Origin of the sequence: Gordonia sp. DT218 (assembly GCF_049847105.1) — a bacterium.
Lineage (GTDB): Bacteria > Actinomycetota > Actinomycetes > Mycobacteriales > Mycobacteriaceae > Gordonia.
Genome location: NZ_JBNCNS010000003.1, coordinates 171439 through 632811, shown reverse-complemented (window position 1 = coordinate 632811; position 461373 = coordinate 171439). Strand labels below are relative to the sequence as shown.

General features: G+C 66.4%; 427 protein-coding genes, 1 tRNA gene, 4 pseudogenes and 1 riboswitch (2 of these 433 cut by a window edge). Of the genes and pseudogenes, 165 read left to right on the top strand and 267 right to left on the bottom strand.

The features are described 5' to 3' along the window. The 12 genes from ACPXCG_RS14425 to ACPXCG_RS14370 form a co-directional block, all read right to left on the bottom strand. Positions 1-639, bottom strand: partial view of an alpha/beta hydrolase-fold protein gene (locus ACPXCG_RS14425; protein WP_425792635.1) — the start only. The gene continues 891 nt to the left of window position 1, outside the view; only the first 639 of its 1530 coding nucleotides appear in the window; it begins with the start codon at positions 637-639; its stop codon lies beyond the left edge, outside the window. Then, entirely contained in the window at positions 636-2393 is a 1758-nt protein-coding gene (locus tag ACPXCG_RS14420) for a DUF4012 domain-containing protein (protein WP_425792634.1), read from the bottom strand. Before ACPXCG_RS14420 ends, ACPXCG_RS14425 begins: the two co-directional genes overlap by 4 nt. Beyond that, entirely contained in the window at positions 2390-2974 is a 585-nt protein-coding gene (locus ACPXCG_RS14415; protein WP_425792633.1) for a low molecular weight phosphotyrosine protein phosphatase, read from the bottom strand. The genes ACPXCG_RS14420 and ACPXCG_RS14415 overlap by 4 nt, the downstream gene beginning before the upstream one ends. Further along, the gene (locus tag ACPXCG_RS14410) at positions 2971-17169 is read right to left on the bottom strand and encodes an amino acid adenylation domain-containing protein (RefSeq protein WP_425792841.1); all 14199 of its coding nucleotides are present in this window, start codon (positions 17167-17169) and stop codon (positions 2971-2973) included. The genes ACPXCG_RS14415 and ACPXCG_RS14410 overlap by 4 nt, the downstream gene beginning before the upstream one ends. Positions 17170-17260: 91 nt before the next feature. Then, positions 17261-18688 (bottom strand): polysaccharide biosynthesis tyrosine autokinase, encoded by a 1428-nt coding sequence (locus tag ACPXCG_RS14405; RefSeq protein ID WP_425792632.1) that lies wholly within the window; start codon positions 18686-18688, stop codon positions 17261-17263. A 9-nt stretch (positions 18689-18697) separates the two neighbouring features. Next, positions 18698-19795 (bottom strand): polysaccharide pyruvyl transferase family protein, encoded by a 1098-nt coding sequence (locus ACPXCG_RS14400; protein ID WP_425792631.1) that lies wholly within the window; start codon positions 19793-19795, stop codon positions 18698-18700. Continuing rightward, positions 19792-20526 carry a glycosyltransferase family 4 protein gene (locus ACPXCG_RS14395; protein ID WP_425792630.1) on the bottom strand — a complete coding sequence of 245 codons (735 nt, stop codon included), beginning with the start codon at positions 20524-20526 and terminating at the stop codon, positions 19792-19794. Before ACPXCG_RS14395 ends, ACPXCG_RS14400 begins: the two co-directional genes overlap by 4 nt. 337 nt (positions 20527-20863) lie before the next feature. Further along, entirely contained in the window at positions 20864-21790 is a 927-nt protein-coding gene (locus tag ACPXCG_RS14390; RefSeq protein WP_425792629.1) for a glycosyltransferase, read from the bottom strand. Further along, complete coding sequence (locus ACPXCG_RS14385) at positions 21787-23010, bottom strand: hypothetical protein (protein ID WP_425792628.1); 1224 nt, start codon at positions 23008-23010, stop codon at positions 21787-21789. Before ACPXCG_RS14385 ends, ACPXCG_RS14390 begins: the two co-directional genes overlap by 4 nt. Positions 23011-23090: 80 nt before the next feature. After that, the gene (locus tag ACPXCG_RS14380; RefSeq protein WP_425792627.1) at positions 23091-24035 is read right to left on the bottom strand and encodes a hypothetical protein; all 945 of its coding nucleotides are present in this window, start codon (positions 24033-24035) and stop codon (positions 23091-23093) included. A 360-nt stretch (positions 24036-24395) separates the two neighbouring features. Continuing rightward, the gene (locus ACPXCG_RS14375; RefSeq protein ID WP_425792626.1) at positions 24396-25541 is read right to left on the bottom strand and encodes a glycosyltransferase; all 1146 of its coding nucleotides are present in this window, start codon (positions 25539-25541) and stop codon (positions 24396-24398) included. Further along, on the bottom strand, positions 25541-26983 hold the full coding sequence (locus ACPXCG_RS14370; RefSeq protein ID WP_425792625.1) for a sugar transferase: 1443 nt from the start codon (positions 26981-26983) through the stop codon (positions 25541-25543). Before ACPXCG_RS14370 ends, ACPXCG_RS14375 begins: the two co-directional genes overlap by 1 nt. Before the next feature lie 1891 nt (positions 26984-28874). On the opposite strand from ACPXCG_RS14370, the gene ACPXCG_RS14365 reads away from it, so the two are divergent. After that, positions 28875-29135: a hypothetical protein gene (locus ACPXCG_RS14365; RefSeq protein WP_425792624.1), complete on the top strand. Its 261-nt coding sequence runs from the start codon at positions 28875-28877 to the stop codon at positions 29133-29135. Between the two features lie 57 nt (positions 29136-29192). After that, positions 29193-29696: a nitroreductase family deazaflavin-dependent oxidoreductase gene (locus ACPXCG_RS14360; RefSeq protein ID WP_425792623.1), complete on the top strand. Its 504-nt coding sequence runs from the start codon at positions 29193-29195 to the stop codon at positions 29694-29696. A gap of 181 nt (positions 29697-29877) precedes the next feature. Here ACPXCG_RS14360 and ACPXCG_RS14355 read toward each other — a convergent pair whose 3' ends face one another. Next, positions 29878-30975 carry a GmrSD restriction endonuclease domain-containing protein gene (locus ACPXCG_RS14355; RefSeq protein ID WP_425792622.1) on the bottom strand — a complete coding sequence of 366 codons (1098 nt, stop codon included), beginning with the start codon at positions 30973-30975 and terminating at the stop codon, positions 29878-29880. Between the two features lie 268 nt (positions 30976-31243). Here ACPXCG_RS14355 and ACPXCG_RS14350 point away from each other — a divergent pair, with 268 nt between their 5' ends. Continuing rightward, entirely contained in the window at positions 31244-32077 is an 834-nt protein-coding gene (locus tag ACPXCG_RS14350) for an SGNH/GDSL hydrolase family protein (RefSeq protein WP_425792621.1), read from the top strand. A gap of 7 nt (positions 32078-32084) precedes the next feature. Here the strand turns inward: ACPXCG_RS14350 and ACPXCG_RS14345 are convergent, their stop codons facing one another. Then, entirely contained in the window at positions 32085-32324 is a 240-nt protein-coding gene (locus ACPXCG_RS14345) for a hypothetical protein (protein ID WP_425792620.1), read from the bottom strand. 333 nt (positions 32325-32657) lie between these two features. Here ACPXCG_RS14345 and ACPXCG_RS14340 point away from each other — a divergent pair, with 333 nt between their 5' ends. The 4 genes from ACPXCG_RS14340 (at position 32658) to ACPXCG_RS14325 (ending at position 36357) form a co-directional block, all read left to right on the top strand. Next, a complete protein-coding gene (locus tag ACPXCG_RS14340) occupies positions 32658-34397 on the top strand; it encodes a DUF222 domain-containing protein (protein WP_425792619.1) in 1740 nt (579 codons plus the stop codon). A gap of 37 nt (positions 34398-34434) precedes the next feature. Further along, the gene (locus ACPXCG_RS14335; RefSeq protein ID WP_425792618.1) at positions 34435-34746 is read left to right on the top strand and encodes a hypothetical protein; all 312 of its coding nucleotides are present in this window, start codon (positions 34435-34437) and stop codon (positions 34744-34746) included. Between the two features lie 80 nt (positions 34747-34826). Next, the gene (locus ACPXCG_RS14330; protein WP_425792617.1) at positions 34827-35411 is read left to right on the top strand and encodes a YdcF family protein; all 585 of its coding nucleotides are present in this window, start codon (positions 34827-34829) and stop codon (positions 35409-35411) included. A gap of 76 nt (positions 35412-35487) precedes the next feature. Next, positions 35488-36357, top strand: coding sequence for a 1,4-dihydroxy-2-naphthoate polyprenyltransferase (locus ACPXCG_RS14325; protein WP_425792616.1), 870 nt, complete (start codon positions 35488-35490; stop codon positions 36355-36357). On the opposite strand, the gene ACPXCG_RS14320 is transcribed toward ACPXCG_RS14325, so the two are convergent. The 5 genes from ACPXCG_RS14320 to ACPXCG_RS14300 all read right to left on the bottom strand — a co-directional run bounded on the left by ACPXCG_RS14320 (position 36354) and on the right by ACPXCG_RS14300 (position 40507). Then, positions 36354-36695 (bottom strand): hypothetical protein, encoded by a 342-nt coding sequence (locus ACPXCG_RS14320; RefSeq protein WP_425792840.1) that lies wholly within the window; start codon positions 36693-36695, stop codon positions 36354-36356. The two genes, ACPXCG_RS14325 and ACPXCG_RS14320, sit on opposite strands and share 4 nt — an antisense overlap. Before the next feature lie 447 nt (positions 36696-37142). After that, a complete protein-coding gene (locus tag ACPXCG_RS14315) occupies positions 37143-38042 on the bottom strand; it encodes a Clp protease N-terminal domain-containing protein (RefSeq protein WP_425792615.1) in 900 nt (299 codons plus the stop codon). Then, complete coding sequence (locus ACPXCG_RS14310) at positions 38035-38325, bottom strand: helix-turn-helix domain-containing protein (RefSeq protein WP_425792614.1); 291 nt, start codon at positions 38323-38325, stop codon at positions 38035-38037. Before ACPXCG_RS14310 ends, ACPXCG_RS14315 begins: the two co-directional genes overlap by 8 nt. Positions 38326-38402: 77 nt before the next feature. After that, positions 38403-40190 (bottom strand): alpha/beta hydrolase, encoded by a 1788-nt coding sequence (locus ACPXCG_RS14305; RefSeq protein ID WP_425792613.1) that lies wholly within the window; start codon positions 40188-40190, stop codon positions 38403-38405. Continuing rightward, a complete protein-coding gene (locus ACPXCG_RS14300) occupies positions 40190-40507 on the bottom strand; it encodes a hypothetical protein (RefSeq protein ID WP_425792612.1) in 318 nt (105 codons plus the stop codon). The genes ACPXCG_RS14305 and ACPXCG_RS14300 overlap by 1 nt, the downstream gene beginning before the upstream one ends. A gap of 155 nt (positions 40508-40662) precedes the next feature. Between ACPXCG_RS14300 and ACPXCG_RS14295 the strand changes: the two genes are divergently transcribed. Further along, the gene (locus tag ACPXCG_RS14295; protein ID WP_425792611.1) at positions 40663-41514 is read left to right on the top strand and encodes a hypothetical protein; all 852 of its coding nucleotides are present in this window, start codon (positions 40663-40665) and stop codon (positions 41512-41514) included. Between the two features lie 54 nt (positions 41515-41568). On the opposite strand, the gene ACPXCG_RS14290 is transcribed toward ACPXCG_RS14295, so the two are convergent. From ACPXCG_RS14290 to ACPXCG_RS14275, 4 genes are all read right to left on the bottom strand, one after another. Then, on the bottom strand, positions 41569-44133 hold the full coding sequence (locus ACPXCG_RS14290; protein WP_425792610.1) for an FtsX-like permease family protein: 2565 nt from the start codon (positions 44131-44133) through the stop codon (positions 41569-41571). A gap of 11 nt (positions 44134-44144) precedes the next feature. Continuing rightward, positions 44145-44774: an ABC transporter ATP-binding protein gene (locus ACPXCG_RS14285; RefSeq protein ID WP_425792839.1), complete on the bottom strand. Its 630-nt coding sequence runs from the start codon at positions 44772-44774 to the stop codon at positions 44145-44147. A 186-nt stretch (positions 44775-44960) separates the two neighbouring features. Further along, the gene (locus ACPXCG_RS14280; RefSeq protein ID WP_425792609.1) at positions 44961-46094 is read right to left on the bottom strand and encodes a PLP-dependent cysteine synthase family protein; all 1134 of its coding nucleotides are present in this window, start codon (positions 46092-46094) and stop codon (positions 44961-44963) included. Positions 46095-46100: 6 nt separating this feature from the next. Next, complete coding sequence (locus tag ACPXCG_RS14275) at positions 46101-46427, bottom strand: DUF4229 domain-containing protein (protein ID WP_267630177.1); 327 nt, start codon at positions 46425-46427, stop codon at positions 46101-46103. A gap of 202 nt (positions 46428-46629) precedes the next feature. Here ACPXCG_RS14275 and ACPXCG_RS14270 point away from each other — a divergent pair, with 202 nt between their 5' ends. From ACPXCG_RS14270 to ACPXCG_RS14260, 3 genes are all read left to right on the top strand, one after another. After that, positions 46630-46851: a BldC family transcriptional regulator gene (locus ACPXCG_RS14270; protein WP_161061864.1), complete on the top strand. Its 222-nt coding sequence runs from the start codon at positions 46630-46632 to the stop codon at positions 46849-46851. A gap of 69 nt (positions 46852-46920) precedes the next feature. Beyond that, positions 46921-47130 carry a hypothetical protein gene (locus ACPXCG_RS14265; RefSeq protein ID WP_425792608.1) on the top strand — a complete coding sequence of 70 codons (210 nt, stop codon included), beginning with the start codon at positions 46921-46923 and terminating at the stop codon, positions 47128-47130. A 162-nt stretch (positions 47131-47292) separates the two neighbouring features. Then, positions 47293-47769, top strand: coding sequence for a helix-turn-helix domain-containing protein (locus ACPXCG_RS14260; protein ID WP_425792607.1), 477 nt, complete (start codon positions 47293-47295; stop codon positions 47767-47769). On the opposite strand, the gene ccsB is transcribed toward ACPXCG_RS14260, so the two are convergent. The 7 genes from ccsB to ACPXCG_RS14225 all read right to left on the bottom strand — a co-directional run bounded on the left by ccsB (position 47754) and on the right by ACPXCG_RS14225 (position 54622). Beyond that, entirely contained in the window at positions 47754-48770 is a 1017-nt protein-coding gene (gene ccsB, locus ACPXCG_RS14255; protein WP_425792606.1) for a c-type cytochrome biogenesis protein CcsB, read from the bottom strand. The two genes, ACPXCG_RS14260 and ccsB, sit on opposite strands and share 16 nt — an antisense overlap. 27 nt (positions 48771-48797) lie before the next feature. Next, complete coding sequence (gene resB, locus ACPXCG_RS14250; protein WP_425792605.1) at positions 48798-50501, bottom strand: cytochrome c biogenesis protein ResB; 1704 nt, start codon at positions 50499-50501, stop codon at positions 48798-48800. Then, positions 50498-51304, bottom strand: a complete 807-nt coding sequence (locus tag ACPXCG_RS14245) for a cytochrome c biogenesis CcdA family protein (RefSeq protein ID WP_425792604.1) — start codon at positions 51302-51304, stop codon at positions 50498-50500. The genes resB and ACPXCG_RS14245 overlap by 4 nt, the downstream gene beginning before the upstream one ends. A gap of 2 nt (positions 51305-51306) precedes the next feature. Further along, a complete protein-coding gene (locus ACPXCG_RS14240) occupies positions 51307-51966 on the bottom strand; it encodes a TlpA family protein disulfide reductase (RefSeq protein ID WP_425792603.1) in 660 nt (219 codons plus the stop codon). Positions 51967-51974: 8 nt separating this feature from the next. Then, on the bottom strand, positions 51975-52583 hold the full coding sequence (locus tag ACPXCG_RS14235) for a histidine phosphatase family protein (protein ID WP_425792838.1): 609 nt from the start codon (positions 52581-52583) through the stop codon (positions 51975-51977). 17 nt (positions 52584-52600) lie between these two features. After that, the gene (hemL, locus tag ACPXCG_RS14230) at positions 52601-53938 is read right to left on the bottom strand and encodes a glutamate-1-semialdehyde 2,1-aminomutase (protein WP_425792602.1); all 1338 of its coding nucleotides are present in this window, start codon (positions 53936-53938) and stop codon (positions 52601-52603) included. Positions 53939-54022: 84 nt separating this feature from the next. Then, positions 54023-54622, bottom strand: coding sequence for a TetR family transcriptional regulator (locus ACPXCG_RS14225; RefSeq protein ID WP_425792601.1), 600 nt, complete (start codon positions 54620-54622; stop codon positions 54023-54025). An 80-nt stretch (positions 54623-54702) separates the two neighbouring features. Between ACPXCG_RS14225 and ACPXCG_RS14220 the strand changes: the two genes are divergently transcribed. Further along, positions 54703-56130 carry an MFS transporter gene (locus tag ACPXCG_RS14220; RefSeq protein WP_425792600.1) on the top strand — a complete coding sequence of 476 codons (1428 nt, stop codon included), beginning with the start codon at positions 54703-54705 and terminating at the stop codon, positions 56128-56130. Positions 56131-56221: 91 nt separating this feature from the next. Here ACPXCG_RS14220 and ACPXCG_RS14215 read toward each other — a convergent pair whose 3' ends face one another. The 3 genes from ACPXCG_RS14215 to ACPXCG_RS14205 all read right to left on the bottom strand — a co-directional run bounded on the left by ACPXCG_RS14215 (position 56222) and on the right by ACPXCG_RS14205 (position 59687). Further along, a complete protein-coding gene (locus tag ACPXCG_RS14215; protein WP_425792599.1) occupies positions 56222-57109 on the bottom strand; it encodes a DUF559 domain-containing protein in 888 nt (295 codons plus the stop codon). 194 nt (positions 57110-57303) lie between these two features. Next, positions 57304-58188 (bottom strand): SGNH/GDSL hydrolase family protein, encoded by an 885-nt coding sequence (locus ACPXCG_RS14210; RefSeq protein WP_425792598.1) that lies wholly within the window; start codon positions 58186-58188, stop codon positions 57304-57306. Next, positions 58185-59687, bottom strand: coding sequence for a PucR family transcriptional regulator ligand-binding domain-containing protein (locus tag ACPXCG_RS14205; protein WP_425792597.1), 1503 nt, complete (start codon positions 59685-59687; stop codon positions 58185-58187). The genes ACPXCG_RS14210 and ACPXCG_RS14205 overlap by 4 nt, the downstream gene beginning before the upstream one ends. 103 nt (positions 59688-59790) lie before the next feature. On the opposite strand from ACPXCG_RS14205, the gene ACPXCG_RS14200 reads away from it, so the two are divergent. The 6 genes from ACPXCG_RS14200 (at position 59791) to ACPXCG_RS14175 (ending at position 67781) form a co-directional block, all read left to right on the top strand. Continuing rightward, positions 59791-61185, top strand: coding sequence for an aminobutyraldehyde dehydrogenase (locus ACPXCG_RS14200; RefSeq protein WP_425792596.1), 1395 nt, complete (start codon positions 59791-59793; stop codon positions 61183-61185). Positions 61186-61195: 10 nt separating this feature from the next. Next, entirely contained in the window at positions 61196-62548 is a 1353-nt protein-coding gene (gene gabT, locus ACPXCG_RS14195) for a 4-aminobutyrate--2-oxoglutarate transaminase (protein ID WP_425792595.1), read from the top strand. 67 nt (positions 62549-62615) lie between these two features. Continuing rightward, on the top strand, positions 62616-64586 hold the full coding sequence (locus tag ACPXCG_RS14190) for a primary-amine oxidase (RefSeq protein ID WP_425792594.1): 1971 nt from the start codon (positions 62616-62618) through the stop codon (positions 64584-64586). A 49-nt stretch (positions 64587-64635) separates the two neighbouring features. Then, positions 64636-66105 (top strand): NAD-dependent succinate-semialdehyde dehydrogenase, encoded by a 1470-nt coding sequence (locus ACPXCG_RS14185; RefSeq protein ID WP_425792593.1) that lies wholly within the window; start codon positions 64636-64638, stop codon positions 66103-66105. Positions 66106-66182: 77 nt separating this feature from the next. Further along, positions 66183-66731 carry a YdcF family protein gene (locus tag ACPXCG_RS14180; RefSeq protein WP_425792592.1) on the top strand — a complete coding sequence of 183 codons (549 nt, stop codon included), beginning with the start codon at positions 66183-66185 and terminating at the stop codon, positions 66729-66731. A gap of 129 nt (positions 66732-66860) precedes the next feature. After that, positions 66861-67781: a type IV toxin-antitoxin system AbiEi family antitoxin gene (locus ACPXCG_RS14175; RefSeq protein ID WP_425792591.1), complete on the top strand. Its 921-nt coding sequence runs from the start codon at positions 66861-66863 to the stop codon at positions 67779-67781. Positions 67782-67869: 88 nt separating this feature from the next. Here ACPXCG_RS14175 and ACPXCG_RS14170 read toward each other — a convergent pair whose 3' ends face one another. Beyond that, complete coding sequence (locus ACPXCG_RS14170; RefSeq protein WP_425792590.1) at positions 67870-69033, bottom strand: acyl-CoA dehydrogenase; 1164 nt, start codon at positions 69031-69033, stop codon at positions 67870-67872. Between the two features lie 117 nt (positions 69034-69150). Next, a complete protein-coding gene (locus ACPXCG_RS14165) occupies positions 69151-69891 on the bottom strand; it encodes a TetR family transcriptional regulator (RefSeq protein WP_425792589.1) in 741 nt (246 codons plus the stop codon). Positions 69892-70088: 197 nt separating this feature from the next. On the opposite strand from ACPXCG_RS14165, the gene ACPXCG_RS14160 reads away from it, so the two are divergent. Further along, complete coding sequence (locus ACPXCG_RS14160; protein WP_425792588.1) at positions 70089-72113, top strand: acyl-CoA dehydrogenase; 2025 nt, start codon at positions 70089-70091, stop codon at positions 72111-72113. A 12-nt stretch (positions 72114-72125) separates the two neighbouring features. On the opposite strand, the gene ACPXCG_RS14155 is transcribed toward ACPXCG_RS14160, so the two are convergent. The 9 genes from ACPXCG_RS14155 to ACPXCG_RS14115 all read right to left on the bottom strand — a co-directional run bounded on the left by ACPXCG_RS14155 (position 72126) and on the right by ACPXCG_RS14115 (position 80590). Next, positions 72126-72818, bottom strand: a complete 693-nt coding sequence (locus tag ACPXCG_RS14155) for a DUF3093 domain-containing protein (RefSeq protein WP_425792587.1) — start codon at positions 72816-72818, stop codon at positions 72126-72128. Between the two features lie 11 nt (positions 72819-72829). Next, positions 72830-73246 carry a hypothetical protein gene (locus ACPXCG_RS14150; RefSeq protein ID WP_425792586.1) on the bottom strand — a complete coding sequence of 139 codons (417 nt, stop codon included), beginning with the start codon at positions 73244-73246 and terminating at the stop codon, positions 72830-72832. Further along, positions 73233-73997, bottom strand: coding sequence for a hypothetical protein (locus ACPXCG_RS14145; protein WP_425792585.1), 765 nt, complete (start codon positions 73995-73997; stop codon positions 73233-73235). The genes ACPXCG_RS14150 and ACPXCG_RS14145 overlap by 14 nt, the downstream gene beginning before the upstream one ends. Positions 73998-74142: 145 nt before the next feature. Beyond that, positions 74143-75120 (bottom strand): porphobilinogen synthase, encoded by a 978-nt coding sequence (hemB, locus tag ACPXCG_RS14140; RefSeq protein WP_425792584.1) that lies wholly within the window; start codon positions 75118-75120, stop codon positions 74143-74145. An 86-nt stretch (positions 75121-75206) separates the two neighbouring features. Next, positions 75207-76934: a uroporphyrinogen-III synthase gene (locus ACPXCG_RS14135; RefSeq protein WP_425792583.1), complete on the bottom strand. Its 1728-nt coding sequence runs from the start codon at positions 76932-76934 to the stop codon at positions 75207-75209. Between the two features lie 113 nt (positions 76935-77047). Further along, positions 77048-78004 carry a hydroxymethylbilane synthase gene (hemC, locus tag ACPXCG_RS14130; RefSeq protein WP_425792582.1) on the bottom strand — a complete coding sequence of 319 codons (957 nt, stop codon included), beginning with the start codon at positions 78002-78004 and terminating at the stop codon, positions 77048-77050. Then, complete coding sequence (locus ACPXCG_RS14125; RefSeq protein ID WP_425792581.1) at positions 78001-79359, bottom strand: glutamyl-tRNA reductase; 1359 nt, start codon at positions 79357-79359, stop codon at positions 78001-78003. Before ACPXCG_RS14125 ends, hemC begins: the two co-directional genes overlap by 4 nt. Further along, positions 79356-80147 carry a redox-sensing transcriptional repressor Rex gene (locus ACPXCG_RS14120; RefSeq protein WP_425792580.1) on the bottom strand — a complete coding sequence of 264 codons (792 nt, stop codon included), beginning with the start codon at positions 80145-80147 and terminating at the stop codon, positions 79356-79358. The genes ACPXCG_RS14125 and ACPXCG_RS14120 overlap by 4 nt, the downstream gene beginning before the upstream one ends. Before the next feature lie 185 nt (positions 80148-80332). Then, entirely contained in the window at positions 80333-80590 is a 258-nt protein-coding gene (locus tag ACPXCG_RS14115; protein WP_425792837.1) for a glutaredoxin family protein, read from the bottom strand. Positions 80591-80986: 396 nt separating this feature from the next. On the opposite strand from ACPXCG_RS14115, the gene ACPXCG_RS14110 reads away from it, so the two are divergent. After that, the gene (locus ACPXCG_RS14110; protein WP_425792836.1) at positions 80987-82054 is read left to right on the top strand and encodes an HAD family hydrolase; all 1068 of its coding nucleotides are present in this window, start codon (positions 80987-80989) and stop codon (positions 82052-82054) included. Between the two features lie 150 nt (positions 82055-82204). Here the strand turns inward: ACPXCG_RS14110 and ACPXCG_RS14105 are convergent, their stop codons facing one another. From ACPXCG_RS14105 to ACPXCG_RS14060, 10 genes are all read right to left on the bottom strand, one after another. Continuing rightward, the gene (locus tag ACPXCG_RS14105; protein ID WP_425792579.1) at positions 82205-83368 is read right to left on the bottom strand and encodes a zinc-binding dehydrogenase; all 1164 of its coding nucleotides are present in this window, start codon (positions 83366-83368) and stop codon (positions 82205-82207) included. Between the two features lie 54 nt (positions 83369-83422). Then, complete coding sequence (locus ACPXCG_RS14100; protein WP_425792835.1) at positions 83423-84616, bottom strand: lysophospholipid acyltransferase family protein; 1194 nt, start codon at positions 84614-84616, stop codon at positions 83423-83425. Between the two features lie 177 nt (positions 84617-84793). Further along, positions 84794-85849 carry an NAD-dependent epimerase/dehydratase family protein gene (locus tag ACPXCG_RS14095; RefSeq protein WP_425792578.1) on the bottom strand — a complete coding sequence of 352 codons (1056 nt, stop codon included), beginning with the start codon at positions 85847-85849 and terminating at the stop codon, positions 84794-84796. 126 nt (positions 85850-85975) lie between these two features. Beyond that, the gene (locus tag ACPXCG_RS14090; protein WP_003402602.1) at positions 85976-86077 is read right to left on the bottom strand and encodes a 30S ribosomal protein bS22; all 102 of its coding nucleotides are present in this window, start codon (positions 86075-86077) and stop codon (positions 85976-85978) included. Between the two features lie 243 nt (positions 86078-86320). Then, the gene (locus ACPXCG_RS14085) at positions 86321-86554 is read right to left on the bottom strand and encodes a helix-turn-helix domain-containing protein (protein WP_161061838.1); all 234 of its coding nucleotides are present in this window, start codon (positions 86552-86554) and stop codon (positions 86321-86323) included. Between the two features lie 189 nt (positions 86555-86743). Further along, positions 86744-87613 (bottom strand): pyrroline-5-carboxylate reductase, encoded by an 870-nt coding sequence (proC, locus tag ACPXCG_RS14080; protein ID WP_425792577.1) that lies wholly within the window; start codon positions 87611-87613, stop codon positions 86744-86746. Between the two features lie 113 nt (positions 87614-87726). Further along, positions 87727-88626: a thioesterase family protein gene (locus ACPXCG_RS14075; protein WP_425792576.1), complete on the bottom strand. Its 900-nt coding sequence runs from the start codon at positions 88624-88626 to the stop codon at positions 87727-87729. A gap of 44 nt (positions 88627-88670) precedes the next feature. Then, entirely contained in the window at positions 88671-89594 is a 924-nt protein-coding gene (locus tag ACPXCG_RS14070; protein WP_425792575.1) for a sugar phosphate isomerase/epimerase family protein, read from the bottom strand. Between the two features lie 8 nt (positions 89595-89602). Beyond that, positions 89603-91249: a hypothetical protein gene (locus ACPXCG_RS14065; RefSeq protein WP_425792574.1), complete on the bottom strand. Its 1647-nt coding sequence runs from the start codon at positions 91247-91249 to the stop codon at positions 89603-89605. A 99-nt stretch (positions 91250-91348) separates the two neighbouring features. Continuing rightward, the gene (locus ACPXCG_RS14060; protein ID WP_425792573.1) at positions 91349-92341 is read right to left on the bottom strand and encodes a hypothetical protein; all 993 of its coding nucleotides are present in this window, start codon (positions 92339-92341) and stop codon (positions 91349-91351) included. 145 nt (positions 92342-92486) lie between these two features. Here ACPXCG_RS14060 and ACPXCG_RS14055 point away from each other — a divergent pair, with 145 nt between their 5' ends. After that, positions 92487-93314: a hypothetical protein gene (locus ACPXCG_RS14055; protein ID WP_425792834.1), complete on the top strand. Its 828-nt coding sequence runs from the start codon at positions 92487-92489 to the stop codon at positions 93312-93314. 166 nt (positions 93315-93480) lie between these two features. Here the strand turns inward: ACPXCG_RS14055 and ACPXCG_RS14050 are convergent, their stop codons facing one another. The 4 genes from ACPXCG_RS14050 to ACPXCG_RS14035 form a co-directional block, all read right to left on the bottom strand. Further along, the gene (locus ACPXCG_RS14050; RefSeq protein WP_425792572.1) at positions 93481-94167 is read right to left on the bottom strand and encodes a response regulator; all 687 of its coding nucleotides are present in this window, start codon (positions 94165-94167) and stop codon (positions 93481-93483) included. Next, on the bottom strand, positions 94164-95579 hold the full coding sequence (locus ACPXCG_RS14045; RefSeq protein ID WP_425792571.1) for a sensor histidine kinase: 1416 nt from the start codon (positions 95577-95579) through the stop codon (positions 94164-94166). Before ACPXCG_RS14045 ends, ACPXCG_RS14050 begins: the two co-directional genes overlap by 4 nt. A gap of 150 nt (positions 95580-95729) precedes the next feature. Further along, entirely contained in the window at positions 95730-96062 is a 333-nt protein-coding gene (locus tag ACPXCG_RS14040; RefSeq protein ID WP_425792570.1) for a GNAT family N-acetyltransferase, read from the bottom strand. Between the two features lie 64 nt (positions 96063-96126). Continuing rightward, on the bottom strand, positions 96127-96873 hold the full coding sequence (locus ACPXCG_RS14035) for a phosphoglyceromutase (RefSeq protein ID WP_425792569.1): 747 nt from the start codon (positions 96871-96873) through the stop codon (positions 96127-96129). Between the two features lie 79 nt (positions 96874-96952). On the opposite strand from ACPXCG_RS14035, the pseudogene ACPXCG_RS14030 reads away from it, so the two are divergent. Beyond that, positions 96953-97267, top strand: a pseudogene (locus ACPXCG_RS14030) (hypothetical protein); the annotation flags it as partial. A gap of 272 nt (positions 97268-97539) precedes the next feature. Here ACPXCG_RS14030 and ACPXCG_RS14025 read toward each other — a convergent pair. The 3 genes from ACPXCG_RS14025 to mshA all read right to left on the bottom strand — a co-directional run bounded on the left by ACPXCG_RS14025 (position 97540) and on the right by mshA (position 101300). Further along, positions 97540-99144: an AMP-binding protein gene (locus ACPXCG_RS14025; protein WP_425792568.1), complete on the bottom strand. Its 1605-nt coding sequence runs from the start codon at positions 99142-99144 to the stop codon at positions 97540-97542. Positions 99145-99334: 190 nt separating this feature from the next. Continuing rightward, positions 99335-99946 (bottom strand): YbjN domain-containing protein, encoded by a 612-nt coding sequence (locus ACPXCG_RS14020; RefSeq protein ID WP_425792567.1) that lies wholly within the window; start codon positions 99944-99946, stop codon positions 99335-99337. A 4-nt stretch (positions 99947-99950) separates the two neighbouring features. Further along, positions 99951-101300: a D-inositol-3-phosphate glycosyltransferase gene (mshA, locus tag ACPXCG_RS14015; protein WP_425792566.1), complete on the bottom strand. Its 1350-nt coding sequence runs from the start codon at positions 101298-101300 to the stop codon at positions 99951-99953. Positions 101301-101563: 263 nt separating this feature from the next. Between mshA and ACPXCG_RS14010 the strand changes: the two genes are divergently transcribed. Further along, complete coding sequence (locus ACPXCG_RS14010) at positions 101564-102853, top strand: cytochrome P450 (protein ID WP_425792565.1); 1290 nt, start codon at positions 101564-101566, stop codon at positions 102851-102853. Then, complete coding sequence (locus ACPXCG_RS14005) at positions 102846-103445, top strand: TetR/AcrR family transcriptional regulator (RefSeq protein ID WP_425792564.1); 600 nt, start codon at positions 102846-102848, stop codon at positions 103443-103445. Before ACPXCG_RS14010 ends, ACPXCG_RS14005 begins: the two co-directional genes overlap by 8 nt. A gap of 17 nt (positions 103446-103462) precedes the next feature. On the opposite strand, the gene ACPXCG_RS14000 is transcribed toward ACPXCG_RS14005, so the two are convergent. After that, entirely contained in the window at positions 103463-103846 is a 384-nt protein-coding gene (locus ACPXCG_RS14000; protein WP_425792563.1) for a DUF5313 domain-containing protein, read from the bottom strand. A gap of 242 nt (positions 103847-104088) precedes the next feature. On the opposite strand from ACPXCG_RS14000, the gene ACPXCG_RS13995 reads away from it, so the two are divergent. The 3 genes from ACPXCG_RS13995 to ACPXCG_RS13985 are packed head-to-tail and all read left to right on the top strand — an operon-like array spanning position 104089 to position 106815. Beyond that, on the top strand, positions 104089-105024 hold the full coding sequence (locus ACPXCG_RS13995; RefSeq protein ID WP_425792562.1) for a metal ABC transporter solute-binding protein, Zn/Mn family: 936 nt from the start codon (positions 104089-104091) through the stop codon (positions 105022-105024). A gap of 4 nt (positions 105025-105028) precedes the next feature. Next, positions 105029-105943, top strand: a complete 915-nt coding sequence (locus ACPXCG_RS13990) for a metal ABC transporter ATP-binding protein (RefSeq protein ID WP_425792561.1) — start codon at positions 105029-105031, stop codon at positions 105941-105943. Then, on the top strand, positions 105940-106815 hold the full coding sequence (locus tag ACPXCG_RS13985) for a metal ABC transporter permease (RefSeq protein ID WP_425792560.1): 876 nt from the start codon (positions 105940-105942) through the stop codon (positions 106813-106815). The genes ACPXCG_RS13990 and ACPXCG_RS13985 overlap by 4 nt, the downstream gene beginning before the upstream one ends. A 16-nt stretch (positions 106816-106831) precedes the next feature. Here the strand turns inward: ACPXCG_RS13985 and ACPXCG_RS13980 are convergent, their stop codons facing one another. Together ACPXCG_RS13980 and ACPXCG_RS13975 are read right to left on the bottom strand one after the other, a co-directional pair. Continuing rightward, positions 106832-107338: a DUF2599 domain-containing protein gene (locus tag ACPXCG_RS13980; protein WP_425792559.1), complete on the bottom strand. Its 507-nt coding sequence runs from the start codon at positions 107336-107338 to the stop codon at positions 106832-106834. A 60-nt stretch (positions 107339-107398) separates the two neighbouring features. Next, positions 107399-108373, bottom strand: a complete 975-nt coding sequence (locus ACPXCG_RS13975) for a DUF2510 domain-containing protein (RefSeq protein ID WP_425792558.1) — start codon at positions 108371-108373, stop codon at positions 107399-107401. Positions 108374-108533: 160 nt separating this feature from the next. Here ACPXCG_RS13975 and ACPXCG_RS13970 point away from each other — a divergent pair, with 160 nt between their 5' ends. Continuing rightward, a complete protein-coding gene (locus tag ACPXCG_RS13970; protein WP_425792833.1) occupies positions 108534-109568 on the top strand; it encodes a beta-mannosidase in 1035 nt (344 codons plus the stop codon). Here the strand turns inward: ACPXCG_RS13970 and ACPXCG_RS13965 are convergent. Genes ACPXCG_RS13965 through ACPXCG_RS13950 form a run of 4 tightly spaced genes read right to left on the bottom strand, consistent with a single transcriptional unit; the run spans position 109561 to position 116288 of the window. Then, positions 109561-111261 (bottom strand): ABC transporter, encoded by a 1701-nt coding sequence (locus tag ACPXCG_RS13965; RefSeq protein ID WP_425792557.1) that lies wholly within the window; start codon positions 111259-111261, stop codon positions 109561-109563. The genes ACPXCG_RS13970 and ACPXCG_RS13965 overlap by 8 nt on opposite strands. After that, positions 111258-112775, bottom strand: a complete 1518-nt coding sequence (locus ACPXCG_RS13960; RefSeq protein WP_425792556.1) for a glycosyltransferase — start codon at positions 112773-112775, stop codon at positions 111258-111260. Before ACPXCG_RS13960 ends, ACPXCG_RS13965 begins: the two co-directional genes overlap by 4 nt. Continuing rightward, positions 112772-114295 carry a hypothetical protein gene (locus ACPXCG_RS13955; protein WP_425792555.1) on the bottom strand — a complete coding sequence of 508 codons (1524 nt, stop codon included), beginning with the start codon at positions 114293-114295 and terminating at the stop codon, positions 112772-112774. The genes ACPXCG_RS13960 and ACPXCG_RS13955 overlap by 4 nt, the downstream gene beginning before the upstream one ends. 7 nt (positions 114296-114302) lie before the next feature. Continuing rightward, entirely contained in the window at positions 114303-116288 is a 1986-nt protein-coding gene (locus ACPXCG_RS13950) for a hypothetical protein (RefSeq protein WP_425792554.1), read from the bottom strand. Positions 116289-116541: 253 nt separating this feature from the next. Here ACPXCG_RS13950 and ACPXCG_RS13945 point away from each other — a divergent pair, with 253 nt between their 5' ends. Then, a complete protein-coding gene (locus ACPXCG_RS13945; protein WP_425792553.1) occupies positions 116542-117342 on the top strand; it encodes an alpha/beta fold hydrolase in 801 nt (266 codons plus the stop codon). An 88-nt stretch (positions 117343-117430) separates the two neighbouring features. On the opposite strand, the gene ACPXCG_RS13940 is transcribed toward ACPXCG_RS13945, so the two are convergent. The 7 genes from ACPXCG_RS13940 to ACPXCG_RS13910 all read right to left on the bottom strand — a co-directional run bounded on the left by ACPXCG_RS13940 (position 117431) and on the right by ACPXCG_RS13910 (position 124072). Continuing rightward, complete coding sequence (locus tag ACPXCG_RS13940) at positions 117431-118981, bottom strand: carboxylesterase/lipase family protein (protein WP_425792552.1); 1551 nt, start codon at positions 118979-118981, stop codon at positions 117431-117433. 148 nt (positions 118982-119129) lie between these two features. Next, on the bottom strand, positions 119130-119894 hold the full coding sequence (locus tag ACPXCG_RS13935) for a LamB/YcsF family protein (protein WP_425792551.1): 765 nt from the start codon (positions 119892-119894) through the stop codon (positions 119130-119132). A gap of 40 nt (positions 119895-119934) precedes the next feature. Beyond that, positions 119935-120888, bottom strand: a complete 954-nt coding sequence (rlmB, locus tag ACPXCG_RS13930; protein WP_425792550.1) for a 23S rRNA (guanosine(2251)-2'-O)-methyltransferase RlmB — start codon at positions 120886-120888, stop codon at positions 119935-119937. Between the two features lies 1 nt (position 120889). Next, positions 120890-122284, bottom strand: a complete 1395-nt coding sequence (cysS, locus tag ACPXCG_RS13925; RefSeq protein WP_425792549.1) for a cysteine--tRNA ligase — start codon at positions 122282-122284, stop codon at positions 120890-120892. A 53-nt stretch (positions 122285-122337) separates the two neighbouring features. After that, the gene (ispF, locus tag ACPXCG_RS13920; protein WP_425792548.1) at positions 122338-122796 is read right to left on the bottom strand and encodes a 2-C-methyl-D-erythritol 2,4-cyclodiphosphate synthase; all 459 of its coding nucleotides are present in this window, start codon (positions 122794-122796) and stop codon (positions 122338-122340) included. Next, on the bottom strand, positions 122793-123542 hold the full coding sequence (gene ispD / locus ACPXCG_RS13915; RefSeq protein WP_425792547.1) for a 2-C-methyl-D-erythritol 4-phosphate cytidylyltransferase: 750 nt from the start codon (positions 123540-123542) through the stop codon (positions 122793-122795). Before ispD ends, ispF begins: the two co-directional genes overlap by 4 nt. 41 nt (positions 123543-123583) lie before the next feature. Continuing rightward, positions 123584-124072: a CarD family transcriptional regulator gene (locus ACPXCG_RS13910; RefSeq protein WP_161061799.1), complete on the bottom strand. Its 489-nt coding sequence runs from the start codon at positions 124070-124072 to the stop codon at positions 123584-123586. 355 nt (positions 124073-124427) lie between these two features. On the opposite strand from ACPXCG_RS13910, the gene ACPXCG_RS13905 reads away from it, so the two are divergent. Next, positions 124428-125015: a hypothetical protein gene (locus tag ACPXCG_RS13905; protein ID WP_425792546.1), complete on the top strand. Its 588-nt coding sequence runs from the start codon at positions 124428-124430 to the stop codon at positions 125013-125015. A gap of 78 nt (positions 125016-125093) precedes the next feature. Beyond that, positions 125094-126473 carry a DNA repair protein RadA gene (gene radA, locus ACPXCG_RS13900; RefSeq protein WP_425792545.1) on the top strand — a complete coding sequence of 460 codons (1380 nt, stop codon included), beginning with the start codon at positions 125094-125096 and terminating at the stop codon, positions 126471-126473. Positions 126474-126479: 6 nt separating this feature from the next. Here the strand turns inward: radA and ACPXCG_RS13895 are convergent, their stop codons facing one another. After that, complete coding sequence (locus tag ACPXCG_RS13895; protein ID WP_425792544.1) at positions 126480-127064, bottom strand: PaaI family thioesterase; 585 nt, start codon at positions 127062-127064, stop codon at positions 126480-126482. Between the two features lie 25 nt (positions 127065-127089). Here ACPXCG_RS13895 and disA point away from each other — a divergent pair, with 25 nt between their 5' ends. Then, positions 127090-128175 (top strand): DNA integrity scanning diadenylate cyclase DisA, encoded by a 1086-nt coding sequence (disA, locus tag ACPXCG_RS13890; protein WP_425792832.1) that lies wholly within the window; start codon positions 127090-127092, stop codon positions 128173-128175. A gap of 16 nt (positions 128176-128191) precedes the next feature. Here the strand turns inward: disA and ACPXCG_RS13885 are convergent, their stop codons facing one another. After that, the gene (locus ACPXCG_RS13885) at positions 128192-129358 is read right to left on the bottom strand and encodes a CaiB/BaiF CoA transferase family protein (protein WP_425792543.1); all 1167 of its coding nucleotides are present in this window, start codon (positions 129356-129358) and stop codon (positions 128192-128194) included. Then, positions 129355-130542, bottom strand: a complete 1188-nt coding sequence (locus ACPXCG_RS13880) for an acyl-CoA dehydrogenase family protein (RefSeq protein ID WP_425792542.1) — start codon at positions 130540-130542, stop codon at positions 129355-129357. Before ACPXCG_RS13880 ends, ACPXCG_RS13885 begins: the two co-directional genes overlap by 4 nt. 110 nt (positions 130543-130652) lie before the next feature. On the opposite strand from ACPXCG_RS13880, the gene ACPXCG_RS13875 reads away from it, so the two are divergent. Further along, positions 130653-131660, top strand: a complete 1008-nt coding sequence (locus tag ACPXCG_RS13875) for a LacI family DNA-binding transcriptional regulator (protein WP_425792541.1) — start codon at positions 130653-130655, stop codon at positions 131658-131660. A gap of 58 nt (positions 131661-131718) precedes the next feature. Here the strand turns inward: ACPXCG_RS13875 and ACPXCG_RS13870 are convergent, their stop codons facing one another. Continuing rightward, positions 131719-132510, bottom strand: coding sequence for a hypothetical protein (locus ACPXCG_RS13870; protein WP_425792540.1), 792 nt, complete (start codon positions 132508-132510; stop codon positions 131719-131721). 143 nt (positions 132511-132653) lie between these two features. Continuing rightward, positions 132654-133289 (bottom strand): carbonic anhydrase, encoded by a 636-nt coding sequence (locus ACPXCG_RS13865; protein WP_425792539.1) that lies wholly within the window; start codon positions 133287-133289, stop codon positions 132654-132656. Here ACPXCG_RS13865 and ACPXCG_RS13860 point away from each other — a divergent pair. Next, positions 133288-134184 carry an A/G-specific adenine glycosylase gene (locus ACPXCG_RS13860; RefSeq protein ID WP_425792538.1) on the top strand — a complete coding sequence of 299 codons (897 nt, stop codon included), beginning with the start codon at positions 133288-133290 and terminating at the stop codon, positions 134182-134184. The two genes, ACPXCG_RS13865 and ACPXCG_RS13860, sit on opposite strands and share 2 nt — an antisense overlap. Here the strand turns inward: ACPXCG_RS13860 and ACPXCG_RS13855 are convergent. Together ACPXCG_RS13855 and ACPXCG_RS13850 are read right to left on the bottom strand one after the other, a co-directional pair. Further along, positions 134141-135043: an alpha/beta fold hydrolase gene (locus ACPXCG_RS13855; protein ID WP_425792831.1), complete on the bottom strand. Its 903-nt coding sequence runs from the start codon at positions 135041-135043 to the stop codon at positions 134141-134143. The genes ACPXCG_RS13860 and ACPXCG_RS13855 overlap by 44 nt on opposite strands. Before the next feature lie 20 nt (positions 135044-135063). Continuing rightward, on the bottom strand, positions 135064-135444 hold the full coding sequence (locus tag ACPXCG_RS13850) for a DUF427 domain-containing protein (protein ID WP_425792537.1): 381 nt from the start codon (positions 135442-135444) through the stop codon (positions 135064-135066). Positions 135445-135521: 77 nt separating this feature from the next. On the opposite strand from ACPXCG_RS13850, the gene ACPXCG_RS13845 reads away from it, so the two are divergent. The 3 genes from ACPXCG_RS13845 (at position 135522) to ACPXCG_RS13835 (ending at position 138122) form a co-directional block, all read left to right on the top strand. Beyond that, positions 135522-135830, top strand: coding sequence for an antibiotic biosynthesis monooxygenase family protein (locus tag ACPXCG_RS13845; protein ID WP_425792536.1), 309 nt, complete (start codon positions 135522-135524; stop codon positions 135828-135830). Between the two features lie 29 nt (positions 135831-135859). After that, on the top strand, positions 135860-136495 hold the full coding sequence (locus tag ACPXCG_RS13840; protein ID WP_425792830.1) for an LON peptidase substrate-binding domain-containing protein: 636 nt from the start codon (positions 135860-135862) through the stop codon (positions 136493-136495). A gap of 124 nt (positions 136496-136619) precedes the next feature. Beyond that, positions 136620-138122 (top strand): aldehyde dehydrogenase, encoded by a 1503-nt coding sequence (locus ACPXCG_RS13835; protein ID WP_425792535.1) that lies wholly within the window; start codon positions 136620-136622, stop codon positions 138120-138122. Positions 138123-138350: 228 nt separating this feature from the next. Here the strand turns inward: ACPXCG_RS13835 and ACPXCG_RS13830 are convergent, their stop codons facing one another. The 12 genes from ACPXCG_RS13830 to ACPXCG_RS13775 all read right to left on the bottom strand — a co-directional run bounded on the left by ACPXCG_RS13830 (position 138351) and on the right by ACPXCG_RS13775 (position 150256). Continuing rightward, entirely contained in the window at positions 138351-138977 is a 627-nt protein-coding gene (locus ACPXCG_RS13830) for a hypothetical protein (protein WP_425792534.1), read from the bottom strand. Beyond that, the gene (locus ACPXCG_RS13825) at positions 138978-139940 is read right to left on the bottom strand and encodes a hypothetical protein (protein WP_425792533.1); all 963 of its coding nucleotides are present in this window, start codon (positions 139938-139940) and stop codon (positions 138978-138980) included. Next, positions 139937-141400 carry an MCE family protein gene (locus tag ACPXCG_RS13820; protein WP_425792532.1) on the bottom strand — a complete coding sequence of 488 codons (1464 nt, stop codon included), beginning with the start codon at positions 141398-141400 and terminating at the stop codon, positions 139937-139939. Before ACPXCG_RS13820 ends, ACPXCG_RS13825 begins: the two co-directional genes overlap by 4 nt. After that, on the bottom strand, positions 141400-142650 hold the full coding sequence (locus tag ACPXCG_RS13815) for an MlaD family protein (RefSeq protein ID WP_425792531.1): 1251 nt from the start codon (positions 142648-142650) through the stop codon (positions 141400-141402). Before ACPXCG_RS13815 ends, ACPXCG_RS13820 begins: the two co-directional genes overlap by 1 nt. After that, positions 142650-143915, bottom strand: a complete 1266-nt coding sequence (locus tag ACPXCG_RS13810; protein ID WP_425792530.1) for an MCE family protein — start codon at positions 143913-143915, stop codon at positions 142650-142652. The genes ACPXCG_RS13815 and ACPXCG_RS13810 overlap by 1 nt, the downstream gene beginning before the upstream one ends. Position 143916: 1 nt before the next feature. Next, positions 143917-145140, bottom strand: a complete 1224-nt coding sequence (locus ACPXCG_RS13805) for an MCE family protein (protein WP_425792529.1) — start codon at positions 145138-145140, stop codon at positions 143917-143919. Next, positions 145137-146195 carry an MCE family protein gene (locus ACPXCG_RS13800; protein ID WP_425792528.1) on the bottom strand — a complete coding sequence of 353 codons (1059 nt, stop codon included), beginning with the start codon at positions 146193-146195 and terminating at the stop codon, positions 145137-145139. The genes ACPXCG_RS13805 and ACPXCG_RS13800 overlap by 4 nt, the downstream gene beginning before the upstream one ends. Further along, a complete protein-coding gene (locus tag ACPXCG_RS13795; RefSeq protein WP_425792527.1) occupies positions 146188-147366 on the bottom strand; it encodes an MCE family protein in 1179 nt (392 codons plus the stop codon). The genes ACPXCG_RS13800 and ACPXCG_RS13795 overlap by 8 nt, the downstream gene beginning before the upstream one ends. A gap of 5 nt (positions 147367-147371) precedes the next feature. Then, entirely contained in the window at positions 147372-148223 is an 852-nt protein-coding gene (locus ACPXCG_RS13790; RefSeq protein WP_425792526.1) for an MlaE family ABC transporter permease, read from the bottom strand. Positions 148224-148226: 3 nt separating this feature from the next. Next, the gene (locus tag ACPXCG_RS13785) at positions 148227-148967 is read right to left on the bottom strand and encodes an MlaE family ABC transporter permease (RefSeq protein WP_203588569.1); all 741 of its coding nucleotides are present in this window, start codon (positions 148965-148967) and stop codon (positions 148227-148229) included. A gap of 114 nt (positions 148968-149081) precedes the next feature. Next, positions 149082-149972 (bottom strand): 3-oxoacyl-ACP reductase, encoded by an 891-nt coding sequence (locus ACPXCG_RS13780; RefSeq protein WP_425792525.1) that lies wholly within the window; start codon positions 149970-149972, stop codon positions 149082-149084. 95 nt (positions 149973-150067) lie between these two features. Then, positions 150068-150256, bottom strand: a complete 189-nt coding sequence (locus ACPXCG_RS13775; RefSeq protein ID WP_164310824.1) for a ferredoxin — start codon at positions 150254-150256, stop codon at positions 150068-150070. Between the two features lie 159 nt (positions 150257-150415). Between ACPXCG_RS13775 and ACPXCG_RS13770 the strand changes: the two genes are divergently transcribed. From ACPXCG_RS13770 to ACPXCG_RS13755, 4 genes are all read left to right on the top strand, one after another. Then, entirely contained in the window at positions 150416-151618 is a 1203-nt protein-coding gene (locus tag ACPXCG_RS13770; RefSeq protein ID WP_425792524.1) for an acyl-CoA dehydrogenase family protein, read from the top strand. Positions 151619-151765: 147 nt separating this feature from the next. Next, positions 151766-152914: an acyl-CoA dehydrogenase family protein gene (locus ACPXCG_RS13765; RefSeq protein WP_425792523.1), complete on the top strand. Its 1149-nt coding sequence runs from the start codon at positions 151766-151768 to the stop codon at positions 152912-152914. Next, positions 152911-154515 carry a long-chain-fatty-acid--CoA ligase gene (locus tag ACPXCG_RS13760; protein ID WP_425792522.1) on the top strand — a complete coding sequence of 535 codons (1605 nt, stop codon included), beginning with the start codon at positions 152911-152913 and terminating at the stop codon, positions 154513-154515. Before ACPXCG_RS13765 ends, ACPXCG_RS13760 begins: the two co-directional genes overlap by 4 nt. 96 nt (positions 154516-154611) lie before the next feature. Next, entirely contained in the window at positions 154612-155550 is a 939-nt protein-coding gene (locus ACPXCG_RS13755) for a type IV toxin-antitoxin system AbiEi family antitoxin domain-containing protein (protein ID WP_425792521.1), read from the top strand. A gap of 79 nt (positions 155551-155629) precedes the next feature. Here ACPXCG_RS13755 and ACPXCG_RS13750 read toward each other — a convergent pair whose 3' ends face one another. Both ACPXCG_RS13750 and ACPXCG_RS13745 read right to left on the bottom strand, forming a co-directional pair. Further along, positions 155630-156778: an NAD(P)H-dependent flavin oxidoreductase gene (locus ACPXCG_RS13750; RefSeq protein WP_425792520.1), complete on the bottom strand. Its 1149-nt coding sequence runs from the start codon at positions 156776-156778 to the stop codon at positions 155630-155632. A gap of 1 nt (position 156779) precedes the next feature. After that, a complete protein-coding gene (locus tag ACPXCG_RS13745) occupies positions 156780-158423 on the bottom strand; it encodes an acyl-CoA synthetase (RefSeq protein WP_425792519.1) in 1644 nt (547 codons plus the stop codon). Positions 158424-158492: 69 nt separating this feature from the next. On the opposite strand from ACPXCG_RS13745, the gene ACPXCG_RS13740 reads away from it, so the two are divergent. After that, positions 158493-159314 (top strand): crotonase/enoyl-CoA hydratase family protein, encoded by an 822-nt coding sequence (locus tag ACPXCG_RS13740; protein ID WP_425792518.1) that lies wholly within the window; start codon positions 158493-158495, stop codon positions 159312-159314. A 50-nt stretch (positions 159315-159364) separates the two neighbouring features. Here ACPXCG_RS13740 and ACPXCG_RS13735 read toward each other — a convergent pair whose 3' ends face one another. The 3 genes from ACPXCG_RS13735 to ACPXCG_RS13725 all read right to left on the bottom strand — a co-directional run bounded on the left by ACPXCG_RS13735 (position 159365) and on the right by ACPXCG_RS13725 (position 162582). Then, positions 159365-160834 (bottom strand): cytochrome P450, encoded by a 1470-nt coding sequence (locus ACPXCG_RS13735; RefSeq protein ID WP_425792517.1) that lies wholly within the window; start codon positions 160832-160834, stop codon positions 159365-159367. 8 nt (positions 160835-160842) lie between these two features. Then, positions 160843-161463: a TetR/AcrR family transcriptional regulator gene (locus tag ACPXCG_RS13730; protein WP_425792516.1), complete on the bottom strand. Its 621-nt coding sequence runs from the start codon at positions 161461-161463 to the stop codon at positions 160843-160845. Positions 161464-161544: 81 nt separating this feature from the next. Then, a complete protein-coding gene (locus ACPXCG_RS13725) occupies positions 161545-162582 on the bottom strand; it encodes an LLM class F420-dependent oxidoreductase (RefSeq protein WP_425792515.1) in 1038 nt (345 codons plus the stop codon). A 92-nt stretch (positions 162583-162674) separates the two neighbouring features. Between ACPXCG_RS13725 and ACPXCG_RS13720 the strand changes: the two genes are divergently transcribed. From ACPXCG_RS13720 to ACPXCG_RS13710, 3 genes are read left to right on the top strand one after another with little or no spacing between them, the layout of a single operon-like run. Beyond that, positions 162675-163709 (top strand): Zn-ribbon domain-containing OB-fold protein, encoded by a 1035-nt coding sequence (locus ACPXCG_RS13720; protein WP_425792514.1) that lies wholly within the window; start codon positions 162675-162677, stop codon positions 163707-163709. A gap of 42 nt (positions 163710-163751) precedes the next feature. Next, complete coding sequence (locus ACPXCG_RS13715) at positions 163752-164801, top strand: thiolase domain-containing protein (RefSeq protein ID WP_425792513.1); 1050 nt, start codon at positions 163752-163754, stop codon at positions 164799-164801. Next, on the top strand, positions 164801-165979 hold the full coding sequence (locus ACPXCG_RS13710; RefSeq protein WP_425792512.1) for a thiolase domain-containing protein: 1179 nt from the start codon (positions 164801-164803) through the stop codon (positions 165977-165979). Before ACPXCG_RS13715 ends, ACPXCG_RS13710 begins: the two co-directional genes overlap by 1 nt. Before the next feature lie 195 nt (positions 165980-166174). Here the strand turns inward: ACPXCG_RS13710 and ACPXCG_RS13705 are convergent, their stop codons facing one another. The 3 genes from ACPXCG_RS13705 to ACPXCG_RS13695 all read right to left on the bottom strand — a co-directional run bounded on the left by ACPXCG_RS13705 (position 166175) and on the right by ACPXCG_RS13695 (position 168596). Further along, positions 166175-166723, bottom strand: a complete 549-nt coding sequence (locus ACPXCG_RS13705; RefSeq protein WP_425792511.1) for a carboxymuconolactone decarboxylase family protein — start codon at positions 166721-166723, stop codon at positions 166175-166177. 125 nt (positions 166724-166848) lie between these two features. Continuing rightward, a complete protein-coding gene (locus ACPXCG_RS13700; protein WP_425792510.1) occupies positions 166849-167310 on the bottom strand; it encodes a nuclear transport factor 2 family protein in 462 nt (153 codons plus the stop codon). Next, complete coding sequence (locus ACPXCG_RS13695) at positions 167307-168596, bottom strand: cytochrome P450 (protein ID WP_425792509.1); 1290 nt, start codon at positions 168594-168596, stop codon at positions 167307-167309. Before ACPXCG_RS13695 ends, ACPXCG_RS13700 begins: the two co-directional genes overlap by 4 nt. 341 nt (positions 168597-168937) lie before the next feature. Between ACPXCG_RS13695 and ACPXCG_RS13690 the strand changes: the two genes are divergently transcribed. Next, positions 168938-170101, top strand: a complete 1164-nt coding sequence (locus ACPXCG_RS13690; RefSeq protein WP_425792508.1) for a steroid 3-ketoacyl-CoA thiolase — start codon at positions 168938-168940, stop codon at positions 170099-170101. Further along, entirely contained in the window at positions 170101-170589 is a 489-nt protein-coding gene (locus ACPXCG_RS13685; protein WP_425792507.1) for a nitroreductase family deazaflavin-dependent oxidoreductase, read from the top strand. Before ACPXCG_RS13690 ends, ACPXCG_RS13685 begins: the two co-directional genes overlap by 1 nt. Here ACPXCG_RS13685 and ACPXCG_RS13680 read toward each other — a convergent pair. Next, a complete protein-coding gene (locus tag ACPXCG_RS13680) occupies positions 170570-171223 on the bottom strand; it encodes a TetR/AcrR family transcriptional regulator (RefSeq protein ID WP_425792506.1) in 654 nt (217 codons plus the stop codon). The genes ACPXCG_RS13685 and ACPXCG_RS13680 overlap by 20 nt on opposite strands. A gap of 187 nt (positions 171224-171410) precedes the next feature. On the opposite strand from ACPXCG_RS13680, the gene ACPXCG_RS13675 reads away from it, so the two are divergent. Together ACPXCG_RS13675 and ACPXCG_RS13670 are read left to right on the top strand one after the other, a co-directional pair. Continuing rightward, the gene (locus ACPXCG_RS13675; RefSeq protein ID WP_425792505.1) at positions 171411-172667 is read left to right on the top strand and encodes a cytochrome P450; all 1257 of its coding nucleotides are present in this window, start codon (positions 171411-171413) and stop codon (positions 172665-172667) included. A gap of 115 nt (positions 172668-172782) precedes the next feature. Beyond that, a complete protein-coding gene (locus ACPXCG_RS13670) occupies positions 172783-174027 on the top strand; it encodes a cytochrome P450 (protein WP_425792504.1) in 1245 nt (414 codons plus the stop codon). Between the two features lie 151 nt (positions 174028-174178). Here ACPXCG_RS13670 and fadD8 read toward each other — a convergent pair whose 3' ends face one another. Further along, complete coding sequence (gene fadD8, locus ACPXCG_RS13665; RefSeq protein WP_425792503.1) at positions 174179-175819, bottom strand: fatty-acid--CoA ligase FadD8; 1641 nt, start codon at positions 175817-175819, stop codon at positions 174179-174181. Between the two features lie 182 nt (positions 175820-176001). Here fadD8 and ACPXCG_RS13660 point away from each other — a divergent pair, with 182 nt between their 5' ends. Beyond that, the gene (locus tag ACPXCG_RS13660; RefSeq protein ID WP_425792502.1) at positions 176002-176655 is read left to right on the top strand and encodes a GNAT family N-acetyltransferase; all 654 of its coding nucleotides are present in this window, start codon (positions 176002-176004) and stop codon (positions 176653-176655) included. 164 nt (positions 176656-176819) lie between these two features. Here the strand turns inward: ACPXCG_RS13660 and ACPXCG_RS13655 are convergent, their stop codons facing one another. Genes ACPXCG_RS13655 through ACPXCG_RS13645 form a run of 3 tightly spaced genes read right to left on the bottom strand, consistent with a single transcriptional unit; the run spans position 176820 to position 178937 of the window. Continuing rightward, positions 176820-177200, bottom strand: a complete 381-nt coding sequence (locus ACPXCG_RS13655; RefSeq protein WP_267630298.1) for a hypothetical protein — start codon at positions 177198-177200, stop codon at positions 176820-176822. 2 nt (positions 177201-177202) lie between these two features. Continuing rightward, on the bottom strand, positions 177203-178099 hold the full coding sequence (locus tag ACPXCG_RS13650) for an SDR family oxidoreductase (protein ID WP_425792501.1): 897 nt from the start codon (positions 178097-178099) through the stop codon (positions 177203-177205). Positions 178100-178145: 46 nt separating this feature from the next. After that, entirely contained in the window at positions 178146-178937 is a 792-nt protein-coding gene (locus tag ACPXCG_RS13645) for an SDR family oxidoreductase (protein WP_425792500.1), read from the bottom strand. 77 nt (positions 178938-179014) lie between these two features. Between ACPXCG_RS13645 and echA20 the strand changes: the two genes are divergently transcribed. Genes echA20 through ACPXCG_RS13625 form a run of 4 tightly spaced genes read left to right on the top strand, consistent with a single transcriptional unit; the run spans position 179015 to position 182584 of the window. After that, on the top strand, positions 179015-179788 hold the full coding sequence (gene echA20, locus ACPXCG_RS13640; RefSeq protein WP_425792499.1) for a (7aS)-7a-methyl-1,5-dioxo-2,3,5,6,7,7a-hexahydro-1H-indene-carboxyl-CoA hydrolase: 774 nt from the start codon (positions 179015-179017) through the stop codon (positions 179786-179788). Then, positions 179788-180723 carry a CoA transferase subunit A gene (locus tag ACPXCG_RS13635; protein WP_425792498.1) on the top strand — a complete coding sequence of 312 codons (936 nt, stop codon included), beginning with the start codon at positions 179788-179790 and terminating at the stop codon, positions 180721-180723. Before echA20 ends, ACPXCG_RS13635 begins: the two co-directional genes overlap by 1 nt. After that, positions 180720-181502 carry a CoA-transferase subunit beta gene (locus ACPXCG_RS13630; RefSeq protein ID WP_425792497.1) on the top strand — a complete coding sequence of 261 codons (783 nt, stop codon included), beginning with the start codon at positions 180720-180722 and terminating at the stop codon, positions 181500-181502. Before ACPXCG_RS13635 ends, ACPXCG_RS13630 begins: the two co-directional genes overlap by 4 nt. After that, positions 181499-182584: an NAD(P)H-dependent flavin oxidoreductase gene (locus tag ACPXCG_RS13625; protein WP_425792496.1), complete on the top strand. Its 1086-nt coding sequence runs from the start codon at positions 181499-181501 to the stop codon at positions 182582-182584. Before ACPXCG_RS13630 ends, ACPXCG_RS13625 begins: the two co-directional genes overlap by 4 nt. Before the next feature lie 77 nt (positions 182585-182661). Here the strand turns inward: ACPXCG_RS13625 and ACPXCG_RS13620 are convergent, their stop codons facing one another. The 6 genes from ACPXCG_RS13620 to ACPXCG_RS13595 all read right to left on the bottom strand — a co-directional run bounded on the left by ACPXCG_RS13620 (position 182662) and on the right by ACPXCG_RS13595 (position 190059). Next, a complete protein-coding gene (locus ACPXCG_RS13620; RefSeq protein ID WP_425792495.1) occupies positions 182662-184257 on the bottom strand; it encodes an acyl-CoA synthetase in 1596 nt (531 codons plus the stop codon). Between the two features lie 77 nt (positions 184258-184334). Beyond that, entirely contained in the window at positions 184335-184934 is a 600-nt protein-coding gene (locus tag ACPXCG_RS13615; RefSeq protein ID WP_425792494.1) for a TetR family transcriptional regulator, read from the bottom strand. 114 nt (positions 184935-185048) lie between these two features. Continuing rightward, positions 185049-186557 (bottom strand): aldehyde dehydrogenase family protein, encoded by a 1509-nt coding sequence (locus tag ACPXCG_RS13610; RefSeq protein ID WP_425792493.1) that lies wholly within the window; start codon positions 186555-186557, stop codon positions 185049-185051. Between the two features lie 223 nt (positions 186558-186780). Further along, the gene (locus ACPXCG_RS13605; protein ID WP_425792492.1) at positions 186781-187938 is read right to left on the bottom strand and encodes an acetyl-CoA C-acetyltransferase; all 1158 of its coding nucleotides are present in this window, start codon (positions 187936-187938) and stop codon (positions 186781-186783) included. 40 nt (positions 187939-187978) lie between these two features. Continuing rightward, positions 187979-188800: an SDR family oxidoreductase gene (locus ACPXCG_RS13600; protein WP_425792491.1), complete on the bottom strand. Its 822-nt coding sequence runs from the start codon at positions 188798-188800 to the stop codon at positions 187979-187981. After that, on the bottom strand, positions 188800-190059 hold the full coding sequence (locus ACPXCG_RS13595; protein ID WP_425792490.1) for an acyl-CoA dehydrogenase family protein: 1260 nt from the start codon (positions 190057-190059) through the stop codon (positions 188800-188802). Before ACPXCG_RS13595 ends, ACPXCG_RS13600 begins: the two co-directional genes overlap by 1 nt. Positions 190060-190101: 42 nt before the next feature. Between ACPXCG_RS13595 and ACPXCG_RS13590 the strand changes: the two genes are divergently transcribed. Beyond that, positions 190102-191655: a FadD3 family acyl-CoA ligase gene (locus tag ACPXCG_RS13590; RefSeq protein WP_425792489.1), complete on the top strand. Its 1554-nt coding sequence runs from the start codon at positions 190102-190104 to the stop codon at positions 191653-191655. Between the two features lie 76 nt (positions 191656-191731). On the opposite strand, the gene ACPXCG_RS13585 is transcribed toward ACPXCG_RS13590, so the two are convergent. The 4 genes from ACPXCG_RS13585 to ACPXCG_RS13570 form a co-directional block, all read right to left on the bottom strand. Further along, the gene (locus ACPXCG_RS13585) at positions 191732-192613 is read right to left on the bottom strand and encodes a DUF559 domain-containing protein (RefSeq protein ID WP_425792488.1); all 882 of its coding nucleotides are present in this window, start codon (positions 192611-192613) and stop codon (positions 191732-191734) included. A 105-nt stretch (positions 192614-192718) separates the two neighbouring features. After that, on the bottom strand, positions 192719-194281 hold the full coding sequence (gene lysS / locus ACPXCG_RS13580) for a lysine--tRNA ligase (protein ID WP_425792487.1): 1563 nt from the start codon (positions 194279-194281) through the stop codon (positions 192719-192721). Between the two features lie 63 nt (positions 194282-194344). Next, positions 194345-195799 (bottom strand): aldehyde dehydrogenase family protein, encoded by a 1455-nt coding sequence (locus tag ACPXCG_RS13575; protein ID WP_425792486.1) that lies wholly within the window; start codon positions 195797-195799, stop codon positions 194345-194347. Next, a complete protein-coding gene (locus ACPXCG_RS13570) occupies positions 195796-195975 on the bottom strand; it encodes a hypothetical protein (protein ID WP_425792485.1) in 180 nt (59 codons plus the stop codon). The genes ACPXCG_RS13575 and ACPXCG_RS13570 overlap by 4 nt, the downstream gene beginning before the upstream one ends. A gap of 125 nt (positions 195976-196100) precedes the next feature. Between ACPXCG_RS13570 and ACPXCG_RS13565 the strand changes: the two genes are divergently transcribed. Further along, positions 196101-196541, top strand: a complete 441-nt coding sequence (locus ACPXCG_RS13565) for a rhodanese-like domain-containing protein (RefSeq protein WP_425792484.1) — start codon at positions 196101-196103, stop codon at positions 196539-196541. 121 nt (positions 196542-196662) lie between these two features. On the opposite strand, the gene ACPXCG_RS13560 is transcribed toward ACPXCG_RS13565, so the two are convergent. From ACPXCG_RS13560 to hpt, 12 genes are all read right to left on the bottom strand, one after another. Continuing rightward, a complete protein-coding gene (locus ACPXCG_RS13560; RefSeq protein WP_425792483.1) occupies positions 196663-197472 on the bottom strand; it encodes a type III pantothenate kinase in 810 nt (269 codons plus the stop codon). A gap of 1 nt (position 197473) precedes the next feature. Beyond that, positions 197474-197899 carry an aspartate 1-decarboxylase gene (panD, locus tag ACPXCG_RS13555; RefSeq protein WP_425792482.1) on the bottom strand — a complete coding sequence of 142 codons (426 nt, stop codon included), beginning with the start codon at positions 197897-197899 and terminating at the stop codon, positions 197474-197476. A gap of 32 nt (positions 197900-197931) precedes the next feature. Next, complete coding sequence (gene panC, locus ACPXCG_RS13550) at positions 197932-198849, bottom strand: pantoate--beta-alanine ligase (protein ID WP_425792481.1); 918 nt, start codon at positions 198847-198849, stop codon at positions 197932-197934. Beyond that, positions 198846-199817, bottom strand: coding sequence for a Rossmann-like and DUF2520 domain-containing protein (locus tag ACPXCG_RS13545; protein WP_425792829.1), 972 nt, complete (start codon positions 199815-199817; stop codon positions 198846-198848). The genes panC and ACPXCG_RS13545 overlap by 4 nt, the downstream gene beginning before the upstream one ends. Positions 199818-200110: 293 nt before the next feature. Next, positions 200111-201433, bottom strand: a complete 1323-nt coding sequence (locus ACPXCG_RS13540) for a DUF6779 domain-containing protein (RefSeq protein ID WP_425792480.1) — start codon at positions 201431-201433, stop codon at positions 200111-200113. A gap of 84 nt (positions 201434-201517) precedes the next feature. Then, on the bottom strand, positions 201518-202051 hold the full coding sequence (locus ACPXCG_RS13535) for a DUF3180 domain-containing protein (protein ID WP_425792479.1): 534 nt from the start codon (positions 202049-202051) through the stop codon (positions 201518-201520). After that, positions 202048-202575, bottom strand: coding sequence for a 2-amino-4-hydroxy-6-hydroxymethyldihydropteridine diphosphokinase (folK, locus tag ACPXCG_RS13530; protein ID WP_425792478.1), 528 nt, complete (start codon positions 202573-202575; stop codon positions 202048-202050). The genes ACPXCG_RS13535 and folK overlap by 4 nt, the downstream gene beginning before the upstream one ends. Further along, positions 202572-202946 (bottom strand): dihydroneopterin aldolase, encoded by a 375-nt coding sequence (folB, locus tag ACPXCG_RS13525; RefSeq protein WP_425792477.1) that lies wholly within the window; start codon positions 202944-202946, stop codon positions 202572-202574. Before folB ends, folK begins: the two co-directional genes overlap by 4 nt. Further along, positions 202946-203869 carry a dihydropteroate synthase gene (gene folP / locus ACPXCG_RS13520; protein WP_425792828.1) on the bottom strand — a complete coding sequence of 308 codons (924 nt, stop codon included), beginning with the start codon at positions 203867-203869 and terminating at the stop codon, positions 202946-202948. Before folP ends, folB begins: the two co-directional genes overlap by 1 nt. Before the next feature lie 71 nt (positions 203870-203940). Next, complete coding sequence (folE, locus tag ACPXCG_RS13515) at positions 203941-204600, bottom strand: GTP cyclohydrolase I FolE (protein WP_425792827.1); 660 nt, start codon at positions 204598-204600, stop codon at positions 203941-203943. A gap of 213 nt (positions 204601-204813) precedes the next feature. Then, entirely contained in the window at positions 204814-207165 is a 2352-nt protein-coding gene (gene ftsH, locus ACPXCG_RS13510) for an ATP-dependent zinc metalloprotease FtsH (protein WP_425792476.1), read from the bottom strand. A 187-nt stretch (positions 207166-207352) separates the two neighbouring features. Beyond that, complete coding sequence (gene hpt, locus ACPXCG_RS13505; RefSeq protein WP_425792475.1) at positions 207353-207931, bottom strand: hypoxanthine phosphoribosyltransferase; 579 nt, start codon at positions 207929-207931, stop codon at positions 207353-207355. Positions 207932-208271: 340 nt separating this feature from the next. On the opposite strand from hpt, the gene ACPXCG_RS13500 reads away from it, so the two are divergent. Further along, on the top strand, positions 208272-209000 hold the full coding sequence (locus ACPXCG_RS13500) for a glycine zipper family protein (RefSeq protein ID WP_425792826.1): 729 nt from the start codon (positions 208272-208274) through the stop codon (positions 208998-209000). Between the two features lie 111 nt (positions 209001-209111). On the opposite strand, the gene ACPXCG_RS13495 is transcribed toward ACPXCG_RS13500, so the two are convergent. Next, entirely contained in the window at positions 209112-209348 is a 237-nt protein-coding gene (locus tag ACPXCG_RS13495) for a hypothetical protein (RefSeq protein WP_425792474.1), read from the bottom strand. A 2-nt stretch (positions 209349-209350) separates the two neighbouring features. On the opposite strand from ACPXCG_RS13495, the gene ACPXCG_RS13490 reads away from it, so the two are divergent. Both ACPXCG_RS13490 and ACPXCG_RS13485 read left to right on the top strand, forming a co-directional pair. After that, the gene (locus tag ACPXCG_RS13490; RefSeq protein ID WP_425792473.1) at positions 209351-210307 is read left to right on the top strand and encodes a hypothetical protein; all 957 of its coding nucleotides are present in this window, start codon (positions 209351-209353) and stop codon (positions 210305-210307) included. Next, positions 210304-210687 carry a hypothetical protein gene (locus ACPXCG_RS13485; protein ID WP_425792472.1) on the top strand — a complete coding sequence of 128 codons (384 nt, stop codon included), beginning with the start codon at positions 210304-210306 and terminating at the stop codon, positions 210685-210687. Before ACPXCG_RS13490 ends, ACPXCG_RS13485 begins: the two co-directional genes overlap by 4 nt. 68 nt (positions 210688-210755) lie before the next feature. Here ACPXCG_RS13485 and tilS read toward each other — a convergent pair whose 3' ends face one another. From tilS to dacB, 3 genes are read right to left on the bottom strand one after another with little or no spacing between them, the layout of a single operon-like run. Continuing rightward, on the bottom strand, positions 210756-211721 hold the full coding sequence (tilS, locus tag ACPXCG_RS13480; protein WP_425792471.1) for a tRNA lysidine(34) synthetase TilS: 966 nt from the start codon (positions 211719-211721) through the stop codon (positions 210756-210758). After that, positions 211700-212926, bottom strand: coding sequence for a zinc-dependent metalloprotease (locus tag ACPXCG_RS13475; RefSeq protein WP_425792470.1), 1227 nt, complete (start codon positions 212924-212926; stop codon positions 211700-211702). The genes tilS and ACPXCG_RS13475 overlap by 22 nt, the downstream gene beginning before the upstream one ends. Continuing rightward, positions 212923-214263 (bottom strand): D-alanyl-D-alanine carboxypeptidase/D-alanyl-D-alanine endopeptidase, encoded by a 1341-nt coding sequence (gene dacB, locus ACPXCG_RS13470; RefSeq protein ID WP_425792825.1) that lies wholly within the window; start codon positions 214261-214263, stop codon positions 212923-212925. The genes ACPXCG_RS13475 and dacB overlap by 4 nt, the downstream gene beginning before the upstream one ends. 182 nt (positions 214264-214445) lie before the next feature. Here dacB and ACPXCG_RS13465 point away from each other — a divergent pair, with 182 nt between their 5' ends. Beyond that, complete coding sequence (locus tag ACPXCG_RS13465) at positions 214446-214958, top strand: inorganic diphosphatase (protein WP_425792469.1); 513 nt, start codon at positions 214446-214448, stop codon at positions 214956-214958. 91 nt (positions 214959-215049) lie between these two features. On the opposite strand, the gene ACPXCG_RS13460 is transcribed toward ACPXCG_RS13465, so the two are convergent. Together ACPXCG_RS13460 and ACPXCG_RS13455 are read right to left on the bottom strand one after the other, a co-directional pair. Continuing rightward, positions 215050-216753: an MDR family MFS transporter gene (locus ACPXCG_RS13460; protein ID WP_425792468.1), complete on the bottom strand. Its 1704-nt coding sequence runs from the start codon at positions 216751-216753 to the stop codon at positions 215050-215052. Further along, on the bottom strand, positions 216750-217256 hold the full coding sequence (locus ACPXCG_RS13455) for a MarR family winged helix-turn-helix transcriptional regulator (RefSeq protein WP_425792467.1): 507 nt from the start codon (positions 217254-217256) through the stop codon (positions 216750-216752). Before ACPXCG_RS13455 ends, ACPXCG_RS13460 begins: the two co-directional genes overlap by 4 nt. 181 nt (positions 217257-217437) lie before the next feature. On the opposite strand from ACPXCG_RS13455, the gene alc reads away from it, so the two are divergent. Next, positions 217438-218421 carry an allantoicase gene (alc, locus tag ACPXCG_RS13450; RefSeq protein WP_425792824.1) on the top strand — a complete coding sequence of 328 codons (984 nt, stop codon included), beginning with the start codon at positions 217438-217440 and terminating at the stop codon, positions 218419-218421. A gap of 98 nt (positions 218422-218519) precedes the next feature. On the opposite strand, the gene ACPXCG_RS13445 is transcribed toward alc, so the two are convergent. From ACPXCG_RS13445 to ACPXCG_RS13435, 3 genes are all read right to left on the bottom strand, one after another. Further along, complete coding sequence (locus tag ACPXCG_RS13445; protein WP_425792823.1) at positions 218520-219734, bottom strand: hypothetical protein; 1215 nt, start codon at positions 219732-219734, stop codon at positions 218520-218522. A 195-nt stretch (positions 219735-219929) separates the two neighbouring features. After that, on the bottom strand, positions 219930-220388 hold the full coding sequence (locus ACPXCG_RS13440) for a hypothetical protein (protein WP_425792466.1): 459 nt from the start codon (positions 220386-220388) through the stop codon (positions 219930-219932). Next, on the bottom strand, positions 220388-221740 hold the full coding sequence (locus tag ACPXCG_RS13435; RefSeq protein WP_425792465.1) for an aminotransferase class V-fold PLP-dependent enzyme: 1353 nt from the start codon (positions 221738-221740) through the stop codon (positions 220388-220390). Before ACPXCG_RS13435 ends, ACPXCG_RS13440 begins: the two co-directional genes overlap by 1 nt. Positions 221741-221758: 18 nt before the next feature. Then, a riboswitch (SAM riboswitch) is annotated at positions 221759-221872 on the bottom strand. Between the two features lie 91 nt (positions 221873-221963). Here ACPXCG_RS13435 and ACPXCG_RS13430 point away from each other — a divergent pair. Continuing rightward, on the top strand, positions 221964-223073 hold the full coding sequence (locus tag ACPXCG_RS13430) for an isochorismate synthase (protein WP_425792464.1): 1110 nt from the start codon (positions 221964-221966) through the stop codon (positions 223071-223073). Then, the gene (locus tag ACPXCG_RS13425) at positions 223063-224010 is read left to right on the top strand and encodes an ERCC4 domain-containing protein (protein WP_425792463.1); all 948 of its coding nucleotides are present in this window, start codon (positions 223063-223065) and stop codon (positions 224008-224010) included. The genes ACPXCG_RS13430 and ACPXCG_RS13425 overlap by 11 nt, the downstream gene beginning before the upstream one ends. Positions 224011-224047: 37 nt before the next feature. Here the strand turns inward: ACPXCG_RS13425 and ACPXCG_RS13420 are convergent, their stop codons facing one another. From ACPXCG_RS13420 to ACPXCG_RS13410, 3 genes are read right to left on the bottom strand one after another with little or no spacing between them, the layout of a single operon-like run. After that, positions 224048-225247: an O-succinylhomoserine sulfhydrylase gene (locus ACPXCG_RS13420; protein WP_425792462.1), complete on the bottom strand. Its 1200-nt coding sequence runs from the start codon at positions 225245-225247 to the stop codon at positions 224048-224050. Next, the gene (locus ACPXCG_RS13415) at positions 225244-225657 is read right to left on the bottom strand and encodes a rhodanese-like domain-containing protein (RefSeq protein WP_425792461.1); all 414 of its coding nucleotides are present in this window, start codon (positions 225655-225657) and stop codon (positions 225244-225246) included. The genes ACPXCG_RS13420 and ACPXCG_RS13415 overlap by 4 nt, the downstream gene beginning before the upstream one ends. Beyond that, on the bottom strand, positions 225654-226115 hold the full coding sequence (locus tag ACPXCG_RS13410) for a hypothetical protein (protein WP_425792460.1): 462 nt from the start codon (positions 226113-226115) through the stop codon (positions 225654-225656). Before ACPXCG_RS13410 ends, ACPXCG_RS13415 begins: the two co-directional genes overlap by 4 nt. A gap of 132 nt (positions 226116-226247) precedes the next feature. Here ACPXCG_RS13410 and ACPXCG_RS13405 point away from each other — a divergent pair, with 132 nt between their 5' ends. From ACPXCG_RS13405 to ACPXCG_RS13395, 3 genes are all read left to right on the top strand, one after another. Then, entirely contained in the window at positions 226248-227282 is a 1035-nt protein-coding gene (locus tag ACPXCG_RS13405) for an ABC transporter substrate-binding protein (protein ID WP_425792459.1), read from the top strand. A gap of 155 nt (positions 227283-227437) precedes the next feature. Further along, positions 227438-228871: an FAD-dependent oxidoreductase gene (locus ACPXCG_RS13400; protein ID WP_425792458.1), complete on the top strand. Its 1434-nt coding sequence runs from the start codon at positions 227438-227440 to the stop codon at positions 228869-228871. Between the two features lie 35 nt (positions 228872-228906). Further along, positions 228907-229206 (top strand): hypothetical protein, encoded by a 300-nt coding sequence (locus ACPXCG_RS13395; RefSeq protein WP_425792457.1) that lies wholly within the window; start codon positions 228907-228909, stop codon positions 229204-229206. A gap of 69 nt (positions 229207-229275) precedes the next feature. On the opposite strand, the gene ACPXCG_RS13390 is transcribed toward ACPXCG_RS13395, so the two are convergent. Beyond that, complete coding sequence (locus tag ACPXCG_RS13390; protein WP_425792456.1) at positions 229276-229788, bottom strand: hypothetical protein; 513 nt, start codon at positions 229786-229788, stop codon at positions 229276-229278. A gap of 179 nt (positions 229789-229967) precedes the next feature. Between ACPXCG_RS13390 and ACPXCG_RS13385 the strand changes: the two genes are divergently transcribed. Genes ACPXCG_RS13385 through ACPXCG_RS13375 form a run of 3 tightly spaced genes read left to right on the top strand, consistent with a single transcriptional unit; the run spans position 229968 to position 232986 of the window. Continuing rightward, complete coding sequence (locus ACPXCG_RS13385; RefSeq protein ID WP_425792455.1) at positions 229968-231026, top strand: FecCD family ABC transporter permease; 1059 nt, start codon at positions 229968-229970, stop codon at positions 231024-231026. Continuing rightward, positions 231023-232147: a FecCD family ABC transporter permease gene (locus ACPXCG_RS13380; RefSeq protein WP_425792454.1), complete on the top strand. Its 1125-nt coding sequence runs from the start codon at positions 231023-231025 to the stop codon at positions 232145-232147. The genes ACPXCG_RS13385 and ACPXCG_RS13380 overlap by 4 nt, the downstream gene beginning before the upstream one ends. Beyond that, complete coding sequence (locus ACPXCG_RS13375; protein WP_425792453.1) at positions 232144-232986, top strand: ABC transporter ATP-binding protein; 843 nt, start codon at positions 232144-232146, stop codon at positions 232984-232986. Before ACPXCG_RS13380 ends, ACPXCG_RS13375 begins: the two co-directional genes overlap by 4 nt. Here ACPXCG_RS13375 and ACPXCG_RS13370 read toward each other — a convergent pair whose 3' ends face one another. The 3 genes from ACPXCG_RS13370 to ACPXCG_RS13360 are packed head-to-tail and all read right to left on the bottom strand — an operon-like array spanning position 232987 to position 235575. After that, positions 232987-233466 carry a DUF456 domain-containing protein gene (locus ACPXCG_RS13370; RefSeq protein WP_425792452.1) on the bottom strand — a complete coding sequence of 160 codons (480 nt, stop codon included), beginning with the start codon at positions 233464-233466 and terminating at the stop codon, positions 232987-232989. Positions 233467-233492: 26 nt separating this feature from the next. Continuing rightward, positions 233493-235169, bottom strand: coding sequence for a formate-dependent phosphoribosylglycinamide formyltransferase (gene purT, locus ACPXCG_RS13365; RefSeq protein ID WP_425792451.1), 1677 nt, complete (start codon positions 235167-235169; stop codon positions 233493-233495). A gap of 55 nt (positions 235170-235224) precedes the next feature. Then, positions 235225-235575, bottom strand: a complete 351-nt coding sequence (locus ACPXCG_RS13360; protein WP_425792450.1) for a UBP-type zinc finger domain-containing protein — start codon at positions 235573-235575, stop codon at positions 235225-235227. 62 nt (positions 235576-235637) lie between these two features. Between ACPXCG_RS13360 and ACPXCG_RS13355 the strand changes: the two genes are divergently transcribed. Then, positions 235638-237233: a Na+/H+ antiporter gene (locus ACPXCG_RS13355; protein WP_425792449.1), complete on the top strand. Its 1596-nt coding sequence runs from the start codon at positions 235638-235640 to the stop codon at positions 237231-237233. 153 nt (positions 237234-237386) lie between these two features. Here ACPXCG_RS13355 and ACPXCG_RS13350 read toward each other — a convergent pair whose 3' ends face one another. Both ACPXCG_RS13350 and ACPXCG_RS13345 read right to left on the bottom strand, forming a co-directional pair. After that, positions 237387-238940 (bottom strand): adenylate/guanylate cyclase domain-containing protein, encoded by a 1554-nt coding sequence (locus ACPXCG_RS13350; protein ID WP_425792448.1) that lies wholly within the window; start codon positions 238938-238940, stop codon positions 237387-237389. Between the two features lie 24 nt (positions 238941-238964). Beyond that, a complete protein-coding gene (locus ACPXCG_RS13345) occupies positions 238965-240251 on the bottom strand; it encodes an adenylosuccinate synthase (protein WP_425792447.1) in 1287 nt (428 codons plus the stop codon). A 90-nt stretch (positions 240252-240341) separates the two neighbouring features. On the opposite strand from ACPXCG_RS13345, the gene ACPXCG_RS13340 reads away from it, so the two are divergent. Together ACPXCG_RS13340 and ACPXCG_RS13335 are read left to right on the top strand one after the other, a co-directional pair. Then, positions 240342-240977 carry a hypothetical protein gene (locus ACPXCG_RS13340; RefSeq protein WP_425792446.1) on the top strand — a complete coding sequence of 212 codons (636 nt, stop codon included), beginning with the start codon at positions 240342-240344 and terminating at the stop codon, positions 240975-240977. Continuing rightward, the gene (locus ACPXCG_RS13335) at positions 240974-241798 is read left to right on the top strand and encodes a site-2 protease family protein (RefSeq protein ID WP_425792445.1); all 825 of its coding nucleotides are present in this window, start codon (positions 240974-240976) and stop codon (positions 241796-241798) included. The genes ACPXCG_RS13340 and ACPXCG_RS13335 overlap by 4 nt, the downstream gene beginning before the upstream one ends. Here ACPXCG_RS13335 and ACPXCG_RS13330 read toward each other — a convergent pair. From ACPXCG_RS13330 to ACPXCG_RS13315, 4 genes are all read right to left on the bottom strand, one after another. Continuing rightward, complete coding sequence (locus tag ACPXCG_RS13330; RefSeq protein ID WP_425792444.1) at positions 241765-242418, bottom strand: pyridoxamine 5'-phosphate oxidase family protein; 654 nt, start codon at positions 242416-242418, stop codon at positions 241765-241767. The genes ACPXCG_RS13335 and ACPXCG_RS13330 overlap by 34 nt on opposite strands. A 57-nt stretch (positions 242419-242475) precedes the next feature. Then, positions 242476-243390 carry a cation diffusion facilitator family transporter gene (locus ACPXCG_RS13325; RefSeq protein ID WP_425792443.1) on the bottom strand — a complete coding sequence of 305 codons (915 nt, stop codon included), beginning with the start codon at positions 243388-243390 and terminating at the stop codon, positions 242476-242478. 82 nt (positions 243391-243472) lie between these two features. Continuing rightward, positions 243473-244576, bottom strand: coding sequence for an FUSC family protein (locus tag ACPXCG_RS13320; protein WP_425792442.1), 1104 nt, complete (start codon positions 244574-244576; stop codon positions 243473-243475). Then, on the bottom strand, positions 244573-245010 hold the full coding sequence (locus ACPXCG_RS13315) for a DUF3151 domain-containing protein (RefSeq protein WP_425792441.1): 438 nt from the start codon (positions 245008-245010) through the stop codon (positions 244573-244575). The genes ACPXCG_RS13320 and ACPXCG_RS13315 overlap by 4 nt, the downstream gene beginning before the upstream one ends. A 229-nt stretch (positions 245011-245239) precedes the next feature. On the opposite strand from ACPXCG_RS13315, the gene ACPXCG_RS13310 reads away from it, so the two are divergent. Next, positions 245240-247066, top strand: a complete 1827-nt coding sequence (locus tag ACPXCG_RS13310) for a hypothetical protein (RefSeq protein WP_425792440.1) — start codon at positions 245240-245242, stop codon at positions 247064-247066. Next, the gene (locus ACPXCG_RS13305) at positions 247063-247380 is read left to right on the top strand and encodes a hypothetical protein (protein ID WP_425792439.1); all 318 of its coding nucleotides are present in this window, start codon (positions 247063-247065) and stop codon (positions 247378-247380) included. The genes ACPXCG_RS13310 and ACPXCG_RS13305 overlap by 4 nt, the downstream gene beginning before the upstream one ends. Positions 247381-247554: 174 nt before the next feature. On the opposite strand, the gene fbaA is transcribed toward ACPXCG_RS13305, so the two are convergent. Further along, complete coding sequence (gene fbaA / locus ACPXCG_RS13300) at positions 247555-248592, bottom strand: class II fructose-bisphosphate aldolase (RefSeq protein ID WP_425792438.1); 1038 nt, start codon at positions 248590-248592, stop codon at positions 247555-247557. A gap of 202 nt (positions 248593-248794) precedes the next feature. Between fbaA and ACPXCG_RS13295 the strand changes: the two genes are divergently transcribed. Together ACPXCG_RS13295 and ACPXCG_RS13290 are read left to right on the top strand one after the other, a co-directional pair. Then, on the top strand, positions 248795-249832 hold the full coding sequence (locus tag ACPXCG_RS13295) for a DUF368 domain-containing protein (protein WP_425792437.1): 1038 nt from the start codon (positions 248795-248797) through the stop codon (positions 249830-249832). Beyond that, positions 249829-250572, top strand: a complete 744-nt coding sequence (locus ACPXCG_RS13290) for a DedA family protein (protein ID WP_425792436.1) — start codon at positions 249829-249831, stop codon at positions 250570-250572. Before ACPXCG_RS13295 ends, ACPXCG_RS13290 begins: the two co-directional genes overlap by 4 nt. Before the next feature lie 33 nt (positions 250573-250605). On the opposite strand, the gene ACPXCG_RS13285 is transcribed toward ACPXCG_RS13290, so the two are convergent. Further along, positions 250606-251211, bottom strand: coding sequence for a TetR/AcrR family transcriptional regulator (locus tag ACPXCG_RS13285; RefSeq protein WP_425792435.1), 606 nt, complete (start codon positions 251209-251211; stop codon positions 250606-250608). Positions 251212-251282: 71 nt separating this feature from the next. On the opposite strand from ACPXCG_RS13285, the gene ACPXCG_RS13280 reads away from it, so the two are divergent. Further along, positions 251283-252341 (top strand): hypothetical protein, encoded by a 1059-nt coding sequence (locus ACPXCG_RS13280; RefSeq protein WP_425792434.1) that lies wholly within the window; start codon positions 251283-251285, stop codon positions 252339-252341. Between the two features lie 9 nt (positions 252342-252350). Here the strand turns inward: ACPXCG_RS13280 and ACPXCG_RS13275 are convergent, their stop codons facing one another. After that, a complete protein-coding gene (locus tag ACPXCG_RS13275) occupies positions 252351-253496 on the bottom strand; it encodes a phosphatase PAP2 family protein (protein ID WP_425792433.1) in 1146 nt (381 codons plus the stop codon). A gap of 101 nt (positions 253497-253597) precedes the next feature. Here ACPXCG_RS13275 and ACPXCG_RS13270 point away from each other — a divergent pair, with 101 nt between their 5' ends. After that, the gene (locus ACPXCG_RS13270; protein WP_425792432.1) at positions 253598-254581 is read left to right on the top strand and encodes an MOSC domain-containing protein; all 984 of its coding nucleotides are present in this window, start codon (positions 253598-253600) and stop codon (positions 254579-254581) included. Between the two features lie 36 nt (positions 254582-254617). Here ACPXCG_RS13270 and ACPXCG_RS13265 read toward each other — a convergent pair whose 3' ends face one another. From ACPXCG_RS13265 to ACPXCG_RS13250, 4 genes are read right to left on the bottom strand one after another with little or no spacing between them, the layout of a single operon-like run. Then, the gene (locus ACPXCG_RS13265) at positions 254618-255283 is read right to left on the bottom strand and encodes a TrmH family RNA methyltransferase (RefSeq protein WP_425792431.1); all 666 of its coding nucleotides are present in this window, start codon (positions 255281-255283) and stop codon (positions 254618-254620) included. Positions 255284-255286: 3 nt separating this feature from the next. Then, entirely contained in the window at positions 255287-255850 is a 564-nt protein-coding gene (locus tag ACPXCG_RS13260; protein WP_425792430.1) for an orotate phosphoribosyltransferase, read from the bottom strand. A 54-nt stretch (positions 255851-255904) separates the two neighbouring features. Further along, complete coding sequence (locus ACPXCG_RS13255; RefSeq protein WP_425792429.1) at positions 255905-256972, bottom strand: hypothetical protein; 1068 nt, start codon at positions 256970-256972, stop codon at positions 255905-255907. 4 nt (positions 256973-256976) lie between these two features. After that, a complete protein-coding gene (locus ACPXCG_RS13250) occupies positions 256977-258002 on the bottom strand; it encodes a D-2-hydroxyacid dehydrogenase (protein ID WP_425792428.1) in 1026 nt (341 codons plus the stop codon). 340 nt (positions 258003-258342) lie between these two features. Here ACPXCG_RS13250 and ACPXCG_RS13245 point away from each other — a divergent pair, with 340 nt between their 5' ends. Genes ACPXCG_RS13245 through ACPXCG_RS13220 form a run of 6 tightly spaced genes read left to right on the top strand, consistent with a single transcriptional unit; the run spans position 258343 to position 268191 of the window. Continuing rightward, entirely contained in the window at positions 258343-259662 is a 1320-nt protein-coding gene (locus tag ACPXCG_RS13245) for an aspartate aminotransferase family protein (protein ID WP_425792427.1), read from the top strand. 1 nt (position 259663) lies between these two features. After that, positions 259664-262915, top strand: coding sequence for an FAD-binding and (Fe-S)-binding domain-containing protein (locus ACPXCG_RS13240; RefSeq protein ID WP_425792426.1), 3252 nt, complete (start codon positions 259664-259666; stop codon positions 262913-262915). Between the two features lie 2 nt (positions 262916-262917). Then, positions 262918-264435 (top strand): NAD-dependent succinate-semialdehyde dehydrogenase, encoded by a 1518-nt coding sequence (locus ACPXCG_RS13235; protein WP_425792425.1) that lies wholly within the window; start codon positions 262918-262920, stop codon positions 264433-264435. A gap of 42 nt (positions 264436-264477) precedes the next feature. Then, positions 264478-265668, top strand: coding sequence for a M24 family metallopeptidase (locus tag ACPXCG_RS13230; RefSeq protein WP_425792424.1), 1191 nt, complete (start codon positions 264478-264480; stop codon positions 265666-265668). Between the two features lie 41 nt (positions 265669-265709). Next, complete coding sequence (locus tag ACPXCG_RS13225) at positions 265710-266960, top strand: PLP-dependent aminotransferase family protein (RefSeq protein ID WP_425792423.1); 1251 nt, start codon at positions 265710-265712, stop codon at positions 266958-266960. Positions 266961-266982: 22 nt separating this feature from the next. Then, on the top strand, positions 266983-268191 hold the full coding sequence (locus ACPXCG_RS13220; RefSeq protein ID WP_425792422.1) for a M20 family metallopeptidase: 1209 nt from the start codon (positions 266983-266985) through the stop codon (positions 268189-268191). A gap of 83 nt (positions 268192-268274) precedes the next feature. Here the strand turns inward: ACPXCG_RS13220 and ACPXCG_RS13215 are convergent, their stop codons facing one another. From ACPXCG_RS13215 to ACPXCG_RS13200, 4 genes are all read right to left on the bottom strand, one after another. Continuing rightward, positions 268275-269663: an MFS transporter gene (locus ACPXCG_RS13215; RefSeq protein ID WP_425792421.1), complete on the bottom strand. Its 1389-nt coding sequence runs from the start codon at positions 269661-269663 to the stop codon at positions 268275-268277. 84 nt (positions 269664-269747) lie between these two features. Continuing rightward, positions 269748-270461 (bottom strand): GntR family transcriptional regulator, encoded by a 714-nt coding sequence (locus ACPXCG_RS13210; protein WP_425792420.1) that lies wholly within the window; start codon positions 270459-270461, stop codon positions 269748-269750. Positions 270462-270479: 18 nt separating this feature from the next. Then, positions 270480-270983 (bottom strand): DUF3830 family protein, encoded by a 504-nt coding sequence (locus tag ACPXCG_RS13205; RefSeq protein ID WP_425792419.1) that lies wholly within the window; start codon positions 270981-270983, stop codon positions 270480-270482. Next, on the bottom strand, positions 270980-272404 hold the full coding sequence (locus ACPXCG_RS13200; protein WP_425792418.1) for an amidase: 1425 nt from the start codon (positions 272402-272404) through the stop codon (positions 270980-270982). The genes ACPXCG_RS13205 and ACPXCG_RS13200 overlap by 4 nt, the downstream gene beginning before the upstream one ends. A 92-nt stretch (positions 272405-272496) precedes the next feature. Between ACPXCG_RS13200 and ACPXCG_RS13195 the strand changes: the two genes are divergently transcribed. Further along, positions 272497-273237: a maleate cis-trans isomerase family protein gene (locus tag ACPXCG_RS13195; RefSeq protein WP_425792822.1), complete on the top strand. Its 741-nt coding sequence runs from the start codon at positions 272497-272499 to the stop codon at positions 273235-273237. On the opposite strand, the gene ACPXCG_RS13190 is transcribed toward ACPXCG_RS13195, so the two are convergent. The 11 genes from ACPXCG_RS13190 to ACPXCG_RS13140 all read right to left on the bottom strand — a co-directional run bounded on the left by ACPXCG_RS13190 (position 273200) and on the right by ACPXCG_RS13140 (position 284485). Next, positions 273200-273892: a response regulator gene (locus ACPXCG_RS13190; RefSeq protein ID WP_425792417.1), complete on the bottom strand. Its 693-nt coding sequence runs from the start codon at positions 273890-273892 to the stop codon at positions 273200-273202. The two genes, ACPXCG_RS13195 and ACPXCG_RS13190, sit on opposite strands and share 38 nt — an antisense overlap. Beyond that, positions 273889-276468 (bottom strand): DUF4118 domain-containing protein, encoded by a 2580-nt coding sequence (locus ACPXCG_RS13185; protein ID WP_425792416.1) that lies wholly within the window; start codon positions 276466-276468, stop codon positions 273889-273891. The genes ACPXCG_RS13190 and ACPXCG_RS13185 overlap by 4 nt, the downstream gene beginning before the upstream one ends. 36 nt (positions 276469-276504) lie before the next feature. Further along, positions 276505-277137: a potassium-transporting ATPase subunit C gene (locus tag ACPXCG_RS13180; RefSeq protein ID WP_425792415.1), complete on the bottom strand. Its 633-nt coding sequence runs from the start codon at positions 277135-277137 to the stop codon at positions 276505-276507. A gap of 4 nt (positions 277138-277141) precedes the next feature. Further along, the gene (gene kdpB / locus ACPXCG_RS13175; protein ID WP_425792414.1) at positions 277142-279325 is read right to left on the bottom strand and encodes a potassium-transporting ATPase subunit KdpB; all 2184 of its coding nucleotides are present in this window, start codon (positions 279323-279325) and stop codon (positions 277142-277144) included. A gap of 185 nt (positions 279326-279510) precedes the next feature. Further along, positions 279511-281325 carry a potassium-transporting ATPase subunit KdpA gene (kdpA, locus tag ACPXCG_RS13170; protein WP_425792413.1) on the bottom strand — a complete coding sequence of 605 codons (1815 nt, stop codon included), beginning with the start codon at positions 281323-281325 and terminating at the stop codon, positions 279511-279513. A 1-nt stretch (position 281326) separates the two neighbouring features. After that, positions 281327-281425 (bottom strand): potassium-transporting ATPase subunit F, encoded by a 99-nt coding sequence (locus ACPXCG_RS13165; RefSeq protein WP_425792412.1) that lies wholly within the window; start codon positions 281423-281425, stop codon positions 281327-281329. A 408-nt stretch (positions 281426-281833) separates the two neighbouring features. Next, positions 281834-282235: a PPOX class F420-dependent oxidoreductase gene (locus ACPXCG_RS13160; protein WP_425792411.1), complete on the bottom strand. Its 402-nt coding sequence runs from the start codon at positions 282233-282235 to the stop codon at positions 281834-281836. 5 nt (positions 282236-282240) lie between these two features. After that, positions 282241-282996: a maleate cis-trans isomerase family protein gene (locus ACPXCG_RS13155; RefSeq protein WP_425792410.1), complete on the bottom strand. Its 756-nt coding sequence runs from the start codon at positions 282994-282996 to the stop codon at positions 282241-282243. Between the two features lie 76 nt (positions 282997-283072). Beyond that, positions 283073-283453, bottom strand: coding sequence for a PPOX class F420-dependent oxidoreductase (locus tag ACPXCG_RS13150; RefSeq protein WP_425792409.1), 381 nt, complete (start codon positions 283451-283453; stop codon positions 283073-283075). 8 nt (positions 283454-283461) lie between these two features. Beyond that, positions 283462-283839, bottom strand: a complete 378-nt coding sequence (locus ACPXCG_RS13145) for a hypothetical protein (protein WP_425792408.1) — start codon at positions 283837-283839, stop codon at positions 283462-283464. Positions 283840-283873: 34 nt separating this feature from the next. Beyond that, positions 283874-284485 (bottom strand): DNA-3-methyladenine glycosylase I, encoded by a 612-nt coding sequence (locus ACPXCG_RS13140; protein ID WP_425792407.1) that lies wholly within the window; start codon positions 284483-284485, stop codon positions 283874-283876. Between the two features lie 142 nt (positions 284486-284627). Here ACPXCG_RS13140 and ACPXCG_RS13135 point away from each other — a divergent pair, with 142 nt between their 5' ends. Further along, positions 284628-286262: a dihydroxyacetone kinase family protein gene (locus ACPXCG_RS13135; RefSeq protein ID WP_425792406.1), complete on the top strand. Its 1635-nt coding sequence runs from the start codon at positions 284628-284630 to the stop codon at positions 286260-286262. Between the two features lie 30 nt (positions 286263-286292). Here the strand turns inward: ACPXCG_RS13135 and ACPXCG_RS13130 are convergent, their stop codons facing one another. After that, on the bottom strand, positions 286293-286940 hold the full coding sequence (locus ACPXCG_RS13130) for a TetR/AcrR family transcriptional regulator (protein ID WP_425792405.1): 648 nt from the start codon (positions 286938-286940) through the stop codon (positions 286293-286295). Positions 286941-287083: 143 nt separating this feature from the next. Here ACPXCG_RS13130 and ACPXCG_RS13125 point away from each other — a divergent pair, with 143 nt between their 5' ends. Next, a complete protein-coding gene (locus tag ACPXCG_RS13125; RefSeq protein WP_425792404.1) occupies positions 287084-288628 on the top strand; it encodes an MFS transporter in 1545 nt (514 codons plus the stop codon). Positions 288629-288737: 109 nt separating this feature from the next. Then, a complete protein-coding gene (locus ACPXCG_RS13120; RefSeq protein WP_425792403.1) occupies positions 288738-289247 on the top strand; it encodes a DinB family protein in 510 nt (169 codons plus the stop codon). Between the two features lie 81 nt (positions 289248-289328). On the opposite strand, the gene clpB is transcribed toward ACPXCG_RS13120, so the two are convergent. Further along, the gene (clpB, locus tag ACPXCG_RS13115; RefSeq protein WP_425792402.1) at positions 289329-291881 is read right to left on the bottom strand and encodes an ATP-dependent chaperone ClpB; all 2553 of its coding nucleotides are present in this window, start codon (positions 291879-291881) and stop codon (positions 289329-289331) included. 352 nt (positions 291882-292233) lie between these two features. Between clpB and ACPXCG_RS13110 the strand changes: the two genes are divergently transcribed. Further along, positions 292234-292614, top strand: a complete 381-nt coding sequence (locus tag ACPXCG_RS13110; protein WP_425792401.1) for a serpin family protein — start codon at positions 292234-292236, stop codon at positions 292612-292614. Positions 292615-292642: 28 nt separating this feature from the next. On the opposite strand, the gene ACPXCG_RS13105 is transcribed toward ACPXCG_RS13110, so the two are convergent. The 5 genes from ACPXCG_RS13105 to ACPXCG_RS13085 all read right to left on the bottom strand — a co-directional run bounded on the left by ACPXCG_RS13105 (position 292643) and on the right by ACPXCG_RS13085 (position 298276). Continuing rightward, entirely contained in the window at positions 292643-293131 is a 489-nt protein-coding gene (locus ACPXCG_RS13105) for an SRPBCC family protein (protein ID WP_425792400.1), read from the bottom strand. 195 nt (positions 293132-293326) lie between these two features. Next, positions 293327-294874: an acyl-CoA carboxylase subunit beta gene (locus tag ACPXCG_RS13100; RefSeq protein WP_425792821.1), complete on the bottom strand. Its 1548-nt coding sequence runs from the start codon at positions 294872-294874 to the stop codon at positions 293327-293329. 439 nt (positions 294875-295313) lie between these two features. Further along, on the bottom strand, positions 295314-296162 hold the full coding sequence (locus ACPXCG_RS13095; protein WP_425792399.1) for an acyl-CoA thioesterase domain-containing protein: 849 nt from the start codon (positions 296160-296162) through the stop codon (positions 295314-295316). Positions 296163-296213: 51 nt separating this feature from the next. Then, the gene (locus ACPXCG_RS13090; protein WP_425792398.1) at positions 296214-297752 is read right to left on the bottom strand and encodes a class I adenylate-forming enzyme family protein; all 1539 of its coding nucleotides are present in this window, start codon (positions 297750-297752) and stop codon (positions 296214-296216) included. An 80-nt stretch (positions 297753-297832) separates the two neighbouring features. Further along, positions 297833-298276, bottom strand: a complete 444-nt coding sequence (locus tag ACPXCG_RS13085) for a MarR family winged helix-turn-helix transcriptional regulator (protein WP_425792397.1) — start codon at positions 298274-298276, stop codon at positions 297833-297835. Positions 298277-298321: 45 nt separating this feature from the next. Here ACPXCG_RS13085 and ACPXCG_RS13080 point away from each other — a divergent pair, with 45 nt between their 5' ends. After that, positions 298322-298885, top strand: a complete 564-nt coding sequence (locus ACPXCG_RS13080) for a maleylpyruvate isomerase N-terminal domain-containing protein (RefSeq protein WP_425792396.1) — start codon at positions 298322-298324, stop codon at positions 298883-298885. 181 nt (positions 298886-299066) lie between these two features. On the opposite strand, the gene ACPXCG_RS13075 is transcribed toward ACPXCG_RS13080, so the two are convergent. The 8 genes from ACPXCG_RS13075 to ACPXCG_RS13040 form a co-directional block, all read right to left on the bottom strand. Then, positions 299067-299723 carry an LGFP repeat-containing protein gene (locus tag ACPXCG_RS13075; protein WP_425792395.1) on the bottom strand — a complete coding sequence of 219 codons (657 nt, stop codon included), beginning with the start codon at positions 299721-299723 and terminating at the stop codon, positions 299067-299069. An 89-nt stretch (positions 299724-299812) separates the two neighbouring features. Next, entirely contained in the window at positions 299813-300271 is a 459-nt protein-coding gene (locus tag ACPXCG_RS13070) for a polyketide cyclase (RefSeq protein ID WP_425792394.1), read from the bottom strand. Positions 300272-300409: 138 nt separating this feature from the next. Continuing rightward, positions 300410-301690, bottom strand: coding sequence for a benzoate/H(+) symporter BenE family transporter (locus ACPXCG_RS13065; protein ID WP_425792393.1), 1281 nt, complete (start codon positions 301688-301690; stop codon positions 300410-300412). Positions 301691-301846: 156 nt separating this feature from the next. Then, positions 301847-303340, bottom strand: coding sequence for an HNH endonuclease (locus ACPXCG_RS13060; protein ID WP_425792392.1), 1494 nt, complete (start codon positions 303338-303340; stop codon positions 301847-301849). Between the two features lie 286 nt (positions 303341-303626). Continuing rightward, a complete protein-coding gene (locus tag ACPXCG_RS13055) occupies positions 303627-304085 on the bottom strand; it encodes a cupin domain-containing protein (protein ID WP_425792391.1) in 459 nt (152 codons plus the stop codon). An 83-nt stretch (positions 304086-304168) separates the two neighbouring features. Beyond that, complete coding sequence (locus ACPXCG_RS13050; RefSeq protein WP_425792390.1) at positions 304169-305626, bottom strand: NAD(P)/FAD-dependent oxidoreductase; 1458 nt, start codon at positions 305624-305626, stop codon at positions 304169-304171. A 163-nt stretch (positions 305627-305789) separates the two neighbouring features. After that, positions 305790-306245, bottom strand: a complete 456-nt coding sequence (locus tag ACPXCG_RS13045; protein WP_425792389.1) for an RrF2 family transcriptional regulator — start codon at positions 306243-306245, stop codon at positions 305790-305792. Between the two features lie 4 nt (positions 306246-306249). Next, the gene (locus tag ACPXCG_RS13040) at positions 306250-307008 is read right to left on the bottom strand and encodes an SDR family oxidoreductase (RefSeq protein WP_425792388.1); all 759 of its coding nucleotides are present in this window, start codon (positions 307006-307008) and stop codon (positions 306250-306252) included. A gap of 124 nt (positions 307009-307132) precedes the next feature. Between ACPXCG_RS13040 and ACPXCG_RS13035 the strand changes: the two genes are divergently transcribed. The 4 genes from ACPXCG_RS13035 (at position 307133) to ACPXCG_RS13020 (ending at position 309725) form a co-directional block, all read left to right on the top strand. Then, positions 307133-307447: an ArsR/SmtB family transcription factor gene (locus tag ACPXCG_RS13035; RefSeq protein ID WP_425792387.1), complete on the top strand. Its 315-nt coding sequence runs from the start codon at positions 307133-307135 to the stop codon at positions 307445-307447. Then, on the top strand, positions 307444-307860 hold the full coding sequence (locus tag ACPXCG_RS13030) for an SRPBCC family protein (RefSeq protein WP_425792386.1): 417 nt from the start codon (positions 307444-307446) through the stop codon (positions 307858-307860). Before ACPXCG_RS13035 ends, ACPXCG_RS13030 begins: the two co-directional genes overlap by 4 nt. 83 nt (positions 307861-307943) lie before the next feature. Next, entirely contained in the window at positions 307944-308300 is a 357-nt protein-coding gene (locus ACPXCG_RS13025) for a UBP-type zinc finger domain-containing protein (RefSeq protein WP_425792385.1), read from the top strand. A gap of 114 nt (positions 308301-308414) precedes the next feature. Continuing rightward, positions 308415-309725, top strand: a complete 1311-nt coding sequence (locus ACPXCG_RS13020; protein WP_425792820.1) for an acyltransferase — start codon at positions 308415-308417, stop codon at positions 309723-309725. Positions 309726-309733: 8 nt separating this feature from the next. Here the strand turns inward: ACPXCG_RS13020 and ACPXCG_RS13015 are convergent, their stop codons facing one another. Genes ACPXCG_RS13015 through ACPXCG_RS13000 form a run of 4 tightly spaced genes read right to left on the bottom strand, consistent with a single transcriptional unit; the run spans position 309734 to position 313026 of the window. Continuing rightward, positions 309734-310231, bottom strand: a complete 498-nt coding sequence (locus ACPXCG_RS13015; protein WP_425792384.1) for a flavin reductase family protein — start codon at positions 310229-310231, stop codon at positions 309734-309736. Further along, entirely contained in the window at positions 310228-310611 is a 384-nt protein-coding gene (locus ACPXCG_RS13010; protein ID WP_425792383.1) for an NADPH-dependent oxidoreductase, read from the bottom strand. Before ACPXCG_RS13010 ends, ACPXCG_RS13015 begins: the two co-directional genes overlap by 4 nt. Next, positions 310608-311771: an LLM class flavin-dependent oxidoreductase gene (locus tag ACPXCG_RS13005; RefSeq protein ID WP_425792382.1), complete on the bottom strand. Its 1164-nt coding sequence runs from the start codon at positions 311769-311771 to the stop codon at positions 310608-310610. Before ACPXCG_RS13005 ends, ACPXCG_RS13010 begins: the two co-directional genes overlap by 4 nt. A 58-nt stretch (positions 311772-311829) precedes the next feature. Next, positions 311830-313026, bottom strand: coding sequence for an SfnB family sulfur acquisition oxidoreductase (locus tag ACPXCG_RS13000; RefSeq protein WP_425792381.1), 1197 nt, complete (start codon positions 313024-313026; stop codon positions 311830-311832). Between the two features lie 256 nt (positions 313027-313282). Here ACPXCG_RS13000 and ACPXCG_RS12995 point away from each other — a divergent pair, with 256 nt between their 5' ends. Together ACPXCG_RS12995 and ACPXCG_RS12990 are read left to right on the top strand one after the other, a co-directional pair. Beyond that, complete coding sequence (locus ACPXCG_RS12995; RefSeq protein WP_425792380.1) at positions 313283-313612, top strand: carboxymuconolactone decarboxylase family protein; 330 nt, start codon at positions 313283-313285, stop codon at positions 313610-313612. A gap of 94 nt (positions 313613-313706) precedes the next feature. Next, positions 313707-314588: a siderophore-interacting protein gene (locus ACPXCG_RS12990; protein ID WP_425792379.1), complete on the top strand. Its 882-nt coding sequence runs from the start codon at positions 313707-313709 to the stop codon at positions 314586-314588. 36 nt (positions 314589-314624) lie between these two features. Here the strand turns inward: ACPXCG_RS12990 and ACPXCG_RS12985 are convergent, their stop codons facing one another. From ACPXCG_RS12985 to ACPXCG_RS12975, 3 genes are all read right to left on the bottom strand, one after another. Continuing rightward, on the bottom strand, positions 314625-315047 hold the full coding sequence (locus tag ACPXCG_RS12985; RefSeq protein WP_425792378.1) for a PPOX class F420-dependent oxidoreductase: 423 nt from the start codon (positions 315045-315047) through the stop codon (positions 314625-314627). Then, the gene (locus tag ACPXCG_RS12980) at positions 315047-315754 is read right to left on the bottom strand and encodes a type 1 glutamine amidotransferase domain-containing protein (RefSeq protein ID WP_425792377.1); all 708 of its coding nucleotides are present in this window, start codon (positions 315752-315754) and stop codon (positions 315047-315049) included. The genes ACPXCG_RS12985 and ACPXCG_RS12980 overlap by 1 nt, the downstream gene beginning before the upstream one ends. Positions 315755-315911: 157 nt before the next feature. After that, positions 315912-316745, bottom strand: a complete 834-nt coding sequence (locus ACPXCG_RS12975; RefSeq protein WP_425792376.1) for a sulfurtransferase — start codon at positions 316743-316745, stop codon at positions 315912-315914. Between the two features lie 10 nt (positions 316746-316755). Between ACPXCG_RS12975 and ACPXCG_RS12970 the strand changes: the two genes are divergently transcribed. Then, the gene (locus ACPXCG_RS12970; RefSeq protein ID WP_425792375.1) at positions 316756-317289 is read left to right on the top strand and encodes a hypothetical protein; all 534 of its coding nucleotides are present in this window, start codon (positions 316756-316758) and stop codon (positions 317287-317289) included. 19 nt (positions 317290-317308) lie between these two features. Next, complete coding sequence (locus ACPXCG_RS12965) at positions 317309-317863, top strand: RNA polymerase sigma factor (RefSeq protein WP_425792819.1); 555 nt, start codon at positions 317309-317311, stop codon at positions 317861-317863. 203 nt (positions 317864-318066) lie between these two features. On the opposite strand, the gene ACPXCG_RS12960 is transcribed toward ACPXCG_RS12965, so the two are convergent. After that, on the bottom strand, positions 318067-319287 hold the full coding sequence (locus ACPXCG_RS12960) for a DUF7373 family lipoprotein (protein ID WP_425792374.1): 1221 nt from the start codon (positions 319285-319287) through the stop codon (positions 318067-318069). Positions 319288-319819: 532 nt separating this feature from the next. Between ACPXCG_RS12960 and ACPXCG_RS12955 the strand changes: the two genes are divergently transcribed. From ACPXCG_RS12955 to ACPXCG_RS12935, 5 genes are all read left to right on the top strand, one after another. Then, entirely contained in the window at positions 319820-321691 is a 1872-nt protein-coding gene (locus tag ACPXCG_RS12955; RefSeq protein WP_425792373.1) for a dynamin family protein, read from the top strand. Further along, entirely contained in the window at positions 321688-323112 is a 1425-nt protein-coding gene (locus ACPXCG_RS12950; protein WP_425792372.1) for a GTPase, read from the top strand. Before ACPXCG_RS12955 ends, ACPXCG_RS12950 begins: the two co-directional genes overlap by 4 nt. 12 nt (positions 323113-323124) lie before the next feature. Then, entirely contained in the window at positions 323125-325047 is a 1923-nt protein-coding gene (locus ACPXCG_RS12945; RefSeq protein WP_425792371.1) for an Hsp70 family protein, read from the top strand. Positions 325048-325122: 75 nt separating this feature from the next. After that, positions 325123-326529, top strand: coding sequence for a hypothetical protein (locus tag ACPXCG_RS12940; RefSeq protein WP_425792370.1), 1407 nt, complete (start codon positions 325123-325125; stop codon positions 326527-326529). A gap of 136 nt (positions 326530-326665) precedes the next feature. After that, on the top strand, positions 326666-329065 hold the full coding sequence (locus ACPXCG_RS12935; RefSeq protein ID WP_425792369.1) for an ATP-binding cassette domain-containing protein: 2400 nt from the start codon (positions 326666-326668) through the stop codon (positions 329063-329065). Positions 329066-329131: 66 nt separating this feature from the next. Here ACPXCG_RS12935 and ACPXCG_RS12930 read toward each other — a convergent pair whose 3' ends face one another. Continuing rightward, positions 329132-330406 (bottom strand): DUF7373 family lipoprotein, encoded by a 1275-nt coding sequence (locus ACPXCG_RS12930; protein ID WP_425792368.1) that lies wholly within the window; start codon positions 330404-330406, stop codon positions 329132-329134. A 162-nt stretch (positions 330407-330568) separates the two neighbouring features. Here ACPXCG_RS12930 and ACPXCG_RS12925 point away from each other — a divergent pair, with 162 nt between their 5' ends. The 4 genes and pseudogenes from ACPXCG_RS12925 to ACPXCG_RS12910 all read left to right on the top strand — a co-directional run bounded on the left by ACPXCG_RS12925 (position 330569) and on the right by ACPXCG_RS12910 (position 333334). Continuing rightward, positions 330569-330772 (top strand): hypothetical protein, encoded by a 204-nt coding sequence (locus ACPXCG_RS12925; protein WP_425792854.1) that lies wholly within the window; start codon positions 330569-330571, stop codon positions 330770-330772. Further along, a pseudogene (locus ACPXCG_RS12920) lies at positions 330739-331495 on the top strand (hypothetical protein); the annotation flags it as partial. The gene ACPXCG_RS12925 and the pseudogene ACPXCG_RS12920, both read left to right, overlap by 34 nt. A gap of 34 nt (positions 331496-331529) precedes the next feature. Continuing rightward, positions 331530-332618 carry an NAD(P)H-binding protein gene (locus tag ACPXCG_RS12915; RefSeq protein ID WP_425792367.1) on the top strand — a complete coding sequence of 363 codons (1089 nt, stop codon included), beginning with the start codon at positions 331530-331532 and terminating at the stop codon, positions 332616-332618. After that, positions 332615-333334 carry a CPBP family intramembrane glutamic endopeptidase gene (locus ACPXCG_RS12910; RefSeq protein ID WP_425792366.1) on the top strand — a complete coding sequence of 240 codons (720 nt, stop codon included), beginning with the start codon at positions 332615-332617 and terminating at the stop codon, positions 333332-333334. Before ACPXCG_RS12915 ends, ACPXCG_RS12910 begins: the two co-directional genes overlap by 4 nt. A gap of 494 nt (positions 333335-333828) precedes the next feature. On the opposite strand, the gene ACPXCG_RS12905 is transcribed toward ACPXCG_RS12910, so the two are convergent. Next, entirely contained in the window at positions 333829-334683 is an 855-nt protein-coding gene (locus ACPXCG_RS12905; protein ID WP_425792365.1) for a VOC family protein, read from the bottom strand. Positions 334684-334852: 169 nt separating this feature from the next. Here ACPXCG_RS12905 and ACPXCG_RS12900 point away from each other — a divergent pair, with 169 nt between their 5' ends. The 5 genes from ACPXCG_RS12900 to ACPXCG_RS12880 all read left to right on the top strand — a co-directional run bounded on the left by ACPXCG_RS12900 (position 334853) and on the right by ACPXCG_RS12880 (position 339636). After that, complete coding sequence (locus ACPXCG_RS12900) at positions 334853-335521, top strand: TetR/AcrR family transcriptional regulator (protein WP_425792364.1); 669 nt, start codon at positions 334853-334855, stop codon at positions 335519-335521. Further along, entirely contained in the window at positions 335518-336837 is a 1320-nt protein-coding gene (locus ACPXCG_RS12895) for a CoA transferase (RefSeq protein WP_425792363.1), read from the top strand. Before ACPXCG_RS12900 ends, ACPXCG_RS12895 begins: the two co-directional genes overlap by 4 nt. Continuing rightward, on the top strand, positions 336831-338240 hold the full coding sequence (locus tag ACPXCG_RS12890; RefSeq protein ID WP_425792362.1) for an amidohydrolase family protein: 1410 nt from the start codon (positions 336831-336833) through the stop codon (positions 338238-338240). The genes ACPXCG_RS12895 and ACPXCG_RS12890 overlap by 7 nt, the downstream gene beginning before the upstream one ends. A 21-nt stretch (positions 338241-338261) precedes the next feature. Next, the gene (locus tag ACPXCG_RS12885) at positions 338262-338705 is read left to right on the top strand and encodes a TetR/AcrR family transcriptional regulator C-terminal domain-containing protein (protein WP_425792818.1); all 444 of its coding nucleotides are present in this window, start codon (positions 338262-338264) and stop codon (positions 338703-338705) included. A gap of 145 nt (positions 338706-338850) precedes the next feature. Continuing rightward, positions 338851-339636, top strand: coding sequence for an enoyl-CoA hydratase/isomerase family protein (locus ACPXCG_RS12880; protein WP_425792361.1), 786 nt, complete (start codon positions 338851-338853; stop codon positions 339634-339636). Positions 339637-339663: 27 nt separating this feature from the next. Here ACPXCG_RS12880 and ACPXCG_RS12875 read toward each other — a convergent pair whose 3' ends face one another. Then, positions 339664-340458: an MBL fold metallo-hydrolase gene (locus ACPXCG_RS12875; protein WP_425792360.1), complete on the bottom strand. Its 795-nt coding sequence runs from the start codon at positions 340456-340458 to the stop codon at positions 339664-339666. Between the two features lie 34 nt (positions 340459-340492). Here ACPXCG_RS12875 and ACPXCG_RS12870 point away from each other — a divergent pair, with 34 nt between their 5' ends. Together ACPXCG_RS12870 and ACPXCG_RS12865 are read left to right on the top strand one after the other, a co-directional pair. Continuing rightward, positions 340493-342496, top strand: a complete 2004-nt coding sequence (locus tag ACPXCG_RS12870; protein WP_425792359.1) for an alkaline phosphatase family protein — start codon at positions 340493-340495, stop codon at positions 342494-342496. A 9-nt stretch (positions 342497-342505) separates the two neighbouring features. Further along, positions 342506-343168 (top strand): O-methyltransferase, encoded by a 663-nt coding sequence (locus ACPXCG_RS12865; protein WP_425792358.1) that lies wholly within the window; start codon positions 342506-342508, stop codon positions 343166-343168. A 34-nt stretch (positions 343169-343202) separates the two neighbouring features. Here ACPXCG_RS12865 and ACPXCG_RS12860 read toward each other — a convergent pair whose 3' ends face one another. From ACPXCG_RS12860 to ACPXCG_RS12850, 3 genes are read right to left on the bottom strand one after another with little or no spacing between them, the layout of a single operon-like run. Then, positions 343203-343601, bottom strand: coding sequence for a nuclear transport factor 2 family protein (locus tag ACPXCG_RS12860; RefSeq protein WP_425792357.1), 399 nt, complete (start codon positions 343599-343601; stop codon positions 343203-343205). A gap of 55 nt (positions 343602-343656) precedes the next feature. Then, positions 343657-344517 (bottom strand): SDR family oxidoreductase, encoded by an 861-nt coding sequence (locus tag ACPXCG_RS12855; RefSeq protein ID WP_425792356.1) that lies wholly within the window; start codon positions 344515-344517, stop codon positions 343657-343659. A gap of 14 nt (positions 344518-344531) precedes the next feature. Continuing rightward, positions 344532-345020: a MarR family winged helix-turn-helix transcriptional regulator gene (locus tag ACPXCG_RS12850; protein WP_425792355.1), complete on the bottom strand. Its 489-nt coding sequence runs from the start codon at positions 345018-345020 to the stop codon at positions 344532-344534. A gap of 98 nt (positions 345021-345118) precedes the next feature. On the opposite strand from ACPXCG_RS12850, the gene ACPXCG_RS12845 reads away from it, so the two are divergent. Further along, entirely contained in the window at positions 345119-346609 is a 1491-nt protein-coding gene (locus ACPXCG_RS12845; RefSeq protein ID WP_425792354.1) for an MFS transporter, read from the top strand. An 11-nt stretch (positions 346610-346620) separates the two neighbouring features. Here the strand turns inward: ACPXCG_RS12845 and ACPXCG_RS12840 are convergent, their stop codons facing one another. Then, complete coding sequence (locus ACPXCG_RS12840) at positions 346621-347079, bottom strand: MarR family winged helix-turn-helix transcriptional regulator (protein WP_425792353.1); 459 nt, start codon at positions 347077-347079, stop codon at positions 346621-346623. Between the two features lie 113 nt (positions 347080-347192). After that, on the bottom strand, positions 347193-348080 hold the full coding sequence (gene thpD, locus ACPXCG_RS12835) for an ectoine hydroxylase (protein ID WP_425792352.1): 888 nt from the start codon (positions 348078-348080) through the stop codon (positions 347193-347195). Between the two features lie 170 nt (positions 348081-348250). On the opposite strand from thpD, the gene ACPXCG_RS12830 reads away from it, so the two are divergent. Then, a complete protein-coding gene (locus ACPXCG_RS12830; protein ID WP_425792351.1) occupies positions 348251-348886 on the top strand; it encodes a DUF1345 domain-containing protein in 636 nt (211 codons plus the stop codon). A gap of 79 nt (positions 348887-348965) precedes the next feature. Here ACPXCG_RS12830 and ACPXCG_RS12825 read toward each other — a convergent pair whose 3' ends face one another. The 10 genes from ACPXCG_RS12825 to ACPXCG_RS12780 all read right to left on the bottom strand — a co-directional run bounded on the left by ACPXCG_RS12825 (position 348966) and on the right by ACPXCG_RS12780 (position 361084). Beyond that, a complete protein-coding gene (locus ACPXCG_RS12825) occupies positions 348966-349967 on the bottom strand; it encodes a glycine betaine ABC transporter substrate-binding protein (RefSeq protein WP_425792350.1) in 1002 nt (333 codons plus the stop codon). 88 nt (positions 349968-350055) lie between these two features. Continuing rightward, positions 350056-350916 (bottom strand): ABC transporter permease, encoded by an 861-nt coding sequence (locus ACPXCG_RS12820; RefSeq protein ID WP_425792349.1) that lies wholly within the window; start codon positions 350914-350916, stop codon positions 350056-350058. Continuing rightward, positions 350913-352226, bottom strand: coding sequence for a quaternary amine ABC transporter ATP-binding protein (locus tag ACPXCG_RS12815; RefSeq protein ID WP_425792348.1), 1314 nt, complete (start codon positions 352224-352226; stop codon positions 350913-350915). The genes ACPXCG_RS12820 and ACPXCG_RS12815 overlap by 4 nt, the downstream gene beginning before the upstream one ends. 265 nt (positions 352227-352491) lie before the next feature. Beyond that, positions 352492-353721 (bottom strand): glycosyltransferase, encoded by a 1230-nt coding sequence (locus ACPXCG_RS12810; RefSeq protein WP_425792347.1) that lies wholly within the window; start codon positions 353719-353721, stop codon positions 352492-352494. Next, entirely contained in the window at positions 353718-355070 is a 1353-nt protein-coding gene (locus ACPXCG_RS12805; RefSeq protein ID WP_425792346.1) for a hydroxysqualene dehydroxylase, read from the bottom strand. Before ACPXCG_RS12805 ends, ACPXCG_RS12810 begins: the two co-directional genes overlap by 4 nt. Before the next feature lie 261 nt (positions 355071-355331). Beyond that, a complete protein-coding gene (gene msrA, locus ACPXCG_RS12800; protein ID WP_425792345.1) occupies positions 355332-355880 on the bottom strand; it encodes a peptide-methionine (S)-S-oxide reductase MsrA in 549 nt (182 codons plus the stop codon). Then, positions 355877-356356, bottom strand: a complete 480-nt coding sequence (msrB, locus tag ACPXCG_RS12795) for a peptide-methionine (R)-S-oxide reductase MsrB (RefSeq protein WP_425792344.1) — start codon at positions 356354-356356, stop codon at positions 355877-355879. The genes msrA and msrB overlap by 4 nt, the downstream gene beginning before the upstream one ends. A gap of 239 nt (positions 356357-356595) precedes the next feature. After that, entirely contained in the window at positions 356596-358974 is a 2379-nt protein-coding gene (locus ACPXCG_RS12790) for a PEP/pyruvate-binding domain-containing protein (RefSeq protein ID WP_425792343.1), read from the bottom strand. 5 nt (positions 358975-358979) lie between these two features. Further along, positions 358980-359957, bottom strand: coding sequence for a TIGR03617 family F420-dependent LLM class oxidoreductase (locus tag ACPXCG_RS12785; RefSeq protein ID WP_425792342.1), 978 nt, complete (start codon positions 359955-359957; stop codon positions 358980-358982). 11 nt (positions 359958-359968) lie between these two features. Next, the gene (locus ACPXCG_RS12780; RefSeq protein WP_425792341.1) at positions 359969-361084 is read right to left on the bottom strand and encodes a hypothetical protein; all 1116 of its coding nucleotides are present in this window, start codon (positions 361082-361084) and stop codon (positions 359969-359971) included. A 51-nt stretch (positions 361085-361135) separates the two neighbouring features. Here ACPXCG_RS12780 and ACPXCG_RS12775 point away from each other — a divergent pair, with 51 nt between their 5' ends. Further along, positions 361136-361726 carry a TetR-like C-terminal domain-containing protein gene (locus ACPXCG_RS12775; protein WP_425792340.1) on the top strand — a complete coding sequence of 197 codons (591 nt, stop codon included), beginning with the start codon at positions 361136-361138 and terminating at the stop codon, positions 361724-361726. Between the two features lie 125 nt (positions 361727-361851). Here the strand turns inward: ACPXCG_RS12775 and ACPXCG_RS12770 are convergent, their stop codons facing one another. Further along, positions 361852-362880, bottom strand: coding sequence for an esterase/lipase family protein (locus ACPXCG_RS12770; protein WP_425792339.1), 1029 nt, complete (start codon positions 362878-362880; stop codon positions 361852-361854). 215 nt (positions 362881-363095) lie between these two features. On the opposite strand from ACPXCG_RS12770, the gene ACPXCG_RS12765 reads away from it, so the two are divergent. Then, positions 363096-364310 (top strand): PucR family transcriptional regulator, encoded by a 1215-nt coding sequence (locus tag ACPXCG_RS12765; protein ID WP_425792338.1) that lies wholly within the window; start codon positions 363096-363098, stop codon positions 364308-364310. Between the two features lie 108 nt (positions 364311-364418). Here ACPXCG_RS12765 and ACPXCG_RS12760 read toward each other — a convergent pair whose 3' ends face one another. Then, a complete protein-coding gene (locus ACPXCG_RS12760) occupies positions 364419-365801 on the bottom strand; it encodes an HNH endonuclease signature motif containing protein (RefSeq protein ID WP_425792817.1) in 1383 nt (460 codons plus the stop codon). A gap of 96 nt (positions 365802-365897) precedes the next feature. Further along, positions 365898-366566, bottom strand: a complete 669-nt coding sequence (locus ACPXCG_RS12755; protein WP_425792337.1) for a nitroreductase/quinone reductase family protein — start codon at positions 366564-366566, stop codon at positions 365898-365900. A 19-nt stretch (positions 366567-366585) separates the two neighbouring features. Here ACPXCG_RS12755 and ACPXCG_RS12750 point away from each other — a divergent pair, with 19 nt between their 5' ends. Then, positions 366586-367152 carry a TetR/AcrR family transcriptional regulator gene (locus ACPXCG_RS12750; RefSeq protein ID WP_425792336.1) on the top strand — a complete coding sequence of 189 codons (567 nt, stop codon included), beginning with the start codon at positions 366586-366588 and terminating at the stop codon, positions 367150-367152. Here the strand turns inward: ACPXCG_RS12750 and ACPXCG_RS12745 are convergent. Beyond that, positions 367145-368038, bottom strand: a complete 894-nt coding sequence (locus tag ACPXCG_RS12745) for a helix-turn-helix domain-containing protein (RefSeq protein WP_425792335.1) — start codon at positions 368036-368038, stop codon at positions 367145-367147. The genes ACPXCG_RS12750 and ACPXCG_RS12745 overlap by 8 nt on opposite strands. A 102-nt stretch (positions 368039-368140) precedes the next feature. On the opposite strand from ACPXCG_RS12745, the gene ACPXCG_RS12740 reads away from it, so the two are divergent. After that, positions 368141-369190, top strand: a complete 1050-nt coding sequence (locus tag ACPXCG_RS12740; RefSeq protein ID WP_425792334.1) for an alcohol dehydrogenase catalytic domain-containing protein — start codon at positions 368141-368143, stop codon at positions 369188-369190. A gap of 3 nt (positions 369191-369193) precedes the next feature. Here ACPXCG_RS12740 and ACPXCG_RS12735 read toward each other — a convergent pair whose 3' ends face one another. Beyond that, positions 369194-369538: a DUF2255 family protein gene (locus ACPXCG_RS12735; protein ID WP_425792816.1), complete on the bottom strand. Its 345-nt coding sequence runs from the start codon at positions 369536-369538 to the stop codon at positions 369194-369196. Positions 369539-369620: 82 nt separating this feature from the next. Here ACPXCG_RS12735 and ACPXCG_RS12730 point away from each other — a divergent pair, with 82 nt between their 5' ends. The 9 genes from ACPXCG_RS12730 to ACPXCG_RS12690 all read left to right on the top strand — a co-directional run bounded on the left by ACPXCG_RS12730 (position 369621) and on the right by ACPXCG_RS12690 (position 376699). Next, positions 369621-370505, top strand: a complete 885-nt coding sequence (locus tag ACPXCG_RS12730) for an aldo/keto reductase (RefSeq protein WP_425792333.1) — start codon at positions 369621-369623, stop codon at positions 370503-370505. Between the two features lie 9 nt (positions 370506-370514). Then, a complete protein-coding gene (locus ACPXCG_RS12725; RefSeq protein WP_425792332.1) occupies positions 370515-370913 on the top strand; it encodes a (R)-mandelonitrile lyase in 399 nt (132 codons plus the stop codon). A gap of 77 nt (positions 370914-370990) precedes the next feature. Continuing rightward, on the top strand, positions 370991-372007 hold the full coding sequence (locus tag ACPXCG_RS12720; RefSeq protein WP_425792331.1) for an aldo/keto reductase: 1017 nt from the start codon (positions 370991-370993) through the stop codon (positions 372005-372007). Between the two features lie 33 nt (positions 372008-372040). After that, positions 372041-372775: an SDR family oxidoreductase gene (locus ACPXCG_RS12715; RefSeq protein ID WP_425792330.1), complete on the top strand. Its 735-nt coding sequence runs from the start codon at positions 372041-372043 to the stop codon at positions 372773-372775. 31 nt (positions 372776-372806) lie between these two features. Beyond that, the gene (locus ACPXCG_RS12710; RefSeq protein ID WP_425792329.1) at positions 372807-373637 is read left to right on the top strand and encodes an oxidoreductase; all 831 of its coding nucleotides are present in this window, start codon (positions 372807-372809) and stop codon (positions 373635-373637) included. Next, positions 373634-374782 carry a threonine synthase gene (locus ACPXCG_RS12705; RefSeq protein WP_425792328.1) on the top strand — a complete coding sequence of 383 codons (1149 nt, stop codon included), beginning with the start codon at positions 373634-373636 and terminating at the stop codon, positions 374780-374782. Before ACPXCG_RS12710 ends, ACPXCG_RS12705 begins: the two co-directional genes overlap by 4 nt. Before the next feature lie 72 nt (positions 374783-374854). Beyond that, positions 374855-375241, top strand: a complete 387-nt coding sequence (locus tag ACPXCG_RS12700; protein WP_164310593.1) for a TA system antitoxin ParD family protein — start codon at positions 374855-374857, stop codon at positions 375239-375241. After that, a complete protein-coding gene (locus tag ACPXCG_RS12695; protein ID WP_425792327.1) occupies positions 375238-375810 on the top strand; it encodes a zeta toxin family protein in 573 nt (190 codons plus the stop codon). The genes ACPXCG_RS12700 and ACPXCG_RS12695 overlap by 4 nt, the downstream gene beginning before the upstream one ends. A gap of 46 nt (positions 375811-375856) precedes the next feature. Continuing rightward, positions 375857-376699 (top strand): class I SAM-dependent methyltransferase, encoded by an 843-nt coding sequence (locus tag ACPXCG_RS12690; RefSeq protein WP_425792815.1) that lies wholly within the window; start codon positions 375857-375859, stop codon positions 376697-376699. A gap of 36 nt (positions 376700-376735) precedes the next feature. On the opposite strand, the gene ACPXCG_RS12685 is transcribed toward ACPXCG_RS12690, so the two are convergent. Together ACPXCG_RS12685 and ACPXCG_RS12680 are read right to left on the bottom strand one after the other, a co-directional pair. After that, a complete protein-coding gene (locus ACPXCG_RS12685) occupies positions 376736-377566 on the bottom strand; it encodes an SDR family NAD(P)-dependent oxidoreductase (protein ID WP_425792326.1) in 831 nt (276 codons plus the stop codon). Between the two features lie 86 nt (positions 377567-377652). Then, entirely contained in the window at positions 377653-378132 is a 480-nt protein-coding gene (locus tag ACPXCG_RS12680) for a MarR family winged helix-turn-helix transcriptional regulator (protein WP_267631442.1), read from the bottom strand. Positions 378133-378233: 101 nt separating this feature from the next. On the opposite strand from ACPXCG_RS12680, the gene ACPXCG_RS12675 reads away from it, so the two are divergent. Both ACPXCG_RS12675 and ACPXCG_RS12670 read left to right on the top strand, forming a co-directional pair. Further along, on the top strand, positions 378234-380615 hold the full coding sequence (locus ACPXCG_RS12675; protein WP_425792325.1) for an MFS transporter: 2382 nt from the start codon (positions 378234-378236) through the stop codon (positions 380613-380615). A gap of 117 nt (positions 380616-380732) precedes the next feature. Then, positions 380733-381362, top strand: coding sequence for a hypothetical protein (locus ACPXCG_RS12670; protein ID WP_425792324.1), 630 nt, complete (start codon positions 380733-380735; stop codon positions 381360-381362). A 103-nt stretch (positions 381363-381465) separates the two neighbouring features. Here ACPXCG_RS12670 and ACPXCG_RS12665 read toward each other — a convergent pair whose 3' ends face one another. From ACPXCG_RS12665 to ACPXCG_RS12640, 6 genes and pseudogenes are all read right to left on the bottom strand, one after another. Beyond that, on the bottom strand, positions 381466-381825 hold the full coding sequence (locus ACPXCG_RS12665; RefSeq protein WP_425792323.1) for an MmcQ/YjbR family DNA-binding protein: 360 nt from the start codon (positions 381823-381825) through the stop codon (positions 381466-381468). After that, positions 381822-382208 (bottom strand): MmcQ/YjbR family DNA-binding protein, encoded by a 387-nt coding sequence (locus tag ACPXCG_RS12660; protein ID WP_425792322.1) that lies wholly within the window; start codon positions 382206-382208, stop codon positions 381822-381824. The genes ACPXCG_RS12665 and ACPXCG_RS12660 overlap by 4 nt, the downstream gene beginning before the upstream one ends. A gap of 181 nt (positions 382209-382389) precedes the next feature. Further along, a pseudogene (locus ACPXCG_RS12655) lies at positions 382390-382509 on the bottom strand (transcriptional regulator); the annotation flags it as partial. 98 nt (positions 382510-382607) lie between these two features. Further along, entirely contained in the window at positions 382608-383471 is an 864-nt protein-coding gene (locus tag ACPXCG_RS12650; RefSeq protein WP_425792321.1) for a helix-turn-helix transcriptional regulator, read from the bottom strand. Between the two features lie 107 nt (positions 383472-383578). Further along, on the bottom strand, positions 383579-384601 hold the full coding sequence (locus ACPXCG_RS12645) for a zinc-dependent alcohol dehydrogenase family protein (protein ID WP_425792320.1): 1023 nt from the start codon (positions 384599-384601) through the stop codon (positions 383579-383581). A 159-nt stretch (positions 384602-384760) separates the two neighbouring features. Further along, entirely contained in the window at positions 384761-386035 is a 1275-nt protein-coding gene (locus ACPXCG_RS12640) for an alpha/beta hydrolase (RefSeq protein WP_425792319.1), read from the bottom strand. Between the two features lie 355 nt (positions 386036-386390). On the opposite strand from ACPXCG_RS12640, the gene ACPXCG_RS12635 reads away from it, so the two are divergent. The 3 genes from ACPXCG_RS12635 to ACPXCG_RS12625 all read left to right on the top strand — a co-directional run bounded on the left by ACPXCG_RS12635 (position 386391) and on the right by ACPXCG_RS12625 (position 389411). Then, positions 386391-387068: a TetR/AcrR family transcriptional regulator C-terminal domain-containing protein gene (locus ACPXCG_RS12635; RefSeq protein ID WP_425792318.1), complete on the top strand. Its 678-nt coding sequence runs from the start codon at positions 386391-386393 to the stop codon at positions 387066-387068. 111 nt (positions 387069-387179) lie between these two features. Continuing rightward, a complete protein-coding gene (locus ACPXCG_RS12630) occupies positions 387180-388862 on the top strand; it encodes an acyl-CoA dehydrogenase family protein (protein WP_425792317.1) in 1683 nt (560 codons plus the stop codon). Between the two features lie 114 nt (positions 388863-388976). Further along, a complete protein-coding gene (locus ACPXCG_RS12625; protein WP_425792316.1) occupies positions 388977-389411 on the top strand; it encodes a DUF1330 domain-containing protein in 435 nt (144 codons plus the stop codon). Between the two features lie 91 nt (positions 389412-389502). Here ACPXCG_RS12625 and ACPXCG_RS12620 read toward each other — a convergent pair whose 3' ends face one another. Beyond that, the gene (locus ACPXCG_RS12620) at positions 389503-390900 is read right to left on the bottom strand and encodes an FAD-binding oxidoreductase (RefSeq protein WP_425792814.1); all 1398 of its coding nucleotides are present in this window, start codon (positions 390898-390900) and stop codon (positions 389503-389505) included. 49 nt (positions 390901-390949) lie between these two features. Here ACPXCG_RS12620 and ACPXCG_RS12615 point away from each other — a divergent pair, with 49 nt between their 5' ends. After that, positions 390950-391888 carry a serine/threonine-protein kinase gene (locus tag ACPXCG_RS12615; RefSeq protein WP_425792315.1) on the top strand — a complete coding sequence of 313 codons (939 nt, stop codon included), beginning with the start codon at positions 390950-390952 and terminating at the stop codon, positions 391886-391888. A 47-nt stretch (positions 391889-391935) separates the two neighbouring features. Here ACPXCG_RS12615 and ACPXCG_RS12610 read toward each other — a convergent pair whose 3' ends face one another. Further along, positions 391936-393063 carry an amidohydrolase family protein gene (locus ACPXCG_RS12610; RefSeq protein ID WP_425792314.1) on the bottom strand — a complete coding sequence of 376 codons (1128 nt, stop codon included), beginning with the start codon at positions 393061-393063 and terminating at the stop codon, positions 391936-391938. Between the two features lie 135 nt (positions 393064-393198). Between ACPXCG_RS12610 and ACPXCG_RS12605 the strand changes: the two genes are divergently transcribed. Further along, positions 393199-394350, top strand: a complete 1152-nt coding sequence (locus ACPXCG_RS12605) for an FAD-binding oxidoreductase (protein ID WP_425792313.1) — start codon at positions 393199-393201, stop codon at positions 394348-394350. Between the two features lie 33 nt (positions 394351-394383). On the opposite strand, the gene ACPXCG_RS12600 is transcribed toward ACPXCG_RS12605, so the two are convergent. The 5 genes from ACPXCG_RS12600 to dnaK all read right to left on the bottom strand — a co-directional run bounded on the left by ACPXCG_RS12600 (position 394384) and on the right by dnaK (position 399941). Beyond that, positions 394384-395523, bottom strand: coding sequence for a hypothetical protein (locus ACPXCG_RS12600; protein WP_425792312.1), 1140 nt, complete (start codon positions 395521-395523; stop codon positions 394384-394386). 63 nt (positions 395524-395586) lie between these two features. Further along, on the bottom strand, positions 395587-395982 hold the full coding sequence (locus tag ACPXCG_RS12595) for a heat shock protein transcriptional repressor HspR (RefSeq protein WP_425792311.1): 396 nt from the start codon (positions 395980-395982) through the stop codon (positions 395587-395589). Positions 395983-395984: 2 nt separating this feature from the next. Then, positions 395985-397184 carry a molecular chaperone DnaJ gene (gene dnaJ, locus ACPXCG_RS12590; RefSeq protein WP_425792310.1) on the bottom strand — a complete coding sequence of 400 codons (1200 nt, stop codon included), beginning with the start codon at positions 397182-397184 and terminating at the stop codon, positions 395985-395987. A 196-nt stretch (positions 397185-397380) separates the two neighbouring features. Then, the gene (gene grpE / locus ACPXCG_RS12585) at positions 397381-398088 is read right to left on the bottom strand and encodes a nucleotide exchange factor GrpE (RefSeq protein WP_425792309.1); all 708 of its coding nucleotides are present in this window, start codon (positions 398086-398088) and stop codon (positions 397381-397383) included. Then, positions 398085-399941 (bottom strand): molecular chaperone DnaK, encoded by a 1857-nt coding sequence (gene dnaK / locus ACPXCG_RS12580; RefSeq protein ID WP_425792308.1) that lies wholly within the window; start codon positions 399939-399941, stop codon positions 398085-398087. Before dnaK ends, grpE begins: the two co-directional genes overlap by 4 nt. 400 nt (positions 399942-400341) lie before the next feature. On the opposite strand from dnaK, the gene ACPXCG_RS12575 reads away from it, so the two are divergent. Continuing rightward, on the top strand, positions 400342-400911 hold the full coding sequence (locus ACPXCG_RS12575; protein WP_425792307.1) for a TetR/AcrR family transcriptional regulator: 570 nt from the start codon (positions 400342-400344) through the stop codon (positions 400909-400911). A 118-nt stretch (positions 400912-401029) separates the two neighbouring features. Here the strand turns inward: ACPXCG_RS12575 and lon are convergent, their stop codons facing one another. Both lon and ACPXCG_RS12565 read right to left on the bottom strand, forming a co-directional pair. Next, entirely contained in the window at positions 401030-403357 is a 2328-nt protein-coding gene (gene lon, locus ACPXCG_RS12570) for an endopeptidase La (protein ID WP_425792306.1), read from the bottom strand. Between the two features lie 106 nt (positions 403358-403463). Continuing rightward, positions 403464-404039 carry a hypothetical protein gene (locus ACPXCG_RS12565; RefSeq protein WP_425792305.1) on the bottom strand — a complete coding sequence of 192 codons (576 nt, stop codon included), beginning with the start codon at positions 404037-404039 and terminating at the stop codon, positions 403464-403466. 140 nt (positions 404040-404179) lie between these two features. On the opposite strand from ACPXCG_RS12565, the gene ACPXCG_RS12560 reads away from it, so the two are divergent. The 3 genes from ACPXCG_RS12560 to ACPXCG_RS12550 all read left to right on the top strand — a co-directional run bounded on the left by ACPXCG_RS12560 (position 404180) and on the right by ACPXCG_RS12550 (position 407321). Then, positions 404180-405691 carry an MFS transporter gene (locus ACPXCG_RS12560; protein WP_425792304.1) on the top strand — a complete coding sequence of 504 codons (1512 nt, stop codon included), beginning with the start codon at positions 404180-404182 and terminating at the stop codon, positions 405689-405691. A gap of 285 nt (positions 405692-405976) precedes the next feature. Continuing rightward, positions 405977-406624, top strand: a complete 648-nt coding sequence (locus ACPXCG_RS12555) for a cutinase family protein (protein ID WP_425792303.1) — start codon at positions 405977-405979, stop codon at positions 406622-406624. A 94-nt stretch (positions 406625-406718) separates the two neighbouring features. Next, positions 406719-407321: a dihydrofolate reductase family protein gene (locus tag ACPXCG_RS12550; RefSeq protein WP_425792302.1), complete on the top strand. Its 603-nt coding sequence runs from the start codon at positions 406719-406721 to the stop codon at positions 407319-407321. Here ACPXCG_RS12550 and ACPXCG_RS12545 read toward each other — a convergent pair. From ACPXCG_RS12545 to ACPXCG_RS12535, 3 genes are all read right to left on the bottom strand, one after another. After that, positions 407293-407943 (bottom strand): dihydrofolate reductase family protein, encoded by a 651-nt coding sequence (locus ACPXCG_RS12545; RefSeq protein ID WP_425792301.1) that lies wholly within the window; start codon positions 407941-407943, stop codon positions 407293-407295. The genes ACPXCG_RS12550 and ACPXCG_RS12545 overlap by 29 nt on opposite strands. A 71-nt stretch (positions 407944-408014) precedes the next feature. Then, positions 408015-408440: a hypothetical protein gene (locus ACPXCG_RS12540; RefSeq protein WP_425792300.1), complete on the bottom strand. Its 426-nt coding sequence runs from the start codon at positions 408438-408440 to the stop codon at positions 408015-408017. A gap of 96 nt (positions 408441-408536) precedes the next feature. Then, complete coding sequence (locus ACPXCG_RS12535) at positions 408537-409121, bottom strand: TetR/AcrR family transcriptional regulator (RefSeq protein ID WP_425792299.1); 585 nt, start codon at positions 409119-409121, stop codon at positions 408537-408539. Between the two features lie 64 nt (positions 409122-409185). Here ACPXCG_RS12535 and ACPXCG_RS12530 point away from each other — a divergent pair, with 64 nt between their 5' ends. Then, positions 409186-409956, top strand: coding sequence for an SDR family NAD(P)-dependent oxidoreductase (locus tag ACPXCG_RS12530; RefSeq protein WP_425792298.1), 771 nt, complete (start codon positions 409186-409188; stop codon positions 409954-409956). A gap of 40 nt (positions 409957-409996) precedes the next feature. Here ACPXCG_RS12530 and ACPXCG_RS12525 read toward each other — a convergent pair whose 3' ends face one another. From ACPXCG_RS12525 to ACPXCG_RS12510, 4 genes are all read right to left on the bottom strand, one after another. After that, on the bottom strand, positions 409997-410485 hold the full coding sequence (locus ACPXCG_RS12525) for a DinB family protein (RefSeq protein ID WP_425792297.1): 489 nt from the start codon (positions 410483-410485) through the stop codon (positions 409997-409999). Positions 410486-410542: 57 nt separating this feature from the next. After that, complete coding sequence (locus ACPXCG_RS12520) at positions 410543-411154, bottom strand: glyoxalase (protein WP_425792296.1); 612 nt, start codon at positions 411152-411154, stop codon at positions 410543-410545. Between the two features lie 77 nt (positions 411155-411231). Further along, complete coding sequence (locus ACPXCG_RS12515; protein WP_425792813.1) at positions 411232-412368, bottom strand: epoxide hydrolase family protein; 1137 nt, start codon at positions 412366-412368, stop codon at positions 411232-411234. Between the two features lie 17 nt (positions 412369-412385). Further along, positions 412386-413747, bottom strand: coding sequence for a glucose-6-phosphate dehydrogenase (locus ACPXCG_RS12510; protein WP_425792295.1), 1362 nt, complete (start codon positions 413745-413747; stop codon positions 412386-412388). Positions 413748-413824: 77 nt separating this feature from the next. Here ACPXCG_RS12510 and ACPXCG_RS12505 point away from each other — a divergent pair, with 77 nt between their 5' ends. After that, the gene (locus ACPXCG_RS12505) at positions 413825-415588 is read left to right on the top strand and encodes a glycoside hydrolase family 15 protein (protein WP_425792294.1); all 1764 of its coding nucleotides are present in this window, start codon (positions 413825-413827) and stop codon (positions 415586-415588) included. Between the two features lie 178 nt (positions 415589-415766). Further along, positions 415767-415904 carry a hypothetical protein gene (locus ACPXCG_RS12500; RefSeq protein WP_425792293.1) on the top strand — a complete coding sequence of 46 codons (138 nt, stop codon included), beginning with the start codon at positions 415767-415769 and terminating at the stop codon, positions 415902-415904. Between the two features lie 240 nt (positions 415905-416144). On the opposite strand, the gene ACPXCG_RS12495 is transcribed toward ACPXCG_RS12500, so the two are convergent. Continuing rightward, complete coding sequence (locus ACPXCG_RS12495; RefSeq protein WP_425792292.1) at positions 416145-416891, bottom strand: SDR family oxidoreductase; 747 nt, start codon at positions 416889-416891, stop codon at positions 416145-416147. Positions 416892-417066: 175 nt separating this feature from the next. Between ACPXCG_RS12495 and ACPXCG_RS12490 the strand changes: the two genes are divergently transcribed. Beyond that, positions 417067-417897, top strand: a complete 831-nt coding sequence (locus tag ACPXCG_RS12490; protein WP_425792291.1) for a helix-turn-helix transcriptional regulator — start codon at positions 417067-417069, stop codon at positions 417895-417897. Positions 417898-418068: 171 nt separating this feature from the next. On the opposite strand, the gene ACPXCG_RS12485 is transcribed toward ACPXCG_RS12490, so the two are convergent. The 4 genes from ACPXCG_RS12485 to ACPXCG_RS12470 all read right to left on the bottom strand — a co-directional run bounded on the left by ACPXCG_RS12485 (position 418069) and on the right by ACPXCG_RS12470 (position 420314). Continuing rightward, positions 418069-419010, bottom strand: coding sequence for an oxidoreductase (locus ACPXCG_RS12485; protein ID WP_425792290.1), 942 nt, complete (start codon positions 419008-419010; stop codon positions 418069-418071). A 185-nt stretch (positions 419011-419195) separates the two neighbouring features. Continuing rightward, entirely contained in the window at positions 419196-419471 is a 276-nt protein-coding gene (locus ACPXCG_RS12480; protein WP_425792289.1) for a GlsB/YeaQ/YmgE family stress response membrane protein, read from the bottom strand. Between the two features lie 50 nt (positions 419472-419521). After that, on the bottom strand, positions 419522-419719 hold the full coding sequence (locus ACPXCG_RS12475; RefSeq protein ID WP_425792288.1) for a CsbD family protein: 198 nt from the start codon (positions 419717-419719) through the stop codon (positions 419522-419524). 94 nt (positions 419720-419813) lie between these two features. Beyond that, positions 419814-420314 (bottom strand): hemerythrin domain-containing protein, encoded by a 501-nt coding sequence (locus ACPXCG_RS12470; RefSeq protein WP_425792287.1) that lies wholly within the window; start codon positions 420312-420314, stop codon positions 419814-419816. A gap of 198 nt (positions 420315-420512) precedes the next feature. Here ACPXCG_RS12470 and ACPXCG_RS12465 point away from each other — a divergent pair, with 198 nt between their 5' ends. Beyond that, the gene (locus tag ACPXCG_RS12465; protein WP_425792286.1) at positions 420513-421691 is read left to right on the top strand and encodes a zinc-dependent alcohol dehydrogenase; all 1179 of its coding nucleotides are present in this window, start codon (positions 420513-420515) and stop codon (positions 421689-421691) included. 17 nt (positions 421692-421708) lie between these two features. Here the strand turns inward: ACPXCG_RS12465 and ACPXCG_RS12460 are convergent, their stop codons facing one another. After that, entirely contained in the window at positions 421709-422518 is an 810-nt protein-coding gene (locus ACPXCG_RS12460) for an RNA polymerase sigma factor SigF (protein ID WP_425792812.1), read from the bottom strand. A 237-nt stretch (positions 422519-422755) separates the two neighbouring features. Here ACPXCG_RS12460 and ACPXCG_RS12455 point away from each other — a divergent pair, with 237 nt between their 5' ends. Next, the gene (locus tag ACPXCG_RS12455) at positions 422756-423166 is read left to right on the top strand and encodes an STAS domain-containing protein (protein ID WP_425792285.1); all 411 of its coding nucleotides are present in this window, start codon (positions 422756-422758) and stop codon (positions 423164-423166) included. On the opposite strand, the gene ACPXCG_RS12450 is transcribed toward ACPXCG_RS12455, so the two are convergent. Continuing rightward, positions 423144-423596, bottom strand: coding sequence for an anti-sigma factor (locus ACPXCG_RS12450; protein ID WP_425792284.1), 453 nt, complete (start codon positions 423594-423596; stop codon positions 423144-423146). The two genes, ACPXCG_RS12455 and ACPXCG_RS12450, sit on opposite strands and share 23 nt — an antisense overlap. A gap of 124 nt (positions 423597-423720) precedes the next feature. Here ACPXCG_RS12450 and ACPXCG_RS12445 point away from each other — a divergent pair, with 124 nt between their 5' ends. Together ACPXCG_RS12445 and ACPXCG_RS12440 are read left to right on the top strand one after the other, a co-directional pair. Next, positions 423721-424452, top strand: coding sequence for a HemK2/MTQ2 family protein methyltransferase (locus ACPXCG_RS12445; protein WP_425792283.1), 732 nt, complete (start codon positions 423721-423723; stop codon positions 424450-424452). After that, positions 424449-424658, top strand: coding sequence for a CDGSH iron-sulfur domain-containing protein (locus ACPXCG_RS12440; RefSeq protein WP_425792282.1), 210 nt, complete (start codon positions 424449-424451; stop codon positions 424656-424658). The genes ACPXCG_RS12445 and ACPXCG_RS12440 overlap by 4 nt, the downstream gene beginning before the upstream one ends. Before the next feature lie 5 nt (positions 424659-424663). Here the strand turns inward: ACPXCG_RS12440 and ACPXCG_RS12435 are convergent, their stop codons facing one another. The 4 genes from ACPXCG_RS12435 to ACPXCG_RS12420 form a co-directional block, all read right to left on the bottom strand. Next, positions 424664-425662, bottom strand: a complete 999-nt coding sequence (locus tag ACPXCG_RS12435; protein WP_425792281.1) for an iron-containing redox enzyme family protein — start codon at positions 425660-425662, stop codon at positions 424664-424666. 100 nt (positions 425663-425762) lie between these two features. Continuing rightward, positions 425763-425945: a hypothetical protein gene (locus tag ACPXCG_RS12430; protein WP_425792280.1), complete on the bottom strand. Its 183-nt coding sequence runs from the start codon at positions 425943-425945 to the stop codon at positions 425763-425765. After that, positions 425935-426096, bottom strand: a complete 162-nt coding sequence (locus tag ACPXCG_RS12425; protein WP_425792279.1) for a hypothetical protein — start codon at positions 426094-426096, stop codon at positions 425935-425937. Before ACPXCG_RS12425 ends, ACPXCG_RS12430 begins: the two co-directional genes overlap by 11 nt. A gap of 490 nt (positions 426097-426586) precedes the next feature. Beyond that, positions 426587-426964 (bottom strand): hypothetical protein, encoded by a 378-nt coding sequence (locus tag ACPXCG_RS12420; RefSeq protein WP_425792278.1) that lies wholly within the window; start codon positions 426962-426964, stop codon positions 426587-426589. Between the two features lie 15 nt (positions 426965-426979). Here ACPXCG_RS12420 and ACPXCG_RS12415 point away from each other — a divergent pair, with 15 nt between their 5' ends. Continuing rightward, a complete protein-coding gene (locus tag ACPXCG_RS12415; RefSeq protein WP_425792277.1) occupies positions 426980-428773 on the top strand; it encodes a thiamine pyrophosphate-requiring protein in 1794 nt (597 codons plus the stop codon). An 84-nt stretch (positions 428774-428857) separates the two neighbouring features. Here the strand turns inward: ACPXCG_RS12415 and ACPXCG_RS12410 are convergent, their stop codons facing one another. The 5 genes from ACPXCG_RS12410 to ACPXCG_RS12390 all read right to left on the bottom strand — a co-directional run bounded on the left by ACPXCG_RS12410 (position 428858) and on the right by ACPXCG_RS12390 (position 431837). Beyond that, positions 428858-429160, bottom strand: a complete 303-nt coding sequence (locus ACPXCG_RS12410; RefSeq protein ID WP_425792276.1) for a DUF1634 domain-containing protein — start codon at positions 429158-429160, stop codon at positions 428858-428860. Then, a complete protein-coding gene (locus tag ACPXCG_RS12405; protein ID WP_425792275.1) occupies positions 429157-429999 on the bottom strand; it encodes a sulfite exporter TauE/SafE family protein in 843 nt (280 codons plus the stop codon). Before ACPXCG_RS12405 ends, ACPXCG_RS12410 begins: the two co-directional genes overlap by 4 nt. After that, entirely contained in the window at positions 429996-430736 is a 741-nt protein-coding gene (locus tag ACPXCG_RS12400; protein WP_425792274.1) for a GntR family transcriptional regulator, read from the bottom strand. The genes ACPXCG_RS12405 and ACPXCG_RS12400 overlap by 4 nt, the downstream gene beginning before the upstream one ends. 204 nt (positions 430737-430940) lie before the next feature. After that, on the bottom strand, positions 430941-431255 hold the full coding sequence (locus ACPXCG_RS12395; protein ID WP_425792273.1) for a hypothetical protein: 315 nt from the start codon (positions 431253-431255) through the stop codon (positions 430941-430943). Positions 431256-431387: 132 nt separating this feature from the next. Continuing rightward, a complete protein-coding gene (locus ACPXCG_RS12390; RefSeq protein ID WP_425792811.1) occupies positions 431388-431837 on the bottom strand; it encodes a CinA family protein in 450 nt (149 codons plus the stop codon). Between the two features lie 172 nt (positions 431838-432009). Between ACPXCG_RS12390 and ACPXCG_RS12385 the strand changes: the two are divergent. Next, positions 432010-433021: pseudogene (locus ACPXCG_RS12385) on the top strand (alpha/beta hydrolase fold domain-containing protein); the annotation flags it as partial. Further along, entirely contained in the window at positions 432936-433286 is a 351-nt protein-coding gene (locus ACPXCG_RS12380) for an ectoine synthase (RefSeq protein ID WP_425792272.1), read from the top strand. The pseudogene ACPXCG_RS12385 and the gene ACPXCG_RS12380, both read left to right, overlap by 86 nt. A 31-nt stretch (positions 433287-433317) precedes the next feature. Here ACPXCG_RS12380 and ACPXCG_RS12375 read toward each other — a convergent pair whose 3' ends face one another. Further along, positions 433318-434679: a styrene monooxygenase/indole monooxygenase family protein gene (locus tag ACPXCG_RS12375; RefSeq protein WP_425792271.1), complete on the bottom strand. Its 1362-nt coding sequence runs from the start codon at positions 434677-434679 to the stop codon at positions 433318-433320. Positions 434680-434879: 200 nt separating this feature from the next. On the opposite strand from ACPXCG_RS12375, the gene ACPXCG_RS12370 reads away from it, so the two are divergent. Continuing rightward, positions 434880-437018, top strand: coding sequence for an acyltransferase family protein (locus ACPXCG_RS12370; RefSeq protein ID WP_425792270.1), 2139 nt, complete (start codon positions 434880-434882; stop codon positions 437016-437018). Positions 437019-437282: 264 nt separating this feature from the next. Continuing rightward, positions 437283-438458: an acyltransferase gene (locus tag ACPXCG_RS12365; protein WP_425792810.1), complete on the top strand. Its 1176-nt coding sequence runs from the start codon at positions 437283-437285 to the stop codon at positions 438456-438458. A 17-nt stretch (positions 438459-438475) separates the two neighbouring features. Here ACPXCG_RS12365 and ACPXCG_RS12360 read toward each other — a convergent pair whose 3' ends face one another. Beyond that, positions 438476-439090, bottom strand: coding sequence for a SanA/YdcF family protein (locus tag ACPXCG_RS12360; RefSeq protein ID WP_425792809.1), 615 nt, complete (start codon positions 439088-439090; stop codon positions 438476-438478). Between the two features lie 136 nt (positions 439091-439226). On the opposite strand from ACPXCG_RS12360, the gene ACPXCG_RS12355 reads away from it, so the two are divergent. From ACPXCG_RS12355 to ACPXCG_RS12330, 6 genes are all read left to right on the top strand, one after another. Continuing rightward, positions 439227-440627 (top strand): WS/DGAT/MGAT family O-acyltransferase, encoded by a 1401-nt coding sequence (locus ACPXCG_RS12355; protein WP_425792269.1) that lies wholly within the window; start codon positions 439227-439229, stop codon positions 440625-440627. A 232-nt stretch (positions 440628-440859) separates the two neighbouring features. Further along, complete coding sequence (locus ACPXCG_RS12350; RefSeq protein ID WP_425792268.1) at positions 440860-444231, top strand: heterodisulfide reductase-related iron-sulfur binding cluster; 3372 nt, start codon at positions 440860-440862, stop codon at positions 444229-444231. A gap of 146 nt (positions 444232-444377) precedes the next feature. Next, on the top strand, positions 444378-445631 hold the full coding sequence (locus tag ACPXCG_RS12345; RefSeq protein WP_425792267.1) for a pyridoxal phosphate-dependent aminotransferase: 1254 nt from the start codon (positions 444378-444380) through the stop codon (positions 445629-445631). A gap of 117 nt (positions 445632-445748) precedes the next feature. Further along, positions 445749-447536, top strand: coding sequence for an SDR family oxidoreductase (locus ACPXCG_RS12340; RefSeq protein ID WP_425792266.1), 1788 nt, complete (start codon positions 445749-445751; stop codon positions 447534-447536). Between the two features lie 13 nt (positions 447537-447549). After that, on the top strand, positions 447550-448485 hold the full coding sequence (locus ACPXCG_RS12335; RefSeq protein ID WP_425792265.1) for a metal-dependent hydrolase: 936 nt from the start codon (positions 447550-447552) through the stop codon (positions 448483-448485). A gap of 14 nt (positions 448486-448499) precedes the next feature. Next, the gene (locus ACPXCG_RS12330) at positions 448500-449639 is read left to right on the top strand and encodes a PDR/VanB family oxidoreductase (RefSeq protein WP_425792264.1); all 1140 of its coding nucleotides are present in this window, start codon (positions 448500-448502) and stop codon (positions 449637-449639) included. Here the strand turns inward: ACPXCG_RS12330 and ACPXCG_RS12325 are convergent. Continuing rightward, positions 449601-451178 carry an MFS transporter gene (locus ACPXCG_RS12325; protein WP_425792263.1) on the bottom strand — a complete coding sequence of 526 codons (1578 nt, stop codon included), beginning with the start codon at positions 451176-451178 and terminating at the stop codon, positions 449601-449603. The genes ACPXCG_RS12330 and ACPXCG_RS12325 overlap by 39 nt on opposite strands. Positions 451179-451341: 163 nt before the next feature. Here ACPXCG_RS12325 and ACPXCG_RS12320 point away from each other — a divergent pair, with 163 nt between their 5' ends. Together ACPXCG_RS12320 and ACPXCG_RS12315 are read left to right on the top strand one after the other, a co-directional pair. Then, on the top strand, positions 451342-451917 hold the full coding sequence (locus ACPXCG_RS12320; RefSeq protein WP_425792262.1) for a TetR/AcrR family transcriptional regulator: 576 nt from the start codon (positions 451342-451344) through the stop codon (positions 451915-451917). Between the two features lie 35 nt (positions 451918-451952). Continuing rightward, complete coding sequence (locus tag ACPXCG_RS12315) at positions 451953-452723, top strand: MerR family transcriptional regulator (RefSeq protein WP_425792261.1); 771 nt, start codon at positions 451953-451955, stop codon at positions 452721-452723. Position 452724: 1 nt separating this feature from the next. Here the strand turns inward: ACPXCG_RS12315 and ACPXCG_RS12310 are convergent, their stop codons facing one another. The 3 genes from ACPXCG_RS12310 to dcd all read right to left on the bottom strand — a co-directional run bounded on the left by ACPXCG_RS12310 (position 452725) and on the right by dcd (position 456229). After that, complete coding sequence (locus ACPXCG_RS12310) at positions 452725-454047, bottom strand: hypothetical protein (protein ID WP_425792260.1); 1323 nt, start codon at positions 454045-454047, stop codon at positions 452725-452727. A 64-nt stretch (positions 454048-454111) separates the two neighbouring features. Then, a complete protein-coding gene (locus tag ACPXCG_RS12305; protein WP_425792259.1) occupies positions 454112-455533 on the bottom strand; it encodes a UDP-glucose dehydrogenase family protein in 1422 nt (473 codons plus the stop codon). A 126-nt stretch (positions 455534-455659) separates the two neighbouring features. Then, positions 455660-456229 (bottom strand): dCTP deaminase, encoded by a 570-nt coding sequence (gene dcd, locus ACPXCG_RS12300; RefSeq protein ID WP_267630612.1) that lies wholly within the window; start codon positions 456227-456229, stop codon positions 455660-455662. A gap of 196 nt (positions 456230-456425) precedes the next feature. On the opposite strand from dcd, the gene ACPXCG_RS12295 reads away from it, so the two are divergent. After that, positions 456426-457856: a hypothetical protein gene (locus ACPXCG_RS12295; RefSeq protein ID WP_425792258.1), complete on the top strand. Its 1431-nt coding sequence runs from the start codon at positions 456426-456428 to the stop codon at positions 457854-457856. A gap of 23 nt (positions 457857-457879) precedes the next feature. Here the strand turns inward: ACPXCG_RS12295 and ACPXCG_RS12290 are convergent, their stop codons facing one another. After that, on the bottom strand, positions 457880-458932 hold the full coding sequence (locus ACPXCG_RS12290) for a hypothetical protein (RefSeq protein ID WP_425792257.1): 1053 nt from the start codon (positions 458930-458932) through the stop codon (positions 457880-457882). Between the two features lie 193 nt (positions 458933-459125). Here ACPXCG_RS12290 and ACPXCG_RS12285 point away from each other — a divergent pair. The 3 genes from ACPXCG_RS12285 to ACPXCG_RS12275 all read left to right on the top strand — a co-directional run bounded on the left by ACPXCG_RS12285 (position 459126) and on the right by ACPXCG_RS12275 (position 461366). Beyond that, positions 459126-459196 (top strand) — tRNA-Gly (locus ACPXCG_RS12285). A gap of 155 nt (positions 459197-459351) precedes the next feature. After that, on the top strand, positions 459352-460242 hold the full coding sequence (locus tag ACPXCG_RS12280) for an FRG domain-containing protein (RefSeq protein WP_425792256.1): 891 nt from the start codon (positions 459352-459354) through the stop codon (positions 460240-460242). Then, a complete protein-coding gene (locus ACPXCG_RS12275; RefSeq protein ID WP_425792255.1) occupies positions 460239-461366 on the top strand; it encodes a DUF262 domain-containing protein in 1128 nt (375 codons plus the stop codon). Before ACPXCG_RS12280 ends, ACPXCG_RS12275 begins: the two co-directional genes overlap by 4 nt. On the opposite strand, the gene ACPXCG_RS12270 is transcribed toward ACPXCG_RS12275, so the two are convergent. Further along, positions 461363-461373, bottom strand: partial view of a tyrosine-type recombinase/integrase gene (locus tag ACPXCG_RS12270; RefSeq protein WP_425792254.1) — the end only. 1369 nt of this gene lie beyond the right edge of the window; the window shows 11 of its 1380 coding nt (coding positions 1370-1380); its start codon lies beyond the right edge, outside the window — the gene reads right to left on this strand; the stop codon is at positions 461363-461365. The genes ACPXCG_RS12275 and ACPXCG_RS12270 overlap by 4 nt on opposite strands.

Below are 461373 nucleotides of genomic sequence, written 5' to 3'. Positions count from 1 at the left end.
GAGATACCCGAACACGCTGTCGGTCTGGTAGTACCCGGAGATCGAGTGAGCGACCGAGAACACCTCCGGGTATTTCAGCGCGATGTTCACCGCCTGGCCACCGCCCATCGAGAGTCCGACGATCGCATTGCCGCTCTGATCGACGTCGAAGTTCTGGTCGAGGTAGGCGGGCAACTCTTCACCGATGAAGGTCTCCCATTGCGGGTCGTAGGTGCCGCCGCTGCGATTGTTCAGGGTGTTCCCGCCCGCATCGACGGGCACCGATTCCCAGTTCGACGACCACGCATTCGAACTTCCCTCGATGGTCACCAAGGTGTATTGAGTCCCGTACTGGGACAGAATCGAGCCACCCTCGTCGCCGCCACCGATGCCGCCCAGGAAGTACACCGCTTGCTCCTGCTGCCCCGGCAACTGGCTGGAGGGGCGGACCTTCACGATGAGGTCGGACTGCATCGCGTCCGACCAGACAGTGCAGGTCTGCACATTGTCGGCTTTGTCGGCGGCATTGGCGTACGAGCAGCCACTGCGCTGGGATGTGGGATTCACCGCCGCGGCCTGTCCGGCGCCCGCCAGCAACGCCGCGAACACCACGAGCAATGCCGCGACCGCACGCCTACCGGCGCCGGGATGTCGGGTCACGACTCACCGCATACGGGGACGTCGACGGACACCTTCGGATTGTCGACGAGCGGCTGGATCGGCACGTCGGGTTCTCCATCGGTGGTCGGCTCATCCAGGGTGAGCGTCACGGTGACGGTCTGACCCGGCGGGATGCGGACCATCGTCGCCACGTACGGACGACCGTTCAGGGTCTGCTCGACGTACATCGGGCTCTGGCCGTCGACCGTGATCTGTTTGATCAGAGCACCTTTGGTGGTCAGCATCTCGACATTCGTGAGGCTGGTGCCCTTCGGGACGTCCAACCGGGTGCCCATCGAGCCGATGACATAGTCGGGCAGCGAGAGGTCGTCAAGAGTGTTGGTGAGCTTGACGGTGACTGTGCTCTCGCGCACGGGGCCGGTGCAGCCGCCGGAACGATAATCGATGTCACGACGCAGGTAGTAGTCGACCTTGTTGCCGGACGCGTTACCCAGCGCCACCTGAAGGTAGGGCGACGCGGTGTCGGAGATCTGATGCGCGAGATTGGTGGTCTCGAGGATCCGCTGTTCTTGCGGGCGGGTGCTGTAGACCATGATCCGGCGTTCGTGCACCCCGTGACCGAGAGCCTCCAGGATGGCCCCGGCGTCGCCCTTCGACGTACCGAGTTGCCCCACAACGGCCTTCGCGATGGATTGTAGGTAGATCTTGCGTGCTTCGTTGTCGCCGGCGAATCGTTCGTACGATGTCGACAGCGTGATCGGTACGACGTTCTCGGCGGTGATCTTCTCGCCGCCGGGCAGGGTCACGGGGCCGGTCACCTTGAGCACGTAGCTCAACGCGACCGGGTCCAGTGCCATCGCCCCATCGAGCTGCTGTCCGGTTTGCTTCTTCCAGTTCGCGATCCAGATACGGGCGGCATCCGGGAAGTTCGGGCTGAGATTGGCGTTGCGATGGTCCGTATAAGGATGGAACGACGAATAGATCGCGTCATAGTCGGGCCCGAAGTCCACCAACGGTTTAGCCGGGTACCGAAGGACCGAGTTCACACCGAGGGTGGGCACCGTGAGTCGCCCGCTGGTGGCGTTGAGGACGGCAAATCCGCCGACGAGCCCACCGGTCCCGCGGGATTCCGACGGCGTCTGGAACGCCAGGAAGTAGTTGCGTGACCCGTTGCCGCCGAGCATCGACGGGACGAGCTGGGCGGCGACGTTGGTGCCGTCCAGGGTGGCGGTCGCTTGGTCTACTTGCTCTTGCAGTTGCTGCTGGGCATCTCCGACAACTCCCAGCCATGTCGGTTCGATTGCTGCGACTCGGTTCGCGATGGCGGTCGATTTTTCTGCGGCCGCTGCCAACTCGTGCTGCGCTGCACGGAGAGGTTCCGTGTTGATCGCATCGCCGGATCGGATCTCGGACGGGTTGAGAACCGAGGCCAGTTGTGCCGAGGGCACCAGCACGCCGGTCGAGAAGTCGGCGACCGCATCGCTCATCTGCTGCACCGAGTCCAACGGCGCCCCCAGCCAGGGGATTGCCGCAGCTGCCGACCAGACGACACCGTGGGACCGTTCGCCGGCCCTCCGCGCCGAGTCGGCAGCCGCTTCCGCCGCCTGCCGTGCACCGTTCTCGTCACCGTCGAGGGCCGACGACCGTGCCTGCGTGGCGTCCGTTCGCGCGGATTCGAGATCGCCCTTCACCTGCAGCGCGGAATAGACCAGCCAGGCCAGTAATGCCAGCAGCACCGCAACCAGCACGACGCCGATCTGGAAGGTTCGGGCCCCGAGGGCTCGACGGATCATTTTGTCTCCCTGATTTTCTCAGCTGACTGTGCGAGCCAGTCGACGACCACCGCGACCTTCGGCTCGATCTCGCCGAACACCCGCTCGAAGTCGTCCTTCGGCCGGCCCATCGGATCGAGGATGTCGAGGTGCGCGGAGTTGGTGTCCACCCGCGACCGGGACGCGACGATCTCGTCGAGCCCGGCACCGGCGCCGAGTTCGACCAGTTCGGCGAACTCGGTCACGGTGAATATCCGTTTCCACCGAACCGGCACCAGCTGCTGGGCGGCGGCGCGATGTTTCCGGGTCAGGCAGAGGACCACGTCGGCGTTCTGCAGCATGGGCGGACGCAGATAGCGCGACTCGAACTCCGATGCATCGTAGCCGTGTTCATCCAGGACCTCGGCGGCATACGGATGCATCGCATGGCCGTTCATCGCCCCGACCCCGGCACTGCTCGAGGAGACGGACATGCCGAACTGCTGGGCCATGCCCCGCAGAATCCGCTCACCGATGGGCGATCGGCAGATGTTGCCGGTACAGACGAACAAGATCGATCCGGGCACCGTCGCCGATGCTGCCTGATCTGCTGGTGCGCTCACAGCTCCTCCTCGAGTAGTCGCGCTATCTGAGTCATGACCTCGGGATCGCCGAGGCCGGCGTGTGTGGAATCGACGGTCACCAGCTCGACCTGCCCGCCGACCGCGCGCGCCCAGGCGTGCGGGTCGGGGTTGTCCGCGGCCGCGACGTAGAGGGTTCGGCCGGCGGGAACGGGCCGGAGTTCATACGCCCTGGCGGCCTGCACCAGGATCGCCGAGCGATCGTCGAAGCGGCGCAGCAACTCCGGATCGCGGTCTTTTACCGCGTCCCGCAACGGGTGTGCTGCCCGCAACTCGTCATCGGGTACCGCACTCATCTCGGCCGGAGTGCGCGGATCGAGAAGCACGAGGAGCGCGACGTTTTCACCGGCCTCGACGAGCTGGCGGGCGATCTCCTGCGCGATCACCCCACCGACAGACCAGCCGACAAGCCGGTAGGGGCCATCCGCCTGCGCTGCCCGCAGTGCGGTGACATGCAGCGCGGCCAGTTCCCGCAACGTCTGAGGCATCGCGCGAATGGGGTCGATCAGTTCCGGCAGTTGCAGCCCCATCACCGGCATCGGAGCCAACGCGGCGGCCAGCGGCCGGAACTGTTCGACGACGCCGGCCGCGGTGTGCACACACCACACCGGGGCGTGGTCGGTGGATGCATCGGCGGAGAGTCGGGCCACGCGGTCGTCGTAACCGGCATCGGGCGAGTCCAGATGTCCGGACAGGTCGATCGGCGTCGGGTGTGCGAACAGCTCCGGACCCGACAACTCGACCCCGGTGCGGCGCAACAGTTCATCGCGCAACCTAAGCAGCGCGAGCGAGTTGCCACCGGCGGCGAAGAAGTCGTCGTCCATACCGAGGTCGACGCCGAGCACCGTCTCGAATGCATCGAGGACCGCACGTTCGGTTGGTGTCGTCGGTGCCCGACGGCCGTGTGCCCATTCGGGTTGCGGCAACCGCTTCTCGTCGAGCTTGCCGGCGCCGGTGAGCGGGAGCTCGGGCACGTCGACGATCCGGCTGGGCACCATGTGTGCCGGCAGGACCGACCGGCACGTATCCGCCAACGCCGTCGTCGACGTATCGGGCGAGACCACATAGGCCACCAAGGCGGGTCCGAGGGGCCCGTCGCGCAGCACGGTCGCCGCCTGCCGTGCCCCACCTGCTGCCAGCACGGCGTCGATCTCGGCAGGCTCCACGCGCTGTCCGCGGACCTTCACCTGACGATCGGCACGCCCGGCGTAGACGAGTTCTCCCGCCTCGACGTCCCACCGGACCAGATCGCCGGTGCGATAGCGACGGCCCCCATCGGGTCCGGCCACAAAGCTCGCCGCGGTGAGTGCGGCATCGCCCAGATAGCCACGGGCCACGCCTGTTCCGGCAACGTAGAGTTCGCCGATCACGCCGGGCGGCACTGGTCGCAGTTGTCGGTCGAGTACGAGGACCCCGATGCCGGGACGGGGTTGGCCGACCCGGACCGGCGCGCCGAGCCGGTATGGGCTCGTCGACACGGTCACCGTGGTCTCCGTGGGGCCGTAGATGTTGATGACGCGCGCATGATTCGCCCACTCGTCGGCCAGGTCGGCGGTGAGCTTCTCACCGCCGATGTAGACCAGCCGCAGAGAGGTGATGTCGGAAGCGTTCAGGGTGCGCATCACCGACGGCGTGGCGGTGAACACGGTTACCTGCTGATCGCGGAGGAAGCCGGTGAGGTCGCGACCACCGGACACGTCAGCGGGCACCACGATCAGGGCGGCCCCAGCGGCCAACGGCAGCAACATGTCATGGAACGTGGCGTCGAATCCCGGGCTGATGGCCATGCCGACCCGATCGGAGGCGATGACGTCACCCAGTGAGGCGACCCGATGCACCCCGCGATGAGGCACGCCGACGATGTTCGGCGTACCGGTGGTTCCAGACGTGGTGATGATGTAGGCCAGGTCATCCGGTGACATCCGGGTGATCGGCTCCGGCGCGACGAACCCGGTTGGCCGATCGGGGATGTCGGCCGGAGCGATCACTGTGGCCCCGGTTGTCGCCACGACCTGCTCGAGCCGGGCAGCCGGATACGTGACGTCGACTGGCACGCATACACCGCCGATCCGGGTCACCGCCCACAGTGCGACGACAGACTCGATCGATCGGGGGATCACCACGGCGATCACGTCTCCGGCACCCAGGCCACGAGCCCTCAGGGCACGAGCCGACACCGATACCCAGTCGTCGAACTCGCGATAGGTGAGACTGCATCGCCCGTCGTCGATCGCCGTGCGGTCGGGGTGTTGGGCGACTGCGGTGTTCAGCAGATCTGCGAGGAGTGGGGCGGGGGCGGGGTCTCGATACGCGGCTCCTTCGTCGCCGCTACTCGACCGACGGGAGGACTCGGCTCCTTCGTCGCCCACCGCCGGTCGAGTAGCCTCCGAGCGCAGCAAGTCGGCCCCCACCGCCGGTCGAGTAGCCTCCGAGCGCAGCGAGGCGGCGTATCGAGACCACCCATCCACAAACCCCCGCTCCCCCTCACTGAGCAGATCGACATTCACCAACGCCCGCTCCGGATCTCCGACCACCGCCCCGATGCCCGCGACCACCCGTTCGCCAAGCGCACGGATCGCTCTCTCGTCGAACAGATCCCGCGCATAGGTGAGCTGAATCCGCCAGCGGCCATCGTCCTCGACCGCCATGACGTGCACATCGAACTCGCTACGCTCCTCCAGCAATTCGGAGCCCGGCGACGACCAGCCCGGCGCCGACCCCTCCCCCGCCATCGAGAACGCCACCTGAACCAGTGGGTGGCGCCCGGGTGCGCGGGGTGGATCGACAAGCGCGACCACGTCGTCGAAGGAGATCAGGGCGTGGTCGATCGCTGCCAGGTCGGTGTCCCGCACGTCCTCGATCAACTGCCCGACGCTCATTCCGGTGGCGATCCGCGTCCGCAGCACCACCGTGGAGGTGAGCATCCCGACGGTGCGGGCGATGTCGGTGTCACGGCGAAGTGATACCGGCGTGGCGACGGCGATGTCGTCGGTGCCACCCTGGATGCCGAGGGCCAACGCCACACCGGCATGCAGCACGTGGAAAGCGCTGGCATGTGCGCGGTGTGCGGTGGCACCGATCATGCCGGACACGGATTCGTCGAGCACAAAACCGGCCGTGGCCGTGCGCAGGTCACGGTCCGCCGGCCTCTGCGCCACCAGATCGAGTTGCCCGCCGTAGCCCTCGAGCGCCTCGGACCAGAACGCCAGTTGTTCATCGCGAGCGTGCTCTTCGCCAGCCGCCATCTGCCGGGCGACGACGTCGAAACCGATCGTCGGTGCGTCCAACGAATAACCGGAGAGTAGGGCTGCCAGATCGTCCGCCACGATGGCGGCCGACTCGCCGTCGAGCACGATGTGATGAGCGAGGACCACCACCGCAGCCGGCTGCGCATCCGATTCGATGAGCCACGCCCGGACGGGAGGTGCCGCCTCGAGGTCGAAGGGCGCAGCAAACACGCCGGGCTCACCTGCGACGCCGTCTACTGTCTCCCTGCGGATCTCGGGCCGCCAGTCGGCGAGCACACGTTGGCGTGGACCATCTGGTGTCGACAGGAAGAGGGTTCGCAGGGCCGCGTGCCGGGCGACGAGCGCGTTGATCGCCGCGGCGGCGTGCTCTGCGTCTGTCCCCCTCGGCACGGGCACCACGGCCGGTACCGCATAGATGGGCACCTCACCCAGCAGCTGCGCATTCACCCACATACGTCGCTGGGTCGGCGCCAGCGGCAGATCCCCCTCCCCGCCGACAGCAACCGAATTCCAGCCGACAGCAACCCCCATCTCGCCGATCGGGCCCGCCTCCTCGCCGACCGGGCGCTGTATCTCGCCGACCGTGCGCATCTCGGCGATCGCTCGCGCCAGATCTGCCGGTGTCGGGTTCTCGAAGAGCAACCGGGTCGGCACACGCATGCCGAGTTCTCGTCCCAACGCCGACGTCACCCGGGTCGCCGACAACGACGTTCCGCCGAGCGTGAAGAAGTCGTCTCGGTCGGTCACCACTGATTCCGGTACCCCGAGTACCTCCGCCATGATCGCCGTCACGCGCTCGATCGAAGACAGGTCGTGTGGCACGTCGATCACGGCCGAGGGCACCCCGTCCCCGCGAACACCATCCTCGACAACGGGCACGTCGAGCACCGGGAACGGCGCCTCGACGTCACGCGCCGCGGCCGTGAGCAACGTGATGAAGTCATCGAGGAGGCGACCGGCAATCTCGCCGGGGATGTACCCCGAGTGCACAACCGTCACCACCAATGCGCCATCGTCTTCCGCCAGAACCAGCTCGACGTCGAACTTCGCGTCGACGGTCGAGAGGTCATCCACCACCGAAGCACCCCAGGGCCGGCCGTTGCTGTCGGCCCAGGTGAGGGTGTCCCCGGAAATCGTCGGCAGCACATCCTCATTGACAAGCAGTACCGAGATCAGCGGGTCGAAGTCGCCGTGGGCATTCGGCCGGACGGCCCGGGCCACCGCGTCGTACGGCACCTCGGAGTAGTCGGCAGCCCTGAGCGCGACGTCACGCGCATGCTCGACCACACGGCGCACCGGCGCGTCGACTGCGGTCGTGGTCCGCAGCGCGACGGTGTTGACGAACATGCCGACCACCGACTCCCATTCGGGTGCGGTGCGGCCGTGGACAGGAACCCCGACGACGACGTCCCAGCTACCGGTCCACTGTCCCAACACGGCAACCAGGGCCGCATGTGCGACGTGAAAGACCGTCGACGACAGTCTCTCCGCAGCCACGCCGAGCTGGGCAGCGACCTCACGATCCACACGCGCCGACATCCGTCCAGGCGCCTGAGCGGTGTCACGACGCCCCGGGATCCGGATGGGCTCATCGGCGCCGGCCAGGGTCGACAGCCAGTGCCCGAGTTGGTGGCTGTATCGGCTCGCCGGCTCGTCCGGGCCGCCGAGTCGGGCCGTCTCCCATTGCGTGAAGTCCGCATAGGTGAGTGCGTCCGACGATCCGCGCAGGGACTCGCCGCGGAACGCACGCAGAAGGTCCTGTAGCAGAATCCGCATCGACCAGCCGTCGATGGCGATGTGATGCAGCGCTGCAGCAAAATAGCGTTCCCTCGCGGCGCCCTCACCGGCGACATCGAAGACGACGGCACGGAACCCTGGCTCGTGCTCCAGATCGAACGGGGTGGAAAGGAACTCGTCGATCGCGGACCTGACCACTCCGGCGTCTACGACCTGATGCCGCAGCACCGGGCCTTCCCCCCCGAGGATGCGCTGCACCGGACCGGCCGGGCCGTCGGGGTACGTTGTGCGCAGCACGGCATGGGCGTCGACGACGGTGTCGACGGCATGCTGCAACATGGTGAGGTCGACGTCTCCGTCGATGCGGATCACCACCGGAACGTGGTAGGCCGTCGACTCCGGATCGTAGCGATGGTGAATCCACATGCGGCGCTGCGGATGAGCCAGCGGTAGGTGATCTGGCACAGGCAGTCGCACGGGGACGGGGCCGGCTGCAGCACCCTGTGCATCGAGTCGGCGGAGTTCGTCGAGCGCGCCCGCGACGCCCCGCGCGGTCCGGGACTCGAACAGCACTCGCACCGGGACCTCGACCCCGACGGCCGCCGACAGTCGGGCAGTGACGCGCGTCGCCGACAATGACGTGCCGCCGGACGCGAAGAAGTCGGTCTCCGCGTGTAGCTGATCGACCGGCACCTCGAGCACCTCCGCCCACACCGCCGCGACCAAACTCTCGGTGGCGCCCGACAGGTCGGACACCTCGGCAATGGGTACGACGGCGATCTCCGGGTCGGGCAGCGCTGTGAGATCGACCTTGCCGTTCCGCCCGATCGGCAGCGACTCGACCGGGACAATCACCGCAGGAATAATGCTGCGCGGCAGCACACGTGACAGCTCGGTGCGCAACTCCTCCGCGCGAATGTCCATTCCGGACTCGGCGATTACCCAGGAGACGAGCGCCTTCTCACCGGCTGCGGTGGTCCGGACCGCGGTCACCGCGGTCGCGACCTGCGGCAGCCTCGACAACGCGACGTCGATCTCCGACGGTTCGAGTCGGATACCACGGATCTTCACCTGGTCGTCGGTGCGGCCGTGGATGAGCAGGGTGCCGTCGGTGCGACGGTGGGCGAGGTCGCCTGTCCGATACATGCGCTCCCCGGATCCGGCGGGATCGGCGACGAACGACGCAGCGGTGCCGGCCGGATCGTCCAGATAGCCTCGGGCCAGGCAGCTTCCGGCGAGGTAGAGCTCACCCACGGTGTCGCTGGGTACGGGCCGAAGATCCGCGTCGAGCACGTGGGCGGCTACGCCGGCCAGAGGGGTCCCGATCGGGACGGAGTCGAGAGCGTCGGTCAGACGTGCGCTGCTGACCGCGACCGTCGTCTCGGTGGGCCCGTACTCGTTGCTCATCGTCACCGTGTCGGTCCAGTCGCGGACCAGTCCGGCGCCGAGCGGTTCACCGCCGACCGCCACATGCCGAACGCCGGTCAGCTCATCGGGGCGCAGGGTCGCGAGGACCGACGGGGTGGTCAGCAAAACGCTCACCGTGTGCTCACGCACCGCATCCCGGAGGTCGTCGGTGGCGATCACCTCGGGCGGGCAGATGACAATGGTCGCGCCGGCGATCCGGGCGGGGACGATGCCCATCAGATGTGCATCGAATCCTACGGCGTACGTGTGGAGTACGCGATCCGCATCGGTGAGACGCAACCTCGCGACGGTGTCACGAGCCCAGCCGGCCAGGCCACGATGGGTGACCATCACACCCTTCGGCGTGCCGGTGGTACCGGAGGTGAAGGTGAGGTAGGCGGCGTCATCGAGACGCAGCGGGCGGACCCGCTCGGCCACGTCGAAGGACGACGCCGGTGCGGTCTCGATCTGATCGATGGCGAACTGATCGATGGCAAGCACCGGGATCGACGGATCGACGTCGGGTATCTCGTGACCGGCGAGGGTGATCACGGCCCACGGCCGGGAGCGGCCGATGATGGTCCGCCGCCGCTCCATTGGGTTGGCGGGATCGATGTTGACAAACGCAGCCCCGGCACGGGCAACGGCGAGCGTCGAGATGATGCCCCACGAGGATCGTGGGAGATGCTGCGCAACAATATCTCCGGGGCCGATCCCGAGGGCGATGAGCGTGCGGGCCAATGCGGTGGACTGGCGGTCGAGATCGGCGTTCGTCAGCGTCGGATTGTGCACAGCGATCGCGTCGGGCTGCTCGGCAATTCCGGCGGCCAGTAGGTCGGCAAGCGTTTCCGCGGGCGGTGCCGGTGTCGGTGTCGGACGGTCGCCGGTGAGCAGGGCTGCTGTTGGGCGGTCGGCGTCGGTGACCGCCCGCCCCAGCGTCTCGACAACGAGTCGGCACAGCGCGTCGAGCCTGTCCTTGGTGGCAACCTGCTCGGTGCAGGTCATCGTGAGTTGGAGGCGGCCGTCGACGCGGGACAACGAGACGTCGATGCCGAAAAGGGGAACGCCGCCCTCCATCCTCCGGTCGAGTAGCCGACCAGCGTCACTCCCCACCCGCCGATCGAGTAGACCACTCCCTACCCGCCGGTCGAGTAGCCGACCAGCGTCACTCCCTACCCGCCGGTCGAGTAGCCGACGAGCGGAGCGAGGAGGCGTATCGAGACCATTCCCCACCTCCAGCTCGAGGCCCCCCGGCACCATCCCGAACGACACCTCGAACAACGGCGCCCCCGCTCCAGCGCGCCCCGGATCAGCGATCTCGGCGATCTCGGTGAGCGGCAGATCGGAATGCTCGAATGCCCCGAGATCGATATCCGTGATCTGCGAGAGCAATTCGCCGAACGGAAGGTTCAGATCGATCGGTGTGTGCAGCGGGACCGCGCGTGCGAACAGACCCGGCACTGAAGCCAACCGGGCGTCGAGCCTCCCTGACACCGCGGTGCCGATCGTGACGACCGGCGTATCCGCCTGCCGCGCAAGCACTGCAGCCAGTGCGGTGTGTACGACGATGAACGCCGAGGTGCGCCGCTCCACGGCCAGCGACTCAAGAGCCGCGGTTACGGAGTCGGCGAGCTCCCCGTGCGCCAGGTGCACGGTGACATCGGCCGGATTCGTGTCGACGGCAGCGCGCAGATTGATCTCGGGCAGCCGCAGCGCCTGCACCGGCTCATCGAATGTTGTCGACCAGTGTGCAACCAGCTCATCCCGACGAACGGCGATCATCTCGTCACGCCACATCGAGTACTGCCGGTAGTCGACACGGTCGGTGGTGAGCGATGACGAGCCGGCGAGTTCCGCAATCAGTTCGTCACGCAGGATCGGCAACGATTCGCCGTCCACCGCGACATGGTGCGCGACAACGAGAATCCACGTCTCACCCTCGGATTCGACGATGCGCAGCCGCCACGGCAGCGATTCACCCAGATCGATCGGCGTGCGCAGCAACGCAAGGACCGTGTCGACTGCCGATTTGACGTCGATCTCGGTCTCCAGCTGGTCGGCGAGGTACGTCTCGAGTTCGGCGTCGCTCCAACGACGTTGGTACGGAGTTGCGTCGTGGACCGAAAGGCTGGTGCGCAACGCATCGTGGCGCTTGACGATTGCCGCAAGGGCGCGCCGTACCTCGTCGGCGGTGGCTGGTACCGGCACCGCAAGCGGAATGAGGTAGCCGGTGAACTCGGGTTCGGTTCGCCACCGCAGCCACACGTCCGTCTGCTCGGGGGTCAGCGGCAGGTGCTCTGGTTCGTGACGGAATTCGCCGATCGACGGCACCTGCACGCTCGGCGACTCGTGATCGATGACCCGCGCAAGGCCCTCGATGGTGGGGTGATCGAAGATGTCCGCGACGCCGACGGTGTGGCCCTCGACGGCCAGGGCAGCGGCGAACCGCGCCGCCGAGAGAGACGTGCCACCAGCCGCGAAGAAGTTAGTCTCCGTGGTGAGTTCCGTCGACTCCCCCATGCCGATCACGTCACGCATCACGGCCGCCACCGATGTCTCCAACGCAGTGAGCTCCCGCGACGGTGACGACGAATCCTTCAGGAGCGCGAGCAGTTTGACCCGGTCGAGCTTGCCGGTCGGGGTCGTCGGCCAGCCCTCGACCATGGTCACCCGCGCCGGGACAGCGTAGGCGGGGAGCCGGGCCGCGCAGGCGTCGCGCAGTGCCGCTTCGGTGAGGGCGTTCAGGTCGGCTCGATCCGCCAGCCAGTCCTCGGTGACAAAGGCGACCAACCGCTCGTCGCCTGGCTGAGAGACAGTCGTGCTACCCGGCGCGACGATGACCCGCACGTCCCCGACGCCGGGGACTGCACGCAGGGCTGTCGCGACCTCACCGAGTTCGATGCGATGACCGCGGATCTGCACTTGGTCGTCGTCGCGTCCCAGGTAGGTCAGGCGTCCTGGCGAGACCTCCCGGACCCGATCCCCGGTGCGGTACATCCGTGTCCCCGCCCCACCCGGGTCGGCCACGAAACGCGCAGCGGTCAGGGCGGGCGCGTTGAGATACACGAGCGAGACCTGTTCGCCGGCAACGTAGAGATCGCCCACGGCTCCGGTCGGTACCGGCCGCAGCTGAGAGTCCAGCACGGCCCACGCGACCCCGTCGAGAGGTGCACCGATGATGCTGCGTTCGTCGTCGACGTCGACCTCGCACGCCGTCAGGTGCACCGTCGTCTCGGTGATCCCGTACATATTGATCAGCCGGATGCCCCCGCGCTCCCCGAAGTCCTCCCGCTCCCTGAGGTGCGAGGAGCGCAAGCGACGAGCCACGAAGGGCCCCAACGCCACCGGCATCAGCGCCTCGCCACCGAACACCACAGCCCGCACCGACGTGAGCGCATCCTGCCCGACGACCATCGGATCGGTCAGTACCCCGAACGCGGTGGGTGTCTGCGAGAGGATGGTCACGCCGTGCAGGTCGAGGGTTGCCGCAAATCGTCGTGGATCGCGCACGGTGGTGCGATCCACCCCGACCACGCTCCCGCCGGTCGCCAAGGCACCGAAGATCTCCCACACCGAGAAGTCGAAGGTGTAGGAGTGCGCCCAACTCCACACATCGTTCTCGTCGGCTCCGACCACCTCGAGCGCAGCACCGAGCATGGCGGAGACATTGCTGCGGGTGACAAGGACCGCTTTGGGCACACCCGTCGATCCGGAGGTGTGGATGATGTAGGCGCCGCCCGGAACCGGATCGGCAATCCCGAGGCCCACACCCGTGGTGACCTCGAGTCGATCCCCAATCACTGCAGCCGGCTGGGTGGCCTTCAGCAGCAGGTCAATTCGTGCCTGCGGATAGTCCGGGTCGATCGGCACATAGATGGCGTCGGCCATCAGCGTCGCGACCATTGCGACCGCGGTGTCGGCACCGCCCCGCATCATGAGCGCGACCCGATCCCCTGGACGCACCCCTAGCCGAGTCAAGCGACCAGCGAGATCTCGGGCTCGTGCGGCCAGCTGCCGATAGGTGATTCGATCGTCCGCGACGATCAGGGCCGTCGCGTGCGGCTGGGCATCCGCATGACGCAGCAATGCCTCGACGGGGTCGATCGAAGGCGTGGTGCGTGGCGCGCGCAGCGGCCACGACGCTGCCGGGGCGCAAGATCGCAGCGGCACGCCGCTCGTGGCCTGTGCGAGACCGGCAACCATCGCGATGAAGCGATCCAGAATGTGTTCGGCAGCAGCCACGTCGACGTGTTGTTCGGCGACGGTGAGCGTCACAGCAAGTCCGGAAGGCCCGTCGACGATGCTGAACTCCAGCGCAGTCCGAGCTTGAAAGGTCGGCAGGGTGACACCGTCGTCGATCACACCGGAAGCGGTGAGGTCGGGCTGATCGGCGTGGTAGGCGATGATGACGTCCGACAGGCCGGTGGGCGCTGCGGCGGAATGCTGGAGAGCCTTGTTCACGGACGATCCGATCCGCGAGAGTGCCTCGGCGACAGTCAGTCCGCGTAGTCCCTTGGTCCGCACCGGCACCGTCTGCACATACATGCCGACCTGATGCAGTTCGTCGCTGGTCTCGCGGCCGGCGACCGGCATCGAGAACACGAGGTCGTCGGCGGCGGTGAAATCACTCAGCGTGGCAGAGAGCGCGACGCAGAGCAGGGAGTTGAGGGTGGTGTCGGCGGTGCGGGCGCAGGCGGCGGCCGCGTCACGGATGGGGGTATCGACAGTTCGGTGCAGATAGACGGCCGGGCCGCGCGTCAGGCCGGCGGTGCGCGACGCCGCCGGAGCGGGCAGCGCAATCTGCGCCGGCGCCTGCCGCATTGCGCGTATCCAATAGAACTGTCCGGCCGAGGCTTCCGACTGGTCACGTGCTGCGAGGGTCGCGCTGAATCCGATGGCCTCGGTTTCCCAGGTCGGTTGCTGCCCCGCGATCCGCGCCTGCACCGCATGAGAGAAGTCCTGGAGCACAATGGGGAGCGACCATTCGTCGATGGCGATGTGGTGGGCCACCAGCACCACGTCGAGGGTGTCTCCGGACTCGTCGATCACGGCGCGCCAGGGCGCGGCAACGGTGAGGTCGAACGGGGTGGACACAGCTCGTTCGATTCCCGCCGCATCCAAGGTGGCGTTGGTGATCGGCGCGGTAGCCCGGGCCTCACCGACGCTGCGCACGGTGGCCAGAGGTTCGCCGCCATCGTCGGGGTAGACGGTGCGTAGCGCCTCATGGCGAGCGGCCACGTCGATCAGAGCGGAACGCGCAGCGTCTGCGGTGACGCCTGCGACCAACGACAGATACACCGGCAAGTGGTAGACGAGGTCGGTCTGAGTCCCCGCTCGAGTGCGAGTGCCCGTCCCGCCCCCTGGAGTCTCCGTCCCGCCCCGTGGAGTGTCCGTCCCGAGCCCAGGTGTCTCCGCCCCGACCCCTGGAGCGTCTGTCCCGAGCGCCGGAGTCCCCGCCCCGCCCCCTGAGGAGCGAGCTTGCGAGCGTCTCGAAGGGGCATGCGTCGCACGGTTGAGCAGCCAGATCTCCTGCTGAGCGCGGGTCGGCCGGTTCGTCGCGTTCGCTGCACTGCTCATTGAGCTTGTCGACATGCGCGGTGACGCCTTCTCGATGACCGCAGCAAGCTCACGCAGTGTGGTGACGTCGTTGAGCTCCCGCACCCCGACAACCACCTTGAGTGATGCGCCGAGCTGCGCGGCCAACTGCATGAATGCCATGGAGTTGGCGCCTAGCTGGACCAGTTCGTCGTCCATCGACGGACGTACGGCGCCCACCACGGCGGTCACCGCATCCGCGACCGCCTGCTCGATGGGTGTCTCGGGTGCGCGGTAGCGAGCAGCCGGCTTCGGCGCAGCGACGAGAGCCGCCGCGACCGCGGCTCGATCGATCCCACCCGCCATGTTGGTCGGCAGGCGATCGAGGACTCCGACATGCTGCGGCCAGATGACCTGCGGCACGACCGAGTTGACTCGGCGACGAACGGCCGCCCGGATCCGGTCCCGATCAGCACTTCCATCGGCAATAACTCCGACCCCAAGCCCCGTCGCTGTCATAACAGCCGAGGCATCGGCGACCCCATCGACCTCCAACGCGGCCCGCTCGAGTTCGGCCAGGTCGACCCGAGTTCCGTCAACCGTCACCTGATCGTCGCGCCGATGGTCGACGACGACCGCACCCAACTCGGCGTCGAAATGCCCCAGATCTCCGGTGGTCTCGCCGTCGACGTAGATCTCCCCGGTCATCCACGGCGGCAGTCGGTGCCCCCGCTGATCGAGAACAACAACCTCACCGCCGGTCGAGTAGTCAGACCCACTCCCCCCGCCCGTCGAGCACTCGACGCCATTCCCGCTCCCGCTCCCCCCTCCGCCGGTCGAGTAGTCCGAGCCGCTAGGCGAGGACGTATCGAGACCTCCGAGACCCCCCACACCAACAAGCCCCAAGTCCCCAACAACCCGCTCCGGCTCCTCCAACAACGCCCGCGAGAACGTCTCCAGCATCCCGAGAAACTGCCGATGATGCTCCTCGACCTCAGCCTGGCCGTACCGGTTCGGATTAGCCTCGAAGCCGACCATCAACGAGTCCACTCCGTCCCGACGCGGCAACGGATAGATGTTGATGATCAGGTCATCCGCAGGCCCGACGGTCAGAATGTGGAACGTCGCTGTTGCATCACCACAGGGAAACTCGCGCTCGAAGAGCATCAGGTTGAGCATCGGACCGCTGCGTTCCTGCGCTGTCGTGCGTGGGGTACGACCGCTCGTCTCGTCAGCGGCGACGTCCGCCCAGATCTCCTCACCTCGATAACGCTGGTGGCGCAACGCCCCCATGAGCGCAGACTGTGTGGTCCGGAGAGCTGTCGCCAAAGGCGCTTCAGGGGTGACATGCGTGCGCAACGGCACAGTGTTGGCGACTGGAAGCGGGGTCGCACGCAGTGCAGCGGTGGTGCGCGCGGCGACGGGGAATTGGAAGATCACCTCGTCACCGTCGGCGGCTCGGCTCAGGTAGGCACCAAAGGACGCAACGAGCAGTGTGGGCAGCAACGTCGAAAACTCATCCGCGGCACGGCGTAGGAGCTCCATCGTGCCGTCCGGGATGGGCGTCGCCACGCTCCGACCAATCGCCGCCGGCATCCCAGGCCGGTGAGCCAGGGTCTTGGCAATCCCTAGCCCCGCCATCGCCTCCTGCCAGAAGAAACGATCGGTATGGAATCGCTCCGACGCCCGATACTCCGCATCGGCTCGGGCCGGTAAGTCGAGGTCAACCGGCTTCAGCGTTGGCGGTGGAAGACCTTTGACGCTGGCATCGTAGGCTGCCAGCGCCTCGACCATCCGGTCTTTACCGCCCATCCCGTCCGAGAGGAGATGGTGGCCACGGTTGTACACGATGAACTTCTCGTCAGCGAACTGGAAGAGACAGCCGCGTGCAGTGCGGTCGAAGCGGGGATCCAGGGGTTGCGAATAGTCCTCACGCATCAACGCCATCGCACGTTCGCGCGGGTGGACCTCGTGCCGGAGATCGATGACCTCCGGCCAGTAGTGCAGGGAGGGATCGTAGAACCCGACCAACCCCTCCTCCCCGTCTTCGAACCGCAACTGAGTGAACTTTGCTTGTCGGACGGATTCGCGGGTGTGGCGGACGAACTCGTCGATCTCTACGGGACCGTCGATCTCCACGTACTGCGCGACGTTGACCGGCACACCAGGGATCACCTGCTGAGCAACCCAAAGTCGGTGTTGGGCCGCACTCAACCGAACACCGAACACATGATCCGAAATAGCCTTCACCGCAAGCCCCGACTCATTGCTCACGACACTGAACCACCGGAGAATTCAAAAATAGCCGTATCCACTGCCCTACTCATCATCGACCGCTGACCTACTTCGGTGCCGACGAATCAGATTGACTAGCTGAAGAGCGTTCATACGAGTACCGGTACTCTGAAATCCTTGCCGATACCCCATTCAACACTACGCCAACAATACTTATACCGGCAGCGCGCATTTGAGCGCATGCGTTTGCCGTACTAGGCATACTAGAAGTGCCAGCGCGGGCCACGACGATTACACCGTCAACACTCCCTGCAATTACCGCGGCATCGGTCACGGGTATAATCGGCGGCGAGTCCACAACGACGAAATCGTACATAGACGACAGCGCCTGGCACATCGTACGAAACCGTTCAGAGCCTAGCAATTCAGCCGGGTTCGGAGGCAGCTGGCCGCTCGCAATAACATCGAACCCAAGGCCGCCCGCTGACTGAATAACGTCACCAAAGTCCGCTACACCACGCAAGATGTCCGTCAGCCCGACGTTAGTATTGACAGACAATCTTTCCGCTGCCTGAGCCTTCCGAAGATCGGCATCCACTAATACAACCCGCATCCCCGCCTCTGCAAGAGTAGATGCCAAGTTGCAGCAAGTGGTTGTCTTACCCTCACCTTCTAGTGCACTAGTAATAAGGAAAGAACGAGCCGGCTTATCGACGTTGACGTATTGTAGATTTGTCCGAAGCTTTCTGTACGCTTCCGAACTAGAAGTCCACCCCCTCGAAAAGTCGATCGCGCCCTTGGCGCCGATAGCCGAGTCAACAGGAATACTAGCCAACAATGGCGCGCCCGAAGCTAGAACTGCATCTTCTTCATTGCGCAAGCGGTTATCGAATCGATCACGAATCACAACAACCGCGATACCCACAAAGAGTCCAGCGAGCAACCCCGCTCCTAAATTCTTTGGAATCTTAGGCGAAGTCGGCGACGCGTTTGTAGTAGCGTCACTAACAATAGTGAGTCGGGCCAGAGAAGATCCTCCCGCCGCCGGAGTCTCCAGCTTGTCAACATAATCAACCAAAACGGAAGCTGACGCTCCCGCCAAAGACGCGGCCACCTGCGGATCGTCGCATACTGCACGCACTGACAAGAGGACTGTATCAGGTGCATATGACGCCGAAAGAGATTTGCCAGCCTCCTCGACAGACAAGCCCACACCCGAACGCAATACCGCCTCCCGTACGACAACCTCCGACTTCACCAACTTTGCATACGAAAGAACACGCTGCTGAGACGCCATCGAATTCTGGTACGCCGCATCCGACCGGTTATCTGCCCCTTCAACACTCACATATAACGTGACAGAAGCAGCGTATTGAGCAGTCTCGGTCAGGCTAATACCAAGAGCAATGCAACCGCCAAGCAGCAGAGACACCGCCACGACCCACCAATCCCGCCTGAGTACGCCCAACTGGCGTTTGAGCGGGTCTACCCCAACCCTCGGGGCCGAGCGGTCACTCATCAGTTCGTTTGCCATATTAATAACCTAACCAATCCGGATATTTGGACCTGCGGCCCCAGCAATAAGTTCGTCGAGGTACCGCGATCGAACTTTTAGGCGGTCTAGGTTCGCGCTTACGCGCGACCAGTAGTCTTGTGGATCGCGTTCAATGGCCTCGATCTTCTCAACGACATCGTAGAGACTCGAGCGCCTACAATTCAGTACATATTCAGGTATTCCTAGATCTTCAAATGCTCCCCAGCTCTTTCGCTCATATCCAAGGTGGACCGTCGGGAATCCACGCAAGAGCGCCTGGAGCGAACCATGGAGCCTAGTGCTAACGACTACTCGCGGCGCGCTATTCGTATCCAAGAGCAAGGACAACGGGCACGTGGGTCCAGATGCAAGGCGGCTCGACAGCCGAGAGTCATCGTTCCCGCGGCCAGTAGCTTGGAGCGCCCACTCAAATCGACCAGAAATCGACATTTCCTCGAGCAAATTGTTATACGAGCCAGCCCTGTGGATGTCCCGTGCCACCGCGATTGGCTTCCGGAACGATCCGCATTTTGGCTCCAACCTCGCATCGGCCAACGCCAAGACCGCCAAATCTGGAACACGCGAAACGTTCTGCAAACCGCGCAGAAATGCACGTGATTTATCATCGCGGACAAACACATGATCAATCTTGTTCAACGCGCGGCGCACGTGCTCGGAGACCACGCGTGGATACGGCCCAATGCTCTGAGGCAGGTATACACTCCCCACCCCAGCTTCGCCCACCGATTGCAATTGTGCGAAGTGAGCGACTTCGCTCTTGGCCCACTCAAGGCAGGTACTACCGCGGAGGTAGCCTCCGCCCACACCGACTATCAGACCTGCGGTCCGAAGCTCCTGGGCGACGCTCGTCGAGGGCCCTACCACCCTCGCACCAACAGTCGAGGCCACAAAGGATGACTCAGGCAACGAACCAAGACGGGATGTCCACAGCCTGGAATCGTATTCCAGAAAGGAACCCGGATCCTGCGCATATACCACAACATCTTCCCCCGGAAATATCCGCGACAAACGTGAAATCGTCAGGTCTACAAGTAAACCGTCACCGGAATTGGTCCGACTATAAGCATGGACGACAACGATAGTCATATAGACGATGCTCCATTCATCAAAAAATCAACCACGGCGCTCCTGGAACATTCGCTCGGCAACGATTTAATAGCGCGAGCGTAGTCGCCCTGGAAGGGCGGCCGACCCGAATCCGCCGCCTCGAGAATCGCTATAATATCCTCTTCGTTTGAGAACAGATGCATTGGACCATATTTAGACAGATCACGAAATGCAGTAATATTCCGGCCTATAACCGCGCGGCCTCGAGCCCACGATTCCCAGACAAAGACGGGTTCCAGTTCCGATCGGCTTGGCATTATGGCGAGGTGGCACCAGTCAATAAGGGGCTCAACGTTGTCGATGTGCCCTTTGAATACGACAGTATGCGGGCCGTCCGCCATGCGAGCAGCACGCGCACGTAGGTCGCTCTCAGCTTCACCTACACCAGCAATAACCAAATGAATCGGACGACGTACCCTGCTGAGAGTCTCGATTAGCGAGTCCAACCCCTTCTGCGGAACCAAGCGACCACAGAACAGCAGACGAAGAGGGTCGTGGACCCTATATTGTTGCGAGAACGAACCATCTACCCGGAGATCTAAAAGATTCGGGTCAAAGACCGCCGCTTCCTTCGATATAACTTCCGTTTTTACTAGATGGTCCAAAGCAGAAATAGACGGACTCGTAACGAACAATGCACGATTCAGCGCGCGACGCTGGAAATAGCTTTCGAGCTTTCCCCCCAACCCGCGCGAATCGTGCCACGGCATCTGGTGGATCGATGCTACGAATCTCCCCGCAAGCAAGCCTGGGTTTGCAACCATTCCTATCGATACATGACTGGCTCTGAGCAGCGAATAGACTAACAGAGACCTGTCAGCGTCTATAGCATTTGCGACGTACCTCGAAGCCCGATAAGCCCCTAACGCATTCCGGCGAAGTCCAAGATCGGTAACCTGCATACCAAAGTCTAGGATTCTATCGTGGTGCCGGGATCCCCGAAAGAGGATCAATATTCGAGTACCTTCCGGAGGTACGCGGTCGAGAATACCTTCTAGCGCTTTTTGCGCACCGCCACCTTCGAGCCATGGTACGATAATCAATCGCTCACTCATTTGGGGCCCATTTCTCAAGATCCTTGCGTAATCCCCATGCTCTGAGTACCCGAAGTCGAGCAAAGCGGGCCTCACGTGAGTGGGACGACGTTTGCGTCGGAACAACCAGACCCAAGAGCGTTACAATTAGAAACTCGGCGCGGAACAGAATACTTCCGTAGTAGGTCAAATGATAGGCAGACAAACGAACTGCCGAATCTGCGCGCGCACGTTCCACCAACCTCGAATGGTCGCGCTGCGACGACGCAGCGTCGTGAAATATTGCCGCAGTCGGAACCGCCAGCAGATTGAACCCGCGCTGACGGGCACGCAAGGACATATCCACGTCCTCGCCATACAGGAAGAACCTTTCATCATACGGGCCTAGGGACTCGAGAACGCCCCTATGAGCAAAGCAGGCACCACCACTCACTTTCTCCACTGGAATAATTGCACCGCCTGCGCTTCGGCGAAGCACTACCGAGTAGCGATGCCGGCGTAGCAGGCGGGCCGTGCTAAAAAGCCAGCACATCATCGCATCCACTTGCACAGCACATCGAGACCGCAGCCAACCAACATAAATGTCATTGGGAGATCGGCGAGCAACCGCCGTGCGGGCTAGAGCCTCCAGCGCGCCATCCTGGATCTCGGTGTCGGGATTGAGTAACAGTATCCAATCATTTCTTGCATCACGCACGCATCGATTCGCGGCCGCGCCAAATCCGATATTGTCACCCTCTAGCCACCTGTCACAGAGATTCTCGAATCGACGGCGCAGCTTGCTATTTGAGGAGTTGTCGCGAACCAAAATCTCGATATTCGCCAGGTGCGTACCTGTTTGATTCCGAACTGACTCTAGGCATCTTTGTAGCAATACCTCGTCGGTATTAAAAACTATGATCGCTACCGTTATACTTAGTGACTTATTTCCGTTACTCAATGGAAGGCCCGCCTAGACGATTTCGCGGCACCCATGGGTGCAGAGTTCCGATGCATCACCATCAGTCCTATTCCAACGCCTAGAGTGACACCAAGCGGTCTTGTGTATATCGCATCGAAGAATATCCCGGATATTATTGTTATAACCAAAATTGCCGCGCCAAACTCCTCCAATGGGTGCCCGCCCCTAGTCAGAGTGAATGAGGCCACACAGAATAGGGCTAATATCGATACAACTCCGATCGCTCCAAAATCCCAATAGACCGAGACAAACTGATTGTCGACAGTACTTAAACCGTATTGCGCCGGATTATCGATCAGAGCCTGCTCCAGGCTACGGCCGCCGTGACCAAATATTTCGCAGCTAAACCCGCAGGCATCCGGAAGAGAACGTACGACGGCGAAGCCATTTGAACGTACTCTGCCAGACTCAGACTCCGCCAGGCTGCCGTATTCGAATAGCCTACTCGCAGCGGCCCATCGCAGGTTAAGCGACACCGTTACTAAGAACCATGCAAACAAAGTAATCCCGAGTGTTACCGCGAGAATGTGTCTATATACGGCGCTCCGGAACGCTAGGAGAATTAAACCAACGAATATGAACGACACCATCAGGGCTGACCGTGTCCCTGTTGAAACAAGCGAAACCATCCAGGCGCACGCACAAACGACGACCCATATCCACTCCCGCCTTTTTGAGAAGTAGTAAATGCACGCGCCAGATATTGCCACAGAAAGGAACGCTGCCGGCACCGGTTGCCCGATCACGCCGCGTGCCCGAAAGTTTCCGGTCGATGCATAACTTGGAAATCGAAACTCGCCGAACATGGCGCTGTACCAGTGCACTCCAGTGAGACTCTCGGTCAACAGCACGATCGCCGCGAGACTCAGTAGCAGCACGGCTAGTCTCGGCGTAAAATTCTGCGCTATTAATATCCCGACTATTACTGGAAGGCATATATACATTCCACCTATCCCACCCTCGCGCCCGGCGGACGCCAACGGTAGAACGGCAAGGCAGATTAAAAAGAGGACAATCCAAGAGCTACAGGAGCCGAGTGACCGAAACGCTAGGAGTATCGCCAGTAGTAACGTAGCTGCCGATAGCAAATAGATTGCTCTCAATATCGACGTGGAAACGAATACAAAGTCTACCGGTACGGTGAGATATATCGTCGCAACCACCATCGGCAACGCCGACACCACCGGCTTGCGCCACACGCCGGCACTAGGCGGCTGCTCCGTACCTACTCCGTTCGCGTCCGGTCGTCGAATTGTTCTTGTATAGGCAGAATTCTGTATCATTCCGCTAGCTCCCGGTGGCGCGTCGTTCCCTCATGCCGTATTAATCGAGGTGCAACACTTATAAATATCGCCGACCATGCGGCCAGGCTGAGCCAGATTGAAAGTGTGACTCCCCACGCGGAGGAGTAATACAACGATACAACGATACCGATAACGCCTGTTATCGCGGAGGGCACCAAATACACGAGTTCGTATTCCGGCTTTCCCATTCCGGTAAGAATTAGCACGGGGGGCGCAGTCATTGCGTGTACGGAGTTGCAGATCAACAGGACAACGAGGAGGCAGAAGAATACTCCTAAACCATTTACGTTGGAAATCCGAACAAACAAGAAAGACAAAGCCAGTGCTCCAATACACCCGGCTCCGGTGATTCCGATGCCGATCCTGTTCGACCTTTTGGCCAGATTTTCTATGCCTCGCGTGCGCAGATCCCGCGTCGCTTCATGGACAAATCCTAGGCCGAGCGTTAGTAAGGCCGTTTTGGGTATAACGGCAAATCGCGCCGCTAAGTCGTAATTGGCCAAAAAGGTGCTGGTCGAGTTCACGGCGACAATCCATCTGTCGAACTGTGTGAATCCGAGGCTTATAGTCGCTGCTGCACCACGCGTGGTGGCAAACCTTTTGATCTCCGCAGCAAAGTCGATTGACGCTATCGCAGAATCATTCATCGCAAGCTCACCCGAGGACCTCGCATCTTCGGTGCGTGTGAAGTCGCGTAGGTACCACGCCAGGAGCGGCAGTCCGCTCACAAGCATTGAGGTAGGTATCGCTGCCACCCCGACTCCAACTTCGAGGAGAAGCCAGAGGCTTACCGACTGCAATGCCGCCTGCGCTATTAGATTCACTCCGCGCGACAGGAAGCGCTCGCGCCCTAGCGCAATTGCGGCGAGTACAACGAGGCCACTCCGGAGCGCGCCCCCAACACCGGTCAGAATTAGCATGATAGGCATGTGCGCTGGCGTGACTATGTCCAAATGCACGCTGTAGGGTCGCCATAAAATTCCGGCCGCAACCCCGACTGTAATAGAACACGCTGCTGACACGAGACACAGAGCTGCGAGCTGACGCTTCGTGATCAGACCTAGTCCCGCTGCACGGACCGCGAGACTAGGTCCGCCAAGATCAACTATAAGACCTACAGTCGCAATTGTGGCAAGAAGTGCCCATGCTGAGTACCCGGCGTCATCGAGGTACAGGCGCCCAAGCAGGGGGGTCAACATCATAATTGCTGATGACGCTACGGCCGGCGATCCGCTCTTGAGTAAGCGTCGATGGAAACTTGATCCGATTCGCATAGTTTTTTACCCCGACGATTTGGTGTCGACAGCATAGATAGCGTCCAGTGTTGACCGCGCCAATCCTGGGCTATTTTCTTCTACGACTGCGCGTGTTTGCGCCGTTACGGTTCGTCTATACTCATCTTGGCTAAAGAATCTCTTGACTGAACAACTGACTTGTTGATGGTCGCGCCCTCCAAGCGGATAACGTAATGACGCCATGGAAGGTATTGTGCGAGCGATAACTGGGCATCCCATTGTCGCTGCTTCAATCGCCGAGAGTGGAGCACCCTCCCAAGCCGCTGTGTGCAGATATAGGTCCGCGGACTCGACGATCTGCGCAACTTCGATTGGCGTGACCCACCCAGTCACTAATACTCCGGAATCCTCAAGGATTTTCTTGTATCCTTTATCGCCATCGCCGACCCAAATCATGTTGTAATCGTTTCCTAAATCCTTCGCTATGTTCGCGAAGAATATGGGGTCCTTCTGTTTTGACACTCGCCCGATTGTGATAATCTTCTTTTCTTTACCGGCTTTGGAGTTTTTCCGCTCGACGCTGGTAGTAGCCCCGCTAGCGTTGTAATTTGGAACTAACGCGGCATCAGCGTGGGTATTTAGAAATCTAACTATCTCTGCCTCTCGCGGACTAACGCATGCGTATACTTGCTTCTTTCGCGATAGCAGGAACTCAAGGGCCCAATACAAAGTCCGGATCAGACGAGTGTCGCCTCGTCTCTCCATTGCAAAACAGTGTGGAGAATATACGATTCGTCGCCGTTCATCCAGCCATGCCCGCATTATCCCCGCATATGATGAATGGAGATGTATGACATCCGGAGCAATGTCTTCAATGTGTCTAGATGCCGCGCGGTAAAAGTTGAGCATTCCGCCGCGATACTCGACAACACTCACCGTTTCGGGCCATTCTTGCGTGTGTTGCCCTTCTCGAATCCGCGCAAAGATGACATGGTTGGCTTGGTTCGCGGCTTGAGAATAATTGTAGATTGCTGTGTGTATACCTCCTCCGAGAGCTTCGCTCACATGCAGAATAGTCCTACGATGATCCCTTTGTATTGAAGTGTCGGATGCTTCCGTTGTGCTGACATTTGGCGAGCCATCTCCCGTTACATCGGTTCCGTGTTCTTCGTTCAGTGATACCCGCTTCATCAGTACGCGCCGTCACTTCCAATTACGGCCTTCGCCGTCTTCCACAAAATCAACGCATCCTGCATGATCGACCAGTTCTCTACGTATGAAAGATCCAGTCGCACAGACTCTTCCCACGAGAGATCGGACCGGCCGGAGACCTGCCAGAGCCCCGTCATGCCCGGCTTCACCAACATTCGCCGCGCCACTCGGCCGTCATACCGCTCCACCTCGTCGGGCAGCGGGGGCCGTGGGCCCACCAGGCTCATCGTTCCGCCCAGGACGTTGAACAGCTGCGGCAGTTCGTCCAGGCTGTACCTGCGGATGAAGGCACCCACCCTGGTGATGCGCGGATCGTCGCGCATCTTGAACAGCACACCCGACCCCTCGTTCAGACTGCGGAGGTTCTCCTTGAGCACATCTGCGTCCTGCACCATCGAACGGAACTTCCACATCCGGAAGGGTGTGTTGTTGATCCCCACGCGAGTCGCCCGATAGAACACCGGCCCCCGCGAATCCAGCTTGATCGTGATGGCGACGGCGGCCAGGACCGGAGCGATCACCAGCAGGATTAGCACCGTGCCGGCGCGGTCGACGATGGCCTTGCGGAAACGGTTGGCACCCTCGTACCGCGGCTTGTCGATGTGCAGCAGCGGCAGTCCGGCCACGGGTCGGAGCATCATCCGTGGGCCGGCAATGTCTGTGACGCCAGGTGCAACCAGCATGTCGACGTCCCGGCCCTCGAGGTCCCACGAAAGATCCTGCATTGCCTCGTGCCCGAGAGCTTCGGCTGAAGTGACCGCAACGGTGGTGGCACCACAGCGATCAACGGCCGCACACACGTCGTCGAACGATCCGAGCATCGGAACCCCCTGACCGTCCACGTCAACGTCCGCACGACTCGCAGTGCGCTCGGGCACACAGATTCCCACAACCTTGTAACCGAGTGCCGGAGCGCTCAGCAGACGCTTGATGAGTGGGACGGCCGACCCAATACCGCCGACAACGAGTACCTGCTCGAGGTTCCGCAGATGCGTTCGCTGCCGGATGAGCCGGCGCCGCCACAACCATCGTGAGACCAGAAGCCCGACGGTGCCGATCGGCAGTGCGATGGCAAGAAATCCGCGCGCGATGTTCAGCTTGAAGAGCAAGTCCACCATGGCCAGCACACCGAACACCGACAGGCAAGCCGTCACCACCCGGCTGTATTCCTGTGACCCCGAACCGATGATGCGTCGATCGAGAGTATGCGTCGCGCGCAGGGCGCCAATCCAGGAGACGACGAGAACCGCCGTGACCAAGCCCGCCGGCAGTCCCTCACCGTTGGTTGCCGTGTTGTCGGTGCCGAACCGCACCCACTGCGCAATCACCACGGACGCAACGACTATCGCGGCATCTGACCATGCAACCCGCTCCAGGTAGCCGTGCACCCAGGAGCGCGACCGCTCGCGCGGCCGAGTCACGAAGCGTAGGCGCGCGACAGCGCCCTGCGTCCTCGTGAATTGGGCGCGCGCCTCTAAGGCCGGGTCACCGGGCACGATTCCTCCTGCTTGCTGAGGACAACACCAGTGATGTCCAGGCGCACTGAATGGTTGTCGCGGACCGTGCCACGTGAACCGGGACTGCCCGTTCCTCGACTACCTGAGAGCAGGTTAAGTCACGTGTCCGACAGCAACAACCCGAGTACTCGAAACAGTTTTTGAGATCCCGTATCAATTGTTTGCTGATCTGGGAAAACGGTAAACGTTACCTACGGCCAAGTGACATAGATCACTCTTGCCGCTGCCGCCAAGTCACCAGTTCTGTAACACGTTGCCGCGCAAGGCTCCTCGGACGTCTCACAGCGACCTCCCAGAAACGGACACACCCGTCCCAGACCGAGCACACTTGCGCCCCGGGAACATCACAGGGCTGTTGGGCACTTTTTGTTCTCGGACATTCTTTCGCTTTGCTAATCATCAGATGTAGTGAATTCTATTCCGCTTCCAGAACGAGGAATAGTCTGTTCGTGCGCTAGACGCCGGCGCCAATGGGGTGCATCCCTCCCCTGTGCTCACGCGCTCCGCTAGACCGACTCACCAGTCGCTGATCGTTCGCAGGCGGGATGGGTTTTCCGCGCGGTCGGGTTCGACTGCGGGTCGATCGAGGAGGTGTCGCTCCGGCGCGCGGCGCTCTGCGAGTTCCAGCTTCAACGTTCGTCGGGCGGCCCCCGTGCCGGCACGTCGCGCAATCCACTCCCGGGACGTCGTAGTACTTCCTCCTGCCCGTCGCCGGATCGTGGCTACACCTTCCGGACACGTTCGACTTCCCTTCAGTGGCCCCGCGGCCGGGTGAGTCCGAGCGACTTCTTGGCTTCGGAACCTTCTCCTTACTCACCGGGCCCGAGCCGTACATGGCGGCATTCCGTCGACCCGGCCCCGATTCACCGCCGACCGCGCGACGACAAGCGATGCCGAATGACACCCACGGTGAGCCCAGGTGACGCCAGTGCCACGCGCGCCCGGGCGATGAGCGACGAGCTCGGATAGACGGCGAGGTAGCCGAACATCTGGTGGTCGTTTCGATGACGGCCGGTCGAACGGCATCGATGCCGTCCAAGAGCTCGAGGGAGCGATCGAGAATCAATTGCGCGGCGGCATCGGGCGCGTACAGCGAGATTCAGTCGTCGGCGAGTCCGTCGTTGCTGATTCGTTCGAGCTTGGCCGCGACTCGAGTGCGTCTGGCACCTGGACTCGTGAGACTTGCTTCTCGTTCACGATCGTTCTCCTCGTGGATGAGAATGGTGCGCTGTGCAGGCCCCCGGGCCTGTCGGTTCCGGCGCCTCGGATTAGCAACTCGGCTGGCGAAACAGTTTACTGGCTCGGTCGTGTGATGGACAGATCATTCGGGTCTGTCGAATTCTGTCAATATCGATTTCTGAATATTCACTGGAGAGAGAGTCAGTACCATTTGGCAGACGTGCAGGACTGTGAACCTGGCGCGGCTCTCGCTGTCTGGCGATCCGTCCGCGCCCGAGCACCTTGCCCCTACTTGTCGTCAATCTCGTTAGCGCGCTGTCTTATTCGGATCGACGCCAGACTCGCCCCAAGGTGAGAGCCACCGACAGCAACCGATGCACTCACATAGAACTGGCGTGGTGTCAGCCAGTCGAATCAATGTCTCTCGATATCATCGCCCACATGTGAGAAAATCGACTCGGCGCCGCGCTCGGAAGGCAGGTTTGCATTATGCGGGCCAGTGACCCGATTACTTAGTGTCTGCAACGAAATGTCCAGTCGGATTTGTTGAGGGCGTTGCACAACCAACAATCAGTGGTCTGATGTCAATCGCGAACATCTCCCGAGGAGAGCAACCATGACCACCCGAATCCGAAGAGTCGCCGCAGGCATCGCCGTCGGTGCAGCCGCGTCGATGTCCCTGGCGCCGATCGCAACTGCGGCACCATCAGCGGCCCCCGTGACCGTGCCTCACGACGCAGCCACCATCTACGTACCAAACCTTCCGGTACCCCTTCTGCCGGTTCCACTCCTTCCGGTCCCCTTGGTTCCGATCTTCCCGATCCCTGACGCGCCGAAGACGGTGTGCATCACCATCGTCTGCTTCCCGGTTTCCTGACGCTCGTCGAGCTCCGGAATCGCGGTGACGCGGACGACAAGACGTCAGGAGCGAGAGATGCCCATTCCGAATCAACGACTCGACCGCGCCAACGCCGTCCAACGTCGCACTGGGCAGTTCGGTTTCACGCCGGCCGGGCAGTGGTTCCTCCGAACCATTTCGCCGCGTGTTGATCCGACCCTCATCCGACTCACCCGCGGTCACCTGAGCTCGATCGGTCCGTGGCCGCGGTTCGTTCTGTTGACGCATACCGGAGCCAAATCGGGAATCGAGCGAACCACGCCACTGATCTACTTCACCGACGCCGATCGGGTCATCCTGATCGCCTCCAACTACGGCGGCCCCTGCCACCCGGCGTGGTATCACAACGTCAAAGCGAATCCGGTCGTGCAGATCTACGCGGGCGGAGTCGACGCGACATTCCGCGGTGAGCAGGTGACAGGCACCGAACGCGACCGCCTGTGGGACAACGTCAAGCAGACTATGCCCGGGTATGCCAAATACGAGTCCTGGGCCGGCGATCGCACGAATCCGATCTTGGCTTTCACTCCGATCGGGTAGCCCGGTCCCGACGACACGGTGATGACGTGGATCGTCAATCCGGTTGCGGCGTGGTCACCGCTGTCGTTGACATGGACATCACCTCAGCGGGCCGTTGGACGACATACGTGGTCGACGGCTCTGACAGGTGTTCCTTGTGCGGGGCCTCAGATCAGACCGTCCACAGATGCGGTGGCGTCCCCTACTCGCAGGCGACGCCGTCACCGTCACGATCCAAACCGGACCGATAGCCGGGCTGGCCTGCGAGAATCGGCGCAGCTCCCGCCGCCCGCACCGCGGAGCAGTTCCGGTAGTAGGTGCTGCCGCCGTCATCCGCCGCGGGCGGAGGCGCCACGTACACCGGCTGGGTGGTGGTCGGCGGCGGCGTATAGGCGGGCGCGGGTGTCGCTGTCCTCGTCGCGGTCTCTGATGGTTCCGGTGCCGGGGTGGTGGTCGCGATCGGAGTGCCGCCGCAGCCGGACAAAATCCGCGCCATCGCGTCCTTCTCCGCTTGCGTCACCCATAGGCGATACAGCACCTTCACGTCGATCTGCCGGGATACGTAGGTACAGCGATATGACTTGTTGGACGGGAGCCACGTCGCCGCGTCGCCGTCGCTCTTCTGCTGATTCGCCGGTCCGTCGGCGGCCTGCAGGTTGCGCGGATCGTTGGCGAGATTGCGACGCTCGATCGCACTCAGCTGCTGGGCGCCCTTCTGCCACGCGTCCGACAAAGCAACGAGGTGATCGATCTGCACTGCCGACGACGTCTTGATTCCCCGGACGAACGAAATGGTCTTCCCGGTGTACGGGTCATTCAACGTGCCGGTTTGCACCGCGCAGCCATTGGAACCCGACTTGAAGGTGATGGCCGTCAAGTCGCGACGCAGGATGTCGTTGCGGGTATCGCAGCCGTTGTGTCCGCCGGCCACCGAGACGTCGTCGGTCCACGCCTGTCCGAATTGTTCGCGGGAGTAGCCCGTCTTCGGGGCACGGCCCTTCACGGCCAGCGTCTCCAGTTTCGCAAGCGAGCCGTCGGCGGAGTTGGCCGACACCGTGGTTGCCCCGGCGGCGGCGACAGGCCGCAATGTCGGCTCGCTCGACGGCGTCGTGGTGGTTCTGCTGGTGACGGACGTTGACGACGCTGTGGAGACCGGTTCCGACTCACCCGGCCCACAGGCCGTGCCGATCACGACGACACCGGCCAACACTGCGACACCGGCTACGATCGCCGTCCGACTGTTGCGCGAGATTCCCGACTTCGGTTGCGCGTTCACTTCTTCACCCTTGTTCCTTGGCATTCCCCACCCAGTGATCGGCGAGCGGCGTGGCGACGTTACCCAACTCCTCGTTCTGGCCGCACCTCCGGTTTCCGGCTTGGAGCCGATCCTGCGGCCAGGATCAGAAGGTGCGGCAGGAACGTCGACTATCGTTGCGGGCCCGGGGGTATCCCGCGACCGCCGACTGTCGATGCGGTTACAGTGATCGACGTTGGTACTTGACCAGCCATTGCGCGGAGCGGTGTTGCGAGTCGATCGCACACGTCAGGAAGATCGGAAAGCCACTCGGATGTCCACTGTGTTGAAGCGTATCGCCGGATCGGCGCCCCTCTGGGCATGGATTGTGATGGTCGTGTGCATCGTCGTCCTCGTCGTCGGTCTCATCATTTCCGGTAATCGGACAGCTCCGGTCTCGTCGACGGCGGCGCATACCGACCCGACAAGCATGTCGCCGGCCTCGACTCCGGCAACGGCCGGCTTCATCGACGACGCGAAGGCCAACCCGAGTACTCCGAAGACTCTGGTCCTGCTCGGCGACTCGACCGGCGCGGACCGAAAGGGTTGGACACCCGCCCTCGCCACGTCGATCAGCCAGAATCTCGACCGGCCGGTCGCCACACGACTCTGGAACACTTCCGCCGACGCGTACGGTCCCGTCGTCGGAGTCGGCAACGGCACCAACGCCGCGATCGGTTTCTGGAATGCCAGCGCGCCGGGTAAGAGCGTGGCGTATACGGCGCAGAATCTCGACGAGATGATCCCATCCCAAGTGACGCCCGATCTGGTGCTGCTCAATTTTGGGCCGGGCCAGGACGCGGGCAAACCGCTCGCCGCACAGATCCAGCCGTTGATCACCGAAGTACGCAGTAAATACCCGAACGCCCAGATCGCGGTGATCAAGCAGGGGCCTCGGCAGGGGTCGGATGTGTCGCGCCAACTCTCAGACTATGCATCCGCTATGTCGGCTGACGGCATTCAGGTGATCGACGTCTACTCCGCATTCCCCAGCAGCACTGCGGGTCTCGCGGCGGTGATGCGCGACGCGGCCAACCCGAATGCGCGGGGGCAGCAGTTGTGGAGCACGACGGTACTGGCGGCGTTCGGTTTGCCGGCCGGACAATAACGGACAATCAGCGGCGCCGCGCCACCTTCATCTGGAACCGCGGCATCCGCGCCATCGCCCGCTCCCCTCGGCTACCCCGAGCCGGGAACGCTCCGATCTGTCGAGCGAACTCGGTCATGTCCATCACGACGCGGAAATGACTTGCGAGCCCGTCCCGGAACTCGATGATCTCCCGGACGTCGAACTCGACGTCTTTGCCCGTGGCAGCCAGGCCCGGCGGATCGAGTGAGCCGGTGTGGGTTCCCACTGCAGTCCAGGCAAAGCTGCCGCGCGGCGCGTGCGGGTGAAAGAGGGGCCGCCGAACCACTGTTCTCGAAGACGACGTCCTCGGTCATCACTGCCGTGAACACGTCGGGGTCGTGCGCATTGAAACCGCGGAGGAGTTCTGCGACGAAACCATTGACTGCGGTTTCTTCAGTCGGACAGAACGGTCGCCAGCCTCTCAACGATCCGCCCTTCGAAGAAATTTCGTCTCACTGATCGACGCCGATTGCCTCGACGAAAGGGCTTGCGCAGACAGTTTCGGCTCTGTTAGACTTCGAACATACGTTCGAACTAATTGGATCGGGGGGTCCGCCGCATGAGCGAGTCCGACCCTGATCATGTGGCCACCGATGACGGTGGTGAGGACGTGGATGTGGCGGCGGTGGCCGGCCAGTGGTTGCCGCAGGGCATGTTTCAGCAACATCATCCGCGCAGTCATGACGAACTGCTCGAGCGGCAGGCCGAATTGGCCACGGCCGCCGCGGCTTCGGTCGGGGATCTGCCCGCCGGTGAGAATGTGGTGGAGCTCTACCGCGAGTTCCATCACCTGCTCGACCGCATCGCCGGCGTCGACACCACCAGCGCCTCGCCCGCCGATCTGGTGGCGGTGGCCGTCGAACACGAACGCGCCGCCCGGCGGATGAGTTCGATCGGACACCGCCGAGTCATGGATGTCTGCGACCGCGACGCCCACACCACCGCCGGCTACCGCTCACTGCACAACTTCATGGCCGAAAAGCTGCGCATCGGCGACCTGCGCCACCGCAAAGAACAAATGGCCGCGGTCTCGCAGATGTACAACCTACAAGGCGAATTACTGGCACCACGCCACCCGCAGACCGCCGCCGCCCTGGCCGAAGGCGCCATCGGACCCGACCACGTCCAAACCATCGTGAACGCCATGGCACGCATCCCGGCCGCGGTGGCACCCGAGCTGGTGGAGGCGGCCGAGGCCAGTCTGGCCTACTTCGCTCGCGACTTCTCCCCAAAAACACTGACCGACCTCGGCGCCCGCATCCTGGGCCACCTCGACCCCGACGGCACCGTGACCGACCAGCGTGACCGCGCCCGCCAACGCCGCCTACTGCTGAGCAAACAAGACGCCCAACAGCTCAGCCGCCTGACCGCCACCCTGGACCCGACCACCCGCGCCATGTTCGACGTCGTCCTCGCCGCCTGGGCCGCCCCCGGCATGAACAACCCCGACGACAAGCAATCACCCACCGGACAACGCGAACACGCCGACCCCGACGCCCTCGCCGCCGCCGTCACCCGCGATGCCCGCACCCCCGAACAACGCAACCACGACGCGTTACGCGCCCTGCTCGACTACATCCTGACAAGCGGTGGACTCGGCGCCAGCCACCGCGGACTACCCCCACACCTGATCATCGCGATCACCGAAAGTGAACTGCGCGAACGGGCCGGCCTCGGCCACACCACCACCGGCGCCTCCCTGCCCATCGCCGACATCGTCGAACTCGCCGCCCACGCCGACCTACACCTGGCCGTGTTCGCCGACCACACCCGCGAAATCCTGCACCTGGGCACCGCGAAACGATTCGCCAACCAAGCCCAACGGTTCGCGCTCTTCGCCCGCGACGGCGCCCACTGCACCCACCCCGACTGCGACATGCCGTTCAGCCACACCGACATCCACCACGCCGAACAAGACTGGGCCGAAGGCGGCCGCACCGACATCGACGCCCTCGCCGCCGCGTGTCCCACCCACAACCGCATGGTCGGACACAAACCCGGACAATTCACCACCCACATCGTCGCCGACGGACCCGACGCCGGCCGCCCCGCCTGGACCCGCAACACCAACGGCACCGGACCACCCAACCCGCCACGCATCAACCGGCGCAACCACATCGCCGACACCCTCCGACACCACCTGCGAAACCACGGACTCTCAGGTGACACCCCCACGCGCCCAAAAGAAGTGGCCCCACCCGACTACCGATACGCCGGACCCATGCGCTTCACCCGACTCGTACACGACGGAATCACAGTCGAAATCCTCACACCAGACGACCTCGACCTGGCCCGGTAAATGCGACTGCCCACCGCGGTCACTGGATACTGGTGGGATGCGATCGATCGATCCGTTCCACGCGCTTGTCCTCCTCGGGCTGCTGTTCACCAGCGGCGCATGGTGCCTGGCCCGTCCGGGACGATGGTCGGCCGCGGTGCTCATCGTGGTGGCCGGTGCGTGGATCGTGTTCAACGGACCGCTGGAGGGTCGGACGCTGTTCGTGATCAGCGCCCGCCACGGAGTGACCGAAGGGGATGTGCTGGCGGTCGTCGGTTTCGCCATCGCGGGATGGGCGCTCTGGCAGACCGAGACTCGGACCGGGCAGCGGTGGGCGCGCGAGCGGCGAACGCGGCGCAGGTCTCGCTGAGCGAATGGCTCGTGACTCGCCCCGTGTGATCTGCCGGACCACGATCAACCACTCGTACTCGAGCCGTGCACAATTCAGGAATGGCGGTTAGGCGATCTCGACTCAGATCCATTGCCGCCATCGCTGCCTGTGTGCTGCTCATCGTCGCGGTTACCCTCGCTGGGCTCGGCTATCAGCTATTCAACAGAGAGCACCAGAACGAATTGCGACCTGCGGATGCCATCGTCGTCCTCGGCGGCGAGCACGACGGCCGGGAGGATTACGGACTCCGATTGGCGCACGAGGGATACGCGAACACCGTCGTGATCTCCGATCCGTACCGCCCTTACCCACTCCTCGACAAACAGATCATGGACCGCGTCTGCAATGCAGGCACCCCCGACATAGAGGTCATCTGCTTCGCACCGAATCCATCGACGACGCAGGGCGAGGCCACGTTCATCCAACGCCTGGCGAAGGAGCGTGGCTGGCGATCGGTGATCGTGATCAGCTGGCGCTATCACCTGGTGCGCGCCCGGTACATCTTCGGACAATGTTTCGACGGACAGGTGATCATGCGCAGCGTTCCGCGCGACTATTCGCGATCTGTCTTCAAGTGGGCGTACCAATATGCCTACCAATACGGCGGGCTCGCCAAGGCTGCCATTCTCGGATGCGCCCGATAACAGTTCAGCCCGTGTCGTCGATGGGCTCGACCGGGCGCCGAGTGCGCAGCAGTTCCTGCGTGGCAGGATCGACCTCGTGGCAACCCCGAAGCAGTGGTTAGAAGGCGCGCGTCCGCGCACGCTGCCCAACGCGATCGCGCCGGTCGTCGTCGGCGTCGGAGCGGTCCGCGACCTCGGCGACGTTGTCTGGTGGAAGGCAGTACTCGCCCTCCTGGTCGCGGTCGCCTTCATCATCGGCGTGAACTTCGCCAACGATTACTCCGACGGAATCCGTGGCACCGACGACGATCGCGTGGGCCCGATGCGACTGGTCGGCTCCGGCGCCGCGTCGCCCGGTGCGGTGAAGCGCGCTGCGTTCGCCTGCTTCGCGGTCGGCGCGATATGCGGCTTGGCGCTGGCCGTCAGCACCGCCTGGTGGCTGGTGGTGGTGGGCGCGATCTGCATCGCCGGCGCCTGGTTCTACACCGGCGGCAACAAACCGTACGGGTACATCGGGCTCGGCGAGATCGCCGTGTTCGTCTTCTTCGGGCTGGTAGCAGTGCTCGGCACGCAGTACGTGGTCAGTGACACGGTCGATTGGGTCGGCCTGCTGTGTGCGATCGCGATCGGCTCCATCTCGTCGGCCGTGCTGGTGGTCAACAACCTGCGCGACATCCCCAGCGACACCGAATCCGGCAAGGTGACCCTCGCGGTCCGCCTGGGCGACAAGAAGACCCGCATCTTCTTCGGCGTACTCCTCGCCGTACCGCTGGTGGTGAGCCTGGCACTCATCGCCGCGACACCCTGGGCACTGCTCGGATTGCTCGCCGCTCCACTGGTGTGGTTCGCCTACAAACCCGTGCGGGCCGGCGCCCTCGGCCCCGGGCTGATCCCGGCGCTCGGCGGCACCGGACAGGCCATGCTCGCATGGGCGGTGCTGACTGCGGTCGGCCTGATGATCGGTTAGCCGGCCGGAGACCCGCCTGATCTCCGCCCATGCGGAGGAGTCGCCTCCGCGGGCCGCAAGGCCCAGCCCGGCACCCAGTGCGTCACCTTCTCCTGCCGGTCCTTGGCGGTGATCGTGTAAGTGACCTTGCCGTACCACTCGCCCCACTCCGAACGCGCCCATGCGGTGAGCACACCGAGGTGCACCGACCGGATCTGCAGACCATCCGGAAAGTACTCGCCGGAGTAGTGCGGGGTCTGCGGATACAGCGCGTTCAGATCGACGAGCACCGCCTTGTGGCCGACCGGGAAGTACACCGGTCGTCGTGGTTGGCCGCTGTCGCCGCCGATCCACTTCATGCTCACCCATCGAACATTAGTTCGAATGACGCATACGGACAAGCCGGCCCCCCAAGCGGTCACAGGGCGGGACCACTCAGGCCGATCAGGCGATACCGAAGCGCGTGATCACGTCGCGCCCCGCGGGCGGCGCCAACGGCAACCGCAATACCCCCGGCTCGCAACAATCGGACCACATCTCTTGCACGACAACATATTCGGAATCACCGGTATTCGCAGATGGTCGCGGCCGACAAGCGTTGCGACGTCCCCGAGACTGACGGCCAATTACCTGCTGAGTTCCGTCCTGATCGCTGCGATCAACTGGTCACTGCTGTTGATCTCACTGTACGGCGCCATCGCGTTGACCCCGTACCGACAGAGATCGGCCGGCCGCCCTCGATCACGAGGTCGACCGGCCGATCATATTGTGCCGCCGGGTATCACACCCCTAGCATCACACCGGCGTCACACGCCGGCATTGACCTCCGGCAGGCTCGCCAGCACGGCGGCCTTGAGATCGTCGGCACTGGTCGCCGACTCGATGACGGCACGCGATGCGTCGTCGCCGGCGTCGATGATGCCGATCAGCAGGTACTCGGGACGCAGCCGCGAGTCGCCACGCTCACGCGCGAGTTCCACGGCCTTCCCGAACACCTCCCGAGTCTCGGCGGCGAAGCGGGGGCGCGACCCACGGCCACGCGGTCCGCGTCGTCCGCGTCCCGGCTCCCAAGGACCCTCGTCGTCGGCGAACGGTCCACCCGGACCGAAGGGTCCCGGACCGAATCCCCCGCGGCCGAAGCCTTCCGGACCGAAGCCCGGTCCGCCGGGTCCGAAGCCTGGCCCGAATCCACCGGGGCCGAAACCCTCGGGACCGAAACCCTCCGGGCGAGGTCCACGACCCCGATGCGGGCCATGTCCGTGCCGGTGCCCCCGGCCCCGTCCGCGACCCTCTGGACCGCCGCGGCCGCGTCGGCCGTATCCGCGGTCCGGGCGCTCGGCCCAGCCCTCGGATACGTCTTCGCCGAATCGGCCGCGGACGGCCTCGCGCACCTTGTCGAGGTCGATGCCGATGCTGCGCAGGGCATCTCGGTCCTCTTCGTAGCGTTGCTTCGCCGATTCTTCGACGCCGGCGTCGGTGGCCTCGGCGGTGTCGTCGTGCTCGGCGTGATACTTCTGCGCCGCCTCGCGTGCCGTCGCCAGGGTCAGGCCCTGCTCGCCGAGCAGCGTGAACAGCGGACTCCGGGCGTTGCAGAGCATGCCCAGGATGAGGTGATCGTTGCCGAGTTGCCGGTGACCAAGATCGCCGGCCTCCTGCATGGCGAAAGCCAGCAGCATTCTGTCATCACGGTTGAATCGTTCAAACATTGTTGATGTCTCCTTCTGACCCACTGCCGCGGGCCTCACGTTGTGAATGTTTCTGGTGCACGGCTTGGCGGCTGATCTGCAGAACTTCTGCGATCGACTGCCAGCTCCATCCGTTGGCACGGGCATTGGCGACCTGGACGTCCTCGAGACGGTCAGCCAGGGTCCGCAGCGCCCGTACCGCGGCCAGCCCCCGGGCGGGGTCGCTGCTCGCGGCGTCACCCGCGAGGCCGGCGCCAGTGGCGTCGTCATGTGCCGTATCGGTCGGATTCTGTTCGTCGTGCATGGTGTCAGGTTATGTTGACATCATCCGGTTGTCAAGAATTATTGACAGTCAGGTTTCCGTAGGCCGCCCCGAGCGACTCACCAGGGCAGACGCAGGGGGATGTCCGGGATAGGACCCGGCAGGTCGATGTCGCCGTCGATCAGATCCCCGAGCGGACCGAGACCGTCCGTGATGATCTGCTTGCCGCCTTCGACCACGATGTGGAGCAGCCCCTCGGCGTACGGATCGGTGGGCCGATCGGGCGCGCGCTCGACGTATGGAGTGGGGTCGTCGCCGGTGATGACCCGGACGACGTTCCGGAACGCGTCGGAGTCCGGGTCGTGCCAGTAGGCACCGTGTGAGCTCGCGCCCTCGAGCAGGGCGCGGTGCCCATTCGCGTCGGGCCCGGTGAATCCGGTGTCCAGCCGGACCACCCCGGCCGCGGTGTCGGGGTCGGAACCGTGTGGGTTGCCGGGCACCGACTGGACGTACTGGATCGGGTCACCCGGGGCGGTCAGCGAATATCGCTCGACGTCGGGGTTCGGGTTGCGCCACGGACCGTCGAACACGCCGGTACCCGCCGACGACGCGTAGACGACCCGGTCGGCGCGCAGCCCCAGCTGTTCGGCCGATCCGACGACCGAGCCGCCGTAGGAGAAGCCGATGAACGTCGTCTTCGCCTCCGGCGCGTACTGCGCGAGCTCGGCGTCGAGAGCCGTCCCGAATCCGACAAGACGCGGAGCCATGGCCCGGGCGAAACCGGTCTCGACTGCGGAGTCGTCGATCGACTCCGCCAGGCCGGATCCGATACCGAGAAGCCCGGCAACCGCTCCCCTGCCGAGTGCGTCGGGCAACCCCTCGAAGCCGACCTTCTGCGGCAGGTCACCGTCGAGGTAGACGAATACCGGCCCGCCGGTCCGTTGCGCGAGATCCGTCGCAACACGGTAGGTCTCCGCGCTCCGATTCATCGAGGAATTGGTCCCCGGGACATAGACGGTGGCGTTGCGGGTGCCCGATCCGATTCCGCCGACCATCTCGACGAACCGCCCGTCGGCGGTGTTGTCGAAGGCGATGAACCGGCGTTCCGCGGTTCCGTCGGGGCTCCGATGCGAGAACTCCTCGAGCACAGCTGCACGCGGACCCGCGGCCCGGCTGGCCTGCCGCTCCTCGATCAGCGCGTTCCGGACGTTGATCTCGTTGGCGTCTGCGCGGGAGTCGAAGTCGACACCGTCGAGATTGCCGATGGTCTGAGGATCGGCATGCATGACCCGGCGTCGGTCATCGACGGCCATGCGGGACCACAGTTCTCGGCGCTGGACCGCCGTCATGCCCCGCAACATCGCTACCACCTCGTCGGGATTCACAGTGTCTCCGTCGAGGAGCCGGACATCCGGGTGGCCATACCGCATCGCGGCGAGGTCGTCGGCGAGCGCACCCAGGCGCGAGCCGTGGTCGTCGTCGAGTTGGCAGACCGAGTCGAGCGCCGCGATGATCGCCACCTCGAGCTTCTGGGCGTCAGCCTCTTTCGACGTATCGGCGTGCGCGACCCCGCCGAGATCGGTGACGACGAATCCGCCCGCGAGCGCGGCGTCGACCTGTCGGAGCACGCGTTCGCGCGCATACGTCAGATCGGCGCCGGCATCCTCGGCCTGGTCGGCGATCTGGTTCAGGATGTTGCGGATCTCGTTCACGTGACCGCGTTCCCGAGCCACGGTCAGGTCCGCCGCACAACGGCTCTCGCCACGCCAACCCGACGTCGCGTCGAGTGCGCGGATCACCGCATCCATCGCGCCATCGAGGGTTGCCGCGCCGGTCTCGGCGGATACTCCTGCCTCAGTGAACCGGTGGGTGTTCCAGTGGCGCAATTCGGAAATCGTCGGACGCATCAGCGTCCGGAGAGGTCGGTGAAAGATGTCGCGGCCGCCCGGTCCTCGATGTCCGAGTCGATCCGCAGGCGATGCAGGATCATGCCCATTGCCTCCAGCCGGTCGGCGACCGCGGCAGTCGCGTTCCGGGCCGCCGACGCCGCGGCCCGCAAAGCCGACGTTACCCGGCTCGACGGTCCCGAAACACGCTCCAGCGCTGCGACATCAACGTCTCGGATCACCACCGACTGAGCACGCCACGCATCCGCCGCCCGCGCGATCTCGTCGGGCCGGATACCGAAGCCGGCAGTTGTCGGGTATCGCCGATCCGATGCCATCGTCGACCTCCTTCGAAGCGGATCGGCGCAACGCCGATGGGGCATGTCTGGAGATACGACGCAGTGCACATCGTCGGGGTTCCATGAGCGCCGGTTGTCCACAGATGCGTCACGGGCACGGTCGGTCGGCACCTCTCCAGGTGATACTCATCGGCATGAAGTACATCGGCGTGTACAGCTACGCAGAGTTGATCGCCACCGGACTGACACGCAAAGAGATTCGGCGCCAATGCAAGACGGGTGATCTCATCCGCCTGGGGCGGGATCGGTATGCGGACAAGGCCGCCGACCAGATCGTGTGCGAGGTGGTCCGTCGGGGGCACGTCGTGAGCTGCCTGACCGCGCTGCGCTATCACGGCGTCTGGGTTCCGGGTACGGCGACGAAAGTGCACAAACGCGGGAACTCGGATGCCTACCGGAAAGCCAACGCGCTCTGCCGGCAGTACGGGCGTCCGGGGCCGCTGCGCAGCGCGGTCGACGATGTTCCGACTGCGCTGCGTCATGCCGCCAAGTGCGTCGATGGCGAAGAATTGGTCGCGGTCTGTGATTCGATCCTCAACAAGGAACTGATGACCATCGACGAGATCCGGACGGAAATGGCATCCGCCCCGCTCGCCAAGCGCCGACTGCTCGACGTCTGCGACGGCCATGCGCAGTCCGGCACCGAGTCGATGGTCCGCTGTCGGCTACGGTCACGACGAATCTCTGTGCGCGTTCAGGTGCAGATCGAGGGCATCGGCCGGGTCGACCTCCTCGTCGGAGATCGGTTGATCATCGAGATCGACAGCGAGGAATATCACCGGACCGCGGAACAGTACGAGGAAGACCGGCGACGCGATCGCCGGGCAGCCGAAGATGGTTATCTCACAATGCGTTTCACCTACGCGGCAGTCACCACCGGGTGGGCGGACGCGGAAGGCCAGGTGCTCGCGATCGTGCGCGAGGGTCGCCATCTACGGCGAGGCACGAAGAAGACTGACACCAGGATCACCTCAGCGAACCCTTGAGCACACTATGTGGCCAACGCCCGGCTGAGGTGATGCTCAGGTCGCTCGCGCCGACTATTCGGTCAGAATCGACTCACTGATGTTCATCCGGGACGCCCGCATGGCCGGCACCAGCGCACCGCCGATACAGAGCACACAGGCGATCCCGACGAACAGCAGCGTCGACGGACGGGGCGAGTACGCGATCTCGATCGAGGTTGTCGCGGAGAGGATCTTGTCGGAGAGGAAATGCAGCGCACTGCCCAGCACCAGCCCGGTGACCGAGCCGATCAGCGCGATGCCGGCCGCCTCGGCCACCACCATCCGCGAGATGAACCGGCGAGATGCGCCCATCGCGCGCAGCACCCCGAGTTCGCGTCGACGCTCGATCACGGAGAGCAGCAAGGTGTTCAGCAGTGCGACCGCGGCCGCGAGCGCCACGATCCATTGGATGGCGATGGTGAACGCACCGGCCTGTTGGGCCTGCTCCTGGGCGGCCGACAAGGCCTCCGCGCCGGACTCCACGGTAACGGCCTGTCCGCCGGCCGACGGGTTCGCCGTCGCGATCGCATCGAGCCGCTCCCGGATCTGGGCCTGGTCGGCGTTCGGGTCGGTGGAGACCTGAAGGTACGTGTCATAGGGCCGGTCGAACCAGTCGGAGAGCACCGAGTTCGACATCGCCGCGGTACCCGAGCCCATCGAGATGTAGTTGACGGTCTCGATTACCTGGATGTCGCGGTAGCCGCTCGGGGTGGCCAGCCGCAGGGTGTCGCCCGCGTGCGCGTCCAGAGTCCGGGCCAGCACGTTCGACAGCAGGATGCCGTCGCCGGCCAGAACCCGCTGCAGCGCTTCCGGACTCGCCTTCTTCACAAAGGGCGCCAACGATCCCGGCTCGAGTCCCTGCACGTATACCGCTGCCTCGCCGATGTTGAGGCTCGCCCATTGGGCGCCGACGACCTTCGTCACGCCCGGCACCTTCGCCACCTGGGACTCGATCTCCGACGACATCGGCGGCCCGGTCGGCAGGCCGCCGCCGGGGTCGGAGGACAGGTAGAAGTCGGGGTCCGCCAGCCCGTCAAGCGAATTCGATATCGACCCGACCAGATTGTCGAGCGCACCCGAGGTGCCCATGCCGACTGCCACGGCGACCGCGACGGTCATCAGGGTGGCCCAGGCACGCCGCGGTGCGCGTTCGGTGTTCACCGCCGCAAGCTGCCCCGGCCCGCGGAACCGGCGCGTCAACATCACGACCAGCGCGACAAGTTGCTTGGTCAGCGCGTAGCAGACCAGCAATCCTCCGACGGCGTAGACGGCCCCGGCGAGAATGGCGGGACGGCCGGGCACGGTGGTCGCGACGAACCACGACGCCACCAGCAACGCAACCCCGACAACACCGGAGATCCACACGGCACGTCCGGGTTTCGTCGAGTTGTCGGCGACCTCACCCGCGATCATCGCCTCCACAGGGGACACCGCGAACACCGACCGCGCGGCCAGCGACGTCGCCGCCACACAGGCCACGACGCATGCGACGATCGCGATCACCGGCGCGTACCCGGGCAGGTGATAGCTCACGGCGGTCGCCAACGTATCCGACTCGGCCTCGGGAATCCTGCCGATCGCCCATCGTCCGGCGAGGATGCCGATCGGTACCCCGATCAGTCCGCCGACAAATCCGAACAGCGCCGACTCGCCGAGCAGGTCACCGACGAGATGTCCGCGCCGCGCGCCGAGCGCACGCATCATCGCGAGCGACTGCCGGCGCGACGCCACGGCCATGTTCATGGTGTTGAAGACCAAGAAGCCTGCGATGACCAGCGAGATGAGCGAGACGAGGAGGGTGGCGTCACGGGTGACCGAACTGGCCACCTCGGCCTGCTTCGCGCGGAAATCCGGGTCCACGACGACGGCGCGGCCGTCGACGACTCGGGAGACGTCCGACTTCAGGGCCGGGATGTCGGCTCCCGGTTTCGCGACGATGAGGATCGAGTCCACCTTGTCGGCCCGCGACGCCAGTCGCTGCGCGAGGCTCAGATAGGCGAAGATGAAGTTGCCCTTGTTGAGCACCGCTGCCTGGTCGCCCTCGACCACCGAGATGACCCGCACCGGAACACCGTTGACGGTCAGTTGCTGATCTTTGTGCAATCCGGTCCCCGCGCCGACCACGATGCCGTTCTCGAGGTCCTGCTGCCTGAAACCCGCGGACTGCTGCGCCGAAACCGCCTGCCGCAGTTCGCCGGACAGCGCGGTGACCCGGAAGTCCGAACCCAGCAGGGCGGTTTTGCGGTTGTCGATCACCACCGAGTCACGGATGAGCGGCACCACCGACTTCGCCTCGGGCACATCTCCGCGGATCTCGCCGGCCAGTCCTTCGTCGATGCCCGAATCCGCGATCGACGCAACCTCCACCTGGGCGGTCCCCGTGATGGCCGCATTCACCTGGCGCACCGACTCGGTCAGTGACCCGTACAGGCCGAGTACCGAGATCAGCAGCGCCGACGCGACGATCACCACCAGCAGCGACGTGACGACCCGGAGCCGGTGGGTGCGGATCTCGCGAAGGTTCAGCACCCGGATCCGCGACAACCCGGACGCGATCGAACGGAGCGGATTCGCCGACCGGCCCGCTGCCGTCCTCACCGGTCGAGCATTCACGCGATCTTCCCGTCGCGCACCGTGATCGTGGTGTCGGCGACATCCGCGGCATGCGGATCATGGGTCACCATCACCACCAGACGGTCCGCCGTGTCATGCGCCACCTCCGAGAGCAACGCCAGCACCGAATCGCCCGTCGTTGAATCGAGGTTCCCGGTCGGCTCATCGGCCAGCAGGATCGTCGGGTCCATGATCAACGACCGGGCAATCGCCACCCGCTGCATCTGCCCACCCGACAGCTCCGACGGCCGGTGATCGACACGATCGCCGAGCCCCACCCGCTCCAGGAGTTCGACCGCCCGCGGCTTGGCCTTGCGCAACGACTGACTGTCCAGCAACCGCGGCAACGCCACGTTCTCCCAGGCCGACATCGTCGGCACCAGATTGAAGAACTGGAACACGAAACCGACCCGATGGCGCCGGAACGCCGAGGCCTGCTCGTCGTCGAGCGAACCCAGATCGACCCCGTCGATCGAGATCGTGCCCGACGTCGGAGAGTCCAAGGCGCCCAGCACATGCAGCAGAGTGCTCTTTCCCGCACCCGACGGGCCCACAATCGACGCGAATTGCCCACCGTCGAGAGCCAGGTCCACACCGTCCAACGCCCGCACCAGCTGATCCCCCATCTGGTACTCACGCACCAGACCAACAGCCTTGACCAGCGGTTCACCCTCGAGATCGCCCACACGCGAATGCTATCCCACGGCGATGAGGTAACCCTAAGTGCGACCCTTCGAGACGCTCGCAAGCTCGCTCCTCAGGGAACAAAGGGGCACGCTCGCAAGCTCGCTCCGCAGCGACGGGTCGCGCGGTTAGGAGACCGCGGCCGTCCACATTCCGGATGCGAAGAACTCGTCGAGCACCGCGGTCGCCTCGGTCAGATCGAATCCGTGCTCGCCGAGCCACTCGTCGTCGAAATAGGTGTTGCCGTAGCGGTCCCCGGAATCGCAGAGCAGGCTGACCACACTGCCGGACTGCCGCTGCGCCACCATGTCGGCGACGATCTGCAGGGCACCCCACAGGTTGGTCCCGGTCGAGGCGCCGACGCGTCGACCGAGCCGGTCGCTGATGCAACGGGCGGTCGCGATGGACGCGTCGTCGGGAACGCCGATTATCCGGTCGATGACCTGGGAGACGAACGACGGCTCCACGCGCGGGCGGCCGATGCCCTCGATGCGCGAACCCACCTCGGAGGTGAGCGTGCCGTCGGCGGAGTCGTAGGCCGGCAGGAAGACGGAGTTCTCCGGGTCCACCACGGCGAGCCAGGTGGGGTGTCGCCGGTAGCGCACGTAGCGACCGAGGGTGGCCGACGTGCCACCCGTTCCCGCCCCGACCACGATCCAGGTCGGGATCGGATGATCCTCGTCGGCCAGCTGCGCAAAGATCGATTCGGCGATGTTGTTGTTGCCGCGCCAGTCGGTCGCCCGCTCGGCCATCGTGAACTGATCGATGAAATGTCCGTTCAGTTCGGCTTCGAGCCGGAGTGCCTCGGCATACACATCACCAGCGCGTTCCACGAAGTGGCAACGACCGCCCTCCCGCTCGATGAGCGCGGTCTTCGACGGCGACGTACTCGACGCCATCACCGCGATGAACGGGACGCCGATCAGTTTCGCGAAGTAGGCCTCACTGACCGCGGTCGACCCGGACGACGCCTCGATGACGGTGGTGCCCTCTCGCACCCAGCCGTTGCAGAGTGCATAGAGGAACAGCGAGCGGGCCAGTCGGTGTTTGAGCGAACCGGTCGGGTGGGTGCTCTCGTCCTTGAGATAGAGGTCGACGCCGACGTCACTGCCGTCGTCGGCGGTCCACCTGGACCAGTCCGGCAACAGCACGCGATGCAGGTGGGTGTCCGCACTGCGACGGCCGTCCGCCTCGATCAGACGTACCGCGTTCTCCGACCACGTGCGGTCGCCCCGATGGTCGACGATCCTGGTCGGCTTCATTCCGACTCAGTCGGCCTGGCCGCGCAGGCGGGATTGCAGATCGTCGTGTCGTCGCCGACGGGCGTCGTCGACCGCCGCGATCTGTCGGTTCACCCGCAGACGCAGCGACTTGAACAGGACCATGCCCAGCGGCAGGGCGATCAGGACACCGAACACGGCGGCCACCAACAGCGGCACCTGGACGCCGGCGATCGCGCCGCCACCGATGATGATCGCGGCCACCACGACGACCAGCGCCAGCCGCGCGAGGGTGTAAAGCGCCAGCGACAGCGCAACGCTGCCTGCGGTCGCCTCGCGGTCGGTACTCGTGTCCACTGCCTTGTCTTCACTCACGGTGTCAAGGGTACTGCCCGTGAGGTCGCGCATTTTCGCCCAATTGCGACGAACCGGGCGTCTGGAATGTCGGTTTTGCACTCTCTTTACCAATTGCTGACCGTTCGAGTACCCGGGCATCCGGCGTGTATCCATGAACCAGACCCCACGTATTTCATCGTTGCAGGTTCATCGTTGCAGGCGAGAGAAGAGGAACACACACATGACTGTCATCGACTCAGCCACCCCCGGCATCATCACCCCAGGTCTTGCGAGTCAGCACACCCTGACGCCCGGCCAGGTTGCGTCCATGTTCAACGTCAACCCGAAGACCGTGGCCCGCTGGGCCAGCTCCGGCCTGCTGGGATCGATCCGCACGCCGGGCGGTCACCGTCGCTTCCGTGAGGCCGACGTCGTCGAGTTGCTGAACCGCCGCACTCACTGATCTTGTTGACCGGCGGGGTCCGCCCCGCCCCATGGCAACCTCACGTACGCTTGTACACGGGAGGTTGCCATGACGTTTCTGTTCGCTTTGATCGGCATTGCAGCGATCGGTTTCCTGCTGTGGCGCGCCTTTGGCCCCCAACTCGCCGATCGCGAAGATCACGACGACCGTCCCACCCGGCCGATCGGTCCGGTCGGGCCCGACGACGATCCCGATTTTCTCATCGATCTCGACCGCCGCACGCGGGGCCCCAACGGGTCCGATGCCGACGACGCCTGACACCTCCACGCAATATCCGTCCTGACGTCGCAGAATCCCGGACTTACGCCCGCGTACCCTACTGGCAGGTAGGGTAATCTCTTTCCATCACGCAGTGGGTGCCACCGTGTGGGCCCGGCGAAAGGTGCAGGAGATCAACGAATCACGCGCGGACAACCGACGTTGACGCCCGAGCGGGGGCGCCCGACGCCCGACGACGAGCCCGGCTTTGCACAGAAGCTGGGCTACCTCTTCGAGCATTCGCGGGATGAGAACGGCGTGCCCTACACGGGTAAGAAGATCGCCGAACGGGCCAACGACCTCGGATATTCGCTCTCGGACGCCTACATCTCGCAACTCCGGACGGGCAAGGCCCGGACGCCGTCGTTCCGGACCGTCGAGGCCATCGCGCGGGCGTTCGAGGTCAGCGTCACCTACTTCCTCGCCAATCCCGACGAAGACCTCGAGCGCGTCCGCCAGCAGCGCGACTACGTGGAGATGCTGGCGACCACTGGAACGCATCTGTCCGGGATCGACGTCCGCTCGATCTGCCCGGACACCATCGACGTCGTGATCGCGCTGCTCAAGATGGTCAAGGCGCAGGCTGTGGAGACCCAGCGGACGCCTCCCGGCGAAGACAGCGGTCAGAGTCCCGCGTAGGAGTGCAGGCCGGACACCACCAGGTTGATGATGAACAGGTTGAACAGCAGCGCCACAAAGCCCGCGACGTTGATCCAGGCGGCCGCGTTGCTCCGCCAGCCCGCCGTCGCCCGAGCATGGAGATACGCCGCATAGATCACCCAGGCGATGAACGACACCGTCTCCTTGGGATCCCAGCCCCAGAACCGGCCCCATGCCGACTCGGCCCAGATCGCACCGCAGATGACGCCGAGACCGAACAGCGGGAATCCGAAGACGACGCACTTGTAGGCGAGCCGGTCGAGCGTGTCCGCGTTCGGGATTCGGTCGATGACCCGTCGCACACCCGCGACGATGCCGGATCCGGCGGCCGCCGGATCGTCGCTCTCCGGGCGACCCCACCGCATCTTGATCAGGTAGAGCGCACTGGCCACGCCCGACACCAGCAGCACGCCCGACGACACCGAGATGATCGAGACGTGAATCGCGAGCCAGTAGGACTTCAGCGCGGGGACCACCGGAGCGGCCTGCGTGTACAGCCAGCGACCGCCGATGAACATCAGCAGCGAAACCGGTAGCAGCACAAAGGTCAGCAACGGCCGGTGTTCGGGCTTGCGCAGCACTACCAGGCCGGCGATGACACAGGCCGCACACGTCAGCGAGATGAACTCGTACATGTTGCCCCACGGCGGACGCTCGGTCGCCATACCCCGCAGCACGATGGATGCCACATGCGCGATCAGTCCGACGACGACCACCGGATAGGCCATGTTGCCGAGCCGGTCGCCGAGATTGCGGCGGGGTGTGTCGGCGACCTTGCCGGGCGCCCGATCGTCCACGGCCACCCCGGACCCACCCGCGGTGACCAGTTGGGCCGTCGACGTCAGCTTGCGGCTACGGGCACCGGCGAGTGCCGCCAGGAACAGGAGCATCGCGAGCACGTAGATGGTGATGGCCGTACCGAACAGCAGATCGGAGTATCGCGCCAGTGTCTCGTCGACGTGTATCGAACCGGTGTTCATCGCACTCGTCCTCTCAGTCGATCCCGCTTACAGACGCCGCACACGTAGCCGACGTACCCGCGAGGTGCGCTCGGCGTCCGGGTCGGCCGGGTCGCGCACCAGGTCGTGGGCCTGCTCCTCGAATCCCTCGCCCCAGCCCGCCTGATCGGTGCGTGCCAGACCGGCAATTTCTACTACAGTACGTCGTTCGCCGGGGTCACCGGAAACCGTACCGGGGACGGGCACGAGTCGGACCCAGATGCGCCGGCGCCGGATCAGCAGCGACACGAGCAGGCCGCCGAGCATCGTGATCGCCGAGACCAGGACCCAGACCTGCGAGGGATCGTGCGAGACCTGCACCGACACCCATCGCTGATAGCCGTCGAATCGCACCGAGGTGCCGTCGGCGAGCGCGTGGGTCTGCCCCTGCGCCAGGTTCACCTGCGCACGCTGCTGCAGGCGTCCCTGCTCGATGAGCGTCTGGTCCAGGGAGTACGCATTCTGCGGTTTGCCGGTGTCGAGCCCGGTGTCGCCCTCATAGATGCGGATCGCCACCGCCGGGTCCTTGGGAATCGGCGACGACGAGGTCAGCAGGGTGCCGTGGTAATTGGCGGTCGGGGCGAACAGCCCTTCGAGGGCCACCTGATGCGAGCGACGCTCGTCTTCGTTCGGGTAGAGCCCGGCCGGGGTGTCGAAACGCGCCGCCCCCGACGACATCATCGTCTGCATCTCCTCCGGGATGAACAACGCCGTCTGCTGACGCTGTTCACCGTTCGGGAACGTGACCGTGAATGTCGGGGCGTAGCCGTTGCCGAGCACGTAGACGCGGTCACCGGCCACCCGCAACGGGTCGTTCACCCGGATCTTCGTCGACTTCCAGGTCGACGGGTCCGTCTGCCGGACGCCGTCGGTGTAGCGCACCTTGGCCGTGTACATGTCCGGCTGCCCGTTGGGCAGGAAGGTCGCGTCGAAGCCGTCGACGCGGAAACAGAACGGGTCGAGGTCGGTACCGTCGACGAGATTGCCCGCCTTGAACGAGTCATAGACGGCGGTCGAGGTATTGCAGAGGCCTTGCTCGCCGTCGGCGACCAGGCTGCGGGTGCCCTCGTAGCCGTACAGTTTGCCGAAGGCGATCGACACCAGGAGCGCGAGGAGCGCGAAATGGAAGACCAGGTTGCCGAACTCGCGGAGGTAGCCCTTCTCGGCCGAGACCTCGACGACGCCGTCGTCCTTGACGACGGTGGTGCGTCGCCATCCGCGGAGATTGCCGGAGATGCGTCGCGCCAGGCCCTCGGGGTCGCCGTCCACCTCGTGCTCGACGTGTCGCGGCAGGCGCTTCAGATTTCGCGGTGCGGCAACGGGTTTGGCCCGCAGGCTGTGGAAGTGCTCGATCATCCGCGGCGTCAGGCACCCGACGAGCGAGACGAACAGGAGTACATAGATCGCGGTGAACCAGGCGCTGGCGAACACGTCGAACAGCTGGAGTCGGTCCATCCACTGGCCGAGCCAGCCGTGTTGGTCTATGTAGGCCTGTGTCTTCTGTTCGTTCAGCGGCCGCTGCGGGAGGAGTGCTCCGGGGATCGCGGCAAGGGCGAGCAGGAACAGCAGGACCAGTGCGGTCCGCATCGAGGTGAGCGAGCGCCAGAGATTGCGGAGCGGCCAGAGCACGCGGCGGAAGATCCAATGCGGGCGCGACGGGCCCGGCGTCGGGCCGGACACCTCGGCGTCGGGGGTCACGTCTGTATCGGTCATACGGGCAGCTCCGTGTCGGTGATGAAGGCGTCGCGGACCCAGACGATGAACTGATCCCAGAGCCCGGTCACCAGGGCGACGCCGACGGCGATGAGCATGATTCCGCCGAAGATCTGGATCGCCCGGGCGTGGTTGCGCAGCCAGCCGAGGCTGCGCAGGGCCCAGGCCGACGAGAACGCGAGCACGACGAACGGGATGCCGAGGCCCGCGCAGTAGGCGACGATGAGTGCGACGCCCTTGGCGGCGGTCGCGCCCTCGGTGCCGCTGGCGGTCGCGATGACCGCGGCGAGGGTCGGCCCGAGGCAGGGTGTCCAGCCGAGGGCGAACACCGCACCCAGCAGGGGCGCCCCCACCAGGTTGGACATCTGGCGGGGCGCGAATCGGAACTCGTGCTGCGCCATCGGCACCAGCCCGATGAACACCAGGCCCATCAGGATGGTCACCACACCGCCGATACGTTGCAGCACTTCGCGATTCACCACAAATGTGTTGGTGATACCGAGCACGCTCGCGGTGGCCGCGACGAAGATGACGGTGAATCCGAGGACGAAGAGTCCGGCCGCGACCGCGACCCGCGATCGGCCGCGCTTGGCCGGTTCGCCGACGGTGACGGCCGGGGCCTCGGCTCCGACGAGCCCGGCAAGGTAGGACAGGTAGCCGGGCACCAGCGGGACGACGCAGGGTGACGCGAAGGACACCAGTCCGGCGACCACACACGCGGCGAGCGCGAGCAGCAGCGGCCCGCTCGACACCGTGGTGGCGAATGTGTCACCGATGGCGGCCTGGGGTGCGAGTTCGATCATCGTCATGGTCGGCCCGGGGCCGAGGTGGCCGGCGACTGCGGAGCGGGCGAACCCGGAGTGGACGACGCCGGGGTCGACACCGACTCGGCAGCGACCTTCCGGACGGTCGCGTCGAGCTCGTCGGCCGTCACCGCCTTGAGGAACACTGCGGCGGGCCGATGCTGACGGTCCAGGACGACCGTGGTCGGCACCACGGCGGTCGGTGTGGTGAGGCTCGACAGCGTGATGCCGTCGTAGTCGTAGATCGACGGGTAACCGACGTTGCGGTCGGCGACGAAGTCCTTGGCCGACTGCCGGTCGTCGCGCAGATTGATACCGAGGAACTCGACACCGAGGTCCTTGGTCTGCTCGTAGACGCGCTCGAGGTCGTCGGCCTCACCGCGGCACGGCCCACACCACGAACCCCAGACGTTGATGACGACGGCCTTGTCGCGGAACCGGGCGTCGGACAGCGACAGAGGCTGGTCGGTGACGAGGTCCGGTCCCGACAGGTCGGCGACCTTCTTGCGGTCGGCGGGCGGATACGTGATCACCGTCTGCCCACCCGGGGAGACGAACTGGAAGGTGTCCCCCTGCGCCACTGCGTCGTCGCCGGTGCCGCAGCCACTGATCACCCCGATCAGGGCCGCCAGTACCGCAACCAGCAGGCAGAACCTTCGCACGCTCGTCCTTACGCTCCCGTTGCCAACGGGTCCGACGCACCGGCCGGCTCGGAGTAGATGATGTCGACGAGGGCGTCGCCCTCGTAGATGAGGCTGGTCAGCGAGGCCAGCGAGCACTGCCGGCGACGCGGGTCGTGCCAGAGCCGCTGGCCCTCCAGGAAGCGACGCAGCGTGTAGACCGGCAGCTGATGGCTGACACAGATGGCCTCGTGACCGCGGGCGGCGTCACGTGCCTTGTTGGCGGCGGCCAGCATGCGGTGCGCGAGCTGGATGTACGGCTCGCCCCACGACGGGGTGAACGGGTCACGCATCTTGGGCCAGTGCCGGGGCTTGCCGAGGGCGCCGTCGCCGACCGAGACCTTGAGACCCTCGAAGACGTTGTCGGCCTCGATGAGCTCGTCGTTGGTGACGATGGTCAGCCCATGGGCGCCCGCGATGGGTGTCGCCGTCTCCTGGGCCCGCTGCAGCGGCGACGCGAACACCGCGGTCACATCGTGGTCGGCGAGCGTGTCGGCGACCTTGTTGGCCTGCGCGCGACCGCTGTCCGACAGCCGGAAGCCCGGTAGCCGCCCGTAGAGGATGCCGTCGGGATTGTGCACCTCACCGTGCCGCATCATGTGGACGATCGTGTTGGTCACTGGGACTCCCCCGTTGCACTGGCCGATGCGCGTGCTGCGGCCCGGGCCGCAGCCGGCAACGCGTCGGCGATTCGTGAGAAAGCATCCTCGTCCAGCGCCGCGCTGACAAACCAGGCCTCGAACGCGCTCGGCGGCGGATAGACCCCGCGCTCGAGCAGCGCGTGGAAGAACGGCGCGAACCGCCAGGTCTCGGTGGCCTTGACGCCGGCATAGTCGGTGATCGGGTCGGCCCGATCGGTGAAGAACACGCTGAGCAGATTGCCCGCCTTCTGCACGCGGTGCGCCACTCCCTCGGCGCTCAGCGCCTCGGTGAACAGGGCCGCCAGACGATCCGCGTTGGCGTCGAGATCGGTGTAGGTCTGCGCGTCGGCGTGCCGGAGGGTCGCGAGCCCGGCGGCCACGGCGACCGGGTTCCCCGACAGCGTGCCCGCCTGGTACACCGGTCCGGTCGGGGCGAGGTACTCCATGATGTCGGTGCGGCCGCCGAATGCCGCCGCGGGCAGACCGCCGCTCATCACCTTGCCGAAGGTGTAGACGTCACCGGCCACGCCCTCGATGCCGTACCAGCCGGCCGGACTCACCCGGAAACCCGTCATGACCTCGTCGATGATCAGCAGCGCACCGTGCCGGCGAGTCAGTTCCCGCAGGCCGGCGTTGAAACCGTCGTGCGGGGCGATAGCGCCCATGTTGCCGGCAGCAGCCTCGGTGATCACCGCGGCGATCTCGTGGCCGAACTCCTCGAAGGCCTTCGCGACGGCCTTGAGGTCGTTGTAGGGCAACACGAGGGTGTCGTGGGCGGAGGCGCCGGTGACCCCGGGCGAGGTGGGCAGGCCGAGTGTCGCGACGCCCGAGCCGGCATCGGCCAGCAGCGCGTCGACATGGCCGTGATAGCAGCCGGAGAACTTGATGATCTTGGATCGGCCGGTGAATCCGCGCGCCAGCCTGATCGCCGACATGGTGGCCTCGGTACCGGAGTTGACCAGGCGGACACGCTCGACCGGGTCGACCCGGTCGATGATCTCCTCGGCCAACTCGATCTCGCCCTCGGTCGGAGCACCGAACGAGAGTCCGCCTGCGGCGGCCTTCTGGACTGCCTCCACGACGGCGGGATGGGCGTGGCCGAGGATCATCGGCCCCCACGAGCTGACGAGGTCGACGTAGTCGTTGCCGTCGACGTCGGTGAGGTGGCAGCCCTTGGCCGAGGCGATGAACCGGGGATGGCCGCCCACCGCGGAGAAGGCGCGGACCGGTGAGTTGACGCCGCCGGGAGTGGCCGCCGTGGCGCGGCGAAAGAGTTCTGCGGACTTCGCGGCGGCATCAGCGGATCGGGTCACGGCCTCCAGTGTTCCAAACCGCGCCGACGGGGCCCAAATCGTTCAGGCTGCTCTCAGCCTGCGTCAACAGGTCGGTGACGACGGTCACCCGCGGTGAGATTCCGTCGACCATCCGTTGTCGAGCAGATCGACGATCGCCTGCAGGGCCGCGCGGGAGTCCGGCCGGAACCCGGTGAGCCCGGGGATCTCCAGCAGATACCGTGCGAGCGCTCGGATCTGGATGTCGTCGGGCTCGCGGCCGTAGGCATCGGCGAGCACCGCCGCCAGGTCACCTTCGCCGGCCATCCAGAGCTTGCGTGAGTAGTCGGTGAGCGCGGGCGTGTCCATGATCAACCGGGTGCGCTCCGCCCATTCGGCGTCGGGCTCCTCGAGGAACGGGCCCCGGGTGAGCAGGAAATCGCCGACGGCGGCCAGCGCCGAACGATCGGGGGCCCGATCGCGGATCGCCGCGACTATCCCCTCCCGCCGCTCGGTGCCGTCGTCGAAGATCAGGGCCGGCTTGCCGTCGACGAAGTGCTTGAAGACGGTCGCTACCGCCGTGTCGGCCGCCTCGGCCACCTCCGCCACCGTCACGTTGTCGTACCCGCGCTGCCGGAAGAGCTTCATCGCTGCGTCGCTGATCGCCTGACGCGTCTGCGCCTTCTTCCGCTCGCGGCGGCCCATCGCGGCAGGTGTTGTCGTCATGGTCACAGTTTACATTCTTGTAGTAAGTCCATTTGTAGAGTTATTCTACTTTCATACCGACTACGAGATGGAGGTCCGCCATGACGACGACATACGACACATCCCCGGCCAGATCCGGGCCGTCCACCCTGCTGATGTGGGCAATCCTTGGCCTGGTGCTCCTGGCCGACGCGTTGGACATGATCGATTCGACGGTGACCAACATCGCGGCGCCGACGATCGCCGACGAACTCGGCGCGGGCGAGGGCCTCATCAAGTGGCTCGGCGCCAGTTACGCGCTGGCGATGGGAGTGCTGCTCGTGGTCGGCGGGCGACTCGGCGACAAATTCGGGCAACGCCGGGTGTTCCTGGTCGGCATGGCCGGGTTCACCATCGCGTCGGCGGTGTGTGGCCTCTCCCCCGACGCCTTGCTCCTCGTGGTCGCGCGGGTGGCCCAGGGCGCTTTCGGCGCGTTGATGCTGCCGCAGGGCATGGCCATCATGACCAGGACCTTCTCGCGCGAGATGCTCGCCAAGGCCTTCGGGCTGTTCGGACCACTGCTCGGCATCGCCTCGGTGGGCGGGCCCGTCCTCGCCGGCTTTGTCATCGACTGGGACATCGCGGGGTTGTCGTGGCGTCCGATCTTTCTGGTCAACGTCGTGCTCGGCGTCATCGGACTCGCCCTCGCCGTTCGCCTGCTACCCCGCGACGACGGCGACCGCGACACCGTGATCGACGGGTGGGGTTCGGGCATCCTGGCGGTCGCGATGTTCGGGCTGATGTTCGGTCTCATCGAGGGTTCGACGGCCGGCTGGGGCCCGGTCCCCATCGCGTCCCTGATCGTCGGCGCCTGCGCCGCAGCATTGTTCGCGTACCGGCAGGCCCACACCGCCGACCCGTTGTTGCGACCCAGCCTCTTCAAGAACCGCGGCTTCACGTCGGGCCTGGTGATGGGACTTCTCGTGTTCGCCGCCACCAGCGGACTCGTCTACGTGTTGTCGCTGTTCATGCAACTGGGCATCGGGGCATCGGCCCGCGAAGCATCGCTCGGCCTGCTGCCGCTGACCCTCGGCATCATCGTCGCCGCCGGCGCGACCATGGGCGGATTGATGACCCGGCTCGGGCGGACCCTCGTCGTGCTCGGTCTGGGCGGGATCGTCGTCGGGGTCGGCTGGCTGCTCGCCCTCGTCGCCGCGTCCGGCACCGATCTCGGTCTCTGGATGATGGCCCCGCCGATCTTCGTGATCGGCCTCGGGATGGGCGCGTGCTACGGCACGATCTTCGACATCGCACTCGGCGACATCGACGCCGACGAGGCCGGCAGTGCCAGCGGTTCGATGTCGGCGATCCAACAGCTGGCCACCGGAATCGGCTCCGCGACAGTGACAACGGTGTTCTTCCAGCTGGCCACCGGCAGTGAGGTCCATGCGATGGAGATCAGCCTCGTGATCGTCCTCGTCGCGGCCGCGATCTGCCTGCCCGTGGTCCGGCTGCTGCCGCGTCGGGCGCCGGCGGAGCTCGCACACTGAGTGGGCGGCCGGTCCGGCCGGGGTCCTGCCGGCCGGACGCCGGCCGGCCGGACAGCGATATGGATGCGGTGTCAGCGGGTGCTCGTGACAATTATTGATCCGAGACCCCGCTGACGCCGTATTCATGTCGCGATACTCCCCCGGCCAGCTTCTTCACGTGCTCACGCCGGCGAACCAGGTCGAGCACCGTTGCCTCCGCCTGTTCCCACTCATGCACCACCCGTTGGTAACTGAACCGCAGGGTGACGTAGCCGAGGCGGGCCGCCTCCTCGTCCCGCCGACGATCCTTCTCGATCTGTTCCGGTGACCGATCGTGGTACTCCACACTGTCGATCTCGATGATGAGACGGTCGCCGACCAACAGATCCACCCGACCCACGCCGATGATCCGTTGCTGCACCCGCACTCTCATGCCGAGGGCGCGCAGGCGAAATCGGACCATCGTCTCGGTGCCCGATTCGGCATTCGCGTCGCACCGGTCGAGGAGGCGACGAATGCGGCGAGGAGCGCCGATGAACACCGCGTCGAGGTCGGACCTTTCCAGCAGGTCCTGATGGAGGATCGAGTCGCAGACGACGACGATGCCCTCCTCGTCCAGGCATTTGAGGGCATGCCGGAGTGCGATCCGGATCTCGTCGACGGCATCGACCTCCCGCTCCGGGGGCGCGTACTGCTTGCAGTAGCGATGCTTACCGGATCGATGTGCCGCCTCACGACCGCGAATGTGCATCTTGCTGGGCCCGGGAGGAATCCAGACCCCGTGGAGTTTCAGCGCCGACACACAACTGACCACACCACCGGTGGCCACCGCCGCCGCCACCGACATGTTCGCCGACCGAGTCGCATACCAGCCGCGCCGCAACAACCTGAGATCGCCGTCCGCGCACGCCCGTCGGAGCCGGCTCTGGGTGACATCGAGGCCTCGTAGCTGCGCCCAGGATGCGACTCCGTACGGAATGTGGAGATCACTCAGGTCCATGGAGTCATCGTGACGCAGAAAGGCTCACAGAATTCGGCAGCGCCAGGCCGGATGGGTGATCTGTGGATTGTTCTGCGACTGTGGACAAGTGGCAGCCGATATGGATGCGGCACCGGCGGACCGTCGTGACAACTATTGATCCGAGACCCTGCTGACGCCGCATCCATAGTGACGAAGGTGACGACCCACGCCGTCTACCGCAGGGCCGCGGCCAGCTGATCGGCGATCGCCTGCTGCCCCAGCTCGTTCGGATGAGCCGGGGCGGCGCCGGTTGCGCCGGTCTGCGGCTCGATCCACCGCGTACCCACCGGTTCGCAGGCGTCGTGCCCCTCCGACACTCCGGACATGTCGACATAGTTGGCGCCCGCCTGCTCGGCGGCCCGCTGCACCGACCGGTTCAGAACTGCTTGCAGTTCACGGAGATACGGGACGTCGCCGGATGCCACACGCATCGTCGGATAGCAGCCCGTCTGCGCCGGCAGGATCCACGGGTAGCCGACCGCCAGCACCTGCGCGTCCGGCGCCTTCGCCCGCACTGCCTCGAATGCCCTCACCAGCGACGGGTACGTGCGCTCCCGGACGATGTCGATGTACTCCGGGCCGTGCGCTGCGCGACAGGGCGACCCACTCGGATCGGTCGCCGCCACGTCGGAGCACGCGCGGATCGCGGTGGTGTACACCGCGCTGTCGTTGCCGCCGATCATCACCGTCACCACGTCGGGAGTGCCGGTGAGGGCATCCAATTGGGCGGGTACACCGGCATATTGGTCCGTGAAGAAGTCCGCGGTGTCGGCGCCGCTACAGCTGACGTCGTCCAGCCGGTAACCGCGCGCAGCCGCCAGCAGGTGCGCGAAGTTGCGCGACGACCGCAGGCACAGCACGGGTGAATCCTCCACCAGCGGTTGCACTCCCGCGGCAGCGCTGTAGCTGTCGCCGAGGTTGACCTGCCGGGGCGCAGACACCGGCGAGCTGTCGGCAGCGGACATGGAGGTGGACGGCTGCGGCTCGTCGGTGGCCGTCGCGCAACCCCCGAGAACCGATACCACCAGCGCCAGAACGACTGCCGCGGCGCGCCTCATGCGTCCGCCCCCAGCAGCATCAACAGCAGCTCTGCCCGGGTCCGCGCATCGGACAGATCCACCTCCAGCATGTCCTCGATCCGCTCGATCCGGTGACGCAGCGTGTGGCGGTGTACCCCCTGCGCCGCGGCGGCCACGCCCCAGTTGCCGTTCGCCTCCAGGAATGCCAGCAGGCTCGCGCGCAGATCCGTGCCGTGCTGGACGTCGTGCGCCATCACCGGCGAAAGGCGTTGTGCGGATGCGTCGGCCAGCGCCTGCCGCACCGGATTCATCGTCAGCAGTGACCGGCTGCCGCACAGGTCGACGAGCTGCCCGACGGCCGCCGACCGGCACGCCAGTCGCGCCTGCCGCACCGATTCGCCCACCTCGCCCAGCTCGGCCGCCGGACCGATCCCGCCCGACACCGGTGCGCTGCGATTCATCATGGCCAGCAGGCCGACGGCGAACTCCACGTGATCGTCGCCGCGCAACAGGGCGATCACCTCGACGTCGTCCCGATGGACGAACACCGGTCGCCATCGATGATCGAGTTCGTCGACGAGTCGACGACGCCCCTGCGTGGCGGCCTCGGGGTCGGCGAAAGTGAAGACCGCCGCGCGGACCCGACCGGCCCGGTCCGCTGCGCGCCCGAGGATCCGGTGCAGTCCCGGTCCCGCGGGAGAGCCGTCGACCGCGAGGGCGACCGCGTCGTCGTGCAGGTCCACGATGTCGCGTGTCACCTGACGCGGTTTGGCATGTTCGATGGCGAGCAGCGAGGTGGCGTGGCCGACCAGCATGCGGGCGACATCGTCGAGGGCCGACGTCCCGACGACCCCGAGATGTCCGTAGGTCCGACCACCCGATCCCACCCGGGCCACCGTGATCGTCGCGTCGTCGGTCATCCACACGGCACCCGCGGACGCGGGATCGCGCACCACCAGATCGCGAATCCGATTGAGGTCGGCAGACGGGATGGTGCGCGGTGCCGTCGCCACCACGGAGTGGCCGGTGTCGAGGAGTACCACGTGCTGGTCGATGGCCTCGGCGAGCTCGCGAACCAGCGCCGTGGAACCGCCGGACGCGGCGGCCCGGGTCATCCGCGGCTGCGCCTTGGTGGCCGTGACCAGCCGGGCCGACCGTTGTGCGGCGATCTGATCGAGCACGGCCCGGGTCACCGCGGAGAACGGGATCGGCAGCGGCACCTCGAATAATGGCAAACCCAGCTCGTCCGCGGTCTCCGTCATGTCCCGGGGCACCTCGTCGAACCCGAAGCCGACACCGAGACCGACCGCCGCGACACCCACCTGGTCCAGACCCGCCAGATACGCACGGCGCCCGGCCACCTCGTCGCCGAGCCGCAGCCCGGTGGTCAGCAGCACCTCCCCGCCCGACAACCACTCACCGGCGTCGGCGAGCTCCGACGACACCGCACAGTCGAGCGAGCGCCCCAGCCCGTCGGCCCCGCCACGCAGCGCCAACTGGAGCCTGCGCTGCGCAAGCAGCCACCGGACGGTCGTCACACAGATCACCCTAGCGACGAATGGACATCATGGAGCGAACTCCGCCCGGGCCTGTACAGAATGTCAGGCCACGTCAGCCCGCGTGGAGGCGAACACTGGACCCATGTCCGTGCTGCAGAACTACATCAACGGCGAGTTCGTGCCGTCAGCCTCCACCGAGACCATCGACATCATCAATCCGGTCGACGAATCCGTCGTCGCCGTGTCTCCGGTCTCCATCGCCGCCGACGTGGACACCGCGATGGCGGCGGCCACCGCGGCCTTCGCCGGCTGGAGCACCACCACCCCGTCCGAGCGCCAAAAGGCGCTGTTGAAGCTCGCCGATGCGATCGAGGCCGGGTCGGATCAACTCGTCGCCGCTCAGGCCCGCAACACCGGCCAGCCCGAGGAGCAGATCGCCGTCGAGGAGGTCACCGTGGGGGCCGACCAGGTGCGGTTCTTCGCGGGTGCCGCACGCACGCTCGAGGGCAAGTCCGCGGGCGAGTACATGTCCGGCCACACCTCGTTCGTCCGACGGGAGCCGGTCGGCGTGATCGGCCAGGTGACGCCGTGGAACTACCCGCTCATGATGGCCATCTGGAAGATCGCGCCCGCCATCGCGGCCGGCAACACCGTGGTCCTCAAGCCGTCGGACACCACGCCCGAGTCCACCCTCGCGCTGGCCGAGATCAGTCGGGGCATCCTGCCGCCGGGCGTGCTCAACGTGGTGCTGGGCAACGGCGAGACCGGGGCGGCCGTGGTGGGTCATCCCACCCCGAGGATGGTGTCCATCACCGGCTCGGTGCGGGCCGGGATCGCCGTCGCGGTGTCGGCCGCGCAGCAGCTGAAGACCGCACACCTCGAACTCGGCGGCAAGGCCCCGGCGGTGGTGTTCGCCGACGCCGATCTCGACAAGACCATCGAACCGCTCGCGGCGGCCGCGTTCTTCAACGCAGGCCAGGACTGCACGGCGGTCACCCGCGTCCTGGTGCACGAGTCCATCCACGACAAGGTCGTCGACCTGCTCGTCGAGGAGGCGGAGAAGGCCACCGTCCCACCCCTCAACAACATCGACCACTTCGCCAAGGTCACCGCCATCCTGGATGGGATCCCGCCGCACGCGACGGTCGCCACCGGCGGAAAGCGTAAGGGCGACAAGGGGTTCTTCGTCGAGCCGACGATCATCACCGGCGTTCGGCAGGACGACAAGCTGGTGCAGGAGGAGACCTTCGGACCGGTGATCACGGTTCAGCCGTTCTCCGACGAGGAGCAGGCGGTCGAGATGTCCAATGACGTGGCCTACGGCCTGGCGTCGAGCGTCTGGACCACCGACCACGGGACGGCCATGCGGATGTCTGCCGCCCTCGACTTCGGATGCGTGTGGGTCAACTGCCACATACCGTTGGTCGCCGAGATGCCGCACGGCGGTTTCAAACATTCCGGCCATGGAAAAGACCTGTCGCTCTACGGTATCGAGGACTACACCCGGGTCAAGCACGTGATGAGCAACGTCGAGTGAGGTGGATGCGATGACCACCATGGCCCATCGGCTGCCGCAGAAGCGACATCTGGTGACCGAACTGCCCGGCCCGCGGTCGAGTGCGCTGACCGTCCGCAGGCGAGCCGCAGTGGCGCCCGCCGTGGGATCGGCCGCCCCGGTGTACGCGGTCGACGCCGACGGTGGCGTGATCATCGACGTCGACGGCAACTCACTCATCGACCTCGGGTCCGGCATCGCGGTGACCACAGTGGGTGCCAGCAACCCGGCGGTGGCCGACGCCGTTGCCGCGCAGGCTCATCGGTTCACCCACACCTGCTTCATGGTCACGCCGTACGAGGGTTACGTCGCGGTGGCCGAGAAGCTCAACGAACTCACCCCGGGCGATCACGAGAAACGCACCGTGCTGTTCAACTCGGGCGCCGAGGCGGTGGAGAACGCCGTCAAGATCGCGCGACTGGCCACCGGTCGCGATGCGGTGGTCGCGTTCGACCACGCCTACCACGGTCGCACCAACCTCACGATGGCCTTGACCGCGAAGACGATGCCGTACAAGCACAATTTCGGTCCGTTCGCCCCCGAGGTCTACCGGATGCCGATGAGCTACCCCTACCGGGACCCCCTCGGCGCCGACGGCGTGGCCGCCGCGAATCGGGCGATCACCATGATGGACAAGCAGATCAGTGCCGACAGTCTGGCCGCGGTGATCGTCGAGCCCATCCAGGGTGAGGGCGGGTTCATCGTTCCCGCACCGGGATTCCTGCCCACGCTGGCCCAATGGTGCCGTGCCAACGGGGTGGTGTTCATCGCCGACGAGGTGCAGAGCGGTTTCTGCCGCACCGGCGACTGGTTCGCCTGCGACCACGAAGGGGTGATCCCCGACCTGGTCACGATGGCGAAGGGAGTCGCGGGCGGGATGCCACTCTCGGCAGTCACCGGACGCGCCGAACTGATGGACGCGGTCCACCCCGGCGGGCTCGGGGGCACGTACGGCGGCAACCCGGTGGCGTGCACCGCCGCACTCGCGGCGATCGACCAGATGACCACGCTCGATCTGCCGGCACGCGCCCGGCAGATCGGTGAACTCATCCTGTCGTCACTGTCGGCGACCGCGGCGTCCCTGGCCGGAGAAGGACGCGACGTGATCGGCGACATCCGCGGCCGGGGTGGCATGGTCGCCATCGAACTGGTCCGCCCCGGCACCACCGAACCCGATCCGGAACTGGCCAAAGCCGCGGCCGCACATGCCCTCTCACGCGGCGTCATCGTGCTCACCTGCGGCACCTTCGGCAACATCCTCCGGCTGCTTCCGCCACTGGCCATCGACGACGAACTACTCGGCGAGGGACTCGACATCATCGCCGAGGCACTCGCCGCCGACTGAACTGCACGGATTCCGACAACCCAGTACGCGACGAGCACGGCAACCGACGAGCAAGGAGAGACCGCCCATGACGGACACGGCAGCTCAGGCAACCGATTTCGGGCATCCTCTCGATCCGCTCGACGCCGACGAGTTCCGGGCCGTCACCGCCCTTCTCGCGCGTGAGTACGGCGTGGGCGACGGCTGGCGGATCGCCTCGATCGAGCTCGCCGAACCGACGAAGCCCGAGCTCGCGTCGTACGCGGCCGAGGGCACCGTGCCGGCGCGCCGGGCCGTCGTCATCTGCCTGGACTCCGGGCAGAACGCCACCTACAAGTCATTCGTCACCCTCGGCGCGGATTCCGACGCACCCGGTACCGTCGACTCCTTCGACCACCTGCCGGGCGTCCAGGCGAACTTCACCGTCGATGAGTTCGAGGAATGCGATCGCGCCCTGCGCGCGCATCCCGATGTGCAGGCGGCACTCGCACGCCGCGGCATCACCGACCTCGACAAGGTCTTCATGGACACCTGGACCTACGGCGGCGCAGTGATCCCCACGGAGTTCGAGGGGCGCCGGCTCGGCTGGTCGGACACCTGGGTCAAGGATGCCGACGGCGCGAATCCGTACGCCAACCCCGTTGCGGGACTGCATTGTGTGATCGACGTGAACACCATGGAGCTGTTGCGCATCGAGGACAGCGGCGGATTCGAGCAGGCCGAGGTGATGGGCGAGTACGTGCCCCGACACATCCCGCAGCGCGTCCGCGACGAGTCCCGACGTCCACCTCTGAAGCCGCTCGAGATCACCCAGCCCGAGGGTCCGTCCTTCACCCTCGAGGGCAACCGGCTGACGTGGCAGAACTGGTCGTTGCGGATCGGTTTCAACTATCGCGAGGGCATGACGCTGCACACCGTCAGCTATCACGACGCCGGCCGGGAACGCAGTGTTGCACATCGACTCTCGTTCGCCGAGATGATGGTCCCCTACCGCGACCATTGCGAGGACCACTACCGCCGCACCGCATTCGACATCGGCGAGTGGGGCCTCGGCTTCATGACCACTTCGCTCGAGCTGGGCTGCGACTGCCTCGGCGAGATCCGCTACCTCGACGCCGTGCTGCACGACAGCACCGGCGAGCCGTTCACCATCACCAACGCCATCTGCATCCACGAGGAGGACAACGCAGTCCTCTGGAAACACGTCGACCACGACGCCGGCGCCGAGGTCCGGCGGATGCGGCGCCTCACGGTGAGTTCCCATGTCACCGTGGCGAATTACGAGTACCTTATCTACTGGCGGTTCTATCAGGACGGCAACATCGAATGCGAGGTGCGGGCCACCGGCATCATGGTCACCACCCCGATGCCACCGGGGGTGACGTCGAACCCGCACGGCACCACCGTCGACAACCGCACCTACGCACCGTTTCACCAGCATTTCCTGGTCGCCCGGCTCGATCTCGACATCGACGGCACCGACAACACGGTGTTCTCGTCGGAGACCGTCGCCGAGCCGATGGGCCCCGGGAACCCGCTCGGGTTGTCGCTGATCCAGCAGAACATCGCGTTGCGAACCGAATCGGAGGGCATGCAGAACATGAACTTCGCGACGCAGCGGGCGTGGAAGATCGCCAACACCAACGTCACCACGACGCTCGGGCACCATCCCGCCTACAAGCTGGCGCCCACCGCCGCGCTCCCGGCCATGTTCGATCCGGCGTCACCCATCTTCCGGCGCGCCACGGTGATCGGCCACACGCTGTGGGTGACCCCGAATCATCCCGATGAGCGTTGGCCGGCAGGCGAGTTCGTGAATCAGTCGGATCACGACACCGGCCTCGGTGAATGGACCAAGGCCGATCGTCCGATTCTCGACACCGACGTCGTGCTCTGGTACACCTTCGGCATCCATCACATCACCCGTCCGGAGGACTGGCCGGTGATGCCGGCCGACACGGTGTCGTTCTGGCTCAAGCCATTCGGCTTCTTCGACCGGAACCCGGCACTCGATGTGGAACCCTCGCCCGGGTCGCACGCCTGTCACGGCGATGACTGATCCGCGCCGCACACCTGCCCGCAAGCAACTGACAAGGATATGAGATCGAATGAGCAACAATGACGTGATGGACCCACAGGCCGTTCTCGACGGCGTCCCGACCGGACTCTGGATCGACGGAGCATCGGTGCCGTCGTCGGCGGGCGGCACATTCGCCGTCTACGACCCTGCTACCGAGGAGGAGCTGGTCTCCGTCGCCGACGCGACGGTCGAGGATGCGCGCCTGGCACTCGACAAGGCGGTGGCGGCGGCCGACGACTGGGCGGCCACCGCGCCGCGCGAGCGTGGTGAGATCCTCCGTCGGGCATTCGAGCTGCTCACCGATCGCGCCGACGACCTGGCGCTGCTGATGACGCTCGAGCTCGGCCGGGCGCTGCCCGACAGTGCCGCGGAAACCAAGTACGGCACAGAGTTCCTGCGGTGGTTCGCCGAGGAGGCGGTGCGCATCGACGGCCGGTTCACACGGTCACCCGCGGGCAACGGGCGCATCCTCGTCTCGCACGCGCCGGTGGGTCCGTGCCTGGCGATCACCCCGTGGAACTTCCCGCTCGCGATGGGCACCCGCAAGATCGCGCCCGCTCTGGCCGCGGGGAACGTCATGCTGGTGAAGCCGGCACACGAGACACCGCTCACGATGCTGGCCCTCGCCGAGGTGTTCGCCGAGGCCGGGCTGCCCGGCGGCGTGTTGTCGGTGCTGCCGACGAGCAGCTCGGGCGATCTGTCGACGGCGATCATCACCGATGATCGGATCCGCAAGATCAGTTTCACCGGCTCCACCCCCGTCGGCCGCAACCTGTTGGGGCAGGCAGCCGAACGCGTGCAGCGCACGTCGATGGAGCTGGGCGGCAACGCACCGTTCCTGGTGTTCGACGACGCCGACATCGACGCCGCGGTCGAGGGGGCGTTCGCCGCGAAGATGCGCAACGGCGGGGAGGCCTGCACCGCGGCCAACCGGTTCCTGGTGCAGGCAGGTGTTGCCGAGGAGTTCACCGCCAAGCTGACCGAGAAGATGTCGGCGGCGCGCCTCGGCCCCGGCTACGACTCCGGAATCACGCTCGGGCCGCTGGTCAGCGCCAAACAGCGGGACAAGGTCGCCGAGGCCGTCGACGGCGCCATCGGCGACGGCGCACGAGTCCGGTTGGGCGGCAAGGTGCCCGAGGGCAAGGGATTCTTCTATCCGGCGACGGTGCTCGATCAGGTCGACGCGTATGCCCCGGTGACACGGGGCGAGATCTTCGGTCCGGTGGCCGTGATCAGCACCTTCGAGTCCGAGTCCGACGCTGTGAAGGCCGCCAATTCCACCGAATACGGACTCGCCTCGTATTTCTACAGCCGCGACCTCGATCGCTGCATGCGTGTCGCGGAAGCTCTCGATTCCGGCATGGTGGGCGTCAACAGGGGCGTGATCTCCGATCCCGCCGCGCCGTTCGGCGGCGTCAAGCAATCGGGCATCGGGCGCGAGGGCGGCAGTGAGGGCATCGACGAGTATCTGTCGGTGAAATACATCGCACTGACCTGAGGTCAGGGGCGCTATTCGCTGGACGTCGGCTGTGTCGTACGGATGCGACTTTCGGCGATGTCCGTACACTCGTGCACATGCGTGTCAGGGTCACCGCCATTCTCGTATCACTCGTCGCCGCACTGGGCCTCACGGTCGCCGCGCCCGCGCAGGCCGCGCCGGGTCCCGGTAGTTCCGACCTGCTGTCGCCGAACAGCCTGTTCCTCTGGCAGAGCCCGCCGACGCGCTACATCGTCGTGCTCGGCGCCAAGATGGGGACCTTCGGACAGACGCCCGGGATCTTGGAGCAGCGGATGAATGTCGCGGCCGGACTTGCCCGGTCGCACCCGTTCAATCGCATGGTCGTCTCCGGGGGAAACACCTGGTGGCTACCGGTGTCGGAGGCGCAGTTCATGAACGTGGGCCTGCTGAAGCGTGGTGTGCCGATCTGGCAGATGGTCAACGAGGGTGCGTCCACCAGCACGGTCCAGAACGCGAGCAACACGGTTGGCATGCTCAAGGCGATGGGCGCCTCGGGCGCACTGATCGTGACCAACGGTTTCCACATGCCGCGCGCCATGAAGGACTTCCGCGACGCCGCCGCGAAGGCGCACGTTCGTCTCGACTTCCGTCCGGCCTACGCCTGACCGCTACCAGGAACCGCACCTCTCGCGACAGACCTTTGGCGCGCGAAAGGTCGTTTACGAGAAGTGCGGTCTCTGCGTCGCGTACGCCGCTGCTGCAACCGGCGGCCGGTCCGGTGCGTCTGATATCGCATGGACGGTTTCGCATCGCTGCAAGGCGCGGCCACCCGCGCTGAACTGATCTCCGCCGGCTATGCCGACCACGAGCTCCGGGCGGCGGTCCGGACCGGCGTATTGACTGCGCTCGCGGCCGGGGTGGTCATCCCCGCAGAGTTGCTCGACGGTACCCCCGAGCAACAGCATCGCGAGCTCGCACTGGCACGGGCCCGCGGCACGGCGACGCCCGGCCGTGCGCTCGCCGACGCGTCTGCGGCCGCAGTGCTCGGGCTCCCGGTGTGGGGCCTCGACACCGGCCGCGTCGCCATGGTCCAGAGCGGCACCAAGTCGCGGTCGAGATCGACCGGCGTCCTGCGTGTGGTGTCGGATCGGCGTCCCGCCGCCACGGTCATGGTCGACGGCGTTCCGGTGCTCGCACCCGCACGGGTCGTCGTCGACATCGCCCGCCATTCGCCACGGATTCCTGCGATCGCACTCGGAGATGCGGCGCTGCATGCCGAGTTGTGCAGCCCGGACGACCTGGCGAACGAACTCGACCTGATCACCGGAATGACCGGTGCGGCCCGTGCCAGACGGGTCATCGGTGAACTCGACGGCGTGGCCGAATCGGTTCTGGAATCGCGCAGTCGCATCGAGATCCTCGACGCCGGACTACCCGCACCCGAACTCCAGGTGGACCTCTACGACGCGTGGGGCAATTGGGTCGCGCGGGTGGACTTCTACTGGCCCCGGCATCGGGTCGTCGGCGAGAGCGACGGGAAGTCGAAGTACTCGGGCGCAGACGGCGACGACCGTCTGCGCTACGAGAAGGGACGCACCGATGCGCTCGTCGAGATCGGCAACCGTGTGATCCATTGGGGCTGGGACGATGTCGATCAGCGTGCGCGCCTGATCGCACGACTTACGACGATGCTGTCGGTGTCGAAGGCTTCGTGACGAGACAAAGAAACCTCACCTGGCGCCAGGGACCTTCCGCGTGCCGGCGGTCTGTGGCGACAGGTGAGGGTTCCGGTGTCTGGAAGGATCAGCGCAGCAGCGCGCGACTCATGACGACGCGCTGGATCTGGTTGGTGCCCTCGTAGATCTGGGTGATCTTGGCGTCGCGCATCATCCGCTCGACGGGGAAGTCGCGGGTGTAGCCTGCGCCGCCGAAGAGCTGCACGGCGTCGGTGGTGACCTCCATCGCGACATCGGAGGCGAAGCACTTGGACGCCGCGGAGATGAACCCGAGGTTCTTCTCACCACGCTCGGCGCGAGCGGCCGACGTGTAGACCATCAGACGGGCCGCCTCGACCTTCATCGCCATGTCGGCGATCATGAACTCGACGCCCTGGAACTTGCTGATCGACTGACCGAACTGCTTGCGGTCCTTCACGTATTCGATGGCCTTGTCGAGCGCACCCTGCGCGATGCCGACGGCCTGCGCGCCGATGGTCGGGCGGGTGTGGTCGAGGGTCTGCAGCGCGGTCTTGAAGCCGGTGCCCTCATCGCCGACGATGCGGTCCTCGGGAATGGTGCAGTCCTCGAAGTAGAGTTCGGCGGTCGGCGACCCCTTGATGCCGAGCTTCTTCTCCAGCGGGCCGACGGTGAAGCCCGGATCGTCCTTGTGGACCATGAACGACGAGATGCCGCTGGCGCCCTTTTCCGGGTCGGTCACGGCCATCACCGTGTACCAGCTCGACTTGCCACCGTTGGTGATCCAGCACTTGGAACCGTTGAGCACCCAGCTGCTGCCGTCCTTGCGGGCGCGGGTCTTCATCGAGCCGGCGTCGGACCCGGCCTCACGCTCGGACAGTGCGTAGGACGCCATCGCCTCACCGGACGCGATGGACGGCAGCACCTGCTTCTTCAGTTCGTCGGAGCCGTTGAGGATCAGCCCCATGGTGCCGAGCTTGTTGACGGCCGGGATCAGCGACGACGACGCGCACACGCGCGCGACCTCTTCGATGACGATGCAGGCGGCGACGGAGTCGGCACCCTGACCGTCGTACTCCTCTGGCACATGGATCGCGTTGAACCCGGACGCGACGAGTGCGTCGAGGGCCTCCTGCGGGAACCGCGAGTTCTCATCGACGTCCGCGGCGTGCGGTTCGATCTCCTTCTCGGACAAGGCACGGATCGCCTCGCGCAGCGCCACATGCTCCTCGGGCAATTCGAAGACGTTGAATTCCGGGTTACCGAATCCCATGATCACTCCCTTACGAGTCTGTGCACTTGTGCATGACGATGACACTGCGTGCCATCAGATGTGTCCAGGCTAACGCACTGCGGCACTCAGTGCCAACCACGTTCGCCGCACTCTCGTTCATTGTCCGCGATGTGGCTGCTGCGCACGCAGTTGTTCGCCGACCTGCCGGGCAATCTCGGCCGGCGACGTCCCAGACGGGTAGGTGACCACCGACACCACGGCCCCTGCCCCGGCCCCCGCCTCTGCCTCAGCTGATCCGGATTCCTCCGCCGGCGCGGACGCGGCGAAGCTTGCGCGCACCCGTCCGAGTTCGGCGCGCAACCGTTCCATCGTGGCGTCGGCGTCGCCGCGGATCATGGACCGCAGGAGAAAGTTGTGCGCGCCGGTGATCGCCGCGGCGTACGCGACCACACGCACCGGCGACTCCCCCCGCAACCGGGCACGCAGGAAATCTTCGAAGAGCCGTTGATATCGATAGGTCGTGACCAGTTCGCGGTCGCGGAGTGCGGGCACCTCTTGCACCACCCGGAACCGTCGTACGGCCAGCTCTCGAGTGTCCCGGAAGTGCGCGAACACCTGTTCGGCGGCCGAGCACACCACCACCCACGGATCGCCGTCGGCGGCCTCGAGATGTGCGGCGACCTGCGCCAGGAGCGCTTCGTGGTCGGCGAAGATGACATCTTCCTTGGCGCCGAACTGCCGGAAGAAGGTGCGCCTCGAGATGCCGGCGGCCACGGCGATCTGCTCCACCGTCGTCGATTCGTAGCCCTGCTCGGAGAACAACCGGATCGACTCGGCGACCACGTGGACACGAAAGTTCGCCGGATCGGGGGTGATCGCATCCGTTGCCATCGACATGGGTTCAGTATCGCCGACGCGCACACCCTCCCGCTGCCGGTCACACCTTCCGTCTCTGGCCGCCCCTTCCCTTTCTGGCCACCCGGCGATCCGTGAGCCGGAACGCGAAGGGTGCGGCCAGAAACACAGAACGCACCTCGGGTAGCAGCCGCCACAAACCCCTCAACTCGCGTCGGTCCGGTACGTAACGTGGAGACATGGCGACATCCACCGAGAGCCCTGCCACCCCGCCCGCCGACGTCACCGACGACCCCGAGGCTGTCACGCCGCCCACCGACGACCTGACGGCCGACGAGCGTGCGCTGCTGGTCGACAACCTCCGGTACGTCCTCGACGGACGGTGGCGCGCCACCCGCGACCTGGTCCGCGAGAGCGCCGACCGTTCCGACCTCCTCCCCGACCCGTCCCGCACTCTCGACGAGGCCCGTGCGCGCATCCTCGCGGAAATGCGCGAATTGGCGCAGAACGGTTTCGCCGCAGCTGGTTTCGCGTCCGACCACGGCGGGACCGGCGACGTCGGGGCGTCCATCACGGCCATCGAGATGCTCGGGTACGCGGACCTGTCGCTGATGGTCAAGGCCGGCGTCCAGTGGGGACTGTTCGGCGGTGCCGTCGAGAACCTGGGCACGGCGCGTCACCATGATCGGTACGTCACCGACATCATCAACCTGGATCTGCTCGGCTGTTTCGCGATGACCGAGACCGGCCACGGGTCCAATGTGCAGGCGCTGGAGACGACCGCGACCTACGACTCGGCGACCGAGGAGTTCGTCATCCACTCGCCGACGCCGTCGGCGCGCAAGGACTACATCGGCGGCGCCGCCGAGCACGCTCAGGTGGCCGCGGTGTTCGCTCAGCTCATCACCGGCGGTCCGGGCGAGGAACCGTCGGGCCGCGGTGTGCACTGCTTTGTGGTGCCGATCCGCGACGAGAACGGCGACCTGCCGGGTGTGACCACCAGTGACTGCGGATACAAGGGCGGACTCGCCGGCGTGGACAACGGCCGGATCATGTTCGACCAGGTGCGCATCCCCGCGGAGAACCTCCTCAACCGTTACGCCGACGTGGAGGCCGACGGCACATACACGTCACCCATCGAGAATCCGAACCGCCGCTTCTTCACCATGCTCGGCACGTTGATCCGGGGCCGGGTGAGCGTGGCCGCCACCGCCGGCGCAGCAGGCCGCAAGGCCCTGACGCTGGCGACGCGATACGGGTTGGTACGCAAGCAGTTCGAGGCTCCCGAGGGAACCGATGAAATCGTCGTGATGGACTATCTGGCGCATCAGCGGAAGTTGCTGCCCCTCATCGCGAAGTCGTATGCGGTCGCCTGCGCGCAGAACGAGCTCACGTCCGAGCTCCACGAGGTGCAGTCCGGCGCGGCGGACGATTCGGATGCCGGCCGTCAGCGACAGCTGGAGAGTGATGCCGCCGGGCTCAAGGCGTACGCCACCTGGCACGCGTCACACACCATCAACGAGTGCCGCGAGGCATGCGGCGGCGCAGGCTATCTCGACGAGAACCAGCTCTCGATCATGCGGGGCGACATCGACGTCTTCACCACCTTCGAGGGCGATAACACGGTCCTGACCCAGCTCGTCGGCAAAGAACTACTGTCCGCCTATGCCGAAGACGTGCAGGGTCTCTCTACGGCCGGGTGGGTCCGGTTCGTCGTGGGGATGGCACGCGACGTGGTGGTCGAGAAGACCGCCGCGCGGCAGGTGGTGCAGACCTTGCTCGAGGGCTCCGACGAGGACACCGAGAAGTCGAACCTGACGAACCGCGGCACCCAGATCCGACTTCTGCGCAACCGGGAGGATCACCTGATCCGCACCTGTGCGCAGCGTCTGCGGGTCGCCCTCGACGACGGCAACGATGCGTTCAAGGTCTTCAACAACGCCCAGGACCACCTGCTCAAGGTCGGGCGGGCCCGGACCGAACGCGTCGTGCTCGAGGCATTCATCCAGGCCATCAACGACTGCGATTCACGCTCGGCGGCAGAGGTTCTGGGCAAGGTGTGCGATCTGTTCGTGTACTCGGCCATCGAGGAGGACATGTCGTGGTTCCTGATGCACCGGCACATCTCGGTGGAGCGCGCCAAGGCCATCCGTCGCGGCGTCAACGAATTGTGCACGGAGCTGCGGCCGCACGCGCGGAGCCTCGTCGACGCCTTCGGTGTGCCGGAGGAACTGCTCGGCGCCGCCATGCTGGCGAACGGCTGAGGTAGACCGGGCTCAGCTGTCGTCGCGTTTACCGCGCGGCGGCAGCCCCATCTGCGCGGCCTGGTGCGCGACGGTCAGCTCGTCGCGGAACCGCCCGACGTTGCGGGCCCACGCCTGGGCGAGCCCGCCGTCGGCGAGCTTCACGCCCACTCCCTTGCGGCGGCGGGGCACGGCGGGGAGTTCCCCCAGAGCCCGTGCACTCTCCCACGTCTGGTGCTCGGGGCCGTTGTTCTCCGGATAGATCTTCGCGATGTCGGTCAGCAGCAGCTTTCGCGTGCCCTGCTGCAAGGTCGCCTCGGTGAGTCGGACGCTGACATGGGTGCGGGCCGCGTGGACCTGCACGAGAGAGAAGCCGACCAGGATCACCGCGAAGATCATCATCACCGGCCAGTGGACCTGGCCGGGCCCGGCGATCTCCATCGCGAGTACTGCGCCGATCAGGATCGGGCCGATCGACACCACCCACCAGCTGCCACCGGGTTCGTAGAAGAGGACCTCGCCCTCGTCGATCGGCTCTGTGGGTTCAGGTGCGGCGAGCGAGTCGTCGGCGGCGGGTTCGTCTGACACGTCGGCCACGGTGTCGTCGGCCACGGTGTCGTCGGCCACGGCTTCATCCGTGGCGCGGGACTCATCAGCGGCTGTGTCCGCGGCGTCGGGGATGTCGTTCGCCTCATCGTCGGGGTGCGACTCGTCTGGTTCGGTCACGTCGGGGCGGCTCACTTCTTGCTGGGCTTCGGCGGATTGGAGGTGGTGTACCAGGCCTCGGATTCCGGGCGGTAGGCCAACAGAGAGCCGAACAGACCGACCAGCGCCGCCACCAACGCGAACGCCAGGATCGGGAGTCCGAAGCTGACGATCAGCAACATGATGACCACCACCAGCGTCAATGCGGAGAGCGATGACCGCCATCGGGCATCACCGACGAAGGCCTTGCTCCCGATGAGGAAGTAGCAGACACCGATGATGGCCACGATGATGCCGACACCGATGGGCAGCAGGGTCGGACCCGACGAGACGATGCCCAGCACGATGAACAGCACTCCGAGCGCTACGAGAAGGCCACCCGACACCGTCCAGCACCGATAAGCCCAGACGACGAGATTCGGTCGTTCGGCGGGATCAGGACTCACCACGTGATTCGTTTCCTTCGTTCGGCTGCGGAGTGGGCTGGGTCTCCGGAGGAGATTGCTGCCCGCCACCATACGGCCACGATTGCGGCGTCGCGCCCTGATGATCTCCCGGCCCCGGCGGCCACTGTGACCCACCTGTGGGAGGCCCCTGCTGGTGGTGAGGCTGCTGTGGATGGTGGGGGTACGGCGAGTATTGGGGATGCTGCGAGTACTGGGGGTGCTGCGGATATTGCGGGTGCTGCGGCGGGCGCTTTCGGTGATCGGCCATCTCACGGCAGTACTGCTCGGACTCCCGGCGGAGCAGGAGTACCGACGCGCCGACGCCCGCGACCCCGCTGATGATCATCGGGATCATCACCCATCGCGGCGCGACGTCGCCGAACAGGCTGAACACCAGATTGACCATGATGAACACGCCCATCGCCGCCACGATCATGCGCGCCCAGTTGTAGCCGTTTCGGGCCAACAGGACCAGGCCGGCGGACACGACCGTCAGCGCCACTCCGAAGATCGCGAGCACGACGATGAGGGTTCCGCTCGATGTGAGCAGGTCAACCTGCTCACGCGGGGTGTCGGCGGGCAGGGTGCGGATCTGCCGGTCCCACGCGTCACGCAGTGACGGGTACTGACCGATGAACGCGACGATCTGACCGATGATCACCACCGCCCACAACTCGGTGGCGATGGACATGGCGTCCGGGCGATCGGGACGTGCGCCCTGATCGGGTGGCGCCGGTTGGGTCGGTGCGGTCATGGCTCCAGGGTAATGAATGGCCGAACGTGTTCACCACGTCGTCGAGTCGGGACTCCGGGACTCCGGGACTCCGGGACGAGATCGACTCGGTGCCTATGCCAACCGACTCGCGACCTCGGTCGCCCACCGGCCAGACCGGACAGGCCTATGCCAACCGACTCGCGACCTCGGTCGCCCAATACGTGAGGATGATCGAGGCGCCGGCGCGCTTGATGGAGGTCAGCGATTCGAGGATGGCCCCGTCGCGGTCGATCCAGCCGCGTTCGGCGGCCGCGGTGATCATCGCGTACTCGCCGCTGATCTGATATGCCGCCACCGGGACGTCGGCGATCTCGGCGGCATCCCGGACGATGTCGAGGTAGCTCATAGCGGGTTTGACCATCACGAGGTCGGCGCCCTCCTCGAGGTCGAGACGGATCTCGCGCAGCGCCTCGATCCGATTCGACGCGTCCTGCTGGTAGGTCCGGCGGTCGCCTTCCAGGGACGACCCGACGGCCTCGCGGAACGGACCGTAGAAGGCCGATGCGTACTTGGCGGCGTAGGCCAGGATGCCGGTGTCCGTGAGCCCCTCGGCGTCGAGACCGGCGCGGATCGCGGCGACCTGACCGTCCATCATGCCGCTCGGGCCGAGCAGGTGGGCACCTGCGCGCGCCTGTGCCAGCGACATGGACACGTACCGGTCCAGGGTGGCGTCGTTGTCGACCCGCCCCCGGTCGTCGATGACCCCGCAGTGCCCGTGATCGGTGAACTCGTCGAGGCAGGTGTCGGCCATCAGCACGGTCGAGTCGCCGAGATCGTCCGACAACGTCCGCAATGCGCGGTTGAGCACGCCGTCCGGATCATCGGCGCCCGATCCGACGGCGTCCTTGTCGTCGGGGGCCGGGACACCGAACAGCATCAGCCCGCCGACTCCGGCCCGGATCGCCTCGTCGGCGGCCTTGCGCAGCGAGTCGGGCGTGTGCTGGACGACACCGGGCATCGACGATATCTCGCGCGGTTCGTCGATGCCGTCGGCGACGAACATCGGTAGGACCAGATCCTGAGGCGCGACGACGGTCTCGGCCACCAGGCGCCGCAGCGCCGGAGTGGATCGCAGTCGGCGGGGACGGATCACTGGTGCCATGGACGCATTCTCCTTTGCTTGCGAGCCCTTCGAGACGCTTCGCTCCTCAGGGAACGGGTGACGCCTCGCTCCTCAGGGAACGAGGATCAGGACCGCGACCGCCGCGACTTCTTGCGCGGAGGCGGCAGCGCACCCTCGGCCCGCAGCCGTGCGGCATGCTCGGCCAGCGCGTCCACCAGTTCGGACACCGAGGCGCTCTCCGGCTGCACGTCCACGCGCAGACCGAATTCCGTTGCGGTCTCGGCAGTCTTGGGACCGATGCACGCAACGATGGTGCGCGCGTGCGGCTTTCCGGCGATACCGACGAGATTGCGGACGGTGGAACTCGAGGTGAAGCACACGGCGTCGAAGCCACCGGTCTTGATCATCTCGCGCGTCTCGGCGGGCGGCGGAGCGGCCCGGACGGTGCGGTACGCGGTGACGTCGTCGATCTCCCAACCACGCTCACGCAGCCCCTCCGAGAGAGTCTCGGTGGCGATGTCCGCACGGGGCAACAGGATTCGGTTGACCGGATCGAAGACGTCGTCGTACGGCGGGAAGTCGTCGAGCAGTCCCAACGAGCTCTGCTCGCCGGAGGGAATGAGCTCGGGCTGGATGCCGAAGGTACGCACCTTCTCCGCGGTGGCCTCGCCGACGCAAGCGATCTTGACGCCGGAGAAGGCCCGGGCGTCGAGGCCGAACTCGGCGAACTTCTCCCAGACGGCACGCACCGCGTTGGTGGAGGTGAACACCACCCACTGGTAGCGGCCGTCCACCAATCCCTTGACGGCCCTTTCCATCTGGGCCGGGCTCCGCGGCGGCTCGACGGCGATCGTCGGCACTTCCTTGGGGATGGCACCGTGCGACTGCAGTCGATCACTCATGTCGCCGGCCTGATCCTTCGTGCGCGGCACCAGCACGGTCCAGCCGTACAGCGCCCGCGATTCCCACCACGAGAGCTTGCCGCGGTGACCGACGACCTTGCCGATGGTCAGGATCAGCGGGCCGACGAGCGCGTTGCCCTGTTCGTTGAGCGAGGCCAGCGTCGACTCGATGGTCCGCTGAGCACAGGTGGTGCCGTTGACGGTGATGGCGACCGGCGTCTGCGGGGCCATACCGTGTTCGGTCAGCGCACTCGCGGTCTCCGCGAGGTGTCCGGCGGTGGCGTGCAGCACCAGCGGGCCGGGGGCTGCAGCCAACGCAGCCCAGTCGACACCTTCCGACCGGACGTCGGCCTCGGTGTGACTGGATCCGAGCGGCATGCCGGCGTAACTCGGCACCACGGACGCGGCGGGGAGTCCGGGCAGAACCTCGAACTGCACCGACGACCGCGCGACGGCATTCACCTCGGCGAGCACCGAGTCGGTGGTCAGGGGATCACCCGAGACCACGCGCACCACGTCGTCGCCGGCCTTGGCGGCCGCGACGAGGGTCTTGGCGACCTCGGCGGGATCGCCGAGTGCCGGATGCACCACCGATGTCTCGTCGGAGTCGCCCTCGACGTCGGAGTCGGCGACCTTCGTGGATTCGGCGTCGGCCGGTTCGGACTTGCCTGCGTCATCCTTGGCGGCGACTTTGGCGACGGTGTCCTTGGCGGCGGCGTCCTTCGTGACGTCCTTGCCCGTGTTCTTGCCCGACCGCGCCGACGACTCGGATTCGACGCGAGTGGCCGCGCCGATCATGTCGACCACACCGGCCGGGACGTCGGGATCGATGTAGGCCGTGGTGGCCTTCTCGATGACGTTTCGGGCGCGCACGGTCAGCAGGTCGGGGTCACCTGGTCCCGACCCGACGAACAGGATCCGTCCCGGATTGACCTTTTTCGTACGGCTCATGAGTTCGCACTCTCCTGCCCCTGTCGGAGCTGCAGTTCTCTCTGCTACCGGAGTCGCGAGGGTGAGTGGGCTCGATTGTCGCGACCCGCTCACCGAGGGCGCCGAGGGCGCCGCTAGGCTTGCGAACCGCGGCCGACGAGCACTCCCGCTCCCAGCTCCAGCAGTTCGGCGGCGAGATCCTTGCCGAGTTGCTCTGCACGATCGATCGGCCCCACCACCGAGGCACGGATCACGTCCGATCCGTCCTCGGCCGCCACTACCGCGCGAAGCGACAGTTCGGCGAAGATGCGCCCGTCGTCGTCGATCGACTCGACCACCTCGGCGATCGCTCCGACCGGGGCGGTGCACCCGGCCTCGAGGGCCGCGAGCACCGATCGCTCAGCGTCGATCGCCGTATGTGTGGACGGGTCGTCCAACTCGGCGAGTATTCTCACCAGTTCGGCATCGTCGGAGCGGCACTCCACGGCCAAGGCCCCCTGTGCCGGCGCCGGTAGCATGACCACCGGCTCCAACGCCTCGCTGACCTCATCAGCCCTGCCGATGCGTACCAGACCGGCTCTGGCGACCACGACCGCGTCGAGTTCACCGCTGGCGACTTTGCCCAACCGAGAGTCAAGGTTGCCTCGTAGGGGGCGGATTTCCAAACCGAGACCCAATGCTCTAAGCTGTGCCACCCGACGGGGCGCCGAGGTCCCCACCGTGGACCCGGGAGGCAGCTCCCCGAGCACCATTCCACCCCTGCTGACCAGCGCGTCTCTGGGATCCACGCGGGGTGGGACGGCGGCGATGGTCAGACCGGATTCAGGTGCCGTCGGCAGATCCTTGTACGAGTGGATCGCGACGTCGATCTCGTCGTTGTGGAGCGCGACGCGGATCGCCGTGGTGAACACCCCGACACCGATCTCGGCGACCGGTGCCTGCGAGGCGTCACCGGCGGTGCGGATGATGACCAACTCGGCCGGGTGTCCGGCGGCGATCAGCGCATCGGCGACGGTCTGGGCCTGGGTGGTGGCCAGCAACGAGCCGCGGGTACCGATGCGGATCACGTTGCTGTCGGTCCCCGCGCTCACTGCTCGGTCCGGCCGGCGTCGCCCATCTCCGACGCCGAGACCGACTCTGCCGCGCCCGGCCTGAGCTCGAAGAGTTCACGCAACGCTTCGGCGTAGTGGTCGCCGTTCGGGGTGGAGGCGAGTTGCTTCACCCGCACGGTCGGGGCGTGGAGCAGCTTGTCGACGACGCGTCGCACCGTCTTGGCGACCTCATCGCGCTGCGGGTCGTCGAGGCCGGGCAGTCGGGTCTCGAGGCGCAGGATCTCCGCCTCGACGACGTCGGCAGCGCGCTGACGCAGCGCGGCGACGGTCGGGGTCACCTCGGCCTGACGCTGGTGGGTGAGGTAGTCGGCCAGTTCGGCGGCCACGATGGACCGTGCGGCGCTGGTGTCGTTCTCCGCGGCCTGGGTCTCGGAATCTCCGCGCAGCCCCTCGATGTCGACGACGTGGACGCCGGGCAGCCGTCCGGCGGCCGGGTCGACGTTGCGTGGCAGCCCGAGGTCGCAGATGACCAGCGGGCGCGCATCGGTCCGGGCGGCGAGCGCCGAGTGCACCTCACCGACGCTGACCACGGTTCCGACCGATCCGGTGCAGGTGACCACGACGTCGGCAACGGCCATCGCGGCCGGCAGCTCGTCCAGCCCGGCACCGCGGACCGCGATGCCGTGATTGGCGGCGATGTTGCCTGCGAGGTGTTCGGCGTTGGCGACGGTGCGGTTGACCACCACGAGGTCGCGGACGCCCTCGCGGGCGAGCTGTGCGGTCGCGAGGCCGCCCATCGCCCCGGCACCGACCACAACTGCCGAGTGCAGCCCTGAGGTGGCTCCGGTGCCCGCTGAGCTCGACAGGACGGCCTGCGCCCGATGCAGGGCCACCGAGACGACAGAGGCGCCCGCGCGGTCGATCCCCGTCTCGGTGTGGACGCGCTTGCCGACGCGCAGCGCCTGCTGCGCAAGTTCGTGCATGACCCTGCCGGTGGACTGATTCGCATCCGCGTCCAGATAGGCGTTGCGGATCTGGCCCAGGATCTGCTGCTCGCCGACGACCAGCGAGTCGAGTCCGGCGGCAACGGTGAAGAGATGTTCCACGGCCGCTTCCGAGTAGCGGACGTAGGCGTGGCGCGTCATCTCGGTGACGGTCATCCCCGAGTGGTCGCCGAGGACCGCGCCGACCGCCTCGAGCGCGGGGTGGAACGCGTCGACCACCGCGTAGATCTCCACGCGGTTGCACGTCGAGACGAGCATGGCCTCGGAGATCGCCCGCGACGACAACAGTTCGTCGACGAGCTTGGGTCGATCGTGGTCGGAGACCGCCAACCGCTCGAGCACCTCCACGGGTGCACTGCGATGCGAGACCCCGAACAACAAAACACTCACGCCGTCACCGTTTCCTCACCCGTGGGTGAGCCCATTCGATCCATGCGGGTCCCACCCATTGCGGGTTTCCTGTTCGACGCACGCACACCCGCCGTCCGACCGGCCGAAGCCGATCCGGGACGCGTTCGCGTCGCGTTGAACGCCAACACCTGTAGCTCCAAGGCTAGATCAACCTGTCGCACGACAACATCGGAGTCCGTCCTCAGTGCCATCTGAGTGACGTTGAGGAGTTGCCGGACACCGGCCCCCGTGAACGCGTCGCATGCGGCCTGAGCGGCGGCGTCGTCGGTCGCAATGACCCCGATCTCGATCGTCTCGGTGTCCTGACCTGCACAGACATCGGCGATCGTGGTCAGCGGCGCAATCACCGGGCCACCCGGCTCGATGACGCTGCCGATCAGGGTGGGGTCTGCGTCGAACATCGCCGCGACGCGGAATCCGCGACCGTATCCGGCGTGCGCGAGCAGTGCTCGGCCGAGCCGTCCCGCCCCGGCGAGCGCCACCGCGTGCGCGCTGTCGTTGTGCAGGGCGAGGGAGATCCGCGCCGTCAGCCGTCCGACGTCGTAGCCGACCCCGCGCACGCCGTTGGCGCCCACATGGGACAGGTCTTTTCGCAGGATCGCCGAGTTGACGCCTGCGGCGGTGGCCAGTTGGACGCTGGAGGCCACCAGCACGCCCTGTTCGGTGAAGGACCGCAGCACGTGAAGGTAGGTCGCGAGGCGGGTCACGGTCGGTTCCGGGATGTCCGGGCTCACCGCAGATGAGTCGTCCGCCGAGGATGCGGACACCGAATTGTCGGATGCGGGGGCCTCAGAGTTTGTCGCGCTGCCGCTCACGGTCTGGTCATCCTCCTCCGGCCGTCGGCGGAAACCACCCGCCATCCCCCATCCAGATCCCCCTACCGGACCTCAGCGTATACCGCCCGACAACCTCTTCCGCCCCGGCCTACCGAGTCCCGTCAACCCCACTGCCCTCAGCTGTCACGCCTTGCCAGATCGGTACGCAGACGAGGCTCGTCGATCTCCCAGTAGCTGTGTTCCTCGCCGTCGAGCAGCAGCACCGGCAGCCGGTCGCCGAACTCCGCTCGCACCGACGGATCGCCGTCGTCGGCGGCCCGATCCACATCCATCTCGTCGAACCCGGTCCCGAGTTCGGCGCAGATCCTCGCCAGGTCGGTGCGGGCGGTGGCACACGCGGAGCAGTCTGCTCTCGTGAGCAACGTCAACGGCATGGCGCCCTGCATCGATCACCTCCATCACGGCCGTGCGGTCGGCCTTGTTCCGTCAGCCTTCTCCGGTCGGCCTTGTCACAGCGCCAGTGTGACACCCTCACGATCGAGCCCGACTAGTCTGGACCGTGGCTACTGTGGACATCCGGAGACGGAACCGAAGGCGTGGGAGGTTGACCTGTGGGCGAAGCTCCGGACGGCGCCGGGAGCGAAGCGAGCGGGCCACACCAGCACGGCGCCGGGAGCGAAGCGAGCGGGCCACACCAGCACGGCGCCGGGAGCGAAGCGAGCGGGCCACACCAGCACGGCGCCGGGAGCGAAGCGAGCGGGCCACATCACGACGGCGCCGGGAGCGAAGCGAGCGGGCCACCGGTCGGCGATGTCGATGCCATCCCCGCCGTGGACGAGACCGCGCTCGATGGTGAGGACTGGGAGACCCACGCCGACAGCATCGATCCGTCCGGAACCGGCGGCGACGACGGGCTCGACGACTCGGGCGGCGACGACACCGTCGACGACGACGAGGACGCCTCCCGGGTCGCCACCTGGATCTCCGAACGTGCCCGCGCCACCAGCGGCCGCTTCCGGCAGACGGCTCACGAACTCCGTCAGGCCCTTGCCGGTGAGGCGAGCGCCCGGGTCGCCGTCGACACGCTCCGCGCCCGGCCACCGTCGGATGAGGAGACCCCGCGGGATCTCACTGCCGCCGCGTTCTTCGACGTCGACAACACGCTCGTCCAGGGCGCATCCATCATTCACTTCGCCCGTGGCCTGGCCGCGCACAAGTACTTCACCTACGGCGACATCCTCGACTTCGCGTGGACGCAGGCGAAGTTCCAGATCACCGGCAAGGAGAACCCCGACGATGTCGCGGAGGGTCGCGAGAAAGCACTCTCCTTCATCGCCGGTCGCCAGACCTCGGAGCTGATCCAGCTCGGCGAAGAGATTTACGACGAATACATCGCCGACAAGATCTGGCCCGGCACAAGGGCTTTGGCACAGCGCCATCTGGACGCAGGTCAGCAGGTGTGGCTGGTGACGGCCACCCCGGTGGAACTCGCGCAGACGATCGCCGAGCGCCTCGGGCTGACCGGCGCCCTCGGTACCGTCGCCGAGAGCGTCGACGGCGTGTTCACCGGTCGGCTCGTCGGCGACATCCTGCACGGTCCCGGCAAGGCGCACGCCGTACGCGCGCTGGCCATCCGGGAGGGGCTGAACCTCAAGCGCTGCACCGCATATTCGGACTCGCACAACGACGTGCCCATGCTGTCCCTGGTCGGGACGGCGGTGGCGATCAACCCGGATGCCGACCTCCGCGAAGTGGCCAAGGTGCGCGGGTGGGAGATGTACGACTTCCGTACCGCCCGCAAGGCGGCGAAGTACGGCGCGACCACGGCGCTGGTACTCGGCGCGGCCGGGGCGGGTGCGGCAACCGCGACCAGGTTCTGGCGGCAGGCCCGGGGCTGAGGCCAGGGTTGCTGTCGGCGGGATCCGGGTTGCTGTCGGCGCGAAGTCGGTTGCTGTCGGCGGGATTCGGGTTGCTGTCGGCGCGAAGTCGGTTGCTGTCGGCGGGATCCGGGTTGCTGTCGGCGGGATTCGGGTTGCTGTCGGCGGGGGTTACAGCGTCACGACATCGGACATCGGATCGATCAGCACCTTTGCGTGGCGTTCTGCCCCGGCGAGTGCGTCGAAGGCCGCCTGCACTCCGCCGAGTCCGACGGTTGCGGTGATCAACGGACTCGGGTCCACCTTGCCGTCCGCGATCATGTGCAGGGTGTCGCGGAATTCGCCTGGGTCGTAACCAAAGACGAAGCGCAGATCGATCTCCTTGTTGATCGTCATGGCCGGCCGGAAGGTGTCGGGCTGCATACACACGCCGACCACGACGACCCGTGACCGGAACGGCGCATGCGACACGATGTCCTCGATGATGCCGGGTACGCCGACACACTCGAACACCACCGGCCCCTGCGGTGTCGCACCGACGCGTTCGGCGAGCCGCATCACCTTCCACCACGGCACCCCGGGGATTCGTTGCAGTTCGTGCATCGCGCCGAACGCGGTGTCGAACAGGTCGCTCGCGCGGGTCAGGTATTTGCGCTTCTCGGTGCACGCGTCCCACGGCGACTCCGTCGTCGGGTCGACCACCACGTCTGCCCCGCAGCGCCGGGCGAGCGCCCGCCGGCCGGCCGAGAGGTCACTGGCCACCACCCACCGGACGCCTGCCGCCTTCAGCATCAGGATCACTGCGAGACCGATCGGTCCGCAGCCGACCACCACCGCGACGTCGCGCTTGCCGACGTCACCGCGCCGGACCGCGTGGTGGGCGACCGCCATCGGCTCGGTGAGGGCCGCGAGATCCGCCGTCACGTCGTCGGGTACCGGCATCGTCAGGTCCTCGGACACCAGCAGCAGGTCGGCGTAGGCGCCCGGCGCGTGGACGGACAGACCGGTGAGATGGGCGTCGTCGCCGTGCTTGATCATCGGCATCGCCACCACCGACGTCCCCGGCGCCCAACGCTTTCGACAATTGGGCCCGTACGCGACCACGTCACCGGTGAACTCATGTCCCATGACCACCGATTCCGTCGACCGCATGAATCCGCCGTAGCCGACCTCGTCGGCGACGTCGGCGCTGGCGTCGCACTGCGTCCGCGCATGGAGGTCGGACCCACAGATACCCGCGCGGATGACGCGGATGAGCACCTGCCCCGGTCCGGGTGTCGGTATCGGGAGCTCCACCACCGACAGCTCACCGTCGTGGCATGCCACTGCTTTCATCTTCGGTCCCCACCCTTCGTCGCCTCGCTGTCTTCCGGCGACGGCCGGGGTCGATCAGCCGAAGTAGACGCTACCGCGACGACTGAGCATACGGAACAAGGTCTGCTGGATTTCCTCACGGACATGATCGGTCAGGTCGAAGACCACCATCGGATCGTCGGCAGAACTCTCACCGTAGGAGCCGGTGTCGATCGGGCGGCCGAAGTGGATGTGCCACTTCGACGGCAGCGGGACCACCCCCAGCGGACCGAGCCACGGGAAGGTGGGGGTCACCGGAAAATACGGTAGGCCAAGCACCTTCGCGATCGGCTTGAGGTCGGCGAGCATGGGATAGATCTCTTCGGAGCCCACGATCGATACCGGGACGATGGGGGCCGCGTTGCGCAGGGCGGTGGTCACGAAGCCGCCGCGCCCGAACCGCTGCAGCTTGTAGCGGTCCTTGTACAACTTCCCGACGCCCTTGTAACCCTCGGGCCACACCGCGGTCAGCTCGCCGGCCCGCAGCAGCCGGTCGGCGTCGTGATTGCAGGCGAGGGTCGCGCCGATCCGCCGGGCGACCTCGCTGATACCGGGGGTGTCGAATGCCATGTCCGCAGCCAGAACTCGCAGATATCGTCCGGTCGGATGATTGTCCCGCACGGCCAGGGACGTCATGATCGCGTCGATCGGGAGCGTACCGGCGTGGTTTGCCACCAGGAGCGCCCCGCCCTCGGCCGGCAGGTTCTCGATGCCGGTGACCTCGACGCGGAACCACTTCTCGTAGACCTGCCGAATCGCCGGGAACCACACCGACTCGGTGAAGTGCGGATCGAAGCCGAACTCGTCCACCTCGTATTCACCGGTCATCCGTTCCCGGATGAACCCGGCGGTCGCGGTCAGCGAGTCGGCGACCGCACCCCGGATACCGGACAGCGAGAAGAGCGGGCTCGACCGCGACGGACCCAGGTGCTCGAGGAGCGATTCGGCGGGCAGGCGCACGTCCTCGCTGATCGGCGTCACGCGCGCGGGCGGCAGACCGAAGCCATCCGTGTTGGGGTGTCCGGGTTGTGCGACTTGTCCGGAATTTCGTTGCGTCGTCGAGGTTTTCGCGGCAGGTCGGGCGCCGGCGGGCTGCTGACTCGGGTGGCGCGCACGGCCTTGTTCACGCGCGGCACGACGGCTCGAATGTGGCGGTTCGACACCATCGCCCGGCGTCGCGTAGAGCTGGATCACCTTTGCAGTACGTGCGTCATTGGCGCCACCTGCCAAGAGTCTCACCCCTACGTTCCACGTTGCGTTCGAACCCCGACAGCCACGAATACGTCGCAGCGATTATGCTACGCGCTGATCGGACTGGGTCTGGTGTCCAAGTCTAAGGCCTAGGTCTCGTTCGTGCACAGGTGTGTGCGAAGTCACGCGGTGAGTGTCGGGCACGGCTCCGATTCTCTATTGGAGCTGATGCGCGGCGTCGACCACCCGCCGCTCAAGCGTCCGCCACGAGTCGGGTTCGACGACGGCCGACGACCCGCCGCGCTCGATGAAGTCGTCGACGGTCTCCAAGGTCGAAAACCGCGGCGCGAAACCGAGTTCCGTGCGCATCCTGGTGGTGTCGAGGACTCGGCCGTACGTCAGGTACTCGGTCTGGCTGGAGCGCAACTTGGCCGACCTGAGATCCTGGAACACGCCCGTGACCGGCGCGAGCAGACTGCTAGGCACCGGCAGTTCGATGTGGCCGATACGCCGGATCGCCTGCGTCAAGGTCACCACACCCTCACCGGAGACGTTGAAAGTACCGGGCTTGCCGGTGAGCGTCACGTGCTCCATCGCCGCCAGCGCGTCCTCCTCGTGGAGGAACTGCAGCCGCGGCTGATAACCGATCACGGTCGGCACGATCGGCAACGACAGGTACGAGCCCATGCGCGTGTTGATCCGTGGCCCCAGCATCGCCTGCGGCCGGACGATGGTGACCTCGATGTCCTGTCGCCGACGCCCCAGCCCGCGGACGTAGCCCTCGATGTCGAGCAGATCCCGGCCGTACCCGCGCTTGGGCTCGCGGCGCGCAGGTGTCTCCTCGGAGAAGTGCGACGGATCGTGTGCACTGGCCCCATAGACCATCGCGGTGGAGCGCAGGATCAGTCGTTTCACCGAGGGACTGCGCTGGCAGGCCGCGCACACCTGCATCGCGCCGACGACGTTGAATTCCTTGATCGCGGCCGAGTGCGGCGCGGTCTCCATGATCGAGGTCGCCGCGTGCACCACGGTGTCGACTTCGTAGCTCGCGATCGCCTTGGCGATCGCCGGCCGCCGGATGTCGAGACGCAGGAACTCGGCGCGACCCATACGCCGCATCAGGTCCTTACGCGGGATTCGCGAGTCGACCGCGAGCACCCGCTCGATGTCGGGGTTGGCCGCCAACCGCGCGACGAGGTATCCGCCGAGGAAGGTGGACGCCCCGGTGACCAGCACCGTGCGCGGCGTCGCGGTGGCCCGCTCGTCTGACATGCCCCAAGGCTAGCGGGCCGTCACGCGCTCCGCTGCGCGCAGCCGATCAGCCCAGAGGTGCGGAAACACGAAGAACCCGCCATGAGCGGGTTCTTCTCGGCAGGTAGCCGGTCCTTGCTCCGACGACTATTTGCCGAGCTTACGACGCTGCACCCGGGTCCGCCGCAGCAATTTGCGGTGCTTCTTCTTCGACATGCGCTTGCGGCGCTTCTTGATCACAGAACCCATCGGGGTGCTTCCTCACGGTTGACGCTTCTATTTCTGACAGTCTGGTGTGCCCAGCCATGCGTGGCGCAGCGCGTAGGCATCAGCACGCGAAGTCCCACATTACCGGCCCGTGGTGGTCAAGCGAAAATCAGGTCGCCAGATGCCACAACTCCCCCGGCCGAGTCGCGCCGATGGGGCGCACTCCGCCGAGGGAGTGGAGATGTCGTTCGGGCCGGATGACGTCCGGCGCCGAGGGGTCGGCGACTAGCCGACGTCGAAGTACGAGGTCTCCAGGTAGTCGTGCACGGCCTTGGCGTGCACCCGGAACGACCGACCGACGCGCACGGCGGGCAATTCTCCGCTGTGCACGAGCCGGTACACCGTCATCTTCGATACTCGCATCAGCGATGCGACCTCGGCCACCGTGAGAAACTGCGAGCCCGAGGCCGCATTGCTCACCGCGCCAGTCCTGTCACCAGGCTTTTCTGCAGGTGCCATGAAATACTCATACCTCCGGTGCACGCGTCGCGGCCGCCGGCTTCCCCTCCGGCGGACATCAGACACGCACGTGCTTAAAGGAGCTTAGCGTGGCTGATGTGAAAAAAGCGACGTGAGTTGTGTGAAAGTTGCGGCAAATTTTGCGTCAACCCCTACATCCTGGGGTTTCGCAGGCCGGCAACCACAAATTCAGGGGGTGTCGGAGTCCGTCCGACGCCCATTCACACTCGACAAACCCTCAACGTCGGGTCGATGTCCGGCCTTGGCGCTCGCCTGTGCGCACGCGCGCGTCGCCTCGTACACGCCGTGTCGAAAGCCGTTGGCCTCGAACTCGCGGATCGCCGCCGCCGTCGTACCGCCGGGCGACGTCACCGCAGCGCGCAGATCGACCGGTGACAGTCCCGATTCGCTGAGGAGCAGACCCGCACCCCTGATGGTCTGCACCGCCATCTCGGTGGCCTGGGGCCGACTCAGGCCGAGAGCCACACCGGCGTCGATCATCGCCTCGGCCATCAGGAAGACGTAGGCAGGCCCGGAGCCGGAGACCGCGGTCACCGCATCCATCTGCTTCTCGGGCACCACCGTGACCTTGCCGACCGATTCGAGGAGCCCCACGACCGCGGCGAGCTGCCCGTCGCCGACATAACGTCCCGCCGACACCGCCGACATCGCCTCGTTGATCAGCATCGGCGTGTTGGGCATCACGCGGATCACCGGGGTCCCGGCCTGCAGGGCATTCTCGTACCGGGAGATCGGGACACCGGCCACCAGGGTCACCGTGACACGCTCGGAATCCGCGCTGTCGTCGGCACTGGCCAGCTGCCGGAGCACCGAGTCGACATCGTCCGGCTTGATCGCCAGGAACACGTAGTGCGCACCCTCGGCGGCCGAGGCCACGTCGGTGACGAGGACGCCGTACTCGTCCGCGATCTCCTTGGCCCGACTCGACATCCTCTCGGCGACGACGAGGTTCTTGGTCTGCTTGCCGGACTGGATCAAGCCGGCCAGTAGTGCCTCCCCGATCTTTCCGCCGCCCACGATGGCGATGCGTTCGGTCACGAGTGATGCCTTCCTGAAGTCTGATGTGCGAGCGGGCCGCGGCGGACACCGCGACCCGAGTGCTGCCCCGTGGCCCGAGCCCGGGGTCCGAGCCCAGTGGTCCGGGCTCGATGCTAGGAGCGCTGCGGGATGAGAGCGAGCTGTCGCGACTGCGCGACGACCGTCCCGGTCGAGTCCACCACGAGATGATCCTCCTCGAACATCCCGGGTCCCACCTCGGTACTGGTCGCGGCGAATCGCAGCCACCCCGGTGCCGGATGCCTGCGGATGTACGTGGTCAATTGGACGGTTGGAGCCCAGCCGAACAGCGCGAGGTTCATCACCACCGGTGGCGAGATGTCGCAGACGAGCACGGCGAAGTTCGTGTCCGGCTCCCCACCCTTCGGGCGGACCCACCCACGCACCACGGGTTCACCGGTCTCGCCGCGGGCGATCGGAAAGGTCTCGGCGTCGAGCACGAAATCCAGCGCGGGCCCGAGGTGGTTCACCTCGGCGATCGGCGAATCGTCGAGAGCGATACCGCCGGGCGGTGGTTCGACGGGCATTCCGTCGAGCACCGTCGGGGCCGTGTGGTGGGGCGCACCGGTATCGGGCCGCGCACAGGTGATCGACGACGACACCATCGTCCGACCGCCCTGCACGGCGTCGACGGTCATCACGGTCACCGTGCGACCTCGCTTGCGCACCAGCACCTCGAGGTCGATCGCCGCGGCGTCCGGGGCCGCGAGATAGTCGCTGCTGATGGCGACCGGGATCTTCGCGGTTTCCGTGTCGTCGTCCGACGCCCCCGGCAGGGAGCCCGACGCCCCCGGCAGGGAGTCCGACGCCCCCGGCGGGGAGAGTTCGGTCAGCGCCTGCCGGGCGGCATGCGCCACGACCATCTGCAGACTCCCGCCGTGCACCTTCGGTCCGATGGTGAACACGGGGTCCATCACCGCGCGGTAGGTGATCCGGTCGTCGCCCGACCTGCCCACCTCGGTGAGGGCCAACACATCGGTCAGCTTCTGGGTCATCGATCCGCTCTCTGGGTCATGTCGGGCGGACTCGACCGGCGCGTTCACACGTGGTCGGTCCGGACCCGTTCGGGGCCGTCCGAGGGCAGCGTCCGTCGGAGATGCTGCCGCGCAAAATCTAGCGAATGTGCCAACAGTGCACTGCGTTCGGGTTTGTTGCGGGCGGAGCTCGTGGTGATCTCGAGCACAACGGCGCCGTCGAAGTCGCTCGCCGCGAGAAGGCGGCAGACCTCGGCACACGGCTGATTGCCGTCGCCGGGGAGCAGGTGTTCGTCGGTGGCCGCGCCGTCGCCGTCGGCGAGGTGCAGGTGATTGAGCTGTGATCCCATCCGGTCGAACATGGCCAGGGCGTCCACGCCCGCAGTCGCGGTGTGGGAGAGGTCCAGGGTGTAGTTGGCGTAGCCGTCGTCGGTCGGGTCGATCGACTTGCCGAACGCGGAAGCCGCGAGCCCGGGGCCACCACCGCGGCCGGCGAGACGTCGCGCCGAGCGTTCACCCGCTCCGAACAGGCGGTCGGCGCGCATCGGGAACATGTTCTCCACCGCGATCGCGATACCGCTGTCCTCCTCGAGTTCCGCGACGAGATCGTCGAAGGCATCGACATAGGCACGCTGCCAGCGAAAGGGCGGATGCACCACCACGGTCTGGGCGCCGAGGTCCTCGGCGGCCTGCACCGACCGCGCCAACTTGACCAGTGGGTCACGACCCCAGACGCGCTGGGAGATCAGCAGACACGGTGCGTGGATCGACAGGACGGGCACCTGGTAGCGCTCGGACAGGTACTCGACGTGCCGGATGTCCTGACTCACCGCCTCGCCCCAGACCATCAGCTCCACGCCGTCGAATCCGAGTTCTGCGGCGTAGGCGAAGGCCGCCTCGGTGTTCTGCGGATAGACCGAGGCCGTCGACAACCCGATGGGGATGTCGCGGGTCTCGGGACGTGTCGGCGATGGCACGGGCTCGGTCACGGTGGTGCTCAGGTGGCCAACAGCACCAGTGGGCCGATCGTGACGATCAGTCCCACACCGAGCGCGAGAAGAGTGGTCGTGAGATCTTTCGTCCGCCGCACGAGATGCGCGAAGGTGACGATCCCGAAGATCACCAGTACGGCCAGCACCAGCGCGAAGTAGACGTTCCACTTCCACAGCTCGGTGAAGCCCCAGAACAATCCGACGCCGATCGCGAGACCGGCGATCGACTGTCCGATCACCAACAGCCACGCCACCGTCGGCGAGTGCTCGCTCCGGCCGGTGCCGCGCTCGGCGTCGGTGTGGTGGTCGTCGGTGTGGTCGGCGTCGGTGTGGCCGTCGGTGACCGCAGGTGTGGTCGCCGGCGCGACATCGCGATCGCTGGTCGTCGCCACCGGGTCGAGAGCCTCGGCACGAGCGGTCTCGATCGCCGCGGCGCGGCGACGGCCCGCACGGGTGCTGAGATCGTCGGGGCCGGGGCCGTCGGTCTCGTCGAGGTCGCTGCCGGTGGGCGCGCTGCCGGTCGGCGCGCTGTCGGTGGGTTCGTTGTGGGTGGGTGCGGCGTCGGTGTGAGCCGTGTCGAAATCCGGGCCGCTGGTGAGGTCACCGAGGTATTCGGTCCGGGCCTCGGCGGGGTCCGACGGCTCGGCGACGGCCGGTGCGGCGAACGCGGCGGTACGCCCCACCGACAGACCGTCGACGTCGGGCTCGGGGTCGGTGCCCGCGACGACCTGGTCTGGTTCGTCGAGGTCGGGTTCGGCGAGGTCTGGTTCGGCGAGATCTGGTTCGGCGGCCGCGACCTGCTCTCGCTCACGCGCCGCCGCGGGACGGGTGGACCGGTCGGACTTCGGTTTGTTCTTGAGCCAGCCGAAGCGTCGCTTCGGGGGCTCGGGCTCCTCACCGATGTCGGCGAACGCACGGTAGGCCTCGAAGTCGTCGACCCCTTCGGGCGCTTCCTCGATCACCTCGGCCGTTCCGGACGGGGACGCCAGGTCGTAGCCGTCGATGTCGTCGGGCTCCACGACCACCAGGTCGTCGTCATCCTCCACCACCGGGATGATCCCGGTCACCGCATTCGCGTTCTCCGAATCGGCGGCCGAAGGACGGCCCCGAGGTGCCGGCGCCGGCCGGTTGGTGCCGGTCTGGGGCGCGAATCGAGCGGCGACCGACGAGGCGCTGAAGTCCCGCGTGGAGGGCGAGGCATATCCGGGCATCCCGCTCGCGGTGGGACCGGACGGCCGGTCGGCCGGCGGCGCCGACGAGTCCGGACCGGGCCTCGGCGACGGGAAGGGCGACGGCGCCCGGTCCGCGACCGGGCGGTCCTCCGCATAGCGACGTGCGACCGGGTTCGCCGACCGCGGGAAGGCGCCTACGTCGTCGCGGCGAGCCTCCGGCGCGGGCGGTTTCGGAGCCGACCGGCGATTGCCACCGGCCTCCGGCTCGGCGGGACCGGCGTCGGCCGGGTCGGCCGACCGGACGCGCGGGATCTCACCGGTCAGTTCCGACACCGACACCGAACCCTCGCGGCCGACGCGACGCCTGCCGCGACCCTCGCGGCCACCGCCGGTGGCGGCACCGCCCTCCTCGCGACTGCGTGCCAGCAACTCCGACACGGAGATCGGCCGTGAGTCCGGTGCATCCGGTTCGTTCGCCATCAGAGTGCGCTCTCCGTCCTCGAGATCAACCCGCCCCCTCGCGGGACATCGTCATGTGTGTGTCCGATGTCCTCCGCGCCTGCGGATCGGGCACACCGGTCATCCAACGCCGCGGTCCACCACCCTGGTTCCCACGGCTCCGTCTCCGATGGACTCCGCCGACTCCGCCGGCTCCGAATCGAGCCGACGCAGGATGACCCCCTCGCGCAGCGCCCACGGACAGATCTCAAGTGTATCGACTGACAGCGCCCGCATGGCCGCCTCCGCCACGAGAGCGCCGGCGACCAGCTGACCTGCGCGGTCAGCGCTCACGCCCTCGAGTTCGGCACGATCGTCACGAGTCATCCGTGAGATGAACGAGATCAGCTGACGCAACCCGCTCGACGTCAGCTGCCGTTTCGCACGGGGGCCGGCACTCGACGGCGCCGCACCGGTCAGCCGAGCCAGACTCCGGAAGGTCTTGGACGTGCCGACGGCAAGATCGGGTTTGCCCGGGTCGATGAGTTCTTTCGCCGCAGGCCGCAACTCGGCGTCGAGCCAGTCCCTCAGCACCGACACCCGGCGGCGGTCCGGCGGGTCGCCGGGCAGCCACTCCCGCGTGAGCCGGCCGGCACCGAGCGGTACCGACAGCGCCACCTCGGGTTCCTCGTCGACCCCGTTGGACATCTCCAGCGACCCGCCGCCGATGTCGAGCGCGAGAATGCGGCCGGCGCTCCAGCCGTACCAACGCCGCACCGCCAACGACGTCAGGCGCGCCTCGTCGGGACCGGAGAGCACCGCGACCTGCACGCCGGTCTTCCGTGCGACCTCGGTGAGCACCTCGTCGCTGTTGCTCGCATCGCGAACCGCCGACGTCGCGAAGGCCATGATCTGCTCGCAGCCCGACGACGATGCGATGTGGGTGAACTCGTCCACCGACTCGATGAGCTTGGCTGCCGCGCGATCGGACAGGCGGCCGCGGTCGTCGATCTGCTCGGCGAGGCGCAGCACGGATTTGGTGGAACTCATCGGGGTGGGATGGCCACCGCGGTGGGCGTCGACCACCAGCAGATGAACCGTGTTGCTGCCCACGTCGAGCACTCCTAGACGCACGTCCTCAAACCCTACTGCGTCGTCGACCACGCCACACCGGAGACCCATGCAGCGGTCCGCGGCGTGGCACGTCCCCGCTCGACACGCGAAGACGGCGCCGACGGTTACCGTGGACACCATGGCCCGCACCGAAGCATCGACGCGCATGAAACCTGCGCCCGAGGTGGATCTCGACTTCCCGCGTGAATGGTACGAATTCATCGATCCCGACAATTCCGAACACGTCATCCGGGCGGACCTGACGTGGTTGCTCTCCCACTGGACATGCGTGTTCGGGACGCCGGCATGCCAGGGCATCATCGAGGGTCGCGAACACGATGGCTGCTGTAGTCACGGCGCCTATCTGTCCGACAAGGACGACCGCCGGAAACTGGCCGAGGGCGTGGCCATGCTGACTGCCGACGACTGGCAGTTCCACAAGAAGGGCTCCGGCAAGGACCCGCTCGGTCCTCGCGGTTATCTCGAAGAGGGCGACCTCGACGACGAACCCGCGCTCAAGACTCGAAAGTACAAGGGCGCCTGCATCTTTCTGAATCGACCTGGCTTCGAGGGTGGGGCCGGGTGCGCATTGCACTCGATGGCGCTGCGGCGGGGGCTCGAACCGCTCACCGTGAAGCCCGAGGTGTGCTGGCAACTCCCGATGCGTCGCGAGGAGAGCTGGGTGGAACGCCCCGACGGCACCGAGATCCTCCAGACCACCATCACCGAGTTCGACCGACGAGGCTGGGGCGAGGGCGGACACGACCTCCAGTGGTACTGCTCCGGATCGCCGGACGCGCACGTCGGCGCCACCCAGGTCTGGGAGTCCTACGGCCCGGAGCTGACCGAGCTGATCGGTCGACGCGCCTACGAGGAGTTGGCCGCCGCGTGCCGACGCCGAAACGGACTGGGCCTGATCGCGATCCACCCGGCCACCGCCGCCGCGACGACCCGGCGGGAGACCGACATCAAATACGAGATCCTGGAGGACTGAGCTGCGTCTCGAGGCCGAGACACCCACCCTTCGCGCCGACCGTGCGCAGAATTCCGCCGACCGGGTACAGTTTCTCGCCGATCGTGCGGACACGACGACGTCGTGCGCACGGTCGGCGAGATTCTGTGCACGATCGGCGGGGACGCCGAGTCCTCCCCCCGGCGGACTACGGCTCGAACTTGTAGCCCAGACCGCGGACCGTCACGAGGTGTTTGGGAGTGCCCGGGTCGGGTTCGATCTTGGACCGCAGACGCTTGACGTGGACGTCGAGGGTCTTGGTGTCACCGACGTAGTCGGCGCCCCAGACCCGGTCGATCAGCTGCCCACGGGTGAGCACTCGTCCGGCATTGCGCAGCAGGTATTCGAGGAGGTCGAACTCTTTCAGCGGCAACGTGGTCGACTGACCGTCGACCGCGACCGTGTGGCGCTCCACGTCCATCCGCACCGGCCCCTCCTCCAGCACGCCGATGGTCAGATCCTCCTCACCCCCGTCGCCGCCGCGGCGCAGAACCGCACGGATGCGCGCGATCAGTTCGCGCGCCGAGTACGGCTTGGTCACGTAGTCGTCGGCGCCCAATTCGAGTCCGACGACCTTGTCGATCTCACTGTCACGAGCGGTCACCATGATCACCGGTACCCCGGACCGTGCCCGCAGTGACTTGCAGATCTCGGTGCCCGACATGCCGGGCAGCATCACGTCGAGAAGAACGATGTCCGGGCTGACACGGTCGAACGTGGTGAGCGCCTGGGCCCCGTCGGTGACGACGCTGGCCTCGAATCCCTCTTTGCGAAGCAGGAAGGCCAATGGGTCGGCCAACGATTCCTCGTCCTCGACGATCAATACGTGCGTCACCTATGCAATTCCTTCGGTCGACTCGGATGATCCGATCCGGCGTTCGACGCCGGATCGCGGTGTGCGGGCAGGACGAGATCGTCGTCGAGAAACTCGGGGGTCAGATCCTGCGGAATGCTGAGGGTGAACGTCGATCCGGTGCCGGACTTGCTCCACAAGCCGATGGTGCCCCCGTGATTGGCGGCCACGTGCTTCACGATGGCCAGACCCAGACCGGTGCCGCCGGTGAGGCGCGACCGTGCCTTGTCCACCCGGAAAAATCTCTCGAAGACGCGCTCCTGATCGTCGGGCGCGATGCCGATGCCGCGATCGGTCACCGCCAGGGCGACCATCGGCCGTCCTTCGGTGGTGGTGATGCGACGACTGATGGAGACCGTGGTGTGGGGAGGCGAATACGCGATGGCGTTGACCACGAGATTGGACAGGGCGGTCAGCAGGAGCCTGCGGTCACCGCGCACCGTGAGTCCGGACGGCTCGTCCGCGCGCATGGTGATCGAGGCTGCTTCGGCGGTGGTCGTCGCGGTGTCGATCGCCTCGGAGACCAACTCGTCGACGTCGACCCTGGCGAACTCCGACGTCTCGCCACCCTGCAGCCGCGAGAGGGCGATGAGTTCGCTGACCATGTTGCCCATGCGATCGGATTCGACGAGCACACGACGTCCGAAGTGTTCGACGGACTCCGGGTCGTCGGAGGATTCGAGGAGGGCCTCGGCCAGCAGGCCGATCGCACCGACCGGGGTCTTCAACTCGTGCGAGACGTTGGCGACGAAGTCGCGCCGCGTCGCCTCCACCCGGGAATGTTCGGTGTCGTCGACGCCGAAGACCACGGCGTAGCGCTCGTCGTCGTGCGCGACGAGGCGCACGAGACAGCGCACCGATTCGACATTGCGCGCGGTGGTGCGCCCGGTGGAGATGAAGCCGAGCGACGACTGGGTCGGGGAGAACTCGAAACGTGCCTCCACCTCGGTGTCGAGGACTTCTTTGGCCGCATCCCATACGGCGTCGGCGAGCAGCCGGTCACGGACGACACCGAGTTCGACGGCCTGATGGTTGTAGAGGACGACGTCGCGGAATCGGTCCACCACCGCGACCGCGCTCTCGCTGTTGCGCACGATGAGGCTCAGCAGTCCGGCCTTCGTCATCCGCCCGTCGTCGGTGGTCACATCGACATCGGTGTCGCGCAGCTCGGCCGCCTCGTCCACCTCGCGCGGCGCGTGCGCGGCGTGCACCCGCGATTCGAGCAATGCCGTCGCCACTTGGGCCGAGGTCGCCTGCGGCGAACTCGTCCTGGGGGCGGAGAACGGTCTCCACGCACGGCCGGCGCTCCAGTTCCGCCCGCGCCAGCCGAGTCCGACGACCACTCCGCAGACCAGTGCGAGCGCGAAAGCCGCGACCAACAATGCAACGGTCACAATTGCAGCTTACGGCGCAACAAACGCCCACTGCACATTCCCGACCATTGTTCCGCGGCTGTTCACCCGGTGTTCGACCGTTCCGCCACACCGCCGGTAGGTGGTTGCTACGGCGGGCGTCCCGTCACCCGTGAACGTCCGGGGCGCCGATCACTGCGGTACCGGAACCGCCATGTCCGCATACTCGGGGTGCTGTGAGATGAAGCGCTGCACATACGAACAGACCGGCACCACCTGCTTGCCGGTCGCGCGGATGTCGTCGAGCACGTACCGAACGAGTTGTCCCGCATAGCCGTGACCGCTGAACTGCTCACGGACGACGGTATGGGTCAGCACCACCTGATACGGCTCCGAGACATAGTCGAGATAGCCGACCATCTCCTCGTCGCCGCTTCCGTCGGCCGCCGGATCCGCAGGCAAGATCGCTTCGTACCGCTCCTGAGCAGGGGAATGGGTGATGCGTAAGGTCCCGACATTCGCCATGGCATCCAATGTAGCGCGCGTCACACCATCGGCACCATGACGATTTTGTTACAGCTGGCCAGAGCTACTTCTGCCCTTGGGCCGCAACGGCTGCGGCGCCCGCAGCGGCGGCTTCCGGGTCCAGATAGGTCCCCCCGGGATTGAGGGGTTTCAGGTCATCGTCGAGGTCGTAGCGCAACGGATTGCCGGTCGGGATGTTGAGGCCGGCGATGTCGGCGTCGGAGATGTCGTCGAGGTACTTCACCAGTGCGCGCAGCGAGTTGCCGTGGGCGGCGACGAGCACCGTCTTGCCCGCCTTGATGTCGGTCGCGATGCTCTCGGTGAAGTACGGGATCATGCGAGCGACGACGTCCTTGAGGCATTCCGTCAGCGGCACCTCGGCGAGATCGGCATACCGCGGATCGTCGGATTGGCTGTACTCGGCGTCCCGCTCGATGGGCGGTGGCGGGGTGTCGTAGCTGCGACGCCACAGCATGAACTGTTCCTGGCCGTACTTCTCTAGGGTGTCCGCCTTGTTCAGGCCCTGCAGCGCGCCGTAGTGACGCTCGTTGAGACGCCAGTCGCGCTTGACCGGAATCCAGTGACGATCCGACTTGTCGAGCGCGATCTGCGCGGTCTGGATCGCCCGGCGCAGCACCGACGTGTAGAGAATGTCGGGCAGCAGGTCGTGTTCGACGAGCAACTCACCGGCACGGACCGCTTCGGCCTCGCCCTTCTCGGTGAGCGCCACATCGACCCAGCCGGTGAACTGGTTCGACGCGTTCCACTCGCTCTCGCCATGCCGCATCAGAATCAAGGTGCCGTTGCTCATGGGAAGAGTTTCGCATAATCAGCACGGGGTCACCCGTCCGCTCCCGAACGGCCACGAACCCGCCTCAGCACGATCAATAATGCGCAATTCGGTCAAATCGGGTCCAGCTTCTCTACAGACCGTCAGCGCGGAAACCGGCGCGCCCGGCGCCGGAGAGTCCGAACAGGCCGAACTCAGACCTGTGCTCGGATGGAAGCTGCTGCTGCTCTTCATCATCGGCGACATCCTGGGAACCGGCGTCTACGCCCTCACCGGCCAGGTGGCCGGCGAGGTCGGCGGCGCGGCCTGGGTACCGTTCCCGATCGCCTTTGCCGTGGCCACCCTCACAGCGTTCTCATACCTCGAACTCGTGACCAAATACCCGCAGGCAGCGGGTGCCGCACTCTACGTACACACGCCGCCTCGCTCCGCTCGGAGACTACTCGATCAGCGGAGGTGGGCCACTCGAAGACGTGAACCGACGGAAGCCATCCAACCAACCGCTGGTCGAGTAGCCGCGACGAAGGAGCGGCGTATCGAGACCACTTGTGCTGCAGGTGATCTCGATACGCCGCCTCGCTCCGCTCGGAGGCTACTCGATCAGCGGAAGTGGGCCACTCGATCAGCGGAAGTGGGCCACTCAATCAGCGGAAGTGGGCCACTCGATCAGCGGAGAGGGCTGTCCGGTCAGCGGCGCAGGTCCTTGCGCAGGATCTTGCCCGACGCCGACTTCGGGATCGCATCGATGAACTCGACAGCCCGAACCTTCTTGTGCGGCGCGACCTTTGCCGCGACGAACTCGATGACCTCGGCCTCGCTCAGCTCGGCGTCGGCCTGCTTCACAACGAACGCCTTCGGGATCTCCTCGCCGTCGTCGTCGTTGACGCCGATGACCGCGGTGTCGGCGATCTCGGGGTGCGTGAGCAACAGCGCCTCGAGTTCGGCCGGCGGGACCTGGTAGCCCTTGTACTTGATGAGCTCCTTGAGCCGGTCGACGATGTAGACGCATCCGGTCGGGTCGACCTGCGCCATGTCACCCGTGTGCAGGTAACCGTCGGCGTCGATGGTGTCGGCGGTGGCCTGCTCGTTGTTGAGGTAACCGAGCATGACGTTCGGGCCCTTCACCCACAGTTCCCCGGGTTCCGACAGCCCGTCCGTCGGCAGGTCGATCTCGTCGCCGGTGGCCGGGTCGACGATCTTGTTCTCGGTGTTGGGAATCGCCCAGCCGGTGGACGAGAGCGGCGGCTCGTCAAGTCCGAGAGCAGCTTTCGTATCGACCGGGATCTGGTGACTGACCGGCGACAACTCGCTCATGCCGTAGCCCTGCAGCATGTGCAGCTTCAGCCGCTTCGCGACCGCCTTGCCGAGCTCGTCGTCGAGGGGCGCGGCGCCCGACATCATGACGCCCAGCGACGACAGGTCGTAGTCGTCGACGATCGGGTGCTTCGCCAGTGCGACCGCGACCGGCGGTGCGATGTAGGCGCTGGTGACCCTGTAGGTCTGGATGTTCTCCAGGAACTCGACGAGGTCGAAGCGCGGCATGATGACCAGGCGGCCGCGGTTGTACAGGGCGGCGTTGAGCAGCACCGTCATGCCGTAGATGTGGAAGAACGGCAGCACCGCGATAACCACGTCGTCGTGGGTCATCCCCTGCAGCGGTTTGATCTGGGCGACGTTGGCCACCAGGTTGCGGTGGCTGAGTGCGACGCCCTTCGGGTTGCCGGTGGTGCCCGAACTGTAGGGCAGCGCCGCCACGTGGGTGGCCGGATCGATCGTGATGTCCGGCGCGGGCAGATTCGGCCCGAGCAGGTCGACCGCGTTCGGATGACCCGAGCTCTTCTGCCCCTCGCCGTCGAGGACGATCAGGTTCTCGTCGGCGATGCCGACCTCCTTGGCGGCCGCGGCTGCCTGCTCGAACATCGGCGAGACGGTGATGAGCATCGTCGCGTTCGCGTTCTTCAGCTGCTTGGCGATCTCCGTCGCGGTGAACAGCGCATTGATCGTCGTCGCCGTGCCGCCGGCACGCAGGATCCCGTGGAAGACCGTCGCGAAGGCAGGAGCGTTCGGCGACAGGACGCCGACCACATCTCCGACCCCGATCCCGCGAGCCGCCAGGGCGCCTGCTGCCGCATCGATCTGGCCGATCAGCCGGCGATAGGTCGTTTCGTCACCCGACTTCGGATCGACCAGGGCCACCCGGTCGAGATCCTCGTCGGCGATCGACCCGAACAAGAAGTCGTAGACACTCACGTTGGGGATCTCGACGTCGGGATAGGGACTCTTGAAGCTCATGACACCTCCGTTGGTGATTTCCGGGCGCAATCGTAGCAATACTCGTTGTCAAGTTCCGCCCTGAGGCAATGTCCGCATCGTCCGATTTCACCGCATATGGCGATTCGGGTCTGCGCAGCCACAACTCTACGAGACGACACCGGTCGTCGGGACCGCGACCACGCCCTCGGTCGGGCGGTCCGGGTCGTCGTCAGTCCAGGTCATCGGCCGAATCGCCCGACCGTTCCCCCACCGCATCGACCGACGTCACGCCCGGCTCGTAGCGGTCCGGCAGCGGCTCGCCGGGTTCGGGCAGCGACTCCTTGTCGATCAGATGCTCGAACGCGAGCAGATTGCGCAGGGACTCGCCGCGCGACACCCGCCACGCCCATTCACGTTGGATCGAGGCGAGGAAGCCTATCTCCAGGAGCGTGTTGAAGTCGCCGTCGGCGGCCTCGAGGACCTGACCGAGTACCCGGTCGAGTTCGTCGGCGCTCAGCGCGTCACCCGAGATGCGGCCGACCAGGTAGATGTCGCCCGTGTTGTCGATCGTGTACGCGACCCCGTACAGCCGTCGGTTGCGCCGGAGCAGGTACCGATAGACGCCTTCGTGGTTCTCGTCCGGGCGCCGGCACACGAACGCCTCCACCCGGACGCCGTGCGGACCCGCGGTCAGCAGCACCGTGGTCGTCAGTTTTCGCTCGCCGGGCAGTTCGAGGACGAGGTGATCGGCCTGGGCGCCGCCGGCATCCTTGCGACTGAACGAGATCTCCCGTTCGGTCAGGGCGGTTTCGAGCACTTCGACGATCTCGGCCTGATTCACTCGATCATCCTTGTCCCACGCTCATCTTGGACCGGCGCCTGCGCCAGCGCCGGGAACCGCGTCGTACCGTGGCCGCTCCGGCGGCCGCCGGGTTCCGGGTGGCGAACGACTGCATCGCGGCCGAATAACTGGAGAGCAGCTGGGTCGAGGTGTGCTCCCACGAGAACTGCTCGGCGTGCGCACGGGTGTTCTGCCGCATCGCCGCCAGGCGGTCGGGATCGGCGAGGAGCCCCCCGAGCGCGTGCGACCAGTCCTCGACGTCGTGCCCGTCCACCAACACCCCGGTCCGGCCGTCCGCCACGGCCACGCTCAGGCCTCCCACGTCGGCGGCCACCACCGGGGTGCCGCAGGCCTGCGCCTCGATGGCGACCAGCCCGAAGCTCTCCGAATAGCTCGGCACGGCAACCAGATCCGAGGCGCGATACACCTGGGCGAGCCGATCGGCGGACTGCGGCGGGAGGAAGGTGACGGAGTCGGCGATCCCCAGGTCCGCGGCCAGATCGATGAGGGCGGTGGGTTGCGCCAGGCCGGTCCCCGACGGCCCGCCGACGATGAGGACCCGGACCGGTCGCCCCTGCCTGCGCGACCGCTCGACGATCGGCGCGGCCGCCGCCAGCAGCACGTCCGGAGCCTTGAGCGGCTGGATCCGCCCGACGAAGGTCAGCACCGTCTCGTCGTCACGGAGACCGAGTTCGGCGCGCGCCCGAGCACGCGGCCCCGGCGAATAGACATCGAGATCGGCGCCGGGCGTCACCACGTCGATACGCGAGCGGTCGGCGTTGTACATCGACACCAGCTCGGTCGCCTCGGTCTGGGTGTTCACCACCATGCGATCGGCCTCGTCGACCACCTGCTGCTCGCCGATCACCCGCAGCATGGGTTCGGCGGTGTCGCCCTTCGCCAGCGACGCGTTCTTCACCGCGGCCAGTGTGTGCGCGGTGTGCACCAACGGCACTCCCCATCGGTCCCGCGCGAGCCAGCCGACCTGGCCGGACAACCAATAATGCGAGTGGATGAGGTCGTAGTAGCCGGGCTTCTGCATCGCCTCGGCGCGCAGGACGCCCGCGGTGAACGCACAGAGCTGAGCAGGCAGATCACGTTTGTCGAGACCTTCGAACGGTCCGGCCACGACGTTGCGGACGGTCACCCCCGGAGCTGCCTGCACGCTCGGCGCGTCCGACGACGACGTCGCGCGGGTGAAGATCTCGACCTCGACCCCGCGACGGGCCATCCGCGTCGCGGTCTGCCAGACGTAGACGTTCATCCCCCCGGCGTCGCCGGTACCCGGCTGCGCCAGTGGTGACGTGTGCACGGAGATGAGTGCCACGCGCCTCGGCAACGGGGGGCTGGTCATCCCTCCACCTTAGAGAAAGTCGACGGAGCCACTCGGCCCGGCCGCGTCGACGTCCCGCGCGCACCCGTCCACTCGTCGAGCGGGCGCAGCTTTCCGCCGAGCGGGCACAGAATTCAGCCGAGCGTGCGCACCGCTCCCCGGGTGCGCCCGGTGGGCGAGATTCTGCGCCCGCTCGGCGAGATTCTGCGCCCGGTCGGCGAGGTTTTGCGCCCGGTCAGCGAGCGGCGGTTGACACTTCATCCGAAGTGTCTCATCATCGAAACATGTCAACCGAAGTGTCTGAACGCGCAGAGTACGTCTTACGGTCGGGACCCTCGTGGGCGGACCCGCATCCGATGTACGCGGCGCTCCGCGAACGGTCACCGGTGCACCGCGTGGCCGCCGACGCCGGCAACGGCGCCGCAGGCGACTTCTGGGTCCTGACCCGCCACGCCGACGTCATGGCCGCGGCGAATGACACCTCGACCTTCTCCTCCGCACAGGGACTCACGGTCACCTATGGCGAGCTCGATGCCATCGGCATGGCCGACCACCCCCCGATGGTCATGCAGGACCCGCCGTCGCACACCGAGTTCCGCAAGCTGGTTGCACGCGGCTTCACCCCGCGGCAGGTCATCGAGGTGGAACCGAAGGTCCGCGAGTTCGTCACGGAGCGCCTCGACCGACTGCCCACCGATGCTCCCGCCGACATCGTCGGCGAGCTCTTCAAGCCGCTGCCGAGCATGGTGGTTGCCCACTATCTCGGTGTGCCCGAAGAGGATTGGTCCCGCTTCGACGGCTGGACCCAGGCGATCGTGGGTGCCGCATCCGGCGTCGGGGGGATGGCGGCGGCCGGCGAGTCGGCGGGCGCGGCGACCATGGAGATGCTCTCGTACTTCACCGAACTCGTCGACCACCGCAAGCGCCACCCCGCCGACGACACGGTCTCGCAGCTCGTCGCCGCGGGCCTCGCCGACGACCCCGACGATCCCGGCGGCCTGCTCTCCATCCTGGCGTTCACCTTCACCATGGTGGCCGGCGGCAACGACACGACGACCGGCCTGCTCGGCGGCAGCGTCGCGCTACTCCACCAGCACCCGGATCAACGGCGACGGCTCGTCGACGATCCGGACCTGATCCCCGGGGCCATCGACGAGTTCCTCCGCCTCACCTCGCCCGCACAGGGATTGGCGCGCACCACGACCCGCGACGTCTCCTACCCGGCGCCTGATGCGCAACGAGTGGGTCATCTGCCGCCCGATGCGCCCGACGGCACCGTCACGATCCCCGCGGGCCGCAAGGTGCTGCTCTGCTACGGGTCGGCCAACCGCGATCCCGAGGTGTACGGACCCGATGCCGACGTCCTCGACGTCACCCGCCGGCCCCGCAACATCCTCACCTTCAGTCACGGCAACCATCACTGCCTCGGCGCCGCAGCGGCTCGGATGCAGGGACGGGTCGCGCTGACCGAGCTACTCGCCCGCCATCCCGAGTTCACGGTCGATGTCGACGGGATCGTGTGGGCCGAGGGCAACTACGTTCGACGACCGACTTTCGTCCCGTTCCATGTCTGACACGCCGGCGGCCGACTGGCTTGCGCCGGAACGGGCCGAGCTCGCCGCGCAGCGCATCCTCGACATCGCCGAGCGGATGTTCGTCGAGAAAGGGGTGTCCGCGGTGACCATGCGCGACATCGCCTCGGCCACCGGATGTTCGCGTGCCACGTTGTACCGCTATTACCCCGGGAAGTCGGAAGTGCTTGCGGCCTACGTCGATCGGGCGGCCGCCGAGTTGGGGTCAGCGGTCGGTGCGGCCACCCGGCACGAGTCCGATCCGGGTGCCAGGCTGGTCGCCGCGGTGACCACCGCGGTCGGCGGAGTGCGATCGAATCCCGCACTGTCGGCGTGGTTCGTCTCCGATGCCGCTGGTCGGTCGGCGAACCTGGCACTGCTCTCGCCCGCCATCGAGGAGATCGCGGTGGGATTCCTCGGCGACATCGCGCCGGGTACCAATCCGGCCGAGCAACGCGACCGCGCGAGGTGGGTGGTGCGCGTCATCGTGTCGCTGTTGACGAGCCCCGGCGAGACCGCAGCAGAAGAGCGAGAGATGCTGCAGCGATTCGTCGTTCCGGTCGTGACGACCGGGGCACGAGGACCCGTCGACTGATCCGTCCGACGGATGCGTCACCGGCCGCGATACTTCCTCCGGTACTCGTCGTACAGGTCGGCGTTGCGCTCGCGCTCGAGTTTGTTGACCAGGTCGGGATCGAGTCCGTGCTGGCTCAACCGATGTCGCCGGTACACCCGGTTGAGTGCGATCGAGAAGAAGATGTACGGAATGATGATCGGGATCGTCATGGTCAGCCGCACCGACAGGTCGGCCGGCACGAACATCATCGGGGTGATCAGCAGCAGACAGGGGATCGCCCAGCGCACGACCATCCGAACCGTGGCGCCGGGACCCGCCAGATCATGGGCCACCCAGTCGGTCATCGACTGCGGAAGTTTCGCCCCGTAGGCGTATCGCACATACTGCAGGGCCGTCGGGGTCGTGCGTTGATCGGTCATGCGGCACCGCTACGTCGCATCCCGCTGATACGCCGACCCATGTCCGAACTCCTTGTCGCCGATGCCCCGCGGTCCGAGCGTAGTCACAGTGCCTCGCTCCGTCAGAAATTCGATAGTACACGATTAAATCGATGGCGATTCCTCGCCGCAGACCATCGTCGATCCGCCCGATTCGCCGACCGAGCCGGCGCTCACCTACACTGCTGTCGGAAACGATTGTCATTTGCGTGAGCGGAGAACAGATGAGGCGAACACTGGCTGCGACCGTGGCCCTGCTCGGCGCCGGGGCCCTGGCCCTGGCCGGGTGCTCGGGCACCGACGCCGGCAACTCGTCCGGCACACCGACGGTGGTCACCTCGACAAATGTGTGGAGTTCCGTCGCCTCGGCGGTCGCCGGCGACAAGGCCACCGTCACCTCGCTGTACACCAACTCCGAGGGCGATCCGCACGAGTTCGAGCCGTCGGCAGCCGACACCGCCGAGGTCACCGATGCCGACGTCGTCGTGTTGAACGGCGGCCACTACGACGCCTACATGGAGGACGCCGTCAAGGACTCGGAGGCGACTGCGATCAACGCCTACGACGTCCTTGCGGGCGAGAGCCACGAGGGTGGTGACGACGGCGACCACGACCACTCCGATCTGAACGAGCACGTCTTCTACGATCTTTCGGTCGCCGCGCAGGTGGCGACCCAGGTCGGTGACGCACTCGCGGCCAAGGACCCCGGCAACGCCGACACCTTCCGTGCCAACGCGAAGGCCTTCAACGAGAAGATCACCGGTCTGCGTGGGCAACTCGCCGCCATCAAGGCAGCTCACGATGGGACCAAGGTTGCGCAGACCGAGCCGCTGGCGGGCTATCTGCTCGACGAGGCAGGGCTGGTCGACGCGGCACCCGCCGGATTCACCCAGTCGGTCGAAGAGGGCCAGTCACCGTCGGCCGCCGACCGGGCCGCGATGGACGATCTGCTCACTTCGCGCACCATCGGCGCCCTCGTCTACAACACCCAGGCGGTGGACTCGGTCACCGAGAGTGTGCTGGAGACCGCCCAGAAGGCCGCCGTTCCGGTGGTGAAGTTCACCGAGACCCTGCCCGACGGCGTCACCGACTACATCGCGTGGCAGTCCGGTCAGATCCAGGCGTTGAGCGCCGCACTGGGTGAGCATGCCGCACACTGACATCATGGCTGATCCCGACCACAGGGCCGACCCAGCGGCCACGCCGACGACCGCCGTCGGGCCGGAGCCGGTGGCCACCTTCGAGCACGGACGACTCGCCTTCGGCTCGCGGGTGCTCTGGGAGGACCTGAATCTGCGCATCTCGCGCGGCGAGTTCATCGCGGTGCTCGGACCGAACGGTTCCGGCAAGACCTCGTTCCTGCGCTGCCTACTCGGCCAATACCCGCTCGACGCCGGCCGGCTCGAGGTCACCGACGCCATCGGCTATATCCCGCAGCAGCACGCCGACGACGCCGACCCGATGGCCATGCGCGGCCGCGACCTCGTCGGCTTCGGCGTGGACGGCGGCCGGTGGGGCATCGGACTGCGCGGCCGATCGCGTCGCAAGCGGCTCGTGGACGCCGCACTCGCCGAGGTCGGCGCGACCGCCTATGCCGACGCCCCGATGGGGCTGCTGTCCGGTGGCGAGCAACAACGCCTGCGGGTGGCCCAGTCGCTCACCGGCGACCCGACATTGCTGCTGTGCGACGAACCGCTGTCGAGCCTGGACCCGACGAATCAGCAGCTCGTCGTCGAACTCATCGACGAACGACGACGGAAGGCCGACACCGCTGTCGTGTTCGTGACCCACGAGCTCAACCCGATCCTCCCCTACGTCGACCGGGTGCTCTACCTGGTCGGCGGACATTTTCGGATCGGCACCCCCGACGAGGTGATGACCACCGAAACCCTCTCGAACCTCTACGGCAGCGACGTCGAGGTGTTGCGGGTCAACGGACGACTGCTGGTGATCGGCGGCGAGGACGCCCATCACTGCGAGCACCGGCCCGAGCCGACCACGTCCGCAACAGCGCCGTCCGCAACAGCGCCGTCCGCAACCCAGCCGGGCGACGACGGAGGGCGGTCCGGCCTCACATGACCGTCGCAATCCCTCAGGCGGCCGCGGAGATACAGATCAGCAGACTCTGGGATTTCAGCGAGACCGCCGAACTCCTCGGGCGTGGCTTCGTCCAGCAATCACTCATCGCGCTTGCACTCCTGGGCCTGCTCGGCGGAATCCTCGGTCCCCTCATCGTGGCCCGGCAGATGTCCTTCGCAGTCCACGGCATCAGCGAGTTGTCGGTGACGGGCGCCTCGGCTGCCCTCCTGCTCGGCATCAGCATCAACGTCGGCGGGGTGATCGGCGCGGTCGTCGTGGCCGCGGTCTTCGGCTTCATGGGCAACCGTGCGCGCGAACGCGATTCGGTGATCGGCGTGGTGATGGCCTTCGGCCTCGGCCTCGGTGTGCTGTTCCTGTCGCTCTACGGCAGCGCGCGAACAGGTTTCGCGATGTTGACCGGGCAGGTGGTGAGCGTGGGCACCGGCGGCTTGACCGCGGTCGCGATCACCGCCGTCGTGGTCGTCGTCGGCATGGCGGTGATCTATCGCCCGTTGCTGTTCGCGTCGCTCGACCCGCGGGTGGCCCGCGCGCACGGCGTGCCCATCCGGCCCCTGTCGGTGGTGTTCGCCGTGTTGATGGGCCTCGCCTGCGCCCAGGGCGTCCAGATCATCGGCGCCCTGCTGGTGATGTCGTTGCTGATCACGCCGGCCGCGGCCGCCGCTCGCCTCACCGCGAATCCGACGACGGTGCTGGTGCTGTCGGTGGTGTTCGCGGAGATCGCCGCGGTGGGCGGACTGATCCTGTCACTCGCGCCGGGTCTACCGGTTTCGGTGTTCGTCACCACGCTCTCGTTCGTGATCTATGTGGTCTGCCGGTGGGCCGGGCACCGACGGCACTTCGCGACCCGCTGATCCCCGCGCCCAGGTCTCACTCCTCCGGGCCACCCGGGTTGCATCGGGTCTCGATCATCACCTGATCGGTCACCACGGGTCGCGACGGCTCGAGGTTCCAGCTGGGTTTGTTCGGTTCGACCAGCCGCGCGAACTGCCAATGGCAATCGAACTGGGCTCGCATCCCCGGGGTGTCGGCGTCCGGTGCCTGCGCGAGGACCTCGTGCCAGGCGACATCGGCACCGCGCGGATCGTCGGTGCGCCTGCCCGACGTCGTCGGGTGCACCTGCAGGCTCGGGCCGACCGCCGTCTGCACCCACTCGACATGGTCGACGTAGGGCGGGTCGAAGACCGGTGCCGGGCTCTCGACCGCACCGGGCACCGACGTGGTCGTCGTTGTCGTCTCCGGCGCCGACACCGAATTCCCCGAGACCTCACCGGACGACCCACATCCGGACATCGCGAATGCGACGACCAGGACAGCGCAGACGATTCCGACGATGCTGCCCACGCACCGAGCGGCAGAAACCCGATCGACACCCATGAACCGAACTCTATTGGACAGTTCGACGCGCCGGCCGAACAGAGCCCGGAGGTCCGGTGATCACCGCAGTCTCGCGAGGAGCGCAGCAGCGATCGATGGCGACGAGTTCCGCTGGAAGATGAAGATCGATGCGAGCTGACGATTCGATACGTTCAGCCGCAGGCCGTCGGCGTACTGCTCGATGGCCACGAGCTTGTCATAGCGGAACTCGAGAGTCCGTTTGCGCCCGATGAACACCGCACGACGATCGGTGATCACCAACTGCCCGGTGTCCTGCTCCTTCAGCTCACTCCCGACCACCACGCTGCGGCCACGGACGTCACCCACCCGGTAGGTGAGCCCCTTCGCCAACCGCACCGAGACACCGCGAGAGCCGCCGCGGAATTCACGTACGTCTGTCTCCTTCATGAGGGATACCCGCGGTGCGTAATACGCGACTTCGTCCGGCTTCGTCAGCAGTGGCGCGTCCTCGTCGACCGGAAGCCGGCCATCGTTGATCTGCGCAACCACGAGATCTTCGAGAAGTTCGAAGTCTCGAACCGCGAGATCCTCGTAAGGTACGGCCAGAGCCGAGGCGAGGTCCTCGAGATGCTGTTCCTCGTCGGTGCTGACGATGTCGTCGGCAAGGACATCGTGCGCGGCCACGCGGAACACCTCCCAGGCCTTGTCCTCATACTTCTTCCCCCGGTACAGGTCACGGGCACTCGCCACCATGGCCGGCAGTGCGCGCAACGCCGTGCGGTCGCCATGGGCAGCGCTGACGGCGGTCGTCTCGAAAGCGTCCCTGGCCTCGCGGCGGTCACGCCAGAACGGCCGATGGTGGTGGGGCGCGGGCGAGGCGGACCGGTCCGGCGCTTCTGGCGCCCTGGTCGGAACACCGGCGGATACCGCCGGACCCGACGGCTCGGTCGACGCGAGCGGATCGATGCCTTGCTGCCCGGCGTCGGCGACGTACTCGGTCCATGTCTGACCGTTCCAATAACGGAATTGGTGCCGACCTGCCGGGTCCGGATACCAGGCGGGAGGAGCGCTCATCTCGGCCACTGTAACGCCCACCCCCGCGTCGTGCGCTGAAATACCGCGCGCCGAGGAGCAAACTCGGTACCCTCCGCTGGTGGGATGGCTTCGAGCGGTTCCCCGCCTGTGCGCCACCCTGATCGTGGCGTCCGTCGTCGCGACCGGATGCTCCCAGTCGATGTCCGCCCCTTCGTCGTCCGGCCACGATTTCGGCGGTCGCGTCGCCACCACCGACAACGGGCTACTTCTCGACGGGCACCCGTGGTGGCCGACCGGTTTCAACGCCTATCAACTCGGCACCGACTGGTCGGTCAACCGCGGCTGCGGGGCCGAAGTGAATCTCGATGACTACTTCGCCCGACTTCCGCCGCACGCGCTGACCCGGGTCAACCTCTACGCGATGTTCGTCGTCGACAAGAAGACCGGCCTGATGGACTACGGCCCGCTCGACGCGGTGTTCGACGCCGCCACCCGCCACAGGCAGATGGTGCTGCCGGTCCTGACCGGCAGCTCCGGCGACTGCGAGGACGGGAAGTTCAAGGACCGGGCCTGGTACGGCAACGCTTGGCAGAGCCGCAAATCCCTGGGCGGTATGACATTTGCCGATTGGCTGTCCACCGCGGTGACCCGCTGGAAGGGACGGCCCGTGGTGGCCGGTTGGGAACTCGTCGGTGAACCCGAGGCCGGCGTCTGCAGCACACAGGGATGCAATTGGCAGGTCCGTCAGTGTCCGGCGGGCGGAGCAGACGTGCTGCGCACCTTCTTCGACCGGGCCGGCGAACGAGTGCACTCCATCGACCCTCACCGCCCGATCTTCTCCGGTTTCATCGGCGGCGATCAATGCGGACTCACGGGCGCCGATTACGAGAGAGTCGGCGCCTCGCCCCAGATCGACGTGCTCGACTTCCACGACTACGGCGGCGGCCCCACCGATTACGGCCCCGCCGGCAGCGACCTCCCGACCCGGATTCAGCAGGCCCACACGCTACGAAAGCCCATCATGGTCAACGAGATCGGGATCACGGCCGGCAGCTGCCTGCCGGTCGCCACCCGCGCCGATCAGTTTCGCAAAAAGCTCGCCCAGCAACGGTCGGCGGGCACGGCCGGCGGCCTGTTCTGGGCGTTCGTGCCGGATCCTCGACCCAGCGAGTGCACCTACGACATCGGTCCCGACGATCCGGCCTGGAAGGTCGTGGCGGACACCGTCAGTTGACGGTGTCCGCGGGGTCGATCTCGGACTCGGTCAGTTCGGCTGCGGGTGTGACCCGATAGATCCGCCAATCCGGCAGGTCCGCACCCTGATTGCGGGCCTCGAGCACGAGCACTCCGATACCGGCACCGTTCTCGTACAAGGTGGGATACCGGATGTTGAGGGCGTCCGACGCCCCACGTCCGGTCGGCGGAACCGACAGCATCAGCTGGACACCGTGTGCGACAGGGTCGTTGAGGATCGTGGCGAAGTCCTGGTCCGAGGGGATCACGAACCGTTTGGGATGCTCGGACTGCGCGATGACGGCGAACCCGTAGACGGTGTCGCAGAGCACGCTGCCATCGGGCAGGTTCAGCCGATCGAGATATTGCGCCAATGACCGTTCGGTGGAGAACGAGCGTACGGTGCGCTGGGCGTCGAGAGACTTCTGATCCACCGCATCCGGATTCGGCGTGACCACCTGCGTCAGGGCGTACTCCTGGGGTGCGTACTTCTTGGATGTCATTCCCCACGCGGTCACGGGGACGGCCACCACCATCGTGACGACAGCGGCCACACCCAGCATGAAGTGCCCCCTTGTCCGGGCATCGACCATGTCCGGCATGCGCGCGTAGGCACCGAGCCGCCGGACCGGAGTCGATCGACGAGCCGGATTGGTGATGAACGCGATGATCGTCGCCAACAGAACCACGGTGATGTAGAACCGCAGGAACCCGAACGTGGAACCCCGGGCGTAGGTGAAGATCTGGAAGAACAGGACGGAGCCGATCAGCGGAAGCGGCGCGAGTACGGGCCCCATCCGTCCCCACCGCCGCCGGGCGACCAGCACGATGGTCAACAGCAATGGGAAGAGCGGCGCGAGGATGAGGACCTCGACGATCGAGAAACTCAACGCTCGGAACGGCCCTCCCGTGCCGCCGCCGCCGGACTGCTCCAGGATGGCGGTGTTGCCGTATTGCGAGCTCAGCTGCGCGAAGAGGTCACCGGTGATCAGCCAGCTGGTGATGGCCCACACCACGAAGGCGACCGCGCTCGGGAGGGCGATCAGCCCCATGTCGAGGATCGCCCGGGAGAGCCGATTGTCCCGATCGGCGCGTCGGTAGGTGACGATGAAGACCACGATGCCCGCTGCCAGCGCCGCCGCGGCACCGTCGTATCGGGTCAGGTAGGCGAAGCCGAGAGCCATTCCCGCGGTGACGAGTTCGTGCACGTCGTCGGTATCGATCCACCGCATTCCGCGCCGCGCCGCCCATACGAGGAAGAACAGATACGGTGCCTCGCTCATACCGTTCGCCGCGTAGAACACGATCATCGGGTTGGCCGCGTAGCAGATGGTCACCGGGATCACGATGTGCTTCGCGACACCGCGGTCCCGGGCGATCCCGGACACCTGGATCACCGAGCCTGCCATGAACGCCGACGACATGACCGCCGCTGAGATCGCCGACGTGGTCATCGCGGGGAAGATCGGGGTCAGCGCGGTCAGCGGCAACTGTACGAGCGCCGTCAACGGGGTGAAGATGAAGCCGATCGCCGAGACGTGCGGCTCCCGGCTGAACAGGACGCTCTGCGCGGATTGCACGCGCGAGAGCGAGTCCCCCACATAGAACCGGACATCGGTGGCCAGATAGACACCCACCACGAGGTAGACGACCCAGACGATCGCGAAGAGCGCGATGATCTGCCGGCGACTCATGCCGACCCACTATCGGCGGGCTCGGGCACGGAATCGCCGGCATCCAGGGCATCATCAGCACTGCTCGACAGCCCGTGGAAGGTCTTCTCCCAGTACGACGGATTGAACAGCATCTGCCACATGCCCTTGATGGCCGCGACACTCATCAGCACCCAGTAGGCAGGCACCATCAGGGCGGACCAGAGAAGCTTGCTCCGGCCGTCTTCGCGGATCGAGACGAGGTTCATGTAGATGGCCGCCCCGTTGCCGAAGATCAACGACACGAGCGACAGGTAATAGATCGGGCCGGGGAAGATCTCCGCGAACACCTTCGGCTGTCCGGCCAGCCAGATCACCATGATCAGCCAGAACACCATGTTCATGCACGCGATCACCGGGGTCCCAGCGATCAGCAGGGTGAACCGGTACCACGCGACCGGACCGAGGATGCGCCACAGCGCCACCGGGCGGCGCATGTGCACCAGCCACGTCTGCATGTAGCCCTTGTACCAACGTGATCGCTGCCGCACCCAGTTGATCGGATCGACGTTGGCTTCTTCCAGGGTCAGCGAATCGAGCACGGCCGTCCGGTATCCGCGTCCGGCGATCCGCACGCCGAGGTCGGCGTCTTCGGTCACGTTGAACGGATCCCACGCACCGATGTCGTCGAGGACGTCACGGAGGAAATGATTCGAGGTGCCGCCCAACGGGATCGGTGCGCGACTGACCATCAGACCGGGCAGCAGGTAGCTGAACCAGATGCCGTAATCGGCGGTGAACCACTCGGTGAGGATGTTGTCGCGTGAGTTGTGGAAGTTGAGTTTGCCCTGCACGCACACGACCGTGTCGTCCGACGCACGGAACGCCGCGACCGCGCGACGCAACTGGAGCGGATCGGGCAGGTCCTCGGCGTCGTAGATGGTGACGATGTCGCCGGTCGCGAAGTGCAATCCGTAGTTGCAGGCCTTGGGTTTCGTCCGCGGCTGCGCGGGCGGCACCAGGACCACGGTCACCATCTCGTTGTCACCGACGTCGCGGGCGGCGGCGATCGTCGGTTCGTCATCCTCCTCGAGAAGCAGCAGGACCTGGAGCTTGTCGTGTGGATACTCCAGTGATTCCATGGCCCCGATGAGGTCCCCCACGACCTCTGGCTCGCCGTAGGCGGGCACGAGCACCGTATAGGGCGGCAGGTCGGCGTCGGCGATGGCGCGGGCCTGCTCGTCGGTGATCGCGATCGCCCCACTGACCAATCCTCGCCGGAAGATCGTGACGCGGTCGATGAGCGCCAGGATGTAGACGACGGTGGCGACCGACACCAGCCCCGCCGTGGCGCCGATCGGGAACACCACCAGCAACACCACGATGACCGCGAGGGTGCCGAGGCCGATGATCTTCTGGCCGCGGCTGAACGGCACCGACGCGGTCATCAGCGGGTCCTCGTCACGCAGCCGCTCGACGGCGTCGTACAAAGCGGCCTGGCGATAGTCCTCGTCGGCCATCAGTTCGTCGATGGGGCGACCGCCGCGGGTGCTCATGAGGCTCCCTTTCCGATCGCGTCCACCTGCGCGTTGATGAGGTCCTCGGCGCAGCCGACGAGGAGATCCATGTCCTTGAACTGCGGTTCGAGGTCGGCGGTCACCGAGTTACCCCGGAACAGCACGGTCAGGAAGGTGTTCAGGTTGTGGGCGACAGTGATGTCCGGGGACGGGAACACCGCATCGGGATCGTGGTTGTCGACCGAGACGAGCATGACCTGTTGGGTGTGCTCACCGTCGTTCCAGAGCCAGTAGAGCCTGTTGTAGGTCAGGTAGCTCTCGTCGTCCACCACCGTCTGCAGGCGCGCGGTCACCCCGTGCGGGAGGTCGACGTCGATCGACTTGCTGAACCGGTCGCCGACGAGGTCGGCGAGGAAGAACACCGGATACACCTGGAAGCTCAACGGTTTCGACGTTTCGATCGTGTTCGCCATGATTTTTCGAGGACGTGCGAACTTGTCGAACTCGAGGCTGCCCTTCGACTGGTAGATGTCCTGCGAGGTCATCACCGCATCGCGCCCGTAGAGCCGGGTCACCCAGTCGTAGCCGGTCACCGAGCCCTGTACCCATCCGGGCGGGACGATCAGCGGCGGACGGGTGTCGAGTCCGGGGACTCGTTGGTTCGGGACGTTGCCGTAGGACGGGATCGGTACGAAGAACATCCCGATCGCGAGGACCACCACCACGAGAGCCGGGCGTCCGACCTTCCCCACACAAACCGGGTACATGGGCCTCCCGAGGGGACTCCAGGACGCACCGTGCTGGCGGCGATAGTCGACGTACAGCCACGCACTGGCCACGAGCGCGGCACCCACGGCCGGGACTGTCTGGAACACCACCCGCGGCGCATCCGGGAACAGGGCCCACACCCCGACGAGGGCCAGCATGCCCACGACGCCGGCGATAGCTGCGCCGGCGAGCCCCCGACGTGGGGTCCGTGCGGTCGCGACGGCGGTCGCGGTGGCACCGAAGACGACCATGATCGCGCCGGCGGCGAACGGACCACCTCCCAGCGGCAAGACCAGCACCCGGTAGGGCACCGGAAAGATCACCAGCAGCAGGAACCACGCCCACCGGTACCGGGCAGCCGGTCGTAAGCCGAACACCAGACAACAACTGCCCAGCAGAAACATCCACAGGCCCAACAGGTCCACATGCGTGGTCAGATAGGCGCCGGAGTACCTGAGGCTCATCGCCTTCAGGGTGATCGAGATGAGGAGGAGGAGGATCCCGACGATGCCATCGGTCTGCCGGTCGTGGATGGGCAATTCGATGCCACGGCGCCACGACACCCCGATGGCCGCGATGATCACCAGGACCACGGCAGCCGGTATGTAGGTGATGATCGTCTGGGCACGCATCTCCGCGATGACGGCCACGAGGGTGGTCCAGAACGCCAGCGTCGTCGCTGCGACCACGAACACCCACCGGAACGCCACGACGGCGGCCGGGTTCTGCGCGATCCGCTCGCGGAGTCCCGGACCGCGCGCCGCGGGCGCCGGTGCGGTGTCGACGGTCATGGGCTGCCTACTGTTTCGGCTGTTGTGCCGGCCGGGCCGCCCGCGCTCGCCGTCTGCGCACGATGATCGTCCCGCCGATCACGATCCCGACCAGTAGCGCAGCACCCACGATGACCCCCGTGATGGTGAACCAGGCCTCCTCCTCGTCGGACGACTCCTGGTCGGCGGCAGCATTCACCTCGTCGGAAGCGACCGCGACCGGATCATGCCCGGGAACCTGAAGAATCGCGTCACCGCTGACCGACGACCACCGCTTGTCGGTCGACATCCACCGCAGCAGGCCGTCGAGGTCACTCGCGTCATCGGTGGAGGTCGCCACCAGCAGACTCCGGTCACCGGATCGGGTCACCTCGAGAGCGCCGTAGTCGACACCCGGATTGAGCGTGACCGAGGACTCCTGGGGATCGTCGCCCTGCGACACGACCTTCAACGTTCGGCCGTCGGACTGCAACGGGAGACCCAGGTCCGGCAATCCCTTCCCGTCGGCAGAGATCAGGATCGCCGGCTGATCGGACGAACCGGCGGTGTCCATCGACACCACGTCGACACCGAACGGCACCGCAGACATCGCCTGCAATCCGGATGCGATCGAGACGGCCCGCGAGACGTCGCCGACATCGCCCTTGGACCACGCGAGTTGGGTACGCGGCATCAGGGCCTGGGGCACGGATTGGAATCCGCTGGGCACCGGCGGATCAGATGCTTCCGACTGGATCTCACCGGCCGAGCTCAGACTCAGCGAGCTGCGGTAGCCGGTGCCGCAGCTCTCGCCGAGGTCGCCGCGCTCGAGGGTCACGGTGAGTTCGGTGTAGCGGGTCACGACGTCCTGAGGCACATCGACCCACGAGTTGAAGGTCCCGCTGCCGTCGTTCTGCAACGTCGCGATCGCCCGATCGCCGACCTTCACCGAGATCAATCCGTCGGCGTCGCGCGGACCGGGGCTGTAGGAGCCCTCCAGCTGCACCCGGATGTTCTTGGACGGCCGTCCCAACCGGGTCTGATCGATGCCAACGGTGACCGAAGGCCACGATGCCGACGTGGCGCTCTGATCCGGGATCCCGATGTCGGAGAGGGTCTGCACGTCGGGCGGGAGTTGCGGTGCCCCGTGCAGGGTTCCGGCCACCGCCGCCGAGCTCAGCGCGATCGGCGAGAGACTGGACGTGAGGAATTGTGTCTGCGTGAGCAGTTCGTCGCCCGACCCACCGATCTCGAGATAGTTGCTGCCGCGGTTGTCGTGCAGGGACAGCCCCGGCGGCGCGTCGGTGCTGATCACGACCTGTCTCTCCAAGGGGCCCGGCACCGTCGGGGGTGTCGCACCGCGTGGCAACGCAACCGTGTCGATCGGCACCGGAGTGGTCCCGTAGTTGGCCACCACAGCGGTCGCGAGATTGACCGCCGCGGCCCCCTCGGCCTGCTGCACATCCTGGGGGACGTAGATCGTCAATCCGCGCAGGACCGGCGGCAAGAAGTCGGCGACGGTGTCCGGGATCGCCTCTCGCCCTGTGTAGGCGACACTGGCATTGACGATGCGCAACGCGTGTTGTGGGTCGAACTGACAGAACCCCTCGATCTGGAGGTAACCGCGCAGGACCAGATCGGCGGCGTTCTTGTCGACGCGGACCCCACGCAGGGACAGCTCGATCGGCGCGTTGGGCGCCGGATTGATCGGTGTCCGAGAGATCAGCCGATCGCCCTGCAGGACATCGATGCTGCCGCCTTTGACGAACGCCGGCAGTTGGGTGTTGCCGCGCAGCACCGACGGTGTGAGGTCCTTCGGGACGGGCAGGGTCAGGCTGACCTCACCCTGCTGTCCCGGGAAGGTGATCGTCGAGGACGAACCCAGGTCTGCCAAGCTCATCGCGGGCGGAGGATCCCCGGGAGCCGCAGTCGCGGTCGGGGCCAGCCCGGAGAGTGCGGCGACCATCCCGACCACGGCCACGACGACTGCCGGAACCACGCCGGCACGACGCAGCGACCTCTGACGAATGTCCATCGGACCCCTTCAATGCGCGCACGTCCTGCGGTCGTCCGCGCCCCTCGGCGAGACGTACTCAGTGTTACTGAAGTGAACCTAATCGACCAGCCGTATACGTGTCAGAGATAACCCCGTTCTCATCTGTGGCCTCTGTCTCGATTGTCCCTGCCCCGATTGTCCCCTGCCCCGATTGTCCCTGCCCCGATTGTCGTTGTGGATTCGAGTCACAACCGTTTCCCGATGGGCGGCGACTTCTGGAACGATGGGCGGAGTGTCGAGCGTGACCGCGGGTGAACAGATCGACGGCGGCGTCTATGTGGACGTCGGCGGACGGCGAGTGTGGCATTTCCACGGTGGCGACCCTTCTGGTCAGGCCATCGTGCTGCTGCACGGGGCCTTCGGGTCGGCAGCCACCTGGGGTGCACAGATCGCCGACTTCACAGGTGTCGGGTTGAACGTCTACGCCCCCGAGCGCAGTGGACACGGCCACTCACCCGATCACGACGGCCCGTTCACCTATGCCGACATGGCCGCCGAGACCATCGACTATCTCGAGAACGTCGTGAGCACACCGGCCCATCTGGTCGGTTGGAGCGACGGCGCGGTGATCGCCCTGCTCGTCGCCCGGCAACGACCCGATCTGGTCAACCGCATGGTGCTGGTGGCCAACTACGTCAACACCGACGGCCAGGAGGCCGCGGAGTTCTTCAGCCTCATCAAACAGCGGAATCCGTCCACGGTGGAGTTCCTGCGCAGCGGATACGTCCCGGTGTCACCGGACGGGCCCGACCATTTCGAGGTCGTGTACGAGAAGACGGTGGCCATGCTCAGTCGCGAGCCCGAATACGATCTCGACGACTTCGCCGAGGTCGCGGCGCCGACGCTGGTGGTCGCGGCCGATCGGGGCGTCGTTCGCATCGAGCACGTGCTGGCACTCTCGCGAGTGCTGCCCCACGGCCGGTTTGCCGTGCTCCCGGGCACGCACATCCTGCCGGTGGAATCGCCCGAACTCTTCAACCCGCTGGTGGTCTCGTTCCTCGCCGCCGATCCGGCGAGTCACTGGGCGCCCTGACCGACCTGCCACCTGGCCACCCGACCACCGCCGACAGCAACCCGTATCTCGCCGACAGCAACCCGCTCCCCGCCGACAGCACCGCCAGTCAGGCCGAGGCGTGGACCTTCTGCCAGGCGGCGCGACGGGCACCCTCCGGATCTGTCTGCACCCGGTCGGGATCGTCGATGATGAGTACCTTGCGGCTGCCGGACTCGTAGGCCGGCCATCCCACCCCGGGAACGCCGCCGGTGGCGAAGGCACCCCAACGATCCTGCACGTCGGCGATCACCCGCCCGGTGGAACGCCAGTCCCCGACCGCGAGGCCGGCACCCAACGCCGTGCGATAAGCACCGAACACCGCGAACAACTCGGTGGCGTGGGTCGCCCCGACGCCGGTCGCGGCCAGGATGCGGGTGTGAAAGTCGTAGCGATAGACGTAAGTCGGCGCCACCCGACTGTGTCCCTCGGCGAACGCCACCATCGGCGCCCAGAACACGGCATCCGCCGCCAGCTGGACGTCATCGCGCTCGCCGCCGTTGTACAGCGCCCGGATCTCGCGACGGTCCTGTTCGTCGCTGACCCGGACCAGTGCCTTCTCGGCGTCCGGCAGTACATTCCAGAACTTGGTGAACAGCTGCCCCTCGTCGTGGTTGCTGCCGATGATCAGCGGCACCGGAAGCGTCGTGCCGGCGGCGGCCGCATCCAGTGGCGAGGCGGGCAGATAATCACCGTCGACGACCGGTCCGTACGGGATCGCGTCGTCGACGCCGGCCGCGGCGGCGAACTTCATCAGACGATCTCCGGCACGAAGGATCTCGTTCGCCGACGACCGAGCGATCAGCGCCTGGGCGTCGGCGGCCGGAATCGGTTCGGCCTCGGTGTCGATCCGCGTCGACCGGCGCTGTGGATCTCGCAGCAAACGCAGGAACTCGTCGGCATAGATCCGTGCGGAGTCCTTGCCGATGACGAGTTCGGTGGCCGGGCTCTCCGCGATGGCCCGGTTGAACAGGCCGTTCGCGGCGGGCGTGCTCAGCAGGCTCACCACCGACGTGCCGCCGGCACTCTCACCGAAGACGGTCACGTTGTCGGGGTCACCGCCGAATGCCGCGATGTTGCGCTGCACCCACGACAATGCCGCCACGTGGTCCTTGAGGCCGAGATTCGAGTCGAACGGACGGTCGTCGGTGGCGTAGGCGCCGAAGTCGAGGAATCCGAACGGGCCGAACCGGTATTGGACGGTCACGACGACGACATCTTGCGCACGGGCGAGCAACGACCCTTCGTAGAGGGGGGTTGCCGCGGTGCCGAGGATGTACGCACCGCCGTGGATGAAGAACATGACCGGTCGCGGCGTCGACGACGGGCGGTCGGGCGCGAACACATTGAGGGTGAGGCAGTCCTCCCCGACCGGCTGATACTTGCCGGGTGCGACCGCAGTGAACTGCTTCTCCTGGATCGCCGCCTTGGCGAATCGGGTGCAGTCGCGGACGCCGGGCCACGGATTGACCGGCTGCGGATCACGAAAGCGCAGGCCGGCCACGGGCGGCGCGGCGAACGGGATGCCTTTCCAGCTGATGGTGCCGCGCCGGGTGCGCTTGCCCCGCGCACCCTCGACGATGCCATCGGTGGTGGTAACCCTGCTATCGATCGATGTCATGTACCCCAACATAGACGACGCCCTGATCCCGCCCGCGGAGCCGGTTTGTCCCGCCGACAGCAACACACTCAACGCCGAGAGCAACCACCTTCTCGCCGACAGCAACGTGCATCGACGCTTCTGGGCCCGAAACCATCCACCGGCGACCTCAGTCTGCCGAGATCGAGATACCGGCCTCCCGAAGTGCGCCGCGGACGGCACGCGCGTGCGCGACGGCACCGGGGGTGTCGCCGTGCAGGCAGACGGACTCTGCGTCGACGGCGATCACCGATCCGTCGACGGCGGTGACCGTGCCGTCGGCGATCAGCCCGACGACACGTCGCGCGATCTCGCCACTGTCGGTCAGCACGGCCCCCGGCTCGGTCCGCGGAACCAGGGTGCCGTCCGGCCGATAGCCACGATCGGCGAAGGCCTCGGTGATGAACGGGATCCCGGCCTGCGCGGCACGTCGCAACGACACCGATCCGGGCAACCCCATCAACGGCAACGATCCACCGAGCTCCACGATCGCCGCCACCACCGCGTCCGCCTGACCCTCATGCTTGACGATCGAGTTGTACAGCGCACCATGCGGTTTCACGTATGAAACCTCGGCACCGACGGCGCGGGCGATGCCGTCGAGGGCACCGATCTGATAGATGACATCGGCAGTCAGGTCGTCGGGCGCGACATCCATGAAGCGCCTGCCGAAACCCGACCGGTCCGGATACGAGACCTGGGCACCGATCCGCACGCCGGCGTCGGCCGCCGACCGGCAGGTCGCGATCAGCTCTGCGGGTGTCCCGGCGTGAAAGCCACAGGCCACATTCGCGCTGCTGACGACCTCCAGCATCGCCTCGTCGTCGCCGACGCCCTCACCGAGGTCGGCGTTCAGGTCGATGACGAGATCCGTTGTCCGTCCGCGTCCACCCATACCGCGAAGTCTAGTGGCCGCGGCGGGGCCGAGATACGTCCTACTGCCGTCGCTGACGTGCGAACTCGGCGAGCACGACGCCGGCCGCGACCGAAGCGTTCAGGCTCTCGACATCACCGGCCATCGGGATCGACATGATGGAGTCGCAGGTCTCGCGCACCAGCCGCGAGAGTCCCTTGCCCTCCGAGCCGACCACGATGACGGTGGGCCCCGTGCCGTCGTACTCGTCGAGGGTCACATCGCCCCCGGTGTCGAGACCGACCAGCTGGGCCCCGTCGGCCGCCCAATCCTTCAGCGTGCGGGTCAGATTCGGCGCCTGCGCCACCGGCAGCCGCGCGGCCGCACCGGCGCTCGTCCGCCAGGCGACCGCCGTGACACTGGCGCTGCGTCGTTGCGGGATGAGGACACCGTGGCCACCGAAGGCCGCGACCGAACGGATGACCGCACCGAGGTTGCGCGGGTCGGTGATGTTGTCGAGGGCCACCAGCAGCGGTGGCGTCCCGCTGTCCACGGCGTCGCGCATCAGGTCGTCGGGGTGGGCGTACTGATACTCGGGCACCTGCAGGGCGATGCCCTGATGCATCCCGTTCGACGACAGGCGGTCGAGCTCGTTCTTTCCCACCTCGAGGATTGCGATACCGAAATCGCCTGCCATCTTCACACTCTCGGCGACCCGCTCGTCGGGCTCGGAGTTGGTGGCCAGGTACAGCGCGGTTGCCGGCACCCCGGCGCGCAGGCACTCCACCACCGGGTTGCGACCGAGGACGTACTCGGGGCCGTCGTCTTTGCGGCTGCGGGCACCACCGCGGCCGGTGGTGGTCTTCGCGGCCGCCTTGGCCCGCTTGTGAGCAGGGTGATACGGCCGGTCGACCGCCTTCGGAGTGGCCCCGCGCGCCTCGAGTCCGCGGCGTCGCTGCCCGCCCGAACCGACGGTCTGCCCCTTCTTGCTGCCGGTCTTGCGCACCGCGCCTTTACGTTTGGAGTTTCCTGCCATGTCAGGACGTTCCCTTCAGCGACCACTGCGCACCATCTGGTGTGTCCGTGACCTCGATACCGGCCTCGGCGAGTCGATCGCGGACCGAATCCGCGGTCGCCCAGTCTTTTTCCGCGCGCGCCTGCGACCTGCGTTCCAACTCGGCGCGCACCAGGACGTCGAGCGCCGTGGTGGCCGCGCTCTCGTCCGCACTGTCGTCGGACCAGTGTTCGTCGAGCGGATCCACTCCGAGGATGCCCATCATCGCGCGCACCGACGACGCGGCCGCGAGCGCCCCGGGTCCGTCACCCGACTCGAGTGCGGTATTGCCTTGCCGCACAACGTTGTGCACCACTGCCAGCCCCGCCGGCACGCCGAGATCGTCGTCGAGTGCGTCGGCGAAGTCCGTGGGGACCTCCCCGACCGCGACCTCGCCCACGCGCGACGACACCCGCGTGACGAAGGACTCGACCCGCCGGTATCCCGCGGCCGCCTCGGTGAGAGCGCCGTCGGAGTATTCGAGCATCGACCGGTAGTGCGCACTGCCCAGGTAATAACGCAGTTCCACCGCGCGCACCCGCGACAGCATCGCCGGGATCGACACCACGTTGCCCAGCGACTTGCTCATCTTCTCGCCGCCCATGGTCACCCAGCCGTTGTGCAACCAGTAGCGGGCGAACGGATCTCCGGCGCCGTGCGCCTGCGCGATCTCGTTCTCGTGGTGCGGAAAGATCAGATCCATGCCACCGCAGTGGATGTCGAACTCCGGGCCGAGGAGTGAGGTGGCCATCGCGGAGCATTCGAGATGCCAGCCCGGACGTCCTGGCCCCCACGGCGTGGGCCACGACGGCTCGCCGGCCTTGGCCGCCTTCCACAGGGTGAAGTCACGCGAATCCCGTTTGCCGGTACCCGCACTCTCCCCCTGGTGCACGTCGTCGAGTCGATGCCCGGAGAGCGACCCGTACTCGGGCAGGCTCAGCACGTCGAAGTAGACGTTGCCGTCCGATTCGTAGGCGTGACCGCGGTCGATGAGCCGCTGCATGTACTCGACCATCTGGGTGACGAATCCCGTGGCCCGGGGTTCGCCCGACGGCGCGATCACGCCCAGTGCGTCGTACGCGGAATCGAAAGCACGCTCGTGGGTCGCCGCCCACTCCCACCAGGGACGACCGTTGTCCTCGGCCTTCCGGAGGATTTTGTCGTCGATGTCGGTGACATTGCGGACGAACAGGACGTCGAGGCCCTGATGTTCGAGCCAGCGCCGCAGTACGTCGAAGGCGATCCCGCTGCGCACATGACCGATGTGGGGCACGCCCTGGACGGTGGCGCCGCACAGGTACACCGATGCGTGTCCGGGGTGCAGCGGAACGAAGTCGCGCACCTCTCGGGACGCGGTGTCATACAGGCGCAGGGTCACGACGAGCAATCCTACCTGGTCAGATTCGCCATTCGGCCCCGGTGGCTCCCGGGTCAGTCGAGCAACGCGGTCGCGACCGCCGCCACGCCCTCGCCTCGACCGGTCATACCCAGCCCGTCGGTGGTGGTCGCCGACACCGACACGGGTGCGCCGAGCGCCGCGCCCAGCACCTGCTGGGCCTCGTCACGACGAGGTCCGATCTTCGGCTGGTTGCCGATCACCTGGACCGCGGCGTTCACCACGTGGAAACCGGCGTCGGTGACGAGTTGGCGAACGTGCTCCAGCATCGCCGCCCCGGAGACGCCCGCCCATTCCGGACGGCCTGTCCCGAACACCGAGCCGACATCGCCGAGTCCGGCTGCCGAGAGCACCGCGTCACACAGGGCGTGCGCGCCGACGTCACCGTCGGAATGACCTTCGCAACCGGGCGCATCGGGGAAGTGCAGCCCGACCATCCAGCAGGGCGCATCCGCGTCGACGCGGTGCGCATCGGAACCGATGCCGACTCTCATGAGGGGGGCTCCGTGAGGTGGTCTCGATACGTCTCCTCGCTACGCTCGTCGACCACTCGACCAGCGGGGGACGTCTCCGCGACGATGTCACGTGCGATCCGGAGATCCCAGGGCGTGGTGATCTTCATGGCCAGCGGATCACCGGCGACCACGTGGACCGGAATCCCGGCACGCTCGGCGAGCCCCGCATCGTCGGTGGCGAGTCCGGAGGCGTCGGCATGAGCCTGCATCAGCGCCGCGCGGGTGAAGCCCTGTGGGGTCTGGATGGCACGGAGACGTTCGCGATCGACGGTTCGGATCACCGGTTCTCCGGTGCCCGGCCCGGCCGCCACCGGTTCGACCTCTTTGAGTGTGTCGGCAACCGGCAGTCCGGGGACCACGGCGAGATGTCCGTGACGCACGGCGGCGACGACCCGATGGAACACGTCGGGCGGCGTGAAGGGACGCGCGGCGTCATGGACCAGCACGATGTCGGAGTCGGTACCGGCGATGCCTGCCCGGACGGACTCGGACCGATGGGATCCACCGGCGACCACCGTGGCGTTCGGGACCAGGCGCGTCGCCTCGTCGATCAGGTGGGCGGGAACCACCACGACGACAGTGTCGGCAACCCCTGCGCGCAGGATGCCGTCGACACAGCGTTCGAGAATGGTCGTTCCGCCACCCAGATCGACGAAGGCTTTCGGGACCGCCTCACCCAGCCGGGTGCCAGACCCCGCGGCCGGGACGACCACACTCACCGTCATTCCGGCGCCGCCGGGATGTCAGTCACGTGCAATTCAACGGGTCAGGACGCCGCGGCCAGCACCTCGTCGAGAATGCTGGTCGCCTTCTCGTCGTCGGTGTTCTGCGCCAGCGACAGCTCGTCGACCAGGACGCGACGGGCACGGGTCAGCATGCGCTTCTCACCGGCCGACAGTCCACGGTCCTGTTCGCGACGCCACAGGTCACGAACGATCTCGGCGACCTTGATGATGTCGCCCGAGATGAGCTTTTCCTGGTTCGCTTTGAACCGGCGCGCCCAGTTGGTGGGCTCTTCGGTATGCGGGGCGCGAAGCACCTCGAAAACCTCACCGAGCCCCTCTGCGCCGACGACGTCACGAACGCCGACGTATTCCAGCTTTGTCGAGGGGATCTGAACGGTCATGTCACCATCGGCAACTTTGAGAACGAGATATTCGATCTGTTCGCCCTTGATGGTCCGAGTCACGATGTCCTCGACCCGAGCAGCACCGTGATGTGGGTAGACAACGGTGTCGCCAACTTTGAAATTCAATGTTCCGTGCCCCTTTCGAGTAGACCCAGTCTAGCACGGGCGTCCGAGAGGGCCCACACAACGGTGCAGGTCAACGCGCTGTACCGTGCGCTCCGGCCACACCTCGCGGGGCGACGGACCAGCACAAACCGGGCCGTGATCGGCCACACACAGGCACTGCCGAAACCCCCTCCGGCACATCGTCGCACCAACCCCGGCGGCACCAATCCGACACCCGATCGGGCTTTTGCGGTTGCCGCCCACTACGCTGCGTAGTGCAGGGTTCACGCATGTGCGTATCGGCCTTTCGAATACCTGGGAGGAACGGGTGTCAGTGCTTCGGAAAACCGCTCGGCGTTCGGCTGTCCGTACGCGCATGGGGCGTACGACCAAGGTGACCGCGATCGCCGCGGCGGGCATCGCTCTCGCACTCGGCACCACCGCGTGCGGTGCGGGTCAGATCTCGCAGACGGCGAGCCAGGAACCCGCCGTCAACGGCAACCTGGCGAACGTCGGTTCGATGCAGCTGCGGAACGTGCAGATCATGTACCCGACCGACAAGGCCGACGAGGTGTTCGGCAACGGCGGTCCGTTCGAGATCTCGTTCGTGATCAGCAATGTGGACCCCGTCCTCAACGACCGGCTGGTCGCCATCGACGCTCCAGCCGGCGGCAAGGTCACCATCGCCGGTGACACGAGTATCGCTGCGGGACAGGCGCTTCGTGCCGGCAAGCCCGTCGGGCTGCTCGAACCCGAGAACGTCCAGTCCACCGACGAGGAGAAGCGCCTCACGGTGATGCTGTCCGGAGCAGGCGACTCGGTCGCCCCCGGCCTCACGACGCCGCTGAAGTTCCGCTTCGAGAAGTCCGGCGAGGCCACTGTCGACACGCCGATCGACTCGGGCACCACCCTGCCGCGTCAGGACAAGATCCGGCAGGCCGAGGCCCCGCCCGTCGAGCACTGAGCTCTTCTCTCGGCTGTCGCTCTCCTTTCGGCTGTCACGCTTCGCACGGCTGTCGGGGGCCCTCACTAGGCTGACCGGGTGGCCAAACCGAAGTCGTCCTTCCGCTGCAGCGCCTGCGGGCATTCCGTCGCAAAATGGGTGGGTCGCTGCCCGGACTGCGGCGAATGGGGCACGGTCGACGAGGCCGCCACGACGATCGGTGGCCGTGGCAATGCGGTCGGCGGCGTCACGCCCACCAGCCCGGCCCGGCCGATCACCGAGATCGATGCCAACGCGTCGGTGGCGATCCCCACCGGCATCGAAGAACTCGACCGCGTCCTCGGGCGTGGCGTGGTGCCCGGATCGGTGATCCTGCTCGCGGGCGAGCCGGGTGTCGGCAAGTCGACCCTGTTGCTCGAGACGGTCAAACACTGGGCACACCGCGGCCAGAAGGCCCTCTATCTCACCGGCGAGGAGTCGGCCGGCCAGGTCCGGATGCGCGCCGAGCGCACCGACGCGGTCCACGAGAACGTCTATCTCGCGGCCGAATCCGACCTCGCGACCATCCTCGGCCACGTCGACGAGGTGAATCCGTCACTCGTCGTCGTGGATTCGGTCCAGACGGTCGTCGCGACCGGAACCGACGGCGTCACCGGCGGCGTCACCCAGATCCGTGCGGTGACAACGGCATTGGTGTCGATGGCCAAGAACCGCGGGATCGCCGTGGTACTCGTCGGGCACGTCACCAAAGACGGGGCGGTCGCCGGCCCTCGCTCGCTCGAGCATCTGGTCGACGTCGTCCTGTCCTTCGAGGGCGACAAGCATTCCAGCCTCCGGATGGTGCGCGGCATCAAGAACCGCTTCGGCGCCGCCGACGAGGTCGGTTGCTTCGAGCAGCGCGACGACGGGATCCATCAGGTACCCGACCCGTCCGGGATCTTCCTCCATCAGCGCGACGCCGACGTCACGGGTTCGACCACCATGGTCACGATGGACGGCAAACGCGCGCTGGTCGGCGAGATCCAGGCGCTCGCCAACAAGAGCACCATGGCGACTCCCCGGCGTGCCGTCTCCGGCCTGGACTCGGCGCGCGTGGCGATGGTGCTGGCCGTGCTGCAGGCCCGGCTCGGTGCGCCCCTCAACGACCAGGAGGTCTACCTCGCGACCGTCGGCGGGATGCGCGTCACCGAGCCGGCCGCGGATCTCGCGATCGCGCTGTCGGTGAGTTCGGTTCTCGACAACACCCCCATCCCGCACACCACGGTGGCGATCGGCGAGGTCGGGCTCGCCGGCGAGGTGCGGCGGGTGTCCGCGGTGGCGAGGCGGGTGACCGAGGCCCGACGGCTCGGTTTCCGCCACGCGATCATCCCGGCGGGTACCGACGAGAACCTGCCGTCCGGGATCCGGGTCACCCGCGTCGGCGACCTCGAGCAGGCAGTCCGTGCCGGACTGGCGAGTGTGGTCGACGCGCCGTTCTGAACGGGCTCAGGGACGCGACAGTCGTTGTTTGTACTCGTCGGAGAGCTGACTCTTGCCGATGTGCTCGGCGAAGTGTTCGCGGGCGTTGATCGACACGAAGATGGCGTGGGCCGCCGCGACCGGCTGATCGGGGTCACCGATGTGCGCAACGCCCTCGGTGTAGAGCTTGCGGCGTTGCCGCCCGAGCAATGTCGCGCGGAACTCCAGGGTCGATCCGACCGGGATGGGTCGGAGGAAGTCGACCTCGATGTGCACGGTGACCGCCGACGGCCCGACGAGCAGCGGCGCCATCCCCATCACGTCGTCGAAGGCCGTGGTCAGGATGCCGCCGTGCAACACGCCGGGGCCACCCTCGAAGTGGGTCTCGACGGTCATCGACGCGGTGACCGTGAAGTCCTCCCCGGCATACATCTCGAGATGCAGACCGTGCGGGGAATCCTCGCCACACCCGTAACACATCGGGTTGTGCATCCTCATCGGCTCACCCGGCCGGACGGCCTTGGGATGACGCTCGATGGGGTCCAGGTCGGTGGGCACCACAAAACCGCTCTTCACGTCCCGATACCCTAGTCCGTACGCGGTGTCACCCATGCGACGAGGTGGGACCGGAAAGGGCATGATGGCCGAGATCGCGAAGTCGGAGCTGACCAGGGAGACCCTGGCACGGGTGGCCCCGGGTACCGGTCTGCGCGATGGGCTCGAGCGCATCCTGCGCGGCGGGACGGGCGCCTTGATCATCCTCGGCCACGATTCCGACGTCGAGAAGATCTGCGACGGCGGATTCCACCTCGACGTCGAGTTCGCCCCGACACGTCTGCGCGAGCTCGCCAAGATGGACGGCGCCGTCGTCCTCTCCACCGACGGCAAGCGGATCGTGCGGGCGAATGTCCAGCTCGTGCCGGATCCGTCGATTCCGACCGAGGAGTCGGGTACCCGACATCGTGCCGCCGAGCGCACCGCCATCCAGATCGGCCACCCCGTGATCTCGGTGAGTGCGTCGATGTCGATCGTGAGCGTCTACGTCGACGGCGTGCGGCGCGTGGTCGAGAGCCCCGACCCCATCCTGTCGCGGGCCAACGTCGCCTTGGCGACGCTCGAGCGGTACAAGACCCGACTCGACGAGGTCATCGCGGGACTGTCGCGGGCCGAGATCGAGGACTACGTGATGCTGCGAGATGCCATGTCAACCGCACAGCGCATGGAGATGGTTCGGCGGGTGTCGGTCGAGATCGAGGAATATGTCCTCGAACTCGGTGTGAACGGCCGCCAGGTGAGCCTGCAACTCGAAGAGCTGATCAGCGACAACGACACCATGCGCGAACTACTGGTCCGTGACTACTACGCGAGCCCGGAGCCGGCGCGCACCGAGGAGGTCCGGCAGGCGCTCGAGAGCATCGAGCAGTTGTCCGACGCCGATCTCCTCGACCTCACGCTGCTCGCGGGCGCTTTCGGGTATCCGACCACCATCGAGGCCCAGGATACCGCGATGAGCCCGCGCGGTTACCGGCTCCTGGCGCGGATCTCACGTCTGCAGTTCGCGCACATCGACCGTCTGGTGCGTAGCTTCGGGACGCTGCAGGCCCTGCTCGCGACGAGCGCCGCCGACCTCCAGGCCGTCGAGGGCATCGGCAGCATCTGGGCCCGCCACATCCGTGAGGGATTGTCCCGGCTGGCCGAGAGCAGCATCGAGCGATACGAGTAGAGCACGGGCGAACAGCTCAGACGGCGTCGACGAGCGGATCGTGTTCGTCGAGGCGGGGTGGCGCCGACCGGTAGGTCGCCGGGGTCGTGCTCATCCGGATCGGGTTGGCCACCTGCCGGATCGGCGAGTCACGTCGCGGGTCGTCGATGGTCACCACCGGCGCGAGGCCGAGTCGCTCGGCGAGCGCGATCGCGTCGGCGATGTCGTTGAGCGGCCCGCAGGGCACGCGAGCACCGGTGAGCCTGGCGAACCAGTTGTCGGCGGTGTCCTGTGCGAGAAGCGAGTTCAGGATGTCGACGAGCCCGGTGCGATGGGCCACCCGATCGGAGTTGGTGGCGAAACGCGGGTCCGAGGCCAGCTCCGGCCTGCCGAGAACGTCGACGAGCGCGGCGAATTGACGGTCGTTGCCGACCGCGAGGACCAGTGGCCGGTCGGCGGTGTCGAAGACCTCGTAGGGCGCGATGCTCGGATGCCGATTGCCCATGGCGTGCGGCACCACCCCCGCCGCCACATATCCCGATGTCTGATTGACCAGCGCCGAGAGCAACGACGAGAGCAGATTGACCTCGATCCGCTGTCCCTCGCCGGTGCGATCTCGATGGCGCAACGCCGCGAGAATACCTACCGCAGCATGCAATCCGGTGATGACGTCGACCATCGCGACGCCGACCTTGGTCGGGCGGTCGGGGTCGGGACCCGTGATGCTCATCAAACCGCCGACGGCCTGGATGAGCAGGTCGTATCCGGGGAGCTGATTGTCTCCACCGAACCCCGTCACCGAGCAGTAGACGATGTCCGGGTTGGACTCGCGCACAGCGTCGTAACCCAGACCCAACCGGTCCATCGTCCCCGGCAGAAAGTTCTCGACGACGACGTCGGCCCGCTCGACGATTCGTCGGGCCTCGGAGAGGCCGTCCGGGTCGGTGAGGTCGAGGGCGACCGACCGCTTGTTACGGTTCACCGACAGGAAGTACGACGACTCAACAGCTTCCGGACCGCCGACCCATGGCGGCCCCCAGCTGCGGGTGTCGTCGCCCGAGCCGGGTCGCTCGATCTTGATCACCTCGGCGCCGAGGTCGGCGAGCAGCATCGTCGCGTAGGGGCCGGCGAGCACCCGGCCGAAGTCGGCGATCACCAGCCCGCCGAGCGCTCCGCCCGCGTCGTCGCCGAGCGAACCACTCACCGGAAAGCGCCTTCGCCGGTGAGCGCCTTGCCGATGGTCAGCTGATGGACCTCGGAGGTGCCCTCGTAGGTGAGCACGGACTCGAGATTGTTGGCGTGGCGGATCACCGGGTATTCGAGGGTGATGCCGTTGGCGCCCAGGATGGTTCGGCACTCGCGCGCGATTGCGATCGCCTCACGTACGTTGTTGAGCTTGCCGGTGCTGACCTGCTCGGGGGTGATCTCGCCGCGATCCTTGAGGCGGCCGAGGTGATAGGCCAGCAGGTGTCCCTTGCCCACCTCGAGCGCCATGTCGGCGATCTTGGCCTGGGTCAGCTGGTATCCGGCGAGCGGCTTGTCGAACACCTCACGTGTCTGCGAGTAGTCGACCGCGACCTCGAGGCAATCCCGTGCGGCGCCCATGGAGCCGAAGATGATCCCGAAGCGCGCCTCACCGAGACTCGTGAGCGGACCGCGGAGTCCCTGCGCCTCCGGCAGCATCGCCGACTGCGGCAGACGGACACCGTCGAGCACCAGCTCGGACGTGACCGATGCGCGTAGCGAGACCTTCTTGTGGATCTCGGGGGCCGAGAAGCCCGGCGTGTCCGTCGGCACCACGAACCCGCGGATGCCGGCCGCACCGTCGGCGAGATCGGTATGTGCCCACACCACCGCGACGTCCGCGATCGATCCGTTGGTGATCCACATCTTGGTGCCGTTGAGCACCCAGTCGTCGCCGTCGCGTTTGGCGTGCGTGCGCATCCCGGCGGGGTTCGACCCGAAGTCGGGTTCGGTCAGACCGAAGCACCCGATCGCGTCGCCGGCGGCCATCCGCGGCAGCCACTCCTGCTTCTGCTCCTCGCTGCCCCAGTGGTGAATCGAGAACATGGCCAGCGAGCCCTGCACCGAGACGAGACTGCGGATACCCGAGTCGACCGCCTCGAGTTCGAGGCAGGCGAGACCGTAGGTCGTCGCGCTGAGCCCCGGGCAGCCGTAGCCCTCGAGATGCATGCCGAGCGCGCCGAGTGAGCCGAGTTCCTTCGCGATGTCGCGGGCAGGCAGCTTCGCCTCCTCGAACCAGTCCGCGACATACGGACGCAGGCGCTCGTCGGCGAACTTCCGGACCGTGTCCCGGATCGCGATCTCCTCCGGCTCGAGAAGCGAATCGAGGGCGAAGAGCTGGCTCAGGGTCTGCGGTCGGGACATCGGTTCCTCCGGGTTTGCGAGAACGATTGCAAGAACGTTTGCATCGACTAATGTAGGGCTGCCGGGACGAGTTCGTCAACCCACATCCGGCCGGAGGGAGGTGCGTGCGCATGCGTGACGGAAACCGCGCGCCGACGCTGAAGGAGATCGCCGAACGCGCGGGCGTGCATGTGTCGTCCGCCTCCCGCATCCTGCGTCAGACCGAGCCCGCCGACGGATGGTCGGAATCGGCGCTGCGAGTCCGGCGGGTGGCGGCGGAACTCGGCTACCAGCCCAACCTCTGGGCGGCCAGCCTGCGCACGCGCAAGACCACCACCCTCGGAGTGGTGATGACCCGCCTCACCGACGGGGTGGTCGCGACGACATATCAGGGCATCGAGGAGGCCGCGTCCCGTGCCGGGTACTCCGTCCTGCTGTCGAGCCCACCCGACGATCTCGACGCCCAACGTCGCGCCATCGAGCTACTCGTTGGCCGCCAGGTGGACGGCCTGCTGCTGAGCAGCCTGCACAACCCGGGGCGGCCGTTCATCGACGCGCTCCGCATCGGCAACGTCCCGATGCTCGCCGTCACGCGCCACGCCGAGTCCGGACTGCCCTTCGTCGGCGGCGACGACATCACCGGCGGCCGACTGGCCGCCCGGCATCTGCTCGACCGCGGGCACACCGACATCGCCGTCGTCGCCGGTCCACGCCATGCCACCACCGCGGGCGACCGACTCAAGGGATTCCGGGCCGAACTCGGCAACGCGTCCGTAGAGCTCCGGGCGGACCGGATCGTGCACTCCACATTCGAGGTCGACGGCGGCATCGCGGCCGGCCGGGCCCTGCTCGACTCACCCACGCGACCCACCGCCATCTTCACGGTGTCCGACACCATCGCCATCGGCGTCATGGGTGTCGCCCGCGACCTCGGACTGCGCATCCCCGACGATCTGGCACTGGTCGGCTACAACGACATCCCCGTCGTCGCGCAACTGCCGGTCCCGCTCACGACCGTCCGGTCTCCGGCGCATGAGATCGGTGCGACGGCGGCTCGACGGTTGCTCGATCTGGTGGCCGGCCGGGAGCCGGAGACCGTCCGGCTGCCGGTGGAACTCGTGGTGCGCGCGACCACCTGACCGATTTCGTAGCAATAACCCGCGCTCACCGCGGATTATTGCTACCGAATCGAGGGACTCAGGGCTGCGCCGGCGCCACCACGTTGAACGTGATCGGCGCGGACTCCTTCTCCCCGATCTTCCCGATGGCCTGGTAAGCCCCGACCGCGATCGGCACGCGCGGCTTGTCGCAGCCGGGGCTGCTCGTGGTGCCCGACCAGGTGATGGTGTCGCGCACCTGCTGCGAGGGTTTGAGATTCACGTTGTTGACCGTCTGCAGCGGCGAGCAGTCGCGCGCCGACCAGAGGGTCCGGGTGCCGTCGAGGGTGCGGACCACGACGTCCTGCGCGGCCTTGCCCACGTCGCGGGTGCAGTCGGTGAGTCCGGCGTTGGTGGTGACGATCGTGAAGACCGGCTGGTCACCCGTGCTGTAGGTCGGCTTGTCGGTGTACAGGACCACCGAGATGTTCGCGTCCGGGCACAGCCCGGACGGCGGCACCGGACCCGGAGCCTGCGCGACACCACTCGGAGACGGCACCGACGACGCGGCCACCGATCCACTGGCGCCGGCCGCGGCCTCGCCGGGCACTCCGTTGCTGGAGCTGCTGTCGGTTCCGCCACCGGTTCCGCCGCCGGAGACCTGACCACTCGCCGACGGATCGGACGACTCGGCTGTCGGCTCGCTCGAATACGCCGTGGACGACGCGACCGACGAGGCGGCCGCCGCATTCGACGGATCGTCGCCGTTGCTCCCGGTGGCCCAGATGATGAGACCGATGATCAACGCAAGCGCGACGGCGCCACCACCGATGGCGACGATACGACGTCGCCAATAGATCTCAGGTGGTAGCGGGCCTTGCGGTTCGATCACGGAACCCACGCTAACGGCCCCTGTTGACGCCGTGTCCGACCGCGCTCGGCGTGTCGCACAAACAGCACCTGACCGGCCAAAAGTCTAAAGTCAGGGTTCAGCCCCGGCACCCCCCCGTCGCGCGCACCGGCCCGACGAGCGCGTCAGGCGTCGACGGTCTCGATACCGTCGAGCTGACCGATCACGCCGCGCACCTGCGCGCGTCCCTCGCCCAGCTGATAGGTCAGCCCCACGATCGCGAGGCGGCCGTCGGCGACCCGATCCGCGATGATGCGGCTGCGTTCCATCAACTGCTTGCCGGTCTCCAGGACGTGGCGCGCCTCGAACTCGTCGACACGGGTCAGCCCCTCGCTGCGGCCGGCCAGGATGCTCGGGCTCACCTTCTCGACGAGTTCGCGGATGTAGCCGCCGGGGATCTGCAGGTTGTCGAGGGCGTTGAGGGTGGCCTTGACCGCCCCGCAGCTGTCGTGGCCGAGGATGGCGATCAGCGGCACCTCGAGCACCTCGGCGGCGAACTCCAGCGAGCCCAGCACCGCCGAGTCGATGACCTGCCCCGCCGTGCGGACCACGAACATGTCGCCGAGACCCTGATCGAAGATGATCTCGGCCGAGAGACGCGAATCCGAGCAGCCGAAGAGCACCACATGCGGGTGCTGTCCCGACGTCAGACGCTCCCGATCCTCGATACCCTGTTTGGGATGTTGAGACTCACCGGCAACGAACCGATCGTTCCCTTCCTGCAGGATCTTCCAGGCCTCGGTCGGCGTCACTTGGCTCATGTCCACTAGTGTGCCACCGGCCGTTCTGCTCGGCTGGTTCGACCTCCACGAGCGCGATCTGCCCTGGCGTGAGCCGGGGTTGTCGGGCTGGCAGATCCTGATCAGCGAGATCATGTTGCAGCAGACCCCCGTCTCGCGCGTCGTCGGGCCGTGGCGCGAATGGATCGAACGGTGGCCGGTGCCGTCGGCGATGGCGGCTGCGTCACCCGGCGAAGTGCTCCGTGCGTGGGGCAAGCTCGGCTACCCGCGGCGGGCGCTGCGGCTTCACGAATGCGCGACCGTGCTCGCCGAACAGCACGACGATCGCGTCCCCGACGATGTGGAGACGATGTTGACGCTCCCCGGCATCGGCGACTACACCGCCCGCGCGGTCGCGTGTTTCGCCTATGGGCAGGCGGTTCCGGTGGTGGACACGAATGTTCGGCGGGTCATCGCCCGGGCGGTGCACGGACGCGAACAGCCGGGCAATCCCTCTCGTGGCGACCTCGCCGACGCCACCGCTCTCCTACCGCACAGCACCGACGGCTCCGTCGACGCCGCCGCGCCACGGTTCTCCGCCGCACTGATGGAACTCGGGGCCCTCGTGTGCACGGCCCGCAGCCCGCGGTGCGACGAGTGCCCGCTCCCCGACTGCACCTGGATACGGCTCGGCCGGCCGGCCCACACCGGCCCCGCCCGCAAGGTACAGAAGTTCGCCGGCACCGACCGGCAGGTCCGGGGACTGCTGCTCGACGTCCTGCGCGGTACCGACCATCCGGTGGTCCGGGCCCGCCTGGACACGGTGTGGACCACCGACACCGCCCAACGCGACCGTGCCCTCGATTCGCTACTGACCGACGGACTGGTGGAGCTCACCGACGACGGTCGGTTTTGTCTTGCAGGGGAGGCGAATTGATGACCCAGCCGGCCGAGGTGGTCGGCATCCCGGCCAGAAACGCCTCCACCGCACCGCGATAGATGTCCGGGGCGTCGTCGTGCACCAGGTGTCCGGCGTCCGGCACACGTAGGTACTGCGCTGCGCTGCGGGCCGAACACATGGTCCGCATCTGCCCGGGTGGTGTCACCGAGTGTTCGGCCTCGATCACGAGCGACGGTACCCGCACCGAACTCCATTCCGACCAGAACTCGCGACCGCCCCACTCCTCGGCGATCTCTGACCAGATGGCCAGGCTGCCGTGCAACCGGCCGTCGTCGAAGGCCTCGTAGAAGTAGCGGCCGGCGACCTCGCCGAACATCTCCTGTGCATGCGACATCGATGCGAACCGGTCGGGCCAGCTGTCGAACCAGGGGGTCCAGTTCCGGGTGGTGCGTCCGCGGAAGTCCGGCGCCATGTCTTCGATCACCAACGCCGACACCATCTCCGGGTAGGCGGCCGCGGTGCACCAGGCGTGCAGCGCGCCCATCGAATGTCCCACCAGGACCGCGGGGCCCTGGTCGATCCAGATCAGGACCTCGGCCAGATCGGTGACGAAACGCTCGGTGCTCAGCTCCGCGGGATCGTCGGGCGCCTCCACGTCGGCGCCGGTGTGGAAGGCGGCGTCGAGAGTGAAGACGCGGCCGTGGCGACGCAGCCACGGGATCTGTCGTCGCCACGTGCGTCCGCGCCCCATCAGGCCGTGCAGCAGGACGATCGGGCCGACACCGCGGACCGGCTGACCGTCGGAGTCGGTGGGTCCGCCGTGATCGAGCAGGCCGATGTCTGCGGCCCCGGTCTCCGCAGGCGTCGCGGTTCGAGTGGCGGTCACGGCTGACAGGGTATGGCAGCAGCCGCCGATCAGCCCGACGCCGCGTCGACGTCGACCGACACGCGACCCGGATAGAACGCGACATGGTCGGCGATCTGTGCGACGGCGTCGTACGGGGATCGGTAGACCCAGACCGCGTCGGTCAGTACCTCGGCACCGAGGGTGAGGTCGTAGTAATTGCACTCACCCTTGTACGGGCAGAAGGTGGTGGTCGCGCTCTCGCGGAGCAACGACGGGTCCACCGATTGCCGGGGTAGATACTGCACGGGCGGGTACTCCGCCTCGCGCAGGGTGAGCGCATCCGCCGTCCGTGCGACGACGGTGTCGCCGACCCGGACGACGACACGATCATCCGTCGGCGACACCGTGATCGGGTGATCGGGTCCCGGTTCCAGTCTTCCGCGTGCCATGACACCTCCACTGCGACATATCTGCGGGGCGTTGAACTGTCGATATCCCACTCCAGCATGCCAGTAGGGTGGGTCCCATGGCAGTTGTGAAGATCAATGCGATTTCGGTACCCGAGGGCGCCGGACCGGAACTCGAGAAGCGATTCGCGAATCGTGCCCACTCGGTCGACGGCTCCAAGGGATTCCTCGGATTCCAGTTGCTGCGCCCGGTGAAGGGCGACGACCGGTACTTCGTGGTCACCCAGTGGGAATCCGAAGAGGACTTCCAGGCGTGGGCGTCGGGCCCGGCGAAGGAGGCACACTCGGGCGAGCGTGCGAAGCCGGTGGCGAGCGGAGCCGATCTGCTCGAGTTCGAGGTCGTACTCGACGCCAAACCCAGCGCCTGACAGGCGTGCCGCGCGCCTCGGGCACGCCGATGTTCCCGCTGGGAACCGCGTTGCTGCCCGGTGAGCCGCTGCCCTTGCGGATCTTCGAACCGCGATACCGGCAGATGCTCGAAGACTGCCTCGACGGCGACGACCAGGAATCGACTGCGGCGACCCCCCGCGACGCGGGATTCGGCGTCGTGCTGATCGCACGTGGCCACGAGGTGGGCGGCGGCGACGTCCGGCACGATGTGGGCACCTTCGCCCACATCGAGAACCTGATGCGCCAACCCGACGGCCGGGCGTCGCTCACCTGCACCGGCGCCGCGCGAATCCGGGTCACCGAGTGGCTCCCCGACGATCCGTATCCGAGGGCCGTCACCGAGGTCCTCCCGGAACCTCGGATCGGTCCCGCCGACCATGCCAGGGTGATCGAACTCGGCCTCGCGCTGCGCGCCTTCGTCGACGAGGTGGCCACCACCCGACCCGAGTCGGTGCCCGTCGGCCTCCCCGAATTCGACGTCGCCGACCTCGCCGAACACGGCCTGTTCGAGTGGGCCATCCGGCTGCCCATCGGCCCGGCCGACCGGCAGCAACTGCTCGAGTGCGACACCGTGCCGGAGCAGATCTCTGTTCTCGACGACGTCGTCGAGGGACTCACGGCGATGATCCGCTTCGGCCGCTGACATCTGCCGGGTGCGAAAATCCGGCTTCGGTCGGCGCAGGTGGCGACCGCCCCTGGCCCCGAAGTTAGAACGTGTTCTAGTATCGGTTGTGGAGTAGTTCACACCACCACTCAGGAGCACATCTATGACCGAGACCGTCGAGTCCCGTCCGGCATCCGACCTGGTCGGCGCCGGCGACCAACCGCAACTGTTCATCGGTGGACAGTGGGTGGATCCGCATTCGACCGAGACGCTCGAGGTGTTCTCGCCCGCCACCGGGGAGCGGGTCGGTTCCGTACCGCTCGCCGACGAGGTCGATGTCGACACCGCGGTCAAGGCCGCCCGGGCCGCGTTCGCGTCGGGTGTCTGGCGCGACACCGCACCGGCCGATCGAGCCGCCGTCCTGAACCGCGCAGCAGATCTGATCAACGAGCGCATGGGCGAGATCAGCAGCCTGGTCTCCGCCGAGATGGGCGCCACCCCCACCGATGTCACCACCCTCCAAGGGCTGGCCGGCACCGGCGTGCTGCAGGGGTACGCTGCCGCGACCACCGAGTTCCCGTGGGAGGAAAAGCGCGCCGGGCTGTTCGGCGAGACGCTGGTGACCCGCGAGGCCGTCGGTGTCGTCGGCGCGATCATCGCATGGAACGTCCCGCTGTTCCTGCTGTGCAACAAGTTCGGCCCGGCGCTCGCCGCCGGCTGCTCGATCGTTCTCAAGCCCGCGCCGGAGACACCGCTCAACGCGAACCTGCTCGCACAGCTCTTCGTCGACGCCGGCGTCCCGGAAGGCGTCATCTCGGTCGTCCCGGGTGCCGTCGCTGCCGGCCAGGCACTCGTGGAGCACCCCGACGTCGACAAGATCACCTTCACCGGCTCGACTGTCGCCGGACGCGCCATCGCCGCGCGCTGCGGCGAGAACCTCAAGCGTTGTTCGCTGGAGCTGGGGGGCAAGTCGGCCGCGATCGTCCTCGACGACGTCGAGCTCGAGGCCAACATCCACATGCTGGTGTTCTCGGCCGGCCTGATCAACGCCGGTCAGGCATGTGTCGCGCAGACCCGTGTCCTGGTCCCCCGGTCCCGCCACGACGAGATCGTCGACGCAATGGTCGAGACCGCCAAGACCTTCACTCCGGGTCTGCCGACCGCAGAGGGCACCGGCCTCGGACCGATCATCACCGCCAAGCAGCGGGACAAGGTCGAGGGTTACGTGGCCAAGGGCAAGGAAGAGGGCGCCACCGCAGTGCTCGAGGGCGGCCGTCCGGAAGGCCTCGACAACGGCTTCTACGTCACCCCGACGATCTTCACCGGCGTCACCAACGACATGACGATCGCGCGGGAGGAGATCTTCGGCCCGGTCATCAGCGTCATCGCCTACGACACGGTCGACGAGGCCATCGCCATCGCCAACAACTCCGATTACGGTTTGGCCGGCTCCATCTGGACAGCCGACGTCGAGCGCGGTGTCGAGATCGCGAAGCAGATCCGCACCGGCACGCTCGGCATCAACTGGTACGCCATCGATCCCGCGTCGCCGTTCGGCGGATACAAGAACTCGGGTATCGGACGCGAGAACGGACGCGAGGGACTCGAGTCCTACCTCGAGCACAAGGCGATCCTCATGCCGATGGGATATACCTCCGAATCCTGATCTCTCACAGGGGAATCGGGGCCGGTCGCCGAAGGGTGACCGGCCCCGTTTTTCGTCTGCATGCGCCTGCGTCACAACAGCGGGCCACAGAAGTGCGAATCAGCTGCCGATCGAGTAGCCCCCGAGCCGACGAGGGCGCGTTTCGAGATCGCCGCAACAGGTCTCGATTCACCTCGTCGCATGCTCCTCGACTACTCGACCGGCAAACGGCGAATCAGGAGTGGGGCGTCAGCCGGCAGGCGGAGCAGACGGGGCAGGCGAGGCGGACGGGGCCGCTGGCGACGGCGACTTGGACGTCGGCAACGGGACAGCGCCGGGCGGCGGTGTGTCCGTCTGCTCGATGCGGCTTCGGAACGAGTCGTCGGTGATCACGTCGATCCCGTTGATCATCCACCGATCACCCTGCTTGACCATGCTGAACGTCAGACGGCTCGGGTCCACGCGGACGAGTTCCTTGTTGTTACGGGTGACCGACTGGTTCATGAAGATCAGCACCTTGGAGGTGTCCTGGGTGTTGGTCACCACGCCGGCGTCCTGGATGGTCACGGCCGACACCACACCCTGCTTACGCACCTCGGCGGCGAGATTGTTCTTGGTGACCAGGGCGTCATAGGTCGGCTTCGCCGCCCCGGTCAACACCGCCTTCGACTCCGCGACGTGCTGATCGACGTTCTGCGGGGTGTACCCGAACATGGTGGTGGCATAGCCTTTTGCCGCGTCCAGTGACGAATTCCTCGCGTTCTCGGTTGCGCGGTCGTCGAAGAACCGGATACCGAGGAACACCGTCACGGCCGCAGCCGCGACCAGCAGGATGACAAGCGTTGCCGCGACGACGCGGCCGGTGGTGATACGCATCTACGTCACCCACTCGAAGTTCGTCATCTTCAGGTCGCCGTTGATCCGGGTCATCTGCACCCGCCACCGGAACGTCTGAACGATCGTCTCCTCCTTGGGATCCGGATTCTTCATCTGCCACCCGTAGACGACGATCGCCGTTCCCTCGTCCGGTTCCGCCTTGGTCACGGCTTCCGACAGGATCGTGGTCTTGGTGTCGATCTTCTGGTCCTTGACCAGACCGACGGCCTGTTTCATCGAATCCTGCATCTGCTGCTGGGCCTTGCCACTCGTCTTGTCCTGCAACGTCTTCAATGCACCATCGACGTTGTTCGGGTTGAGTGTGGTCAGGTTGACGATCATCTGCGAAGCGAAATCCGAGTACTCGGCTCGCAGGTCGTTCTTCTTGTCATAGCGGTTGATACCGACCGCGAAGATCACCGATACCGCAACACACGCGATGATCACGACGCTGCACACCGAGGCCAGGACGATGCGCTTGGTCCGCGACGAGTCGGTGCCCTTGTATCGGACCGGCGACCCGTCGTCACCGGCGAGACGGTCGTCGCGGCTCCGACGTGCCGCTGCGTTGCGCGCACGCCGCCGCTCCCGATAGGTGAGCTGATCGCCTGCGACCGTGGATTGCTGCTCGGCGTCGCCCTTGCCGGTTTCGTCTGTGTTCTCCACCGCTTCGGCCGCATCTGCCGCCTCGGGAGCACTCGCGGATTCGCCGGTGCCAGAGGTATCGCCGCTGCCCGCAGGATCGTTCGAACCTTCGACCTCGACGGCCTCCGACGACGACTCCTCGGCAGACGCCGCGGGACCTTCCGGTCCGGCCGAACTCGAGGGCCGCTTGCGCCCACGGCCGAGCGGGGCCTTGCGAACGGGTGCGCGGCGAACCGGCGTCGACGGGGCCGACGCCTGTTCCTCCGTGTTTTCCGGGCTGGGGTCGGGCGTGGTGTCCTCGGGCTTGTCCGAGGTCACTTCTGCACCGTATTGCTGATCATGCTCTCCCACGTACTGTCTTGTCCTTGTGAATCCTGTCCCAGACCGGCGTTATACGTCTTGCCGTCGGGACCGATGTAGTCACCCGTCTTCGGATCGTACGGGGTGGCGTACACAGCGGCGCCGGGCGTGTAGCTCGACGGGGTCGCCTGCGTGGCCTGACCGGTCGGCACCTTCGCCGGGGCCTTGGCCGGAGACTTGGCCGATGCGTTCGCCGGCGGCTTGAGCCCGAAGGGCAGGCCTTCCGGGAAGGCCACGTTCTCGCCCTTGGGCTTGTAGCCCGTCCGGCATTCCTCGGGTGTCGGAGCGCGACGACCAGGGAACTCCGCGCACGGGAAGTTGCGGGCACCGCGGACTGCCAGATTCGAATCCTGCGGCACCCGGCACAGCATGCCCGGCGGTATGTCGCGGGGGGTCTGAATCGCGGGCGACCGCCACTGTGAAGCCGGCAAGAAGCCCATCGTGCAGGTCCCCGGGTCCTGGAATCCCAAGGCGAAATCCACGTTGGCGCCGTAATGTCCGTTCTCGGTGTTGAGTGCGGTGATGAGCGCCGCCATCAGACGCGGATAGATCACCACGATCTGCTGGAGATTCGGGTGATAGACCGCAAGTGTCTTCGCTGACACGCCCAGATTCGCGATGAGCATCGGCAGTGTCTGGTCCATCGACGAGAACAGTTCCTGCGTCTGGGACGCGGTGGACGGCCCCTTCTGCAGGATGTCGGTGACCTGCGGGTTGTTGGCCCGCAGCTGATCGGTGAACTTGGTGACATCCGCGGTCCAGGAACGGATCTCGTCGGAGGTCTGCGACTGGGTGGACAGCAGCGGTCCGGACTGGTCGATGAGTTTCATCAACGGCTCGGTGTTCTTCGATGCGTCACCCACCAGCAAGGTCATCGAGTCGAGCAGGCGTTGCAATTGCTCACCGGTACCGTTGAACGCCTCGAAGGCCTCGTCCATCACCGAGCGCAGCTTCGTGTCGCCGACCTTGTCCAGCAGCGCATTCGCCTGGTCGAGCATGGTCGAGATCTCGACGGGCACCTGACCGCTGTCCACCACCGAACCGTCGTAGAGGTGGCCGGACGGTCCGTTGGGCACCGGAGTGAACTCGACGTACTGCTCGCCGATCGCCGACACGCTGCGCACCGCGGCCTGCGACGACACCGGAATGTCGGTACCGCTGTCGATCGAGAGGTCGGCGACCACGCCGTTCTCGGTCAGTTTGACCGCGGTGACCTTGCCGACGTTCACGCCACGGAAACTGACGTTCGCGTTCTGGTAGAGCCCACCACTGCTCGGCAACTTGAGCTCGACGCGGTACTCGCCGATCCCGAACATCGACGGAATCCGTATGTAGAAGATCGCCATCGCAACCAGCGCGACCACCGTGACGATGGCGAAGATGAGCAACTGGATCCGGACAAAGCGGGTGATCTTCATCAGTTGCCCCCGCTCTTGGGTGCCGGCACCGAGGCGGTCGCCGGCTTCTTGCCGTTCGACTGCTTACTTTGCGGCTGCATCCCCTCCGGGCTCAGCGGCGAGGTGAACGGATCGAGACCGCGTTTGGCCGCGCCCGCCTGCTGTCCGACGATGCCTTCCGGTCCGACCAGCCCGACCGAGGAGAGCAGACCGCGCGAGAGCCGTCCGAAGCTCAGGTCGAGCACGAGATCACTGTTCACGTAGTCGCCCTTGACGATCTTCGGGATCGCCGACTCGTAGAAGGGGAAGGTCAGGAAGATGCCGAGCGACTGTGTGAGAGCCGGCCCGGTCGCCTGTAGCTGATCGAGGACCGGCGACAGATTCGACACGATGGTCTTGATGTCCTTGTCGTTGGCATCGATGATGTCGTTGCTCGTCTTGGACAGCTTCCCCAGCGCACCCAGGGTGTCGGTGAACTGTTGCTTCTGCTCGTTGAGGAGACCGAGGATCTGCGGTCCGTCGGAGAGTGCCTTCTCCACCGTCGGGGTCTGCTCGTTGATCGACGCCGCCAGTCTGTCCAGCCCCTCGGTCGCCCGGATGATGTTGGCCTTCTGGTTGTTCAGATCGCCGACCAGGGTGTTCAACCGTGGCACCAGCTTGCTGATGGTGTCCTGCCGCCCGGTGAACACCGAGTTCATCTCGTGCACGATGTCGCCGAACTGCGCCAGCCCACCACCGTTGAGCACCACCGACAACGAACTCAGTACCTGCTCGGTGGTCGGATACGTACACGCGGCGACCTGTTGTGCCGAATTGATGTCCGGCACCGACGGCGCACCCGGACTCGTCGTGATGTTGCTCTGCTCAGGACATTTGGTCAGCGGGATCTCCTCGCCGGCCGACATCACTCCGCCGGTCGGCTTCTCCGGCTGGACGATCTGCAGATGCGACGACCCGAGCACACTGGTCATCCCGACCATCACATGCGAGCCACGCGGCACGGTGACGCCATGGTTGAGACGGATGTCCACGTGGGCGTTCCAGTTGTCGACCGTGATCGGCCCGACGCTGCCGACCGTCGCGTCATCGATCATCACCGGCGCGTTGGACACCAGCCCGGCCGCCGTCGGGATCATCGCGGAGATCTCGTACGACCCGTTGCCCGTGCCCTGCGCCCCCGGGATCGCCATGCTGTTGAGCCCCTGAAAGCTGCATGCGGACGCCCCGACCATCACCACCGCCAGGAGCACCGCCAATCCGGCGCGGCGCATCACTTCTCACCTCCGAACGGGACGAGGAGATTGCCGAGAGCATTGTCACCGGTGTTGTCGTTCTTGCGGGTCTGAGCGTCCTGCTCGCGAATCCCGGCCTGTGCACGGGCCTTCACATCGGAATTCTGGTACTGGATCTGGTTGGGCCGCGCGTTGATACCCGTCACCGGGTTGGTGAGGAACGGCGGGTAGTTCATCGAGATCGAGGAGAGGACCGGCGCCATCACGTCCACGCACTTCTCCACCTCTGCCTCACTCTGGCCCGGCCGGTCGTTCGCCTGCATCGACCCGCACAAGAGCGTGATGAGGTTGGCGCCCATACCGAGACCGAAGATGCCGGAGAGCGAACCGGTCATCGGGTTGTAGATGTTGTAGAAATTGGCCAGCTGATGCGGCCCCGAGTGCAGGAGTCCGCGGATCTGTTGGTCTTTGTCTGCCAGGATCTTCGTCGTGTCGGCGAGATTCTTCACCGAACCGGAAAGTGTCTTTCCGTTCTTGTCGATGAAGTCCTGCACGTCCGACATCGCGCTGTCGAGGTTGTGCAACGCGCCGTTGAGTTCGTCGGTGTTGTTGCCGAGCACCTTGCTGACCGACGCGATGCGACCGTTGAACTGAACCATCTGCTCGTGGCTGGTCGACAATGCGTCGGTGAGTTTCTGGAGACTCCGAATGGTCGAGAACAGGTCTCCGCGGCCCGCCGACAAAGTACCCATCACGTCGGAGAGTTCCTTGATCGACGCGTTGATGGCCGCCCCGTTGCCGTCGAGGTTCTTGTCGGCGACATCGATCAGCTTGGAAGCCGACCCGGGGTCGGCGCCCTTGGGACCCACCGCCTCGGTCAGCTTCGACAGCTGCTTCTTGATGTCGTCCCATTCGACGGGGACGGCCGTCCGGTTCATCGGGATGTCGGCGTTCTCGGCCATCTTGGGTCCGCCGGCGTAGACCGGTGTGAGCTGGACGAACCTGCCCGACACCAGACTCTGCGCGACGACCACAGCCTTGGCGTCGGCCGGGATCGGGGTGTCCTTGTCCACCTGCATCTTGATCTCCACGTCACCGTCCCGTGGCGAGATCGCGGTCACCTTGCCGACATTCACACCGAGGACCCGTACCGGGTCACCGTTGTAAAGCCCGCCGGCGGACGGGAAGTACGCCGTGATGGTGTTGTTGGTCGCCTTGTTGAAGCCCACGTAGCCGATGACGATCACCAGGATCGCCAGCACCACAGCGGCGATGACCTGCCAAACGCGTTTGCCGATGCCCATGTCAGCCCCCCTGCCCCGGTGTGGTCGCGGGGCCCTTCGGATATTCCAGCTTGGGCGCCTTCGGCTTCGGAGCATTGTTGTCGTAGCCGGGAACCAGCTTGAAACCGTTCGGGTTCAACGGATTCGTGTAGTTGAAGGCCTTCCAGACCTCCGGGTACTTACGTTGCAGGACCTTCATGAACACCGCGGTGTAGTCGCCGAAGGTCGGGATGCCGACCAGCGACGAGAAGTACGGCCCCGAGGACACCGCCTCACCGAGGACGTTTGCGTACGGACCGAGCTCGTCGATGGCCGATTTCAGGCTCGCCTGGTTGTCCGTGAGAATCTTCAGCACTCCGTCGAGTTTGGTCAGCACCGGGCTCAGCTGGGCATTGTTGTCCTTGATGAAGCCGCTGATCTGCGCACTCACATCACGCGTACCGGAGATCAGCGCAGCAATCGCCGCCTGCCGGGTCTGCAGTTCACCGACGAGCGAATTGGCATCCAGCAGAAGCCGATTGATCTGTTCGCTGCGATCGCCGACGATCTTGGTCACCTGATTCGCCTTGCCGAGCAGTCCTCGCAAGGCGTCGTCTCGGTCGGCCACCGACTTGGAGAGTCGGGCGACACCGTCGACGGCACCGCGCACCTGATCCGGCGTCTGCGAAAACGTGTCCGACATGACATTGAGCGCCTTGTTGAGCTGGTCGGTATCCGTCTCGGCCAAGGTGTCGGTCGCGCCCTCGAGGGCATCGGTCAGCGAATACGGCGCGATGGTGTTCTCGTTGGGGATCTCACCGCCGGGCCGGATATGATCCGGCCCGTGCGGCAGGATCGTCAGGTTACGCCGACCGAGGACGGTCTCGGTTTTGATCGCGGCCTGTGAGTCGATACCCATCATGACCGTGTCATTCATCCGGAACGTCACCTGCGCCTTGGTTCCACCCTTGGTGTTAGCCAGCGAAACATTCTGCACAGTACCGACATTGACGCCCGAGACGGAGACGATATCCCCCGACACCAGACCGCCGGCGTCGTCGAAGTAGGCCTTGTAGGTACTGATCGGGGACAGGTACGGGAGTTTGTCCACCTGCATGGCCACGATCACCACGAGCGCGGTGATCACCACACCGATCACACCGATCTGGGCGCGACTACGCCCGCCGCGCTTGTCCTCCCGTGCGACCTCTGCGTCGCCCGACGTCGTGCGCTTGTTGCGGAACATTCCGCTGAACGGAAGGCTCATGAGATCGGGCACCTCCCCCCGGGTCCGGTCGTTTGGCCCGTTGCATCGATGTTCGTCCACGAGATCTGTTTGCCGCCCGGACCACTGAAGATGAGCCGAACCTTGCAGAGCCAGATCTGCAGCCACGCACCGTAACTACCGAGGTTGGACAGCTTGTGGAAGTCACCGGGCAGCCGCTGGATCAGGCCACTCACGTAGTCGCCCCCCTTGAGGACCTGCTCGGAGGTCTTGCCCAGGTTGGCGGTCGTGGACTGGATGTCGGGTCGGGTGGCCACGAGCAGATCGGACAGTCCGTTGGTCAGCTTGGATGTCTGGGTCAACGCATTGCCGATCGTGCCCCGCTGCGCGGACAGCCCGGTCACGAGTTGTTGCAGCAGGTCGACACTCTGGTCGAGGCCCTTTCGGTCCCCGTCGAGGGTCGTCAGGGTCTTGTTCAGATTGTCGATGACCTGACCGATCAGTGCATCGCGATCGGCGAGGGCATTGGTGAACTGCGACGTGTTCGACAACAGACTGTTCAGTCCTGCGCCCTGCCCCTGGAACACGTCGATCAACGACGCCGAGAGCTCGTTCACCTCAGCCGGATTCAAGGTACGGAAGAGCGGCTTGAACCCACCGAGGAGCTTGTCGAGGTCGAGCGCGGGTTGGGTGTGCGAGGCCGGGATCTGGTCACCGGGCGAGAGCATCTTGTCGGGGTCGCCGGTGCCGCGCTGCAACTCGAGGTAGCGGTCACCGGTGAGGTTCTCGTACCGCACGAGCGCCTGGACAGAGGTGGGCAGCGGGAATTGCTGGTCGACGCTGAAACCGATCTTGGCCTCGTTGTCGGTGGTGAGTGAGACGTTCTTGACAGACCCCACCTCGACACCGGCGATCTTCACCTTGCTTCCCGGCTTGATCGCCGACGCACTGGTGAACAGTGCCGAATACTCCTCGGACTTGCCCGATCGGTATTGGCTGAACACGACGACGAGCGCCACGAACACCAGGACCATCACGACGGTGAACGCTCCCAGTTTGATGAGAGTTGCGCGGAACGCGCGGGCACGGTTATCCACGGGGCGGTGCTCCGAACAGCAATTGGAAGATCTTCGTCTTGTCGGCCTTGGGGGTGGTGCGGGGCTGGTAGGGCGTACTCGCGGTATCGCTCACATAGAACGGCACGTGCTCGGTCGAGTCCACGTTGCTCAGACCGCCTTCACACGTGGGAGGACCGTTCGCAGCCACCCGCGGGAGATCCTCGGGATATCGGTACGGTTCCTTGCCCGGCAACAGGCCGGCGTTCAACTTCAAGAGGCCGTCGTCGACACCGAAGATCGGTGCCGCCTTCTGGCCACCTTGGGCGACCGCGGTGATGAAACACTTCAGGCCCGGGGCCTGATATCCGAGCAACCGTGCCGTCGGGTTCAGGTTCGACAGCGCCGAGATCAGCGTCGACTTCGACGGCGCCACGATCCCGTTGATCGTGTTGGCCATCCCGGTCGCGTTGATGAGCAGCGCGTCGAGATTGGCGGTGTTGTCCACCAGGGTGTTCCCGACGTAGGTGAAGTTGTCCACCGTGCGCATCAGGTTCGGCATCGAGTCCGCGTACACATTCGTCACAGTGGCGGTTTGCCGGAACAGTGCATTGAGTTCGGGAAGGTGCTTATTGGTGGTGCCGACCAGCTTCGACAACTGATCGACCGCGACGCCGACCTGCTCACCGCGTCCGGACAGCGCGGTATTGATCGCACCGAGCGTCGCGTTCAGCTTCTCCGGCTGCAACTGCGCGAGTACCCCCACCAGCTGCTGATACACCGTGTTGAGCTCGACCACCACGTGGTCGGCGTCGATGGTCTGTCCCGACTGGATGGTCCCCGACGCCCCCGAAGTCGGGACCACCAGGTTCACCGCCTTCGCACCGAAGATGGTGTTCGACTTGATGTCGGCGCTCACGTTGCCCGGGATCTTCGACATCTGGTCGGACGCGATGTCGAGTTTGACCACCGCGTTGTCGCCGTTCTCCGAGATCGACGCGACCCGGCCGACCTCCACACCGCGCAACTTGACCTTGGCGTCCGGGTTCATCACCAGCCCGGCGCGCGGTGCCTGCAAGGTGACCGGCTGGGTCGAGGCGAACCAGCCGAGGAACTGGCCGGTGGCCGCCGCGATGACGGCGACCAGCGACACGACCATGACGGTCGCCGCCGTCCGGCGGACCGCTCTGCTGCGCTCCTGACGTCTGACCATGTCCCTTATCCCGCCAAGTTGAACTTGCCGTCGGCGCCATAAATGGCGAGCGACGTCAAAAGTGTGATCACGACCACAACAACGAGCGATGCACGAACTGCGTTCCCCACCGCGACGCCGACGCCCACGGGACCACCCGACGCGTTGTAGCCGTAGTAGGTGTGGATGAGCATCACGGCCACCGCCATGCAGATCGCTTGCACAAAGGACCAGAGGATGTCCGACGGGATGAGGAACGTGTTGAAGTAGTGGTCGTAGACGCCCGGCGACTGTCCGTAGATGAACACCGTGGCGAACCGACTGGCGACGAACGAGGCGAGCGACGCGAGCGCGTAGAGCGGGACGATCGCGATCAGGCCCGCGACGATCCGCGTGCTGACCAGGTAAGGGATCGAGGAGATCGCCATCGTCTCGAGAGCGTCGATCTCCTCACTGACCCGCATCGCGCCGAGCTGCGCCGTTGCACCTGCGCCGATCGTCGCGGCGAGGGCGATACCCGATATCACCGGAACCGCGATACGCACGTTGATGAACGCCGAGAAGAAGCCGGTCAGCGCCTCGACGCCGATATTCGCCAGCGAGCTGTACCCCTGCACGGCGATGGTGCCGCCGGTGAACAGCGTCAGGAAGCCGACGACCACCACGGTGCCGCCGATCATGGCGAGCGCTCCGGTGCCCATCGAGATCTCCGCGATGAGACGCAGGGTCTCCTTCTTGTAATGCTTGATCGCTCGCGGGATCGCGACGATGCTGTCCCAGTAGAAGAGGGCCTGATCGCCGATCTGATCCCAGTCCTCGCCGGCGCGCCTGGCGGCGATGCGGGCAGTGCGGAACCTGGTCGTGAACGGAAGAACCATGTGTCAGCCCGCCGTCGCTTTGAGACCGACCGCGGTCACCACGACGTTGACCACGAACAACGCCATGAACGAATAGACGACGGTCTCGTTGACCGCGTCGCCCACGCCCTTGGCGCCGCCCTTGACGTTGAGGCCCTGGTAGCAGCCCACCATCCCGGCGAACAAGCCGAAGAGCGCTGCCTTGACCATCGAGATCATCAGCTCGCCGAAGCCGGTCAGCAGTGTCAGGTTCGCGATGAACGCGCCCGGGTTCACATCCTGCAGGAACACCGAGAACATGAATCCGCCGCCGATGCCGATCGTGCAGACCAGGCTGTTGAGCAGGATGGCCACCCCGGTGGACGCGATGATGCGCGGGACGACGAGGCGGTGGATCGGGTTGATGCCGAGCACCTTCATCGCGTCGATCTCTTCACGGATGGTGCGCGCACCGAGGTCGGCGCAGATGGCGGTTGCACCGGCACCCGCGACGATCAGCACCGTCACGATCGGTCCGATCTGGGTGATCGTGCCCAACGCCGCGCCGGCACCCGAGAGATCCTGTGCGCCGATCTCGCGCAACAGGATGTTCAGCGTGAAGCTGACCAGGACGGTGAACGGGATGGCGACCAGCAGGGTGGGGACCATCGAGACCCGAGCGATCGCCCACGATTGCTCCACCGTCTCACGCCATTGAAATGGCCGGCGGAACAGCTCCCGTGCGGATTCGACCCCCAGGGCGACGAAGTCCCCAACACCCGACATAGGCGTGGCGAGCTTCTCAAACACCAACACTCCTTACCCCCCGGGGAAACCCCCGTCGCTGTACCCGCCCCGGCGAATACCGCGAATTTATCATGTGGTCAACACACGTTCTGGTCAGTCGACCAATTCACTCGCCGAGAACGTCCGGCTCGCATCACGGTCGGCAAAATAGCTGGTCAGCGTCTTCGCCAGGTCGCCATCTTCCCACGCCGCCCCCACCGCGGTGAAGGTTTCCTCGACCGTCGGAGCGGCCATCAGCATCACCTTGCCGCCATAAACCACAAAGACCTGTCCGGTCACCCTTTCGGCATCGCTTCCTGAAAGGTATTTCACCAGCTTGACCACATGTTCCGGCGCCAGCGGATCGGCGCCGCCCTCGGGGGCATCCCCGAAGACGTCCGAGGTCATCGGCGTACGCGCGCGAGGGCAGATCGCATTCGCGCGGACACCGTAGCGTTCCAGCGCCCGCGAGGCCGACACCGTCAGGGCGATGATCCCGGACTTCGCCGCGGCGTAGTTCGCCTGCCCGCCCGGTCCGAGGAGTCCCGCTTCCGAGGCCGTATTGATCAGGCGCCCGTAGACCGGCCCCCCGGCCGCCTTCGAGGCGCTGCGCCAATGACTCGCGGCGTTGCGGTTGAGCAGGAAATGCCCGCGCAGGTGGACACGGATGACCAGATCCCACTCGTCGTCGGTCATGTTGAACAACATCTTGTCACGGGTGATCCCCGCGTTGCTCATCACGATGTCCAGACCACCGAGGTCCTCGGTGGCGGTCCGCATGATCTCCGTAGCGGTCGCCGACTCCCCGATGTCTCCGGCCACCGGGACTGCCCGACCGCCGGCCGTGGTGATCACGTCGATGACATCACTCGAATCGAGTGATGCCGCAAGGTCGTTCACGATCACGGTGGCCCCCTCGCCGGCCAACCCGATCGCCTCCGCGCGACCGAGGCCCCCACCGGCACCGGTAACGACCGCTACACGTCCGTCCAACGACTGACCCACGCCAGTTCCCTCCTCAAGGCTGCAACAAACTAGAACCTGTTCTAGCACGAACGCGCTCAGACCGGAACCGGTTGGTCAGATTCCCGTCGTTCGGCTCATTCCAGGGAGAGCGCGGACTTGGGGCAGCTGGCCACCACCTGCCGCATCTCCTCCTCGCGCTCGGCGGGCACCTCTTCGTTGAGAATCACCAGGTAGTCGTCATCATCGAGATCGAATACATCCGGCGCCATGCCCACGCACACGGCATTGGACTCGCAAAGGTCGAAATCTGCCTTGATTCGCATCCTGGCCACTCCTTCGAGACTGTTCGTCTGGTTGACGGGCTGTGTCATTCAGGTTAGAACGTGTTTCAGAAGTTGGCGAGTACCACCCCGCCATTCCCCGGTTGATCACTGTGACATATCGCCGGTACGCCCAACCCGCCCGAGGACACGGAGAGCCCGATGCGCATCGCTTACACCGACCAACAGACAGACCTTCGTCGGGAGTTGCGATCCTACTTCGCGGCCCTGATGACCGACGAACGCCGAGCCGCCCTGACCGGCGGCGAAGGCGAACTCGGCGAGGGCGACGCGTACCGCGATGTGGTCGCCCAGATGGGCAGCGACGGGTGGCTCGCGCTCGGCTGGCCGACCGAGTTCGGCGGCCAGAACCGGTCCATGATGGACCAGCTGATCTTCACCGACGAGGCGGCGATCGCCGGCGCCCCGGTCCCGTTCCTGACCATCAATTCGGTCGCGCCGACGATCATGCACTACGGCACCGAGGAGCAGAAGGCGTTCTTCCTGCCCAAGATCGCGGCGGGACAGTTGCACTTCTCCATCGGCTACTCGGAGCCGGGCGCCGGCACCGACCTGGCGGCGCTGCGTACCACCGCCATCCGTGAGGGCGACGAATACGTGATCAACGGCCAGAAGATGTGGACCAGTCTGGTCCCTTACGCCGACTACATCTGGCTCGCCTGCCGGACCGATCCGAGCGCTCTGGAGCCCGGCGGCAAGAAGCACAAGGGCATCTCGATGATCATCGTGCCCGCCGACGCGGAGGGCTTCAGCTACACGCCGGTGCACACGATGGCCGGTGTCGACACCAGCGCCACCTACTACCAGGATGTCCGGGTGCCCACCTCGGCCCTGGTCGGTGAGGAGGGCGGCGGCTGGCCACTGGTGACCAACCAGCTCAACCACGAGCGCGTCGCGCTGTGCAGCGCCGCTCCCATCCAGACCGCGCTGCGGGAGACGATCGAATGGGCGCAACACACCAAGACCGGTGACGGGCAACGTGTGATCGACACCGCGTGGGTTCAGAGCAACCTCGCACGCGTGCATGCCAAGGTCGAATTCCTGAAGTTGATCAACTGGAAGATCGCGTCGATCGCCGCATCCGGCGCCTCCCCCAGCCCGGCCGACGCGTCCGCGACCAAGGTCTACGGCACCGAGTTCGCGACCGAGGCATACCGATTGCTGATGGAGATCGTCGGCCCGGCCGCGACCCTGCGGCGCGGGAGCACCGGCGCACACCTCCAGGGACGCCTCGAACGATTCCAGCGGTCCTCGCTGATCCTCACCTTCGGCGGTGGGACGAACGAGGTCCAGCGCGACATCATCGGCATGCTCGCGCTCGGACTGCCGCACCAGCGCCGATAGTCGCCAAACCGCTGGTCGAGTAGCCGCCAATCCTCACCGCTGGTCGAGTAGCCGCCAATCCTCACCGCTGGTCGAGTAGCCGCGACGAAGGAGCGGCGTATCGAGACCCCACCCACCACCACCACCACCGAAAGCAGCGCACGAACAATGGATTTCACACTTCCCGAATCCGGCGAGGACGTCCGCGGGCTCGCACGCGACATCGCCACCAAGATCAGCACCCCGGAGCGGGTGGCGGAACTCGAGACCGCCGACGCGCCGATCGACGCCGATCTGTGGCGCGAGCTGGGCACCGCCGGACTGCTCGGCCTGGAGTTGTCGACCGAACTGGCGGGTGATCGCGGTGGCGACCTGTCGGCGATCGAGAACTCCCTGGTCGCCGAGGAACTCGGTCGCGTCCTCGCACGCGTCCCGTTCACCGCCCACGCCTGTGCCGCGCTTCCCGTCATCGCGACGCGGGGCACCCCGGCACTGCGCGAGTCGGTCGTCGTTCCGGGCGCCGGTGGCGACATCGTCCTCACCGTGGCGTTCGAGGAGGACCTCGGCAGCGACGTGACCACCCCGACCACCAGCGTGACGCGGGCGGGCGATCGCCTCACGCTCACCGGCACCAAGGTCAACGTGCCCTACGCGGTGGCCGCGAACACGCTCGTGGTCAATGCGATCGGCCCCGACGGCCCGCTCGCCGTCGTCGTGTCCGCCGACGATCCGGGAGTGCAGATCACCGCCACCGCGTCGACGGGCAAGATCCCCACCGGTCAGATCGACTTCACCGATGTGACGATCGTCGCCGATCGCATCCTCGACGGCGGGGTCACCGCGGTCCACGATGTCGCCGATCGACTGACGTTGGCGATCTGCGCGGAACAGTCCGGAATCGTTTCTCGCGCACTCGAACTCACTGCCGAGTACGCCCGCGAGCGCGAGCAGTTCGGACGCGCGATCGGCTCGTTCCAGGCCGTGGCGCAGCGCCTCGCCGACGGCTATATCGACTCACAGGGACTCTCGCTCACCACCACTCAGGCGGCGTGGATGCTCGCAAACCTCCACGGCGATGCGCCGACCGGCAACGAGTCCGATCTGCGGACGGCGATCAACACCGCCAAGTTCTGGGCGACCGAGGCAGGCCACCGCGTCGCCCACACCACCGTGCACGTCCATGGTGGTGTCGGCCTGGACACCAGCCATCCGGTACACCGATACTTCCTGCGTGCCAAGCAGAACGAGTTCACTGTCGGGTCGTCTCCGGTCGTACTCGCGTCAATAGGCGCCGTGCTCGCCGACACACCGGTGTGACTCTCGCCGAGCTGCTGTCCGCGCTGTCCGAGGTGGACGATCGCGGCCTTCGCCACGACGACGAGTTCATCTCGTGGCGGTCCCACGTCGCCGCGTCGACCGCACGAGGTACCGCCCTGCGAGATCTGTTGCCCGCGGATCGTCCGCCGCACGTGGGCGTGCTCATGGAGAACTCCCCCGAGTTCAGCTATCTACTCGGCGCCGCGGCGCTGGGTGCGTTCGTCCTCGTCGGACTGAACACCACCAGGCGCGGGGCCGGACTGGCCGCGGATGTCGCACGTGCGGACTGCCAGGTCGTGCTCACGGACGACCGGACACGACATCTGCTCGACGACGTCGACCTGGGTGACGTGCCGGTGATCGACGTCGACGATGAGGGCTGGGTGATCTCGATACGCGACTCACTCCGTTCGCCGCTACTCGATCAGCGGGAGGAGTGCGACGAACCAGCCGCGAACCCCCGCCAGTCGAGTAGCCGCGACGAAGGAGCGGCGTATCGAGACCACCCCCCGGCGCCCGACGACCTGATGATGCTGATCTTCACCTCGGGCACCACCGGGGACCCGAAGGCCGTCCGGTGCACACAGCGAAAGTTCGCCGAGAGTGGCCGGATGCTCGCGGAGCGATTCGAGATCGGCTCCGACGACGTCGTGTATCTGGCGATGCCGATGTTCCATTCCAACGCGGTCATCGCCGGCTGGTCGGTCGCACTTGCCGGCGGCGCGTCGATCGCTCTGCGTGATCGATTCTCCGCCAGTGGTTTTCTTCCCGATCTCCGTCGCCACGGGGTCACCTTCGCGAATTACGTCGGCAAGCCGCTCAACTACATCCTGGCAACGCCGGAGCGTCCCGACGACGCGGACAACACGCTCCGCATCATGTACGGCAATGAGGCGTCCGCGCGGGACCGGGTTCGCTTTGCCGAGCGCTTCGGGTGCCGCGTCGTCGACGGATTCGGCTCCACCGAAGGCGGTGTCGCGATCACGCGGACCCCCGACACTCCCCCGGATGCGCTCGGCCCGCTCCGCGCCCCCACCGCACTGTTCGATCCGCACACCGGCGACCCGGTGGCCACCGGTGAGATCGGCGAGATCGTCAACTCTTCCGGTCCGGGATTGTTCAGTGGGTACTACAACGACCCGGAGGCATCGTCTGAGCGCCTCCGCGGCGGTGTCTACCACACCGGAGACCTCGCCTGGGTCGACGACGCCGGCTACCTCCACTTCGCCGGCCGGCTCGGCGACTGGCTCCGCGTGGACGGCGAGAACCTCGGCACCGGGCCGATCGAACGCATCCTGCTGCGTCATGAGCACATCCGGCAGGTCGCGGTCTACGGGGTGCCGGTCGAGATCGGCGACGAGATCGAAGCGGTGCTCGTGGTCGACGACGAGGCCCTGGATTCCGATGGCTTCACCGAGTTCCTCGAGGCACAAGCCGATCTGGGGCCGAAGCAGTGGCCGCATCGGGTGCGCGTGACCGACTCCCTGCCCGACACGGCAACCTTCAAGACCGTCAAACGCACCCTTCGCGACGTTCAGGCGCCACCCACCTGGGTCCGCGATGGTCACCGCTATCGGTTCCCTGCCGGTACGCCCTGCTGACCCGAACACCGAGAACTCCCACAAACACGCAATGCATACCGTGTTTGTGGGAGTTCTGGTAGCACAGAATTCTCGACGGACCCGATCGAGCGGCTGGTGCGTCCAATCTTCATGCATGATTTCCCCACCGGCCGTCACCGGATCACCTTTCGTCGCGACGCCCTGGCTCAGGGCTTCACCGACAACCAGCTCGCACGCGCGGTGAGCGACAAGCACCTCGCCAAGATCTGGCCCGGCGCATTCGTTGCGACCGCAGACCTACCGTCGGACCCCGAGCAACGTCATCGCCTGCGCTCGTCGGCTGCCTTCGAGCTCAGCGGCGGCAACTTTGCACTCAGCCATGAATCGGCTGCGCTACAACACAACCTGTCGCTGCTGAAACCTCAGCTGGATCAAGTACATTTCGTCACCGGACTCCGGACCGGTGGACGGGTCGAAAAGCAGCGGCACCTCCACTCGGGTCACCTCGATCCAGCCGACGTGACCACAATCGACGGCCTCGCGGTGACCTCGCTCGAACGGACGGCGATCGACGTGGCGTGTGGCGGCGAGTTCGCGCAGGCGTTGGCAGTCCTCGACTCTGCCCTGCGACGAGGTGCCGATCCCGAAGTTCTCGGCGAGCTTCTCGAGAGCCGTCGCCGGGGGGTCACCCAGGCACGCCGGGCACTCGACCATGCTGACGGGGGTGCGGAGAACGCTGGTGAATCGTGGGGGCGTGCCCAGATCATCGCGGCCGGCCTACCGGTGCCGCGCCTCCAACACGAGTTCTTCGACACGAACGGCGACTTCGTAGGGCGAACCGACTACGACTGGGTGGGCAAGCTCGCCGCGGAGTTCGACGGCATGAAGAAATACGAACGGCATCTCCGCACCGGGGAGACCCCGTTCGACGCCATGCGCCGCGAGAAGGAACGCGAGGATGCCCTCCGACGCCTCGGCGTCATGGTGATCCGCTGGGTGTGGGCCGACCTCCGACACCACCGGGTCGTTCCGATGGTCCGCGAATGGCTCGAGCGCGAAGGGATCGCCACCTGACCCGAACACCGAGAACTCCGACAAACACGCAATGCATACCGTGTTTGTGGGAGTTCTGTGTGTCTGCGAGTGCGCGGAGTCAGGCGACCGGCGACGTCAACGTCGCGTTCATCCGTCCGACCGCCTGCTCGTACTCACTCACCAGGTCGGCGATCATGTCGGCGACCGGGGTGATCTCGTTGCACCGCCCCACGATCTGACCGGCCGGCATCGCGACGACGTCCGGATCGTCGGCCGCGGAGATCCGTGCATGAGCCTCCGCGACGAGCAGGTTCTGCAGTGGCATCGGCAGCGGGTCGGGCGCATCGGGCGCGTCCCAGGCGTCGGTCCACTTGGTCTTCAACAGCCGCGCGGGTTTGCCCGAATAGATACGACGACGCACGGTGTCCCGTGAGGTCGCCTTCAGCAGCGCCTTCTGGACTGTCGACGGCCCGTCGGCGTCGGGCTCCATGCCCAGTTTGTATTCGGCGGCGGTGAGCCAGTAGGTCCCCATCCACACGCCCTGCGCGCCGAGGGCGATCGCGGCCGCGATCTGCCGACCGCTGCCCACGCCGCCGGCCGCGAGCACCGGCGCCGAATCCTGCACGGCGTCCACCAGTTCCGGCCACAGGATCATCGAGGTGACCTCACCGGTGTGTCCGCCGCCCTCGTAGCCCTGCGCGATGACGATGTCGACGCCGGCCTCCACATGATGCAGCGCATGCTCTTTGGCGCCGGCCAGCGCCGCCACCAGCACGCCGTTGTCGTGCGACGTCTGGATCACATCGGCGGGCGGTGAGCCGAGCGCGTTGGCGATCAGCTTGATCTGCCCGTACTTACGCGTGTGCTCCATCGCGATGTCCACATGGGACCGGGCGACCGAGTGCAACCAGCCCAGCACGCCGGCATCCACCCGCTCGCCGTTCGGCAGCGGCGGGACGCCGAGGTCGTCGAGGGTGCGCTCGACAAAAGCACGATGCTCCGGCGAGATCATCGAGTCGAGGTCGACCTTGCTGCCCTCGGTCGGGATCTTCGCGGGCATCACGATGTCGACGCCGAACGGCTTGCCGTCGGTGTTCTCGTGCATCCACTCGAGGACCTCGTCGAGCTCCTCGGCGTCGTTGAAGCGGACACAGCCCAGGACGCCGAGGCCACCCGCACGACTGATCGCGGCCGCCACGTCCTGGCTCGGGGTGAACCCGAAGATCGGGTATTCGATGCCGAATCGATCGGCGAGTTCGGTGCGCATGTCAGCTCTTCTCCGGGGCGCCTAGCGCCTCATCTGCGGGACGTTCCTGGGTGATTCCGGCACCCCACCGGTAGTCGGGCTTACCTGCCGGGGATCGCTTGATCTCGTCGACGAACCACACGCTGCGAGGGCATTTGTACCCGGCGAGCTCCTTGCGGACCACATCGTTCAGGTCCGCAAGCGCGGGACGCGCATCCCCGCGGGTGGCGATCACCGCGGCAACCCGCTGACCGAACCGTTCGTCGGGAACACCGACGACGACGGTGTCGAACACGTCCGGATGGGCCTTCAGCGCGCCCTCCACCTCCTCCGGGAACACCTTCTCGCCACCGGTGTTGATGGACACCGAACCGCGGCCCAGCATGGTGATGCTGCCGTCGGCCTCGAGCTGGGCCGAGTCGCCGGGAAGTGAATAACGAACACCGTTGAACTCCCGGAAGGTCTTCGCCGACTTCTCCGGATCATTGTGGTAGCGCAGCGGGATGTGCCCGGACCGTGCCAGCACGCCGACCTCTCCGCTGCCCGGTTCCACCGGTGTCCCGTCCTCGCGCAGGACATGGGTCTCGCTATCGGCGTTCACGCGTGGTCCGCCGGTGTGCGGGGTGTCCTTGGCGACGACGCCGAGTCCACCGAAACCGGTCTCCGAGGACCCGATCGCATCGATGATCACCGAATTGGGGAACCGGTCGAGGAACTGCTCCTTGATGCTCGGCGAGAACAGGCAGGCCGACGACGCGACCGACACCACGCTGGAGAGGTCGTAATCGTCCTTCACCTCCAGCGCCTCGATCATCGGCCGCCCCATGGCATCTCCGGTGATGAAGATGACGTTGACCCCGTGCCGTTCGACGGCCTCCCAGGCGGCCGGCCCGCTGAAGTCCGGGTAGACAACGGCTTTCCCGCCGCCGAACAGCGCCTGGAACACCGCCCACTGCGATCCACCATGGATGAACGGCGGTATCGGGAAGCGCACCAGCTGTCCGCCGTCGGCGCCCGCGCGGGCCAGCTCCCATTCGTCTGCCACGGGTTCGCTTGTGTACCAGTCGATGCCGCCGCCGAGAACACGCCAGACATCTTCCTGGCGCCACACCACACCCTTCGGCTTGCCCGTGGTGCCGCCCGTGTAGAGCATGTACAGGTCGTCCCCGGAACGATCCTCGAAGTCCCGCTTCGCCGATGACTCGGCGATGGCGTCCTCGTAACGGATCGCGTCGCCGTACCCCGCGCAGGAAAGATCGGCGTCGGTTCCGTCCTCGATCACGATCCGGTTCGTGATCGTCGGAGAACTCGGCAACGTGTTGCACACGCGCTCGCAGAACTGGCGCTCGTGGATCAGCACCGACATCCCCGAGTCGGTGAAGATGTGCTCGAGCTCCGCCTCCACGTAGCGGAAATTGACGTTGACCATCACCGCGCGGGCCTTGAAGATGGCGACCATCGCCTCGACGGACTCGATGGTGTTCCTGCTGTACAGCCCCACCCTGTCCCCTGGCTGCACGCCGAGATCGCGCAGTTTGTGGGCGAGCGCGTTGGACCGCGCCTCCAGTTCGGTATAGGTCCGGGACTCCTCACCCGAGACGAGGGCTGTTCGTTCGGGCATGAGATCGACCGCATGCTCGATGAGGTCGGCAATCGTGTAGGCCATGGTTCAAAATTAGAACGTGTTATCGTTTCGGGCAAGCCGCAATCACACACACATTCGCGAGGGACGACGATGACCACATTTGCCGGTTCCGACACTTCCACCGACCGGGGCCCGGATTGCCTCGTCGAGAAGCGCGGGCATGCCCTGATCGTGACGATGAACCGTCCCGAGGCACGCAACGCGCTGTCGGCCGAGATGATGCGGATCATGGTCGAGGCCTGGGATCAGGTCGACAACGATCCCGACATCCGGGTGGCCGTCCTGACGGGTGCAGGCGGCGCCTTCTGCGCGGGCATGGACCTCAAGGCGATGAACCAGAACTCCCCCGGCGACACCGCCGATTCGGGATCGTGGAATCCTGCCAGCCTGCCCGCACTGCTCAAGGGTCGCCGTCTCACCAAGCCGTTGATCGCCGCCGTCGAGGGTGCGGCCATCGCGGGCGGCACGGAGATCCTGCAGGGCACCGACATCCGCGTGGCCGGCGAGAAGGCCAAATTCGGTGTCGCCGAGGCCCGCTGGGGATTGTTCCCGCTCGGCGGCAGCGCCGTTCGGCTGCCGCGTCAGATCCCGTACACGATCGCGGCCGATCTCCTGCTGACCGGCAGGCACATCACCGCCGCCGAGGCCAAGGAGTACGGCCTCATCGGTTATGTGGTGCCCGATGGTTCGGCGCTGGACAAGGCACTCGAGATCGCCGACACCATCGCAGCCAACGGCCCGCTCGCCGTGCAGGCGATCCTGAAGACCATGCGCGACACCGAGGCCATGCACGAGCTCGATGCCTTCGAGGTCGAGTCCAAGCTCGGCATCTCCGTCTTCAAGAGCAAGGATGCCAAGATCGGTCCGAAGGCCTTCGCCAACAAGGAGAAGCCGGTCTTCACCGGCGAGTGAGCCGATTTCGTAGCAATAATCCGCGGCACGCGCGGATTATTGCTACGAAATCATGTGTTGAGCGCGAGCTGCCGTCGCGGCTCGAGGCCGAGTTCGAAGTCCCGCGGCACCATCGTGAGCCGTTCGTCGACCGCGAGTTCGTAGTCGGGATCGCCGGTCAGGTCGTACCGATGGAGCAGGCACGCCAAGACCAACACCGCTTCGTGGATCGCGAACTGCCGGCCGATACACGCCCGCAGGCCGCTGCCGAACGGCTTGTAACTGTGTGCGGGACGCTGCTTGATGTTCGCCGGCAGGAAGCGATCCGGATCGTAGACGTCGGGGTTCTCCCAGACGGCGGGATCGCGGTGCACTTGACCGAGCACGATCACCGCCCAGTCCTCCGGCTGCATCCGGTATCGATCCGCCAGCGTCGTCTCCGACCGCGGGCTCCGCGCGAACGCCGGCACCGTGGGCCAGATTCGGAGCGCCTCATCGAGGCATCGGCGGATGTAGCGGAATTTGGGTACCTGCTCGAAGGTCGGTGTCGCGCGGGGATCCGCGCCGAGGATCTCATCGGCCTCACGCTGCGCGGCCGCGAGCACTTCGGGATTCCTGGAAAGGTAGTAGAGAGTGAACGCCAATGCACCCGAGGTGGTTTCGTGCCCCGCCACCAGGAAGGTCAGGATCTGATAGCGGATGTTCAACGGGGACAGCCGCTCTCCGGTCTCCGGATGCGAGACGTTGAGCATGATGCCGAGCAGGTCGTGCTGATCGGTCGACCCGGTGCGTTCGGCGATCAGGTCGTCGAGGAGCCGATCCACATACGCCTGCTGGTCCGCGTTGCGATGATCGAGGTAGCGTCCGAGCAACCGACCACCCGGGGCGGTCAACAATCCGCCTTTGCGCCGGCCCGTCTCCAGCGCACGGATCATCGCCCCCACGAACGGATGCGGCTCAGATGTGGTGAACGACCCGAAGTCGTGACTGAACGCGGCACGGCTGAGCGTCTCCATGGTCAGCTTGGTCATCGACCGGGTGACGTCCACCGGGCCGCTCTGCCGGTCCCAGTAATCGAACAGCTCCCCGGCCGTCTCGAGCATTATCGGGTGGTACGACTGCATGGCCGCCTTTGTGAAGGCCGGCATCAGGAGTTCATGTGCGAGCTGCCAATTCGGCTCGTCGTTGTGGGCCGTGAACAGACCGTCGCCGGCGTACTGACGGAGCGCGGTGATGGCCGGCGGAAGCGCCTTGCAGAAGCGCGACTCGTCGCACAGTTCGGCCGCGAGCTCGGCGTTCGAGACGAACACGAAGTTCTGGCGGAAGATCCGCATCTCGTAGATGGGCCCGAGGTCGGCTCCCCACTCGAGAAGACTCAGCAGGGGATGCCGAGGGTCGGACACGCCGAGATCGCCGATGAAGGGTTTGCGCCGGCCGGCGTGCGGAAAGGACTGCCCCGACCAATCGTTCTTCAGTTTCCTGCCCACGATTCGACGATGCGCGCGCCGACAAAGGATGTCAATCCGCCCATGGGTGGACATTCGCGACCTCAAGGTCCGTTCGCCGCATCTGCTCCGACCGCGACTGCCGGCGCGACCCAACGTCGCAGATAACAGCGCAGGCCCGCTCCCGTCCGGGGCGGCTCGCCGGGATCGACGATGAAAGATTGCAGGGTCCGCAACATGAACTCGACCAACTCATCGAGTTCAGCGTCGGTCCAGCCCCGATCACGCCAATCCACGCCGACCTCGTCGAGGATCGATCGTCCGACTGCGATGGCCTCCGGCGAGGTGACCTCGTCGAGATACCGAGATCGGCCGGTGGCGTTGAACAGCAGGGCGAAGCGCTGGTCGGCCCGCAACTGTTCGATCGTGATGGCGATTCCCTCGACCACCGTGTCGACCGGGCCGGCGATCTCACGCAACGCCGTCGAGAGTTCCACGAGGAACTCCGACGCCGCCGATTCAGCGGCCGCCAACACAATCGAATCCGCGCTCGAGAAGTAGCGGTACACGGTCTCGCGGGTCACGCCCGAGCACTGCGCCACACGTCGGACACTGACCGACTCGCCACCTTCGATGAGATCGCCGGCGACCTCGATGATGCGATCGATCGCCTCGGTGTCTACGCACGGCGCAGGGTCTTGTCGTCCGCTATCGGGACCGCTCACGATTGCCGACGCCCGACGCCCGACGGTTGGGGGCGACTTGTCCGACCTCCCAATATATTTCGACATATTCGGCATTGCAGATCAGACCAGTGTGGCGAGCTCGCGGATCGTCCCGGTGTCCCGCGCGGTCACCAGAAGCATGCTGACCCCGGCTGCCTCCCACTGCTTGATCTGGGCGCGGACCTCGTCGGCGGTCCCGACGATCATCGTCTCCCGGACCATCTCGTCCGGCACCGCGGCCATCGCCTCCGCCTTTTTTCCGGCGCGGAACAGCGCACCGATCTCGTCGACCGCGTCGCCGTACCCCATCCGCCGGTAGAGCTCGGCGTGAAAGTTCTTCTCCTTTGCGCCCATCCCACCGACATAGAGTGCCGTCGACGGCCGGTATCGCTCGATAGCGGCGGAGATGTCGTCGGTGATGACCACCTGAGCCGTCGCCGACACCTCGAAGTCGTCACGACTGCGCCGTGCACCCGGCCGCGCGAAACCTTCGGCGAGCCATTCCTCGTACTGGCCGGCCAGACGCAGACTGTAAAAGATCGCCAACCAGCCGTCGGCGATCTCCGCGGTCTGTGCCACGTTCTTTGGCCCCTCGGCCCCGAGCCAGATCGGGATGTCCGCGCGCAGCGGATGGGTGATCGGTTTGAGCGACTTGCCCAGTCCGGTCGATCCGGGCGCGTCGGCCGGATACGGCAACGGGTAGTGCGACCCGGGGTTGCGCACCGGCGCTTCCCGCGCCAACACGTCCCGCACGACTTGCACGTATTCCCGCGTCCTCGCGAGCGGCTTGGCGAACGGTTGGCCATACCAGCCCTCGACGACCTGCGGTCCCGACACCCCCAGACCCACGATGTGTCGCCCGCCCGAGAGGTGGTCGAGCGTCAGCGCGTGCATCGCCAGGGAGGTCGGCGGCCGCGCGGAGAGTTGGGCCACCGAGGTCCCCAGCTTGATCCGCTCGGTCGCCGCGCCCCACCAGGCCAGCGGCGTATAGGCGTCCGAGCCCCACGATTCGGCCGTGAAAACCGCCTCGAAACCTGCATCTTCGGCCGCCGCGATCAACTCCGGGGCGTTCTCGATGGGCCCCTGCCCCCAATAGCCGAGCTGTAGTCCGAGCTTCATCTGGCGTCCTCCAACGTCGCCCCGGCCATCGCGGGCCCGAGTCTGTGACATGCACCTTGTGCCTCAATACTAGAACGTGTTCTACTCGATGCGTGAGCACCAGCACAACAGCACCCCGTCCGGCCCCGGCCAGCCCCGTTGCGGCGGTACCCGAGCCGGAGTCCCCGATCCTCACCGCACCCCTGAAGAACTCGTTCGAGTACACGCGTTCGCTGGGGCCGGTCCTGAGTCAGTTCGCACTCGCGTTGCGCGACGGTCGCATCGTCGGCTCCAAGGGCAGCGGCGGCACCGTCTCGGTCCCGCCTGTCGAGTTCGATCCTGCCGGCGGCGCCCCGACGACCGAGTTGGTCGACGTCGCCCCGACCGGCACCGTGATCTCCTGGTCGTGGCAGCAGGAACCGCTCGATCCCCAGCCCCTCGACAAGCCGTTCGCCTGGGCGCTCATCAAGCTCGACGGTGCCGACACGTCGATGCTGCACGTGGTCGCCGTCGATGCGCCCGGCGACATCTCGACCGGCCTTCGCGTGCACGCCGTCTGGCGTCCCGCCCGGATCGGCCGAATCGACGACATCGCGTACTTCGCTCCCGGCGAGTCCGGGGAGGCCGCTCCCGCCAACGAGGCGGAGAATCCCGAGGGTGACCTCGTGGTCATGACGACGCCGATCACCACCGAGATCGCGCACTCCGCAACCGAAGAGGAGTCCTGGTACCTCGAGGGACTCAAGGCCGGCAAGCTCTACGGCTCCCGGATCGGTTCCGGCGTCGACGAGGGACGCGTCTACTTCCCGCCGCGCAAGGTGAGCCCGGCCGACGGCGCCACGGCGGTCGAGCGGGTGGAGTTGGGCAACACCGGGATCGTCACCACGTTCTGCATCGTCAACGTGCCGTTCCAGGGACAGCGGATCAAACCCCCGTATGTGGCCGCGTACGTCTTGCTCGACGGTTCGGACATCCCGTTCCTGCACCTCATCCTGGACTGTGCCGCGGAGGATGTCCGAATGGGCATGCGCGTCAAGGCCGTCTGGCTCCCCGAGGACGAATGGGATCACTCGATCGGCAATATCAGCCACTTCGCACCGACCGGTGAGCCCGATGCCGAGTACGAGACCTACCGCGATCACCTCTGATCGATCATCTGACCCTTCTTCTCTGAAGAACTAGGAGCTCTTGTGACACTCCCCCGGATTGCGATCATCGGGTTCGCGCACAGCCCGAACATCGTCGGGACCCACGGCACCACCAACGGTGTCGAAATGCTGATCCCGTGTTTCCAGAAGCTGTACGCCGACATCGGCATCTCCCGCACCGACATCGAGTTCTGGTGCAGCGGATCGTCGGATTACCTCGCCGGACGCGCATTCTCGTTCATTTCCGCAATCGACTCCATCGGGGCGATGCCGCCGATCAACGAGTCACACGTCGAGATGGACGCCGCCTGGGCGCTGTACGAGGCATGGGTGAAGATCGCCACCGGTGAGGTGGACCTCGCGCTGGCCTACGGCTTCGGCAAATCGACCGCGGGCAACATGGATCAGACCCTCGCCCTGCAGACCGATCCGTACACCGTCGGTCCGCTGTGGCCGGATGCCCGTTCACTCGGCGCCCTGCAGGCCCGTGCCGGCATCGACTCGGGTGCCTGGACCGAGGCCGACATGGCTGCGGTCGCCGCGCGCACCACCGGCAAGTCGGTCGACGATCTGCTCGCCACCGACCTCGTCGCCGATCCGCTTCGCGCTCATGACATCGCGCCGTACACCGACGCCGCCGCCGCGGTGATCATCGCGAGCGAACGGCGGGCCCGCGAGCTCGTCGCCAACCCGGCGTTCATCACCGGCTGGGATCACCGCATCGACACACCCAACTTCGGCGCGCGAGATCTGACCGTCTCACCGTCGACGTCGCTCGCCGCCGACACCGCCTTCCGTCATCGCACGCGGGCGGTCGATGTGGCCGAGATCCATGCACCGTTCACTCATCAGGAGCTGATCGTGCGCAACGCGATCGGCCTGCCCGACTCGGTGCGGATCAACCCGTCCGGTGGCGCACTCACCGGGAACTCGTTGTTCTCGGCGGGCCTTCAGCGGGTGGGCTATGCCGCACACGAGATCCTGAGCGGCGAGGCAGAGACCGCGCTGGCACATGCGACGAGCGGCCCGCTGTTGCAGCAGAACATGGTGGTCACCCTGAGCGCAGACGAGAATGCGGGAGACGAGAACTGATGGCACACAACAATCGCGCAGCGGTCCTGGGCACCGGCCAGACCAAGTACGTCGCCAAACGCCACGACGTGACGATGGCGGGTATGTGCCGTGAGGCCATCGACGCCGCCCTGGCGGACGCGAAGGTCTCCATCGACGACATCGATGCGATCGTCATCGGCAAGGCCCCCGACCTGTTCGAGGGGTCGATGATGCCCGAACTGGCGATGGCCGAGGCCATCGGTGCGGTCGGCAAACGGATGATCCGTGTGCACACCGCCGGTTCGGTGGGCGGCTCCACCGCCAACGTCGCCGCGTCCCTGGTGTTCGCCGGTGTCCATCGGCGGGTGCTGGCCGTCGCCTGGGAGAAGCAGTCCGAGTCGAATGCCATGTGGGCGTTGTCGATCCCGGTTCCGTTCACCAAGCCGGTCGGCGCGGGTGCGGGTGGCTTCTTCGCACCGCACGTCCGGTCCTATATCCGGCAGTCCGGTGCGCCGTCGAACATCGGCGCCATCGTCGCGGCCAAGGACCGGCGCAACGGCTCCAAGAACCCATTGGCCCACCTGCAGCAGGCCGACATCACCACGGAGAAGGTGATGGAGTCCCAGATGCTGTGGGACCCCATCCGTTACGACGAGACCTGCCCGTCGTCGGACGGTGCGTGTGCAGTGGTGATCGGCGACGAACAGGCCGCCGACGACGCTGCTTCCGCGGGTGATCCGGTGGCGTGGATTCACGCCACCGCCATGCGCACCGAACCACTCTCCTACGCCCACCGCAACGTGGTGAGCCCGCAGGCCGGCCGCGACGCCGCTGCGGCCCTGTGGAAGTCGGGCGGGATCAGCAATCCGCTCCAGGAGATCGACGCCGCGGAGATCTACGTGCCGTTCTCCTGGTTCGAGCCGATGTGGCTGGAGAACCTCGGTTTCGTCGCCGAGGGCGAGGGCTGGAAGCTCACCGAGGCAGGCGAGACCGAGATCGGCGGGCAGCTGCCGGTCAACGCTTCCGGTGGCGTGCTGTCGTCGAATCCGATCGGCGCGTCGGGCATGATCCGCTTCGCCGAGGCCGCGATCCAGGTGATGAACAAGGCAGGCGATCACCAGGTGCCCGACGCCCGCAAGGCGCTCGGTCACGCGTATGGCGGTGGCTCGCAGTACTTCTCGATGTGGCTGGTGGGCGCGGACAAGCCCGCCCACTAGGCGGCGCATTGCCGGTCGAGTAGCCACCGACCCTCCGCTGGTCGAGTAGCCACCGACCCTCCGCTGGTCGAGTAGGTGCCGAGCGAAGCGAGGCGGCGTATCGAGACCACTCCCGACGAGTGATCTCGATACGCCGCCTCGCTTCGCTCGGTGGCTACTCGATCGACGGGATGGTGCCGACGGCAGGCGCGAAGTTCAGACCCTTGGCTCCGGCAGCGCGCACGCCGCACCGTCGGACATACCAGTCGGACGGACACCGAGGGACTGATTGAGCCGGGCCCGCTGGTTCTCCCATGCGATGGTCGCGGCCAGTTCGGCGATCTGCCCCTTCGACAATTCCTGGGACAGCTGATCCCGCAACTCCGCCAGGTCGTCGCCGACGGCCGGCGTCACCGTCATCGCCTCGGCGTAGGCGAGCACCAGCTTCTCCAACTCCGTATACGCCTCGCTGTCCCGATAACGTGGCAGGTCGCGCATCTGCTGTTCCGTGACCCCGGCGCCGCGCGCCAGGGCGGACCCGATGTCGAGGCAGAATTCGCAACTCACGAGACCCGCGGTCTTCAGCTCGGCGAGCTCCTTGATCTTCGGATCGAGGCGATTGCTGAACAGCAGCGCCGATTCGTAGATGCCCGTGGCGGCCAGCAGTTGTGGTCGGCGACCGAGCCATCCGCCCAGATCACCTCGATGTCGTTTCGACGACCCAAAGGCATTGACATAACCGCGGATACGCTCGATCGCACGCATTGCTCCACCTTCGCAGCAGCTGGTGTGGGGCAATGCGGAAGACGAATCCACCCCACCTCTCGTGATCCACCTTCGTCGGGGACGAGGTGGAAAACAAGAGATGGGGTGGAAAAGTGGTGTCCGCCTCAGGCCGGCCGGACCGACTTGATCGTCTTCTCGACCTCCCAGAAGGCCCGCAGCGCAGCCATCTTCCCGTCGGCATCGGCACGGTAGGTGAACACCCCGTGCGCCTCGGAGACGTGCCCGGCGATGTGCGTGACGATCTTGCCGACGTAGGCGACCTCATCACCGCAGATGATCTCGTCGTCGAACACGAACTCGATGCTCTCCGTGGTGGCGATCGACTTGTCCCAGAACTCCGCGATCTGGTCGTGACCGTGGAAACCCTTGCCCTCGGGGTCGAACATCGACGGCCCGACCGGGTCCTCTACCGACCCCTCGACGGCAAAGTTGTCCAACCACGCCTGCTTGTCGCGGGCCGCGACGAGCTCGCGGGACCGACGACCCGCCACCACCGCGGGATGATTCTCCCGGTCGATGTTGAGGTAGGCGGGCGAGTCGTTCCGTCCGGTCTCCTGCGCGGTCATTTCACGCCGTAGTCGACCTGGAGCTCCTTGACGCCGTTGATCCATCCGTGACGGAGTCGGCGCGGCGCCTGCAGACGACTGATGTCCGGGACCAGATCGGCGAGCGCGTTGAACATCAGGTTGATCTCCATACGCGCCAGGTTCGCACCGATACAGAAGTGCGCCCCGTTGCCACCGAATCCGACGTGCGGGTTCGGGTCGCGCATGATGTTGAACGTGAACGGGTCGTCGAATACGTCCTCGTCGTAGTTCGCCGAGCCGTAGAACATGCCGACGCGTTGACCCTCCTTGATGTCGACGCCACCGATCTGCGTGTCACGCTTGGCCGTCCGCTGGAAGCAGTTGACCGGGGTCGCCCACCGCACGATCTCGTCGACCGCGGTCGCCGGACGCTCCTTCTTGAACAGCTCCCACTGATCGGGGTTCTCCAGGAAGGCGTTCATGCCATGGCTGATCGCGTTACGCGTGGTCTCGTTACCCGCCACGGTCAGCAGGATGAAGAAGAACCCGAACTCGGTCTCGTCGAGGCTCTGACCGTCGATGTCGGCGTTCACCAGGGTGGAGACGATGTCGTCGACCGGGTTCTTGCGACGCTCTTCGGCCATCGTGTAGCCGTAGCCGAGGATTTCGGCGGACGCCATCTCCGGGTCCTCGCCGAACTCCGGATCGTCGTAGTTCATCATGTTGTTCGACCAGTCGAACAACTTCCCCCGATCGACCTCCGGCACGCCCAGGAGATCGGCAATCGCCAGCAGTGGCAGGTCGACGGCGACATCGTGGACGAAGTCGCCGGTGCCCGTCTCCGCGGCCTTGCTGACGATGGTGCGGGCCGCGTTGTCGAGCTTGTCCTCCAGCGCCTGCACCGCGCGCGGGGTGAAGGCCTTGGAGACCAGCTTGCGCAGCCGCGTGTGATCCGGCGGATCGTGGTTGATCAGCAGCGCCTTGGTGACGTCGAGCTGATCTTGGTTCATCTCGTCGTCGAACCGCATGATGACACCGTTGGTCGCGGTCGACCAGTCGTCGTTGTTCTTGGAGATCTCCCGGATGTGGGCATGCTTGGAAGCCACCCAGTAGCCGCCGTCATGGAAGCCGCCACCCTTGCCTTCCAGCTGGGCGTTCCACCACACGGGAGCGGTCTTGCGCAGCTGCGCGAACTCCTTGACCGGAATACCCTGTTCAAGCAGGTCCGGGCTGGTGAAATCCCAACCCTCCTGCTCCATGAACGAACTTGTCGCCTCTGCGCCCCCGATATCGGCGCCTGTTGTCGCACCCTGAGCCTGGGTCACGTCACACCACCTCGCTGTGAGATTTAGAACCTGTTTCAAAACCCATTAGAGCACACTGTGACCCAAAAGACAGTCCCCAACGAGAACTTGTTCTAGTTTTGCCTGCCCGGCAAGCTTGCGAGGTGCGGAAATAATATCAATATTCATTGCCACATCGACGACGCGGGGCCGGTCACGAGGTCAGCCCGGTGCACATCTCGCCCGCGACCACCCAACGCCCTTCCGGGCGAACGCGTTCTGAACACCGCCGTGGCCACAAGCCGCCCCGGCCATAGACGCGAATAGGAACTTGTTCTACTTTGAGGAGGTCGAAGTAGAACAGACCTGAAGAGGAGTTGGGCATGGGTGTGCCGGTTATCGTCGAGGCAGCGCGGACGCCGATCGGCAAGCGAGCCGGGTGGTTGTCCGGCCTGCATGCCGAGGAACTCCTGGGGCTCACGCAGAGCGGCCTGATCGACAAAGCAGGCATCGATCCGAGCATCGTCGAGCAGGTGATCGGCGGCTGCGTCACCCAGGCCGGGGCGCAAGCAGGCAACATCACCCGCAAGGCATGGCTGTCGGCGGGTCTTCCGGAACACGCCGGCGCCACCACGATCGACTGTCAGTGCGGGTCCGCCCAGCAGGCCAACCACCTCATCGCGGGGCTCATCGCCACCGATGCGATCGACGTGGGCATCGCGTGCGGCATCGAGATGATGTCGATGGTCCCTCTCGGCGCGAACGTCGGCACCGACGCCGGGCCCTATCACGCGGATTCCTGGACGGTCGACCTGCCGAACCAGTTCGAGGCGGCCGAACGCATCGCAACGCGACGCGGCATCACCCGGGCCGACGTGGACGCCCTCGGCGAGCGCAGCCAACGTCTCGCCAAGCAGGCCTGGGACGAGGGACGATTCGACCGCGAGGTCCTGGCCCTCAAGGCACCCGAGCGCACCAAGGAGGGTGAGCTCACCGGGAACGTCCTCGACGTCAGCCGGGATCAGGGCTTACGGGAGACGACCCTGGAGTCGCTGGCCGGACTCAAGCCGGTCCTCGACGGCGGCATCCATACCGCGGGCACGTCGTCGCAGATCTCCGACGGTGCCGCCGCGGTTCTCATCATGGACGAGGCGAAGGCCCGCGCTCTCGGTCTGACGCCCCGTGCACGGATCAAGGCCCAGGCACTCGTCGGCGCCGAGCCCCACTACCACCTCGACGGACCGGTCCAGTCGACCGAACGCGTGCTCGCCAAGTCGGGAATGGCGTTGTCGGACATCGATCTCGTCGAGATCAACGAGGCCTTCGCCTCGGTCGTGCTCAGCTGGGCCCAGGTCCACAACGCGGACATGGACAAGGTGAACGTCAACGGCGGCGCCATCGCACTCGGACACCCGGTGGGCAGCACCGGTTCCCGGCTGCTGACCACCGCACTGCATGAACTCGAGCGCACCGACGGCCAGACCGCCCTCGTCACCATGTGCGCCGGTGGTGCACTGTCCACCGGCACCATCATCGAACGAATCTGATGCCGGTCATGGATCCCAATGCACGGCCGAAACAGCTGAGCTCGCCGGCCGTGGCGTCGCTGATCAAGGTCGGCTCTCGCCTCAACGCGAAGGTGTACAAGGCCACCGGCGGGCGGTTGGGCAATACCTGGCGCATCGGCGCCGGTCTACGAAATCCCGTCCCGATGTGCCTGCTCACCACCATCGGACGCAAAACGGGCGAGCCGCGGACGGCACCGCTGCTCTACCTCCGCACGGGCGATTCCTTCGTGGTGGTCGCGTCGCAGGGTGGGTTACCGAAGAATCCGGCCTGGTATCTCAACCTGGTCGCGAACCCCGAGGTGACCATCCAGGTCGGCAAGGAAACCCACGAGTTGACGGCGCGGACGGCGACGGATGCCGAGCGCGACGATCTGTGGCCGCAACTCGTCTCCCTCTACGCCGACTTCGACACCTACGCGGCGTGGACCGACCGGGAGATCCCGGTCGTCATCTGCGAACCGCGCTGACCCGGTCCGGCCGCACCCCTCGCCGGGGTGCGGCCACCAGCCCACGTATGGACGCCCCCATCCACGCATCCAGGAACTCCCGGAGAGCGGCCGCCGAACGCGGCGGAGAGCCGGGGTCGATGACCATGGATTGCAGTGTGCGCAAAACGATTTCGACCACGACGTCGAGCTCGCGGTCCGTGTAGCCCGACCCCGCCCAGTCGACGTCCATCCGATCGACCATCGACCGTGCGAAGACGCGGCCGATCTCCGAGGTGATCTCGCCGACGACCGGCACGCTGAGCCGGTCGGCGCGGAACAGGAGCCCGACGTAATCGTCGTCGCGGAGTTCTTCGAGCACGCCCGCAACACCTTCCACCACTGCGTCGTCGGCAGCCGTGATCCCGCGCAACCGCTCGGTCATCCGGTCCAGGAGCGCGCCGACGGCATCGAGCGCGGTTGCCGAGAGCAACTCCTCGGTGCTGGCGAAGTACCGATAGACGGTCTGCCGCGTGACATCGAGTTCACGCGCGACATCGGCAATGCTCGTCGACGCCCCTCGTCCGTCGATGATCGTCCGGGTGGCGGCGAGAATTCTCGCGGTGGCCTCGTCGTCGTTGCGAGGCACCCGACCACCCCAACCGTGCGTCCTCATCGGCATGCAACCGTCGACGCGATCCGGACCGGATTCATGGGAACCGACCCTACCTGCCAGGGCGGATGTCGCGCCGAGCCCGGCGGCGGTAGACCATACACATCGGTTGGAGATGTATGATGTAGTGGCGTCGGCCACACCGCGCGTGGTCCATCGCGACCCGCGCCGGCAAGAGCAGGGAGAACTCATGACGGCAACCACCAGCGGAGTCTGTCCATTCGGCGAAGGCTATGACTTCACGAATCCCGATGTGCTCGAGAAGGGCATCCCCCGCGAGGAGTTCGCGCAACTCCGTCGCACCGCGCCGGTCTGGTGGAACGCGCAGCCACCGGGCACCTCGGTGTTCACCGACGGCGGCTATTGGGCGATCACGAAGCATCGCGACATCCGCGAGATCTCGAAGCGCAGCGATGTCTGGTCGACCAACGCGAAGGGCGCCATCATCCGACTGCCGGACTACATGACACCCGATCAGCTCGAGTTCACCAAGGCACTCCTGGTCAATCACGACCCGCCCGAGCACACCCGTCTTCGCAAGATCATCTCGCGCTTGTTCACCCCCAAGGCCGTGGCCGCGCTCTCCGAGGTGCTCACCGACTACGCACGTGACATCGTGACCGAGGCCGCCGCCAAGGACACCGGGAACTTCGTCGACGACATCGCCATTCACCTACCGCTACAAGCGATCCTGGATCTGATCGGCGTTGCCGAAGCCGACCGGTCACGGATCCACGTACTCGTCGACGCCATCATCAACACCGATGACCCGGACCAGACGATCGACCCGACGATGGCCAACGCCGAACTCCTCGGATACGCGTACAACCTTGCCGAGGAACGGCGCAAGAACCCGACCGACGATGTGGTCACCATGCTGGTCAACGCCGACATCGACGGCGAGGCCCTCGACGAGACCGAATTCGGGTTCTTCGTCATCCTGCTGATCACAGCGGGCAACGAGACCACCCGCAACGCGACCACACACGGGATGAACGCGTTCCTGGAGAACCCCGCTCAGTGGGAACTCTTCAAGCGTGACCGGCCCGGCACCGCCGTCGACGAGATCCTCCGCTGGTCGAGCCCGGTCAATGCGTTCCAACGCACCGCCCTGGCCGACACCGAGGTGAGCGGGGTGTCGATCCGCGCGGGCGAGCGGGTCGGATTGTTCTACGGCTCGGCCAATTTCGACGAGGACGTGTTCGACGAGCCGTTCACCTTCGACGTCACACGCGATCCGAACCCGCACCTCGCATTCGGCGGGAACGGCCCGCATTTCTGCATCGGGGCCAACCTCGCCCGGCTCGAGCTCAACCTGATCTTCACCGCGATCGCCGACACCCTGCCGGACATCGGCAAGATCGGCGAGATGCGGCGTATCCGCTCCGGTTGGCTGAACGGCGTCAAGGACCTCCCGGTGCGATACGGGGTCTGTCCGGTCTCCTGAGCCGTCGCGCGACATCCTCGCGGGTGCGGCATCGCGACCATACGTCGTCGAATTCGGTGTATTTTCGAGTGATGTGGGCCACACTCGGACCACTACCGCGACCCGCGAGGACGACATGACTGCATCGGCCACCCGCAAGTTCGAGGACATCGACTTCACCGATCCCGACCTGCTGGAACGCGGTCTACCGCTGGCCGAGTTCGCCGTTCGCCGTGCAACCGCGCCCGTCTGGTGGAACAAGCAGGCGCTCGGTCCCACCTACTTCGACGACGACGGATTCTGGGTGATCAGTCGGCACTCGGACATCAGATCGATCTCGAAGGACACCGCGACCTGGTCCAACTGGGCCAAGGGCGCGGTGATGCGGGTTCCCGAGCATGCAACGCGCGAGCAGCTCGAGGCATCGAGGTGCTTTCTGCTCAACATGGATCCACCGGAGCACACCCGCATGCGCAAGATCGTGTCCCGCATGTTCACCCCACGGGCGGTGGCATCACTCGAGGAGCAGCTGTCGGCGGCGGCACGCGAGATCGTGACGGCCGCGGCCGAGAAGGGCAGCGGAAACTTCGTCGACGACGTCGCCATCCACCTGCCGCTGCAGGCCATCCTCGGTCTCCTGGGCGTGCCGGCCGCCGACCATGACCGTCTCTGCGACCTCGCCGATTCGATGGTCAATCCCGATGACCCCGACTCCAAGTACGACCCGCTCACCGCCAACACTGAGATGCTCGCCTACGCGTACGCGATGGCCGAGGATCGTCGGAAGAATCCTCGCGACGACCTCGTCACCACCCTCGTCGAGGCCGACATCGACGGTCACGCACTGAGCGAACTCGAGTTCGGCTTCTTCGTGATCCTGCTCGTCATCGCGGGCAACGAGACCACCCGAAACGCGATCTCGCACGGCGTCAACGCATTTCTCGACAATCCCGATCAGTGGGCCCGCTATCGAAGCGATCGACCGGCAACCACCGTCGACGAGATCATTCGCTGGGCCACGCCGGTGCACTGCTTCCAGCGCACCGCAATCACCGACACCGAGGTGGCCGGCGTGCCGGTCGCGGCCGGGCAGCGTGTGGGGTTGTTCTACAGCTCGGCCAATTACGACGAGACGGTGTTCGACGACCCGTTCACCTTCGACATCACGCGAGATCCGAACCCACATCTGAGTTTCGGCGGCAACGGCGCCCACTTCTGTATCGGCGCCAACCTCGCCCGACTCGAGGTGAACCTGATGTTCGGCACCCTCGCCGACATCGTCCCGGACATGTCCAAGATCGCCGAGCCACAACGTGTCCGGTCGGGCTGGCTGAACGGGGTCAAGGAACTACGCGTGTCCTACGGCTCGCCGGTCGAGTAGCCCGCGAGGAACGAGCGTGCGTATCGAGACCACCAGCAACATCCCCCGGGGTCTCGATACGTCACTCACCTAGCGGCTCGCGACTACTCGACCAACAGGTCGGTAACAGCTCGCGACTACTCGACCAACGAAGTGGCGACGACGACAGTCCTCAGCCGACCCCGCGCTCCGAGTTCTCCCAGAACTTCGCGCGCAGGGCCTTCTTGTCCGGCTTACCCAGTGCGGTCAACGGAAGCGACTCGACGAAGACGACCTGCTTGGGCGACTGCACCGCGCCCTTGCGGTCCTTCACCGACTGCTGGATCTCCTTGGTCACGAGCTCCTTGGCCTCGTCGCTCTGGTCCGCGTCCCCGCGCAGCACCACGACGGCGGTCACGGCCTCACCCCACTTGTCGTCGGGCACCCCGATCACGCCGACCTGACCGACCGAAGCATGCTCGGCGACAACGTCTTCCACCTCGCGCGGAAACACGTTGAAGCCGCCCGTGACGATCATGTCCTTGGTGCGGTCGACGATGTACCAGAACCCGTCGGCGTCCTCACGGGCCACGTCGCCGGTACGCAGCCAGCCGTCCCGGAAGGTCTCCGCCGTCTGTTCCGGCAGACCCCAGTACCCGCCGGCCAGCAGCGGCCCGGCGACACAGATCTCGCCGGGCTCGCCCTGGGCCACCGGCTTGTCGTCGGGACCGAGCAGCGCGGTGCGCAGGAATGCCGACGGGCGGCCGCAGCTGCTGAGCCGCCGGGTGTCCTCGCCGGGCTTCGGGTGGTCGTTCTTGCCGAGGTAGCTGATGACCATCGGCGCCTCAGACTGGCCGTAGTACTGCGCGAAGATCGGACCGAAGCGTTCGATCGCCTCCGCGAGACGAACCGGATTGATCGCCGACGCACCGTAATACACGGTTTCCAGCGACGAGAGGTCGCGGGTTCGGGAGTCCGGATGATCCATCAGCGCATAGAGCATCGACGGCACCAGCATCGTCGCGGTGATGCGCTCCTCCTCGATCACCCGCAACACCTCGGCGGGATCGAACTTGGCCATGACGACCATCGACCCGCCCTTGATGAGGGTCGGCACGAAGAATGCGGCACCGGCATGGGAGAGCGGCGTGCACATCAGGAACCGCGGGTTCTCCGGCCACTCCCACTCGGAGAGCTGGATCTGCGTCATCGTCGACATCGCACGTGCGGTGCCGATGACACCCTTCGGCTTGCCGGTGGTGCCGCCGGTATAGGTGATCGAGACGACGTGCTCGGGCGGCAGGTCGGCGGCCACGAGCGGCCTGGGCTGGTAGTTGGCCGCCTCCGCGATCACGTCACGGCCGTAGGCGGCGAGTTCCTCCGGCACCGGCCCCAAGGTCAGCACCTGCTTGAGGCTGTCGACACGCTCCATCAGCGCTGCCGCGCGCTCGACGAACATCGGGACCGGATCGATGACGAGTGTGGTGACCCCGGCATCGGACAGAACGTAGGCGTGGTCGTCGAGGGAGCCGAGCGGGTGCAGCGCCGTGCGTCGCCACCCCTGGGTCTGCCCGGCACCGATCACCAGCAGCACTTCCGGCCGATTGAGTGCAAGCAGCCCGACCGTCGCGCCGGTCCCGGCCCCCATCGATTCGAACGCCTGCTGATAGCGGCTGACGGCGTCGGCCATCTCGCGTCCGGTGAGCTCGGTGTCCCCGAGAAACAGCACCTTGCGGTCGGCGTGGCGGCCCAACGCGGCCACCAGCAGGTCGCCGAGGTGGGTGCCGCCCCGCAGATGGTCGAAGTCGGTCGTCGCATCCTGAACATCAGTCATGGTCACCAACACTAGGACGTGTTACAGACCAAGGGAAGCACCTGACCCATATTTGCCGCCATGACATGGCGATATCCCGACCTTGAATCCGGCAACACCGACATAGAACACGTTTCAGTTTTGGGTCGTCGGCGGATACGTCTCCCACGCACGCGCGCATCCACTGAACTACGATCATGCTCATGACCGATCTGGATCTGGCGACCACCCGCCGCGACATCACCGACGCCCTCCTGACCGCCCTGGAGCGGCGCCACGAAGTCCTCGACGCCATCGTCGACGCCGAGAACCGTGCCGAGGCCGTCGACGCCGTCGCCACATTGCTCGACAAATCGAAACTAGGTGCCGAGGCGATCCTCGGGATGTCCCTCGAGCAGCTCACCAAGGACGAGCGCCGGAAGAACCAGGCGGAGCTCGACGATCTGAACAACGCGCTGACCTTCACCCTCGCCGAGCGCCCGGCCAGCAGTGGCGACACGCTGGAACTCCGCGCGTTCACCGGCGACGACGCAGACCTGTTCAAAGTCCGCACCGAGGAGTTGAAGGTCGCCGGCGACGGTTCGGGCAGCCCCGCGGGCGCCCTGTCCGACGAGATCGCGAAGGCCACCGAGCGCGTCGACAACGAGGACGCCGTCTGGTTGGTCGCCCTGGAAGGCAGCACCAAGGTCGGACTCGTCTTCGGCGAGCTCATCAACGGTGAGGTGGACGTCCGGATCTGGATCCACCCGGACCACCGCAAGAAGGGATACGGCACCGCGGCGCTTCGCAAGTCACGTTCCGAGATGGCGGCGGACTTCCCGGGCGTGCCGATGGTGGTGCGGGCACCCAGCGCCTGACCCGCACCCGCCGACCGGGCACAGCTTTTCGCCGATCGGGCACAGTTACCCGCCGACCGGGCCGTCCCACCGACAAGCGAGAGCTGGTCGGCAGCCAGACTGCACGGTCGGCGGAATTCTGTGCCCGATCGGCGAAAAGCTGCGCACGATCGGCGCGCGTCACTTCACTTACGTCGGGGCACCCCGAACCGGGCCACGATCGCCCGGATCTTGTTGTCCTCGTCGACGACGAAGGACTCGGTCACCTGCGCGGCGAGGCCGAGCGTCTTGGGACGCACATGCACCCAGAATCGCGTCGACACCATGTGCCCGTCCACCTCGGCGGTGAAACCACTGATGCGATGGATGAGCCGGAACTGCGGCCCTCGTGCGAGCCCACGGGCGATGTGAGCTCCGTTGCGTCCCGTCTTCATCCCCATCTCGGTACGTGTGCAATCCGGATGCAAGGCGACCCCCGACGGGTCGTGACTGACGAGCGCGTCCACATAGGCCCGCGCCGACGCGATGAGCTGTGCTTCACGCTCGGGGCCGGCGGTCGGCGTCACGTCTACCGCGCGCCGTAGACGGGTACCGGAACCGGCGACTTCGCCAGGATCTCGTCGACCACGGGCCCGAGTTCACCGGGCGCCCAGCGTGATCCCTTGTCCTGCTCGGCGCTGCGCTGGAATGCGTCGACGACGGTGATCTTGCCGCCCTCCACCTCGAAGACGCGTCCGGTGACCGACGACGACTCCGGCGATCCGAGCCAGACCACCAGTGGCGAGATGTTCGCCGGGTCCATCGCGTCGAACGAGCCGTCCGCCGGCGCGGCCATCTGTGCGGCCATCGCCTCGCCCGCACCCATCGTCATCTGGGTCCGCGCCGACGGCGCGATCGCGTTCGCGGTGACGCCGTAGCCGCCCAACTCCGCGGCCGCCTGAATGGTCAGAGCAGTGATACCGGCCTTGGCGGCAACGTAATTCCCCTGTCCGACCGACCCGAAGAGTCCGGCGCCCGACGAGGTGTTGATGATCCGGGCCGCGCGCTGCTCACCGGCCTTCGACTGCGCACGCCAGTACGCGGCGGCATGGTGCAACGTGACGAAGTGGCCCTTGAGATGAACGCGGATCACCGCGTCCCATTCGTCCTCCGACATCGCGACGAGCATCCGGTCGCGGACGAATCCCGCGTTGTTGACCAGGATGTCGAGGCCACCGAATTCCTTGACCGCGGTCTCGACCAGAGCGGTCCCATCGGCCCAGTCGGCGACATCGGCCACGCCCGCCACGGCGGATCCACCCGCATCGGTGATCTCACCGACCACGGCGTGCGCCGCATCGGCGTCGAAGTCGTTCACCACGACCTTGGCCCCGTCGGCGGCGAGGGCCAGGGCATGCGCCCGGCCGATTCCCTGTCCGGCACCGGTCACGATCGCGATGCGGCCCTCATTCAGCTTGTCAGCCAAGACTTCTCCCCTTGTGTCGATTGTTCGGTGTCATGGCGTGATCGGATCACACCTGATTGTCTGCGGTGGCGACGGCCAGGAACGCCGGCTTCTCACCACCACCATGCACGGTCAGTGTCGATCCGGTGATGTAACCGGCCAACGGACTGAGCAGGAACGCGACCGCGTTGCCCACATCGGCGGGCATCGCGAGCCGGCCCATCGGGATGGTCGCCCCCACCGCGGCGACCCCGTCGTCGTCGCCGAGGTGTAGGTGCGCCTGCTCGGTCAGCACTGCCCCACACACCACCGAGTTGACGCGGACCTGCGGTGCCCACTCGATCGCGAGCGAGGTCATCGCGTTGTCCAGCCCGGCCTTCGCCGCACCGTAGGCCGACGTCCCCGGCGACGGCCGATGTCCGCTCACACTGGACACGTTGACGATCGCGCCGCCGGTCTCCTGCTGCCGCATCACCGCGTGGGCGGCGCGCGCCACGGTCAGCGGTGCCAGCAGGTTCAGCTCGACGATCTTGCTCGTGAACCGAGGGGACGCGTCTGCCGCGAGCGCGAACGGCGAGCCGCCCGCGTTGTTCACCACCCCGTCGAGACGGCCATGGGTCTCCGCGATCCCACGGATCATCTCGTCGACCGCATCGGCGTCCCGGACGTCGCAGGCGACGAACTCGACATCCGCGTCGTCGCCGGGGTTGCGTCCACACACGACCGGGACCGCGCCCAGTTCGGCCAACGCCCTCGTGATGCCCGCGCCGACGCCACGCGTGCCGCCGGTGACCAGGACGACCTTCTTGTCGATGCCGAGGTCATGGCCCTGACCTGCGGCCTGCGACTGTGCCTTCATGGGTGCTACCCTACCAAACAACCAAGCACTTGCTTGGTTCCAGCTTGGTTCACAGGCAGTACCCGAGAGGAGCTGGTGTGCCGATCACCACGACACACACCGAGAACGGCATTGTGACCGTCACGGTGGACTACCCACCGGTCAACGCGTTGCCGTCGGCGGCGTGGTTCGAACTGGCCGACGCCATCACCGCCGCGGGCGACGACATGTCCACGCATGTGGTGATCCTGCGAGCCGAGGGACGCGGCTTCAACGCGGGCGTCGACATCAAGGAGATGCAGGCGACCGACGGCTTCGACGCCTTGATCGGAGCCAATCGCGGTTGCGCTGCGGCCTTCTCCGCGGTGTATGACTGTGCGGTCCCGGTGATCGTCGCGGTCAACGGCTTCTGCGTCGGCGGCGGTATCGGACTCGTCGGCAATGCCGACATCATCGTCGCCTCCGACGACGCGGTCTTCGGTCTTCCGGAAGTCGACCGTGGCGCCCTCGGCGCCGCCACGCACCTGGCACGGCTGGTGCCTCAGCACATGATGCGCACGCTGTACTACACGGCGCAGAACGTCACCGCCCAGCAGCTGGAGCACTTCGGCTCGGTGTACAAGGCCGTCCCGCGCGAACAGCTCCTCGACACCGCACTCGAGATCGCCGAGAAGATCGCGACCAAGGACACCCGCGTCATCCGGGCGGCCAAGGAAGCCATCAACCACATCGATCCCGTCGATGTGAAGGCCAGTTACCGCCTCGAGCAGGGCTTCACCTTCGAACTCAATCTCGCCGGCGTCGCCGACGAGCACCGGGACGCTTTCGTCAGTACCGGTAAGACCTTGAACACCAATGGAGGACGCGCCTGATGACGCCCACCCCGACCGACAAGACCAGCTCCCTCGACGACGTCATCGGCGAGCTGCGCGACGGCATGACCATCGGCATCGGCGGCTGGGGCTCACGCCGCAAGCCGATGGCGCTGGTGCGCGCGCTGGCCCGCTCCGATGTCAAGGACCTCACCGTGGTCACCTACGGCGGCCCCGACCTCGGATTGCTCTGCGCCGCAGGCAAGGTCAAGCGTGCCTACTACGGCTTCGTGTCGCTGGATTCCGCACCCTTCTACGACCCGTGGTTCGCGCAGGCACGGACGTCCGGTGCCATCGAGGCGCGGGAGATGGACGAGGGCATGGTCAAGTGCGGCCTCGAGGCCGCGGCCTCGCGTCTGCCGTTCCTGCCGATTCGCGCGGGACTCGGCTCCGATGTCCCGACGTTCTGGGACGGTGAGCTCAAGACGGTCTCCTCGCCCTACCCGGCTGCCGACGGCCGCACCGAGACCCTGATCGCGATGCCCGCGCTACGACTCGACGCCGCGTTCGTCCACCTCGACCTCGCCGACAGTCGCGGCAACGCCGCCTACACCGGCATCGACCCGTACTTCGACGACCTCTACTGCGCGGCCGCCGAGCGGCGCTACCTGGAGACCGATCAGCTGGTCTCCACCGAGGTGCTGGTGAAAACCGTTCCCACCCAACGGCTGCTGCTCAATCGCATGAACGTCGATCGGGTGGTGCACACGCCGAACGGTGCGCATTTCACCTTCGCCGGCACGGCAAGCGAAGCCAGTGGCCCGAACGTCCACAGCGACTACATCCGCGACGAGAAGTTCCAGCAGTTCTATGTCGAATCCGCCAAGGACCCCGAGAAGTGGGCGGCGTTCTCGCGCCGCTTCCTCGAGGTCGACGAGGCCGCCTATCAGCGTGCGGTCACCGAATGGCAGGGCGAGCAGGAGGATCAGCAGTGAGCACCAGTACCAGCGACCCCAAGACCGTTGAGCCAGTCGAAACCACCCGGGCCGAGTACTGCGTCATCGCCTGCGCCGAGATCTTCGCCGGCGCCGGCGAGATCATGGCCTCGCCGATGGCACCGACACCGCTGCTCGGCGCACGGCTGGCACGGCTGACCACCGAACCCGATCTCCTCATCACCGACGGCGAGGCGCTGATCCTGGCCGACACCCCGGCCATCGGCAAGACCGGCCCCATCGAGGGATGGATGCCCTTCCGCAAGGTGTTCGACGTCGTCGCCTCCGGACGTCGCCACGTGGTCATGGGCGCCAACCAGATCGATCGCCACGGCAACCAGAACCTCTCGGCGTTCGGCCCGCTGCAGCACCCGACGCGTCAGATGTTCGGCGTGCGTGGCGCTCCCGGCAACACCATCAACCATCCGACGAGTTACTGGGTGGCCCGCCATTCGTCGCGCGTCTTCACCGATCAGGTCGACATCGTGTCCGGCGTCGGCTACGACAAGGTCGACCCCGACAACCCGGCTTACCGCTACCTGAACATTCCCCGCGTGGTCACGAATCTCGGTGTCTTCGACTTCGAGGGACCCGACCACACGATGCACGCGGTGTCACTGCACCCGGGGGTCAGCGCCGATGAGGTGGCCGAGAACACCGGTTTCGAGATCGCGGGCCTCGAGTCCGCGCCGTCGACCCGCATCCCCTCCGACGAGGAACTGACGTTGATCCGGGATGTGCTCGACCCCAAGGGCGTCCGGAATCGAGAAGTGAAGTGACTTCCCCAGCCAGGGCAGCCGGACTGTCCACGCGGTTCACCGAACTCGTCGGCGTCGAGTATCCGATCGTGCAGACCGGCATGGGCTGGGTGTCCGGGCCGTCGCTGACGTCGGCGACGTCCAATGCGGGCGGTCTGGGCATCCTGGCATCGGCGACGATGACCTACGACGAACTCGAGGCGGCGATCGCCAAGACGAAGTCGTTGACGGACAAGCCCTTCGGGGTCAACATCCGCGCCGACGCCACCGATGCCCCGGAGCGGATCGACCTCCTCATCCGCGAGGGCGTCAAGGTGGCGTCCTTCGCGCTCGCCCCGAAACAGGACCTGATCGCGAAGCTCAAGGATCACGGCGTGGTGGTGATCCCGTCGATCGGCGCGGCGAAGCACGCCGTCAAGGTGGCTTCCTGGGGCGCCGACGCAGTGATCGTGCAGGGCGGCGAGGGCGGCGGACACACCGGCCCGGTGGCCACCACGCTACTGCTGCCCTCGGTCCTGGATGCTCTCGGCGACAGCGGGATTCCCGTGGTCGCCGCGGGCGGATTCTTCGACGGTCGCGGCCTCGTGGCGGCGTTGTCCTATGGCGCCGAGGGTGTCGCGATGGGCACTCGCTTCCTGCTCACCTCCGACAGCGCGGTCCCCGACTCCGTCAAGCAGGAGTACCTGCAGCGCGGCCTGGGTGACACCGTGGTGTCGGTCAAGGTCGACGGCATGCCGCACCGTGTGCTGCGCACCCCGCTCGTGGAGGCACTCGAGGGCGGCAGCAGGGCCAAGGCACTCTACGCCGCGGCGCGAAATGCCAACGAGTTCAAGCAGTTGACCGGCATGAAGTGGACGACGATGCTCCGCGACGGTCGCACCATGCGGAAGTCGGGCGAGCGCACCTGGCAGCAAGTCATCATGGCCGGCAACACGCCGATGTTGTTGCGCGCCGGGCTCGTCGAGGGCGACACCCGTGCAGGGGTCCTGGCATCGGGTCAGGTGGTCGGCATGATCGACGACCTGCCCAGTTGCGACGTACTGGTCCAATCGATCATGACGCAGGCGCACTCACGGTTGAAGGTGCTGGGTTCGTTGTCCTGATCGTCCGTCGCGATATGGATGCGGCGTCTGAGCGACGGGGACTCAATAATTGACGTGTCGTCTCGCTCTGACCGCATTCATATCGCGGCCAGATCCGCGTGCCGGACGCGGAGATCCTTCTTGAGGATCTTGCCGCTGGGATTCTTCGGCAGAGCATCCGCGAAGACCACGAACTTGGGACGCTTGAACCCCGCGAGAACCCCGGCGAGGTGTTGCTCGACGGTCTCCTCGGTCAACGTGACACCGTCCTTGGGCACCACGACGGCGGTCACCGCCTCGATCCATTTCGGATGCGGCACACCGAAGACCGCGACCTCGGCCACGCCGTCGAGCAGGTAGATGGCCTCCTCGACCTCGCGGGAGGCCACGTTCTCGCCGCCGGTCTTGATCATGTCCTTCTTGCGGTCGACCACGGCCAGGTAGCCGTCGGCGTCGATCACACCGAGGTCACCGGAATGGAACCAGCCGTTGCGGAACGCGACGGCGGTCTTCTCCTCGTCGTTGTAGTAGCCGAGGCAACTGTGCGGGCTACGGTGCACGATCTCGCCGACCTCGCCGGTCGGCAACGGGTTGTCCTCGTCGTCGACGACCCGGGTCTCCACGTTGAGCGCCGCCCGTCCGGCCGATCCGGCTCGTTCGATCTGCTCATGGGGCTGCAGGATGGTCGCGAGCGGCGACATCTCGGTCTGGCCGTAGAAGTTCCACAGCGCGACGTCCGGGAGACGCTCCGACATCTCGCGGAGCACCTCGACCGGCATCGGCGATGCGCCGTAATAGCCCTTGCGCAACGACGACAGATCGCGGCTGTCGAAATCGGGGTGCCGCAAGAGTGAGATCCACACCGTCGGTGGGCAGAACAGTTTGGTCACCCGCTGCGCTTCGATCGTCGCCAGGATGGCCGCAGGATCCGGGCCGGGCAGGATGATGCTGGTCGCGCCCAGGTAGACGTCGACCGACAGGAAGCAGTCCAGTTGCGCACAGTGGAAGAGCGGCAGCGAGTGGACCTCCACGTCGTCGCCGCTCATGCCGCCGTCGATGATGCACGAGACATACTGGGTGATCAGCGATTTCGACGACAGCAGCACTCCCTTGGGACGGGACTCGGTGCCGGAGGTGTACATCAGGCGCAGCGGGTCGTCGTCGGCGACGAGCACCTGTGGAGGTGTCGGGTCCCCGGACAACATCCACTGATCGACGTCGTCCCAGCCGGCCGCGGGCGTCGAGCCACCCCGGATGACGCCCCGGATCGCGCCGGTGAGCCCCGACAACTCCATGGCCTTCGCGACCGTCGGAATCAAGGTGTCCTCGGCGACCACCGCCCGGGCACCGGAATGGTCGAGGATGAATGCGATCTCCTCGGGCCCGAGCCCGAAGTTCACCGGCACCAGCACCACGCCGAGGCGCGCGGTCGCATAGTGCAGAACCGCGAACTGCCAGCTGTTGTGACTCACCAGGGCCAGACGATCGCCCTTGACGATGCCCCGCGCGGCGAGCGCGTTGGCACACCGATTCACCGCGGCATCGAACTCGGCGAACGTAAGCGCCGTGTCCCCGTTGATGATCGCGGTCTTGGTGGGGTTTCGGAGGGCGCTTCGGCGCAGCAGATCGCCGAGTGTGTGTTGGCGGACCGTGTCGATCGCGGCCGTCGTCGGGGGTGTGAAGCGCTCTGCCATGGCTGTCCTTCGCTGCGTTCCTGAACCACTGGAGTTGTTATCCGGGTCACAGTACCGAACGCGCGGATGCAGCCTGATCAGCGCGGCAGGATCCCGTCGAGCACGATCGACAGATATTGGGCGGCGATGTCGTCGGCCGACAAGGCACCGCCCGGACGGTACCAACGCACCGCCACCCAGACCGTGTCGCGCAGAAAGCGATAGGCCAGCTCGACGTCGAGGTCGGCGCGGAACTCGCCGTCGTCGACACCCCGCCGCAGGACGGCGTGCCATAGCCGGCGGAACTCGGTGTTGCGTTCCTCGATGTAGGCGAAACGTTCTTGTCCGGCAAGCCGTTTGGCCTCGTCCTGATAGATCGCGACCGCATTGCGCTGCTCGTCGATGGCCTCGAACGACGAGACGATGAGGCCACGCAGCGTCTCGGTGGCCGTCAGTCCGGCGTCGGCGATCACCCGGTACCGGGCGAAGAGGTCGTCGAGGAAACCCCGGAGGATCTCGTCGACGATGGATTCCTTGGAGTCGAAGTGATGGTAGAGACTGCCGGACAGAATGCCGGCGGCGTCGGCGATGTCGCGCACGGTGGTGGACCGCAGGCCCTGCTCGGCGAACATCTTTCCCGCTGTGGTCAGCAGTTCGTCGCGCCGAGTCGAGCCGGAGACGGTGCTGCGGGGTGCCATGCAGTCACCCTAGCAAGCGCTTGGCCGGTTTCGTGGATCGTCGCGCATGGTCGAGCGATCCCAACGCGAGATCGGCCGGGCACACAGAGTGCGCCCGGCCGATTTCGGTGACAATCAGCGCTTCTTGAGCTTCTTGATGGCGCGCTTGTTCAACCGGCTCCAGAGCTTCATCTGACCGTTGGTCATCTTGGCGTCACGGCTGGTGAACGGCGGCGCCATCATCTCGGCGACCTTGAACGGCATCGTCGACACGGCGATCGCACGCGCATGACTGAACGTGTCGAAGCCCGTCTTGCCGTGATAGCCACCCATACCGCTGCGACCGACACCGCCGAACGGGAGTTCCGCACCGAACATGTGCAGGGCGAAGTCGTTGGCGTTGATCGAACCGCTCCGGGTGCCGTCGGCGAGACGCGCGAGGTTCTCGTTGTCGTCGCCACACCAGTACATGGTCAGCGGGTGCGGATGCGCGGCGATGTAGCGGATGGCCTCGGACAGATCCCGATACGGGTACACGGTGAGTACGGGTCCGAAGACCTCGTCCTCCTCGATCTTCATCCCCGCCTTGACCCCGGTGAGCAGCGTCGGCGCGATCTTGCGCTTCTCGGCATCCGGGAGCGGCTCGCCTGCCGGCACCACCTGGCGGACATCCGCTCCCAATTCTTGGGCGTCCGCGATCAGCCCGAGGATGCGGTCGTAGTTCTTCTGGTTGATCGTCGCCGTGTACTCGGGATTGTTGCGGATCGTGGCGAAGTTGGCCGTCCACCGGGCGACGACCTTGTCGGTGAACTCGCCGACCTTGGCCTCGGGCACGAACACGTAGTCGGGGCACAGGCAGACCTGGCCACCGTTGACCATGCGCGCGTCGGCCAGCATGGTCGCCGCCTTGTCCATGTCGGCATCCGGATCGACGACCGCCGGGTTCTTCCCGCCGAGTTCCAGCGTGACCGGCACCAGGTTCTTCGCGGCCTCCTGGGCCACCGATGCACCGACCTCCGGGGAGCCGGTGAAGAACATGTGGTCGACCTTGAGCTTGGCGAAGTCGGCGCCGCCGCCGTGCTTGCTGGTGATCACGGCGAGCTCTTCGATCGAGAAGTAGTCGGGTGCGTGCTTGGCGATCACATCGGTGGTCCGCGAGGTGATCGACGACGGGCGCATGAGCACCCGGTTACCCGCGGCGAAGGCGGCCCCGGCCGGGACAAAGGTCAGCTGCAGCGGGAAGTTCCACGGCCCCATGATGCCGACCACGCCGAGCGGATCGTGCCGGATGCGCTGCTTGAAACCCAACGCCCCCTGCACCTTTGCGGTGTTGCTCTCCTGCATCCACTTCTCCACACCGCGGCGCTGATGGGTCAGATCGACCATGCAGCCCGCGACGTCGGCGGCGAGGGACAGCTCACGCGGGCGGGTGCCGAAGTCCTCGTTCAGCGCCTCCGCGATCTCCTCGGCGTTGTCGAGGAGCAGCGACGAGAGCCGGGTGATCCGGTCGATACGGGTCTTGGCATCGGGGATGCCGTCCCGCAGAAACGCGGCGCGCTGGATGTCCAGCAGTTCGGACATGGTGTGGGCTTCCGACGACACCCGGCCGGCCGCCGCGGTGTTCACCTCTGCTGGTTTAGTCATCGAGATCCTCCGATAGTGCTGGTGGCGAGCGCCCTCAAGAGACGAACTCGCGCCTTTGTTCCAGCATAGTATGCGTCAGATCACAGCGTTCTGGCTACATGCGTGTTCAGATGATCCTCGTCCACGTGGCCAGCCACAATGCGCCGACAGCAACCGATTATTCGCCGAGAGCAACGCATCCGTGGTGCTCTCGGCGAAATTGAGGTTGCTGTCGGCGAGCCCGTCAGGACAGGCGTTCGATGATGGTGACGTTCGCGGTCCCGCCGCCCTCGCACATGGTCTGCAGCCCGTAGCGGCCGCCGGTGCGTTCGAGTTCGTTGAGCAGCGTCGCGAACAGTTTGGCCCCGGTCGCCCCCAGCGGGTGGCCGAGCGCGATGCCGCCGCCGTTCGGGTTGACCTTCGCCGGGTCGGCGCCGGTCTCCTTGAGCCACGCCAGCACCACCGACGCAAAGGCCTCGTTGATCTCGATGACGTCGATGTCGTCGATGGACAACCCGGTCTTCTTCAGTGCGTAGGCGGTCGCCGGGATCGGCGCCGACAGCATCATCACCGGATCGGCACCCCGCACCGAGAGGTGGTGGATGCGCGCCCGCGGTGTCAGGCCGTACTCCTTGAGCGCGTTCTCCGAGACCACGAGCGTCGCGGACGCGCCATCGCAGATCTGCGACGCGACGGCCGCGGTCAACCGCGAACCCTCCGCGAGCGGATCGAGTCCGGCCATCTTCTCCAGCGAGGTCTCACGCGGGCATTCGTCGACGACGCAGTCGCCGAGCGAAACCAGCTCCTTGTCGAACCGGCCCTCGGCGATGGCCTGCTTGGCCCGCTGGTGCGACTGCAGCGACCAGCGCTCCATGTCCTCCCGGCTGATGTCCCACTGGGTCGCCATCATGTCGGCCCCGTTGAACTGCGAGATCGCGACGTCGCCGAACCGTTCGCGCCAGCCGACGGATTCCGCAGTCGGAGTGGTGAACCCGAACTCCTGGCCGGCGATCATGGCCTGCGAGATCGGGATCGCGCTCATGTTCTGCACACCACCCGCGAGGACCACATCCTGCGTGCCGCTCAGCACACCCTGCGCGGCGAAGTGGATGGCCTGCTGCGACGACCCACACTGACGGTCGACGGTGGTGCCGGGAATGTCCAGCGGCAGACCGGCGGCCAGCCACGCGGTCCGCGCGATGTTCCCGGCCTGCGGGCCGATGGCATCGACACAGCCGAACACCACGTCGTCGACGACATTCGGGTCGATGCCGGTGCGGTCGATGATCGACGACATGACATGCGCGCCCATGTCGGCGGGATGGGTCTTGGCGAGCGACCCGTTGCGCTTCCCGACCGGCGTCCGGACGGCGTCGACGATGTAGGCCTGAGGTGTGGACATCTGGTCCTCCTGATGGGTGGTGTGTGAAAGTTCTTGCGGGCTAAGCCCTCTGGCTGGAGATCGAGACCACCTCGCCGGTGAGATAGGTGGTGTAGTCGCTGGCCAGCATGGCGATGGTCGCGGCCACCTCCCACACCTCGGCAGCCCGTCCGTAGGCCTCCCGCGATGCGAGCTCGTCGAGGAGTTCGTCGCTGGTGACCTTCGCGAGGAACGGGTGCTTGGCAATCGACGGAGCGATGGCATTGATACGCACGCCGAAGTCGGCGGCCTCCACCGCAGAGCACCGGGTGAGCGCCATGACACCGGCTTTCGCCGCCGCATAATGCGCCTGCCCACGCTGGGCGCGCCAACCGAGCACCGACGCGTTGTTCACGATCACGCCGCCGTGTTCGACGGCTCTGAAGTAGCGCAGTGCGGCGCGGGTGGCCCGGAAGGTGCCGTTGAGCGTAATGTCGAGGACGCGGTCCCATTCTTCGTCGGTCATGTCCGCCACCGGCGTCTCGCCACCGAGCCCGGCATTGTTGACGAGGACGTCGATGCGACCGAGTTCGCCTGCGGCAGCGGAGATGAGCGCGTCGACCTCGGCCGACTCCTGCACGTTGCACACGACCTGCCCGACGGTCTGGTCGCCGAACTCCGACGCCAGCTTGTCCCGGGCCTCCCCCAGCCGTCGTTCGTGCCAGTCGCTGATCACCACGTCGGCGCCCTCGAGCAGCGCACGGCGCGCCGTCGCGAAGCCGATCCCGGTGCCGGCGGCCGCGGTCACCACCACCTTGCGGCCGAGTAGCAGGCCGTGCCCGGGGGTCTCCTCCGGCGCCGTGGCCAGTGGTGAACGGTTCTGTGCGACAGTGGTTTCAGACACTAGCGAGCCTCTCGCGGTAGGCCGAGCACCCGCTCGGCGATGATGTTGCGCTGCACCTCGTTCGAGCCGCCGTAGATGGTGTCGGCGCGCGTGAACAAGAAGAGTCGTTGCCAGTCGTCGAGTTCGACGTTGTCGGGGTCGGTGATGTCGTTGACGACGCCCTCGACCGTGGCGGTGGGTCCGATCAGCGACGGCGCCCCGACCACGGCCATCGCCAGCTCGCCGAGATCGCGATGCCAGTTGGCCCACAACAACTTCGCGACCGAGGCCTGACCCGCCTCGGAGACGATGTCACCGGCTAAGGTGCGCTGCGCATGAGCCCGCATCACCTTCAGCCCGATCCAGGCCCGGGTGATCCGCGATGCGATCTCCGGATCCTTCGCGGACCCATTGGATTCGGCGATCTCGATGAGATTGCGCAGTTCCCGGTCGAAGCCGACCTGCTGACCGAGCGTGGAGACACCGCGCTCGAACTGCAGGAGGCCCATCGCGACCTTCCAGCCGTCGCCCGGCTCGCCGACGATGAGGTCGGCGTCGGCGACCGCGTCGTCGAAGAAGACCTCGTTGAACTCCGATGTGCCGGTGAGCTGTTGGATCGGCCGGACGGTCACACCCGGCTGGTCGATCGGGACCAGCAGGAAGCTCAGGCCCTTGTGCCGCGTCGAACCCTTCTCGGTACGGCAGATGACAAAGCACCACTGGGCGACGTGCGCGAGGGATGTCCACACCTTCTGGCCGTTGATGATCCACTTGCCGTCGTCGAGTCGCGCACTGGTGGACACGCCTGCGAGGTCGGAACCTGCGCCCGGCTCGGAATAGCCCTGCGCCCAGAGTTCGGTGACGTCGACGATGCCCGGCAGGAAGCGCTCCTTCTGCTCCTCGGTGCCGTATTCGATCAGCGTCGGGCCCAGCAGTTCCTCGCCGAGGTGGTTGACGCGTGCCGGAGCATTCGCCCGCGCGTACTCCTGATGGAAGATGATCCGCTGTTCCAGCGTCGCGCCACGACCCCCATATCGGGTCGGCCAGCCGAGACACGTCCATCCGGCCTGGGCCAGATGACGGTCCCAGGCCAGCCGGTCGTCGAAGAATTCGTGCTCACTGCCCGGTCCGCCCCGACCCTTGAGGTGCGCGAATTCGCCTGCGAGATTCTCGTCGAGCCAGGCGCGCACCGCGGTAGCGAACGTCTCGGCCGCATCCGGCGACGTTCGCGCCCATTCGCCGAGGTCAACCGACCGATCGGCAAGGTTGATCGAGGTCATGACCGCTAGCATAACTCACCAAGCAAGTGCTAGGTTGGGGCCATGGAGGCGATCCTGACGACCCCGGCTGCCCTGCGCCGGGCCGCACAGACCTGGCCCGACCGAACCGCACTCGTCGACGAGCAGTGGCCGGACCGCCCGACGGTCGACCTGACCTGGTCGGAGTTCGCCGACGCCGTCCGTACGTTCGCGGCCGCGCTCGTCGCATCCGGCATCAATGCCGGCGACCGGGTGGCCCTCTGGTCACCGAACAGCCACCACTGGCCCGTCGCGGCCCTGGGCATCCATTACGCAGGCGCCACGCTGGTTCCGCTGAACACCCGCTACACCAGTGGCGAGGCGGTCGAGATCATCGAACGTTCCGCGGCGCGTGCCGTCGTGGTGTCGGGCGAGTTCCTCGGCGGCAACCACCTGGCCGACCTCCTCGGCGAGCACGCGCAGGCCATGCCCGACGTCGTGGTCGGGGTGACCCTCGGCACGTCGTCGTCGGTGCCCGACGGTGCGGTCGAGTGGTCGGAGTTCCTGACCCGGGCCACCGAGGCCACCCGCGACGAGGCGGATGCACGTGCCGATGCCGTGGCTCCCGACGACATCTCCGACATCCTCTTCACGTCGGGAACCACCGGGAAGTCGAAAGGCGTGCTGGCCGAACATCAGCAGACGATGGCCGGCTCGCAGGCCTGGGGATCCAACGGCCGGCTCTCCGCCGACGACCGGTACCTGATGGTCAATCCCTATTTCCACACCTTCGGCTACAAGGCGGGCATCCTGCCGTGCATGCTGTTCGGCGCGGCGATGCTGCCGCTGGCGGTCTACTCGCCGACCGAGGCGATGAAGCTGGCCGACGCCCAGCGGGTGACGGTGTTCCCCGGAGCGCCGACGATCTTCCAGACCATCCTCGACGACCCGGCCCGCCCGGATCACGACCTGTCGTCGTTGCGGCTGGTGGTCACCGGTGCGGCCATCGTGCCGGTGGTGCTCATCGAGCGATTGCAGAGCGACCTCGGCGTCGACACGGTGGTCACCGCATACGGACTGACCGAGGCCAGCGGATTCGTGTCGACATGTACCCCCGACGACGACGACCAGACCGTCGCCAACACCTGCGGCCGGGCCTTCGACGGCATGGAGATCCGGCTCTCCGACGAGGGTGAGGTGCTGGCACGCGGCAAGATGGTGATGCGCGGCTACCTCGACGACGAGGCCGCCACCAAGGAGACGATCGACCCCGACGGCTGGCTGCACACCGGCGACATCGGGACCCTCGACGATCGCGGCAACCTCACCATCACCGACCGCCTCAAGGACATGTACATCTCCGGCGGATTCAACGTCTATCCCGCCGAGGTCGAGCAGACCCTCGCACGGCTGGAAGGTGTCACCGAATCCGCCGTGATCGGCGTGCCCGACGAGCGCCTCGGCGAGGTCGGCCGGGCCTACCTGACCCTGCGCGACGGCGTCGATCTGGACGAGGCGGCGGTGATCGTCTACTGCAAGATCCACCTGGCGAACTTCAAGGTCCCGCGTTCGGTGGTGTTCGTGGACGCCTTCCCCCGCAACGCCGCCGGCAAGATCCTCAAACGCAACCTCACCTAGCCCCGCGCCGCCCCCGCCCTTCGATTTTGTAGCAACAATCCGCGGCTGATACGGATTATTGCTACGGATCGGGAGGTCAGGCGGCGGCCGCCTGCCGGATCGCGGCCCGGATCTGCGCCAGCACCCACTGCGGCCGAGTGGTGAGGTCGTGCCAGGTGAACCGCAGCACGGTCCATCCGTTCGCGATGAGGTCGTTCTGTCGTTCGCGATCGTGCTGGAACGCCTCGGCATCGGAATGGTAGACGAACCCGTCGATCTCGATGTCGATCTTGTGTTCGGGGAGCGCCAGGTCGAGGATGTATCCGCCGACCGGCAGGTTGGTCACCCATCCGGTGACATCCGACCCACGCAGCAGCGCAACCGCCTTACGCTCCGCTTCCGAACGAGCCCCCTCCGACATCGCCGCCACCATGGCCCGGGCACGCGGCGAACCACGACGTCCCGAGTTGCGTTTCTGCGCCGCAAGGAGGTCGTCGAGTTCCACCCGCGCGCGGAGCAGCGCCGAATCCATCACGCGCACACCGATGTCCACGGCTGCATCCAGAACGGTGAGCGGAATCGCCGTGACCGGCAAGCTATCCTTCGACGTCACGTCGACGGGATCCAATGTGCGGTGCCACACGGCGCAGCCGGGAATCCGACTGCCGTGGCGACCGTGGGGCGCGATCACCGTCACCGTCGTCGGCTCGGTGGTGACCAGTGCGTGCCACCACGCGGCCGCCGCACCCGCCAGCGCTGCCCCCGGTCCGGCCTGCAGCACCGCGAGCCGCATCCGCATCCGGATGTCGAGCGTACGGTCGGCCGCCCGGAAGACGCCCCGAGCCACGCGGATCCACTCACCCGACCGCACTCGATGGCGTAGCTGATCGCCGGTCACGCCGCACCGGTAGGCCTGAATCGTCGTGAACACACCGTCGTGGTCGGCGAGCATTTTCGGCAGCGCGGCCTGATCCCCCATGCACGTCAGACGCACGCACCGCCGTCGCGGTTCCACGGCCCACCGCCGCCCGCGATGCCGTAGCAACAATCGGCGGCTGGTGCGGATTGTTGCTACGGATCGGGGCTAGATGCGCGGCTTGACCAGCGGGAACAGGATGGTCTCGCGGATACCGAGGCCGGTCAGCGCCATGAGTAGGCGGTCGATGCCCATGCCGGTGCCTGCGGTCGGGGGCATGCCGTATTCGATCGCGGTGAGGAACTCCTCGTCGAGCTGCATGGCCTCGTCGTCGCCTGCAGCCGCGAGCCGCGCCTGGTCGACGAAGCGCTCACGCTGGATCACCGGGTCGACGAGCTCGGAATAGCCTGTGGCCAACTCGAATCCGCGGATGTAGAGGTCCCACTTCTCGACCACACCGGGCACCGAACGATGCGAGCGGACCAGCGGCGAGGTCTCCACCGGGAAGTCACGGATGAACACGGGCTGCATCAGGTGCTGTCCCACCATGTGCTCCCACAGTTCCTCGACGAGCTTGCCGTGGCCGTAACCCTTGTCCGTGGGGACCTCGAGGCCGACACGTGCGGCGATGGCGAGCAACTCGTCGATCGAGGTCTGCACGGGGACGATCTCCTCCCCCAGCGCCTCCGACAGCGACGGATACATCTCCAACGACGTCCACTCGCCCGACAGGTCGTATTCCGTCCCGTCCGCCATCACCGGCGTCAGGGTGCCCAAGGCACCCATCGACACCTCTTGCACCAGTTCACGAGTCATCACCGCGGCGTCGTCGTAGGTGCCGTAGGCCTGATAGGTCTCGAGCATCGCGAACTCGGGCGAGTGCGTGGAGTCGGCACCCTCGTTGCGGAAGTTGCGGTTGACCTCGAACACCCTCTCGATGCCGCCGACGATGCACCGCTTGAGGAACAACTCGGGCGCGATCCGTAGGAACAGATCCATGTCGAAGGCATTCGAATGCGTCACGAACGGTCGGGCCGCCGCGCCGCCGTGCAGGGTCTGCAGCATCGGCGTCTCGACCTCGAGGAAGTCCCGCTTCGCCAGTGCGGCACGGAGTTCGGAGATGACCGCGATGCGGGTGCGAGCCATCTCCCGCGCCTCGGGACGGACGATGAGGTCGACGTAGCGCTGCCGTACCCGGGACTCCTCGTTCATCTCCTTGTGCGCAACGGGCAAGGGCCGCAAGGCCTTCGACGCCATCTGCCAGCTGTCGGCCATCACCGAGAGCTCGCCGGTGCGGGAACTGATCACCTGCCCGTGCACGAACACGATGTCGCCGAGGTCCACCTCGGCCTTCCACCGCCCGAGGGATTCCTCGCCGACGCCGTTGAAGCTGATCATCGCCTGCAGCTGGGTGCCGTCCCCCTCCTGAAGGGTGGCGAAGCACAGCTTGCCCTTGTTCCGGAGGAAGATGATCCGGCCCGTGACACCGACGATCTCGCCGGTCTCGGACCCGGCCTCCAGGTCGGGGAAGGTGGTGCGAATCTCCGACAGACTGTGCGTCCGCGGGATGGACACCGGATACGCTTCGCGCCCGTCCCCCAGGATGGCCTCGCGCTTCTCCTGACGGATCCGGACCTGTTCCGGTGTGTTGTCGTCGGTCGGATTCGACCCGCTCGCTCCGCTCCCGGCGTCGGAGGCGGCTGCGTCGGGGGTGGTCGGGGTGTTGCTCACCCCCGAGACCCTATCGGAATCATCGATCCGGACCGATTTGTGGTCGCGGTGCCGCCGAAGGAGTCAGAACGGGTACTTTTCGATCTCGGCCTGCATGGTGACCCATTGCAGATCGCAGAACGTATCCAGATTCGCCGAGGTGCCGAAGTGTCCGCCGGTCCCCGACGCCTTGGTGCCGCCGAACGGTGCGACGGCCTCGTCGTCGACGGTCTGGTCGTTGATGTGGATCGCGCCGGAGCGGATCCGATCCGCGAGGTCGAAGGCCTTGAAGGCGTTGGCGGTGAGGATCGACACCGACAACCCGTATTCCGACGAGTTGATGATGTCGATGGCCTCGTCGACGCTCTCGTAGGTACTCACCGGCGCGACCGGACCGAAGATCTCCTGGGTGAAGGCCGGGACGTCGGTCGGGACGTTGCCGAGCACGGTCGGCCGATAGAAGAGGCCCTGGTAGGTACCGCCGGCCTCCAGCGTCGCGCCTGCCAGCACCGACGACTGCACGATCTCGTCGACCTTCTTCAGTTGCCCCTCGTCGATGATCGGCCCGAGGGCGTTGGCGGGGTCGGTGGGATCGCCGACCGGGATGTTGCTGGCCTTCTCGGCCAGCTTCGCGGTGTACTCGTCGGCCAGCGCGGCCGGCACGAGATGACGGCCGGCGGTCATGCAGATCTGTCCCTGGTGGAGGAAGGAGCCCCAGGCACCGGCCGACGCCGCGGCATCGATGTCGGCGTCCGGCAGCACGAGCACCGCGTTGTTGCCGCCGAGCTCGAGATGGACCTTCTTGAGCAGCGGCGCGGCGGCCTCACCGATCTTGCGGCCCGCGGCCGTCGAACCGGTGAAGGAGATGCACGGGATGTCGGGGTGCGCGACGAGCGCGGCCCCGACGTCGGCGCCGCCGGGCAGGACGTGCAGGAGCCCCTCCGGAAGGCCGGCTTCGGCCAGCAGTTCCGCCAGCGCGAGGCCACCCGCGATCGGGGTGCGCGGATCCGGTTTGAGGATCACGGCATTGCCCAGCGCGAGCGCCGGCGCGACCGACCGCATCGAGAGAATGGCCGGGAAGTTGAACGGGCTGATCACCCCGACGACGCCGACCGGGACGTGCCGACCGATCGACATCCGGGGCTTCTGGCTGCGGAGAACCTGACCGTACGGCTGCGACGCCAGCCCGGCCGCCTCGGACAGCTCGGACGTGACGAGCCCGGCCTCGAAGGCCGCCTTGCCCTGACCGGACCCCGATTCGGGTACCAGCCATCGCGTCAGACGGGACGGATCGTCGGTGAGCAGTGCGGCAGCGCGGGTCATCACCGCGGCGCGTTCGGTGTAGGGCAACGCGGCCCAGGTGCGTTGGGCTGCGGTCGCGGCGCGCGCCGCGGCGTCTACGTCGTCGCGGTCGGCGGCGCCCACGGTGGCCAGCACCTCGCCGGTCGCCGGTGCGGTGACGTCGAGGGTTCCGGCACCACCCGCGCGCCACCCACCGTCGAAGATCTTCTCGTCCCAGGGATTGCTCGAGGTGCTCATACCTCGACCATAGAGAAGCGGTCGAACATGCGGTCCTGGATTCGGACGGCGCCGACCGGGGCGCGATCCCGCCCGTCGATCGTGCGCAGTTTCACGCCGATCGTGCACAGTTTCACGCCGATCGTGCACAGTTTCACGCCGATCGTGCACAGCGTCGCAGGGGTGGTGGCCTGCACGGATGTGTGGCAGACTGTGCGCCGTGATCAAGAGCTGTCTGGAGTGTTGTCAGGGCTGAGTACCGCATCTGCGGCCGCCCTTCTTCGACGACCCCCGCTCACCTCGATCACCCTCAGGACCTCTCATGACCGCCGTTCTCGCATCCCTCGATGCCGCCGTTGATTCCTCCCATCCGATCGTCGCAACCTCGACCGACGCTCCCCTGTCGATCCAGTGCGCCGCGTACGCCAAGCATGTCGTCGACGGGGCAACCGCCGTCGACCTACGCAGCCAGCGCAAACGCCAGACCGACGGGGTGCTCACCGGCGCGCTGGCCATCGATCCGACCGACGTTCTCGCACGCCTGACGCCCGGCGATCCGGAGTCGCTGCGCGGTGCCACCACCGACGCGCGCTGGCTACTGGTCAGCGACGACGGGCACGAAGCCGAGTGGCTGGCCTGGCATCTGCAGGCACGTGGCGTCACCGGCGCGGTCTTCGTCGTCGGCGGTTTCCGAGCGTTGCGTCGGGCGCGGGTTGCCGGTCGCTTCAGCGATCAGGAACTCGCCGCCATCTCCGCTCACTGAAACCCGCGGAACTGCGCACGATCGGCGGGAAACTGCGCACGATCGGCGGGAAACTGCGCACGATCGACGCGGAACTGCGCACGATCGGCGGGAATCTGCGCCCGATCGGCGGGAAGTGGGGCTAGCGAGCGCGGCCGCGCTGTTGCTTCGACCGCTCGTGGACCAGACGGAGTCCGTCCAGCGTGAGATAGGGATGGTGGACGGTGAGCGTCTCGCACTCCTCGAACATCAGCGGCGCCAGGTAGCCGGTGGCCACCACCGTGACGTCCTCGGAGTCGAAGCCGTCCACGGTGTCGCGCACCCGGTCGACGAGGCCGTCCACCTGCCCGGCGAAGCCGTAGAGGATGCCCGATTGCAGCGCCTCCACGGTGTTCTTGCCCAGCACGCTGCGGGGTGGCATCAATTCGACCTTGCGCACCGTGACGGTGTGATCGGACAGCGCCTCGACAGCGAGGTTCACACCCGGCGCGATGGCCCCGCCGAGGAACTCCCCCTTCGCCGAGATCGCATCCACCACCGTTGCCGTCCCGAACGCGACCACGATGACCGGGCCGTCCGGATAATTATGGTGTGCCGCAACACAATTCGCGACGCGATCGGTCCCGACTTCCTTCGGGTTGTCGACGAGTAGCGGAACCCCGGTCCGCACACCCGGTTCCAGAAGCACGTGGTGGTGTCCGTCGCCGTAATAGCGCGGCACCATCACGCGCAGCTCGCGCAGCAACGACGGCACGGTGGACAGCGCTGCGACACCGGTCACCTGCTCCACGTCGGAGCCGAGCAGGCCCCGGAAGAGCAGCGCGAGCTCATCCGACGTCAGATTCGGCTCCGTGTGGATTCGCCAGTCGCGCACCATGGTCGCGTGATCGCCACTGCCGGCGAACACGCCGAGGTGGATGTTGGTGTTCCCGACGTCGACGGTCAGCAGCATGTCAGGCGGGCGCCTGCACGAGTTCGCGCGGATCCCGCAGTCCGGAGCCGTCCGGCACACGCGCCGGATCGGAACCGGATTCGAGAACCCGGTTCCGGTCGTCCACGAAGACCACCGACGGAGAGTACTCGCGCAATTCGGCCTCGTCGAGGATTCCGTAAGCGATGATGATGACCAGATCATCCGGATGAACGAGATGAGCTGCGGCACCATTGATCCCGATGACGCCAGAACCACGTTCACCGGCGATCACATAGGTCTCGAGGCGGGCGCCGTTGTCGATGTCGACGATGGTGACCTGCTCACCCTCGAGCAGGTCCGCGGCATCGAGCAGATCCTGGTCGATCGTCACCGACCCGACATAATGCAGGTCGGCCTGAGTGACCCGGGCGCGGTGGATCTTCGATTTCATCATGGTGCGGAACATCTGTCGGTTCCCTTCCTGGGTCGATCTCGTGGTCAGTTGACGGTCTGTTCGGGGTCACGGCCGGCGAATCCGGTGCCGATGGCCACGCCGACGTTGTCGATGAGTCGCGCCGCGCCGATCCGCGCGGCGATCAGCAGGCGGCCGTCGCCGCGTTCCGGCGGCTCCTCGAGCTGCCGGCCGGTGAGCGCCAGATAGTCCACCTCGATACCCGGGTGGGAGGCCAGCACCGACCGTGCCGCAGCGAGTATCGCGTCACGACCACCGGCCGCGGCATGGGCGCCGGCGAGCAGTGCCGCCGACAACGTGGTGGCGAGCTCTCGTTGGTCGGGATCCAGATAACGGTTGCGCGAGGACAACGCGAGGCCGTCGGACTCCCGAACCGTTGGTACGCCGACGATCTCGATGTCCAGATCGAGATCGTCGACCATCTGCTTGATCAGGACCAGCTGCTGAAAGTCCTTCTCGCCGAAGAACGCCGCATGCGGTGCCGCGATGTTGAGCAACTTGAGAACCACGGTGAGCATCCCGGCGAAGTGGGTCGGCCGCGCCACCCCGTCGAGGACGGCACCGGCTGGGCCGGGCTGCACCATGGTCCGGCGGCCGTTCGGATACATGCCTGCGGCAGTCGGCGCGAACACCAGCTCCACACCCAGCGGACGCAGCAGCGCGCAGTCGTCATCGAAGGTGCGCGGGTACGCGTCAAGGTCCTCGTTCTCACCGAACTGCAAGGGATTCACGAAGATCGAGACGATGACGACGGTGTTGCCACGTGACTTGGCGGCTCGGACGAGTTCGAGATGCCCCGCGTGCAGCGCACCCATGGTGGGCACCAGCACCACCCGTTTACCCGCCTGACGCAGCGCCCGGCTCACCCGCTGCAGCGTCGCTGGATCGCGATGCACAGTCAGTTCGCCTGGGGTGTAAGCCTTTTCACTCAGATCAGATGTCATTTCGTCTCCAGCACATCGAGCAGATCGCCCGGGGCGTCGGTGTAACCGGCGGTGCGGCGGGCCAACACGCGATAGGCCTCGGCTATGTCGGTGTCGCCTGCCCGGTCGGCCGGCAGGCCGCGCAGGGCGGCGAGGTGATCGGCGACGGCGGCGGCGTCACCGCGGGCGACCGGGCCGGTCAGCGCGCGCGGTCCGAGTTCGAGCACGTTCTCCAACGCCGCACTCACCAACGGGCCCAGGATGCGCTCCGCAAGGCGGATACCGCTGCCGTCCACGGTCGCGGCGTCGCGCGCGGACTGGCCGTCGGGACCCTCGATGGCCTTGTTGAGTGCGCTGACGGCGTCCGAGATGAGGGTGACCAGGTGGTTGGCGCCGTGCGCCAGCGCGGCGTGGTAGAGGATGCGGTCCGACTCCGCGATGCGGACCGGCTCGCCGCCCATCTCCAGTACCAGGGCTTGCGCGATCGCGTATCCGACCTCGTCGGCAGCGGTGACCGCGAAGGTGGCCTGCCGCAGACGACCGGTGTCCTCGCCGGTCCCGACGAAGGTCATCGCGGGATGGATCGCCAACGGCAGCGCACCGAGTTCGGCGAGCGGCGCCAAGATGCCGATGCCCTTGGCACCGGCGGTGTGCGCCACCAGCGTGTTCGGCCGCAGCGTGCCTGCCCGGGCGACGTCGTCGATCACATCGGCGAGCGTGTCGTCGGGGACGGCGATGACGAGGAGTTCGGAGCGGGCGACCACAGCGGAAAGGTCGAGGATCTCGGATTCGGGCAACCGGTCGGCGGCGCGACGACGAGATCCCTCGGACCGCGCGACCACGGCGCCGACCACGTGACCGGCCTGCTCGAGAGCCGCCCCGAGCGCGGTCCCGACGCGTCCGGCAGAGATCACACCGACGGTCAGCCGGGCAGGCGCAGGCAGATTGGAAAGGCCGGACAGATAGCGCGAATCATCATCGCGACCCATGCCGGGGCCGAGATCATCGCTCGGTGAGGTCACCGCTGTCCTCCGAATTGAAAGTTCCAGTCCCGGCTTCGGCTCGGGTACCAGACGTTGCACAGCAAGATTAGGCCCTGCGAGTGGTCAGGGGCCAACGCCTGTGACAGGCCTCACGGACGCGGTGGGCCTCGGGGCCTGTAAGCGACCGGGCGTTGGCCGGATTCTGCGCCCGCTCGACGAGATTCTGCGCCCGCTCGACGCGAAACTGCGCCCGCTCGGCGGAGTGGCGGAGCGGCGGAGTGTGGAGTTACGGGGTGCGATCAGTCCTCGCGGCGGCGACGGCCACCGCCCGGCGAGCCGGACTGGCGCAGCTGACTCAGCAGCTCGGACACGGGCAGACCGGCTGAATGGGCGCTGTCGCCGTCGTCATCGTCGCGCCGACGACGCCGTCCCTGCTGCAAGACCGGGCTGCTGCTCTCGCCCGACGACTCGTGCCGGCCCGAGGTGGTGAACGCTGCCTCGCCGGCCGTCTCCTCCTCGACCGGCTGCTCCTCGACGGCCTGCGGCTCGTCGGCCGCGGGGGTTTCGGTCGCGGGGGTTTCGGCCGCGGTGGTCTCGGGCGCGGTGGTCTCGTGCGAAGGTGTCTCGGTCACCAGCGCTTCGGCGGGCGCCGCCTCGGCGACGATGGTCTCCTCCGCGTCGACCGCGACATCGTCGGGGTCGACCGGAGTTCCCGACCGTGCCGCCACCTTCCACTCGTCGGTCGGCGTCTCGTCGACGTACCCGGTGGGTGTCGGCTGGTCCTGAGCAGGCGGTTCGGGCGCGGAGGGGGTCGGCGCGGACGGCGTCGGCGCGGAGGTGGTGAAGAACGACCCGGTCGACGGCGACCGCATGTCCTCCGGCTCGGCCAGCACCGCGTCCTCGACCTGTTCGTCGACGGCGTCTTCGGGCACTTCCGTCGCGATCCGGCCCGACATCGGGTCGTCGTCGGTGATCACCGGGATGACCTCGGTCATCTCGTTGGGATCGACGTCGGCGGGCACGTGGCGGCCGGCGCCGGCCGCCGGCGCGGTCGCAGCGAAGTCGCGGGCCGCCAACACGCTGTCGTCGGTGCCGAAGCTCTGGCTGTAGGTCGAACTCGTGCTCGGGCGCTCACCGCCGATGCCGGATGCCAGCTCGCGCAACTTCTCGTTCGGCAGGGCGGTCCGTTGCTCGGGGAGCGATTCACCGAGCAGCATCTCCAGGCTCGACCGCAACGCGAGCACCTGCTGCTTGAGCTCGGCGAGTTCCTCGTTGGATTCCGCGCTGACCTCTTTGCGGATGGTGGTCTCGACGTCGAGTTCGTACTGACGGCGCGCAGCGATCTCGCGCTCGAGCTGGAGTTCGTAGACCAGCCGCAGATCCCGGCTCTTCGACTCCGCGGTCTCGGCCTGCCGCCGGAACTTGGTGACCAGGATCGCACCGATCACCGCGGCCCAGAGCGCGGCGATCACCGCGAGCGAACCCGACACGGACAGCTGATCGGTGAAGACCATCAGAATGCTGGCAACCACGGCGAGCACGATGAGCAGACCGAGCAGCCACTGTCCCACCGATCTACCGGATCGTCGTGACTCGGTGGAACGGCCGTTCGAGGTCGTCATGATCGTGAACATACCGCCTGACAGCATCGATGTCGGCGAACCAGGGCGGAGAGTCACCGATTCGCCCTCTGTCGCGAGCGGCGGTCAGGCGGGCCCCGGATGGCCCCCGACCGGGTCGTCGGTCGGATCATCTGGTGCGCGGCAGCAGTACTCGAGCCACAGCGCCGCGGCCACCAGCACCACACCGCCGACGACGCCGACGATCGCGCCGGGCAGGTCGTGATCGGCGGCCGCCAGATCGTGTCGGGTGGCCAGGAAGACCAGCAGACCCGTCCAGACGCCCACCGCGATCGCACCCAGGATGGCCGACGCCTTGGCCAGGGCGAGAACGCGGGCCGCGGTGATCGGGTGCAACTGGCCCCGCGCGCGCCCGACGTCACGCGACGCCACCCGGGCCCGGACGATGAAGGCGATCAGCACCTCGAGGGCCGCCAGGAGGTAGAGCACGATCCCGGCGAGTAGTGGCATCGGCGGGAGGCTGCCGTAGTTGTATCGGACCAGGACGAAGGCCGTCACCGCGACGATGACGGCGATCACCGTCAGATCGCGCAGCCGGGTCGGTCCGAGCCCCGGCTCCTCGTCCTGATCGCGGCGCGACGGCCGTCGTGGCTCGGTCATCGGGGCCTCGCGACCGGCAGCTGCGCCACCGGCACCACTCCGGCGCGTTCGGCCGGGTCGATCCGATCGATCAGGGTCGCCACGGGCTGCACGCCCGCGGGAGTCCACAGGGTGGCGTCGGGTTCGATCGCGAGCCATGGGACCAGGACGAAGGCCCGGTCGGCTGCCCGGGGATGTGGGAGCAGCAGCCGCGGATCGTCGCTGTGCACCACGTCGCCGCACTCGCTCACGGTGATCACGTCGACGTCGAGCGTCCGCGGGCCCCAGCGGACCTCACGCGTGCGGTCGGCCGCCTCCTCGAGTTCCGCGCCGATCGTCAGCCACTCGTATGGACCGTGCGGCCCCTCGACGATGAGCGTGATGTTGTAGAAGTCCTCCTGCTCGACCCCACCCCACGGCGGCGTCGAATAGACCGGCGACACGGCGACGAGGTCGTCGGCGAACCGCTCGACGACCGAGTTCAGGTGGCCGAGCCGGTCACCGATGTTGGAACCGGCCGACAGCACGCCACGCGTCGCGGTCATCGGGACATGCCCTTCCGGGAGCGCCGCGTCACCACCGCGACGTCGCCGAATTGCAGCGGGATCGGCGCGGACGGCTTGTGGACGGTCACCTCGCACGCCGCGATCCGTTCGTCATCCATGATCGACTCGGCGACCTCGCCGCCGACCGCCTCGATGAGATTCCGCGGTTCGCCTGCGACGATGTCGTGGGCCTTCTGCGCGAGCGCACCGTAGTCGACGGTGTCGTCGAGATCGTCGGTGGTCGCGGCGACGGCGAGGTCGAGCCAGAGCGTGATGTCGAGGATGAATTCCTGACCGTCGCGACGCTCATGCTCGAAGACGCCGTGATTGCCGCGGACGACGAGTCCCCGCAGTTCGATCCGATCGGCCATCAGTGGCTCACCGCTCCCGTGTCGTCAGCTCCCTGGACTTCGATGTCCTGACCATCGGCCTCGGAGGCATGTGCGGTTCGGCGCTGTGGGCCCGCCCCTCGGCTGCCTCCGCGGCGCCACGCACTCGCCACGGCGACCGCATCGCGACTCTTCTCGACGTCGTGCACCCGCACGGCCCAGGCACCGTCCATCGCGGCCAGCGCCGAGATCGACGCGGTCGCGATCTCCCGGCCCGCAGGTGGACGCAGCTCGCCGTCGTGGGCGAGCAGCGTACCCAGAAACCGTTTACGCGAGGCCCCGACGAGAATCGGGAATCCGAGACCGACAAACGTGGGCAACGCGTGCAGCAGCGCCCAGTTGTGTTCGGCGGTCTTGGCGAATCCGAGGCCGGGGTCGAGGACGATCCGGTTGGGATCGACCCCGGCAGCCACCGCGCTGTCGACCTGCGCCAGCAGTTCCCCGGACACTTCGGCCACCACGTCACGGTATCCGCCGACGTCGCCGATACCGTGCGTGAACGCGCTGTCGCGGTTGTCGCGGTCGATGGGCCGCCAGTGCATCAGAATCCAGGGCAGTCCCGCATCCGCGACCACCCGGGCCATGTCGGCGTCGGCGCGTCCGCCGGAGACATCGTTGATCACCGAAGCGCCGGACTCGATGGCCGCCGCCGCGACCGGTGCCCGCATCGTGTCGACCGAGATCGGCACGCCCGCGCCGGCCAGCCCGGCGATCACCGGCGCCACCCGCTTGGCCTCGTCGTCGGGGTCCACCCGACTGGCGCCCGGCCGCGTCGATTCACCGCCGATGTCGATCAGGTCGGCTCCCTGCGCGATCAGTTCGTGCCCGTGAGCGATGGCCGCGTCGTGGTCGAGGTAACGGCCACCGTCGGAAAACGAATCGGCCGTCACATTGATGACGCCCATGACGAGGGTGCGGTCGGCCGGCGAGAGCACGCAGTCCCGTTGTTCTGACGGCATCGGTCGGCGAACCGCGCTCAGGTCCGCGAGATCAGGTCGAGGGCCTCACCGCGGGAGACCGCACTCGTCTTGAACAAGCCGCGCACCGCGGAGGTGGTGGTGGTGGCGCCGGGCTTGCGGATGCCGCGCATGGCCATGCACAGATGCTCGGCCTCGATGATGACGATCACCCCGCGCGGATCCAGACGCTTCACGATCGCGTCGGCGATCTGACTGGTCAGCCGTTCCTGCACCTGCGGGCGCTTGGCGTACAGATCCACCAGTCGGGCGAGTTTCGACAGCCCGGTGACCTGGCCGGACACCCCCGGGATGTAGCCGACATGTGCCACACCGTGGAACGACACCAGATGGTGCTCGCACGTCGAGTACAGCGCGATGTCCTTGACCAGGACGAGCTCGTCGTGGTCCTCGTCGAACATGGTGCCCAGCACCTCGCTGGGATCGGTGTAGAGCCCGGCGAACATCTCCCGATACGCGTTGGCGACGCGCTTCGGCGTGCGCTGCAGACCTTCTCGGGTCGGGTCCTCGCCGACCGCGATCAGCAGCTCGTGGATCGCGGCCTCGGCCCGCTCCTGGTCGAAGTGCCTGCCCTGTGGCGTCGTGAGTTCGCTCCCGGCGCCGCTCGAATTCGGCCCGCTCGCTTCGCTCCCGGCGCCGGCGTGATTCGGCCCGCTCACTTCGCTCCCGGCGCCGCTCGAATTCGGCCCGCTCGCTTCGCTCCCGGCGCCGTTGACATTCGGCCCGCTCGCTTCGCTCCCGGCGCCGGCACCGTCTACTCCGTCGCGATCGTTCACGCGGGCGTCCTGATGTTCACTGACCGTCATCGTTCATCTGATCCGTTCTACGAACGTGTGTACGGGGCGGCCGACCGGGTTCGGCCGGCGCCCTGGTCAACTGCCGGGATTCTCGGGATGTCCGTGGCGACCGGAACCATTCGTTCCATTGCCATTCGTTCCATTGCCATTCGATCCGCCACCGTTGGTGCCCGACCCGTTGGGCCCGCCCGGCGACGGTGTGGAGTCTTGCGGGGGCCACCCCGGCGCCGACCAGTCGCGCGGAGCGCCGTAGTCGGGTCGGGTGCCGTGGGTCGGCTGCCCCGGATAGCCCTGCTGCCCCGGGTGGCCACTCTGCTGGCCCGGATAGCCTCCGCCGCCGTACTGCTGCGGACCGGGCGCCGACTGCGGCGGGTAGGCGGGCGGATATGCCTGTCCCGGAGTCGGATTCGGATAACCCGAACCCGGCTGTCCCGCACCGGTGCCGGCGCCGACGGGCTCGGGGACGGGCTCCGGGGTGACCGGCTCGGGCGGCCATGGCTCGCCCCGCTCGATCGCGAGCTCGCCCGGTGTCTTGACCGGCGGCTTGTCACTCGGCGTACGGTCACCGAACTCGTTGAACGTGGTGATCCGCGGACGCTTCTCGACGCCGGAGAAGATCTTCTCCAGATCCTTACGGGTCAACGTCTCCCGCTCGAGGAGTTCGGTCGCCAGCACGTCGAGGGTGTCGCGGTACTCCGCGAGGATCGCCCACGCCTCGGTGTGCGCGGCCTCGATCAGCCGGCGCACCTCGTCGTCGATCTCGCTGGCGATCTCGGCCGAATACGAGGCCTGGTTGCCCATCGAACGCCCCAGGAAGGGGTCACCTTGTTCCTGTCCGTAGTGGACCGCGCCCAGCTTGGCGCTCATGCCGTACTCGGTGACCATGGCCCGCGCGATCTTGGTGGCCTGGTCGATGTCCGACGACGCGCCCGTGGTCGGCTCGTGGAACACCAGTTCCTCGGCCGCCCGGCCGCCCATCGCCATCACCAGGCGCGCGATCATCTCCGACCGCGTCATCAGGTCCTTGTCCTGTTCCGGCACCGCGAGTGCGTGACCGCCGGTCCGCCCGCGGGCGAGGATGGTGACCTTGTAGATCGGGTCGAGGTCGGGCATCGCCCACGCGGCGAGGGTGTGGCCACCCTCGTGGTAGGCGACGGTCTTCTTCTCGTGTTCGCTGATGATCCGGCTCTTGCGGCGTGGTCCGCCGATCACCCGGTCCACTGCCTCTTCGAGCATCTCGGCGGTGATGGTGTTCTTGTTCTCGCGGGCCGCGAGCAGGGCCGCCTCGTTGACCACGTTGGCCAGATCGGCACCGGACATGCCCGGCGTGCGCTTGGCCAGACCGTTGAGGTCGGCGTCGGAATCGATCGGCTTGCCCTGAGCATGCACCTTGAGGATGGCGCGACGACCCGCGATGTCGGGGTTGCCGATCGGGATCTGGCGATCGAAGCGACCGGGACGCAGCAGCGCGGGGTCGAGGATGTCGGGGCGGTTGGTCGCCGCGATCAGGATCACGCCGGAGCGGTCACCGAAGCCGTCCATCTCCACCAGCAACTGGTTCAGGGTCTGCTCGCGCTCATCGTGCCCGCCGCCGAGGCCGGCACCGCGCTGGCGGCCGACCGCGTCGATCTCGTCGACGAAGATGATGCAGGGGCTGTTGTTCTTGGCCTGCTCGAAGAGGTCACGCACACGGGATGCACCGACACCGACGAACATCTCGACGAAGTCGGACCCGGAGATGGTGAAGAACGGCACGCCCGCCTCACCGGCGACGGCGCGCGCGAGCAGGGTCTTACCGGTACCGGGCGGACCGTAGAGCAATACGCCTTTGGGGATCTTGGCTCCCAGCGCCTGGTAGCGCGCCGGGTTCTGCAGGAAGTCCTTGATCTCGTAGAGCTCTTCGACAGCCTCGTCGGCACCGGCGACGTCGGAGAAGGTGGTCTTCGGCATGTCCTTGGTGAGCTGCTTGGCCTTGGACTTGCCGAAGCCCATCACCCCGCCCTTGCCGCCACCCTGCATGCGGTTCATCACGAAGAAGAACAGGCCGAACAGCAGGATCATCGGAAGGATGAAGATGAGGATCTGCCACAGCGCCGACTGCTGACTGACGTTGGTCTGATAGGGCGCACCCGTGGTGGTGACCGAGTCGAAGACCTGCTCACCGGCCGACGCGGGGTACTTGGCGCTGATCTTGGTGACGTCGTCGCCGTCGACCTTGATCGGATTCTTCAGTTCGATCCGCAGGGTCTGTTCGCGGTCGTCGATGTCGATCCGGTCGGTGTTCTTGACGTTGAGCTGGGTCAACGCGACCGAGGTGTCCACAGACTTGTACTCACGACCCGAGTCACGCATCACGCTCCAGCCCCACAGGGCGAGCACGATGAGCGCCACGATGGCGAGGTTGCGGAAGACTGACTTTCGGTTCATGCCTGTTGGTGGTGGTGGGGCTCGGCTTGTGTCCAGCCCGCGCCTTCCCACTGTCCTTCCCGGTCGACGTCGTGGACAGCCTCAGGTGTCTTCTGTCTGACTGTCCGTATTAGAGGCTACCGGTCAACGAACAGCCAGGGAAAACCGTTCCGTGCCACGCCGGTGGCATCTCGTCCCTGGTAGGACGTCAGTTCTGGTACACCGACGGCCGGAGCCGGCCGATGTAGGAGAGATCGCGGTAGCGCTCGGCGTAATCCAGCCCGTACCCGACGACGAATTCGTTGGCGATGTCGAACCCGACGTCGGCGACGTTCACCGGCGAGCGCACCGCTTCCGGCTTGCGCAGTAGGGTGCAGACCTCGAGCGACTTCGGGTTCCGGGTGGCCAGGTTCTTCATCAGCCATGAGAGCGTGAGCCCGGAGTCGATGATGTCCTCGACGATCAGGACGTCGCGGCCGGCGATGTCGCGGTCGAGGTCTTTGAGAATCCGCACCACACCGGATGACGAGGTGGCCGAGCCGTAACTCGACACCGCCATGAACTCCAACTGCGACGGGATGGGCAGCGCCCGCGCGAAGTCGGTCATGAACATGATCGCGCCCTTGAGCACGCCGATCAGGACCAGGTCCTCGTCGATGTCGGCGTACCGCGAGGCCACCGATTCGGCGAGTTCCGTGGTGCGTTGCTTGATCTGTTCCTCGGTGATGAGGACCGCTTCGATGTCGTCGCCGTACGGGTCTGTGCCGCTGAGACTTGGGGACTGCACGCCTCTAGCTTGTCATGCCAGGCGTGAGCTGCGTCAGCGACCACGTGGCCCGGCGCCCGTCGGAACGTCGGCGATCGCGTCGTAACGGTGTAGGGCGTTCGTACGACATCCCGCGAGAGGACGGTGTGTCGCCGATCACACTCAGATCACGAATGGCAACATATCTTCACACGCGACACATTTTTCTCCTGAGATCACCGCGAATTTGTGAAGGTGAACTGTCCGCAGAGAAAGCGATTAACGGGGGCCTGATCTTTTGTTCTGCGAACGAAAATTCACCAGTGCCGACAATATACCCAGGCTCGTGTCGACGGAGCCGATCACGCGAAAGACATCCCCTATGTTCACAGCCCGACGCACCGACGCTCCTCGGCGACACGCACGCCTCCATCTCACCTTTCTGGCAACGATTTCCCTTGCAACCGCATTGATTACGGCCTTCGCCGGATCGGTACAGGCGGCACCGGCGCACGCTGCGCCCACCACGTACGACGTCGCGGTCGGAGCGGGCTCATTCAGCCTCACCGTGCACAACGGATCTATCAGCACCAATTCCGGCGCGCTCGTCATTCGCAATTCCGCCGGCGCCGAAAAGTTCCGGATGCCACTGGCATATCGCAAGGAATATCAGCAATTCCCGATCGACGCGAGGACCGTTGGAAATACCGCGACGCTGATACCGTCTCGAAATGTTGCGAGGTCGACGCCGGTGAATCCGATCGAGGTGGAGGCTCTGCGGACAGTTGCGGCAACACAGGTCGCAGATGCCCCCCGGACCAAGCGAGAACGCGATGACCAAGCGCTAGCCAGGTTCAACCAGATGGCGGCGGCGGGGATGACCATCTCATCTATCGTCGGCGTTGCGATCGGCGCGGTCGTGGGTGGACTAGTGGGATGCAGCCTCGGACTATTTGCTGCCGGCATCGGGTGCATCCTCGGCGGGATACAACTCGGCGCGGGCCTCGGTTCGATCGCCGGTCTGATTCTGGGCGGTGGCGGATCTGTCATTACCGCCGCAGTCCAGTACTTCAACACCATCAACTCGCCGTTCGTCCCACCGAAGAAGTAGAACCACCCACCCCGACGGTCCGCCTCAGTGTTCGACGAGGCGGGCCGTCACTCTGTCACCGATCGGTAGCAGCAATCCGCACCTGGCGCGGATTGCTGCTACAAATCCGGATCACCGCGGCACCCGGTCATGGCGTGGATCGGGCTCGGGGAGGATCTGTCCGCCTTCACCCTCATCGGCCTGGCGCTCGGCAGCGGCGCCTGCCCACTCCAGTCCCGAACCGTTGCACCGCAGCCGAACAGGACAGACCATCGAGGGAGCGCGTTCGGAGTCGTCGGTCCGCTGATGGTCTCCAGAACGCCGGCGCCCACGGTGAGCAGTCATTTCCTCGATCGACAAGTCTGTCATTCATGCCAGTAAAGCCGTTAGATTCCTTCTGCAATGTTCTGGATTCTCGGGTCGCCACCCGCATGGCACCCACCCAACTATCGGGAGACTTGGTGAGACTTTTCCGCGCCATACTTGTGTCACTCATATTGGCTTGTGGTCTGGCAATCCCGAGTGGATTCGTCAGTTCAATCGCCGCTGCCGCGCCGAATTGCGCCACACTGAACAGCCGGATTCAATCGCTGAACACCGAGGCTCAGGGTTATCAACAACGTGTTGATGCACACAACGCCAAGGTTGCTCAGCTGAATGCACAACGATCTTCGGTTGATCGACGAAATTCGGCGGCTGTGGCTGCGTGGAACGCCTCACGGCAACAACTGCTCAACGAGGAGTACGCGCTCCAAACCCAAGGAGCACAGGGCCAACGAGCAGCCTATGCCCTGAAAGAAGAAGCTCGCCAATGCGGCACGGAGGGTTCGACGAAGCCGCCGACGTTCACGCCGCCGTCCGGTCTGGCTCCCGCCCCAGACCCGTCGCGGGAGCCACAGCAACCGGCACCGCCCCGCAGGAAGGCGCCGAGCCCGCCGAGCCAGCGGAACTATCCCGAACCTCCGGCGAACTGGCAGTCGAATTGGTCGAAGGGGAAACTCGGCAATACCCGGGCAAACGCACTCACGCACTATGAGAACCATGGTCATGAATTCCGCGGCATCACCTCGCCGGAGCAGTACGCTGCCGCAGCGGACAGTTTCTTGAAGAATCCTCCTCCAGGTACATTCCGATTCTTCCGATCGAATGGCGATGTATTGCTGTACAACTCTGGTACCAACACATTCCTGTCGGCAATGGGTTCAGGTCAGATCAAGACAATGTTCAAGCCAAACGATCATCTCGACTACTGGCTGAAGCAACTAAAAGGATCCCCGGGAGCCTTACCCGGTATCATCAGCGGCAATATCGCGGATGTACTCGGATGACCAAGAAGATGGGTGTTGTGAACGACGACGAGTTGATGGTTCTCGACCTCACGAGTGCGGAGCGAGACTTCCTCTTCCATGGCCTGATCGAGTGGGGCGGTCCGGGAAGGATGACGGACGCATTGGCAATAGTCATCGGCTTCGATGACGCCGAGGACTTCCGCTCATCCAAGGGCACTCTGGCAGATGCGATTGTGGAAGGTCGGGGACTCAGCCCACATAATTGGCGGCGTGCACTTGCCGCCGCAGAAATCTGCTTCGCGAGTGACACCCTGGGCGTGGGCTTGGAGTGGGAGGACGTCGGCGTCACCTCAGATGAGGAGACGTTCGAGGCGATGCGGTCCGTACAGATCAAAATCACGATGCACGGCATCGCGTAGCCGTTGCTCCAGAACCGATTTCGTAGCAGCAATCCGCGCCTGGCGCGGATTGCTGCTACAAATCCGGATCACCGGGGCGCCCGGCGGACCGTCAACCGCGGCCCGGACCTCTCCACCACATGCCGGGCCGTCGGGTCGCCACCGATCGCGACCTGGGCGCGGGACCGCCCGTCGATGACGAGATCGTCGACCGCGCAGATCAACCGATGGGTCGGTTCGGTCGCCCCGATGTCGAGCAGCCACCGTCGGAGCACGCGGGTACGTACCGCCGCCGGCACACCGTGTAGGCCGTCGACATCGAGTTCCGCGGGATGCTTCTGGTCGTCGACGGTCGCGCGTCGGTAGAGGTCGTCGGCGTAGTGGTCGAGAGCCTCGTTGTCGGCGCGCACCGACGACGCGGTCCGGCCCAACGCTTCCACCACGCCGCCGTGTAGCACGTCGTCGAGCAGGGGCAGCACCTCGGCCCGCAGGCGAACCCGGGTGAACCGCGGATCACGATTGTGCGGGTCGTGGTGTGGATGAAGGCCGAGTTCGGTGCAGGCGGCGAGCGTCTGAGCGCGACGGATTCCCAGCAGCGGCCGTCCCCATGGCGGATTCCACGGACGCATACCGGCGATGGAACGCGCCCCCGAACCACGGGCCAGACCGAGCAACACGGTCTCGGCCTGATCGTCGGCGGTGTGGGCGAGCAGCACCGGAGCGCCGTCGCGAGCGTCGTCGAGTGCGCGGTACCGCGCCTCACGTGCTGCGGCTTCCGGCCCCCCGCTCCGGCCGACCTCCACAGCGAGCACCTGAGGCCGGGCCCCGAGCCGTCGGGCTGCCGCCGCAGCGTCCGCGGCGACGGCGTCGGAGCCGTCCTGCAATGCGTGGTCGATCACCAGCGCCCGCACCGACAACCCGGCCCGGATCGCACATGCGGTGAGCGCCAACGAGTCCGGGCCTCCGGACAGTCCGACACACACATCCGCGCCGGGTTCGAGGTGGGTCGCCGCGAACTGGGCGACCGCGCGGGTCACAGCACCCGTTGCATCCATACCCGCGGCTCGTCGATCTCGTTCGGGCGCGGCATGGTCTCCGGCGACGTCCAGATGGTGTTGAACGTCTCCATCCCGACCGCGCCGACCACCTCGTCGACGAAGGCCTTGCCGCGCACATACTGCGCGATCTTGGCGTCCATACCGATCAGGGCACGAATGATGCGCTGCACCGGATTACGCGGGGTGCCGCGGCGTTGGTCGAAGGCCGCCCGGATGCTCGTCACCGTCGGCACGTGTACGGGTCCGACCGCGTCCATGACGTGGTCGGCGTGGCCCTCGAGCAGGGTGCCCAGCATCATCATCCGGTTGAACGCCTCGTATTGCTCTGGGGTCTGCAGCAACTGCATGGCCCCGAGCACGCCCTTCTCCCGGGGCTGTTCGTCGGAGCCGCGCAGCGTCGAGGTGATCCGCGCGACGATCTCGCTCGTCGATTCGCCGGATTCCGACGTCAGGATCTCCAGATTGTCGACCATGTACTGGCGCAACCACGGATTCGCCGAGAACTGCACGCGATGGGTGACCTCGTGCAGGCACACCCAGAGCCGAAAATCGCTGGGCACCACACGAAGTGAACGCTCGACAGAGATGATGTTGGGCGCGACGACCATCAGCACCCCGGGATCGCCGGTGTCGGGGTCGGGGGTGAACGGGTCGTATTGACCGAGGATGGCGCCGGACAGGAAGGCGAGCAGTCCGCCCGCCTGCAACCCGCCGGCCTTCGCGGAGAACCCGGCGAGAGCGGCCTCGATCGCGTTGGGCGATCCGGCGTCATCGGAGTCGCTCGCTCCGCTCCCGGCGCCGAGCCCATCCGGCCCGCTCGCTCCGCTCCCGGCGCCGAGCCCATCCGGCCCGCTCGCTCCGCTCCCGGCGCCGAGCATCGACTGCATCGACTGCGCGGCCGCATCCACCCATTCCCTGCGATCGAGGATGCGGGTGGTCGGCACCCGCAGGCCGTCGGCGAGACCGGTCACCTCACGGACCGGCGCCTCGGCCCGGGTGGCCGCGTCGGCCAGTTCCGCGTAGGCGGCGTCGAGGGTGTACGCGGTGGTCTTCGGCCCCGGGCGCGCCAGGCGCTTTCCGGTCGCGGCCGCCAGCCCCCAGTCGATCCGTGCGCCGATCGACTCGGCGTCGTCATGCTCGTGATCCACCCTGGTCACATCACTGCTGGTCAGATCGCTACTGCTCAGCTCGCTGCTGGTCATCGGCACCCACATTCCCTCAGCTCGCCGGCCACGTTGTCGAGCGCGGGCCGAGCGTCGGCCGGAGATGTTCCGCCCGACATCAGCGCGAACGAGAGCACCCGGCCGTCGATGGTCTGGACTATCCCCGTCAACGAACTCACCCCGGTGAGGGTTCCCGTCTTGGCCCGCACCCACCCGGCACCCGGGTTCGACGTCGGATCGAAGCGGTCCGCCAGGGTGCCGGTGCCGGCGGCAACGGGCAATCCGTCGAGCATGGGCCGCATCAGCGGTTGCGACGGCCCGCTGGCCCCGGCCATCAACTTGTCCAGCAGTGTTGCCGGCACCTTGTTGGCATAGGAGAGGCCCGAGGCGTCATGCAGGGTGACCATCGACATGTCGAAACCGCGCTCTGTCAGCGTGTTCTTGACCGCGGCCACACCTCCGGCAAGTGACGCCGGGCCGCCCTTGGCGGCCGAGAGCTCCACCGACAGCGCCTCGGCGAGCACGTTGTCGCTGTAGCGCAGCATGTCGTTGACCCGGGTCACCAGCGGCGCCGACGTCACCGAGGCGACGGCTTGCGCGCCGCCGGGCGCGGTCTGCTCGGTGACCGGAGCGTTCACACCGAGTGCCTTGGCGAGGGCCTCACCGGACGTGACGGCCGGGTTCGGCACCCGCGGCGAGTACTCGTCGAGCGGCTCGATCCGGCCGCCGTCGGCGATCAGGGATTCGATCGGCGTGATGTCGCCGCCGGCGATGTCGCGCTTGTCCCAGGTGCTGTCCATCGTCGGGCCGCTGAACGCACTCGTGTCCACGGCCACCGACGTCACGGGGACACCGGCCTTGCGGATCTGGGCGGCGAGGTCGGCGATGCGCGGCGCGTTGGTATAGAAGGTGTCGGCCCCGCGCGGCTGGGCCGAGAGCGTCGGGTCGCCCGCGCCCTTGAGGATCACCTGGCCGTCTGCGCCGACGACGACCGTCGTGGTCAGCCGCTTCTCGTGCGGCAACGCGAGCAACGCCGCGCTCGCCGTCAGGATCTTGGCGTTCGACGCCGGGACCCGCGGCTGGGTCGGCCCGTCCGACCACAACGTCGCGCCGGTGAGGGCATCACTGATCTGTCCGGTGAACTGACCGAGCGCGGGGTCGCGGACCGCCTGGGCGATCTCGCTGCGCACCCCGACCGGAGTCGGCTCGGGGGCATTCGCCGACACCGTCTTGATCTGCGGGTTCACCGCGATCGCAGCCGGTTGCGGCGGAATCCCGGGTGGGAGTTCGTCGGAGTCGTCGAGCCGCAGCGCCACTGCGACCGAGCCGACAGCGATCAGCGCCAGCACCACCACCGAGATGACCGTCCACAGCATCGTGCGTCTGGTCGACCTGCGCCGTGCGCCCACAGAACCTCCGGATCGGTGCCTCGGGGTCCGGCCCGGCCCGGACCCCTCTCGACTTCTCACAGTATCGTTGAGGCGATCTGCGCAGGCGACCCAGCGGTGACGTCGGGCCGCGTGCGATCACCACCAGCGAACACTTGCCAGGAGGAACCGTGGAATTCGATGTGACCATCGAGATCCCCAAGGGCGGACGTAACAAGTACGAGGTCGATCACGAGACCGGAAAGGTCTTTCTCGACCGTTACCTGTACACCTCGATGGGCTACCCGGCCGACTACGGGTACATCGACAACACATTGGGCGAGGACGGCGATCCGCTGGACGCGATGGTGCTGCTCCCCGAGTCGGTGTTTCCCGGCATCATCGTGAAGGCGCGCATCGTCGGCATGTACACGATGACCGACGAGGCCGGCGGCGACGACAAGCTGCTGTGCGTCCCGGCCGGCGACGTCCGCTGGGATCACATCCAGGACATCGGCGACGTCAGCGAGTTCGAGCTGGGGCCGATCTCCCACTTCTTCGAGCACTACAAGGATCTCGAGCCGGGCAAAGAGGTCCAGCCCGGCGGCTGGGTCGGCAAGGACCAGGCCGAGAAGGTCGCCCAGGAGGCCATCGATCGTCTGAAGGCACATCCGCACGAGGCCAACGAGCCGTCGCGCGGCTGACTTCTTTTCGCGCCGACAGCAACACAAAAAGCGCCGACAGCAACCAGTGGAGGTTGCTGTCGGCGCTTTTTGTGTTGCTGTCGGCGGGGGGTCAGGCTGCCTCGACGGACTCCGAGGCCCCGATCGGCTTACCCGTGCGCAGCGGCAGTTCCTTCCAGGTCACAGTGCCGACGATCGCGAGCAGCGACATGATGGAGACGGCCAGGAACACGGTGTCCATCGAGTTGGCGAAGCCCTCCTTGAGGGGGCGGGCGAGTTCCGTTGGGAGCTCGCCGATCACCGAGGTGTCCGACATGACACTGTCCGACGACCCGGTGGCCTGATCGGGGTTCTGCGCCGCAGCCATCAGGCCTTGGGCGAATTGCGAGACCTTCGGGTTGTCGCTCTGTGCGGCTTCCGCCACCGCCGTCCGATACTCGGGCTGGGTGGCCGCGGTGGTCATCTCGTCGGAGATGTTCGGACCCATCAGGGAGAACAGCAGCGAGAAGAAGACGGCCACACCCATCGTGCCGCCGATCTGACGGAAGAAGGTCGACGTGCCGGTCGACAGCCCCATGTCCTTGGCCGGCAGGATGTTCTGCATCGCCAGCATGATCGGCTGCATGAGGTTGCCGAGGCCGAATCCGAGCAGGGCGGCGATCAGCATCACCAGATACACCGGTGTGTCCACGCCGACGAGATGCATGAGGAACGCGGCCACCGTGACCAGCACGGAGCCGATGATCGGGAAGATCTTGTAGCGGCCGGTCCTGGAGATCAGCTGCCCGGACACGATCGATCCGGTCATCAATCCCAACACCATCGGCAGCATCTGCAGTCCGGCGATCATCGGGCTCGATCCGCGCAGCACCTGGTAGTACTGCGGCAGCATCGAGATGCCGCCGAACATGGCCGCACCGACGATGACGGAGATCACGATGCCCTGGGAGAAGATCGGGTTACGGAACACCCGCAGCGGGATCAGAGCCTCGTCGCCCATCTTGTGTTCGATCCAGATGAACCCGGCGATGCCCACGACTCCGATCGCATAGCAGAGCAGCGACAGGCCCGAGGTCCATCCCCACTCGCGGCCCTGTTCGGCCACGATGAGCAGCGGGGCCACCGCCACGGCCAGTGCCGTCGCGCCCCAGTAGTCGGTGCGGCCGCCCGCACCCTTCTGCTGGTCGTAATTGAGGACCTTGTAGATCAGGAAGAGCGAGAGCAGGCCGATGGGCACGTTGACGAGGAACACCCAGCGCCAGCCGCTGACCCACAGGATCGAGCTCTGCCCGGCCAACAGCCCGCCGAGCACCGGTCCGAGAACGCTCGAGGTGCCGAAGACCGCCAGGAAGTAGCCCTGGTACTTGGCGCGTTCACGCGGCGGCACGATGTCGCCGATGGTGGTCAGTGCCAACGTCATCAGACCACCGGCGCCGAGTCCCTGGAACGCACGGAAAGCGGCCAGCTCGTACATCGACGTGGCGATACTACAGAGCAGCGACCCGACCACGAAGATCGTGATCGCGACCATGAAGAACGGTTTGCGGCCGTACAGGTCGGAGAGCTTGCCGTAGAGCGGCGTGACGATGGTCGCGGTGACCAGGTAGGCGGTGGTGGCCCACGCCTGCATGTCGTAGCCGTTGAGGTCGTCGGCGATGGTCCGGATCGATGTGGACACGATGGTCTGATCCAATGCCGCCAAGAACATCGCGCTCATCAGGCCGGCGAGCACCGTCAGGATCTGACGATGCGTCAGGCCCGCCCCCGCGGACTCGTCGGGAGCCGCCGTGTCCACGGCGGCCGTTGATTCTGTCATGCCTTTCCTTTCAACAAGTCTGCTATCGAGCGCGACGCCTCACCGGTCTTGGCGCACGGCGGCGCGATCACGGATTCGGCGGCATCGACGAAGCGGCTGAGCAGCCGTACCAACGTCGCGAGCTCGTCGTCGGTCCAGTCCGACATCGCGTCGTCCATCGCGGTCCGGCGCACCATCCGCATGGCCTCGACCCGTTCGCGTCCGGCGTCGGTGATCACGAGCAGGGTCGCGCGACCGTCCGCGGGATCCGCCTCACGCCGCACCAGCCCCAGTTCGACGAGCTGCGCGACGTGGCGGCTCACCGTCGAGGGGTCGGCATTGAGACCTTCCGCCAGCTCACGTGACCGCATGGACTCGCGGGCGAGATGAAAGAGGCCTTTGAACGCGGCCGTCTCGAACTCCCCGTCCGCCGTCTTGAACGTCGTGTGGACCGCACGGTCGCGGAGACGCATGTACCGGGAGAGCGCATCGAACAGATCGTCGACGGCGGTTTGATCGAGCATGCCCCGTACCCTCCCTGAGATCAGCCACTTTACGTTCTCTTTGCAATTAGTTGCTGATTGCAATTAGTTGCTGGCCGCAAGTATGCGCTCGGTCTTCGGGCGAATGCAAACTCGCCTACGATGAGGACCCGTGACTCCCCAGCCGCCGGCCGCCGCGGGCAACCGCCCACATTTCACTTCCATGCCTGACCTGGCACTTCGCGACCTCGGAGGCGCGGTCGTGTGGACCAACGACGATCTGTTCGCGGAGGCGCAGAACCTGATCAAGACGGCGGCTGCCCAGTATCAGCCGGCGACCTTCGGTCACAAGGGACAGGTGTACGACGGGTGGGAAACCCGCCGTCGGCGCGTGGGTGGCGTCGACCAGGCCATCGTGCGACTCGGTGCGCCCGGCGTGATCTACGGCGTCGTGGTCGACACGTCGTGGTTCAAGGGCAACTATCCGCCGTTCATCTCCGTGGAGGCCGCCGCCGTCGAGGGCGTCGTCTCCGTGGATCAACTCCTCGACGACGTCGAGTGGGTGACGATCGTCGAGAAGACGGCCGCCGACGGCGATACCCGCAATCCGTTCACGGTCGACGCCAAGGATCGCTTCACCCATGTCCGGCTGACCATGCACCCCGACGGCGGCGTGGCGCGCTTCCGCGTCCACGGACGCGGCGTGCCCAATCCACACTTCTTCCGGTACGGCCACTTCGACCTCGCGGCACTGGAGAACGGCGGGCTGATCACCGCGTGTTCCAACATGTTCTACAGCTCCCCCAACAACCTGCTGATGCCCGGGCGGGCACGCAACATGGGCGAGGGCTGGGAAACCTCACGCCGTCGCGACGAGGGCAACGACTGGGTGCAGGTCCGCCTCGCCGGGCGCGGGCAGATCAGTCTCATCGAACTCGACACCAGCTATTTCCTGGGCAACGCGCCGGGGGCGGCGATGATCCGGGGCCGCGACGGCGACGACGGCGAATGGTTCGAGATGTTGCCGCGCACCGACTTACAGCCCGACACCCGGCACCGGTTCGTCGTCGACCTCGATCGCCCGATGACCGAGGCCCGGATGGACATCTACCCCGACGGCGGGATGGCCCGCTTCAAGCTCTACGGGACGCTGACCCCCGATGCCGAGGCCGATCTCGTCGAACAGTGGGAGCGCGGCGAGGCCTGAGGGCTGGGTTTCGGTTGCCGTCGGCCGGATTTCGGTTGCCGTCGGCGGGATTCCGGTTGCCGTCGGCGGGATTCCGGTTGCCGTCGGCGGGGAACGGGTCAGGAAACCGTGACCTTGGTGTGCTCGACGGCGTCACCGAGGATCTTGTGCAGGTTGAAGATCGGACGATGTGATTCGAACTGGGTCTCGTACGGGACTTTCATCTGTGCCACGAGTCGGCCGTAGTGGTCGTTGACCATGTCCTGATAGCGCGGGAGGAGTTCGGTGGTCACATACCTCCAGCGCAGGTCGAATACCGACCAGTCCCAATCCGGGATCGGGGTGGCGATCTTCACGGTCCGCCCGTCGGCCATCCGGCCCGCGTAGGTGTAGGAGATGAAGTCGCGCAACGCCGGAACTCCCGCCACCGACGGTGAGCCGGCGAGCGTCATGGCATAGGTCAGCGCCGAGCCGACACCGGCCGACTTGCGGTAATTACGCACATTGTCGAACTGCCGGCCGACCACGTCGTACTGCTCGCGGCGCAGCAACGTCCCGTTGCCCTCGGAGACCCGGGCCGGATCGTTCGACGCGATGTCGTGCCAGGCCGCGGCGACGCCGTCATCGATGATGCCCGCGCGACGGAACTCGTCGATCCCGCCGAGACCGTCCTTGACAAAGGCGACGTGCATCGGCATGAGGTCGGAGAAGATCGCCTTCTGCATCACCAGGATCTGCTTCGAGAACCAGGCCAGATCGGCCGGGGTGATCTCATCGGCGTGATACGCGAGGTTCTGCAACCCTTTCGGGAACCGGCCGATGATGCCCGGGCCGACGACCTGGGTGGCCTTCTCGATGATCTGGGCGGCCAGCGGCTGCAGTCCACGGATGCCGTAGATGTCGCCGGCGAGGACCACATCGGCAGTGCCACCCCCGAAGTCGGCACCGACCATGCCGGCCATACCCGCCCATTGCAGGTTGCGGTGAGCGATCTGGAAGTTCTCGTAGTAGCGGTAGCTCTTGATCATGGTCGCCCGCGTCGCGTGGAATCCCTTGGCGGGATCCCAATCGGCGAGGTCGATTCCGGCGTCGGTGGTCGCCTGCACGAGACGGTATTGAAACAGCAGTGCCGCATAGCGTTTCGGCGCGATACCGCTCGCGCGGGCCTCGCGCACCAGCCGGGCGAGCTGGTGGAGATCGGTGGGAAGCGCGCGATTCACCCCGCCGCCGTGCTGGTCGGCGAACCGATTCGTCAGCGGTAGGTCGAGGTAGCGCGTGACGGTACTGGCCTGCGCCGGCGCCGCCAGCGAGACACCGCCGATCAGCGCACCCATCACCGCGACGACGGCCACCGCCAGGCGGCCGAACCGCGACACAACACTCCCCCGATACATGCGTTCCCCCCTCGCCGGTCATCCCGGTGACCGAGACGGCAGAACCGTACTGACCAGTGAGAAGCAGTGTCAACACAGCCCGGGGTGAGACGAAACACACCACCGGTCTCACCCCGGGCCATCGATGTCGACGCGTCAGGCGACGCGTCCCCGTCCGGGGTCCAGGAGGGGAAGCACCTGTTCACGGACCCGGGCCGTGGTGGCCGAACCGTCGAGCGGCACGATGATGACCGCGTCGGCGATCTCGGCCACATAGATGTCGCGGATCAGCGAGACCAGCCCGTGTGGCGTCCCGACGTACCGGATCGTCTCGGGTTCGTTCGCAACCGCCGGGCGGTCGTCGAGATCGGCGGATGCGCGCGCCGATGCCGGATGCGGGGCGATGGCCGCCTCCACTTCGAGCGCGACGACAAAGTTCGCCTGATCATTGACGCCGGCCAGTAGCAGCGATCGCGCCCGCTGCGCATCGCGCAGGGTCGGCCGCCGCACGACGATCGGGAACGCCGTCGCCGAGGTGTCCCCTGCCAGGGCGACCTGTAATCGAGGGCGGCCGATGCTGATCGTCGACGACGGGCGTGCGTATTCGATGCTCATCATGTCCTCGCTCTCGTGGTCAGTCTCGCCAGCGCGCCGACGAGGCGGTCGATGTCGCCGGAGCCGGTCCCGAGTCCGAAGCTCGCCCGCACCGCGCCGTCCGGATACCCCAGACGGTTCAACAGCGGGTGCGCGCAGAACTTCCCGTCGCGGACGCCGATTCCCGCACTCTCGCTGAGGAAGACGGCCGCCGCCCGCGGCGTGCAGCCGTCGACGTCGAAGCCCGCGATACCGACCCGGTCGGTCGAGTCCTCGAAGATCCGCAGCTCTGTGACACCGTCGATCGTCGCCAGCCCGTCGTCGAGGCGTGCGCGCAGTAGTTCTTCGTGCAACCCGATGTGCTCGAATCCGATGGCGTCGAGCGCGTCGCATGCGGCCGCGATGGACACGGCGCCGAGCACATTGGGCGAACCCGCCTCGTGACGGGCCGGGCCGGCATGCCACTCGATCGCGGTGTCACCGCCGATGTCACCGCCGGTGGCGCCGACCGAGACGCTCGCCGAGGCGCCGCCGCCGGCCAGGTAGGGCTCGGCGGCGTCGAGCCAGTCCGGGCGTCCGATCAGCACGCCCGCCCCGAACGGCGCGTAGAGCTTGTGCCCGGAGAAGACCAGGTAGTCGATGCCGTGACCGACCATCGACACGCGACGATGGGCGACGAGCTGGGCGGCGTCGATGAGGATGCGCGCGCCGTTGCGGTGGGCGATCGATGCCAGTCGACCGATCGGCAGCACCTCACCGGTGACATTCGACGCCGCGGTGACGGCGAGCAACGCGGCCGGCGCCGCGGCGAGTTCGGCCTCCAGCGCCGCGAGGGTGTCGTCGATGGTCGCGCACGCACGGACCACCCGCACCCGCGACGACCCGTCGCGATCGGGCGCGCACCACGGCAGCAGGTTGGCGTGATGTTCGATGTCGAGCACCACCACGTCACCGCGGGTCGCATGGGCTGCGAGGTTGATGGCGTCGGTGGTGCCGCGGGTGAAGACCACGGCGTCGTCGGCGCGTGCCCGGACGAATCCCCGGATCACCTCGCGGGCCTGCTCGTAGCGGGCCGTGGTGACCTGGGACAGGTGGCCGGCACCTCGGTGGACGCTGGCGTACTGCGACAACGAGCTGGTGACGGTCTGCGCCACCGCGGCCAGTGCCGGCGCGCTGGCCGCGTAGTCGAGGTTGGCGTATCGCACCGTCTCACCGGTCGAGCACGGCACGCACTCGTCGGCACCGACGACCTGCGCCAACGGCGGGATCGTCTCGGTGTCGACGACCGGGGTATGGGGAGCAGGGGTGTTGAAGGGCACTGGGGTGTTGAAGGGCACCGGGGTGTTGAAGGGCACCGAAAGGACAGCAGTCATGACAAATAGCTCCTGAGGAATCCGCACTTGCCGTGATCACTTCGAACACGGCCGGGTCGTCACCCGGAGCACCCCACCGCGGAGGAGGGTTGCCGACCAGCGAGCCGGGGCTTGTCACTGGCACTCATGACCCACGTCAAGATTCACCGATGGCGCCTCGACGTGTCAATTTTCACTCAGCCTGCGCGAAACTCCCGCGATGCTGCGCCGGTAGCGTGAGTGCATGGCGTTTCCCGACGACAGCGTCTCCCCCGTGATGTTCGTACTGTCACGCCCACACGGCACGGTCCGCGGTCACGGGCAGCGGCGTCGGTTCACCGAGGCCGCGGCGGCCGCGCACGCCGTCCGGGCCGGAGCGGTCGATGCGATCACCGGGGCGATCCCCTTCGACCAGGACGATCGCGCAGCGCTCGTCGCGCCGGTCGCACTCACCCACGATCCGGCGCCGTTCGCCGGCACCCCGCCCCGCCACCACGACGTGACCTCGAGGACCCTCCACCCGGACCACGCGGTCCACCGCGACCGGGTCACCCACGCGATCAAAACCATCGCCGACGGCACGGTCGACAAGGTGGTGCTGGCGCGGGCGGTCGACCTCTCCGTCACACCGGTCGTCGACGTCGACCACCTCATCGGCGCACTCGCGCACGGCAACACCGAGCACAACGCCTTCGCCGTCGACGTCAGCGCGGCAACCGGCGACAGCTCGTGGTTACTCGGAGCCAGCCCGGAGGTGTTGCTGCGCAAGCACGGTCGCGTGGTCACCGCCCAGCCCTACGCCGGGTCCGCACCACGGTCATCGGACCCCGAGACCGACCGCGCCGCCGCAGCCACGCTGGCGTCATCGGGCAAAGACCTCGCCGAGCATGCGTTCGTCGTCGACTATCTGCGCGACCGCCTCGGCCCACTCTGCGCGGACCTGAAAGCCCCGCCGACGCCTGAGATCCGCGCCACCGGTGAGATCTGGCATCTCGCCACGCCCATCCGGGCGACGCTACGCGATGACTCGGTGACCGCGCTGGACCTCGCGTTGCTCCTCAGCCCTACGCCGGCCGTCTGCGGTACACCCAGTGATGTTGCCGCACAGTTCATCCGGGATGTCGAGGAGCCGCGAGGCCTGTATGGCGGTGCGGTCGGCTGGTGCGACGGCGACGGCGACGGCGAATGGATGGTGACCATCCGGTGCGTTCAGGTGGCCGACGATCGGCACACCCTGCGCACGTGGGCGGGAGGCGGCATCGTGGCGCAGTCCGACCCTCAGGCCGAGCTGGACGAGACGACGGCCAAGCTACGCACCGTGATCGCTGCACTGGGGATCGACGATGCCCGATGACTTCCTGATCGCCCGCAACCCCGAGGAGGGATCGTCGCTTCCCTATCTCGTCCGGATTCCATTGGGAGCCAATGGGATAATCCTGAAGGTCCGCGACACGTGGCCACGCACCACCAAGATCTACTGTCACCGGGCCGAGGTCTGGCCGTCGAATCCGGAAATCATCGAACAACTCCCCGTCCGGTCGGTGTCACGCCGGGGCGCAGCCATCGATCTCGTGCTCGATCGGAGCCGTGAGAACCGGTCGCAGTTCGTCCTCACTCGCGCCCGTGGTCGCGAGATGATCTTCTGGCAGTCGCGACGCACCACCAAGCAGGCTCGTCCGAATGTCGCGCTGCCCACCGCGCGGGCCCACGGGCAGGTGCTGGAGATCATCGTCGATTCCGGCGAACGCTACCCGTACGGTTTCACCCACCAGCAGACGGCCACCACACGCCGAAAGCTGCCCGCCGGCGACTACGCGGTCACCGAGGGTGACACGGTGATCGCCGCCGTCGAGCGCAAATCGATCGACGACCTGAGCGCCGGACTCACCTCCGGCAAGCTGACCTACCAGCTCGCCGAGCTCGCCGGGCTGCCCCGGGCCGCTGTGGTGGTCGAGGCTCCATACAGTGCGCTGTTCAAGCGCGAGTATGTCACCGGCGCGACCCTTGCCGAGGCATTGGCCGAGGCTCAAGTGCGGTTTCCTTCGGTGCCAATGGTGTTTTGCGACAACCGAAAACTTGCCGAAGAGTGGACTTTCCGCTGGCTCGGCGCGGCACTGCACGAGTGGCGGCTGAGCTCGCGCACCGACGTCATCGTCGCAGATCTGGCCGGGCCGTCGCCCACGCCCGCCGAGATCCGATCATGGGCGACCGCGGCGGGTATCGACGTCCCCGCCAGGGGTCGCATCCCCGCCCGCGTGCGTACCGCGTGGGAGAAGCGCAACAACGGCTGATCTCCGGATATGGTCCCGAGCACCGTCAGTCCAACGCTCAGCCGAGGGCCTGATCCAGATCTTTCAGCAGATCCTCGACCCCCTCGAGTCCGACGGACAGGCGCACCACCGAGTCGGTGACCCCGATCGACGCCCGGCCATCCGGCCCCATCGCGCGATGGGTGGTGGTCGCGGGATGGGTGATCAGCGACTTCGAATCACCGAGGTTGTTCGAGATGTCCACCACCCGAAGCGCATTGAGCACCTCGAAGGCACGCTTCTTGCCGTCGACGCCGTCACGGTCGGCGATCTCGAAGGTGACCACCGTGCCACCACCCGACATCTGCTTGTGCGCGAGCACGTGCTGCGGATGTGATTGCAGGAACGGGTATTTCACCCAGCGAGCCCGTGGGTCGTCTTCCAGGAACTGCGCGATGCGCAGCGCCGAGGCCACCGAGGCATCGAGCCGCAGGCGCATGGTCTCGAGCCCCTTGAGCAGCGTCCAGGCATTGAAAGGACTGAGCGCCGGACCGGTGTGCCGCATCAGCATCTGGACCGGCCCGTCGATGAATTCCTTCTCGCCGAGCACCGCTCCGCCCATCACCCGGCCCTGGCCGTCGATGTGCTTGGTGCCCGAGTACACGATCACGTCGGCACCCATGTCGAGGCCGCTCTGCAGCAACGGAGTGGCGAAGACGTTGTCCAGCACCACCTTCGCACCGGCGGCATGGGCGAGTTCCGAGACCCGCGCGACGTCGACGAGTGTCTGCATCGGGTTCGACGGCGTCTCGAAGAACACCGCCGTCGTCGGCTTCGACAATGCCGCTTCCCACTGGTCGAGGTCTTCGCCGTCGACGAAGACGGTCTCGACACCCCACCGGGGCAGGATCTCGTTGCACACCACGAAGCACGAGCCGAACAGGCTGCGGGCGGCGACCAGCCGATCGCCCGCCTTCAGCAGTGCACCCAGCGCGACGAAGACCGCGGCCATCCCGCTGGCCGTGGCGAAGCACGCCTCGGCACCTTCGAGCTGACGCAGCCGCTCCTGGAACATCTCGACGGTCGGATTCCCGTACCGCGAGTAGACGAATCGCTTGTCCTCGCCGGTGAAGGCTCGCTCGGCGGCCTCCGCCGACTCATACACGTAGCCGCTGGTCAGGTACAGCCCCTCGGAGGTCTCGAAGAAGCCGGACCGATCGAGCCCGGCCCGGACCGCCAGGGTGTCGGCCGAAACCCCTTCGGGCAGTTCCCTGCTCACGACTGCCGCCACGGGAGGTCGAGCGCCCGCCAGCCCCGGCCACCGCGGTGGTCGTTCTCGTCGAGCGCGCCCTCGAAGCCGTCGAGCACGTTGTAGGCCGCACCGATCCCGTCGGCGACGGCCGCCTCCGCAGCACCGATGGAACGATGTCCCGACCGGCAGATGAAGATGACCTCACTGTCGTCGGTGACGCCGCCGTCACGCAGCTGCTCGACGAAGGCCTCGTTCGGCATGCCCTCCGGGAACGTGGTCCACTCCACGAACAGGGTCTTCTTGCCGATCACCTCGAGGTCGGGAACGCCGACAAAGGCCCACTCGGCCCTGGTCCGGCAGTCGACCAGCACGGTCTTCGGATCGTTCTCCAGTTTCTCCCACGCCTGCAGCGGCGTCAGATCACCCGAATAACTCACGACGTACACACCTTCCAGTCCCCGTCTTCACGCACCACGACCGTGTCGGTCACCTGTTTCTGGTCGGGCTTGTCATCGAAGTGCCAATGTACCTGCGCCCTCGCCCGGTCTCCCGACACCGCGATACCGGTGATCTCGGGGATGACGATATGTCCGTTCTCATCGAACGACTTCCGGTTCTCGTCCACAAACGTCGACTCGTTCGGGAACGCCGCCGACGACACGTCCGCGGCGCAGGTCGACGCGCGATATTTCTCGTAGTCGACGTCGTTACGGGCGGTGTAGACGTCGTTGATGGCGTGCTGGACCTGCGCGTCGGTGCTCATCCGCTCGTCGGCCGGCCGGATCAGATACGAGATCCCGATCCCCGCGGCGGCGACCACCACGACCGCGAGGGCGACCAGGACGGGCCACGCGTCCTTCCACGACCGTTCGCGGTCCTGCGCGCCCTCTGCCATGGCGGGCAGTCTATCGACCACCGGCGATGCCGGGTCCGCGGGCGCCGACCGAGCGCCTCCCGGCCTGCAGTTAGGGTGGGCTAAGTACCTGGGCTAAGTACCTCCGAATCCTTCCGTACATGTGAGGACCTCATGCGCGCACCTCGAGCACGTTTCTCCCGGCCGATACGTCTGGCCGCAGTGGGCATCACCGCTGCCGCAACCCTGGTCGTCGGCGCCTGCAGTGCCCCCGAGGAGGATTCGACGGCATCGTCGTCGATGCCCACCGCCGAAGCAGGCTCGATCCCCGCGACGATCCAGCACGCATACGGTTCGACGACGATCTCGAAGCAGCCGTCCCGGGTGGCCGCGATGGGTGTCGGCGACGCCGACACCCTGCTCGCGCTCGGGGTCACGCCGACCACCGTCGCGCCGTTCGGCGATCCCCCGGAACGCAGCACGCCATGGAATTCCGAGCTCCTCGGCGACGCGGAGCCGGTGGTGCTCCCGAATGCCGCGGCCGACTTCGGCAGTCAGATCCCCAAAGCACTCGCGACCGACCCGGAGCTGATCACCGCGATCGGCGCCGCACCCACACCGGAGCAGTACGACGTCCTGACCAAGGCCGCACCGACGATCGTGCGGCCCAAGGAGTATCCGAACTGGCAGATCCCGTGGGATGTGCAGACCGCCGAGATCGGACGGGCCGTCGGGCTGCCGGCCACCGCGCAGCGCAAGATCGACGAGACCGAGAAGTACCTTGCCGACGTCCGGGCGAAGCACCCCGAGTTCGCCGGCAAGACGGCCGCCGTGGTCTCCGGACTGCCCACCGGCGCGGTGTCGATCTACAGCCCAGACGACGGCCGTGGACAGACACTGACCGACTACGGATTCACCTTCCCGGAATCGCTGAAACCGGCCATCACCAACGGTTTCTACGGTGAGATCTCGGCCGAGAACCTCTCGATGCTCAACGACGTCGACGTGGTGGTCGCGGTGGACTGGCAGGGCTCCAACGCCCGGCTGAAGAACGATCCGACGTGGAGCAAGCTGCCTGTCGTGACGCAGGGACGAGCGGTCTATCTGGACCAGCAGGTGGGCAGCGCGATGTCGGTGCCGACGGTGCTGACCCTGCCGTGGGTCGCCGACCAGTCGGTGGGACCGATCTCCCAAGCCGCCAAACGCTGACACCTCGCACATGGCACAAGTGAGGTAATCCTCACAAACAGATTTTGGCCACGCGCGTCGAACGCCTACCGTAGAAGGGATAGGCGCCGCGTAGCGGCCACCACCAGCGACTCTTTCGCCAGAGTCACACAAGAGCCACGGAAAGCACCTACTCCATGAGTGACACCAGCCGCCCGTTGCGGGTTGCCATCGTCGGTGCAGGTCCCGCCGGGATCTACGCAGCAGACGCGTTGATGAAGTCCGACACCGCGAAGGACCTGGCCCCGGGAGCAACGCGAGCGGGCCAACCGATTTCCGGCGTCAGCATCGACCTCTACGAGCGGATGCCCGCCCCCTTCGGACTGATCCGTTACGGCGTCGCGCCCGACCACCCGCGCATCAAGGGCATCATCACCGCGCTGCACAAGGTGCTCGACAAGCCCCAGGTCCGACTGCTCGGCAACATCGACTACGGCACCGACATCACCCTCGAAGAGCTGCGGGATCTCTACGACGCGGTGATCTTCTCGACCGGCGCCACCGACGATCGTGTGCTGGACATCCCCGGCATCGATCTCGACGGCAGTTACGGCGCCGCCCAGTTCGTCGCCTGGTACGACGGCCACCCGGACTTCCCGCGCACCTGGCCGCTCGAGGCGGAGAAGGTCGCCGTCATCGGCGTCGGCAATGTCGCGCTCGACGTCGCGCGGGTGCTCGCCAAGACCGGCGACGAGCTGCTCCCGACCGAGATCCCGGCCAACGTCTACGAGGGACTCAAGGCCAACAAGGCCATCGAGGTCCACGTATTCGGTCGTCGCGGACCGGCTCAGGCCAAGTTCACGCCGCTCGAACTCAAGGAGCTCGACCACTCGCCGAACATCGAGGTCGTCGTCGCTCCCGAGGACATCGAATACGACGAGGGATCGGCCGTCGCGCGTCGCGGGTCGAAGATCACCGACCAGGTCGCCACGATCATCGAGAACTACGCGATCCGCGATCCCAAGCAGGGCGCCATCCACAAGCTGTTCCTGCACTTCTTCGAGAACCCGGTCGAGATCCTCGGCGAGGACGGCACGGTCGTCGGGTTGCGGACCGAACGGACCCAGCTCGACGGCACCGGCAACGTCAAGCCGACGGGCAAGCACACCGATTGGGACCTCGGCGCCGTCTACCGCGCCGTCGGCTACCTCTCCGACAACCTCCCGCAGATCCCCTTCGATCAGCAGGCCGGCGTGATCCCGAACGAGGCCGGCCGCGTCTTCGACGAAGGTCAGCACCTCACCGGCATCTACACCACCGGCTGGGTCAAGCGCGGTCCCGTCGGACTGATCGGCCACACCAAGGGCGATGCCAACGAGACCGTCGACTGCATCCTCGAGGACATGACCAACGAGGCGCTGCTCTCGCCGGGCAAGCCGTCGGAGGACGCCGTCATCGAGCTACTCGAGGGCAAGGGCATCCCGTTCACCACCTGGGACGGCTGGTACCGCCTCGACGAGCACGAGCGCAGCCTCGGTGCGGCCGAGGGCCGCGAGCGCGTGAAGGTCGTCGAGCGTGAGGACATGCTGGCCGCGTCCGAGCCGCACAAGGTGTCACGCCCCGGCAGCTGACACCTCCGCCGAGCGGGCACGCAATCCCGCCGATCGTGCGCAGTTTCCCGCCGATCGTGCGCAGTTTCGCGCCGATCGTGCGCAGTTTCGCGCCGATCGTGCGCAGTTTCGCGTCGGTCGTGCGCAGTTTCGCGTCGGTCGTGCGCAGTTTCGCGTCGGTCGTGCGCGCAGCGGTTCCCAGGCGGACATCCCGTCGGGATCTGCGCCCGCTCGGCAATGATCTGTGCACGGTCGACGCGAAATTGCGCACGATCGGAGATTTTCTGCGCCCGCTCGGCGAGGATTTGGGCCCGGTCGGCGAGAACAGATCAAGACAGCAAAACGGCGACCGGTGATCCGGTCGCCGTTTTGTCGGGTAGGGGTCCGTGAGGCGAGGTTCCCTCGCCTCACGCGGCCCCTCGGGGTCAGTTCGCTGCGGTGGTGCCCCCGCCGTTGTTTTTACCGCCGTTGTTGTTCGCCGGGGGATTGTCCTGGCGGCGGAAGTTCTGCCAGTAGCCGAAGTTGTTCGTCAGGTTCTCGGCCTCGTTGGAGAACGTGAATCCCGAGATGGACGACGGGAAGCAGCCGAACCAGCGGGTCTCGATCGGACGGACCCAACGCTGCGCCTTGTTGTCCCACTTGGACAGGGTCTCGCCCGGCTTGAGCTCCTTGACGCGGACCGACTTGCCGTTGACCTCGTTGAGGATGACGTTGTGCATCGTCGTGTCACCGACATTACGGACGGTCATGTAGCGGTACATGTACCAAGCCTGGTTCCAGGGCTGTCCCCACTGGCCGAAGTGGCATTCGATGCCTCCGACGAGCTCCAGGTCCCCCGGTACCGCAGCCTGTGCGGGCGTGGTCCCGGCGAGGGTGCCTGCCGCGATGCCCACTGTGGCCAATACCGTGGCACCCGCGCGCTTGAGCGATGCTCTCATCAATCTCTCCTACTCCGGTGTCCTCGTGACGTTCTGGTTGGACTATCGACCCATGCCAAGCGAATCGTTACGCACCACACAGCCTCTTCACAGCCACGTATGCCTTTCGTTATGCAAAAGACATCGCCGCCTCGACGCCCTCAGAGGCCACCCGAACACCATTGGTAAGGTAACCCTTCATGCGCCGAATGACCGGGATCCTGCTGCTCATCGCGGTGATCGTGGTGGCGCTCTTCGCCTCGATCGCGGTCGGCACCCGACAACTCGGGATCGGCGAGGTGATCGATGCTCTGCAGGCCGGCGGTTGGCCATCACTGAAAGTCACCGACTTCCACGGCATCCCCTGGATCGTGCTCCAAGCACCGCCGGCACCGCCCGGGGCCTCGGATGTCTACGGCATCGTCTGGGACCTCCGATTCCCCCGGACCGTCCTCGGACTGATGATCGGCCTCGCGATCGGCGCCGCCGGCGCCCTCGCGCAGGGGCACACACGTAATCCGCTGGCCGATCCGGGGATGTTGGGGGTCAACGCGGGCGCCGCCTGCGCCGTCGTCGCGGGTGTCTACCTGCTGGGGATTCAGAGCCCCATCGCATTCATGGCTTTCGGCCTGATCGGTGCGCTCATCGCGGCGAGCGCTGTCTTCGGCCTCGCCGCGCTGTCGGGTGCGAGTCCGCTGACCCTGGTCCTCGCCGGCACCGGCCTCTCCGCGCTGCTGCTGGCGATCACCTCGGCAATCGTGTTGTCGGACAGCGTCACCCTCGACGCCTGGCGGTTCTGGAACGTCGGCGCCACCACCGGCCGAGGGCTCGACGTGTTCTCGGCCGCGCTGCCGTTCATCGTCATCGGCCTCGTGCTCGCGCTGGGCAGCGGCTTCTTCCTGAACGTGCTCAGTCTGGGCGACGACATGTCCAAGGCCCTCGGCTCACGCGTCGTGCTGATCCGCATCATGGGCATCCTCACCATCACTCTGCTCGTCGGCGCGGCGACGGCGGCCTGCGGTCCGATCGTCTTCCTCGGGCTCGTCGTCCCACACATCGCGCGCGCCTTCACCGGGTCCGACTACCGGTGGATCGTTCCGTATTCGGCGCTGCTGGGCGCGATCCTGGTACTGGTCTGCGACGTCATCGGCCGCGTCATCGCCCGCCCCGGCGAGGTGCAGGTCGGAGTCATCCTGGCGCTCGTCGGCGCACCGTTCCTCATCGCCCTCGTCCGCAAACGGAAGTTGGCCAGCGTATGACCACCGACGTCCGACCGAGCCCCGATCCCGCCGGCCCCGAACCACAAGCACCACAGCGGACCCGGCGTCGCCGCATCCTGCGTGTCGGGTCGTCGTCGTGGGTCGTCCGCCCCCGCATGCTGGTGACGATGGCCGTCGCCGTCGCCATCACCCTGCTCCTGTTCCTGCTGAGCGTCGGGATCAGCGACTACCCGATGAGCCCGATCGACGTGGCGCGTGTCCTGCTCGGTGGTGGCACCCGCATCGAGAACGTCGTGGTCTTCGACGTCTCGCTGCCCCGCGCGCTGGTCTCGCTGCTGGTCGGGTTCGGCTTCGGCATGGCGGGCGCCCTGACCCAGCTGATCGCACGCAATCCGCTGGCCACCCCGGACATCCTCGGCATCACCGCGGGAGCGAGTGCCGCGGCCGTCGCCGCCATCGCGTTCTCGACCTCGTGGGGGGCCTGGCTGGCCGGGCTCGGGGTGCCGGTGGCCGCCCTCATCGGCGGCTTCGCCACCGCGATCGTGATGTATCTGCTCGCCTGGCCGGGCCGGTCGGCGAACATCGGCATCGACCCGTTCCGGCTCGTCATCATCGGCGTCGGCGTCACCTGGATGCTGCAGGCGTTGACCTCCTACATGCTGACGCGCGCTCAGATCGCCGACGCGGCACGCGCGCAGACCTGGCTGGTGGGTTCGGTCTCCCAGGCGACCTGGTCCGATGTCTGGCCGGCCACCATCGCGGTCGGGGTCGGTGTGGCCGTGGTGATCTGGATGTCGCGGGCCATCGGAATCCTCGGGCTCGGGTCCGAGGTCGCCCGGGGGCTGGGCGTCAACGCCGGCCGAGTGACCACGATCCTGCTGATCGTCGCGGTCCTGGTGGCCGCACTCTGCGTCTCGGCGGCGGGCCCGATCGCGTTCGTCGCGCTACTTGCGCCGCAGATCGCGTTGCGTCTGACCGGCTCTCCGCTCCCCACACCGCTCGCCTCCGGCATCGTCGGCGCAATCCTCGTGCTCGGCGGCGACCTGCTGTGCCGCACGCTCCTGCCCGGCGGTCTGCCGGTCGGTATCGTCACCGCGGCGATCGGCGGTCCGTGCCTCATCTATCTCATGATCGCGATGTCCCGAAAGGCCACGGTATGACCCACTCCGACGCGGCGATCACCGAAGTCACCACCCCGCAATCGCGGCTGCGCGCGGCAGGTCTGCAGGTCGGTTACGACGACCGGATCATCATCTCCGACCTCGACATCGCGATCCCCGACGGCGAGATCACCACGATCATCGGGCCCAACGGGTGCGGGAAGTCGACATTGCTCCGCGCGCTGTCCCGGCTGCTGCCGCCGCGATCGGGGACCGTCTACCTCGACGACGCCGACATCAACCGGATGCGTCCGAGGGACGTCGCGCGGCGCCTCGGCCTGTTGCCGCAGAATCCCGTTGCGCCGGAGGGGCTCACCGTCGAGGATCTGGTCACTCGGGGACGACATCCCCACCAGCGGTGGTATCAGCAGGCGTCGGCCGCCGATGAGGCCGCGGTCGCGCTGGCGATGGAACAGACGGCGACCACCGACCTTGCCGATCGCCCGATCGATGCACTCTCCGGCGGGCAGCGTCAGCGGGTGTGGATCGCGCTCACCCTCGCCCAGGAGACCGACCTCCTGCTCCTCGACGAACCCACCACCTACCTCGACCTCGCCCATGCCGTCGAGATCCTCGATCTGGTTCACACGCTGCGTACCGAGCACGGCAAGACGGTGGTGATGGTCCTGCACGATCTCAATCTTGCTGCACGATACAGTGATTCGCTGTTCGTGATGAGATCGGGCGAGATCGTCGCGCACGGGCGGCCCGACGAGGTGATCACCACTGACCTGCTCGAGGCGGCCTTCGGCCTGCAGTCTCATGTGATGGCCGATCCGGTGTTCGGCGCCCCGATGATCGTCCCCCTGGGTTCGCGCGCGGGCCTGCGCCTGTCCTGATCACCAGATACCCGCGCCCACCAGCCAGATCGCTGTTCCCAGCAGGGCCGCGAACAGCTCGATCCCCATCGTGATCAACGCCGCCTTCGACGCCGACACGGTGCCTCGCCAGGCAGCACCCACGCTGCGCATGCGGATGAGTTCGGCGAGCATGGCACCCAGTACGAACCCGATGAACAGGCCGATCACCGGGATCACGAAGAACCCGACGATGCCGAGCACCCCACCGACCGCGATCGTGGCGTTCGGGATGCCCGCGGCCTTCAACGACCGACCGGCGACCAGATACTTGACGACCTCGCCGAGCAGGATCACCGCCGCCGCGGCACCGAAGATCGCCCATGCCCAGCCTCCGACGATCGCCGACCAGACACCGATCGCAGCGAGAACCAGGAGACCACCCGGCAGGACCGGGAAGACGATCCCGAGGAGTCCGACGAGGATGACCGCACCGACGAGCAGCTCCCCACCAAGGGACATCGAGGGCCGGCCGGTCTAGTGCACGCTCAGTCGACCGAGGCGCGTGTCGGGTTTCCCGACGGCCGGGGCGGCGGCGGGCCGGCGGGACGACCGCCGGTCGGCGGGACGGGGCGCGGCGGTGGGCCTGCCGGTCGTGCGGGAGCACCGCGTGGCGGTATCGGCCCGCGCGGCGGTACCGGCACTTGCCGCGGACCGGGCGGTGGCGGACCGGGGGGTGGCGGACCGGGGGGTGGCGGACCGGGCGGCTGCGGCGGCCCGGGGGTGCCGCGTGGCGGCGCGGTGGGCCGCGAGGGCGGCGGAGGCGGCACGGGCCGTGACGGCGCAGGCGGGACGACCGGCTCGGCCATCGGGGCCGGGGTCAACCGCTCGAACGGGCGTCCGGAGACCGGCGTCACCAGCGACGCCGCGTGGACGGCACGCTGCCGGGCGACGGCGACATCGTCCGCGGTGGCGGTGATCACGCCCATCCGCCGACGATGGAAGCTCTCCGGCTTTCCGAACAGTCGGATGTCGGTCTCCGGCACCGTGAGCGCTCGGGCGACGTTCTCGAATCCGATCGCGGGTTCGTCGAGCTGCCCGTAGATCACCGCCGATGCACCCGGCGACGCCAGCGTGACGTCGACGGGCAGTCCCAGAATCGCCCGGGCATGCATCTCGAACTGCGACAGACGCTGCGTGGCCAGGGTGACCAGGCCGGTGTCGTGCGGGCGGGGGCTGACCTCGGAGAAGTAGACGTCGTCGCCCTTGACGAACAGTTCGACACCGAAGACACCCCGGCCTGCGAGCTTTCCGTCGCCGAGACCGGTGGCGATGCGTGCTGCGATGGACGTGGCCGCACCGAGCGCATCGGTCGACATCTCGTGTGGCTGCCAGCTCTCCACGTAGTCGCCGCCGACCTGCTGATGGCCGATGGGCGCGCAGAAGTGGGAGGCCAGACGGCCGGTGGCGGGATCGATCGCCCGGACCGTCAGGAGAGTGATCTCGTAGTCGAACTCGATGAATCCCTCGACGATGACCCGCTCGCCGTGCACACGGGCACCGGTGGTCGCGGTGTTCCAGGCGGGCCCGATGTCGGCCGGCGCGCGAACCACGGTCTGGCCCTTGCCCGACGACGACATCACCGGCTTCACCACGCACGGGAAGCCGATCTCCCCGACTGCCTCCTCGAGTTCCTCGTGTGAGGACGCGAAGAGATACGGCGACGTCGGGAGTCCGAGTTCCTCATCGGCGAGACGACGGATGCCCTCACGGTCCATCGTCGCGACCACGGCTCGCGCCGTCGGGATCACCTCGGCCAATCCGCGCTTCTCCACCTCGACGAGCGCGGGAGTCGCGATCGCCTCGATCTCGGGCACCACGTAGTGCGGCCGATGGCGCTCGATGACAGCCATCAGTGCATCGGCGTCGGTCATGTCGATCACCTCGGCGCGATGTGCCACCTGCTGCCCGGGCGCATCTGCGTACCGATCCACCGCGATCACCTCGACACCGAGTCGCTGGAAGGCGATGATCACCTCTTTGCCCAGTTCACCGGCGCCGAGCACCATCACCTTGGTCGCGGTCGGGCTCAGCGGCGTGCCGAGCACCGCGGGCGGACCGACCGCGGCATGTCCCACCTCGTTCACCGGCAGGCCCTGCACCGGCGCGGCCTCCTCGTCGGCCGGCACCGACGCCTCGGAAGCACCTTGGCTGTCTGACGTCATGCCCAAATCCTACGTGCAGTTCAGCACAGGCCCGCGGGGCCCACGGAACGCTCGCTCAACCCGTGACCTCGTGCACATAGCACCACCGCCACACCTCTCCGGGCTCGGCCGAACGCATCACCGGGTGGCCGCTCTCGTCGAAATGCGCAGTGGCGTGGCGGCGCGGGCTGGAATCGCAGCATCCGACATGCCCGCACGTCAGGCAGATCCGCAGGTGCGCCCAATGGTGTTCGCCGAGCGCGGTGCACTCCTCGCAGGCGGCGTAGTCACCGGCGCGCGGCTCGGGATCGGCGTTCGAGTCGATGCCGTAGGTCGCCAACTCCTCACATCGTGATCCATCGCCCGACGATCCACCCCCACCCGTGGTCTCGGATCGATCGTCGCCACCTCGCCGGAAGATACGCATGTACGCCATTATCCGGATCGTCGCGATCCCCGCGACGGGCGATGCCGGGATAGGTTCTTCGCGTGAGTGCATCGCTGTTGTTGGTGGCGGTGGTTGCCGTGATCCTCGCCGCGCTGTGCCGGCGATACGGATTGTCGGCGCCGCTGATCCTCGTCCTGGTCGGCCTCGGTATCGGCTGGATCCCGGGGACCCCCGAGGTGATGCTGGAACCGGAGCTGGTGCTGTTCCTTATTCTGCCGCCGCTGCTCTATTCGGCCGCGCAGGAGAGCTCCTACCAGGCCATCCGCGCCAACCGCCGGGCGATCGGATTCCTGGCCATCGGCCTGCCGCTCTTCTCCACGGTGATCGTCGGATTGGTCGCCTACGCAACGGTGCCCCACCTGCCTCTCGCCGCGGCACTGGTGCTCGGCGCCGTGGTGGCGCCGCCGGACGCGGTGTCGGCGCAGGCCATCGGGCGGCGCGTCGGACTCCCCCGCCGGATCATGACCCTGCTCGGCGGCGAGAGCCTGCTGAACGACGCGACCGCCCTCACCGCCTTCCGGGTGGCCCTGGCGGCCGCGATCGGCGCGACCGCGTCGGTGTGGGAGGGGTTGTCCACCTTCGCCATTGCCGCCGTCGGCGGACTCGTCATCGGGCTGGTGGTCGGATTCGCCGTCTCCTGGCTGCGACTCTGGCTCACCGACCCGCCGATGGAGACGGCGATCGGCCTGGTGGTGCCGTTCGGGACGTATTACGTCGCCGAGGAGATCCACGCCTCCGGCGTGATCGCCGTGGTGGTCGCGGGGCTGTTCCTCGGTCAGCGATCGGTGCGGCTCGGCTACGCCACGCGACTGCAGGACGACGCCGTCCGCAAATCGATCGACGCACTGCTGGAATCCTTCGTGTTCCTCCTCATCGGGCTCCAGTTGCCGTTCCTCATCCGCGGTCTCGCCGGTGAGTCGTGGGTCCAGATCGCCATCGATGCCGCCGTCGTGCTGGCCGCGACGATCCTGGCAAGGTTCCTGTGGGTCTATCCCGCCACCTACCTACCCAGGGCGCTCTCGTCCAGGATCCGTCGCCGCGAGGAACGCCCGGCGCCCCGCGCGGTGTTCATCGTCGGGTGGTCGGGGATGCGGGGGGTGGTCTCGCTGGCCGCGGCCTTCGCCATCCCGCTGACCACCGACGACGGCGGGCCGTTCCCGGCGCGCGCCGAGATCCTGTTCCTCACCTTCGTCGTCGTGGTCGGCACGCTGCTCCTGCAGGGCACCACCCTGGGCTGGATGATCCGCCGACTCGGCATCGGCACCGACGACGCCGCGAAGGACCGGCTGGCCTATGCGTCGGCGCAGGATCGCGCGTCCCGGGCGTCGGAACGACGACTCGACGAGCTGGCCGCAGAGCTCGCGGAGAACGACCCGCGTAGACATCAGGTGGGGATGTTGCGGAAGTGGGTGACCACCCAACGCAACGTCGGCTGGGAGGAACTCGGGCGCGGCCCCGAGGACATCGGCGAGAGTCCCACCGCGGCCGGCAACCGGATGCGCATGGAGCTGTTACAGATCCAGCGGAAGGTGTTCATCGAGGAGCGCGACGACGGCCACATCGACGACGAGGTCTTGCGAACCGCGTTGCGCCGGTTGGATTTCGCGGAGGGACAGATGGATCGGGAAGTCGACTGACGTAGCCTGCAGCCAGGTCCGAGCCAACCCGTTCAGCCCCACCGTCATGCTGCTGACGGTGAGCGTCCTCGCCGAGGGCACCTGACCGTCGCCCCGAGCGCACAGATGACACCAAAGCGCGCCACGGCGACGACATTCGACACGGCGACTCGCTCAGGTGTCATCCGGGTCGGCGATCCGTGCCGCATGGACCACCGTCTCCGCCGTCCGGCCGCGCAGAGTGGTGGCCTCCTGTTGCTCCCATCGCGCGGCCTCCGGCCCGGCCGCCTCGACGGCATGACCGGACGCGAGCGGACGCGCCGGATCCCGTTTGGCCAGTTCCGAGAGCCTCGCGCTCTCGTTGACCGCATCGCCGATCACCGTGTACTCGAATCGTTCGATGGCGCCGACGTTTCCGGCGACGACCCGCCCATAGCTGACACCGATGCCTGCGGCCAGATCGGGCACGTCCCGGGCGAGGCCGTCGGCGATCTGCCGGGCGGCGGACAGCGCGGCGCCGGCCGGGTCCTCGAGGTCGATCGGCGCCCCGAAGATCGCCAGCACCGCATCACCTTCGAATTTGTTCACCAGACCGTGCCGGCCCTCGACCGCTGCGACGATCACCGCGAAGAACCTGTTGAGGATCTCGACCACCTCGGTCGGGCTGTGTCGCGACGCCAGCGTGGTGGAACCGATCACGTCGACGAACACCACCGCGACGATGCGTTCGGAACCGCCGAGCTCCGGATCTCGTTGCAGCGCAGCGGCAGCGACGTCGCGCCCGACATGCCGGCCGAAGAGATCCTGCAACCGCGCACGCTCTCGCAGCCCGGTCACCATGCCGTTGAAGCCCACCTGCAGGTCACCGAGTTCGGTGCCGTCGTAGACCACCAGATCGACGTCGGTGTCACCGTCCTGGACCCGCTTCATCCCCGACCGCACGCTCCGGATCGGCCCGGTGATACTGACACTGGACAGCACGGTCAGGATCAGCCCGGTCCCCAACGCGATCACCGCCAGCACGGTGACGCCGATGAACAGGTCGAGTTTGTCGGTGTCGTCGCGGAACACGCCGAAGAGCACGACGAGCAGGATTCCGGTGATCGGGATCGCGGAGCCGGCCAGCCAGGACACCAGTGACCGGGCCCGCACACCGCTGCGTTTGCGGCGACCGTATCCGGCGCTGATCACCTCGGCGAGGACCGGCCGCATCGCGAATTCCACCAAGAGGTACGAGTTCGCAACCACCACAACGCCACTCAGTGCGACGACGAAGAAGATCTTGGGAATGAGGGCGGGATCGAGAACCCCGTACATGATCGTGAACATCACGGTGGCGACGCCCCAGAGCATCCCCTGGATGGCGACCAGCCGCCACGGCGCGCGCTGGGTGCGGCGAGCGTCTCGCGCGCTCGGCTGCCGGCCGCGGATCGCCCATCGCAGATCGCGGACCACCACCACGGTGCCGAGTCCGATGCCGACGACGAACGCGGCCCCCACATAGACGGGCAGCACGAGGAAGTTCACCCACCAGAGGCGGGCCTGGAACACCGACGGCTGCGGAATCCCGACGCCGGTCAACAGGATCGCGACGCCGGCGCCGATCAGGTTGGCGACCACGATCATCCCGGTCAGCAGGGTCTGGATGCGCAGGCGCTGACGGAAGGAACTCTCGTCGGCGGACCCGAGCAGAATCGACCCGTAATCCCTGCTGCCCTGCGCCGTCATCGAGTCCCCCGCCGGCCCTTCCGCTTACACGATCTCGCGACGAACGATGGTCTGTTCCCGGCCCGGCCCCACTCCGATGCACGAGATATGAGCTCCGGCAAGCTCTTCCAGTCGAAGAATGTAGTTCTGGGCGTTCTGTGGCAGGTCCTCGAAGGTCCGGCACTCCGAGATGTCCTCCCACCAACCGGGCATCTCCTCGTAGACCGGCTTCGCGTGGTGGAAACCGGTCTGCGTCATCGGCATCTCGTCGATGCGTTCGCCGTCGACCTCGTATGCCACGCAGATCGGCACCGTGTCCAGGCCGGAGAGCACGTCGAGCTTGGTGAGGAAGTAGTCGGTGATGCCGTTGACGCGCGTGGCATACCGCGCGATGACGGCATCGAACCAGCCGCAACGACGTGCGCGACCGGTCGTCACGCCGACCTCGCCGCCCGTCTTGGCGAGGTACTCGCCCCACTCGTCGAAGAGTTCGGTGGGGAACGGTCCCGACCCCACGCGGGTGGTGTAGGCCTTGAGGATGCCCAGCACGGTGGTGATCTTGTTGGGACCGATCCCGGAGCCGACGGCGGCGCCGCCGGACGTCGGATTAGACGACGTGACATACGGATACGTGCCGTGGTCGACGTCGAGCAACGTGCCCTGCGACCCTTCCAGCAGCACCGTCTCGCCCTGTTCGAGGGCCTGGTTGAGCAGCAGTCGGGTATCGGCGATGCGGTGCTTGAACCCCTCGGCCTGCTCGAGCACCTCCTCGACCACCTGCGCGGGATCGAGGGCACGACGGTTGTAGATCTTCACCAGGATCTGGTTCTTCAGCTCCAGCGCGGCCTCGACCTTCTGCGCCAGGATCTTCTCGTCGAGCACGTCGGCGGCCCGGACCCCGACGCGGGCGATCTTGTCCTGATAGCAGGGCCCGATGCCGCGGCCGGTGGTGCCGATCTTCTTGTTCCCCAGGAACCGCTCGGTGACCTTGTCGATCGCCACGTGGTACGGCATCAGCAGGTGCGCGTCGGCCGAGATGAGCAGACCCGAGGTGTCGACGTCGCGGTCCTCGAGGCCGCCGAGCTCGGTCAGCAGTACCCCCGGATCGACCACCACGCCGTTGCCGATGACGTTCTTCACCCCGGGCGTCAGGATTCCGGAGGGGATCAGATGGAGTGCGAAGGTCTCCCCGTTCGGGAGGACGACGGTATGTCCGGCGTTGTTGCCGCCCTGATACCGAACCACCCACTGCAGCTTTCCGCCGAGCAGGTCGGTTGCCTTACCTTTGCCCTCGTCCCCCCATTGGGCGCCGATAAGCACGATCGCGGCCATGGTCGGATGCTCCTTTGAGTTGGCGCGCTGAACAACAGGCCAACCTTACTTGGTCGACGTCGCATCCAGAGCGGTGGATACGCTATCCGCGTGCCGATTGTCCCGATCACCGAAGCGGCGACGACCGCGGAGAAGCGGGCGATCCGCGCCGCCGTCGCCGATGCCCTGATCGATCCCGACGTCTCACGGGTCGTCGTGACCCCGCTCGACGGGGCCGGGGCCGATGCCTACCTCGCCCAGGTGGTGGCAGCCCTGATGATCGCTGAACGCCTCGATGTGGAGATCGCCTACGCGGCGCCATCGCCGACCCGGGCCACCGTCGTCTACGGACTGCCCCACGGCGTCGGCGCGGCCGCACTCGCCGAGCGCGGCCGGGCGCGGGCGGTACCGCTGATCCGCGACGACGCGGCCACCGTGCTGGTGGGCCGGGCCCGGCACCTCGGCGCCGACGACGCGAAACTGCACGGCGAGACCTATGTGGACAACGAGCGCCTCTTCACCGGCGAGGTCCGCGGGGTGGAGATCGAACCTCTCCGCACCGCGCCCGGTCTCCGGGCGCGGCTCGATCGGCCCCTGATCAGGGGCCGATGGCATCTCGGGCGGGCCGCGCAGACCGGCGGCACCAACATCGTCGTCGAGCGTGAGGGGACGGTCACGCCGCGGGTTCTGAAACGGTCGACGTTTTACCGGCATCATGTGGACATGAACCTGGTGTTGCTGCCATGACCACCACGACCCGCGAGATCGCCCGCGCCGTCCGCCCGGGCCCGGTCTTCCTCGGCCTCGTCGTGGTGGCGGTGATCGGCGGGTGGATCGTGGCCGGTTCCGAGCCCGGACGCAATCTCGAGTCGGTCGGCGGGACCCTGCTCGTCGTCCTCGCCGGCTGGGTCATCTCGCTGTGCCTGCACGAGTTCGCCCACGCGGTCACCGCGTTCCGGTTCGGCGACCGCAATGCCGAACTCCGCGGCTACCTCACCCTGAACCCGTTGCGCTACACCCATCCGGGGCTGTCGCTGGGACTGCCACTGCTGATCATCCTGTTGGGCGGCATCGGTTTTCCCGGCGGCGCGGTCTACGTGAACCAGCACGGGTTCACCCGCGTCCAGCGGACGATCGTGTCGCTGGCCGGCCCGGCCACCAACGCGCTGCTCGGCGTCGCGCTCCTGCTGGCCGTCCGGTTCGCCGCGCCGGACTCCTCCGGCGCCCAGGGCTTCGGCGCGTCGAACGTCCTCTACATCGTCGACGGGCTCAACCTGTGGGCCGCGTTGTCGATGCTGGCCTTCCTGCAGATCACCGCCGCAGTGCTGAACCTGCTGCCGGTGCCCGGTTTCGACGGCTACGGCGCGATCGACCCCTACCTGTCGGATCAGACCCGCGCGTCGGTCAGCAAGATCGCCCCGTACGGATTCCTGATCGTCTTCGCACTGCTGTTCATCCCGTTCCTCAACCGCGCGTTCTTCGATCTCGTCTACTGGCTGTTCGGCCTGTCCGGGGTACCGAGTGCACTCGCGTCCTACGGCTGGGACCTGTTCGTCTTCTGGCGGTAGAGGCCGGCAACCGACGCCGGCAGATCGCCGGGGCTCGCGGTGACCGGCTCGTCGTAGACCACCCGCATCGGGATGTGTCCGGTCCAGCCGTCCGATCCCACCCCGTCCGATCCCGGCCCGCCCGACCGCGCCTTGGCCAACCACTGCCCGTCGACGATGGGCAGAGCCAGGATCACGGTGGCCGACAACTCCTTGTGCGTGTGGTCGCGGACCTCCACGCTGCGGCCGGGGAGCACCGCGTCGGAGAAGACATCGAGAGCGCGTGCGGCATCGGACGGGTCGACGCGCTCGAGCGTGCCGCGCACCACCACCGACCGGTAGTTCATCGAATGGTCGAACAAGGTAGCGGCGACGACGAGGCCGTCGGCGACGAAAGCGGTGAACGTCGCACGCGCTCCGGCCGCGACCTGCCGCAGCGCCCCCGCCCCCGAGGACCCGTGGATCAGGAGTCGGTCGCCGTCGCGGGCCACGAGCATCGGCACCGACCACGGGAACCCGTCGTCGGTGACGGTGGACAGCACACCGACGTGGGCTTCATGCAGCACCTGGTCGAGGAGTGCACGATCACCGCCCCGATCGGGTTTACGCGTGAGGGAGGCGAGGTCGGCGTCGTCGGACATGGAAGCCAGCATGACCGGACCGCGACGGATTGTCAGCCGGGTTTCCCGCGGCGGCGCTCACCACCGCAGTTCGTCGTGGCACCGCTCCCGCACGTCGTGCGGATCGACCTGGATGGTGGCGTGCTCGAGACCGTGCCGGGTGAGCACTGCCTGGGCGGCGGTCAGCACCTCGCGATTGGATCCGTTGCTGCCCAGGTGGACCGTGGCGACATCCATGCCGGTGGTGAGCGTCCAGACGTGCAGGTCGTGAACATCGTCGACGGAGGGGATCGCGGCGAGTTCCTGTCGCAGTTCGTCGACGTCGATGTGCGCGGGCGCCTGCTGGTTGAGGATGCGGAGCGCCTCGAGGGCCAACCGCACGGCACGCGGGACCACCCACAGGGCGATGAGGACGGCCACCACGACGTCGGCGTAGCCCCACCCGGTGGTCAGCGCGACCACGCCGGCGATCAGCACACCCACGCTGCCGACCGCGTCGGCGAGGACCTCGAGGTAGGCGCCGCGGACGGCAATCGATTCCTGTGCGTCCGCGCGCAGCAGCAGCATCACCGCGAGATTGACGAGCAACCCGATCAGGGCGACGACGATGAGGGTGAGGCCGGGCACCTCCGGGTCGGTGCCGATCCGTTCCACCGCCTCGTAGAGCACGAAGGCCGCGACCCCGATCAGCAATACGGCATTCGCCACGGCGGTGAAGACCTCGGCGCGATGCCAGCCGAAACTGCGGTCGTCGGTGGTGGCACCGTGTTTGGCCAGCAGCAACGCCACCAGACCCATCACCAGGGCGACGACGTCGGTCAGCATGTGACCGGCGTCGGCGATCAGGGCCAGCGAATCGACCAGCAGGCCCACCACGAGCTCGACGACGAAATAGCCACCGATGATCGCGACGGCAACCGCCATCGGCCAGATCCGGCGATTCGCCACGGATCCGGTCGTGTCGGCGTGCGTGTGTGAGTGTGAGTGGCCCATTTGTCGTCAATATATGCGCATTTTCGCATATATGACAAGAGGTAACCCTAAGTTGTCGCGGGTTCGCCGGGGTCGGTCCGAGTCAGCGCAACGTGGCCATCGCCGAGGACCGGCGCAGTCCGGCAATCATCAGCATGTCGATCAGCAGCGACCGCAGCTCGGCCATCACGGCCGTCTCCGACAGCGCGCTGCCGGTGACCAGCTCGGCCTTGGCCTTGCGCGCGACCGTGCGGATGACGCGCGCGGCGTCGGCCTGGTCGGGCTCCTCGCCCGGTTTGGCGATCATCATCTCGCGCAGCACCTCGAAGGCTTCCGCGACGTCGGCGATGATGTCCACGATCTCCGGTCGCAGAGGCTCGCCGCGCTGGGTCATGCCGAGCGCCCGTCGCGCGATGATCCGGAAATTCCGGACGGCATTGTCGATCGGATCGGCCGTCGCCGAGATACGCGCGAGGCGTTCCCGCGCGTTCCAGTACAGGGGCGAGAGGGTGCTCACCTCGCGACCGCCGCGCATGTCGGCACGCATCTCGTTGATCGCGTCCTGCGTGCCGCGCGCGGAGACGAGCGCCTCGGTGACGGCGTCGACCTCCATCTCGCGAAGGCCGGTGACCAGGGTGCGGGCCGAGTCGCGCATGGTCGCGAGGAGTGCCGCCGCATCGCGGCGGGCCCGGTGGGCCGGATTGACCGGGAACAGCGCCACGATGATCATCCCGACCACCCCGCCGATGAGAGCGTCGATCGCGCGGTGGAACCCGCCGATGCCCCCGGGCGGGAGCAGCGTCGCCACCAGGACGCCCGACGACGCGGCCTGCATGGGAACGAGCGGCCCGTTGTCGAGGAACACGGCCACCGACATCGCCAGCGCGACGACCACCATGATCTGCCACGTACCCGACCCGATCTGCGAGACCAGGACGTCGCCGATGAGGATTCCCAGCGTGACACCTGCGACGAGTTCGACCGAGCGGCGCCACCGTTTACCCAGCGACAGGCCGAGCGAGACGACGGCGGCGATCGGCGCGAAGAACGGCTGCGGGTGGCCGAAGATGTTCACGGCGATCCACCAGGCGGCGCCCGCCGCGAGTGAACACTGCGCGATGGGCACCAGCGACAACAAGAGTCGCCGAACCCGCTGCCGCACCGGCGGCGGTAATCCGTTCAGCCGTCGGCGCAGCCAGTCGGTCAAGCCAGTCCGAGGTGCTGCGCCGCCGTCGGGTCGCTGTCGTTGAGGAGATCCAGACAGCGCAGGTACTCGTCTTCTTCACCGACCGTCCGCGCGGCGCGCGCCAATGCACCGACACAGCGCAGAAAGCCCTGATTGGGCTCGTGGCTCCACGGCACCGGGCCGAAACCCTTCCAGCCGTGGCGGCGCAGCTGGTCGAGGCCACGGTGATAGCCGGTCCGCGCATACGCGTAGGCCTCGATCACCTTGGGCGTACCGGCTCCGGCGTCCGCCGCCGCCAGGGCGGCATCGGCCAGGTACGCCCACGCGATCGAGGCAGTGGGGTGGACGGCCGCGGTCTCGGCCGGATCTGCTCCGTTGAGCAGGTCCGATTCGGCCTCGTCGTCGCCTGTGAGCAGGACCGGCTGCGGTCCGAGCAGATCTCCGAAGGAAGTCACGCCTACATTGAATCACTCCAGAACCGCAGGAGCGTCCTGGCCGCGTACGGCGTCGACGGCTCGTCGATCACCCGACCGGAGTACGTCACAGCCCACCGAGTACGGCACCCAGGGGGGATTCGCTAGGGTGAGTGGCGCGATCGACCAAGCGCAACCGACTCGGCGGGTGACGGCGGGCAGTCGGGGCGGCGACCACATCGATTCGGGAGAAGGCGGGGTGTTCAACACGATGCCTCCATCACGCGACGACCAGGATTCATTGCTCGGCCGCGCCCGCTCCGCATGGCGCAATCGCGGTAAAGACCACGCGGCACAGACCGGCCGCCGCGGCCCGGATGACTCCTGGGTCGCCAGTACGAAGGACGACGACGCAGCGGTGACCGACGCGACGAACAACGAGGATGCGACCGACACGTCGGCAGACGACGCTGCGACACAGGACTTCGGAGCACAAGACCCTGCGGCGCAAGTCACCGGAGCACAGGACACCGGAGCACAGGACACCGGCGCGCAGGGCGAGGCGGTCGACGAGACGCCGTCCGACGAGACCGCGGACGAGTCGTCGAGTGACGGCGCGGAGTCCGAGACGGACGACGAGCCCACCGGAGAAGCCGACGACTCGGCCACAGCGGGCGATTGGGACACAGAGGGCGACTCGGCCACAGAGGGCGATTCGGCAACGGAAGAGCCATCGGCCGAAGGCGACACGGCAGCAGACGCCGGCACATCAGACGACGCCGAGCCCGGCAAGGCGCCGGACTCCCCCGACACCGGTACCGACACCACCGCGGCAGAGACCGAGGCGGCCTCAGGGACCGCGACCGACGAATCGGAACCGGCCGCCGCGGAGGAGTCCACCGAGCAGACCACCGAGGCCCCCAAGGCAGCCCGTCCGAAGCCCAAGGGTGGCCGCGGGATCGACTCGGCCACCAAGGTGATCCGCCGCGAGGACCTGCCCGACATCAGTGAACTCGAGGACCTCGAGAACATCGAGGCCGAGGCCGGTTCCGACGCTGCGGAGACCGCGACCGGCCGCGGTGAGAACACCGGTGAGGACACCGGCGAGAACACCAAGGCGGACAAGCCGAAGACCAAGCGGTCGGGTATCGGTCCGAGCGATTCGGCGACGACGGTGATCCAGCGCGGCGATCTCCCCGATTCCGCAGACCTCGACGACCTGTCCGAAATCGACGCGCTCGGTGCAGGCGGAGGCGCCGCCGCGGGTGCCACTGCTGCGGCCGCTGCCGGCGCGGCCGCTGCCGCCAAGTCCGACCGCACCGACGCCGAGAGCAACACCGATCACGTCGACAGCAACCGCGATCGCGCCGACAGCAACAAGGATCGCGCCGACAGCAACGACGACCAGGACGCGGACGGCTCCACCAAGGCCTTCCCCACCGGCACCGACACCGCAGCGACCGGCACCACCGCGAAGCAGGCGGAGTCCGACGACTCCGAGACCCGGCCGGTGACCAAGGCTGCCCCAGCAACATCGGCAGCGGGTGCGGGTGCGGCGGCAGGCACCACGTCGGCCGCCCAGGGCTGGTCCACCACCGCCCACAAGCCCACCGTCTACCCCGGCAAGGACGACACGTCGAAGCCGAAGCCCGCCAAGGAGTCCTCCGGTCGCCGGCGCTGGCCGCTGCTCGTCGGTGCCGCCGTGGTCGTCGTGATCGCCGTGATCGGCGGGGTCTTCGCGTACCTGAACCTGCGTCCCCCGGCCCCGGCCGACGAGGCCGCCGACGTCGCGAAGGAGTTCTCCACCGCTCTGTACGAGGGCGATCTGAGCACCCTGCGCTCCACCACCTGCGGTCAACGCAACGAGTTCTACACGACGATCAGCGATGCCGATTTCCAGAAGATCTACGACGGCCAGAAGACCCGGAACGAACTCATCCAGGTCAGTGATGTCAAGGCCGTCAAGGTCACCGGCGACGGTCATCAGGCCGTGGTCGAGGTCTCGGCGCTGCACAGCAGCAAACCGGACGCACCTCAGACCGTGACCATCAACCTGCAGAAGTCCGGCGATGATTGGAAGGTGTGCACGCCTCAGTGACCGGCAACGGACCGACCACCCGACTGCCACACAGCGACACCCGGGCACATAGCGGCGCCCCGGCACATAGCGACACCTGGGTTCAGCACAACGCCCCACCACCCCGGAGTCCGCACACGCCGCATCCGCTCGACGCGCCGCCGCAGGCCTACTTCGAGCCCGCAACGCATCCACTGCGCATCGAGCGCCGGACCACCCGGACCACACCGCCGCCACGTCTGCACCGACGTCGGATCGACCCCGCCGTCGTGGCCGCCGCGATCGTCATGGTCGCGCTCGCCGTCGGGGTCGTCGTCGGTCTCGCAACGCTCTGACCCGCCACCCCGCCGACAGCAACCGGAATCCCGCCCACAGCAACACGTTTCGCGCTGACAGCACCCCAATCCTGTGCCAGGACACCCCGAGACGCCGACAGCGCCCGGCCGTGAGCCGGACGCTGTCGGTGATGCTCGGCGTCGGTCCGCAGACCGACGGGCGGGCGGGTCGGATCAGGCGCTGATCGACTTGCCCGTCGACTTCAGGTCTGTGCACGCCTCGACGACACGCTCGGACATCGACGTCTCGGCCTTCTTGGACCACACGCGCGGGTCGTAGGTCTTCTTGTTGCCGACCTCGCCGTCGATCTTCAGCACGCCGTCGTAATTCGAGAGCATGTGCCCGGCAACCGGACGGGTATAGGCGTACTGGGTGTCGGTGTCGACGTTCATCTTGACGACGCCGTAGCTCAGCGCCTCCTCGATCTCGCTCTTCAGCGAGCCGGAACCACCGTGGAAGACGAAGTCGAACGGCTTCGCGCCGTCGGCCAGCCCGAGCTTCTTCACCGCGACCTCCTGGCCGGAGTTGAGCACGTCGGGGCGCAGCTTCACGTTGCCGGGCTTGTACACGCCGTGCACGTTGCCGAAGGTGGCCGCCAGGAGGTAGCGGTTGCCCGAGTCGCTGGCGCCGAGTGCGTCCAGGGTCTTCTCGAAGTCCTCGGGCGTGGTGAACAGCTTGTCGTTGACCTCGTTCTCGACGCCGTCCTCTTCGCCGCCGACAACGCCGATCTCGATCTCCAGGATGATCTTGGCCGCGCCCGCCTTGGCGAGCAGATCCTTGGCGATCTCCAGGTTCTCGCCGAGCGGGACCGCGCTGCCGTCCCACATGTGCGACTGGAACAGCGGGTTCTGGCCCGCGTCGAAGCGCTCCTGCGACACTGCCAACAGCGGACGGACGTAGGTGTCCAGCTTGTCCTTCGGGCAGTGGTCGGTGTGCAGGCCGATGGTCACGTCGTACTTCGCGGCGACCACGTGGGCGAACTCGGCCAGCGCGACGGCGCCGGTGACCATGTCCTTGACCCCGAGTCCGGAGCCGAACTCCGCACCACCGGTCGAGAACTGGATGATGCCGTCGCTGCCCGCGTCGGCGAATCCCTTGATGGCGGCATTGATCGTCGACGACGACGTGCAGTTGATGGCCGGGAAGGCGTATCCGCCCTTCTTGGCCTTGTCGAACATCTCGGCGTACTGCTCGGGGGTTGCAATCGGCATTTCTCGTCCTCCAACCGGATCGGTTTCGCAGTCGTGGTTCACGCTGTCGGAGCGGTCACTCCCGTTCAGTATGGCAAGTGCCGTCCGCGCGCGTGCGACGCCTGGTGTCCGGCGGATGCGGCTCAGCGGTGGGATGTGACGGCGCATGGATGTGACACCGCGCAATGACCGTTATGTCGCATTGTCGGTACGATGGCCCGCAATGTCCACGAACCCGACGACCGCCCCGACGCAGCTTTCCTCCTCGCCCGGGCACGGCGATCCCGCCGATCCCGCCGATCCCGACGCCGATGGGTCGCGCCGACCTCGAGCCGTCGCCGCCAACGTGGTCCGCGGCGCCCTGATCGGTGTGGCCGAGACCGTGCCCGGCGTCTCGGGCGGCACCGTCGCCCTCGTGTCCGGCATCTACGGCCGGCTCATCGGATCGGTCAAACACGTCCTCGACATCCCGCGAATGTTGGTCACCAGGGGCGACTGGCGCGCGAGCGGACGGCAGGTCGACTGGTGGCTGCTGATCCCGGTCTGTCTGGGCATGGCGGTCACGGTCTTCTCGATCGCGGGCGTCATGGAGAGTTTCGTGACCGATCAGCCAGTCGCCTCCAGGGCCCTGTTCATGGGCATGATCGCAATGTCGGTGGTCGTCCCGTTCCTGGAGATCGAGAACGGGGCGCTGTCGCGGCGTCCGGCCAGACTCCGGGCGGTTGGCGTGTTCGCCGCCGCCGCCGCGGTCGCTTTCGCGCTCACCTCGCTGCCCCGCTCCGAGATCGTCGACCCACCGCTCATCCTCACCTTCGGCGCGGCGGCGATCGCCGTCTGTGCCCTGGTACTGCCCGGCGTCTCCGGCTCGTTCTTCCTCCTCGTCGTCGGGATGTACGCGCCGACCCTGGCCGCCGTCGACGCGATGGACATCCGGTACCTCGCCGTGTTCGCTCTCGGTGCCCTGGTCGGCCTGATGTCGTTCGTGCGCGCGCTCGAATGGCTCCTCGCGAACCACCACACGCTCGCCATGGTCGCCGCGGCCGGCTTGTTGTCGGGCTCGCTGCGCGCACTCTGGCCGTGGCAGACCGACGACGGCGGACTGCTGGGTGTCGGCGACGACTGGCCGGTTGCCCTGCTGCTGCTCACGGTGGGCGCGGCGGTCGTGGCCGTGGTCGCGCTGGTACAGCGGCGCCTCTACACCGCCGACGCCTCGGCGGCTGACGCCGAGCATCGCGAGGCCAGGTACTCTGGGGCCCCGTGATCGACTCCGCGCTCGCCCAGACCACGACGAACGTCGCCCTCATGCCGGGATTCCTCGACCCGGTGACCCTCCTCGGGTATTTCGGCGCGTGGGCCTTCTGGGGTCTGCTGCTGGTGATCCTGATCGAGTCCGGAGTCCTCTTCCCCGTCCTCCCGGGCGACTCCCTGCTGTTCGTGGCCGGCATGGTGGTCGCCGCCGGCGGCAAGGAGGGCATCGACCAGTTCGCCTCGCTGTGGCAGCTCCTGATCTTCGTCCCGATCGCGGCCATCATCGGCGGACAGATCGGCTACTGGATCGGCCGCTATGTGGGCACCGCCATGTTCAAGCCGGACGCCCGCTTCCTCAAGGAGCGGTACCTGACCGAGGCTCACGAGTTCTTCGACCGGCGCGGACCGGTCACCATCTTCCTGGCCCGCTTCGTGCCGATCGTCCGCACCATCGCTCCCATCGTGGCGGGCGCCGCGCGGATGAAGTACTCCGTCTTCGTCGTCTACAACGTCGCCGGCGCCATCGTCTGGGGCGCGGGGATCGTGCTGCTCGGGTACTGGCTCGGCCGTTTCGAATTCGTCCAGAACCTCATCGAGCCGATCTTCATCGTGATCGTGGTGCTGTCGGTGCTGCCGATGTTCATCGAGTGGTACCGCAGGCGTCGGACGGCGAAGGCCACCGCCAACGCCGTCCCGGCGGACACCGCCGGCGCTGACACCGATGTGAGCGAGGGACCTGAGACCTACCGCTGATCCACCGTTCTGCCCACACGCCCGGGTGACAACTCACGCGTCCGGACACTCGGTGTGCGGCCGACCCAGTGCCGCGTCCACACCAGCCAGGTACTCGTTCAGGCTCAGCGGTCCGAAGAGCGCGCGGTGGACGATGTAACCCTGCGACACCGCAACCATCCCCCGCGTGATCGCATCGACCTCGGCGACGCGACCGCCCTGTGCGGCGACCCAGCGCGCGACCGCGCCTTTGTAGGCGTCCCGGATCTGGCCGATCGCCTGTTCGACGAGGTTGCCGATCTCCACATCGACCGCCGCCTCCGCCCACATCTGCAGGACGACTCGATGCGGCACCTGATCGTCGTCGAGAGCTCCCAGAAAGACACCGAGGATCTCTCGTGGTGTCTGGGGCTCCGGTGTCTCGAAACGGCTGTCGACCAGGGCTTGCGCCCGCGGGCCGATCACCGACGCCGCCACATCTGCCGCGATCTGCGCCTTTCCGCCGAAGTGCGAGTAGATCGATCCCGTCGACAATCCCGACTCGGCCGAGATGTCGGCGATCGACGTACGTGCGACGCCGCGGGTCGCCATCACCCGTAATGCCGCCGCGACGATCTCGTCACGGCGCGACTGTGCGGTTTCCTGGGTCAGACGAGGCATACAAAAAGAATACTCATTCTGTATAGTAGCCGCGAACGAACCCTGATCGATCGCCACGATGGAGTGTTGACATGACACAGACGACCGCGGACACCACGCCGCGACCCACACGTCCGGTGACCACCTGGCCCGCGGCGATGACCATGGCGCTGCTCGCCGCAGTGGCCATCGGCGTGGTTGTCCTGGCCTTCTTGTGGCCGGTCGCGACCTCGTCGGCAAAAGATCTTCCGGTCGGGCTCGTCGGTGAGCCGGCCGCGGTAGCGCAGGTCGAGCAGAACATCGGCACCAATGCGCCCGGTACCTTCGACACGACCACCTACGCCACGCGCGACGAGGCGGTGTCGGCGATCAAGCGACGTGACGCCGACGGCGCGATCATCGTGGGCCGGACACCGGAAGTACTGGTCGCCTCAGCCGCCGGACCGGCCACCGTGACGATCCTCAAGGGTGTGGCCGGCTCGCTACAGCAGCAGGCGGGAGCACAAGCGGCAAACGCCGGTGCGGGCTCGGCTCCGGCGACCGTCACGACGACGGACATCGTGCCGCTCGCCGAGTCCGATCCGAACGGCTCGGGCCTCAGCGCCCTCGGCTTCCCGCTCGTGCTGGCCGGACTGCTCGGCGGCATCCTGATCGCGCTGCTCGTCAGTGGTGTGACCCGTCGCCTGGCGGCGCTCGTCGTGGTCGCCGTCGTCGGCGGCATCGGCGTGACCCTGGTGACGCACACCTGGTTCGGCTTTCTGCCCGGCGACTTCCTGCCGCTGTGTGCGGGGATCAGCCTCGCCGTGTTGGGCACCGCGTCATTCGTCGTCGGGATGAACGCCCTCATCGGCCCGGCCGGCATCGGCGTCGCCGCGGTCATCACCATGTTCGTCGGAAACCCGTTGTCGGCAGCGACAATTCCGGTGCAGTTCCTCGCCTCCCCGTGGGGAACCATCGGCCAGTACCTCGTCCCCGGCGCCGGGGCGACCCTGGTGCGCGATCTCGGCTACTTCCCCGAGGCGGATGCGACCCGGTCGTGGCTCGTCCTGACGGCATGGGCGGTTGTCGGTGTCGCGTTGAGCGCCCTCGGACATTTCCGGAACCGCGAGGTGGTGCATGTTGCGGCCTTCGAGGAACCGGCCACCGACTGACGGTCTGGCTCAGGGGGACACCGCGTACGCCGCGGCGAGATCGATGCGCAGCCAGCCGCCGTTGGGACCCGACTGGTCGAGCGGATAGCCCGAACGGATCGCCGTGCGGCGCAGGATGTCCAGCCGTTGTGCGTCGGTCAGGCGCGGGAACCGGCTGCGCAGCAGGGCCGCGGCCGAGGCGGGGATCGCGTTGCGCTGGCCCGGCGACACGACCGGGAATCCGTACGTCATCATCCCGCGGTGCTCGGTGACCGCCTGCTGCGTGGTCAGGTACGGCGTATCGCGGGCGATGAAGTCCTTGAGGGGCACACCGATCGAGCGGCCGAGTTGGGCGCGCAACTGCGCACCTGCCTGGTCGACGAGCCGGCCGAACCGCGGGTCGGCCAGCCGGGCGGCGGCGATGTCGGTGCCCATGATCCGGCCGCTCATCACGTCGAGCGGATAGTGCACGCCGAGGACCATGCGGCTCCGACCGATCTCGCCGGCCCGCGCGATGATCTGCGGTCCCAATTCGGGCAGCCAGTACGCCAGCAGCGCGCCCTTCCAATAGGCCATGTTGCTGTGGCCCGAGGGGTAAGAACCGTTGTTCACGAGATCTGCGTAGAGATCGCCGCCCGGGTTGTTGTATTTCCTGATCGACTTGGGCGCCACCACGAACGGCCGCGGATTGTCGTAGTACTCCTTCTCCAGCAGTGTCGTGCCGAGCGGGAGCCCCGCCCGAGCCGTGTCACCGCCGGCCAGCGCGTCGACCTTGGGCAACTTGCCCGCCGCGAGCAGCTGGCGGAAGACAGTCCCCAACCGGTCGCCGAGGGCGTCGGAGAGCGATACCAGCCGGTCGTCGTAGTTGATCGAGATGGCGTCGGCCTGCTGTGCACGGGTTGCGGAATTGTTGATTCCCTTCACCTTCTGCAGGTTCGACGCGATGATGTCCGGACGATCCCGACGGAGCCCCGCGAATCCGTCGAGGACGGGGATGTAGGTGCCAGACGGCGGTACATCGGAGGCGTACGGACCGAAGAGCTCGGCGGGGGTGAACGGGGCCGGGGTGGCCACCGTCGGGGCCGCGGTGGCCACGCCACTCGCGACGAATCCCGTGACGAGGAGAATGGGGGTCAGGACAGAGATGATCGCAGAGCGCAACCGCAGAGTCGACACGGCTCGTAACTCTTCCCCGGTCGTGTTGATTGCGCAAGTGAACGATCCGTTACGGTGTGCGGCACAGCAGCGCGCCTGCGCGGCAGAGCCTGAGGTGATCGATGAGCAGCACAACCGCACATGTCACACAACTGTGGCGTCATCCGGTGAAGTCCATGGCCGGAGAACCACTCGAGACCGCCACCCTCGGCCGCCGCGGAGTGCTCGGCGACCGGTTGTGGGCACTGCACGACGTGGAACGCGACACCACGATCTCGGCGCGCCGACTGCCCGCGGTCCTGCGTTTCGCCGCCCGTTACGTGAGCATTCCCGGCTCCGACGCCGGACCCGGTCGTGCACCGGCCGTGATCGTGACGGCCCCCGACGGCACCGAACACCACAGCGACGATCCCGGCATCCACGCGGCGCTGTCGTCGCGGCTCGATCGTGACGTGCGCCTGATTCCGCTACCCGACGATCCGCGTGCGCATCGGCTTCCGTGGCGAGAGCGTCTCGGCACCCTGACCCCGGGTGCCCTCGCCCGCGATCTCGGGATCGCCCCCGACGAGAAGATGCCGAAGGTTTCGGACATGAATGCGAGAGCACTCGCGACCCTCGCCCGGAACGCCACTCCGCCAGGTAGTTTCGTCGACCTCTGCCCGGTGCATCTGATCAGCGAGGCGAGCACGGCCACCATCGCCGACGCCATCGGCGAGGACCACGTGGACCCGCGGCGCTTCCGTCCGAACATCGTCATCGCCGGAACCACGACCGGACTCCCAGAGGCCGAATGGACCAAGGCCACAATCAATCTCGGCAACGCGCGATTGCACGTCGTCATGAAGACCGTGCGCTGCGTGGTGCCGAGTCGCGAGCACATCGACCTGCCACTCGACAAACGGCTGACCCGCGCGGTCGCCTCGACCTCCGACCGCTATCTCGGTGTCTACGCCGACGTCGTGAGGTCCGGTGAGGTCCGCGTCGGGGACACGCTCACCGTGACGCCCCCGCGGCCGCCCAACCGCTTACAGCGCCTCGCGGGCACCGGACGCACTCTCGCCCTCGACAGTGCGAACCGGGCCGTCGAGCTCCTGCGTCGCCCCTGATCGTCACCGGGACATGGAGTTCCGACGACCGCCGGCTCACCAGGCCCGACCGAGGTCCGCGTGCTGCCGAACCCAGGCATGCATCGCGATCCCCGCGGCCACACCGGCATTGATGCTCCGCGTCGACCCGAACTGCGCGATGGACACCGTGAGGTCGGCGTGACGTTGCGCGTCGTCGCTCACCCCCGGCCCCTCCTGGCCGAAGAGCAACACGCAATCGCGCGGGAGGTCGGCGGTCTCGAGCGGCCGGGCCCCCGGCGTGTTGTCGACCGCGACGACGGCGACCCCCTCCCCGCGCGCCCAATCGATGAGGTCGGCGACCGAATCATGGTGCATCAGATGCTGATAGCGGTCGGTCACCATCGCCCCGCGCCGGTTCCAGCGCCGTCGGCCGACGATGTGCACGGCGGCCGCGGCAAACGCATTCGCCGTCCGGACCACGGTCCCGATGTTGGCGTCGTGCGCGAAGTTCTCGATCGCCACGTGGAACGGATGCCGACGTGCATCGATGTCGGCCACGATCGCCTCGCGCGTCCAGTAGCGATAGGCGTCGACGACGTTGCGGGTGTCACCGTCGGCGAGTAGTTCGGGATCGTATCGGGGATCGGTCGGTGCCGGACCGCCCCGCTCGTCGGCCCACGGCCCGACACCCACCGCCGGTCCCGACCGTGGCTGCCACTCGGTCGGCCCGGGCTCGTCCACGCGTCAGGCCAGCCCGAGGTCGCTCAACCCGAGCAGCGAGCGGTACGGCACGCCGAGGGCTCCGATCACCTCGTCGGCCCCGGTGTCGCGGTCCACCACGGTGGCCACGCCGACGACCGTCGCACCGACGTCGCGGGCGGCCTCGACCGCGGCCGAGGGCGACGCACCGGTGGTGGACGTGTCCTCGACGATCAGGACGTTGCGCCCGGCGATGTCGGGCCCTTCGATCCGACGCTGCATGCCATGTGTCTTGGCCGCTTTGCGCACCACGAACGAGTCGATCTCACGACCGGTCGCATGCATGATCGAGGTGGCGACGGGGTCCGCGCCGAGGGTGAGCCCGCCGACGGACAGGTAATCCCAGTCGGCGGTGAGCTCACGCATGAGGCTGCCGATCAGACGGGACGCCTCGTGATGCAACGTCGCACGGCGCAGGTCGACGTAGTAGTCGGCTTCCTTGCCCGACGACAACGTCACGCGACCGCGCACCACGGCGAGTTCGGTGACCAGCTCGGCCAGTCGGGAACGTCCATCTTCGTTGACGCTGGGCGGCACAGGCGCGGACATGTCACGGCTCATTTCTCGCTGATGGTTTCCGGTGCGCGCCGGACCGTCCGCAGGTCAGTTCCGGCGGTGACGATTCGGGCGATCCGTCGGGGCGTTGGTGCCCGGGGGCATATCGTACGGCCGCGCCGGACGTCCACCGGCCGGTGGTGGCGTCGCGGTGCCCTCCCCCGGATCAGCGGGCGGTCGCGGCCCGCCGGGCGCCTTGGTCGGCGGCTGCGACGGGCGACGTACGGGCATCGGCTGCATCCGCCGGCCGCCGGTCGACGGCGGCCCCGGCTGCGGTGACGCCGGCTGCGGTGACGACGGCTGCGGTGACGACGGCGGAGCGGAATCCGGCACCGCGCTCCAGGCCCGGGTGGGTGCGGGCGGTGCGGGTTCGTCGTCGGGTGCATTCCCGGCGGCCGCGATACGCGCACGACGCTGCTTGTCACGCATGTTCTCGGTCTTCTCGTCCGCGAGCTCGGCGCGGGTAGGTCCATGCGGATCACGCGGGTCCGGGGCGTCCTGCGGATCGTTGACCGGCGGCAACACCCGCAACAGATCCGCGAATCGCCGGACCACCTCGAGCCCGGTGTCGAGGTGATCGGTGTCGGTGGTCAACGGCATCGAGCCGAGCACCCAGTTCCCCTCGTTCCAGAGCACCTCGATGTAGGACGGCGTGGTGTTGGCCAGCGCCACCATCCGCCGGTCACACACCCGGCGGGCCACGTCCAGGTTGTTGGAGAACATCACCCTCGGACCCATGGCACCGAGCAACTCGACGTCTTCCTCGGCCGGGGCGAGCACGTCCTCGTGCCGGAGATCGACAACCACGGACGACGCGACCGAGCGGCGAACCGCCACCACGGTCGCGGTGTCGACGAGATCGAACACCGCCGCCTCCGCACCGGAGTAATGGCCGAATGCAACATCCTGAACCTCGACGTGGTCCGGCACGTTCATCGTCGCGCGATGAAAGACCTTGCGCAGCTTGGTATCCGACTCACGGAACTTGAACTCGTGCTGGTCTCCCCAGACCGCGCGCTGATGCCGCGCAACACTGGAACGCTGGTGATCCAGCCACAACAGGGCGCCGGCACCGGCCAGCGCCAACACGGCGATCACGAAATACACGATGGTCATCGCGCTACAGCCTACTATCGCCGCCGCCGCGCCTCGTGCTCACGACATAACCTCGCTCCTTGTCGACGATGTTTTCCAGCACTTCGGCCGGAGATTGCCCGTCCGCACCGAGGTAGCGGCGCAGATTCGCGAGGAACAGCCGAGCCAGTTCGTCGCGCCAGCCGACCACGTCACCACTCATGTGCGCGGAGATCGCAACGTTGTCCATCGCCCAGAGCGGACTGGACGGATCGAGAGGTTCGTCGGTGAACACGTCGAGCGACGCCGCACCGATCTCGCCGGCCGTCAGCGCCTCGATCATCGCGGGCTCGTCGACGAGCTGCCCGCGCCCGACGTTGATCAGATGGGCGTCGTCACGCATCGCCTGGAGAACGGTCGCGTCGATCATCCGATCGGTCTGCGGTGTGAGTGGGGCGATCGCCACCACGTTGTCGAAGTCACCCACCACAGAGGCCAGATCCGACGTCGGCAGCACGGAGCCGAAATCGGCGTCGGCGTCACGCGGTGTCCGCCCCGCTCCGGTCACTCGCAGGCCGACCGCGCGCAGCAACCGGGCGGTCGCCCGACCGATCCCCCCGGTGCCGATCACCAACGCGGACGATCCCTCGGTCCGAGCGGTATCCCGATGGCGCCACACCCGTTGCGACTGCAAGGCCTTGGAGACGTGTAACTGCTTGTCCCGAGCCAAGATCGATGCCAGGACGAACTCCGCGATCGGCCGGTCGAAGACTCCCGCGGCGTTGGTGACCACGATGTCGGAGTCATTCAGCTCATCGAACAACAGAGAGTCGACGCCGGCCGCACATATGTGCACCCAGCGGAGATCTCCGGCATGTGGTCCCCAATTGTCCTTCAGCGCACCGGAAAAGAAGTCCCACACGAGCAACACGTCGGCGCCGCACAGAGCTTGCGGCAACGTGTCGGCGGTGCAGTGTCGGATGGTCGCGAGGTCGGCGATCTCGTCCAGGTTGGTCGGTGACGGGACACCCGGGGCCCCGAGGAGTGCAATGGTCGGTCGATTGGTGGCCACGCCCCACCGTAACCAGATCCACCCCACCCCGCCGCCGACAGCACCCGGCCCCTCGCCGACCGGGCGCAGTTGCTCGCCGAGCGGGCGCAGTCAGTCGCCGACCGGGCACTCACAACGAGCCCTCGACTCCCTCCACGCCCCGATCCCTGCCCTGACCGCGGCCAACCGCCCGGTCGGCCTGTCCCAGACGACACCTCAGCAGGTCACCGCGTCGAAATGCGCCTCGGCGTGACGCTCAGGTGTCATCTGGGACACCCCATCCGTGGCACCCCGACAATCCACATCCACGGCCCACTGTCGAATTGTTGACAATCCGACGATCGACCGTCACCGTGGACGCATGACCGTCACCGCCGAATCCATGCAGACCGCCCAGACCGCGACGCTCAGCCCCGCGCTCAAACAGGCCACGCCCGTCGTGGTGGACCATGCGCTCGGCTCGTGGATTCATGGCACGGACGGCAACGACTACCTCGACTTCACCACCGGCATCGGCGTCACCAGCACGGGCCACTGCCACCCACGCGTCGTCGCGGCCGCGCAGGAGCAGTGCACCAAGATCATCCACGCCCAGTACACGACCGTGATGCACCCGCCGCTGCTCGAGCTGACCGAGAAGCTCGGACACGTCCTGCCGCTCGGACTCGACTCCGTCTTCTACGCGAACTCGGGGTCGGAGGCCGTCGAGGCGGCGATCCGCCTCGCCCGCATGGCCACCGCACGCCCGAACATCGTCGTGTTCCAGGGTGGGTTCCACGGACGTACCGTGGCCGCTGCCAGCTTGACCACCGCGGGAACCAAGTTCTCCGCAGGCTTCTCGCCATTGATGGCCGGCGTCCACATGTCGCCGTTCCCTTACGCCTACCGGTACGGCTGGGACACCGACACCGCCGTCGACTTCGCGCTGCGCGAGCTCGACTACCTCTTGCAGTCACGAGTCGCGCCCAACGACACCGCCGCCTTCCTCATCGAACCGGTTCTCGGCGACGGCGGCTACCTGCCCACGCCGCCGCGCTTCCTGGAAGGACTGCGTGAGCGCGCGGACCGGCACGGCATCGTGCTGATCCTCGACGAGGTGCAGGCCGGCTTCGGCCGCACCGGCAAGTTCTGGGGTCATCAGCACGCGGCCGACCTCACTCCCGACATCCTCATCACCGCGAAGGGCCTGGCCTCCGGATTCCCGATCTCGGCGATCGCCGCGTCCACCGAGCTGATGAGCAAGGCCTGGCCGGGCTCGCAGGGCGGCACCTACGGCGGCAATGCGGTGGCCGCAGCGGCCGCCGTCGCCACCATCGACGTCATCCACGACGAGAACCTCGTCGACAACGCGCGTATCCGAGGCGAGCAGATGCTCAGCGGGCTTCAGGAGATCGCCACCGGCTTCGACGCGATCGGCGATGTCCGCGGTCTCGGCCTGATGGCCGGCATCGAGTTCGTCACCGGCGGTGACGGCACCACGCCGGTGCCCGATGCGGCCGCCGCCGCGGCCGTCCAGCAGGCCACCACCCGGCACGGGCTGCTGACCCTCACCTGCGGGCCGGCCGGCAATGTCGTGCGGTTGATCCCGGCGCTCGTGGTCACCGAGGACGAGATCGCGACGGGCCTCGAGCGATTCGCCGCTGCCCTGTCAGACGTACTCCCACGCGATACGCTCGGTTGAGATGACACATGCCCCCACCGCCGGCGGTACGCAGACCGATGTCGCCGGAGACCTCGACGCCCTCGGCGTCGAGGTCGACTCCTCGTCGCGGCGCCTCGCGGAGTACTCCTACGACGCCTCCAACTACCGGATCCGTCCGGTCGCCGTGGTGTTCCCCCGCGACGCCGACGAGGTGGCGCGCACGGTGTCGTACTGCCACCGCCATCACATCCCCCTGATCCCGCGTGGGGGCGGCACCTCGATGGGCGGCAACGCCATCGGCCCCGGCATCGTGATGGACCTGTCGCGGTACATGAACCGGGTGCTCTCGGTGGACGCCGAATCCGGGACGGCGGTCGCGGAGTCCGGCATCGTCCTGACGACTCTCGCGGCGCAGGCGCGGGCCGCCACCGACGGCCGGCTCACGTTCGCCCCCGACCCGTCGTCGGCGTCGCGAGCCACTCTGGGCGGGGCCATCGGAAACGATGCGTGCGGGAATCACTCTGTGCGCCACGGCCGTACCACCGACCACATCGACGAGCTCTACCTGGTGAGCGCCGAGGGCCGCCGCCTGACCGCCACCCGCCACGGCATCGAGGCCACCGATCGCACCGACGACGCCGCCGTCGACGCCGCCGCCGAGCTCACCCACCGCCTCCGTGACCTCGCCGCACAGAACATGGCGATCCTGCGCACCGACCTGGAGACCATCCCCCGTCAGGTCTCCGGATACCACCTGGCGAAACTGTTGCCGGAGAACGGCTTCGATGTCGCCCGTGCACTTGTCGGCAGTGAGGGAACCTGCGCCGTCGTGGTGGGCGCGCGGGTCCGGCTGGTACCCGTCGCCGCCTCGCCACTGCTGATCTGCGTCGGCTATCCGACCGTCAGCGACGCCGCGCGCGACATCCCGGCGATCCTGCCGTATGCGCCATCGGCGGTGGAGGGCATCGACCGCAAGATCGTCGCGACGATGGCCGCCCGCCGCGGCCGCGACACGGTTTCGGCGCTACCCGGAGTGACCGACCGCGACTGCACCGCATGGCTGTTCATCGACATCGACGAACAGAGCGCCGCGCGCAAGTCCGAGACGGACGTCGGCGCGACGGCGAAGCTGCTCCTCGACGACCTCCGTTCGAGGGGCCGGATGATCGCGGGTACCACGGTTCCCGATCCGGTTGCGCGCAAGACACTCTGGCGTGTCCGCGAGGACGGTGCCGGCCTGTCGTCGCGGCTCGCCGATCCCGACGACGAGAGCGTCGGCGCCGACTACGAGTCCTGGCCTGGGTGGGAGGACGCCGCCGTCGCACCCGAGCGGCTCGCCGACTACCTCGACGAGTTCACCGACCTCCTCGACCGTCATCACCTCACCGGCGTGATGTACGGGCATTTCGGCGCGGGGTGCATGCACGTGCGGATCACCTTTGATCTACGCAGCGACGAAGGCCGCGCCGTGATGGACAGCTTCTGTACGGATGCCGCGCGACTCGTGGTCGCGCACGGTGGATCGCTGTCCGGCGAGCACGGCGACGGACGCGCACGGTCGGCTCTGCTGCCCATCATGTACGCCCCGGCGATGCTGTCCGCCTTTGCCGAGTTCAAGCAGATCTGGGACCCGCAGGGCACGCTGAATCCGGGTTCCATCGTCGATCCACCGCCGATCACCGACGATCTAGCGCTCGCAGGCGTCCCGGCGCGCGCCTGGCCCACCATGTTCCAGCTGGGCGTCCCCGGCCCCTCCGACCCGGCTCCAGCTCCCGCACCGGGCGCTTCCGGAACAGGTGCTCCCGGAAAAGCGCCCCAGAAAGGCGCCCTCGGTACGCCCGCGGATGACGCCGTGTCGACGGCGGCTCCGCAGGGGGCGGATTTCCGGGGCGGTTTTCTGGAGCTCAGCCAGACCACCGGGGGCGCGCACGCGACCTCGCCGGACCCGTTCGTCCACGCGGTCCAAGGATGTATCGGCGTCGGGCGGTGCCGATCCTCGTCGGGTGGTGTCATGTGCCCGAGTTATCGCGCCACCCGCGACGAGAAGGACTCCACCCGCGGCCGCGCGCGCGTCCTGCAGGACATGGTGCGAACCGCACCCGACGTCGAGACCGGCTGGCAGTCAACCGATGTAGCCGATGCACTGGATCTCTGCCTGTCGTGCAAGGCGTGTTCCACCGACTGCCCCACGGGTGTGGACATGGCCACCTACAAGTCCGAGTTCCTCCACCACCACTACCGCGGTCGACGTCGGCCGATGTCGCACTACTCGCTGGGCTGGATGCCCGCATGGCTCGGTGTGGCGGGCACGCTGGCCCCCGCGATCAACGCGGCGTTGAAGAGTCCGCTGCGCCGCCTGGCCGCGCGCACCGGAGGCCTCGATCCGAGGCGGAGCATGCCCCGATTCGCCACCCGGCGTGATCGGCTTGAGCACTTGCGCGCGCTGCCCCCGGTCACCTCGGCCACCGACACGGTGCTGTTCGTCGACTCGTTCACGAAGGCATTCCGCCCGCACGTCGCCACCGCCACCGCCGAGGTGCTCGGGTCGACGGGCGACGTGGTCGGCTGCAGCGCCGACAACTGCTGCGCCCTCACCTGGATCTCCACCGGGCAGCTGACACACGCCCGCAAGGTGTTGTCGCGGACGGCCGAGAACCTCGACGACGGCACCGACCGCCCGATCGTGGTGCCGGAGCCCAGCTGCGCGGCCGCGCTCCGCAAGGATCTGCCGGAATTGGTGCACACCGACGCGGCCCATCGGGTGTCGGCGCGGGTGCACAGTTTCGCCGACCACCTGTCCCGCCTGGTGGAGGCCGGCTGGCGGCCGGCAGGCCTACCCGAAGCCGTCACGCTGCAGACCCACTGCCACGAGCACGCGGTGTTCGGCGCGACCACCGGAGCCGCGGTCCTGCAATCGCTCGGCGTCGAGGTACACACCGCCGACGGCTGCTGCGGCGTCGCGGGGAACTTCGGCTTCGAGCAGGGGCACTACGAGGTCAGCGTGGCCGTCGCCGAGCACGCGCTCGCCCCCGCGCTGCGCTCCGCACCCGAACGGCCGGTGATCACCGACGGTTTCAGCTGCGCCATGTCCGTCGACCATCTGACCGCCACCGATCCGGCGATCTCGTCGACAGGTCTGCACCTCGCCGAGCTCCTCACCCGCGGAGCCGCCACCCCCCGCCCGCCGACAGCAACCGAGATCCCGCCGACGGCAACCGGTTCTCCGCCGACAGCAACACAAGATCCGCCGACGGAAGCCACCGCCGACCCCACCGAACCGCAAGGAGCGTGACCATGACCGCCACCATCTCCCCCACCGCTGCCGCCCAGGTGATCTCGCGCATCCACACCGACCTCTTCATCGACGGCCGATGGTCGCCGGCCGCTTCCGGCGCCACTTTCACCGTCGAGAACCCGGCCACCGGTGAGGCGCTCGCCGAGGTCGCCGACGGCAGCGCCGACGACGCCCGCCGCGCCCTGCAGACCGCTGCCGACCACCAGGCTGCCTGGGCCGCGACCTCCCCGCGGTCGCGGAGTGAGATCCTCTACCGCGCCTATCAACTCATCATCGACCGCACCGACGAGATCGCATCAGTGATGACCGCCGAGATGGGTAAACCGTTCGCCGAGGCACGCGGCGAGGTCGCCTACGGCGCCGAGTTCTTCCGGTGGTTCGCCGAGGAGGCCGTCCGCATCGGCGGCGACCACACCGTCACCGGCGACGGCGCCAACCGCGTCGTCGTCAGCAAGCAGCCCGTCGGCCCGTGTATCCTCGTCACGCCGTGGAACTTCCCACTCGCCATGGGCACCCGCAAGATCGGGCCCGCGGTGGCGGCCGGCTGCACGATGGTCTTCAAGCCCGCCGAACTCACCCCGCTCACCGCACTGCTGCTCACCGAGATCCTCGCCGAAGCAGGACTTCCCGACGGCGTCCTGAACGTCGTCACCACCTCCGATCCGGGAACCGTCGTCGGCGAGTGGATGACCTCGGGCAAGGCCCGCAAGGTCAGCTTCACGGGCTCCACAGAGGTCGGCAAGATCCTGCTCGGTCAGGCGGCCGGCACGGTGATGCGCACGTCGATGGAACTGGGTGGCAACGCGCCGTTCATCGTGTGCGCCGACGCCGACGTCGACCGCGCCATCGAGGGCGTGATGGTGGCGAAGATGCGCAACATGGGGCAGGCGTGCACCGCTGCCAACCGGATCTTCGTGCACCGATCGGTACTCGACGAGTTCACCGAGAAGCTGAGCGCCCGGATGGGCGGCCTCGTCGTCGGCGACGGCGGCCAGGACGGCACGCAGGTCGGCCCGCTGGTCGAGGAGAAGGCCGTCGACAAGGTGACCACCCTCGTCTCCGACGCCGTCGAGCGTGGCGCCCGCATCGTCTGTGGCGGCGAACGTCCCGACGGCGCAGGCCACTTCTACCCGCCCACCGTGCTGACCGACGTCGACGCCGCCGCCGACCTCATGCACACCGAGATCTTCGGGCCCGTCGCCGCGATCATCCCGTTCGGGGCCGACGGCGCCGACGCAGGCGCCGGATCCTCCGACGACGAAGAGGTCGTCCGGCTCGCCAATGACACGACCTGGGGCCTGGTCGGCTATCTCTTCACCCGCGACATCGACCGCGCCGACAGGCTGTCGACCCAGCTGGAGGTCGGTATGGTCGGCGTGAACACCGGACTCGTGTCGAACCCGGCCGCACCCTTCGGCGGGGTGAAGCAGTCGGGTCTCGGACGCGAGGGCGGCCGCCTGGGAATCGAGGAGTTCCTGGACGTCAAGTACATCGCCCGGCCCATCCCGACGCCGTAGCGTCGCCGTCCCCACCCAGATCAACCAGACAGGAGACACCGGATGTACCTGGGCGCTCAGCTGTTCACCGACAGCGAGTACGAGCAGCGGCTGACCCGTGTCCGCGAAATGATGGACCGGCAGGGACTCTCGGCGATCATCGTCACCGATCCGGCGAACATCTTCTATCTGATCGGCTACAACGCGTGGTCGTTCTACACCCCGCAGATGCTGTTCGTGCCGATCGACGGCGAGATGGTGTTCTTCGCCCGCGAGATGGATGCGCATGGCGCACACCGCACCACGTGGCTGGGCGAGGATCAGATCGTCGGCTACCCGGAGAGTTACGTGCACCGGCCGCACGTCCATCCCTTCGACTGGGTGGCCTGGGCGCTGCGCCAGCGGTTCCTCATCGCACCGGCCTCCAAAGGCTCGGTCGGACTGGAGATGGACTCACACTTCTTCTCCCCCAAGGCCTATCGCGCGCTCTACAACGCGATCCCGGAATGGAAGCTCGTCGACAACTTCGAGTTGGTCAACTGGGTGCGGTCGGTGAAGTCCGATGCCGAGGTGCAGCTCATGCGGCAGGCGGGGATGGTCTGTTCGGAGGCGATGCGCGCCGCGATCGACACCATCGATGTCGGTGTGCGCCAGTGCGATGCCGCGGCGGCCATCTCGCAGGCCCAGATCACCGGCACCGACGACTTCGGCGGCGACTACCCGGCCATCGTGCCGATGATGCCGACCGGCGCGGCGGCCGACACCCCGCATCTCACCTGGCATCAGGGCACCTTCGTCGAGGACGAGGCCGTCGTCATCGAGTTGACCGGCGCGCACAAGCGGTACCACTGCCCGCTGGCCCGAACGGTGTCACTGGGGAAGCCGTCGAACGATCTCGACTACGTCGCGAACGCGACCGCAGAGGGCCTCAACAACGTACTGGACACGGTCCGTCCCGGGGTGGCGACGCGGGAACTCGCCTCCACCTGGAACTGGACCCTCGCCAAATACGGGCTGGAAAAGCCCTCGCGCCTGGGATATTCGATCGGTATCGGATATCCCCCCGACTGGGGTGAGCGCACCATCAGCATCCGGACCGAGGACGAGACGATCCTCGAGACCAACATGACCTTCCACATCGTCTGCGGAATGTGGATGGACGACTACGGTTTCGAGCTGTCCGAGTCCGTCCGGGTGAGCCCGACCGGCGTGGAGACGTTCACCAGCTTCCCACGCGAACTGATCCGCAAGTAGAGATCCACAAGCCCCAGCACCGATGAATTGAGGTGACCACGATGACCGCCACCACCGAACCCACCACCCACGATCTACGACGATCGGCGCCCACCCTGCCACTGGCCGGACGAGCCAAAGACCTGGTCGGGTCGATGATCGATTCGTCGACGTCGTTGCTGGCAGCGCAATCCCACGACATCGTGCGATTCGCCATGGGCTCGCCGGCCGACGAGGCGGTACCCGCGGACGAGTTCCGACAGATCGCCGGCGAGATCCTCGACAACTCGTCGTTCACCTACGGCGCCACCGAGGGCGAGCCACGCCTGTTGCAACTGCTCGTCGACTATCTGGCGACCACGCCGGACCCGTCGAGCCATGAGCGACTGGTCATCACCACGGGCGGCATGCAGGGACTCGACCTCGCGTGCAAGCTCTTCGTCGATCCCGGCGACCTGGTGATCGTCGAGTCACCGACGTATACCAACGGCAGCGCGACGGCCCTCTCCTACGGAGCACAACTGCTCGAGGTCCCGGTCGACGAAGACGGCATGCAGGTCGACGCGCTGGAAGATCTCGTCGCGCACACCCGCCTGACCCCCAAGGCCATCTACACGATCCCCACCTTCCAGAACCCGTCCGGCGTCACGCTGTCCGAGGAGCGACGGCGTGAACTGCTGCGGCTGGCACATCAGTGGGGCTCCATGATCATCGACGACGATCCGTACGGACTGCTGCGGTTCGCCGGCACCGACATCCCCACATTCCAGACGCTGAGCCCGCAGGACCCGCTGGTGTTCTCGGTGCGCACCTTCTCGAAGATCCTCGCACCGGGCTGGCGGGTCGGCTGGGTCGACGTCGATCCCTCGTTGCGGCAGTTGCTCATCAACGGCAAGCAGGCCATGGACACCTGCACCAACGTCCCCAATCAGCACATCGTCGCCGAGTACATCGCGCGCGGCGGCCTGGAGGACCACCTGGCCGGGATCCGAACCCTCTATCGTGAGCGCAAGGAGGCGATGATCGACTCCATCCGCCGCCACCTCGGTGACCGCGTCGACACCACCGACCCCGAGGGCGGCTTCTTCCTGTGGGTGACACTGCGCGAGGAGTTCGCCGAGATCGACACCCGCGAACTGTTCGAGGTGGCCCTGGCCGACGGCGTGGCCTTCATCCCGGGTCCCGCGCTGTCGCCCGGCGGCCGGTTCCGCAACGCTCTACGGCTGTGCTTCGCCTCGAGCACCCCGGAGCGGATCGACGAAGGTATCCGCCGCTTGACCACGAGCCTCGAGAAGATGGCTCATACTCCATGAGTGATCGAACCACGACCAACGGATGAAAGGTGATGCGGTGTCGCTGACCGAGGCAGAGGCCGGCGTACTCTCCCACATCAACGCCGACGCCATTGCGACGCTCACCGCGTCGCTCGTGGAGGCCTCCAGCGAGAACCCGGGCGGTACCGAGGGCGCCGCGGTCGACGTGCTCCAGAAGGCCTGCCGCTCGGCCGGCTTCACGGTGAGCACCCACGACGTGGCGCCCGAGCGCCCGAACCTCGTGGCGACGCTGCCGGCCGGCGACGGCCCGGGCCTGATGGTCCTCGGCCACTCCGACGTCGTCCCGGCGGGACCCGGCTGGACCTCCGATCCGTATCGCCCGCGGATGTCCGACGGGCGGATCCACGGCCGCGGCACGACGGACATGAAGGGTGGCCTGGCCGCGGCGATGGTCGCGATGCAGGCGCTGTCACACGCGTCCGACTACGGGGCCGACCTGTCCGGCCCGGTCCAACTCGTCTGCACCGTCGACGAGGAGGAGCACGGCATCGGCGTCCGCGACTTCGTGACCCGGCAGGCGGAGCATTCCTTCGCAGGATGCATCGTCGCCGAACCCACCGACCTGGCCGTCGTCCGTGGTTGCCGCGGCGCCTCCTACATCGAGATCGACATCACCGGCCGTGCCGCGCATTCCGGCCGTCCGGCCGACGGTCGCAACGCCATCGAGGCTGCCGCGTCGATCGTGGATCTCATCCGGCTCGACCATCGACAGCTCGCGATGGACGCCGACGACCTCCTCGGTTCGGGAACCTGGAACGTCGGCACGATCGAAGGCGGACAGGGCATCTCGGTGGTCGCGCCGATGTGCCGTCTCGGTATCGATCGGCGCCTGATGCCCGACGAGAACCCGCACCACATCGCCGAGCGGCTACGGGCGGCGATCCGGGAGTCGGCCATCGACACCGACGGTGTCACCGTGGACGTCCGGGTCACCATGGAGATGCCCGGGTTCGCGACGCCCGCCGACCATCCACTGGTGGCCACCACGGTATCCGCGGTCACCGACACCGGGCGGGCCACATCGGTGGGCGGCTGGAGCGCGGCCTGCGATGGCGGATTCGTCCACCGCGATCTCGGGATTCCGGCAATCGTCTTCGGCCCCGGCGACATTCACGCCGAGGCCCATCAGCCCGACGAGTCGGTGCTGATCGCGGATCTGGAGAGCGCCGCACGCGCCTACGCACTCACCGCGTTGCGTCTCCTGCGCTGACAACAGTTCCCGCTCCCCCGTTTCGTTCGCGCGTACTCGGTCGAATGCGCGGGAACGGAATGAGGGAGCGGGAAGGTTGAGCGTCAGCGACCGGGTTTCATCCCCTGCAGCATCCGGAAATCATTTTCCTTGCTGGGCGTCTCGGTGCCCCGGATGGACACGCCCGCCGTCTCCTTCAGGAACACCATCGCCACCAGTCCGATTGCGCAGGCGCCCATCATGTACACCGCCGGGAACAGATTCCAGCCCGTGTGCTCGACCACCGCATCGTTCACCAGTGGCGCCGTGCCACCGAACGCAGCGGTTGCCACGTTGTAGGAGATCGCGAACCCCGCGTACCGGACCTGCGTCGGGAACATCGCCGGGAAGGTGGCCGAGATGGTGGCCAGCTGCGGTATGTAGAGCAGACCCAGGATGACGAAACCGACAATCGCCCAGGCGAATCCCTGACCCATGAGCCAATACAGTGGCAATGCCAGGATGAACAGGCCGATAAGCGACCCCCACCACATCGGTTTTCGCCCGGTGGAGTCGGACCAGCGCCCGAAGAACGGGATCATCGCCATCATCGCGACCTGCCCGATGAGCACGACCACGGAACCCGACGTCTCGGACAGCCCGATCGTGTCCTTGAGGTAACTCGGCTGGTACGCCAGCAGCGTGTAGTTCACCACGTTGAGCGCGATGACCATCCCGAACATGACCAGGATCGGGTGCCAGTAGTTGGTGAGCAGATCCTTGAACCGGGTCCAGGCACTGCCCTTGATCTCGTCTTCTTGCTCGAGCTCCTGGAACACCGGGGTGTCCTCCATCTGCGACCGCAGATAGAGACCGATGAGACCCATCGGCAGAGCGATCAGGAACGGGATGCGCCAGCCCCAGGTCTGCATCTGATCGTCGCTGAGCAGCAACTCGAAGAGCAGGACGATCGCGGTACCGGCGCTGAAGCCGGCCAGTGTGCCGAATTCCAGGAACGAACCGTATCGCCCGCGCTTCTTGTCCGGCGCGTATTCCGCCATGAACGTTGCGGCACCGCCGTACTCTCCACCGGTGGAGAATCCCTGGATCACCCGCAGCAGGATGAGCAGGATGGGTGCCCACACCCCCGCCACCGCGTGGGTCGGCAGCACACCGATGAGTGCCGTGGCCCCCGAGATCAACAGGATCGTCATGGCCAGAACCGATTTGCGACCGATACGGTCACCGATCGGTCCCCAGACCATCCCGCCGAGCGGACGGAGGACAAAGGAGATCGCGAAACCCAGCATGGTGCCGATGCTTCCGAGATCACCGGGGAAGAACGCCTCGGTGAGATATGTCGCCGTGGCGGCGTAGACGCCGTAGTCGTACCACTCCGTCGCATTGCCGATGGCGGATGCGGCGATCGCCTTGCGGAGGAGTGATCTGCCCTCCGGCGACTCCGGATCCGGGGCGAGTTCTTCGTACGTCGCCGGTGAGGATGCCTCAGTCATCTGTGCCTTCCTGAAGGAATTCTTTCGGCCAGTTGTCTTCTAGCTCAACTCACATCGGTGGATAGAGATCGGTGAAGCAGTGGATCAGGCGGTCGAGACGGCCCCCGATGACTCGTCTGCACCGACCAGTCGGTGCAGACCATCCTTCATGTGTTCGATCATCAATGTGTCAGCCGCCGTCGCGTCCCCCGACGCTATGGCGTCCACCAATGCCTGGTGCTCGTCGATCCGCTCCTTCCCCGATGAATATGTTCCCCGCATAGCGCGCAAGCACATCCGCGTTTCCACCAGAATAGTCTCGTGGAGACGTGAAAGTCGCTGACTATGCGCATGTTCCACCAGAATCTGATGAAACTCCATGTCTGCCTCGGCCATTTCGGCACTGTTGGGATCGTCGATGAACCCACGCATCCGCGACACTGCGGCATTGAGGTCGTCGAGGGCTGCCTGATCACCGCCGACGATCACCTGTTCGATGGCCGCCCGCTCGATCGCCGTCCGCGCCACGTACATGTCGCGGATGTCGTCCTCCTCCATCGACACCACGAACAATCCGCGGTTGCGGTGACTGACCAGCAACCCCTCGGCGGTCAGTCGCTGCATCGCCTCGCGCAACGGTCCGCGGCTGACCCCGAGGTCGGCCGCGAGGCCGGACTCGGTCAACTGCGAGCCAGGCGGGAAGTTACCGCTCGCTATCGCGTCGTGCAACTTCCGGGCGATGATCGCAGGTGTCGACTCCTGCACCAGTGGTGTCAGAATTCTCTTCCGCCCTTGGCTCTTGTCCTGCGAAACACTCATCGACATTACCTCTAGTTCTTACCCTGATGCACGCGCATAGGACAGTACTTCGCCCCGGGCTCCGCCCATCCAGACGTCGTTGCAGGCCGCGGCGAATTCGTCGAGGCCGGAGACAATGGTCGCGAAGACGTTGCCCGGAACCCACCCGACATCGCCATTGACCAGCAGGTTGTTGCGTCCGTAGAACACCGCGAGATCGATGAGCATCTGATGCTCGCCCGGCGCGGAACCGGACTCGTACCCATACGCCGGATTGGTCAGCACTCCGTCAAAGGTGAAGTAGCAGAGGTCTCCCGGAATGGGCGTCACCGTGGTGTTCTCCGGTCCCGGCTCGGCCGGCGCGAAGGATGGAAACAACGCGTAGATCTCATTTCGGGCAAATTTCCCGTGATACACCTGTCCGCCGAGAGGCAGGGCGTCCCAGACCGCGGCGGCGGTGCGGGGCGCTTCGTCGTCGAGCAGACGTGCCACGGCCGTGACGTTGCGCTGCTCGAGGCGGACGGAGATGAACCGGTCGGTCATCGAACTCCTTCCAGGGTGGCGAATCGCGCCGCGGATTCGTAGGCCGCGGCAATGCGCAGGACCATGTTGTCGTGATGTCGGGCTCCGACGATCTGCAACCCGGTGGGCAGACCCGACCCGTCGTCGGTGTCGTCGAATCCGCTCGGCACCGTGATCGCAGGCTGTCCGGTGAGATTGAACGGATAGGAATACGGTGTCCACGACGTCCAGTCGGGACTTTCGGAATGTGCCGGAACATCAACGCCCGCTTCGAAGGCCACCGTCGGCATCGTCGGGGTGACCAGCGCGTCGAACTCCTCGTGCAGCTTCCCCGTCTCCACCCCCATCGACATCCGCAACGCGGTGGCGTCGAGGTAGTCGGCGGCGGTGAATCCGCTGTGCCGCAACAGAGCCTGCCGGAGTCCGGGGTCGATCTTCTCCATCCCGCCGGGCCCGAACGCGCGCACCACCACCTCGGCACCACTGAACCAAAGGATGTGATAAGCCCACGCCGGGTCCTCCCACTGGAGTTCCACCACGGTGACGTCGGCGCCGAGATCACGAAGTGCGGCCACTGCGGCGTCGGTGTTCCGTTGGACGGCAGGATCATTCGATCCGAACCCGAGTGTGGAACTGTAGGCGATCCGCACACCGACGAGGTCGGCCGGCGCCTGCGCCAGCAGATCGGCCGTCCGCTGCGTGGGCGTGGGCATCGCCGACCAGTCACGTGAGTCGAAGCCGCTGAGCACGTCGAGCATGGCCGCGCAGTCGCCGACCGTCCGCGTCATCGGTCCGGCATGGGCGAGCGTCCCGAACGGGCTTGCCGGGTAGAGCGGGATGCGGCCGTAGGTCGGTTTGAAACCCACGATGCCGCAAAAGGATGCCGGGATGCGGATGGAGCCACCACCATCGGTGCCCACCGACAGCGTGCTGAGTCCCGCAGCGACCGCGGCCCCGCTCCCGCCGCTGGAGCCGCCGGTCGTCCGGTCGGTGTTCCACGGATTGCGCGTGACGCCGCATCGCAGGCTGTCGGTGACACCCTTCCACCCGAACTCGGGCGTGGTCACCTTGCCGAGCAACACGGCGCCCGCCTCACGCAATCGGGCGACCGCGGGCGCATCGACCGCCCAGTCGAGGTCATCCGGCTCGATCAGCTCCGAGCCACGCAGAGTCGGCCATCCGGCGGTCAGCAGGAGGTCCTTGATGCTGACCGGCACACCGTCGAGCGGCCCCAGCGGACGACCTGCTGCATACCGCTGCGCCGAGGCACGTGCGTCGGCCAGCGCCAGATCGGCGTCGACCAGGCAATACGCATTGATCGCGGGGTTCCCGGCCCCGATTGCATCAAGGTGTTCGGCGGCCACCTCCACCGGCGACAACTCGCCGGAGGAGAATCCGGACACCAGGTCGGCGGCGCTGGACCAGCGTGCGGTCGTTTCCATCAATTCCTTCGGCACATCTCGGCGTTCTTGGTAGATTGTTGACAATCTACTCGGGAGGTGCACGGGTGACAACCAGAACGCCCACAGTCGTCATGCTGTATCCAGGACACGCCGCGGAGGACGATTACCCGCTCGCCGAGAGCGCTCTAGGTGGTGCGGCGTCGTTGCCGGTGATCGTCACCGACATCGAGTCCGACGACCATACGGTCGAGGCGATGCGAGCGGTCGGGGCCGGGCATCGACTTCTCGACGGGGCGCGACAGGCCGCGAAACACCACCCGGATGCGCTGATGTGGGCTTGCACCTCCGGCAGCTTCCTGTACGGCTGGACGGGGGCGCATGAGCAGGTCGCCGAGATCTCCGATGCCACCGGACTGCCGGTGTCCTCGACCTCGCTGGCGTTCGCGGCCGCATGCCAGGAGCTTCGGGTCACCTCGGTCGCCGTGGCCGCGACCTATCCGGCGGCCGTCGCCGACGGATTCAGCACGTTCCTCGCCGATGCGGGCGTCGCGGTGGTGTCCGCGGCGGCGCACGACATCGAGACGGCAACCGAGGCCGGCTCGGTCGACGGGGACAATCTTTTCGAGATGACCCGAGCCGTCGACACCGACGACGCGGAGGCGATCCTGCTGCCCGACACCGCATTACACACGATAAGTTGGATCGACGACCTGGAAAGCGACCTCGGCAAACCGGTGCTGACGGCCAATCAGGTCACCATCTGGCAGGCACTCCGGCTGGTCGATCGACAGGTCCACGCCGAGGGGCTGGGCCGGCTCTTCCGCGATGCCGGCGTCACCGCACGAAGCGGTACCCCATCCCCGATTCGGTGAGGAGGTGCTTCGGATTCGTCGGGTCGTCCTCGAGTTTGCGACGCAGACTGGCCAGATAGACCCGGAGATAGTTGGTCTGCGTGACATACGTCGGACCCCATACCGCCGTCAGGATCTCCCTCTGTCCCACCAGCTTTCCTTCGTTTCGCACGAGGATCTCGATGATCCCCCACTCGGTCGGTGTCAGGTGCACCGCCGCACCATCCCGTGTCACCGACTTCGCCGCCAGATCGACGACGAACCCCCCGGCGTCAACCACCGGGGTCGCGGAACCGTCCACCGAGGCCGCACCGCGTCGCACCGCCGCACGTAGGCGGGCCAGGAACTCCTCCATGCCAAAGGGTTTGGTGACGTAATCGTCTGCTCCGGCGTCCAGTGCGGCCACCTTGTCGGCTGCGTCGGTACGGGCCGAGAGCACGATCACCGGAACATTCGTCCATCCTCGCAGGCCCTCCAGAACGGTCAGGCCGTCGAGGTCGGGCAGACCCAGATCGAGGACCACGACCTGCGGGTCCGTCCGTGCGGCAGCCATCAGCGCGTCGGTTCCGTTCGACGCCGTGGTCACCGCGAATCCCCGGGCGTTCAGATTGATCCGCAACGCGCGCACCAGTTGTGGCTCGTCGTCGACCACCAGCACCCGGACGTGCGCGTTCATCGGGCCGCGTCCACATCGATCCGATCGTCCGACATCGGTAGCGAGACCACCATCGTGGTCCCTCCGCCGGGCGTCTCGGCCGCCTCGAGGGTTCCACCGATCGCGGTGACGAAACCGCGTGCCACCGACAGCCCGAGCCCGACCCCCGACGACGCACCGTTCCGATCTCCGTACTGGTGGAATGCGGTGAACACCCGGGCACGCTCGTCGACGGGGATGCCCGGACCATGGTCGACGACCCGGATGACGCACCGCGGCCCGTCATCTCCGGTTCCGCCGGGTGGGGTGGGTTCCGCCGACGAATCGTTCGCGCTGCCGATCCCCGCGGACACCGACACCTCACCGCCGCCATGGCGTACCGCGTTGTCGATCAGGTTGGCCAGGGCCCGTTCGAGTAGCCCGGCATCGGTGTAGGCCCAGGCGTGTTCGAGTTCCACGGCCACATTCGGCGAGTCCGGATCTCGCCGATACACGGCAGCCATCGCCCGGTGCACGACCTCGGCCAGGTAGGTGCGATGCAGTTCGGGCCGCACCGCGCCCGCCGCGAGTCGGGAGGAGTCCAGCAGGTTGCCGACCAGCGCGGCCAGTTGATCCACCGATTCCTCGACAGTGGCGAGGAGTTCCGAGGTGTCCTCGACGCTGAAGGTGACATCGGTGCTGCGCAGACTCGAGACCGCGGCCTTCGCCGCCGCCAACGGGGTACGCAGATCATGACTCACCGCCGACAACAGGGCACGCCGCAACTCGTCGGCATGTGCGATCGCGGTGGCCTCGGCCGCCTCGGCCTCGAGCTGATGTCGTTGGACGGCACCGGCCGCCTGGGTCGCGACCGTGGTGAGCACCCGCCGATCGCGACCGCCCAGTTTCGGCCCGGCCAACCACAGTTCGTACTCCCCGCCGGGGACCGGACAGATCGTCACGGCATCATTCTCGACGACCGGTGCGTTCGCCCCGACATCCGAGGCCACCTCGATCACTCCTCGGTCCCGACGGCGGATCAGCGCCACCCCCTCCTGGTCGTATGTCTCGCGGACCCGTTCGAGCAGGCCGGGCACGTCAGCACCGCCGAGTACCGCGCTGGAGAACAGCGACAGCAGCTCGGCGTCCCGCCCGGCCCGCTGCGCCTGGACACGTCGTGTCGCGGCCGAGTCCACCAGTGCGGCAACGGCGATCGCGATGATCAGCATCACCAGGATGGTGATCAGGTTGTCCGGCTCGTCGATCGTGAACGTGAAGCGGGGGTCGGTGAAGAAATAGTTGAGAAGCAGGCCCGACACCACCGCCGACAATGCCGCCGGCCCGATGCCACCGAGCAGCGACACCGCCAGCACCGCGACGAAGAACAGCGCCGACTCGCTGGCGAACCCGAGCCAGCGGTCGAGCCACACGAGGATCCCGGTCACCACGACCGGGACGACGACCGCGGCCAGCCAACTCAGGGGGCGGTGGAAACGGGTGTCGCGGATGTCGAGGCGGTTGCGCCGACGCGTCTCCTCGTGCGTCACCATGTGCACGTCGATGCGACCGCTCTCGCGAACCACGCTGGTACCGACACCTTCGTCCAGGATGCGCTGCCACCGTGGTCGTCGGGACGTACCCAGGACGAGCTGGGTGGCGTTCAGCCCGCGCGCGAAGTCGAGCAGCGTGGCCGGGATGTCGTCGCCGACGACGGTGTGGATCTTCGCACCGAACCCGGCGGCGAGCTCGCGGAGGGCGGCCATGTCGACGGGTGCATGATCGGCGAGCCCGTCTCCACGAACCACGTGGACGACCACCAGGTCGGCGCTGGACCGGGAGGCTATCCGGCTGGCGCGGCGCAACAACGTCGACGATTCCGGCCCCCCGGTGATCGCGACCGCCACGCGCTCGCGGGTTTCCCATGTGTCGGTGATCGCATGCGCGGCACGGTAATCTGCCAGATTGTCGTCCACCTGGTCGGCCAGCCACAGGAGCGCGAGCTCACGGAGGGCGGTCAGGTTCCCCTGCCGGAAGTAGTTCGACAGTGCACCGTCGATCCGCCCGCCCGGGTAGACCTTGCCGGCGATCAATCGTTGCCGGAGAGCCTGCGGTGCGATGTCGACGAGTTCGATCTGATCCGCGGCCCGGACGACGTCGTCGGGCACGGTCTCACGCTGGGTGATCCCGGTGATCTGCGCGACGACGTCGTTCAGACTCTCGAGATGTTGGATGTTGATCGTCGAGAGGACATCGATACCGGCGTCACGGAGTGCTTCGATATCCTTCCAGCGCTTCGCGTTTCGCATTCCCGGCGCATTGGTGTGAGCGAGTTCGTCGACCAGTGCGACCTGCGGCCTGCGGGCGAGGACCGCGTCCAGATCCATCTCCGCCAGGACGGTACCCCGGTACTCCACGTCTCGCCGGCCGATGACCTCGAAGTCTTCTACGAGCGCTGCGGTGGCCGCCCTTCCGTGTGACTCCACCACGGCGACAACGACATCGGCGCCATCGTCGACGAGCCCACGGGCGGTGGCGAGCATCTCGAATGTCTTGCCAACGCCCGGAGCGCAACCGAGGAAGACCTCGAGTCGTCCCCGCGCATCACCTGCCGCGGCCATGTGGACCAGTGTATCGGCCGGCGACCGGATCGCGGGTCATCGGTGACATGACGGTGCCGTTAGGCCCAGCGCGAGGTTGACCTTCACGACGTTGACCCGGGACTCACCGAGGAAGCCCCACTGCCGTGTACTGGTGTTCTGGTCCACGACCGCCCTCACATGCTGCTCGGACATGCCGTTCTGGCGCGCGACCCGCGGCACCTGCAAGGTCGCATATGCCTCGCTGATGTCGGGATCCAGGCCGGATCCGGAACCGGTCACCGCGTCCGCGGGCACGGCCGACGGGGCCACGCCCTCGCGTCGGGCGATGATGCTGCGCCTCGCATCGATCCATGCCTTCAGGTCCTCGTTGCCCGGGCCCTTGTTGCTCGCGGCCGACGCGGCCGGATTCCCGGGCGCCATCGGGTCGTCGGCTGAGCCCAACACCCGCGCATGCAGATACGGATCCGGCCGCCCGGGCGGTACCTGTGGGTCGATACCGATCAACGACGAACCGACCGCGCACCCGCGCGCATCGACGAGTTGAGAACCCTCTGCGGAGCTTGCGCCGATGCGGGAAACCGCCCACACCGCCGCCGGATACGCGACGCCGAGCAGCACCGTGAGTGCAAGGAGCACTCCGACTGCCGCGACACACTGGCGCGCGAGGCCTGACACGACCGTTTTCACCGGACTACCCCATTCCCGGGAGAAGACGCACGACGAGATCGATCAACCAGATCCCGAGGAATGGTGTGATCACTCCCCCGACGCCGTAGATGAGCAGATTGCGGCCCAGCAACCTCGATGCCGAGGATGGGCGGTAGCGGACGCCGCGCAGCGACAACGGGATCAGGGCAACGATGATGAGCGCGTTGAAGATGACCGCCGAGACTATCGCCGATTGAGCCGAATGCAACCGCATGATGTTGAGCGCATCCAGTTGCGGATAGATGCCGCTGAAGAGCGCCGGCAGAATGGCGAAATACTTGGCGAGGTCGTTGGCCAGCGAGAATGTGGTCAACGCACCACGGGTGATCAGCAGCTGCTTGCCGATCGCGACGACGTCGATCAGTTTGGTCGGATCGGAGTCGAGGTCGACCATGTTGCCGGCCTCTTTCGCCGCCGACGTCCCGGTGTTCATCGCCAGCCCGACGTCGGCCTGGGCGAGCGCCGGAGCGTCGTTGGTGCCGTCCCCGGTCATCGCCACCAGGCGGCCGCCGGACTGTTCGGTACGGATGAGTGCCAGCTTGTCTTCCGGCGTCGCCTCCGCGACGAAGTCGTCGACGCCGGCCTCCGCCGCTATCGCCTGCGCGGTCAGCGGGTTGTCGCCGGTCACCATCACCGTCCGGATGCCCATCGCACGCAGCTGCGCGAACCGCGCGGCCATCCCCGGCTTCACCACGTCCGACAACCGGATCACGCCGAGCACGCGCGCCACGCCCTCATCCCCGCCGACAGCAACCGATTTCTCGCCGACAGCAACCTGTTCCCCGCCGACAGCAACCCGTTCCCCGCCGACAGCAACCTGTTCCCCGCCGACAGCAACGCGTTTCTCCGCGACAGCACCGCGGACTGCCACCACCAGGGGCGTCGCGCCCGCCGACGACACCAGCTCCACCTCCTCGAGCACCGAATCAGGAACCGTCCCGCCGTTGCCCCGCACCCAGCGCACGACGGCGTCCGCAGCACCCTTGCGGTACTCGACCGTGCCGCCACGTCCGGGCACGTCGATGCCGCTCATGCGGGTCTCAGCGGTGAAAGCCACCGCCTCGTATTCCGGATGTTGACGCGAGCCCGCGGCCGCCACCGACGAACCGTCGAGCGCCTCGATGCCGTACTCACGGATGCACAGGTCGACGATGCTGCGGCCCTCTGGTGTGTCGTCGGCCAGACTGCACCGATACGCAACGTCCGCGAGTTCGGCTGCCTCCACACCGGGCGCACCGATCAGGTCGGTCGCACGCCTGTTGCCGAAAGTGATGGTCCCGGTCTTGTCCATCAGCAGGGTGTCGACGTCGCCGGCCGCCTCCACGGCCCGTCCCGACATGGCGAGCACGTTGCGCTGCACCAACCGGTCCATACCGGCGATCCCGATCGACGACAGCAGGGCCCCGATCGTGGTCGGGATCAGGCATACCAGCAGCGCGATCAGCTTGATCGGATCGGGCGACTGCCCGGCATATTGCTGCATCGGACCGACCGCGACGACGGCGAGCAGAAAGATGATCGTGAGACTCGTCAGCAGAATGTCGAGCGCGATCTCGTTCGGCGTCTTCTTCCTGGAAGCCCCTTCCACCAACGCGATCATCCGATCGACGAAGGTCTCGCCGGGCGCCATGGTGATCCTGACGATGATCCGGTCCGACAACACGACGGTGCCTCCGGTCACCGCAGAACGGTCCCCGCCGGATTCCCGCACCACCGGGGCGGATTCGCCGGTGATGGCGGATTCGTCGACTGTGGCGATCCCCTCGACGACGTCACCGTCACCGGCGATCACCTCACCTGCCTCGACGACGATGAGATCGCCGATCCGCAACGCGCTACCCGAGACCTCGGTGATGGACCCGTCCACCCCGGTCCGGCGGGCCACGGTGTCGCGCTTGACCTTCCGCAGGCTGTCGGCCTGGGCCCGACCGCGTCCCTCGGCGACCGCCTCGGCCAGGTTGGCGAACACCACAGTGAACCAGAGCCACACCGCCACTGACCAGGAGAACCAGCTGGGCTGCCAGATCGCCAGTGCGGTCGTCACGATCGCGCCCAGATAGACGACGAACATGACCGGATTGCGAGCCTGGGCACGAGGGGTGAGTTTCCGGACGGCCTGCGGGATCGACGCGATCAGCCGACGTACATCGAACGCTCCGGCCGTCACGATCTCTGTTGTGTGTCCCGCGTTCTCCTTGGCCGCGCCATCCGGCCGTCCACTCTCCGAGGCCCGAGCCCCCGAGCGCCTCCGCCCGTCCCCTGAGGAGCGAGCCTGCGAGCGTCCCCCGCCCCCTGAGGAGCGAGCCTGCGAGCGTCTCGAAGGGTCCCGATCATTTTCCACCACAGGATGATTCACAACAATGCCTCTGCAATCGGCCCCAGCGCAATTGCCGGGAAGAAGGTGAGTCCGGCGACCAGCAGAATCGTGCCGAGGAGCAGCACGGCGAACATCGGCCCGTGGGTCGGAACCGTCGATGCGTCGGACTGCGCTGGTGCGGTGAATGTTTCGGACCGAGCAGCGGTCAGGGTCGACGCACCTCCGCCGACTGTCGAGGTGGCGGGCTCGACCGGACCACCGGCCGCGACGACACGATCACCGACCGCTCCGTCCCGCGATCGCGGACGTTGCATCCCGAGCCGTCCCGCCAGCGCCAGCACGAAGATGATCGGCAGAAAGCGGCCCAACAGCATCGCGAGACCCAAGGATGTCTGGAACCAGTCGCTGGTCACCGACAATCCGCCGAAGGCGCTGCCGTTGTTGTTCGCGGCCGAGGCGTACGCGTACAAAACCTCGCTGAACCCGTGGATCGACCCCGGGGTGCCCGGATCACCGCTGGTGCCCTGGAATCCCGTGGTGGATCCGAGGATAACGGAGATCGCGGTCCCGGAGAGAACGAGCGCAGGCATCACCAGGACGTACAGCGCGGCCAAGGTGATCTCGTGTTGCGCGACCTTTTTACCCATGAACTCCGGGGACCGCCCGACGAGCAGGCCGCCGACGAACACCGTGATCACCGCCATTACCAGAATGCTGTACAGTCCGGCCCCCACTCCGCCGGGCGCAACCTCGCCGAGCAACATGTTCCAGAGCAGTGCACCGCCACCGGCCGCGGAGAAACTGTCGTGCGCGGAGTTCACCGCGCCGGTCGAGGTGCCCGTGGTCGAGACGGCCCACAAAGCTGACGCCGGAATTCCGAATCGCTGCTCCTTGCCCTCCATCATCGCGCCCGCGGCGTTCGAAGCAACTCCACTGGTACGTGATTCGAAGATCCACACGACCGTGAGCATCGCCGCCCAGATGGTCGCCATCACACCCAGCAAGGTGTGACCTTGGCGCCGGTCCCCGATCATCGTGCCGTAGGTTCGGGTCAGACACACCGGAATCACCAGCAGCGCAAGGATCTCCACGACATCGGACAGCGGTGTCGGATTGGAGAACGGATGCGCCGAGTTGGCCGACAGGGTTCCACCACCATTGGTCCCGAGTTCCTTGATCGCTTCCTGCGATGCGAACGGCCCGAGCATGCTGTGCGCCCGCTGCCCGTCCAGCGTGGTGAAGTCGAAGCCGGTCCGCAGTGATTGGACCGCGCCCTGAGTGAGGAGGATGATTGCGACGATGATGCTCAGTGGCAACAGGATTCGGACTGTGCCGCGCACCAGGTCGACCCAGAAATTGCCGATCTGGCCGGTGCCGCGCCGATTGGCGATGCCACGGACGAGCGCGATCGCCACGGCCATCCCGACCGCCGCCGACAGGAAGTTCTGCACCGCCAGACCGAGCATCTGGGTGAGATTGCTCATCACCACCTCGGGCGAATAGGACTGCCAGTTGGTGTTGGTGACGAACGAGATCGCGGTGTTGAAGGCCATCGACGGCGAGACGCCCGATTTGCCATCCGACCAGGGCAAAATTCCTTGAATCCGTTGCAGAACATAGACAAACACGAACGAGATCAGCGAGAATCCCAGCACCGCGAGGGCGTATCCCACCCAGCTCTGTTGCCGTCGCGGGTCGATTCGGCCGATTCGGTAGAGGAGCCGTTCCCCTCGGAGGTGGCGATCCGAATCGTAGACCCGGGCCATGTAATCCCCGAGGGGGACGTACAGAGCGCCCAGCACGATGATCACCAACGCCAACTGAAGGAAGCCGGCTGCTGTCACGGACATGTCAGAACCTCTCCGGAACGATGAGCGCCACCAGCAGGTAGATGACGACCGCGGCGGCCAGTACGACGAGGAGTACGTTGATCAGTCCGTCGGCGGTCATCGGCCCGTCCTCGCGTCGATACCGCGGACGGTCATCAGGCACACCACGAATCCTGCAATTGCCGCGAGCAGATACAGCAGATCAGCCACTTCGACTCCGCTTTCCAGTGTCGATGCCACGCAGCAGTTTCTGCGTGGCCCAACTGTCAGAATCGCCCTCGATCGCAAGCGGCGACAGAGCCCTTAACGGAATCCATACGGCGCGCACCAACTTCTTGACGGCGCCCATGCGCACACCCCACGCACCACCCACACCCCCTACGCAACCGCGACGGTTCCCGTCATCCGCGACGGCATTTCGGGGGCGCGGATGACGGGAACCGTCGCGGCTGGGGTGTGAGGGGTGTGAGGGGTGGGTTGGGTGGGGAGAGTTGGGTGGGGAGAGTGGGGTGGGGTTAGGGGGTGGGGGTTAGGGGGTGGGGGTTATGGAGAGGCCGACCGTCCCGCTCTTGCCGCGGCGCAGGAGGCTGCCCTTGACCGTCAGCCACCCGAGAATCCCGTACTTGCCGATGATCAGGCCACGGACCTTCTCGGTGCCGGCGTCGTCGAGGATCTCGGCGGTGCCGCTCACCGGTTCGCCGGTGGTCTTGCGACCGCGTGCATCGCAGGCCTGCACGACGACCCGCGGGTCGCGGCGGATGCGTTTGACCTTCCACGAATCCGTGGCGGTCCACATCGTCAGTCGCTCGCCGTCGATCGCCGCCCACAGTGGCGTGGCCACCGACGTGCCGTCCTTGCGAAAGGTGGTCAGCTGCACGTACTTGGCCTTCGCCGCCTCGCCGAACGGCGTCTCGGAACTCTGATCGGTCACACGGGTCAGGCTACCCGGGCGAACAGCGATTGCCCGTCGTTCACCGACAGCGACTCCGCCGCGACACCCGCCTCGGCCAATGTCGCCCACGCCGTGACCTGATTCGCCGACAACACGGGCTTACCCAGTTCGGCCTCCATCACACCCAGGACGTCGTAGGTCCAGAGATTGGTGCAGGAGACAAAGATCGCGTCGGCGTCGGGGTGATCGGCGGACCTGATGAGATCGCAGGTGACCGCATACGGGATCGTCCAGATCTCGTGATCACGACCGAGCCCGGACTGGGCGACCACGCTGCGCCCGGATTCGGACAGAAAGTCGCACAGCAATCCGGTGAGTGCGGACGTGTACGGGGTCGCGACCGCGATCCGCCCGATCTCCATCACGTCCAGCGCCCGAACCAGCGCCTCGGAAGTGGTCACCGCTGCAGGCGCACCGGCCGCCAGCATGCAGTGGGAGAGTTCCTGCGCACCGGCCATGCCATAGACAAAGCTCCCCGAGGCGCACGCGTAGCCGAACGCCCGCGGTCCCACCGCCAGCACGCTGCGTACCGCTGCGGCGATCTCGGAGTGATTGTTCAGGTCACGGCAGAGGTCGACGTCGACGGGAGCCTCGAGGAAGCCGGTCCTGGTGAAGTACAGCGACACCGAGTCGGGCATCCACCGCCACAGCTCGCGGTCGAGAGCCATGTCGAAGGGACACACCATCCCGATGCCCACCTGCTGTTGCGGTGGGTTACCTGGGAATTCGACCGGCTTCATGAAGGAATGATGGCATATTGTCAGATTGTCGACAATTGGGCCGCAGTGACGTTTGTGTTACGGAACGAGCCGCAGGTCAGGACCCGATTCCGTAGGCGATGACCCGCTCGGGGTGAATCCGGATCAACGCATCGTCCATGCCCGTGCCGGATGATGTGCCACCGACGACCTGCTCGCCGCGCCCACGCATCTCCACCATGCGCACCCGCCATGGTGTGACCGACGCGATGTCGTCGACGACGAAGGCGACGCGGTCGTTGTGCACGAGATTGCGGAACTTCCGACTCCTGGTCAGGTTGTACCCGCCGATGTCGATGGTGCCGAGTTCTCGATTGATCCGGAAGCCGACCGGACTGTTCTGCGGCGCACCGTTCTTGTCGACGGTGGCCAGGCGGCCGAGCCGCTGGGTCCCGAGATACTCGAGGACATCGGCGTTCATCAGTTCGGTGTCGTTCATCGTCGGCCTCATCGGGTCGGCAGGGTGTCGATGATCGGGGTGTTCTGGGCGGCGGCCGGCCACCATCGGCCGTCCCGCTCGACGAGGACGTACATCGCCATCTCCGAGAAGCCTCCGTCGAGCGAATTGCGTCCGATGTGCGCGACGATCACACCGGGGGCGGGTGCGATTGTCTGCACGACCTCGAAATTCGAGGCGGGTGCCACCCTCGCCGGCATCATCTGACGATGGATCGAATTGAGTGGTGAATAGCCCTGCAGGACCTGGCCTTTAGGCGTTCCCCAGAGGATGTCGTCGGCGAGACCGTGCTGCAGGCGGCCCCGCAGTTCTTCCACCACGGCGCCGGTGGAGACTGTCTCGTCGTTCAGGTTCGGTGGCGTGTCCATGTGGCCGACGCTAAGACCTCAAGTCCACTTCAAGTCAAGGATTGCTGGGCGAGGGACGTCGGATCGACGACCGTGCCTGCGCCACCAGTGACCGCGTCGCGCACTCGTGGGCGTGATCGTTGACGATGCCGCTCGCCTGCATCAAAGCGAACATCGTGGTGGGTCCGACGAACTTCCAGCCGCGCTTCTTGAGGTCCTTGGACAACGCGACCGACTCGGGTGATGTGGTCTGGGTATGCGGTTCCGGTTCCGACTCCGGCTCGTAACGCCAGAAGTAGGCCGGCAACGAACCCTCGTGCTCGATGAGTTCACCGGCGCGCCGGGCGTTGTTGATCACGGCCTCAATCTTGCCTCGATGCCGGATGATTCCCGCGTCGCCGAGCAGCCGCGAGATGTCCACGTCGCTGAATCGCGCGACCTTTTCGATGTCGAAACCGGCGAACGCCGCACGGAAGTTCTCCCGCTTGGTCAGGATGGTGCGCCAGCTCAGACCGGCCTGGAATCCCTCCAGCGCAACCCGCTCGAAGAACGCGTCGTCACCGTCGAGCGGAAAACCCCACTCCTCGTCGTGGTAGGCCGTCTCCGGCTCCACGGCGGCCCAGCCGCACCGCGTCACACCGTCGTCGCCGGTGATCACAAACGACATGCGCAACTCCTCGGTTCGGTCGACATCCGCACCCTACCGCCGCTCTCCGACAGTCGCGTCCGTCCGCCGGCCCGTCCCACCGCCGGCCGAGTAGCGGTGACGAAGGAGTCGCGTATCGAGGCCCCCGACCTACCCTGGAGACGTGACCCCGCATGAGTACGTCCTCAACAGCCCGGACACCTTCATCACCGACGCGCTGCGCGGTTTCGTCGCTGCTCACCCGTCGATCGCGTGGCAGCCGGACCCCGGCTTCCTCCACCGACGCGACGTCCCGGAAGAACCCCGGGTCGGGGTGATCTCCGGCGGCGGATCGGGTCACGAGCCGATGCACTCGGGGATGATCGGCGCGGGCATGATCGACGCCGCGTGCCCGGGCCTCGTGTTCACCTCCCCCAACGCCCTGCAGATCGCCGGCGCCACGCGCTGGGCCGACCAAGGCAACGGCGTCCTGCACATCGTGAAGAACTACACCGGCGACGTGATGAACTTCCGGATCGCTCGCCACATGCTGCGCGACGACGTCGCGACCGACCACATCATCGTCGCCGACGACGTGGCCACCGAATCCGAAACGGGTCCGGGCAGACGCGGCACAGGCGCCACCATCATCGTCGAAAAGGTGTGCGGCGCAGCCGCAGCGCGTGGTCACGATCTCGACCACCTTGCCGAGATCGGACAGCGCACCGCCGACAACGCACGCAGCATCGCGGTCGCCTATCGAGCCTGCACAGTGCCCGGCGCCGGCGCGCTCACCTTCGAACTCGAGCCCGACGAGATGGAGTTCGGCGTCGGTATCCACGGTGAAGCCGGTGAGGAACGCACCACCCGGGTGGGTGCGCGCGAATTGGTTTCCCGTATGCTGGAACGAATTTCGGAGTCCTTGGGCCTGCAGAAAGGCGAGCAGGTCATCTGCCTGGTCAACGGACTCGGCTCGGCACACCCGCTGGAACTGTCACTGGTGTTCGGTGAGGTCGCCGCCGAGCTGGATCTCCGCGGCATCGCCGTCGAGCGATCGATGGTCGGAACGTTCGTCACCGCCCTGGACATGACCGGCTTCTCGATCACGCTCGTCCGGCTCGACGACGAGGTCCTGTCGCTGTTCGACGACGAGACCGACGCTCCTGCATGGCCATCGACCATTGCGCGCGGTCGTCCCACGGTCTCCGACATCACGTTCGCCGAACCAGACGACTCCGCCGACGACGGCACGGAATCCGGGTGGCTCTCCGATTTCGTCGGGCGTGTGCTGGACTCGATCGACGATCTGACGGCCCTCGATCAGCAGGCAGGCGACGGCGACTTCGGCACCAACATGAAGGCCGCGCTCGGGCACTTCGATCTGCCACTGCGGGGGACCGATGCCGAGATCCTCACCGCCATCAGCACGTCGTACCTCGTGCGCGCGGGCGGCACGTCCGGCGCCGTGTTCGGCGTGTTGTTCCGTGAACTGGCACAGGCTTTCGGAACAGCGGACCACATCGCGAGCGCTCTACGCGAGGGGACGGCAACGGCGCTTGCCGAGATCAAGGATCTCGGCGGCGCCGACGTCGGTGACAACACGGTGGTTGACGCCCTCAGCCCTGCCGCCAGGGCGCTGTCGGACGAGGAGTCGCTGTCCGCCGTCGCCGACAAGGCCCAGGAGGGCGCCGAATCCACCAGGGACACCACCGCTTCCAAGGGGCGAGCGAGTTACGTCGGTGAGAACGCGCGTGGCGTGGTCGATCCCGGTGCGCTGGTGATCTCGTGGCTCTACCGAGCCGCGGCCGAATCGTCCTGATCTCGCCTACTCGCGCAGGCGGGCACGCGCTCAGACGTTCTTGACGACTTCGCGGAATGTCTCGTAGGTCGCCGCCAGGGTCTCCGCAGCGACTGCCGAATCGGCGAGACCGTCCGCCTGCCCACATCGCCAGGCATCCATCGAGAGGTGCATGAGCGACATGTACACCGCGACCACCACCCGCACCCGGCCGTCCTCGGCGGGCAGTTCCATCCGTTCGGCGACCTTATCGGTGATGTTCCGGAACTTCTTCTCGGCAAGTTCGGTGTTGCGGCCGCTCACCGACGGCGCGCTCTGGATGATCCGGTTCATGGTCTCGAATCGGGTCAGATCGACAGAACCAGTCGGACACTCGCCGCAGAAGATCTGAACCTGCGCGTTGACCAGCGACTCGAAGGGGTTTCCGGTCCGCGGCTGCGCGTCGAGGGATGCGGCCATCGCGGCGATCATGTCCTCGGCCGGCGCCAGGATGACGTCCTCTTTGGTGGCGAAATACCGGTTGAACGTACGCGGCGAGATGTCGGCCGCGTCTGAGATCTGCTCGACAGTAGTCGACTCGAAACCCTGCGTATCGCACAGATCCAGAGCTGCGGCTATCAGCCGGTCGCGCGTCTGCAGCTTCTTGCGTTCGCGAAGACCGGCCTTGAGCTGGCCTGTTCGGGATTCAGCAAGGGTCACGACCAGATTGTAACTCTTCCGGCCAGATATTTCTGCAGTCTGCGCCAATTGACTGATTCAGTATTTTGTCTCTTGACGACTTCTGTCTGACTCTGCCACTATTGCCAGGCACCGATACTTCACCCCTCCGGATCGAGGACCTCTTGACCACATCGGACACTGCTCTATCGCGAGATCTCCCTGACTCCGCACCCACATCCCCGCCTCCGGCACACTCACGTCGCTGGTGGGCGCTGGGCATCATCGCCCTGGCCCAACTGATCGTGGTGCTCGACGCCAGCATCATCACGATCGCCCTACCCTTTGCCCAATCCGACCTGGACATCTCCGATGCCAATCGCCAGTGGGCGCTCACCGCGTACACGCTGATGTTCGGCGGACTCCTGCTGCTGGGCGGCCGGATGGCCGACTACCTGGGGCGTCGGCGGATGTTCCTGATCGGGCTCGCCGGTTTCGCCGCGTCGTCGGCGATGGCCGGATTCGCCTGGGACGGCATGTCATTCTTCGCCGGACGCGCGCTCCAAGGCGTGTTCGCGGCCATGCTCGCGCCCGCGGCGCTGTCGCTGATCACCGTCACCTTCACCGAACATCGCGAGCGGGCCCGCGCCTTTGCGGTCTACGGTGCCGTGTCCGGTGGCGGCGCCGCGATCGGCCTGATCGCCGGCGGCGCTCTCACCGAGTTCTTCTCCTGGCGCTGGACCCTGTTGATCAACACCCCGATCGCGATCGTCGCCGCGATCGGCGGACTGGTCCTGGTGATCCGGGACGTGCCGTCCAAACGGACGGGCCACTACGATCTCCCGGGTGCGGTGACCGTCACCCTGGGGCTCGTCAGCCTCGTCTACGGATTCACCAGAGCAGCTGAATCCGGCTGGGGCGCACCATCGACCATCCTGTTGTTCGCGGCCGCCGCAGCGCTGTTGGTCGCATTCGTGATGATCGAGCTGAGAAGCGCCAGCCCTCTGCTCCCGCTGCGTATCCCGGGTGACCTGAACCGCGGTGGGGCCTATCTGGTGGCGTTCATCGTCCCGACCGCCATGTTCGCGATGTTCTTGTTCTTGAGCTACTACTTCCAGAACACGCTGGGCCACACCCCTCTGCAGGCGGGTGTCCTGTTCCTGCCGTTCCCGGCGGGGATCATCGTCGCGGCCGCAGCGGCCAGCTCGCTGCTCCCCCGGTTCGGGCCGCGGCCGCTGATGATGGCCGGCACTCTGTCCGGCACCCTCGGCTACCTCTACCTGGCGCAACTGGATTCGGACTCGACGTGGCTGACGCACATCCTGCCCAGCGAGCTCCTGATCGCCCTCGGGATGGGCCTGGTGTTCGTCTCCATGCAGTCGGTGGCCTTGCACCGTATCGACGAAAAGGACGCCGGTGTGGCCAGCGCGCTGGTCAACACCTCCCAGCAGGTCGGCGGCTCGGTCGGCGTTGCACTCCTGAGCACGATTGTGGCGCAGGTGTTGTCCAACGACAGCCGCAGTGCCATGGCGCTCGATCCGACCACCCGACAGCCTGTTCCGGTGAACCCGGCGGGCTTCATGTCCGCGAGTATCCACAGCTACGACGTGGCCTTCTATTGCGGCGCCGGGTTCATGTTCCTCGCGTTCCTGGTCGTCACCGGCATGATCCGGATGGGACGACACGAGTTGGGCGACGAAACGCAGAATGCGGCGGTCGTCGCGGCCTGATCGCGGGCACACGCCACTGACGGCGGCCGAGAACCCCTGCACCATGTCGGTGCAGGGGTTCTCGGTGTGACTCGCTCGATGTCATGGCGAGATGCCACCATCGGCGACCATGACGACCAAACGCCCGGTGCCGCCGATGAACGACGACGAACGAACCACGCTGGAGGGTTGGCTGGACTTCTACCGCGCGACGCTCGCACAGAAGTGCGGCGGTCTCGACGACGAGCAACTCCGCACCGCGTCGACCGAGCCGTCGACCTTGACGCTCCTGGGTCTGGTCCAGCACCTGGCGGAGGTGGAACGGAACTGGTTCCGCCGCGTACTGCTCGGGGAGCAGATCGGCCCGATTTATGACAGCAGCTCTCGACCCGTCGGCCATGATGGCGGATTCGAGCTCGCCGAGGAGTCGTCGTACCGCCGCGCCGAAGAGATCAGGCAGAATGAGATCACCCGGGCGCGGGAGAATTGCGCGACCCGAGAATTGTCCGACACCAGTTCATTTGGTGGTGGTGATGTGAGTCTGCGCTGGATCTACACACACATGATCGCCGAGTACGCGCGACATTGCGGCCACGCCGACCTGATCCGCGAACGCATCGACGGGGTGACCGGCGTGTGACGACAGCAATCGTCCCCGAGGGGTGGCACCGAGGGGAATACCCCTCGGGCCGCCCTCTCGGGGACGATCTCGGTCACCAGATCAGCCGAGCACCAACGATTCTCCGTCGGCACCGACGTCCACCGGCACGATGTCACCATCGGTGACGTCGCCCGCCAGCAACGCCTTCGCCAGCCGATCGCCGATCGACTTTTGCACCAGCCGCCGCAACGGACGGGCACCGTAGAGCGGGTCGAAGCCACGCTCGGCCAGCCACTCCTTGGCCTTCGGCGTCACCTGCAGTTCCAGGCGGCGCTGTGCCAGCCGCTTACCGAGCTGCGCCAACTGGATGTCCACGATGGACACGAGCTCTTCCGGGCTCAGCGCGTCGAAGATCACCACGTCGTCGAGCCGATTGATGAACTCCGGCTTGAAGGCTGCGCGGACCGCCGCCATCACCTGGTCCTTGTCGCCACCCGAACCGAGGTTCGAGGTGAGGATGAGGATGGTGTTGCGGAAGTCGACCGTTCGGCCCTGCCCGTCGGTCAGGCGACCTTCGTCGAGGACCTGCAGCAGCACGTCGAAGACGTCCGGGTGGGCCTTCTCGACCTCGTCGAACAGCACCACCGTGTACGGACGTCGCCGCACCGCCTCGGTGAGCTGACCGCCGGACTCGTAGCCGACGTAGCCGGGAGGTGCGCCGACGAGCCGCGCGACGCTGTGCTTCTCGCCGTACTCACTCATGTCGATCCGGACCATCGCACGCTCATCGTCGAACAGGAACTCCGCCAACGCCTTCGCGAGCTCGGTCTTGCCGACACCCGTCGGCCCGAGGAACAGGAAAGACCCCAACGGACGGTTCGGATCGGCGACACCCGCCCTGGCACGACGCACCGCGTCGGAGACTGCCTGCACGGGCGCCTGCTGTCCGATGACCCGTTGTCCGAGTTCGTCTTCCATCCGCAACAGCTTCGCGGTCTCGCCCTCCAGCATGCGGCCGGCGGGGATGCCGGTCCACGCCGACACGACCTGCGCGACGTCGTCGGGCCCGACCTCCTCCTGCAGCATCACGTCCTGGCCGGGGTCGGTGCCGGTCTTCTCCAGCGCCGCCGCGAGTTCCTTCTCGAGGCTCGGAATCTTGCCGTACCGCAGTTCTGCGGCCCGGCCCAGATCGCTGTCGCGCTCGGCCCGATCCGCCTCGCCGCGAAGCCTTTCGAGTTCCTCCTTGGTGTCCCGGACGGCGTCGATGGCGGTCTTCTCCGACTGCCAGCGTGCCGAGAGCTCGTTGAGCTTCTCCTTCTGGTCGGCCAGTTCGCCGCGCAGTTTCTCCAGACGTTCCTTCGACGCCGCGTCGGTCTCCTTCTCCAGGGCGACCTCTTCGACCTCGAGGCGGCGGACGATGCGCTCGACCTCGTCGATCTCGACGGGACGGGAGTCGATCTCCATGCGCAGTCGCGACGCGGCCTCGTCGACGAGGTCGATGGCCTTGTCGGGCAGGAACCGCGAGGTGATGTAGCGGTCGGAGAGCGTGGCGGCCCCCACCAGCGCGGAATCGGTGATGCGCACGCCGTGGTGCACCTCGTAGCGGTCCTTGAGTCCACGCAGGATGCCGATGGTGTCCTCGACCGTCGGCTCCCCCACGTACACCTGCTGGAATCGCCGCTCCAGAGCGGCGTCCTTCTCGATGTACTGGCGGTACTCCTCCAGCGTGGTGGCGCCGACCATCCGCAGCTCACCGCGGGCGAGCATCGGCTTGATCATGTTGCCGGCGTCCATCGCGGAGTCGCCGGTCGCGCCTGCGCCCACGATGGTGTGCAACTCGTCGATGAAGGTGATGACCTGACCGGCCGATCCCTTGATCTCCTCGAGGACGGCCTTGAGCCGCTCCTCGAACTCGCCGCGATACTTGGCGCCGGCCACCATCGAGCCCATGTCGAGGGAGACGACCGTCTTGTTCCGTAGCGATTCCGGGACGTCGCCCGCGATGATCCGCTGGGCCAGGCCCTCGACGATCGCCGTCTTGCCGACGCCGGGCTCACCGATCAGCACCGGGTTGTTCTTGGTGCGGCGCGAGAGCACCTGCACCACACGGCGGATCTCGGTGTCACGACCGATGACCGGGTCGAGTTTGCCCTCACGCGCAGCCGCCGTCAGGTCGGTGGAGTACTTCTCCAGCGCCTGATAGGTCTGCTCGGGGTCGGGCGTGGTGACACGAGCATTGCCGCGCACGGCGACGAACGCCTCCTGCAAGGCCTGCGGCGTCGCGCCCGCGTTGGCCAGCAACTTGGCGGTGTCGGAGTCGCCGGTGGCCAGGCCGACGAGGATGTGCTCAGTCGAGACGTATTCGTCGCTGAGCTCACCGGCGAGCTGCTGAGCTGCAGTGATGGCCGCGATCGACTCGCGGGAGAGTTGCGGCTGCGCGCTCGCACTGGCCACCGTCGGCGCCCGATCCACCAGCCCCTGGGCCTGCGCACGAACGGTCGACGGATCCACGCCGACCGCTTTGAGCAGAGGTGTGGCGATGCCGTCGGACTGATCGAGCAGGGCCACCAGGATGTGTGCGGGACGTACGTCGGAATTACCGGCAGCGGCCGCCGCCTGCAGGGCAGTGCTCAGCGCAGCCTGTGTCTTGGTGGTCGGGTTGAAGCTGTCCACTCGCGTACCTTTCTCTCTTTAGTCCAATAGGCTCAAGTATGAGCCATACGGGAGAGAGAACGCCAGCAGAGTTGAGTGTATTCCGCTCAACTCTGGTCGACACATCGTCGATTTTCCGCTCGGACTGGCGGCACAGGCGGTAGACGAATCGACGGTCGGGACCGCCGGTTCGTCTGATCACCCGTCGGTTCGTCCTATGACAATGCCGTGGCCGACAGATGTGCCGAGGGCTTCACAGACTGTCCGCGAACCGTTTGATGTCGGCAATGGTCGCGTCATGCGCCTCGCGGACCGACGTCGGGAAGATGGTCTCGGCAGCATGGGTGAGGCCCAGGTTCACACGCAGCTAAGCGTGAAGTTACCGTCTTTCGAGATCACCACCCACCACGACCTACTTGCCCAACGGGGCCTTTTCGGGTTGCGGACGTTGACCGACCCCGACACCTCGCACCTGCCGTTGCTGAACCCGGTCCCGCCGTACGTCTCGCAGGGTGTACAGAACGTGTTGGCTCGGTTCTTTGCCGAAGGCTTCGAAGCAGCCGCGGTCACCGACTTCGGTCTGATAGCCAGCGGCGCACCACTCCCGGAGCGGTACCGCGTCAAGGCCGTTCAGGTCACCTTCGACCGTCCGTTCGGCTTCCTCGCAGTACATCGACCCACCGGTCTCGCCGTCGTCGCAGGATGGGTGAGCAGCCCGTTCCATTCGACCCACTCAGGAGAAAAGATGAGGTAACCAGCGGCGTACGGGCGAAAACCGCTCGTCACGCCCCGGATCTCGCCACCGCGATCTCCGCGAGATGCTGCAACGAATTGGTGAGGTGCTCGGGACCGAAGGGCGGGAATTGGATGTACTCACGAATGGACTCCGGCACTGCCGACCAGTCGTAGGTGAGGGTGACGTCGGTCTGCGACGAGCTGTTCGCCAACAGGTCGTACCGCCAGGTCCAGCCGCCGAACTCCAGACCGCCGTCCTTCTCCTGGCCCGGTTGCCAACCGATGGCGCGTGGCGGGTCCAGCACCTCGACCTGGTTGGTCATCTGATAGTTCCCATCCGCATAGTCCGGGTTCGGGTGGTACATGTCGACCCGAAATGTCTGCCCCACCACGGTCAGCGGCGCCGGATCGACGGCTTCGCGCACCCAGCCGGTGCCGTCGATCGCGGCGTGGGTGTTCGGATCGGCCAGCACCGCGAACACGGTCGCGGCGGGCGCGTCGACAGTCACGGTGGCGGTCACGTTCTCTCGGTCCATAAACGGCTCACTCCTCTGTAATTCACCTCGGGTCTCCCGTCGGCGGAACCGGCGTTCCAGTCAGACTGACCGCACAGCACAGCCGAAGTCATCGGTCATCCTCACCGCCGCCCGCTGGGCTTCACCCGCCGCCTGGTCGAACGGTCATCTGCTCACGCGGAACCGAGGCCGAGTCTCTACCCACGGCTCAATGACCTAGAGCGGCATGAGGAGATGCTTGCGGGTGTCCCGGGGGCCGTCTTTGTCGGCGAGCATCGCCAGCGCTTTCCTCAATTCGAGCCTGGTCTGCGACGGCTCGATCACCGCATCGATGTAGCCTCGCTCGGCAGCCACCCAGGGGGTCGCGACGGTCGTGTCATAGAGGTCGACCATCTGCTGCCGAACGGCAGCTCGATCCTCCTCGGGAACCGCGGCGAGTTGACGGCGTTGGGTCAGGCCGACGGCGGCTTCGCCACCCATCACGGCGATACGGGCGGTCGGCCAGGCAAGGTTGATGTCCGCGCCGAGTTGCTTGGACCCCATCACCGCATAACCGCCACCAAATGCCTTGCGCACGACGATTGTCGCAATCGGCACAGTCGCTTCCACGACAGCGTAGAAGAAACGGCCGCCACGCTTGATGACCCCGATCCGCTCCTCTTCGACGCCCGGCAGCACCCCGGGCGTATCGACCACGAAGATCAACGGCAGTCCGAACGCGTTGCACAGACGGATGAAATGGGCGGCCTTGTCCGACGCGCGTGCATCGATGGCACCGGCCGCCACCATCGGCTGATTCGCGACCACACCCACACTGCGGCCATCCACGCGAGCGAATGCCGTGATCATGTTGTTGGCCACGCCTTCGCTGATCTCGTGCAGGTCCCCGTCGTCGAACAGTCGCAGCAAGATGTCGAACATGTCGTACCCGACGTGGTGCTCGTCGGGAACCATACTGTCCAGTTCCCGGTCAGAATCGGTGATCTCGGGTTCCAAGCCGGGGTTGACCAGCGGTGCCCGCTCGAAGCAACTCGACGGCATGAATCTCAGATACGCTCGCGCCCAGTCGAACGCGGCCTGCTCGGTCTCGGCAACATGATGAATGTTGCCGTTCTGCGCCTGATTGAAGGCGCCGCCGAGCTCGTCGAGAGTGACTTCTTCGCCCGTCGTCTCCCGGATCACGTCCGGACCGGTGACAAACATGTGCGACGACTTGGTCGCTATCAGCACGTCGGTGTTGATCGGCGAATACACAGCTCCGGCAGCACATTTGCCCAGCATCACCGAGATCTGTGGCACGAGGCCCGATAGGTTGTGCTGCTTTCGACTCACCCACGCGTACCAGGCCAATGACGTCACAGCGTCCTGGATGCGTGCGCCGCCCGAGTCGTTGATGGCGACGAACGGGCACCCGATCGCCGCTGCCGACTCCATGGCCTTCGCGACCTTCCGCCCGAACATCTCGCCAACCGAACCGCCGAAAACAGTTTGGTCATGCGCGATCACCACCACCGGACGGCCATCGACCGTGGCGTGGCCGGTGACCACGCCGTCGCCATACAGGGCGTCCAGGGCCCCGGGTTGCTTGACGAGCGCCCCGATCTCGACAAAGCTTCCGGAATCCACCAGCATCGCGATCCGTTCTCGCGGACTCGGAATCCCCTTCGCCCGGCGCTTCGCGATGCCGGCGTCGCCTGCCGGTTCACGCGCGTCTTCCAGTTTCTTGTACAGATCCGCAAGCTTGTCAGCAGTTGTGCTCGCCACCAGCCCCCCTAGTTCGGTATCGCCGAAATCCCCTACGCCAGTGCGGTCGGCAATGGCCACCGAGGTCCACCTCAACAGTCGTGTGAGACAACCCGCCGGAGAAGTTATTTCGATCTACACATCGACAAACGCGCCGCCCCACCACGATGCGCACCACCCCCAGCGCGCCCTTACCAGCCGGTAACCTACGGACGCGTAACGCCACACTATGATATGGACCGCCCGCTGTCCAGAGGCTGAATCGGCGGCTCGGGCCGCATACGCCCAGGCACCCACCTCGTCGGCGTTATCCCGCAGGCCGCCGAGCAGTTGGCCGCATGCATCGGCCGCAGGGATGCACCGCCGCCTCCCATCACGCCCCGGACGGCGCGCCTGCGATTTCGGTCTGCGACTGTCTGTCGAACCCGTCGGTCGTCCACGACCTGACGGGACCGACACCTCACGGTGGCGTCGGGTCACCCTCGTCATCGCCTCTGTTGTCCCACCCGTGCTCTTCGGCCAGACTCGCCAGATCGAGCTGCCGGCGAACATTCGACAGCGCGGACACCGTCGCGATGCCGAAGGCGCCGTCGCGATCGAACAGGTACGCACTTCCGACCGCGACTCCCTGGCCCATCAACTGGTCGATGGCCAGCAGACCGAAGTCGGCGCTGTGCGGCATACGGGACAGCGCGACGGTGAGATCGGAGTTGATGAACCCGACGCCCTCGGAGCCCCAGTTGCACACCATGCTGGTGTTCTCGGCGACCATGGCGGCCCGCACGAATCCCGACGACTCCTCCCCCTCGATCAGCCGTCCCTGGTCCTGCCAGACACTCTTGCGCAGCGCATTCTGGTTGCTGAGGTAGTCGGTGGACCAGTCCTGTTCGCCACTACGGAACAGTGGGACGTCCCCGCCGTCGCGGGCGGTGCGGTCGGGCGGAGTCAGCAATTCGTCGACCGGGGCATGCCAGGTCTCGCCCCGCGGATCGTCGGCTGCGGCGGCGATCACCGCCGCGGCCCGCGCCCGCGGCTTACCGTCCTGCACGATCTCCGCGTCCACCACCACGATGCGGGAACCCTTCCGCATGACCTCGGTGTCCACGGTGAACGGTTGCTTGAGGACCGGGCTGAACATGTCCACCGTCAGCCGGATGGGGATGAAGTCGGGTGGCACATGTCGTTCCAACGCCCGCGCGAACGCGCCACACACCACCGGCCCGCTGATCTGTTTCTCCGACCACGGGCTGCCGGCCCACTTCGTGGGGGTCAGGGTCTCGCCATCGGTGCTGGTGAAGTATGTCGGCATCCACTGTGTCTATCACCTGAGGCCGGCATACCGCGCGAACCGGTGCGATCCCTACCGCAGCGGGTCGCCCCACTGCACCTGCTCGCGAATCTTCTTCTTCAAGAGTTTTCCACCGGCATTGCGCGGCAACGTTTCTCCGGACACCACCGCGAACTGCGGGATCTTGAAGTCGGCAAGGTTCTCTCGGCAGTGCGCCATAATGGCCTCCAGGTCGAGTTCACCCGACTCGGAAACCAGTATGGCGCCGACCTTCTCGCCCATCACGTCGTCGGGCACCGGGACCACCGCGGCATCGACCACACCGGGCGCCGAGAGGAGCACGGCCTCGACCTCGATACTCGACACGTTCTCACCACCGCGATTGATGATGTCCTTGATCCGGTCGACGATGTGCACGCGTCCGGCGTCGTCCACGCGGACCACGTCTCCGGTGTGCAGCCAGCCGTCGACGATCGTCTCGGCGTCGGCGTCGGGGCGCTCCCAGTAGCCGGTCGCGACGTTCGCTCCCCGCACGACGAGTTCGCCGATCGTCGGGTCGTCGGAAATCGGCACGATGCCGATGTCCACCGACGGCACCGCGTAGCCGACCGAGTCGGCATGCTCGACGGCATCCTGGTCAGGCAAAACCGTGACCAGGGAAGCTGTTTCGGTCATTCCGTAGCCATTCATGACGGTGGCCTCGCTGAACCCCGCCTGGATCTCCTGCACCGTCGACGGCGCGATCGGCGCACCGCCGTAACCGACCACGCGGACACCGGAAACCTTTGCGTCCGCGAAGGCCGGGTGGCGGAGCAGGAGCGCGTACACCGCCGGCACGGTGACCATGTAACCGATCTTCTCGGCGACGAGCACATCCACCAGGGCGGCGACGTCGAGCTGCGGCATGATCACCGCCGTACCGCCGACGTAGGTGGCCACCAGGAGCTGCGAGTTGCAGCCGGTCACGTGGAACAGCGGGACCGAGATCAGGGTCCGATAGTCCGCGCCCGCCTCGCGGGAGAGACCGGAACAGCGAATCATGTTCTCGGCGTTGGCAATAAAGGCTTCGTGTGTGGTGGGCACGCCCTTGGGGCGGCCGGTGGTGCCCGACGTGTAGAACAGCGCCGCGACGTCGCCGGCCGTCGCTGCATCGATGACGTACGGTTCGCCATCCGGAAGCGGAGTGCCCGGAGCCAGGTCCAGGGTGACTCCGGCGTTCTCGAGGACGAACGCCACCTCGGGCTCGGCCGATCGGGTGTTCACCGCGACGGCGATTCCACCTGACAGCACGGTGCCCCAGAAGGCGAGTACCCAGTCCACGCCCGCCGCGTAGCGGACCGCGACACGATCCCCGTTTGCCACGCCCTGGGCCTGCAGCCCACCCGCGACGCGCGCGGCCGCGTCCCACAGCTCTGCGTAGGTGAGTCGGCGACCACCGAGTTCGACCACGGCCTCGACATCGGGCTGCGCGGCGGCCCGGTCGCGGAGGATGTCGATGAGCGTTGCCGGGACGGCAGCGTATCGCAAGATCCCGGTGGCGTCCCGCACCACCCCGTCCTGGCCGAACGGGTTGTGGTCGCGGCTGATCTCGATGACGGCGTTGTCGGTCATCACCTGTTTGTACTCCGCACCGTTCGCACCAGGCCGGGTGTCGGCCAAATACCCAGGAGCGTCGGCCGATCCGGTCGTCCTCAGTCGATGGACAACCCCCGCGCCGCCTGACCCAGACTGCTCAGCAGAGCCCGGGCCGTCGCCCCACCGCCGTCGCCGACGGCCGACCGCAGAAACGACTCCTCCATCGCGCGGATCTGCCGCTTCACCTCCGCGAGCAACTGCTGCCCGGCAGGGGTCGTCGAGACGGTCACGCGGCGGCGGTCGGTCGATCGAGCCCGCTCGACCAGCCCGCGGTCGGACAATGCGTCGAGAAGGTGACCGAGCCGGGTCGGGTCTCGGCGCGTCCGCTGCGACAAGTCCGCCTGCGAGATCGCGGTGGCGTCGGCGAGCGCATCGAGCACCACGTACTCCCACATCGACAGGCCCGCCTGGTCCAGTATCGGCGTCTCCGCGGCCACCATCGCCCGGGCGAGTGCCCCGGCCGCGGCGCCGAGATCCATCCCACGATCGTCACCCGTCACGCATTGCCCCTTCCAAATTCATCTACCGTGGTAGATGATTACCCCATGGCCACACTCACCGAACTCCATCGTCGCGCACTCACCGACGCCGACGACATGATCGACGCACTCACATCAGCCATGATGCCCAACGCAAGCCGCTGCGTGGGCTGGACGATCGAAGATCTGGTCTGCCACATGGTCGGGCAGAACTTCGGGTTCGCCGCCGCGATCGCCGACGGCGATGCCGACCGGTCCACCTATCGGCCCAGGTCTCACACGCTCTGGGACGAGTCGAGGACCGCTGTGGCCACAGCCATCGACGGCGAACCCGCCGCCCGAGTACGCCTGGTCGAGATCAGGCAGGAGGCGATTTCCTTCGATGCCGTCCTGGCGATACACACGCTCGACCTGGCAGTGCACGTGTGGGACGCCGTCGGGGATGCTTACCGTCCATCCCCTGATATCGTGGATCTCGTTCTCGCCCAAGCAGAACGAATCCCGGCAGACCGTGGGGACGACGCAGTTTTCGGGCCGATCCGCGACGTCGAGGACGGCGATGCCTGGCACCGCGCCCTCGGGCTTCTCGGCCGCAGCAGTCAGACGAGTCGCGCGACCACCGCTGGTTGAGTAGCACGAGCGGAGCGAGTCCGGCCCCATCCACCGCTGGTTGAGTAGCGTCGCGCGAGCGGAGCGAGTCCGGCCCCGCTCACCGCTGGTTGAGTAGCGTCGCGCGAGCGGAGCGAGTCCGACGCGTATCGAAACCCGGCCGGCACGCCTCAAAAGCCCGGCGAACCGATCCGACCCTCCATCACGGCCAGAAGATCGTGCCGTTCAGAAAGTCCTGGGCGTAGCGTCCGCCGACCTTGTACTCGCCGCCGAGTGGCACGCCGTAGTACCCGGCGGCACCCTTCTGTGCCTGCCACTTCTTCAGGATTCCGCCGCGCACGACCTGCACACCGCCAGAATCGCTGAAGCAGATGACACCGCCCTGGAAATTGTTCAGGCGACCGCTGCCCACCTTGAGTTCACTGCTCGTCGGGTACCCCATGGCACCGCGTTCCGCTCCCGACCGCTGCCACCGCTGACGGATGGCACCACCCACCTCATGCGCCTTGCCGTCACCGGCCGACGGATGCCAGTAGAACGAGGCGTCGCGCTTGAAGTTCTGGAAACGTCCGCCCTTGGCCGCGGCATGTTCGGGCCCGGTCGGCATACCCCACTTGAGGATGCCACCGCTGAAGACGTAGGCGTCCCCGATCTTGCCTCCTACAGAATGCCCGCCGAGGACCATGTCCGCATTGGCCGGCGCTGCCGGACGCGCGACACCGAGAACGCCCCCGACGGCAGAAACGGCGAGAATCACCGACGCCGCAAGGGCCCGCCGCGTGGTGAACGTGCGCCCGGCCGACCGAGAGGGAGAGATCGCGGAAGGGATCAGCCGCAGCGAAGTCTGGAGTCTCGACATGTTCCGGAGTCTACGGACGCCACGCGGCGAGCCGGATGCGGGGTGAAATGTCGGATTCAGAAGGTTTGAGCCGCAATAGTATTCGCTGGTCAAGCCGTTTCGACGGTCCGCGCGAGAATTCCGAGCGTTGCCCGGATCGCCGTCTCCGGGATGATCGGGAAGACGCCACGAGCCTCGTCACGAACCCGGCTCCAGGCGTAATACGACGTCACCCGTGTGCCGCCGTCCACGGATTCGAGTCGATACCCGTAGCGATGATCCAGCGGGGGCCGGACCATCCCGGCGATCGACCATTCGATCCACTGATCCTGCTCGAAGCCGGTGATGATCACACGGACGTCGTACTTGCCCATGGGGCGATCATTCAGCGACTCACGATCCATGTGGACCAGGAACTCGTCGCCCACCGCTCCCACGGACTCGCCGTCGGCGCTCTGCAGCATCCCCGAGCTGTCGATCGTGACGTGCCCCTCGGGGGAACAGAGCAGCGCGAAGATCTCCGCCTTGTCGGCCTCGATCACCCTGGGCACCTCGAACCGTTCGGTCATCGTCGAAACTCCCTTGTTCGCACCGTCTGTGTTCGCACCGTCTGTGTTCGCACCGTCTGTGTTCGCACCGTCTGTGTTCGCACCGTCGCCGCAATTCGCGACTCGCCCCACGCTAGTCCTCGTGGCGCCGTGCACACCTCACGATGCCGCGGCCCGGAAGTCCTCCCGCTCGATCAGCCGGGACACCACCAGCCCGGCGATCAATCCCCAGAATGCCGAACCGATGTTCAAGAAGCTCAGGTCCGAGATCGAGACGAGGAACGTCACGAGCGCACCCATCGTGAACCGCGAGCTGAACGCCGATCGGAAGGCGTTCTGGAGAGCACCCAGCAGCGCCAGCCCGCCGACCGTGGCGATGAAGGCCGCGGGCATCGCGTCCATCACCTCGACGAAAAGCGGAGCGAACAGCCCGACCGCGATTGCGAGCACACCGAACGTGAGTGCGGCGGTGTACTGACGCTGCCGTTCGCCACCGGCGACGAGCAGAGCGTTGGTCGGTCCGGCGAGGCAGCTCGAGATCGCTCCCACTGCCGACGCCAGCATCGACCACACCCCGCACACGACCGTGACGACATTGACCGGCGCCTGGTGGCCGGCCGACTTCAGAACGGCAACACCCTGACCGTTCTGGACGACGATCACGGTGACCACCAGCGGAACAACCAATTCCAGCATGGCGCGGACGCTGAAATCGGGCGCCTGCACCAGCGGGGTGGCCAGCCACGAGGCCGTCTCGTGGCCGAGGTGGAACTTGCCACTCACCGCCACGGCCACCGCGCCGGCCAGACACGCGCCGATGATCGGCGGCATCCACCGGGACAGGGTGCCGTGACACTGCAGAACGAAGAACGCGATCACGATCGGAAGCGCCACAACGGGATCGGCACCGACAGAACGCACCACGTCGATGCCGAACTGGAGGAAGACTCCCGCCACCATCGCCATCACGATCGGTGTCGGCAAGGCCGACATGACTTTTCGCACCCGCCCGGTCAGTCCGATCACGAAGATGAGCACCCCGGTGACCAGAAACGCTCCGAGCACCTCGGCCCATGACAGGTGTTTCAGGGACGCACCGACCAGTACGGTGCCCGGGATCGTCCAGGCAAACGCCAGCGGCATGCGATACACCCAGCTGGCGATCAGGGTCAGGATGCCGTTGAGGACGAACACACCGAAGATCCACGACGACAGGACCGCGGCGTCGAGCTTCCCCGCAGATCCCGCCGCCAAGATGACCGCAACCGGTCCGGAGGCCGAGAAGATCAGCCCGACGACACCGTTGACGACATATGTGCCACCGAGATCACGTAGTACCTCGCGAGGTCGGAGGAGCCGACCGCTCGGGCGCTCCACGACCCCATGGGTCGAGGGCTCCTCTTCCTCGGTTGTCTCCGCAACGGACTCGGGCGCGGACATGACGTGAGATCTCCTCGTCCCGCCGGTTGCTCGAACACGGCGCTGGGTGGCCGATGTTCGAGCGTAGGTCGAAGATTGTTCCGCGAGAAAGACTCAGTTTCGCCCCATTGATCGATGATGGCTATCGATGGAGGTCATCGCGTCAGACCCCGCCGGTCAGCGCGGATACGTGACGATCTCCTGTCCGGTGCTGGGGTTGCGCCAGGTGATGGTGCGGTCCGTGTGCATGGTGGGGAGCCAGAAGCCTTGGTGTTTACGCTGGTGGTCGGGTCGGCACATGGGCGCGAGGTTTTCGGGCACCGTCCAGCCACCGAGGTGCGGCTCACGATGGTCGAACGGCACCAGGTGATCGATCTCGCACTGATCGGCAGGCATGCCGCAATACGGGTATCGGCAGTGGTGATCCGAGAGCAGGATCTCGCCGCGAACCCGCGTTGACGGCGTGTAGGTGAGCGCTCCCGGCGGCGGCAGGTCGAAGCCGCCGTGCCCGGTCCGATCGACCGGTGGTGCGGGGCCGCGGTCACGGACCAGCAGGCCTGCCGGCCGATGTCGGGCGGTTTCCGGCAGCCGTACGACTCGGGCACGGCCGCTCAGATCCGTCGCCAATGCCGGGTCGATCGCACCGTAACCCCGTAGCCGGGGGACTTCGATGCCGAGGGGATCGAGGACGACGGTCAGTTCGGGCAGCACGAGATCAGACGGCCGTGCCGCTTCGAACGATTCGCCCGGGCCATCCGAATCGTCCCGCCCGTCCGATTCGTCACTGCGATCAAAACGATGCCGGGCGGTACCGGAGTCGGCCTCCGCCTGCGAATCGGCGTTGGTGACGCGGCAGCCATCTCCGCCGCAGGTGCAGACGAGCCGGCCGCCCAGTCGGGCCAGTTCGACGAATGCTGCCACGCGTTGTTGGCCTATGGTGCGCAGGTCGTTTCGACACACTCTGGCAGCGATCAAGGCCGCGATCTGTTCCCGCAGGGCCACGCCGTGTTCGGCCGGTACGCAGGCGTCGATGTTCGCGTGTCCGGAGCTGTCATTGGTGATGGTGAGGTTTTGCCACGTCTCGGCAAACCCTTCGCGGGTCTCGGCCGCGGCCACCGGGTCGAGGCTGATGACGAGTGCTTCGAGTTCATCGCGCAACACGGCGTCGGTCGACGGATGCGAGGACAGTTCCAGCGCACGGTCTTCCAGATCACCAGACTCCTCGTCGGCCGACCGATCGGAGTCGAGGTCGTCCGCCTGGGAGTGGCCGATCGAAGCATCGGGGTCAACCGGTGTCTCGGTGTCCGGGGCCGTATCCGACGCGACAACAGGACTCGGCTCTGGCGCCGACTCGAGGGCGTGCACCATCACCGACATCCGGTGGGTGCTCAATTCGCCGGCGAGATAGGCCAGGCGGATCTTGGGGCGACGTTGCAGCGCATCGCCGAGCTTGTACCAGGTGCCCGCTTTGATCCGTGACATCCCGAGTTGCAGCGAGATCTCCCCGACGGCGGCCTTGTCGGCCTGGTTGCGCACCATCATCTGCCGCTCCGCCGACAGCGCGAACAACACCTCGTCATAGGCGGCCTGTCCGATCCGAAAGGCCAACAGCACCGCCCGCGCCTCGGCCTGCCGACTCAACCGCACCAGGTCCCGAGCCGCGTCAGCCACTTGATCAGCACCCAGCGACGAAATAGCGGCATCATCCGCAACGGCATCATCCGCAACGGCATCCGAGAAGGTGAACACGGTGTTGGACTTTCGTGAGATCCTCGCGGCCACGACACCACGAAGGACAAGATCGACAGGACACCAACAACATTCGCCCGTCAACAAGAGAAGCACACCCGCGTCACAACAACTACGACAAGACTAAACCATCCCACCGACAGACTCGGGCACTACGAGATCAGCGCCAGATCATCAGGCCGTTGCCGCCACCGAATCTGTGGCCGGACTACTCCTTGTCACACCCGGGCGCCGGCGCGTCCTCCGACAACGGCTTGCCCAAAGGGAGCAGGTAGAGCACGTCGAGGACCACCGGAGTGGCGCCGAGATTGCGCCCGGCGTGGGTGTTGGCCTGTCCGTGCGGCTCTCGGATGATCTCGCCCGGACGGTAGATCGTGGGGACACAATCGGGGCCTGGATGCGTGAAGGTGCCCGAGCGGATCAGTCCGACGAGATCCCCGTCGTGATAGTGCCAACCGGTTGTCCCGCCGGGCGCGACCGTGATCTCGCGGACCGCGACGTGGACTCCCTTGGGGACAAAGGGCAGGAGTCCGGCGGGGATGTCGCCTTCGGCCAGCGTGACTGCCGAGATACCCGACGACGGCGTCGCCGCCGCCTCCGCGGGCAGAAAACCCGCGACGACGGTCACTGCGACGACACCAACGATGGCCCTGATGAGCTGTTTCATCACTGGACCGTACCGCCGTCACCGGGTGGGACAGCCGATTTCGCACACACACGCCGGGCCGCGCAAGCGGCCGGCACCGAGGCCTACGCGCTCTGCCGCTCCTCCAACCGCGGTGCCCTGTCCTCCGGCTGCGACCCTTCGCGCGGCCGTCCCAGACTGTCGAGCACTCCGATTGCGTTGCGCGCGAACACCTGCTGTTCGGTGATGGCCAGCTGGGTCCGGCTGCGGCTGGTGAACGCGAAGAACCAGTCGACGAGTGTCGTGAACCGATTGCGGAAGCCCACCAGGTACAGCAGATGCAGGAAGAGCCATCCCAGCCAGGCGACGAAGCCCGAGAACTCGATGCTGCGCGAGGTGCCCGGGATGGGGATCTTCGCGACCGCACTGAAACGGGCGATGGTGGCCATCGAGCCCTTGTCCCAGTAGGAGAACGGCTTACGCGACGTCGGGTCCGCTCCGCGCAGTCCCGCCCGGATCGCCGCCGTCGCGTACTTCGCCCCTTGGATCGCGCCCTGCGCCATCCCGGGTACACCCTCGACCGCCATCAGGTCGCCGACGACGAAGACGTTCGGCTGCCCGGTCACGGTGAGGTCAGGTCCGACCTTCACCCGGCCCGCGCGATCGAGTTCGACCCCGCTCTGCTCGGCCAGCTGACGACCCAACGGGCTGGCCGAGACACCGGCGGACCACACCTTGCACTGACTCTCGATCCGCCGCGTGGTGCCATCCTGGTCCTTGACGACGAGCCCGTGGTAGTCCATGTCGACCACCATGGCCCCGAGCTGGATCTCCACCCCGTTCTTCGCCAGACGCTTCGCGGCACGTCGGCTCAGCTTGCCGCCGTAGGGCGGCAGCACCGCAGGCGCGGCGTCGAGGAGGATCACCCGCGACTCGGTCGGATCGATGTTGCGGAACGAACCCCGCAGCGTCTTCGTGGCCATCTCGGCGATCTGGCCGGCCATCTCCACTCCGGTCGCGCCGGCGCCCACCACCACGAACGTGAGCAGGCGCGCGCGTTCGTCCGGGTCGTCGGATAGTTCGGCCTGTTCGAAAGCGCCGAGGATTCGCCCACGCAGCTCGAGGGCATCATCGATGGTCTTCAATCCGGGTGCATACTCGGCGAACCGGTCGTTGCCGAAGTACGACTGATCGGCCCCCGCCGCCACGATCAGACTGTCGAACGACGTCTCGGTGACGCGCTCCAGCAGCCGGGACGTGACACTGCGCCGCTCCAGATCGATGGTCTCCACCTCACCGAGGACGACCGTGGTGTTGCCCTGTTTGCGCAGCACCACCCGAAGGGCAGGTGCGATCTGACCTTCGGAGATCAGTCCGGTGGCGACCTGATAGAGCAGCGGCTGGAACAGGTGGTGGGTGGTCCGGGCGATCACGGTGACGTCGACGTCGGCCTTGGCCAGTTGTCGCGCGGCGGTCAGTCCGCCGAATCCCGAACCGATGATCACCACGCGATGACGTGCGGTTTCGCCGCTGCCGCGGGTTTGCTCGACGCGCTCGTCGTCGATGGGTGTGTCGTCGTTCATGCAGCTGCCCTCCAGAAGAGTTCTCCGGGACACCCAGGCGGACGATGCCTCTGACAGTTGCGCTCCACGCCGGTTGACTCCGGCCTCGCCAGTCGCGATCTCCAGGGTAGCGAAGAACCCGCCGGACGGCGAGCCGTACATCTCCGTGCTGCTCGACCGTCGGTCAGGATGCCGCCAGGATGTTCTTCAATTGGTTGATATCAAGTGTCGCAGCAAGATCCGCAATGGTCACCCCGGCCAGCGACGTCCGCCAGGCCCGCTCGGCGGCGGCCATCACCTTCGCGATACCGCACGCGGACACGCATTGTTCCGGCGGCGCGGCGAGGATGCCCTGCTGCCGGATCTCGGTACATCGGAATGCCGGCTCCTTGCCGTCCACGGCCTGGACCACGTCGAGCACCGTGATGGTTTCGGGAGCACGCGTCAGGGCATATCCGCCGTCGCGCCCCTCGGCGGGGAGGATCAGGTCCGCACGCGCCAACGCCTGCAGGTGCTTCGCGAGGTAGGTCTTGGACACTCCGTGCAGCTCAGCGAGCCGGGCTGCCGGCACCGGGCGTTCGGACTGGCTCAGCACCACACAGCAGTGCAGAGACCACTCCACGCCGGTCGAGAGCTTCATGGCGTCAGCCTATCGACGCACGCGCATCGAGCCAGTCGTCGAAGGTCGTCGGCGCGATCCAGGCATCCACGCCCGGCGTGGGGACGAGAGCCGCGTTGTCGAGGATCGCTCCGAAATACCCCGCGTCGTGATCACTCTGCACGGATCGTCGATCGCCGGTTGTGGCGAACAACCGTCGGACCAATTCGTCGATACCCACCGCCTCGGGCCCGGCGATCTCGACGGTCCCGTTGACCGGCGCTCCGAGCACGATGTCGCTCACCCTCTCGACGACGTCGCTCGAGGCGATGGGCTGCAGATGCGCAGGCGTGGCGTGCACCACATCGCCACGCGTCCCCGCTTCGGCGATGCCGGCGACGAATTCGAAGAACTGTGTCGACCGCACGATCGAGTATGGAATCGGCCCGGCCTGGACCAATTCTTCCTGCGCGAGTTTCGCGCGCATGTACCCGGAGTCGGTGAGCCGGTCGGCACCGACGATCGACAGGATCACGTGATGACCGACCTCGGCAGCCTGCTCGGCGGTGAGCAGATTACTCGTCGAGGCACGGAAGAACTCCAGGACGTCGTCGTCCTGCCACGACGGTGAATTGGTGAGGTCGACGACGACGTCGGCGCCCACAACGGCTTCGGCGACACCCTTGCCGGTGGTCGCGTCCACGCCGGCGCTGCGCCCCAGGGCCACCACGTCGTGCCCGGCCGCGGCCAGCTTCGCCTCGACCTGACTCCCGATGAGCCCGTTACCGAAAATGACGATCTTCATCTCACACCTTCCCTTCGTTTACTCGGATCTTTATAGTCTCAGTTTACTACGACATCGTATATCCGAGTCAATGTCTGTCCGGCCACAGTTGACGCGTCGGATATTTCCGACATATCCTCGCGCCGTGCTCACCTCCGACGACGTGTTCCTGGCGCTGGCCAATCCGGTCCGCCGCCGGTTGTTGGAGTTGCTCGCCGCCGAACCCACGGCTGCCGGCGATCTCAGTGCCCACTTCGTGCTGAGTCGCTCGTCGGTGGCCGAACACCTGAAGGTCCTGAAGGATGCCGGGCTCGTCGCCGACGAGGCTCGTGGCCGCCACCGGATCTATCACCTGACGGCGGCCCCGCTCGCCGACCTGAGCGACTGGCTCCACCCCTTCGAACGCTTCTGGCGTGCCCGACTGTCCGATATCGCCGACATCGCAGAGGATCTCGTATGACCACCGATTCCACCCACCGGTACGCGGTGATCCGCGTCGATCAGTTCGTCGCGGCCCGCCCTGAAACCGTATGGCGCACCCTCACCGAACCGGACCTGGTGCAGCGCTGGTGGGCGGCCGGCGACATCCGGCCCGATGTCGGACACGAGTTCACTCTCGACATGCCGGGTTTCGGCCTCCAGCCGTGCCGGGTCCTCGAGGCCGATCCGCCCTCCCGGTTCGTCTACACGTTCACCGCCAACTGGACGCTCACCTGGACCCTGATACCGGAGGGAAAGGGCACACGCCTCCTGCTCGAGCACTCCGGGTTCGACCTCGACGACACGCGGATGGCCGCGGCATTCGACCGGATGGGTCCGGGCTGGCGCGACGTCGTCCTGCCGCGGCTCGCCGACCTCGTGCAGGAGATCTGACTCCGTCCGGCCGCGGGAAGGCCGCCGCGCCGATATCCTGACGTGCATCGCGGAGTGACCATCCCCGCCGATCGGAGGCCGCAATGTCATCTGCGTCGATCGATCCGGACGTCCCACCGAGCGGTCCGGGCTGCGTCGAATGCACCAGCGACGGCTCGTGGTGGGTGCACCTGCGTCGCTGCGCGCAGTGCGGTCACGTCGGCTGCTGCGACGACTCTCTGAACCGCCATGCGCGCCGGCACGCGGAGGAGACCGGCCACCGCGTCATCCAGAGCTATGAGCCCGGCGAGGAGTGGTTCTGGGACTTCACCACCGAGGAGTTGTTCGCCGGCCCGGAGCTGGCAGCGCCCACCGAGCACCCGGCCTCGCAGGGTGCGCCGGGTCCGCGCGAGCGACTCCCCGACGACTGGCGCGCCGAGTTACGGTCGCACGAATCCTGATCAGACCCCGTAACCCGCGCTGACCTGCACGGATGCACCTCCACTGAGGTTTCTCCCAGGAACAGTCCGTACACTGCCCGACGCAGGGGAAGGGATCCGATCGGGGAGGTGCGGTTGCAGACCGTCGACGACACCACAGAAAAAGTACATACGGACGCCGGGCCGCCGGGGGGCGGCTCGACCGGCGTCGCGACGGAACCTCGGAGGAAGCCGTCATCGGGCCGCGCGCACACCGCCGACTTCGTGCGCGTCCTGCTCTTCGCCGGCGTGGTCATCGCACACAGCGTCAACGCCATCAACACCTCTCCCGACGTGATCCGCTCGGCCAACCTCGTCGGCACGATCTGTCACCTCACCCGCTACGGCTTCGTCGCGGTGACGTTGTTCGTCCTGGTCCTGAGCACCCGCGGCAAACCGATGTCACCCGTCGCGTTCTGGCGACGGCGATTCGGCATGGTGGTCGGCCCCTACCTGGTGTGGACCCTGCTCTACTCCCTGACCGATCACGTGATCATCGCCGACAACCCGTGGCCCACCCCGGCCCGCTTCTTCAGCGATCTCGGTCACGACGTCGCCACCGGCGAGGGCAAGTACCAGCTCTACTTCTTGCTGATCTCGATGCAGATCTACCTGGCGTTTCCCCTGGTCTCATGGATTCTCGATCGCACGGCACACCGACCGTGGCGAGTACTCGGCGTCGCCGCCGTGATCCAGATGGGGTCGTTCGTCTTCTACCAGTACCTCCCCCGCCCGGCCGGGCCGACCTGGACCCTGGTCTACGACAACCTGTGGAAGACGCTGCCGATGTATGCCCTGTTCATCGCGATCGGGGCGCTCGCCGCCGTGCACCACGAGGTGATGAACGAGTGGCTGCGGACCCACGCGGTCGCAGTGATCTCCGCGTGCGGGATCGGTACCGCCTTCAGTGTCGGCGGCTACCTCCTGGCCACCTCCCCCGGCAACGTCCCGCTGCAGGCGAACACCCCGTGGAATCCCGTCAACCTGCCATGGTTCCTCGCCGGACTGACGCTTCTCTGGATGCTGGCGCTGGTCTGGAACGCGCGCCGGGAATCGGGTCGCGTGATGTCGTCGAAGGCGGTGTCATATGCGTCGTTCCGCGCCTTCGGCGTCTTCGCCGTGCATCCGCTGATCCTCGACATCCTCGGCCGGACCGGCTTCATCGGCACACTGTTCGACTGGTTCCCGAACTCCGCGGCGATCCGCACCACACTGCTGACGGCGGTCGTTCTCGCGGCGTCCCTGATTGTTGTCGACATCCTGCTGCGCACCCCGGTCAGCAAGTGGCTCACCGCCAGATCCCGCGTCCCGGTGCGGCGACGGGCAAAGCCCGTCGTCACGACCGTCGTGGAGTCTGCCCCTGACCCGCGGGAGAGCACTGCCGTGAGTGCGGCGCCGGCGCCCTAGCGTGAACACTAGACCGCGAGACGGCCGAAGCCACTCCGGTGAAAGATCAAGGGACTGCCGGACTCCGGATGCTCCACCGCATGGAGTTCCAGTAGCACGATGATGTGATCGCCCGCCTCCACCTCGCGGTAGATGGTGGTGTCGAAGCGGGCGAGCCCATCGTCGAGGGTGACCGCACCGTCGCCGGTGGCCTGGAGCGCGATGTGGTCGAAGCGATGCTCGACCGGGCCCGCCAGCCGGCGACAGACCTCACCGTGATGGTCGGCCAGGATCGTCACCCCGAGGTGTTCGGCACGGCGGAGATCCGGCCATGTCTTGGAGGTATTGGCCACCGAGAAGGACACCAGCGGCGGGTCGAGGCTGACACTGCTGAAAGAACTGGCGGCCAACCCGGTCAATGCCCCGTCCACCTCGGCAGCGACAGCGACCACACCGGTCGGGAACACACCGAATGCCTTGCGCAGCTTGGCCGGGTCGAGATCCTGATTGGTGCGCAGCTCAGTCATGAACGCCCTCCCAGCAGCGCTGTGACCGTCGGCCTGGTCTCGGCCGGCCACTCCGCGTAGGCCTGCGGGTCTTCGTACGCGGAATCCACCACATAGAGCGCGCGGCCCGGCACGGTGCCGCCGATCTCGGTGAGAACCGGTCGCAATGTCAGCTCAGGCGACAGCGAATGGGCCGGACTGCCGCCGAGCATCAGGCGGATCGCCACCTCCGACAGACCGGTACCACCCGCGAAACGGTCGAGGACAGCCGCACCGAGGGTGGCGAGGTCGACGATCACATCGGGCTCGGCGCCGCTGAGCTCGGTGGCGACACAGGTTGCCGCGGTGAGTGTTCGGCTCGCGGGCTTGGGATTTCCGACGACGACGGCGGTGGCGATCATGACGCCGCCGCCCGCGCGGTGGGCGCCGCACCGAACGGCACCGCGGAACGTCCGACGACCGGTGCGGGATGTTCCCAGAGGCCGCGCCGGGCGAGTTCGGGGAGAACACCCTCGCCGAACCAGTACGACTCTTCGAGATGCGGATAGCCGGAGAGCACGAACTCCTCGATGCCGACGTCACGATAGGCCTCGATGAGATCGGCGATCTCGGTGAACGAGCCGACCATCGCGGTCCCCGCGCCACCGCGAACCAGGCCGATCCCCGCCCAGAGGTTCGGGTAGATCTCCAGACCGTCCTTCGAACCCTTGTTGAGTGCGAGCATCCGCTGCTGCCCCTCCGACGCCGAACGCTTCAGTCCCGATTGGATACGCGCAACCTCCTCGTCGGAGATGTGCCGGAGTAGCCGATCGGCTTCGGCCCATGCATCGTCGGAGGTCTCTCGCGCGATGGTGTGCAGCCGGATACCGAACGTGAGTTGCCGCCCCTGCCCGGCCGCCGCCTTACGCACCCGATCGAGCTTCTCCGCGACCGCTTCCGGGGGCTCACCCCAGGTGAGGTAGACGTCCGCGTGCTTCGCGGCGACGGCGATACCGGCCGGCGACGATCCCCCGAAGTAGATCTTCGGCAACGGATCCGGGATCTGCGCGAGTGTGGCGTCGGCGACCGACAGATGATCACCGTCGAAGTCGACCGTCGCACCGGTCCACAGCCGGCGGACGATCTCGAGGAATTCGTCTGCGCGGGCGTACCGCTGGTCCTTGTCGAGGAAGTCGCCGAACATCTGCTGCTCGTGGTCCTCGCCCCCGGTCACCACGTTCAGCAGAAGCCTTCCGCCGGAAAGATTCTGGAAGGTACCGGACATCTGCGCCGCCAGAAACGGCGCGACGACGCCCGGCCGGAAGGCGACCAGGAACTTGAGTCGCTCCGACAGACTGCTGATCATCGCGGTCGAGATCCACGCGTCCTCGCACCAGGCCCCGGTCGGCGTCAGTGCCGCCTCGAATCCGAGTTGTTCCGCGCTGCGGGCGATCTGACCCAGATACGGCACCGAGGCCGGCCTGCCCGCGGAGCCGGCCGACACCCCGTGGCCGCCGCCGACCACGTTGCGGCCGTCACCGCCGTTGGTCGGCAGGAACCAGTGAAACGTCAATGCACTCATGTACTTCGTTCTCTTCCTTCGTCTCTCGTGCCGGGGGCGTAACTCGTGTTGCGGTCGGTCAGAGTTGACCGGTGCGGGGCGGGAGAATGCCCTCGGCTGCCCAGCGCCCGAGGTGCTGCACCTTCCACGCCGCCGGGTCGTGCAGTGTGTGGGTGCGGGCATTGCGCCAATGTCGATCCAGGGACTCCTTGGCGACCACGGAACGGGTACCGGCGGCCTCGAACAGGCGGCTCGCCACGTCGACGGAGGTCTTCGTGGTGGAAGCGCGGGCCGCCGCGACGGCGAGGGTCGCGGCCGCGGCGGTCGCCTCGTCGAGATCCGCGTCGGCTCGGTCGACGGCACGGCCCGCCTCGGCGAGCAGGGCCTCGGCACCGCGGACCGCGAGCTCCATCTCGCCGAAGGCGTGCACCACCAACGGATCGTCGGCGGCGCGCTCGACCCCGGCGTCCGGGTGGGGACGGCTCTTGGTGGTCACGAACTCCGCGGCATCCTCGAGCGCGGCGCGCGCGATACCCGCGTCGATCGCGGCGTGGAGCAACTGGGCGAACGCGCCGTAGGTGGTCGGACCCGTGAAGGTGGCCGAGAAGTCGGTGATCAGGTCGTCGGTGACCACCACGTCGGTCAAGCGCACCGTCCCGCTCGCGGTGGTCCGCTGGCCGAGGGCCTCCCAGTCGTCGACCACCTCGACACCGTCGGCATCACGCCGGACCCACGCGACGTGCAGCGGACCGTTCTCGCCGAGATGCGCCAGCGTCGGGATCCAGTCGGCGAACAGCGCCCCGGTGCAATAGAACTTCGTCCCGTTCAGACGCCAGACGCCGTCGTCGCCGCCGATGTCCGGTCGGAGCGTGGTGGCGTAGTCGCGGATGTGCTTGGTGCCGCGCTCGGATTGCGCGTTACCCAGAGTCTTGCCCGCGAGGACCTCGGGAAGGATCCGCGCCTGCTGCTCCGGGCTGCCCTGGAGCAGAAGCTGATTGATGAACACGAAGTGGCTGTGCGGGATCTGCCCGATGTTGGGGTCTCCCTTGGAGATGAGACGGACCACCTCGGCCACCGTGCTCGCGGGTAGCTCCGCTCCACCGAGTCGGGCGGGAACCGTGATGGCCGCCAAACCACTCGCGGCCAGCTTCGCGACCTGCTCGAACGGCAGAATCCTCGCCCGGTCACGTTCCGCGGCGCCCTTCGCGAACTCGGCGCCGAGTTCGGCCGCAGTGGCGATGGCCTCGCCCCTGCCGAGGACCGGAACCTCACGCATCTCTCACTCCTCGCTCGTCCCCGCCGGATGTCAACCCTCACATCAAACGCCGCCGAGCCCGGGCCGACCACACTTTCTCGCCCGCTGAGTCAAAGATTTGCCGCCCGATCACCTGCGTCACGGAGTCGATGGCACCCGACGTACGCGGTTTGCCCACAATACCCCCCAGGGGTACAGTGTGTCGTGCCGCATCCCCAACCCATGTCGTGCAATTCCTTCAAAGCCGGATCAAGCGCACCAAGTACAAGGAGTACCAATGCACTCTCACAACGAGGAAGCAAAGTTCATGGCCGACATCAAGGAAGCCGCGCCGGAGATGGTCTCGGCCTTCTTCGGGTTCGACAAAGCCGTGTTCGACAAGAACACCGGAACCCTCGACCTGGCCACCCGTGAGCTGATCGCGGTTGGGGTGGCCGTGACCACGCAGTGCCCGTACTGCATCGAAGACCACGCCAAACGCGCAGTCAAGGCCGGCGCTTCCAAGGCCGCCGTCGCCGAAGCCGTCATGGTCGCCGCAGCCCTGCGCGCCGGTGGCGGTGTCACCCATGGATGGAAGGCGATGAAGAGCATCGCAGACGACGAGTGACGTCGCGGAAGATCTCGGCCCGCGATCCTCGTCCGACGAAACCGAGCCTCTGCACCGACGTCGTCGATGACCCCCGCGTACCCTGGCCCGCGTCATGGGTTACTCGTTCGCACGCGTCACAGCTGCCGCCGACCTGAATCCCCGCCTCCGCCGAATCCGCTTCGAGGTACCCGACCTCGAACAACTCGGGCTGCCCGGTGCCGCGGACGAAGCGGTCGGGATCTACTTCCCTCGCGATGGTGAGTCGGCACCCCCACCCATGCAACTCCGGGATGGCGTGTGGGCATATCACGACGTCGATCCGTTACCCGATGCCCGCAACTACTCGGTCCGGGCCGTCGATCCCGAGACCCGTTCGATGACTGTCGATTTCGTGGTCCATTCACACGGTCCCGCCACGGTGTGGGCGCAGCACGCAGAGCCGGGGGACGAGGTGGCGATGTCACACGCGCGCGGCTGGTATCGGCCGCCGGCCTCCGCCGGGTGGCACCTCCTCGTGGCCGACCTGGCAGGCCTGCCGGCGTTGGCCCGCATCCTGGAGGAGCATCGGGGCGCGGCCACGGTGGTCGCGCTGGTCGAGGTCGCCGCCGACGACGACCTCGCCTACCTCGACCGCTGTTCGACGGATGCCGAGATCGTTCCCCTCGTCGGCAGCGGAAACGGACTGGGGCCGAGCGTTCTCGGCGACTCGATCCGTCGCCTCGATCTTCCCCCGGGGACCGGATACTGCTGGTTCGCCGGGGAAGCGGCCCAGTCACGGGTTACGCGAAAGTACTTGCGCCAGGAGCACCGTTGGCCGCGGGAGAGCTACGACATCATCGGCTACTGGCGTGCCGAGGGTGAGAGGTGGGCCCGTCGCTATGCCGAGCACGGCGACGAGCTCTTTGCCGTATATCAGCGCGCGATCGCCCGGGGCAAGGGCGAGAAGGCGGCGGCCGAGGAGTTCGACGAAGCGCTCGAGCGCGCCGGACTCTGAGCCACCGAACCCCTCCCGGGTGCCCGAAGGGGCAACTCAGCCGGTGGCCTGGTCATTGTCCTTCATCGAACCCCACCCGTGCCAACGGTCGATCTCGATGATCGCCGTCGTGCGGGGCCGTACCCGATCGGGATATGGACCGCCCGCGTAATGACGGGAGATCCGGTCGATGTCGGTGAGGCCGTCGTCGTCGCGGAACTCGATCACGCGGCCGAGCAGCGTGATGTGCGTGTACCAGGTCTCCTCGTCGAGCACCGTGAGGGTGACGCGGGGATCACGCCGCAGGTGGTCGAGGCGCACCCGGCCGTTGTCCATGCTCAACAGCACACGGTCGCCGTCGAGCAGATACCAGGTGGCCGCCGAGACCGGCCCGCCGTCGGAACGCAGAGTCGCCATCACGCATGGATTGGGCTTGGCGAGAAGCTCTTTCGCAGCATCAGGAAGCGGTGGTCGGGACATCAGTCGGCCTTTCCCAGTCGATCGACGAGGGCACGCGCGAGCGGGCCCGAGGATGCCGGATTCTGTCCGGTCAGCAGATTGCGGTCGGTCTCGATGTGCGGCGCCCACGGTTCCCCGGTGACCACCTTCAATCCCGCATCGGTGAGACGATCCTGGAGCAGCCACGGCGCCTTGGCCGCCAGCCCGCCCTGTTCCTCCTCGGCATTGGTGAAGCCGGTGACCGTATGGCCGATGAAGGTGTTCTCGCCGTCAGCGTCGGTTGCCGAGAGCAGGGCCGCCGGCCCGTGACACACGATGGCGACGGGCCGGTCGGCTGTGTTGACCGCGGTGAGGATTTTGCCGGCCTCCGGGTCGACGGCCAGGTCCTCCATCGGTCCGTGCCCGCCGGGCACGAAGACGGCGTCATAGTCTTCGACCACCACATCGGACAACGCAATCGGGTTCTGGAACTCGGGGGCACTCTCGACCACGCCGCGGATATGAGCGGCGGCCTCGGCCGAACCGGCACGCTCGGCGGTCAGGCTCCCCTCGTCCACCGGTGGCCGTACGCCACCCGGGGTCGCGACGGTGACCTCGTAACCTGCGTCTTTGAGGATCTCCAGTGGTGCGACGGCCTCCTCGGCCCAGAACCCGGTCGCGTGTTTGCTCCCATCGGTGAGGGTCCAGTGATCCGATCCGGTCATCACGAACAACACTGTGCGTGACATGTCGACCTCCTCAGTCGTTCGGCTCGTCCGTTCGAGCGCATTCGTCGGTCCGAGTACAGCGGCCCCCTCATCGCCAACGTACCCATGTTCCGGTCTATTCGTGCGAGGTGCGGCCGACGCGGCCGCTCCGTCGCGGCGTCCACGTTCCGCGGAACGCTCACGCTCCCGTCGCGACCGGCCGCTCCGGGTCCGACGACCACTGCGACCACGAGCCGGGGAACAATATGCCGGTGAAACCGGCGATCTCCAGCGCGGCGATCTCGTGGGCCGCATTGACACCCGACCCGCAGTAGGCGATCACGTCGGTGTCGGCACCGATCCCCAAGGTCGAGAAGCGTTCTCGAAGGACATCTGCAAGCAGGAACGTGCCGTCGGGTCCGATGTTGGCCGCGGTCGGCGCGCTGATCGCGCCGGGGATGTGACCGGCACGCGGATCCATCGGCTCGGCCTCACCTCGAAACCGTTCTGCGGCACGGGCATCCAGCAGCTGGGCGGGCGATCCGGGGACGTCGTCGATGTCGACGGTAGGTAGATGGCCGCCGGTCAGAGTCACCGAGCCGGTACGCGGCGTCGCATCGCCCGTCGACACCCGGAGCCCGGCGGTTCGCCAGGCACCCAGCCCGCCGTCGAGCATGCGCACATCGGTCAGGCCTGCCCAGCGCAGCAGCCACCACGCCCGGGCCGAGGCGAGATTGCCGATGTCGTCGTAGACCACCACCGAGGATCCGTTGTCGATGCCCCATCGGCGGGCAGCCGCCTGGAGATCGGCGATGTCGGGGAGCGGATGCCGACCGCGCTCGGGTGTCGCCGGCGCGGCGAGCTCGGCGTCGAGGTCGACGAACACCGCGCCCGGGATGTGACCTTCCCGGTAGTGGTCGTGACCGTGGCGGTCGCCGAGTTGCCATCGCACATCGAGAATCACCGGCGGGTGATCGGAGAGCATCGCCTCCGGGAGCTCGTCGGCGCTGATCAATATCGGGGTCGTCGGCATGCTCCCGATCATGCCTGTCCCGCCGAACGAGGACGACCACGGCGGGAACAATCCAGCGGCCCGTAACATCAAACCCGTGAGCGGCCACCGACTGGTGGCGGCACCGCACTCACACCCGATCGGAGGTCATGACATGCAGGAGGAGCCGTCGATCCTGGCTTCACTCGGCATCGACCCCGCCGCCACGTCACCCGAGCCCCCCGCCGGGGTCTGGGAGACCGCACTCCAGGCCGCGTTCGACCCCGACGCGGTCGCCGACCCGGACACCGTGCCCGACATGGACGACACGCTGCCACCCGACGACGATGACGACATCGTCGTGGTGGACGACCATCCGCACGCCGACGACCACGACACGGCCCATCCAGGGGCCACCGATCACGCAGCCACCGATCACTCGCTCACCGGACACGGCGCGGACGCGGACGATCCCGCGCTCGATCACCCGGACCTCGGCGGCGGCGAGCACCATGATCTCGGCCACGATGACATCGACCACGGCGACCACCACGACCACGGCCACGACGGCCACCACGACATCTGAACTTCGGTTGGGGGAGTTGATGGACGAAGCGGTGCTGCTCATGCAGGCACGCGACGGTGATCAGCACGCTTTCGCGCAGCTCGTCGCCGCCCACCGCACCCACGTGTGGGCGGTGTGCCTCAACATCTGCGGAAATCAGCACGACGCCGAGGACGCTCTGCAGAACACCCTCGTCGCGGCATGGCAGAACCTGCACAAGTTCCGGGGCGAGGCCCGCTTCTCCACCTGGGTGCATCGCATCGCCGCCAACAACGCTCTGACCGTGGTACGCCGCCGCAAGAACAACACCCAGATCACCGACTTCACCGATCCCGAACAGCCGATCCAACTCATCGACGACGACGGCGGATCGAGCTTCGACGAGCGGCTCGCGGTGCGCGACGCCGTTCGTGATGCCATCGCCCGGCTTCCCGACGATTTCCGGGAGGCGGTGGTGCTGCGTGAGTTCGGCGATCTCACCTATGCCGATATCGCTGTCCACCAGGGCGTCGGCGTCCAGACCGTCAAGTCGCGGCTCAACCGTGCCAGGACACAGCTCGCGGAGATCCTGCGCGATCAACGCACCGCAGGCTGACGCGACCGATCGAGGACGGTCGACGACTGGAATGCTCAGTCCGATCAGCTGGGAAATGTCACTGACCGCGGAGTCTCCGGCCGGGTGACCAACCCCGACTATGCGCGAAGAACCTCAGACGGGGGCAAACACCAACGCCGTGCGCCCCGCCCACTGCGGAAAGGGGCGAGGCACACAACGTTTGGTGTTCGCGTATGTCCAGATCACTTGGCGTTCTGATCAGCCTTGGTCAGGATTGTGTACTGTGCCGAAATCTGCTGATAAGCATCGGCTTTGTTGTTGGAGGTGACGGACCCGACATAACGGCCCTTCTGCACGAGGCAGATGAACATTGTCGACTCGTTCACCGCTTTACTCTGACACTTGGCGATCGGAAGGCCCTGCGGACCAGCCACATTGCCCATGCCCTGCGTGCGATTGGCGGCCACAAAGGTATCGACGATCTTCTTGGCGCCGGCATCGTCCCGGGCGCGGTACACGGTGGAACGCTCAACGCCGTTGGCGGTCGAGCCCACCTCCGAGAGCACATTGAAGTCAGTGACCGGGTCGGAGCTGGTCATGGCCATTCCGCGCGGTCCGTACACCGCGCGCATAGAACCGCTCGGCATCCCTGTGGACTTCTTGAGTTCCTCGTCGGAGTACGGCAGCGCGTAGATCAGGACCTTGTTCTGATCTATCATCGGATCCTTCGCCTCGATGCCCTTGGCCTTCGCTTCGGCCTTTGTGGGCGTGGCGGGGAACTGATCGATCAGCTTGCCCTGGAGCGTCACGGCCTTCTTGATGGTGGGTTCCAACAGATCCTGCTGCTTGGTGGTGGTTTGGTACCACTGGTACAGCACGTAGGTGTTGTGCGGCGTGTAGGCCATGATCGTCTGCTTGTCACCGTCGTCCTTTTTGATCACGGTGGTGTCGGGCAGGCCGTCGATCTTGGTTGTCGTCGCATTCTCGGCCTTCGCGCTTGCCGCGGCCATCTGATCGGCAGCCTTGCCGGCGTCGGCGGGGGTCAGATACCGGACCACCATGTTGTTGATCGAGCGCTGGTTGCCCGCGCGCAGGCTGGAGTCCGGTGTGCCGGCAGTCGCGACGTAGCCGCCGACGACGGCGTCGTTGGCCGGCACGTCGACGGGCTCCGGTGCCATGACGGCTTTCATGTTGTTCTTGCCGGTGATGACCATCGTCGGCAACTTCGCGTTGGTGAGATCTTGGTCGATCTCGAAGGGCACCACAATGTACTCGGCCATCCGCTGGCCCTCGACCTGGAGAATGTTCGCTGGCGTGGACCGGGGAAACGGTGGCCGTGGGCTGGTCGGGTACTTGCCGGTGTTGAGCACCTTGAGGTCGATCGGGGGTTCGGCGGCCTTGCTGGATGCGGCCGTGTGCTCAGAGGCGGCTTCTCCGTCGCCGGAGCATCCGGCGACGAGCACGGCCGCTGTGGCAGCACCCACCAAGCAGACGGCGGGTTTCCAATTCTTCATATCTCTTTTCCTTCCGAAGGTTGCCCGGTCGCGACCGGATGATCGGCTGCCTGGGCCCGAGGGCGTATCGGCGGCGGGGCGGCGGTACGCATCAACTATTGAATTGGTAGCTGACGAGAGGACCAGCCCTGATTGGACGCTGCGGACAGGGCATTTGGTTCCCTCGCCGGCCTGGGTCTTTGACGGTGGCCGAGTCAGAGCATGGACAGTGGGCTCAACGCCACGCGGTGACCGGGCTCTGCCACCGCAGCGGTCCGCGGCGGCTGCCACTTGTCCATCGTGAAGAAGTCCCAACGAGCCCGTGCGACACAGGGGCTCGCCGTCCCCTGGACCAGCAGATGGTCAATCCGCCCTGCAGGTTAATGCAGGAGGCCGACTATCGGTTAATTTGGTCACTCGGTAGAGTGCCGTGTTGGCGCGGACTCAGCCTGGTGCACGTCACCGCGCGAAATGGCGGTGATCGTCCACGACGCTTGTGGCCATGGCCACACTCGAGAACCGGGGGATTCAGAAGATGGGTGAGACTGCGTCACCAGCCGCAGCGGCCACCCATCCGGTTGCCGCCGATTCGGCAGCAACCGAGGTGGTCGAGGCCGCGGTCAAGGTTCTGCGCGCCTACCAGATGGACCGCGTCGCCGACGTCGCGCTCAACAAGCTGCGCAGCGACGACCACACGCGCACGATCGTTGTGGTCGGCGAAGTGCAGCGTGGCAAGAGTTCGCTGGTCAATGCACTGATCGGGCATCGCAACATGTGCCCGGTGGGAGTCGACGTGACGTCCGCGGTGACCGTCAGCGTCACCGACGATGCGGACCTGGATCAGCCCAGTGCCGCCGAACTGTTCTTCCCTTCCGGCGCGAAAACGGTGCCCACCGCCGACCTCGAACAGTGGGTCACCACCGGCGGAGCCATGGTGCGTGACCCACAGGTCGAAGAACTGCCCACCGCGGCAGCCGTCGCTGTCCGCGATGCCCAGATGTCCGACGTCACCATCGTCGACACCCCCGGCGTCGGAGGGCTCGACGTCGGTCTGGCCAAACTGGCCGAACAATCCGCGGAACAGGCGCGCGTGCTGGTGCTGGTGTGCGACGCGTCGAGTCCGCTGACAGCACCCGAGATGGAGTTCGTGCGCCAATCCACGGCGACCGTCGATTCGGTCGTCGTGGTGGTCACCAAGACCGACAAGCATCTGCGACGCTGGCGACAGATCGTCGCCGAGAACGAACGCATCCTCGCCGAGCATCTGCAACGCACAGTGACGGTCGTCGGCGTGTCGAGCCTGCTGGCGGTGATGGCCACCGAAACCACCGACCCACAGCTGCGTGAGCGACTCGACGTCGACAGCGGCATCGGGGCACTCCGCCGGCAACTCGGTCAACGGCTCGACGCCGCTTCCAGCCGACCGCATCTCGACGCAGTCCGCGCCTGCCTGGAAGGACTGCGGGTGGTGCGCACGAAGATCTCCCGCGAACTCGACGCCGTCGAAGCCGGCGCGAAGGCACTCCCCGATCTGACCGCGGACATGAAGCGACTGACCGAGCTGCAGGACCAGGCACGGCAGTGGGAGCAGTATCTCGCGCGTGACCTCACGTTGCTGCGACAGTCGGCGGTCGACGATCTCGAACGGCGCCTCGACGAGATCCGCGACAAGTGGACCAAGTACGTCAATACCCACGGCATGGACGTGTTGCGGCGCAGCGCACAAAAGTTCACCGCCGACATGCAGACCGATCTCCAGTTGGCGATGGCAGAAACCCTGTCGGGGTTCTTGCAGGAGCTGCACGACAAGATCGTCGCGCCCCGATTCACCGATGACCCCGGGGTATGGGAAGAACTCAGCGCACAGATCGTCGCGTCCATGCAGGACAAGAAGATCGAGGCCCACCAGGTCGGCAGCAAACGCCACGGACTGCTCGACCCAACCCTGCTCACCATGGGTGTGGTGGGATCATCGACCCTCGGCGGGCTGATCGGACTTTCGGCGCTCATGGGGGTCGGTATCGCGGTGGGCACCGTGTGGGTCGGAATCAACCTGGGGTTCAGGGCGATCCGGGCAGGCAAGGCCAACCTGCTGTCCTGGCTACGGGAAACGGTCGTCGCCACCAAGGCCGCGACCGGTCGCCTCCTCGACAGCGCTGTCGCCCAATCGCGACCGGAGATCATCATCCGCTACCGCGAGTACCTGCGCGTCAACATCGAAGACCTCCAGAAGACCATCAACGAGGTGCAGAAAGCGGCATCCGCGGACGCGGCCTCACGCGAAAAGAACACGAAACGACTCTCGAGCAACCTGGCAATCGTCGACAAGCGGATCGCGTCCGCCGAGCAATACCTGGCCGGGGTGTCCCGATGACAACACCCACACCGCGGCGCGTCGACCCCATCCACACCGTGCTCGACCAGGGACTGCACCAGCTCGCCGCGCTCGGCGGCGACCTGGTCGCTCACGCCAACTCGATCGGCACCATCTTGTGGTCACCACCGCGGGTGGTGGTCGTAGGGCGACTCAAAGCCGGAAAATCGACCCTCGTCAACGCACTGATCGGCGCGCCGGTCGCCGAGACCGCTGCCCTGGAGGCGACCAACGTGGTGACCGTCTACCAGGACGGGGCCCCCTCGCGAGCCGAAGTCGTCAGCGTCGGCGGGGCCCGCCACCCCGTGGCGGTACAGCCGAACCAGCGCCCCCAGCTACCGCTTCCGACGCCCGACATCCAGTTCGTCGATCGGTGGCTGCCCTCGGCAGCGTTGCGGCAGCTCACACTGATCGATACCCCGGGCCTGTCCACGCTGACCGTCGCCAACGACGCCGCCACCCGACGGGTGATGATCGACGGATTCGAGCAGACCCGCACCGCCTCCATCGACGCCGACGCCGCGGTGTTCTTGTTCGACGCCGCGCCGCGCCACGATGAGATCGCTTTCCTGAGCCAGCTGCCATTCACACCGTTGAACATGTTGGGCGTGCTCTCGCGCGCCGACTCATTCGGCGAAGGCGCCCTCGGTCAGCGAGACCCCCTCGAACATGCCACCGAACATGCTGGGCGACTGGCCACGCAGCTGAAGAACACTGTCTCCGCGGTCCTTCCGGTCTCCGGCCTGATGGCCCAGACCAGCCACACCGGCATGCTCACCGAGCAACTGGCGTCCGCGCTGGCGCGGCTGCAGCCGATGGCACCACTGGATGTGCTGCGCATCTTCGACAACGACGTCGACAGCGTGGTGCCCGTCGCGTTGCGCGAACAGCTCCTCGGCCTGGTCGGCGAGTACGGGGTGTTGCACGGCCGCCAGGTCGCCGTGGGCGGCGCGGCAGCACTCAACAAGTGGCTGACCGAGCGGTCCGGTGTCGCCGCCCTGCACCGGGCGCTGGACGCCTCGACCACCCGCTTCGCGATCTATCATCGCGCCCACCGCATCCTCGCCCGCCTGGACCAGCTGGCGTTCACCCACCCCGCCCGCGACCAGATCCGGTCACTGACAACCGTCTTGCGCATGAATCCCGCGCTACACATGGTCTCCGTCATGGAGGACTACCAGCGGATGCTGCACACCGATCCCCGATCGATCGTCACCGATGAACTGCACACGATCCTGACCGCGACCACCGTCGCCGGTCAGGTCGGACTACCCGATGATGCGTCAGCGCACGCGGTGACCGCCGAAGCGCACCGCCGTCTGGGCGTAGCCCAGCAGCGGTCGCTGGCGACCGCATCGGCGGCCGAAGACGCCGCCATCGTCACCCTGATCGACACGTACACGACCGTGATCACCGGATAGGACCCCCAGCACATGTCACCCTCTGCATGGACCTTGGCCATCGACTTCGGCACGTCCAACAGTGCCGCGGCGCACTCCGGCGCGACCAGCAGAGCGGTCGAGCCGCTGTCGTTGTCGCACGCCAGCCACCTGATGCCATCGAGTGTGTACGTCGCGAGTCCCGACAACATCTTCGTCGGCGACTCGGCGATCAACCAGGCCCAACAGGACCCGGCCGGATTCGTCGCCTCCCCGAAGCGGCTGATCACCGGTAAGCCGACGATCATCGTCAACGGGATGGCATTGCAGGCACACGTGCTGGTGACCGCGGTGATGCAAGCAATCATCAACCGCGGCAAGGCCGCACACTCCGGAGAGCCCCCATCTCACGTGGTGCTCACCCATCCCGAGGGGTGGGCAGGGCAGCACAAGCGGATCTTGGTCGACGGCGCCATTCACGCCGGCATCGATCCCACCAGGATCATCACCATCTCTGAGCCGCGCGCCGCGGCCGCCCACTACTCGCGCTCACACTCGCTCGACCCGGGCTCCAAGATCGCCGTGTTCGACTTCGGTGGCGGCACCTTGGACATCGCGGTACTCACCGTCACCGAGGACCACGCGTTCTCGGTCATCGCTGCCCGCGGCGACAATGGGTTGGGCGGCAAGAACTTCGACGCGTTGGTGCAGCAGTGGGTGGATGAACGTCTCGACGAGCGTGACCCGAACCTGGTGGATTGGTTGCGCCGTCAAGCGCCACCAGATGTCACCCAGGCGCTGCAGCAGTCGATCCGCACCGCCAAGGAACTGCTGTCAGAGGCTCCTTCGGCCACGATCACCGTGCCGGGCCCGGCCGGGCGTGTGACGCTGCAGATCACCCGCGACGAGTTCGAAGAACTGATCCGCCCGGCGATCGATCGGGCGATGTCGCTGACCAAGGCCACGTTGCTCGACGCCGGGATCACCCACCCCGGTCAGCTGACCTCGCTGTATTTGACCGGCGGTTCTTCGCGCATTCCGTTGATCCAGCAAAGGCTCGGCGAACTCGGCTCGGTCGCCACCCTCGACGACCCGAAAACCGTTGTCGCCCAGGGCGCATTGGTGACCGCGCTGGCAGAAGCCGCGCCGACCACCAGCCAACAGGCGGCGATGTCGCCGTCGGCGGGCGAGTTGATGCCGTCGTGGCAACAGGGCCAGGACCGTCGGCCCACCGGCGCCTCACCGACCCCGGCGGGCGGGCAGCCCGCCCAGACGCCCGTGGGGCAGGCTTACGGGCGGCGAGTCGGTGGACCCGAGTTCGCCGGCCACGACACCGCCGCCGCGCCCTCAGCAAACCGGAGCGGTCGCCGCTGGGGACTCGTCGGCGGGATCGCTGTGGCCGTCATCGCCATCATCGGTATCACCGTCGGCGTGATCACGATGTCCGGCGACGACAACGGAGGTGACGAGACACCCCCGACGGCGGCCAACGCAGCAAGCGCTGCAGGCAACGCGGCAGACGCGACAGGCAAAGACGGCGGCCGGATCATCACCGACGAGACTCAGCTCGTCGCGGCACTGCCGGGGGCGTTACAGCAGCAACTGGGCACCTGCAACAAGTCCGGATTCGATTCGAATGACGCCCTGGAAATGAACTGCCAGATCAAGGATGGCTCATCGCTGGCCGAACTGGGCAAATCGACTGGATTCTTCATCAGCTTCTCCGTCGACGACAACAAGGCTGCCGGCCGGATCGTCGCCGTCCGCAACGGGACCTACAGCGACGGCAAAGGAACGCTGGTCGAAGACTCCGGCCGCACCGCCGCCGCCGACATCGACAGCGCGATGTCCGGTAGCACCGACAACTACAACATCGACTACGCGAGCACCGCGACGGGCCTGAACATGACCGTCTTCGGGCTGAACTCGATCGCCGACGCCAAGGCGTTCCTGTCGCGATCGGGCCTGATCTCCTGACCGGGAACAATTTGCGAACGTGCTGCATCCAATCCCTGACACCCCGAACTGAGACTTGAGAGAAAGGCGGACAGCATGTCCACTCCGTTGAACCCCGAAGGCGATCTGACCACCAACGATGTCGTGGACACCGACGGTGACGGCCGGCCCGACACAGTGCAGATGACCGACGAGGCGGGCAACAAGATCGACGGCACCGTACAAGACGACGGCACCGTGACCTTCACCCAGAACGGTGAGCCCGCCGGCGAGGTCACCGCCGAACAGCAGCAGGCCGCTGCCGGCGGCGCGGCCGTGCCGCTGCCCGCCGACGTTCCGGCCGACGCAGCACCGGCCGACGCCGCTCCGGCCGACGCAGCTCCGGCCGATCAGCCGCAGGATGACTCCCAAGGGGAGTTGACCCCCGAAGACCAAGAAGTCCCACAGGACCCCGACATCACCTCGAACGCACCGTATGACGCGAACCAGGACACTGGCGCGACCGGCGACGATTCAACCGGCGACGATGCGACCGCGTCGCACGAAGCGGCCGCAGACGCCCCGGCCCCGACCGACGCGCCCACCGATGCCCCCGCCCCGACCGATGCGTCCGCCCCGACGGAGGCGCCCGCCGATCCCGCTGCCCAGCCGGACGACAGCGGTGACTCGCTGACCGCAGCCGACCAACAGGTGCCGGAGAACCCCGACATCACCTCGGGCACACCGTATGACGCCGGCCAGGGCGCCACCGGCAGTGACGCCCCCGCCGACCCGGCATCCCCGGCAGCCCCGGCAGCCCCGGCAACGGGAGAACCGGCTGCCGCTGCGGCCCCTGATGGCCCGCAGCACACTCCCGACACCCCCGCCACCCCCGGCGCACCGGACGGCGACGGCATTCAGGTGACCTCAGCCCTCGACACCGACGGTGACGGCAACCCCGACGTCGTGCACGCCATCGACACCGAGTCCGGCGATCATCTCACCGCCCACCTCGATGCCCAGGGCAACGTCACCTTGGTCGAAGACGACGTCGACCACGACGGCAACCCCGACATGATCGCCTACGGTGGACCGAACGGCTCCACCATCGTCGAAGCCGACGTGGACCACAACGGCAGCCCGGACCTGGCGGCCAAGGTCGGCGCCGACGGACAGCTCGAAGAGGTGCACACCCTCGACGCCGCAGGCAACGTGACCAGCGCAACCCTCGACACCAATGGCGACGGATCACCGGATGTGACGCTCGCCGACACCGACGGTGACGGCAAACCCGACGTGCAGGTGCTCGACCAGGACCACGACCAGATCCCCGACACCGTCATCCACATGGACGCCGGCGGCGCAGCCATCTCGACCGAGTACGTCTACGGCGGCCCCGATGGAGCAGACGCCGACCCGGTTGCACCCGGCGAGGAGTTGCCGACCATGCCGCTGACCGAAGAGTTCCACGAGGCCAACCACGGCGCCGACCACGATGTCGCCGACCCGCACGGCGACATGTGACATCGCTGATGAATTGACGCACTACCCGGACCGGCCGGGTGGGGCGACGCCCGCCGTCGCCGCACCCGGCCAAACCGTATGCAGCACAGCACAACCACCATCTCCACGAGATCGGACCGCACCAGTGATGACGACGATGACGCCGGGCAGCGTGTCTGTCGAGGGGACGCTACGCACGCTGGGGGACCAACCCCGCCTCACCGTGGGTGCGGCCCCCGACAACGACATCGTCGTTGATCATCCGATGGTCGAAGATCACCATCTGCGCATCGAATGGCGTGGCGACCGCTGGTGGATCGCGATCGGCGGGCACGATGCGCGGGTGTTCTCGGCGGGCCGGCTTCTCACCGAGCAGCCGGTCACCGGCACCGCACAACTGCACCTGGGCAGCCCCGGCCGCGGCCCCATCCTGGTCATCGCCCTGGCCGCTGCCCCCGCACCACATCAGCTCGATCCCACGCCACAGGCCGGGATGGTGCCACCCCAACGGCCCTACACTCCACCACCGCTCCCGCCGCAACCGCGACAGCCGCAGATACCGAGCACCTCAGCCTTCGTGATGCCACCGCAGCTGCGCGGGGCGCCACATCTGCAACCCATCCAGCACAACAGCGACGGCAACGAGATCGTCCTGTCCGGCGCGCAGACCATCGGCCGCACGCCGGGCAACGACATCATCGTCGACGACATGCTCGTCTCGCGCCACCACGCCCGTATCACCGCACATCGCACCGGTGTACTGATCGAGGACCTGGGCAGTGTCAACGGCACCCATGTCAATGGAAGCCGGATCAGTACACCCACCGCGCTGACCGACGGCGCCGTCCTGACCATCGGCAACTCCGACTTCGTGCTGGCCGGCCACACCCTGCGCCGCGGCCAGGCCCCGGCGATCACCGGCGGCGGACTACACCTGCAAGGCATCAACCTCGTCGTCGACGGTGACAAGAAGCTCCTCAAAGACATCGACTTCGCCGCCCGACCGGGCACCCTGACCGCCGTCATCGGCCCCTCCGGTGCCGGTAAATCCACCGTGTCGAAGATCGCGGCCGGTCTGAGTAGCCCGACGACAGGTGAGGTCACCTTCGAAGGGCGCAACGTCCACGACGAATACGACGCGCTGCGCACCCGTATCGGCATGGTTCCCCAGCAGGACGTCCTGCACCACAAACTCAGTCTTCGCCAGGCCTTGCGCTACGCCGCCGAACTTCGTCTCCCACCAGACCTGTCCACCGCCGACCGGGACTCGGTCATCGCCGGTGTCCTCGAAGAGCTCCAGCTGACCGAGCACTTCGATACCCGCGTCGACAAACTGTCAGGCGGCCAACGCAAGCGGGCGTCGGTGGCGATGGAATTGCTCACCGGCCCGTCGCTGCTGATCCTCGACGAACCCACGTCCGGGCTCGATCCTGCGCTCGACCGTCAGGTGATGGCAACCTTGCGCCGTCTCGCCGACGCGGGCCGTGTGGTACTCGTCGTCACCCACTCTCTGACCTACATGGCCATGTGCGACCAGGTGCTGCTGCTGGCGCCGGGCGGCAAAACCGCATTCTGCGGCAATCCTGATGATGTGGCCGGGGCGATGGGGACCGACGACTGGGCAGAAATCTTCGCATTCGTGGCTGCCCACCCGGATGCGGCCTACCAGCAACACCTGCAACGCACCCGTCATACCCCGCGCCCGTCGCGCCCGCCACGGCCCGCCGGTCACGCCAGCTCAGCACCGCAGAGCAGCGGCTGGGATCAGTGCAGCACCGTAGCTCGCCGCCAGATCAGGCTGATCTTCGCCGATCCCGGCTACCTCGCGTTCCTCGCGATAATGCCGATCGTGCTCGGTCTGCTGACACTGGTCATCCCCGGGTCGGCCGGGTTCGGCGCCAACAGTGGCGGCGAGGCCATCCAGATTCTGATCGTATTGGTCATCGGTGCCGCTTTCATGGGGACCGCGCTGACCGTGCGTGACCTCGTCGGCGAACGCGACATCTTCGAACGTGAACGCGCCGTTGGCCTGCGGCCGCACGCCTACCTCGCCGCGAAAATCATGGTGTACTTCGTCACCACCATCATCCAGTCCGCGGTCATGGTCGCGATCGTCTTTGTCGGCAAAGGCACACCCAGCGGCGGAGTGATCGGCTCTGGTCCACTGGAGTTGTTCATCTCCGTCGCCGCACTGGCATGTGTGAGTACCTTGGTGGGCCTTGCCATTTCGGCCACCGTGCAATCCAACGAACAGACCATGCCACCGCTGGTGATCATGGTCATCTCGCAGTTGGTGTTCTCCGGCGGCCTGTTCGAGCTCACTGCGCCCGGGCTGCAGCAGCTGTCGTGGCTGTTCCCCTCCTACTGGGGGTATGCGACCTCCGCGATTGCTGTCGACCTCACCAGAATCTCCGCGATGACACCACAAGCCCAGGACACGAAGCTGTGGGAGCCAGAGCTGAGCAACGTAGTGCTGAGCTACAGTGCGCTGCTGCTCATCTCGATCGTGCTCGTCGTTTACACAGCGTCGCGGTTGCGGCTCAAACGGCATCGCTGAACCATCCGGCCCGGGCCGGATGGTTCAGGTTGCGCACTGCCGAGCACCGACGCTCTAGTTCGCGTTCTAGTTCGCGTTCTGATCCGCCTTGGTGAGGATCACGTATTGTGCCGAGATCGCTTGGTGCACGTCCTTTTTGTTCTGTGCGCTGTAGTTGCCGACGTAGCGCCCCTTCTGCACGTAGCAGGCGTACCACGTACCGGTGTCGAGCGTCTTGCTCTGGCACTTGGCGGCGGGCAGCCCGACCGGAACCGCCGCATCGGCCCAGCCCTGGCTTCGGCTCGATGCCAGCGAGATGTCGACGATGGTCTTTGCGCCATCAGGCGTGGACGCCCGGTACACGGTCGATTTCTCGATGGCGTTGGCCGTGGCGCCGACGTCGGTGAGCATGGTGAAGTCGGTCTTGGGATCACTGCTCATCTGCGCCATCCCACGGGGTCCGTAAACCGCTCGGATGCTGCCGCCGGGAAGTGCGGTTTTGACACCCTTCTTGATCTCGTCGTCGGTGTAGGGCAACGCGTAGATCAGAACATGATTCTGATCGACGACGGGTGCACTGCTCCCGGTGATGCCCCTGGCCTTGGCCTCGTCCTTTGTCGGCGTGGCCGGGAACTTGTCGATCAGCGCACTCTGGAGCGCAAGGGCCTTACGGACGGTCGGCTCCAACATGTTCTGCGGCGACGGCGTCGTCTCGAACCACTGATAGAGCACATAAGAGTTGTGCGGCGTGAAGGCCATCATCTGCTTGTTCCCACCGTGGCCTGCCTGCACGACCAGCGTGTCCGGTAGCCCGGGCAGCGTCGTCGGTCGCGCTTTGTCCCCGGCCGCGGTGGCGTCGGCCATCTGCCGGGCGGCGTCCCTTGCGTCAGCGGGGGTCAGATAGCGGAGCACCATGTTGTTGAGGGCCCGCTTGGTCCCGGCGCGCAGGCTCTCATCCGAGGTCGCGGCCGCGTCGACGAAGCCCATCATCATCTTCTCGTTCGCGGGCACCTTCGCGGTGTCGGGAGCGAGCACCATGCCGAGACCGCTCGGCCCGCTGATCACCATCGTCGGCATTTTCGCATTCGTGAGGTCGTCGTCGATCTCGAACGGCACCACCACGAACTGAGCCATCCGCTGCCCCTCGACCTGGAGAATGTTGTCCTGAGTGGCCTTCCCGAAGGCAGGCCTCGGTGTGGTCGGATAGGCGCCGGTGTCGAGGGCCGCGGCGTCCACGGACGGCTCGGACGCCGGACCGGACGCGGACACACTGGTCGCCTCTCCCTGAGTGGTGCATCCTGCGATCGCCGTGATCGCGGCGAGAACCCCCACCCAACGCACCACCGGCTGCCGATTCGTCATCGTCCCTGTTCCCCTCGTCGTGTGCAGTCGCGCGGGTTGACCGGTGTTCTGGCCGGGCGCTGGATGCTCAATACAATTGTTCGATGCAACGGCGACCGGAAAGGTTCCCGGGCACGCCTTCACGTCTGTGACTCTCAGGGTGCAGGTTAGTGCAGTACTCAGTTGATCCGTGCATCCACACACTGGGCAAACCTACGGCGATGCACCGACGGCGTGCGGGGCGCCGGGGTGGTGGACGGAGCGGTCAAGGTGCTGCGTGCCTACCAGATGGAAGCCCTTGCCGACATCGCGGTGGGCCGACTTCACGCCTGCCTCGCCACCGGTGGGCGCGGGCGATGGAACTGCTCACCGGTCCGTCGCTGCTGATCCTCGACGAACCGACGTCCGGATTGGGCCCGGCGCTGGACCGGCAGGTCATGGCCACACTACGGCGCCTCGCCGACGCCGGCCGGGTGGTCGTCGTGGTCACCCATTCGCTGACCCACCTGTCGATGTGCGATCAGGTCTTGCTCCTCGCACCGGGTGGCAAGACCGCTTTCTGCGGCGCTCCCGACCAGGTGGGCGCCGCGATGGGCACCGGCGACTGAGCGGAGATCTTCGCGTTCGTCGCCGCCCACCCCGACACCGCCCACGAGCAACACCGACGTACCCGGCCGCCGTCACCCGCTGTGCGGACTGGCCATTTCCGCTTCGGTGCGCTCCGCCGAGCAGACGATGCCGCCGATGGTCATCGCCGTCATCTCACAGCTGGTGTTCTGTGGCGGTCTCTTCCGTCTCACCACCCCGGGGCTGCAACAACTCTCGTGGTTGTTCCCGTCGTACTGGGGTTACGCGGTATCCGTCGTCGGTGGACCTCAACACGATCGCACCGCTGGCACCCCAGACCGCCGACGCCAGTTGTGGGAGCCGTCGACCTCGACCGTCGTGCTCGGGTACAGCGCCCTGCTGTTGACCGCGACGATCCTGATCGGCGTCACCGCCTCGGCCGCTGACTGTCGTTATACGACCGTGACCGACGTCGCGATCGCGTTGCACACCGCGCCCGGCAGCGGCAGGTTGTCCGCATTCGCACCTAGCGTCGAAGCATGACCTCGACCCGACCCGCACACGCACGGACAGACCGATGAGAGTGCTGGTCACCGGTGCCACCGGATATGTCGGCTCCCGTCTCGTGTGTGCGCTGGTCGACCGCGGCGACGACGTCGTCGTGACCAGCCGCCGGCCGGCCACACTGCGACGTTTCGGCTGGTACGGCCGCGTCACGGCCATCGCCATGGACGCCGACGACAGCGAGTCGGCGCACGATGCGGTCGCGAGCGCCGGCGACATCGATGCGCTCTACTTCCTGGTCCACGGGATCGGTCAGCAGGACTTCGACGAAGCCGACACGCGCGCCGCGCACAACGTCGCGGTCGCGGCACGCGCGACGAACGTGCCCAGGATCGTCTACCTCGGCGGCTTCGTACCCGACTGTGACCACGACGACCTATCCAGGCATCTGCGCAGTCGCGCCGAGGTCGGTGCCGCCCTCGACATCCCGGGCGGCCCCGATCTGGTGTGGCTGCGAGCCGCGGTGATCCTGGGCGCCGGCTCGACGTCGTTCGAGATCATCCGGTACGTGGCCGACCGGCTCGCGGTGATCCCGCAACCGGGCTGGGTGGACAACCCGATGGACCCGATCTCGGTCCGCGATGTCATCCATTACCTGGTGGAGGTCATCGACCCGGCCTTCCCGCCGGGTGCCTACGACATCGCAGGCCCCGACGTCGGCACACGGTACGAATCGGTCCTGTCGGAGTACATCCGTGCCATCCGGCAGCCCCGCCTCCGGGTGCCGGTCCCCTTCGTGAACTCGCACCTGGCCGGCCGGGTGACCGGCATGCTCGTCCCGGTGCCGAGCTCGCTGACCGCCGATCTCGTGGCGTCGCTCAGCCAGCCGATGACAGCGACCGAACATTCCATCCGCGACCTGGTTCCGGATCCGCCGAACGGGCTGGTCCCGATGCGAGAGGCCATCGAATCGGCCGTACACACCACGCCACCCCGCTCGGTGTGTGCGCTGGCCGACCCGCATCATCTCGCGGACACCGACCCGGGATGGGCCGGCGGCGACCTGATGAGGATCCGGCGTGCGGTCACCGGCGGGATCGGTTCGATCGTGGGCTTCACGACGCGTCGGGTGCGAAGCGTGGTATCCCTGCTGTCAGGATGACTGTCACTCTCGACAACCTCAGGCGACGACTCACCGCACCGGCACCGGCGACCCGATTCGACGATCCGGCGACACTGACGCGCCGACGACGGGTGGTCGCGATCTTCCTCGTCCTGGGTGCGGTGGTCCTGGGCTTCTCACTCTCGTCAGAGCCGGGCGATGCTTCCTTCTATCCGTTGACGATCGCGTTGGCGGCGATCTGGATCGTCGGCGGGCTGCTCTCGGGGCCGATTCGACTGGGCCGATTCGGCATTCGAGCCGGATCGGCGACGGGCCGATCGTCGACGATCGGCGCTGCCACCCTCGGCACGGCGATCGGTCTGCTCGTCGGAGCGGCATTCGTGGTCGGGGCACTCATCACCCGGGAGATCCCGGCCCTCGCCGACCTGGTCACCCAGGTCCTCGACCTCGGTGATCGCGGCAGCATCATCGCTGTCACCGTGATCACCCTCGGCAACGGCCTGGCCGAGGAGGTGTTCTTCCGCGGCGGCGTCTACTCGGCCGCGCAGAATCACCACCCGGTGCTGGTGTCGACGGTCCTTTACACGCTTGCCACGCTCGCCAGCGGCAATCCGATGCTCGGATTCGCCGCGCTCATCCTGGGCGTGATCTGTGCGGTACTCCGGCGATGCACAGACGGCGTCTTGGCACCGATCTGCACCCACGTCGTGTGGGGCGTCGTGGTCCTGTTCTGTCTTCCGCCGATCTTCGGGTGACGGCCGGATACCGCCCATCATCGCGTCGGCGTCTGTCCTTCGTTCTCACCCATCGCCTGCGCCCAATCGCGATGTCCGTCGAAACCGTACGATTCCGACCGCCGCGATAGCGTCCTGTCAGCTCCCGAAACCCATCGAGGTCGCCGCGAGCACGATCCAGGAGGGCACGCAGCCGCAACAGCGCGACTGATCGAACTGCCGAATCTTGTTCGGCGCGCACAACTTCCAGACGTTCGATGGCACCCTGCACCTCGGTGAGGTCGTCGTCGGAACCGCGCGCGAGCAGCGAACCGACCAGAACTCCGGTCGCCCACACGCAATATCCCAGCCGGTCCTCCTCGTGCAACTCATCGACCACACGACGCATCATCGGTATCGATGCGACATGACCGTCGCGCCTGGCGACCTCGCGGGCGATCCACAGATCGGCAATCGGGACATCCTGCAGCGCAACATTTTTTCTCGTCCAGGCCCAGACCTCGACCTCCGCTTTCTCAGGCCAGCCAGACCGGGACGCCGGTGTCCGCGTGGTCGGGCAGACGGACCAGTCGCGCCGGGTCGGCGGCAAGATCGTCGGCGGTGAGATCGCCGTCGCCGAAGAGGACGAACGCCACGCCCTCCTCCGACGCACCTTCCCAGAGGCCGGCAGAGCAGGGCGTCGACCACGGTTCGCGGACCAGGATCGAGCGGCCGCGCCCCCAGGTCGCGAAGAACCATCCGTCCCCGGCCTCGATGACGTCGCCGAGCAACGCCCGACCCAGAAGGTCATGGGCCCGGTCGAGGTCGGACACGGTCATTCCGACGATCGACATCTCCCGGTTCGGCGTGCCAGCCCGGGGGAAATCCTCCGGGGCGGTCGAGAACGACCCTTCGGCGACGATGGTCTCGTCGTCGGCCCGGACCACCTGGACGAGGGTGCCGATACCCGATGCCTTCGGATGGATGAAGACCTCGGTCCAGATCGGGTCCGTCCGCGAGTCCCCGAAGGTCGCGAAGCCCCGCCGGCGCAGGTCGGCCAGGGTCTCGTCGAGGTCGGGCACCTTGAAGGTGAGGTGATGCGCCGACGGTCCGCGCTGTTCCAGGAACCTGTCCATGAAACTGCCCGGCTTGTCGGGCGCGATGAACTCCATCCGGAGGCCGTCACCGTAGACGAGCTGGTACGGGGCGTACTCACCGGAGACTCCGCCGTATCCCCACCGCCCGCCGAGCTCGCCGACGAACCGAGGGTAGGCGTCCTCCCAGCGCCGCACGCCCACCGCGAGGTGATCGAGGGTCGGCCAGCGCACATTCGAGACGTTCCGGTCCACTGTCGTGCCGACGCTCTGCGTCGATCCGGATGTCGAGGGCATGGGCTGCTCCTTACTTCCACCGTATGAGGATCTTCGTGAGACAGTAGTACAGTTTCTGCACAACTGTCTAGCATGGACAGGTGGCACCGGTGGCGACTCATATCGCCGCCATAGACTGGCCGGCAATGGCCGACTGCCACTCGAGGCAACAGCGACGAGGAGAATCGGCGTGACGACCGGATTTGAGGATCTCTGGCCCGCACCGGGCCGAGGCGTGACGTCGACGCGGACGACCGAGGCCGACAAGGCAACCGAAGACCGGCTCCTCGAGGCCACCGACCGACTAGTACGGCAGGTCGGGGTTCGACGGCTCAGCATGTCCGAGGTGGCCCGGGCCGCCGGCGTGGCCCGGGGCACGCTCTACCGGTACTACGAGTCCCGCGACGTCCTCCTGGAAGCACTGCGACGCCGGACCACCGAGTGGTTCTTCGACGAGGTCACCGAGGCCCTCACATCGCTGCCCACCCTGTCCGAACAGGTGGGTGCGTTCAGCGAGATCATCGCGCGGACCATCAACCCGCCGCGGGATCAGACGCCACATCGCGCCAGGAGCGGGACCAACCCGGCCGCGATGATCCACATCCTGGGTACACATGGCACCGAGGCCGTGGAGCGAACCGCATCGTTCCTCCTGCCGTACGTCGAGGCGGCACGTGAACGCGGCGAGATCCCGCAGGACACCGACGTCGCCGGAGCGAGCGCATGGTTGGCGCGAATCCTACTGTCGTTCACAATCTTCCAGGTGTCGTCGAACCCCGACGACGACGGCCGGCCGGTGAGCGCGCTGATCGTGCGCTATGCCGTCGAGGGCCTGGCCGGACCACGCGGCGACCGGTGACCATCGAGCACCGCATGCCGTCGGCCATCGTCTCCCGATGGCTGAACACGTGGTGGCCGAGCACGTCTCGCGACGCGATACCGACCCTCGACCATTCGGCTCCCGGGTGTGCCGTCCTGCAGTGGGCAGGCAGCGGCGGCATGGAGCTGACCGGCGTCTCGTCGGCAGCCCCGCTCATCTCACCCGCCGCAGCGTACGGGGTGCTCGACGTCGCCGTGGGTGAGCTCGCCCGCCTGACCGGCCTCGCCGGCGACGCCGTCCACCTCGACGCCGGGGCCGTGATCGGCGCCCGCGCCGCCCTGCGCGGGTTGCACCGGAACGGCCAGATCTCTGCGGGCGGCATGACCAGGCTGATCCGCGCGGCCGACCAGTGGATCGCGATATCCCTCTGTCGCCCAGATGATGTGGCATCGGTTCCGGCCATCATCGGGGACCGGGGAACCGACGACCCATGGCAGGATCTGACGGACTTCGCCGCCCGAACCGCCGCGTCCGATGTCGTTGACCAGGCGCAACTGCTGGGTGTCGCGGCTGCGGTACTCGACGCTTCTCCAGAACACGCCGAGCAGGCACCACTCCCCTTCCAGGTGACCGACATCGCCTCCCGGACGCCCACTCTCGCCATCAGCGGTGCGACGGTTGTCGATCTCTCGTCCCTCTGGGCGGGCCCGCTGTGTGGCGGCGTGCTGAACCGGGCCGGCGCCCGGGTGATCAAGGTCGAGAGCACCGGGCGTCCCGACGGCGCCCGCATCGGCGACCCGGTGTTCTTCGAGTGGCTGCACCGCGGACAGGAGTTCCGAGCCGTCGACTTCACCTCCGACGAGGGCCGGGATCAGTTGGCGCACCTGATCGATGCTGCCGACATCGTCATCGAGGCCTCCCGCCCGCGCGCCCTCGAGCGGCTCGGGCTCTCGCCCGACCGCCTGACGCACCGACCCGGGAAGATCTGGGTCAGCATCACCGGGGGCGGCCGATCGAGGCCCATGCAGGTGAACTTCGGGGACGACGCCGCGGTCGGTGGTGGCCTCGTCGGCTGGCACGGCGACCAACCGGCATTCTGCGCAGATGCGATCGCGGATCCGCTGTCGGGGATCACCGCGGCACTCGCGACGGCCGCGGCGGCGGAAGCGGGCGGCGGCGTTCTGATCGATCTGTCGATGGTCGACACCGTCGCCTCGTTCACCACCGCCGAACTCGCCTGTCCGGGAGAACATGTCGTCCGCGACGACGGCGGTGGCGGATGGGCGGTCGAGTGTTCGCACGAGCGGCGCCACAGTCCCGTCCGCGCCCCCACGGCATCGGGTCTCCCATGCTGATCCGCAACGCCTGCACCCTCGACCGGGGGGTCGTCGATGTCCGCTGCGACGACGGACTCATCACCGAGGTCGACTCGCGCCTGCGCCCCCAGGCAGGCGAGCACGACCTCGACGCCTCGGACTGCTGGGTGATGCCGGGCCTGCACGACCACCACCTCCACCTTCGCTCCCTCGCAGCCACTGCCGGCTCCATCCGGGTCGGGCCGCCGGACGTGCAATCCGACGATGACCTGCGCGCCGTACTGCAGGCCGCGGATCTACGCACGCTGCCAGGAGAGTGGTTGCGCGCCTACGGCTATCACGAATCCGTGGCCGGCCCACTCACACGCGGAGTTCTCGACACCACGGTCGCCGAACGCCCGGTCCGGGTCCAGCACCGCTCCGGCGCCCTGTGGATTCTGAACAGTGCGGCCTGCCGGGAAGTGGGAGTCGATGCGTGCACTCTCCCCGGCGTGGAGCGTGATGCCGCAGGCAATCCCACCGGCCGCCTCTGGCGGATGGATTCCTGGCTGGGCGACCGGCTCGGCGCCACCATGCCGTCGCCGCCGCCCGACCTGGCAACCATGAGCCGGCGTGCGGCCGCACGCGGTGTCACCGGGTTCACCGAGGCCACTCCCGATCTCTCACAGTCGTCGATCGACGCCCTCGCCGCGGCGGTGCGCTCGGGCGACATCGTGCAGCGCGTCCACTGCATGAGCACCCCGGACATCCGGCCGCCGGGCCACCAGACGCCGGGCCGGCCGACAACATTCACCCTGGGAGCGACCAAGATCCTCCTCGATGACGACCGGCTGCCGACGCTTCCCGAACTCACCGAGGCCATGAGGGAGATCCACAGATCCGGGAAACCGGTGGCCGTGCATTGCGTCACGCGTCTACAACTCATCGTCACGATGACCGCTCTGGACGGCGCAGGCGTGCTGCCCGGCGACCGGATCGAACACGGCGCCATCATCCCTGCGGAATGCTTCGACTGGCTGCGCGATCACCGGATACCCGTCATCACGCAGCCGAACTTCCCGTTCGAGAGGGCCGAGCAGTATCGCGTCGAGGTCCCCGCCGACGAACAGGCCGACCTCTGGCGGCTGGGGAGCCTGCTGGCAGCCGGGATCCACGTCGCCGCCGGGACAGACGCCCCGTTCGGCGGCTCGGACCCCTGGACGGCGATCCACGCGGCCACCATCGACCACTCCGGCCGCGACCCACTCGAAACCGTCTCTCCCGCCACGGCGCTCGGCTTGTTCTGGGGCACACCAGAACAGCCCACGGTTCCCCGCGCCATCGAGCCCGGCGCAGTCGCCGACCTGGCCGTCGTCCGCGGCGCACCGGAAGACGTCCGTCGCAACCCGACGTCCGTCGACGTGGTCGCCACTGTCATTGACGGAATCGTCGCGTATCCGTGATCACCCGAATCACTACAACCGATTACCGTAAGGTATACGGTAATCGGCGCGGCGCAAGGCAATTGGCGGAGTTCCCTGTCTGACTACGTTCACACGGTGCGCAGCGACCTTCTCGCCAACCGAGTCTTCGCCGACCTGCTGGTGATCAGGGCCCATCCGATCTCTCGACCCTCGAAGCTCGAAGCACAACACATCGAATGCGCATTGGCGCGACTCGCAGCCGCACAACTGCCTCCCGACGATGCCTGCCGAGTTCTCTCGGCTCTGCGGTTTCACCTCCTTGGTTCCGTCGCGGTGGCTCGTCTTCAGGACAGTCCCAACCTTGCACAAACGGCCATCGAGACGCGCGGACACGCTGAGCACGTCCGGCAGGATCGCAGTTTCGAATTCAGCTTGCAGAGCATTCTCGACCACGCGTCACACCTGATCGATCGGGCATCCAGCCCAGCTGACAGCGTCCGGTGACTGATGACCCGCCACGTTACGATTCAACGGTGACATTGCACCTGATCCTGAACACCTCCGCCTTCACACGATCTCGGCGGCCCGGAGGGTACAAATCCCCTCGTCGGATTTCCCGCACGGTCGTTTCCACCACGAAAGCCGGCCGATGAATCTGCTCGTCGAGACCCACAATCGGGTACGCACACTGACATTCAACCGCCCCGACGCCCTCAATGCGTTCGATGAGGCGCTCTACGATGCCACCGCACAGGCACTCATCGACGCCGCCGACGATCCCGAGGTCGCCGTCGTTCTCCTGACCGGCACCGGCCGGGCCTTCACCGCCGGAACGGATCTGAAGGAGATGGCGCAACGCGTCGGCGATCCCGACTTCGTGCCGGGGCGATACGGATTCCCTGGTCTGATCGACGCGCTGGTCGCGTTTCCCAAACCCCTGATCTGCGCGGTCAACGGACTCGGCCTCGGGCTGGGTACCACCATCCTCGGCTTCGCCGATCTCGCCTTCGTGTCGACCGCCGCGCGGTTCAAGTGCCCGTTCACCAGCCTCGGGGTCGCACCCGAGGCGGCGTCCTCCTACCTGCTGCCCCGTCTGCTCGGTCGGCAAGATGCAGCCTGGGTGCTGATGTCCTCGGAGTGGATCTCGGCCGAGCAGGCCGTGGACATCGGCTTGGCGTGGCGCCTCTGCGCGCCGGAGAAGCTTCTCGACGTCGCGACTGCACACGCCGAACAACTTGCGCAGCAGCCGATCTCCAGTCTGATCGCGGTGAAGCGAACGATGACCGAACCCATCCGGGATCAGATCGATGCGGCCCGTGACCGCGAGAACGCGGCCTTCGCCGAGTTGATGGGCGGCCCGGCGAACACCGAGGCGCTCACCGCCTTCGCCGAAGGCCGCTCCCCCGATTTCACCACGTTGCCCGCCGGAACCTGACGCGCGGAGGGCGACCGGCAGGGCGGATCAGTCGTCGCCGATGACGATCCGATCGCCGGGCGCCAGTTCGGTTGCCGCGACACCGTGTTCGACGGCCTCGCGGACGAATTCGGCTCCCGGATCATGGAACAGCCCGGGTCGCATCTGGTCGAGGCCGATCGGCCACAGGGTTCCGTAGTGGATCGGTACCGCTCGTCGTGCACCGATCATCTCGGCGGCGGTCACCGCGCGAACCGGATTCAGGTGCCCGGCCCCCAGAGTCGGACCCCACCCGCCGACCGGGAGCAGTGCCAGATCGGGCTCGCGCACCCAGTCCCCGAGGTCGGCGTAGAGGTCGGTGTCCCCGGCGAAGTACGTTGTCGAGTCGCCGACGACGACATAGCCGAGCGCGGACGTCAGGTGCGGGCCGCGTCGCCAGCGGCGGCCGTCGTGTTCGGCGGGCACCACGCGGATGACGATGTCGCCCATCGGTACCTCGTCGCCCGCGTCGACCTCGATGAGCCGTGCCCCGAACTCCCGAAGCGACGGCAGCGCATCCGGGGCATGACGCGGAAGCACGATCGGGACGTCGCCGTCGAGCATGCGCAACGACGGTAGGTGCAGGTGATCGGCGTGGAGATGGGAGAGCGCCACCACGTCGGCGGCCGCCACCACGGCGTCGTCGGGGATCGGCCCGCGACGGCGTCGAAGGTGCGCCACCCGGGCCGTCAGGACCGGATCGGTCAGCACCGCCGTCCCACGATCAGAGATCAAGGTGGTCGCGTGCCCGAGCCATCGCATCCAGGACCGATGCCCGGCTCGGTCCTCCGGTGTGCCGTTCATCCCATTACGATCCCAAGGCAAGCGAAAGGACGCCATGCGCAGCACCGCACGAGCCATCGGCATCGCGATCGAGTTGATCGTGCTGTGGCTGACCTCCGCTCTGGCCATGCTGGTCCTCGACATGGCGTTCGGAGGCGTCACACTCGACTCGGTCACCGTGGACGGACACACCACCACCCTGCCGGCCGCACTCGTCCTCGCATTGGTGTTCGGTCTGCTCACCGCGATTCTCTGGCCGGTGATCGTCCGTGCGATGTCGTGGATCGGCCCGGTGGTGCTGTTCCTCCTCGTCTTCGTGGCGAACGGCCTGCTGCTGATGCTGTCGCTGGTGTTGGTTCCGGTGGCAACCGTCGACCGCACCTTCGACCTCTTCGTCATGGCCGCCCTGCTGTCGCTGTTCACATCGGTCGTCGGCGGCATCATCGCCTCACGATCGGATACGTCCTATCGGCTGATGCAGGTCCGTCGGCAGCGATTCCGGCGACGCCACACGTCCGGGTCGTCGGAGGTGCCGGGACTGCTGTGCCTGCAGATCGACGGCCTCGGACACGAGGTCTTGCGACGTGCGATCGCCGACGGCGTGACCCCGACCATCGCGAAACTGGTTCGGGAGTCCCATCGGCTGGTGCCCTGGCACACCGATTGGAGCAGCCAGACCGGGGCGTCCCAGCTCGGCATCCTGCACGGATCGAATCACAACGTGCCTGCGTTCCGGTGGTTCGACAAGGCGTCCGGGACGATCTCGGTGTTCAGCAATCCCCGGGACAACGAGCAACGTGAGTTCGAACGCGCGGATCTGCCGGGTCTGCTCGCGGTCGATGGCGCCAGTCGCGGCAACCTGTTCACCGGTGGTGCCGACGACAACGTCCTCGTGGTCAGCCGTATGCGCGGTGCGCGGCTCGGCGGCGGGGCCGGCTACTCGTCCTATTTCGTCGACCCGTCGAGCGCCCTGCGCACCGTCGTCCGGATGATCGCCGAGATCCAGCGTGAGCTCCGGCAGTCGTTGCACCAGCGCCGTCGCGACATCCGGCCGCGGGTGCCACGAGGTGGCGTGTATCCGTTCGTCCGCGCCTTCACCACAGTCGTTGCCACCGATGTCACCGTGGCGACGGTGGTCCGCGACCTCATCGACGGCCGCGGCATCATCTACGCGGATCTGATCGGCTACGACGAGGTGTCCCACCACTCCGGCATCTCGCGGCCGGAAACCCTTGCGGTGCTGACCAAGATCGACGAGACGGTGCGCCTGCTGTCTGCCGTGGTCGAGCAGGCCGACCGCGATTACCACGTGGTGCTCCTCTCCGACCACGGCCAGAGCCAGGGCGCCACATTCGCCGACCGATACGGGGAGAGCCTGCCCCAACTGGTACACCGCCTGTGCGGAGATCCTGCGCACCCGCAGACCGACGACGACTCCCACCGGACCTATGCCGAGGGCCAGCTCTACGCAACCGCGAGCCTCCGCCCGTCGAACCTGCCGGAGGAACCGGCCGTCACCACCGACGCCCCGGTGGTGCTCGGTTCCGGAAACCTCGGACTGATCAGCTTTCCGGCCATCCCGGGTCGTGCCGACACCGCGTCGATCGAGGCCGTGTATCCGGGTCTCGTCGATGCCCTACGCCACCATCCCGGTATCGGCTTCCTGCTGATCTCCCGGCCCGGGAGCGGGTCGGTGGTGCTCGGCGACGGCGGGACCGTCGATCTCGCGACCGGCGCGGTGACCGGCACCGACCCGCTACGTGGTTTCGGCCCGGACGCCCTCGAGAAGATCACGCGGACAGATGGTTTCGACAACGTCGCGGACATCATGGTCGGCGGCGCATACTGGCCCGAGACCGACGAGGTGGCGGCATTCGAAGAACAGGTCGGCTCACATGGCGGCATGGGCGGGCCGCAGAGCACACCGTTCCTGCTCTATCCGGTCGAATTGCCCGATCCCCCGAATCCGTTGCACGGAGCCGAAGCCCTGCACCGGGTGCTCGCCGGCTGGCGGGACAACACAGCAAACGCACAGCGAGCGGCCGGTTCGTTTCGTTAGCGTGGTGGCATGACGAACACCATGGACACCGACCCTGTCGCCGGCACGATCACCCGGTTGTACGAGCAGGCCACCGCCCAGTTCGCCGATCGACCACCACGCCGACCCGACGGTCCCCGCGGCGCGCCTGTCGGGACCGCTGCCGAACGCGCCGATGCCGCACAGGACTGGTACATGCCCGTGAGCCCGATGGCCGGCCGGCTCATGTACTCGCTGATCCGTGCGACCCGACCGGTCACCGTCGTCGAATTCGGGATGTCCTACGGCATCTCGACTCTTCACCTCGCGGCGGCGGTGCGGGACAACGGTGTCGGCCACGTCTACACCACCGAGCTGAACGCAAAGAAGATCGAGACCGCATCGGCGACCTTCGCCGACGTCGGACTCGACGACGTGATCACCGTGCTCGACGGTGACGCCCTCGAGACCCTCGCCACCGTGGAGGGCGAGATCGGTTTCGTGTTCATGGACGGATGGAAAGAGATCTACCTGCCCGTGCTGCAGCTACTCGAGCCCCGGTTACCCACCGGCGCACTGATCGTCGCCGACAACACCGAGAGCCCCGATACCGCCGACTACCTCGAGCGGGTCCGGCTACCCGAAAACGGCTACACGAGTGTCAATTTCCCCGGCAAGGGAAACGACACCATGGAGCTGTCGTGTCGAGTGTGAGGCCGGTCGGGTGTGAGGCCCGACCGGTGCGACATCATCTCTCGCCGGCCGCAGCCGAACTCGCGATCTGCTCGAAGCGAGCGCCCATCTCGCGGGCCAGCGCCTCGGCGGCCCGGAGCGGGCGCACCATCACCATGAAGTCGACGATCTTCCCGTCGTCGTCGAAGTGCAGGAAGTCGCAACCCGTGATGGCCAGGCCGTCGACCTTCGCCTCGAACACCAATGCGTGATCGACCGAGCCCGCGCCGCCGATCTCACGCACGTAATGGAAGTCCTCGAACACCTCGACGACCGCACGCAGGATCGCCGACGTGATGGCCTTGCCCTCGTAGGGCTTGAACGCGACGGGACTGCGGAACACCACGTCGTCGGCGAGCATCGCCTCCACAGCGTCCAGGTCGCGGGCGTCGATGGCCTCACGGAAACTCGGCATCTCGGATCCTCTCGATCGGGTCGGTCGCACCCGCAGATCGGGACGACGTGACAGCTTAGTACTGGGCCACCCGGCCCTCGCGTGGAGCCCGATACATCCTCCACAGGAAGCGTGGAACCGATCGCAACGGCAACGGCCGCGGCCAATCGCCCGGCCGGATGAGCGCATCGGTACCGCCGTCGACGACGATCACGCTCCCGACCAGGAAGTCCGCGGCCGGCGACAGCATCGTCATGACCCATTCGGCGATCTGCTCGGCCGTGCCGAACCGACGACTGGGCAGCGGAAACGCCCGCACCTGCGACCCGGTTCCGCTGTCGAGCTGAGACTGCAGCAGGGGGGTCATCACCGGGCCCGGCGCGATCACATTCAGACGGACACCCGCGCCTGCCCAGCCGTCGCTCACCGCTCGTGCCCGGCACCAGTGCGTCACCGCGATCTTCGACGCGGCGTACGCGACCGGGCCCGAGACACCTCTCCGGCGACGGATCTGCCGCACGGCCGCGTCGAGTTCTCCGCCGATCAGGCGACGGACAGCTCGTTTCGGCACCATCGGCGTCGTGGTGGTCGAGTTGGAGCCGAAGACCACGACCTTGGCGTCACCGGCTGCGGCGAACGCCGCCTCCCAGGAGTCGAGGAGTTCAGTGACGCCGAGAACGTTGACCTCGGCGATCATGCGCTCGCGGCCTGCGCCGGGACCGAGTCCCGCTGCCATGACCGCACCGTCGAGGCGCCCACCGGCCAGATCGCCGACCTCGGCGATCGCGGCTCGACGGCCATCCGAGGTCGACAGATCCGCGATCACCTCGACATCTCGCAGGTCGACCCCGATCACGCTGTTGCCCGCCGCACGCAGCCGCTCGGCGCAGGCCTTGCCGATGCCCGACGCAGCGCCGGTCACCACATACGTCCCCATTGACTCCCTCGCGGTCAGTGCGCGTGCTGGCGCGCGGCGTGCTGCTCATCCTGCCGAGCCGTGGTGCGTTCGTAGGCGTCGTTGAACGCCCGGAGCTCGTGCAGCAGGGTATCCGGTGAGCCCGGCGCGAGATCGGCGAAGACGCGGATCAGGCGGTCGGCCCGTCGCATCCCGTCGTGTTCGAACGCGTCGAGGCCGGCAGCAGTGGGCCGGATGAACCGGCTGATCTGCCCCTCGACCTCGAAGCGCTCGAGGTAACCGTGTTTGATCGCCGCGTTCACCTGCCGGTTGACCGTCGACTGTTCGAGATCGAGTTCCTCGCTGAGTTCCCGAAGGGTTCGCGGCCGGTCGTCGGAGAGCACCCACAGAATCGCGAAAGCCGATGCCTCGAGCTGGGTGCCCGGAACGACGTTGGTCTTGCGCCGACCCATCCGCAACAGCTCTTCGGCCAGGTCACGGTAGACGGGCGACGGCCAGAACGATGCGTCACCGGCACCTGACATGTCTCCAACCTTCCGTCCGATATATCGGACAATCTACGCATAATTTGGCGTATGCACCATACATATGTAGGCTACATATCCTACGAGGAGGATGCCACATGACCAGTACTCCCACCGGCGATTCGCCGGGTACGCACGTGGACCCCGAATTGACCGGCGACGACCGCTCGGCCGCCGCGATCGTCGTCGTGTCGATCCTCTGTTTCGGCGGTCTGGTCACCTCGCTGATGCAGACCTTGATCATCCCGATCCAGCCCGAGATACCGCGCCTGCTGAACACCTCGATCTCCAACGCGTCGTGGATCATCACCGCGACCCTGCTCGGTGCGGCAGTCGCCATGCCGATCGCGGGCCGTCTCGGCGACATACTCGGCAAGCAGCGGGTCCTGCTGGCGAGTGCCGCCCTGCTGGTGGTGGGATCTCTCGTCTGTGCCCTCAGTTCGTCGCTCATCCCGATGATCGTCGGACGCACCATCCAGGGACTGGCCATGGGATTCATCCCGCTCGGCATCAGCCTCATGCGCGAGGTGACCCCTCCACGCCTGACGTCGATGGCGGTTGCGGCGATGAGCGCCACAATGGGAGTCGGCGGCGCGATCGGCCTGCCGCTCTCGGCATGGGTCGCACAGCAATGGGACTGGCGTGCACTGTTCTGGGGTTCGGCCGCCCTCGCGGTGGTGGTCACCGTCCTGGTCGCGGTCGCCGTGCCACACGTCGACGACAGCAACGGCGGTCACTTCGACATCATCGGTGCCGTCGGACTCGCCCTCGGCCTGTCCGGTGTGTTGATCGCCGTCTCCAAGGGCAACGACTGGGGATGGAGTTCGGGTACCACCCTCGGCCTCATGTTCGGCGGTGTGGCGATCCTGCTGATCTGGGGCGTCTTCGAGGTCCGCCACACCGATCCCCTCGTGGACCTGCGCACCACCGCCCGACCCGCCGTGCTGTTCACCAACCTGGCCGGGATCGCGATCGGTTTCGGCATGATGGCCCAGGCCATCGTGATGCCACAGCTACTGGAGATGCCGTCGGCGGTCGGCGGCCTGGGACAGACGCTTCTCGCCGCCGGCCTCTGGATGGCTCCCGGTGGGTTGATGATGCTCATCTTCGCCCCGGTGTCGGGCACGTTGATCAACAAGATCGGCGCCAAGCCGACGATGGCCATCGGGGCCGGCGTGCTCGGTCTCGGCTACCTCGGCGCCTTCCTGCTGATGAACGCGCCATGGCAGCTCGCGCTGGCCTCGCTGATCTGTTCCGCCGGCGTGGGGATCGGTTATGCGGCCATGCCCACCCTGATCATGGGTTCGGTCCCGATGCACGAGGCCGGCGCGGCGGTCGGCCTCAACGGTTTGATGCGTTCGATCGGCACCACCACCGCGTCGGCGGTGATGGCCCTGGTCCTGACCAGTTCGACGATCACCTTCGGACCGGCCGAGGTGCCCAGCCATTCCGCGTTCCGGTGGTGCTTCCTGATCGGTGCGGTCGCCGCCTTCGTCGGGGTCGCCATCACCCTGCTGATCCCGATCGTCCGAAACAAGGTCGCCGGCGCGGACGCATCCGCCGACGCCGAGCCGGTGCCCGCCGGCTGAGCGGGCGAGTCTCAGGGCACGTCTTCGCCGGCCAGTTCCTCCAGACCCCGCAGGGCCGGCAGTGCCGCGGCGAGCGCCGAGCGTTGCTCGGTCGGCAGGCTCTCGATGTACTCGCCGATCCGATCGGTCACCTGCCGTCTGCGCTCCACGATGTAGTCCAGCCCCACCGCGGTGAGCTCGATGAGACTGGCACGGCCATCGGCCGGATCGTCGCGACGCGCGACGAGTCCCGACCTCTCCAGAGATGCGATCAACGAGGTCATCGACGGCTGCGTCACGCCCTGGGTGCCGGCGAGGCCGGTGATACGTTGCGGGCCGCGCTGGCGCAGGGCGGTCAACGTGGCTGCCGCGGTCATGCTCATGTCGCGGGGGCGCTGGCGCACGAAGTCGGCCATCAACGCATAGAGCGCATCGGCGGTGTCGTCGACGTTGCCGTTCGAACCGGCCGAGGATGCGAACGTGGCGGACATGTGACCCACTTTATTCGACCTGCAACGATGCTGCATAGGTTTCCTATATAGCGTCGCTAATGGTCGCCGAGGGGGGTTGCGGCAACAATCACCCCTCGGCGACAACGGTCAGATCACCTGTGCGCCAGATGGTCCGGTCGCGGTTGCGGCGCGCCGAACGGCTCCTGCAGAGCATTCGACTTCGCGTTGAAGACCACGAAGAGGTTGCTGCGCGGGTAGGGCGTGATGTTGCCCGACGACGCGTGCATGCAGTTGGAGTCGAAGTAGAGCGCCGAACCGGCGGGCCCGGTGATCGTGTCGATGCCGAAGTCGTCGGTCAGCTCGGTGACGTCGCCCTCCTCCGGCGTACCGAACGGTGGACGGTAGGACACCAGCGACTCCTCGTGGTAGCCGTCGGGCGTCTCGCCCACACAACTGACGAACCGCTTGTGCGATCCCGGCACGATCATCAGCGCACCGTTGTAGGAGTGGTTGGGCGTCAACGCAATCGACACGCTGAGCGCACGAGGGGCGGGCATCCCGTCCTCGGCATGCCACGTCTCGAAGTCGGAGTGCCAGTAGAACGGCCCACCCGCAAAGCCGGGCTTGAGATTCACCCGACTCTGATGGACGTACACGTCGTCGCCGAGGATTTGCCTTGCGACACCGACGATCTCGTCACGTGCACAGATCTCGGCGACCACATCGCTGAGCTGATGCACCGCGAACAGGGAGCGGACATCGCCGCTCGACGGCTCGCGGATCACCCGATCGTCCTCCCCGAGACGATCGGTGACCGCGCGCACATCGTCGAGACAGCGCCCGATGTCGTCATCACTGATCACCGAAGACGCGGTGTGGTAGCCCCGCTCGTCGTATCGACGGAGCTCCGGGCCCGACATCGGGCCCGGGGTTTTCATGCCGGCCCAGACCACCGGGTGTGGTCGAGGCTCGATCTGGCTGTGCTCCGACAGACGTGTGCGGTACACATCGACGGAGCGAGTTGCTGTTTGAGTTACCACGATCTACGTTGATCCTTTCCCTCAATTGGCATCTATGGCCGGATGTTGACTTGTCATACGCCCGCGAAATGGGCGCCCACCTGAGGCTTACTCGGATCAGACAGGCTAAGCAAACCCGCTGCGTATCGTGGCGCCACGATCACCGCCCGAGATGCGGGCAGACTGACGACATGCGATTCGTGCCTTCGACCGCCACACCTCGGATACTTCTCGCGCTCATCGCGGGCATCCTGTGCGGTGCCGCGGTCGGGTTGGTCGCGACCGATGCGGGGTCGGCGGTCCTCGTCGCCATCGCTGTCACCGGCGCGGTGTTCGTCGCGCTCGGATGGGCGGCGCTGTGGCCGATGGACGGGGAGCAGACCCGACAGCACGCCGGTCGCGAGGACTACCGGCCGGCGATCGACGAACTCATCGTCGTCGTCGCGACGTTGTCGGCACTCGGGGGAATCGTCGGCCTGTTGATCGAGGGCGGCTCCCACGCGGACTGGTTCCCGGCCACGGTCGCGCTGGCGGGGGTGTTCCTGTCGTGGGGAAGCCTGCACCTCATGTACGCGACGCGGTATGCGTTCCTCTACTACGCGGGCGAACCCGGTGGCATCGACTTCAATTCAGACGCACCTCCGCAGTTCCGCGACTTCTTCTATTTCAGCTACAACCTGGGCATGACGTACCAGGTGTCGGACACCGACGTCTCCGACTCCGGGATCCGGGCGGTCGCGCTCCGCCACTGCATGCTCTCGTACGTGTTCGGCGCCGTGATCCTCGCCACCACGATCAACCTCGTCGCCGGAATAGTCGTCACATGACTGCGCGGCACCGGCTTTCGGTCTCGAGGACCTCGGCCGGTGCCGCGCACGTCGTTGTCGAACTGTCGACTGGGAGCTGTTACTTGAGCGCCCCGGTCTGCAACTGATTCGCGAAGTCCGGGTGCGTGGTCAGCCACTCGTTCACCGCGGCATCAGGATTGTTGCCCTGGTACTTCTGCGTCATCAGATCCTCGAGATCGGAGAGTTCCTGATCGGGGACGATGAGGTTCTTGAACAGCTGGGCAGCCTTCGGATTGGACTCACCGAAGCCCTTGGTGGCGAAGTTCCAGATGCCTTCCTTGCCGCCCATCGCTCCCTTCGGATCGTCCAGGTCCCGGATGTCGAACGCCGAGTAGGCCCAGTGCGGCTTCCACAGCGTGACGGCGACATTGGTCTTCTCGGCCTCGGCCTTCTTGATCGACGCGAGCATCGCGGCGGTCGACGAGGTCGTGAAGGTCATGTTCTGCAGGCCATAGGCGGGGATCATGTCGTCCTTGACGACGCCGGTCTCACCGGCGCCGGGCTCGATCCCGACCAAGGTGTTGTTGTAGTCGCCACCCATCGACTTCAGATCTTCGATGGACTTCGCCGGTGACGAATTGTTCACCGCGATGGTCAGTTTCGCGTTGTCGTACCAGCAGCCGAGCGGCTCCATCTGGTCGCCGTACTGCTCGATGTAGGTCTTGTGGGTCGTCGGCAGCCACACGTCGGTGATGACGTCGACGTCGCCCTTGGTGGTCGCGGTGAAGGCTGCCGCGGCGTCGAGGGTCTTGACGTTGGCGGTGTAGCCGTTCTTCGCGAGGATGTTCTTCATCAGGTAGGCCGTCGCGGTCGACTCATCCCACCCGCTGAACGCACCGATGGTGATGTTCTTGTCGCCGCTACCCGCGGAAGCACTCGTGGCATCCGCGACGCCGTCGGTGAGCGAGCAGTTCGCGTATTTGCTCGCCGCACCCGATGCGCTGGCCTCGGTCCCGCCGCCGCCCGCCGAATCGGAGTTGGAGTTCGACGCACCGCACCCGCTGAGCGCCAACGCGCCGACCGTGATGGCCGCCGCGAAAATCCCTAGCTTTCTCTTCATCTCGTTCCTACCCTCTTTCACTCCTGCAATGGGTCGTGTGACCCACCGGACGTAACGTGTGGCCGGCGGCGCGGCCGGATCGATGCGACTAGGCGTTCGCCACCCGGCCACGACCCCCGATCGCCGAACTGATCCGGTCCATGTAGACGGCGATGATCACCACCGACAGACCGGCTTCGACTCCCAGCGCCAGGTTCAGGGTCTGGAGCGACTCGTTGACCTGCCCGCCCAGTCCGCCTGCACCCGCGAATCCGGCGATCACCACCATCGACAGTGCGAGCATGATGACCTGGTTGACGCCGGCCATGATCGTGGGCATCGCCAGCGGGATCTGGATCTGGCGCAGAATCCGCGCGGGACTCGAGCCGAATGCCTGACCCGCCTCGACCACTTCCGGATCCACTTGCCGGATCGCGAGTTCGGTGAGCCGGATGCCCGGCGGCATCGCGAAGATGATGGTCGCGACGACACCCGGAGTGGGGCCGATACCGAAGATGATGATCACCGGGACCAGGTAGACGAGACCCGGAAGGGTCTGCATCAGGTCGAGGATCGGCCGGACGACGGCCGAGACCGCCCGGTTGCGAGCCGCCAGAATCCCGATCGGGATCGCGACCACCAGCGCGATGATCACCGCCACGAGGACCAGCGCGATCGTGCTCATCGCATTCAGCCACTGGTCGAACGCGCGGATGAAGTAAAAGCCGATGACTGTGAAGACCGCCAGCGGCCACCCTTTTCGGAGACCACCGGCGAGCAGCGCGAGGGCGGCGAGAATCAGGATCATGACGTAGTAGGGCGGGCTGGACAGGACGTTGTACAACGCGTCGTAGAACCCGTCGATGACGGTCTTGATCGCGTCGAACAGCCAGGAGGCGTGTTCGGTGAACCAGTCGAAGGCGGACTCGACAGCGTCCCCGAGATGGATACGCGGATTCGCGAAACTCACGACGCATCACCGCCTTCGAGATCGTCGACCGATGGTTCGGCGACCTTCTCCCCGTCGGCACTGTCGGATGATGCTGGTGCGGTGTCCCTGGGCGCCATCGAGGCGAGCAGCCCGACCCGCGGGACGACGCCGCGCAGACGCCCGTCGTCATCGGTGACCACCAGCGGCACCGGCGACTCGCTCGACGGCGCAAACAATTCGGCCACCGGAGTCGACCCGTTGACGGAGACGAGTGCATCCTTTCGCAGCAAAGGTGTCAGTTCCTTCTGGTCGTTCTTCACCGCCGCGACCGCGTCGTCGTCGGTGACGTAACCGAGCAGTCGCCGGTCACGGTCGACGACGAGGACGCCCGAGGTCTGGTGCTGTCGCATCTCGTTGACGGCACCACGCGGTCCCGCGGACAACGTGATCACCGCAGTCGCGGGCTCCATGACCGAGCTCGCGGTCAGCACGCGAGATCGGTCGACCTCGGCGGTGAACTTCGCGACGTAGTCGTTGGCAGGGTCGGTCAAAATCTGTTCCGCAGTGCCGATCTGGACGATCCGTCCAGACCTCATGACGGCGATCCGGTCACCCACGTACATCGCCTCGTTGAGGTCGTGAGTGATGAAGATGATCGTCTTGCCGAGGCTGGACTGGAGTTCGATGAGCTGGTCCTGCATCTCACCGCGGATCAACGGATCGAGAGCGGAGAACGCCTCGTCCATCAGCAGGATGTCCGTCTCCGCTGCCAGCGCCCGCGCCAGACCGACACGCTGCTGCATGCCGCCCGACAGTTGCCCGGGCAGGCGATCACCCCAGCCCTCGAGGCCGACGACGCCCAACCAGTGATCGGCGCGTTCGAGCCGTTCGGCCTTGCCGATGCCCTGTTCCTTGAGCGCATATGCCGCGTTGTCCCGGACCGTGCGGTGCGGGAGAAGGGCGAAATGCTGGAAGACCATGGAGACGTGGTCACGACGGATGGCCCGCAGCGCTTTGTCGGAGACCTTGGTGATGTCGGTGTCGCCGATGTGGATGTTGCCCGCCGACGGCTTCCACAGCCCGTTGAGGGTCCGGATCAACGTCGATTTACCGGAACCGGACAGACCCATCACGACGAAGATCTCACCGGACGGCACCTCGAAACTGGCGTCGATGACCGCTGCGGTGCCCATGTCCTTCAGGTCGTCGGGGTCCGCACCGGCACGCAACCGCTTGACCACCTCGTTCTCACGTCGACCGAAAATCTTGTAGACGTGTTCTGCGCGTAGTGCGATGTCGTGGGTATGCGTGCCCGGCTGGGCCGCTTCGCTCAGGGATGGAGTCGCCAAACCCTCACCTTTCCGGGCCTGGCCGTGTCGCTCGTGGCCCGTTCGGAGCCAGCGCCGGCGATCACATTCCGGATCACGCCGGGGCGCATCCGTGGCCTTAATTTGTCGGTCGGTTCGTTTGTCACCTTAGTCAGGTCACTGTGAACGCACAGCATTTGCCTGGTGTTGACCGTGTCTTCGCCAGCGACGACCTCGTCGAAATCGGACAAAACGCCGGTCGCGCAGGTGGCCGACCAGGCACGCCTGCCGGATGCCGGATCAGCGATCAGCCCGCCGCAAGCAACACGTCGCAGGCCCGGGCAACCGCACGATCGGGCGGCGTCAGCCGGTCGGCCAGGTCCGCGGCCCGCTCGGCGACCCCGTCGTCGAGAAGCAGTGTGAGGTCACCGTCATCGAGCTTTCGCAGTCGCCGTCCGCCCCCTACCCCGAGCCGGCGGAGCGAGGCGGTCCACATCGGTTGATCGGCGCTCAGCCAACCCACCACCGCAGGGATGCCGGCACGTGCGACGGCCGCCGTGGTGCCCGCGCCACCGTGATGCACCGCGCCGCGACAGTGCGGCAGCAGCGCCTCGTGATCCACCGATCCGCTCACCCGCAGTACGGCGTCGCGCTCCGGAAGGTCATGTGACGTATGTGCGATGACCCGCAGCCCCATGGCGGTCAATGACTCGACGATCCCGTCGATGCGCTCGCGTTCGATCGGCATGCTGCCGAATCCGACGTAGACGGGTCGATCACCGGCATCGGCCCAGTCGACCGCCCGCGCCGTGACCGCGCCGGCGTCGCCGTTGTATGCCATGCGCGTCGGTTCGTCGGGCAGGAGTGCGCCGGTGAACGGCCTGGTGGGACCCCATTCGTCCGCGAGTCCCGGAAACATCAGCGCGTCATACGCCTGGATCTCGGAGCCACCTGCCTCGCGGAGCCGGCGCGGAAGCGGGCCCGTCGCGGTCGCGATGCCGAGACGACGGCGCAGGTCACGGTCGCGACCTCGCACCGTCCACCAGTTGACCTGGTCACCGATCGACCAGAACGCGCGGCGAGCCCACCGCGGCGTCGATCCGAGGATCTCGACCGACACATTCGCTCGGATCGGGCAATAGTGCAGCGGCACGAACGAGACCTGTGCGCTCTCGGCGACGGTTGCCGCGCGTTCCTGCGCGAGCAATCCGGTCACCAGAACGTCGGCGTCCCGGGCTAGTTCACCCATGACCTGTTCCGACGTCTCCGCACCGAACGACGAGATCTCAGCAAGCGCCTTGAGGCGCACCGAGGGGTTCTTGCTCTTCAGTCGCTCCTTGACGAGCGCACTCTGCAGGAGCTCCGAGTTGTCGGGACAGAGCACTCGGGTCGACAACCCTGTGCGGCTCACCGCCGGGGCGATGTCCTCGGGCGCCGCCACGGTCACGTCGTGACCCCGGTCGGCAAGGGCCTGCGCCACGGCAACACCCGGCTGGACGTCACCTCGACTGCCGTGCATGGCAAAGCCGAATCTCATCGATTCTCCGAACTCCCCTCCACGATCACCTCGACGGCACGCGCGGCGCTCTGGCACGCGCCTTCCATCGTGGTGGTCCAGTCGGTGCGCGTCCAGTCACCCGCCAGGGCCAGGCCTTTCACCGCTGTGCGCTGGTCGGGCCGGACGCCCGCGGTCCCCGGCCGTTGCGCGAAGGTGGATTTCGGCATCCGCACCACATGACTGTGGATCACTGTGGCCCCGACGGCATCCGGGTAGTACCTGCGCAGCATCCCCATCTGGATGTCGGTGATCTCCGTATTCGACTTCGCGGTCAGCTCGTAGGCCGCCGACACCGTCGTCGAATAGAGGTGATGCCGACACGGGTCGCGGTCGTGCATCCGCTGGCGATCCCACACCTGCTCGAGCACTCCCTCACCGCCATAAAGGATCTCGCCCCAGTCGGTCATCCCGATCGAGCGGTCGAGGTAGAGGTTGACGCTGACGATCGGGACCGGTGTCAGGTTCTCCACCGCGGCGTAGATCTGTTCGTGACCGGGTACCTGGTCGAGCAGCCCCTTGACGTTCCACACCGGCACGGCGCAGATGACCGCATCCGCGGGGATGTGCTCACCGTCGGCCAGGGTGACCCCCGTGACCGTGTCGTCGACCACGTCGACCGATGCGACGACCGCTCGGTGTCTCACCGCGACACCGGCGTCGGCGAAGACCTTCTCGGCGCCGTCGACGAACAAGGTGTCGAGATCGACCGTCGGGTAGCCGATCGAGATCGGCGTCCGGCTCTCGCGTGCCCGCCGGATACCGGTCACCAGCAGATCGGCCGGCACCTTGGCCGACGAGATGTCGGGCTTGTCACCGGTCAGTCCGATCACGATCCCGTCCCACAACGCGTCTCGCGCCGACTGCGGCATCCCGATCCGGCGGAACCACTCGTCGGCGGTGATGTCGTCGAGCCAAGGCGGCTGCCGCAATGCCTGCCTGATCAGCGTGGCCTGGGCGCGTGCCGTCCGCCATCGGTCCAGGCCGGTGACGCCGGGCAGATCGCCGATCGCGGCGCGCAGGCCCGCGACGCCACCGAACGCGGAGCGGCGGGTGGCGCCACCGGGCATGCGGACGGTCATGTGACCGGGAAAGGCCACATGCTCTCGTGTCCCGACGCTGTCGAGATATCGCATGAGGTGCTGGTAGCCGCTCGCGAACACGTGCTGCCCGTTGTCGGGAACGTCGTCGACCGCCGCCACCGGCATCGCGATCGTGCGCCCACCGAGCGATCCGCGTCGTTCCAGGAGCGTGACGCGGTGGCCTGCTTCCGCGAGCCACGCCGCCGACGCCAGCCCGGCCAGTCCCCCACCCACCACCACGCAGTGCATGCGGCCAGCGTAGCGGTCAGCGCTGACCGGTGCGCTTCGCGAACCACCCGGGAATAGAAGTCCCCGGCACCCGGTTGAACAGCGCGACGGTCTCGGGATCTCTGCCCCGGGCCCCACCCCTTTTCGCCGCTTCGAGCGGCCGTTTGCCGAGAGGCGCATTGTCCGGGACCGTCGACCAACTGCGAAGAGCCGCCACCCGTGATCCGGGTGGCGGCTCTTCGTGTCTTTACCGCAGTGTCATCGGGTCATCGGGTCATCGGGTCATCGGGACCCGGCGTCCTCCCGCTTGGGTAGTACCCAACCAGCCCTCGGGAAATGGCAGGTGTACCCGGTCGGATAACGGAGCAGGTAGTCCTGATGCTCCGGCTCGGCCTCCCAGAACGGCGCTTGCGGCTCGATGGTCGTCACGGCCTTCCCGGGCCACAGACCCGACGCGTCGACGTCGGCGATCGTGTCCCGCGCCACCTGCTCCTGCTCCGGGCTCAGCGGGAAGATCGCCGACCGATAGCTGGTACCGACATCGTTACCCTGACGATCCTTGGTGCTCGGATCGTGGATCTGGAAGAAGAACGCCAGAACGTCACGGTACGTCGTCTCCGACGGGTCGAACACGATCTCGACCGCCTCGGCATGCCCGGGATGGTTGCGGTAGGTGGCGTGATCGTTGCTCCCGCCGGTATAGCCGACGCGGGTGTCCAGCACGCCCGGCTGGCGGCGGATGAGATCTTCCATGCCCCAGAAGCAGCCGCCGGCGAGGACCGCCGTCTCGGTGCCGGGGCGACGCGTGATCTGTCCGGTGTCGTTGGTCATTCTGCGTTCTCCTCGGTGATTGTCGGGGTGGTGTTGTCGAACTCGCCGCGATACGCGCCGTAGCCCTGCGCCTCTAATTCGTCGGCCGGGACGAAACGCAGAGCTGCCGAGTTCATGCAGAACCGCTGCCCGCCGGCATCGCGCGGCCCGTCGTCGAAGACGTGGCCCAGGTGGCTGTCGGCACCTGCCGAACGAACCTCGGTCCGTCGCATCCACAGCTTCCGATCCGACGTGGTGGTCACCGCATCGGACTCGATCGGCTTGGTGAAACTCGGCCAACCTGTTCCGCTGTCGTATTTGTCGGTCGACGAGAACAGCGGTTGTCCGGAGACGACATCCACGTAGATGCCCGGCTCATGGTTGTCCCAGTACTCGTTGCGGAATGCCGGCTCGGTGCCGTCCTGTTGGGTGACGCGGTACTGCGCGTCGGTGAGGGCGCTCACGGTCTCGGTCGTCTTGCGGTATTCGTTGGTCACGTTTCCTCCTGTCGGCGCCGCTGGCTGCGGCGACACCCCTTCCAACAACGGGGTCGTCCGATTTGGTCCCGACCTTTCGTGATGCTCGCAAGCTCGACGCAGTCGGCCGCTACCGCATCGAGGGGTTCAACGAAGGCCGGTTCACCGTCGCGGCCTACCCCGTTGCTCGCGCTCACCGATTTCGTTCCCGCTCATCCTGCCGGGTGAGCGGGAACGAAATGCGTGAGCGCGAGCCGGTTCTACTCAGGCTGAGCGAGCCGACTGACGAGACCCCGATCCCCGTCCACTCGCACCCGGTCACCGGTCTCGAGCACCTGGGTGGCCACCAGAGTGTTGACGACGCAGGGCAAACCGTACTCGCGGGCCACCACGGCACCATGTGACACCGAACTGCCGATATCGGTGACGAGCGCGGCGATCACGGTGAAGTACGGGGTCCACCCGACGTCGGTGACCGGTGCGACCAGAATCTCGCCGCGCCGCAGTTCACGCGCATCGACAATCGACTTCGCGACGCGCACCACTCCCTCCACCGTTCCCCGGCCGGCGGGGCGACCGACTATCTGGTCGCCGGTATCGCCTCGCTGCGGCGGGGTGACGAGCGGGGACGGCCGCCCCACCGAGACATCGTCGAACTCGAGGGAGTCCTGGAATGCCAGCGCTTCTCGACGTTTCGCGGCGCTTTGCACGAGTCCGGCGACGTCGTCGGTACCTACGACGCGGTGCAATTCCGCGCGGTCGAAGAAGAAGACCAGGTCGGCGTCGGGCAGCCGTCCCGACCCGGCCAGCACCTCACCCAGGTGGCGGTAACCCAGTTTGAGGCGATGCGCCATCAGCGCCATCTTCGATTTCGTCTGCTCACGCCCGCGAGCGCCACTCTGCGCCCACCGGGCGAGAAGTCGGACAGTCGATGACCGGGGGGCCACTGCCTCGGCAGCGGTCGGCCCGTTGTGGACCGGATCGAGGGCTGAACGCAGCATGACCTGCATCATCGCGCCCAGACCGCCCGGGTCCTCGGCCCAGGAGGGGTCACGCATGCACAGCTCGCGGTAGCCGCGATGTCCATGCCGACCCAAGAACTGCTGCAACGCACTACCGCCCGTGCCACCGTCGGCCCGCAACCCGGTGACCGCATCCTCGGGTGCGGCCGACAGGAACTTCTCGGTGGCCGCATCATCGGCCGCGACGGTGTGCACCACCGCGTCGAGTTCGGAGAGCATGAGCGCGCTCTCGACGTCGGTGGCGCCGGCCATCAGCCGACTCGCCTCGGCCCGGCCGTCGTCCTCACCACGTCCGTCCTTGATCGCCTGCTTCATCAGCACGCTTTCGAGAACATTGGCCGCGACCGCTGCGCGCGACGACGACCGAACGTGCGTCAGGGTGATATCGCAGTACAGATCGACGCCGGATTCCATCTGCCGCACGACAACTCGTGGGTCGTCGCTGGTCGGTATGCGGAAAGTGGCGATCTGCTCGTCCAGCCGGCGGATCGCCGGGCCGGCAGACAATGCGTGCGTGCTGAGCCGGATCGTGTTTCCCAGTTTCCGGATGAACGGTTGCGGCGGCTTGGGTTTCAGCTCGTCGATGACCCGGCCGCAGATCGAGGTGGAGAACTGCTCCAGGGAGTTGCCCAGGATGCCCGAACTCAGCGCCGTACCCTCGGTCAGGTTGAGGAACATGTGTCCGTAGAAGTAACCGACCTGAAGCCACGGTGTTTCGTAGCTCTCCTGTGCTCGCGCCACCACTTGGATGGTCTGCATCGCGTAGTCGATGGCGTAGCCGGATACCGACGCGGTCAGCGGGCAGAAGGCCCCCGGCATCATCTCGCCGATGTTGCAGCGCGTGTACACGTGGTCGGCGCCCGCAAGCGGCGAGTCCATCTCGTTGAGATCGGCGGGCAGAGTGGTGATCGGCCGCGCCTGCAGCCACCACAGCTTCCCGGACCGGTCGATCGCCCATTCGAGATCCATAGGCCTGCCCCAATGCTGAGCAGCGCGTAGGGAATCGGAGCGGATCTCCGCGATCTCGTCCGCCGACAAGACCGGCAATGCACCCGTCTCGCTGATGACCGGTGTGCCGCCTGCGTCCAGGACGATGTGGTCGGGTGAGGCCGTACCGTCGACGAGCGCTTCGCCGAGGCCTGCGACGGCGTCGATCACCATGAGGTCGCGCCGGCCGGTCGTCGGATCCGCGGTGAACACCACGCCCGCACTGCGTGCGTCGACCATCTGTTGGACCACCAGATGCATGGTGGCGCCGGGTTGTCCGCGGTAGGACGAGGCCCGTCGAGAATGCACGGAGGCAGCGCACTTGCGCACGGCCGCGGCAAAGTCGTCGACGGACTCGACGCCGAGCACGGTGTCGTATTGCCCCGCGAAGGACTGGTCCTCACCGTCTTCTCCGACTGCCGAGGACCGGACGGCGACGGCCGTACCGGCTGCGGCCATCTGGGAAAACCGTTCCGTCACCCTGTCGAGGGATCCCTGCGCGGAAGCATCGGCGATGACGAAACCGCCGGGCACCGAGAGCCCGATGCGTCGCAGTTCCGCGAGTCCGGCTGCCTTGCCGCCGAAGCGGTCGTCGGTGATGTCGTCGAGTTCGATCGTTGTCGGCGCCATGTCGATCACCGCAACGCGTCCACGATCTCGGCGAGCGCGTCGACGGCGATCGGGCCCGGTTGATACAGACAGATTCGGTCGGACACACCGTCGACACGATCCCGGATGTGCGCAGCCACCTCTGCCGGGGTGCCGCATGCGGCGATGGTGTGCAGAATCTCGTCGTCGATCAGCGTGGCCATCTCCTGCCAGCGGCCCTGCTTGGACATCGCATTGAGCTCCGGCTGCAGATCGCCCCAGCCGTGCGCGTCGAGGACCGGCCGGTATGCGGGCGTGGACCCGTAGAACGCCAACAGCATTCGGGTCGAGGCGTGGTCGTCGCCGACCGACACGATGATCTCGGGCACCACCTCGAAGTCGTCCTCGCTCCGTCCGGCGGCCGCCAGCCCTGCACGAACGCCCGGCATCGTCGCCTCGTGCAGGAATCGTTTCGTCCCGAACGGCATCACCAGCAGGCCGTCGGCCACCTCCGCGGTGGCCCTGGTCATCCGCGGGCCCAGCGCGCCGAGATAGATCGGTGGCGGACCGTAGGGATTGGGCCCGGGCACAAAGGTCGGCGTCATCAAGGTGTGCCGGTAGTACTCACCACGGAAGTCCAGACGTTCACCGTCGTTCCACGTCGCGAAGATCGCACGCAGCGCCCCCACCATTTCCTTCATCCTGGCAACCGGGTGGTCGAACTCGGCGCCGTAGCGCTTCTCGATCTGTGCGCGCACTTGTGTGCCCAACCCCAGGATGAAGCGCCCCTCGGACAGCAGTTGCAGGTCATTGGCCTGGTGTGCGAGTTGGATGGGGTTGCGGGGTAACGCGATCGCGACGTTGGTCATCACGTCGAGACCCTTGACCGCCGATGCGGACACCAGCGGTGTGAAGACGTCGTGCGGGCCTTCGAACGTGAACACACCGGAGGCCCCGGCTTCTTTGAGCGCCGTGGCGCGTTCGACCGCACCGGCGGGATTGAACAGCGCTGTCGTGATCTTCATGTCGTCGACCCCTACTTCGCCACGTCGGTCCAGTCGGAGAATCCCGACGGATGATGCGGACCGATGACGCCGTGCTCGAACAACCCGGCACCCTCGCAGGTCCGTCCGTCGGCCTCGGTACACACAGCTGTGGCGACGTGGTCGATGAGGCTGAACGGCGCTCTGGCCATCACTTCCGGATCCGTCAGGTCGAAGCTGACACGCTCAGCGAACGGCCCCTCCTTCCAGGTGCCGTGTGCCCACGACGAGTCACCACCGTAGCCAGACCCGAATGCGATGGGCGCGAACAGCTTCGACTCGACGTCGAGGTGGATCTGGTCCCCCGCCCGGTTCATGAAGTCGACATGGACACCGTGCGGAATCCTGGTTCCGGGGGTGTAGTGGATGGTGACGCGCACTCCGTCGAGTTGTTCGATGCGGCCGTCGCGCCAGCGGCGTGTGCAGTCGTAGAGGCTGCGGTGCCCATCGGGGTCCTCTTGCAGGATCATGAACAGCTGGTAGTCGTCGAAGGCCAGCGGCAGATAGAGCCACCACATGCCACGGAACGCCGCGTCGGGTCGGCCCGACGGTTCTGCCTCACCGACCGGTCGGATACCCCAGGACCGATCGCGACTCGCCACGCTGGAGTCATGATCGACCGCCAACCGCTCGCCGTCGACGTCGATCCAGCCCTCCCACGTGCCGACCTGGGCAAAGCGGCACGCCTGCAACGTCACCCGTCGCTCGGTCAGCATCTCGTGCGGGCGCTCCAGAGCGGCGGGGAACAGACCTCGCCACGTCAGATCCGCCGAGATGCCTTCGGTATCGGCCAGGGTCAGGTGCATCTCCTGCAACGGCTCGACAACGTCGAGACGGTAGCCGTTGACGCTCTGGTGGAGACGATCGTCATCGATGGCGTCGCTGAGGTGCACCGCGGTCTGGGTGTCGCCACGACGGACGACGAAGTAGGCGTCCTTGACACCCAGGCGCGGGTAGTACCCGATTCCCGTCAGCGCCATGAAGCGACCTTCGCGGTCGAGGACGTTGAAGTACGACCGATCGTAGAAATTCCGATCGGAGGTGGCCGGCCACGAGATCGGCGCCGGCGTCTGATGGATCGGGTACTCGTCGAGTGGGCTCAGTTGCACTGATTCTCCCTATAAATACGATGCATCTTGTATTGGAACTATGCTGTGGTCATGACAGCAGAAAGAACCGGCGAAGGCAAGAGGTCCACACCGCCGCCGGGCCGCCCGCGCGACGGCCGGATCGATGCCGCGATCATCAGGGCCACCCGGGAGCTGATCCGCGAAACCGGATACTCCGCGCTGTCGTTATCGGCGATCGCCGCGCGCGCCGGAACCACCACGGCCGCCATCTACCGGCGATGGGCCGGCAAGGCACAACTCGTGCACGAGGCGGTGTTGTCCGCCGAAGAGATCCCCACGTCGGATGGTTCCGGCGATGTCCGCACCGACATCCGGGCGCTGGTCGAGACAGTCCGCGAGATGTTCGACAACCCGGAAGTTCGAATGGCGCTGCCCGGCCTGATCGCCGACACCGTCGCCGACCCGCAGGTGCACAGCATGATGATCGAACGGCTCGCCGGCAATCTCGCCTCGTTCGAATCCCGCTTCGGCCAGGAACGCCGGGACGACGACCAGTTGCCGATGCTCGCCGAGGTGGTGGCCGGCACCGCGATCTTCCGCATCCTCATCCGCCGGGACGCCGCCCTCGACGACGCCTGGGTGGACGAGATGACCGAGCTGATCACGGAACGATGGCCCTGAGGGCGGGTGTTCGACCCCTGGGTCCAACCGACCCCCGGTCAGCGTCAGAAAAGCTGGTCGTCCGGGAGTTGACGATGTGGCGCCGAGGTGGCCGCATCGACGGGTGATCCCCTCTGCGATTGCCGTCAGAAACTGAAGAACCAGGGATTCGCAGAGCAGACCAGGTCAGGGTGATGCTCCGGATCGAGGGCATGTAGTGCGATCGAGATGGCCCGCGGTGAGTACGACATCGACAGGTGATCGGAGGTATCTGCTGCACAGCCCTTTTGCAACTCGATGTTCTCCACCTTCCGACCCTTGAGGAAGGTCGATTCGTACGGTGTGACGACCTCGTCGTAGCGGGTTCCCACCACGGTGTAACGGATGCCCGGGTAGGTCTCACGGGACTGATTGAGTTGACGGATGAACGGCGAATCCACCGTCTGATCAATCGCGCCTGCGCCATACATCCAGGAGGAGAAGCCGAGGATGTCGAAGCCGGCGTTGCTCATCTGCCGTCCGATCCATGCGAGACCGAGGAGCGTGGTTCCGTGGTTGGGGGTACCGAAGGTGATCAGTGTGCCGATCTTGCGCTTTGGGGGGTGCCCGGCATCGGCGCCGCCGCCGGATTTGATCCACTGCCGGGCGACGAGTCCGCCTTGGGAATGCCCGATCACATCGACCTTGTCCGAACCTGTCGCTCGTCGGACCCGATCGACATAGGCGCCGAACTGGGTGGCGGACCGTGCAATGTCACCGACGCCCACCGTCGACGGCAGGACAACCGCTACGCCACCTCTGTCCACGAACGTAGTCCTGCCGTAATTCGGCGTGAACACGCAGTAACCGGCCCTTTTCAGCGCCGGGGCGAATGCCGCCCAGTTGGCGTATGCGTTCTCGAAGGTGCCATGGACGAGGATGACCGGTCGCTGCCCTGCCTTTGGTTTGCAGGAAAAGTCGTTGGCCCCCGCCGGCGCCTCATTGGGATGGGTGACAGCGTAGCCGTACGCAGACCAGAAGCCTGCTTGGGCGGGCCCGTGCCCGACGGTGTCGACGATCTTCGGGAAGGCTTGGACAGTCGGGGCAGCAGCCGCGGTCGACGTCCCCGCGATCAAGCCCGCGGCCATCCCGGCAATGACTGCTGCCTCCACGGCTTTTCGCAATCGTCTTCGCATCGTTGAACTCCTGAACCTGAGTGGGAATCACAGTCGCCTCGGTCCGCCTCACCCCCTGAGACTGGAGGCGGCACGACATAACGTGCTGAACGGTAGGCGCGCGCGGCCCCGGGTGTCACTGCACTCTGAGTAGAGATTTCCCGCCTGGGTTTGTGTCCGGCGACAAATCCTCGGGCTGTGTCCGCCGCGGAGTCCAGATCACGCACAATGGACAGATGTCGGAGTCTGACGAATCGGCCGCGCTGATCCAGCGGTTGCGTTCGCGGTGGCCTGGGGTCGCAGCGGAGATGCTGGCTGACGGCCTGGAATCCTATGTTCCGGATGGACTTCCCGATGATCACTTCACCCACGATGTGCTGCCGGTGATGGAGATATACGGGTTGACGGTTCTCGACGCCATCGGTTCCGGCCGGGAGTTGTCGTACAACGAGATTCACGCCTTCACGGGCCCCGTCGCCGAGCGTCACGCGGAGGATCGTCTGCCGTTGCAACTCTTGCTGTCCGGAATCCACGGATCGGCAAATGTGCTGATTGCCAACGCAGCCGAACTCGCGACTCCGGACGAGGCGCTTCCGTTGGTGCAGGTGGTCAAGCGCCTTGTGGATGTGCTGTGCAACATCACGTTGTCGGTGGTATCCACGTACACCGAGGTCGAGCAGTCCCTCTATCACGCTGAGCGGGAGGCGCGTCGCGAGTTGTGTGCCGCGCTCGTCGACGGTCGGCCGGTGCAGGCATTGGCAGCTCGGGCCGACATCGCGGTCGCCGACGCCTACCTCGTCATCACCATCAACGTGCCCGGGCAGGCGGTCGATACGCCGGCAACGAACCTTCTCGCACGTCGTCGAACCAGGGCCCTACAGCGAGCTTTTGACGAGCTGACCTCCACCACAACGCCGTTCATGTTCGACGGCCTCTATGGGGTGGCATTGATCGCCGAGATCCCTGTTGCCGAGCAGGATCGAGCCCACGCCAGGTTCGATGAGCTGGCAGCCGCGCTGACGCAGCAGTTCGGGACGCCCGTCTTTCTGGGCGAGATGGCCGAGGTCGCGCCCGACGGCGTGCCGACCGCGGTGCGTGAGACCACAGGCCTCATCGAACTCGCGTGTGCCCTCGGTCGCGCACCGGGCGCCTACCGACTCGACGACCTCCTCATCGAGTATCAGGTGACGCGTCCGAGCCTGGCGCGTGACCGGCTTGCGCAGCGGATCGCGCCATTGCGCGACCACCCGCACCTTGTCGCAGCACTCCGCGCGCACCTGCAACACGGCGCCAACCGCAAGGCCGCGGCCGCGGAGGTGCATGTGCACCCGAACACCTTGTCGTATCGACTCAGAAGGATCCATGAGCTGACCGGCCATGACCCGACGGTTCCCTACGACTCCCGCGTCCTGGCGGCCGCACTCACGGTGGATAGAGTCTGCGATCGCTAGACCGCAAGTGAGATTCATTCGAACCTGTCCGACGGATCAGTGTCGATGCCGAACTGTCCGCGCTAGCTGTCTACTGCAGAGCGGCTCCCACCGCGTTCCGCGGAACGCTCACGCCGCGATCGGTTCGGTGCGCTCTCTGGCTTTGAGCGCCCAGATCGCATAGAGGACTTCGGTGGTGTATCCGAGGTCGAGGCGGCCGCCGCCGACCGGCATGGTGGCGCCGACGGAAATGCGAGAGTCCGGGGTCCAGCCGGCGGGCGCCACGATGGTGGGCGCGCGTTCGATCACCGATCCACTCTGGCGGTGAAAGGTGAACTGTTGCCCGCCTTTCGCGGTGATGGTGAACTCGCCGCGATGCAATGCACGATGGTGGGTGCCGCACAACAAGATCAGATTGTCGGGATCGGTGGGGCCGCCGTCGGCCCACGACCGCACGTGATGGACGTGCAGGTGGCGGGTGCGTCCACAAGCCGGGTGCCGGCAGCACCGGTCACGCTGGGTCACGATCCGGATCAATGCGGCGGTCGGCGTCCGGCGTTTGTGACCCCAGTTGAGTACGGCGCCGCGGCGGGTGGTGCGCACTTCCCGGACCGCCGCCCCGCAGCGCGCTTCGTCGACCTCGACGTCGAACAACGCGGGTCCGTCATCGAGATGATCATCGGCATGGTCGCCATCGTCGTCTGCGATGTCCTGGCCGTGGGTGTGCACGAGGATCTCCGCACCGGGCGCGGTTTCGGGGATGTCGACGGCGCCATGGAGGGTGTCGGCCATCGCGATCACCGCCGGGGCGATGTCGGCGGGCACATGGCGCCACAGATCTCGCTGCCGGCGTTTGACCTCCGCCGGCCCGAGGTCTTCGGCGTCGTCGGTCGCGGTCTCGTCGGGTTCGAGCGCGTTCCGCGGAACGTCGAGATCGTCTTCGGTACGGGTACGTTCGTACTCGGCTCGCACCGCACCCGCCAGAAACCTCGCACCATCGAGGGGGTTGAGCCGCATGTTCACCGACAGCGATCCGTCATCGTTCCAGCGCCACCGACCCGACGACGCGATCACACCGGATTCCTGTTCTTCGACACCGCGGTCGATGTGCCGCATCGACCGCACCAGCGCATCCACCTGTGCTGCGGTCGCACTCAGCGCCACGTTCAGCAATTCCTGCTCACGCTCCGGGGTGGCCACCCGCGTCAGTGCCCGCACCTTCGAATACGTGACCCGCCCGTCGGCGAACGACTGTGCGATCAGCGGGAGTTCGGTCAACGCGTGGGCAATCCGCAGATGGTCTTGCGCGGTCCGCAACGACAACCCCGTCCGCCACGACAGCCAATGCGCACACGACATCACCCCCTCACCACTCCACGCGTGACGATTGTCGAACTCCACCAGCAACCCCAGAAACCGCGCCGTCAGCGCCGCCATCTGACCGGCATACCCGACCACCCGCTCGCGCAACTGACCATCCGACAACTCGCCGACCGGAGTCGCGTCAAAAATGTTGGGCGGCCGGGGCTCGGCCTCGGGCACAGACGAATCAATGGGAACGACAACGGTCACGACAACCCCCGACAGGTCGAGCTGAATCGAACTACCTCAACGATATCGGTGACCACCGACAACATCGGCGTTCCGCGGAACGCCGCGGACCCCTGACAGATCCAGATCGATCCGGACCGTCACCGGCGACACTCCGAGCGCCCGCACGTTCATGGCGTTCCACCAGCGGAGCGGTCGGAGACCGCAGAACTCGCGTTGTCGCGCGAACGGGTCATCGCCGACGAGTACCGTTGCCACACCCTCGATCCAGGTGAACCGGAGTCCGATCCGGAGCCGCACACGGACGTCTGGGTTCGCACGGATGTTGGCCACATAACCGGCACGAAGGCCGTGTTCGGCGACGAGCCAGAACGTGTCGCCCACCCTCCCGTTGCCCACCGGCACGATGCGGGGTCGGCCGGTCCGTCGGCCGGTCGTCTCGACCAGCGCAAAACCGAATGGAACGAATCCGATCCGAAACAGCGCCCGCACCAACGGGTTCACACACCACCGTTGGACAAGTATCACCGCCCGGCGCTTCGTCGCAGGCGCGGCGACCGTCACCATCACATTGGCCACCATCACGCCCGTGATGATCAACGGCTGGATCGGGGATGACGGCGCAGTCGGATCGGCAGCCCACATCGCCCAACTCAGGCCCGCCACGACCACCGCACCGGAACCGACCCATCTGACCACACCAGCCATACGTTCGTATGGTTCCATACATGTGTATGGTTGTCCAGTGGCCTCTCCCCGCACACGTACACCGTTGACCGAAGCCGACCTGGGCGATGCCGTGCTCGCGGTGGCAGCCGAGCACGGCCTTGCCGCCGCGACCATCCGGAACGTGGCGGCGCACCTCGGCGTGTCCATCGGCGCAGTGCAGCACCACTTCCCGACCAAGGACGCGCTCTACATCTCGGCCTTCACCGCGCTTGTCGATCGCGTGGCCGAACGCATCGACACAGTCGGCCACGACACGGAGACGGCGTTGGAGGACATCCTCGTCGAACTTCTCCCGATCGATTCCCGGCGCCGGGCAGAAGCCCGGGTGATGATCGAATTCTCCGCTCTCGCAACCAGATCTCCGGAGTTGGCCGCGATCCAGGAAAGGACTCTGGGCCGGATCCAGGCCGGGCTTCGTGATGCGTTGCGCGCCCGCGGCGTCGCCGCACCGGGCCTTCGCGCCGCCGCACTCCTCGCGATGGTCGATGGACTTGCGCTGCATTGGTCGAGCACGACCGGCACCTACCCTCAGGAGGCGCTGGATTCGGTACTGCGGGACCAGCTGGCACTCATCCTCAATTGACGGCGTGATCTTCGGTGTCGATCTGCTCCTGACTCGCCGCCCACGACGCGAGCAGCTTCAGCCCGTCGGCGGTGGGCGTGCCCGCGGCCGCGGTGTAGATGTTCAGGTACAACCCGGGCTCGGAGGGCAGTTCCATCCCTTCGAAGTCGAGGTCGAGCTGCCCGACCACCGGGTGGCGGAGCCGCTTGCGTCCACTGCGATGGAACCGGACGTCTTGAGAAGCCCAACGTTGGCGGAAGAGCTCACTGCGCGTGGACAATTCACCGACGAGTTGGATGAGGGCCTTGTCGTTCGGGTTCTGACCGGCCTCGAGCCGTAGCATCGCGGCAGCATCCCTGGCGATCTGGTCGTAATCGACGAAGAACTCCTCGGCCTCCTCCGGATGCAGGTAGACGAATCGGGTGGTGTTCGCAGGTCGTCGAGGATCGGCCAGCACCGGTGAATAGAGTGCCCGCGCGAGCTGATTCATCGCGACGATGTCGTGACGACCGTTGCGCACCCAGGCCGGCGCGTCCGTGATGGCGTCGAGGACCTGCTGGATGGCCGGGCGCACTGTCGACGCCGGGGTACGGGCACGTCGAGACCCGGTGCCGGCCTGCGACTGACGCGCCAGAGCGTAGAGATGATCGCGTTCGGCCTCGTCGAGCTGCAAAGCGCCGGCCAGGGCGGCGAGCACACTGTCCGACGCACCGGCGAGGCTGCCGCGCTCCATCCGCACGTAGTAGTCGACCGAGACCCCCGCGAGCAGTGCGACCTCCTCGCGACGCAGACCCTTGACGCGACGGTTGCTGCCGTAGGCAGGCAAGCCCGCCTGATCGGGGGTGATGCGCGCGCGCCGCGAGCTCAGGAACTCGCGGATCTGAGTGCGCAGGTCGGTGGTACCCATGGACTCCAGGGTAGGCACGATGCCGCAGGCCAGGGAGGTACTGACAGTACCCGGAACGATGGTGACTCCCCACGCGCGCGGAATCGCGGTGCACTGGATGTCATGAAAGCCACCTACATGTACGGCGCCGGCGATGTCCGCGTCATCGATGTCCCTGATCCGACCCTGCAACTACCGACTGATGCCCTGGTCCGAGTGGTCCGCGCCTGTGTCTGCGGCAGCGACCTGCACCCATACCACTCGATGCCCGACACCCCCGCCGGCGCGCCGATGGGCCACGAGTTCATCGGCGTCGTCGAGGCCGTCGGATCCGAGGTCACCGCTGTCAGCGTGGGTGATTTCGTCATCTCACCGTTCGTCGTATCGTGCGGGACCTGCGAGTTCTGCCGGGCCGGCCTGCAGACGTCGTGCCTGCGTGGCGGATTCTGGAGTGACGACGCCATCGGCACTGCCGGAGCGCAGGCCGAAGCCGTTCGGGTACCACTGGCCGACGGCACCCTGGTGAAGGCGCCGGTGGACGAGAACGCCGACGACGCTCTGTTGGCCTCGCTGCTCACCCTCTCCGATGTGTACGGCACCGGCTGGCATGCCGCCGTGCGCGGGGGCGTGACCAGCGGAAGTTCGGTCACCGTGATCGGCGACGGGGCCGTCGGCCTGCTGTCGGTGCTCTCCGCCCGTCAGCTCGGTGCCGAGCAGATCATCCTGATGGGCCGCCACCAGACCCGGACCGACCTCGGTCGGGAGTTCGGCGCCACCGAGGTGGTCGCAGCACGTGGCGACGAGGGCATCGAGCAGGTCCGTGACCTGACCGGCGGTCTGGGCAGCCAGGTCGTCCTGGAGGCCGTCGGACATCGTCCCGCCTACGATCAGGCGGTCGGCGTGGTCCGTGCGGGCGGTGTCATCAGTCGGGTCGGCGTCCCTCAGTACGACGATGCGCCGGTCGGCTTCGGCTCGCTGTTCGGCCCCAACGTCACGCTGACCGGCGGCCCCGCACCGGTGAGGGCCTACATCGATCAGCTCCTCCCGGCGGTGCTCGACGGCAGCGTCGTGCCGGGCAAGGTGTTCGACCGGACGATGTCACTCGACGAGACACCCAAGGCGTACACCGCGATGGATGCCCGCGAGGCACTCAAGGTCGCGGTGCGGCCCTGACCGTCAGTCCTGCGGGTCGAGGCGGAACGTCTCGCCCGGTCCGTGCGGGGCGACGACAGTACCGACGATCTTCGGGCCGTAGCGGTCGTATTTGAGGTGGTACGCGGCGTCCAGGGACGGATGCACGTCGTCGTCCGGTTCCTGGAATGCCACGTCCTTCTCGACGCCGCCGGCCCGGATTCGGCCGCGACCGACGGCGAGCGCGCGTCGGAACCAACCGTTGTCCCGCCCGTATGCGGAGCGGATGAAGATGTGGTCGCCCGAGCGCACCGCCCAGATCGTGACGAACGGCCGCAGCGTGCCATCCGATCGATACGAAGACACCTGCAACTCGTCGGAGTCGCTGATCCGGTTTGGCGGTGGGAGGTACTCGCAGTACCTGGTACGACGAACACTCCTTCGTGAAGTGCCATCGGCGTAGCGTGAGGATATGGCCATACCGCAGATCGAACTCAACAATGGAATCCACATCCCGGCTTTGGGTTTCGGGGTGTTCCAGACACCACCCGATGAGACGGCGACCGCCGTGGAGACGGCGCTGTCCACCGGCTATCGCCATATCGACACCGCCGCAGCTTATCTCAACGAATCAGGAGTCGGCGAGGCGATCCGCCGCTCCGGCATCGACCGTTCCGAGCTGTTCATCGAGACCAAGATCTGGATCACCGACTACGGCTACGACGCCGCGCTGCACGCCTTCGACAAGGCCGCAGGCAAACTCGGCGTCGAGCAGATCGACCTCCTCATCCTGCACCAGGCGCTACCCGGCGAGTTCGACCTCACCATCGACGCCTACAAGGCGCTCGAACGCCTGCTGGCCGACGGCAAGGTGAAGGCCATCGGCGTCAGCAACTTCATGCCCGACCACCTCGCACGACTTCTCGACGCGACATCGGTGGTCCCGGCGGTCAATCAGATCGAGGTCCACCCCTACTTTCGGCAGTCCGCCCTGCTCGATGCCGATGGCGCGCACGGCATCGTTTCCCAGGCTTGGTCGCCGATCGGCGGGATCACCTTCTACCGGGACGGCTCCCACGGTTCCACGCTCGAGGACCCGACACTGCAGAAGATCGCTGCCGCACATGAGAAGACCACCGCACAAGTGATGCTGCGGTGGCACATCCAGCAAGGCCGGCAGGTGATCCCCAAATCGGTGACACCGTCCCGGATCGCGGAGAACTTCGACGTGTTCGACTTCGAGCTCACCGGCGACGAACTCGCCTCCATCGATGCACTCGACACCGGGGTGCGTGGTGGTCCGGAGCCGGAGGTCATCACACGTGAGAAGTTCGGCCTGACCATTCCCGAAGCGTAAGGACAGAAGATGGATATCGACCAACGCAAACCCACCACCAAGAACCCGCCCGAACAGTTCACCGGCGACGTCTGGCTCGACCCGATCGCATTTCCGCGCGAGTCCGGTCAGCAGATGGTCGTGGCGAAGGTGCGCTTCGCGCCGGGCGCACGCACCGCGTGGCACTCACACGCCCGCGGCCAGACCCTCCACATCACCCAAGGTGTCGCATGGGTGCAGTCCCGCGGCGAAGCCAAGGTCGAGGCCCACCCGGGACAGACTCTGTATTGCCCTCCCGGCGAGGAACATTGGCACGGCGCGAGCAGCGACTCCTTCATGGAACACCTGGCGATGCTCGACAATGCCGATGATCCGGCGACCACCACGACGTGGCTCGAACATGTCACGGAGGAGGAGTACCTCGCCTGACGCGGAGCACTCCGCGAAGGTCTCTCAGCCACCCCGCAGTCGAGTGCGCAATACAACTCTCATTGCCGAGGAGCACGATGAATTTCCGTCCGCTGGGACGCACCGGCGTCCAGGTCAGTCCCCTTTGTCTGGGAGCAATGATGTTCGGTCCCTGGGGAAATCAAGACAAAGCCGATTCCATCAGAATCATCCGCATCGCGCTCGATTCCGGTATCAATTTCATAGATACCGCAGATGTGTATTCGGGAGGCGAGTCAGAGCAGATTGTCGGTAAGGCTCTCAGAGGCCGACGTGACGATGTGTTTCTCGCGACGAAGTTCTTCATGCCGATGGGTGACGGCCCGAACAGCTCAGGCGGATCACGGCGGTGGATCATGCGGGCGGTGGAGAACTCGCTGAGGCGACTCGGCACCGACCACCTCGATCTCTACCAGGTCCATCGACCGAGCGCCGATACGGACGTCGAAGAGACACTCAGCGCGCTCACCGACTTGGTCCGCCAGGGCAAGGTTCGCTATATCGGCTCGTCGTCGTTCGCGGCGTCGCAGATTGTCGAAGCGCAATGGGCGGCAAAGGAGAACCTCTACTCCCGCTTTGTCACTGAACAGCCACCGTATTCGATCCTCGTTCGCGGCATCGAAGATGATGTGCTTCCCGCTGTTCAGCGGCACGGGATGGGCACACTGACCTACAGCCCCCTCGCGGGCGGTTGGCTGTCCGGCCGCTGGCGCAAGGACGCGGCATCCAGTCCGACATCGAGTGCTCGACCGAGCGCTCGATTCGACATGTCGAGTCCGGAGAACCAACGCAAGCTCGAGATCGTCGAGGAGCTGGCCCGACTCGCTGAGCAGTCAGGCCTGACGCTGATCGAGATGGCCATCGCCTTTGTCATCAATCATCCCGGTGTCACCAGCGCGATCGTCGGTCCCCGCACCATGGAACAACTCGCGTCGTACCTGCCTGCGGCAGAGGTGACACTCACGACAGACATTCTGGATCGGATCGATGAACTCGTCGCTCCCGGTGTCACCATCAATCCCGACGACAACAGTTACGGCGCTCACGAACTGACCACGAGCGCGCGCCGTCGCTGAAGGCCCCGCCCCAGCCTCGTGAAAGGAACACCAGTGTCGTCCTCTGAGACCAGTTCTCCAGTCGCCGTCATCACCGGAGCATCGTCGGGCATCGGCGCCGCCGCCGCGCGATCCCTTTATGCCGCCGGATATCGAGTCGCGCTGTTGGCGCGTCGCCTCGACCGCATCACCAGCCTCGCCGACGAGCTGGGTGACGGTGCGATCGCCATCGAAGCCGATGTCACCGATCGCGACGGACTCGTCGCCGCAGCAGAACGCGTGAAAACCGAACTCGGCGGTGCCGATGTGTTGATCAACAACGCAGGTGTCATGCTGCTGGGCCCGTTCTCCGCCGACCAGCGCGACGACTACCGCAACATGATCCAGGTCAATCTGATGGGCGCGATCACCACGACCGAGGTGTTCCTCGATCAGCTCAAAGACGGCGGCGGCGACATCGTCAATCTCTCCTCGGTCGCCGGACGCACCGCGCGGGCCGGTAACGGCGTGTACGCCGCGACCAAATGGGGCGTCAACGGCTGGTCGGAATCGTTGCGTCAGGAGCTGCTCCCGGACGTTCGGGTGACCCTGATCGAGCCCGGCGTGGTCGACACCGAATTGCCCACCCACATCACGCATGAGGGGACGCGCGAAGGCGTCCAGAAGATGTACGACGCCGCAACCGTCAAGCCCGAAGAGGTTGCCGAGATCATCACCTTCGCCCTCACCCGACCTCGACATCTCGTCATCAACGAGATCCTCCTGCGTCCCGCTGACCAGTTGGGATAGTGGAGACCGGATCGCACGAAAGGGGAACTCGATGACCACGTGGCTCATCACCGGTTGCTCGTCCGGCCTCGGGCGCGCACTCGCCGAATCCGTGCTCGAGCACGGCGACAACGCCGTCGTCACCGCACGCGTCGTCTCGACGGTTCAGGATCTTGTCGACCGCCATCCGGACACCGCCCTGGCGGTCGCCCTCGACGTCACGGACAGCTCACAAGTGAGTGCCGCTGTCAGCGCTGCCGACGAGCGTTTCGGCGGCGTCGACGTCCTCGTCAACAACGCGGGCTACGGCTATCGCGCCGCCGTGGAGGAGGGTGAAGACGGGCCGGTCCAACAACTGTTCGACACACACGTGTTCGGGACGGCGCGGACGATCAAAGCCGTGCTGCCCGGGATGCGGGCCCGCCGCGCCGGCACCATCATCAACATCTCCTCGATCGGCGCCCGGATGTCCCCGGCGGGCTCGGGATACTACTCGGCGGTGAAGGCAGCTATCGAGGCGATGACGCTGTCGCTGCGCAGAGAGGTTTCTCCGCTGGGTATTCGAACGATCGTCGTCGAACCCGGGGCTTTCCGAACCGATTTCGCCGGCCGGTCACTGACCCAGTCGGCCGACGCCATCGCCGACTACACCGACACCGCCGGAAAGCGGCGCATCGAGAACGACACCGTCCACGGCACCCAGCCGGGCGACCCGGCCAAGGCGGCCGCCGCGCTCATCACAGTAGCCGAATCTGCCGATCCGCCGTACTTCTTGCCGCTCGGCAGCGACGCCGCGGCAGCCGTCCGTAGCTCTCTCGACGCATTGGCCGTCGACATCGAGAAGTGGGATGGGCTCACCCGGAGTACGGATTTCGCGGAGTGAAGAACCCACCATTCGCCGACGCCGTGTTAATGGAGCGTTCGGGCACAACGCATCCGCTCACCGACAGCCGATGGCGCGGCGACGACGGCGCTCCGCTGATGGTGAGCCCGATCAGCGGACTGTCCCCGAACGAGATCGACGCCGCCGAGCGATCATTGTGGCGTTACGGCGGAGTCCTCCCTGTCAACCCCAGTGTCCGGGTCAGCCTCGGCGAGGGATGGACACCGCTTGTCTCCCTGCAGTGGGGTCGCGGCGACATCCGGTTCAAGCTCGAATGGTTCAATCCCACCTCGAGTTTCAAGGACCGCGGGGTATCCGTGATGATGTCGCACCTGCGCAGCCAGGGGGTGTCGCGCGTCCTCGAGGACAGCTCGGGCAACGGCGGGTCGGCCGTCGCCTGCTATGCCGCAGCCGCCGGCATCCACGCCAAGATCATCGTCCCTGCGGCGACCTCGCGGGCAAAGATACTGCAGGCACGCGCCTTTGGTGCGGAGATCGAACTCGTGCCCGGAACTCGCGACGAGGTGTCCGACGAGGCCATCAGGCAATCCGCGACGATCCCGTACGCGAGCCACAACTGGCATCCCTTCTTCCTGCAGGGCACCAAGACCATCGCCTATGAGATGTGGGAACAACTCGGCTTCACCGCACCCGACAACGTGGTAGTGGTCGCCGGCGCCGGCAGCAACATCCTCGGCTGCGACATCGCCTTCCGCGAGCTACTCGGGGCCGGGCAGATCGACCGACTCCCGCGACTCCTCGTCGGACAGCCCGAGCACTGGGCGACCATCGCCGATGGAGTCAATGGCATCGATCCGGAAAGGCGTGGGCCCCGAGAGCCCACGATTGCCGAGGGAGCATCGATCGCGCGTCCGGTTCGACTCGCCGAAACAGTTGCAGCGGTGGTCGACTCCGGCGGTTCGGCCGTTGCGGTGTCCGACGACGAGATCCGTGCGGCCGTGGCGGCCCTGAGCGCACGGGGCCTTTACGCGGAACCGACGAGCGCAGTCGCGGCCGCGGCGCTCGACCACTTCCTGGCCGACGGAACCATCGGAGACGATGACACGACGGTCGTCATCCTGACCGGCACGGGCCTGAAGTCCGCCGACTCGATGGCGGCCATCGTCGGGAGAACGCCTGGCTGACCTGCCTGTAGCAACCTGCTACACTGGGTTTCACCCTGCTACAGCTCGTACCGTGCCACAGATGGGCTTGCCATGACCAGAGCCGCGGACAAGGTCACCCGCGTGGACGCCGACCTCGTCGACAGTGCGATCGCCGAAGGCCGTCGTCAACAGCGGACCGGCCGCCAACAACTCGAGTACTGGGCGCGCGTCGGCCGAGCACTCACCACCCACGAGTCCGCGTCGCTGCGGCGCGTACAGGACGCACTGGCAGGCACCGTAGCGACCACCGACCTCACCCCTGATGAAGGCCGCGCGTTCAACGCCCAGGTCCGGGCTCTGGTGAGCGAGAGTCTGGCAGCGGCCGACTACCGACACGAGCTCACCGAACGGGGTGTCACCACCGTCTCACTCGACGAGGACGGCCGCATCGTCGAATACCGACCGGACGGAACGACCCACGTGCTCGACGTCGAGTGAGACGCCTCGATCTGGTCATCGGCCCGAACGGCTCGGGCAAATCGACGTTCGTCGAGTACACCCTCGGCCCGCTGTTGCCGGGGAGCGTGTTCGTCAACGCGGACTCGATCGCACGGCAGCGCTGGCCGGCCGAGGCCGAGGCACGCTCATATGACGCGGCAAGAATCGCCGCGGACACCCGCGACCGCCTGATCGCCGACGGGCGCTCGTTCATCGCCGAGACCGTGTTCTCGCACGAATCGAAACTCGACCTGATCGACCGCGCGCATGACGCCGGATACTTCGTCGTACTCCACGTCCTCATCGTGCCCGAATCCATCGCGGTGCTGCGGGTCGGTCACCGGCAGGCGTCGGGCGGGCATTCGGTGCCCGAGAACAAGATCCGCGCCCGCTTCCATCGATTGTGGCCACTCGCGGTTGAGGCGGTCCATCGTGCCGACGAATCGACCGTCTACAACAGCGCGCTCGGCCCGGCCCCCACCATCGTCGCGGAGTTCACCGCGGGTGTGCTGGTCGGCGCCACCAGGTGGCCCTCGTGGGCACCGACCGAACTCCGAGGGGACGGTTGAGGTATTTGTCGACAACAGAAGGGAGATCACCATCGTGACCGAACAGATCGAGGCACCGGAGAGCACGGCCGAACGTGTGGCCCTGTGGCGTGCCATGCACGTCCAGGTGGATCCGCCGCCGCACGTGCTGTCCGACGAGATCGGCTTGCAACTCGTTGCCCCCGATGATGATTGGCGCCGACGGCCGGACATGGATCCGGAGGCCACCAACGGATTCCGCGCCGCCATCGTGGACCGGGCCCGGTTCATCGAGGACCTGGTGATCGAGCAGGAGGCACGCGGCGTGAGCCAGTACGTCATTCTGGGCGCCGGTCTGGACACCTTCGCGCAGCGCCGGCCGGATATCGGCGCGCGGCTACAGGTCTTCGAAGTCGATCAACCGGGACCGCAGGCGTGGAAACGCAGGCGCCTGGTCGAACTCGGGTACGGGATACCCGACTGGTTGCACCTTGTCCCAGTCGATTTCGAAGACGGTGAGAGCTGGTGGGCGAAGCTGTCGGGCGCCGGATTCGATCCGAGCCGCCCCGCGGTCGTGGTCTCCACGGGTGTCTCCCACTACCTGACCAGGGAGGCAACCACCGCGACACTGCGGCAGGTCGCACGGCTCGCGCCCGGATCGACACTGGCCATGACCTACCTGTTGCCCACCGAACTGATCGACGACACCGACCGCTCCGGGCTGAAGACCAGCGAAGAGGGAGCCCAGGCCTCTGGAACACCGTTCGTCAGCTTCTACACACCTGCAGAGATCGACACGCTTGCCCGCGACGCCGGCCTCACGAACCTTCGGCAGGTGACCGGGAAATCGCTCGGTGAGCGCTATTTCGCCGGCCGGACCGACGGCCCACGACCGTCGAGCGGCGAGGACCTCCTGGTGGCCACCATCTGACGGTCGCCACAGCCAGATCGGTTGCGCGCCTAGCACCTAGGCGATCCCGACCAGCCGCTCCGACGCCTGCCACAGCCCGTCGATGAGTTCCTGTTTGTGCGCCTGCGAGTTCTGGGGCCCGTTCGCCTTGTGGCGGCTGAAGTACACGCCGTTGATCGCGGGATCGGTGCCACGGTTCGCCAGCGCTATCAGGGGTTCGGCACCCTTCTCGGGCGTGATGGTGGCGACCTTCTTCAGCGGCGTGCGATACAGCAGGCCGACGAAGAACGAATCCCTGCCGAAGCTCGACGCCACCGGACCGGGATGCACTGCGGCGGAGATGATTCCCTCATCCTTCCAACGGTCGGCGATACCTCGGGTGAACAAGATGTTCTCCAACTTGCTCGTTCCGTAGCAACGCAATTCCAGCGCACGCCGACGCTCGAAGTCGAGGTCGTCGAGGTCGACCTTGCCGGCGAGGTTGCCGATGCTCGCGGTGTTCACCACCAGCGCACCACCGTCGGCAGAGAGCTTGTCGCGCAGCAGGTTGGTCAGCAGGAAGCCACCGAGGTGGTTGATCTGGAAGTTCGGTTCGTGGCCGTCCCCGGTCCGCTTCTTCGGGTCGAAGGTGCCGCCGGCATTGTTGAGCAGCACGTCGATCGTGCCGACGCGTTCCCGGATCTCGTCCGCGAGACGTCGGACGTCGTCGAGCTTCGCGAAGTCCGCAACGAATGCGGTGGCACCGGTCTCGTCGGCCACTGCCTTGGTCTTCTCGGCCGAACGACCCACGACGACGAGGTCGACGCCGGGTCCGGCGAGTTCCCGCGCAGCGACTGCGCCGATCCCGTCACTCGCGCCGGTGATCACGATGGTCCGTTGGTTTGCCACGAGTTTCAGTCCTTCTATCGGTTGCGGTCGACCTATCTGTTGCCATCGACGTGTCGACCATACGTTGCGTCACCGTCTCCGGTGTCTCACCGAGCGGCGTGCTCCTGGTGATGCTGACGAGCGATGGTCCGCTCGTAGGCATCGTTGAACGACCGCAACTCGTGGAGCAGCGCATCGGGCGCACCCGGTGTGAGATCGGAGAACACTCGCACCAGTCGTTCGGCACGCAGCATCCCGTCGTGCTCGAAGGCCTCGATGCCCAGCGCTGTCGGACGGATCAGTCGACTCAGCTGCCCTGACACCTCGAACCTCTCCAGGTAGCCATGTTTGATGGCCGCGTTCACCTGTCGATTCACCGTCGACTGTTCGAGGTCGAGCTCCTCGCCGAGTTCACGCAGGGTCCGGGCCCGGCCGTCGGACAACGTCCAGAGAATGCCGAAGGCCGAGGCCTCCAGGCGCGCCCCGGGGAAGACATTGGTGCGCCGCCTGCTCATCCGGAGCAGCTCTTCCGCCAGGTCACGGTAAACCGGTGACTCCCAGAACGAATCGTCGCCGACATCGGGCATACGCATGTCCTCCCACGTCCGATTTCCACGGACAACATACTCTCGGGTTGGCATGTGCACCATACATATGTAGGGTACACATCTCGAAGGAGGGTGCACTTATGACCACTACGTCAACCCGCGATTCACCGGACACGAACGACACGGTGCCGGTGGACGGCGAACTGACCGACGACAACCACACCGGTGCCGCCATCGCGGTCGTCATCGTGCTGTGTTTCGGCGGCCTGGTCGCGTCACTCATGCAGACGCTGATCGTGCCGATCCAGCCGGAACTCCCGACTCTGCTGAACACGTCGATCTCGAACGCATCGTGGGTCGTCACCGCCACACTGTTGGCCGCGGCCATCGCGATGCCGATCTCCGGCCGCCTCGGCGACATGTTCGGCAAGAAGCGCATCCTCTTGGCGAGCGCTCTCCTGTTGATCGTCGGCTCGCTGGTGTGTGCACTGAGCTCGGAGCTCATCCCGATGATCGTCGGACGTGCCGTCCAGGGTCTCGCGATGGGCTTCATCCCACTCGGCATCAGCCTCATGCGCGAGGTGACACCACCGCGACTGACATCGATGGCGGTCTCCGCGATGAGCGCGACCATGGGCGTCGGCGGGGCCATCGGGCTGCCGCTGGCCGCCTGGGTGGCGCAGCAATGGGATTGGCACGCGCTGTTCTGGGTGTCGACCGGACTCGCCGTCATCGTCGCCGCACTCGTCACGTTGCTGGTCCCCCACGTCGAGGACGGCACCGCAGGCGGACGCTTCGACATCGTCGGCGCCGTCGGTCTGGCCATCGGACTGTCCGGCGTGCTGATCGCCGTCTCGAAGGGCAACGACTGGGGCTGGAGCTCGGGCACCACCCTCGGCATGATGTTCGGCGGGATCGCCGTGCTGCTCATCTGGGGCATGTTCGAGCTGCGTCACTCCGAGCCCCTGGTCGATCTGCGGACCACGGCGCGTCCCGCGGTGTTGCTGACCAACATCGGGGCGATCGCCATCGGATTCGGAATGATGGCGCAGATGATCGTCGTGCCTCAGCTGCTCGAGATCCCCGAGGCGATGGGCGGTCTCGGCCAGACCCTGCTGGCCGCCGGCCTGTGGATGGCACCGGGCGGTCTGATGATGCTGGTGTTCGCGCCCGTCTCGGCCACCTTGATCAACAACATCGGCGCAAAGTTCACCCTGGCGATCGGCGCGACCGTCCTCGGCCTGGGCTACCTCGTGGCGTCCATGCTGATGGATGCGCCATGGCAGCTGGCAGTCGCGGCGGTGATCTGCTCGGCGGGTGTCGGCATCGGCTATGCCGCCATGCCGACCCTGATCATGGGCGCCGTGCCGATGACCGAGGCCGGTGCGGCGGTCGGTCTCAACGGCCTGATGCGGTCCGTCGGCACCACCAGCGCATCGGCCGTCATGGCGCTGGTGCTGACCAGCTCCACCGTGGCCTACGGACCCGCCGAGGTGCCGAGCCACACGGCGTTCAAGTGGTGCTTCGTGATCGGCGCGATCGCCGCCTTCGTCGGCGTCGCGATCACCCTCTTCATCCCGATCAAGCATCGTCGCGCCGGTGCCGCTGCGGGCGCCGACGAAACCCCGCCCGTCGACCACGAGGACGCCGTCTCGATGGAGACACCCGAGCCGATCGACGAAGCGCCCACCAGCGGCGCCCATCATCGACTCGACTCCGCGGGTGAGGTCGGATCACGAGATGACCGCCCGCGCATCGCCGGCCGCATCACCACCGGCGACGGCACGCCCCTGGGCACCGCCGCGATCACCGTCACCGACACTCGCGGCCACCAAGCGGGCAGCACCGCCGTGCACGCCGACGGCACCTATGCCGCGCACGACATCGCTGACGGCACATACACCGTCATCGCCACGGCACCGGGGCGCTCCCCCAAGGCCATGACGGTCTCGGTCGTCGGCGATGCGGTGTTCCGCCGCGACTTCACCCTGGCAGGCGGCTCCGTGCTGCGCGGGCGAGTCCGTGACGTCGCGCGCCCACTCGCCGCCAACCTGATCGTGACCGACCAATCCGGTGCCGTTGTGACGCAGGCGCACGCCGATTCCGACGGGTACTTCACGATCGCCGGCCTGTCCGCGGGCGACACCGTGGCGGTCACCGCATCGGCACCCGGCTATCAGCCGGCCAGCCAACTGGTGACCGTCGACTCCGCGGGCCGGACCACCGACGCCGTCGACATCCTGCTGGTTGCCACCAGCGGTATGCAGGGTTCGGTACGCACCACCGACGGCTCTCCGCTCGAGGGTGCGACGGTTTCGGCGATCGGTCCCGACCAGACGATCGTCGCCTCGGTGACCACCGACGCCGACGGCCGCTATCGCATCGAAGGCCTGACCGAAGGGCTGTTCACCGTGGTCGCGAGCATGTACGAACCGGCTGCGGTCCAGGTCAATGTGGTTGCCGGCCAACGCAACACCGCCAACATCGGATTGGGGTTCGGTAAAGACCCGGCGGTGCCGTGATCGTGTAGCCCGACTCGAGAACCTGTCGGCCCACCCGGGGAAGCCTCGGGTGGGCCGACGCGTTTGCAATGTAGGTACGCCCATCCCCAGAGAGAGGTGGACAAGCAGTGGGGGCAAGTGGTGATTGATCCGCGGTTCGTGCTCCTCGGCGCCGCGTTCTCGATGGTCGGGAGCATCAGCTACGCCATCCTCACCGTGCGCGGCCGCGTGCGACCGAACAGGGTGTCGTGGTTTCTGTGGGGCGCCGCGCCGATGATCGCCTTCTTCGCCCAGCTCCACGACGGCGTTGGCCTGCCCGCCATCTCGACACTCGCGATCGGCCTCGGGCCCTTCGTCATCCTTGCGGCGTCATTCGCCAATCGCTCGAGCTATTGGCAGATCACAGCTTTCGATCTGTCCTGCGGCGCGGTCTCGGTGCTTGCCCTGGTCCTGTGGCTGACCTTCGACAACCCGTTGCTGGCAGTCCTCGCCGCCCTCGCCGCGGACGCGATCGGTGGAATCCCGACGATCGTTAAAGCCTGGCGCCGCCCCGACACCGAACGTTCGGCCGTCTACGTCTGCACGGCGCTCAACGGCACCATCACCATGCTCAGCCTTCAGACCTGGACGGTCGCCGAAGCAGCGTTCCCGCTGTACCTCGTGCTCCTCGGCGTGGGCTTGGCGACGACGGTCAGGTTGCGACAAAACTCGCTCGCCGGCACGCCAGGTGGCGCGCTCACCGGTCGCGCTGACGCGGACGTGATCTAGCCAGCCTGACCGACAACGTCGGTCAGGACGTTCGGTCTCAACCGGTCGGCCGGCGGTCGAGAGGCATCATCCGGCTCGAACAGCAACGTCTGCTGCCCGTCCATCACTTGCGCCTTTTGGTGGCGTGCTCGCCGGCGAGCTCGTACGAGCCGTGCACCAGGTCGTCGATCAGCGCAGACGTAATGCCTGGACCGGATCCGATCGAGATCCAGTGCAGCTTGTCGAGGTAGCGCCCGGCCGTGATCGTGCCGTGGTCGCGGCGCAGCGCGTCTCCGTGATCCGGATCGACCTTGACGGTGACGATCTGCAGGTCAGGGTCGTCGTCGGTGACGATGAGAAAAACCTTGTCCCGCACTTTCCACACGTCCAGGTGCGCAGTGAACGGACGGCCGCGGGTGACGCCGTCGAGTGACGCGGCCGTGTCACGAGCGATCTGCTGGAGCTGCTTTCCCGAGAGCGTCACCGGAGACCCCGACCAAACGTGTCCGGGTCAACAGGGCGCTTCGCCCACGGCAGATTCGCCACGACAAGCAAGTATGAATCCGTGACCAGATCATCGATCAACGGCGTCGACAGGCCGCCCCAGGGGTGCAACGTGATCCAGTGCTTCTTGTTCATGTGATACCCGGGAGAGATGTCGTCGTACTGCTCCCGCAGGGCCTTCCCTTCCTCCGGATCGGTCTTCAGGATCACGATCGGTTCCCCGGTCACCTCGGTGAACAGCATGAAGACCTTGCCCCGAACCTTGTAGACATCCCAGCCGGGCCCGAAGGGATGCTCCAGATCAGTCCCGGGCAGTTCCTGCACTCGCGCCCGAGCACGGTCCTGCACAGATTCGGCAGTCACACGATGTCCTTCAGCCTCGACCAGCCTCACCCAAAGTACGTACAGGGTACGCACTGAGTCCGACATCGGAGACCAGATGCGCCACGGGAAACCAACGACCCGGGAACGCCGCTCTCGAATCCTGCAGGCGACCCTCGACGTTCTCCTCGACGAAGGTAGCCGTGCGCCAAGCTGTGAAGCCCTCGCGGCGCAGCCCGGGCACCCGGCGCATCCCACCGAAGTACGGCAGGCCCGTGTCCTCGGGGCGCAACTTCGCGCGGCGGGTCACCAGAAACTCCCGGATCTCGGCTCGATTGTCCATGCAGTCAACGGTAATCGCGATGCCTGGACGCCCGGGAGGTCCCAGCATGGCCTGGCACCGGTCCGCCTACGCCACGCCAGTGTGTCGAGTCGGTCGGGCTACTTCACAGCGTCGGCTCTGGGAATGGCGGTCAGGTTCTGGCCGGCTGCCCAACTGGCCAGCAGAGCGAACTTCTCTGCCGTCGCGCTACCTGCCGGGGCGGTGTACGACGTGATCGATATGCCCGGTTCACCCGGGACGTCGAGCACATCGTAGTCGGCTTCCAGATCGCCGACTTCGGGGTGGTGGAAGAGTTTTCGGCCGGTGCGATGTTCATGCACGTCCTGCGCAGCCCAGTGCGCACGAAACGCGGGACTCAGCGTAGAGAGTTCGCCGATGAGGGCCGCGAGCTCGGGCGCGAGGGGGTCACGTCCGACGGCGTATCGGAGCATCGCCGCATTCAGACTGCACGCCAACTCCCAGTCGCCGAAGAACTCTCGCGCACGCGGATCGAGGAAGGAGAACCGGGAGAAGTTCGGGCGGTCAGAATCGAACAAGGGCGCAAACATCGCACGTCCCAGCAGGTTGGCGCCGACGATGTCCTGCAGCGCGTTGTAGGCGAGCGCCGGCACCGTCATGCTGTCGAGCATCCGCCGGAGCGACTCCCTCAGACCTGTCGGAGCAGACTCGGCGGCCCGAATCCCGGAGACGTTGGGGCGGAAGAGATCGAACAGATGAGTGCGTTCGGCGTCGTCGAGCTGAAGGGCGCGAGCGATCGACTCCAGCACGCTGTCCGAGGCGCTGGCGACCTTCCCACGTTCGAGCTTCGTGTAGTAATCGGCGCTCACCCCCGCGAGGGTGGCGACCTCCTCGCGCCGAAGCCCCGGCACGCGGCGTTCGCTGTTGCCCGTGGGCACGCCGGCTTGTTCAGGCGTGATGTTCGCCCGCCGGGAGGTCAGGAACTCCCTGATCTCAGCCTTCATGTCCACTCCTCCAGAATACGATTTCCCCACCCCAAATGGCTGAGAGATGCGCCCACCGAGACGGGCCGGTCCGCTCATCCTCGCCGTCCCGACTCGGCGACGGCCGCTTACAGCGTGAGCATCACCTTCGTGGCGCGGCGTTGGTCCATCGCCTTGTATCCCTCCGGGGCCTCCTCCAAGGGCAAGGTGAGGTCGAAGACCTTCCCGGGGTCGATCTCGCCCCGCCAGATGCGGTCGATGAGGTCGGGCAGGAACCGCCGCACCGGTGCCGGCCCACCAAGGGTGTGGATGCCGGCAAAGAACAGCTCGATGCCGGGGATCTGCACGTCGTAGTTCACGCCGACGTAGCCCAGGTGTCCGCCGCCGCGGGTCGCGCCGACGGCCTGCATGAACGACTCCTGCGTGCCGACGGCCTCTACCACCGAGTGCGCGCCGAGCCCGTTCGTGAGCTCCTTGATCTTGTCCACTCCCGCATCGCCGCGCTCCTCGACGATGTCGGTGGCGCCGTAGTAGCGGGCAAGTTCCTGCCGCTTCGGGTGACGTGACATCGCGATGATCCGCTCGGCGCCGAGCTGCTTGGCCGCGAGAACCGCCATCAGACCAACCGCGCCATCACCGACAACGGCCACCGTCTTACCAGGACCGGCCTCAGCCGCCACCGCGGCATACCAACCGGTGCCGAGCACATCCGAGGCCGCCAGCAGAGCCGGGTACAGCTCGGGGTCGGGGGTGCCGGGGGTCTTCACGAGCGTGCCGTCGGCGTGCGGAATCCGCGCCTTCTCGGCCTGGGTGCCCACGGTCTGCGCAACGAACTCGGCGTGTACACACTTCGACTGAAACCCAGCCTGACAGATTTCACATGTGTTGTCCGAGATCACGAACGAGCCGACGACGAAGTCGCCGGCCTTGACGGTTTCGACGGCGCGGCCGACCTCCTCGACCACGCCGATGTACTCATGGCCCATGACCTGGTGATCGGCGGGCTCAATACCCCGATAGGGCCACAGATCCGAACCGCAGATACAGGTTGCGGTCAACGTGATCACGGCATCAGTCGGTTCGATGATCCTCGGATCCTCGCGGTCCTCGACACGCACGTCCCCGGCGGTGTGCATGACAACTCCACGCACGGCAATCTCCATTCCTTCGTCGACGGTGGTCCTGCGGCTACAGGCCCCGATGTATTCATGGAACCGAATATCCGGGCCGTCTGGCAGGGTCAGATTTTCCCCCGCGACGTACGACGTGGGCCTTCACTTCGTTACTCCGGTTTTGCGACGTGACACCGATCAGCTCCTGCGGGGGTGCGGAAGGTCGACGACTTCGCCTGCGGCGGTGACCAATCGATGTTCGTCCCCGGCGGGCTTGCCTAGTGCCAAGTCGTGCAGCCAGTCGATCGTCAGCCCGCGCCAGCTCGGGCCCAGTGCGGTTGCCGGGCTGTCGGTCATGGAGTGGCGGGCACCGGCGTATCTGGTGATCGAAGAGTATGCGGGACAGATTCGGGCTAATTCGTCGACCCACCCAGTGGGCGATAATTCATCGGCCGTGCCCCCGATGATTTGCCACGGAACGTTCATCTCCCTGATCAGCGGGCGCAAATCGTAACCGGCGACCATGTCGTCGAATGCTGCCTCGTCATCGTAGAGCCCGGCCATCCACATATGCCGGGCCTTGAAGGTCGGCGAGGCCTGCTCGAACAAGGTGCGGAGACCGGGTTCGAAAGCAGGCAGAGCAACCGAACAGCCGCGGAACACCGGCGAGGTCGCCGCGACCTGGGTCATCCAGTGCGATCCGAAACTGGTGCCGGCACAGACCAATCGGTCGTCGTCTACCTCGGGGCGCGCACGCAGCCAATCGACCAGCACCCGGCCCGCCTCGATCCAGGCGGTAGGGGTGACGTGGACACCCCGGATCGCGGTCTCCCCCTGGCCGGGACCGTCGACCGCGAGCACCGCGAATCCTCGTGCCAGCCACGGGTCCGCGGCACGGGATACGACGATCTCGCGCGGGGCATCCATGCCGCCACAGGCCAGCACAGTGGGGAACGGCCCATCGGCACCGGCCGGGCGGTGAAACCAGGCCGCGAGCACGCCGGTGCCGAAGGGGATGTCGACGCGCTCGACATGGTGATCCGAATGTGCGCCCCAGGCAAGATAGGCGGCATTCTTGTGGTCGTCGAGCTCACGAACCAGCGCCTCGTCGGTCCATACCGGCCAGCAGGCCAGCGACCACAGTTGGGCCGCGGCATACCAGTGCACCGCGGCCGTCTGCGGATGCCCGGCATCCTCGGCCTCCCGTGCAAACCGCTCACGGCGCCGCGCTACCCCAGTGACGACCGGGACGTGATCGTCGAGCTTGCGCACCGCGCCACGGATAACGGCCATATCCGCCGGCGCGAGTTCATCGCCGACCGGGCCCAGATGGTAGGCCAGACGTGGCTGATCGAATTCGATGGTCTGCGCTCGGATCGTCTCGTCGACCAGCCAGCGCTGCTCACGAAACCGCCGCGGGCCACTGTGCACGCCGGGCATGGCGCCGCCGGTTACCGGTGTCCGGCCGGTCATGCCCGCACTCCGAACTGCTCGATATGACAGCGCGCCGACGTGGCGATGTTCGGGGTGGCGATTTCGACCTGACTGAGGTGAGCCCTCTGGTGAGACACGAATCTGTCCTTATCGACGACGGTTCGACTGACTGTGGTCCGAGTCACCAGTGTCAGGGCGATTCGCCGAAAGGGGAACCGGATCTCACGAATACGAACTATCCACCGGGCGGATAGTTCTGACTCGACTGAACCCTCGGGGCTCGCCGGTCTCGACCGTGATCCTGGCCTGCTAGGCAAGTTGGTTCCGAGCCGTCCTTGACCGCCACCGATCTCGTCATTTATTGTTTTCCATACAAACACTTGACGAGGTGACGATGACCAGCGCAAACGGACGTGGCACGCGTGAAGCCGGTAAGGCGACACGTCGGGCGTTGCTGTCCGCAGCCACCGAGGTGTTCGTCGAGCAGGGCGAGACGGCGTCCATCGCCCAGATCTGCCAACGGGCGGGCGCCTACCCGAACCAGGTCACGTATTACTTCGGCTCCAAGGAGCAACTCTTCGTCGAGGTGGCATGTGCCGCGGTCCTGCGCGCCGGGCGCCACGCCGAAGATGCCGCTGCGTCCGCCACCACAGTGCGCGAGTACACCAACACCCTGGTGAGTTCGCTGCTCGGTCCGCAGGCACGCAACGTCGAACTCTTCACGACTGCGATGCTCCTCGTCTCGCGTCGCGCGGATCTACGGGACGGCATCAGCGACACACTGCGCACCCTCCACGAGCGCGGCGAAGATGCCCTGATGCGCACCCTGGTCCGGACCGGCTGGCAACTGCGCGCCGAGATCGGCGTGGAGGCAAAGGCGTTCTGGTCGGCGATCTTCGGGCTCATCGTCCAGAAGGCCGCGACCGGGCCCGATTTCGACGACAACCTCGAAGAGGCCGTCGCCGTGATCTTCACGAATCTGCAGATACCGGAGCAGGTTCTCGATCGAACTCTGACGGGTGGTCTCGATACGCCACTCACTTCGTTCGCGGCTACTCGACCAGCGGGGTGAGGTTCATGAGGCACTCGACCCGCGGGATGAGTTCACGACACCCGACCAACGGGATGAGCTCACCGGGATGACTTCGCGGCTACTCGACCAGCGAGATGAGAAGGAAACACGATGACGCAGTCCGACACCCACATCACACCGCAGCCCCACGTCACGCACACGGTGCTCAACCAGTCCGCACCCCGTCGCGACATCAACGAATATGAACTCAACACCGTTCTCCGTGAGGCTGTTCAACGCCACGACGGCGGATGGGCCGACGACGAGCTGCGCGAGATCGGCGCCCTGGTCGGCAGCGAACAGTTCCAGCACGACGCCCACCTGGCCAACACGATCACGCCGGAACTGCACACCCACGATCGGTGGGGCAACCGGATCGACGAGGTCGAGTACCACCCCGCGTACCACCGGATCATCTCCGCGTCGATCGCCCACGGCTCGCACACCCGCTGCTGGGCCGACCCGCAGCTCGGCTCCCATGTGGTGCGGGCCGCCGGATTCATGATGTTCGGTCAGATCGAGCCGGGCCACGCCTGCCCGGTGTCGATGACCCACGCGGTCATCCCCTCGCTGGAGCTGCAACCCGACGTCGCCGCGCAGTGGGTTCCGAAGGCCTTGTCCCGCAGCTACTCCCCCGATCTCTCCGCCGATAAGTCGTCGGCGATCTTTGGGATGTCGATGACCGAGAAGCAGGGCGGCTCCGATGTCCGCGCCAACACCACGGTCGCCAAGCCGGTGGCAGGCGGCGGTCCCGGCGCCGAGTATCTGCTCACGGGACACAAGTGGTTCTGTTCGGCCCCGATGTCCGATGCGTTCCTGGTGCTCGCGCAAGCAGAAGGCCCGGCAGGAGAAGGTCTGTCCTGCTTCCTGCTGCCCCGGGTACTTCCGGACGGCACCCGCAACGTCTTCCGAATCCAGCGGTTGAAGAACAAGCTCGGCAACAAGTCGAACGCGTCGTCGGAGATCGAGCTCGACGGCACCGTCGCGGTGATGATCGGGGAACCCGGTCGCGGCGTGCGCACCATCATCGAGATGGTCGCGCAGACCCGCCTGGACTGCGTCCTCGGCAGTGCGTCCGGCATGCGGCAATCCGTCGCCGAGGCGGTCTGGCATGCCCGCCACCGCGCCGCGTTCGGTGCGACGCTCGCCGATCAGCCTGCGATGGCCGCCGTACTCGCCGACCTGTCGCTGGAATCCGAGGCCGCGACGGTCACCGCGATCCGTCTGGCCCGCGCCCACGACGAGGACGCCAACGATCAGGAGCGCGCCTTCCGGCGACTGGCCACCGCGGTCGCCAAGTACTGGATCTGCAAGCGCGGCCCGCACCACTCATACGAGGCGCTGGAGTGCCTGGGCGGCAACGGTTACACCGAGGATTTCCCACTGGCGATGCGGTACCGCGAACAGCCTGTGATGGCCGTCTGGGAGGGGTCGGGCAACGTGATCGCGCTGGACGTGCTGCGCGCGATGACCCGTGAGCCCGAGTCAGTGGCCGCCTTCGATGCCGAGGTCTCCCTGGCCCGCGGATCGAACCGGATACTCGATGTCCATCTCGACGGCCTTCGCGATCACCTCGGTGAGCTCGCCCGCCTCGACGCGGCATCGGCACAACGGCGCGCCCGTTCCGTGGTGGAATCGATGGCCCTTGCCCTCGAAGCGTCTCTGCTCGTACGGTTCTCACCGGCACCGGTTGGCGACGCGTTCATCGCGGCCCGCCTCGGCGAGGACCGCAACTTCGAATACGGCGCGCTGCCGGACAGCGCCGACCTGTCCGCGATCCTCGAAAGGCACTGACCCGCGACCATTCTCGCTCACCGATCTCGTTCCCGCTCATCCCGCAGGATGCGCGGGACCGGAATGGGTGAGCGGGAACGCCGACCGAAACCACCCGACCCACGGAGGCGTCCCATGAGCACCGAACTCCCACCCACCGACCGCCGCGCCGTCGACCCACGCAAGGGCCAGTTCGGGCAGCTGTCCGAGCTACCGGCCGACCAACCCGTCACCATGCTCAACCTGCTCCGGTTCCGCGATGTCGCCGACTATTCGCAGGCCGACGACCTCGCGCCCGCACAGCCGATCTCCGGCGCCGAGGCCTACCGTCTGTACACCAAGGCGGCCACGGCACACCTCGACAAGACCGGCGCGGAGGTGGTGCTGCACGGCGATTGTGGACCCACCGTGATCGGTCCCGACGACGAGCGCTGGGATTCGATCCTGGTGGTCCGCTACCCCAACCCGAACGCGTTCCGGCAGATGGTCACCACTCCTGACTACCAATTCATCGCTCGCCATCGCACCGCGGCGATCGCGGACTCGCGGCTGATCGCGACGTCCGCGTAGCCTTCCCGATTCCCGCTCACCGATTCCGTTCCCGCGCACCCGGCAGGATGAGCGGGAACGGAATGGCTGAGCGGGACCTGTCCCTGAGCGACTACAGCATCACTCCGGGATTCAACAGGCCCTGGGGATCGAGCGCACGTTTGATGGTCGCGGTGAGGTCCATGACGTCAGGGCCGACCTGATCCGGTAGCCAGTTCTTCTTGAGCCTACCGACGCCGTGTTCGCCCGTGATGGTGCCACCGAGGGAGATCGCCAGATCCATGATCTGGCCGAAGGCCTGCTGCGCGCGGGCGGCCTCGTCGGTGTCTGCCGGGTCGAAGACGATCAGCGGATGCGTGTTGCCGTCGCCGGCATGAGCGATCACCGAGATCAGCACGCGGTTGTCGGCGGCGATCGTTCCAACGCCGTCGATCAACGCGGGTAACTGCGGGAGCGGCACCCCGACATCCTCGAGCAGAAGCGACCCGATCTTCTCGACGGCGGGAATCGCGGCACGACGGGCCGCGGTGAAGGCCTCGCCCTCCTGCGGGTCGTCGGTGGCGAACACCTCGCTTGCGCCGTGAACTTCGAACGCCTGCGAGATGATCTCCACCTCGGCTGCTCCGGCCGGCCCCGGAGCATCCGACTGGGCCACCAGAAGCGCGCCGGCCTCCCGGTCCAGCCCCATCCGCAGCATGTCCTCCACGGCGTTGATGGAGACCGAGTCCATGAACTCGAGCATCGCCGGCCGGATCTGCGACGTGATCGCCAGGACTGCCTGGCTGGCCTCGTGGACCGACGCGAAGGTTCCCACGACGGTGGAGGCCGGCGCCTGCGGCGGCAGCAGGCGCAGGGTGACCTCGGTGATGATGCCGAGCAGCCCTTCGCTGCCGACGAACAGTTTGGTCAGTGACAGTCCGGCGGAGTCCTTCAGCTGCATGCCGCCGAGCCGCACCGCGCGACCATCGGCGAGCACCACCTCGAGGCCGAGCACGTAGTCGGTGGTCACGCCGTATTTCACACAGCACAGACCACCGGCATTGGTGGCGACGTTCCCGCCGATCGAGCAGATCTCAAACGACGACGGGTCCGGCGGATACCAGAGACCGTTGGCCGCGGCGGCCGCCTTCACCTCGGAGTTGAACAGCCCCGGCTGTACCACCGCGGTCCGCGTCGCGGTGTCCACGGCGAGCTCGCGCATCTTTTCCGTCGAGATCATCACCGCCTCGTCGACCGCTGTCGAACCGCCGGACAAGCTGGTCCCGGCCCCGCGGGTGATGAGAGGGATGCCGTGCTCACCACACCAGCGCACCGCGATCTGCACCTGCTCGGTGGTCGTCGGGCGGATCAGTGCCATCGGCGTCCCGGCCTGCGGATCCTGCGCACGATCCTGCCGATATGCAGCGAGGATGTCGAGGTCGGTGACCACCATGCCGATCGGCAGCGCGGCGACGAGGGAGTCCGTGGCAACCGTTCGGGCGCCTGGACCGGACGAGGCGGGCTCGGTCATTCGGGTCATGTGTCAACCATAGGTCCGACGACGCGGCAGAATGAGCTGGGTGAGCGACTTTACGGTGCTGGGGGCCGGCGACTTGGTGGCCGGCTACACCATCGATGCGCTCCTCGGCAGCGGCAGCAGCGCCGAGGTATACCGTGCACACCGCGATGGTGACACCGATCCGGTCGCACTCAAGGTGCTTCACACCGGGCCCAACGACCGGCAACGGGTTCGCGAACGGTTCGATCGCGAGTTCACCATCGCATCTCGGCTGCAGCACGCCCACATCGTCAAGATGTACGCACGCGGGGAGATGGATCCGCTCCCGGTGGACGACAAGCACACTGCCCCAGGTGTTCTGTGGATGGCGATGGAGTACATCGGCGGGGTGTCGGCCGGCGATCTGATCGCCCATCGCCCCGCCGAGCCCGACATCACGACGATCGCGAAGATCGGCGCGCAGATCGCCGAGGCACTCGATTTCGCCCACGCCCGCGAGGTTCTGCACCGAGATGTCAAGCCCGCCAACATCATGGTTTCAGCACCTTCCGACGATGTCCATGCGGTCCTCACGGATTTCGGTATCGCCCAGTTGCTCGACGACGCCCGGCCGCTTGCGCGTAACGGCCGAGTCCAAGGATCGATCGCCTATGCCTCGCCGGAATTACTCACCGCTCAACGTCTCTCACCGGCGACAGATCAATACGCGTTGGCCGCCAGCCTGTTCGAACTACTGACCGGCGATCCACCCTTCCAGCGAGCGACGGCTTTTGCCATCACTCACGCTCACCTGCACGATCCGGTCCCACCGCTGACCAGAGCTCGCCCCTGGCTGCCCTCGGCGCTCGACTCGGTGTTCACCAAGGCGCTGGCGAAGGACCCTTGCAAGCGGTACGAGTCGTGCAGCGAGTTCACCGACATCGTGAAACGAGCGCTGCGAGATATCCCGGTGCCGGCCGGAGCCCCGCAGCGGCGCTGGCCGTGGCGTCGAACTTTGTAGTAGAAATCCGCGGGTACCGCGGGTTTATGCTACAAAATCGGCGGGCGCTACCCGATCCCGTAGACCCGCATCGCGTTGTCACGGAAGACCTTCCGCAACACGTAGTCCCCGCCCTGGGGCTCGAGCAGATCGATGAGTGCACCGATCACCATGTCGAGTGCGGTGTTGGGCTTGTCGATCGGGAAGTTTGAGCCGAAGATCAACCGGTCGGGGCCGAAATGTCCGAAGACGTGTTCGACCAGGGGGCCGACCATCTCCGCGAGGGTGCCGCGGCTCCCGATGTTGCCCCACCGCTCCCGGCCGTAGCCCAGGACCGGCAGCCCGAGACCGGACAGCTTGACCACCACGTTGGGACACGCTGCCAGCGTGGTCATCCGCTCCCGCCACAGGCGCAGGATGTCGGCTCGGGCGCCGGCGGTCGCGCCGGTCCGCGCACCGACCGGACCGAACACCCCGACCGGCGTCCCGAGATGGTCGACCACGATGGTCGCCTCCGGATACTCCCGCGCGAGCGTCACCACGTCGTACAGCTGGTGCGAATAGACAAACGCGTCGAACACGAGGCCACGTTCGGCGACCTCGGCGAATCCGCGGAGGAACGACGTCGAGGCGAGAATCCCGTCAGCGTCAGCGCCGTTACGGATCCGTGGATCGGGGTGCCGGGTGGTGATCCAGCGGACCCCACGCAGGCGGTCGGTGAGCGCCGCGTGCTCGTCGAGCAATTCCGCGAACATCTCGGCGCGCGGATCGGCGTGCGCCACGATGGCGCCCAACTCGGGCGACTGGCCGACCCCGAACGGGAGCTTGGTGACGTACCGGGTCTCATCCACGGCCGAACGCCCCGCCGGAGTGTCGGTCCGGCCAACGGTGCCGTCGCGGCGCCAATGCGACTCCATGTGCACAACCGTCTCGACCCGGACCCCGGCGACGGTGCGGACGGCCGCCGCATCGGCCAGATACTGCAGGGGTTCGTACACCCGGGCCACGGTGCTCGGTGTGAGCACGTACTCCCGGTCGGCCTGCGACACCACCATCGGAAAAATACGATCACCGAAGGCGGGAAGGAAACTGTAGAGCCGCGACAGTCGATTGGCCGCCCAGGGCGTGCTCCGCGGATTCCACTGGTGCAGATGGGCATCGACTATGCCCGGCACCACGCCATCGAGCGAGCTCACATCACTGAGCCTGCCACACACTGCGCGAACCCGACATCGAATGATGGATCATCAGTCCTCGTCGAACGACCGCTAGGGTGATTAGTCTTGGGCGGGAAAATCCGCGGTACCGGTACAGGGAGGTGACCCCACGACGTGCCCAGCCACTCACGGCATACGCTCCATCACCTACGCACGGTGATCGGGCGCGATCCCGATCGATTCTCCGCAAACGTCTACACCAGGATGTTTGCCATCGATCCCGACCTCCGCGAGCTCTTTCCTGCGGTGATGGCGGGACAGCGGGATGCGTTCTATCACGTCATCGACCACGTCCTCGACGTGGTGCCACGCGAGGACGGACACGACGAACTGATCGAGTTCCTTGCACAACTCGGTCGGGACCATCGCAAGTTCGGCGTGCGGCCCGAGCATTACGGCATCATCTATCAGGCTTTGATCGCCGAGTTCGCATCGGTGCTCGGCGACTACTGGGACGACGAATCCGCGCAGACCGTGACGCAGGCGATGATGCTGACCACGGGTGTCATGCGTGGTGCGGCCGAGACGGCCCCGCATCCCGCGTTGTGGTCGGCCGAGGTGGTGGAGAAGTTCCGGATCACCCGTGACCTGGCGGTGGTTCGCCTGATCACCAAGGCACCGTTGCGCTTCGTCGTCGGGCAGTACCTGGAGGTGCAGATCCCGCAGCGACCTCGGATGTGGCGGAACCTGTCCCCTGCCATTCCGCCGAACCCCGCCGGTGAACTGGAATTCCATGTGCGCGCGGTGGCCGGTGGAACGGTCAGTTCTGCGATCGTCGGGGAGACCCGGAGCGGTGACACCTGGTATTTCGCGCAAGGCCACGGAACTTTACATGTCGAGCGTGATCAAAAGGTGCTCATGGTGGCGGGCGGCACCGGTCTCGCGCCGCTGCGGGCGCTGCTCATCGAGATGTCGAAGCGAGCGGACTCGCCGCCGACGCACATCTTCTACGGGATGCGTCATCCCGGTGAGCACTACGACCTTGCCGTGCTGCGCCGCATCGCCGGCACCAATCCGTGGCTGACCGTCACCGCCGTGTCGGAGGAGACCAGCGACCCGTGGTGGATCACCTCGACGGCGACGCCGGAAGCCCTCGGCATCGAGCACATCATCGGCACGCTGGGAGATGCGGTGGCCCAGACCGGTCCCTGGGATGACCGTCAGGTCCTCATCGCGGGTTCAGCCCAGATGATCGAGGCGACGCGGCGGCGGCTGCTGATCGCGGGCGTCCCGGCGAGCCGGATTCAACACGATCCGGTGACCTGAGCGCGGTCATCCGCGCCGCCGACCCGGGTCCGTTCACCGGCTGGGCTTGTCCTTCGTGTGCTTCGAAGCCCGTGGCGCCCACTTGTTCGCGGAGGCCTCGCCACCACCGCCGAACCTGGTCTCGGTCGTGGTCTCGGTCTCGGTCTCCGTCTCGGTGACCGTGGCCGGGTCCGACGCCGACTCCGTCTCGGTGGTCGTTTTGGTGACCGTCTCCCGATCCCGGGTCACCGTCGAGGTCTCGACGGCGGTCTGGGTCTCCGTGGTCGGCTGCGCCGTCGAGGTGACGGTGATGGTCGAGGGCGCAGCAGTCACCGTCGTCGTGGTCGGCGCCTTCTCCTCGGTTGCGTCGACGCCCGCGAAGACCGCCGACGCTGCGATCGCACCGAGCACCAGGGCACCGGCCATCGCTGCGCCGATCAGCCACCAACGGCGATTCGACGAACCGCGCGGCACCGCTCCGGGCCGCAACGCCAGGATCGCAGCGCCCACCGCGGAGGACAAGGCCGGCTGGTCGGCAGCGGCCACCGGGCGAGCCAATGCGTAACCCAATGCAGCTACCGCACCGGGCACGTCGGCGCCCGGTCCGGTGCACAGCACCGACGTCACCGACGATCCGCCGGGCGCCGCGATCACGGCCTCTGCGACCGAGGTGGCGTGTGCCGGATCGGTCACGGGTCCTGGCGAACCGTAGGCGAACTCCGCGGTCCCGAGCACCTCGCCGGTCGCCGAGTCCAGCGTCACCACGGACGAGCCCGGCGACGGGACGGCGGTCCGATCCAGATCGACGACGGCGATGATGCCGCGGACGCCGGCTGCGCCCCGCGCAACCTCGGCGAGCGCGGCGGGCATGTCGGTGACCGCGACCTTCTCGTACCAACCCGGACGTGACGTCCCGGGCGAGAGGTTCGCCTGCAGATAGCTCTGGGTGGCCGGTCGCGCACACGCGATGCCGATCCGGTCGATGTCGTACGGCACGGAGTCGACCAGCTCATGGATGGCGGTCTGCGCGCTCTGCGCCGAAGGGTCGGAGAGATCGACCAGATTGCTCGCGACGATCTCGCCGTCGGCACCGCGCACGACCGAGACGATCTGGTCTTCGATGACGGAGATGCCGAGCACCGAGCCGGCCGAGATCGAGCTGCCCTGGGTGCGGGTGCTCTGCGTCTCGGCCATGGTCCTGTCCTGTCTCCGGCGACGTTGTCGGGAGTCAGGGTAGCGGGTGGTTCCCGACGGCGATCAGTCGGCTTTGCGCTTGCGACGCGGCTGCCATACCACCAGTGCGCTGGTGCGCGGGACCGGCACGAGCTCGCCGCTGCGGCGGTGCGGAATGTTGTCCACCTCGGTCTGGAGTTCGCGCACCCGCTGTTGCAGAGCGTCGACCTGATTGCTCAGATCGATGATCCGCTTGATTCCTGCGAGGTTGACGCCCTCCTCCTGGGAGAGCCGTTGGATCTCGCGGAGCAAGTCGACGTCGCGCGCCGAGTACCGCCGCCCGCCGCCGCTGGTGCGCTGGGGTGTGACGAGACCGAGCCGGTCGTAGGTGCGCAACGTCTGAGCGTGCATGCCGGCGAGTTCGGCGGCAACCGAGATCATGAAGGTCGCGCCGCCCTCACTCTCGAACTTGCCGGCCATCATCATCGCCCCCACCCGGCGCGCGGATCGAAGCCGCCGGCCTTCTCGGCCTCGGCGTAGCGACGCATGGCCTCGGCGGCCGCGTCGTCGAGCTTGGGTGGCACCGCGACCTTCACGGTGACCAGGAGATCGCCTGCCCCACCGGAACGCTTCGGCACGCCTCGACCACGGACGCGGAGTGTGCGGCCGTCGGTCGTGTTGGCCGGGATCTTCACCCCGACCGTCCCGTCGAGTGTCGGCACGGACACCGTGGCGCCCAGGACCAGCTCCGAGATGCTCACGGGCAGTTGGACCTTGAGGTCATTACCGCTTCGGGTGAAGACCTTGTCCGAACGTACATGGACGACGACGTACAGGTCTCCCGACGGCGCGCCGCGAGGACCCGCCTCGCCTTGGCCCGCGAGCCGAATACGCTGTCCGTCTTCCACGCCCGCGGGAATGCGGACGTTGATGGTCCGCGCACGAACCCTCACGCCGGAGCCGTCGCAGTCGGTGCAGGGGTCGTCGATACGTGACCCGGTGCCCTGGCAATCCTGGCAGGGTTCGCTGAATCCGAACGCTCCCTGATTACGGCTGACGAATCCGGAACCGTTGCAGTTCGGGCAGACTCGTGGGCTCGTGCCGGGCTTTGCCCCGCTGCCGTGACACGTGGTGCACGGCGCCGGGCTGGTCACCCGGAGCGGGACAGTGGTGCCCTGCGCGGCATCCTTGAAGGTCAGCGTGGTCTCGGTCTCGAGGTCGTTGCCACGCTTGGGACGCGTCGCCGTCGACGACCGCGGCCCGCGATTGAACAGTCCCTCGAAGAGGTCGCCGAATCCGCCGGCCGAGTCGGCCGTACCGCCGCCGTTGCCGAACAGGTCGCCGATGTTGAAGTCGGCGCCACCCGTCGTCGTCGTATAGGTTGTGCCGCCGCCCGGGAAGCCGCCGGGGAAGCCGTTGCCGCCGCCACGGAATCGCCCACCGGCGAACATCGCGCGGGTCTCGTCGTACTCTTTGCGCTTCTCGGCGTCGGACAGCACGCTGTGGGCTTCGGACACCCGCTTGAAGCGCTCCTCGGCCGCCGTGTCACCCGGGTTCGCATCCGGGTGCAGCTCGCGTGCGAGCTTGCGGTAGGCCTTCTTGATCTCTTCAGCCGAAGCGTCAGAAGCAACGCCCAGGTCCTTGTAGAAGTCGTGTTCCAACCACTCACGTTGTGGAGCCACCAGACGTCACCTCCTTCGTTGTCTCAGTTGTCTGGATGTAGTTGTCTTCGCTGTCGCTCCGCTCCCCGAGGTGCGAGGGGCCGCCTCTCCGTTCCCTGAGGTGCGAGCGAAGCGAGCCACGAAGGGGCCTGCCGCAGCCGCCCCTTCGTGGCTCGTCGCTACGCTCCTCGCACCTCAGGGAGCGAGGACGGTTGCCTTATTGTGCACCAGTTTCTTCGTTTTCCGGCACTGCTCCGACCGTGCTGCCGTCGGGGGTCCCGTCGACCGGATCGGTGACCGTCACCATCGCGGTGCGGATCACCCGCTCGCCGAGACGGTACCCACCGCGATACACCGAACCGATGACCGGATGGGCACCCTCGCCCTCGTGCTGGACCGCCTCGTGGAGTTCCGGATCGAACGCGTCGCCGGACTCTCCGAACTTGATCAGCCCTTCGGCACCCAGCGCAGCGCTGAGCTTGTCGGCCATGGTCCGCATGGGTCCGTCTTCGAGGTCGCCGTGCGCACGGGCGCGGTCGAGATCGTCGAGGATCGGGAGCAGCTTCTCGATCAGCACCTGCTTGCCGTAGGCGACCGATCCCTGCTTCTCGTCTGCGGCACGTCGCCGGAAGTTGGCGAACTGCGCGCGTTCACGCTGCAGATCGGTGGTCAACTCGGCGATACGCGCATCGACCTGATCGGCCGCCGCGTCCGCGTCGGTTTCCGCTGACTGGTCGGATTGCTCGTCTGCTGCCGGCTCGGCGTCCGCCGGGCCCGGTCCGGCGCCCGCCGCGTCGCGCACCTCGCCCGTCTCGGGGTCGATGCGTCGACGGTCGGACACCGTGACCGGCTCGTCGGGTCCATTGGGCCCGCTCGCTCCGCTCCCGGCACCCGGATACGTGCCTGCCGGCTCGCCAGCGGTCACTTGTTGTCCCCGGAGTTCGACGGCTCGTCGACAACCTCGGCGTCCACGACGTCGTTGTCGCCGCCGGCGGCCTCACCTTCGGCTGCCTCACCGTTGGGCGACTCCGCAGCCGAGGCGGCATAGATCGCCTGTCCCATCTCCTGGGACTCGGCCGAGAGCTTCTCGACGGCCGACTTGATCGCTGCGAGGTCGGTGCCCTTGAGGGACTCGTTCGCCTCCGCGATGGCCGCCTCGACCTTGTCCTTCACCTCGCCGGGGACCTTGTCCTCGTTCTCCTTGAGGAATTTCTCGGTCTGATTGACCAGCGACTCGGCCTGGTTGCGGGTTTCCGCCTCCTCGCGACGCGTCCGGTCCTCGTCGGCGTGCGCCTCGGCATCCTTGATCATCCGGTCGATCTCGTCCTTGCTCAGGCCCGAGCCCTCCTGGATGCGGATGCTGTTCTCCTTGCCGGTGCCCTTGTCCTTCGCGGTGACGTGCACGATGCCGTTGGCGTCGATGTCGAAGGTCACCTCGATCTGCGGGACACCCTGCGGTGCCGGGGCGATACCGCCGAGCTCGAACGAACCGAGCAGCTTGTTGTGCGAGGCGATCTCGCGCTCACCCTGATAGACCTGGATCTGCACGGACGGCTGATTGTCCTCTGCCGTCGTGTAGGTCTCCGACCTCTTGGTCGGGATGGTGGTGTTGCGCTCGATCAGCTTGTGCATCACGCCGCCCTTGGTCTCGATGCCGAGGCTCAGCGGGGTCACGTCGAGCAGCAGCACGTCCTTGACCTCGCCGCGCAGCACGCCGGCCTGCAGGGCCGCGCCGACCGCGACGACCTCATCGGGGTTGACGCCCTTGTTGGGCTCCTGACCACCGGTGAGCTCCTTGACCAGCTCGGTCACGGCAGGCATACGGGTCGAGCCGCCCACCAGGACAACGTGATCGATGTCGCCGACGGCAATGCCGGCGTCCTTGATGACGGCCTGGAAAGGCGACCGGGTCCGCTCCAGTAGGTCCGAGGTGATCTTCTGGAACTCGCTGCGGCTCAACTGCTCGTCGAGGAACAGCGGGTTCTTCTCGGCGTCGACGGTGATGTACGGCAGGTTGATCGACGTGCTCTGCGAAGCAGACAGTTCGATCTTGGCCTTCTCGGCGGCCTCACGCAGCCGCTGCATGGCCATCTTGTCCTTGGTCAGGTCGATGCCGTTCTGGCTCTTGAACTTGTCGACGAGCCAGTCGACGATGCGCTGATCCCAGTCGTCGCCACCGAGGAGGTTGTCGCCCGAGGTCGCACGGACCTCGACCACACCGTCGCCGATCTCCAGCAGCGAGACGTCGAACGTGCCGCCACCGAGGTCGAAGACGAGGATGGTCTGTTCCTTCTCGCCCTTGTCGAGACCGTAGGCCAGTGCGGCAGCGGTCGGCTCGTTGACGATGCGCAGCACGTTGAGGCCGGCGATCTGGCCGGCTTCCTTGGTGGCCTGACGCTGCGAGTCGTTGAAGTAGGCGGGGACGGTGATCACCGCGTCGGTGACGTCCTCGCCGAGGTAGGACTCGGCGTCGCGCTTCAGCTTCATGAGCGTGCGCGCGCTGATCTCCTGGGGGGTGTACTGCTTGTCGTCGACACCGACGGTCCAGTCACCCTCGCCCATGTGGCGTTTGACCGAACGGATGGTGCGATCAACGTTGGTGACCGCCTGATTCTTCGCCGGCTGCCCGACCAGCACCTCGCCGTTGCGCGCGAATGCGACCACCGACGGGGTCGTCCGGGAGCCTTCGGCGTTGGCGATGACAGCGGCTTCGCCGCCTTCGAGCACGGAGACCACCGAGTTGGTGGTGCCGAGGTCGATTCCAACTGCACGAGACATGTGTTCTCCTCCTGGTTCATGGGTTGCACCCAAGTACGTGGCCGGGCCCGAGCCGTTTACTGCACGAACCGCGGATGTTTCGTCGAGACCCGCGTCGGAACCCGAACTTCAGTGCATCCGACTCATGTCCTACTGAACAAACAAGCCGGAGTCAACCTGGGTTGAGCCTACATGACTCAGGTCTCTCGATTTTTTCAACGGACCCACCTGGCGGATTGTTCCCGGATCGGCCAAGAAAGTTGAGCGAGGTTGACTCAATGTGGGGAGGATCTCCCTGCCCGTACCCCATGGTTTGGTACGGCACCGAATACACTCATGCGGCCGGGCGCACGCTCACGCCCCGGCGATTGCGGGCGTGACCTGGGAAATGATGGAGGCGGCGTGACCACGGATCTCGTTGATGGCTGACCGGCGCAAACTTTTCGGCGAGGCCGCACTCGAGGTCATCTCGACCGGAGGACTCCGTGCCCTCACCCATCGCTCGGTGGACGAGGCGGCCGGACTGCCGCTGGGTTCGGTGAACTACTACGCGCCGACCCGGGCCAGACTCGAGGCGTTGGCGCTGACCGAGGCGTACGAGCAGATGTACGCGATCGCCATCCGTACTTTCGGGCCGATCCTGGAGACCGACGTTCCGTCCACCGATCTCGTCCTCGACTGCACCACCGATTTCGTCACAGCGATGTCGGCGGAGACGGGTCTCGTCGCCGCCCGCCATGCGCTCCTCGTCGAGTCCCAGTTCGACGACGTCCTGCGCGAACAGGTGACGACCAATCGCACCGCCTTTGTCGCGTTCACCGAACCGTTTGTGCGATCGAAGGCGCCGAAAAGCCCGGCACGAACGGCCGAACTCATCGTGGCCCTGGTCGAAGGGCTGATCCAACAGCAGACGCTCGTTGCGACAACCAATTTCCACCGCCCGATGATCCGCGCCGCGATCGCACGGATCTTCGGGTTCGCCGGAGGTTGAGCCGTCCGTCAGCGATATGACTGCGGCGTGAGCGCACCGCGGCGACAATTATTGTCGTCACGGCTCGCCCACGCCGCGGTCGTATTCGGATTCCGATCGGTCGGCGGGCACGCGACCGTCAGGCGGCCGAGACCGCCAATTCCTCGACCGGTTCGAGCGCCTGCGTGATGATGTCGGCGACATCGACCATCGGCTTCACCTCGAGCGCCTCGAGGACCTCGGCCGGGACGTCGTCGAGGTCGGGCTCGTTGCGCTGCGGGATGAAGACGGTCCGCAGTCCATTGCGTTGTGCGGCAAGCAGTTTCTGCTTTACACCGCCGATCGGCAGCACCCGTCCGTTCAGCGTGACCTCGCCGGTCATGCCCACCTCGGCACGGACCTTGCGGCCCGTCGCCATCGACACCAGCGCCGTCACCATCGTGACGCCGGCGCTCGGACCGTCCTTGGGCACCGCACCCGCGGGCACGTGCACGTGGATGGATTTGTCGAGCGCTGCCGGGTCGACACCGAGTTGCTCGGCGTGTGCTCGCACGTACGAAAGTGCGATCTGTGCCGACTCTTTCATCACATCGCCCAGTTGACCGGTCAGCTTGAGACCCGCCTCACCGTCGGTGCCGTTGACCTCGATGAACAGGACGTCGCCGCCCATGCCGGTGACTGCCAGACCGGTGGCCACGCCCGGCACCGCCGTACGCTCCTCCGATTCGGGAGTGAAGCGCGCTCGACCGATGTACTCCCTGAGGTCGGACTCCCCGATCTCGATCGGCGCCTGCGCCTTGCCGGATTCGAGGTTGGTCGCAGCCTTGCGGAGCAACTTGGCGAGCAGCCGTTCGAACTGTCGCACACCGGGCTCCCGGGTGTAGTTCGCGGCGATCTCGCGCAGTGCTTCGTCGGCGACGGTCACCTCGGCGTCGGTCAGGGCCGCACGCTCGGCCTGCCTCGGCAGCAAGAAGTCACGCGCGATCGCGACCTTGTCGTCCTCGGTGTAGCCGTCGATGGTCACCAGTTCCATCCGGTCCAGCAGCGCCGACGGGATGTTCTCCACCACGTTTGCGGTGGCCAAGAACAGGACGTCGGAGAGGTCGAGATCCAGATCGAGGTAGTGATCACGGAAGGTGTGGTTCTGCGCGGGGTCCAGAACCTCGAGCAGCGCCGCCGCGGGGTCGCCGCGGTAGTCCGAGCCGACCTTGTCGATCTCGTCCAGCAGCACAACCGGATTCATCGATCCGGCCTCGCCGATGGCCCGCACGATGCGGCCGGGCAGAGCGCCGACGTAGGTGCGCCGGTGACCGCGGATCTCCGCCTCGTCACGCACGCCGCCGAGGGCGACGCGGACGAACTTGCGACCGAGAGCACGGGCGACCGATTCACCCAGCGACGTCTTGCCGACGCCGGGAGGGCCGGCCAGCACCATCACGGCACCCGACCCGCGACCGCCGACGACCTGCAGGCCACGCTCGGCACGCCGAGCCCGAACAGCCAGATATTCGACGATGCGATCCTTCACGTCGACCAGACCGTGGTGATCGGCGTCGAGGATCTCGCGGGCACCCTTGATGTCGGTAGAGTCCTCGGTCCGCTCGCTCCACGGGAGGTCGAGCACGGTGTCGAGCCAGGTCCGGATCCAGCCGGTCTCCGGCGACTGATCGCTGGCACGTTCGAGCTTGCCGACCTCACGCAAGGCGGCTTCACGCACCTTGTCGGGAAGATCGGCGGCTTCGACGCGACCGCGATAGTCGTCGGCACCTTCGGGCTCGTCCTCACCGAGTTCCTTGCGGATGGCGGCGAGTTGCTGGCGCAGCAGGAATTCCTTCTGCTGCTTCTCCATACCGTTGCGGACGTCGTCCGCGATCTTGTCGCTGACCTCGGTCTCGGCGATGTGCTCGCCGGTCCAGTCGATGAGCAGCGTGAGTCGCTCGGCGATGTCGGGGGTCTCCAGCAGCTGACGCTTCTGGATGTCGGTCAGCCACGACGAGTAGCCCGAGGTGTCCGCCAGTGCGGACGGGTCCGACATCTTGTTGACGCCGTCGATGATCTGCCACGCCTCCCGGCGCTGCAGCATCGCCAGCACGAGCGTCTTGTACTCGGCCGCCAGCGCCTTCACGTCGTCGGTGATCTCGGGGTCGTCGATCTCGGTGACCTCGACCCACAGCGCGTTGCCGTGGCCGGGCGCACCGGTGCCGATCTGGGCCCGGGACTCACCCTTCACCACCGCGGCGGTCTGCCCGCCGGGCATGCGCCCGACCTGCACGATCGACGCGATCACGCCGTAGCTGGGATACCGGTCGTCGAGTCGCGGCGCGACCAGGAGCTTGCCGGATTCGCTGGCCCGGGCCGCGTCCACGGTCGCCTGGGCGGCGTCGTCGAGTGGAATCGGAACCACCATGCCCGGCAGGACGACGAGGTCCGGAACGAACAGAACGGGCACTGAATATGTCTGTGACATTCATCCTCCAAAGTTCAGTCTGACCGACTCAACCCTGGTGGCGGAATGTTTGTTCCCGGGGATATTTCGCCAGGAGCGGATCGGTTGGCTGCGGGCCTTTCGCGGCTCAGCGCTCCTGCACATCGAGGTCGAGTTCGACAAGGAGACCGATCTCCCCGTGAATGATGACGTCGACCTCCGGAGATCCGAAGAGCAGCGCTTGTTTGTCGAACCGTCGCGGTGCCACCTCGACGTCTCGATAACGGTGGGGTTCTCCCGGCATCAGCTCCCACCGGTCGCCGGCTGGGGCGTGGTATGGGATCGACACCACCTGCATCCGGGCGACCCGGCCCCGGACCACGCTGTCGGGGTTGTAGGACAGCCGGTACCAGTGACACAGACGGCCGGTCAGGGTGACTGGCCCGCTGCGTGGGCGATCGCCGCGCCAGGACGCCCGCCAACCGTCGCCGTAGAGGTCACCGGTCCAGTACCGGTGCTCATCCGACGAATCCAGGGCCCTCTCAAAACCCGGGGTGGGGTCCAGGTCGAGAACACCGTCAACCGTCATCGCCTCGCGCGATGGTTCGAATGTCTCTGTGAACTCGAGCACCACAGCGACGATCGAGCCGATCCGCGGAGGGACCATCGCGCCATCGTCGATGAGCAGCCCATCGATCAGAACAGTGAGCGTACGGCGGCTCATGCGCCTTTCTGTCGACTCGACATTGACAGAATTTAGCACCACAGCGGAGGTTGAACTCGAACAATTTGGACAAACCACCCAAACTGCCGGAGACGCTTGAAGTTTCACCGCCGACCACGTCGACTGCCTACCCTGGAAAGATGTCCGAATCCGGAGTTGCCGACGGCAGGACCTCACCTATTCAGTGGGCGCACGCTCACGTGGTGGAACGTCATCTGCGCTCGCTGGGCGCGTTGATCCGCCGGAAACCGCCACTGACCGAAGAGTCCATCACCGTCGTGGACCAGCCGATGCTCAAGCGAGCCATTGCCGCAGCCGCACTGGGCAACACGATGGAGTGGTTCGATTTCGGCGTGTACGGCTATCTCGCCGCCACCCTCGGAAAGGTCTTCTACCCCGACGCTTCGTCGAGCGCCCAATTGCTGGCCACCTTCGCGACGTTCGCGGCAGCCTTCATCGTGCGGCCGCTCGGCGGGTTCTTCTTCGGCCCGCTCGGCGACCGGGTGGGCCGGCAGAAAGTCCTGGCGGTCACGATGATCATGATGGCTGCCGGCACCTTCGCCGTAGGCCTCATCCCGTCCTATGCCTCGATCGGCATCTGGGCGCCGATTCTGCTGCTCGCGGCTCGCATGGTGCAGGGCTTTTCCACCGGCGGCGAGTATGGCGGGGCCACCACATTCATCGCCGAGTACTCGCCGGATCGCCGCCGTGGATTTCTGGGCAGTTGGCTCGATTTCGGGACGTTCATCGGGTATTCGCTCGGTTCATTCCTCGTCACCGTCCTCAACGCTTGGCTCGGCGACGACACGATGACCTCGTGGGGCTGGCGCATCCCGTTCTTCATCGCCGGCCCGATGGGTTTGATCGGGCTGTATCTACGTCTGCGCCTGGAGGACACACCGGCCTTCCGGAAACAACTCGACGAGCACGACGCCCAGGTCAAGAGGGCCGAGAGCGCCGGCCGTGAGATCGGCGCCATCTTCGTGCGGTTCTGGCGACCGCTGCTGGTCTGCATCGGACTGGTGATCCTCTACAACGTCACCAACTACATGATCACCGCATACCTGCCGACCTACTTCACCGACGTCGTCGGGCGCAGCCAACTCAGTTCCGATCTGCTGGTGTTGCTTTCGATGCTCGTGGTGGTGGCGCTGATCGTGATGCTGGGCCGCCTCACCGACTACATCGGACGACGACCCGTCTTCGCCTTCGGCGCCGTCCTCCAGATCATCGTCGCAGTACCATGTTTTGTTCTGTTCGGAATGGACACACTCTGGGCGCCGATCGTCGCATGCGTCGTATTCGGTGCGATTCTGGCGTGTTTCGCCGCGCCGACCGCCTCGACGCTGCCCGCGCTCTTCCCGACGACGGTGCGCTACGGAGCGCTGTCGATCGGCTTCAACATCGCGGTGTCCGCGTTCGGCGGCACCACGCCACTGGTCGCCTCGACACTGGTCAGCGCCACCGGAAACCATCTGGTACCGGGCTTCTACCTCATCGCGAGCGGGCTGGTGGGGCTCGTCGCGGTGGTGTTCCTGCGTGAGTCGGCGCGGCAACCACTGACCGGTTCGCCACCTCAGGTCGACTCACCGGCCGAGGCTGCTCGCACCTACGCTGCGGCACGCAAATCGGCTACTGCGGTGAGCGCCTGACCCTCCGCGGTCTACTGGGCACTCCCCCACGGTCGAGTGACGATCTCCTCGACCGAAAGCCGTGACCGCCGCGCCCGCGCAGTATCGCGGCCGCCATTCGAGTCAACCAGCCCGAACAACTCCCGGAAAACAGGTGGACATCCGACCCATCCGAACGCCATCCACGTCCGAACAATGTGCATGAACCTTGAATCCCACAGTTCAACCAGTGCTCTGTCCAGCGTCGGCGCCCGATTGACCGTGTCGTTTCTCTGTTTGTTCGCGGCTGTCGCCGGCGGGGTGGTGATGAACGCTCCTAAGGCATCGGCCGCCACCTGCTCCGACGTCGCGGTCGTCTTTGCCCGCGGCACGGCCGAACCGGCGCCACCGATCGGATTGACCGGTCAGTCGTTCGTGGGGGCACTCCGATCGCAACTGCCGGGCAAGTCGGTGGCCGCCCAGGGTGTGAAATACCCCGCGAGCAGCGATTTCAACAATCGCCCGAAGTTCGTCAAGACCGTGGCGGACGGCGTGAAGGAAGCCCAGAACGAGGTGAAGACCATCGCCGCCACCTGCCCGAAGACCCGGATCGTCCTCGGCGGATATTCGCAGGGAGCCGTGGTCGCCGGTTACGCGACGAGCGGCAAGATCACGATCGCCGATCGCTACCGTCAGTACGAATCACAGGTGCCCGCCCCGCTGCCCGCCAAGGTGGCGAGCCATGTCGCGGCCGTGGTGCTCTTCGCACCGCCTTCGGACCGGTTCATCAGCGACATCGGCGCACCGCGGATTCGCGTCGGCGCCTCGTACGAGCCCAAGACGGTCCGATACTGCATTCCCGGTGACACCATCTGCAACGGCGCACCGGTGGGACAGCCCAACGCGCTGCACGTGCTGTACACCGTCAACGGCATGCCGCTGGATGCCGCCCACTACGTGGTCGGACGGCTGTAGAGCCTCACCGTCGAACGTTTCTCGCCCACTCCGATGAGTTCCTCGGTCGCGCCTGGTCACAACTGTTGACCGGCGCGACCGAGGAGGCCCCACCATGGGAAAAGTCATCACGCACATGACGATGTCGCTCGACGGCTTCATCGCCGACCCGAACGACGATCCGGGCGAGCTGTTCGCCTGGTACGACGCCGGCGAGACGGCGGTGCCCAGCGCCAACGAGGACATCGGGTTCCACGTCGACGATGCCGACGCGGACGTCCTCGGCGAGTTGACCGGCAACGCCGGCGCGCTCGTGTCGGGTCGACACCTCTTCGACATCACCGATGGCTGGGGCGACCATCATCCGGTCGGGGTCCCGGTCGTCGTCGTCACTCATCATCCGCCGGAGGACGCCACGGCACGGTGGCCGAACACCACCTTCGTCGACAACGTCGCCGCCGCCGTCTCACGTGCACGAGAGATCGCGGGTGCCGGCGATGTGATCATCGCCAGCCCGACGATCATCCAACAGGCTCTCGACCTCGATCTGGTGGACGAGATCTGCGTCAGCCTCGTACCGGTGCTCTTCGGCGAGGGGATCCGCTACTTCGGCCCGCTGGCGAACGGCCACCGGCTCCTCGCGGACCCGACGGTCGTCCCCGGTCGCCGCGCCACCCACCTGCGTTATGTCACCGCCGCCAGAACAGGTGATGCGTGACTGCACCGCCAGGACTCGGCACGACGTCGCAGTGATAGCGATCGAGCAGCTCGTCGGGTGACTCCCAGAGTCGCACCCCGGACCCGAGCTCGACCTCGTCGGACACCGCCACGTGCAAGGTGTCGACCAGACCGGCGTCGAGGAACTCCCGCACGGTGGTCGCGCCGCCGCCGAGCCGCACATCCTTACCGTCGGCGGCCGCCTTCGCCTTGTCGAGGGCCGTCGCCGGGTCGTCGTCGATGAAATGGAACGTCGTATCCGACAAGGTGAACGACGGCCGCAGGTGATGGGTCAGGACGAACACCGGCGTGTGGAACGGCGGCTCGTCGCCCCACCAACCGAGCCAGTCATGGTCTTTCCACGGCCCGCGATGTGGGCTGAACTTGTGGCTGCCCATGATCTCGGCACCGATGTTGTGGGAGAAGTCGCGGGTCAGGTAGTCGTCGAGCCCACGGCTGCCGCCGGAGTCGGTGCGATTGGGCCAACTCGCGGTCGCGCCCGCCCACGACATCAGCGACGCCGGATCGGCATGACCGAACGGCCGTTCGAGGCTCTGTCCGTCACCGGCCCCGAAGCCGTCGCGCGACACGGTGAAGTTCTGCACTTTCAGTAGCTGACCCATTCGACAATCCTGCACTCTCGACGTTGCTGACGATGGTCAGACTGCAAGAGCCGGGAGAAATCATCGGCCCGTCACGAGTTCCCTCGCCGCCGCTCGTCGTGGTCCGGCGACGCAGGCCGCGCGAGGGGGTGGTCGGTGGTCTCGAGAAAATCCAGCAACTCGAGAACACTGTCGCGCCGATCCGGCGGGAGCCGAGCGATCGCCACGGCCATCATCCACAGATCGTGGTCGACCTCGAGCCGCGCGGTCCGGATCTCGTCGCCGGAGGCCGGCGTCTCGCCGGCTTCCGCGAAATACTCCGGAGTGACGCCGAACCCGGCGGCGATGGCGATGACGATCTCTACCGATGGATGCACCATATGACCTGACCGGACGGCCGACAGAGTGCCGACGTCGAGGCCGTGGCCCCGCTCGCGAGCGCGCCCCACCACTTCCGCAGCCGTCAGGTCCGGCCAGAACTCGAAGAGCGCGTCGATGCGGTCAGGGATCACCGACACTGCCCACCCCCATCGAAGAATTCCCCTCGTCGAATTCCAGCGTGAGGCCAGCAAATCATAGACAGCGGCGTTTAACATCATCGGGGTTGCATCACCTCACTCGGGCCGCAGGTGCGCGAACAGGACGTCGAGCACGGCTTCGAGGTGAGCCGTGTCCCCCGTCGTCCGGAGAACCGTCACCCCTCCCTGGATACCGGCGATCAATGCGGCCGCGAGACCATCGGCGTCCACACCCGGGCGAGCGATCCCACTCGACTGAAGTGCGGTGATCCCCTGTCGCACTTGCCTTTGCCATCGCTGGAGCAACGCCGTCGCCACATCGGCAGCGCCCGGTGCCGCGCCCACCTGACTCATCAGGGCGGCGAGTGGGCAGTGCGGCCCCTGCGCCCGATACCGCGCGACGAGCACCTCCCGCCAGCGCTCCCACGCCTCCCAGGTGTCCAGGGTGCCCAGATACGGTTGCTGGTCCTCCAGCACCCGGTCCGCCTCGTGCCGGGCGACCTCCAACCACAGCTCCTCCTTCCCGCCCGGGAAGTAATGGAAGAGTTGACTCTTGCTGGTCCCGGTGACCGTGCGCACGTCGTCGAGGGTGACGCCGCCGGGGTCGCCCTGCCGCAGGTACGCGGCCGTCTCCTCGACGATCCGTTTGCGGGTCGCCCGCCCCTTCGTCGTCAATGCCACGTGACCCAGCCTACGACGTTTTTGGACTTGCCGGTCCAGAAATACCCGCCTACCGTCGGCGGACATGCAGCGACTCGACGGCAGGACCGCACTGATCACCGGCTCGACCAGCAACATCGGCCGTGCCATCGCCTATCGCTTCGCCGATGAAGGAGCGCATGTCGTCGTTTCCGGTCGAGACCCCGACCGTGGCCGGTCGGTCGTCGAGCACATCCGCGACCGGGGAGGCCGCGCCGATTTTGTCCGGGCGGACCTCGACGGCAGTTCGTCCGCGAGTGCAACACTCGCCCGCGAGGCCGTATCCGCGGCCGGCGGTCGACTCGACATCCTCGTGAACAACGCGGGGATCTTTCCCTCCTCCACCACCAGAACCGTCGACGACGACACCTTTGATCGGGTGTACGGCGTCAATGTGAAGGCGCCGTTCTTCCTCGTGCGAGCGCTCGTACCGACGATGTCCGCCTCCGGGGGCGGCGTCATCGTCAATCTCGGGAGTTGGGTGGCCAGGCTCGGTATCGGTTCGGGAGCCCTCTATGCGTCGAGCAAGGGCGCACTCGAAACCCTCACGCGGGCATGGTCTGCGGAGTTCCGTGCAGACAACATCCGGGTCAACGCGGTCTCGCCCGGCGTCATCCGCACGCCCGATCTCGACTCCGACGCCGTATATCCCGGGGAGGCCTTGATGATCGGTACGCCTGCCGGCCGCGCGGGCCACCCCGACGCGATCGCGGCCGCGGCGGCCTACCTGGCATCCGACGACGCGGAGTTCGTCCATGGCACCGTCGTCGACGTCGACGGCGGACGTGTCGGCGTCGCGGTCGTCACCGGGAGCTGAAATACCCGGCGTGGGTTTCTCGGCGAGCCGCCACGAAGGTTCATGTCGGTGCGGCCTCGGCGGTGATGAGTTCGACCAGGATGTCGGCGTGCCCGGCGTGGCGAGCGATCTCTTCGATCATGTGCAGCATGAGCCACCGAACGCTCACGTCCGCACCGTGCGAGTTCTGAAAGGTGTCGGACATGTCGTACGAGGACACGATCTCGCGCGATTCCGCGGCGGCGCTCCGGAACTCGTCGACGACGTCGTCGAGCGACCGGCCGTCGGGGATGGCAAAGCTCGCCTCCCCCGGGGTGGCCGGTCCGCTGCAGTCCTCTTTCGCCCGTCCGTCCAGGATGTGCTGAAACCAGAAACGTTCCGCCGCCGCACCGTGTCTGAGGAGGCCGATCGGCGTTGTCGCCGACGGCACGAGTCGCGACCGCGATGACGCGTCCGAGAGTCGGACGACGGACTCGATCAACGCCTCCCGATTGCGGTCGACCATGTTCTCCAGCAGGGCTCGTTCATCTCCGCTGATGATGCGTTCCATCGACTGATCCACTTCGCCGGGGTACGTGACGGCGACCAGCCTAATGCCCTCCCGGACCTACTGGGCCGGCTCCCACACGAAGCCATCGGGGTCGGTGAACGACGCACCGGAGCTGCCCACCAGCAGCCGATGCGACCCACTGCCCTCCGCATCCACCCCGGCATCCTTGGCCGCGGCGCGCCGTCCGTAGAGTGCCAGCTTCACCGAATCGGGCTCGCTTGCGAACTCGACATACTTGCGGCCGAAGCTCTTCGCGACGTCGAGTCCCTGCTCGACGTAGAACTTCTTGCTCGCGGCCACGTCGTCGGCGCCGATGAGGAGCACGATGTCGTCGAGCTGGCGGGCCGGGGCACCGGACGCCTTCTTGTTCGACGTCGCGACCTTCCAGATGGTGCCGTCCGGCGCCTGCACCACGCCGCCGTAGCCCCAGAAGGACTTCTTGGCGGGCTTGATCTCGGTGGCACCTGCGCCGAGAGCAGGCATGATCAGCGAATCGACGACGCCGGGATCGGCGACGACGAGGGACAGGACGAATCCCCGGAAGCCGGCGGTCGGCTGTTCGGCCGTCCGGAAACGGAGTCGATCGCCCAGCCCGAAGGCTTTGTCGTAGAAGGTCTCCGCGGCGGCGGTGTCAGGAACGTCGAGGGTGATGGCGGTGATTGTTGTCATGCGTATGACGTTAGGCCCGAACGTTCCGTAAGACTTCTCGATTCCTGCTCGATCACGCCGAGCGGTGTGCAGCCTCGTCAGTCTGCGAATCCGCTGCGGAACGGTCGAAAGAAGTCCCGGAGTTCCTGCGCGTACAGCTCGGGCTGTTCGAACGGCGCGAAATGCCCGCCGTGTTCCGGCTCCGTCACGCTGACGACATTCGCTGTTCGTTCGAGCCAGGCCCGCGGCGGTTTGAGCACGTCACCGCCGAACAGTGAGAAGCCCGACGGCACGTCCACATGTCGGGTGTACTGATCGAGCGGGATCACCGCATTGGCGTGGTACATCCGCATCGACGATCCGATACTGCCGGTCACCCAGTACTGGGTGAGCAGGGTGAGGATCTCGTCCTTCGTGAACACCGTCTCGAGGTCACCGTTGCAGTCGCTCCATGCACGCAGCTTCTCGACGATCCACGCCGCGAGGCCGGCCGGCGAGTCGGTGAGACCGACCGCGGCGGTGACCGGCTTGGTGCTGTGCATCGCCGCATATGCACCTTCGGTGCGCGCCCACACCGTCCCCGTCTCGATCCACGCGCGTTCGGTGTCGTCGAGTTCTTCCGGGTCTCCCCAGTACTTGGGCAATCCGGCATCCATACGATGCACGGCGACGACACGTTCGGGTTGGTCGAGTGCGAGAAACCTGCTGACCTGACTCCCCATGTCGCCACCGGCGGTACCGAACGTGTCATATCCGAGCTCGGTCATCAGTTCCGCCCACAGCATGGCCACCGCGATCGAATCGTACGCGTGGGCCGGGTGATCGGAATATCCGAAACCGGGCATGTCGGGCACGATCACGTCGAAGGCATCGGCGGGGTCGCCACCGTGCGCCCCGGGGTTACTCAGCAGCGGAATCACCTTGAGGTAGCGCCAGAACGAGTCCGGCCAGCCGTGGTTGAGCAGCAGGGGCATCACGGGTCCGGCGCGGTCCGGCGCGCGGGCGTGGACGACATGTATCCCGAGGCCGCCGACCTCGACTCGCAGATGCGGGAGTCGTTCGATCTCGGATTCCTGTGCCGGCCAGTCGAATTGGTCCGCCCAGTAGCCGATCAGCTTACGTAGGTAGTCGACATCGGCCCCCAGGGACCAACCGGCGGGAGAGTCCGGCCAGCGGGTTGCCCTCAGACGCATTCGGAGATCCTCGATGACCTGCGGATCCGTTCGCAGCGACATCGACTGCGGGCCGGCACTCACAGCGCAGGCCAGTCCGTCGGCCCGCTCGAGCCGGCCGGGTACTCGTCAATCGGGACCTGATCGGACCGCCAGGCGTCGAGGATCGGCGCGACGATCCGCCAGCATTGCTCCGCGGTGTCGCCCCGCACCGCGAGAGTTGCGTCGCCGTCGAGGATCCCGGACAACACCTCCGCGTAGGCCCGAGGCGACCCGACCCCCAGATCGGCGTCGAGTTCGGTCGCCTTCAGGTCGAACGGGTGCGAACCGTCGTGCACGTTGAGCCGCAACGACATCGTGTCCGGACCGAAGGAGAACCGGAGAACGTTGCTCGCCGCCTCACCGCGAAACTGTTCCGGCAGATGACGGACCGGCCGGAAGGTGAGGGCGATCTCCTTGACCGCGGGTTCGATCGCCTTGCCCGACCGCAGGGTGAAGGGCACACCCGCCCAGCGGGCGGTACGCACCTCGAAGGTTGCCTCGGCGAGCGTCTCGGTGTTGCGCGACGGATCGACGCCCTCCTCGTCGGTGTAGGCCGGCAGCCGATGACCATCCACCTCACCCGAGGTGTACCGCGCCCGATGGGAGGCACGAATGGGATCGCCCTCCCAGACGCGGGTGGCGCGCAGGGCGGCCGCGGTGGCATCGCGCAGATCTCGCTCGCCCAACGACGCGGGGGAATCCATTGCCACCACCGAGAGGAGTTCGAGCAGGTGACTCTGCAACATGTCGACGAACGCACCGGCTTTGTCGTAATAGCCTGCGCGGCCTTCGAGTCCGAGTGTCTCGTCGTAGCGGATGACCACGGATTCGATGTGATCGGCCGACCACACCGGCTCGAACACACGATTGGCGAACCGCACCCCGATCAGGTCCAGGAGGATCGACTGGCCCAGGAAATGATCGACGCGGAACACCTGGTTCTCCGGGACGAGGTGGGCCAGGGTCTCATTGAACGCGTGGGCGCTCGTCTCATCGGTGCCGAATGGTTTCTCGAGAGCGAGGATCGCGCCGGACGGCACCTCCACGTCCGTCATGGCCTCACACGATGCCTGTGCGATCGCGGGCGGGACGGCGAAGTAGAGGATCGGTCGGCCCTGCGCCGACCCGAGAATCGTTCGAAGCCCGTCGGCGGAACCGATATCCGCCTGCAGATAGGTCGTCGAGTCGGCGAGTCGGGCCGCGGCGGGCGCCGGCTCGTCACCGAACGCGTCGCGGACGCGGTCGCGCCATTGATCGTCGGAGACCTCTCGCCGCCCCACACCGACGAGCCGAACGTCGCGATCCGGCTCGAGAGCAAGGAGCTGCTCGAGTGCCGGCAACAGCAGGCGGGAGGTCAGATCCCCCGTCGCACCAAGGATGAAGAGTGTCGTCTCGGCCATGCCCGACGGTAACGCGCATCGAACTCGCCAGGGCCGAACTCGCCGATACATCGCACGATGGCGGTAAGAATCGATGTATGCGTCCGAACATCGAGGATTACGCCCTGATCGGCGACTGTCGCACCGCAGCGCTCGTGTCGCGTCGCGGCGAGATCGACTGGTTCTGTGTGCCCCGGTTCGACTCGGCGTCGATCTTCGCCGCGCTGCTCGGCGACGAAGAGCACGGCTGCTGGACGCTGGCACCACGGGAGGGATCGGCGCAGTGCAGTCGTGCGTACACGGGGGACACCCTCGTCCTCGTCACGCGATGGGAGACCTCGACCGGCGTGGCCGAGGTGCACGAGTTCATGCCCCTCGACGGCGGTCGGGTCGACCTCGTCCGACGCGTCGTCGGGCTGTCGGGCCACGTCGAGTTCCAGACCGATCTGCGGATGCGCTTCGACTACGCACGGGCGGTGCCGTGGGTCCTGCAGGTCGGCAACGCCGAGGGGCCCGCGCTGCGTGCCATCGCGGGCCCGGACGCGGTGGTCGTGCGGGGGGCGGCGCTGCACGCCGACGGCAACGTGCACCGCGGGTTCTTCACCGTCGAACCCGACGTGACCGTCGACCTCACGCTCACCTGGTATCACTCGCACCGGCCCGAACCCGACCCCCTCGACGTCGACGCGGCGCTCGACCACGCAGTCGGCTGGTGGACCGGATGGTCGAGCCGCATCGACCATTCCGGACCGCACCACGAGCAGATGGTCCGATCGCTGATCACGCTGCGTGCGCTGAGCAATCTCGACACCGGCGGCATCGTCGCCGCCGCGACCACATCACTCCCCGAACAGTTCGGCGGCAGCCGCAACTGGGATTATCGATATGTGTGGCTGCGCGACGCCTCGCTCACCCTGGAGGCGTTGGTGAATCACGGCTTTCTCCGGGTGGCCGAGCACTGGCGCATGTGGCTGATGCGCGCGATCGCCGGCAACACCAAGGAATTGCAGATCATGTACGGCATCGCCGGGGAGCGCGATCTCGAGGAGCGGGAGCTGTCGCATCTGCCGGGCTATCAGAACGCCGCACCGGTCCGGATCGGAAACGGCGCGGTGAACCAATACCAGGGCGATGTGATCGGCGAGGTGCTCTGCGGTCTCGAGTCGGCACGGCAGGCAGGACTGCAGGAAACCCCGATGTCGTGGTCGCTGCAGAAGGCGTTGCTCGAGCAGGTCGAGGCGAATCTCGAACGTCCCGACAACGGGATCTGGGAAATGCGCGGGGACCCGCAGATGTTCACCCATTCCCGCGCGATGATCTGGGCGGCCTTCGATCGCGGTGTCCGTGCGTCCGAAGAGTTCGACCTCGACGGCTCACCCGAGCACTGGCGCGAACTCCGCGCCCGGGTCCGGGCCGAGATCGACAGCGCGGGGGTGGATCCGGCGGCCGGGCGATTTGTCCAATACGCCGGGACCGACGAAGTGGACGCGTCGTTGCTGCTGCTCCCACAGGTCGGTTTCTGCGCCGCCGACGACCCCCGGATGCTCGCGACCGTCGCCGAGATCGAGCGGGTTCTGATGCCCGGCGGACTGGTGCACCGGTATCGCACCGGCTCCGGGGTCGACGGGCTCGACGGCGACGAACATCCGTTCCTGGCCTGCACGTTCTGGCTGGTCACGCAATACGCGATGAGTGGACGGCACCACGACGCGGTGGCGCTGATGGACCGTGCGTGCGCGACCGCCAACGACGTCGGACTGTTCTCCGAGGAGTACGACGTCGGCGCGGGCCGCCAGGCCGGCAACATCCCGCAGGCCCTGTCCCATCTCGCCTTCGTTCGGGCGGCCGACGCGCTGGCGTGACCCTTCGAGACGCTCGCACGCTCGCTCCTCAGGGAACAGGTCACCCGACTATTGCGCGAGCCGGCCGACCGCGCAAGGATGGACTCCAGCGAGGCTTCGCCGGGCAACGTCTGCCCGGTCGGTGGGTGGCGCCGCGCATCCACGATCGTTCGGTGAATTCCCGAGGGAGACAAGACCGATGAAAAGACGATTCATTGCTGTGCTGGCTGCGTGCGCCGCCATTGCCACAATCGGACTGGCCGGCACGGGTCCGGCGACCGCGGCCTGCATGGGCAACGGGATCGACGACCTGACCGCCGAACCCTGCGGCGACTGACCCGCCGAGTAGCCCCACTCGTCCCGCCGATCGAGTAGCCCGGAGCGCTAGCGGAGGGCGTATCGAGATCACTGGCGCACCTGCGGGTTCGAGGGTGATGATCTCGATACGGGTCGTCGCTACGCTCCGTCCCTACTCGATCAACGGTGGGACCGGGTCGTCGCTACGCTCCGGCCCTACTCGATCAACGGGGGTCCCTACTCGATCAACGCGGGTCCCTACTCGATCAACAGGGGAGGATCACCCGGCCTGCTGCGCGAGAGCGGCCATCAGGTCGTCGTAGTTACCCTCATGCGCCGAGAAGCGCAGCGGCTTCACCCGATCAACCAGGATCTCGCGGGTCGCGGTCGGCAGCAGCGACATCACCTCGTCGAGGAAATCGTCGAGCGGCATGGCCCAGTCGGCCTCCGCCTGGCCGGGCATCAGGTCGGTCTGCACGGCCGGCGGAACCAGCTCCAGTACACCGATCCCCTTGTCGGCCAGCTGAAGTCGGAGACTGTCGCTGAACGAGTGGATCGCCGCCTTGGTCGCGCTGTAGGTCGGTGTACCCGCCATCGGAGTGAACGCCAGCCCCGACGACACGGTCATGATGACCGCGTCCGGTTGTGCGGCAAGGAACTCGGCGAATGCCGCGACGAGCCGCAGCGGCCCCAAGATGTTCGTCTCGACCTCGGCGACTGCCGTGTCGAGAAAGCCCGCACCACTCAGATCCTCCGATCGCATGATGCCGGCCATCGCGATCAGGACATTGGTCTCGGGGAACCGCTTCTGCACTTCGGCGCAGGCGCGTGTGACATCGGCGGCATCGGCGGTGTCGATCCTGATCGTCTCCATCCCCGGATGGTCCGACGCGATCTGTTCCAGCAGCGCGACCCGGCGTCCGCCGACAATGACGCGATTGCCGGCCTCGTGCAATCGGAGCGCCAGGCCGAAGCCGATGCCGGAGGTCGCGCCGGGGATGAAAATGGTGTTGCCGGTGATCTTCATGATGTCTCCTTCGCTCCGATGTACTGCCACCTACGACTTCACCGCGTCCGCGCCCGCACTTCAAGGAATCGGTCATCCTTGGATTGCCGATCCCTGGATGCGGGCATCGCCATGCGGAACAGTGGTGGGTACCCACCACTCAGTACCCACCCCGCAGCCAGAATCGAGGAATGCAGTGATCGATCGGTCCGGGCTCGCCGAGTTCCTCCGGCGACGGCGTGAATCGCTCGCACCTGCCGACGTCGGGCTGCCACCCGGACAACGTCGCAGGACGAGCGGCCTGCGACGCGAAGAAGTCGCGATGATCGCCGGGATGTCGACCGACTACTACAGCCGCCTCGAACAACAGCGCGGGCCGCAACCGTCCGACCAGATGGTGGCGGCGATTGCACGTGCATTGCACCTCACTCTCGACGAGCGCGACCACCTCTTCCGCCTCGCCGGGCACAATGCCCCCGACCGCATGGCCATTCCCGACCACGTCGGTCCGGGCATGATGCGCATCCTCGATCGGCTCGCCGATACGCCCGCGATGGTGGTGAACAGTGCCGGAGAGACGCTCGTGCAAACCGCGCCCGGTGTCGCACTGGTCGGCGACGAGACACAGTTCACCGGCCTTCACCGCAGCATCGCCTACCGATGGTTCACCGATCCGGCCACCAGACAACGTTTTCCGGTCGACGACCACGATCACCATGCACGGGCACACACCGCCCGGCTCCGGGCGGCGGTCACCCGCGAGGGGGCAGGGTCACACGCGGCCGAGGTCGCCGACGCATTACTCGCGGCGAGTCCGGAGTTCGGCGAGATCTGGGGCCGGCACGACGTCGCCACGTCGCTGACCGATCAGCGCAAACGCCTTCTCCATCCGGATCTGGGGCTGATCGAGGTCTTCTGCCAGACCCTCCTCGACCCCGACGGCACGCAGGCCCTGCTGGTCTACACCGCGACACCGGGCAGCGAGAGCCATCAGAAGCTGGCGATGTTGAGCGCGGTGGGGGTGTGAGGGGTGTGGTCGGGTGATCTCGATACGCCTCGTCGCTACGCTCCTCGGCTACTCGATCAGCGGGGCACCGCCTCGTCGCTACGCTCCTCGGCTACTCGATCGGCGAAGATGCGCGGCCTCCCGCCGGTCGAGTAGCCACGCGAGCGAAGCGAGCCGGCGTATCGAGACCACTCACCGCCCAAACGCGTACGTGACCCCGGTCAGCTCTTCTGCCGTGTCCCACAAACGGTTTCCGAGTTCCCCGTCGAAGACCCGATGGCTGGGCACCACAAGCACCGGAGGTCCGCTGAACTGCCCCGGGCCCGACGGACCGAAATACTGGCCACCGATCACACCCGGATCGGTGGAAGCGCGCACGGACGGCAATGCGCCTTCCGGACCCTCCATGATGAAGGACCTGCGCAACCAGTGCAGCGACGGCGTGGTGAACAGCCACTGCAGCAGCCGGCCCGAATCGCGCATCACCCCACTGTGGGTGGCACCCGGATGCGCGGCCACCGAGATCGGCGCGGTGTGGCCGCTCGCCGACAGCCGACGCTGCAATTCCATCGCGAACACCAACTGCGAGAACTTCGCACGTGCGTAGGCACGTGAGGTGCTGAACGAGTGGTCCATCGTCAGATCGTCGAAATCGATGACGCCGGCGCGATGCGCACTGCTGCCGACCGTCACCACCCGTCCCGCATCCGCCGACAACAGGCGCTCGAGGAGCAGGCCCGTCAATGCGAAGTGGCCGAGAAAACTGGTCCCGAAATCCATCTCGAAGCCGTCGGCGGTGAATTCGCGTCGACCGGCCATGACTCCCGCGTTGTTGATCAGGACATCGACCACCGGATGGCTGTTGCCGATCTCGTCGGCCGCCTTGCGCACCGACGCGAGGTCACCGAGATCGAGCTGCACGATGTCCAGCCGAGCAGCGGGCACACCGGCGAGGATGTCGGCGCGGGCGGCGGCTGCGGCGTCGACGTTGCGGCAAGCCATCAGCACGTGGGCACCCAGCCGCGCCAGGTGGCGCGTGGTCGCCAGGCCGATGCCCGTGTTGGCACCAGTGACCACCACGGTCTTGCCGTCCATCCGCGGCGCATCTGCCGGCGTCCACCCGTTCTTCGCCATCACCCTCACCCTTGTGTCCGTGTGTCCACCACCCCACGACGTTCGTGCCATTCGTTCGCCGCTTCAGCCTGCCACAATGCCCGCCGAGCCCGTTCTGGGTGTCCGCTGCCGCGCTGGCATGAGGCACAGGTGAAATGGCGGCCACCGTGGATCACGGTGACCGCCACAAAGGGTTTCAGGGGAGATCAGTGGTGGCTGACCTGCCGTCCGCGTACCGCGAGGTATGCCGCGATCAGGGCGATGGCCACGACGACCCCCACGATGAACGGGATGACCTCCCATCCACCGTTGCTGTTGCTGTAGCCCACCTGATAAGTCAGCCACGAACCGATCAGTGATCCCAATATCCCGAGCACGATCGTCATGATGACGCCGACATTCTGCTTGCCCGGCATGATGAGCCGGGCCAGTGCACCGACGATCAGACCCACAACGATGGCACTGATGATGGTTCCGATCATGTTTCACCTATCCGTTCTTCGAGTGGCATCGACCGCACGAGATGGCCGGGTCAGTGCCCGGTCAACTTGTCCTTGACCTTGCCGGCTGCGTCCTTGACACTCTCGACGCCGTCTTTCACCGCCGACGACGCCTGGTCGCCCTTGCCCTCGTTCTTGAGATCACCGTCGCCGGTCACGCTTCCGGTGGCCTCTTTGGCCTTGCCTTGCAGGTCTTCTGCCTTGTTCGAGATCTTGTCGTCGAGACCCATCGTGTGCTCCTTGGATCGAATGTCGTTTGCGTACACTCTTGATACCCACCGGGCCCGTGGATCAAACATCGTCCCGCGGATGTTGACGACCCGCTCACCTCACGATCGCGTCGATGGTCTTCTTCAGGGCTGACGGCTGTGCGGGTGAGTGCGGCGCCTTCTTCTTCAATTCCAGCAGCTCTTCACCGAGCCGCTGGAGTTCTTTCCGGCCCAGTGTCTTACGCACCTTGGGAAACCATTCGGACTCTTCCTCCTCGATGTGATGCTCCACGTTCTCGATCAGAACGGTGGTCTTGGCATCGAATCGCTCGTCTTCGGGTTTCATCGTGACGAGTTCCATCACCAGCAGGTCGGCCACGTGGTGCTCTTCATACGACTCGAGGATGTCGTCCTCGACGGCGGGCACGGCCTTGCGGACCGCCGGGTACATCCCTTCGTTCTCGATGTAGGTGTGCACGGTGAGGGCGTCGATGATCTTCCCGACGATGTCACCTTTCGTCTTCGTCGCGTTCGGACCTGCGGCACGGAAATCGTTGAACAGCTTCTTGATCTGCTTGTGGTCGTCTTTCAGGATCACGATCGCATCTGTCGACATGGTGGTCTCCTCGAAGTAATGGTGCGATGGGTCGGCGGACGGTGACCAGGGCCGAGGCGCCGCTGCCCGTTCCGACGCTGACGGTGATGTATGCCCGTGCACCGCTCACGTCAAACCACCTGCGCCCGTCAGATCGGCGGAGGTTTGATCCTGATCCACCGCGGGCACGCTGCGAGTGAACCGATCAGAGGAGATCATATGCGCGCAGTCACTTGGCAGGGCACGCGAAACGTCGCCGTCGAGGATGTCCCCGATCCGCAGATCCAAGAGGATTCGGACGCCGTCATCCGGGTCACCTCGACCAACATCTGCGGATCCGACCTCCACCTGTACGAAGTTCTCGGGGCATTCATGAAACCGGGCGACATCCTCGGCCACGAACCCATGGGTGTGGTGGAGGAAGTCGGCTCACAGGTCGGCGATCTCGCCGTCGGGGACCGGGTCGTGATCCCGTTCCAGATCTCGTGCGGATCGTGTTACACGTGCACGCAGGAGCTGTACACCCAGTGCGAGACGACTCAAGTGCGCGATCAGGGAATAGGCGCGGCGCTCTTCGGCTTTTCGAGCCTTTACGGATCGGTTCCCGGTGGTCAGGCCGAGTACCTGCGCGTTCCGCAGGCACAGTTCACCCACATCAAGGTCCCTGGTGACGCACCGGATTCCCGATATGTCTATCTGTCCGATGTTCTTCCGACCGCGTGGCAGGCGGTCGCCTACGCCGACATCCCGGCGGGAGGATCGGTCACCGTCCTTGGCCTCGGCCCGATCGGCGACATGGCCGCACGCATCGCGGCCCACCAGGGTGCCGAGGTGATCGCGGTCGACCGCGTACCCGAGCGGTTGGCACGCATACGGGCACGCGGCATCCACACCATCGATCTCGACGAGGTCGACGACATCGGAGATGCTGTCCGCGAGTTGACGCATGGTCGTGGCACCGACGCGGTGATCGATGCGGTGGGCATGGAGGCACACGGCTCCCCGGTGAACAAGATGATGCAACGGGTTGTCGCGATGCTGCCGGACACTGTCGCCGAGCCGATGATGCGCAAGACCGGTGTCGACCGCCTGTCGGCGCTCTACTCCGCCATCGACATCGTGCGTCGCGGAGGCACCCTGTCCATCATCGGCGTCTACGGCGGAACCGCCGACCCCCTGCCGATGTTGACGATGTTCGACAAGCAGATCCAGATCCGTATGGGCCAGGCGAATGTGAAGAAATGGGCGCCGGACATCATGCCCCTGCTCGGCGACGACGATCCCCTCGGTGTAGACTCCTTTGCCACACACGAACTCCCACTGAACGACGCGCCGCACGCGTACGACATCTTCCAGCGCAAGGCCGATGGCGCCGTCAAGGTGATCCTGAAACCGTAGGCGGTTGCGCACGCCGGTCAGGGTCGGTGGTCCGGGCCCCACTTCTCGGGCAGCGGGGTCAGTTCGTCGCGAAGTCGGGCCAGCGTCCGGTTCAGCAGCCGCGAAACGTGCATCTGCGAGATACCGACTTCTGCGGCGATCTCACTCTGCGACATCGAGTGGAAGAAACGCAGACTCACTATCTGCCGTTCCCGCTCGGGCAGGGTCGCCAAAGCCGGTCGCAGCGCCACGATCTCATCGATTTGAGCGATCCGCTCGTCGTCGGCGCCCAGGGTGTCGATGATCGATCGCCCGTCATCGTCATCGGGCTCGGAATCGATGGACGTGGCGTTGTAGGCAGAACGCGCCATCAGGCCGTCGATCACGTCCGCGACGGGGATGCCGAGGTATTCGGCGAGTTCGCTGGGGCGCGGCGACCTGCCCAACCGTTGGACCAGTTCGTCACTGGCCCGGTTGATGCTCAGCGAGGTCTCTTTGGCCCGTCGTGGCACCCTGATCGCCCACATGCTGTCACGGAAATGACGCTTCACCTCACCCATGACCGTCGGCACAGCGAACGACAGGAAACTCCCTCCACGTCGCGGGTCGAAACGGTCGACGGAATTGACCACTCCGATGCGCGCGACCTGGACGAGATCGTCGACCGATTCCCCGCGGCCACTGAATCGGCGCGCGACGTGGTCGGCCAGTGGGAGACATCGTTCGACGATGTCCGAGCGCATTCGCGCCCTGACCTGGTCGTCGGCGGCCTCGCGCAGCGCTTGGATCGCCGGCGCCACGTCTGCATAGTCGTCCACCCGAGAGTTGCCGGCCGACGTGTCGCGCAGCGCCGAATCGTTCTCGGGTGTCGAGGTCAAGCAATTCCTCCGGAGGGTGGTGTGGCATGCGAGGTCAGTATCACTCCAACGTAGCGGCTACCCGGGTGGTGTCCCTTCTAAACTCCACTTGTCGACGGATGGCCGGCGCCGTACGGTTGGTCATAGCGGTTCAGCCAACAGCTGCAGCAGCGAGACCTCGGAACGCGTGTCTCGCCGCACTCGTACAACTCGGAACGAGGCAGACGCATGAGCCTGGATTCACACATCACTTTTCGCGACTCGCTGGCGCCTGCGGCAGGTGCGAGACCTGCAGTAGGCAATCTCACGGCGGCCAGAACCATTTGTGTACAACAGTTCTCGGGTGAGATCGACCTACAGAGCGTGGCCGACTTCGCCGTGGCGCTGGATCGGCTGACCGGTCGCCGGCCAGAGTGTGTGCTGCTGGATCTGCTGCAGGTGCGTTTCCTCAGCACCTCCGGGCTGGCGGTGCTCGGCAAGTTCTGCGATGACGCCGCTCGACGTCACATACCAGTTGCCGTCGCCTGCGGTCGCGCCGTCGCGCGGCCCGTCGAGGCATGCCGCCTCGACGACGCGATCGATCTCCATGATTCGTTGGCTGAAGCCAGCAGGTCGCTCACCTCGGTCGAGTTCCGCTGAGCAACTTGGCCAGCCGAACCGTGGCATCACGGCGGTGGGCGGTGTCGACGTAGGTGACCGCTTGAGCATCGGTCACCGTCTCCACCACATGCCAACCGAAACCAGCCGTGTCCAATTCAATGGCGGGCTCGATCGCGCCCGCCACCTCGCCGACGAACCCGGCCTCCCCGACATGTAGTGAGACGCGCAGACAACCGGCGTCGACCGACGCCACGATGAGTTGCGAGCAGACCTCGTCGATCGCGAGTTGGATGTCGGCGACGTCGTCGATGGTCCAGTCGTCGGCATAGAGGGTGCCTTCCACCACTGCTCGGACGATCTGGAGTCTGTCGGCGCGTGCAGGCACACTCAACTCCACGGGCGCATCCGCCGACAGCGCGACGTCGTCGATGACACGGTGGTCATCGGTGATGTTGCGGTTCTCGGTCACTGCGTGCTCTCCTCACCCGCGACAATTCATCTCGCCGCAGTCATACCCCCACGTCGCCGGGCTGAAACCTCCGGGCCCGTCCTCCTTCGGTTTGACATGAGCGTCTACTGGGAACAAGAGAGGCATGACGCTCAGCTGTGATGCCCCAGTACCAGGCGGATTGGGACTACCGATCCCTCCTGAAACGGTCTACCGGCCACAGGAAGACTCGCAACTGTTGGTCGACGCAGTCCGGCGGTCCTGTCGTGTCCCCGGGACCCGGGCAGCGGACCTGTGCACCGGAACCGGCGTCGTCGCCATCGAGCTGGCCCGACTGGGTGCCGCCTCGGTGCTCGCAATCGATTCGTGCCCGGGCGCCGCGCAGTCCGCCGCGGCGCGCTGCCAGAAAGTGTCCGACATCGTCACGGTCGAACATCGCGATCTCAACGACCTCACCGGCCGGGACACATTCGACCTCGTGACCTGCAATCCGCCTTATGTACCGACGCCGCCCGACCTAGACGTCACCGACGAGTATGCCTGGCCGCGGAACGCCTGGGATGGCGGTCCCGACGGTCGGTCGGTGCTCGATCCGCTGTGCGCCGGCGCCGCCGAACTGCTCAATCCCGGCGGAACTCTCCTGCTCGTACAATCGGAGTTCGCCGACCCGGCCGAAACTGTCGCGGCACTGCGTCGTACCGGCCTCCATGCCGACGTCGTGGCGCGCCGTCGTGTTCCGTTCGGGCCCGTACTCACCGCTCAGGCCACCTGGTTCGAAGATCTCGGGCTCCTCGACACCGATCGTCGGGTAGAGGAACTCGTGGTCGTGCGCGCCGACCGACCATCCACATCCGCGGCGCCGCGAGGTCATCGATGAGCAGCTCGTCCGAACCGACTCGCGTACGCATGGTGCGGGGTGGACCGATGCTGGTGTCCGGACCGGTGGACATCGAGATGCCAGACGGATCGCACGTCCGGTCCGACCGGTTCGCGGTCGCTGTGTGCGCATGCGGCCGCAGCCGGCGGTATCCGCTGTGCGACACCAGCCACCGGCGTCGTATCCGAGCCGACAATGCGGGCTGAGACCGTCACACGAGGAGTTCGCCCAGCTCCCAGACGGAACGCAGCCCCCGGTCGAAGGCGTCCTCCACCAACAGGAACCCACGGATTCCGAACACGACATCCGCCTCCAGATTCGGCTCGGCGCGCACGAGTTCGCCCACGACGTCGTGTCGCAGGATCTGCTCGTGGACAGCGTCTGCCTCGACGTGCTCGGCATAGAAGTGTCGGCACGTCTCCGGGGCGTCGAGACGTTCAAGGCCGGACAACAATCGCTGCGAGCCCGGCGGCGACGTGATCTCGGTGGCAGCGAGGTGCCCGACCGTGGCCCCGCGCAGGGATCGATGTAAACCGAAGAGTGACATGAGGTTCACCGGAGCCAGCGCCCATCCGGGCGCACCGTCGAGATAGGCGAGATAATCGGGGCGCAGGTCTGCGGCGGCCAACAGATCCGCGAACAGGTCTTGGTGGACCGCTTCCGCACGGCCCCCACCGAATTCATCGAACTCGACCGCGACGAACGCAGCCTTCGCAGCGCCCCGCAGCCGCGGGATGGCCCATGCGTGGGGGTCGGCCTCTTTGAGGTGGTACAGCGAGCGCATCGCGAACATGTCACGGAATTGCCGCCAGGAACCGCTGTCGCGCAGGATGAACGAGACGCCGTCGCCGTCGGCGGGCTCGACGCAGAGCCGATTCATTTCGATCTCGGGCGACGAGAAGTCGTCCGCGGGACCAATGTCGGCGCGTACCGCAGCCAGGAAATGCCGCTCGAGCTCTCGGCGGAACGCAAGGATCTGGATATCCCATTCCCGATCGTCGCGTACCCCGGTCCAGCCGGTGTAATGCATCTCGTAGGCGACGTAGAGCGCGAGCTGCAGGTCGTCGCCGTAAGGGTCTGCCTCATCCACGCCGATCGGCAGTTCGAGGGGACGCTCGCCCTCGAGCGCCTCGATCAGTGCTGCAGACAACCGGCCGCGCGATGCCGGCAATTCGGCCGTCACCGCGTGGCCGCGACGATCAGCAAGCATGGATAACCTCTCGCGGGCGGACAGTGGGACGGCACGCGACTACCCGATCGGGCCGGCGGCCAAACATCACCATCACCGACGAGCCTACCGATCAGACCTGTCAATCCGGGGGTTCCGCATCCCCAGCTGCGGGCGAAGCCGGATCGCCGGTTCCCGAGTCGGTCGCCGCGGCCGGATCGACCTGCGGATTCTCATCCGGATCGGGGACGTCTACATGCTCGTCCTCGAGCTCGTCGACCGTTTCACGGGCGCCGCGCACATCGTCGGGAGTGTTATCCCGCATCGTCGACCTCGCTCTTGCGTGCGACCTCCGGGGCGACCTCCCGCGTGGCCATACCGCCGCTGCCGTCGTTGTCGGCGGGTCCCGGGTGGAGCACATCCCGCGTCTCACCCGACGTCGGCTCGGTCGAATCGGTGTCTGGTTCCCTCATCATCGCAACTCTCATTCGGTTGTCGGGACCGCGTGGCGGACGTCTTCGCCGGACGGCCACCCGAGCTGAACGATTGAACTCCGGCAGCCCGACCCCGCGAGATCACGCGGCACCAATGGCGGCTGGATTCCAGGCATACCCAAGATGCGACGCCGTCAAACAGGAGGCACGCGCAGCTCGAATGTTTGGCGCCGACCGATAGTGGGCACTCACGCACGGCCTAAGAACGCGGGCCACGCAAACAATTTTGAGAGAAGGCCACTATGGCGGTCACCCCGAAGAAATCGACCAATTCTTCGGGAGCGCCCAACGTGACGCCGAAGCTCGACTCCAGATCGTCCAACGACGTGGTGTGGCCTGACCCTTCGCCGCTCCGCGATTGGTGGACCTCGGTCATGGACTCCGATCAAGACGCTTCCGACGAGTCCGATCACGATGTCGAGGAGACGACGTGAACGGGTCGAACTCGGAATGGTCTGGACCAGAATGCGAACTACTGACTTTCGCCACTCGATGTGCGCGTTACGGTGGCGGTCCGGCAGACCACATCAGGGACCGGTTCGGCATAGACGAGACGGAGTTCTTCGCTCGCATCCTCGATGCCACCGACCAGAGTGGGCCATACCACAACATCGAAGACCACAACATCGAAGACCACGACATCGAAGGCCATGACATCGCCGAGTTGCGACGCGTTGCTCGGCGACGGCTCTGGCTGCAACGAGCGTGAAACCGGGAGCACGTCGGGTCGCGCGCCTGTCACGAGCAGCGTGTACCGAAGCACGCAGACTCCGTCCACGAATCGGACATCTCGTCCGATGTGTTTGACCAACGCCCAACGGGTACTGCCCAAGGTGAGCGAACGAGCCACCAGGGAGGAGTGTTCATGAGTGAGAAGGTCGCCGACGTCGTGCTGTCCCGGCTCCGCGAATGGGGTGTCCGACAGGTGTTCGGCTATCCCGGGGACGGGATCAACGGGCTGCTGGCCGCGTGGGCGGAGGCCGACGACGACCCGCAGTTCGTGCAGTCACGTCACGAGGAGATGAGCGCATTCGAGGCCGTGGGCTTCGCGAAATTTTCCGGAGAGGTCGGCGTGTGCACCGCGACCAGCGGCCCCGGCGGTGTGCATCTTCTCAACGGGCTCTACGACGCCAAACTCGACCACGTGCCGGTGGTCGCGATCGTCGGACAGACGGAACGGTCGGCGATGGGCGGCTCATATCAGCAAGAGATCGACATGCTCTCGCTCTACAAGGACGTCTGCAGCGACTACGTGCAGATGTGCACCGTGCCCGAACAGATCCCCAACCTCATCGATCGCGCGATCCGGGTCGCGATCACCGAACGTGCACCGACCGCGCTGATCTTCCCGTCGGACGTCTTCGAGCTGGACTATTCACCCCCGCAGCACGAGTTCAAACATGTCCCGTCCAGCCTGGGCATCGAGCAGGCCACGCCCGATCCCGATCCCGCCGCCGTTTCCCGTGCCGCCGACGTGCTGAACGCAGGCACCAAGGTCGCCATGCTGGTCGGCCAAGGTGCGCGTGGGTGTGTCGATGAACTCACCCAGGTCGCCGAAAAGTTGGGCGCCGGCTGCGCAAAGGCCCTTCTCGGTCGAGATGTGTTGCCCGACACCCTCCCGTGGGTCACCGGCTCCATCGGCCTGCTCGGCACCACGGCCAGCTACCATCTGATGCGCGACTGCGACACCTTGCTGATGGTCGGATCCAATTTTCCCTATTCCCAGTTCCTCCCGGAACTCGACCAGGCGCGCGGCGTCCAGATCGACCGATCGGGAAAATGGATAGGCATGCGCTACCCCAACGAGGTCAACCTCGTCGGGGACGCGAAACGCACGTTGCAGCAACTCCTGCCGAAACTCGAGCGCAAGCAGGACCGTAGCTGGCGCGACTCGGTGGAGAAGCACGTGACGCAGTGGCACTCCACCGCAACGCGACAGGCCATGACCGATGCCGATCCGATCAACCCGATGCGTATCTTCCATGAGTTCTCGAAGCGCGCGCCCTCGAATGCCATCGTCACCGCCGACTCCGGAAGTGCCGCAAACTGGTACGCCCGGCACATCTCATTTCGAGACGACATGCGGGGATCGTTGTCGGGAACACTGGCCACGATGGGACCTGCAGTGCCCTACGTGATCGGAGCGAAATGGGCCCATCCCGAGCGGCCGGCGGTCGCCTTCGAAGGTGACGGCGCAATGCAGATGAACGGTCTCGCCGAGATGCTGACGGTCGCCCGCTATTGGCGACAATGGCAGGATCCGCGCCTGATCGTGGCGGTGTTGCACAACAACGACCTGAACCAGGTCACGTGGGAACAGCGTGCCATGACGAGTTCTCCGAAGTTCAAAGCATCGCAGACGCTTCCGGAGGTCGACTACGCCGCGTTCGCGCGCGGCATCGGGCTCGGCGGCATCAACGTCGAGAGTTCAGATCAGATCGCGGGTGCCTGGGATCAAGCACTGGCGGCCGACCGCCCGACCCTCCTCGACGTCCGCTGCGATCCGAACGTCCCGCCGATACCGCCTCATGCAACGCTCGATCAGGCGAAGTCGCTCAGTACCGCACTGGTCAAGGGCGATGAGGATGCGTGGGGAATCGTCAAGCAGGGGGCCAAACAAAAAGTGCAGCAATATCTTCCGGGAACCAAGGCGGACTGACAACTCGCGCGCAGCGGCGAAGTCGTCGACAACGTCCGTGGTCTCGGCGAACTGCTACCGATGATGTTCGGGGATGACCGGCACTCACCCGATCAGAGCACCCGCGGCAATGAGTACGAGCACAAGCGCCGTGATGACGACGAACGGTTTGTCGGCCGAGCGTGCGAAATGATCGACCATCATCACCAGCCGCACGACCGGAAGAAGGACCAACAGACCGCAACCGGCGGAGAGGAGGATGGTGGCAGCGACGTCGGCGTCGGTCCATGAGCAGACGGTCCCAGCGACCAACAGCATGGCGATTGACACGGTTCCAACACGCATCAGCGTGGCCAGTCTCCCGGCCAGGCGTTGGTCGTTCGTGGTGATCACAGGGTTCTGCTTCACGCGGATGCGCCCCAGTTCAAGCCGAACGCACTGGCGGACATGGGTATCGCCACACCAACGAGAACGACCATGAAAACGATCCGGAGTGCAGGACCGGCAGCCCGCACGAGAATCTTCGCGCCGAGAATCGATCCGGCAAGCGAACCGAGTATCACAGGGGCAGCCGATCCGAGGTCGAGGTCTCCCGAGAGCAGAAAGGCTGCGGCCGCACCGCATGCAGTGGCACCGATCATGAGATTTGCTGTGGCAGAGGATGCTTTGATGGGTATCTTCAGGGCCGAATCCATCGCGGGGATCTTGAGGACTCCGCTTCCGATGCCCAACAGTGCCGAAAGCACTCCAGCGCCAACCATCAACATCGCACCCAATGGCAGCCGCACGACCTGATACGAGACGATGCTGCCATCGTGATTGGCGAATGCACCAGCAACGCTTCGATATCGGCCACCATGGTGGGCTCGACCGACCTGGGTGCGGCGACCGGTAGCCAATTGGACCGCCGATACCAGCAAGACAGCGGAGAAGATGCCATACAGCATGGGACCCGGAACGATGCCGATCATCAGCACCCCAATGAGCGATCCCATTGTCGTGGCCACCTCCAGAACGACGGCCAGACGCAGGTTCGTCAACCCTGCGGCAAGGAAGCTCGGCGCACCGGCACACGAACAGGCAATGACCGAGAGCAGGCTCACGCCCACCGCCATGACGAAAGGTGCGTGTGCAACCAGGGTCAGCAGCGGCACGACGAAGATGCCCCCGGCCATCCCCAGCGCACTACCGAGAGCGCCCGCTGCGAGCGCGCCGAACAGCAACACGGCAAAGAGTGTGCCGGTCACTGATCGGCACCCGCGTTGGTTTCCGGCCGAGAGAGACGTGTGGTGAATGTGATCGAGTCGCCCCGATAGTGCAATACCTCGTAGTCGACCGGCCGTTGACCAATCGTGTACGACGTTCGATCGATCCGGAAGATCGCGCTCCCCGACTCGATCTGCAACGCGTCCGCGACCGCCGGCTGCGCGGTACTGGCTTGGAGTGCGTAACTGGCATCGATCAAAGGGGTGCCATGCCGTGTCTCCAAGAGTGTGAAGATCGGCTCGTTCTCCAGGTCGTCGCGAGCGACGAGCCGGCCCAGATCGAGCGGCAGGTAGGTCTGATCGAAGGACACTGGATGTCCGGCGGCCAGACGTACACGCTCGATATGGGTGACCTCAGCCCCCAGCGGAAGTTCCAACGCTTCCCGGACATCAGTCGATGCAGCAATTTCCTCGACCAGGAGCACTCGCGCACGCGAACGCAATCCTCGTGCCTCCATGTCCTCGACAAATCCGGTCAAGGCAGTGAGTGGCTGACTGAATCTCGGAACGGCGACGAAACTTCCCCGACCACGTTCGGTGACCACGAGGTTTCGGGCCACAAGATTCTGGATCGCCCGCCGTACGGTGATCCGGCTGACCCCGTACTCCTCGATCAACTTGTCTTCTGTCGGCAGCTGATCACCGGGCCGCAGATCGACCCCGAAACGGGCGAGAAGCGCCGACTCCACCTGTGCATACAACGGAGTCCCAGTGTTCATCAGAGCAACATACATTATGTTGTCATAATAACTGTCACCGAGCGCGCGTTCGCGGCGAGTGCCGTTCGACACCGTCGGAGCGCGGCCCACTGGTCGTCGAGGAGAGGAACGGTCGTTCGGAGCGCCGTGTCGGTACCCCCGCACCGGTGAAACCACCCACTCGTTCCGTCATTGCGGACGGCGCTCCCCACGCCGTGGTCGCGGCTAGTGGGAGGCGTTTCGATCCGGGCGCACCGAGGTGCCGTCGCCGAATCGGACATCGAGCACCGTGGTCGACCTGCGCCGCGGCTCTCCTGGGGGATGGATGCCGCGCGAAGCGAGCACTGGGTGTACCGCAGGGTGGACAACCTGCTCGAAGGCGTTGTCGCAGCTCGCTTCTGAGTCCCAGACGTCGAGGTAGCTCTCCGTCTTGTCGTCGTGCTCGATGGCGAGGTGCACGATCAGGCCGGGCATCGGGGTGTCACCCAGCCGATCGGCGATCTCGTCGTAGATCTCCGCCGTGATCGGGACGTTCGTCACTCACGGCTGGAAGGCGATGAAGAGCATCGCCGACGACGAATAGTCGGGCTGAATACGTACTGTTCAGTCTCGGAATCGTTTCCCACACCAAGCGGGGGCCGAGGCGTGTCTCGTCCTGCCATGAGTGCTGCGTCAGCCGTCCAGCCGCGACAACAACATGCGTAATGCATGCGCGACGGTGGCAGCCACGATCTCGCCGGGCTCGCCGCCGAAACGCCGCTCGTCGCTCGCAGTCTCGCCGCCGTCGAACAGTCCGAAACAGACCGTGCCGGCTTCGTCCTCCTGCGGATCTGGCCCGGCCTCGCCCGTAACCGCCACCACGAGGTCGGCGTCGAGCAGCCGCGCCGTGCTCCGCGCCATCGCCGCAGCGGCAGCCGCGCAGACAAGTGGACCGTCCGGGACCTCGAGGAGGCCGTACTTCACCTCCGGCCGGTAGGCGACGATTCCACCGGAGAACCAGTCGCCCGACCCCCGCGCACGACTCAGTCGGGCGGCAATGTTGCCGCCGGTGAGCGATTCGGCAACCCCGATGCGCACCCTGCCCTCGGCCTTGGCCGCGATGTCGTCACAGATCCGCTCCATGTCGTCAGCCGTCACGTCACACCTCCGTGTATGAGGCCTCGACTCTATTTCACGACGGCATCGGACGTCTTCTTCATGCGACGGGCTGCGCGGACGAGTGCGGAGCCTTCGCCTTCACAAGGCGCCTGCGTACGATTCGCCGAGAGACGGATACTCCGAGGGGGTGAGCCGATTGACGGTTTCGTTGCGAGCTCGGGCACTGATCGCACGACTGTGGCTGCAGCGCAACAAACGCTTCTACGCGGATACGGACACGATGCGCGAGAAGCTGGCCGAGCATCAAGCTCCGGAGCGGGCTCGGCCACCGGCGTGGATGCGTCGGCGGTACCGAATCGCCGAACACGAGATCGCAGGCCACGCCTGCTACACAGTCTCCCGCGCAGACGAAGCCGGGGCCGGGGCCGCCGGCTCATGGCATGTGTTCCACCTGCATGGCGGTGGTTTCGTGGAGTCACCGGAGCCGCACCACTGGCGGTTTGCTTCGCGCATGGTCGACCGACTCGGATGTACCTACAGCCTGCCGATGTACCCGCTCGCGCCAGGTCATGACCACCGCAGCATCATCCCGATGGTCGAACGCGCCTACGACGTCGTGATGGCCGGCACCCGCGACGACGCCCGGTTCGTTTTCGGCGACTCCGCAGGCGGCACCCTCGCGCTCACACTCACCCGTCATCTCCGTGAGCAGGGCCGCCGACAGCCGGCCGGAATCGCCCTGTTCTCGCCGTGGATCGACTTGGCAACCGACGATCCGGGTTCGCTGTCCATCGATCCTCGCGACCCGGAGCTCGGCGTCACAGGTTTACGCCTGGCCGCACAGTGGTACGCGGCCGGACGTGCCCTCGACGATCCCGACATCAGTCCTGCGTTCGGTGACCTCACCGGGTCGGCTCCCCTCATCGTTTTCAGCGGTGACCGGGACATCCTGTTGCCCGACGCACGCCACATCGAACGACTCGGCCGCGACGCCGACGTGCCAACCGAACTACACGAATATGCGGGAATGTTTCACAACTGGATCATGAAGCACATCCCGGAAGCCCGACGAGCGACCGATGAGCTCATCGCATTCATGAACTCGGTCACGAGAGGAGAAACATGATCGTCCGCACCACTGCAGAGATCACCGACACCGACCGACAGGTCGACAGCGACACCTGGACGTCGAAGCGCATCATCCTCGCCGACGACCGGGTCGGATTCTCGTTGCACGAGACCGTTGTCGCGCCCGACACCGAAACGCCTTTGCACTACCCGGATTACATCGAGGCGGTATGGCTCATCGAGGGAAGCGGCGAGCTGATCGATCGCGACAATGAACGCACCTACACCCTGGCACCCGGCACCATGTATCTGCTCGACCAGCACGAGCGTCACACGATCGTCGCCCATACCCGACTACGGATGTACTGCGTCTTCACCCCCGCCGTTCCGCCGGGCAGCGACTGACCTACGAGCCGCCGACAGCCGGCTCGGCACCTCAGCTCGCGACTTTGTCACTCGCCGAACTGAACCGCCCGGCCGGTTCGAATCGGCCCAGCACATCGCCTGCGGGCTCGCCGGACACCGCGGCGATGAACCCGAGCACATCCTCTCGACTCTCCAGCGTGAGAAGCGGATTCGGCTCCGAGAGCAATCCGAACAGCGCGGACGCCACGTTGGCGTCGACGGCGGCGGCGGGGAACGAGAGTTCGAGGTGGGTGGCGTAGTCCGGATCGCCCAGATAGAGGCGGGTGACCTCGACCGCCGCGCGGCCACGCCGCTCCCAGTGCTTCTCGAACTCGGCTTCGAGCCAGTCGGCACCGAACGCGCCTTCGTGCGACTTGGCCGCCTTCACCAGTTCGGCGACCTGGATCAGCGAGTTCTGGGCACCCTGGCCTGCGACCGGGTCCACCGCGATGGCGGTGTCGCCGATCGCGGCGACGACATGGCCGCCGCGGGTGGTGGAGACGACATGCCGCACCGTCGGGGTGACCGCACCCGTGAGCCACGACACCGGGTCCGACTCGATCACCTTCAACTGTTCGATCACCGGTGCGTCGTGAGGGAAATACTCGGTGAAGATGTCGACGAGCGCCGAGCGGGCCGACCCGGCATCGTCGACCTCGTCGATCGTCGGTGCCCATGCTCCGTCAGGTTTCGCGAAGACGATGAACGACCAGGTCGCGCCGGCGTCCTTGTGCAGGAACGGGCCGACGAAGATCTCCCCGTTTTCGCTGTCGAGGTTGAACAGGGAGTGATTGCCGCCCCCGCTGCTGCGATAGGCGAACGCGTCGGGCCCGTGGTCGAGGCCGATGAGCGTCACCTGCAGCAGCTTGCGCTGCGGCTCCCGATAGTGCGTCCGCGACCCGTCGACCGGGAACAACGCCGAGAGTCCCGCCTTGCCGGTCGCGACCAGGGTGAGGTCGTGGGAGCCGGCGATCTCGTCGAGGCGGTCGACGTCCACCGCACCCACCTCGAAGCGCCCGCCCTGATCGAGGAACCGGCCGAGCCGGTCGTCGGCGCGCAGACGGAGGTCGACCGCCTGGGCGACATAGCCGTAGTCGGGGTTGAACTCGAGCACATCGGAGCGGTCGTCACCGCTTCCCGAATGCAGCCGGACGCTGATCCCGGTGGTGTTGCCGACGTCGTAGGTGTCCTCGATGATCTCGGCGTCCCACTCCCGCGATTTGCCGAACAGCACGCCCACCCCGGTGGGCGGCACCTTGTCGCGCAACGATTCCCGGTCCTTGTCGCTGTAAAGCGTCACGTCGAAACCCGCCTCGACGAAGCCGAGTGCCGCACTTGCGCCGGCCAGGCCCGCACCCACCACCCCCACACTCCTGCGTCCCTCGTCTGCCATGCCGTTCCCCTTTGCCTGTCGCTGTCCCGGTGTCTGCGGCGGCCGATGCCGTCGGCGTCAGCGTGCCCGCGGACGCAGTCCGGTTGAAGGGTTAGGCGCAGCGCGCGCATATCGGTGCGCCCACTGTTTGCCGATCTGCCTGGGGCTACACGGCGACTGCTGACCGGAATCACCACCGGAGCCAAGTAGCATCCCTGCCTGTGAGCACGGCCGTAACCACCCCGACAGCGACGCCCAACGAGGACGCCGCGACCGGCAACACGTCCGGTTATCGGCTGGATCTCGACGGCCTGCGTGGGGTCGCGATCGCCCTCGTCGCGATCTTCCATCTGTGGTTCGGACGCGTCTCCGGCGGCGTCGACGTCTTCCTGACGCTGTCGGGCTACTTCTTCGTCGCGTCGTTGCTCAAGCACGTCATCGCCACCCAACCCGCATCGGTGCCGTGGCGGACCGCGATCAACCCGTGGCCGCGGTTCTCGCGCCTCGCGCGCCGGTTGCTCCCCGCGCTGCTGGTGATCCTGGTGGTCGTCACCGCGCTCATCGCCCTGGTGATGCCGAAGACGAGGTGGGGGCCGCTCGGTTCAGAGGTGCAGGCCAGCGCGCTCTACTACCAGAACTGGCACCTGGCGCTCGATTCACAGGACTATCAGGCCGCGGACTCCGCCAACAGCCCGATGCAGCATCTCTGGTCGATGTCGATGCAGGGACAGTTCTTTGTCCTGACACTGCTGTGTGCCCTGGCCCTCGGCGGTCTCCTGCGCGTCCTGTCCCGACGGTTCTCCGCACTGTCGAATCCCTCGGTGATCCGCGGCATCGTCGGGTTCAGCCTCCTCGCGGTCGCCCTGGTCTCGTTCGCCTGGGCCAATCACCGGCACGCGGTGAACCAGCCCTTCAACTACTACGACACCGTCGCCCGGCTCTGGGAACCACTCGCCGGCGGACTCCTCGCGGTCTGGATGCCCCGGCTCGCGCTACGGCCGTGGATGCGCAACGTCCTCGGGGTGTTGGCCCTGGCCCTGATCGTCACCTGTGGCTGGTGGATCGCGGGCGTGCAGGAGTATCCCGGCGTGCTGGCGCTCGTGCCCGTCGGCGCGACGCTGCTCCTGATCTGGACGGGCTCGGCTGTCACCCGGCCCGACTCCACGGCCGGGCCGGGTTCGGTCAGCAGTGTCCTCGCACATCCGCGTCTCGTCTGGCTCGGCTCCATCGCCTACGCGCTCTATCTGTGGCACTGGCCGTTGCTGATCTTCTACTTGGCCTGGCGGTATCAGGACCACGTGAACTGGCTGGAGGGCACCGCCATCCTCGCGATCTCGGTGGTGCTGGCCTGGGCGACCACCAAGTTCATCGAGACGCCCTTGCGTGCCGGGCGGTCGACCGGGCTCGGACCGCGATATCGGCGGGCACTTCTCGCGCTCATCCTGATCACCTCCGTCGTCGCGGGTTCCACCGTCGTCATCTGGCAGCGGAACGCGGCCAACGCCACCGTCAACACCGAGAACCTCGACGCCCGCCTGTACCCCGGAGCCCGCGCCTACCTCGACGGCGCACCGGTTCCGAAGGTCGACCCGCAGCCGAGCCCCGAGGTGGTCGACAAGGACTGGCCGATCACCTCGTACGACTCGGCCATCAGTGGCTGGAAGGACCCGTCGATCAAGGTCGGGGTCTACGGCGACCCGAATGCCATCCGAACCGTCGCGTTGGTGGGCGGTTCGCACGCCGAATACTGGATCACCGCGCTCGACGCCATCGGGAAGCGACGCGGATTCAAGGTGACCACCTATCTCAAGGTCGGGTGCGCACTGACCACGAGCCACGTCTTCATCTGGTTCGGTCAGAAGTATTACCAGTGCAACGACTGGTCGAAGCGGGTGATGAACCGACTCGCCGCCGACAAGCCCGACGTCGTCTTCACCAACTCCACCCGACCGGTGGAGGGCAGGGACGCTCGCGGCGACTACGTCCCGCAGGACTACGAGGACATCTTCGCGCAGTTCCGGGATCGTGGACAACGCGTGATCGCGGTACGCGACAACCCGTGGGCGCACGGCCAGCTCAAGCCGCCGGAATGTCTGGCCGAGGGCAAGAAACCACAGGTCTGTGGAGTGCCACGGGACGTCGCGATGGCACCGACCGACCCGGCGCAGGCCATCGCCCCCCGGTTCCCGAACACCACCTTCCTCGACTACACCGACGCCATGTGCGGGCCGACCTACTGTCCCGCTGTCGTCGGCAACATCGTCGTCTGGCACGACTACCACCATCTGTCTGCGACGTTCGTGCGCAGCCTCACCCCGGCCGTCGAGGCCGATCTCGCAAAGTCACTGCACTGGTGGTGATCCCGGTCACACGACGATGAGTCGCGGCCGTCGCCGGTCAGCATCTCAGGGTGACCCCAGACTGCGCTGTTAAGGTGTCAACCGATGCTCGTGCCGCGGGCGCCCACGCGGGAGGCGCGGGGCCGCGACCGATCGCCACGAGCTCCGAGGACTCACGGGCGAGCCCCTCGGAACCGAGAAATCCATCAACGGTTTGGGGCTGAGACACGCGTGACCACCTTTGCGCCGGAGCGAGGTAGCGCCACCGACGAGGGCGCGGGCACGATCGCACGCTCCGGACAGACGGTCCGCGGCGTAGGCCGGAAGGCCTACCTCCACCACCTCGACCTGATCCGGGTCACCACGTTCTCGCTGGTCATCTTTGTCCATTGCCTGACGCAGACGACCGATGAGTTCACCAGCATGCCGGTCAACACGGCGTCGCTGCTGCTGCATTTCACGCGCAACACCTTCTTTGCGCTGACCGGCTTCGTGCTGATGTATCAGAACTTCGACAAGGCCGACTTCAGTACGACGGGGTTCTGGCGCAAACGCATCAAGCTGGTCATCTTCCCGTACCTCATCTGGTCGGCGATCTACTGGCTCGTGCAGGAGGTGTGGGCGAAGGACCGTATCGGCGACGTCTTGTCGAATCCGGTCGGGAGCCTGGCCGAGTTCGGCAGGCTGGCCGGCTGGGGCCTGTCCGGTTTCCAGATGTACTTCCTGTTCGTGATGCTCCAGGTCTACCTGCTGTTTCCACTGGTGCTGTGGCTGGTCCGGGCGACCGGTGGGCATCACGGCAAGCTTCTGGCAGCCAGCCTCGCCGTGCAGTTCGCGATCACCGCGACCATCACCTTCTGGCAGCCGCCCGCCCCCATCGCGCAGTACTGGTGGCATCACTACGCGACCTTCATCCCGTACCAGTTCTTCATCCTGTACGGCGCGGTGGCCGCGGTTCATCGCGACGCCACCGCCCGATGGCTCGCGGGCAAGGGCTGGTGGCTCTTCGGTGCGCTGCTGGCGACCGGCATCTTCGCCGTCGGCACGTACCTGTCCGGAGTCTGGTTCGGCGGAAAGCCGGTGCACGACAGCAACTCCGCCTTCCATCCGACCCTGATCCCCTTCATCGTCGTGGCCATCACCTGCCTGTACGCAGCCGCCGCGCACTGGGCGAGCACCTGGCGCGACGTCACGCCGCGGTTCGCCCGAGCCGTCTCCTTCGCGTCCAACCGCTCGTTCGGTGTGTTCCTCGGACACGTACTGGTGCTGTACTTCCTGCTCAAGCCGCAGTCCGGCGGCCGGCCCTGGATCCTGGCCACGCTCGGCCAGCCCTGGGGCACGTTGGTCACCTACGTCGCCACCATCGCGGGCTCACTGGTGCTGGTGGAGATCCTGCGCCGCGTACCCGGATCTCTGTACCTCACCGGGCGCCCCCGTCTGCCGCTCACGCTCAACCGCTGACCGGCCTCATCGCTGATTCACCGGCCGCTGATCGTGCCCAGCAACGCTCGCGGACGCGCCAGCATGAGTTCGCGAAGGTGGTTGCGGAGCACTGTCCACTCCGGGCAGTCACAACGGGCCGCCACCCCGGTTGCGTCGATCCCCCGGCTCCGGCACAACGCGATCGCTCGTGACAGGTGGAAGTCCTGCGTGATGATCACCGCGGCATGGACACCGAAATCTTCGTGGGCGCGACGACAACTCGCCTCGGTATCCATGCCGAGCGGGTCGTCGGTGATGTCGTCGGCGGCGACACCGTGTTGCTCGAGATAGTGGCGCATCACTGCGGGTTCATCACCAGCAGCGGCAGAACCGTTGCCCGAGTTGATGATCCGGTCGACGCGTCCGGAGCGATAGAGGTCGACTGCGGTGTCGAGACGACCGCGCACATAGTCGCCGGGCTCGCCGTCGTCCACCAGCGATCCGAGTACCAGGGCTGTCGAACCGACCGGCACGTCGCCCTCGTCGAGCACTCGCCCCGACGACGAGATGTACACCCAGGTGGCCGCGATCGTGACGATCAGCTCGACGGTCACGACGACGACGAGAACCGCTCGAGCTGCCGGATGCACGATCTCACGGTAGGCGATCATGGCTCCCCCGACACCGACCGCTGAGTCGTTGATCACCACTTGACCCAATCGGGAGATGGGGGCCGGTCGGAGGCTGATACTGAGACGATCGCACTGCCCGCACGGTGCCCCACCCCGAGATCCAGAGGTCGCCACGATGCCCTATATGCCGGTCACCGAATCCATGTTCCTGATCGCGGAGACCCGCGAGCAACCGATGCATGTCGGCGGACTCCAGCTGTTCGTGCCCAGGGAAGGGCAATCGGGAACCGAACTCGCCGAGGAGATCTTCGAGACCTTCCAGGGTTGCACCGATGTGCGCCGACTGTTCCGCAAGCGACCCGCATCGCCGGCCTCACTGTTCGGCTACGCCGCCTGGTCCCACGACGACGAGATCGACTTCGACTATCACGTGCGGCGGGCCGTGCTCCCGCGCCCGGGACGCATCCGTGAGCTGCTGCGCTACGTGTCGCTCAACCACAGCGCCCTGCTCGACCGCACCCGCCCGATGTGGGAGCTCCACATCATCGACGGACTCGAGGACGGCCGCGTCGCCATCTACACCAAGATCCATCACTCACTGGTCGACGGCGTCTCCGCGCTACGCCTCTTGGAGAATTCGCTGTCCACCGATCCCGACGATCGCAACGGCACCGCGTGGTGGGATCCCCGGCTCGTTCGACGATCACGGACCACGTCGGCGTCGGGCTCACGCATACCGAAGCTCTCGGCGGTGACCGGCCTGGTCGGGCAGGCCGTCGGCGTCGCCGGACAGATCGTCGGGGCGGCCCCGGCCGCGGCCCGGGTGGCGTGGACAGCCGTCACCGACGACGACTTCGCCTCTCCGTTCGTCCCGGCGCCGCGCACCATGCTCGACGTCCCGATCGGCAGCGCGCGCCGGTTCGCCGCCCAGCAGTGGCCGATGGAACGGCTCCGCGCCATCGCTTCCGCGCTCGACATCACCCTCAATGACGTCATCGTCGCGATGTGCGGAGGAGCGCTGCGCTCGTACCTGATCGACCGCGACGACCTGCCGGACGCACCGCTCGTCGCGGCCATCCCCGTCTCCATGCACTCCGACGACGCATCCGAGGGCAATCTGGTCACCGCCATCCTGGCGAACCTGGCTACCGACCAACCCGATCCGGAACGACGCCTCGCCACGGTGGTCTCTTCCACCCGCAAGGCGAAGCAGGTCATCCGTGGTCTGTCCCCGCTGCAGGCGCTGATGTTCGGTGCCGCCGCGTTCGCACCGCTCGCACTCGCACCCGTCCCGGGTTTCGTCCGCTACACACCGCCGCAATTCAATCTGATCATCAGCAACGTGCCCGGGCCGGCGGAGCAGCTCTACTGGAACGGTGCCCGGCTCGACGGCGCCTATCCGGTGTCCATCGCGATGGAGGGACTGGCGCTCAACATCACGGTCACGACGACGGCGGACCAGGTGAATTTCGGGATCATCGGCGCTCGCAAGGAGTTGCCGAGTCTGCAGCGACTCCTGACCCACCTCGGCACCGCACTGGAAGAATTGGAGAAAGTCGCGGGCATCGACGGCTGAGGCCGGTGACGATCAGCACAATCGTCCGTTGCGCCCCGACCTGACTCGACAGTAAGTTACTCGTGAGTACCATCAGCGTGTGCGTCGTGCGCGAACCGAGTGTTAGTTAGGCAATCCTTGGCAGCGCTCGACGTCCTCGAGGAACTACGGTTACCGGTAGTACACGTCGGCCACGTGCGCATCAGTCCTGCGCAAATGAGCCGGTGATCAACCAGAGAGGGGCCGTGACGCCGTGAATGCCACGACGATCACCATCGGCACTGTTGCCGCCGTCATCAGTCTCTTCTGTTGGGCGCTGTTCCTGCGCGGCGTATGGACCATGGTCCGGTCCATCGCGCAAGGCCAGCGGGTCGACAGTTCGCGATTCTGGCCGTTCTTCCCGCGCCTGTGGACGATGCTCAAAGAGTTCATCGCCCATACGCGTATGGCGAAGTTCCGGAGCGTCGGTTGGGCGCACTGGCTGGTCATGGTCGGCTTCCTGGCGGGATTCATCCTGTGGTTCGAGGCCTACGGGCAGATCTTCGATCCGGATTTCCACTGGCCCGTCATCGGCGCCTGGAAAATCTACATCTTCGCGGACGAACTGCTGGGACTCGGGACCGTCATCGGCATCATCGTCCTGATGGTGATCCGCCAACTCAATCACCCCCGGGTGCCCGAACGGATCTCCCGGTTCACCGGTTCACGTTTCGGGGCGGCCTATTTCGTCGAGTGGGTCGTCCTGCTCGAGGGCCTCGGCATGATCTTCGTCAAGACGTTCAAGATCTCCGCCGGTCTCGAGGACCCGCCGATCTGGACCTCCTTCTTCACCCACTACTTCGCCATGCTGTTCGACGGATCGTCGGAGTACTGGGTCACGGTGGCAGCAGTCGTCAAGCTGATGAGCGGCATGATCTGGCTGGCCGTCGTCGGCATGCACATCGACTGGGGTGTGGCATGGCACCGCTTCGCGGCGTTCTTCAACATCTACTTCAAGCGTGAGGCCGACGGCGGAGTCGCGCTCGGTGCGCTCAAGCCGATGATGAGTCAGGGCCAGATCCTCGACATGGAGACCGCGGATCCCGACGTGGACGCATTCGGCGCGGGCAAGGTCGAGGACTTCAGCTGGAAGGGCTGGCTGGACTTCACCACCTGTACCGAATGTGGTCGATGCCAGAGCCAGTGCCCGGCATGGAACACCGGAAAACCGCTGTCGCCCAAGCTGCTGATCATGTCGTTGCGCGACCACGCGCAGGCCAAGGCGCCCTATCTCATCGCGGGCGGCAGCACCGACATGGGCGGCGACGAGGTCGGTCTGGTCGACGCCGACGGGAATGTCGACGAGGCCAAGCTGGCCAAGATCCCGGAGTCCGCCCGTGCGGAAGCCGGCCGCAAGCTCGTCGGCGAGAGCGCCGGGACCGGGTCCATCGACGGCGAACTCGGCGCGGTCATCGACACCGAGACCCTATGGAGCTGCACCACCTGCGGCGCCTGCGTCGAGCAGTGCCCCGTCGACATCGAACACGTCGACCACATCCTGGACATGCGCCGCTATCAGGTGCTGATCGAGTCGGACTTCCCGACCGAACTCGCCGGGATGTTCAAGAACCTGGAGAACAAGGGCAACCCGTGGGGCCAGAACTCCTCGGCGCGCACCAACTGGATCGACGAGATCGACATCGAGATCCCGGTGTTCGGCAAGGATGTCGAATCGTTCGAAGGCTTCGAGTACTTGTTCTGGGTCGGTTGCGCCGGCGCCTACGAGGACCGTGCGAAGAAGACCACGAAGGCCGTCGCCGAACTTCTCGACATCTCGGCCGTCAACTTCCTCGTTCTGGGTGAAGGAGAAACCTGCACCGGCGACTCCGCTCGCCGCGCGGGCAACGAGTTCCTCTTCCAGATGCTCGCGCAGCAGAACATCGAGATGCTCGGCGAGGTCTTCTCCACGGCACCCGCCCAGCGCAAGAAGATCGTCGTCACCTGTGCGCACTGCTTCAACGCGCTGGGCAACGAATACCCACAGCTGGGCGCCCAGTACGAGGTGGTCCACCACACCCAGCTGCTCAACCGGCTGGTCCGCGAGAAGCGTCTGGTCCCGGTTGCGCCACTCGGCGAAGGTGTCACCTACCACGACCCGTGTTATCTGGGCCGCCACAACAAGGTCTACGACGCCCCGCGCGAGCTGATGGGTGCGTCGGGATCGACGCTCACCGAGATGCCTCGCCACGGCGAGCGCTCGATGTGCTGCGGCGCCGGCGGTGCCCGCATGTGGATGGAAGAGCAGATCGGTAAGCGCATCAACCTCGATCGCGTGGACGAGGCGCTCGACACCCTCGGCGATCTCAGCGGCCAGGAAACCAAGAAGGTCGCCACTGGCTGCCCGTTCTGCCGCGTGATGCTGACCGACGGCGTGACCGCGCGGACCAGTGGCACCGAGCAGGAGGGCAAGGTCGAGGTCGTCGACGTCGCCCAGCTGCTCCTCGATTCGGTGAAGCGTGGCGCGCCCGAGGTGAGCCGCGGCGGCCGCTACCTGGGTCCGGCGTCGGTGCCGGCCTCGACGGCGTCCGCTGCGCCCGCCGTCGAGGAGAAGGAAGCAGACGCTGCTCCGGCTGCTGCTGCGACCGCCACCACGACGGAGGCCAAGCCGAAGCCCAAGGTCGGACTCGGCATGAAGGGGGGCAAGAAGCCCGGCTCCGCAGGGAAGACCGAGGCCCCGGCCGGCGAGAAGGCCACCGAATCGGCACCGGCCGCGACGCCGCCTGCGGAGAAGAAGCCCGCCGCCAAGGGATTCGGCATGAAGGGTGGAGCCAAGCGCCCGGGTGCCGCCAAGCCCGAGGCCGGCTCCGCCGAGCCCGCACCGGCCGAGGCCGAGTCGTCGTCCGCCGTCGAATCTGCTGCGACCGAGAAGAAGCCCGCGGCAAAGGGCTTCGGCATGGGCAGCGCGAAACGTCCGGGTGTGAAGAAGCCGAACGCCGCTGCTGCCGACGCCGGGGTCACGGCACCTGCGGAGAGCAATGTCGCCGAGGCGGAGTCCGCGCCTGAGGCATCGCCGACTGCGGACACCGAGTCCGCCGGCCCGGCGGCCGTCACCGAGGAGAAGCCCGCCAAGGCCAAGGGATTCGGCATGTCGGCCGGCAAGAAGCGGCCGGGCGGAGCCGGCAAGGCAGCTGCCGCACCCGCGGCTGCTGCACCGACGACCGAGGCTGCACCCAGCGAGCCCGCCGAGTCGGCCGAGCCCGCACCGAGCGAGACCGCGGAGTCGTCGGCGGTGCCTGTCGAGGCGTCGAGCGAGTCCACCGCGGCCGCTGTCACCGAGGAAAAGCCCGCCAAGGCCAAGGGATTCGGCATGTCGGCCGGCAAGAAGCGGCCGGGTTCATTCGGCAAGGCCGCTCCTGCCGCAGCAGCTCCTGCCGCCGCACCCGAGTCGACGCCGGAGCCGGAAGCTCCGGAAGCGGAGACCGAGCCGGCGACGGCGACTGAGCCCGAGACGACGACCGAGCCCGAAGGGGGCCCGGAGGAATCGGCACAGTCGTCGAACGGCGGCCGGACGATCGCCGAGGCAGGCTCCTCGAAGGCAAAGGGATTCGGCATCGCTGCGGGCAAGAAGCGGCCCGGACACAGCTGATCCACGATCCCGACCACGTCGACCGCGCCCACAGTGGCGCGGTCGACGTGTTTCTGCGCCCGATCCCCGCTTAACTGACCAGACGTCGCGCAACCCTGACAGACACCCGGAAAACCGGTTTGCGCAGTGCTGTCACAATTGAACTCGTGAGTAGACCGCATGTATCGCATCTGAACCAGAACCTCAAGCCACTCGAGCAGTCGCAGAAGCTGCAGAACGTGTGCTACGAGATCCGGGGGCCGGTGCATGCGCATGCGGCACGACTCGAGGCCGAGGGCCACCGGATCATGAAGCTCAACATCGGCAACCCGGCCCTGTTCGGTTTCGAGGCACCCGATGTGATCATGCGCGACATGATCCACGCCCTGCCGTATGCACAGGGATACTCCGAGTCGGCGGGTGTCCTCTCGGCCCGACGTGCCGTCGTCACCCGATACGAGCTCATCCCCGACTTCCCGTATTTCGACGTCGACGACGTGATCCTGGGCAATGGTGTGTCCGAGCTGATCACGATGACCATGCAGTCGCTGCTCAACGACGGCGACGAAGTGCTCATCCCCTCGCCCGACTACCCGCTCTGGACGGCGATGACAGCGCTGTCGGGCGGGCGCGCGGTGCATTACCGCTGCGATGAGGACAACGGCTGGAACCCCGACATCGCCGACATCGCATCGAAGATCACCGACCGCACCAAGGCGATCGTGATCATCAACCCCAACAACCCGACCGGTGCCGTCTACTCACGCGAGGTCCTCGAACAGCTCGTCGAGCTCGCCCGAGCGCATTCACTGTTGATCATGGCCGACGAGATCTACGACAAGATCCTCTACGACGACGCAGAGCACGTGAACGTGGCATCGCTGGCCCCGGATCTCCTCTGTCTCACCTTCAACGGCCTGTCGAAGGCCTACCGGGTCTGTGGCTATCGCGCCGGCTGGCTGGTCCTCACCGGCCCGAAGGATCATGCGCGGGGATTCATCGAAGGTCTCGGCATCCTCGCCTCCACCCGGCTCTGCTCCAATGTGCCCGGCCAACATGCCATCCAGGTCGCACTCGGCGGCTATCAGAGCATCGACGCCCTCGTCGAACCCGGCGGACGTCTCTTCGAGCAGCGCAACGTCACCTGGGAGAAGCTCAATCAGATCCCCGGCGTCAGCTGCGTGAAGCCGATGGGCGCGCTCTATGCCTTCCCCCGCCTCGACCCCGAGGTACACGAGATCCACAACGACGAACTGTTCGTCCAGGACCTGCTCCTGCAGGAGAAGATCCTCGTCGTCCAGGGAACGGGCTTCAACCTCACCGACCACAACCATTTCCGGATCGTCACCCTCCCCTGGTCCCGCGACCTCGGTGTTGCCATCGAACGAATCGGAAACTTCCTGTCGTCATATCGGCAATGACCTGCGCGGATATAGCTCCGACCGAATACACGTGACGCCCCGTCACGGACACTCTGGTCAATTCATGTGACGCTTGGTAACGTCTAACTCCATTCGATCGTCTCGAAGGAGAGTCGCATGGTCGATTGGCGTAAGAGCAGTGTCAGCAACGACGGGATTCACCTCGCCGTTTTCGAAGTGGCGGGGTCGGCTCGGCCCGACGTCGCGGACCCCCGTCCGACGGTCCTGCTCGTCCATGGATGGCCGGACACCCATCACCTCTGGACCCACGTGGCACCGGCACTGGCCGAGGATTTCCGGGTGGTGGCCTACGACTGCCGCGGATTCGGGGAGAGCGACCGTCCCGACGGCGACGACCCGTACCGGTTGAGCGTCCTCGCCGACGACCTGTTCGCGGTGGCCGAGGCCGTCAGTCCCGATCGGCCGATCCACCTCGTCGCCCACGACTGGGGATCGGTGCAGGCCTGGGAGGCGGTCACCCGACCGGGCGCAGAACAGCGCATCGGATCGTTCGTCTCCGTGTCCGGTCCCAACCTCGACTACCTGGCCGACTGGGCCCGCGACAATCTCTCCCGCCCGACTCCGCGCAAACTGGGACACGCTCTTGCCCAAGCGACTTCGTCGTCGTACACGGTGTTCTTCCAGCTACCCGTGCTGCCGAGGATGTTCTTCGGCGCGGTGGGGACCCCAACGGTGTGGCGCGAGTTCCTCCATCGGGTCGAGGGCACGCCACGGGAGAACGTGGTGGTCGCAGACACATTGGGCGACGACATGATCTCCGGCCTCCGGCTCTATCGGGCCAACATCAGACAGAAGCTGCGCAAACCCGAGTCGCGTCCGACGGCGGTCCCGGTACTCGAACTGGTCAACGAGCGCGACATCGCGCTGCGCCCGGCGATCTTCGACGACACATACCGGCACGCTCAGCGCCTGTGGCGACACAGCACTGCGACCGGGCACTGGCTCCCGTACACCAGACCCGGGTATCTTGCTGATGTGGCACGAGACTTCATCGCCACTCACTCCACGGGCTCGCGCACCGACACCACGGGCCGGATCGACCGCGCGCGAGTGTTCAGCAGGCCGAACCCCCTGTCCGGCAAGCTCGCCGTGATCACCGGTGCAGGCAGTGGCATCGGCCGTGCCACTGCGCGCGCCCTCGCCGAGCGGGGATGCGAACTCATCCTGGTCGACATCGACACCGCGGCCGTCGAGGAGACCGCCCGGGAGAGCAAGGCCGCCGGCGCCCTGGCGTCATCGTATGAGCTCGACGTCTCCGATACCGCGGCAGTGGCGGACTTCGCCGGCGTTGTCCGCACCCGGCACGGGGTCCCCGACATCGTGGTCAACAATGCCGGGATCGGTCTGGCCGGTGGTGCTCTCGACGCGACGGACGAACAGGTCGACCGCCTGCTCGACGTGAACCTGCGCGGGGTCGTCTCCGGCAGTAGGGCATTCGGCAGGCAGATGGTCGAACGTGGCGTGGGCGGGCACATCGTCAACATCGCTTCCGCCGCAGCGTTCACACCGCAGCGGACGCTCGGGGTCTATGCGGCCTCCAAGGCGGGCGTGCTGCTGTTCACCGAATCACTGCGAGCGGAATTGGCCGAACACCGGATCGGCGTGACCGCGATCTGTCCGGGCATCGTGGACACCGCCATCGTGGGCAACACCCCGATCGCCGGGTTGGACACGACACAGGAAGCAGCCGAACAAGATCGGCTCGCCGGCCTGTATCGTCGCCGCGGTTTCACCCCGGACAAGGTCGCCGACGACATCGTCCGCGCCATCATCTGGGACAAGGCTGTTGTCCCGGTGACGGCCGAAGCCAAGATCGGCTACCGCGTTTATCGATTCACCCCCTGGCTGTCGCGGTTCGCGGCACGCCAGAAGGTCACCCGTTAAAGAGGATTCGACGATGTCTGCGACCGCACATGCCGACCATCCACATCCGATCAGCGTCGCTCGTGAGCCACGCGATGCGGACGGCTCCGATCCGGGGCCGGTGGAACTCCACGCCCGCAATGTCACCTTCGACTGGTCGGACACACCACTGCACTGGATTCCCGACCACCCGGTCGCGTCCAACTTCATCAGTGTCCTCAACCTCCTGCTGCCCGAAGGGGAACGATGGTTTGTGGAGACCTACAACGAAGCGCTCCCGCTCGTCGCCGACGACGAACTCGCCGCCACCATGCGCGGATTCATCGGGCAGGAGGCGATGCATGCCGAGGCCCACGACCACGTGCTGTGGGAGTTCCTCGACCATCACGGAATCGACCCGAGGCCCTATCAGCGGCAGATGGAATGGATCTTCCGAAAAGTACTGGGCCCCATGCGCAGCGGTAGCCCCAAAGCACGACAGAAGCACCTCATCGAGCGCCTGTGGCTCATCGCCGCCCTGGAGCACTACACCGCGATCCTCGGCGATTTCGCCCTCAACAACACCTGGGTCGAATCCGGTGCCGATCCGGGGACGACCGACCTGTTCACGTGGCATGGCGCCGAGGAGGTCGAGCACCGTGCGGTCGCCCACGAGGTGGCGATCTATTTCGGCGACGGCTATCTGCGGCGCGGCCGCGCGATGCTGGTGGCTCTGCCCGTGCTGCTGTTGCTGCTCAACCGCGGCTTCCGGTTCATCATGAAGCAGGACACGTCGTTGTCGTACAACTACTTCCAGCGGCAGTACCACTACTTCCGCGGGGTCCATGCCGGCGTGCTGCCGAAGATGCGCAAGATCGTCCTGGCAACCTTCAGCTACTTCCGGCCTGGATTCCATCCCAACGAGATCGGCAGCACCGCGCAGGCCGTGGCCTATCTCGCCACGTCTCCGGCCGCCCGCAACGCCGGCTGACCCGAAGGCCTCCGATGAACCAGCGTGCACACCCACACAGCACCGAGATGACCGCTCCCCCTCCGCATCTGTACGGACGGTGGCGTCACGACCCGTTTCTCACCATGGGCACGGTCATGGCGAAGATGTGGTGGCCGTTCTGGCGGCCCCTCGCGCCGCTGCACCCCACCCCGGCCGACGACGGCGTGACCACTCTGCAGCTCGTCGACCGGGAAGTGGTGGCCGCCGACGAGAATGTCGTCGCGCTGACCTTGGCCGCGCCCGACGGCGACATCCTCGCCCGGTGGCATCCCGGTGCTCACCTCGACCTGCTTCTGCCGTCGGGCCGGATGCGGGAGTACTCGCTGTGCGGAGACCCGGCCGATCGGCACATCTACCGGATCGCCGTGCGTCGCATCCCCGATGGCGGCGGCGGATCCATCGAGGTACACGACGGCCTGCACGTAGGCGACCCGATCTCGATCAAGGGACCTCGCAACGCCTTTCCCCTGGCCATCCCGGGGCACGGGTCGCACGCGCGGTCGATCCGGTTCATCGCGGCCGGCATCGGCATCACCCCGATCCTCCCGATGCTGGCCGCCGCCGATCGATTCGGCCTCGACTGGTCGATGATCTACACCGGACGCACGATCGAGTCGATCCCGTTCCAGGACGAGCTGACCCGGTACGGCGACAGGATCACCATCCGCACCGACGCCGAACACGGTCTGCCGTCCATGGACGAACTGCTCGGTCCGGTCGATCCCGAGACCGGCCGCGCGCCAGGCGGACTCGCGGTCTACTGCTGCGGGCCGGTACCGATGCTGGAGCGCCTGCGCAGACATCTGGCCGATCGCCCCGACATCGAACTGCACTACGAACGTTTCAGCCCACCGCCCGTGCTGGATGGCCGGCCCTTCACGGTCACACTCGCGTCGACGGGTCAGGAGGTCCCGGTGGCGGCCGACGAGACCGCGCTCGCCGCCATCCGGAAGGTCCTGCCGTCGGTCCCGTATTCGTGTCAGCAGGGCTTCTGCGGAACGTGCAAGGTGAGGATGCTGTCCGGCGCTCCCGATCACCGCGACAACATCCTCACCGAACCGGAACGCACCCAGGGCATGTTCCTCACCTGCGTGTCACGGGCGAACGGCGACCGCCTCACTCTCGACCTCTAGGCCTGCGGCGGCGTCGACGATCGGCGGCGCGTCGGTTTCCGGTCCACTCGGGACACCCCGCAGGAAGTACGCAGCCGCGAGCGCCGCGGCCGCGGTGACCGCGACCGCCACCCAGACGGCACTGTGCAGGCCTTCGACGAACACATCCTGCACCGCAAACCGCACCTGCTGCGCAACCTGGGACGGCGCTCGGGCGGCCACCTCGACTCCCGACATCACCGAGTCCTCCGCGATCCCTGCGGCAGCCCGCGGCACGCCGAGATCGGCGAGCCCGCCACCGACTCCCGAGGTGTACACCGAGGTCAACACGGAACCCAGCACCGCGACGCCGAGCGTTCCGCCGAGCTCACGCGTGGTGTCGTTGACGGCAGAACCGGCGCCCGCCTGCTCAGGCGTGAGTGCGTCCATGATCACCTGGGTGCACGGGCCCGAGATGAACGCGAGCCCCATCGCCATCAGCGACATCGACCAGATGATCAGTTCCCAGTAGCCCGACATCCGCGACGACACCTCGACGAGCGCGAAGCCGCCCGACATCAGCAACGCACCGACCACGGACACCATCCGCGGCCCGAATCGGTGCGACAGCGCCATCGCGACCGGCGAGAAGACCGCCATCACCAATGCGAACGGAAGGGTGCGCAGTCCGGCCTCGAAGGGACCGTAGCCCTTGACCGCCTGGAAGAACTGGGTGATCAGGAAGATGAAGCCGAACAGCGCGAAGAACGCGACACTGATCATGCCGGCGGCCGCGGCGAAGTGACGGTTGGCGAAGAGCCGAATATTCAGGATCGGATGCTCGATCGCCAGCTCCCGCCACGCGAAGAGCCCCAGCGCAACTCCCGCGACGATCAGCCCGCCGACGGTCCGCGGATCGGCCCAGCCGAAATGCGGCCCCTCGATCACCGAGTAGGTCAGCAATCCGAGACCGATGATCGAGAGCACCAGACCTAGTGCGTCGAAACGGGATACGGACTCCGGACGAGTTCCCGGTACCACCAGAACGATGGCCGGCGCGGCCACCGCCGCCATCGGCAGATTGACCCAGAACACCGACGACCACGAATAGTGCTCGAGCAACCAGCCGCCGAGTACCGGACCGATGGCCACTGCGATGCCCGACGTCGCGGCCCAGATGCCCACGGCCGCAGCACGTTGCCTGGACTCGGTGAAGATCGACATGATGATCGCCAGAGTCGCCGGGAACACCAGGGCGGCGAACAACCCGAGTCCGCCGCGGCTCGCGATCAATTGCCCCAGGGTGTGCGAGGACGCCGCCAGCACCGACACCGCGGCGAATCCGGCGATGCCGGTCAGCAGCATGCGGCGGTGGCCGAATCGGTCGCCGAGATAGCCGCCGGTGAGCAACAGGCCGGCGAACACGAGCGTGTAGGCATCCACGATCCATTGGAGCCCGGAGATCCCGGCATGGAGATCGCGCGCCATGGTGGGCAGCGCGACGTTGACGATCGTGTTGTCGACCATCACGAGCAGTTCGGCAAAGCAGAGGGCCGCCAGGGCGAGCCAACGAGTCTTCATGACTTCTCCTTCGAATTTTCCGGTCCTGAGCAGCGAGCGTCACTTTTCGTTCCCTGAAGAGCGAGCTTGCGAGCGTCACGAAGGGCCGGAGGTCAGAACGCCGTCACATTGCTGTAGCACGTTGTTCTATTCAAGAAGAACACTGTTCTAGTAGGCTGTCAACATGTCGCCGCAGAAAACTGTCCGAACTCCCGCAACCGAAGTGCGTGCGAACCTCGTCTCCGCCGGGCGTCGGCTGCTGGAACGTGAGGGCGCAACCGCACTGACGGTTCGCGCCGTGGCCACCGAGGCCGGCGTGGCGCCGATGGGCGTCTACAACCATTTCGACGGCAAGGACGGCCTGCTCGACGCCGTGGTGACCGATGGATTCGCCGAGTTCGCCACCACAGTCGCCGCACACGACGGCGATGCGACGACACGACTGCGCAACAGCGGCCGCAATTACCGGGCGTTCGCGGTCGCCAACCCGATCCTCTACGGATTGATGTTCTCGGCCGAGTGCACGGCCGACGACGAGGTGGCCGCCCGTGCCTTCGGGGTGTTGGCGGACATCGTCCGCTACGGCCAGGTGGCCGGGGTGATCCGTTCCGGCGATCCGACACAGCTGGCCGCGCAGATCTGGGCCTGTGTGCACGGCGCGGTGTCGTTGGAGCTCGGCTCGGTGTATCCGCCGTTCGTCGACGCGTCCGGCTCGTACGAGGAGGTCCTCGACCTCATCGCGCGAGGAGTCGCGGCCTGAGCCAAGCGGCCGACCCGATCTGGGACAATGTCGCGGTGACCGAATACCGGATCGACGATCTGGCACGGGCCGCGGGCACCACCACCCGCAACGTCCGTGGCTACCAGGACCGCGGTTTGCTCCCGCGCCCGCTGCGGCGTGGACGCATCGCCATCTACACCGATGCGCACCTCGCGCGGCTGCGGGTGATCAACGATCTGCTCAAACGCGGTTTCACCATCCGCCACATCGGTGACTTCCTCTCCGGGATCCAGCGCGGCGACAACCTCGCCGAGGTGCTGGGCCTCGAGGAAGTGGTGTCCGAGCCGTGGTCGACCGCGACGTCGACCACGATGGCGGCCGACGACCTCAAGGACCTGCTCAACTCCGGAAACCCCGCGCATTTCGCGCGTCTCGCAGAATTCGGCCTGATTGCCCCGAAGGGCGACGAGGCGCACCCAGAGCAGTACACGATTCTCGATCAGGAAACCGTCTCCGCGTACGGCCGCCTGGTGAAACTCGGGTTGCCCCTCAGCGGCATCCTCGACGTCCACGGCCGGCTCGACCAGGAGATGGCAGCGGTCGCAAAGGTGGTGATCTCCGCAGGACGTCGCGCCATCACCGAAGGTCACGAGGACGGCTGGTTGCCCCGTACGCCTGCCGAATCCGAGTGGGCGAAAGAACTTCTCGGTGAGATGCGGCGGGCCGGATCGGTCTCGGCGCACAACGCCCTCGACCGCGCCCTCGATCGAGACCTGGCGCGCCAGCTCAACGATTATCTCGGCCGGGCGCGCCACACGAATGCGGAGAACCCCTCGGTCGACTGACCTATCCCGGCAAGACGATCGGCGGCAGTCCGGGGATCGGATTGGGGAAGACGCGCTGCCGTGGGAGGGGGGGCGGCGCCGGTGCGGGTGCCGGCGCCGGCGCAGGCGCCTGTTGCCGCGGTCGCGGTCGTGGCGGTCGCGGCACGGCCCTCCGCGACTCGCCGGTGCGCTGCCTGCCGGTCGTCGTCTCGTCGGATGACGATCCCTCGCTGGTCGTCTCCGGAGGTGGCGGGGGTGGCGGTACGTAGTTGACCGCCGGTACCCGCGCTTCCGTGAGGTCCGCCGGGTCGGCATAGGTCGAGTCGTTCTGCGACGTGGCCGTCGCGTCGTCGCCCATGGCAGACGGCTTATCGGAGTCCCCGCCACCGGTCACCGCCACCGCGGTCGCGGTACCGATCGCGATGATCGCGCAGATGGTGGCGATGCCGATGAGAGCACGCCTACCCGTCAGTCGCTGCCGCCACACCATCGCGCGGGTCGCCGGTCGCAGTTTCCCGGCGTCCGGCTCGGCCTCCCAGCCGCTCGGTTCGGCGACGGGACGAGGCGCGGGCAGCTGCGGCGGCTGCGACTGTTCCGGGTCCGGTTCCGGTGTGCTCGGTGGAACCGGCTCGGACACAACCAGTTCCGAGGCCAAGGGCGGCGACGCGGGCGGCCGGGTCCCGAGTGGCACCCCGTCGTCGTGGCGCCTTTCGGAGAGATCGGCCTCGGGAGTTCCTGGCGATTTCAACGCGATCACCGGCACCGGCGCCCGCCGTCCGAGCATCGCGGCGAGGCCGGGCCAGGACTCATGGCCGCCGGCGAGCACCAGAGAGGTGATGCGGCCGGGGGCATCTGCGGCCGCCTCTTCGCACAGCACACTCACCGCGTCCGCCTGGTCCGCGGTCGCCTCGTCGAAATCGCGTTGCGCGACGCGGAAGTACTCCACGTGGTCGCGCCCGACGATGAAGGTGCCGTCCGTCGTGGCGAGACGAGTTCGTCCTCGACACGCGAGGTCGAGCAGTTCGACAGACCACTCGTCGGTGGTCGGCTGTGCCACCCGCCCGATCCGGACCAGATGTGTCGCCAAGAGATGATCGAGCGCCGTCGGCCGGATCGCGGGGGCCATCAACGCACTCACCGACGCATCGAGGCGCGGGTCCACCGTGGTGACCCTCAGGCCTTCGTCGGTGACATCGACCAGCAGGAACGGAAGGTCGGCGGGAATGCCCCGGGCCAGTTGTCGAGCGGCCACGTCGCCGAGGAGTTCATGGCTGACCGGGTGCGCGTGGACGTCGGTCGTGGTGGCCAGTGCCCCACGACCAATGGTCGTCGCCTCGTCTGTCATCCGATCTGATGTCCTGCGTCGATGAACCCATCTGATATCCGGAATTCACGACAGTAACATGCAACTAGGGAGAATGCGGCGAAACGTTAGCTGCGACCTGCGGCAACGCCTGCCCGGCCACGCCCGGATGGGCCGTTCTCGGCGCGGTGACGGAACGCATCGGGCCACCGATCGCGTGAAACCGCCATCCCGCCGACCGCCACGCGCCGGCGTCGAGGCAGCGCCGCCCGTCGACGATGACGCGCGATCGCACGACGCCGGACAGCTCCTCGGGACCCATGTGGACGAACTCGGCCCACTCGGTGGCCACCACCACCGCATCCGCCTCCTCACAGGCCTCCACGGCGCTCGCCGCATAGGACAGCATCGGGTACATCCGCCGGGAGGTCGCGGTGGCCTTCGGGTCGAACACACTCACCGACGCCCCGCGCAATGCCAGCTGTCCTGCGACGTTGAGGGCAGGCGAATCCCGGACATCGTCGCTCTCCGGTTTGAAGGCCGCACCCAGCACGGCGACATTCGCGCCGAGGACGTCGCCGCCGACGGCGTCGGCGACCAGCTCGACCATCGCCGTCCGACGGCGGTTGTTGATCGCGTCGACCTCCCGCAGGAAGCGCAGCGCGTCCCCGGCACCGACCTCGTCGGCGCGTGCCATGAACCCACGGATGTCCTTGGGCAGGCATCCGCCACCGAAACCGAGTCCCGCGTTGAGGAGTCGGCGACCGATCCGCCCGTCGTAGCCGATCGCATCGGCGAGCGTCGACACATCCGCACCGACCACCTCGCAGATCTCGCTGATGGCATTGATGAACGAGATCTTGGTGGCCAGAAAAGCATTGGCCGACACCTTCACCAGTTCCGCCGTCGCCCAATCGGTCCGGATGAAGGGCACACCGGTCTCCAGGATCTCCCGGTAGATCTCGGCGGTCACCTGCTCGGCGTTGCCGGTGGCGGCGTCGTCGGGATCGGTCCCCAGCACGATGCGGTCGGGCTCGAGGGTGTCCTCGACCGCGAATCCCTCCCGGAGGAACTCCGGACTCCACGCCAGTTCGATCTGTGAGCCCGGCGCGGTGAGTACCGACATCCGTTGTGCAAGCGCGGCCGCCGTTCCGACCGGGACCGTGGACTTTCCGATGATCAGGTGTTCACCCCGCAGCAGGGGTGCCAGGGCGTCGACCGCCGACTCCACGTGCGAGAGGTCGACGCCGTAACCGCGACGCTGCTGAGGTGTCCCCACCCCGAGGAAATGCACAGACGCAAACGATGCCGCGTCGCGGTGATCGGCGGTGAAGCGCAGCCGGCCCACATCGAGATTGCGGCGCAACACGTCACCGAGCCCGGGCTCGAAGAACGGCACATCTCCCGCCTGCAATCGCGCGACCTTGTCCGCGTCGACATCCACGCCGAGCACGTCGTGCCCGAGTTCTGCCATGCACGCCGCATGAGTGGCCCCGAGGTACCCGCAACCGATGACTGTCAGCTTCATGCCTTCAGTGAGTACGCGCGGTTTCCTGCGACGACGCATCCATGACATGACCCGTCCCGATCGGGCTGGTGAACACCGAACGGCCAAGGTGAACTGCACGCCAACGCGGCCCGCGTGGGAGCAGTGCTACGGCTTGGTGAAGTTCAGATACGCCTTCGACGGGGTCGGTCCGCGCTGGCCCTGGTACTTCGATCCGACGCTCGCGCTCCCGTACGGATGCTCCGCCGGGCTCGACAGCCGGATCAGGCACAACTGTCCGATCTTCATCCCCGGCCACAGGGTGATCGGCAGGTTCGCGACGTTCGACAGCTCGAGAGTGATGTGCCCGGAGAAACCCGGATCGATGAAGCCCGCCGTCGAATGGGTGAGCAGGCCGAGCCTACCCAGCGACGACTTGCCCTCCAGCCGCCCGGCCAGGTCGTCGGGCAGCGAGCACACCTCGAGGGTCGAGCCGAGCACGAACTCCCCCGGATGCAGGACAAACGGTTCGCCCTCGGGCGGTTCGACGAGGCTGGTCAGCTCGTCCTGGCGTTCTGCGGGGTCGATGTGTGTGTAGCGCGTGTTGTTGAAGACGCGGAACAGACGGTCGAGGCGCACGTCGACACTCGACGGCTGCACGAGTGTCGGATCGAACGGTTCGAGCGCCAACCGCCCACCGGCGATCTCGGAGCGGATGTCGCGATCGGAGAGCAGCACACGTGTGAGGTTAACCGACCGGCCCGGATGAACGCCGAATGGACGGTCGCCGTCGAACCAGATGCAACATGGGCCGAACCATGGTCAAAACGCTCAGGAATCTCTTAGAGTGTGCCCGGGGCCGTGATTCTCGTGTGATCGCTGTGTGACTGCGACGAGATCCGGCGGGTCGGAACGAGCCGGGGGTGCGTGGGGTATGTGGGGTCAGAGGCTGTCGGTGTCGATGATCGCGGTGGCGATCGTGACGTGCGTGACGCTGTCGTTCGGCGGGGAGAACGGCCTCGGCGCGGTGGCATCGGCGGCACCGATCGCACCTCACTCGGACTCGCGCAGCGCGTCGAGAAGTGCCGAACCGAAGGAATGCGTCGGATCTCGGTTCGCCACCTTCGGCGCGATCTACGACGCCGTCTTCGATTCACTGAAGCCCTATCTGCCACAAGAGATCCAGCAGAAGTCGACATCGATCAAGGCCGGCGCGCATCGTGACATGTCGCGACTGCGGATCTCCTCGCTGGCGGTGTCGAATCACCCGTACGACCTGGGGGCCGACGACAAGGACCCCATCATGAAGTACCGGGATCCGATCTCGCAGTGGGTGGTCACGCAGTTGGTCGCCGTTCGCGACGGCCGGGCCGGGGAGGCCATCCCGGTCGAGAACCTCACGCTGGCGCAGGCCGTCGAGAGCGTCTGGCTCTACCTCTATGTGACGGTCATGGTCCCGCTCACCGTGCTGCGACGCACCCTGCCGAGCATCGGTCCACTGGCAGGCCCGATCAGCATCGGCACGCTCATCACCCTGCCGATCCTTCTCGGCGTGTTCGCCGCCACCCAGCTCTACAAGTCGATCAGCGAGAAACTGGTCGACTCGTGCGTCGTTTCCGTCACGCGATCGCAGAAGGCGAATGCCGGGAAGTCGGTCAAAGACCTCCGCTTCGCCTACGCGGTGCCCGGGATGGTCCGGGACATCGCCGGACAGGTCGCGGTGGCCGACGCGGACACGTGTAAGCCGATCGGCGATCTGCCGCTGACCCGGATCGTGACGCGCACCTCGGACTATCTGCAGGCGATCACCGCGAACCCCGCCACCGATCGACAGATCGCCGGGATGACGACGCGACTGCAGGATTACCTGCGCACCACACGGGTTCACCAGAATCTGATCCCTGCCGACCCTGCCGACTTCAACACGCCGGAGTACATCCTCTCGCAGGTCGGCGTGCTGATCCCCTACGTCGGCGGCGCCCCGCTCGACGCGATCATCGGACTCAGTCACAACCGCAACAACAAGCAGGATTTTGCGGCGACCGTACCGATGTCGGATCTCACGGTGACCAAGTCGCTCACCGCGGCCTATTACGCCTACGCGCTGGCTGCGCACATGGTGGAGCTGGCCTGGCAGGAGGGCGGCACCGACCCGACGGCCGCGCTGGCCAACGATCTGTTCCCCGGTCTCGGGATCACCACCGACATGCTGCCCAAGTCGACCGGCATCGTCGGGGCGCCGAACCTGTACGGACTCGTCGTGTACCACAACGTACTTCGGTCGATGTGCCTCGCGGAGGACAAGCGTCCCGCGCCGGCTCCGACGTCGAGCAAGCGCGTCCCGGTGTCCGCGGCGCGGTGGTGACAGCCCTACCGCGCTCTCGACACTCAGCCGGGTAACCGCGGCAGAACGATCGGCGGCAGCCCCGGAATCGGATTCGGGATGACCAGCCTGGGTGGTGCGGATCGTGGCCGATTCGGCTGACCGGGCGCCTGCGGCGTGCCGTCGGAGGAAACGTCGTCGGTGGTCGCCGGTGGCGGTGGCGTGTAATTCGTCGCGGGCTCCCGAGCGGCCGCGAACTCGGCGGGATCGGCATAGCTCGATGTCGGTGACGGTGTGCTCGAAGGGAATTCGAGGCTCGACGGGGGTCGGTGCGGTGAGTCTGCGCCGGTGACCGCGAGCGCAGTCACCGTGCCGGCGCCGATGACGGCGACGACCGCGGCCATTGTGATGGCGATGCGTTTGCCGGGGTAACGCGCGGAGGAGTCGGAGTGCTGCGGAGCGAGCGGCGGCACGGGCTCGGGAGGGGCCGGCTCGGGAGGGGCCGGCTCGGCCGCCGGCATCGGTGCGGGCATCGGGGCCGGCGCCGCGGCCGAGACGCCGGCTGGGACACCGACATCACGGATCCCGTCGACGGGCGGGACCGTGGCGACCACGGGCAGCTGCAGCGACCGCCGGAGGACCGCATCGAGGCCGGGCCAGTCATCGCGGTCGCGGCCGAGGACCACCGAGCCGGCGCGGAATTCTTGGGCCATCTCGCGCAGCACGCCGGAGACCTCGGCGGCGAACGGGGCGGTCGCCTCGTCGAGGTCTCGCCGACTGACACGGAAGAACCGCACGTCGCGCTGTCCCATGACGAACGTCCCGTCCGAGGTCGACAGGCGCTCGCGTCCACGTCCGGCGAGTTCCCGAAGTTCATTCCACCAATCGTCTGTCCCTGGCGTCGGCACACGACCGGCCCGGACCAGGTGTTCCGCGAGGGCCTGGTCGAGAGCGATGGGATGCACTGCCCACAGCACACGCTGGGCGAGGGCCGCTTCGACGGCCGGGTCGACGGCGGTGATCAGCATTCCGTCGTCAGCGATGTCGACGAGCAGAAACGACTGGTCGGTCGGTACTCCGGAAGCGAGTTGGCGGTCGGCGATCTCGGCCGAGCGCATGGAATCCACGATGGTCACGACCCCCGAGTGCGCTCACGGACATTCAGGCATCAAGCTAGCACGTCGCAACCCCACGAGGTCCGATTCGAAGCTGCCCGACCCTCACCGACGGGCTCTCGGAATGCGGGTGTCCATGCGCAGGCTCGACCACGACGTTTGCTACTCTGTCGATCGCGAGGTCAGCGCCTCGCACGCCGATGTAGTTCAATGGCAGAACATCAGCTTCCCAAGCTGAATACGCGGGTTCGATTCCCGTCATCGGCTCCGATGACAGCCCTGGTCAGAGCGATTTGGCCGGGGCTTTCGTGGTGCTCGGAGCGATTCGGGGCCGCGCAGGGGCCGCATGTCGCATCCCTACGTCGGTCTGCGACGTAGGATGACGCAACCATCTTCTCCCACAGCTAAGGAGCGCACTGAGGGTGATCGTCAAAGAGTTCGTCACTCTGGCTGAGTTAGTTCGATTAATAGTCGAACAGCGGTCTGGCAACGTGGCCGACAGCGATGGGGATGCAGTAGAAGCCGGTGAGACAGACGCCACGCCCGACGATGACACGATAGGCGTGACTCCGATCGACGTTCCGATCTGGTTTCGGGGGGCGAAGAGCGAGCACTACAAACTCACTCCCAAACTTCATCGAGGGATGGAAGATGCAGATGCCGTTCGACGCAGAGAAGCACGACTCCTGGCCCGGTTCTCGGAGCGCAGTGTGCCCTTTTGGACTCCAGGGTATCCACGAGACGATTGGGCTCTACTTTTCTCGATGCAGCACTACGGCGCTCCGACAAGACTGCTTGACTGGACCGAGAGCCTCCTCGTGGCCGCGTACTTCGCGTCGCTTCCATACATCTCATCAGAAGAGCGCGATTTGGGGGGTGACGGCAGGCCCGCGATATGGACGCTCGATCCAGTTCGCTGGAACAGCTTAGTCCTAGAGCACATCGACGCTGACCTCGGAATTCTTACTACATCGGATCCAGAGATTAAGAACTGGGAACCGCGATCTACCGCAGAGGACCTTACTAGCGCTCGCAGACACAAGCAGCCTATCGCGATCTATGGGGTACATAATAGTCCCCGTATTGTCGCCCAGCGGGGGACTTTCACAATCGCTGGGTCCCGCACGGACGGCCTTGAACAGATAGCAGATGAGAAGCATGCTGACGAGAATCTGCTTGTGAAATACGTCTACTCAGGTGATCGTAATCATCTTGTGAGTCATCTCAGGGCTGTAGGGGTGCAGAAATCAATGGTCTTCCCCGATCTAGAAAGCCTGTCCGAGGAGATCTCCATTATGGAAGGTTGGCGATGACCGAACAAGATCCACTCGGAAACACACTTGAAGAACAAATAGAATTAAGACGACGTGAAATTTTCACGCAAACTTTGTCTATGTCCGTTGGCGAATTGACAGCCATGTACGCAGACGGTGATTTGATCATTCAGCCCGAATTTCAGCGATTATTTCGATGGGACAATGAGCAGAAATCCAAGCTGGTCGAGAGCATACTGCTAGGCATTCCCATACCGACCGTCTTTGTCTCCACGACTTCAGATGGCCGGTGGGAGGTAATCGACGGCCTCCAGCGCATAAGCACGCTACTTCAACTCCAAGGTGTACTTCGCTCGGTGAGCGGCCTATCGGTGGAGCCTCTTATCCTCGACGCGACTCGCTACCTCCCCGCATTGGAGGGAAAGGTGTGGGACGCACCGCCGTCGCTGGGGATAGGGCTGGGATCAATCGAGAAACGTGATATTCGGCGTGCGCGCATCGACATCCAGATCATCAAGCGCGAGTCATCGACGCGTGCCAAATACGACCTCTTCCAGCGTCTGAATAGTTTTGGCTCGCCACTAACTCCGCAGGAAATTCGCGGTGCGCTCTTAGCATCCGTCAATCCAGAGTTCCTTCATTGGACTACAAGCCTAGTTAAGTACCCCGTGTTTTCGGACTGCATGCCCCTGAGTGATCGACAGATGCGGGAGCAATATGATTTTGAACTGGTGCTGCGATTCCTAGTTCTACATAGCCGCGCTAACGTAAGAGCCAGGGAACTGAGGGGCTTCTCATCCTTCCTTGACGATGAATCAATCAGTCTTGCCGAGAGTTTTCCCCGCAATCACAAAGAACTCCAGCGGACCTTTCAACTTACTTTTCAAAAGATCTTCTTCGAGATAGGCGAGGACGCTTTCCGGCGCTGGGATTCTGCGCGAGAGCGTTTCTCTGGCGCCTTTCTCAACAGCAGCTTCGAAGTAATTGCGCTTGGCCTTGGTTACCATATAGCGCAAGGTAGAATTCCAGAAATCCCAGTCAATGAAGCCGTCCGACGACTATGGGAGGATCGACTCATTCCGCAGAATTTTTCGACGGGGCGCAGCACCGAGGATCGCATCTCCACCCTGTTGCCAATCGGTCGAGCCCTGTTTTCGATCTAACCACACA

What these genes read in the sequence shown, in the direction of transcription:
- ACPXCG_RS14420 (WP_425792634.1), bottom strand. Translation starts at nt 2,393, where the DNA reads ATGATCCGTCGAGCCCTCGGGGCCCGAACCTTCCAGATCGGCGTCGTG.
- ACPXCG_RS14405 (WP_425792632.1), bottom strand. Translation starts at nt 18,688, where the DNA reads ATGGCAAACGAACTGATGAGTGACCGCTCGGCCCCGAGGGTTGGGGTA.
- ACPXCG_RS14400 (WP_425792631.1), bottom strand. Translation starts at nt 19,795, where the DNA reads ATGACTATCGTTGTCGTCCATGCTTATAGTCGGACCAATTCCGGTGAC.
- ACPXCG_RS14395 (WP_425792630.1), bottom strand. Translation starts at nt 20,526, where the DNA reads ATGCCGTGGCACGATTCGCGCGGGTTGGGGGGAAAGCTCGAAAGCTAT.
- ACPXCG_RS14380 (WP_425792627.1), bottom strand. Translation starts at nt 24,035, where the DNA reads ATGCTAATTCTGACCGGTGTTGGGGGCGCGCTCCGGAGTGGCCTCGTT.
- ACPXCG_RS14375 (WP_425792626.1), bottom strand. Translation starts at nt 25,541, where the DNA reads ATGAAGCGGGTATCACTGAACGAAGAACACGGAACCGATGTAACGGGA.
- ACPXCG_RS14365 (WP_425792624.1), top strand. Translation starts at nt 28,875, where the DNA reads ATGACCACCCGAATCCGAAGAGTCGCCGCAGGCATCGCCGTCGGTGCA.
- ACPXCG_RS14360 (WP_425792623.1), top strand. Translation starts at nt 29,193, where the DNA reads ATGCCCATTCCGAATCAACGACTCGACCGCGCCAACGCCGTCCAACGT.
- ACPXCG_RS14355 (WP_425792622.1), bottom strand. Translation starts at nt 30,975, where the DNA reads ATGCCAAGGAACAAGGGTGAAGAAGTGAACGCGCAACCGAAGTCGGGA.
- ACPXCG_RS14350 (WP_425792621.1), top strand. Translation starts at nt 31,244, where the DNA reads ATGTCCACTGTGTTGAAGCGTATCGCCGGATCGGCGCCCCTCTGGGCA.
- ACPXCG_RS14340 (WP_425792619.1), top strand. Translation starts at nt 32,658, where the DNA reads ATGAGCGAGTCCGACCCTGATCATGTGGCCACCGATGACGGTGGTGAG.
- ACPXCG_RS14335 (WP_425792618.1), top strand. Translation starts at nt 34,435, where the DNA reads ATGCGATCGATCGATCCGTTCCACGCGCTTGTCCTCCTCGGGCTGCTG.
- ACPXCG_RS14330 (WP_425792617.1), top strand. Translation starts at nt 34,827, where the DNA reads ATGGCGGTTAGGCGATCTCGACTCAGATCCATTGCCGCCATCGCTGCC.
- ACPXCG_RS14320 (WP_425792840.1), bottom strand. Translation starts at nt 36,695, where the DNA reads ATGAAGTGGATCGGCGGCGACAGCGGCCAACCACGACGACCGGTGTAC.
- ACPXCG_RS14315 (WP_425792615.1), bottom strand. Translation starts at nt 38,042, where the DNA reads ATGTTTGAACGATTCAACCGTGATGACAGAATGCTGCTGGCTTTCGCC.
- ACPXCG_RS14310 (WP_425792614.1), bottom strand. Translation starts at nt 38,325, where the DNA reads ATGCACGACGAACAGAATCCGACCGATACGGCACATGACGACGCCACT.
- ACPXCG_RS14305 (WP_425792613.1), bottom strand. Translation starts at nt 40,190, where the DNA reads ATGCGTCCGACGATTTCCGAATTGCGCCACTGGAACACCCACCGGTTC.
- ACPXCG_RS14300 (WP_425792612.1), bottom strand. Translation starts at nt 40,507, where the DNA reads ATGGCATCGGATCGGCGATACCCGACAACTGCCGGCTTCGGTATCCGG.
- ACPXCG_RS14295 (WP_425792611.1), top strand. Translation starts at nt 40,663, where the DNA reads ATGAAGTACATCGGCGTGTACAGCTACGCAGAGTTGATCGCCACCGGA.
- ACPXCG_RS14285 (WP_425792839.1), bottom strand. Translation starts at nt 44,774, where the DNA reads ATGGGGGATCAGCTGGTGCGGGCGTTGGACGGTGTGGACCTGGCTCTC.
- ACPXCG_RS14280 (WP_425792609.1), bottom strand. Translation starts at nt 46,094, where the DNA reads ATGAAGCCGACCAGGATCGTCGACCATCGGGGCGACCGCACGTGGTCG.
- ACPXCG_RS14270 (WP_161061864.1), top strand. Translation starts at nt 46,630, where the DNA reads ATGACTGTCATCGACTCAGCCACCCCCGGCATCATCACCCCAGGTCTT.
- ACPXCG_RS14265 (WP_425792608.1), top strand. Translation starts at nt 46,921, where the DNA reads ATGACGTTTCTGTTCGCTTTGATCGGCATTGCAGCGATCGGTTTCCTG.
- ccsB (WP_425792606.1), bottom strand. Translation starts at nt 48,770, where the DNA reads ATGAACACCGGTTCGATACACGTCGACGAGACACTGGCGCGATACTCC.
- resB (WP_425792605.1), bottom strand. Translation starts at nt 50,501, where the DNA reads ATGACCGATACAGACGTGACCCCCGACGCCGAGGTGTCCGGCCCGACG.
- ACPXCG_RS14245 (WP_425792604.1), bottom strand. Translation starts at nt 51,304, where the DNA reads ATGATCGAACTCGCACCCCAGGCCGCCATCGGTGACACATTCGCCACC.
- ACPXCG_RS14235 (WP_425792838.1), bottom strand. Translation starts at nt 52,583, where the DNA reads ATGATGCGGCACGGTGAGGTGCACAATCCCGACGGCATCCTCTACGGG.
- ACPXCG_RS14225 (WP_425792601.1), bottom strand. Translation starts at nt 54,622, where the DNA reads ATGACGACAACACCTGCCGCGATGGGCCGCCGCGAGCGGAAGAAGGCG.
- ACPXCG_RS14220 (WP_425792600.1), top strand. Translation starts at nt 54,703, where the DNA reads ATGACGACGACATACGACACATCCCCGGCCAGATCCGGGCCGTCCACC.
- ACPXCG_RS14215 (WP_425792599.1), bottom strand. Translation starts at nt 57,109, where the DNA reads ATGGACCTGAGTGATCTCCACATTCCGTACGGAGTCGCATCCTGGGCG.
- ACPXCG_RS14210 (WP_425792598.1), bottom strand. Translation starts at nt 58,188, where the DNA reads ATGAGGCGCGCCGCGGCAGTCGTTCTGGCGCTGGTGGTATCGGTTCTC.
- ACPXCG_RS14200 (WP_425792596.1), top strand. Translation starts at nt 59,791, where the DNA reads ATGTCCGTGCTGCAGAACTACATCAACGGCGAGTTCGTGCCGTCAGCC.
- gabT (WP_425792595.1), top strand. Translation starts at nt 61,196, where the DNA reads ATGACCACCATGGCCCATCGGCTGCCGCAGAAGCGACATCTGGTGACC.
- ACPXCG_RS14190 (WP_425792594.1), top strand. Translation starts at nt 62,616, where the DNA reads ATGACGGACACGGCAGCTCAGGCAACCGATTTCGGGCATCCTCTCGAT.
- ACPXCG_RS14185 (WP_425792593.1), top strand. Translation starts at nt 64,636, where the DNA reads ATGAGCAACAATGACGTGATGGACCCACAGGCCGTTCTCGACGGCGTC.
- ACPXCG_RS14180 (WP_425792592.1), top strand. Translation starts at nt 66,183, where the DNA reads ATGCGTGTCAGGGTCACCGCCATTCTCGTATCACTCGTCGCCGCACTG.
- ACPXCG_RS14175 (WP_425792591.1), top strand. Translation starts at nt 66,861, where the DNA reads ATGGACGGTTTCGCATCGCTGCAAGGCGCGGCCACCCGCGCTGAACTG.
- ACPXCG_RS14170 (WP_425792590.1), bottom strand. Translation starts at nt 69,033, where the DNA reads ATGGGATTCGGTAACCCGGAATTCAACGTCTTCGAATTGCCCGAGGAG.
- ACPXCG_RS14165 (WP_425792589.1), bottom strand. Translation starts at nt 69,891, where the DNA reads ATGTCGATGGCAACGGATGCGATCACCCCCGATCCGGCGAACTTTCGT.
- ACPXCG_RS14160 (WP_425792588.1), top strand. Translation starts at nt 70,089, where the DNA reads ATGGCGACATCCACCGAGAGCCCTGCCACCCCGCCCGCCGACGTCACC.
- ACPXCG_RS14145 (WP_425792585.1), bottom strand. Translation starts at nt 73,997, where the DNA reads ATGACCGCACCGACCCAACCGGCGCCACCCGATCAGGGCGCACGTCCC.
- hemB (WP_425792584.1), bottom strand. Translation starts at nt 75,120, where the DNA reads ATGGCACCAGTGATCCGTCCCCGCCGACTGCGATCCACTCCGGCGCTG.
- ACPXCG_RS14135 (WP_425792583.1), bottom strand. Translation starts at nt 76,934, where the DNA reads ATGAGCCGTACGAAAAAGGTCAATCCGGGACGGATCCTGTTCGTCGGG.
- ACPXCG_RS14115 (WP_425792837.1), bottom strand. Translation starts at nt 80,590, where the DNA reads ATGCCGTTGACGTTGCTCACGAGAGCAGACTGCTCCGCGTGTGCCACC.
- ACPXCG_RS14105 (WP_425792579.1), bottom strand. Translation starts at nt 83,368, where the DNA reads ATGAAAGCAGTGGCATGCCACGACGGTGAGCTGTCGGTGGTGGAGCTC.
- ACPXCG_RS14095 (WP_425792578.1), bottom strand. Translation starts at nt 85,849, where the DNA reads ATGTCAGACGAGCGGGCCACCGCGACGCCGCGCACGGTGCTGGTCACC.
- ACPXCG_RS14090 (WP_003402602.1), bottom strand. Translation starts at nt 86,077, where the DNA reads ATGGGTTCTGTGATCAAGAAGCGCCGCAAGCGCATGTCGAAGAAGAAG.
- ACPXCG_RS14085 (WP_161061838.1), bottom strand. Translation starts at nt 86,554, where the DNA reads ATGGCACCTGCAGAAAAGCCTGGTGACAGGACTGGCGCGGTGAGCAAT.
- ACPXCG_RS14075 (WP_425792576.1), bottom strand. Translation starts at nt 88,626, where the DNA reads ATGACCCAGAAGCTGACCGATGTGTTGGCCCTCACCGAGGTGGGCAGG.
- ACPXCG_RS14065 (WP_425792574.1), bottom strand. Translation starts at nt 91,249, where the DNA reads ATGGCGAACGAACCGGATGCACCGGACTCACGGCCGATCTCCGTGTCG.
- ACPXCG_RS14055 (WP_425792834.1), top strand. Translation starts at nt 92,487, where the DNA reads ATGAAACCTGCGCCCGAGGTGGATCTCGACTTCCCGCGTGAATGGTAC.
- ACPXCG_RS14040 (WP_425792570.1), bottom strand. Translation starts at nt 96,062, where the DNA reads ATGGCGAATGTCGGGACCTTACGCATCACCCATTCCCCTGCTCAGGAG.
- ACPXCG_RS14035 (WP_425792569.1), bottom strand. Translation starts at nt 96,873, where the DNA reads ATGAGCAACGGCACCTTGATTCTGATGCGGCATGGCGAGAGCGAGTGG.
- ACPXCG_RS14025 (WP_425792568.1), bottom strand. Translation starts at nt 99,144, where the DNA reads ATGAGCTTCAAGAGTCCCTATCCCGACGTCGAGATCCCCAACGTGAGT.
- mshA (WP_425792566.1), bottom strand. Translation starts at nt 101,300, where the DNA reads ATGACCAGCCCCCCGTTGCCGAGGCGCGTGGCACTCATCTCCGTGCAC.
- ACPXCG_RS14010 (WP_425792565.1), top strand. Translation starts at nt 101,564, where the DNA reads ATGTCAACCGAAGTGTCTGAACGCGCAGAGTACGTCTTACGGTCGGGA.
- ACPXCG_RS14005 (WP_425792564.1), top strand. Translation starts at nt 102,846, where the DNA reads ATGTCTGACACGCCGGCGGCCGACTGGCTTGCGCCGGAACGGGCCGAG.
- ACPXCG_RS14000 (WP_425792563.1), bottom strand. Translation starts at nt 103,846, where the DNA reads ATGACCGATCAACGCACGACCCCGACGGCCCTGCAGTATGTGCGATAC.
- ACPXCG_RS13995 (WP_425792562.1), top strand. Translation starts at nt 104,089, where the DNA reads ATGAGGCGAACACTGGCTGCGACCGTGGCCCTGCTCGGCGCCGGGGCC.
- ACPXCG_RS13990 (WP_425792561.1), top strand. Translation starts at nt 105,029, where the DNA reads ATGGCTGATCCCGACCACAGGGCCGACCCAGCGGCCACGCCGACGACC.
- ACPXCG_RS13985 (WP_425792560.1), top strand. Translation starts at nt 105,940, where the DNA reads ATGACCGTCGCAATCCCTCAGGCGGCCGCGGAGATACAGATCAGCAGA.
- ACPXCG_RS13980 (WP_425792559.1), bottom strand. Translation starts at nt 107,338, where the DNA reads ATGGGTGTCGATCGGGTTTCTGCCGCTCGGTGCGTGGGCAGCATCGTC.
- ACPXCG_RS13975 (WP_425792558.1), bottom strand. Translation starts at nt 108,373, where the DNA reads ATGAGCGCTCCTCCCGCCTGGTATCCGGACCCGGCAGGTCGGCACCAA.
- ACPXCG_RS13970 (WP_425792833.1), top strand. Translation starts at nt 108,534, where the DNA reads ATGTCCGCCCCTTCGTCGTCCGGCCACGATTTCGGCGGTCGCGTCGCC.
- ACPXCG_RS13965 (WP_425792557.1), bottom strand. Translation starts at nt 111,261, where the DNA reads ATGAGTCGCCGGCAGATCATCGCGCTCTTCGCGATCGTCTGGGTCGTC.
- ACPXCG_RS13960 (WP_425792556.1), bottom strand. Translation starts at nt 112,775, where the DNA reads ATGAGCACCCGCGGCGGTCGCCCCATCGACGAACTGATGGCCGACGAG.
- ACPXCG_RS13955 (WP_425792555.1), bottom strand. Translation starts at nt 114,295, where the DNA reads ATGACCGTCGACACCGCACCGGCGCCCGCGGCGCGCGGTCCGGGACTC.
- ACPXCG_RS13950 (WP_425792554.1), bottom strand. Translation starts at nt 116,288, where the DNA reads ATGGACATTCGTCAGAGGTCGCTGCGTCGTGCCGGCGTGGTTCCGGCA.
- ACPXCG_RS13940 (WP_425792552.1), bottom strand. Translation starts at nt 118,981, where the DNA reads ATGACATCGATCGATAGCAGGGTTACCACCACCGATGGCATCGTCGAG.
- ACPXCG_RS13935 (WP_425792551.1), bottom strand. Translation starts at nt 119,894, where the DNA reads ATGGGTGGACGCGGACGGACAACGGATCTCGTCATCGACCTGAACGCC.
- rlmB (WP_425792550.1), bottom strand. Translation starts at nt 120,888, where the DNA reads ATGGCAGGAAACTCCAAACGTAAAGGCGCGGTGCGCAAGACCGGCAGC.
- ispF (WP_425792548.1), bottom strand. Translation starts at nt 122,796, where the DNA reads ATGAGAGTCGGCATCGGTTCCGATGCGCACCGCGTCGACGCGGATGCG.
- ispD (WP_425792547.1), bottom strand. Translation starts at nt 123,542, where the DNA reads ATGACGGTGAGTGTGGTCGTCCCGGCCGCGGGGTCTGGCACCCGGCTG.
- ACPXCG_RS13905 (WP_425792546.1), top strand. Translation starts at nt 124,428, where the DNA reads ATGGGGCGTACGACCAAGGTGACCGCGATCGCCGCGGCGGGCATCGCT.
- ACPXCG_RS13895 (WP_425792544.1), bottom strand. Translation starts at nt 127,064, where the DNA reads ATGGGTGACACCGCGTACGGACTAGGGTATCGGGACGTGAAGAGCGGT.
- disA (WP_425792832.1), top strand. Translation starts at nt 127,090, where the DNA reads ATGATGGCCGAGATCGCGAAGTCGGAGCTGACCAGGGAGACCCTGGCA.
- ACPXCG_RS13880 (WP_425792542.1), bottom strand. Translation starts at nt 130,542, where the DNA reads ATGTCCCGACCGCAGACCCTGAGCCAGCTCTTCGCCCTCGATTCGCTT.
- ACPXCG_RS13875 (WP_425792541.1), top strand. Translation starts at nt 130,653, where the DNA reads ATGCGTGACGGAAACCGCGCGCCGACGCTGAAGGAGATCGCCGAACGC.
- ACPXCG_RS13860 (WP_425792538.1), top strand. Translation starts at nt 133,288, where the DNA reads ATGTCCACTAGTGTGCCACCGGCCGTTCTGCTCGGCTGGTTCGACCTC.
- ACPXCG_RS13865 (WP_425792539.1), bottom strand. Translation starts at nt 133,289, where the DNA reads ATGAGCCAAGTGACGCCGACCGAGGCCTGGAAGATCCTGCAGGAAGGG.
- ACPXCG_RS13850 (WP_425792537.1), bottom strand. Translation starts at nt 135,444, where the DNA reads ATGGCACGCGGAAGACTGGAACCGGGACCCGATCACCCGATCACGGTG.
- ACPXCG_RS13845 (WP_425792536.1), top strand. Translation starts at nt 135,522, where the DNA reads ATGGCAGTTGTGAAGATCAATGCGATTTCGGTACCCGAGGGCGCCGGA.
- ACPXCG_RS13840 (WP_425792830.1), top strand. Translation starts at nt 135,860, where the DNA reads ATGTTCCCGCTGGGAACCGCGTTGCTGCCCGGTGAGCCGCTGCCCTTG.
- ACPXCG_RS13835 (WP_425792535.1), top strand. Translation starts at nt 136,620, where the DNA reads ATGACCGAGACCGTCGAGTCCCGTCCGGCATCCGACCTGGTCGGCGCC.
- ACPXCG_RS13830 (WP_425792534.1), bottom strand. Translation starts at nt 138,977, where the DNA reads ATGCGTATCACCACCGGCCGCGTCGTCGCGGCAACGCTTGTCATCCTG.
- ACPXCG_RS13820 (WP_425792532.1), bottom strand. Translation starts at nt 141,400, where the DNA reads ATGAAGATCACCCGCTTTGTCCGGATCCAGTTGCTCATCTTCGCCATC.
- ACPXCG_RS13815 (WP_425792531.1), bottom strand. Translation starts at nt 142,650, where the DNA reads ATGCGCCGCGCCGGATTGGCGGTGCTCCTGGCGGTGGTGATGGTCGGG.
- ACPXCG_RS13810 (WP_425792530.1), bottom strand. Translation starts at nt 143,915, where the DNA reads ATGGGCATCGGCAAACGCGTTTGGCAGGTCATCGCCGCTGTGGTGCTG.
- ACPXCG_RS13805 (WP_425792529.1), bottom strand. Translation starts at nt 145,140, where the DNA reads ATGAGCCTTCCGTTCAGCGGAATGTTCCGCAACAAGCGCACGACGTCG.
- ACPXCG_RS13795 (WP_425792527.1), bottom strand. Translation starts at nt 147,366, where the DNA reads ATGGTCAGACGTCAGGAGCGCAGCAGAGCGGTCCGCCGGACGGCGGCG.
- ACPXCG_RS13790 (WP_425792526.1), bottom strand. Translation starts at nt 148,223, where the DNA reads ATGGTTCTTCCGTTCACGACCAGGTTCCGCACTGCCCGCATCGCCGCC.
- ACPXCG_RS13785 (WP_203588569.1), bottom strand. Translation starts at nt 148,967, where the DNA reads ATGTCGGGTGTTGGGGACTTCGTCGCCCTGGGGGTCGAATCCGCACGG.
- ACPXCG_RS13775 (WP_164310824.1), bottom strand. Translation starts at nt 150,256, where the DNA reads ATGCGAATCAAGGCAGATTTCGACCTTTGCGAGTCCAATGCCGTGTGC.
- ACPXCG_RS13770 (WP_425792524.1), top strand. Translation starts at nt 150,416, where the DNA reads ATGCGCATCGCTTACACCGACCAACAGACAGACCTTCGTCGGGAGTTG.
- ACPXCG_RS13765 (WP_425792523.1), top strand. Translation starts at nt 151,766, where the DNA reads ATGGATTTCACACTTCCCGAATCCGGCGAGGACGTCCGCGGGCTCGCA.
- ACPXCG_RS13750 (WP_425792520.1), bottom strand. Translation starts at nt 156,778, where the DNA reads ATGCGCACCGAACTCGCCGATCGATTCGGCATCGAATACCCGATCTTC.
- ACPXCG_RS13745 (WP_425792519.1), bottom strand. Translation starts at nt 158,423, where the DNA reads ATGGCCTACACGATTGCCGACCTCATCGAGCATGCGGTCGATCTCATG.
- ACPXCG_RS13740 (WP_425792518.1), top strand. Translation starts at nt 158,493, where the DNA reads ATGACCACATTTGCCGGTTCCGACACTTCCACCGACCGGGGCCCGGAT.
- ACPXCG_RS13735 (WP_425792517.1), bottom strand. Translation starts at nt 160,834, where the DNA reads ATGTCCACCCATGGGCGGATTGACATCCTTTGTCGGCGCGCGCATCGT.
- ACPXCG_RS13725 (WP_425792515.1), bottom strand. Translation starts at nt 162,582, where the DNA reads ATGAAGCTCGGACTACAGCTCGGCTATTGGGGGCAGGGGCCCATCGAG.
- ACPXCG_RS13710 (WP_425792512.1), top strand. Translation starts at nt 164,801, where the DNA reads ATGGCACACAACAATCGCGCAGCGGTCCTGGGCACCGGCCAGACCAAG.
- ACPXCG_RS13705 (WP_425792511.1), bottom strand. Translation starts at nt 166,723, where the DNA reads ATGCGTGCGATCGAGCGTATCCGCGGTTATGTCAATGCCTTTGGGTCG.
- ACPXCG_RS13700 (WP_425792510.1), bottom strand. Translation starts at nt 167,310, where the DNA reads ATGACCGCGCAGGAGACCGGACGGAACGACTCGCCCGCCTACCTCAAC.
- ACPXCG_RS13690 (WP_425792508.1), top strand. Translation starts at nt 168,938, where the DNA reads ATGGGTGTGCCGGTTATCGTCGAGGCAGCGCGGACGCCGATCGGCAAG.
- ACPXCG_RS13685 (WP_425792507.1), top strand. Translation starts at nt 170,101, where the DNA reads ATGCCGGTCATGGATCCCAATGCACGGCCGAAACAGCTGAGCTCGCCG.
- ACPXCG_RS13680 (WP_425792506.1), bottom strand. Translation starts at nt 171,223, where the DNA reads ATGAGGACGCACGGTTGGGGTGGTCGGGTGCCTCGCAACGACGACGAG.
- ACPXCG_RS13675 (WP_425792505.1), top strand. Translation starts at nt 171,411, where the DNA reads ATGACGGCAACCACCAGCGGAGTCTGTCCATTCGGCGAAGGCTATGAC.
- ACPXCG_RS13670 (WP_425792504.1), top strand. Translation starts at nt 172,783, where the DNA reads ATGACTGCATCGGCCACCCGCAAGTTCGAGGACATCGACTTCACCGAT.
- fadD8 (WP_425792503.1), bottom strand. Translation starts at nt 175,819, where the DNA reads ATGACTGATGTTCAGGATGCGACGACCGACTTCGACCATCTGCGGGGC.
- ACPXCG_RS13660 (WP_425792502.1), top strand. Translation starts at nt 176,002, where the DNA reads ATGACCGATCTGGATCTGGCGACCACCCGCCGCGACATCACCGACGCC.
- ACPXCG_RS13645 (WP_425792500.1), bottom strand. Translation starts at nt 178,937, where the DNA reads ATGAAGGCACAGTCGCAGGCCGCAGGTCAGGGCCATGACCTCGGCATC.
- ACPXCG_RS13635 (WP_425792498.1), top strand. Translation starts at nt 179,788, where the DNA reads ATGACGCCCACCCCGACCGACAAGACCAGCTCCCTCGACGACGTCATC.
- ACPXCG_RS13620 (WP_425792495.1), bottom strand. Translation starts at nt 184,257, where the DNA reads ATGGCAGAGCGCTTCACACCCCCGACGACGGCCGCGATCGACACGGTC.
- ACPXCG_RS13615 (WP_425792494.1), bottom strand. Translation starts at nt 184,934, where the DNA reads ATGGCACCCCGCAGCACCGTCTCCGGCTCGACTCGGCGCGACGAACTG.
- ACPXCG_RS13610 (WP_425792493.1), bottom strand. Translation starts at nt 186,557, where the DNA reads ATGACTAAACCAGCAGAGGTGAACACCGCGGCGGCCGGCCGGGTGTCG.
- ACPXCG_RS13605 (WP_425792492.1), bottom strand. Translation starts at nt 187,938, where the DNA reads ATGTCCACACCTCAGGCCTACATCGTCGACGCCGTCCGGACGCCGGTC.
- ACPXCG_RS13595 (WP_425792490.1), bottom strand. Translation starts at nt 190,059, where the DNA reads ATGACCTCGATCAACCTTGCCGATCGGTCGGTTGACCTCGGCGAATGG.
- ACPXCG_RS13590 (WP_425792489.1), top strand. Translation starts at nt 190,102, where the DNA reads ATGGAGGCGATCCTGACGACCCCGGCTGCCCTGCGCCGGGCCGCACAG.
- ACPXCG_RS13585 (WP_425792488.1), bottom strand. Translation starts at nt 192,613, where the DNA reads ATGGGGGATCAGGCCGCGCTGCCGAAAATGCTCGCCGACCACGACGGT.
- ACPXCG_RS13575 (WP_425792486.1), bottom strand. Translation starts at nt 195,799, where the DNA reads ATGAGCACCTCGAGCAATCCCTGGGACGAGAAGATCTTCGACGGTGGG.
- ACPXCG_RS13565 (WP_425792484.1), top strand. Translation starts at nt 196,101, where the DNA reads ATGACCGCCGTTCTCGCATCCCTCGATGCCGCCGTTGATTCCTCCCAT.
- ACPXCG_RS13560 (WP_425792483.1), bottom strand. Translation starts at nt 197,472, where the DNA reads ATGCTGCTGACCGTCGACGTCGGGAACACCAACATCCACCTCGGCGTG.
- panD (WP_425792482.1), bottom strand. Translation starts at nt 197,899, where the DNA reads ATGTTCCGCACCATGATGAAATCGAAGATCCACCGCGCCCGGGTCACT.
- panC (WP_425792481.1), bottom strand. Translation starts at nt 198,849, where the DNA reads ATGACATCTGATCTGAGTGAAAAGGCTTACACCCCAGGCGAACTGACT.
- ACPXCG_RS13545 (WP_425792829.1), bottom strand. Translation starts at nt 199,817, where the DNA reads ATGGGTCGCGATGATGATTCGCGCTATCTGTCCGGCCTTTCCAATCTG.
- ACPXCG_RS13540 (WP_425792480.1), bottom strand. Translation starts at nt 201,433, where the DNA reads ATGACGACCTCGAACGGCCGTTCCACCGAGTCACGACGATCCGGTAGA.
- ACPXCG_RS13535 (WP_425792479.1), bottom strand. Translation starts at nt 202,051, where the DNA reads ATGACCGAGCCACGACGGCCGTCGCGCCGCGATCAGGACGAGGAGCCG.
- folK (WP_425792478.1), bottom strand. Translation starts at nt 202,575, where the DNA reads ATGACCGCGACGCGTGGCGTGCTGTCGGCCGGTTCCAACATCGGTGAC.
- folB (WP_425792477.1), bottom strand. Translation starts at nt 202,946, where the DNA reads ATGGCCGATCGGATCGAACTGCGGGGACTCGTCGTCCGCGGCAATCAC.
- folP (WP_425792828.1), bottom strand. Translation starts at nt 203,869, where the DNA reads ATGGGCGTCATCAATGTGACGGCCGATTCGTTTTCCGACGGTGGCCGT.
- ftsH (WP_425792476.1), bottom strand. Translation starts at nt 207,165, where the DNA reads ATGAACCGAAAGTCAGTCTTCCGCAACCTCGCCATCGTGGCGCTCATC.
- ACPXCG_RS13500 (WP_425792826.1), top strand. Translation starts at nt 208,272, where the DNA reads ATGTTCACAGCCCGACGCACCGACGCTCCTCGGCGACACGCACGCCTC.
- ACPXCG_RS13495 (WP_425792474.1), bottom strand. Translation starts at nt 209,348, where the DNA reads ATGACAGACTTGTCGATCGAGGAAATGACTGCTCACCGTGGGCGCCGG.
- ACPXCG_RS13490 (WP_425792473.1), top strand. Translation starts at nt 209,351, where the DNA reads ATGCCAGTAAAGCCGTTAGATTCCTTCTGCAATGTTCTGGATTCTCGG.
- ACPXCG_RS13485 (WP_425792472.1), top strand. Translation starts at nt 210,304, where the DNA reads ATGACCAAGAAGATGGGTGTTGTGAACGACGACGAGTTGATGGTTCTC.
- tilS (WP_425792471.1), bottom strand. Translation starts at nt 211,721, where the DNA reads ATGGATGCAACGGGTGCTGTGACCCGCGCGGTCGCCCAGTTCGCGGCG.
- ACPXCG_RS13475 (WP_425792470.1), bottom strand. Translation starts at nt 212,926, where the DNA reads ATGACCAGCAGCGAGCTGAGCAGTAGCGATCTGACCAGCAGTGATGTG.
- dacB (WP_425792825.1), bottom strand. Translation starts at nt 214,263, where the DNA reads ATGCTGTGGACGGTCATCTCGGTGGTGGTGCTGGCGCTGATCGCTGTC.
- ACPXCG_RS13460 (WP_425792468.1), bottom strand. Translation starts at nt 216,753, where the DNA reads ATGACAGAATCAACGGCCGCCGTGGACACGGCGGCTCCCGACGAGTCC.
- ACPXCG_RS13455 (WP_425792467.1), bottom strand. Translation starts at nt 217,256, where the DNA reads ATGCTCGATCAAACCGCCGTCGACGATCTGTTCGATGCGCTCTCCCGG.
- alc (WP_425792824.1), top strand. Translation starts at nt 217,438, where the DNA reads ATGCCTGACCTGGCACTTCGCGACCTCGGAGGCGCGGTCGTGTGGACC.
- ACPXCG_RS13445 (WP_425792823.1), bottom strand. Translation starts at nt 219,734, where the DNA reads ATGGGTGCGCTGATCGGCGGTGTCTCGCTGGCGGCGCCGGCGCAGGCC.
- ACPXCG_RS13440 (WP_425792466.1), bottom strand. Translation starts at nt 220,388, where the DNA reads ATGAGCATCGAATACGCACGCCCGTCGTCGACGATCAGCATCGGCCGC.
- ACPXCG_RS13435 (WP_425792465.1), bottom strand. Translation starts at nt 221,740, where the DNA reads ATGACTGCTGTCCTTTCGGTGCCCTTCAACACCCCGGTGCCCTTCAAC.
- ACPXCG_RS13430 (WP_425792464.1), top strand. Translation starts at nt 221,964, where the DNA reads ATGGCGTTTCCCGACGACAGCGTCTCCCCCGTGATGTTCGTACTGTCA.
- ACPXCG_RS13425 (WP_425792463.1), top strand. Translation starts at nt 223,063, where the DNA reads ATGCCCGATGACTTCCTGATCGCCCGCAACCCCGAGGAGGGATCGTCG.
- ACPXCG_RS13410 (WP_425792460.1), bottom strand. Translation starts at nt 226,115, where the DNA reads ATGGCAGAGGGCGCGCAGGACCGCGAACGGTCGTGGAAGGACGCGTGG.
- ACPXCG_RS13405 (WP_425792459.1), top strand. Translation starts at nt 226,248, where the DNA reads ATGCGCGCACCTCGAGCACGTTTCTCCCGGCCGATACGTCTGGCCGCA.
- ACPXCG_RS13400 (WP_425792458.1), top strand. Translation starts at nt 227,438, where the DNA reads ATGAGTGACACCAGCCGCCCGTTGCGGGTTGCCATCGTCGGTGCAGGT.
- ACPXCG_RS13390 (WP_425792456.1), bottom strand. Translation starts at nt 229,788, where the DNA reads ATGAGAGCATCGCTCAAGCGCGCGGGTGCCACGGTATTGGCCACAGTG.
- ACPXCG_RS13385 (WP_425792455.1), top strand. Translation starts at nt 229,968, where the DNA reads ATGCGCCGAATGACCGGGATCCTGCTGCTCATCGCGGTGATCGTGGTG.
- ACPXCG_RS13380 (WP_425792454.1), top strand. Translation starts at nt 231,023, where the DNA reads ATGACCACCGACGTCCGACCGAGCCCCGATCCCGCCGGCCCCGAACCA.
- ACPXCG_RS13375 (WP_425792453.1), top strand. Translation starts at nt 232,144, where the DNA reads ATGACCCACTCCGACGCGGCGATCACCGAAGTCACCACCCCGCAATCG.
- ACPXCG_RS13370 (WP_425792452.1), bottom strand. Translation starts at nt 233,466, where the DNA reads ATGTCCCTTGGTGGGGAGCTGCTCGTCGGTGCGGTCATCCTCGTCGGA.
- purT (WP_425792451.1), bottom strand. Translation starts at nt 235,169, where the DNA reads ATGACGTCAGACAGCCAAGGTGCTTCCGAGGCGTCGGTGCCGGCCGAC.
- ACPXCG_RS13360 (WP_425792450.1), bottom strand. Translation starts at nt 235,575, where the DNA reads ATGCGTATCTTCCGGCGAGGTGGCGACGATCGATCCGAGACCACGGGT.
- ACPXCG_RS13350 (WP_425792448.1), bottom strand. Translation starts at nt 238,940, where the DNA reads ATGACGGCGCAGGGCAGCAGGGATTACGGGTCGATTCTGCTCGGGTCC.
- ACPXCG_RS13345 (WP_425792447.1), bottom strand. Translation starts at nt 240,251, where the DNA reads ATGGCCGCGATCGTGCTTATCGGCGCCCAATGGGGGGACGAGGGCAAA.
- ACPXCG_RS13335 (WP_425792445.1), top strand. Translation starts at nt 240,974, where the DNA reads ATGACCACCACGACCCGCGAGATCGCCCGCGCCGTCCGCCCGGGCCCG.
- ACPXCG_RS13330 (WP_425792444.1), bottom strand. Translation starts at nt 242,418, where the DNA reads ATGTCCGACGACGCCGACCTCGCCTCCCTCACGCGTAAACCCGATCGG.
- ACPXCG_RS13325 (WP_425792443.1), bottom strand. Translation starts at nt 243,390, where the DNA reads ATGGGCCACTCACACTCACACACGCACGCCGACACGACCGGATCCGTG.
- ACPXCG_RS13310 (WP_425792440.1), top strand. Translation starts at nt 245,240, where the DNA reads ATGCCTCCATCACGCGACGACCAGGATTCATTGCTCGGCCGCGCCCGC.
- fbaA (WP_425792438.1), bottom strand. Translation starts at nt 248,592, where the DNA reads ATGCCGATTGCAACCCCCGAGCAGTACGCCGAGATGTTCGACAAGGCC.
- ACPXCG_RS13295 (WP_425792437.1), top strand. Translation starts at nt 248,795, where the DNA reads ATGTCCACGAACCCGACGACCGCCCCGACGCAGCTTTCCTCCTCGCCC.
- ACPXCG_RS13285 (WP_425792435.1), bottom strand. Translation starts at nt 251,211, where the DNA reads ATGCCTCGTCTGACCCAGGAAACCGCACAGTCGCGCCGTGACGAGATC.
- ACPXCG_RS13280 (WP_425792434.1), top strand. Translation starts at nt 251,283, where the DNA reads ATGACACAGACGACCGCGGACACCACGCCGCGACCCACACGTCCGGTG.
- ACPXCG_RS13270 (WP_425792432.1), top strand. Translation starts at nt 253,598, where the DNA reads ATGAGCAGCACAACCGCACATGTCACACAACTGTGGCGTCATCCGGTG.
- ACPXCG_RS13260 (WP_425792430.1), bottom strand. Translation starts at nt 255,850, where the DNA reads ATGTCCGCGCCTGTGCCGCCCAGCGTCAACGAAGATGGACGTTCCCGA.
- ACPXCG_RS13255 (WP_425792429.1), bottom strand. Translation starts at nt 256,972, where the DNA reads ATGACCATCGTGTATTTCGTGATCGCCGTGTTGGCGCTGGCCGGTGCC.
- ACPXCG_RS13245 (WP_425792427.1), top strand. Translation starts at nt 258,343, where the DNA reads ATGACCGTCACCGCCGAATCCATGCAGACCGCCCAGACCGCGACGCTC.
- ACPXCG_RS13240 (WP_425792426.1), top strand. Translation starts at nt 259,664, where the DNA reads ATGACACATGCCCCCACCGCCGGCGGTACGCAGACCGATGTCGCCGGA.
- ACPXCG_RS13235 (WP_425792425.1), top strand. Translation starts at nt 262,918, where the DNA reads ATGACCGCCACCATCTCCCCCACCGCTGCCGCCCAGGTGATCTCGCGC.
- ACPXCG_RS13230 (WP_425792424.1), top strand. Translation starts at nt 264,478, where the DNA reads ATGTACCTGGGCGCTCAGCTGTTCACCGACAGCGAGTACGAGCAGCGG.
- ACPXCG_RS13225 (WP_425792423.1), top strand. Translation starts at nt 265,710, where the DNA reads ATGACCGCCACCACCGAACCCACCACCCACGATCTACGACGATCGGCG.
- ACPXCG_RS13220 (WP_425792422.1), top strand. Translation starts at nt 266,983, where the DNA reads ATGAAAGGTGATGCGGTGTCGCTGACCGAGGCAGAGGCCGGCGTACTC.
- ACPXCG_RS13215 (WP_425792421.1), bottom strand. Translation starts at nt 269,663, where the DNA reads ATGACTGAGGCATCCTCACCGGCGACGTACGAAGAACTCGCCCCGGAT.
- ACPXCG_RS13210 (WP_425792420.1), bottom strand. Translation starts at nt 270,461, where the DNA reads ATGAGTGTTTCGCAGGACAAGAGCCAAGGGCGGAAGAGAATTCTGACA.
- ACPXCG_RS13205 (WP_425792419.1), bottom strand. Translation starts at nt 270,983, where the DNA reads ATGACCGACCGGTTCATCTCCGTCCGCCTCGAGCAGCGCAACGTCACG.
- ACPXCG_RS13200 (WP_425792418.1), bottom strand. Translation starts at nt 272,404, where the DNA reads ATGGAAACGACCGCACGCTGGTCCAGCGCCGCCGACCTGGTGTCCGGA.
- ACPXCG_RS13195 (WP_425792822.1), top strand. Translation starts at nt 272,497, where the DNA reads ATGCTGTATCCAGGACACGCCGCGGAGGACGATTACCCGCTCGCCGAG.
- ACPXCG_RS13190 (WP_425792417.1), bottom strand. Translation starts at nt 273,892, where the DNA reads ATGAACGCGCACGTCCGGGTGCTGGTGGTCGACGACGAGCCACAACTG.
- ACPXCG_RS13185 (WP_425792416.1), bottom strand. Translation starts at nt 276,468, where the DNA reads ATGGCCGCGGCAGGTGATGCGCGGGGACGACTCGAGGTCTTCCTCGGT.
- kdpA (WP_425792413.1), bottom strand. Translation starts at nt 281,325, where the DNA reads ATGTCCGTGACAGCAGCCGGCTTCCTTCAGTTGGCGTTGGTGATCATC.
- ACPXCG_RS13165 (WP_425792412.1), bottom strand. Translation starts at nt 281,425, where the DNA reads ATGACCGCCGACGGACTGATCAACGTACTCCTCGTCGTACTGGCCGCC.
- ACPXCG_RS13155 (WP_425792410.1), bottom strand. Translation starts at nt 282,996, where the DNA reads ATGAAGCCGGTCGAATTCCCAGGTAACCCACCGCAACAGCAGGTGGGC.
- ACPXCG_RS13150 (WP_425792409.1), bottom strand. Translation starts at nt 283,453, where the DNA reads ATGAACGACACCGAACTGATGAACGCCGATGTCCTCGAGTATCTCGGG.
- ACPXCG_RS13145 (WP_425792408.1), bottom strand. Translation starts at nt 283,839, where the DNA reads ATGGACACGCCACCGAACCTGAACGACGAGACAGTCTCCACCGGCGCC.
- ACPXCG_RS13140 (WP_425792407.1), bottom strand. Translation starts at nt 284,485, where the DNA reads ATGTCGTTTGTGATCACCGGCGACGACGGTGTGACGCGGTGCGGCTGG.
- ACPXCG_RS13120 (WP_425792403.1), top strand. Translation starts at nt 288,738, where the DNA reads ATGACGACCAAACGCCCGGTGCCGCCGATGAACGACGACGAACGAACC.
- ACPXCG_RS13105 (WP_425792400.1), bottom strand. Translation starts at nt 293,131, where the DNA reads ATGGACCGAGAGAACGTGACCGCCACCGTGACTGTCGACGCGCCCGCC.
- ACPXCG_RS13095 (WP_425792399.1), bottom strand. Translation starts at nt 296,162, where the DNA reads ATGCCGACATACTTCACCAGCACCGATGGCGAGACCCTGACCCCCACG.
- ACPXCG_RS13090 (WP_425792398.1), bottom strand. Translation starts at nt 297,752, where the DNA reads ATGACCGACAACGCCGTCATCGAGATCAGCCGCGACCACAACCCGTTC.
- ACPXCG_RS13080 (WP_425792396.1), top strand. Translation starts at nt 298,322, where the DNA reads ATGGCCACACTCACCGAACTCCATCGTCGCGCACTCACCGACGCCGAC.
- ACPXCG_RS13075 (WP_425792395.1), bottom strand. Translation starts at nt 299,723, where the DNA reads ATGTCGAGACTCCAGACTTCGCTGCGGCTGATCCCTTCCGCGATCTCT.
- ACPXCG_RS13070 (WP_425792394.1), bottom strand. Translation starts at nt 300,271, where the DNA reads ATGACCGAACGGTTCGAGGTGCCCAGGGTGATCGAGGCCGACAAGGCG.
- ACPXCG_RS13065 (WP_425792393.1), bottom strand. Translation starts at nt 301,690, where the DNA reads ATGTCCGCGCCCGAGTCCGTTGCGGAGACAACCGAGGAAGAGGAGCCC.
- ACPXCG_RS13055 (WP_425792391.1), bottom strand. Translation starts at nt 304,085, where the DNA reads ATGAAACAGCTCATCAGGGCCATCGTTGGTGTCGTCGCAGTGACCGTC.
- ACPXCG_RS13050 (WP_425792390.1), bottom strand. Translation starts at nt 305,626, where the DNA reads ATGAACGACGACACACCCATCGACGACGAGCGCGTCGAGCAAACCCGC.
- ACPXCG_RS13045 (WP_425792389.1), bottom strand. Translation starts at nt 306,245, where the DNA reads ATGAAGCTCTCGACCGGCGTGGAGTGGTCTCTGCACTGCTGTGTGGTG.
- ACPXCG_RS13040 (WP_425792388.1), bottom strand. Translation starts at nt 307,008, where the DNA reads ATGAAGATCGTCATTTTCGGTAACGGGCTCATCGGGAGTCAGGTCGAG.
- ACPXCG_RS13030 (WP_425792386.1), top strand. Translation starts at nt 307,444, where the DNA reads ATGACCACCGATTCCACCCACCGGTACGCGGTGATCCGCGTCGATCAG.
- ACPXCG_RS13025 (WP_425792385.1), top strand. Translation starts at nt 307,944, where the DNA reads ATGTCATCTGCGTCGATCGATCCGGACGTCCCACCGAGCGGTCCGGGC.
- ACPXCG_RS13015 (WP_425792384.1), bottom strand. Translation starts at nt 310,231, where the DNA reads ATGACTGAGCTGCGCACCAATCAGGATCTCGACCCGGCCAAGCTGCGC.
- ACPXCG_RS13010 (WP_425792383.1), bottom strand. Translation starts at nt 310,611, where the DNA reads ATGATCGCCACCGCCGTCGTCGTCGGAAATCCCAAGCCCGCGAGCCGA.
- ACPXCG_RS13005 (WP_425792382.1), bottom strand. Translation starts at nt 311,771, where the DNA reads ATGAGTGCATTGACGTTTCACTGGTTCCTGCCGACCAACGGCGGTGAC.
- ACPXCG_RS13000 (WP_425792381.1), bottom strand. Translation starts at nt 313,026, where the DNA reads ATGCGTGAGGTTCCGGTCCTCGGCAGGGGCGAGGCCATCGCCACTGCG.
- ACPXCG_RS12995 (WP_425792380.1), top strand. Translation starts at nt 313,283, where the DNA reads ATGCACTCTCACAACGAGGAAGCAAAGTTCATGGCCGACATCAAGGAA.
- ACPXCG_RS12990 (WP_425792379.1), top strand. Translation starts at nt 313,707, where the DNA reads ATGGGTTACTCGTTCGCACGCGTCACAGCTGCCGCCGACCTGAATCCC.
- ACPXCG_RS12985 (WP_425792378.1), bottom strand. Translation starts at nt 315,047, where the DNA reads ATGTCCCGACCACCGCTTCCTGATGCTGCGAAAGAGCTTCTCGCCAAG.
- ACPXCG_RS12980 (WP_425792377.1), bottom strand. Translation starts at nt 315,754, where the DNA reads ATGTCACGCACAGTGTTGTTCGTGATGACCGGATCGGATCACTGGACC.
- ACPXCG_RS12975 (WP_425792376.1), bottom strand. Translation starts at nt 316,745, where the DNA reads ATGCCGACGACCCCGATATTGATCAGCGCCGACGAGCTCCCGGAGGCG.
- ACPXCG_RS12970 (WP_425792375.1), top strand. Translation starts at nt 316,756, where the DNA reads ATGCCTGTCCCGCCGAACGAGGACGACCACGGCGGGAACAATCCAGCG.
- ACPXCG_RS12965 (WP_425792819.1), top strand. Translation starts at nt 317,309, where the DNA reads ATGGACGAAGCGGTGCTGCTCATGCAGGCACGCGACGGTGATCAGCAC.
- ACPXCG_RS12955 (WP_425792373.1), top strand. Translation starts at nt 319,820, where the DNA reads ATGGCCACACTCGAGAACCGGGGGATTCAGAAGATGGGTGAGACTGCG.
- ACPXCG_RS12950 (WP_425792372.1), top strand. Translation starts at nt 321,688, where the DNA reads ATGACAACACCCACACCGCGGCGCGTCGACCCCATCCACACCGTGCTC.
- ACPXCG_RS12945 (WP_425792371.1), top strand. Translation starts at nt 323,125, where the DNA reads ATGTCACCCTCTGCATGGACCTTGGCCATCGACTTCGGCACGTCCAAC.
- ACPXCG_RS12940 (WP_425792370.1), top strand. Translation starts at nt 325,123, where the DNA reads ATGTCCACTCCGTTGAACCCCGAAGGCGATCTGACCACCAACGATGTC.
- ACPXCG_RS12935 (WP_425792369.1), top strand. Translation starts at nt 326,666, where the DNA reads ATGACGCCGGGCAGCGTGTCTGTCGAGGGGACGCTACGCACGCTGGGG.
- ACPXCG_RS12930 (WP_425792368.1), bottom strand. Translation starts at nt 330,406, where the DNA reads ATGACGAATCGGCAGCCGGTGGTGCGTTGGGTGGGGGTTCTCGCCGCG.
- ACPXCG_RS12915 (WP_425792367.1), top strand. Translation starts at nt 331,530, where the DNA reads ATGAGAGTGCTGGTCACCGGTGCCACCGGATATGTCGGCTCCCGTCTC.
- ACPXCG_RS12910 (WP_425792366.1), top strand. Translation starts at nt 332,615, where the DNA reads ATGACTGTCACTCTCGACAACCTCAGGCGACGACTCACCGCACCGGCA.
- ACPXCG_RS12905 (WP_425792365.1), bottom strand. Translation starts at nt 334,683, where the DNA reads ATGCCCTCGACATCCGGATCGACGCAGAGCGTCGGCACGACAGTGGAC.
- ACPXCG_RS12890 (WP_425792362.1), top strand. Translation starts at nt 336,831, where the DNA reads ATGCTGATCCGCAACGCCTGCACCCTCGACCGGGGGGTCGTCGATGTC.
- ACPXCG_RS12880 (WP_425792361.1), top strand. Translation starts at nt 338,851, where the DNA reads ATGAATCTGCTCGTCGAGACCCACAATCGGGTACGCACACTGACATTC.
- ACPXCG_RS12875 (WP_425792360.1), bottom strand. Translation starts at nt 340,458, where the DNA reads ATGAACGGCACACCGGAGGACCGAGCCGGGCATCGGTCCTGGATGCGA.
- ACPXCG_RS12870 (WP_425792359.1), top strand. Translation starts at nt 340,493, where the DNA reads ATGCGCAGCACCGCACGAGCCATCGGCATCGCGATCGAGTTGATCGTG.
- ACPXCG_RS12865 (WP_425792358.1), top strand. Translation starts at nt 342,506, where the DNA reads ATGACGAACACCATGGACACCGACCCTGTCGCCGGCACGATCACCCGG.
- ACPXCG_RS12860 (WP_425792357.1), bottom strand. Translation starts at nt 343,601, where the DNA reads ATGCCGAGTTTCCGTGAGGCCATCGACGCCCGCGACCTGGACGCTGTG.
- ACPXCG_RS12855 (WP_425792356.1), bottom strand. Translation starts at nt 344,517, where the DNA reads ATGGGGACGTATGTGGTGACCGGCGCTGCGTCGGGCATCGGCAAGGCC.
- ACPXCG_RS12850 (WP_425792355.1), bottom strand. Translation starts at nt 345,020, where the DNA reads ATGTCAGGTGCCGGTGACGCATCGTTCTGGCCGTCGCCCGTCTACCGT.
- ACPXCG_RS12845 (WP_425792354.1), top strand. Translation starts at nt 345,119, where the DNA reads ATGACCAGTACTCCCACCGGCGATTCGCCGGGTACGCACGTGGACCCC.
- ACPXCG_RS12840 (WP_425792353.1), bottom strand. Translation starts at nt 347,079, where the DNA reads ATGTCCGCCACGTTCGCATCCTCGGCCGGTTCGAACGGCAACGTCGAC.
- ACPXCG_RS12830 (WP_425792351.1), top strand. Translation starts at nt 348,251, where the DNA reads ATGCGATTCGTGCCTTCGACCGCCACACCTCGGATACTTCTCGCGCTC.
- ACPXCG_RS12825 (WP_425792350.1), bottom strand. Translation starts at nt 349,967, where the DNA reads ATGAAGAGAAAGCTAGGGATTTTCGCGGCGGCCATCACGGTCGGCGCG.
- ACPXCG_RS12810 (WP_425792347.1), bottom strand. Translation starts at nt 353,721, where the DNA reads ATGAGATTCGGCTTTGCCATGCACGGCAGTCGAGGTGACGTCCAGCCG.
- ACPXCG_RS12805 (WP_425792346.1), bottom strand. Translation starts at nt 355,070, where the DNA reads ATGCACTGCGTGGTGGTGGGTGGGGGACTGGCCGGGCTGGCGTCGGCG.
- msrA (WP_425792345.1), bottom strand. Translation starts at nt 355,880, where the DNA reads ATGACCAACGACACCGGACAGATCACGCGTCGCCCCGGCACCGAGACG.
- ACPXCG_RS12790 (WP_425792343.1), bottom strand. Translation starts at nt 358,974, where the DNA reads ATGGCGCCGACAACGATCGAACTCGACGACATCACCGACGACCGCTTC.
- ACPXCG_RS12785 (WP_425792342.1), bottom strand. Translation starts at nt 359,957, where the DNA reads ATGAAGATCACGACAGCGCTGTTCAATCCCGCCGGTGCGGTCGAACGC.
- ACPXCG_RS12775 (WP_425792340.1), top strand. Translation starts at nt 361,136, where the DNA reads ATGACAGCAGAAAGAACCGGCGAAGGCAAGAGGTCCACACCGCCGCCG.
- ACPXCG_RS12770 (WP_425792339.1), bottom strand. Translation starts at nt 362,880, where the DNA reads ATGCGAAGACGATTGCGAAAAGCCGTGGAGGCAGCAGTCATTGCCGGG.
- ACPXCG_RS12765 (WP_425792338.1), top strand. Translation starts at nt 363,096, where the DNA reads ATGTCGGAGTCTGACGAATCGGCCGCGCTGATCCAGCGGTTGCGTTCG.
- ACPXCG_RS12755 (WP_425792337.1), bottom strand. Translation starts at nt 366,566, where the DNA reads ATGGAACCATACGAACGTATGGCTGGTGTGGTCAGATGGGTCGGTTCC.
- ACPXCG_RS12745 (WP_425792335.1), bottom strand. Translation starts at nt 368,038, where the DNA reads ATGGGTACCACCGACCTGCGCACTCAGATCCGCGAGTTCCTGAGCTCG.
- ACPXCG_RS12740 (WP_425792334.1), top strand. Translation starts at nt 368,141, where the DNA reads ATGAAAGCCACCTACATGTACGGCGCCGGCGATGTCCGCGTCATCGAT.
- ACPXCG_RS12730 (WP_425792333.1), top strand. Translation starts at nt 369,621, where the DNA reads ATGGCCATACCGCAGATCGAACTCAACAATGGAATCCACATCCCGGCT.
- ACPXCG_RS12725 (WP_425792332.1), top strand. Translation starts at nt 370,515, where the DNA reads ATGGATATCGACCAACGCAAACCCACCACCAAGAACCCGCCCGAACAG.
- ACPXCG_RS12720 (WP_425792331.1), top strand. Translation starts at nt 370,991, where the DNA reads ATGAATTTCCGTCCGCTGGGACGCACCGGCGTCCAGGTCAGTCCCCTT.
- ACPXCG_RS12710 (WP_425792329.1), top strand. Translation starts at nt 372,807, where the DNA reads ATGACCACGTGGCTCATCACCGGTTGCTCGTCCGGCCTCGGGCGCGCA.
- ACPXCG_RS12700 (WP_164310593.1), top strand. Translation starts at nt 374,855, where the DNA reads ATGACCAGAGCCGCGGACAAGGTCACCCGCGTGGACGCCGACCTCGTC.
- ACPXCG_RS12680 (WP_267631442.1), bottom strand. Translation starts at nt 378,132, where the DNA reads ATGCCCGATGTCGGCGACGATTCGTTCTGGGAGTCACCGGTTTACCGT.
- ACPXCG_RS12675 (WP_425792325.1), top strand. Translation starts at nt 378,234, where the DNA reads ATGACCACTACGTCAACCCGCGATTCACCGGACACGAACGACACGGTG.
- ACPXCG_RS12650 (WP_425792321.1), bottom strand. Translation starts at nt 383,471, where the DNA reads ATGAAGGCTGAGATCAGGGAGTTCCTGACCTCCCGGCGGGCGAACATC.
- ACPXCG_RS12640 (WP_425792319.1), bottom strand. Translation starts at nt 386,035, where the DNA reads ATGACCGGCCGGACACCGGTAACCGGCGGCGCCATGCCCGGCGTGCAC.
- ACPXCG_RS12635 (WP_425792318.1), top strand. Translation starts at nt 386,391, where the DNA reads ATGACCAGCGCAAACGGACGTGGCACGCGTGAAGCCGGTAAGGCGACA.
- ACPXCG_RS12630 (WP_425792317.1), top strand. Translation starts at nt 387,180, where the DNA reads ATGACGCAGTCCGACACCCACATCACACCGCAGCCCCACGTCACGCAC.
- ACPXCG_RS12625 (WP_425792316.1), top strand. Translation starts at nt 388,977, where the DNA reads ATGAGCACCGAACTCCCACCCACCGACCGCCGCGCCGTCGACCCACGC.
- ACPXCG_RS12620 (WP_425792814.1), bottom strand. Translation starts at nt 390,900, where the DNA reads ATGACCGAGCCCGCCTCGTCCGGTCCAGGCGCCCGAACGGTTGCCACG.
- ACPXCG_RS12600 (WP_425792312.1), bottom strand. Translation starts at nt 395,523, where the DNA reads ATGGCCGAGACGCAGAGCACCCGCACCCAGGGCAGCTCGATCTCGGCC.
- ACPXCG_RS12595 (WP_425792311.1), bottom strand. Translation starts at nt 395,982, where the DNA reads ATGGCCGGCAAGTTCGAGAGTGAGGGCGGCGCGACCTTCATGATCTCG.
- dnaK (WP_425792308.1), bottom strand. Translation starts at nt 399,941, where the DNA reads ATGTCTCGTGCAGTTGGAATCGACCTCGGCACCACCAACTCGGTGGTC.
- ACPXCG_RS12575 (WP_425792307.1), top strand. Translation starts at nt 400,342, where the DNA reads ATGGCTGACCGGCGCAAACTTTTCGGCGAGGCCGCACTCGAGGTCATC.
- lon (WP_425792306.1), bottom strand. Translation starts at nt 403,357, where the DNA reads ATGTCACAGACATATTCAGTGCCCGTTCTGTTCGTTCCGGACCTCGTC.
- ACPXCG_RS12565 (WP_425792305.1), bottom strand. Translation starts at nt 404,039, where the DNA reads ATGAGCCGCCGTACGCTCACTGTTCTGATCGATGGGCTGCTCATCGAC.
- ACPXCG_RS12560 (WP_425792304.1), top strand. Translation starts at nt 404,180, where the DNA reads ATGTCCGAATCCGGAGTTGCCGACGGCAGGACCTCACCTATTCAGTGG.
- ACPXCG_RS12555 (WP_425792303.1), top strand. Translation starts at nt 405,977, where the DNA reads ATGAACGCTCCTAAGGCATCGGCCGCCACCTGCTCCGACGTCGCGGTC.
- ACPXCG_RS12550 (WP_425792302.1), top strand. Translation starts at nt 406,719, where the DNA reads ATGGGAAAAGTCATCACGCACATGACGATGTCGCTCGACGGCTTCATC.
- ACPXCG_RS12545 (WP_425792301.1), bottom strand. Translation starts at nt 407,943, where the DNA reads ATGGGTCAGCTACTGAAAGTGCAGAACTTCACCGTGTCGCGCGACGGC.
- ACPXCG_RS12530 (WP_425792298.1), top strand. Translation starts at nt 409,186, where the DNA reads ATGCAGCGACTCGACGGCAGGACCGCACTGATCACCGGCTCGACCAGC.
- ACPXCG_RS12525 (WP_425792297.1), bottom strand. Translation starts at nt 410,485, where the DNA reads ATGGAACGCATCATCAGCGGAGATGAACGAGCCCTGCTGGAGAACATG.
- ACPXCG_RS12520 (WP_425792296.1), bottom strand. Translation starts at nt 411,154, where the DNA reads ATGACAACAATCACCGCCATCACCCTCGACGTTCCTGACACCGCCGCC.
- ACPXCG_RS12515 (WP_425792813.1), bottom strand. Translation starts at nt 412,368, where the DNA reads ATGTCGCTGCGAACGGATCCGCAGGTCATCGAGGATCTCCGAATGCGT.
- ACPXCG_RS12510 (WP_425792295.1), bottom strand. Translation starts at nt 413,747, where the DNA reads ATGGCCGAGACGACACTCTTCATCCTTGGTGCGACGGGGGATCTGACC.
- ACPXCG_RS12505 (WP_425792294.1), top strand. Translation starts at nt 413,825, where the DNA reads ATGCGTCCGAACATCGAGGATTACGCCCTGATCGGCGACTGTCGCACC.
- ACPXCG_RS12500 (WP_425792293.1), top strand. Translation starts at nt 415,767, where the DNA reads ATGAAAAGACGATTCATTGCTGTGCTGGCTGCGTGCGCCGCCATTGCC.
- ACPXCG_RS12495 (WP_425792292.1), bottom strand. Translation starts at nt 416,891, where the DNA reads ATGAAGATCACCGGCAACACCATTTTCATCCCCGGCGCGACCTCCGGC.
- ACPXCG_RS12485 (WP_425792290.1), bottom strand. Translation starts at nt 419,010, where the DNA reads ATGGCGAAGAACGGGTGGACGCCGGCAGATGCGCCGCGGATGGACGGC.
- ACPXCG_RS12480 (WP_425792289.1), bottom strand. Translation starts at nt 419,471, where the DNA reads ATGATCGGAACCATCATCAGTGCCATCGTTGTGGGTCTGATCGTCGGT.
- ACPXCG_RS12475 (WP_425792288.1), bottom strand. Translation starts at nt 419,719, where the DNA reads ATGGGTCTCGACGACAAGATCTCGAACAAGGCAGAAGACCTGCAAGGC.
- ACPXCG_RS12470 (WP_425792287.1), bottom strand. Translation starts at nt 420,314, where the DNA reads ATGTCGACAGATGCGATCGTGATCCTGAAAGACGACCACAAGCAGATC.
- ACPXCG_RS12465 (WP_425792286.1), top strand. Translation starts at nt 420,513, where the DNA reads ATGCGCGCAGTCACTTGGCAGGGCACGCGAAACGTCGCCGTCGAGGAT.
- ACPXCG_RS12455 (WP_425792285.1), top strand. Translation starts at nt 422,756, where the DNA reads ATGAGCCTGGATTCACACATCACTTTTCGCGACTCGCTGGCGCCTGCG.
- ACPXCG_RS12445 (WP_425792283.1), top strand. Translation starts at nt 423,721, where the DNA reads ATGACGCTCAGCTGTGATGCCCCAGTACCAGGCGGATTGGGACTACCG.
- ACPXCG_RS12440 (WP_425792282.1), top strand. Translation starts at nt 424,449, where the DNA reads ATGAGCAGCTCGTCCGAACCGACTCGCGTACGCATGGTGCGGGGTGGA.
- ACPXCG_RS12435 (WP_425792281.1), bottom strand. Translation starts at nt 425,662, where the DNA reads ATGCTTGCTGATCGTCGCGGCCACGCGGTGACGGCCGAATTGCCGGCA.
- ACPXCG_RS12430 (WP_425792280.1), bottom strand. Translation starts at nt 425,945, where the DNA reads ATGCGGGATAACACTCCCGACGATGTGCGCGGCGCCCGTGAAACGGTC.
- ACPXCG_RS12425 (WP_425792279.1), bottom strand. Translation starts at nt 426,096, where the DNA reads ATGATGAGGGAACCAGACACCGATTCGACCGAGCCGACGTCGGGTGAG.
- ACPXCG_RS12415 (WP_425792277.1), top strand. Translation starts at nt 426,980, where the DNA reads ATGAGTGAGAAGGTCGCCGACGTCGTGCTGTCCCGGCTCCGCGAATGG.
- ACPXCG_RS12400 (WP_425792274.1), bottom strand. Translation starts at nt 430,736, where the DNA reads ATGAACACTGGGACTCCGTTGTATGCACAGGTGGAGTCGGCGCTTCTC.
- ACPXCG_RS12390 (WP_425792811.1), bottom strand. Translation starts at nt 431,837, where the DNA reads ATGGAGCGGATCTGTGACGACATCGCGGCCAAGGCCGAGGGCAGGGTG.
- ACPXCG_RS12380 (WP_425792272.1), top strand. Translation starts at nt 432,936, where the DNA reads ATGATCGTCCGCACCACTGCAGAGATCACCGACACCGACCGACAGGTC.
- ACPXCG_RS12375 (WP_425792271.1), bottom strand. Translation starts at nt 434,679, where the DNA reads ATGGCAGACGAGGGACGCAGGAGTGTGGGGGTGGTGGGTGCGGGCCTG.
- ACPXCG_RS12360 (WP_425792809.1), bottom strand. Translation starts at nt 439,090, where the DNA reads ATGATCGCCTACCGTGAGATCGTGCATCCGGCAGCTCGAGCGGTTCTC.
- ACPXCG_RS12355 (WP_425792269.1), top strand. Translation starts at nt 439,227, where the DNA reads ATGCCCTATATGCCGGTCACCGAATCCATGTTCCTGATCGCGGAGACC.
- ACPXCG_RS12340 (WP_425792266.1), top strand. Translation starts at nt 445,749, where the DNA reads ATGGTCGATTGGCGTAAGAGCAGTGTCAGCAACGACGGGATTCACCTC.
- ACPXCG_RS12335 (WP_425792265.1), top strand. Translation starts at nt 447,550, where the DNA reads ATGTCTGCGACCGCACATGCCGACCATCCACATCCGATCAGCGTCGCT.
- ACPXCG_RS12330 (WP_425792264.1), top strand. Translation starts at nt 448,500, where the DNA reads ATGAACCAGCGTGCACACCCACACAGCACCGAGATGACCGCTCCCCCT.
- ACPXCG_RS12325 (WP_425792263.1), bottom strand. Translation starts at nt 451,178, where the DNA reads ATGAAGACTCGTTGGCTCGCCCTGGCGGCCCTCTGCTTTGCCGAACTG.
- ACPXCG_RS12320 (WP_425792262.1), top strand. Translation starts at nt 451,342, where the DNA reads ATGTCGCCGCAGAAAACTGTCCGAACTCCCGCAACCGAAGTGCGTGCG.
- ACPXCG_RS12310 (WP_425792260.1), bottom strand. Translation starts at nt 454,047, where the DNA reads ATGACAGACGAGGCGACGACCATTGGTCGTGGGGCACTGGCCACCACG.
- ACPXCG_RS12305 (WP_425792259.1), bottom strand. Translation starts at nt 455,533, where the DNA reads ATGAAGCTGACAGTCATCGGTTGCGGGTACCTCGGGGCCACTCATGCG.
- ACPXCG_RS12295 (WP_425792258.1), top strand. Translation starts at nt 456,426, where the DNA reads ATGTGGGGTCAGAGGCTGTCGGTGTCGATGATCGCGGTGGCGATCGTG.
- ACPXCG_RS12290 (WP_425792257.1), bottom strand. Translation starts at nt 458,932, where the DNA reads ATGCGCTCGGCCGAGATCGCCGACCGCCAACTCGCTTCCGGAGTACCG.
- ACPXCG_RS12275 (WP_425792255.1), top strand. Translation starts at nt 460,239, where the DNA reads ATGACCGAACAAGATCCACTCGGAAACACACTTGAAGAACAAATAGAA.